The following is a 461,373-nucleotide window of genomic DNA, read 5'->3' on the forward strand; positions in this document are numbered from 1 at the left end:
CTGCGCTAGGACAGGTGCGAACGCAATCCTTCGACAGGACTACGAGCGCTTGCAAAGCTAGTCCGAACCACTTGGGATGGTAGGAACCGACGCACTTCTCCGGATTCATACAATCGCCTCCAATGGCTTGAATTGTACCGGAATGCCGGCCTTGGGGCAAGAGGCAAATTCATGCCCAGCTCCCAAAGCCACATTCGGATCGATCCGCAAGATCGTCGTCTGTTCGCTACTTACTGCTGACGCATCGTTAAGCTGACGCGTCCTTTTTTCAGATCGACGCCGAGCACCCAGACAGTGACCGTATCGCCGACGGCGACCACCTCAGTCGGATGCTTGACGAATTTGTTGCTAATTTGAGAAATGTGAACAAGACCGTCGTTCTTGATGCCAATATCGACAAAAGCGCCAAAATCGACGACATTGCGCACCGTTCCCTGCAGCTCCATGCCCGGCTTCAAATCCTCGATGTCGAGCACGTCGGTGTGGAAAATCGGCGGCGGCAGCTCGTCACGCGGATCGCGTCCCGGACGCTGCAGACTGTCCACGATATCGCGCAGCGTCGGAAGACCGACGCCAAGCCGCTCGGCAACGTCCTCCAGACGTACCTCGCCAAGCTTGGCTTTGAGCGGCTCCGTACCGATGTCCGCCAGCTTCAGCCCCAGCTCCTTGAACAGCTTGCCGACCACGTCGTAAGACTCCGGGTGGATCGGCGTCCGATCAAGCGGGTTCACTCCGTCCGAGATGCGCAGGAAGCCTGCGCATTGCTCGAACGTTTTGGCGCCGAGCCGCGGCACCTTCTGAATTTGCGCACGATTCGTAAACTTGCCCTTCTCCTCGCGCAGCTTAACGATATTGCGAGCCATCGTCGCGTTGATGCCCGACACATAGGACAGCAGCGACGGAGAGGCGGTATTGACGTCCACTCCGACATGGTTAACCGCCGACTCGACAACTCCGGTTAAGCTCTCGTCCAGCCGCTTCTGCGTCACGTCGTGCTGATACTGGCCGACTCCGATGGCCTTCGGCTCGATTTTAACCAACTCGGCAAGCGGGTCCTGGAGACGACGTGCGATGGAGACGGCGCTGCGCTCCGACACGTCCAAATCCGGAAACTCCTCCGCAGCCAGCTTGGACGCCGAATAGACGCTTGCTCCGGCTTCGTTCACGATCAAATACTGTAGGTCCCGTTCGGGCAAAGCCTTGATGATTCCCACCACGAACTGCTCGGTCTCGCGTGAGCCCGTTCCGTTACCGATAACGATCAGCCCTACGCCGTACTGGTCGATCATCCGCCGGAACACAACCTCTGCCTCGGCTTTCTTGTTATGCGGCGGAGTCGGATACGTGACCGCCACTTCCAGCAGCTTGCCCGTATCGTCAACGACCGCCAGCTTGCATCCTGTTCGATATGCCGGATCAACGCCAAGCACAACGCGGCCCTTCACCGGCGGCTGAAGCAGCAGATTGCGCAAATTTTCCGAGAAAATGCCGATGGCATGCTCCTCCGCCTTCTCCGTCAGCTCACCGCGAAGCTCCCGTTCGATCGACGGGGAGATCAACCGTTTATAGGCGTCCTCCGCGGCGGCCACCAGCGTATCGCGAGCCGGGCCGCCCCCCGTGATCGTCCTGCGATTGATTTCGTCCACGATCCGGTCGGTCGGCACGTCGATCGACACCGACAGAAACTCCTCGCGTTCCCCCCGATTGATCGCCAGCACCCGATGCGGAGGCAAGCGCCGCACCCGCTCCGAGTATTGATAGTACATCTCGTAGACGGACTCCGCCTCGGCGTTCTTGGCTTTGCTGATCAGCACGCCCTGATCCCAGGTGAACTTGCGTATCCAGCGGCGAATAGCGGCATCGTCGGCCAATCCTTCCGCTACGATGTCCGAGGCGCCTTGGATCGCATCCTCGGCCGTTTCAACGCCATTCTCCGAGTTGATATATTTCGCCGCCTCCGCACGCAGGTCGCCCTGTCTCGGCTGCGACAGCAGCCATAGCGCAAGCGGCTCCAAGCCCCGCTCCTTGGCGACGCTCGCCCTCGTCTTACGCTTTTGCCGGTACGGCCGGTACAGATCCTCGACCTCTTGCAGCTTGATCGCTTTCTCGATTGCCGCTTGCAGCTCCGGCGTCAGCTTCCCCTGCTCGTCGATCAGACGAATCACTTCGCCTTTGCGATCCTCCAGCCCTTTCAAGTAGGTCCGGCGGTCGTCGATCGCGCGAAGCTGCACCTCATCGAGCTCTCCGGTCATTTCCTTACGATATCGGGCGATAAAAGGAATCGTATTCCCGTCGTCCAGCAGCCCGGCGACCGTCCTGACTTGTCCCAGGCCCAGTCCCAGCTCGCCCGCAATCTGTTTAATCATTCTTTCCTGTGCGTCCATTACCGCACTCTCGTTTCCTACGCTCATCGATTCGCGCCCCCCGCAACCTGTATGTATCCTTTTATTATGTCGTTCTACGCCCGGTTAGGCAAGCTTATCCACGATGCGGATCGCGAAGGATGCGCGCTACCCTAACTTTAGCGGGGGGCTCCGATAAACACCGTCCTATTCACGGCGACTAAGATATTCCCGAGAGCATCTGAAACATTAGTCCGGCATGGTTGCGATCAGTTGCACACGGCCACGGCTACAGCTACAGCTTGAATATTCCTACCGACGTCTGTAATTGTTCCGCCAAGTGGGCCATCGATTGCGCCGTCGCCGCCGTCTCCTGGCTGGCGGCCGCCCCTTCTTCCGTCGCCGCGGAGATATTCTCTACGGAATCCAGAACGGTGGAAGCCTGCGCAGCCTGTTCTTCGCTGGCCGCGGCGATTTCGGTTACCTTCTGGCCCGCTTCGTTGACCATGTTCGCGATTTGTCTGAACGACTCTCCCGTCTTCTTGGAGAGATCGACGCTTTCTTCTACGGCTTTGACGCTTAACCTTGTATTATCCTGCATGCCGCGAATGATTCCGGTAATCTGTTTCGTCGCTTCTCCGCTTCGTTCGGCGAGCTTGCGTACTTCGTCGGCCACAACGGCGAAGCCCCTTCCTTGCTCTCCGGCGCGAGCCGCTTCGATCGCGGCGTTCAAAGCGAGGAGATTTGTCTGGTCGGCGATGTCTTCGATCACCTCGATGATTTCTCCAATTCGCTGCGAATCGTTCTCCAATCGGGACATTTTGCCGCTGACCTCGTTCATGCTTTCCATCGAAGAGCGAATGATGTCATTGCCTTCGCCGGCGATTTTCATCGTCGCCTCCGAGAGAGAGGATGCTTGCTCCGTATTGTGAGCGACGGAATGAATCGCTGCGGACAATTCCTTGAACAGCTCGCTGATCGTCTGCGCCGAGCTGGCCTGAGTCGTATTGCCGCTGGCGATTTCCTCCGTGCTGGACGAAATCTGCTCTGCGGCAGCCGACAGATTATGGGAGTGGCCGATAATCGAGGAGGCCATCTGTCTTAGATTCAATACCATTTGGTCGATCGATTCGCTCAATATGCCGATTTCGTCCTTGGTTCCGTGGTTAACCGTCTGCCGCAGATCTCCTTCTGCTACTTTAGCTACCAATTGAACGACTTTGCGAAGCGGCCTTGCAATCACTTGCGAAATGAAGTAGCCGAACAGAATGCTAAGCAATACCGCAATGATTACAATTACGATTGTAATAGTACTTGCGGAGGAATAAGTCTCTTTCCCTTCACTCTGGGCCTGATTCGCCTCCTCAACGTTTATCGCGATCAACTTGTTGAGAATGCCTTTAAGCTTATCGGTTTCTATCTGGTATTCACCGTCGAGCAGTGTCTCCATGCCACTCAGGTTCCCTCCCTCTCTTAGCGACACCGCCTCATTGAACAATTTGACGTACGAATCGAAAGCTACGTCGATTTGCGCCTGCACTTCTTGCGATTCGGCCGACAAATCGGTTTTCCTGAACGCGGCAATGCTGTCGCTGACCGAAATCATTGCACGGTCTGCAACTTCTTTTGTTTGTTGAATACTATTTTTGTCCTCAACCATGTAGAGCTTTCGCAAGCTGTTTCTCATCTCGTTGAAATTGGTTTGAGCTTCCATCAAATTTTTGACAGCCAACAGTTGATTATTGTACATGTCATTGAGATTTCCGTTCAGTTTGCTCAAATTGCTCAGCCCGTAGAACCCGACGAATGCCATAATCGACGCGATCACCAGAAAAGCGGACACCAGCTTAACGCTTGTTTTCAAGTTATAAAACCATTTCATGACCGTTCACCTCGTAGTTGTAGGTTTCTTGGCAAGACTCTTGAGAAGCCGATAACCGATCGGTCTTAATCGGTCCTCTCGGAATTTGGGATCGAAGCTTGGCGCTTACGGCTTCCATGTCCAGTATAGGCGCCACTTTGCCGCTGCCTAGCGTGGTTGCGCCGGAGACGCCTTCGACTTGACCGAGCAGCGCCCCCAGAGATTTGACGACAACATCCTGAACACCGATCAACTTATCTACCGCAATCGCTACGCGTTCTTCTTGATGACCGACGACCAGCAACGACACAGAACTTCCGAATTCGTTGCCGCGAGGCAAGCGAAAATAATCGCGAAGCCACAAGATCGGAAGAATACGGTTGCGCAACACCATGACCGGACGCCCCTGTACGTTTTTTATCTGATCCGCGGTCGTCCGAACAATCTCGACAACCCCGTTCATCGGAACAATATATGAACGGTCCGCAATAGCGACCTGAAGACCCTGGATGATGGAGAGTGTAAGCGGCAGATGCATTTCGATCCGGGTTCCGTTGCCTTTTCTCGTCTGGATGTGAATACGTCCGCGAATCTTCTCGATCTCGGCTTTTACGGCGCTCAGTTCAAACTCTTTAGCTAATGATGCGGACAATACCGGGTGAAAAATCAGTTCAGCGATTTCCTGATCGTTGAGCGTTGTGACCATTTCTGAACCTGGCTTTCCCTCATGCGCAATACGGCGCTTCAGCATGTCCGTATCTATCCCGGCCCCGTCGTCTTCGATTATGACCAACGCCTGATTGTTCTCGCGTCTGGCGCTAAGTCGAAGTGTACCCTTAACCGGTTTTCCGGCCGCCATCCGTTCTTCCGGCGACTCGATCCCATGGTCGAGAGCATGGCGGACCAATAGAACGAGCGGATCAAGTAGTCCCTCGATGAGAGTGCGATCCAGTTCCGTCTCGCTGCCTTCCATAATCAGTTCGATCTCTTTGCCTCCGCTTTTGGACAAATCGCGAACCATCCGGGGAATGCGATTGAACAATTGGTCGACCGGAAGCATCCGAATCTTCATGACAGACTGCTGAAGATCGCCGATTCCGATCGACAAGCGATCGACAACATGCCGAAGCTCTTCGGCCCCCTGAGTTGTTTCATCCTCCCGGCGAATTTGCTTTTCCAGAAGCCGGAGACGGGTCTGATCAATGATCAGCTCGCCGACCATATTCATCATTTGTTCCAGCTTGCTTACGTCGACTCTGACGCTCTGTCCTTTGGCTTTCGGTTCTAACGAATCCGACATGTAGGATCACCTTTACTCGTATAGGAGCACTTCATCCAGTTTCAGGATACCGACAAGCCCGGAAGAGGTCAGACCGATTCCCGTAAAGTAATTTCCGTTCAACCCTCCGACCCTGTCCGGCGGAACCTGGATGTCGGCAAACGTCGTGACTTTGCTCACCTTGTCGACGATAATGCCAACCGATTCTTCGAGATGCGTCACGACGATGATTCGGGTCGATTTGGTTGCAGTGTCGGGGTTCAGACCGAATAAGCTGCGCAGGCTAAGTACGGGGATAATCCTCCCTCTCAGATTAATGACCCCCTGCACATAGCTTCGGCAATTCGGAATGTCCGTGATCTCCTGCATTTTGATAATTTCGTGGATGTCCGATATTCGGATCGCGTAACTTTCGTCGCCGATTCCAAATTCGATGTGCTGCTCCGTAGAAGCCGAATTCATACCTTCTTTTCCCCCTCCCATGACCTTGTTGCCGGCTTCTTCTTTCTCACCCTCGCCAGAATAGGCATTCCCCTTCATTAATTAAATTCACGAATACGTTCACCAGATTTCCGTCGAATTGGGTGTCTGCATGCCGAAGCAACTCCTCTTTGGCTTCCTGAATTCCTTTACTGCTCTGATAGGGCCTTCCTGCAATCATGCAATCAAACGCGTCGATGATCGAGCAAATGCGCGCTAGAAACGGGATATCATCTTCCGCAAGACCGTAAGGATAACCTTGGCCGTCCCAGCGTTCGTGATGGTATTTTACGATCTCCTGCGTTTTCTCGCAGATGCCATTGTCCGTCTCCAGAATATGAGCCCCTATAACGGGATGCAGCTTCATGATGCGCCATTTCGATTCCGTTAATGGCCCCGAATGATTCAGCACGTTGACTGGGAGAAACAGTTTTCCGATGTCATGGAGGAAACATCCGCGCATCAAATTCATGCTCATTTCGGAGCTCAAGCTCAATCGTACCGCCACCCGTTCGGACAAAAGCGCGACACGAACGCAGTGGTCGTAGGTCTCCGGGCTTTTTGACCGTAAGTCTTTCATCCATTTGGCAGTCGGAATTCCCGGCATGGCCGAATTCCGCACTTGCCAATTGAGGCCCGCGCTTATGTATTCCATGCCCCACCTCTTCCGCGTCGATTCCCGGATAAACACAACAGGGTTAACAGTTTCTCGTACTTTCGGCCTCCTCTCAAACGATAATCTCGATTATCATGAGATACATATCGTACAATAATAGTTATACGACATCAGGCAGGGGGCACAGAGAACATGTCAACGGTTCCATACTTACAAGAAAACAGCCTAGTATATCATCACGAGGCCCAGGACATGAAGGATAACGACAGCCGGATCATTCGCATGTTTCTGTCTTCATGCAATCTATCGACGAATACCGTCCGTAATTACTTGCGGGCGATCGATCGATTTCGTGCCTTCGTGGCCTATAAACCATTGTCTAAAGTATCGTGGAGAGAAGTTGAAGCCTTTAAGGCATGTCTGATTGCCGGGGGCTACAGTTATTCCGAGCTGCCGCTTGCTCCTGCGAGCGTGGCCGCTTATATCGCTCCACTGAAATCGCTTTACAAATGGGGAAGCGACGCCAATATCGCCCTGTTCCCGCACAACCCGACAACCAGCGTTCGCTTGCCTGCCGTACCTGTAACGAGCAAGCGCAGATATTTGACCAAATCGGAGGTCGGCAAGCTGCTGTTATGCCTCAAGAAGCAAGGAATTCGCAACTATTTGATTGGATTATCACTTGTCATGCTAGGTACCCGGGTCTCGGAGCTGGTGTCCATAACGACAGCGGACTTCTACCCGGATCCCGAAGATAGGGGGATATGGCTATCCGTCAAACACAGCAAGGGGGGAAAAGATCGGGAGATCAAAGTGCCTTCGGAGTTATGGGAGCTATTCAAAAGCTACATCGGAAGCTATCTCCAAAATGCCGGAGTTTCTCAAGAGCGCCGATTGTTTCCGTTATCGACCAGACAGGTCGAACGGATCATCAGCGATGCCGGCAAACGCAGCGCAATTCGTAAGAGACCGTCTCCGCACTGGCTAAGACATACTAACGCAACCCTTGCTTTGTTAAACGGCGCCTCGCTGCAGCAAGTCCAGGAAACACTGGGTCATTCCCATATCAACACGACCCAGAGATACATGCATACGGTGGAGCAAATTAAAAAGGCCGCGCCAGACTTCGTCCAGGACTGCCTTCATGAATATATTTGGAAATGAGCGTTTTATAGCCAGCCTTTTCCAAGAAATTAGGGCTTTAGACCTGAAAAAATCCTGTTTTCTAAAAAAGAATGCAGGACTTTGGCGGAAAATGTCGTATAACTATTATTGTACGATATACTGTGCCTGATCAAACGTCATTATACATATACCGTACGAAATAGCGCCTATTTAGGTTTAGTGTATCATAACCAATTCGCGCGTCACGGGACAAATTTATCCATTAAACGGATAACAATGCTGCGATTCTTCGCTAATAGGAATTCACATCCGTTTTTGTTCGACGATACCCTAAACACTATCCGCGAATCGCGCTGCTCCTCCCTTTACTACACCTTTGTCGAAGTCTCGGCAGTCCCCCTATAGACAGCGCTTCCATTGTCACTCCACCTGATCTTACGTAAGTAATGCGACGGACCCTCGATATGTCAAACAGTCCGGACGCGTAGGGCGCCCGGACTGCTTCTCGCCATCCGTTCAAGCCGCCTTCAGGCGCTTACGGATAGGCTTATTCGTATGTCGATTAATCTAAAATCAGTGCTCCTGCGCCGCCACGGATCGATCACGCCCGCGTCTGGCCTAAAACGATCTAATGATCATCTTGGCCAAGCAAGGCCCATCGCCGATAGATTGCCCGCAGCTCTTCCCCCGGCTCCGTTCCCAGCTCTCTGCTCAGCATAGCCGCATAGTCCAGGTAATAGGCCAGCGCCTGCGCCCTGCCTTCGTGCTTTTCCCGCAGTCGAAGCGCGCTGGCCCGAATCGGTTCGACATAGGGCTCATGCCGGAGCAGCATGTCCGCCAGACCTAACATTTTCTGCGGCTCATACTCGCTCTCTTCGCAGAAGCCCAGCAGCTTTCTCCCAACCTCCGTCAAATATCGCCCATACTGCAGTCGATAGCGCTCGCACCATTCTCCGTCAAAATGTTCAAGAAACGGTCGTTCGCACCGCGAAGTCCACGCCGCTACCCGCTCGAAATCATCTGCTCCAATTCGAGAACCGTCCAGCGCACAGCTCTCCATCCGGAACGCGTCAGCCTTGATCTCCACTCCCGACCTATCAAGGCGATAGCCGTTTTTGACGGAGACGAGAGCGATGTCGGAGCCTTCGCCACGCAGCGTTCGATTAATTCTGCTGACGGTGCTGCGCAGATTGACGTCCGCCTTCTCCGCGCTCTTGTCCTTCCATAGCGCTTCAATCAGCACCCACTTCGAAATCTCGCGATTCGCTCCTTGCAAGAGCATAAACGCGAACAGTTCCGAGCATTTGGCCGTCGGCCAGCGCACCGGCGAAGGGTTGTCTCCCAGGTACAGCGAGAACGTTCCGAAAAACGACGCAAAGGCGCGGCTGCCCGAATGAACTGCCGTACTTTGGCTGGAGCGCTTGTCCCTTCTTCTGTCTAGCCGTTCCAGTGCGGCATTCATCTGTTCCTCCAATACCGGCTTGAGCAAATAGTTCTGGGCGTTCACCCGGAAAGCGTCAATCGCGTAATCCGGATAAGCCGTGATAAATACGATTTCTCCCTCATACCCGCCTTCATTCGCCCGTTCCGCCAGCGTCAACCCGCTCATCTCCGGCATTTCAATGTCCAGAAACAACGCATCCGGCCGATGTCTGCCGATCAGCTCCAACGCCGCTTTAGGCTCCGTACAGCACGCGATGACGTCGACGCCAGCTTGTGCCAGCAGCCAACCGATGTATTCGCTCGTTAACGGCTCGTCGTCTACGACAATCGCCTTCATGCCCGTCTCCCCCCGCTTGTCTGCGCAACCTGCGGATGGAGAGGAACGACAATCGTCACCGTCGTTCCTTCGCCTTCCCGGCTCTCCACTTTTAAGCCGCGCCCGTATTCGTTCAACAGCCTTTTATGCACGTTGATCAAGCCGACGCCTTCATCCGAACGCCCCGTCCGAAGCGCCTCCTCCAGCTTGCCGACCGGGAATCCGACGCCATTGTCATGAATCGTCAGGCGCAGTTCGTCCCCGTCCCTCTCCGCTTCAAGACGCACCGTTCCGCCGGCGGATCGTTTCATCAAACCGTGACGAATCGCGTTCTCAACAAGCGGTTGAAGCGTAAGCGGCGGAAGCGTGGCATCCATCAGCCGTTCATCCATGTCCCACTCCACGCGAAGTCGTTCGGCGAATCTCGCCTGCTCCAACGCGATGTACGATTTTACCAACGAAATTTCGCGGCCTAAGCTTACCTTGGCCTGCTTGGGATCGAAATCGAAGCTCAGCCGAAGATAGTTGCTGAATTCCCCCAGCAGCTTGCCGGCTCTCGGTCCGTCTTTATAACAGAGAGACATCATAATACTTAACGCGTTATAAATAAAATGCGGCTTAATTTGCGATTGCAGAAACAGCGCTTCCGCTTGCAGCGCGTTCTGCACCGCCTCCCTCATCTGCAGCAGCGTATTCGCCCTGGCCGCCAGTTCGCGGGAATCGAACGGTTTCACGAGAAAATCGTTGGCTCCCGAATCCAGTCCCGCGGCAATATCGGCGGCGGAATGGCGAACGGTAAGCAGCAGCACCGGGAGTTGGTAGATCGGATATTCCTCGCGAATGCGCCGGCAAGTCTCGTAGCCGGACTCTCCCGGCATCATGACGTCGAGCAGGACGAGCGCCACGTTCCGATGCTCCCGCAGCAGCCTAAGTGCGGATTCGCCGTCGTATGCGATCAAGCAGCGATAGCTGTCCGCTGGAAACAGCTCCTGCAGCACCTTAAGATTGGATGCCTCGTCGTCGACGAGCAGCACGGTCGGCTTGTCCGCCTCGTCTGTTTCTATGCCGCGGGAGCCGCGAGACGGAACGGACCGCTCCCGTGAACGGCTTCCCGCTTCTAGGCTTGCCGCTGCTTGGCGCGCACCCGCAGCGAGCTGCGACAGCGCCTGCTTCCGCTCATCGCCGGCGGCTGGCAGAACCAATTCCATGACCGTGCCTTGACCCGGCTCCGACCATTTTACGTCAAGCCCGCCTGCCATGCGGTCAGCCAGCAGCTTGGAAATTTGCAGCCCCAAACCCGAGGATCGGATATCCGTGAAATTGACGTCCGCGGTTGGCCGATCGTCACGAAACAACCGCTCCTGCAATTCCTTAGACATGCCGGTTCCCGTATCCGACACGCGGATCGAGATGAATTCCCCGCGTTCCTCCGCTGAGATGGTCACATTGCCCCGATCCGTAAATTTGAGCGCGTTGCCGACCAGGTTCAGTAATATTTGCGTCAGACGACCTTCGTCGGCGTACACGTAAAATTTTCCCGGAGGGACGAAATTCAACAGCTTGACTTGGGCGTCTTCCCGGACGTGCTTCAGGACATCAATCGTCGCTTGCGACGTTCCGTTCAGATCGAACACGCCGTTCTGCAATGCAATTTTTCCGGTTCGCAGGCTTTGAAAATCGATAATGTCGTTGACCATCGTCGACAGCCGCGAGGAAAGCGAAACGATATAAGACAGGTTTTCCTCCTGCTGCGCCGTCAGCCCGTTCGCCTTCCGATCGATAACGGCTCTGGCAAGATTCATAATTCCGTGCAAAGGAGTTTTGAACTCGTGAGAGGTGCGGATCAGAAACTCGTCCTTCAGCTTGTCCGATTCGACCAGTTTGCGGCTGAGCACCTCCAGCTCAATGTACGCGCGACTGTACTGCTCCGAGAACATGTGCCCGATGATGCCCAGAAACAGAAGCTGAGTCAGCAGCGGAATCCATTCGGTAAAGATTAAGGACTGCAAATACAGCGTCACGCTCAGCAACTGGGCAAACAGCATCAGCACGCTCGCCAATAACTGCCAAGCCGTACGCGCATTGGAGCGGCCGAACCGTCGAAGCACAAGCGCCCGGAGCAGCAGCAGCTTGATGCCGGCCAGCCCGCACAGCGCCATGACAGTCATAATCTGTTCAAGCAGCGCTGTCGGAAAGAACGGAACGCAAGCCGTATAGACCAGCGAAGCCGCAACGTTTAATCGCAGCGCCCATCGCGGCACAAATAGCGGCTCGGTATTGCGTATAAACAGATACAGGCAGCACACGCACGCCAAGATGACGACAAATTTGATTTTCAGCACAAGCAGATAGGGAACGGACGGAGCCAGTTGCATGAAAATCCGTTCGCTTGTCGTAATTACGACAAAAGCAAACCCCAGGCAGAACAGCGCAAAATATAAAAATCGACGATCTTGAAGGCGCTTTAGATAAATGCCGAGATAGTACATTGCCGAGATGAGCAAAAAGGCGGTATCGGCGACGGACAGAACGATCGACCGCAGCTCCAACAGCCGAATGTCCTCCTGCGCGCCGAAAGAAAGATACTGAATGATGCCCCCGCGGTGATAATCCCAATTCGCGACCTGAATCGTCACATAGAAGGAATCCCCCTCCGGCTGAAAAAAGGCGGTCACCGGAACGCTGCGCCCCTGGTAGCTCGCATCGCCCTGCTCAACGGGATTTCCGCTTCGCGCAACCTCCCGATCGTCGATAAAGATAATGCTGGCATTTCTGATGAAGGTCGTTTTAAGCCCGAGTTGACCGACAATGGGCTTGATCTGAACCTTCAGACGGTATGTCCCCATGCCTTGGTCCCGGATAAAATTGGCGGTATCCGAATTGCTCCATGCCCCCGGAACGCGGATATAATGCTCCGGCCTCATCGAATGAAGCTCGGACGGAGTGAGAAGCACATTCGGGTAAAACTCCCACTCCCCGTCCAGCGTCACATTGCCTTGTTCAGGAAAGCTCCAGTCCCTGAGATCGAGGACCCCGCTTTGCGCCAGCGGCTGCGCGGGCCCCGGCCTCTGCCAGGACCACACGCCCACCGCGGCAACCGCGATCAGGAAGAGCGCAATCCACCCGATCGTCGCCCGCCGCATTCTTAGAACGCCCAGTTGCCCTTACGGAATACCGGAACGACCGTGCCATCGGCGCATATGCCGTCAATGTCCATCTCGGCCGAGCCGATCATGAAGTCGACGTGCACGATGCTCGAATTGACTCCCGCCTCGGCAAGCTGCTCCTGCGTCATTTTCTTGCCGCCTTCCACGTTAAAGGCGTAGCCGCTGCCGATCGCCAAATGATTCGACGCATTCTCGTCGAACAGCGTGTTCAGGAACAGCACGTTCGATTGCGAGATCGGGGATTCGTGCGGCACAAGCGCTACCTCGCCCAGGTAGTGCGCGCCCTCGTCGCTCTCGACCAGTTGACGCAAATTTTCTTCTCCCTGCTCCGCCTCTACTTTTACAATGCGCCCTTGCTCGAACGTCAGCTTAAAGCCGTCGATCAGATTGCCGCCGTGGCTGAGCGGCTTCGTGCTGGACACATAACCGTCCACTGCAGTCTTCATTGGGACGGTGAACACTTCCTCTGTCGGCATGTTCGCCATGAACGGCACGCCGTTCTCGTTCACGCTGCTTGCCGCCACCCACAGATGCTTCTCCGGCAGGCCGATCGTCAGATCCGTGCCCGGAGCGCGATAGTGCAGCTTCGCGAACCGTTTCTCGTTCAGCCAGTCGCTCTTCTTATGTAAATTCGCGTCATGCTCTTTCCATGCTTTCACCGGGTCGGCCGCATCCAGGCGCACCGAACTGAAAATTGCATCCCACAGCTTGTCGACCGCTTCCTGCTCCGATGCGCTGTCAGGGAACACCTTAATCGCCCAATCCTTCGTGGAGGCAGCTACTACCGTCCAACTCACCTTGTCCGACTGAATCGCTCTTCTGAACTCGCTAAGTCCTTGGCCCGCGGCTTTCTGGTAATTGCCAATGCGCGAAGCATCGATGCCCTTGAGCAAGTCCGGATTCGGAGCGGAGAAGGAGATGAAAGCCGCGCCGCGCGCGACAAAATCGTTCCGCTTGGCCGTCTCCCATTCCGGGAACCGGGAGAATACGTCGTCCGACGCTTTCTCGTATTTGAGGCGTGTCAAATATTCGTCCGACCAGTCCACATGCACGTTGCCTGCGCCAGCCTCATAGGCTTGGGCCGCTACCCGGCGTACCAGATCGGCGATCTCGATCGAGCCGATAATGAACACCTCTTGTCCCTGCTGCACGTTAACGCCGAAGCGTACGATCAGTTCCGCATACCTGTCCAATTTTTGCGTCAAATTCGTCATAGGTCACAACACTCCGTTTTCATCTGGAATTGAATTCGCAAAAACGACAAGCAACCGCTCTGACCGAGCGGCACCTGTCCGAATTTCCGTTTTAAAAGTCGATTAGGCCGACGCTGATCTGCAAGGCGTCATCCACCTTGTGCATTGTTTCGTCGTCCAAATGAGTAATTTTATCCGTCAGCCGCTGCTTGTCGATCGTGCGAATCTGTTCAAGCAGAATGACGGAATCCCTCTCCATGCCATGGGTCTTCGCTTCGATTTCAACGTGGGTCGGCAGCTTCGCCTTCTGGATTTGCGCCGTGATAGCCGCGATAATCACCGTCGGGCTGAACCGGTTCCCGATATCGTTCTGAATGATCAAAACCGGACGCACTCCGCCCTGCTCCGAGCCGACGACCGGCGACAAATCCGCATAAAACACATCCCCGCGTTTTACGATCAAAGTTTACACCCCGCTTACGAGGCGACCCAGTATGTTGTCCGCATCTTCTTCCGCGTGGAACGCTTCCGATGCCATGTGCAAATTGATTTTAGCCATTTCCAAATACCCGCGCTGCATCGCATCGCGAATGAGCCGCTTCTTGCGATCGACGAGATAATGCTTCATCGCCTGACGAACGATTTCGCTGCGGTTAGTGTTCTCCTTGGCGACGACAAAATCGACTTCGCGCAGCAAATGATCGGGGAGACTGATCATAATGCGTTTCGTATTGTGTAAATTGGCCACCGAACGGACACCCCCAAAGATTTTCCAACAAGCGCCTTTTTTCCAGTATGGATGAGTCTGGTAACAATTATTCTAGATATTCTAGATTGTAAGGCGACATTCCTGCCAAAGTCGGACAAAATCCACATCCAATATTAACCAAGCGCAATTAACGGATTAACGACCGATACGATCTCTCCGCCGCTGACATACACTCGAGGGACTCTCGCCGCCAGCATGCAGATTAATTCGTAAGGGATCGTTCCCAGCTTCTGCGCCACTTCCTCGGCCGAGATCGCTTCCTCGCCTTGACGGCCGATAAGCACCACTTCTTCTCCCGGTTCGATGTCCGCTTCCCCTTCGACGAAAGCGTCATTCAGACGGATCATGCATTGATCCATGCAGATCGTTCCGAGCACCGGAACTCTGCGTCCCCGCACAAGCGCCTCCGCCTTGCCGCTCAGCATCCGGCTGAAGCCGTCGGCGTAACCGATCGGAAGCGTACCGATCGTCTCGCTGCCTTGAGTAAAATAACGGGTACCGTAGCTGATTCCTTCTCCCGCTTCCAGCTGTTTGACGTGTACAACGGAGGTTTTCAGCGACATTACCGGTTTCAGCGCGACCGAATCGGCATTGACCTCGTCGCTCGGATATAAACCGTACATGCCGATTCCCAGCCGCAGCATGCCGCCCGTTCGTTCCGGCAGATCGACTCCCGCCGCGCTGTTGCCCGTATGGACGATGGAGATCGGCATACCCGCCATGCGCGCATAATCGGACACGGCGGTGAAACGCTCGATCTGCATCTCCGTATACGCTTTGTCCGTCTCGTCGGCACGGGCAAAGTGGGTGTAAAGCCCTTCCACTTCCACCTGAGGCAGAGCGCAAACGCGCTCCAGAAACTGCTCCGCCTGCCGTCCCGGAAGCAGACCAAGACGACCCATGCCCGAGTCGACTTTCACATGGATTTTCAGTTTGCGTCCGGAGACCGGAAGCTCCGCCGCCGCTTCCAGCATCTCGTCCCGATATAACGTTAACGTAATTCCCAATTCTCTCGCGTTCGCGTAACCTGCCGGAGGCGTATAACCCAGCACCAGTATCGGCGCCTCAATCCCTGCGGCTCTAAGCTGCAAAGCTTCGTCCAGAAACGCGACTCCCAAGTAATCGACGCCCGCCGCTACCGCTCTGCTCGCGATTTCCGGCGCTCCATGCCCATATGCGTTCGCTTTGACCGATGCGAGCAGCTTCGTCCCGGGGGACAAGCGTTCGCGGAACGCCCCGATGTTATGGGCGAGAGCGTCAAGGGAAATCTCAGCCACGGTCGGCCGGTAATAACAGTTCACTGACCGTTCACTCCCTGCTCGCGCAAAAACTGCAATAAATCAATGTTACCGGGCGAGCGTAGGACTGTCAACGATATTTGGGCTGGCAACCTTTTACATTAAGCCGCGGAACGGAAGCCGCCTTCCGAAGCAAACCGGGCTGCCCGCCTCCGTCTCTCGACGGCCGGCGGAGCAGCCCCTTCACGCGTTTGTTATTATTTGCCCGACGAATCGACCATCGATTGAGCGATTCGCACCATATCGGGGTTTTCCAGATCCTCGCTGGTCAAGCGGAATTTGATGCCGTCGTATGTCCAGGTCAGCGTCCTCACGGCGCCTTCCGTCATATGGCCGAGCGTAAACCCGAGGTCAAGCATGTCTCCTTCGTTCATCGCCACTTCTTCGACTCTGGCCGGGGTCTCCGTAATCGTGAAGTCGTAGCTTCCCGTATACCGCAGCATATATGCCGGATTGTCGACCAACTGCAGATCGGTCTGATCAAGCAGTTCCACGCCTGCCGGCAGCGCCTCGATGTCCGGTTCGATCAGCGAGAACGAAGTGTTCTGCGCAGGAGTCGGCTCCTCTTCCGCAGGAGGCTGGCCGTCCGGCGATGCCGTCGCGTCAGGAGCTTCTGTGGAATTCGGAGAAGCGGTCGCATCGGGAGCGGCGCTTGCGTCCGGGGAAGCCGAAGCTCCCGGGCTTGGGGCGCCTTCCGACGGTTTGGAGTTCGAGCCTGGGGTCACTCCCATGTTCGAGTCCATATCGAAGGCGGATTTATCGAACTTCTTGCCGAATTCGAATGTGTTGAAAATAACCTCGACCATCTTGTTGCCGTTGGCGTCCGAGACTTCCACATGCTTCGGCGAGTAATCGTCCTGCGCCAGCCAAATTTTCTGCCGGGCGAACGAGCCGTTCTGATAATTGCCCGCCATCACGTCGAATACGTAAGTGTCTTTGTCGGTGGCGAACTGGCGGGAGTTGTCCTTGATGATGCTGTCCGCAAGCGTCTGATACAAGTAAACCTGCCCTTGGTTGTCCGGCCAGTCGCTTTGGAAGCGATAGCTTTTGTTCAACTGCGGAGTAAGCACGAATACTCCATCCTCGTTGCGAAGCACGATCTGCGTAATATCGCGCTTGGCGTTCGTCAAGGCGATCCGGTACATGTCCGGCTTCTGGTACCATACTTCCACTTTGTACTCCAGCGGCTGCTGTCCCGTATGCAAGATCATCGTACCGCTGCCTTCGTAGCTCTCCATTTTGTCCACAACTTTGTCCAAGTCCTTCACGATCGACTCCGCGTTCTTGCTGCCGCAACCGGCCAAAAATACGACCATTGCGACGGCAACGGCTGCGATCCATGAAATCCGACGATGCATGCGATCCACCCCTCAGCACATTAATCAATCCATGCTTCATGTTTATGGGGGGACTTGACCATTTATTCGGACAATCTTGACGAGCCTGGAAAAAAATCATGTGTAAATGGGAATCTCCGCATCGCGAGCGTCAAATAGCCAATCTATTCCAAAAATTCGATCTCCCGCAACAATCTCTCCAGCATAACCGCCGCCTGCGCTCGCGTTGCCGTTGCGGCGGGCGCAAGGCGGTCTCCGTCCACGCCTTGGATGATGCCGGCGGCAACAGCTTCTGCTACCGCATCCCTGGCCCATGACGAGATCTGCGCAGCGTCGTTAAATTTGCTGAGCGCGTTCGTCGGCTGTTTCGTTTTCGCTGCCCCGCCAGTCACGAGCATACGAGCATTCGCCAGCATTACGGCAATCTGCTCCCGCGTAATCCGGTCATCCGGCGCAAAGCGCGTCCCGCTCACCCCGGCTATGAGTTCAGACCTGGCCCCGGCTTCTATTACAGCTGCATACCAGGCGCTTGCCGGAACATCCTCGAACACATTCCCGACAGCCGCCGCTTCCGTGCGAATGCCCAGCGCCCGCACCAGCAACGCCGTGAACTCCGCGCGGGTAATGGGGCGATCCGGAGCGTAGATCGTCTTCGACACACCGCTGACGATCCGCTTGGAGGCCATACGCTCAACCTCTGACTTCGCCCAGTGTGCAGTCATATCGGCAAACTTGACCGGCTCCGTTTCCATGACGGCATATATACTATTGTGCGGCACCCGCATCACCGATTCCGCACGCCCGTCGCGTAGATTAGCGGTGATCGCCGGTACGAATGTAAAGGTTTGGGCAGTCGGATCGTACAGAACCGCCGTATAATTCCGTTTCGTCGCACCTGCGTCCAGCACAATGGATTTCATCATATACGTGCCGCCAAAGTCGCTTACCTCCAATGTCTGTCCGCCTCCCGACACGATCAGTTGGAACTCGATTGCTTCGCTGAGCAGTTTCATTCCCTGCTTATTTGCGGCTTGTACCAGTGCGTTCAGCACAGCCCCCTCCAAGGTTTTGATGTTGATACTCACCAGCAAATCGTTCACAACCACGCCCAATTGTGCGGCCAACTGCTTCAGATCGAGAACGTTCACCTCCAGTTGGAAGCTTGAACCGTTTAAGCGGGCTTCGAACGCGATATCCGGATGTTGGGACATCCAATCTCCCAATGGGCCTGCGGGCAGTTGCAAGCGTACTTCGGGATTTCTGTCATCGATCTCGACGCGCACGAACGGTCGATCCGCTTGATCCAGCAGTTTCGGCAGTTGATCGATGATCTCTTTGGGCAAATCCACCACATCGACGACGCGGCCATCCGGCTGCTTCACTTCTTTGATATCCTTCGGGGTCACCTTAATAACGATGATTCCTTTGTCTATGAGAACAGTAGTTTTGGGTTCAGGGTCTTTCACAGGCTGAGCTTGCCCTGCTGGATTCGACCCCGATGGCGACGGCGTATTTGGAATACCGATGTTCGCGATCGTAATCGTCTTCACCGCTTCATTCCCGGCTTCATCCCGTGCATAGACCGTATACATACCATTTGCGCTCACCATGAAATTACCAGTAAAGTCCGTTCCGCCTGCTGCAAAAAAATCCGCCGTTCTCTCGCCGTACGCCCACTTTTGGCTAGCGATTTCGCTGCCTGTGCTATAGACAACAGCAGTCACCGTTACATTGCTGTTCGTTGGGGCAGTCGGATTCACTATTAAATCAATCACGGGGACCACGCGGTGAATGTTCGCGATCGTAATCGTCTTCACCGCTTCGTTACTGGCTTCGTCCCGTGCGTAAACCGTATAAGCACCGTTTTCGCTCACTGTGAAATCGCCGGTAAAGTCCGTTCCGCCTGCTGCAAAAAAATCCGCCGTTCTCTCGCCGTCCGCCCACTTCTGGCTAGCGATTCCGCTGCCTGTGCTATACACAGCAGCAGTCACCGTTACATTGCTGTTCGTCGGTCCGGTCGGATTGGCTATTAACTGAATCGTGGGGCCGTCGCGGTGAATGTTCCCGATCGTAATCGTCTTCACCGCTTCATTCCCAGCTTCATCCCGTGCATAAACCGTATACGTATCGTTTGCGCTCACTGTGAAATCGTCAGTAAAGTCCGTTCCGCCTGCTGTGAAAAAATTCGCCGTTCTCTCGCCGTCCGCCCACTTTTGGCTAGCGATTCCGCTGCCTGTGCCGTCCACATCTGCGGTCGCCGTTACATCGCCGTTAGTTGCGCTGACCGGGTTCGGCGTCAACTCGATTGCGGGATCGGTGCGATCCACCGTCAGGGCGATTTGATATTGCTCAGCCCATGCTTCCGATGCTATCACATCAACAACAATCGTCTCCAGCCCCTCATCAAGAGGGATCAATGTTGAGCTTGTTCCATAAGGAATGACCGTCTGATTGATCTGAACTTCCGCGAGCGGGACAACCGGGGTTGGCGTCACCACGACAGAGGATGCATTCGTCACCAGGCTGAAGCTTCGCTCGTTCGGGTCGAAGTGCAGTCCCGGTATATCCAATTCCAAATTTTCCAACTCCGCACTAATCTCCTGAAAAGAATGACCGTTATTCAAAGCGTATGTCCTTGCAGTAGAAGGATCTTCGCCGTATATCGTCACTTCGAAGGTATTTTCATAAATAATATTCCCTCCAAAAACGATATCAAAAAGGTTGTCTCCCAATATTGCATTTGGATTAAGAATCATCAGATCACGAATCTCGTTAGCGCCAAAGGCCGAAATTCCCACCGACTTTACGCTGGCAGGGAGCGTCACTTCCGTCAATTGATTGTACACGAACGCATACGGATCGATTGTCTCTACCCCGTCTTCAATCGTCAGCTTGGCCAGTTGGTTCTTATTAAATGCCGATGGACCAATTGATTTTACACTGCCGGGAATCGTCAAATCCGTCAATTGGTTTTCCATGAATGCAGCGGCCCCAATTGTCTCCAGACCTTCCTCAATCGTTAACTCGCTGATTTGATTCTGGCCGAAGGCCATCTGTTCGATCTCTCTTACCGAGCTAGGAATGACCAGTTCCGTGATTTGATTAGCTTCGAATGCACCGTCACCGATTTTCGTTACTGTATTCGAGAGCTCAAGATGTTGTATTTGATTGTTTGCAAATGCCCCGCCATCAATCTCCGTTATCGAGTTCGGGATCGTCACCTCGGCGAGTTGATTGTTTCGGAACATTCCGCCACTGATTGTCGTTAAACCATTAGACAGAGTCACCTCGGTCAGGCTATTGTCGCTGAATGCCCCTGTGCTGATTTCCGTTACATGATCGGGGATGACCAGCGTGGATAGCTGGTTTCCTCGGAAAGCATCTTCCCGGATCGTCGTTATCGAGCTTGGGATATTCACCGTCGTTAGCAGATTGTTGGCAAATGTGTTGGAATTGATCGTTGTCAGACTGTTTGATATCCCCAGAGTCGTCAATTGATTGTCCCTAAAAGCGGCCCAACCGATCTCCGTTAAGGAGTCTGGAAGGATCAACGATGCGAGCCGATTGTCTCTGAACGCCTGCTCGCCGATTGTTGTTAAGCTGCTTGGAAGCTCCACAGCGGTCAGTTGATTTTCCCCGAATGCCATGAGCCCAATCTCCGTTACCGTATCCGGAATTGTCACCGATGTTAGCTGGTTGTTTCTGAATGCTTGTTCGGCAATTGTCGTTATCCCGCTTGGGAGCTCCACATGGGTCAATTGATTTCCCATGAAGGCAAGCCTGCCAATCTCCATTACCGAGCTCGGGATGATGATCTCCGTGAGCTGGTTGCCTGCAAACGCTGCATACCCGATTCTCTCTACCGTATTGGGAATGGTCACTGACTTTAACTGCTTGTCTTGGAATGCACCGGTACTAATTTCAATTACGTCCCACCCGTTCAATTGGGCAGGAATAACCACGTCTTCATCATTTCCGTTGTAGCTTGAGATCCGGACGGTGGTTCCAGCATCAACCGGAAAGTATTCATACTCTCCTTCTATAGCAGCTTGCGCGCTCGGTACAGCATACAACAGATGACTCCCCAGCATTAGCGACACCACCATTACGTATACGACCAACCTATGAATGATTCCTCGCTTCATTGCTCTGATCACCTTTTCTGTGTTTTTATGACGGACAACGTCTACGCCTGTCGTTTAGTGTATCAGGGGCCTGTGAAAGAATTATGAAAGAGTAGTCAATGTCCTCTATCGTCTATCTCGAAAAAGCGGGATTTTGCCGATATAAAAGGTATAACGAGAGGGGAGGGGTTTGCATGCTGGGACCATCCATCTTTGTATTTACGGGAACAAGCGGAGCCGGCCGCAAAACGATAGCTCGCAAAGTGGGAGAGGCGCTCAACTGGACGGCGGTTCGTTCCTGCACGACGCGCGAACCGAGAAATCTTGCCGCCCCGGACAAAGACTATCGTTACATGAGCCGCGAGCAATTCGACGAGTGGGACAGCGAAGGAAAGTTTGCGCAAACCGCAAGCATCAACGGCAATCGCTACGGAGTGCCGAGGCATGAGCTTGAAGCCGCCCTCTCGGCAGGCAATTCCGTATATCTCGTGCTCAATCGGGAAGGGGCGGAAGCGATCCGCAAGCAATATGGGGATTGCACAATTAGAATTTTCATCTATGTGGATAAAATAACGGTGCGAGAGCGGCTGGAGAGCAAGGGAACGCCTTACGAGACGGTACAACGCTACTTGGACAGTTACACCGAAGAAGTGACCTATCGCAGCAAGTGCGAATATACGTTTGAAAATGTGAATGCGGATCGGACGGCGGGGTTAATCCGCGCGGCCGTTGCCCGTTAAAAGGAGCAATCAGGTGACGGTATATATAGCGCTCATTCGAGGCATTAACGTAGGCGGCAAAAATAAAGTCCCGATGGCAGAGCTAAGAGAGGTTTATGAGCAAATCGGGCTTACGCAGGTGAAGACATACATTCAAAGCGGCAACGTTGTGCTTGCATCGGAGTTAAGCGCGGAGGAGCTGCGGCCGCAGCTGGAGAAGGCCATTCTGGATCGCTTCGGCATTGCGGCGGCCGTTGCCGTCCGCACGGCCGCGGAATTGGATAGCCTGATGGCCCGCTGTCCTTATGACGCGCAGGCGCTTCAGGAAAAGCAGACGATCCAGGTCGCCTTCCTGACCGAGCCGCTGTCCGCCAAAGCGCTGAGCGTTCTGGAAGCCAATAAGGTCGATCCCGACGAGTACACCCTTACCGATTCGGAAATTTATTTCCTGTTCCGGCAGAGCATGCTGGATTCCAAGCTGGCGAACAGCCTGCAGAAGATCGGCAAAACGATGACGATGAGAAACTGGAACACGGTCGTCAAGCTGGCCGATCTGGGCCGAACGATAACGGGCTAGAGCGCAATGTTGTCAGGTTAGATGGACTATGCCGCGACGTAGGCGTTGGACATTAATTCATTTTTGTCCTACGCTACCCCGCTTGGCGAGCGGGGAGGCACTTTTTTGGCCTACGCTACTCAACTTGGCGAGCGCCGAGGCACTTTTTTGGCCTACGCTATCCCACTTGGCGAGCGGGGAGGCACTTTTTTGGCCTACGTTATCCCATTAAAGCATAATCTTTTCGCCTAGGGGCCTGGAGCGACAGGTTTTAACCTAGCCTAACAACATTGCGCCCATCCCCCTGTCAAACAAAGGAAGCCTTCCAACGACGACCGGGAAGGCTTCTTTTGTTTATTTTTCCCCAAGTAAAGTGCCCTGCAGCGGATCAAGCTCGTTGTCCCAGCGGATGCGGATCGACTTGCCCTCGAACAGATCCTGCTTGTCGGACACCTGGTAATGCAAATGCGGCTCGCTGGAATTGCCCGAATTGCCGCATAGACCGACCGTGTCGCCCTTGGCGACCCGATCGCCAACCTTTACCTTGACCGAGCCCATCTGAAGATGCGCAAGGAAGCTGAACTCCCCATTGCCATGATCGATGACCACTACATTGCCCGCCGGATGCTCCTCGTTCATTTTTCCTACCGGAACATTGTCGGCAATGTTGTTCACGACATGAACGACTTTTCCTTCCTGAGGGGCCAAAATCGGTTGGCCGAACGCATAGTAGCTCTCGTTCTTCGTAGGATCGCCGCTATAGGAGAAGCCGTCTTGGATGCGAATAAAATCGTACGCGTATCGCTGTCCGGCATACTCGTAGTGGTAATTGACGAGCACGTTCCTGCCTCCCCAGAACACATACCATTCCCCCTCAAACGGCAGACCGTAAGCAAGCTTGGTGAATTGATTGTCCGTATCGGGATAACTGTCCAGCGGCATAATCTGAAGTCCGGTAATGGTGTCGCCAGAATCGAAAGTGGCGATCAGGCCTAAGCTTTCGTCCGGGTTGGTCCAGACGAGGTAGCGGCCCTCGTTAAGCTGCATGTTCGCAGCGGACTTCCACTCAGGCACGCTCCCCTTAATTTCCTCGTATACCGTCTGCAATTGCTGCTCGGTAACGTTGCTTCGGAACTGTTCGCTCATCTGCGCATGAACTCGGCCATACTGCCCTTCTAACAACGCTTGCGCAAGCTGCTCGGGCTTTAGCCTTTCGACGGCGCCCGTTCCGTTCGCTCCCGAAGGCGACGGAACCGCGACGGAAGAAGGTATCGGCGTCTGCGCATTTCCGCTCCCCTTTCCTCCATTTTCCCCATTACCTCCGCAAGCCGTCAACAGCAGGGCGCATCCCGCAATAGTTATCGTCAGCCTTTTCAACATACCGCTCCACTCCTTGTCCTTGTCTCTATTGGCTCTAACTCCATTATGAGTGCCTAACCTTATGTGTCGGAAAACGCCGGCTTACGGCCATCTTAAATTCGCAGGCAAGAATTAAGACAGCGTTAAGATAACGCGGCATCCTCCGTTCTTCGGAGCATGTTAGAATATAAGTTGCGAAAGGAGACAAGCACGATGAACAACGCCTGTATTTTGCTGGTGGACGACGAGCATGCAATTTTGCAGTTGCTGGAAACCGTCCTGCGCAAGGAAGGATTCGCCAATATTGACAAAGCCCATTCGTCCGAAGAAGCGATCGCTCTCTGCGAGAAGCGCAGCTACGATCTTATCGTGCTGGACGTCGCGCTTCCCGGCATGAGCGGAATAGAAGCCTGCCCCTTCATTCGCCGTCTAACCGACGCTCCGATACTATTCCTGAGCGCAAGAACGACCGACTTCGATAAGTTGACCGGCTTCGCCGTTGGAGGAGACGATTACGTCACCAAGCCGTTTAATCCGCTGGAAATCGTCGCGAGAGCCCGGTCGCTGCTGCGCAGATCCGGCAGATCCGCCCTGTCCGCTTCGACCGTTCCGGCTCCTTCGGCAGCGCTGGTATTCGGCCGATTTCGAATCGACGAGGATGCCGCGGAATTGTTCGTCGACGATAAACCCGTCCCCTGTCCGACGCTTGTCTACCAATTGCTGCTGTTTCTGTGCAAAAATCCGAACCGGGTGTTCACGAAAAGCGAGCTCTACGAAAAAGTCTGGGGCGTGGACAACTGGAGCGACGATAATACGGTAATGGTTCATATCCATCGCATTCGGGAGCCGATCGAATCCGATCCGAGCAATCCGCAGTTTTTGGTAAACGTAAGAGGACTGGGATACAAAATGATCAAAAGGGTGGCGGCCGCCGATGACCGTTAAGAGCAGACTCGCTGTCCGGCTCGTCGCTTGGTTGGCCGTCGCCGGCGTGCTGCTGTTCGCGTTGGCCGCCGTCATGCTGAATTGGACGAACAATCAGCTCTCGCGCATAGAGGCGACGAGACAGTTCGAGAGCGCAGGACTCTACGAACTGATTCGTACGCTTCAAAGCGAAGGAGGGCAGTTGAGGTTCGATCCCCAACTGCTGGAGCTCGTCCGCGAGCATGGCGGATGGCTGCAAAGCCTCGACGAGCAAGGTCGCGTGACGGAGTCCTTCTATACGCCGGACGATGTGCCGACCGTGTACGGTCCGGGAGAGCTGACCGCGTACTGGCTCGGCAAGAAGCCGTTCCCCTATACGCTGTATTTGTGGATTCAAGAGAAGGACGGCGTCAATTACACGCTGCTCTACGGCATGCGCAATGAAAGCGGAGATCTGTTCAGGCGGATTGTCGCGGAGTCATCCGTACAGGACCGGCTCCTCGTCGTTCCCGAGCCGCTCTCCAGCACGCTGGTTCGCGACTCCTCCTGGGTTCAACTGTTGAATGCTTCCGGCCGCGAGCTGGCCTCTTTTAACAAACCGGAGGGCGCATTAGACGATTACACACCGCAGGAGCTTGCTTTGCGCTCCATCTATCCCGATCGTTACGGAGCCGCAATCGATTCCCATTACGACTCTGAGTCCGGCCTCACTTGGGTAATCAGTCGACCTCTGGCCGGCGCGACGCCAGGAGAAGAACCGACGCTCACGCCCGAGAACCGAGTGCTCGCCATAGGCATCGGCACGCTCGTGCTAGGCGCGATCGTGCTGTTCGTCCTCGTATCTTACGCGTTCGGCCAAAGGTTCGGCGCTCCGATCGTGCACCTGCTGAAGTGGCTGCGCGGGCTGGGGGCGGGACGATACGAGGAGCCGGCCAATGCGCGTGGAGACGCCCGTAGCCGTGATCGGAGAGGGAGAAGAAGACGCAAATACCGGGTCTACGGAGACGTCCTTGAGTCGATGGAGCAGCTCGCGCGGACGCTGCAAAGCAACGAGAAACTGGCGGCCGACACCGAGCGGCTAAGAAACGAATGGATCGCGGGAGTATCCCACGACCTGAAAACTCCGCTCTCATCGATTAAAGGCTACGCTCATCTGCTGGAAAATGGGGAATACGAATGGACTGCGGAAGAAGCGCGGGAATTTGCCCGGATTATTTCGGAGAAGTCGGCTTATCTGGACGATTTGATCAACGACCTTGCGCTCACCTACCGGCTCAAAAGCGGACTGGGCGCTCCCGAAGCAGAAATTGCGGATTTGAACGAATGCACGGCATCCGCCATTGAGGACGCGGCCAAGGATCCGCGTTATCTGCCCAACAGCTTGCACTTTTCGGCTGCGGCAAACCCGGTGTATATCTCTACGTTCAGACCGTGGTTTCAGCGCATCATCGACAACCTGATCGCCAACGCCCTGCTGCACAACGAGCCGGGCACGACTGTTACGATCTCCGTCCGCCGCATCGGATCTGCATGGGCGAGCTTGACCGTATCCGACAACGGCAAGGGGATGAACGAAGAGACTGCAGCGCGTCTGTTCGAACGCTATTATAGAGGAACGGATACGGACGCCCGCCCGGAAGGAAGCGGACTGGGCATGGCCATTACGAAAGCGCTGGCGGAAGGGCTAGACGGCGTCATTGACGTCGACACCGCCGAGGGGCGAGGCACGACGATCGTCATTCGCTGGCCGATACGGCAAGAGGCTGTCCCCTAAGCCAACCAAGTTGCTCAGGGGACAGCCTCTTAATGCTGCGGAATGACAGGCTATAGATTCTTTAAGCCGCCCAAGCTTGCGCCTTGAACGAACAAGCGATCGACTTGCCGCTCGATCGCCGGATCGGCAACGAGCGGAGGAGCTTGGTGAGGCTTGGCGCGGGCGTCGATAATGACGTTGTCGCAAGCCCAATGCTTAAATTCATAAGCGCTGTTCACGCCGTAAATATCATGGGACGGATTGCTGCGCGTGAACGTAACCCATAAGAAATTGGCCAACGTGGCGCTCAAAAACTCGCTATTGTCGGCGATAACGATCATCGGACAGGAAGATATCGACCCTCTGTCCCGAATTGCGGCGCACAAATCGGCGATCTCCCGCTGCGCTTCGTCGTAACTGGTGAAGGCAGGCCCCTTAAGCGCCACGACTCCCGGCAGAACCAGCTTCGCGCCCTCAAAGCCGCGAAGACCTTGCAGCTCCGCCGGCACTTCCCTGCACAGCTCGCGCAGCTTGTCCCCGTAAGCGGCAAACACGACCTTACTGCCCGAGTTGAGCCCGGTTCCCGAATAATCGAGCGTATCGATAGTCGTATTCGTCTGAAAATGAATGTCCCGCCGCAGATCGATTCGCTCCAGAATATAGCTCAGGAACTCCTCTTCCCGGTGCGTATCCAGCGGTTGCCCATCCTCGGCCGTAATGAACAAATACTTCGCAAGACTGAGCTGCCCCGTTCCGAGAATGCGGTTAGCCAGCGTCAGCAGCTCGGCGGGGCGTTTCTCAGCGCTGTAGGGCGTGTAGCGCTCGCTGCCGACGGCGAACAGCAGCGGATGTACTCCGGCCGCATCTACGGCATGAACCTCCTGTACGCCGGGAATATCCTGGCGAATCGCGTCTCCGGTCAATTCGTGGATCAGTTGACCGAACGAGGTGTCTTCCTGCGGCGGCCGGCCGACGATCGTGAACGGCCAGATTGCGCCCGGCTTGGCATACACCTTGTTCACCCGCATAACCGGGAACGGATGCGTCAAGCTGTAATAGCCAAGATGATCTCCGAATGGGCCCTCGGGCTTCGTCTCCCCCGGATAAATCTCACCCGTAATGACAAAATCGGCATCGTTGCTAATGCAGAAGCCGTCTGAGTAGCTGTAGCGAAACCGGTTGCCCGCCAGCATCCCGGCTACCGTCATCTCGCTCAGCCCCTCCGGCAAAGGCATGACGGCCGCAAGCGAGTGCGCCGGAGGGCCGCCGACGAAGCAGCTCACCTTCAGCGGAACGCCCCGCTTGTTCGCCTTCGTCTGATGAATGCCGATTCCCCGATGAATTTGATAATGGACGCCGATTTCTTTATTCAGCTCGTAATCGTTGCCGCTTAGCTGAACGCGATACATTCCCAGATTCGAACTCATAATCCCCGGCTTGTCGGGGTCTTCCGAATAGACCTGCGGCAACGTAACGAAAGCGCCGCCGTCCATCGGCCAGCTCTGGATGAGCGGAAGGTCGGAGATGCGCACCTCGTTTGCAGGAGTGGCCAGGTTGCTCTGCGTTTGCTGCGGCAGCGCCTTCCAAGCCGTGAGGCCCGCTCCCATGTTCTGGAGCGGGCTCTTCAAAGCTTTCATCGGGTCGTTGCGCACCGTCATGACTTTCTGCACAGCTTCCCATGTACTTCTGAAAATAAACCGGCTGCGATCAATCGTGCCGAATAAGTTCGATGCGGCCCGAAACTTCGAGCCCTTAACGTTCTCGAACAACAATGCGGGACCGCCCGCGTCGTATACCCGTCTATGGATGGCAGCCATCTCCAAATAAGGATCGACCTCTTCGCGAACTCGCACCAGATGACCGTGACGTTCCAAATCCCCCAAGCATTCTTCCAAACTCCGATACATAGGAAACAGTCCACCGCCCTGCTTATATTTTATCGTCTGCTTCCTATTGTATCGGGATGTCCGGCTTGCCACAACTGTTCCGATACGGCGACGGGCCGCCCGGCAAACATCGAAGGCGACTTCGACAGCCGGACGGCCCGTAGGAACTTTAATTAGAGAACTCAATCGAACCCGCGCTTATAAAACAACTTAATCGAGCCGCGTGCGCACACTAGCGAGAAAATCGCGAACAGCAGGCCCCAGAAGAGAGCCGGTATGTAGGTCGCTCTGTCCAGGTTGGTCGCGTCTCCGGCGGCCCCCGGCTCCTGCAGCGACATGGACAGAATAATCAGAGCGCTGATTACGGACTCTACCAAGCAGATGAACGCTACGAGCAAGTAATAGCCTTTAATGAGTCCGGGCCGCGACAGGACGACGATCAGGATCGTTAAGATCGCAAAGCCCGCGCACCATGCCGCGCCAAAGCCGTTGCGGACGAACAGCGCGAGACCGACTACCGCAATTGTCGCTATGATGATAAGTCCCGTCCGTTCGCGGCGACGGGAATGAAGGAAGAAGAGCAGCAGCGCGAACAAGGCGGAGCCGAAGTAGCCGGCAAGCGAAATCGGAATGGACTTCCATTGACCGGCGTAAGCGGAGTAAGTCAATCCGCTTTGGTCCGAGTATAAGTGGATATACCGGACGTCTCCGGACATAAGCAGGGTCGCCAGCGCGTGACACATTTCATGCACCAGCGTGTCCACGTTGCGGAAGAAATCCGAAAACGGAATCAATCGGGTAAGGAATGCCGCTATTCCGAGGAATAGGGCCACGCGGAGCCATGACTTAATTACAATCCCCTCCTTAAGAGGTATATCGAATCTTGAATTCAGCCGGGCCTTCCGGTACTCATGTAGGACCTCCTACACTCCGTTCCTCACTCCCTAGCTTCCTCCAACCTTCTTGGTGCTCGAAACGCTTCAATCACCCGCATTATACCATAGAAGGCGAGGAATAAGACCATGAATCCTGCGGCGTAGCGATACATCCCCCCATACCCGGCCGTGGACGCAATCGCGCCCAGCACGAACGCTCCCGCGGCAACGCCAAGATCGGTCGAGTTATAGAACAGACTATTGGCCGCTCCATACTGCTCGGGAGAGGAAGAGCGCAGCATCCATGCCTGCAGCGTCGGCTGAATTGCCCCGAAGCCGAGTCCGTACAGCAGCGCGGATACGATAAGCATCGGCAGCGACGTCGCATAGGACAGCACCGTTAAGCTGGCGATGACGCAGACGACGGCGGGAATCAACACGGCGGCATGTCCTTTGCGGTCGAACAGCCTTCCGGAGACGGGACGTACGATAATGATCGTCACCGCGTTAAACAGGAAGAAAAGCCCGATCTGGTTCAGGTGGACCGACTCTCCATACAGCGCGATAAAACTCAGCACGCCCCCGTAGGTTACCGCCAGCAGGACGTTCAGGAACGCCGGAAACAGCAAGCGCCGGTCGATCCCCGTCTTTCCCGAAGCGCTCCTCGCAACTACTTGTCTGCCTTTCGCCGGGACCGAACGCGTCAGAAGCAGCAGCGGGAATACGAGCAGCAGCGTAATCGCCGCCGTGAAGGCAAGCGCATTAAACCCTGCCTCGCGGAAAACATTCAGTCCGATCATCGGCCCAATCGACATTGCCAGGCTTGTGGACAAGCCGAAGTAGCCGATTCCTTCACCCATTCGTTCAGACGGAATCATCTGCGACACTAGCGTCGGCAGCACCGTGCTCGCCATTCCGAAGCCGACTCCGTAGCCGACGCGGAGCAGCAGCAGCGATCCGATTGAATCGGCCAGAACGTAGACTACGGTAAAAACGACCGCGATTGCAATTCCCGTATACAGCAGTGCTCCTCTGCCGAATATCCGCATCAATGCCGCCGTCAGAAAACGGGCCGCGATCGCGGACAACGCGAACAAGCTAGTCACGAGACTTACAGTAAGATCACCCGCTCCGTAATCGTTTTTGACGTAAGTCGGGAAAGCGGACAGCATCATTTGCAGGTTCAGAAACAACAAGAGAGAGCTTATCGTCAGAGCGATAAAAGCTCTCGTCCATAATTGCGTTTTCGGTTGCTGACGTTGCATATTTTCCCCTACTCTCTCTCTAAGATGTCTTTCGTATAATGATCGATTCGGATCAGCAGCCGCATCAAGGTTTCGTATTCTTCCTCGCTCATGCAGCTTCGAACGTCTTCGTTCGACTTTATCTCGATCGGCAGCGTCTCCCGGATCAAATTTCGTCCTTTGTCCGTAATGGCTACCTGGAACGAGCGCCGGTCGCGATTGTCGGTACGTCTGGCTACAAGCTCTTTCCGTTCCAAATGATCAAGTATTCTCGTTGTCGTAGGGCGATCCTTGCCCGCTCGCTCGGCGATTTCTTTCTGAATGAGGCCGTCAGCCAGATCGACCTGATACAAAATCGACCATTGCTCCGGCGTAATGTCGAAGCGTTTCAGCCTGCTCTGAAACAGCGACGACGCTTTGCGATACGCCGTTCCAAGCATAAAACCGACCGAACGCTGAAGATCGTAAATAGAGCTGTCTGTCATCTCCTACTCACCCTCTCACAAATAGTTTCTATGACAATTATATTCTTGGCAACTATTTTTGTAAAGAGAACCGAGCCTTCAGGATAGGAAAAAGGGGAAAATATAATAAAAAACCAGCCCTTTCCCAAATGGGCAGGGGCTGGTCAATATAAGCTTACGTGTTCCTTTCGAGACAGCCGGAATCGATGTCCGCGCTCACACCTTAGCTTCCATGGCGTTCAGTAAATCCAATTTGGCCCCTTCGCTGTGAGCGTGGACGATCTGCACCAGTGCATCGGCATCTTGATTTTGTAGGGCGTCGATCATGAGCCAGTGCTGCTTGACCATATCGGCCAAACGTTCGGAACCGTAGCCGTACTTGTTGCGCAACGATCCGATCAAACCGACATACTTCTCGTAAATCAGCATGCCCTCAGGATTGTTGCTATTTTCATAAATCGCAACATGGAATTGCCTATCCAGTTTCACCAGTTCCTCCGCGGCGATTCCCTCTTGGACCATCCCCTCCATCTGCCGGTTCAACTCTTTCAACCGGTTAAGACCGGATAACGTCAGATGAGGCATGCTCCGTTTGGCCAGCAACCCTTCGACGACTCCCCGAATTTCGTAGATATTGGTCAAATACTGCGGAGTCAGGGACAGTACTCTAGCTCCCCGATGGGGAAGCAGCTCGATGAATCCTTCGCCTTGCAGAATTTGAAACGCTTCGCGCACAGGCATCTGGCTGACGCCGTATTTTTCGATGATCTCCGCTACGGTAATGCGCGAACCCGCAGGAATCTCTCCGGAAAGAATGCTTTCTTTAATCCATTCCTTGACCTGGGCATAAGCGGTAACCTTAGCGCTTTTGGTCACATAAATCCCTCTTTTCCGGCGATTAGAACTGACAGTTATACCCCGTCTTCATATAATGCCACAGCAATTTGTTGCGGAGCCAGCGTATGCGGCATCGAAGCGAAGGTTCCCTCGATCGTGGATACCTCGACAAGCCGGCAGCCGGCCGCCTCAATCGCAGGAGCGACGGCTTCGGACGTATCGTTCCACAAGGCAACCGCCAGCAGTCCGTCCTTGCGATAAGCTTTGGCGATCATATCCGGAGCGCGATTCACGATGCCGTCTCCGTCCTGAAATTTGCCGTGACCCAGCACATGCCAATACTTGGCGCGAAGCTCCGTCACTTGCTTCGCATACTCGCGATAATCCGCATAGCGATCCTCCAGAAGATCTTCCCGGTCTTGCGCGTAACGAATCTCCAGTTCGTACCGCAGCCCGAAGGCAAACGCGTAATTCGCCGTGCGCGGTGCGATATACGGGTACGGATTGCGGATTGTCACGACCGTATCCGGGAAGCAATAACGGAACAGCTCCGGATAATTCAAGCGTTCGACGATTTCGTCATTCGCCTCCGTATCCATGCGGCCGGATGCCCGGAAGGGTTCCGCAAACATGCCGTGCAGGCAATCCACATACCCGGAATACAAATCCGTCACATGCTCGGTGAAAAACGCATACTCCCGATCCAATTCCTTGGTGCGGGTCTGTATGCCTTCGAGCAGCTTCATTCGGCCTTGGGACATGGACAGAGAAGGTTTGCCCTTCTCGTGCGGGTGCTCCTCGTTAAAGCATGGATACGCCGGCATGCCGCCGATTTGGTCGAACAGCACTCCGTCCGCGCCAAAGTCGGCAATGAAATCCGTCTTCTCCTTCATCAGCTCTCTCCACTCCGGACAGGACGGACAGGAGATCGAGAAGGATTTGCTCGTATAGCTGTTCTGGAACGAGCTTTCATGCGACTTGTTATAAAATTCATAGTAGGGGGCATCCCATCGGCTTCTGGATTCGAGCCGATTTCCGCCGTTCTTGTAGAAGTCAGATGAAATATCGATCAGGTGCCCCTGTTGATACAGGGTTACCTTGCCGCCCGCAGCTTGTACTTCTTTAATATTCGACTTGAGCGCCTCTACTCCTCCCAGAGATTGACTGGCATTCACATGCGGATACTGGTTGTCATGGCCGCTGTCGTACCAGCCGAACAAGCCGAGCGTGTCGAAGCCATGCGCCTGCGCAAGCTCGTACAGATGCGGCAGCTCGTCGTATTTCCACATTTCCGTGCCGAATTGCTGCTTGTTGATGACAAGAAAGTAGCCTTTCATATCTTTAACCCATTGAGGCGTCTTTGCTTCATAGCGCCAGGATGCCGACCACTCCGCATATTCTTGCGCGCCGCGGTGCCAGCTTCCGGTATACAGCATAAGCAAGGAGGACGGCGACGTCCACGTCTCCCCTTGCTTCACGAACGGCATTTTTTCCAGCGTCAGCACGATGCCGTCGGCATAACGGCTCCCTCCTCTGGCGAGCAGCTCCGAAACGTAGAACTCGGAATCGTGACCGGCCAGATACAGCGTTTGGTCTCCGTCAGCCAGCGCCATCCATTGCATGCTGCCGCCGTACGGATGACCTCCGGGATAATTCAAACGAAGCGTATTGGAATGTCTCTCCCGCGTCTCCGTCATATCCGCCAAATGCTTGGCGACATTCGTAATTTTCTGTCCGCATTGCTGCGGCCAGAACAAGGCGGGCTTGCCGCCGGACAACGAATGAATAATACCGATATTCGGATATTCGAAATCGGTGATCAGCACATCCTCGCGATTGTCGATTTCCGCTCCGAAGATTAGCCGATCCTCCTGCAATTCAACTGTAAGCTTGATAGAGATGTCCGTCAATGAACCGCGAGCGTTCAGGCTGTCAGCCACGAATTCAAGACGGTTCCCCCTTTGGGTAACCCGATAGGACTGCTCGTTGCCCCTAACCGCATTTTCCCAATCATCCCCCCGCTTGAATATGAGCTTGAAGCTTCCCTCAGCGGGCGAAGAGATGACATTCCCGAAAGCATTCTTCCGATTGGAAAGCCCTGTCAACCTTCCCTGTTCGTCGAACCTCGCAGTTAATTGGTCATTCGTCAATTCGTACAACATCAAGTTTCCTCCTAGAAGTAAGGTAACGTCTCTGGTGGACGGATATCGGTCAATGCGCCGGTATAATGCCTCAAATCCTTCGGCACGTATGGATGCTTGAGCGCCTCTTCCGTATTGAGCTCAATGCCCAGTCCGGGGCGATTCGGGATATGCATATAGCCGTCCTCGAACATGAGCTGCTCGTCGGTTATCTCTTGTCGCCATGTCACGTCTGTTTCCATGATCTCCAGGTAGAAAAAGTTCGGCGTGCACGCAGCCAATTGCAGCGTTGTCGCATTCGCGATCGGTCCGCTTGGATTGTGGGGAGCAAACGGAATATAGTAGCTCTCGGCCATGGATGCGATCTTGCGGCATTCCAACAGCCCGCCCGCATGGCTGACGTCCGGCTGAATGAAGTCGAGCGCCCGCTTCTCCAGAGCTTCGCGGAAGGAGTGGCGGGAATAGAGTCTTTCACCTCCGGCAATCGCGACGTTGGATTTCATTTTCACCTGCACCATCGCGTCCAGATTGTCCGGAGGAATCGGCTCTTCGAACCAGACCGGCTTGAACGGTTCGATTTCGCGAGCGATCCGGATCGCCGAAGGCACGTTGAATCTGCCGTGCCCTTCGATAAACAAGTCGACTCCCGGGCCGACGGCGGAGCGAACGGCATCGATGCACACCAACGCTTTCTCCAACTCCTCGTTAGAGATGGTCATATACGCTTTGCCGAATGGGTCCCATTTGAGCCCCTTGAACCCCCGCTTCACCGCTCTTTGCGCAGCGGAGGCGAATTGTTCCGGCGTGGAAGCTCCCGCGAACCAGCCATTGGCGTACACCTTCACCTTGTCGTGGTACTTGCCGCCCAGCAGGCGGTGCACCGGAACGCCGAGCGCTTTGCCGTTAATGTCCCATAATCCGGCTTCGACCGCGCTTAAAGCCGACATTAATACCGGTCCGCCCCTCCAGTAAGCGTCGCGATACATTTGATGGTAATGAAGCTCGATCTGCGTCGGATCTTTCCCGATCAAATACTGCTTCAGATGCTCGATCGCGCCAACCACGGCATGTTCTTTATACTCTAGCGTCGCCTCCCCTACTCCGCTTATGCCTTCATCCGTCAGGATCTTTACGAAAACCCAATTCGTGCGGTAGCAATAAACCGTATAGATCTCCACATCCGTAATTTTCACCTGGTTCCCTCGCCATCTGTAGGTTTCTATCTGTAATAAAGCCCACCGTTGACGTCAATCGTAGTCCCCGTCAAGTAGCGCGCTTCCTCGCTGGCCAGAAAGACGACCGCCGCCGCCACATCGTCCACGGACCCGAGGCCCAATGGGACGGTACGGGACAATTCGTCCAGTCGGGACTGTCCGTGCGTGCTGCGCAGCAGCTCCGTATCGATAATGCCCGGAGCTACGGCGTTTACGGTGATGCCATGCGGCGCGGCGGTGCGCGCAAGCGACTTCGTGAAACCGAGCATGCCGCTCTTGGTTGCCGCGTAATGAACATGCCCGAACACGGCTCCCTGATGAGCCACGACCGAACTGATCTGAATGATCCTCCCGAACGAACGGCGGATCATCCTGTCCATTGCTTGCTTCGAGCATAAAAAACAACTCGTCAGATTCGTATCTATAATATGCCGCCAGCTCTCCAGTTCCGTGTCCGCAATCGACTCCGAACGGGACGTGCCTGCATTATTCACAAGAATATCCAGACGACCGAAATGCCCATCAATTTGCTCGAACAGGCTTGCAACCTCAGACTCCGAAGCGACGTCCGCTCGAATAAACAGCGCCTTCCTTCCCAACGCTTCAATCTGGCGGATCGTCGGTTCCGGATCGTCTTCCAAAGTGTGCGAATTGAGTATGATATCGGCTCCCGCGCCGGCCAATCGTAGGGCGATTCCTTTGCCAATGCCTTTACTTGAGCCCGTTACCAACGCGACTTTTCCGTTAAGTTCGAACACGGTATACCCCTTTCCTTCGAGGCCTTGCCTCATGCACGCTGCGGCTAAACGTGAGCCGTTGAAAGGCGAGAGCCGGCGGTAGGCGCCGACTCCCGCTCTCTCTATCGCCCGTACAAGCCGCTGACATTTAGCGAGCGCTTATTGTCTGGCCGCTTTCTCTTCCTCGTAGATTTTCGTCGCTTGCTCGATCCATTGGCTTCCGCCTTCGGCCAAATATTTCTGCTTGAAGCTCACGTACATCTGGTCGAGATCGCCTTTCGACATCATCGCCTTCGTTCTGAATTCCTTTTCCATATCGTCCAAAATCGTGCCCTTGTCGATCTGAACCTGCGGTAATGTGAACAGCTTGACCTCGTCGATCAAATTCTCCGCCGCCAACTGCCGGCCCTGCTTGGTCGCGTCGTTGAACAGCGATTCCCTCATGCCGTCTTTTTTGTTCAGCAGTACGGAATAGACGTAACCGCCGGAATCGCGCAGCTTTACCGCATCCTCGTAAGGAGAAATCCACTGGAACTTGCCGTCCTTGTATTCGTATTGAATGCCTTCGACGCCCGCCCAGGTCAACGCGTCCCCTTCGTCGCTGACCAAGTAGTTGAGCATCTGCATGGCCGCTTCGGGATTTTTCGACTGGCTGGAAATGACGGTATAGGTCGGGCTGTTGGCCAAATTCGGGTCCAAGTAGCCGCCATGGCTGTCCGGGCCTTTAATGAGCGTGTAGACGAATTCCGGCGCCGGTTGCTCTACGTAACGGCTGAGCCAGTTCTGGGTAATGCCGTCCGCGTTGAAATTGTAAGCGCCGATCTTGCCGTTCCACAGCTTCTGGTAAGATTGCAGAGACGGAATCGTTAAAAATTCCGTATCGACCAGGCCTTCATGATACAGCTTGTTCAAATACTTGACCGCGTCCAAATAGCCGGGCGCCAGCATCCAAGGCGTTACTTGGCCGTCCACCATAACCTGTCTGCCCATCGGAACATTATAAGCTCCGAAAATGTGCACCCAGGACTGCATCACCTGTATGGCCAGCCCCAACCCGATCGTATCCTTCTGCTGGTTGCCGTCCGGATCGTCGTTAACGAATGCCTTCAGTACCTTCTCATACTCTTCGAGCGTAGTCGGAACGGGCAGATTCAGCTTGTCCAGCCAGTCCTTGCGAATCGCCAGGGAGTTGCCGCTTGCAAAGCCTTCCGGAATTCCGTAAATCTGTCCGTCGACATACGCGCTGCCCTTCAGATCGTCCCCTCTATTCGCCGTAATGTTGGAGCCGTGCTTTTCCAGCAGATCGTTCAACGGAAGAATCGCTTTATTGTCGATCAGTTCCTTGATCTTAGCGGCGTTGACGGTAAAAATGTCCGGCGCATCGTTGGAAACGAGCAGAGTGTTCAGCCTCTTCTCGTAATCGTCGTAGGAGACCGTTTGCACCTGAAGATTGATACCCGATTTTTGGCGAATTTCCTGAATGACCGGATTGTCCTCCGGAAAATCCGTCGCTTTTTTCATCAATGCCGTCACGATCGGAGCTTCGTTCGATTCGCCGCCGGAGCCCCCCTTGTTGGAAGCCGACTCATTTTTGCTGCACCCAGCAGCCAGCAATGCGATAATTAACAAGACAACGATACTGCGAGTCGTAAATCCGGATTTCTTTCCCTTGAACATATAAACCCTCCTCCATCGTCCCATACCTATTTGACTTACCGTTTCCAATCGGACTTACCCTTTCACCGAACCGATCAGCACCCCCTTGACGAAGTACTTCTGCAGAAACGGATAAATGATCAGCATCGGGAGCATCGTCGCGATAATCGTGGCCATCTTGACCGATTCCTCCGAGATGTTGGCAATCATCATCGAATCGCTCGTCGAACGAGTCGATTCGGTTGCGCTGAAGTTCATCATCGATCGCAGGAAAAGGGTCAGAATCTGCTTATCCGGAGCATGCAGATAAAGCACCGCGTCGAAGTAAGCGTTCCAGTGCCACACGCCGTAGAAGAGCGAGATCGCTGCGATTACCGGCATGGATACCGGAAGAATGATCGATAACAGGGTGCGAAGCGGCGAGGCGCCGTCTATGTTGGCCGACTCCTCCAGCTCCGGCGGAAGACCCTGGAAGTAATTTTTCATAATAAAGAAGTTCCACGCGCTGATCGCGGACGGTACGATCAACGCCCACAGCGAGTCCACAAGTCCCAGGCCGTTAACCAGCAAATAGCTCGGAATCATGCCGCCGTTGAACAGCATCGTGAAGAAGATGAGCAGCGTAATCGGCGTCCTTCCCATGAATCTTCGGATCGACAGCGGATAAGCCAGCATCGCCGTCAGCGCAACGTTGACGAATGTCCCAACGAATAGCCGGAACAAGGAGTTGGAATAGGCATCGAAGATCAAGGAATTGCGAAACAGCATTTCGTACGAATCGAGCGCGAATCCCCGCGGCAGCAAGAACAGCCCCCCGCCCATTGCCTGCTTAGGATCGCTAACGGAATACATCAGAACATGCCAGAACGGATACAAGGTCGCGACCGTGACCAGGCCCAGGAGAAAATAAAGCAGTCCGAGCCCCCATCTGACGGGTTGTCTTTTCACATCGTTTTCCTCCCTTTAAATAAAGCCGCTGTCTCGATCGATCTTCTTCGCCGTATAGTTGGTGATCAGCACGAGCGTCAATCCCACCAACGATTTGAACAACCCGGAAGCCGTCGCCAGATCGTACTTTGCATTTTCGAACGCGAGCTTAAATAAATACGTATCCAAAATCTCCCCGACCTCGTAGACGGCAGGATTGTAAAGCGCGTAAACCTGCTCCAGTCCGACATTGAGGAAATTGCCGACATGGAAGATGAGCAGAATGACGATCGTCGTCCGCAAACCCGGCAGCGTGATATGCCAGAGCTGGCGCCACTTGTTCGCTCCGTCCACTTTGGCCGCCTCATACAAGGAAGGGTCGATCGTGACGATCGTCGCCAAATACAGAATGGTACCGAAGCCAGCTTCCTTCCAGATGCTCGAAGTGATCAAAATGCTACGGAAATACTCGATGCTGCCCATTAGATTAATCACGGAATCGCCTTGGCCGAACCATTCGGCCACTTCTTTGACAATGCCGGTCGTCGGCGACAAGATCGCGTACAGAATGCCGCCGATGACGATCCAGGACACGAAATGCGGCAAATACACGACGGTTTGCACGAATTTCTTGAATCGCGTATGCATCACTTCATTGATCAGAAGAGCCAAGATGATCGGCGCGGGAAAGACGAAGATCAATTGATAGAAGCCGATGATCACCGTATTGAGCAGAGCCCTCCTGAACCCCGACATCTCGAACAACGCCTGGAAGTTGGCCAATCCGACCCACTCGCTGGAAAAAATACCTTGATAAAGGTTGTAATCCTTAAACGCGACGATCAAGCCGTACATCGGTCCGTAATGGAAGACAAGAAAAAACAGTATTCCGGGCATGGCCATCAAATAGAGCAGCTTATCCTTCCTGATGGCGGTAAGCCTCTGTAGCCAGGCCGATTCCTTGCTTCGCCGCAGCGTTCCGGTCGAATCCTTCAATCCGTTTCCTCCTTTCCACTTCGCGGTTACTGGACTCCGTTGACGCTCAGCCCCAACGAATGAGTGGTCGGGAGCGGTGAAGCGATCTTATAAGGCTCAACCAGCCACAGCGCGAAACCGTAAGGCTCGAGCACTTCGCGGATGTCGATTCCTTGCTCCGTCCCCTTCACCCACTCGTTCCAACGGTTCGTCAACTGCAGTTCAGTGCAAGCCGGTCCCGTAAGCCGATTGTTGTTCAGGGCATCCACCCGATATTGCGTTATCGTCACATGGTCATGGCGGATTTGGTGCAGCATCAGGTCGACGGCCGCCGGCTTGTCGGTCGGATTCGTCGCCAGCAGAGCATAGCCGGTTTCGTCGCCCGTGGCGACGATCTTATGCTGCTGTTCGCCCCGCATCTCCAACTCGTTCTTCTTCAACATGCTAAGCATGCGCATCGCATTTCCGTTAGGCGTGGAAGCGTATTGCCCGTCTTCCAGAAGCAAGTACTGCGTGAACGACATCTGGTAGGACGGATTGTGGAACGTGCACCATGGAAAAATGCGCATGCCGGGCAACTGCGTGGACAAGATCATGGCCGAGAGGACGCCGGAGGCGTTTTTCAAGCTGTCCGTCCATATGCCCGTCGTCTGAGTGAAACCGTATTCATCGACGAAAATCGGCAGATCCGGCAGGCCGAGTTCTTTAATCCACGCCTGATGCATTTCGTAAAATACTTGCAACCGTTTCGGATGACCATTGTAATCGTGCATGGAATAAAAGTTGATTTGGCGGTTCTCTTCTCGATCATTGGCCAACTGCTGCAGGAACTCGCGCCACAGGTGCGGACGATCCATCACGGCGTTGATAGCCGATCCTCCGATTTCCAGCGGAACCGAATAACCGTGACGCTCGTTCAGTCTTCTGACCGCCCGATAGGCGCGCTGGTACAGCTTATAATAGTGCTCCGTATCGATGCCCCCGAAGCAGAGGTAGTCGCTCTCGTTACAAGGCTCGATGTAGCGGATGTTGGGATACAGGTTTTTATAAGACTCGATGACCTTCTCAACGACCTCTTCGTATTTGTCCAGAGAGAGGATTCCCCGCTGCGTTTCCTTCTCGTATCTGCGCAGATTGAGCAAAATTTCGTCGCTGGTCCTGCTGTGCTCGGACAAATAATCCTGAACGTTCACCTCGGACGGTACCGTCGAGCCCCAATCGTATTCGTGATGCTGCGGATCGTCCTCATAGCGGTTAACCCCGATCCGGTAATTCCAGAAGTATTCGTCCGTGCGGTAGTCCCAAACCTCGTCTAGGGTCACCCAGCAACGCATAATGCGGGGACGACCGTGCTTCTCCGCCCAGAATGCCGGAAAGTCGGCCGGCGGCGTGTAGCGCAACGTCGAGTTTTGATACCGCTCCAGGCGCGGCCACTCTCTTACCGTCTTCGAAACGTCGATTTGTACTTTAACCATGATCAGTCTCCTTCTCGAGAAACGGCGGTCCAGAATCGCGCGCTTTCCCCTCTTTTTAATCGAATATAGCCGTCCGGGCTGTTCAGCCCATTGACCGGTCCGCTTTGCGGCTCGACGCACAGATAACCTTTGTTGCCTCCGCCGTTGAACAGTACCCACTGCGTGAAATTGCCGGACATGCAATAGCTGAAATCGCCGATTCGCGCCTGCTGCCCGATCGCCGTATAGAACCCGGAGATCGCCTCGCCGCCGGTTCTGCATCCTAGCCGGTATTCCCGTTCCCTTGCGGTAAGCTCCAGCAAAGCTCCTGTCGGCAAATGTCTGTCGTTCGTCTCCCATCGCCGTCCGATCGGTACCGCGAACGTCGCCGGCTCGACAAAAGCGGTATGAACGCCCAGCATGACTGGCATTGCGGAATCCGCCGTATTCGCGATGACAATTTCCTGCCGGAAGCCACGGTCGTCCAACGAAACGGCCACGGTCATGCGGAAAGCAAACGGGTAGCGTTCCCCTCTGTTTTCATACTGGAGCACCGCTTCCTTCCCGCTTGTGTGCGCAACCGTAAACGGAGCGTCTGCCATAAAACCGTGAATGTGATTGCCGTGCTGGGGCTCGTTTCTTTCCAAGCGATAAGTCCGTCCGTCAAAAGCGAAAGCTCCGTCTTCGACCCTGTTAGGCGGTACGAGCAGGGGCATACCGTAGAGGTGCGGAGCTTCTCTAAGCTCCCTCACATGAGCCGGCCAACGTAAAATATCTAGCTCCTTGTAGCGAAGACGAACGGTATTGGCGCCGAATCCGGGCCAAATCGTCGCGCTCCAGTGCCCAGAAGCCAAATGCAGGCTGTTTTCAGTCATCATCACTCACACCCCGGGGCTAAGCGCACATCTTCCCGGTCAGCCTTTGAACGCATACGTCCTCATCCCCTTGACTTGAGTTCTAACGCGGAACAAACCGCCGGACAGCGGATACTGCTGCAGTGTCCGTTGGTCCATCCGGATTCTGGCGGTCGTGACGTAGAGATCCCGTCTGTCCGGCCCGCCGAATACGCAGGAGGTCACGCGCGGGGCCGGTGCAGGAATCGATTGCAGCATTTCCCCGGTCTGGGGATTCCATCTCGATACTTGCCCCCCGTCCCAATGGGCGATCCACAGCATTCCCTCTTCGTCCGTTGTCATCCCGTCGGGTACGCCCTGCCCTTCGCGGAAACGAACGACCGTACGCGGGCGATCGATGCTCCCCGAAACCGGATCGTAATCGAACTCGGTCACTTCCTTCGTCGGAGAGTCGATCCAGTACATTTTCTTGAGATCCGGACTCCATCCCAGTCCGTTTGATACGCTTACACCGGTCTTCACGGCTTCGAGAGAACGATCCGGATTAAGACGATACAACGCCCCCGCTCCTTTCTCGCCGCCCATGTTCAGCGTCCCCGCCCACAGACGGCCCGCCGGATCGCATTTTCCGTCGTTAAAGCGGTTGTCGGCCCGTTCCTCCAGCTTCGCCCGACGTTGCAGCCGGCAGGTCCGCAGATCCAGTTCATAGATGCCGTCCTGCAACGCTACGATTAGACTTTCGGTAGATCTTGGCGCTACCGCTCCAATCTGCTGCTCCAGTTGAATGGTTCTATTCAATCCCGTGCCGGGATCGAAGAAGTGCAATTTTTTCTCCGGGATGTCCACCCACCACAAGCCGTTCAAAGCTTCATCCCAGCACGGCCCTTCGCCGAGAATCGCCTTTGCGTCCAGTATAAGCTCCAGCTTCATTCGCCCCTTGTAAATAGTATACAATTTGAATTATTGTATCAATTATTTTGGATTATATACAATTTATAATTTGATGTCAACGCTTTCTTTTAAGGAAGCTTCTCGAGGAGCTGCGTAGCGTATGGATGGCTCCCATGCTGGACGAACAAGAAAACGACCCCCGCCGGAAAGGCGGGAGCCGTTTGGATAAAGCCTGCAAATGAGCCGCTTAGTTGCGCGGCAGCTCGATGGAAACTTCGCGTCCGGATTCGGCGGAACGAAGCACGCCGTCGATGATTGCCTGCTGGATCAGAATTTGCTCGCCCGGAATCGGAGCGGGACGGCCGTCGCGTACCGCTTCGGCGAAATCGCGCACCTTCTCGTCGAACAGGTTCAGCTTGTGCTCGATCAACGGAATCGGCGTCTGCGTGTGGCCGCCGTATTCGTCGTGATAGAGCGTAATCGAGCCGACCGAGCCGTCCCATACGCCGGACCAAGGACCGGTGCCTGCCGACGTGATCTTGAGTCCCGCATCGGTGCCGAGGAACATCGTCGCGCCGAGCGAATCCATATGCATGGCCCACGAAATTTTGAACTGCAGCACGAGATCGTTCTCGAAGCGCACCATCGCCACGCCGAAGTCTTCTACCTCGAACTTGGAAGCTTCAGGATGGTAGAGGGGATTACGGCCAAAATGGTTCGATGTGAAAGCCGAAACGGTCAACGGACGAGGGTAGCCCAGCGCATTCAGCGCCATGTCCAGCGAGTAGCAGCCGATGTCGGCCATTGCGCCGGCTCCGGCCAGCTTCTTGCTGATGAACGTTCCGCCCGGCATACCGCGACGACGGCCTCCGCCCGTCTCGGCGTAGTACACGTTGCCGAGCCGTCCGGATTGCACGATATCCTGCAGCAGCTTCATGTTCGGATCATAGCGCGGCTGGAAACCAATTGTCAGCATATTGCCCGTCTCACGAGCGACTTGCGTCATCTCCAGCGCTTCGGCCAGAGTAACCGACATCGGCTTTTCCAGCAATACTTGCTTGCCGGCTTTGAGAGAGTCAACCGTTGTGATGTGATGCGAGACGTTCGGCGTACAGATGCTGACGCCGTCCAGGTCCTGCTCCAGCAGCTTCTGATGACCGTCGTAGGCCGCCGCGCCAACAAGCTGCAGCGACTCCACGAATTCCGCCGCCTTGCCGGGAATGACGTCCGCGACCGCGACGATTTCTACGAACGGCAGCTTCTGATATGCCGCTACGTGGGCTCTGGCAATGCCGCCGCTTCCGATAATGCCTATACGCAGATGTTTGCTCATATGCTCGCTTCCTTTTCTCAATGGGAATGGGACGCCGCACCATGCTCTCCGGCATGTATTTTGCGGTATGCGCTTGGCGTCACTTCGTATTTGCTTTTGAACACCGGGTACAAATAATTCGGATTGGCATAGCCGTGAGCGATCGCGATCTCTTCGATCGCCTTGTCCGTAAGCAGCAGCTCCGAGCAAATCGCCGTCAATCGGGTATGCTCCAAATAATCGCGGAACGTCGTCTGCCCTTCGCTGCGGAAAATGCGCTGCAGCTGTCGCGAGCTGATCCCGATCGCCTCTGCGACCTGTTCCAGGGAAATCGGCATACTCTCGTTGTCTTGAATGTATTGCGTAGCCAACTGGTATCTGTGAAAGCCCATGTCCCGTTCCGGAATTCCGGTTCTGCCGTCCGCTCCGTCCAGCGCGCGAACGGTGCGCAGCAGGATTTGCACGATCGCCTGCTTGAGCAGCGTATAGAAGCCGATCGGCTGTTCCTCCCAGATCCGGTACGCCTCCAGAAACCCGTTCATCGCATGAAACCTGTCGACCACCGGCGCAGCCGGAAGACGGCCCAGCGCAGCGATACAATCTCTCGCCTCCGCCGCCTCCAACTCGTCGCCCCAACCGGTCGGCTGAACATCCGTATCCAGCGTTACAATTTCCAGATGAAGACACAGCTCATGCATGGGTTCGTCCGGGGCGGACTCCTGGTAGTGCAGCATATCCGGTCCGGTCAGATAAAACAGGCCCTCGTGAAGGTCGTAAACCTGGTCGCCGAGGATAACCTTGCCTTTGCCTTTCGGAATAAAATGAAATTCGTACTCCGAGTGCTTATGAAAGGGAATAATATGTCCGGGCGGAAAAGAGGCTAAATGACAGCGCAGCACGCGAATTCCGTAGCCGCCCCAACGAAATTGCAGATCCAGCCGGTCAAGCGCATCCTGTCTCTCCGCCATTCGGGCGTAAGGGAACGGCCCCGCGCTTCCGGAAGCTTTGCGATCCGCCTGTTTTTTGCGATTCAATTCGCGTCCGTCCTGGCGCTGATCCGTATGCATGTCGCTTCCCCCTTTTCTGCCGGTCGTTCGTTATTTCGCCAACTCGTCGATCCGAACCGCGCGTCCTTGTGCCGCCGAAATCGTGGAAGCCTCCATCAGCTTGGTCAGATCGACGGCTGCGGCGATGTTTTCCACGGCGTCCGTACCTTGGTTGACATGTTCCACCCACTGGCTGAATGCGAAAGGCAGTCTGTCGTCCAATTGCAGCTTCTCCCACTGATCGCTTCCGCCATTGTAGCGAACGACCGGAACCTCATCCGGGAAGCCGTACAACAGCGTGCCTTCGGTTCCGTGAAGCTCGATGGAGAACGGAGAATGGCTGTTCACGAAGCCCGCCTCGACGATGCCGACAGCGCCATCCGCATAGCGCAGTACGGATACCGCATTATCTTCGACTTCTTTGCCTGTGACATAGCCGAAGTTTGCGCTAACGCTTTCGGGCATGCCCAGGAAATGACGGACAAGATACATCGGATGACAGCCGAGATCGATCAGAGCGCCTCCGCCGCACTGCTCCTTCGAATAGAAATGCGGAGGCAGCCAATTGGCAGTCGCGCCGTTATGCGATAAACGTACCCGTGCCATCGTCAGCTTGCCGAGCTTGCCGTCCCGCAGTACGCGGTCGATTGTTTGCGTATAGCCGTCGTAGAGGCGCGGCAGGGAAACGGTCAGCTTAACGCCCGCTTCGCGAACCGCCGCCAAAATCTCCGACACTTCCTTCGCCGTAGGAGCGACAACCTTTTCCGTAAAAATATGCTTGCCGGCTTTCGCCGCTTTTACCATCACTTCGCGATGAATATTCGTCGGGGCGTCCACAATAACGGCATCGATCCCGTCCTGAGCCAGCATCTCGTCAAGCGACGCATAGTACGGCACCCCGTACTGCTCCGCCTTGGCTTGTCCGCGTTCCGGCTGCTCGTCCCATATCGCCGCCAGCTCCGTCCCGGGATGCTCCAGCGCCTGTCTTGTGTAATCGTCTGCGTGAACGTGCCAATAACTGATTTTACCTATTCTAATCATCGTAAGCCTCCTTGGCTATTGACTTAAAATATACGACAACACGATCAGATTACACAACTTTTATTGCTATTATAATGAGTTTTCGTGCCATTTAAACTATAAAATAACGACATAAAATCATGAAAAGACCCTCTCTTGATTGTGTTCGCGCGAAGGGATACGATGAAAGGAAGCAACTAATCCGACTCGCCAAAGGAGATTTCCCCCATGAATGAACTGAAAACGAGGATTCACGACCATATACAAGCCTATTCAAGCCGACTCAAAGAGATCGCTTCGTTCGTCGGAGCGAACCCGGAGCTGGGACACGAGGAAAAGCAAGCCTCGGCTCTGCTCGCATCCGAGCTGGAAAAGCTGGGCTTCCGGGTCGAACGGGGCGTGCTCGGGCTGGCAACCGCGTTTATCGCCGAATACGCCTCCGGTGCGCCAGGACCGATCGTCGCCTTGCTTGCCGAGTACGACGCGCTGCCGGAAATCGGCCATGCCTGCGGCCATCACCTGATCTGTACCATGGCGTTGGGAGCTGCGGCCGGACTTCGCGCGGTGGCGGATCAAACGGGAGGCACGATTCGCGTCTACGGCACGCCTGCAGAGGAAACAAAGGGCGCGAAAGTCGACATGGCCGCCGCCGGCCTGTTCGACGATTGCGACATCGCGATTATGGCGCACCCTTATCACAGCTATGAGCGTTCCGGTTCGTCTCTGGCCATCGATGCGCTGCAATTTGAATACCGCGGCAAATCCGCCCACGCGGCCGCAAACCCGGAGCTGGGCATCAACGCGCTGGACGCCGTGATTCAGCTGTTCAACTCGGTGAACGCCCTGCGCCAGCAAACTCGCAGCGACGCCCGCATTCACGGCATTATCTCGCACGGGGGGCAAGCGCCGAACATGATTCCGGACTATGCCGAAGCCCGCTTCTATGTTCGCGGAGCGACGCGAGCCTATGCCGACGAGCTCGCCCGCAAGGTCAAAGCTTGCGCCGAAGCGGCCGCGATCGCAACCGGCTGCTCACTGTCCGTCAGCAACTATGAATATTCCTATGACGAGCTGCGGACGAACGAGGCGCTTTCCGGCGCTTTTACGGCAAATCTGCTCGCAAACGGAATCCCGGAAGCCGACATTCATAGCGCGCATGACAACGGCTCGCTCGATCTCGGCAATGTCAGCCTGCGCTGTCCCGCCGCGCATCCCTACATTAAGGTCGTTGATGCTCCCTATGAGCTGCATACGATCGAGTTCAGGGATGCCGCCCAGACCGATCGCGCTTACGAAGCGATGGTCTTTGGAGCGAAGATGCTCGCTTCCACCGCCTGCGACGTACTGACGGACGCTTCGCTGCTTCGTCGCATCAAGGACGAATTCGCGGCGAGTCAGGCGTAAACTTTGTCGAATTTGCAAGGTTCAATTATCCGTTTGCAGCCCTAGTTTAGCACCGCTTTAGCCGGGTGAAGGATGCAGAGCATCTCTTCTCCCGGCCTTTTTGCGTTCGTTTGCAGCCGTCTGATGACGCATTCCGCTCCTTTTACTCTGAAGTACGTTAAAAAATGTAAAAAATCATTTTTTTGTCCTCTCGTTTTCTGTGCCCATGTCCATTAAAATCTCACATGCTTACGGGAAAACGCATCGCCTCTAGTCCCGAAGCCGATGAAAAGGCTCCAGGCTGCTTAGCAAACAGACCCAGCATTCTATCCGTCGAATTCGGGAGGTGTTTGTCGAATATTCTGCAAGCGTTTACATTGGTTAATCCCATTAATCGTTCATGAAGAGAGGAGTAATGACGCTATGATTAATCGGTTTTCTCGCGTTACATACGCGAAAATAACGGCACTGATATTGAGCTTTGTTTTGATTCTCTCCCCGGGTTTACCGTTCTTGCCGGATTCCATGGCCTCTGCGGAAGCTACCGCACCTCCAAGTAATCTTAAGGTAGATAGCTTCACGCATAATACGGTTACCTTGTCTTGGGATTTGGCAGATGGAAATACTCCCGATGATGGCTATAACGTCTACGGGGCAGACGGCAAGTATTATAAATGGATATCAGGACCTCCGGCAGAAATCGGCGGCTTGAAAGCAGAAACTGAATACTCATTCTACGTTACCGCAGGCTTAACTGGTCTGAAAAGCAACACCGTTACCGTAACGACCGAGGCTGACCCCGGAGGGTACCCCGAGCCTCCCCTGCTCCCGCCTCACAACTTGAGAGTGACAGACATTACCGAGTCCGGCATCACATTCCAATGGGAGGGCAGCCCTGGAGCGAGCGGCTACGATGTGTACTTGAATGGCGGCTGGAAAACCGGTGTATGGGACGGCTCCAATACCTATACTTTTCCTATCGACTCCTCTGTCACCGGGGCGGTCTATTCTTTCGCCATCGCAGCACAGAATCCCCCTTCAGTCTCGGTGAAAAGCAATGCGGTCAACCTGACGTTGGGGCAGCTTGAAGCCCCGCGCGATCTTCAGGTGATTACCGCCACGAAGTCGGTTGCTATGCTCGGTTGGGCGCCAACGCCCGGCGCAACCAGTTATGAGATTTATCGCGACGGAGCGTTGATCGGCACGAGCGATTCGAACCGTTATGTTGCCGCAGGCCTGACGGAGGGGCAGTCCTATTCCTTCAAGGTCGTTGCAAAAAATCGGCTCTGGAGCTCGTCAGACAGTGAGAGCCGCATCGTTAAGCCGGGAAGCCATTACAACATCGTTTCCTACTACACCTCCTGGTCCGTATTCGAGCGCAATTTCATGCCTGAGGACGTCGATGTCACGCAATTAACCCATATCAATTACGCCTTTTCGGATTTATGCTGGAAGGGCTTCTCCTCCAGCGGCCGTCCTTGTCAGAATCCGGACATTCCGCTTCAAGCCGACTACGTCTTCGATGGAGAAATGGTTATCGGTGACGGGGAAGTCGACATCGATAATATGGCCCGGCTGAACGCCCGGAAAGCCGACAACCCGAATTTAAAGCTGATTGTATCGGTTGGCGGCTGGTCGTGGTCGGATCATTTCTCCCGTATCGCCATGGAGGAGAAAACTCGCCGAGCCTTTGCCAATTCCGTAGTTGATTTTCTGCGGGAATACGATCTGGACGGACTTGACGTCGACTGGGAATATCCCGTCGCTGAAGGAGAGCCGGACAACTCCCGAGATCCAAAGGATAAGGAAAACTACCCGCTGATGATGAAGGTTCTCCGCGAGGCGCTTGATGCAGCAGGCTCCGTAGACGGAAAATATTACTTGCTTACGATCGCCTCCGCGCAATCGGACGCTTTCGTCGTAAATGCCGACTTGGCTCAATCTTCGGCCTATCTCGATTTCATTAATATTATGACCTACGATTATGCCGGAGACTGGGAGCAACTCGCGCATCACAACGCTCCCCTCTACTACGACCCGGATCATCCCAAAGCTTCGGGACCTCGGCTTAATGTTTCCGGAGGCGTTGCGGGACATTTGGACGGAGGAGTCGCGCCTTACAAGCTCCTGCTTGGGCTACCGTTCTACGGCCCTGGATGGCTTAACTGCCCGGAGCCAGGTCAATTCCAAGTGTGCGAGGGCGGGGAAGTGCCTGCAGGAGAGAAGTTCGGCACTTATGAAACGTTCACTTTCGACTATACCGACCTGGAAGAACACTATGTAGACAAAAACGGATACGTGCGGTATTGGAACGACATCGCGAAGGTTCCCTATCTGTACAACAGCGAGAAAAAACGCTTTATTTCTTACGACGATGCGGAGTCTTTCTTTCATAAAACCTCGTTCGTCAAATCGCTTGATCTGGCCGGAGTCATGAGCTGGGACATTAGCGGAGATCGCAACCGTACGCTGACGACGGCTATCGCTGACGACCTGTCAATCGGCTTGGCCGCTCCGACAGGTTTGAAAGCAACGACTGTAGGAGCGAACAAGATCGGCCTTTCCTGGAACGCCTCCCAAGACGATGACACGACAGGCTATGAGGTTTATGTCGACCGTACCCGGACTACTTATACAACCGGGACCGACTTCACTATAACAGGCTTGACGCCTAAAACAACCTATGAAATTCGAGTGTTCGCAGTAGCTAAGGACAATGGCCAGACGACGGCAATTTCCCCTGCCGATAAAATCCAGGTCACGACCACCGCGGCGCCTTCCTCTAGCGGCGGCGGCGGGGGAGGCGGCGGAGCTCCATCCGAACCGGATACAAGCGGCATCGGCGACCCTGACGCCAACCGACTGAAGTCGACGACGAAGACGGAAAACGGCAAGACGACGGTAAGCTTAAAAACAGATGAGGCAGTTAAAGCGATCAAGGAAGCTAAATCGGCGAAATCGCAAATTGTTGTTGTATCCGATGCGGCGGCTGTGGAGACTTTGATCTCCAAGGAAGTGATTCAGGCAATCGCCGACAAAGGGTCGTCCGGCCTGCTCTCGCTAATTGTAAACGGAGTCGAATTCAGCATCCCGATTCGGGCGTTAAAGCTCGGCGAAGATGTGATCAGCGTACGAATTACGATTGGCACTCCGGATCAGGCGACAATCGACGGCTTCCGCGAAGCCGCGAAAGCAAGAGGAGCATCCGTGCTTGCCGGACCGCTGGAATTCAAGGTCGAAGCCGTCTCTTCCGGAGATAAGGTTGCCGAAATCAAAGATTTCGGATCGGTCTATGTCAGCCGTATATTCACTTTGGATAGCAAAACGAAAGTGAATCCAAAGCTTGCGTCAGGCGTGCTATATGATCCGCAAGCAAAATCTTATCGTCACGTGCCGACCCTCTTCACCATTCATTCCGATGGAACGGCGACGGCCGAATTGAAACGAACGGGCAACAGCATATACGGGATCGTACAGGCGAAGCAGTCGATGTTCCTCGACGCGAATCTCCCCTGGGCCAAAGACGACATCGAAAAAGCCGTTGCCAGAGACATTGCTACCGCGGACTTCGACCGAGTGTTCGGAGCGAAAAAAGATATTACGCGCGGAGAGTTGGTCTCCTTGATCGTGAACGGATTGGGGATCCTTCCGGGAGAAAAAGGCTCGCCGTTCAAGGACGTCGGTGGTCACACCATGTATGGATGGGAAATCAGTGCCGCTTCGAATCTGGGTATCGTCAACGGCAAAACGGCGAATACCTTCGATCCGATGGGAATGATTACGCGGCAGGAGATGGCAGCCATACTTGAACGAGCAATGAAGTTTGCCGGTTCCCAGACGAACGCTACGCCGGAGGCGCTGTCGCCGTTCGACGATCGTTCCGACGTCGCTCCGTACGCGCGCTCTGCCTTGGCGCTTCTGGTCAAAGAGGACATTATGAATGGCGTATCGCCGACCGCTCTTGCACCCAAAGGAACGCTAACCAAGGCGCAAGCGACCGTTGCCGTTATGAGAATGCTGCGCGCGCTCAAGCTCTCCGACTAAACCGGCATACCGACTCCTCTATTCCGTTACTTTTCGGAGTAGAGGAGTTTTTTTCGAAGCTGTCTCTATGTATTTTGTACATTTTATCCGATATATGTCATAAGACTATCCGACGCCGGTCATAAGGAGACAAAAACATGCTGAACAACATCTCGATCAAGACCAAGCTGCTCGTTTTACTGCTTGTCCCTTTAGTTTTATTTGCAGCTGCAGGAATTTATTTACTCCAACTGAACGCGTCGAATATTAACAAGCTGGATAACGTGCTTTATGCGACGAGCACCCGCTCGCTCACTCTTGTCCTTAACGCAGACAGAGATATGTATCAGGCTTTAACCGCCTACCAGCAGCTAAGCTCCGCTTTTGTATCCCCGGAGGACAAAGAAAAGGCCAAAGCCGATTTCGCCGAAAATGTGCAACAAACGAACGATCGCATCGACCAAGCGCTGAAGATCGTGACGGAGCAAGGTATCGCTCATCTCACCCACGCCAATAGCGGCAAATCGATCAGCGACACTATTACAGAGGTTGACCGCATGTTTAATGAATGGGTCAAGCATGCAGAAGCCCAAATTCAAGCCGGAAACTACTCCATTGCGAAAGAAGCGGAGCTGCAGCGGGAATTTGATGAAGCGCGCGGCAACATTAACGATTTCGGAGAAATCCTCGAAGATTATGCTTTGCAGCAAGTTGAAACGATCAAGGATGATAATGGGCAGACGACTTTGATGACCTATATTATCATGATCACGGAATGGATTTTGCTGCTATCGCTGGGCTTCTATTTGATCCGCAAAATCAGCCGTACGGTTGCTATTGTGCAGGCCAAGACAAAACAAGTAGCGGACGGAAATCTGCGCTACGAGCCTCAGGCCAAATACGACAAAGACGAGCTAGGGCAAATTCTGCTCTCGGTCGATAGCATGATCGGCAAAATGAGAGGGCTTATCGGCGCAATCGCCGGACATGCCGAAGAAGTCGCCAGCGCATCGAATCAGTTGGCCGATAGCGCCAGAGAATCGGCCTCCGCCTCCAGTCACGTAGCGGAGAACATCCAACTCGTTTCTACGCTTGTCGAGACTCAGACAGGCATTGCTCGCGAATCCAACATGGCCATGGAGGAAATGGCCATCGGCGTTCAGAAAATCGCCGACAGCACCAACGTCATCTCCGACCATTCGGCGAAGACGAACGAAATGGCCGACGATGGCAAAACGATGCTTGCCGCTTTGATCCAGCAGATGGAACAGATGGCGGCGACCATCGGCAATCTGAACGACAGCGTCGCCATCCTCAGCAAGAAGTCGGACGAAATCGGCTCGGTCACCGATAAAATTACCGCCATCGCCAACCAGACCGGCATTTTGTCGCTCAATGCTTCGATTGAGGCTGTACGTGCCGGCGAGCACGGCAGAGGCTTTGCCGTCGTCGCCCAGGAAATCCGCAAGCTGTCCGCGACTTCCCTGGAATCCGCGCAGGCCATTCACCAGCTTATCGACGATACGCGCGGCGAAATCGGCCAAGCCTCTGCCCATATGAGAGAAACGGTGGCCCGTAGCGAGCAAGGGGCCGGCGCCTTGTCCGAGGTAGCGCGAGGTTTCGAGTCCATCGTATCGTCGATCAAACAAATTTCCCGGCAGCTCCACGATACTTCGGCCGTAACGGAGCAAATGTCCGCAAGCTCCGAACAAGTATCCGCGAGCCTGGATACGTCCGCTACCTCCGCGATGGACATATCGGCCAAAGCCCAAAATATATCCGCGGCTACGGAGGAACAGCTCGCCCTTTCGGAGAACATCGCCTCCGCTTCGGAGCAGCTGCAGGACATCGTAGGTCAGTTGAACGGCTCTATTCGTTACTTCAAACTGTAGATAGAACCGCTTACTTAGGTTAAGCTGCGAATACGCATAATTGAGACGGAGGGGGAGCTTTGCTCCTTGCTCCGCCTTTTTTTGTTCGCCTGTTCTTCCCTGGCGAATTCTGCTATTGTAATAGGGATAATCTTGGAAGGAGCGACATCCTTGAGCAAACTGCGTTTACTTTTCCTTCTCGTTCTTGCTCTGGCCTTGTCCGGTTGCAGCGATGTACTGTCGCAAAAAACGCTCACAAGCGGTGCGGCACAAACCGAATATGATCACGAACTTATTTTCCCTAGCGACACCTATCCCGAAACGGCACTGCACATTCTTGGAGCAATTGAACAGGGCTATTCCAGCGTCTGTACGATAGACCGGGGCGGCGCGGAGGACAACCGCAAGCAATCGCTGGCCGGCATCGATACACGCAAAGGATACGATCGGGACGAGTGGCCGATGGCTATGTGCCAAGAGGGCGGCAAAGGCGCCAGCGTCGCCTACGTGGAATCTCGCGACAATCGCGGCGCGGGAAGCTGGGTTGGGCATCAACTATCGGGCTATGAGGACGGCACGAAGGTTTTGTTCATCGTCGAAAAGCCGAAAAAGCTGTTCCCGGATCAGCCTAGCCCCGCAACAGCGAACCCTCCCGCCAAATCGTCTCCCGCAAAGGAACCCGTCGTCTACTCAAGCTGTGCCGAAGTACGCAAAGCCGGTAAATCGCCTCTTCGCAAAGGAGATCCCGGCTACTCCCTCAAGCTGGACAGGGACGGCGACGGAGTCGCTTGCGAGTGATAACTGTCAGAAGATAAAAAAAATCCCGAGGTCATCAGAACCGATGGCTTCGGGATTTTTTTGTTTTCCTGGCGATGATGCAGACGCATTTCGTTCATGCAGTTGCGGGGGATACGACTGGGGAGGGCTCTGGTATTCTGACAGGAGCGGCAAATTTCAATCCACGCATCCATGGGGGATGCGACAAGGTGATTGTTTCAGCCGCCACATTGCCGCCAATTTCAATCCACGCATCCGCGAGGGATGCGACCTCAATAGAGGCGGCTGCGGTCGCCCTGGGAGGATTTCAATCCACGCATCCGCGAGGGATGCGACATGGGCTGTATGCGGGAACGATCATGGGGCTGGTATTTCAATCCACGCATCCGCGAGGGATGCGACTTAATTGATCCTAACTCCCAAGTCAGTCACGATATTTCAATCCACGCATCCGCGAGGGATGCGACTTAATTGATCCTAACTCCCAAGTCAGTCACGATATTTCAATCCACGCATCCGCGAGGGATGCGACTTTGCTAGCAGATTAGCTGCCTTATTTTTCGCTATTTCAATCCACGCATCCGCGAGGGATGCGACTATAAAAAATCATGACAGGTGGTCGATTCTAAGTATTTCAATCCACGCATCCGCGAGGGATGCGACCTAATTGAGTCATTTAATTTACCTCCTATAACGTATTTCAATCCACGCATCCGCGAGGGATGCGACTTTTAGACTCATAGATCTCCATGTGCTGTGGATATTTCAATCCACGCATCCGCGAGGGATGCGACAGCGATTTTGAGACTTACAAACGTAGAAACCACCCGTTTTGTACCCAAAATACGCAAAAATACAATCTAATCCAAGCCTAACACACTCAGAATGTAAATTTCCACCAAGGGATTTCGCCTTTTTCTGGTGCGAATCCCCCCGGAAAATCATGTAAGCCTCACATTCGCACCATAATTCGCACTAACAATAATCTAAGGACCGTTTGGATTCATCCCTACCAATTTATTTCTAAAGGTTCACCAGACCCTTACAACTCCAAAAACTACGCCTACTCTACCTCTAACGGTCCGTCAGACCCTTACAACTCCAAAATCTCCACCAACTGCACCTCTAACGGTCCGTCAGACCCTTACAACTCCAAAATCTCCACCAACTGCACCTCTAACGGTCCGTCAGACCCTTACAACTCCAAAATCTCCACCAACTGCACCGACTGCACCTCTAACGGTCCGTCAGACCCTTACAACTCCAAAATCTCCACCAACTGCACCTCTAACGGTCCGTCAGACCCTTACAACTCCAAAATCTCCACCAACTGCACCTCTAACGGTCCGTCAGACCCTTACAACTCCAAAATCTCCACCGACTGCACCTTTAACGGTCTGTCAGACCCTTACAACTCCAAAATCTCCGCCTACTCTACCTTTAACGGTCCCTCAGACCCTTACAACTCCAAAATCTCCACCGAATGCACCTTTAACGGTCCGTCAGACCCTTACACTTTTCCAGTCCTCAATCGACTGCACCTTTAACAGTCCGGCAGACCATATACCAGCCATAAATCAGCCAAAAACTAGCTAGAAACTAGCCACAAACTAGCCAACGACTCCCCCACAACAATTAGCGCACTCCCTTACTCCGAGGAATAATCGTCCCAAGTGCCCTGAAGGTCCTGGAAGAGCTGCTCCCGCCCAATCCGCTTGCCGATGTACGCCTGAACCTGGACGGCCATCTGGTAGGTGTTGGCCTCGTAGCCGGGATAGCGCTGCCACATCCATGGCAGGATTTTGTTCTGCTCGATATAGGTCTCGACGTCTGCCGCCAGCGGTCCGATCTGCTCCTTACTGAAGGGGATACTCTTAAAAGGAGGAATAAATCGGACATCGGCGAAAAACTTCCGCCCCTCAGCGGAAGAGACGAGCCAGTTCAGAAAAGCTTTCGATTCGCGCTTCACCTTGGAGCTGCGGCTAATGACCCAATAGTTCGGCACGCCGACCTGCAGCTTGTCCATCGCTTCGCGCTTGTCGTTGATCGGCATCGGAAGCAAACCGATGTCCATGCCGGGATTGAGCTTGTCCATCATTCCCTGCACCCATACGCCCTGCTGCATCATCGCAGCTTTGCCTTCCGCAAAGTTGGTGACCTGCGACGTATAGTCCGTCTGCAGCGGGTTCGGTTGGCCGAATTCCACAGTCAGGTCGATCAAGTCGGTCCAATTGCGCAGCACCGGATTAGCGGTCAGCTTCTCCCGCCCCATTCTGACATCCTCGACATAGGCAATCGGGTCCGGCTGCAGCGTAAAAGCCACGTTCACCAAATGATTGCCGACGACCCATCGCTCCGCGTAGCCGTTCTCGAACGGCTGTATGCCCGCTGCCTTCAGCCTGATCGCCGTATCCCGCAGCTCTGTCAGCGTCACCGGAAGCTCCGTAATACCGGCCCGCTTAAACAAGTCTTTATTGTAGACGAATCCCCAACCCTCGATGACGAGCGGCATCCCGTAGATCGCGCCGTCCTTCGTAATCGCCGGCTTCGTCAGTTCCAGCATATCGTCTACCCACGGCTGGTCCGTCAGGTCTTCCAAATGCTCTTGAAAGAGATCGAGATCGGAATAGCCCGCCACGAAGAAAATATCCGGCCTGTCGCCGGAGTTGAACTTCGTCTTCAGCCCGGCCCCGTAATCGCAGCCGCCTCCGCACGTCTCGACTTCTATATTTACGCCGGTTTCCACCGCGTACTGCTTAACGAGCGCATCAAGCTGCTCGGACATTTCCACTTTGAAATTGTAGAGCTTGATTACGGTCCCCGTCCGATCTTCCTGGTCGGCTCCGGCGCCGTCTCCGAAATGAGTTTGTCCCTCGCTTCTGCCGAAGCCGCACGCAGACAAAGCGAGCAACAGCAGAACAACCGTCCAAATTCCCAAGCCGCGCATCCGCATCTGTGTCTGCCGCCCCTCTTTCCCGTTTACCGTGCCTTCATTTTTTTCGTACCTACATTATACACGTTGCATCCCGCAAATCATTCTGCCCCGCTCAGCGTCAACTCCCACACAGCGGCAATAGGGAGCAAACCGCTGCAACAGCGGCCTGCCCCTCGCTTCCTATTTATTGCGTTACCGTTTATTGCCCTTCCTTCCAGGCCCTATTATCGCGGCCAACGCTCTTCCTTGCTCATCAAAGGCGCGAACGCTTGATGCGGCTCGCTCTGATACCAGTAAGCGACCGTTGCGACGTCGTCCTGCCTCTCGAACAATCCCTTCTTGTACACGCCAATCTGCTGAACCGTCACCTTGATATCCTCGTAAAAACGGATCGGATCGAGAATATGCCAACGATAAAAGCCGCGCATCGGCGGAACGTCGTCGTTATGATACGGGTTGTGCACAAGATCGTCGTGGTTCGAGTAGTACGGGTAGCCCATGTACGGCGTGCAATAGGTGTTTTCGACCGTTTTGCCGTCCTTCTGCGTGGCAAAGCTCCATGCGCCGCCGAAATAATCCTCGGTGCCGGTGCCGCAAATCGTCGGATACTCGTCGTCGCCGTCGATGAACATTTTGACTTCCCCTTCGCCCCACCAGTGCCGTTCCAGCGTCGTCAGCGCCATGTACGTTCCGACATACTGGCCTCTGCCCTTCACATTGTCGAGAATGACATAGTCCTCCTGCTTGTTGGTGAGTCGTTGCCGCTTCCATTGGGCGTGGAAGTACGCCGTATTTTCCGGGAGCTCGTCGTGCAGGCAGTAATCGACCTGGTAAAAGAACGCCGGAATTGCGGACTCATGCTGATTCTCGATCGTAATTTTCGCTTTTTTGCGGAACGGCATCGGGAAGTAGCAATTAAAGCCGCGCGTCGGATTCACGACGATCGGAATCGAGTTGACCGTACAGCCTCTGGCGAAGCCGTTGCAGAAGAAATCCCCGAGCGGGCTTTCCACGGAAGGCTCCGTCTCGTCGTCCCAATACATCCGCAGCACCAAATCGCGCAAAACGTAAGTGTCCTGCTCCGTCCGATCGGTAACCGTAATCCAGATATGCTCGATGATCCCCGGGCCCTCCATCTCCGCCAAAGTGACGGTTGCGCCCGGCGCTACATCGCGCAGACAAGGCGAGCCTTTGCGGGAAGGACCGAGATGACTGGCGGCCATGCCGCCCTTGCCTTTTCCCCCGTAGGGATTTTCCGCGTTGATGGCCCGGCTTCTTCCGCTTTTCAGCAGCGGCAGCGCAGTCAGGCCGCCCATGAATGGATTGTCGATCATAATGTGCAGTCTCCTTTAGATGAGATATTAAACGGGATTACCCTTTAACGCCGCCCGCCATAATGCCTTCCATGATTTGCTTCTGGAATACGGCGACGAAAATAATAATCGGCAAAATGATAATCCAGCCCATCGCGCTGACGAGATCCCACGGTACGGCGTACATATTGTCTCGCAGCGGCAGTTGCGTAATCGCCGTCGACAGCACCGAGATGCCGTTGGAATAGAAAAGAGGTGTAAAGAAGTTGTTCAGGCACGTTATGAAGTTCACGATACATACGGTCGCCAGCGCCGGACGGAGCAGCGGCAGCGTCACATAATACAGCGACTGGAAAAAGCCGCAGCCGTCGATCGAAGCCGCCTCTTCGATGGAGACCGGAATATCCTTGAGATAGTTTTGCAGGATGAGAATCGTAAATGGCAATATGCCGCTAATGTACAAAACAATCAATCCGGAATACGTGTCGTACAAATTTACATAACGCAGAAAGTCGTACAGCGGACGCGCGGTGACGATATCGGGAATTAGCATGGACGCCAGCAGGAATGCCGCCGCAAGCGTTAACCATCTGCTCTTGAAGCGAGCAAAGCTGAAGGCAGCCATGACGGAGATGATCATCCCGACGAGAATGGAAACGCCGACGATGATCGCCGTGCTGCCGATTTTCTTCATCAGACCGACGTTGTCGATCAAATACTTGTAGCTGTCCAGCGTCGGATGAAGCGGCCAGTACCGGATCGGCTTGGAGAACAGCTCACCCGCCGGCGTAATGGAGGAAATGAAAATCCACCATAACGGAAACAGAATGAGAAACGCCACAACGGCTGCCAGCAACCACTGGAATCCACGGAGAATCAATGGACGTGAAAACTTGGAAACCATATTCGTTCGCTCCTTAATAATCGACGCGTTTGGCGGCCTTCATGCTGAGACCGCTGAGCAGAGCCATCACGATAAAGAGAACGACGGCGATCGAAGCCGCATAGCCCGTATTCAGGTTCGTGAACGCCTCCGTCGTTATCCGATAAGCGATAAGCGCGGTACTCTCGCCCGGCCCTCCGCTCGTCATCGCATAAACGACGTCGAAGGAAGTAATTCTCCACATCGTGAAGAAGATGCTGAGCACCCATATATTTTTCGAAAGCAGCGGTAAAGTGATGCGGAAGAAGGACCGGATCGGCCCTGCGCCGTCGATTTTGGCCGCTTCGTACATGTCCGAAGAGATAAATTGCAAGCCGGCGAGAATGAGAATGGCGAAGAAAGGCAAGTCCTTCCATAGGTCGACGGCAATGACGGCGTAGCGAGCCGTATTCGTATGAATAAGCCAGTCCATGCTGAACGACGGGTTAAACCAGCGTACGAAATCGTTGATCAAGCCGTAATCGTTGTTGAACGCCCATTTCGAAGCCATGGCAATGACGACCATCGGCATCGCCCAAGGCAGCAGCACGATGGTGCGCAGCACCTTCTGGGCTTTGATCTTCATGTTGAGAATCAGTGCTAGAGCAATGCCCAATACAAGATGCCCGATCATCGATCCGACCACGAAAATGACCGTAAACTCAATCGAAGTCAGCATCTTGGAATCGTGAAATATATCGATATAGTTGCGGAAGCCGACGAATTCGTGCAGCCCCCGCAGCAGCTTAATGTCGTAAAAGCTGACCCGGAACGTCTCGAGGATCGGGTAGATCGTGGTAAACAATCGAATCAGCAGCGCCGGGAGGACAAGGACCCAAGCCAGGGTCAAATATTTTCTGCTCAAGTACATGGCAAAGCGCCTTTCCTTTGGAGTATCGATGCGAGCGGCGGCCCGCAGGCAAGCCGAGGATGATCCACCGTTTGGCTGCGATCACCCTTCGGCCGACTTGCTTGCGGAACCGCGCCTGTCGAGCCTGCCTTATTTGTATCTTTCGACGGCTTCCTGAGCCTTCGCGCAGAATTCATCCAGCGTAATTTTGTCCTGAATATAGTTTTGGAACAGCGTGCCCATCTCGGAGATGAACTCCATCGTCTGCGGAAGCATAGGACGGCCGCGAACTTCGCTTGTCTGTTGAATCTGCGTGTACACTTCCTTGATATCGCCGGACACCGCTTCGTTGGCGGCGGCATCGGCTCTTGCCGGATATTTGCCGAAGTATTTCCAGCCGCTCAGTTCGCCGTCTACGCTCGCTGCATATTTCAGGAACTTGGTCGCCGCTTCCTTATTTTTCGAAGACGAGTTCAGCACAAAGCTCCACGAATCGGTGAAAATACTGCGCTTGGCGAATTGCGGCATGTTGATCATATGGATCTGGTCTTTACCGTAGCGGCCAGCTTGTTCATAATCCGTACCGGTGCCCCACATAAATACCATCCCGTATTTGCCGTCGATGAACTTCTGGTTCATCTGCTCGTACTTGTCGGCGATCTGATCGACCGGCGTGACTTTCCACGTATTGGCCATATCGTACATGAACTGAACGGCTTTGCGACTGCCCTCGTTGCTCCAGTCGAAGTAGTCTCCGCCGAACAGGTTCACGAAAGTCGCGATTTCGTTAAACACGTACGTCTTTTCCCAAGAACCGCCGTAGCCGTATTGTCCGTCTTTTGTCGTGGCTTTCAGAAATTTGACGAAGTCCTCTTCGTTCTCGATCGAAGTCATCCCGACTTCATCGAGCTTCTTCTGGTCGACCCATAGGCCCAGGTATCCGGAGTAGCTCGGCACGCCGATCACGTCGCCCTTGGACGAGGTCAGCATATCCTCCATATAGCCTTTGGGAAGCTGACTGTAGACGTCCGCGGTCAGAACGGTATCCTGCAGCGGCTCCAGCCAGTTCGCATTTTTGAAGGACGTCGCCATCTCGTCGTTGACCTCTAAAATATCTACCGAGCTGTCGCCCGACGACAGAATGGTCGAAACCTTCTGCTGACGCGTATCCGAATCGGTCGGGGCGGCTACCCAGTTAATTTTGACGCCGCTTTTCTCCTCCGCTTCCTTCAGCCACTCCTGAAAGCCCGGCTTGGTAGACTGGATGGTGTAGAGAGTAATCTCATCCTTACCCTCCGACTTGCTCTCGGAACTGGAAGCGGGGCTCGACGAAGCGGCTCCGGTGCCGGTCGCAGCCTTGTCGGAGCCGGAACTCGAACAGGCCGATAATAGGACGGCAAATGCCGTGATCGTTGCCAAAACAAAGGATGTTGTCTTTTTCACGTGTATTCTCTCCCTTTTCATTTTGAACTTCGCGGCGAACCCGGAAGGTCCGGAGCGCTTCGTACAACTCAAGTATAGGAGAGCGGCAATTGCGAAAATACAACTGATATTGATCAAAAATGTGTAAGATTGTGAGGTGCCTTGAACTTTAAAAGAGGCGGTGTTAGACTGAAAGCCAACTTCCGCAGACAGGAGAACCGCTATGAAAATCCGCAGCAGCATCCGGTACAAGCTGAGCGTTTTTCTGTTGATATCCATCATCGTTCCGATCGCCGCCTCCATCTTCCTTTCCTTTTTCTACACTAAGCGTTCCCTGAAGGAAGACGCGATCCGCGAAAACTCCAATATCGTACACCAGGGCGCGACCAGTCTGATCAGTCAACTGAATCAGATGAACAATCTGTCCCTGTCCGTCTATACGAATGTCCATGAGTCCAGCAGTCTGTACAACATTCTGAATCGGGGACGCAGCGACTTCATGGTCGAACGGAACCTTTACTCCGGCCTGCACTCCATCGAGCAATCCGCAAAGGAAGTTCAACAAGTGTACTTATATTCCGATCTGGCCGATCAATCGTATTTGCTCATTAACGGTTTTCTGAAGCGCGATGTCGGCCAGGCAGGCCTTGAAGGCCATTATGTTCAGCCCTTGAACAAGGACGATCCTTATTTCGAGCCGCCGCATGTCTCCCATAACTACGGGATGGAGGAGTTTCCCTATAGTCCGGTCAACACAGTGCTGACGATTCATCGTCCGGTGTACCGCGCCCCGCTGAAGGAGCGAATCGGGGTGCTATCGATTGACTTTAAGCTGGATAGGCTGCGCAACCTGAGCGATATGCTGTATGACAAAGGCAACGAGCATCTCTACCTGCTTGACGACACCGGGACGACCGTCTACTCCTCCGAGACGGAGTGGATCGGACAGAAACCGCCTCATAGCTGGCTGCAGCACGCTCGCTACAACTTGTTTCAATCGGGCTATTTTGACTGGAAGGATGACGGTTTTCACGGAATTGTGATTTATGAGAAATTTGAGCTAATTGGCCGGGTGTGGACGATTGCCAAGCAAATTCCGAACGACTACCTTTACTCCAACGCCTCGCGGGTGCTGCGGATCAATATGATTTTGCTGGTGTCGTTTCTGGTCGTGGCCATCGCGGCAACGCTGTTCGTCTCCGTTAAGCTGACCGCTCCGATCAAACGGCTAACCGAATCGATCAAGAAAATCAAGCTGGGCAAGCTGAAGCTCGACATCCATTCGGATCGCAGCGACGAGGTTGGCGTGCTCGGCCATACGATCAAAAATATGGTGGATACCATCGATAATCTGATCATGCGCGAGCTGCGGCTGGAGCTGGCCAACAAAAACAATCAGCTTAAGGCGTTGCAAGCTCAGATCAATCCGCATTTTATTTACAATACGCTGCAATCGATCGGCTCCGTGGCGCTGCACCATCAGGTGCCCAAAATATACGAGCTGACCTCCTCGCTCGGAGCGATGATGCGCTATAACATGAACACGGAAGAGTCGGTTGTCCCGCTGTATAAAGAGATTTCGCACGTCGAAGCCTATTTGGAATTACAAAAACAACGCTTCAAAGAGCGGCTTAGCTTCCGGATCATAACCGAAGGGGCGGATCTTGCACTCAGGATGCCGAAAATGATTTTGCAGCCCCTGGTGGAAAATTGCTTTAAACACGGCTTCGAAAACAACAGCGGGCCGCTGGAAATTACGCTTGTCTGCCGGAGCGACGACGAAGAGCTGCGAATCGTCATCGAAGATAACGGGCTGGGCGTTCCGCCGGAACGCATGCGGCAGCTTGTCGAGACTATTGGACAAGGGGAAACCGATAGCGATTCGGACGGCAGCATCGGCCTGATCAACGTCATCTCCCGGCTGCGGCTGTACAATGGAGAGGAGTCGCAATTGCTCGTCCGCAATTTGGAGCCGGCCGGCTTCTCCGTCACCTTGATTATCCCGGTCAGAAAGGAGGGTGTATCCGCATGAAGGTGCTTATTGTCGACGATGAACAGGATGTAAGAGACTCGATCCGGCTGCTTGTTAATTGGGCTGAATTCGGAATCACGCACATCTTGGAGGCTTCCGACGGCGCTGCGGCGATGGAGCTGATTCGCAGCGAGAAACCGGAAATTATTTTTACCGATATGAAAATGCCCAACGTGGACGGAATCGGGCTGCTGCAGTGGATCGAGACAGAAGCCCCCGAGTCCAAACGCATTGCGGTCAGCGGTTACGACGATTCGATGTTTATTCGCAAGACGATGAAGCATGGCGGGCTCGACTATTTACTGAAGCCGATTCAGCGAGGCGAGCTGCTGGAGGCGCTGCGGAATGCCGTCAGCTCTTGGCGGCAGGCGGAGGAGAACCGTCGCTTAACGATTCAGAAAAACGTGGAGATCAATCAGACCAAACCCGTCTATTGGGACAAGGTGCTGACGAAGGCGGTCTCGCAGGAAGGCTATTATCGAACCGTTGCCGAGGAGCTGCAATCGGCTTTCGGCTGGGCGGACGTGCGCGAGTGCCAGCTCGTTATGCTGCTGACCGATCCGCTGCCGCGCGCCATGATGGAGAAGTTCGGGCATAACCCGGACCTGCTCTATTTTCTGATGACCAACATCTGCAACGAAATTCTCGGCGCGGCCAAGAACGGCTATGCGTTTAAGCATACCGACCCGAACTACGGCATTGTGCTGCTGTGTACGGGCGATCTCGCTTCTCTGCCGGACAAGCTCGCAGCGATGAACGAAGCGCTCTACCGCGTTCTTGACGCGCGGTTCTATTTTGCCTGCGGTGCGGCTCAGCGGTTCCCGGATCGGATCGTCGCAGGCTTCTTGCAAGCGTTGCAGACGGCCCGCTCGGTATCGTTTAGCGGCGACGGTCGCTGGATTCGTCCTTACGTCGAGACGGCTGCTCCCGCCGAGAAGCGTGTCGTGCTGGCCGAGTACAGCGAAAGCATGATTGTCGCCGTCTTCAGCGGAGATCGACAGCGGATCGAAACTGCCGTGACCAACTGGATGCAGGCGATCGGACAGCTTCAGGCCGTCACCTGGGATCACCTCAAATATTGGCGGTACGAATTCGAATTGATGTACAACCGGCTGCTGGAAAAGATCGACTACGCCGGCGACAATCCGCCTCCGCCGCTGCCTCGTCGTCTATTCATGTTGGAGAAGGACGGCAGCATATCCTTGCCGGAATGGAGCCGAGAATGGACGGAAGCTCTGATGCGCATCGCCGAGGCGTTGAAGCTGAATCGGCAGCAGGAGCACAATGCGATCCACGCCGTCAAAGCGTTCGTCGATACGCACTACCGTCAAACGCTGTCCCTGCAGGAGATCGCAAGCCGCTTCTTCCTTAGCCGGGAGTACTTGTCCCGCAGATTCAAGCAGGTGTACAACGAAAATCTATCCGAATACATCGAACGGGTGCGCATCGAGAATGCAAAGGTGCTGCTCCAGAACGATCAGTATTCGATAGCCGCGGTGGCCGAGATGGTCGGCTATCAGGACGGCCGCTATTTCAGCAAAATTTTCGGCAAGCTCACAGGCATGACGCCTCGGGAATATCGGAAGGGGCTTGGGGGCGGGGGATAAGCGTAGTGTTCAAGTTACACAAGGGTTCTGCCTCACAAGTAAAATTTACGCCCTACGGAAAAAATTTCCGCGAGGGAAGCTAGTCGGAAAATCGTACAAAACAACTCCAAATAGCTCAAACGACGGATGTTTATAGGAAAAACCGTACAAAGCAACTCCAATCAGGCTCAAACGACGGACGTTTGTAGGAAAAATCATATAAAGCGACCATAATCAAAGGATGTATGCCACTAAAGCATTTTCGATGCTCGCCTGTTCCATCCTCCAAACCTTGATTATGATATAATTTGGGAAATCGTATGCGCGAAGAAAGGTAGGAAATAGACCATGCGCATGGTTCGAATCCCCCGCTCCCGCTGCCTGCAACTGTTGCAGCGCGAATCGCATCGCTCCTTAACACTTTTTACCGCACCGACAGGTTACGGTAAATCGGCGCTTATGAAAGATTGGTCAAACTCGACGTCTCCCGCAATTTTTACCGGTTGGTTAACGCTGGAGGAATCGGACAACGACCGAGCGCGTTTGCTAGATCGCTTGACTGCGATCCTCCCGGTTGAAAAGGAAGTTGAGGGGCCTCCCTCTCTAGAAGCGGTCGTACGATCGTTCTACGCTCGGGATGAAATCCGTCTATTCCTTGACCGGTTCGAGGCCATTCATGAAGCGGACATTCGCGATATGTTGACGGATCTGATCGTCCAAGCCCCTGGGCACGTTCGCTTCTACATTGCAGGTACGGACGTAACGCCTCTACTCAGCGACGCCCGTATTCCTCATTCAGACTTGCTCGTTGTAACCTCCGATCATTTGAAGCTGGATGCCGCCGAGATGAAGCACTACGTGCAATTAAGCACCGGAATCGAGCTGGAGAATGAAGTCGTTCAATCGCTAGAGTGCCTGATCGAGGGCTGGCTGCCGGCCGTTAACTGCTTTATTTCGTATTTGGACGGCAGCAGGGCTCATAGATGGAAACCGAAAGCGGCCATCGATGCGATTGTGCCCGAGATGCATAGCTATTTTTTGCATCGCGTGTTTTTACGGCAATCCTCCGAAATACAGTCCTTTATGCTGCAAACCGCGCTGCCCGACTTTTTCGATACGGAACTCGCTTTCGCGTTAACGCAACTCTCTCAAACGGTCGACACAATCAAGCACATTGCGGGGAGCGGCCTGTTTCTGTTCCAAGAAACCTCAGATCGTTATCGCTATCATCCCTTATATGCCGATTTCCTGCGTCGCCATTTCAAGCAAACAGAGCGGGAGAAGTATGAACGACTGTACGATTGTTATGGGACTTGGTTGGAAAATAAGGGTTTTCTGCTCGACGCGGTTCAGCATTGGCTGCATATTGCGAACTATGAACGGGCAACGAACGCTTTTCTTGCCGATATCCCGTCTCTTTTCTCCTATCCGACTAAAAAAATTCTTCAAGCGCTGGATACCTTCCCGCTCAAGGAACTGATCAGATCGCCTACAGCCGGGATCTTGTACGCATGGTTCCTGATTACCGATCAGAGGCTTTCAACGGCGGATACGGTTCTCCATCGGACGGAAGCCGGTATGAGCGAGGATGAGGTCTACCTGTTCGCGCTCACCGGAGAGGATTTGCGCGGATATATCGCCTCCTTCCACTCGATCGTTTATTATCTGCGGCACGATCAGGATAAGGGCACCGCATTTATGCAGGAGACGGAATCCCGCCTGAACGGCCGGGGATTGATCTATTGCCATACCAGCTCGCTCGGCAAACCCGTCGGCTCCCTGTTCAAAAGCGCCTTCGGTCACTGGGGTTCATTGGACCAGTCGATTACGATGTGCGAATATGCGGAAAAGAAATGGCGGGGCGACAGCGTAGCATACGGCTATTTTCAGGCACTGCTTGGCGAATGCTATTACGAACGCAATCAGTTGGACGATGCCGAGAGGCGCTTGCTGATCGGGCGCAGAATCGGGCTGGATCGCAGAGATCCCGGTTTGCTGCTTCCGACAACGCTGACGCTCGTTCAGATAAGGTTAAATGAAGGAAATGCGACGAAGGCAGAGAGGCTGCTTGAGGAGACGCAAACCCTGTTGGCCGAACAACCGGAAGCGGCATGGCTGTTAGATGCCTGCAAGGCTCGTATTGGCTTGGAAACCGATGATGCCGAATCCGTAAGTCGCTGGCTTGCTAATCAGGAAGAGAGTACGACGGGAACGCACGATCACAACTATATGTACAAGTATTTGACGCTGCTGCGAGCTTTGCTGTATACGGAAGAAATCGAGAGAGGCAGCGCTTTTGGAGAAAGTCTGCTTCAATACAGCCAGAGCTTGTACCGTCATTACTATAAAGCGGAGCTGCACCTGCTGCTCGCCCTGTTCAGCGATAGAACGAGAAACATCGCCTCCGCCGTTCTGCACCTGGAACAAGCGCTGCAGATTGGTCATGCCGAAGGCTATATCCAATTGTTCTACAAGGACTGGAAGCGAATCGGACCTCTGCTCGCGAAATACGAGAAGCAGCTGCGTTTGGCTCTTAAGGAGGAAGGCGATACGGCCGTGTTCTACGAACAATTGCTGCAGATGCCCCGATCCGCAGCGCCGAATGCGGATGGGTTCGGCAAAGCCGCAAATCTGCTCACCCCCGCCGAATACAAGGTACTCCAATTGCTGCTCGAAGGCCGTTCGAACGCCTTCATCGCCGGCAGCCTGAACAATTCGATCGAAACCGTCAAGAGCCATTGCAAAAATATTTATAAAAAGCTTGAGCTTAAAAATCGCGGTGCGGTCCGGGCTCATTTCGAGCAAGCGTCCCGTATGACGAACTAGCTCTTCCCTCCCGTCCCTATGTGGAAAAACGAGGCTATCCTGTAAGCAATATCGCTTATAGGACAGCCCCGCTTCGCCAGTTGCATATTCGATTCAGTCCATAAATTCGACGTATTGCAGGAAGCGCCTCAGCATGACCGCGGATTGCGCTCTGGTCGCAGCAGCGGACGGCGTGATCGCGTCCTCCGTCATTCCGGTGACGATTCCTGCGGCTAGCGACTGAGCAACCGCCGATCTGGCCCATGCGGAGACCTCAGCGTTATCCTCAAACCTATCTAGAGCTGTCGCCACGCGATCCGCATCCATTGCAGAATGACCCACGAGCGCAAGTGCGTTGCCGAACATAACGGCCATCTGTTCTCGTGTTATGCGGGCGCCGGGAGCGAATTTATCCTTCGATAATCCCTTGATCAATCCCGCTCCTACTCCGGCTTCCACTACAGGCGCGAACCAATCCTCCTTGGCAACATCGACGAAGTGGCCGCTCCCGGAAGTCGGCTCGACTTGCAATCCTAATGCGCGAACTAGCAAGGCCGTGAACTCGGCTCGCGTAATCAAATCGCCCGGCGCGAAGCTCGTATCCGACACTCCGCTTACGATCAGCTTGGCTGCAAGCAACTCTACTGCGCCTTTCGCCCAATGTCCATCAAGATCGGAGAATGATCTGCTGCCTGTCTCCAAGAGGGCATAAATGCTGTTGTGCGAAACCTTGATCGCTATTTCCCGTTTGCCGTCCGCCCTTGTCGCGGTCACGGCCGGAACGAAGGAAAATGTCCGCGTTGCGGGGTCGTACAGAACCGCAGTCATTCGCTTGGCGGGTATCCCCTCGTTCAGCACGATCCCTCGAACCCTATACGTTCCGCCAAACTCCCTGACTTCCGTCTCTTTGCCGTCCACCGATACGGTCACTCTATAGTCCACCGCATCGCCAATCAGCTTATGTCCGGCGCTGCTTGCCGCTTGCTCAAGCCGTTCCTTCTCTTGTCCGACCACCTTGGAAATGAAGACATTCACATGTCTCGCCTGCGCCCCCGGATTCAGCACTTTCACCGGAAGCTCATAGCTGGAAGCGTTAAGCTCGACTTTGAAAACGGCATCCGGGTAGGCGCTCTTCACTTTGGCCAGGGACGACCAGGAAAACTGCGTCTGAACAGCCTGCCCAGAGTCGCCGATCACGACGGTGACGAACGGTTTGCGAACTTTCCCGAGCAGCTCCCGCACTTGATCGATAATTTCATCGGTTAATGAGGCTTGCTCGACGATTGTACCATCCTCAAGCTTTTCCTTAACGATAGATGAAGAGTCCATTCGAAGCGTGATGCCGCCATCGGAATCGATCGTTAATGCCGGACCTGTGGAAGGAGTCGACGGTTCGGGTGCAACTCCCGAGTTCCCCGAGCTTCCCGATCCATTTGATGGCTGGCGAATATTCGAAATCGCAATCTGCGTCACGGCTTCATTGCCCGCTTCGTCTATAGCATACACCGAATACGTTCCGTTAGCGGCAGCCTGGAAGCTCCCTCCGGAAAGCAACTGACCGTCTGTAGCAAAATAATCGGCGGCTCTCGCTCCTTCCGCCCACTTAGTCGCGGCAATATCGCTTCCCGTACCGTCCAGGGTTGCCGTTACCGTCACCGGGCTATTGGTCGTAACCGTGCTCGCCGGCTGTTGAGTCAACATGATTTCCGGTCTTACGGAATCGATCATAATGCCCGTTGTTGCCGCAGCCGGCAAGGCAAGCGGAACTGCAACGGTCGTGGCAGCGGCATTGATTCCGGCGCCACCCGGCAATTGAATGTGCGTCCCAACTGCAATGTCGGTCGAATGGACAAGCCCCTCCTGAACGACATACGTGAAAATCAGCTTATTCCGCTCACCGGCAGGTTGCCCGGCATAGGCTGCATAAACCGTTGTGGTGTCGGCCCCTTCTCCGATCGTCACAGGAAGGGCGGGGACTCCCGCGACATCGATGTCTCCCTCGTAGCTCACCGTAAAAGTCAGCGAGTCGCCGATGCCATAATATTGGGCAGACGGAACATCAAAGCCGGTCATCGCGGGAGCCGGAACCTTGACCGTCAGCCGGTACGCGCCATCCGGCATACCGTTTACGCCCTTCGTTTCGATCGGGACGACATTGTTCCCGGGTTTTACGGCGACTTGCGCCGAGGGTGCCCCCGTTGCGCTGATCGTTACCGACGTATTGGAATCTGCGGGACTGGCTGTAATATTGACAGACTCTATGTACCGATCGGCTAACAGATCGTAGGCGCCTTGAGCAGATGCGAAGACAGCAGGATTCCAGGATAGAACGCCATCCGTCGAGGTTGCCCCCAAAGCTTGAAGCTTCACAGCGTCAAAATGACGGATAAACATCGGATACGTTGTCCCGTTCATCATCGCCCAGGTGCCGGCAAAATCCCAGCCGCTATAGGTAGCTGCGAGCTGCATGTCTGCGGTTGTTTTTCCTTCGCCGCCGCTGGACATCAATAGCGCACTGATTTCATTGTCCCAATACGAAGCGGAAACGACCCCGGCGGCGGTTTCGCCAATCAGCCCGCCAGTGTGATCGGCGCCGCTTACGAGCGCTGCGGCATAGGTGAATGCCGCGTTTGCCGCTCCACTGTTTAACCCGACTAATCCGCCGACATGTTCGTCTCCGGCAACGCTGCCCTTTACATAAGCGTTCGAGATGCTTCCCGAGTTGCTACCGACCAATCCTCCGACCCGATCGCCGCCCGATACGGACGCGTTCTCCAGACCGATATTTTGAATCGTTCCCGAAGACGCTGCGAACAGTCCTGCGTCGTCATCCGCCCCGGCCACATGCAAATTGCGGATGACATGTCTGTTGCCCTCGAAGGTTCCCGCAAACGGCTGAACGCCGTCTCCGATCGGATCCCAGTTCAGGCCCGTCAGATCCAAATCGTTCATTAACTCGTAGCTATCGCTTAATTCGTATGGAGCGGTCCCGATTGCCGCAAGCTGCATAGCGGTCGTGATCCGATGAGGGTAATCTGTTCCGTTTTCGCGAACGATCTGAAGCGTATAGTTCGCCGCAAACGGATTCGTCGCGGCCCCCGGTACGGCAACGTCGGTTGAAACCGCGATGTTGACGCTGTTATTTCCCGGTATCAGCGTAATGACTTTCGAGTCCGTATCCTCGCCGCCAATCGATACGTTCATACGACTGCTGTTTGAATATACGGACACGGTGACACTATTGACTCCGCCCGTTACCCGACTTGCATAGGTCAGAGTATGCGGAGCAAACGCCGGCTCGTACGCAATGTCTCCATCGTCAATGGCAAGCTCGTCCAGCACGATTTGATTTAACGTTGTGCGATGCATCGGAAACGCAATGCCATCCAGAATGCCCCACTGGCTGTGCTCCGAGAAGTCCCAAGAGCTGAAATTGGCTGCATACTTCATTTCATCCGTTGTTATACCTGTTCCAAACGCCGAAGAACCGCCCAACTCGCTATTATAATAGGATACAATTACGTTAAAGTCGTCTCCTTGCGAATAACCTATGAGTGCTCCAACATCGCTGAATGGGGTTCCGGTTACCTTCACCGAAACATACGAAGTGCGAATCCGGCTAGGCTCTGAGGGTACCCCAAGGGCATATCCGACCAGTCCGCCTACATTATCCACACCTTCAACCGTTCCGGTAACATAAACGCTATCAAGTGTCGAGCCATTTAGATTTCCAACCAAGCTCCCCACGTCGCTACTCGCTCCGGTTCCCCCAACAGCGACATTGATTAAGCCTACATTTCGAATATCGGCTTGTAAGGTTGCGCCGAATAAGCCGACTGACCCTGCACTGCTATTGATTTTTAGATTGGAAATCGTATGGCCGTTGCCGTTAAATGTACCTCTGAATGCATTTGTAGGACCGCCTCCGGACCCGACCGGATCCCAGCCGTCCCCGCCATTATATCCAGGGCCTCCCGGACTTAAATAGGCAGACAAATCAATGTCCGCCCCAAGCGCATAATGCCGATCCAAATGATTCCGCATCGCGTCCAACCCGGCGGCGTCAACAATCATAATGGGACAAGCGGAAGTCGTTCCGGGCGTTACGCCGTCGCAAGCGGATGCCAACGCTTTGTTTTCCGTGCCTAGCGGCAGCGCAGTAATCATGAATACGATTATGGCGAGCAGCAGAGCCACCCCTTTGCGGTTAAGCAGCTTCGACATTTCAGTCCCCCCAGGAAAACATACATAAAAGTACTAAACCAATTTAACCATAAAATGGGCTTAAAGCCTATCCCCCCTTTGGAGGGATATTTAGAAGGCTGACATGCAAAGGTTTCATGGAATGTATAAAAAAACCGGGGCCCCTGAAAGGTTTGCCCCGGTTCCTGCAAATGACAACTTACACCTCGCCGGCGATTTCCAGGTAATAATAGAGCGCCCAATCCTGATCGTTGCTGATCGGATCGAACGCATGACCCGATCTTCCGTTTACTTTATGCGGATAGATGAAGACGTAATCGGCCGCTCCGTCCTCCCGAAATAAGCAAAGATTTGCGTTAAGGCTTCGAATCGACTTATGGTAATACGTTTTGTCCGACGTAATCTGGTAATACCGATAATACGCATAAGCGGACAGCGTACTCCATTGATGAGGCAATGTATCTCCCCATAGCTCGTAATGCCCGAACCAAAACCCGTCCCAATGCCGGAGCCCTACTCCGTGCATTCGAAAATCCGGCTGGCAGCCGTCAAAACCTTCCAACAACGCCAAATGCTTATGCGCCCCCTCCAGGATGTGCCGGTCTCCGGTCAACCGATACGTATCGAGCAAAAACATGACTACGCCGGCGACCGTGCTTTGCTCATAGTTAACCTCGCTCGGCGCATACTGCTCCTCCATTCGGACGAAAGCATACGCTTTATCCTTGAAATGGCATGCTAGCCGCTCCGCCTCTTCCGTCATGCCTGCTTCCTTCAGCGCAATATCGACTTCACGCGGATTCAGCCCGAAAGACAGATCGGATAGGGGAAACTTGCCGAAATATTTGCCCAGCACCCCGACCAGGTCGTCCAAGTACATCCGCTGCTTGGTTAGCCGGTACATTTTCAGCAAAAAAACGCCGACAAAAAAATAGTTGAACCCCCTGAACGTCATGTCCTTCGTGCCGGGAACGGTTTCGCCGTAGTACTTGGCTGTCCGTTCCCGGAAACAGCTGTCCCATAGCATGGAACTCGCCGTCCTCCTCCCCCGTCCCTCGGTTTGCCAACCGGTATTGGTATTCGACGGATCGGGAACCGCCGCCGACCCGGTCGCCCTTCTCCCAACGATATTTGCGATCCCGAATCGTAACGAATCCGAGTCCCCACTTTTTCCAGGCGGGGATCCATGGCTCGGCATCTTGATCCGGCAGCCAGTTCATCCCGTACTTGTCGCCCTTTACGATAAGAGCTTGCATGCTTCCGTCCGTTTCGTCGACGATTACGCGCAAATGCTCGTTTTCCATCTGGATCAACGGTATTCCTCCCCTTTAACCCCTCACTCGAATATCGGTCGCTCCCTCATTCACGATCCGGCTATCCTGAGCAGAGTTGACGGGGTTCCCATTGATTGCTACCCGCTCCAGCACAATTCCGGAAACCGCTCCTTGTTCGAACGGACTTAAGAACGCGATCCGCTCATCCTTTGTATGGAGAACCTCGACATTGCGGAACGAGATGTCGCGAATGCTCCCTCTTTGCGAATCGTTCAGCCCGTGAACGTTCGTAATATTGAGTTTGATGACTTGCTTGTCTGCGCATGCGTCTTCGATAACGATATTCTCATAATGAATGCCTTGAACGTCTCCCCCATAATCGTTCCAGACGGCCAGAACGCCGCCGGCATCCGGAATCCAGCATGGAAAGGTGGAATGAACGACCGTGCAATCCCGAAAAAAAACATTTGTCACTTGATGGGCGGTTTCGCAAACGATTCCGAAGCTCGTTGCGACATCGTTCCAGGCGACGCAATTTTCGAACACGACGTCGTCCACCGGAGCGTGATGGGCTTTAATGAGGAAGGAATCATCCGCATTATGGCAGAAGCAGTTCTTGACCCGAACATGGCGCGAGCTGCATATATCGATGCCGTCATTGTTGATGTAGTGCCCTACGATTCGGACGTTGTCGATACTCACCCGCTCAGACTCGAATACGGCGAACGACCAGCCCGATGACTCTCTTAAAATGACTCCATCCACTTCGACGTCTTCGCATTTCGTGAATTCCAGCAGCTTATGCCTGCGCCCTTTTTCAAGAGAGTCTCTGCCGCAGACAATCCCTCTGCCCGTCACTTTAACGCGTTTTTTGCCGGTCGCGCCGAACGTTGCCTTCTGGAACGTCATATCGTCCCATTCCGACAAATCCTCTTCCTGAATGTTGGCGTACACGATGGCGCCGCCTGCGATATATACCGTTTCATTGTCGTTCAGGCTAAGCGGGTCAATGTAATGAATACCCGGCGGAAAATAGCGCACGGACGAATCTGCCGGATCCGGCACGTTCGTTTCGAGAGGATTGGCGAAAATATGAATCGGTCTATCCGGTCCGTACGGTTCTACGATATAGGTCCCCGGCTTATTCAACGTAAACCGGATGACATTCCCGGCCGCTTTCGGCTCGACGCGCAGGGAGAGCGGCCGGATCGCCACTTCGGAGAAGTCCCGCGCCGCCGTAATCGATACGGTGACCTCGCCTTCAAAATCGAAATAAGCGAACGATATCGGCGATACTTCCCGAGCTTTCATCCCTTTGCCGTTAATGATCCACTCGGGTCGATCCTTATTAAATCTATAACTCGTATAGCAAAAAACAGGTTCTCCGTTCACCGTCACGGTATAGTCCGACGATGCCGCCTCCTCCGGCGGTCCTGGATAAGTTACGATCTTGACAGCCATGTTGGATCCTCCACGGTAAAGATAATAATAGATTCGATCAGCTTTTACTCCATACTTTCATTTCATTGATGCCGATATTCCCCCATGACACATTCGCATCGCGAACGACTAATCGAATTTTACTCGTTTCGATAGACGGGTAAACGATGTCGAGCGCTTCGATCGTCCCGTCGTTCGTCGTCCAGGTCAGCGATTGATTTGCGGCCGCCGTGACCCATGCGCCATCCACGTCGTACTCGACGTCCACATTCGTAATTCCCTGGCCCTGACCATACCACGTATAAATCGTCATTTTGTCCGTCTTAATCGCCTGATTTCCCCAGTCCAACGTAATCGTTCCGGGGAAGGTGACGCCGACGCCGGAACTCCATGCGGACTCCATGCTGCCGTTATTGATCAAATCGATGGCATACCCGTCTCTCAGCGGAATCGTTGTACTGACCGTTGCCGTGCCTGCGACGTTCACCGGTTCGGGTTCGACAGACGGAATCTCCGGCTCCGGAAGCGGCGGCATAGGCGGCAGCGGCGGTTCTTGCGGCATCGTACGTTGTGCTTCCCAAACTTTAATCAAACCCCGGTTACGGTTAGAATCGCGCTCATGCAGATCGCCAAGAAGACGGGCTTTATTTTCCAAACGGACATCGAAATCCCTCCCCTTTCGTCATGAATTCGGCTTCCACAGCCGCTGTTATCCCTTCACGCTTCCAATCGTAATCCCCTTCGTAAAATGCTTCTGCAGGAACGGGTACACGAGCATAATCGGCAAAGCGCCCAAGAAAATTTGCGCGGTTCGCAACGTCTTGTCGCTTAAGTTTTGAAGCAGGCTCAAGTCGTCAACGGTAATGCTGATTTTATTCAACGAATTGACCAGCGTCGATAAATAGGTTTGCAGCGGATACTTCTCAGGGGAGTTCATATACAAAATGCCGTCAAACCACGAATTCCAATGCCCGACCACCGTAAACAGGAAAATGGTGGCGATCGCCGGCTTGGAAACCGGCAGGAAAATACTCCACAACAGCTTCCAGTGGCCGGCGCCGTCTATGAAGGCCGCCTCCTCCATCTCCTTCGGAATGTTCCGAAAAAAATTGAGCAGCAGCACCATGTACCATACGCTTAACGCCCCCGGCAAGATGAGCGCCCAGATCGAGTTCATCAATCCCGTTTCCTTGACGACAATGTAGGTCGGAATCAACCCGCCGCCGAAAAACATCGTCACGGCGAAAAACCATACATATAACGTTCTGAACCGAAATTGCTTCGCTTCCTTGGAAAGCGGATAAGCGGACAATACGACCAGCAGCATATTGATTGCCGTTCCCAATACGACTCTCTGCAGCGTGACCCACAGCGACCGGAAAAATTCGACTTTCTGTCCGAGATACGCATAGGCGTCCAGCGTAAATCCGATCGGCCATAGCTTGACCTCGGCGGCCATCGCCGCCGTGTTGGAGCTTAACGAAACGGCCAGCAAATGCACGAAAGGCACGATGCATAGGAACGTAATCGCCCCCAGCAGAAGCGCGTTGCAGACGATAAACAATTTCCTGGAGAACGAATTTTTATACACCATAGAGAACCACCCGAATCTTCTAAAATATTCTATAGTTGCTCAACCGGTAGGCTAACGTATAGGACAGTCCGACCAACACGAGCGAGATCGCGGATTTGAACAATCCGATTGCCGCAGCCGGTCCGTATTGCTGATCGAATAACCCCATCCGGTAGACGAACGTATCGATAATGTCGGCGCTGCCGTATACGGTAGGATTGTACAGGAGCAAAATTTGCTCGAAGCCCGCGTTCAGAACGCCGCCCAAGCTCAACGTCGAGATCAAAATAAGGATTTGGGCCATGCCCGGCAGCGTAATGTGCGCCATCTGCTTCCATCTCCCCGCTCCGTCGACGACGGCGGCTTCATACAGGCTTGGATTGATGCCGGTAATGGCGGCCAGGAAAATGATCATGTTGTAGCCCATTCCCTTCCACACGTCGGAACCGACCAGAATCGCTCGAAACCATCCGTCGCTGCCCATAAACATGATCGGTTCCAGACCGACTGCCGCAAGTATGCCGTTCATGGGACCTTTCAGCGAGAAGATTTCGAAGAGAACGCCGGCCAGAACGGTCCAGGACAAGAAAAAGGGTAAAAACACGCTCGTTTGCACGATTCTTTTGAACGCCATTTTGCGCACCTCGTTAAGAAGCAGCGCCAATACGAGCGGGATCAGCAAACCGAACACGATTTTCAATACGGCGATGATGAGCGTATTCCATAAAACTTGCATGAAATCCGGCAAATGAAACACATATTCGAAGTTGTCGAGGCCTATCCATTTCGACTTCAGAAAGCCCAACGTCGGCCGGAATTTCTGAAACGCCATGACGATACCGGCCATCGGCCCATAGGCATAGATCAATGTGGCGATGACTCCCGGTATAAGCATCAAGTGAAGGGGCGACTCGAGCTTAAAATGTTTGAGTCCGTAGTTCTTTCTGTTCATTGGTCCTCCGCTAAGGCATTTCGCCCATGTTTAAGAACACGGGAGAGAAACCTGACGCTCCTCCCCCGCTTCTTGCTTATTTTTTCGATTGCTCCGCATACCAGTCGTTTACTTCGTTCGTGATGTCGTTGCCCCCAAGCTTGCCCCAGCTCTCCACGTATTTGTCGAACTCGGCAATCGGGGCGGATCCGACGATAATTTTAAGGAACGTTTCGTCCGTCAGCTTCTCGAGCGATGCGCCTTTCTCCACCTGGGTCGGCGTAGGCACGCCGGCAAATTCGTTGTAGACGACAGGCTGGGCCTTCATCTTTTCCGTTAAGCCCCAACCGCCGTTCTCGGCCACGCGGCTCATGTAATGTCCCCATTTACTCGCGTCGCCGGACAAATATTGTACCGCCCCGTCATAGATGGGTTTGTCGCCGGGATCCAGACCGCTTTCATCTTTTGATGTCAGCGCTTCGTTAACTCTCTTATACGTGTCCGCAATCGCCGTCGGATTGTAGAATCGCGGTTCGAACCAATTGTAGACGTAGCCGTTTTCCGGTTTATTCTCGTCCGCATATTTCGGCGAAGAAATTTCCTCGTAGAAATTCGCCATTTTGACTAACGCTTCAGGGTTTTTCATCTCCTTGTTCGCGACTAGAATTTTCGTTACGTTCATTTTGGGAATCAGAGGAATACCCTGTTTTCCTTCGAAGGACGGAAGAGGATAGGCCTGCCATTCGGCCTTCGGATCCCCGTCTTTGTTCAAATTCAGCGGCCATTCCGGGTACCACCATTCGCCGAAGGAAATGCCGACTTTGCCTGCAACCACGTCTTCCACGACTTTGTCGATATCCTTAAACGCGAACTCTTTATCGAGAATTCCTTTCTTGTACCAGGTTTGCAGCTTCTCCAGCGCTTTCCGCGTCTCCGGCTGCGTCTCGCCGGCGACCAGTGTGCCGTCGCTGCCTTTGACCCATGCTTTCGGGTACGCCCCCATGCTATAGAACGGACCTCTGGCATCGAACCCCCAAGTAATCAGAGCCTTATTCATCGTGATGCCGTACGTATCTTTTTTCCCGTTGCGATCCGGGTCGTCGTTCACGAACGCTTCGGCGACTTTCTCCAGCTCCTCGATCGTTTGCGGCACTTCCAGGTTCAGGGCTTCAAGCCAATCGGTACGAATCCATAACAATTGCAAACTCGAGTAAGGATCCAGATAGTTCGGCAGACCGAGGATTTTGCCGTCGGCGTCCGTAAACATTTTGAGCGCGGTTCCGCCGTCTTTCTCCACATAGGCCTTCAAGGCAGGCGACGCATATTGGCGATAGGCGTCCGTTAGATCGGCCAGCAGGCCGTCTTCCCTGAATTTCTCAAATTCGCTTTGGCTCACCGCCATCACATCGGGCAGCTCTCCCGAGGCGACGGAGAGCGAGAACTTTTGCGCGAATTGATCCGTAGGCACCGTCCACAAATATTTTAAGTCGATGTTCAACATTTCCTTCAGCTTCGTCACGTATCCGTTCGTTTCCGGAGTCGTGCTCTTCGGCGTGTTCGCATCCTGCGGCGGAGCGAATCCCAGCACCTGAGTCACCGTAATCGGTTCCTCGTATTTCCCCAGCGGATCTTTAGCTTCCGACGCCTCACCCTTGCTCGCCTCGGAATCGCCTCCATTCGAAGTCGATTCGTTCGGCTCGCCGGTCTGTGTCGTCTCCTGACTGCCGCTTGGTTCCTCTTTCGCGCATGCGGCCAATAATATCGAACTGAGTAACATGCAAACAACTAACGTGATCGTAAGCCGTTTTCTGCTCAATGCTATTCCCCCTGGTTGGATGTCGTACTAATTCTCGAGAATTATAGTTTCATTGTAGGTTCGGCTAATAGCGCTTACAATCTCGTTCTCTTTACGTTCTTTTACTTGTTTTACTTCATTGCCGTTTTCATAACCGTTCCCTGAATTCCTGCGGTGTCAAACCGGTCATTTTCTTGAAAAAGATAGCAAAATAGGAGGGGGACGCGAACCCGAGGCGCTGCGCAATGTCTTGCACTTTCCATCTCGAGTCCGCCAACATCGCTTTAGCTTCCTTCAACCTCGAGGATTGAATATATTCGGAAACGTTGCGCCCGGTCTGCTGCTTGTAATAACGCGAGAAATAGGAAGGGTTCATAAATACAACGTCGGCCATTTTGATAAGAGACAAATCCTCGCCCAAATGCTCGTCGATAAACCGGTGTATTTTCTCTATTAGCGCTTGCTCGCCTTGCACCTGTTCCTTCCTATGCACACTCCCCATATCGACGATCGTCATCGTTGGCGTCAGCCTGTCGTTTTTGCCGATCCAGGATTTCATCTTCTCCAGCTCTTGATGAACTTCGTTCCAAGACAACGCCGTCCCGGAAATCATGAACGATACGTCGACGCCCAACGTGGCCTGGCACGAGTTCTGCACCGATTCGAGCATCCCTTTCAAATACGCCGCCGCGGCCTTCCAATCCGGAGTCCGATCCGGCAACGTCAAACGCTGCGAATCCGGATTCGGCTGTATTAACCAAACGAGCGCGGAGTTGTCGAACAGCAGCTCTTCCGCTGCGAGCAACGAGGTCATCGCCGTTGTAAAGATGCGTTGGATCGAATGGTAAGCGTGCAGCTTATTTCCCTCTCCCCACTTCGTCACGAATCCGGATAGGAGAATAACGGGAAGATCCGTGCGAATCAGAAACGTTAACGAACAAAACGGCTCCCGCGAAAGAAGCTCTTGAAGCGGTTCCGCAAGGAGCAATGCCTCCAAAAACTGCTTCTTGATAAGCGGCTGAACGTACGCCGTCTCCTTTAGCGCTTGCTCGAGCAGCGCCTCGTTCTTCATCTCGGCGTCCAGCTTATCGACTACGGCCTGAACGGCGGCGAGAAGTGTGGCGTCATCCTCATGCTTCAGAATGTAGTTCTCCACGTTTTTCTGAAAAGCCGCATATGCATACTCGAACTCGCTGTAACCTGTCAGAAAGATGACTTTGCAGGACGGCCAATAAAATAAGATTTCGTCGATCAACTGCAAACCGTTGATCTCCGGCATGCGTATATCGCTCAATACGAGATCCACTTTCACTTGCTGAATGATATCCATAACCTCGTAAGCGGAAGTCGCTTCCCACACGTCAAGTTCCATTTCGCTTTCCGAGAACAATTGCACCAAGCCTTTCACGATCGCCGGCTCGTCATCAATAATGAGCATTCTATACATTTTTCCATCCCCCTTGGACGAGTATGATCACATCAACGCGAAGACCGCCGAGCGGGCTTCGCGATACGGCCACGCCGCTCTCTTCGCCGTATTTAAGCCTGATTCTACCGTTGACGTTCAAAATGCCCGTTTTCTCCGCAACGCCGGAATTCATCTTCAATCGTTCCTCCAGCAGCCGGATCTGCTCGTCCGTTAATTGAGCGCCGTCATCCTCGATACGGAAAACGATACGGCTATTCTCTTCGACAATTCGCACATGAAGGATACCGCCTTTCGAGCTATGCTCGAACGCATGCTCGAACGCATTCTCGATGATCGGCTGCAAAATAAGGCGCGGGATTTGAATAGAATGCAGATGAGGCGGCAGCTTGTCGTATTGCAGTTCGATCCGGTTCGAGAAGCGAATCCGTTGAATTTCGCAATAATCGAGAGCATTCTGATACTCCATTCGCAGTGCGACCTCGTCCGAACCGCTTCTCGTGATGAAATGGTAGTAGCTGGCCAGTCTCTGCGCCAACGTCGCGGCGGTCTCCTGATCTCCGGATTTGCAGAAGCGGTAAATGTTATAAAAGCCGTTGTACAAAAAGTGCGGATTGATTTGCGACTGGAGCTGCTTCAGTTCCGACTGCTGGAGCGCCATTTTCTGTTCATAATTTTGCCGGACCGAGACGTTAAGCTTCTTCATCATGTTGTCGAAGCTTCGATAAATGTAATCGAATTCGTTATCCCGTTGAGGCGGGGCGGACATATGCAGATGATCGAGTTCCGTCTTGCGGAACGACTGGATCAATTTATAAAGCGGCTTGTGAATCATCCGATTAACCGAGAAAGAAAACAGGAAGATAACGATAAAGGACACGATGAACAGAACGAAAAACCATGTATTGAATTTTTTCAGCGGACCGGTAATTTGCTCTTCCGTTACATAGGTCAGTAATTTCCACCCATAGGAGTGGAGGGCCGTTACCAATATTAAATAAGTCTCGTCGTTCGCCCGAACCTGCAAATATTCATGCACTTCCCCGATCTTGTTGTCGGGCAATTGCTCGATCATCGTTCCGATAATTCGAGCGTCGGCTTCATCGAAAATCACTGGGGTGCGTAACGGTTCGTCGATAATCGCTACCCCTGCGCCGCTGCCTCCTTGGACGAGCTGCTGAAGCGTTTGTTGAAACCGGCTGACTGACAGTTCCAAGTAGGAAACGAAGTTATCGTTATTCGACGATTTGACGAAAATAATGGTGTCCTTAGAGTAATACACCGCCTTGTTCATGCCGGATTCCATTCTTGACTTCACCGAGTTCCATTCGTCATTCGGTAAATTTTTCACTCCGCCTCGCGTGGAGATCGTCTTGCCGTAGGATTTAATATACACCCCGGAATTGATGATGTAAGGACTCGCGTTCTGTATGGTCGCCAACTTTTCGCCTATGGATTTCACAAGCATGATTTCTTGGAATTTGTCGAGCGAATCGGACATAAATCCAAGCTTCTGCAAGTCGGAATCATTCAGAAACTCCAACTGCCGGCCGCGGATAAAATCGATCGAGCTTTCCAACTGCACGGCGTAAAAATTGGCGTTCGCCAGATGGGAAGACAAAATCTGTTTCTTGACGAACGAAAAGCCCATATAGTTGATTCCGATATGGATAGCGTAAGCCGGAATCATCAATACAAAAAACACGATGATGATTTTCTGGTAGACGAATAATGGGGTGCGCTTCAACGGCATTAACGGCCTCACTCGTGTTCACCTCTGTTTGTAAGCGGATTCAACACAGTTTATATTAACGGATGCTGCAATTCAATAGATGACGATGAATCGAGTTGCCTGCACAAAAAAAGAAACGGCACAGGGCGTTGTTTCCCCATGCCGATTCGGACTCCGTTTTTATTCCCGGTCCAGTCTTTGAGATTAATATAATTTAATTTAATTTAATGACGTTGTTATTTCCAGCAATCTGACGATCATCACCGCCGCTTCGGCCCGGGTGACCAAGCCCTCTGCAACGAACCGGTTGCCTCCGCGGCCTTCGATCAAGCCGCCCTGTGCCGCAGCGGCCGCATAACCTCTAACCCAGACCGGAATGCGCTCGTCGTCCGCGAATCCGGTATTCTCGCCGCTCTTCACCGACAGATTCGCCGCTCGGACAATAACAGCCGTCAGCTCGGCCCGCGTCATATGGGCCTGAGGGCGGAAGCTGCCATCGCTATAGCCCGTAATCCAGCCGGCTTGCACAGCGGACTTCACCGCATCGGCCGCCCATCCGCCGATTTGCGTTTGATCTGCAAAGTCGGGAACGATTGCTTCATTCGACGGCGCTCGAAATCGCTGATGACGTAATTAAAATCCGCTGCCGCACGAGCGGAGTCGGTTTCTTCCGCCGCAAACGCATGGCCCGTATCCCCATTGTCTATAACGTCCCAGACGCCTGACAGACAAATGACCAGAAGGATGACACCCAACTTTTTAAGCATACGCCGTTCATTCCTCCTTAAAGGATTTTCATATCCGATTTCATAGCTTTAAATCGTCTATCCTTTGATTGCGGAGCTTGAGAACCCTTGAATAATATACTTCTGACCGAGGAAGAAGACGACGAGCAGCGGCACGACTCCCGCCGTGGCGGCGGCCATCATCATGTTGTAATCCACCCCGGCTTCCAGCATAAAATTCTGCATGCCAAGCGGTACCGTATACAGCTTTTTGTCGAGCAGGAAAATCAAGGCGTTCTCGTAATCGTTCCATGTCCATGTAAAATCAATAATCGCGAAGGTGGCTAGAACCGGCTTGGAAAGCGGCAGAAACAATTGCCAGAAAATCCTAAAATGACCGGCTCCGTCAATAAAGGCCGCCTCGGATATTTCATGCGGGATACTCATAAAAAATTGCCGAATCATGAACACGCCGAATACCGTAAACAAGCCCGGCAGAATGAGCGCCCAATGGGTATTGTAGATTTTCATCCAATCAAACATAATGAATTTCGGCACAAACAGCACTTGCTGCGGAATCATCATCAGACATAGATACAACAGAAAGATAACGTTCCTTCCCTGGAACGGGATGCGGCTGAAGCCATAGGCGGCAAATGCGGCCAACAAAGGAGCCCCGATCATCAAAATCACGGATATTTTCAGCGAGTTTAAGTAAAACGGCAGAAATCCGTCTCCGGCCGTCCACACCTTAATATGGTTGGTCCACACCGGATCGAGCGGAATCCACTGAATCGGATAGGTGAAGACGTCCTTTGCTTTTTTGAACGAGGTGCTGATCATCCAGATCATGGGCGACAGCAGCAGCAGACTGGCCAGCGCCATGAGGATCGTATTGAGGCCTTTAAGCGCTTGTTCTTTGATGACTCTGGCATTTCTTGTATTCATTGTGCTTCTTCCCCTCCGTTAGTAATGGACCCATTTTTTCTGGCCAGCCCACTGAATAAGCGAGATGACGAGGATGATCAGGAACATGGTCCACGAAACGGCGGAGGCGTAGCCCATTTCATAAAAGTTAAACGCTTTCTTATAAGCGAAAATAGAGAAAACCGTCGTACTGTTGGCAGGGCCTCCTTGTGTAATCGCATAGATCATGCCAAAGCCTTTGACGGAGCCGATGAAGCCGGTAATCATCAGGAAAAAGGTCGTCGGGCTGACCAACGGGAGTATAATCAAACGCAGCAGCTGCCCGAACGTCGCTCCGTCCATCTTGGCGGCTTCCAGCTGCTCCGAGGACATTTCCTGCAGCGCGGCCAAATAGATAATCATGTTGTACCCGACGCCGCCGGCGGTCATCATGATCAGCACCGCATAGATCGCCGTATCCGGCGAAGCGAACCACAGCGGAGGCTCGCTTAAGCCCACGGATCGCAAGAAGGCGTTAATCGGGCCGTTGGTGGGCTGAAACAGTACCATCCAAACGAATGCAATGGCGATGCCGCTGGTGAAATACGGAGCGAAGAAGAAGGCCCGCAGCGTCCTCTGAAAATAAGTCCGGTTATTAAGCATGACCGCAATCAGAAATCCGAGCATAATCGAAATCGGTACGGGGATTAACACCAGCAAGGTGTTTCTGACCGATACAGCAAATAAATCGTCCCTCACCATCATCCTGAAATTATCCAATCCGACAAAATGCGGGCTTTGCCCGCTAGCGAATACCCAATCCGTAAACATTAAATAAAAGGAGAACAGGGCAGGAATGAGCATAAATACCGTCATTCCAATCAGATTGGGGGCAATGAATACATAACCAATCAGCCTCTGCCGCTTCATCCAGCTCACGATCGGTCACCGCCTTTCTCTCTGTATCATGTGTAAGTTTGAATCTTCATGCCGCTGTCACCGAAGAGGGAGGCGGCGCCTACCCCCGTCTCCCTCCGGTTCCGGCGACTTTATTGAGAGGACTCCTGCAAATTTTTGTTATGCACCCGCGCCAGTTCCTTCGCGCCTTCCTCCGGAGTCAGCTTGCGTGAAAAAATGTTGTCATAGACGGCCTGCTGCTCGGTTCCCGTCTTCCGATCCAGACGGCTGAGACCCAGCGGAAGGTCCCCGAATATAACCCGCTTAATCGACTCCAGATCGTACGTGTCCTCCACGCCTTTGAACATAAGGGCAACGGCCTCATCGATCGGAAAGTCCTTGGATGCAGGCACTCGGCCGCCTGCCGCCATTGGGAGCATTCCGCCGTCCGCATACCACTTGATGAATTTCCAGGCCGCTTCCGGATTTTTGGTGCGAGGATTGATGGAAATGACGTCTCCCGTGCCGCCGGCATAAATATAATCGGCTTGATCCTTGTCCACCTTGGGAGCCGGAGCCGCCGCCACCTTGAACGTCCGCGGAAATTCCGTCAGATTGTTCGTCGTACGGAAAATCTGGTTCGTCGAGAACAGCATCGCCGCTTCTCCTTTGACAAACATTTGATCCAGGGCAGGCTTGGAGGTAATCTGCTCTGTGTGAGGCATCAAGCTCTTGTCCGTGAACATCATGTCCAAATACACCTGAAGCGTTTTAACCGTAAACGGATTATCGAATGCCGAGGTCCCGTCCGGGTTCGTCAACTGCAAGCTTTGCTTTCTCATGGAGCCGTTGATCGGCACATTGAAATAATAATCGCTTTGCGCCAGTCCCCAAACGTTGTCATCCTTCAGCTTGGCGGCATAATCTCTAAGCTCGTCCAGTCCCCATTCCGTCGGTACCGGCAGCCCCTTGGCGTCGAGCATATCCTTGTTCAACCAGACTAACGATGGACCTTTCGAAGTAGGAACCCCGTAGTACTTGTCGTCCGCTTTCCAGAAAGAGGCGCCTTCGCCCATCTTCTCATCCACGCTGTAATCGGAGAATGTGTTCAGATCAAGCGCATTCCCCGCTTTAATCCGTTTCTCGTATAAGCTGTAGTCGTAGTTGACGTACATGTCCACGGGCTGGCTGGACATCAATGCCGTATCCAGCTTCAGATTGCCGGCGTCGTCATTGACGAACCGCACGTATTCCAATTGAATATCCGGATTTTCCTTGTTCCAGTTGTCGACGACCTCCTGCGGGCCGTTTTCAGGCGGTACGCCTCCCCATAGGGTCAGCTTGACCGGGTCTGCGCTCCCCGTTGCGCTGGGCTCGACGCTTGAGGATGGCGAGGAGGATGGCGCGGCGGAAGACGCCGTTCCTCCATTGCCGTTATTTCCGTTCCCGCTGCAGCCGGCAAGCATCAGAGATACCGCTACAACCGATGCCAAGCCTGTGACCAACCGCTTTCCTTTTCTCATCTTTCTTGCAACCTCCCTAAGCTGGTGTTTGATTCATCCCAACTATATCAATTCGCTCCTGGGCCTATAAGGGACGAAACTTGCAGGTTGACCGTACAAAACTTAGTCCTTTTTCTCTCGCCTGAAGGAGCTGGGAGTTTGTCCGACGAGTCGCTTAAACGTTTTGATGAAGTACGCGTCGTCGGTAAAGCCGGTCTGACTCGCGATCTCTTCTACGCTGAGCTTGGAATGCAGCAGCAGACGCTTGGCTTGTTCAATCCGAAGATTTCGCAAGTACGCGATGGGCGTCAGGCCGGTCTTTTTGCCGAATACAGTGCTCAAGTAGTCCACGTTAATGGCTACCAGTCTGGCCAGATCCGTAACCTTGATATTTTCCTTGTAATGCTCCGCCATATATTGAATCACCCGGTTCACCTCCGGATGGTCCGTATAGCTAATATCTTCTTCCCGTTTATGCCGAATAAGCTCTCGTATGGCTTGCAGCGCATGCGCAAGCAGCGATTCATGGCTTACGGCCGAATAGACTTCCGTCTCATCCTCCGTCTTCCGTCCGGCCAGCATCGTCAAAATGTGCAGCAGATGGGTCGCGCGTTTTTTTACTTCCACATGGGACAGGGACGAAGCTTTCATGCCCTCCCAGATTTGCGCTGCCGCCTCCGCGCATTTGGCTTCATTCAGTTCTTCAAAACTGCGGATCAGCTCAACCTCCAACTCCTCGATCGGTGTCACGCCTTCTCTCGCAGCCGGATAAGCCTCTTGGCTGTACCAATCGCCATTTAATCGGTTCACCGCCTGAAGCCAGTCATCGGGCAGACGAACCAAACTGTTGCCTTCCGCCGAATCTCCCTTCTTCCGAAACTTCCAGCAAAAGAAAGTCGTCTGACCCGCATCGTGAAAGGATTGGACAAGCAGATAGCCTTCCTGCCATATACCGGCCTGATCGAGACTAGCGGGAACGCCCCCGCTTAGCACAACGACAATATCCAGACTCAGATTGCGAAATTTCTCCATTGATGAGGTTAGTTCGGCCAAATTTGCCTGGACTGCCGCCCCTGTCCCTTGAATTCCCGCCCAGATGCGATGATAGAAAGGGTAGAGCGCCTCTCCCGCTCCTCTCAGTTCGGCTAGCAATTCCTCCTTGATCCTTCCCAGGCTTTCCAGCAGAACGTCATCGTTCAAAGACAGCTTTAGTAAATAGTTGGAGGCCCCATATTGCAAGGCGTCCCGCGCATAGTCGAAATGATTCATGGCCGTCAGCATAATAAAACGGCTGCGTATTCCCGCCTTCCGCGTTTCCTTCAGCAGTTCAATTCCGTCCATGCCCGGCATGACAATATCGGCGATTACGACGTCGGGCTTCAACTCCAGAATCGCTGCCAACGCTTCCTCGCCGTTCCCCGCTTCTCCCGCAACGCAATACCCGTGGCTCTCCCAATCCAGAAGTTCCCGGATAGCTTCACGGACAAATCCTTCATCTTCCACCAATAAAATCGTCCACATGCCGGTCGTCTCCTTCCTGCGAATACGGCGCTGCAATCAGTAAAGGCAAGCGAATCCTTACCAGAGTCCCGCTCCCGTCCGAGATCAGTTCAACAGCTCCCTCCTGTTTAAAAAGCAGTTGCACCCTTTCCCTTAAATTACTCAGCCCGATCCCGTGCCCGCTGCGTCTTCCCGGCTTGCGGGCCGCTTCTTCCATACCGATGCCGTTATCCTCCACTTCCAGAATAAGCTCGTTTCCTTCCGCTCGCGCCCTGACCCATATGGTGCCGTGGCCTTCAACCCGGTTAAAGCCATGGACGATCGCGTTCTCTACCAGCGGCTGCAGGCTGAGCTTGGGAACAAGCGCATAACGTACCGCTTCCTCCGTCTCATAGACGATGGCGAATTGCTCGCGGAATCGAAACGCTTGAATGGATTCATAGGATCGCAGCAATTGAATCTCGTCTTTGAGCGGAATCAGCTCGATATCCGAATTCAGGCTCGCCTCCAGAATTAAGCCCAGCGAAGTGCAGATGCCCGAAATTTCCTCCTGTTTTTCTTTTCTGGCCATCCATTTGACCGTGTTCAAGGTGTTAAGCAGAAAATGCGGATTCATCTGATACAGCAGCATTTGAAAACGAACCAGCTGTTTTTGCCGTTCCTCCTGCTTCAGCTTGGCAATGAGCTCGACAACGTCGTCAATCATCCGATTGAAGCTTGCGCTGAGCGATTGAATCTCATCCGTTGCGCCTTTGTTGATCGATATTTTCACATTCAGCTTCTTGTCCGAGGCTTCCTCCATGCTCCGCTTCAAAACGGACAACGGCTGGGTCATGCGCGACGCCAGAAAGAAAGTCATCAGCATGAAAGCGGTTACTACAAAAATTAGAAACATATAGATCATCAGCCTTAAACGCCGAACCTCCTGCTGCAGCTCGTTTAAGGGCATTTGGCTAACGACGTACCAGTCCAACTCTTCTATATAGCTGTAATTGACGAGAGACAGCGTCCGTTCGTCCTTGTAGTGGCCGTTTTGCGTTTGCGCTGAGATAATTCTCTTCATGCTGTCCAGACTGAAAGCGGCCTCCTTGTTCTGCAGCACCGTCTCTCCCCGTCCGGTGAAAATGGTCAGCCCCTGATTGGCCGGATTATCTTTTAACGTATTGTGAAACCATTCCTGCACATTGATGCTGATTCGCGCCAGCCCGTAATTGCCGCGCAGCTCGTCATTCAGCATCAGATATAAACTCAGCAGCTTGCTGCCCTGGCTGCTTCTGACGTCGTTCGAATCGTCCGCTACCCAGCGGTAAGGGCGACTGCCGGCTTGCAGTTTCGTTTGCCATTCCTGTAATTCTTCCCGTTCGTTCGTTAACTGGCTATTGGGCGCATAGGAAGTGTATACGTTGCCGTTGCGGTCGATAAAACGAAAATACAGCTCCGTCTGGTGGAAAAAGAAGCTGTTATTGATGCCGAACATTTTGCTTTCTACGATTTTCTTTCGTTCAAGAGGATCATACTTGTCGGGATTGTGCATGATCTGAATCAGGCTTTCGTCCTGGCTCAGAATCGTATTCGATTTATAGGCAAAGGCCATCATATCCGTCAAGGAAATATACACCTGCTGCATGCGCTCGGACATGCGGTCGATCATATCGTTCTGCCGAGTCGTTTCGAAGTATTGGAACAGATAATAAATCGCGATGCACAAGGGCAGCATCAGAAGGGTAATATACGCGACAAAAAGTCTATACTTCAACGTGTTCGGGAGCCAGCTTCGCCAGTTCTGCATGTATCGGTCACTCCTCTATGCGATTCAAGTGTCTCAGACATAACCTTCATTTTAGCACACTCCCGAACGACGTCAGCAGGTCAAAAACTTGTAGATTTACATAACAATTCTTAGAAGCCGGAAGTATTCTGATGCGTCCGATCCCTACTGCCGGCTTATCTATCGGAGCGCCTCACGCATATCTTATAGAAGCTTTGTGAAGCGAGGCAAGGCGCATAATTTGATCGAGGTCGCAATATTTTCACGCCTTATAACTAAATAAACTGATACCAGTTGGATACCGGTATCAGTTTATAACAAAGCTTATTTCTTGCCCATACGCTTGGCCGCGCGACGCTTTCTGGCGGCGCGAATCTTTCTGAGAACCTCTGCAAGGTCTGTGCCCGAATCCTGAATGGCTGCGATTTCCGCATCGGACAGGGCAAGCGAGGATACAACGAGCGATGAAGCCTGATTATCGAAATTCAAAGTCGATAGGTCCGGAATGTTCGCAGTGGGATTAAACTTAACGAAGTCACCTGAGTATCCGGTGCCTTCGAATAAAACGACAGTCCCCGTCAAACCTGCACCGGTAGTGAATCTGAGACTCTCAATGGTATTGTTCAGACCGACTGACGACAAATTTCTAATTCCGAGACTTCCCCGAAATCTTCTGACTGTGCCCGTAAAATTAGTGCCCGAAAATAACTGCAAAAAGGGATTTACCGCCTTAGTACCTACTCTCTTCGGAACTGGTTTTTTCCTGTTAATCAATCGAACTCCTCCTCTAATTGAGAGATAGTTCAATCTATGAAAGGAGGATCGATACGGTTTGTCCATTTGACCAAAACTACGTCTATTTTTAAGTCCATGTCCGGGAATCGAATGAACGTCGTTGTTGACGCCGCCGTCCAATACCCACGTCCCGCCATCCGGCAGCTTGGCAGCATGATCGATGCTGAAGTCCGGGGCCGGATTGATAATCGTGCCGTAGCCTCGCCAACGATCGCCCCCAACTTGTTCAGGTGAACTGTCCATGGTCTACGAATCCAATATGGGACTTCTTGCACCGGGCGAACGCTACTCCTATGAACAAATATTGGAAATCCATTATATCACAATATCAGCATAAACCTAATGGATTCGTGCTATACATCTTCTCATTATGGGTACATCGGAAGAATGCGTCTTCTGTGCGCTGCGGCGGCATCCTTATGCAGATTGTAAGCTTTGAAAAACCTTTAGTGCATCTGGATGCGACTGTTAAAATCAGCTATACTTAAACTAAGGACGGTGATTATCATGAACTTCGTCAGAAAAATAACCAACAGTGATGCACTAAAGCATCTCGTCGATCTCCCTGAAGAACTTCGGAATCAGGATGTTGAATTAATCATATTACCTATCGGAGAACCATCTCCATTCAAACAAGCAATCCCCCCTTCGCCTACCGCTAGAGGTGCATTGAAACAATACGCCAACTCGGATTTAATTCAATTCGAACAAGGTGCTTGGGAAAAGGGCGTGCAAGAAAAACATGAACATCGTTGATGCAAATTTAATACTGCGTTATTTGCTTCAAGATGCGGCTCAGTTCATTGAACAAGCCCGAGATAAAATCGAAGACCACAACATTTTTATTCCCAATGAAGTCGTTGCCGAAGTCGTCTATGTATTGGAAAAAGTATATAAAGTGGAGCGGGTTCATATTTTTGATTCGTTACGGAACTTGCTCTCCTACCGCAACATATCCATGCATGACCGAAACATCTTGATCGAAGCATTAAAGGTCTACAGTGAAATTAATATCGATTTTGTCGACTCCCTGCTTTTCTCCTACTCGAAGATCGGTGGACATACCATTTTCACTTTTGATAAGAAGCTTAACCAGTTGCTGGATGAACTAGGAAATGCATAATAAAAATGCTTCTCAACAAGTTCGATTTGAACTCGTGAGAAGCATTTTTTTGTTCCATGTGGTCAAAATGTGGTCAAATGACGCTTTCTAACTTGAGTTTCAGGAGTCACGGGAGGGCTGGGGAAAGTGACCCAAAACCACTCCGGATATTTATTCGATTCGAACATCGTCATCGCCATTCTAGACAACGATCATGCCACCGTTAACTTAGTACGACAAGCCCAAGAAGAAAAACGGCGAATATTCTTTTCGACGATTACGGTATGTGAAGTACTGAGCGGCGTCAAACACAATTCCCCGTTCGACCACACCATTATTCCTTGACAGGCAATGCTCACTTCGCCGCCGCTGGCGAATACTACACGGGGAATGCCGACGATCGCCTCCGTGCCCGGCGGAGAAATCAGCCCTAAATGCAGTTGATCTTCCTCCTTACGCAAATCAAGCTCGATCCTGCCTTTGATCGAAGGGACGACAAGGCTCAAAGAGGTCAACGACGACAACTGCGGCATGACGAAATACGTTTCATACCCCGGAGTTGCCGGATACAAGCCGGCTACATACTTGGCCAGAATCGTCAGCGGTCCTCCCGACCAGGCGTGATTGCGCGTGCCGTGAATCGAGAAATGCTCCCACAACGTGGAGTTTTCGTTGTCCGTCAAAGGCGCGTATCTCGCCTTCATACGCATCAGCGCTTGATCCGGATAGCCTATCCGATACATCGCTTCCAGTACATAGCCTTCCATATAGGGTGTAGCGTTCCACACCTCTCCCAGCAAGGCGGCAATTGCCGGCCACTTGTCCCGACTCGCCAACCCCGCGAGCACAGCGACGGCATTCGCCCTATCGTCTGTGAATTCTCCCGACCGATAGCCGTCACCCTTCCAAAAGGCCAGGTCGAATTGACTCCGGATGCTTGTCGCCCGAGTCTCGATCCAGGCCATATCGTCAGTGCGCTCAATCAGCACGGCCATCGTTTTAGCCGCCTGCAGCGCGGAATAGTACCACGCAGTACGTCACCGTCTATTTTCTCGCCGTGCTCATACCAGTACCAATCGCCCTTACGAGGTTCGATCAGGCTGTCCGCGTTCGTCTCCCAGAGCCGCAAATAGTTGATGACGGCGGGATAGCTTGGGGCGATCACGGATGCATCCCCGCTGTTCATATAATAGGGAAGAATCATGCCGAATTCACCGATCGCGTTCAGCGATTGGGCCGGAAGCTCGCTGCTATGGATGCCCGGAACAGGGCGGGACAGATCGAATGTTTTCCTCAAAATGACCCAGCTATTGGGCGGACCGTTGCCTTGTCCCCATATCCATTCGCCGTCCGGAACTGTCCACCCATTTAATTATCCTCCAATTTCAACCACATCGTCCAGGCTATTGAGAAAGAAAGTCCGAAGTCAGATTATCGTTTTCAGCCCCCCCCTTTATTGCAGGATTTAACAACGGATGAGCTCTATTTGCCCTACTTTTCACTGGAAGTAGGGCAGGGAATTTGCTGTTCAATAACGCGTAACGATGCCTAACTATCCGCCCGCAACTCTGCGATTTGCATATAGTAGTTCGAAAAACTATCCGGGCTCAACTTAGTACCGACAATGCGCACATATTGGGCCATCACAGGATTCGCGAACGCGAACATCTGCTCTTTCGATCCAGGATTGCCATAGCTCGAATAAGTCTGGCCCGGAATCAGGGTCCACGTCGTGCCGTTCGTGCTGTACTCTAGCTTGAAATCGATCGGAAAGCAAACTCCCCCGCTTCGCGGCAATACGCGAACTTGCTTAACCTGCTGGGGGGCGCCCAGATCGATGGACACCCATTCCGTATGATTGCTGTCCGAATAGCCGTTGGACGACCACGAAGTCGCCGCGTTATTGTCCCTTGCGTTCGCGTCCCCCCAGCCTGATAATGCGCTGGAAGAGCCGCCGTTGGTGCGGATTCGCTCGGTCCATGTGTCATAGTAAAGCTTGCGCAAGTATGCCATTTTGCCAATGACGTTCATGTCACCCAACTGGAATACATATGACGCTCCTTCCGCCGACATCTCCGTGGACAACATTCGGATGTACTGGGCACTGACAGCCTCAGTGAAATAAAAAGTGCGCGATGAAGTTCCTGGATTCGGATAATTCGCATATGTTTGTCCCGGCACATCGGTCCAGGCGGAGCCTTCCGCACTGTACTGGAATTTGAACCCTTTCGGAAATCCGGTTCCGCCCGGTCGGGGCTGAACAGTTATCCCGTTAATCGTTTCAGTCCTGCCCAAATTGATGCCGACATATTCTGCCACCGTCGCGGATGAACCAATATTGCTGGACCAAACGGTGTTCAAATTGTTGTCCAAAATCCGGGTCGACTCCCAGCCGGGCAGTTGGCTCGAGTGAACCGTCGTTTTGGCCGGCGGCGCATTCCAGACAAGCGGCGCGAATTCGACGAGATGGAAGGCGTACTGACCGCCTTCGCTGTTCGGCATCACAGTTGCGACGACCCTCACGTACCGAGCGTTCACCCCGGAATCAAAATAGAGCTTTACTTCGCTGCTCGAAGGGTTCGGGTAATTCACATACCGCTGTCCAGGCACATTCGACCAGTTCACGCCGTCCGTAGATGTTTCCAGCCTGAAGTCGATCGGGAAGAAGAGTCCGCCTCCCCTCGGCACTAACTTCACTCCGCGAACCAGCTTGCTTGCGCCAAGATCGGCCTGCAAATATTCGGAACCATCAGCTGTAACGCTCCAATTGCTGGCCCAAGCCGTTCCCCAATTGTTGTCCGCGCCGTTCGACGCTGGCCAACCGGGCAGGTTGCTGGATGCCGTTACCGCCGTTGGCGCTGCTCTTTCAAAGGAGTTGCGGTTCTGCCCGCTCCATATCCATCTCGCGTTCGTGCCGTTCATCTTGCTGATTGTGCCGTATGGCTGAGTCCCATTCGAGCCGTAGTCTACCGCATTGTTCCATTCCGTATCGTCAAATCCGCCCGATCTCCAGTCCGCCAACGGTTTGTCGGTCGTTACTTTCCAAGAACTGTCCGTTGCGATAACTGTACCATCCGGCAACGTATAGTCACCGATAAAACCTGCACTGCCGTCCGCATTCTTTGCCTCGACGGCCAGTACATTCAAGCCTGCGTTTGGCTTGTACATACCAATCGAAGCGATCGTCCAATCGTTGTTGGCTCCCAAGATGCCGTCGTTGAACGTGCCTTGGGACGCTACCCGTGTCTTCACCGTTGGATCGCTTATCGTCGATAAGTCAAAAGACGACCCCGGGCTGCGGGACAAGGTGACGGTCTGGCCAGCCGTAATTGCTGTGGTGATGTCGAAAGCGCCGGAGACGGCTGTTCCGTTTATCGTCCAAGAATAGGGGCTGTTGTTGCTAAGCGCCTGAATCCGGACAGATGTCGGCGTCGTCGTAATTTTCAGATTCATATCCCAGTAGTAGAGGTTTTCCATGCCCAGAGAAGTTAAGGAAGTCGGCAAATTCGGCGTTACTTTCAAACCGTCGACGTCCATCTTGACGCCCATCAAACCGTATAGCGCAAAGTAGGGCACCAAGCCCGACTCCGGAAACTCACCCCAGAAACCGATCGACCCTTCGGAACCGTGCTGGTTCATCTCCCCATCGATCAACGGATTGCCTCCGCTGAGATGGTCGGCTTTGTTGAACCGGGTCAATATCTCCTGAAGCCTTGCATAGGCGTTGTTCGCGCCCTTTCCATTAATACGGGTCATCAATTCATAGAACGCTGTGTAGAAGGAGGTGCCTCCATTCTGAATTTGCGCGTTGTAATCCGCCGGCGGCGTATATCCCATGACCCACCAACCGCCGCTCGGATTGTCCGGATTCGGCTCGAGAAATGTCCGTGGCCCTATGATCCATTTGCTGAAAGCGTCTGTGCTGCCGGAGCCGGTCGTTTTGGAAGCGAACGCGTCGATCATTTGCGCTGATTTGGTCGCATCTGCCAGACCCGCGAACGCCGCTTCGAAATTTAGCCACGTCCCCCAATAATCCCTCGCAGTGCCCGTATCGTCAACGTTCAGTTTATAGTGGTCGACCGACCAGAACGTATTGTTGTATCCGGTGAACAAATCGGCCGCCTTGGCCGTTAAGCTATTGAACTCTGTCGAGTTGCCAACCAGTTTCTCGATTTCCGCCATTGCATTTAAGGCTAAGTAAGCATTAATGTTGCCGTAACCGTCCTTATATCCGAAAGGGAGAATATCCCAATAGCTGCCGCCGGCGTCTCCCGAACGTCCCCGATGGTCGGCGTGCGTATCGATGAAGAGCTTGCTGGTGGTATCGTACTGCGTCAGCATATAGTTCATCGCGTTGCGCAGCCGTGAGATATTCATCTTCAAAAACGTCCGATCTCCGGTGGCCATCACGTATCGGTACGAACCGTTGATGAAATTGGCCGGCGAGCTGATACGATGAAGGTGGTCATGACTTTGATCCGCCGCCGGCCACCCCGGCAGCCCCCACCATGCCCAGGTATAGCCGCTCGCATCCTGCTGCGTATTGGACAGTTCGTAAGCTTCACGATCGCGGAAGCCGCTGTTCAGAAACGAGCGCTGAAGCCCCATCCATTCCTTCCAGGCAGTGCTGGTTCCGCCGGCCGGCCACCCGAAAGCGCGCTCATACACAAGCTCGTTCAATGAATTCGCGAACGAACTGTCAGACGCGCTGAACTTCGGATACCAGCCGATGACGTTGGAGGTCGAATGCGGCAGCACCTCGATCGTCATGCTCCGATCGACAAACTGACCGTTGTTCAACACATACGGCACCGAACTCTCCTCGTTATTCGTAAAACTCAGCGTCATCATGTTGCTGAACCCGCTGCTCGGCCGCATGACGCCGGTGCTTGGCGATATTTTCAAATCGTAATTGTTCGTCCCGTACAAATAGATCCACTCGCCCTCCAGGCTTAGAGAAATATCCTCAACAAGCCGCTTGTAAGAGCGGGTATTGATATATTTTCCTTTGGAATCGACAAAGCGGTCGAACAAAATCTGGGTCCAATCGCTGAAAGAATACCCGTCCCTATCGAACGGCGTATCGATATAGAACCCCACTGAGTGCGCTTTTGTCCCGTTTGCCGTCGCCGTTACGCGGTACTGGTTTTCCATCCGGTTTCCATTCAGCGTAATCGTCCAGTCTCCTTTCATATTGGTACCGGGGAACGGAATGTCGTTAATGGAAAGTGTGCTGCCGCTGATCGACCAAGTGCCGCTCGTTCCGTTGCCGGCCACATTCAGGTTGGCGCCCATATACATGTTGCTTGCAATAATATCGGTCGCTTGGTAATTGCCGCCGCCGGCCGGATCGACTTTCATCACATCGATCATACCGTTGATGCCGGACAAATAAATATAGCCATTGCTTAGCGTGTATCGGGTTGACAAGGATGCCGCGCCAGCCGCGAAGGGCGGAAGAAGCGCGAACAAGATGGCGACGGTCATAAGGACGGACAGCCATTTCATTTTGTACATTTCAAACGATACCTCCTTGTATAATCGAAATTGTAAGGTCATTCCAATCTTTTTCCATTTGATCTGGATGATAATTCGGGTTGGATTGCGTGATCGAAGCACGATGGATATGCTTTTTAAGATTTAATCGCGCCGGAGACCATGCCTTCTATGTAGTATTTCATACCGAAGCTGATGACCAATATCGTCGGAATACTGCCAATAATATAACCCGCGAAGGAAAGCCCGATATCCGACTGCCCCGATCGGTTCAAACTGACCGCAGCCATCGTAAATGTTTGTTTTTCTTGGGCTAGAACGATGAACGGCCATAAGTAATCGCTATATACAGCTAGGAAGGTAACGATTCCGACCGTCGCAAGAATGGGCAGACATAGCGGAAGAGCGATCCGCGAATAGAGATAAAACTCGTTCCCTCCATCGATCCTAGCCGCTTCGAACAATTCCTCCGGAAGCGATTCGAAGAACGTTCGGCATAGCAGAACCCCAAGTAATTGCGTTCCTGCGATATAGGGAAGAATCAATCCGAGATAACTATTCGTTATTCCAAGCTCGGCAATAATCGCGTAAAGCGGCACGATCGTCAACAAAGAAGGAATCATCATGACGCCGATCAGGAGGATGTACAGCAATCCTTTTAGCGGAAACCTATGTCTGGCAAATACGTAACCGGAAAGTGATCCAAGTACGACGGCTCCGATAACGGTAACGATACATACATATAAAGAATTCCCGATACTGAATTTCACGACGTTCCAGGCATCCGAATAATTAGCCCACTTTATAACTTCAGGCATCCCCCAGAAGTCGATCAAGATCTCGATTTGATCTTTAAACGAGAAGAAGAACAAAATTACGAACGGAACAAGTGTGATGATCAAGAGTACGACCAATACGGCAGATCCCGTCCATTTCGACAAGCGCGCGGCCATGGCGATACCCCCTAATAATCTGTTTTCAAAAATTTCATATTAAAAAACGTCAGCACTAAAATGACAAGGAACAGTGACACCCCGATAGCTGATCCGTAACCGTATCGAGAGCTGCCGAATGCCGCATTGTACATAACCATCGCTGGATTCGTCGTCGATACGCCGGGTCCGCCGGCCGTTAAAACCATAATTTTCACGAAATCCTGCAAGCTGGATATAATCGTTAATATCGTAATGACTTTGAACTGTGGGATCAGGAATGGAATATGCATCTTCGTAAACACTTGCCAACCGTTCGCCCCATCGATTCTTGCCGCCTCGATCTGTTCCTGGTTCATCCCGCCAATGGCCGCGTAATAGATAAGAAAAGGCAGTCCGGCGATAAAAGGAAATCCGAAAAATACAATAGACCATATAGCGGTCTTCTCATTGCCTAACCAAGCGTGAGTCCAGCTTTCCAAACCAACGGCGATAAGCAGTTGATTGATCAGTCCATTGTTAGGATCATAGATGTTCTGCCATAACAGAATCGTTACGATCCCCGGCAGAAGCATAGGCAGAATAAACCCCGTCCGAAAAAAATACTTGAATTTAATTCCTCCGATAAGAAAAACGAGTTCCGCTGCGATTAACGGAAATATTAGCGCCTTCAGGATATCGGTGAGCGTATAGATCAGTTGATTGGTTGCACTCGTCAGGAATACAGTATCGCGAAACATCTCCCGAAAATTATCCAAACCGATCCATTCCGAAGTCACTAAATTCCATTTGGTAAAGGAGTGGATAAAAGCCAGAATGACGGGATAATACAGAAACGCGAAAATAAATATAAATGACGGTACTAGAAACAAGTAAGAGACACAGTACTTACGTAATCTAGATGTATGCATCTGCTCCTTCTCCTTCATTAGTAGCTATGAAAGACGGACAAGTAGGAAGGGGACGGCCTCTTCGCCATCCCGCCATACTTCACTTATCACCACGTTACGGATCCGTCTTCGGATTCAAATCCCAATTGTTCTCAGCAATAAATTTCTCGTTCGTCCTCGTCGTAAATTCCGCCTTTTTCTTCAGGAATCTCTCTAGGGTTATCTTGTCGTTATAAAATTGCAATTGCAATGCTTTTAACTCGCTGGTTAGGTTTATTTCCCCTGTTGGATTGCCGTTCGCGATTTGACCGATATTCTGATTCATGTTACCCGCCGTAATGAAACCGGTAAGATAGCTGTTAACTTCATCAGACATCGTAACGCCTTTGACCAAGCTCGGTCCTTGAACGAATTGGCCGGCTTCGATTGTTGTCGTATATATAACTTGGGCTTCTGCGGGCGAGAAGATGAATTTCAGGAAATCTTTGGCACGTGCAACCTTGTCTTCGTCGTTCTTCATCTTGTTCGTGATGGCGATTTGATGACCCGGTACTAGAATCCCGCGCGGATGATCAGGGAAATTGGGATCAGGCGTCTTGAAGTCCGGAAATTTGAATGTTCCCCATGCGAATGCTTTGTCTTTCAGAAGCTTCTGATCTTTCAGTATGGTTCCGACTTGCCAGCTGCCGTTCCAGTATGCTGCTGCTTTCCCGGAGATGAAGAGCTTATAAGCATCCGCATCCGACATCGTTGCGTAACCAGGTTGCAGATAGGTTGAGAGTTGCTTTAAGATCGTCCAGTACTTTTTCTCCGCGGCGCCTTCCATGTCATATTTACCGCTTTTCCATAACGCCATGCGTCTCTCCGGATCTTCGACCACACCGATATCGAAGAAGGGATTGTCTACCGTATATTTGACTTTGGAGTTAATGGCTTCTACTTCCGGGGTACTGCGTGCATCTCCAGGTTGAATGAAAATTTCAGGCAAGAGCGAACGTGCCGCCCAATCGGTGAATGCCCCAATCATCCAGCCGGTCGTATCCTGGCCCGGCACTTGTGTAAGGGCCAGCGGTATGACTCCGGAGTCCTTCAGCTTCTGAAATGAATCGAACATATCTTCCCATGTCGTAGGCGCTTCGGTAATTCCCGCTTTGGCAAATAAATCTTTGTTGTAATAGAAGCCGGTACCCACAAGATCGAACGGTACCATGAAGATGTCTCCGGCATCCGAGTAAGCATAAGGCCAGTAAGCAGCGTCAACACCATCCCACAATGAAATTCCATCATTATAAGGATTTGGTTCCTTAACAAACTCATCTAATGGCAAAATGAAATTTTTCTTGATATTGTTGCTCGGACTATCGCCGAGCAAGTTGGCATGGACAAGATCTGGGGCATCATCGCCGCCGGCAGCCATCTTCGCTTGGAAGGACGCTGTGTAAGTCGGATTATCAACGACGATGTCGATTTTGACCGTCGTTTCCGGATGAAGCTTATTGTAATCTTCGGCCGCTTTCTTCAACCCATCCGTATAGTAATTCTGAATGGTCGAGAAAACGATCGTTTTCTTAACTTTCGGCACTTCGGATGCCGATGGCGATTCTCCTGGCGATACCGAACTAGTCGAGGCGCTTCCGCCGGGAGATGGAGAATTGCTCGAACCCGGATTCGATTTGGAGCAGCCCGCCAGAATAACTAATACCATGGTGACCGCCATTAGTAGTGCTGTAAACCTTTTCACTTCCATTTTCTTTTCCCCCTTATTTTCATTGCTTTACCCAGAATTAAAAATCCACGTATCCTTCAGAACGACACCCCATTCAGGCCACCTGACCTACTTAAAAAAACGTGCAAGATGCCCCAGGGACTTTAAAATGCCCTGCTGTTCGGCTTCGACGGTGCCCCAATAACGGTGGTCCTCGAGTTCGATGCTAACTGGCCCTTCGTATCCGACTCTCTCCAGTTGGATGGCGACCTTGCCCCAATCTATCGCACCTTGGCCCGGTATCGTATACCTCCATGAACCATCCGAGAAACGGTACCTGGAACCGAAAGTAGCCGGAAGGCTTCCAACTTCGTAGCAGTCTTCCTGCATGATCTCTGTGTCTTTGCCGTGGCAGTGCAGCAACTTCTCTCCGAACTCGCGCAGAAACCGGATGTAGTCAATGCCCAGACGAACGAGATGAGACGGATCGTAACACACCCCAAGATGCGCGGAGGGAATCGCCTTGAACATGGCGCGTAGCATTTCGGGCGTACAGCCAAGCGCGTTGTACTGCGGCCCGTTGCCTGGCCAACCCTCGATGGCGAGATATACGTTTTCTTCCTCCGCATGGCTTACAATCTCCGGAAACAACTCGGACCAGATTTCAAAACCTCGCGTACGGGGCATATTCGCATCCTCTGGCACAAGACACATGAACATCGTTTGGCCGCCAAGAGAGGAAACAGTCGTTATCTGACGCTTGAACGAATCCAGCGCTTCCGCGCGCACACTCTCGTCCTCGCTCAGCAGTTGTCCCAGATTTTGCGCATCCACCGTGCCGATCGCCAGATCTGCTTCCTCGCAGCTTTTCTTGACCAGCTCCGTCAGTTTGGGCACGTCCAGCACTTCGATGCCGACTCCCGCCGCCCATTGCGCGACTTGCCGGATGCCCTGCTCATGCAGCTTCGGAGGTATCCGCATTCCAATTCGGTAGTTCATTCTTTACCTCCCGTTACATTCTAGATGTTTCTTGTAAATATCTTCGAGCAGCCGCACATCGTACACGGCATCCTCGGCGGGCGAGCAGAACGGCGTGCCGTCCCGAACCGCGGCGATGAAATGCTTCATTTCCTCTTTGTACGGCCAGGTGCGGCCGTTCTCCGGGAACATTTTGCTGAGCGTCTTGTCCCCCTTGCTGCCTACGAACAGCTCTACGCCCGCAGGCACGTTGCGCAGCAACAAATTCGGGCTGTCGCTGCGGATGTAGCCGCCTTCAAAGAAAATTTGCGTATGCTCGTTCCACTCGTGGCTCTTCATATTGCCGGTTTCTATTATCGTTGTAACTCCTCGGACATCGAGCACTGCGACGCCGGTTACACCGTCTTTCGTGTCAAGCGTCGCCGATTTCACGGTAATGTCCCGTCCGGAAGCATCCATAAACCATCGGATCAGATTAACGTTATGCGTATACTGCTGCACATACGAAATATAGCCCATCTGATGTTCGGGAGGGAGCCACTCCGGCCAATCGATTTGCACGTCCGGAATCGATTCGGTCGAATTTTCGAATGGGGTGTCGAGGCCGCCGATCCATTCCCCAACAATGCCGGAATTCCGGATATACCGGATTTGCCCCATCTCCCCGGAAACGCGGTATTCTTCAAGCAACTTCTTGGTCAGCAAATTTCCGGCGTCGTACCGCTTCATGTAGCCGATCATCAGTCGTTTGCCACTTTGCACTTCGGCCTGGCAGATACGTTCAGCCTGCTCCGAGCTGATGGCCATCGGCTTTTCCATGAAGACGTGTTTCCCGTGCTTAAGCAGGTCGATTGCGATTTCTCCTTGGTTCGCATAGTGGCCGGACAAGCCGACCGCTTCGATCGATTTGTCCGATGCCAGTTGAAGATGGTTCTCGTACAGATTCGGAATGTTCCAACGCTGCTGCACTTTCCGTCCCAATTCTTTGCGGACTTCCGCAATTGCGACCAGCTCGCACTCGTCCTCCAGCGACAAAATATTGGGGATATGTACTTTCTGCGCCATAAATCCGCAGCCGATATACCCCATTCTCAGTTTGCTCATGCCTGATCCCCTTTCTTCATCCCTGCTTGTCGGCTCAACTTGTTGCCGTTCACTTCTTGTTGATATACCATTCTGTCGCTTCGGCTACGACTTCCGTCGCACCGCTATCGTACATCCGCTTCACGTATTCATCCCAGTTCTTGTCAAAGTCGGCTTGCGCTCCGAGGATGATTTTTGCGGAGTACTCGTCCCGAACCGACGCCAGCTTGCCGGCGTATTTCGATCTCGATTCGAGAATGACTGGCACGGCTTCATGCGCCATAACCGTCGTGATCAGCTTGCGTTGCTCGTAATAAGGATTACTTTTCTTGTCTTCCTCGGAGACGAACGTCGTCGTTTCCTGTAATGCTTTCATCAGGTTGCCTGTATTGCCCTGATAGTCGATTGTTCCGTTGATCGTATTGATCATACCCCACCAGAGCGGGTGGCCTGTCGGGCCTTCACCGTTCGCCGGGTCCCAGTCCTTGTTCTGTTCTTCGGCCTTGATGCCGTAGAACACGCCGTCCTTGTAGGATTCGTAATGAATGCCTTCGATGCCGACAGACATCAGCTTTCGGGCTTCGTCGGTCGTCATATATTCCAGGAACTCCAGACTCTTCTCGACGTTTTTACTCGTAGACGGCATTACGTTGACCATCCAGTTCCATTGAGAGTCATTGGCGGTCGCTCCGTTCGTCGAGGCCGCATCGTGAGGGATCGGAAACAGCAGCTCGATCGTTGCCTGCGGAGAGTTCTGTAAGGTGGCCTCCAGCGTTTTCGACCACATCGGAGAATAAGCGATGCCCGTCTTGCCGGCGATAAACTGGTTTATCGAAATATCCTTGTCCTTGATCGTGATAAAATCTTTGTTAATCAAGCCGTCGTCGTACAGCCTCTTAATAAATTGCAGAGCTTTTTTATACTCCGGGCTCGTGGCGGTATAGACGATGGAGCCGTTCTCCTCCTTGAACGCAACGGGCTGCACAAAGGCAGTCATCAGGAATCCCCACGGGTCAAAAGGTGTAACATACATCGCTAACGTGTCGTCTAGTCCGTTCTGATCAGGATCATTCTCTTTGAACGCCTTGAACACGTTGTACAAATCTTCAGGCGTCCTTGGCATCGGCAATCCAACGTTTTTCAACCAGTCGGTGCGGATGCCGGCGATCCAGCCGCCGCTCGGCTGTGTGAGTTGGGGAATGCCATAGATTTTTCCATCGATCAAATATTTCTTGAACAAAGGATCGGTTGCAATGACTTTCAAATTCGGATATTTTCCAGAATTAAGCAAATCGTCCAGCGGCGTCAAAATGCCGCTCCGGGCCAATTTGGGATAATTCAGCTGGGAGTCTTCCAGCGCGATAACGTCGACCTTTTCTTTGGAAGCCAACATCGTGTTGCTCTTGGTTACATATTGATCCCACGGTGTTGTGATGAATTCAAGCTTCGTGTTCGTTCTCTTCTGGAGCTCCAACAGGACTCTGTCCTTGGTTGGATCCTGGGTGACAGCTACCCGGAAGATGCGGAGCTCGACCGGAGCACCGACTCCTTCCGACGAAGTGCCGGGTTCGTTGCTGCCGGTAGTATTCCCCTCGTCGTTCCCGCTGCAAGCGACCACGGTGAACACCATGGCGATCAAGAGACCAAGTTTGAGCCAAACTTTCCGCTTACTTGTTCTCATACAGCTGCACCTGCCTTTTGGGTTTGAAAACTTTCTGTCGTTCGCAGCTATACTTTTACCGCGCCAAGCATCACACCTTTCCAGAGAAAAAAGAGCTTCCGGGCTGATTCTATTTTGCCGAATGCAATGTTTCACTTGGTCTCCATTATAATCGTGAAGTAAACGCTTCACATTCCATGAATTAAGCCGTACTTTTAATTGAATTAGGAAAGGAGCAGTCTGGGAAGACTGCTCCTTGGGCTGGAGAACACTGAACGTGGGGCAATCCAGTCTATTCGTCATTGTCCTTGTCCCTCTCCCTCCGATATTCTCCTGGGCTGACGCCCGTCATTTCTTTAAATATCTTGTAGAAGTGGTGCAAATATTTGTATCCGATCCGGCTTGAAATATCGCCGATCGAAAGCGGGCTGCCTTCCAGCAGTCGCTTGGCGTGCGCGATTCTGATTTCGTTCACCGCTTCATTGAAGCTTACGCCTGTATGTTTCTTGATCATTTTGCCAATGTAATACGGATTCAGATAGAACTGCTCGGAGAGTCGCTTCAGGTTCAATTCCTCGTCATAATGCTTGTAAAGATACGACATTATATCCTCTATATGCGATTCACCGCCGGACCTCAACTGCTGTTTCCCGAGAATGCGGCTGGAATACGAGAAGACGCGCTCCTCCCCGGCGTAAACTTTCATTTCCAATGCTGCCTCCGCGTGCTTGTAAGAAACGGAAATTTCATCGAGAGACCCGACTGCACTTCCGGCTCCAACGTGAACGTCATGCTTCGTATATTTTGGTGTCAACTCGGCGATTTGCCTGGCTATGCCGGCAACCTTCTCTCCTACGAAGACTTGTCGGCTTTGTTCACCCCAGACGAGCACGCCAAGGCGACCCTTGGTCGCTTCGAAGAGAATCGTGTCCTGACTCTGTGCGACAATCTCACCGATTACGTTTTTGATCGTAAACACCTTCAACTGGTAATCGTCAACGCTCCACTCGATCTCCTCGTCAAACTCCGTCGTGTAATCAATTAGCATCACCCCATAGTGCCAGCCATCCGGCTCGATGCCGTAACGTTCCAGCTCCCGCAGATTGAACGGCTTCGGGATATCGTCGCGGACTAGCCGCTGAAGAAAATAATTTTTCAGTTCCTCTTCTTTGTGCTGTTCACTTTGTTTTGCTTGCTCCTGCTCCATGATCTGATAGCGTATCGTGTGTAACTCCTTGCGCAGCTCAACCGTGTCGATCGGCTTCAGCAAGTAGTTCTCAATCCCGAATTTGAGCGCTTTTTTCGCATAGGAAAATTCGTCGTACCCGCTGACGATCAGAATTTTCGTATCGGGATTCCGTTCCTTGACCTGTCGAGCTAGTTCCAGTCCATCCATACGGGTCATGCGAATATCAGTGACGATTAGATGGGGCAACCGACTCTCATACTGCTCCAGCGCATCCACGCCGTCCACCGCCAGGCCCACGACTGAGAAGCCTTCTTCCTCCCATTCGATAATATCGCGCATGCCTTCGCGAATATCTTCTTCATCGTCTACAATAAGGGCTTTGAACATATCTTCCTCCTCATTATGCCTGCGTATTCCCGTCGTTGCCGCTGCAAGGAAGCTCGATGACGATTCTCGTCCACTCTTCCGATCGACTCTGAATGTCCATCCGAGCGGTTTGTCCGTAATGCAGCATGATGCGATCATATACGTTTTTGATGCCGATGCCCTGCTGCGAAACGGTGGATTCAGCTTTCAGCTTGTGGCGAACTTCATCCAGCTTCCCGGCGTTCATGCCCACCCCATTGTCCTCGATCTCAATATGGAGCCGCTCTCCGCTGAATATGACGGTTATCGCGACGGTACCTCCGCCCCATTTTTTTTCGATACCGTGTTTGATAGCGTTTTCAACCAGAGGCTGAATAATCAGCTTCGGGATTGAACAATCAAGCAGCTCTTCCTGAATATCGATGCGGTACTGCAAACGCTCCTTGAACCGGTGCCGCTGAATGGCCAAATAGCTGCGTACCAGGTTAATTTCCTCGGACAACGAGATGATATCCCCTTTCATGTTCAAGTTTGTCCGCAGCAGCTTCGAGAGGTTCAATATCATATTCGCCGCATCTTCATTGTTCCGGTGCAGTTTCATCCGGATGGACTCCAGCGTGTTGAACAGGAAATGAGGTTGAATCTGGCTCTGAAGCGCATACAGTTCCGCTTCGCGTTTCTTGATGGCGACATCCTTCAACTGCAACCGGGTCTCGACATTTTCGTGGAACAGGCTGTTCAGGCTTACGGTCATCCGATCGAAGCTGTTGATGATGACGCCGATTTCATCATTGGAATGCTCGCTTTCCACCATGCGAAAGTTGCCTTCCCCAACATTTTTCATTCTTTTCACGAGACTTCTGATCCGTTTTGTAATGCGATCGAGGATGGAGAAGAATATGGCGCTTGACACCAGCAAGGCGGCGAGACAGATCAGCAGCACCTTCCGTTTCACCTCGCTGCTCTCCTTGAGAATCCGTTCCAGCGGCATCATGGTAATCATATTCCAATCTGGGAAGCTGTCGTTCATTCTTTTGAAGTTGGCAGGCGTATACAGGTATTCTCCGTCGTTGTCGTACAGCACCTCTTGTCCTTCTTGCGCAGTGAAAAAGGCTTCTCCGCTGACATCCGCGCCTTCGAGAGTTTTGTCGTTGGAGGCGAAGACGAAGCCCCCCGCGTCCGTGAACATCAGCTTCATCTCGTCGGGGTTATGCTGATTGATCAGCGAGCGTATTTCAGACAGCGGCAGTTCCAGCTTGATGATGCCGAGCAAGATGCCGTTATAGTCTGTGATCGTCTTGGACAAGGAGAACGTGTCGTTCTCGTACCGCCATACGATTTGACCGTCGGCTTCAACAGTCCGCTTATACATCTGCGATTCCTCGATCGTCCGGTCGATCTGGATAAAATTCAGAAGATCCTGAGTGAAGTTCGGGTTCAAGTAATAGATTTTCATATCGATCTGGAAGTCGATCGTTACGATGTCGTTAACAAAAATATTGCGAATCAGATTATAAGCCTGGAAGCTGGCGTATGGGTCCTCATACCGCTCGTCCAGACTCAGCGTCGTGATCAACCTGTCGTTGAAGCTGTAGCGGTTGCAAATGTTCGTGTAACGCTCCAGCAAGCTTTGCACGTTCATCATGTTCTGATCTGCCGACCCGCGGGCAATCGATACGGCTTGTTCCTGGATTTTGTTCACGGACAGGGTACTTACGATTTGCGTAATGATCGTAAGAGGCAGAAGGATCGTCACGCAGAACAGCAGCAGCAGCTTCATTTTGATATTCAATACGAGCAGACTACGCCAAAAACGTTTCATTTGCTGTTTGAAGCTTCGGTAGAATGATTCACGCCCCTCCACCTTCAGCACCCCGCTGACTCGATAATAGTATAAATATAACCATTATCATACTGGTTCCCGCGCGGAATTGGTAGAGGTACTCGTTTTCGGTCAACTCAAAACCCTTTTAGATTAAGGAACAAACACACTCCACATAGGATGAGTGCTGACGGTAGAATAACCTAAGATGTGGCAGTATTCACCCATGAGACAAGGGCTTTTTCATGTATCTTTTGAGTCTTTATGTGACGATTTTATCTGATATCCTTCAGATATTAGTCCAATAAATACTTGTGAGTATGGTGTGTGGGTAGAGTTCGCGGGCAAGTTGTGGGCACTAACCCTACCTCCTCCATCCTCATATAGCAAAAGACTTAAGGGAGTTTTTATCCGAAAACAATATTTCCACCAAGAAGCTTGAAAGGTATTTAAAAAACAGAAGACACCTTGGAGCGATTTCCATCGCTCTAAGGTGTCTTCATTTTACATGATGTGGGCAAAATGTGGGCAATCAGTGTTGCCCCGAGGGAAAACCCTTGCTGCGCAAGGGTTCAGCCCTCAGTTTACATCATGCCGCCCATACCGCCCATGTCAGGCATGCCGCCGGCAGGAGCTTTGTCTTTCTCTGGCTTGTCGGCGATAACCGCTTCGGTCGTCAGGAAGACGGATGCTACGGATGCCGCATTTTGCAGAGCGGAACGCGTTACTTTCACCGGATCGATGATGCCGGCTTCGAACATGTTCACCCACTCGCCGTTAGCAGCGTTGTAGCCAGTGCCTACAGGCTCTTTTTTCAGACGCTCAACGATAACGGAGCCCTCTTGGCCTGCGTTAGCAGCGATCGTGCGGATTGGCTCTTCCAGAGCGCGCAGGATGATGTTAACGCCCGTTTTCTCGTCGCCGTCCGCTTGAACGGAAGCAACCGCTTCGTAAACGTTAACCAGCGCCGTGCCGCCGCCGGATACGATGCCTTCTTCAACAGCAGCGCGAGTTGCGTTCAGAGCGTCTTCGATGCGCAGCTTGCGCTCTTTCAGCTCAGTCTCGGTAGCTGCGCCTACTTTGATAACCGCAACGCCGCCGGCCAATTTAGCCAGACGCTCTTGCAGCTTCTCGCGGTCGAAGTCGGAAGTCGTGTCTTCGATTTGCGCTTTGATTTGGTTTACGCGAGCCTCGATGTCGGCCTTCTCGCCAGCGCCGTCAACGACGATCGTGTTTTCTTTGTTTACGCGCACTTGACGAGCCGTACCCAACTGTTGCAGGGAAGTGGACTTCAGCTCAAGGCCGAGCTCTTCCGTGATCACTTGGCCGCCCGTAAGAGCCGCGATGTCTTGCAGCATCGCTTTGCGGCGATCGCCGAAGCCTGGAGCTTTAACGCCAACGCAAGTGAACGTGCCGCGCAGACGATTAACAACCAGCGTGGACAACGCTTCGCCTTCGATATCTTCAGCGATGATCAGCAATTGCTTGCCGGATTGAACGACTTTCTCCAGCACAGGCAAGATTTCTTGAATGTTGGAGATTTTCTTGTCCGTGATCAGGATCAGCGGGTTCTCGAGCACAGCTTCCATTTTGTCCGTATCCGTGATCATGTACGGAGTGATGTAGCCGCGGTCGAACTGCATACCTTCAACCACTTCAAGATCGGTGTTGAAGCCTTTGGATTCTTCAACCGTAATAACGCCGTCTTTGCCGACCTTCTCCATTGCGTCTGCGATCAGTTCGCCGACTTCTTCGTCAGCAGCGGAGATCGCTGCGACTTGGGAGATGTTGCTGCGGCCTTCGACCGGCTTGGAGATTTCTTTCAGTCTTTCAACTGCCGCTCTAACCGCTTTGTCGATCCCTTTGCGGATAACCATTGGATTAGCGCCTGCAGTAACGTTTTTCAAGCCTTCGCGAATCATCGCTTGAGCCAGAACGGTAGCCGTTGTCGTACCGTCGCCCGCGATATCGTTCGTTTTCGTTGCAACTTCCTTAACGAGCTGTGCGCCCATGTTTTCGAAGGCGTCTTCCAGCTCGATTTCTTTAGCGATCGTAACGCCGTCGTTCGTGATCAGCGGAGAGCCGAATTTCTTCTCCAGAACGACGTTGCGGCCTTTCGGTCCGAGCGTGACTTTAACTACGTTCGCCAATGTATCCACACCGCGAAGCATAGCGCGACGAGCGTCTTCACTGAAACGAATTTCTTTAGCCATCTTTTAATAACCTCCTTGAGTATTCTAAGTATTAGCCGACGATCGCGTGGATGTCGCTTTCCTTCATAATCAAATACTCTTTGCCTTCGTATTTGATTTCCGTGCCCGCATATTTAGAGAACAATACACGATCGCCCGCCTTCACTTCCAGCGCGACCCGCTCGCCATCTTTGGTCAAAGATCCGATGCCTACCGCAACAATCGTTCCTTCTTGCGGCTTCTCCTTAGCCGTATCCGGCAATACGATGCCGCTAACCGTTTTCTCTTCCTTGGCGTTCGGTTCCACGAGAACGCGGTCCCCTAGAGGTTTAATCATGTAAGTAGCCTCCTTCTAAATTTTGCTTTTTTGGATTTGAAACTATTTTGTTAGCACTCAATTGTCTCAAGTGCTAATAACCATTTTCTATGATACGGAATTTAAAGACGCTTTTCAAGTCCTTTTACGTTAAACCTGCACAAAAAAATGGGGCTGTCCTATAAGCACATCGAGTTGCTGTAAAAGATAATCGATGATAAAGCGGCAAGGGGTATGTACCTCCCTCCGATGCTATACGCTCTTGAAATCTGAATGGGTTAACCCGTTACAATGTGATTTCAAGAGCGTATGAGGCAATCTCCGGGAGGTACATACCCCTTACTTTATTTATCGATTATTTTAAGCAACTCTGCTTATGGGACAGCCCCATCTATTATTGCGACTGACACGGAAACCGGCTAATTACGCCTTGAAATTGCCGACCAAGCCTTTCAGGCGGGATGCCATCGAGCTCAGGTTATCGGCCGTTCGCGCCATCTCGTCGGTCGAAGACAGCTGCTCCTCCGTCATCGCGGATACTTGCTCCGTGAAGGAAGCCGTCTCCTCAGTAATCCGGGAGATATCCTGAATGGAACGAACGACGTTGGAGCCGCCGGCGGACATCTGCTCCACGGAAGCTGCGACCTCCGTAATGTTGGAGCTGAGCTGTCCGACATGGTCTACAATGTCGCGGAACGTCTCTTCCGCGTTCTGCATCCCTTCCACAGCCGCGAACACCTGGCCCGCGCTCTGCTCGAACATCGTAGCGACTTGCACGATGTCGCCCGACATCGTTCCGATTGTATCGCCGATCTGCACGGCAGATTGCTGGGTCTGGTCCGCGAGCTTGCGGATTTCGCTCGCAACGACCGCAAAGCCCCGTCCGTGCTCCCCGGCGCGCGCAGCCTCGATCGCGGCGTTAAGCGCCAGCAGGTTCGTCTGATTGGCGACTTCGGAAATATAGCCGATAACCTCGCGAACTTGCTCCGATTTATGGTTCAGCCCTCTGACGACCTCCTGCAGCGAACGGAACGCCTTGCCCACTTGATCGATCTCCGTAGAGGTCGACTGCAGCAGCTCGGAGCCTGCGGCGGCACGCTTAACGGTCGTCTGCGCGGCATCGGAGACTGTGGTAGTCGTCCCTGCCACCTGGTTCAGACCGTCCAACGTCTCCTGCATCGTTGCGGAAATTTCCTGCGTCTGCGCGACCTGCGTCTCCGATCCGGAAGCTACCCGCTCCACGGCTTTGGACACCTCGCTGCTGACACGCGCGTTCTCTTCCGTGCCTTGCTTGAGCAAAATGGCCGAAGCCGCCAGCTCCGCCGTGCTGTCCTTCAGTTCCTTCATCATCTTCTGAAGGCCGTCCAGCATCTGGTTCGCGGCGTTCGCCAAATCTCCCATCTCATCGGTGGACTGAATATGTATGCGCCTCGTCAAATCCCCGCCCGAAGAAGCAATGTTCCTGAGCGTTGCCGTCACGTTGCCGATTGCGGCCGTAAGGTTGCCGGTCAGCCATTTCAGGCCCCAGCCTCCCGCAACGATGATCAACAAGAAAATGACGATAATCATGATGAACGTGCCCGAATGGCTCGTCAAATCCGTTCCCGCCAGCAGCAGCATGAATCCGGCCGCCAGAAGAACTACCATTGCAGCATAGCCAATCGTTAATTTTCGTCCCAAAGTCATATCCCGCATTCTTGTCCCTCCCGACATTCTACCATGTAAGCACTTACTTGAAACAGTGTATCATAATTACTCCGTTTGGAATATCGAAAAATGACACTTTTTGCTTCTTGTTGGGCAGATTAGTTTAATTCGGGAGTCCTGCAAGGCCCGGGCTGTTTTTCCTATTCGTCCTGCTCCCACTCCGATTCCCGCCGCTGCTGCGCTTTCATTCGTTTTCCATAAGCCATCGAGGACAGGAGAACGCTAAATTCATACAGCAAAATCAGCGGAATGGCGACGAGCAAATCCGACACGACGTCGGGCGGAGTGACCAATACACCGATGAAAATCAGAATAAACCAGGCGAGCTTGCGCATTTTTTTTAGCATCGTCGGATTCAAGATCCCGATTCTCGTCAGGAACAAAATGATCAGCGGCAGCTCAAACAACAAGGAGATCGGCAGCAAAATGTTGAACAGAAACGAAAAATACTGCGTCACGCCATAGGTTTGCTCCAATCCGAGATTGCCCGTCACCTTCTCCGTAAACAGGAAAGCCATCGGAAAAACGACAAAATAAGAGAACGCGAGGCCGATGAGAAACATCACCAGCGCTCCCGGTACGAATTGCAGCGTAGCTCTCTGCTCCTTAGGCCCTAGAGCCGGACGCACGAATGCCCAAAGCTGGTACATCGCAAAAGGGATCGCGATGATGAAGGAAATCAGAATCGCGAATTTCATATAGAGGCCGATCGCATCCCACGGGGAGAAAGCATGAAGATCCAAATTGTCTATGGGCGCAGCCGCGACCAAATAATCGAACAGCGGCTGCGAGCCGAATAGGCCCCCAACCAGCCCGATGACGAATACGATCAGGCAGTAGATTATTCTTTTGCGCAGCTCGCCCAAATGTTCCGTCAGCGGCATCCACTCTGAGTCCCGCTTCTCAGCGGCCTTATCTTTCATTGCTTGTCTTCGCCTCCATACAGCAACGGGGCTGCCCCTTCCGCAAATCTTACATCTGCGCCGAGGGACAGCCCCTATCCATGTTCCAGTCCGTCCCGATTATTCCGGGAGACGACGATCCGCCTTGGGCTTGTCCATCTCTTCGGAGGATACGTCCACCCTCTGAGCTCCCCGGTCCTTCGGATCATCCATCAAATCGTTGGCGCCCTTCTTGAACTCGCGAAGCGTGCGGCCGAAAGCGCGGCCCAGCTCCGGCAGCTTGTTCGGGCCGAACAACAGCAGGGCGATCAGAACGAGCAAAATAATGCCTGATGCTCCAATGCCTGACATGTGCAAAAACCTCCTCTCGGATGTAAGTCGTGCGAATGCTCAGCTGCGATGAAGACCGCCGTATCCCATCCCGACGATATCCTCTCTCGCTATCGTATCTCCAGCCAGTACTCTGGATAATAAAACATCAAACGAAGTGTAAGGATCATGCATGACGCAGCCGGGTAATCCGAAGATCGGCACGCCTTGCAAATAACCGAACAACAGCATCGAACCCGGAAGCATAGGCGTTCCGTAGTTGACAATGTCGGCTCCGGCTTCCGCGATCGCTCCCGGCGTACGGTCGTCAGGATCTACCGACATACCGCCAGTTACAAGTATCATATCATACCCTTGTTTCCTTAAATAGTGAATTTCATTGACAATTGTATGACGGTCGTCCGGCGCGAATCGCTGCTCGACGACCTCCGAGCCGAACTCCGCGAGCTTGGCCGAGACGGCGGGGCCGAACTTGTCCTGGATGCGCCCGGAATATACCTCGCTTCCCGTCGTCAACAGCCCGGCCGTCATCCGGCGAAAAGGTCTTACGCCGATCGGAGCGATTCCGTGCGCGGCGCGATAAGCGCTAACGATGTCCTCAACCGCCTCGATCTTAAGCTTCGGGACGATCAGCGGAATGACCCGCGTCGCCGCCAAAGCCTCCCCCGTACGCACGACGCGCCGGTCGACGACGGTCGCGAGCGCAATATCGCCCAGACGGTTGATCTCGTCCACCATCTCTCGGGCGATGAAAGCGAGCCCGTGCGCGGTCGACTTCAGGCTCGCCTTGCCTTCCGCCGGCTCTCCGTAAGCGACGTGATCTCCGCTGAGCGCCCGCGCCATCCGCACCGCCGCATCGTCCTCATGCAGATCGGCGTCCGCCAGCTCGATCGTATAGAGATGCTCCTTGCCAATATCCTTCAGCCGCGGCAAATCCTCCGAAGTGACGACATGTCCTTTGCGAAAGAGCCGTCCTTTGAACTGTCCGGGAACAATCTGCGTCAGATCGTGAGCCAGCACCATGCCGACGGCGTCCTCGACCTTTACCTCCCTCAGCCTCGACGAGCCGATGAGAGTCGTCCCGTCATTCCGGCTGCGCTCCGGCGACGTCATTCTTCCAATCCTCCCCGCATTCCCTTGACCTGGTCGAGCGCTTCCGGAAGCAAATCCATCACGGCCATCAGATGCTCGTGAACGCCCCGCGGTTCGCCTGGAAGATTCAAGATCAGCGTGCGGCCGCGAATCGCGCACACTCCGCGAAACAGAGCAGCGTACCGCGAACGCTGGGATACGGCCGCGCGCATCGCTTCCGGTATGCCGGGAACGATGCGCTCCGCTACCCGGATCGTCGCCTCCGGCGTAACATCGCGATAGGCGAGACCCGTACCGCCTGTAGTCAGAATCAAATCCGCTTGAAAATAATCGGCCATCTCGATCAGCGCAGCGCGAATTTCATCCTGCTCGTCCGGAACGATCCGATAATCGACGATATCCCCGTGCAGTTCTTCCTCGATCAACTCGCGAATGACCTGCGCGCTCGTGTCCTCGCGTTCCCCTCTAGCGCCTTTATCGCTAGCCGTCAACAAGGCCACCTTCCAACGCATAGCTCCATCCCTCCGTCCCCTAATCGCTAAATCTGTCTTTTTTTATTCCGCCGAACGGACATAGTCGCCGCTCTTGCCGCCCGTCTTGCTGAGCAACGCCACAGACTCGACGACCATATCCTTCTGCAGCGCTTTGCACATATCGTAAACGGTCAGCGCGGCCGCGGAGACGGCGGTTAACGCCTCCATCTCCACTCCCGTCTTCCCGGTCGTCTTTACTTCAGCCGTAATCGTCAGCGTATCCTCGCCGTTGTCTTCGAAACGAACGTCTACACCGGTCAACGGAAGAGGATGGCACATCGGAATCCAGTCTGACGTCCGCTTCGCCGCCTGTATGCCCGCGATCTGCGCTACGGCGAGCACGTCGCCCTTGGCAACCGAACGTTCGCGAATTCTGCGAAGCGTCTCGGGCGCCATCTTGACCCGGCCTTCCGCTATCGCGGTCCTGACCGTATCGGCTTTGTCCGAAACATCTACCATGCGGGCTCTTCCTTGCTCGTTAAAATGAGTCAGCCGCTCATCCGCCTGCGCCATTACGAATCCCTCCTGCCGAACCATACTATGCCTTCATCCGTGGCCAGCCCGTCCAACTCGAGATCGTGGGCTTCCGACGGCAAAGCTTCCTCGATGATTTGCGCGGAATAGGCAAACCCGATCCACAGCGTTCCGGCTTGCGTCTCGCGCCGCCTCTCCGCATACAGACGGTCGTAATAGCCTCCGCCGTATCCGAGTCTTCCGCCGATCGCGTTAAATGCGATTCCGGGAACAAGCACAAGATCAAGGGGAGCGGCAGCCTCCATCAACGGCGCGCACAGAGGATTAGGCTCCGGCACTCCCCATTTCCCCGCAACCCAATCCGACAGACCGCCGAGCTCGCGCAGCTCCAGCCCTTCTCCGTCCGTTCTCATTCGAGTCGCGTATACCCGATCGCCAGCGTTCAGACAGGCCTCTACGAGCGGCAGCGGCGACGCTTCGGATCGAAACGGAGCATAAGCGCATACGCCAAGGGGGCGGCCAAGCTCCCGTCTTAACGGGGATAACGCTCCGCTTTCCAGCAGAGCGCACAGCTTCGCAGACATGCGATCCCGTTCGGCTTGCGACAGCCTGTCCCGTACCTCCGCCATCCGCCGGCGCCATTCGTCTTTAACGGCGCCGGCCGCTCTATTTTCCATGAACGAAACCCTGCTTTCGAAAATCTATGAAAACTCTATTTTCATTCTAACATTGAATGTCTGTTTTCGCCAAAGGATAACGCTTGGACTTTTCCGGCAAGTTTACGGTACACTTGAAGGTGTGTTCAACAAGACTTATCGGAGGGATTCCTCTTGCTTCTTCAAGCATCTGGCATTACCAAACATTACGGCGTGACTCCTGTGCTCGAAGGCATCTCGCTGCAGATCAACGAACGCGACCGCGTTGGGCTCGTCGGGGTCAATGGCGCGGGCAAATCCACCTTCCTGCGAGTGCTCGCGGGAGAGATCGTTCCGGACACCGGTTCGGTATCGAAGCCGCGGGAGCTTAAAATCGGATATTTGGCGCAGAACGGCGGGTTGCAAGGGCACCGCACGATTCAGGAAGAGATGAATTCCGCCTTCGGCCCCTTGCTGGAGCAAGAAAAAGCGCTGCAGCAATTGGAGGCTCGCATCGCCGATCCGAGCGAACTGGACAACTCCGAGCGCTATGAAGCGCTGCTCGCACAGTATGCGGACATCAGCGAGAAATTCCGCGAGAACGGCGGCTACGAGATGAACAACCGCGTGCGGAGCGTTCTGCACGGCATGGGCTTTGGCGATTTTGCCCCGGACACCGAGGTCGCTTCCTTAAGCGGAGGGCAGCGAACCCGTCTGGCGCTGGCGCGGCTGCTGCTCGTCCAGCCCGAGCTGCTGCTGCTCGACGAGCCGACCAACCACCTCGACATTCAGACGCTAACCTGGCTCGAGCAGTATTTGCGATCTTATGCTGGGGCGATGGTCATCGTCTCCCATGACCGCTATTTTCTCGATGCGACGGTAACGTCCATCGTCGAGATCGAGCGCCACCAGGCGACGAGATACACGGGCAATTACAGCCGGTTTATGGATTTGAAAGCCGCAGCGTTCGCTCAGCAGTTGAAGCTGTACGAGCAGCAGCGCAAAGAAATTTCCCGGATGGAGGATTTCATCCAAAAGAACATCGTAAGAGCTTCGACGACAAGGCGCGCCCAGAGCAGGCGCAATGCGCTTGAACGGATCGAACGGCTAGAGAAGCCCAACGCGCTTAAGCAGGCGAGCTTCTCGTTCTCGACCGAGCGCCGCAGCGGCAAGGAAGTGCTGCGGCTCATTCGCTGCTCCGCGGCGCCGAATGCGGAGATGTCGCCGCTGTTCCGCAACGTCTCGTTCGAGGTGAAGCGCGGGGAGCGCGTCGCGCTGCTCGGCCCCAACGGCGTCGGCAAGACGACTCTGCTTCGAGCGCTGACGGACCAGCTGCCGCTGCGAGACGGCGCGATCGAATGGGGCGTCGGCATCTCTCTCGGCTATTACGACCAGGAGCAGCGGGGGCTTAATCCGGCCAATACCGTACTCGAGGAAGTGTGGAGCTCTTATACGCATCTTCCGGAAGCGGAAATCCGCACCGTGCTGGGCAATTTTCTGTTTAGCGGCGAGGACGTGCGCAAGAAGATCAGCTCCTTAAGCGGGGGCGAGCGAGCGCGCGTAGCGCTGTCGAAGCTGATGCTGATGAAGGCGAACGTGATGCTGCTCGACGAGCCGACCAACCATCTCGACTTAATGAGCCGCGAAGTGTTGGAAGCCGCGCTGGAGGAATATGACGGCACGCTTGTCTTCGTCTCCCACGACCGCTATTTTCTGAATCGAATCGCCGATCGGGTCGTAGAAATGTCCGCGAACGGAGCGGAACATTTCCTGGGGAATTATGACGAAATGAACGCCAAAAAACAGCAAATGGCGGAATGGGAAGCGACAAATCGCGACAGCGGCGCCGACGCCTCCCCGTCCGAAACGGCGGCGACCAGCTACGAAACCGAGAAACAGGCCAAGCGAGAGGATCGGGCGAAGGCGCGCAAGCGAGAGCAGGCCGAAGCGGATATTGCCCGGCTGGAAAGCGAAATCGCCAGCCTGGAAGAGCAGATGGCATCTCCCGAAATGGCGACCGACTATATGCTGCTTAGAGAAAAGCAGACGAAAGCGGAGACCAAGCGAGCGGAGTTGGACGAGGTTTATCAGGTTTGGGAAGCTTTAATGGAAGAATAGTAGGGGACGGTTGACGGCAGCTAACGCCCCCAACGGACACCGGCCAGCACCCTTTCGGCGAATCTGTCGCCCATGAGCTTGCAGCCGGCGGCGTCGGGATGAAGACCGTCCGGCAGCATCGATGCATCGGCCTCCCCGAACCAGATCAGACCGTTCCGGTAATGCAGGTTCCTATCGCCGCGGCTTCGCATCGTGTCGACGATCTCTTCGATCTGTTCGCGAATCATGCCCACTGTCAAATCCAACTTATTCGGCGTTGTTTCCCGTTCGGACGAATAGATCGGCGATAGAAGCAGCAGCGGCGCGTCCCGATGCTGCTCTCGGATCGTCGCCACCATGCCGATGACGGCCGGCTTGAATGTTCTGGCGCTCAATGTCGCCGCGCCGTAGACGTTAATCCCAAGGCAAAGCGTAATCAAATCTGCGGGCGTATCCCGAATTAAGCGGGAGACCATCGGTTCCATCTGACAATTCCCCGAATAGCCGAGGCAGGTCAAATGGAACCCCGCCGCAGCGGCGGCGATGGCGGGCCATGTCCGCGACGGGCTTTCGGCGGCGACGCATTGCGTAATCGAGCTGCCGTAAGCGATCCATCTCGGCCGCTCGTCCCGAAGCGGAGAGGCGCTAGCTTCCGTATTGATCAACAGAGCCGTCAGGATCATGCCCGTATTCTGGGGCAGCCACAGCTCCAATTCTTTCTCCCCTGCCGCAAGCTGCCATTGTGCCGTTGTGGAACCTGCCTCGACCTCCGCCGTTCCCGCTTCGGCCAACTCCCCGTTTACCGAACAATCGATGCGGGCAGTCTGCGAGATCGGTTCGAAGCACAGCACGACACAACGCGAGTCCGTGCAAAACCGCAGGCGTACGCCTGCGGTTATTTCCGCTTTACCGCCGATGCCTTCCGGAGGATACAGCTCGTAATCGTCATATGGAATGCGCCATGGCTTTAATCCGTTTTCACGCCGCTCCACCGATACCGCCCCTTGAACCCATTCCTCCGTCAAAGAAATCCGTTTCATGGGAAATCCACCTTTTTCTTTCATCCTTCTTGATAATAACTCCCCGCACCCGCAGCCAAGTTCTCTCCCAGCCAAGCTCCTTGCTGCAGCAGCTTAGCTTGGAGTGCGGATATCGGCACATCCCTCGTACTTCCCTTGATCTTCAGCGCCATCGCCGCCGCAGTCCCCGAAGCCTGGCCCATCGCAAAGCAGTTGGGCATGACCCGCAGCGAGCCTTGCACCGCGCGATCTGAAGAAGCCGCGCGTCCCGGTACCCACATATTGTCTATGCCGACCGGAAGAAGCACCCGATAGGGCACGCCATGGGATTGACCCGGCGGCAGATGCGTAAAATGCATGGCGCCTTGGCTCGTGGCCATATGAATGTCGATATAATAAGCGTTCCTCGCAATATCGTCCGGAAACGCGCGCGCTTGCATGAAATCCTCCGCGGTCAGCACGTAATCCCCCTGAATGCGGCGAGTTTCCCGAATGCCGAGCTGCTCGCCGCTGGCGACCATATGCGCGCGTTCGAAGCCCGGTACGTAGCTGCGGAAAAAGCGCAACTGGCGCTCTGCGAGCCTGCGGCCCTCAATCGCTCCGCGCGTCAAATCCTCGGCCTTCGTTCCGTCCACTCCGAATACGTGACCGAAGTTGACGCCGACCAAATAATCGCTCACCCAGGCCAGTCCGGAGATCGATTTGCGTCCTTCCGGCAACGCCCCTTCCGCGATCGCTCTTTCGACCGTGCGATGAAGCTGCCCGGTATCGCCGCTCTCCTCCACAAACCGGACGAATCGCTTGCGATCGACATTCGCGAGCAGATAACACATGCTTCCGGGCTGCAATTCTCCCTCATCCCCGCCTTTCTGGAACGGCGCGCCCGACATGGCGGCGATGTCGGCGTCTCCCGTCGCGTCGATGACAAAGCGGCTTTTCACGCACGACCGGCCGCTTTTGTTCACGATAATGACGCCGTCTACGTGCCGACCGTCCTCCGACAGAATCGTTTCGCTGACGAACGTATGGTACAGAAGTTCGACCCCGGCCTCCAACGCCGCGTCGTCGTATACCCGCTTGAGCGCTTCCGGGTCGATTGGAACCCAATCCAATTGACATTCATATTCCCGGATATATTCCTCCGTGCACGCCCGCTTCATTCGTTCCATCAGCTCCAGGCCGATACCGCGAATAATCGGCTTTTCCTTATCCGTAAACGGGCAGAACGCCGGAACGAGCGCCACGGTGCCCATGCCTCCGAGAAATCCCCGCTGCTCGATCAACAGCGTTGTTGCCCCGTTCCGCGCAGCGCTTATGGCGGCGGCAATGCCTGAAGCGCCCCCGCCGACTACGAGGACATCGACCTCTCGAGATACGGGAACCGACGCTTGCGGCACAGTGACGAACGACGTCGCAACGCTCATCTCACCGCCCCCCTTCCAGACAAAGCTTCAGCAAGTCGTCGACATGGGCGGTTGCCATGCATTCCACCGTGTCGGCCGAGCCGTAATAGATTTTCACCTCGCCGGATTCCTCCAGAATCATGCCGCCGGGAAATACGACGTCGTTGCGGAAGCCTCCCCGAATCTCGTACGGAGCCTCCGGAGCGATAAGCGGCGTCCTGGACATGCCTAGAATCCTGCTGGGATCCTCTTTGTCTAGGAGCATGATTCCGGCCGTATAGCGCTTCTGCCAGCGGTCCTCCCACCCGTTCTTGCCGCGGCTGCAGTCCAGATCCACCGCATGAAACGTCGTCAGATAGCCCTTGTCCGTTCTGACCGGAGGCGCTCCGGGTCCAACTTTATCGTTGGCGAACGGGACCTGCTCCACGGAGAGCAGCAGCTTGGAGCCGCCCCAATATTTCAAATCGGGCGAATCGCCGATCCACATGTCGAAGCGATCGCCCCCGCCGCGGCTGTATACCGGCATCGGCCGCTCGAGACGAAAATATTGCCCCCCGATCCGGTCCGGGAACAGCACCATATTGCGATTGTCCGGCACGGATAGGCTGAGCACCTCGAATGCCGAGAAATCGTCCGTCACGGCAATGCCGCCGCGAAGACCGTGCTTCGTATCCACGGCAAAACATATATAGCAGCGTCCATCTATCACAGTAAGGCGGGGGTCGTACACGCGGACGACCTCTTCGTCGTTCCACATCCAACAAGGAGCCGCCTGCGGCTCCCAATGAAGGCCGTCATCGCTGTATGCGAGTCCCAGATTGGTCGTGCCGTGAGGCTCGATCGTCCCCTTCTTGGGATCGCCGTAATCGTTGCGGAACACCATCACGTATTTGCCCTGCACCTTGGCGACGCCGGCATTGAACACCATGGCCGGACCGTAAGGCACGTCCTTAGGCGCGAGCACCGGATTATGCGGATGACGGGCGATAACAGGGCTGGACGTCAGCGCTCCTATTGCGAATTTATTCATCGTCTCTTGTCCTCCTGATTGTTGATCTTGTTCCGGTTTCAGATTATCCTTTCAAGGAACCTGCGGTCATCTGCATAAACGATTTGTTAGCGGCGAAATAGACGAGCAGCATCGGCAGCACAGACAGACACGCGCCGGCAAGCATCAGATGCGTCTGCATCGCCGCCGACGATCCGTAGCGAAGATTCGCCAGTCCTACCGTCAGCGTCTGAAGCTCGGGATTGGTCATCGTAAAAACAAGAGGCAGGATGTATTCGTTCCAGCCATGGCGGAAAGCAAACAGACCGGATACGCCAAGCCCCGGCGCGAGCAGAGGCAGAATCAACTTGAAGAACGTCCGGATAAAACCGGAGCCGTCGATCATGGCCGCTTCGTCAAGCTCGCGGGGAATTGCTTTCAAGAAGCCCGCCAAAATAAAATAAGTGCTCGCGTGCGCGCTGATCAGAATCAAAATGACGCCCCACAACGACGTGTTGAGATGCAGCCTGACCATCAGATCGTATTGCGGCCGGAGCACGACCGCCCCTACGGAAATAAACAGCGTAGCCGCCTGAACGGCAATGTACAGACGTTTCCCGGGAAAATCGCGCCGATCGGTCACATAGGCCGCCATGGCAGCAACCAGCAGAGTGCCGATCGTAGACATGACGCTCAGGAAAGTGCTGTTCCAGGTAAAGCGGGCAAAATTCGTCTGCCGCCAAGCTTCCGCATAATTGGAAAATTGCCATTTCTCAGGCAGCAACGACGTACCGCCCATGAGTTCGGCGTTGCTCTTGAGAGATCCGGCAAGCATCATCACCAGCGGAAACAGCGTAAACACTGTGGCGGCAAGCAGAAATGCCCAGACAGAAAGCCGCGCCGCCCAGCGCCAAGGAGGCTTGCCCGTTGTTGCCGATTGTTGGTTCATGTCTCTCCAGCCTCCTAGAATACGCGGTTCATTTTCCTGCTAAGATAGGAATACAAGAGAGTGATCGCCCCTACGATAAGCGCGGTAGCAAAGCCGACGGCGCTTCCGTATCCGATCTGCTGCTCTACCGGGGACCCGGTGGATACAGGGAATAAAAGTTTATATAGGTACAGGTACATGACTTCCGTCTTGCCGATCGGACCGCCTTCCGTCATGACCATGATGCTTTCGTAACCCTTGAGCGACGCGATGATCGCCAGCATAATAATGACCTGCATAACCGGCCCGAGCATAGGCACCGTAATATGCCGAAACCGCTGCACACCGTTCGCCCCGTCCATTGCGGCGCTCTCGTACAAATCGCGCGGGATGTTCTGCAAGCCCGCCAGAAACAATAGCATATAGTTGCCTATCGCCCCCCATACCGCCACTAGAATAACGGTTAGCATCGCGTAATCCGGACCGAACCAATTGATCGGTTCCCCAATCGCCCCGAACTTCAACAGCTGCTGGTTAACCATCCCGTTATAGGCATTAAAAAGAATGTAGAAAACGACCGATATGACCGCGGTACTGACGACCGTCGGCATAAAATAGACGGCCCTCAGCAGGTTGCGACCGCGGAAGCCGGCATTCAAAATAACGGCAAGCAGCAGGGAAAGCGGAATTGTGAGCAGCAGCTTGCCGCCTGCGAATATCATCGTATTGACGACGGAATCCCAGAACAGCTGATCGCGGAAGAGCCTGCGGAAATTGTCCAGTCCGATAAACAGCTCCTGTCCGTAACCCGCATAATCGTAAAACATGTATCTAAGCACCCAAACGAGCGGATAGATGCCCAACGCAAGCGTCAGTATGACGCTAGGAAATAGAAACAGGACGTTCTCCTGCAGCCTTCTCCATTTCGGCATGTCTTTCTCTCCTTCGGCTATCCTGACTGTGTATGCTCTATGAAGACGGGGCTGCTCCGCAAGAAGCCAAGTTGTACGACAGCCGTAGGACCCTGCTTAGAGGACAGCCCCGCTATCTCTTTTATAGCTTGCTCGGGTCGAAATTCGGATCGGGCGCTGCCGTCGCCTCGCCCTTCTCCGCCGCTTTATCCAACGCATCGTTATAGCGGGCGTTCAAGTCCTGCACAATGGCATCCAAATCTCCGCCGGTCATCATGTACTTGAAAAATACGTCGCCATAGTTCGCGCCTTCCGGCGTCACGCTGGGAGATACCGGCCACATCGAATCGTGCTCGCCTACGAGGAAGCCGTCCATTCCTTTGATATCCGGCTGCTTCGCCTTTGCCGTAATGCTCGGAACGACCGAAATGCCGAAGCCTTTCTCATGGTAAGCAATCATGGCTTCGTCTCTGTACAGATACTCAAGGAACTTCCAAGCAGCTTCCTTATGTTTCGAGCTTGCGCTAATGCCGATCCACGTTCCGGCGGATACGATCTCGGAAGTGCCCTTGATCTGGCCGTCCAGAGTCGGAGCCAGCGTTCCCGCCCAGTCGATCTCCGTCGGGAATTGATCCTTGTATACTCCCGGCTCGGTCGAGAAGGACATGTACATCCCGATTTTGCCGGCTGCGAATTGTGCCCGCAGCGGATCGATATCGAGCGATTCCGCTCCGGGGAGAATGCTCCCGTCCTCCCACATCTGCTTGAAGTATTCGATTGCCTGCGCATAAGGCGCGAAGTCAAACCGACCGGTTTGAATATCGTAGCCTAAACCTTGATGGCCGCTGAGCGACAGTATTTCACGGATGGAGCGGTCGAACGCCCCCTTTGGGTTTTTGAAGTTCAGCGCGAAGCCGTAGATGCCCTCCGCTTTTCCGACATCGGTAATTTTTTGGGCGGCGTCCACCATCTCCTGCAGCGAAGCCGGAGGCTGAGCGATGCCGGCCTTCTGGAACAGCTCGCGGTTGTAGACAAGGCGCAGCGTGTTACCTGTGTTCGGCAGGGAGTACAGCTTCCCTCCGAATCGATTCACCTCGTCGATGAACAGGCTGCCAAATTTCGTTTTCAGTTCGTCCGTCAACAGCTCGTCGATCGGCTCAAGATATCCTTTTTTAACGAAAGTGCCTGTATTGGCGCTCTTGATCCGCAGAAGATCCGGCGCCTGATTGCCGGAGAACGCGATATCCACGCTTTGATTGAAGTTTTCGGATAATACGGTCAACTCCACTTCAATATTGTCCGGATTGCCCGCATTGAACTCCGAGATCAGCTCCTTCAAATATTCCTGGTCGTGACGATCGTCGGTCCAATACGTAATGGTCGTTTTTTCGGCCGGTTTTTCATTGGGCTTTTCCTGACTGCCGCTCGGACTGCCGCTTGCGCTTGCCGCGGGAGCTTGCAAGTTAGAGCCCGTATGACCTTCGTTCCCCTTGCCCGAGCACGCCGCTAGCGCCAAAATCAGAAATAACGATAAAAGGAAAACAAACGGTTTTTTCTGCATGTGCAATTCCCCTTCTTTGTTCGGATATAGTGATCACACTGTCATTATAGGGAGGCTTCGACAAAAAAGGAGCGCGGCTCAGCCACTCTCCAGGTGAGGTGAATTTATTCTGTTTCTCCATCGGATTGATAGCCGTCCCTGAACTCTGATGGCGTCATCCCCGTAATTCTTTTGAACATATCGCTGAAGTAGCGCCGTTCTTCGTACCCGACCGCGGACGCAACCTCCAGAACGGTCGCCCCGTCTATTAGCATCGCCTTTGCTTTGCGGATTCGTTCCGCGGTGATGTATTGCGTCAGAGTCATCCCCGTCACCTTCTTGAACAAGCTTGAATAATAGCTCCCGCTAAGATGAACCTGCGCCGCACATTCCGATACGGTCACTTCCCGATTCAGGTGGCTCTTCATGTATTCGATCGATTTATAGATAAGGGCTTGACCCTCGGACAGCGTCTCCCGTCGAACCCACTCGGCTCCCTCCCTACAGAAGGATTCGAGCTGCTGCTGCAGGGCGGCCAGCGTCATTCCGCTGGATCGCTGAACCGCCCTCAGCCGGTTCACAGCCGGTTGCAGCTCGGCATAAATGCCAAGCTCGCAAAAAGTCCGAATCGCGGATGCCGCCAACTCCTCGTACAAGCTGAGCAAGTAACTCGGATTCGGCCTATGATTCTGTCTTTGAAACGATTGCCCCATATCCCGAAGACACAATACCGCTTTATCGGCGTTGCCGGAACGGAGCGCAAGCAGCAGTTCGTCCTTGTAATCCAGCGCCACCGCTTCAGGTCTGTCTCCCTGCACAACATCCTCGTATCGAATGACGCCGTTGCCGTCCGTGTATAGATGGTGGGCCAGCGCCCATTCCGCCTGCCTCCGGGATTCGGGCAAGCTGCTGACGCTCTTCGCCATACCGCCTACTCCCGCCGAAATCGTAAACTTCGTGTATCGATGCACATGCTCGCAGCAGCGTTCTGCCATCGCAGCGGCAGCGTTCGTATTTTCGGCGTTGACGACGGCGACGAGTCCATTGCCCTTGGAACGGAATACAAGACACTTCGCGTGCTGGAGGAGCGTCTCTTCCACGACGTTCTGAATGGCGAATCGCGCCAATTCGATCTGGCGAATAGACTGATGTTCCCAGCTTTCCTGAAAGCCGTCGATCTCAAGCAGAAGCACGACCAGGTCGGAGCCGTTCAAGTCCATTCCGAGGAAAGCCCAACGCCCCTCCGCTTTCTCCCAAGGGGTAGGGTGGTCAAGCAGCGACTCCATATATTCCTGCTTCAGGAGCGGCATGCTTTCTCTCAGCTTTCGTTCCATTTCCTGCTCGTTCAGGAGCCTCACCCGTTCCAACAGAGTCTGCTCCCGAGCTCTAAGCACGGCCGACGCAATATCCTCTTCCGTAAACGGCTTCACGACAAAATCGAAAGCGCCCAGCTTTACGGCCTGCCTGGCATAATCGAAATCCGTATAGCTGCTGATCAGTATTATTTTGCATGCCCGGCTCAAATCCAGAACCGCTCGCAGCATGGACAGGCCGTCCATTCGCGGCATTCGTATGTCCGTAATGATAATATCGGGCTTCTTTTCTTGAATCAGTTCAAGCCCGTCTTCCCCGTTAAACGCAGTGCCTGCCACAAAGACGCCATGAGCCGCCCAATCCAAGGCAGACAAACCTTCCACTACGCTTCTAATGTCATCCACGATGCACAGGCTGACCTGGTCTTGTCTATCCATCGTACATCCCTCCTTCTAGCGGAATCGCGATCGTAACCGTCATGCCGACGTCCGGCGTGCTATCTACGGTCAACAGATCGGCTTCCTCGCCGTAATACAGGCGCAGCCGACTTAACAGATTTCCGATCGCGTACCCTTTTTCCGTCGTTTGTCTTAGCAGAGCCGCCCCCGCCGCCTTGTCCATGCCGTCGCCGTTATCGCTTACCGAGATGACCCCTCTGTCTCTCTTCTTGTCCGCATGAACGGAGACGCGTATATATCCTCCCTGCTCCATGCTGCTGAAGCCATGCAATATGCTGTTTTCAACCAGGGGCTGCAGCATAATCCGGGGAACTTTCAGCTGTTCAAGAGAAGGGGAGTCAACTTCTATCTCATAATCGAACAGGTCCTCGTAGCAATACTTTTGCAGCTCCAAGTATTGGCGAACATGAAGCAGCTCTTTCTCCAACGTCGTATACTCTTGTCCCTTGTTCAAGCCAAGCTGAAATAGCTTCGAGAGAGAGACCACCATACGCTGAGACTCCTCGATCTTCTTCAGGTTCATTTTCCAATAAATCGTGTTCAGCGTATTGTAGAGGAAGTGCGGGTCCATCTGGGCGGACAGCGCCTTGATTTCCGTTGTCCGCTTCGTCGTCTCCGCTTCCTTCACATCGCTGATCAGGCCGACGATTTGCTCCAGCATCCGGTTAAACCGGATGCCGATCTGCGCCAGCTCGTCGTCGCTCTTCACCTCGAAACGGGCTGTCAGATCGTTGCCCTCAACCCGCTTCATCACCGTTTGCAAGCTCTTGAGCGGCTTCAGCAAGAAGCGGATCAGGACGCCCGACGCCATCATCGCTATGACCAGACAGCCTGCTGCAATAATCGCGATCATCCATTTGACGTAATTCAAGTCCTTGAGGACGTTGTTCTTCGATTGAATAGAGACGATTTTCCAATCGTTCAGCCCCAAGGAAGCATAATTGATTAAATAATCTTCGCCATAGATTCGCCCGGTCGTTTGTCCTGCCTCCGTATCTCTGACGGCTTCCCCGATCATGCCGCTATCCGCGGCCTGCCGGATCAACGGATTCGATTCAAACCCGACAAGATCTCCCTCGCCGTTCACGAGAAATCTAGCCGCCCCGCTCCCCGACTCCGGCTCGATCAGCCTCGCCAGACCGCTCTCGCGAATATTCACGACAACGTACACGTCGTTCACCGAAAATAAAGTGGAGTCCGTAATCGGCTCCAGTATTAGCGTCACCACTCTCTGCTTGCCCGTAAACAGCTGATCCTCGTGCCCCTCGACCCATATGTTCCGTTTTTCCTCCAGCACGCGTTCGTACATCGGCGTATCCCGGAAAGTCACGGCATGGTTGCGGTTGACCGACATGGGGTAGAAGTCGCCCATCGGCGTCGAAACATAGATGGAATGGATTAGAGGTTCCGCCACTCTCGCCTGCGAGAAGACGTTGTCCATATTGTTCAGATGTCTGTAGTAATCTCCGTAATCCCCTGAAGACACGCTCTCAAGCAAATCCTTGAACGGCTCGCTAATCATGAAGGTCATCATGACCAGCATGAGCTTGCTCAGCTTTTCGTCGACGATTCGCGCGGACTTGTTGACGGAATCCTGAGTGAGCGTAAGCGACCTCTCCTCCAAAACGCTGGCGGATATCGAATACGACAGCCCCCCGGTTACGAGCACAGCCATCATGGTCACGCCTAGAAAGGCGTATTTCAGCTTGTTGCGAAAGGATAGCGTCCGTTCCCTCGGCATGGCGTTCACATCCTGTATCGTAAATGTTCCGTTCCTTAATTATGTCACGCCATCCCGTGCTTTTCATCCCGAATGCCGAGTGTTCCGTTTACCGTTGTGCGCGACATTGATTATACCGTTCATTCTCCTCTTTGACGGCGAGGTAATTCGATTGACTACGACGGTAAAACGACTGACCTGCACGCTCATGAGACGCCTCGGTGATCTGGCATTCATCCCCTTGAATTTATGCACATAGTTATACACAGGCTGCGGACACCTTTCAGATGGTTATTAATATTCTGATAATTTTCAATCGGTTGGCACGCAAGCATTTTGGTTAAACCCCTGCAATCCGGATCCGTTTTTCACGATTTTATTCACATTGCCCACACTATCCACAGAAAAGCTGTGAAAAACTCATCCCCCGCTCCCCTCATAAGCGACCTCTTGCGCACCAACGCTTTCGCCGATATATCCACATTATGCACATGCGCTGTGGATAACTTTGTCCACATCCCCCCTCCTCCTAACAAAAAAGCCACCGCGCATGGATCTACGCGATGACCTCTATTGCTTAAACAAACAACCAGCTTCGCAGATCGTTCCCGAAAATCAGCGTTCCGCCGCGAACCGGCTTGAACAGCGGGATAAGCTCCGCCGCCGCAACCGGTTCCGGCCGATCTATCCAACCGGACAGGGCCGCAAGTAGTCCCAACAAGCGCTCGGAGGCGATTCCGCTCTCCTTCAAAGATAGCAGCGTTAGCGACTTGTCGCGCTTCGACAGGCGGCTTCCGCGCTCGTCGGCCAGCAGCGGGATATGCGAGAAGGCCGGGGCACGCAGCTGCAGCGCCTCATACAGCGCAAGCTGCCTTGGCGTAGAATCGAGCAGATCCGCCCCGCGCAGCACGTCGGTGATTCCCATCGCCGCATCGTCCACGACAACCGCCAACTGATAGCTGAACATCCCGTCCGCCCGTTTCACGACAAAATCGCCGAGAGCCGAGCCCTCAAACGACTGCGGTCCTCTCCATCCGTCGTCAAACTCCATTTTGCCTTCCGGCATTGTAAAGCGCTGCGAGGGGGTTTTGAACGCGGCTCTAGCTTCCCGCTCTTCGGCGGTCAGAGCGCGGCATACTCCCGGATAAGCGACGCCCTCGCTCGACAAGCCGTGCGGCGCGCTAGCCAGCGAAGCGAGATCGCTTCTGCTGCAATAGCACGGATACAGCCGGCCGGCCAGCCGCAGCTTCTCCAACGCTTCTTCGTACAGCGGCTCGCGAGCGCTTTGCACGTACGGAGCGTATGACCCTCCCTTCCTCGGACCTTCGTCCCAGTCAAGGCCAAGCCAATGCAAGTCGTCCAGCATCTGATCGGCGAAAGCGGGACGCGACCGGGCTTTGTCGATATCTTCGATACGCAGCACGAACTCGCCCCCGGCTTGCCGAATTTGCAGCCAAGCGGCCAAAGCGGCAAACGCGTTGCCGATATGCAGCAGCCCGGAAGGCGTAGGCGCAAATCTTCCGCGACGGATCACCCTCTCCACCTCCTCGCACGATACAAAAAAAGAGCAGAGTTCGCTCTGCTCCTTGCTAGTTAACTATGTAGTCGTAAAATCATGGCGGAGCCGACGGGATTCGAACCCGCGGTCTCCTGCGTGACAGGCAGGCATGTTAGGCCTCTACACCACGGCTCCACACTGTGACAATATGTGTCTTAGACACAAATAGGATCATACCACGAACAATCGCAATCTGGCAAGCTTTTATATTTCTCAGAAGCCATCCCCGAGCAATCGCCCTCCTGCAATGAGGAAGAACGATTGCCGAAGTTGGCGATTTATACCGACCAGTCCTCCAAGGACATGACCGCTTCGGCTTTCAGATCGAGCGACGAGAACTGCCCGTGGCGCCATTTCAGGTCGGCGGCGGCGGCAATCATCGCTGCGTTGTCGGTGCACAGATTATGCGGCGGTATTAACAGCGGAAGGTCCGCCTCCTCGCACAGCGCGGCGAGCCGTTCGCGCAGGCCGCGGTTAGCCGCAACTCCGCCGCATAGCATCATCTGGCGTGCGCCGAACTCCTTCGCCGCGCGAATCGCTTTGCCGGTGACGACATCGATCACCGACTGCTGAAACCCTCTGGCAAGCGCCGAGAAATCCGGCGATTCGCCCTTCATCCGCGAACGGTTGATTTCCGCCAGCACAGCGGACTTCAACCCGCTGAAGCTGAAATCGTACGAGTCCGGCTCCAGCCACGAACGCGGCAGCACGATTTCCTCCGTCGCCTCCTGAGCCAGCTTATCGACATGCGGCCCTCCCGGATAAGGAAACTTCAAAGCTCTGGCGACTTTATCGTAGGCTTCCCCGACCGCGTCGTCGCGCGTTCTGCCGATGATGCGAAACTTCCCTTCCGCTTCGAGCAGCACGATCTCCGTATGGCCCCCGGAGACGACAAGCGCGATGGAGGGATACAAAATCTCTCCAATAAGCCGATTCGCGTAAATGTGCCCAGCGATATGGTGCGTCCCGATCAATGGCACGTCAAGCGCCAGCGCCAAGCTCTTCGCGGCAACAACGCCGACTAGCAGCGCCCCGATCAAGCCGGGGCCTTGCGTAACCGCCACGGCGTCGATATCCTCCAGACGGATGCCCGCTTCGCGCACCGCCTCTTCAATAATGATCGTGATCGACTCGACATGCTTGCGCGAAGCAATCTCCGGCACGACTCCGCCGAACTGCCGGTGCGTGTCGATCTGGCTGGAGACGACGTTAGACAGCACTTCGCGGCCGCCCCGCACGACGGCTACGGACGTCTCGTCGCAGCTTGTCTCGATCGCCAGCAGCAGGCCGCCTTTCGTCGCTTCGTTCGATTGCGCGCTCATGCCTCTCCCCCTTCCAACGTTCCCGCCGTCTCCGACTCTCCTCTATTATCAGGAATCAGATCCGCCCACATAATGAGCGCATCTTCCATATTGTCCGAGTAATAATTTGGGCGCACTCCCGATGGAGCAAAGCCCATTTTCCGATAGAGAGACTGAGCTCTCTCATTGGACACCCTCACCTCCAGCGTCATGCGCCGGGCTCCGAGGTAACTTGCCGTCTTCATTAGCTCGCGCAGCAGCGCTTTGCCGTAGCCTTGCCCTTGATATTGCGACCGAAGAGCAATGTTCGTCACATGGGCCTCGTCAATAATGAGCCACATCCCTCCGTAGCCCGCGACGTCGCCGTCCATCTCCAGCACCATGTACTTGGCGAACATGTTGTTCGTCAGTTCGTTGCGAAACGCTTCGGCCGTCCACGGGGCCGCAAAGACTTCCTGTTCGATCTCCACGATCGCGGCGATATCGTCCAGCTTCATTAAGCGGTATTCCATCCTCGTCACTCTCCCTGCGACGCTGCCAGCAGCTTCGCTTCCGCTTCGGCCAACTGCGTATAATTCGGAGCGAACGAATGGATGTCATCCCGCTCTCCCAGGCGGAACCTCAGTTCCCCGAGCAGCCCAAGCGCCGTCGCGTCCATATCCCAAGCAAGCGTCCGCAGCCTCGTTCCGGATTGCTCCGCAGCCTCGATCGCGGCCTGATGAGGTTCAGTCTCTCCGACGAACCAGATCGCCGCCACCTGAGAATCCTCCGTACCTTCGTCTTCGATCTCTTCCGCCCATTCGACGATGAGACGGATGGCGTCGGCATCGACCGTCCGCCAGCCGCCGGAATGATCGGTCGCGTATCGGGAAGTATAGACTTGGCCTCTCCTTGCGTCCAGAATCGGCACGATCCAGACGTCCAGATCGTCCGCCATGTCCTCGTTCTCCTCCCGCAGCTTGCGCCATGCTCCGAGCGCCAGCGCTTCCAGCGTCGAGACGCCGAGCAGCGGTTTTCTCCACGTCCAGGCGAGCGTTTTGGCAGCTGTGACCGCAATTCGCACGCCCGTATAGGAACCCGGGCCCTGCCCTACGACGATCGCGTCGATGTCAGCGCCCGTCATGCCGTTCCTGCTCAGCAGCTCCTTGATCTCCGACAAAATCCGCACCGAATGATTGCGTTCGGCGAAGGAGGCGACAGAGTCGACTCGCGAACCGTCCCTGACGATTGCGGCGGAGAAAGCGGCGGTCGACGTATCGAAGGCAAGCACCGTGACAGAACCGCTGTCTCCGATCAATTCCTCGTCTATTTTCATGCTGAATGTCCCCCTTCCTCCGTCAGACGGAGCCCAAGTCGAGCGCACCACGCTTCGTACGACCGCCCTACCGGACGGCAGACGATTCGACGCGACTCTGCGCCGGTTGTCTCAAGCCGAAGATGCAGCCGCTCGGGCGGCAATATCGGCTCGATAATCGAAGCCCACTCTACCAACGTTACGCCGTTCCCATGAAAATATTCGTCCAGTCCAAGCTCGTCCGCTTCTTCCAGCGACAGCCTGTAGACGTCCATATGGTAGAAAGGAAGCTTCGTTCCTTCATATTCTTTAATAATTGTAAAGGTCGGGCTGTTCACGATCCCCGCAACGCCGAGCGCTGCCGCATAGGCTTTGGCGAAATGCGTCTTCCCCGCGCCCAGATCCCCGTCCAACGCAAGTACGGCTCCGGGAAACGCCAATTCGGCCAGCGCCTTCGCGAAGGCGGCAGTGGCCAGCTCGCTGGCGATGTCCAGCTCGTATCGGTTCGACGGGTCTCCCGTTCCATTCGAATTCATGTCTGCATAGTCCCTTCGGAAAAATGATTGTAGCCCCGCTTGGCCAAAGGCCTGCGCAGCCCGGTATCTGCCGATTCCAATTCCACGCCCGGCTGACCCGCCTCGACCTCGCCGATGACGAACAGCGGAATGCCTTCCGCCCGCAACCGCTCCCGCATCTCCTGCTCGCAGCTCTTGTCCGCAGTGCCGAGCAGCACGTAATCTTCGCCTCCGAACAGCGCCAGATCGGCTGCTCGAAGCCCGTTGTCCCCCGCATAAGCAGTAAGTTCCCCGGACAAGGGCAGCAGCTTCTCCTTCAACACCAGCTTAACCTGCGACGCCTCGGCAATCTCCCAGGCTTCGCTGGCTACGCCGTCGCTGACATCGTTCAAAGAAGCGCCCCAGCCCATCTGCGCCAAAATCCGCCCCGCCTTCACCGACGGAACGGGACGACGATGGGCCTGCACCAGCCGTTGAGGCAGCAGGTCGGCCAGTCTGGCTCGCTCCGCGCCTTCCGCGGCGCCAATCCGCTGCAGCGCATGTAGCCCAGCAGCGGACAGGCCCGTCGGCCCGGTCAGGAACACGATTTGCCCCGACCTCGCCCCGGAGCGGCGGATCGCCCGCCCGGCTTCAACCGTACCGATGGCCGTGACGGCTACGACAAGATCCCGCGGCGCGGAAGTCGTGTCCCCTCCGATGACGGCCACTCCATAACGCTCGGCGCATTCGTACAATCCGTCGTACAGCCGCCGCATCCGCTCCTCGTTCCAGGCCGGGGGCACGCAGACGGACACGAGGGCGAACTTCGGCTCGCCGCCCATTGCGGCAATATCGCTGACGTTGGCCGCCAGCGCCTTGAAGCCGACATCGGCTTCCCCCATCGTCTCGTCGAGGAAGTGAACCTGCTCGACCATCGCGTCGGCGGCAATGAGCCATTCGCTTCCCGAGCCTTCGCCCGCCACGACCGCCGCATCGTCCCCAATGCCGCACACAACGCCGGCGCGACTCAGAAAATCGGCCTTCTGGCGCCCTTCCGTCCAGAGGCGGATGCGGCCGAATTCGTCCAATGACGACACGGCGCTACCCCATTTCCTCATTATTGCTCTAATTATATCGGGGTGCGCCCGAACATGCAAAAATGTTCGCAATCGGATACCGTAAAAATGACCTCCCACTCAGGAAGACGATAAATCGACTGTTAAGCTACCCGCGCGACTCGCAAACCATGATCAGATTGTCGTCCGGATCCTTCAGCACGAAAAACGCGACGGCGCCGTGGTCCTCAATCCCGCTATGAAATTCAAATCCCTGTTTCTCGGCATAAGCGCAAGCGGCCCGAATATCCTTCGTATCGAACATGCAGCGAATCGAGAAACTCTGCCCCTGCGCATGCCGATTCGAGTCCAGAAGCAGCGCCGCTCCTTTCGCGACTGGCACGGAATAGACCGCCTGCGATGCGCGTTCCTCGTCCAGAGGCAGTCCGAGCAAATCCGTATACCAGCCGGACGCCCGGCGCATATCGGTGACGTCGACGAACGCTCCGGAGATCCGGGCGGCTACGGGGCTGTCTCCGTTCATCCTATCCTCGCGTCCCGCGTCCGCGCTCCAGCAAACCATAATGGCGTTGTTTTCCGAATCCCGTAGATTAAAGTAAGCCATGCTTCCATGTCGTTCGGGTTCGCCGAACACTTGCGTTCTCTCTGACAGGTAGGCATAGGCTTCGTCGATCTCCCGGGCCGCCAGCATGAACAGAGGCTTCATCTCCTCCCGCCAGTCCGGATTCAGCCGATTGTTGGCATTGGAATCGAGCACGATTCCCGTACTGGGCAGATCGAGCCAGTACACGGGACCTCCGTTCAGGCGCTCTTCGATAAGCGGCAGTCCGAGCAACTGCGAATACCATTCGGCCGCTCTCCGCAGATCCGACACATGAACGAACAGGCTCGCCACCCGGTTCTCGATCGGGAGCTCCCGCTTGCTGCGTATCGGAAACCACAGCTCCATGACCGATTCGGGGTTGTCGTTGCCCATATAACGACTGTCGTAAAACTCGACCTCGGCCCCCGCCCTGCAGGTGTAATCCGAGTTCGGCAGCCATTCCCCGTGATAATAATCGAACGTCGCGCCCAACTCGTCGATCGGCCCTTTTCGCGTCACTACCGCGTACAGTCCTCCCTCGAACGTGTCCGCAACCATCCCTTCCGGAATGTCCGCGAATGCGGTAACGCCGACAGCTGCGACATAGTCGAACGCGTCGCCGGGATGCATGTCCGGCTCAATGATACATAACCCGTAACATTCGCCATTCTTGTGTGGAATTTCATGGCAGCGAGGATTAAAGCGCTGCCATAATCGAGATATTTCATTTTCCGAAGGGGCAATATCCCGGCTCGGCTTATAGCGGATCTTCTGTCCCACTGCTTTGAAAGGCTCTTTCCAGACGATGCGGGTTTCCAATATCATTTTCGCATTCTCCTTCCTATATATGCGAATATACATTCGCTTTTTTCGATGAATTCTCCTGCCGAACGGCTTTATGAGAATAATATTATTTTTGGCGTTGACGCCTTGGCGCAGCTTGTTTGGCGATTCTCATAATTTCGAATGGCAGATTTTATAGCATGTTTTCGCCCGATCAGGCTGATAGACTTTGAGATATTCCAAGCCAAAGGGAGGAAACAGATTCATGAAGTTCAACGCAAAAGGTTTGAAGAAATCTCTGATGCTGGGTACGTTGGCGCTCGCGATCTCCGTTCCCGTAGGAGCAGGAGCGGCGTCCGCAGCACCTGTAGGCAACGTCATCACACAAGACCAACTGGCGCAGCTCGCCGGACGGTTCGGCATAGATTTCAATTCTTTGCTGCAGCAAATTATGCAGGGGCAATATCCGGGCAATACGGGCAACGGCCAGGTGACGAATCCTAGCAAGCCGTCCCAACCCTCTAAGCCTTCGACGCCTAACACAGGCAATAACGGCAATGCTGGCTCTGGTAACACAGGAAACACCGGAAATACCGGGAATACGGGAAATACGGGTAGCGGCAATACGGGCTCGGAAGTGTCCAACTCGGCCTTCGCGACGCAGGTTGTCACGCTCGTTAACCAAGAACGGGCGAAAGCAGGCTTGAAGCCACTGGCCGCCACGAACGCCACATTGACGAAGATGGCGCTGGACAAAGCGAAAGACATGTACAACAACGGTTACTTTGACCACAATTCGCCGACTTACGGCTCGCCGTTCGATATGATGAAGAAATACGGTATCAATTATCGTTATGCGGGAGAAAATATCGCTAAAGGCCAGCGCACTCCGCAAGAGGTCATGAATGCCTGGATGAACAGTCCGGGTCACCGCGCTAACATTCTTAGCGCCAACTTTACGACGATCGGGGTCGCTTATTACAACGGCGTATGGGTTCAGGAATTTATTTCGTAACAACTGAATCGTGAACAAAAAGGCGTGCAAATTGACTATCAATTTGACACGCCTTTTTTGAAGCCAAGCCTGCGCTTGAGTTTTTTAAGTAGATGATTATTATTATGCTACTCGCGCAAAACAAATCGGGGCTTAACGTTAATGCGATCTCAAGCCATATCGATCTGTCTCGGCCTGCCGTCTCCCATCATTTGAAGGTGTTGAAGCAATCCGGTTTTATTGCTTCGGAGAAAAAAGGCATAGAAAATTATTATATATTGACTGTACGCAAACCGTTGGAACAACTCAAAGCGTTAATTACCGAAAGGAAAAGTGAAGCTTCTGTTGAGTTATAAGTTCCCTCTTATCCTGGGAAACGATTTCTCAGGAGTTGTCGTCAAGGTTGGCTAACAGGTGAACGCGTTCAAACCCGGGGACGAAGTCTACGGGAGACCTCGCAAAAGCCGAATCGGCACATTAGCCGAATTTATTGCTGTTCACGAGGACGACATTTCGCTGAAGCCTCACAATCTAAGCTTAGAAGAAGCGGCCTCGATCCCATTGGTTGGACTTGCGAATAGGACAGAAGGGAGAAAATCAATTGTTGAAATTATTCGAGTATAACTGGCAAGTCCGGAAAGACTGGTTCGCTTGGTGCCAAGACGTTTCCGAAGATGAACTGCTCAAGAAGCGGGCAGGCGGGGTCGGGGGCATTTTGCACACCTTGTTTCATATTGCGGACGTGGAATTCAGTTGGATATCCGGCCTGCAAGGGAAGCCGGAGTTCACGGAGCCGTTCGAATCCTATGCCAGCCTGCGGAAATTGACGGATTTGTCCGCCAAGTTTCACGAGGAGGTTCGTCCTTTTGTCAGGTTGTGGACCGATGAAATGGAGTTAATGGAGCTATCGGAATTAACGCCAGACGGCGAGCCGGTTATCTTCAAATACGGAGAAATCATGCGGCATGTCATCGCCCATGAAATCCATCATATCGGTCAATTGTCCGTATGGTCGAGGGAAGTGGGCAAAGCACCTGTGACGGCTAATTTTATTCGACGGGGATTATTTTAATAATGAAGGGGCGTATCCCTAAGTCATCTTCCGGGATGACCAGGGTACGCCCCACGCTTTTTCCCTAAACCTCTATGGCATCTTCACTTACTTCACTTCAATCAGCTCCGACTTTTGCAGCAGCCGCTGGACGATCGCCGCAACTTCCGCACGGGTCATGTTCGCCTTCGGCGCCAGCGTATCTGCGCTTCTGCCCGTTACGATGCCGGCTTGCACGCTGCCCGCAGCGCCGCTTTGCGCCCACTTGGCCACTTTAGACGCATCCCCGTAAGGACTCAGCACCGCGTCTGCCGATGGAACGGACAGTGTATCCGCCAGCCCGGTAAGCACCATCGCCTTGGACAAAATCAGCATGGCTTGCTCGCGTGTGATTTTGTCTTTCGGACGGAAGGTGCCGTCCTGGAAGCCATCGATCAGTTGATACGCATAAGCTGTGTTGATTACACCGCTATACCAATCCGATGCTTTCACATCGGAGAAGGCTGTCACGCCGTTTTCCGGCTTAAGTCCCAATCCTCGTACGAGAATCGCTGCGAACTCGGCACGAGTAATGTCCCGATTCGGCGTGAACTTGCCGCCTCCGGTTCCATCGATGACCATCCGCGAGCCCATGTCATTAACTGCGGATTTGGCCCAATGTTTCCCGACGTCGCTGAATTCAATCGGATTCCAGACGATGGCGTACGTGCTATTGGTCAAGCTGTTGATCTTGGCAAAATATCTCGCGCCGTTCTTAGTCACCTGTGTGGGCACATGACGCACCGAACCGTCCGACTCGATCACGACGCCTGTCGTAATCTTGTTCGGATCAATTCCGTCCGGAATAGCGACCGTTCTTTCGACGTAGGCATTAAACTTCGTCACGTTAACCGTTTGGTTGCCGTAAACCGCTGTAATATCGAACTCAAGCGGTGGCATCACAAGCGAGAACGTACCTTTCTCAGCGGCGTTCTCCGCGAGCTTGATCTTCTCTGCCCGAGAGGCGGAGATTTCAATCCGTACTTTGATGTCCGCCAGATTAGCCGGCTTGCCCAGCTGTGCGAAGATCGCGTCAATATTGATCTCATGGGCCGGAATTGTATAGGTCGCATGGCCGGTTTGGAGAACGAGAACCGCTTCCTTGTTCTCCATGTTTTTGACCATTTGGCCGTTCAACTCGCCGATGATCACATCCGACTTCGATTTGACCGGAATCGTCACGACCGCTCCTTGGCCTTCGGCGGCCAGTTTATCGTCCAGCTTCTTCTGGTCTACGGCAATTGTCAGCAGGGTTTGCTCATTGCGCTTGCCGGTTATCGCCGTTCCTGCGTTTTCTTCCTTTCCGTTCACCAATACAATAACGGCTTCTTCATTCGAGTTGCCCTTTCCTCCGTTAGCTCCACTGCTTCCCGTGCCCCCTGAGCCACTACCCGAGCCGCCTCCAGAACCATCTCCGTTGCCGCCGGAAGGCGCGCGCGGAACGACCGCCGAAGATGCATCTGAAGCTGCGCTGCTGCCCGCTGAGTTGATCGCTTTCACCGTAAACGTATAGCTCGTACCGTTCGTCAACCCTGTAATCGTAATCGGGCTGCCCGTTCCTTCAGCCGTAATCCCGTCTGGCTGCGAGGTTACGATGTATTTCGCAATCGGGCTACCGCCATCATTGCTCGAAGGAGTAAAACTGATCGTCGCCCGTCCGTCTCCAGCAACGGCAGTCACATTTGTCGGAGCAGTCGGAACACCGGCTTCTACCACTACTGTCGCTTTCGAGCTTTGTACTTTGGCGATTTTTGTCCCCGTTGCATTGTCGTTCGTATTCGTAACTTCTACAAAGTAGTAGGCCGTCCCAGTCGCACTCGTCGGTACGGGGTAGGTACTGCTTGTTGCTCCGGAGATGGCGAAGCCAAAACCTCCAGTTCCTGCCGTGTCGCTAACGAACCATTGATACGATATCGTTCCGCCGTCGCTCACATTTGCATCTACGCTTAATGTAACCGTATCGCCAACCTTTGCCGTTTTACCGATTGGCTGTGTAGTAATCGTCGGTGTGACCGCTTCGATTGTACCGCCAGAACCTCCTGTCTCAACGAGCTTTTTGAAGAAGAGTTTTCCGCCTTCTGTGTAAGCGATATAGACTGCATTGCCATCGATATGAAGACCGTTTTTCAATCCCATCGGATTGTCCGCAAACTTAGGTACGTTGGTTAGATCGCTCCAATTCCCGCTTAATACGCTCGTTCCGTCGGATTTTTTGATCTTACCGTCATTCAATGGTATGAACAGTTCATTGTTATGCCCTACCACAGATGTAGCATATAGGAATGATCCTCCCATTCCGGTATCCGCTAATGCGGTATTGCTGCCACTAACAAAATGACCAAATGAAACGGGGGTATTTTCGGTAATATAATTGTAGATTTCCTCCCCTTGAGTCGTCCATACGATAGAAGGGAAAAGGGTAGGCTTAGACTCTAAATCTATCCTCGTCCAATTTGCACCGTTCAGTGTAGCTAATTTCAATCCGCCGTTCATTATGGAGTAAATTACCTGCAACTGATTATTGTGAAATGCTAGTGTGGGGGACGATCCGCCGTTTACTTCTAGCGGAGTGTTTCCTACTTCGCTCCACGTTTCATTATCATATTTCTTTACGCGTAGTACGCCGCCACCAAGGTCACTCTCACGGTACGCCACGTAGATCGCCTGGTCTGGACCGACGATCATATTCATGTACGCTCCATTCGTGGGCGTCTCTGTACCGAACGCTGCTTCCACCCATTCGTCCGCTGCTTCATCAAAGTACTTCACAAGCATTTCTCCACCGCCAGGAGCGTATGCTACATACGGCGTGCCGTCCTTCACAACAAGGGACACGTATTCAATCAATTTAATTTGATTGTCATGCCCTTTTTCCCTTAGTACGAGATCTTCTTTATTGCCAATTGCTTCCCACTGATTGTTTACATATTTATAGACAGTTAACTCTCGTTTCCAGGCGCCGTCTACATTAACGCTATCCAAAAGAGCAACATACGGAACACCGTTATCAAAATAGGTGCTCATGCCTTGGTTACCGGCATGTCCGCCTGGTAACTCGCTGCCCAATTGCTCCCACTCATACGTTTTCGATGGGTCTATGAGTCCGGATGGAGTAGACGAACCCGCTTGTACTTCTACTTTAACTACCGCACTTGCTACTGTTGCTGTTTTACTGACCGTAGCATTGTCGTTCGTGTTCGTAATCTCAGCATAGTAATAAACTGATCCAACTACATTCGTCGGTACAGCAAACGTTGCGCTTGTTGCTTCGTTTAACGGAGATCCACCACTATTACTTTCAATCGTATTGACATACCACTGATACGACAATGTTCCGCCGTCATTCACATTCGCATCCACGCTCAGTGTAACCGGAGTTCCTACACTCACTGTATCACCCTGTGGCTGCGTGCTAATCGTTGGCGTCTCCGCATTGGCTGGACCCGGTGGCGTTACAGGTTTAATGTCGCTGCTTATGAGTTCAATTTGTGTAAACCTCTCGATCTCGCCACTACCATTAACTTCATATAAGCCAATATATTTGTTAATTGTATCATCGACACCTGCAATATCGTTGCCGCTCGTATAAGGATCGGTTGCCCCTGTTCCTGTCGGCACGGCATCACCGACTTTCGGAGTCGCAATACTGCTTGGCGATACCTTCACTACGAGACGATTTCCCGCAGCAGGAACCGTACCCGAATTTAAGATAATGCTCGTTGAACCTGCCGCTGTCCCAGGCTGGGCTGTTGGAGCAGGAGAAAACGCAGGTGCAGAAGGCGCTACATAAGTGCCATAATGCGGGTAACCGCCATTCACCTCAAAATTAATCGACCACAACGAGCTGAAATTCCAACCGTTGAAAGTATCCTTGTCTTGCATTGCGACGCTTGATTTCCCAACTCCGCTCCCGTTGTCAGAACCGGGGACGCGTGTATTGTCATAATAAGCATTGGTTGCGTTGACACTGCTCAGTGGTCCAAATCCGTACCATTCGGTTTCCCCTTGCTCTACCTTACCTGCGAAATACGCATAATCGATCGTATTCGTACCCGCCGCTTCGCGCATAAACCCAGCTATTGTATAGCCATCTACATGGGATATGGAAAAATCGTCCGTGTACGTGGAGTCTTCAGATCTGCCTACAAAACCTGCGACAGCTTCATTCCCCTTGACGTACTGAGTTATCATAGTCCCTACCATGCCACCGGCAGATGAAGTTTTGACCGTTGCTCCGACAAATTGTCCGGCAAAACCGCCGACATTCGTCGAGAACTTCAACACTGGATTACTCCCTTGGTTGTACCCGGTTATCTCCAACGCTTGCGCATACGACCTCTCAACATCTACATAGCTTCCGGAACCTATCAATCCACCGATGTACGACCCGCCTTCAATAATCGATTCAATAGAATCGGAGGCGCCGCTGGCACGTCCTTCTTTAATCGACACACGCGATTCGGAAGTGCCATTGACAAGACCAACGAGCCCTCCGCGATAATCATAATCGATTGCAACCCCACCGGATAATAAAATGGGAGGAGGATTAAGAAGATCATAGCGATCAAATTCCCCATTCCGTGGCAGAGGCAGCGCCACATTAGCAGATACTTTGGATACACTGGAGCCTCTGCCCAATACCCCGATGAGCCCGCCGGTTCGATCCTTATTCACTATGTTCCCTTTCGCGCTGACATTCGTGACGACAGAATTATCCACTGCTCCTGCCAACGAACCGACTGTTCCGCCACCCACATCAGTGGGCGTCCCCGGTTGAATATCCACTCCGGTCAGCTTCATATTTTGAATTGCTGCACCACTGACATACCCAAACAATCCCAAATACGCTTCATTAGACTTGATCGTAAGTCCGCTAATTGTTTTCTCATTGCCATCAAACTTTCCAGTAAACGGTTTGCTATTGAGCGGATCGCTATCATAGGCGCCAATCGGCTGCCAACCTGCGCCTGCGTTATAAGGCTCTACATTCAAGTTAATATCGTTCATGACAATAAAGTGCTTGTCCAAATAATCCCTCACAGCATTCAATTGGTCCGGATTCGTGATCTGATACGGACTATTTGCCGTTCCATCCCCAACTGTAAAAACAGGAAGTGGGGGTTCCGCCGTTTTAAAGCTCCACATCGTATTATCCGTAATACCTGCGTATAGGTTTTGGTTAATCGATAGATCCGTGAACGCTCCCTGATCAATTGTCACGTAGTACACCGTATCGTAATCCAACCAATCGGACGCCAGATGGATCGTCACCCTATTGCCTGCCACCATCACAGATGAGTCGGTCACCGGAATCGTTGCTACCACAGCATCGTCCGACTTCCTGATTACAATGCTCTTGCTTCCGTCCCCCCTAGCCACGTTCTCACTGAACGTCAGCGTCAGGTCGGTGTCCACCGCGGCTGTTGCCGAACCGTTAGCCGGAGAATAGGTTTCTGCCGTCGGTGCTGTCGTATCCGGATTCGGGTCCGGCTCAGTCCTGAATTTCCACGTCGTTTTATCCGTAATCGCGATGCCGGCGTAGTCGGCATCGTCTCTGCTCCTAAATGCTCCCTCATCGATCTGTACGAAGTAGTCTGTGCCGTACTCCAAATCTGCTGACAGATCGATTGTCGCTGCCGGACTGGTCTCCGTGCCTGTATGGGTCTCCGGATCGTAATAATAGGAATAGGCGTTCACCGTTACTTGCGTGGTGTCTGTCGCCTCAATCTTGCTCTCCTCGATGTCGCCCGAGGGCAACGATTTCATAATGTGAATGAACTTGCCGCTAACCGCCGTTACGTCCTCGCTAAACGTAAGCTTCAGGTCGGTGCCTACCGCTACATCCGACGCATTAGTTGCAGGAGAATAGGTCGCTTCCGGCGGCACAGGTACAATAGACATGACACGGATACCGTTGGCAGTCAACAGCCCTACGTACGGGGTATAATCATCTGCGTACAGCGCAAAGATGGTTGCGCCTAGCCCCGCCAGAGGTTGATCCCCCATCCTTATCCACATATCCGTATCAGAAACATACTTCATAACTACGGGTTCACTGATGCCCGAGTTCGTTAACATATAGCCCACATATGGAATCCCGGTCTCGTTGTCCACATACAGCACCAAATTGCTTCCCATACGCCAGCTTTCTATAATATCATTGGCTCCCACTGTCTCCCAGGTTGTAGGGGAAACCGTTGTATCATATTTCAGAACCTTCATTGTACCGCTTCCGCTCTGATAGGATACATACAGGCTCCCATTGTACAAACTCATTTGAGTATTACCCGCTGTCGTCTCTGACGAAATCGCGCTCGCGCCGGCTGAACTTTTACCGTCCACTGACACCCAGCTCGTCCCATTAAACTTCTTAACTGTAGGTATGCCCGTAGTAATTCCGGAACCAGAAGCGGAAAAGTCTATATAGGCCAGATACGGGGTGCCGTTGTACACTTTCAGCGATAGGGAATTTGCTTTTGTCTCCAGAAAAGCACCTAACGAATCCCACTGATTCGTTCCAGCATTGTACTTCCTCACCGAGACTCGATATTCGGTTTTATTGCTTACATTCTCGCTCCAGACGTAGGCGACATATGGGATCCCGGTGCTGTTGTCCACGTCCAGAGATGCGTTGTCTGTTGAATTTGGCGAAAAACCGGCTGGACCCACTAAATCCCACAGGTCCGAAACATCATTATACTTCTTGACTGAGAGGCTGAGACCATTGGGCGTCGACTGCCCCGGCAGATAGACTGCCTCTCTATAAGCTATATAAGGGATGTCAGTGCCATTGTTACTGTACACAGACGTTGCGGATACCGTACCATCCGAAATTACGCCGTCGGGTCTGCCGCCATCGGGTTTGCCTACCGTCGTCCAGCCCATCGCGCCATTACTACCACCATTCGGGTTGTAAAAATACTTCTTGACTGTGAGAGGACCGGTGCCGCCCTCTGTACGATCCGAATAGGCGACATGAGGGATGCCACTAACCGCAAACATGGATGCAATTGCATCATGATTCGAAACGAAACTGTCCCCCAGATCCTTCCAGACTCTCCCCGCATAAGCCTTGTTCGCCTCTGATGCGAATAGTCCTGATAGTCCGCTACACCCAACCAGAAACACTAACATCATCATCCTTATTCTTTTACCCATCATACTCAGTACTCCTCCCCTAATCCCTAAATTCCCCACCAATCGAATCGGCGAAATTCTACAAAATATGAGTCAACCATAACAGACCCGAATAAACAGCCAATAAACAAGCTGCCAAGAAGTATAGGCATCCCTTGTCGAATCTTGTTTACAATCTGTTTATTCCAATAAGATAAACTGATAGGATAAAATGACAAGGGAAGGGGGAAGCGACATTGCCCGGAAAAACACCGCTGAGCAGAGCGGCGGCAATCGGCGTAATCAGCCTGGCGCTCGTCTCGCTCCTGTTTCTCTCGCTGATGGGAAACGGGGGCGGCTCGGAAGCTTCCCCGCAAGTGCGCGGCGGAACAATGAGCTTGAAAAATTGGAGTCCCGATCAGGGTTCGGTCAAGCTGGACGGCGAATGGGAATTTTATTGGAATCAGCTTTTATCTCCCGAAGACTTTCGCAAGCAAGGGGAAGCGTTAACCGGCAGCGCCGTTTATATGCCGGTCCCCTCTTCCTGGAACGGACAAGTCGTAAACGGCATAAAGCTGCCCGCATACGGCGAAGCAACCTACCGAATGGTGCTAACCGACCTTCAAACACCCGGAATTTACGCCCTGAAGAAATCGAACATCCGATTCTCGAGCCGGATTTACGTGAACGGCGAGGAGCTTCTGACGGACGGCCTGCCGGACGGAGGAGACAGCGCTTACGAACCCGGCAACCGGCCCAAGCTGAACAACTTCTATAGCGAAGGCGGCGATGTCGAGATTGTGGTGCAAGCCGCCAACTACGATTACATCAATTCCGGCTTTGTCGTTCCCCTTCTGTTCGGGAAGGACGAGATGCTGATCTCGATTCAGCGGAATACGATCGCACGGGAAATCGCCATTATGGCGATTCTTGGAACGTTGGCGCTGATTTACGTGATCTGTTTCATTGCAGCGGCGATGTACAGCAGGAAGGATTATTCCTTGCTGATGCTTGCGCTTCTGTGCGCATCGGCCGGAATCTACCACAGTCTGATGGGAGAACGCTCGCTGCTGCTGTTAATTCCGGATGTCTCATTCGCGATGCTGTACAAAATCAAAGATGTAGCATCGGTTCTCACCTGCATGTCCGTAGCCTTGGCCTTTTACCACCTGCAGAAGAGCATCATTTCATTTAGACTAACGCTGGCAGTTACGCTTGTGCTGGGAACTTTCGCGATTTTAATCGTGTTTCTCCCTATCAGCGCCTACACGCCCATTCAATATTACATCGTCATTATGTACCAGCTGCTGCTAATCTGGCTTTTCATCAGAGCTTCTTATCTTTATATCCGTCAGAAGGAAGGTCAGCGTTGGAAGTATTTTCTGTTGTGCATGGCGATTTTGCCGATGAACCTGTACTCTATCGATACAATTTTGTTTGCACTCAGTGTTAGTTCGTCCCTTCAATTCAGTCAGTTCTGCATTATCGCCTTTAACCTGGCCATGCTGCTTCTCATCGTCCTGAGATTTTTCGAGGCGTACCATACGATTAATGAAATGAAGGATCAATTGCTGCGCTTGGACAAAATCAAAGACGACTTTCTGTCCAACACCTCTCACGAGCTGAGAACGCCGCTGAACGCCATCGTCAACATATCCGAAACTTTGCTTAAAGGAGTAAGCGGCTCTGTCAACGGCGAACAGGCGCAGAACCTGTCGCTTGTCGTTGGCAGCGGTCGACGGTTGACTCATCTCGTCAATGAGCTGCTTGACTACTCTAAGCTGAAGCATGGGGATTTGAAGCTGAACAAAAGCCGTCTGATTCTGAATGCTTACGTCGAATCGGTCATGCGCATCCATCAATTCCTGCTGGAGGGAAGAAGTACGACGCTCGTCAATCGCGTGCCGGACGACCTCCCCCTCGTTCATGCGGACGGCATCCGACTTACGCAAATTTTACATAACCTGATCGGCAATGCCGTCAAGTTTTGCGATCGAGGAACTGTCGAGGTAAACGCGGCGGTTGCCGGAGAATGGGTTGAGATTCGCGTCAGCGATACCGGAATCGGCATCGAACCCCATATGTTGGAACGGATTTTTCTGGATTACGAGCAAGGAGAGCATGCGGGTGCGCCTCAGTACGCTGGAACGGGGCTCGGATTAAGCATTACGAAACGGCTTGTCGAGCTGCACGGAGGCCGCATCGGCGTCCGCTCGACTCCCGGACACGGCGCAACGTTCACCTTCACCTTGCCCGTCGCCCCCGGCAAATCAACCAAATCGGGAGCGGAGCTGCCTGCGGACAAGTCTCCTTTTTCCGGCGGCGATCTGGCTCATCAGGAGTATCCTCTACATATCGAGGGAGAAAGCAAGGAGTCCATTCTGATCGTGGACGACAATGCGCTGAATCTGCAAAGCATGATCAACCTGTTTAAGCTGGAAAATCAAACGGCAGTCGCCGTCAATCGCGGAGAGATGGCGCTGCGGACCGTCTTTTCCCGGCAGGAGTTTTACCTCGTCGTGCTGGATATTGCGATGCCGGACCTGTCGGGCTTCGAGGTGCTGCGGCGCATCCGCGAACGCTTTTCTCCCTTCGAGCTCCCCGTCCTGATGCTGACGGCAAGAAGCCGAAGCGAGGATATCCGTCTGGCCATGGAGCTGGGGGCCAACGATTTTGTCGCCAAGCCGTTCGAGTCCGAAGAGCTGATGGCCCGGGTGAGAAGCCTGTCGAAGCTGAAGTTGTCGGTGAAGCTGGCCAGAGATGCGGAAATCGCCTTTTTGCGTTCCCAGATCAAGCCTCACTTCCTGTACAACGCCCTGACGGCGGTCGCCGAGCTATGCATGACCAATCCCAGGCAGGCGGAGGAAGTTACGTTGCAATTGTCGCGTTACTTGCGCAGCAGCTTTGATTTCAAGCATCTGGACACGATGACGACGCTAAGCGACGAGTTGGCATTGGTCCGAGCTTATGTCGGGATCGAGCAGGCCCGTTTTGGGGCCAGACTGCGTGTAGAATACGAAGTGGATGCCGATCCGAACCTGCTGATTCCTCCTCTTATGATTCAGCCGCTGGTGGAAAATGCAATCCGGCATGGCGTCATGTCCAACTCTAAGGGCGGAATTGTGAGTTTGTTCGTTAAGGGAAGCGTCGGAAACGGGGTCGCTTTGCGGATAGAGGACAACGGCTGCGGAATGAGTCCGCAGAAGCTGCATCACGTGCTGAACCCGAATTCGGCGGCAACGGGCATCGGCCTGTGGAATATCGGCCAGCGCTTGCGGCTTCTATACGGAACGGATATGCGAATTGAAAGCCGGGAAGGCGCCGGTACGCGAATCGAAATTGTACTGCCCGGAGAAAATGCGATTGCGAAAGGAAGCTGACGTATGCTGCGGATCATGGTTGTAGACGATGAGGAGCTCGCGGCGATGCGCTTGATGCGTATCTTGTCCGAGCGCGACGAGCCAAGCGAAGCCATCATGTTTTTGGACTCGTTGGAAGCGTACGACTATGCCAAAACGCATCCCGTCGACGTTGCTTTTCTGGACATTTCCATGCCCGACGTCAACGGTATGCAATTGTCGAAGCTGCTGACTGACGCTTATGAGACGACTAAAATCGTTTTTGTCACCGGATATGACACGTATGCGGTTCGCGCCTTCGAGCTGAACGCCCTGGATTACATCATGAAGCCGATCACCGCGGAGAGGCTCGACGTCACGATGAAGAGGATCGGAACGGAGAATCAGGCGACTGCGGCGGCAAAGCCTTCGCTTGAGGTATTCCTGTTCAACGGAATGAATTTGAATCTTCGGACCGCCGAAGGCGCAAGAGAAGCCGTTAAGTTGCGGAGTCCGAAAACCGAAGAGCTATTCGCTTTTCTGCTCTGCAAGCGCGTCGTGATTAGAGAGGAAATTATCGATACGTTGTGGAACGGACTTGTGCCCGATAAAGCATGGAAAAACCTCAATTCCACTCTCTATTACGTTCGGAAGGCGATCAACACGACCGAACATAAAAGCGAAATCACCGTAACGGGCAACGAAATTCGGATCAATACGGACGAGCTTTACTGCGATCTGTACGAGTTCGAGCATCTGCTGAAGGAGATTAGGCGCGATCCGGAACGGAACACGCCGCTGCTTAAGCGAGCCGAAGCGCTGTACGCCGGACCTCTCCTTAGGGGCAAAGCATACGATTGGGCCAGCGAGTACGCTCTCAGCCTCGAACGGCAATACACCGAGCTCTTGGAGCTGCAGGCTCGCCATTATCGCCAGCGCGGTCAGCTTCTTCAGGCGCTGAACGGCTATGGCGAAATTTTGAAGCTGGACGCCATACGGGAGGATGTCCATGGAGAAATGATCCGCATTTTCCTCGAGCTGGGCCGCAAAAACGACGCTCTCAGGCAATATCGGCAATTGGAAGCCATGCTGCGCACCGATCTGGGGATAGAGCCGGACGCGGAAATCAAGAAGCTGCTGCTGTAAACGCTATAAGGCGGTGCGGGGATACAAATTCCCCGCACCGCCTTATCTATTGCAAGCTCAATACCCCGAAGGCAGCGCGAACAGCCTGCCCTCTCCCGCGGCGAAGGAAGCGGAAAGCGTTCCCGTTGCCGAATTGTAATCGGTGGCGATCTCCAGCCCCGTCGACTTGGACACCTCTGTCACTGCAGACGGCTTACCGGGCAACGAGAAGCTCAACGTTCTTCCGTTCTCGTAATCTCGGTTGACGACCATAACGTATTTGCGCCCGGCATCGTCCTTGAAGTAGCCCACGACCGCCGGCTTCGACGAGTCCGCAAGCTGCCAGAAGAAGCCGGAGGGCAGCGCCTGCGTCGAAGGCGGCAATGTCCCGGTGTGGTAAACCTCCTGGGAAGTAAGCCCGGTAAGCGTTGTCCCGAGCTTCAGCAACTCTGCGTTCAGCCCTTGCGCATAACCGTAGGTGACATTCTTTGTTCCGTCAGGCAAAATCAATCCGCCGAAGAACGGCGCTCCGCTCGCTTCGATGCCCGGAGTAAAGTAGGTAAAGTAAAGAACGCCCTTGGCCCCGTAGGCCAGATTCGTATAGATTTGATAGCTCATCTCCGCCTGCGTCGGCTGTCTTAATTGCCCCGTAATGCCAACCGACTGCATATACGACCAGAAATCGACTCCCGCCTTCAGCCCTTGGCTGCGAATGACCTCCAGATTCGTATAATAATCGTTCCGGAAGCTTCCGTCGTACAGGAAGGGATAGTGGTCGAACGCGAGAACGTCGGGCTTTTTACTCGCCCACCGATAGACATAATCCTCGTAAGAGCCCCCGACGAGCTGCTGATCGACGACAAACCAGTAATCCCCGCCGCTCGGCAGTCCGTTGGCGTAGCCTGTGCCGGACGATGTCCAGTCCTTGTCGGCATGAGCTTGCACCACCCAGCCGACGGAGCCGTCTCCCCCGCCTCCATGCGTCAGCTCCCAGTAATACTCCGTCGACGGCGCGACCGTCGCGTTCATCGTAAAAACCGGGAAGTTGTCGGCGGATGAAGCCAGCGTGCTTGAGCCAAGCAGCGTCTGCTTTGCCGGAGAATTCCACAGCTTCAGCGTCAGCGACTCTCCGGCGCTCCAGGTCAGCCGATCGATCCATAGCTGGATCGTCCCTAGCGAGGTCTGTCCCGGCGAGGTGCGGAACGTCTGCCCGAGACTGCGATTCGTTCTGACGAAATCCCCGGAATAATCGAGCACTCCCCATTGCTCCTGCGTCGCATTGACCGGGAACAGGTTTACGAATGTCATGCTTCCCGGGTCCTGCGCCTTGAACCGGTCCCGTACCGCTTCGATCCGCCCCATCAGCCCCGAGCCCGGCTCGTCGTACAGATGATAGCCCAGCAGCGCAGGATGGCTCTTGTATGCATCCGCAACGGTATCGACAATGGCGTCTGTAGGCCGATTACCGTCATTATAGGCTTCCTGCGCGAAGGAAACGTCGAACCACAAGTCCCTTCCCGTCGCGATTCCTTCCTGATAAGCCGAACCGTCCGCATAGGTGTCGCCCGTGCTCGTCGCCACCCAGCCGATTGCGATCGTGCTGTCGCTGGTCAGTTCCATATAATACGACTGATCGGTCTGAACCGGCCTACTGAACGAAAACGTCGGGAAATACGTATCCGGACGGCCGGTGATCGAAGCGCCTCCGAGCAGCGTGTTTTTGGCGGGACTGTCGTACACGTTTAACGTCAACGTCACCCCTTCTGGCCAATAATCCTTATCGATATTGAGCTTTACGGATGTGATGTACCAGGCCGTGCCCGTCGTCGGCGACTTGAACGTCTGACCGAGCCGATTGCCGCTGCTGACGAAATAACCGCCGCCGTTCACGTTCTGCGCGACATGGCGATCCGTCCAATGGAGCCGGAAGTCGGTCGCCAAAATTTCGAGTCCGTTCTCCTCCGCCAAGTCGAGCGCCGCGGCATTATGCTCCGGCGTAACGATAACCGCTGCGCCGATGACGACATTGGCGTTCATCGCGGCAATATCCGCATAGGCGGCAGAGGTCGTATGTTCCTGGGACGGTGGAAAGAAAATTCCGATCGGGAACGCCGCCGAAGAGGCGGACGCCTGTCCGACGGGCACCAATGCCAGCAAAGCCGCCATCGCCGCGCTCCATAGCTTCATTCGTCCCTTGCTGTTGCTTCGTTTGTTTTCCATTTTGCAGCCTCCTCAATCGAATTAAGGAATTACGCTTTTACGCTTCCAAGCACAATGCCTTTCACGAAAAACCTTTGCAAGAACGGATACACGAGCAGAATCGGCAAAGCCCCGACGAAAATTTGCGCCGCTCGCGTCGTGCGCTGCGAAATCTCCGACAGCTCGGACAAGCTCAGGCCGCTGAGCGCTAGCGGGTTGCTGTTGATGACCATCAGCTGCAGGTAGGTCGACAGCGGGTATTTCTCCGGGAAATTCATCAGGATGAGACCGTCGAACCAAGCGTTCCAATGTCCGACAAGCGTGAACAGCGCCACCGTCGCGATAACCGGCATAGACAGCGGAACGACGATTCTCCACAGGACAGTGAAGTAACCGGCTCCATCCATAAAGGCGGATTCCTCGATCTCCCCGGGCAGCCCGCGGAAGAAATTCAGCATCAATATGACGTTGAACACCGGCACGGCCCCCGGAACGACCAGCCCCCAGACCGTGTCCACAAGTCCTGTGGCGTTGATCGTCAGAAACCAGGGAATCAAACCGCCGCTAAACAAAATCGTCGCCACGAAATACCACGCGTACGCGGTGCGGAGCCGGAAATCTTTCGTCTGCTTCGACAGCGGATAGGCGCACAGCACCGTCAGCGTCATATTCAGGGCGAAGCCGAGCGCCGCCCGCTCCAACGACACGCCGAATGCGCGCAGAAACTCCGGCTTGTGCAAAATATAATCATAGGAAGCCAGAGTCGCCTCGACCGGCCAAATTCCGACCAGACCCGCCGAGGCCGCCGTACTCGAGCTGAGCGACACCGCGAACACATGCACAAGCGGAAGCAGACAGGCGACGGAGACGAGGAGCAGAAAGCCGTAGTTCGCGGCCGTAAAAGCAATGCCGCCAAGCGACTTGTTTGTATGCATGGCTCTCCCCCTCGGATCAGAATATTCGGTAATTGGCCAGCCTGTAGGCCAGGAAGTAAGACAATGAAATCAGAATCAGCGATACGAACGACTTCAGCAGACCAATCGCCGTCGCCACGCCGAATTGGGCGTCCAGAATGCCGATCCGGTAGATGAGCGTATCGAGAATATCGCCGCTCTCGTACACCGACGGGCTGTACAGATTAAACACCTGCTCGAAGCCCGCGTTCAGCACGTTGCCGAGACTCAGCGTCGCCAGCAGAACGATAACCGGCAGCATGCCCGGCAGCGTGACGTGCCGCATCTGCTTCCAGCGGCCGGCCCCGTCCATAACCGCAGCCTCGTACAAAGACGGATTGATGCCGGTAATCGCCGCCAGGTAGACGATCGTGCTGAAGCCGAATTCCTTCCATACGTCCGAGGCAACCAGCGTAAACGGAAACCAGCCGTTGTCGCCGAGGAAGAAGACGGACCGGCCTCCCAGCGCCTGCACGATCCGGTTGACAACCCCCTCCGACGGAGACAAAATATCAATCAAAATGCCGCTGATGATAATCCACGACAGGAAGTGCGGCAGGTAGACGAGGGTCTGGAACGTTTTCTTAAAAAATTGGAGCCGCACCTCGTTCAGCAATATGGCAATGGCGATCGGAACGGTCAAGCCCGCGACGATCTTCATGACCGAGATGAACAGCGTGTTCCAGACGACTCTCCCGATATCGGGCATATTCAGCACGTAGCGAAAGTTGTCCAGACCGATCCACTCCGAGCCGAACAGCCCTTTGACCGGAACGAATTGCTGGAAGGCGATCGTTACGCCGACCATCGGCACGTAGCAATAGACGAAGACGATCAGCGCTCCCGGCAGCAGCATCAGGTGGAGCGGAAGCTCCCGCAGCGCTTTCATAGCTTTCATCGGCTTCACCTGCTAGCCGCCCAGGCCGCCACCTCCTGGGTAATGACGTCTCCTCCGAGCTTCTTCCAGTTCGCGACGAACTCGTCGAAGGAGTCGATCGGCGCCGAGCCCATGATGATCTTCGTGAACGCCTCCAGCTCCAGCTTGTTCAGCGAAGCCAGCTTCTGGGACATCACCTCGGTCGGAGCGGACAGAAACTCGTTCGGCTTAAAGCCGCTGTTCCGGTTGTAATCCGCCAGCAACTCTTGGGAGCCGCCGGGACCGAACACAAGCGAGTATCCCCAGCCGAGATTGTCCCCCGCCTGATAGTCTTTAATTGTCTTGAAAATGAACGGCTGTCCGGTCGTCTTGTCGAGTACGCTCTCGTCATCCTTTTCAAGCGCCTGCTTCAAGATCTCGAAGTTGTCCAAGTTGGCCGTCGGATTCGAGCCGCGCACAAGCGCGTACTGCCACTTCTCGACCGCGCCGTTGACGCCGATCTCCTCCGCCGGATACTGCTCCTTCGGCCAGACGGTATTAAAAGCGTTGAGCAGCTTGACGAGCGCTTCCGGATGCTCGGCGCCCTTGCGCACGACGTAATATTCGGCGACGCTGAAGGCGGTTTGCGGCTTGGCTGCCTCTCCGCTTGCCGATGGAAGCCGATAAGGCCGCAAGTCGAAGTTCGGGTCCTTGTTTTTGCCTTCCTGGAACAGCAGCGGCATATAGTGCGCGCCGTAGAGCATACCCAGCTTGCCCGAGTTGACGTCCTGAATGAGCACGTCCGCATTTTTGACCCCGTATTCCTGGTCGACGCCGCCTGCGGCGTACAGCTTCTGCAGGTTGGCCAGCACCGTCTTCATCTCCGGCTGAATGCTTCCATATCCCAAGGCTCCGGAGGCGTCCTTCACCCAAATGCCCGGATAGGCGCCGTAGCCGTTCGAGAAGCCTTCGAGTCCGGCGAAGAAGCCGTACAATTCCTTGGCGATGCCCAATCCGTAAGTATCGTTCTTGCTGTTGCCGTCCGGGTCCTGTTTGGCGAACGCTTCGGCAATCGCCAGCGCGTCGTCCATCGTCTTCGGCTCCGGCAGGTTCAGCTTCTTCAACCAATCGGCCCTCAGCCACAGAAGGGGAGCCGTATCCGTCGAGCCCGGGTTGAGCGGCAGGCCGACAAGTTGGCCTTTGAACGTCGCCGAATTCAAGCCTTCGCCGCCGTCCTTGCTCAGCAGCTCCTTCGTTCTCTCCGAGCCGTATTTCTCCAGCGCTTCCGCCAGATCTTCAAGCTGCCCGGCATCGTATAGCTGCTTCATCTTGGCGCCGGATACCGGCATAATGTCCGGCAGCTTCCCGGTCGTCATCATTACGTTCAGCTTCTGTTCGTACTGGCTCGGATCGACAGCCCACAAATATTTGAGCTTAATCCCAAGCTCCTTCTCGTACAGCTTTGTCCAGGCGTTGTTGTCGATCGTGTCTCCGTTCTCGAACTTCATCGTCGTCGCAACGGAACGAACGGCGGTCACCTCGATCGGCGGATCGAACCTGCCCATCGGATCGGCTGCCTCCTCCGCCGGCGACGGCTCGACCGAGGCCGACTCCGAGGCGCTTGGAGCGGCGGAGCTTGCCGCCCCTCCGTTTTCCTTCGACGAGCTGCAAGCCGCGAGCGACATTGTCAGCATAGCTGCGATCAGTGTCACGACGATTTTACGATTATACGCTTTCATTGCTCTTCCCCCTGACTGAAAATGTGGTTACGCCCTCATTATATCGGGGCATGGGGAGCTCCCACTACGCGCATCTGTTGCCTTTCTTTGCTTTTCGTTGCCTACTTGTCGCCGCCCCGGTCGCGGTATTCCTGCGGCGTAAGTCCGAATTGCTTCTTAAAGAACCGCGTGAAATGCGGAGCCGATTCATAGCCGACGGCCGCCGCGATTTCGTGGATTTTCAGCTTTCCGTCGGCAAGCAGCCGCTTCGCCTCGTTCATTCTGCGATCCGCGATATATTCGAATAAAGTCGCTCCGCTCAGCCTTCTGTACGTTCTGGACAGATAGGTCGGGCTATGATGGACAAGCTCCGCCAACCGGGTAAGCGACAGCTCCCCGTCCAAATTGGCGGCAACGTATTCGTGCACGACGCGGATCATTCTCGGCATCGAATCGCCGTCCGATTCGGACGGCTCCGCCTCCCCTTGTAGGAACAGCTCGCTCCCGCAGGAAGAGGAACGCTTCAGCCAATCGCACAGCCGGCGCGCCTCTTCGCCGAAGTCGCCCCAATCGCACACTCGGCCGCCCAACGCCAACGAGACCGGCAGCTTCAGCCATTCCCGGCACGCTTCCTGCGCCGCCTCGGCAATGCTTGGCATTCTGGATACCAGGTTGTCCCATGCCTTCTCCGCTTCTTCGGACGATTCGTCCTCCGCCGTATGCGAGCGGGGCTGAACCGCCCATAGGTTATAACCCGGCTCCGGCTGAACGGATACGTACGCGCACGTCGGCTGAAGAAACTCGCCGAATATATTGCTGCATGCATATTCGAGCGGCTCCCTTCCCCGCTCCTCCAGCTCGCTATCGTAACGCAGCGCCATGACCCATACGGAACGGTCGGCCGAAAGAGGGATTTCCGCCTCCGCGAACCTTGTGCGCCGAGTCTCGGCGTCTCTTTCCCCGCCGTCCAGCAGCGCGCTGTGCCTCAGCACCTCCAAGGCGCTTTGATGCTTCGCGTCCGCTCTTCGTACCCGCTCCACCGCTCTCTCCTGCTGCTCGATCTGGCGAAGCGCTTTTTCGACGGCTTGGACGATCAACTCGTCGTCTTCGTTTTTCAGCAGATAGTCCACGATTCCCCCGTTGCGCAGCGCCCTCTGCATATAATCGAATTCGTTGTAGCCGGTTAGAAACACAATTTTGCACCAGGGACATCTCGCCAAAATTTTTTCCTGCAGCTCAATGCCGTCCATTCCGGGCATGCGAATGTCCGACACGACCAGATCGATTCTTGTCCGCTCCAGTCTCTCCAGCGCCTCATAGGCATGATAGGCCCGGTACAGCTCCAGCTCCAAATGCATCGCCTGCTGCAAAATCTGATAGATGCCGTTTACGATAATCGGCTCGTCGTCGACGATAAGTACGCGATACATAGCTTCATTCCCCCTCTATCGGAATAGTCAGCGTAACGAGCAGTCCGGACGGCTCTGCGCTTTGAACGGATACGCCCCCCGAAGGGCCGTATCTAAGGCGAAGACGGCGATGAACGTTAACGATTCCGGTCGTCTCCCCTTCGTCTGCGGTCGCGTCCAGTCTTCGGCGCAGCTCCTCCAGTTCGCCGGGCGGAAGTCCCTTGCCGTTGTCCCGCACCTCTATACGCAGCAGCCCGTCCCTTTCCAGGAAGGAAACGGACAACCGGCCCTCGCCTATGATGTCTCTTAACCCGTGATGGTAGACATTCTCGACAATCGGCTGCAAAATGAGGCGCGGTACGGCAATCGCCCTGAGCTTGTCCGACAGCTCCTCCATCTTCACCTCGATCCGGTTGGAGAAGCGCATGCCCTGAATTTCCATATAAGCCCGGACGTGATCCGCTTCGGAGCCGAGCGGGACCTCCCCTTCTCCGTTGCGCGTGACGTATTGGAAATAGGCGCCGAGGTTTTTCGATACCTGCTCGGCTTTGTCGATGTCGTAGGACTTGATCAGCTGATTCAGCGTAAAAAAGCTGTTATACAGGAAATGCGGCGCGATCTGCGCCTGAAGCTGCTTCAGCTCCGACTGCTGCGAACGAATCTTCTGCACGTACAATTCGTCGATTAGCTGCTTCAGCCGCTGCACCGTTTTGCCGAAGCGCTGGAACAAGTAGCCGAACTCATCCTTCCGATCCCGGTTCAGCTTCAAGGCCGTGTTAAAGTTGCCCTCCTCCACGTTCCTGAATTGCCTGACGAGCAGAGAGAGCGGACGTTGAATCAATTGAAAAATGCCATAGGAAAATACGACGATCATGACGAGTGAGCAGACGACGAGCAGCCAGAACCAGTTGCGATACGATTTCAGCTTGCCGAATACGACATCCTCGGGAATATAGACGGCCAGCACGGACTCCAGCAGCGGGGATTTCTCGTAAAAGGCCAAATATGGCGTTCCGTCCGCATTAACCGACTGGATCGCCTCGTTCTCCGAAGCGCCGGGAAGCCAAGCCGCTCCGATTCCGGCCGCGACCGCCTCCCGCCCGTCGCTGACGATCGTCCAGCCCTCGCCATACAGCGCCGAGCTGCCCTTATCGGCGATTCGGCTCATTCTGGCCTTGAGCGCATCGACCGAGAGCTCGATCTGATGAACGAAAGCGGGAGGTTGATTGTGAAAATCGGCTTTGCCGGGAGACGACAAATGGAGAAACAATCTCCCGTTCCACTCCGTAACCGGATAAGCTCCTGCTTGATACGCTGCGGCGATCGCTTCCACCTGGGCGATCGCCGCGTCGTCGGCCTCCACCCCCCAGGTCGAGATCACCCGGTTCAGCTCGGGCAAATAAACTCCGATTTTGGCGATCAGTCCGCTCGACTCTTTAAGATCGGTAATCTTGATCGATACGCGGTTGATCGTCTCCGTCTTGCGATAATTGGTCATAATATGGAGCTGGCCGGTCAGATCGAGCAGGTCCGCATCGTTAACCGCCTTCTGCTGGGCGCTTAAAATACGCTCCAGCTCCTGCTCCAGGGCAACGACCTCATAATGAAGCCGGGCCCTCATCGCATCCGAAATTTGCGACCGTACCTCCTGCTTGGCCAGCTCGTTCAACACCAGACTGAGCGCGAACAGCGGCAGCGTAACGGCAATAAAGATCAGCACCAGCTTCGGAAAAATCGAACTGCCGGAGATCGCCCTCATCCGTTCTCCCCCCTCTATTAGGAATGCAAAGAAGGAACCCGCCTCGGGTTCCTGATCTCTCTATGCGAATGCAAGTATTCCGGCGCGACGGGATGCTGTTAGCAGACAAAACGGACAAGCTTGCCTTCTCCCGGAGCGAGCGTCAGGCGCAACCGAGAGTCTCCCGTCAGGTCGACGGCGCCTTGGACTTGACTTTGACTTTTGGTTGGCCCGTCAACGATTACAGCCTGACGATAAGTCCGACCGCTTAAAAGCAGCGACGCCTCCGCCGCATCCTCATAGCTTCCGTTCACGACGAACAACGCCGGAAGGCCCTCCTCATCCATGAAGCAGCCGACGACAACGGCATCGCCCTCAATAGACTCAAGCGGCGGGAAACCGGCCGCGGAATTCTCCGCTATCGCCTGATGGTTCCCGCCGAATAGAACCCCTGCGGATTTCAGCGACATTAGCGCCGGCCCGAGCTCGGCCAGTTCCCGATTAACCGCCTGCACCTCCGCGTAATGTTTCGTCCGACTGCCGTCGCGAGCGATAATGGCGTCCCCGAACTTCTCGCGCCCGTCATCCGGCGTCCAGTACGTGAAATATTGAATGCCTTTCGCTCCGAAGGCGAGGCTCGTATTCACCTGCCAGCGAATTTCCGCTTCCGTCGGATCGCGATGCGTCCCGTTAAAAGCCAACGTCTGAACGAACAGCCAGAACGGCGTATCGTAACGAATGGACGCGCTGCGGATCATTTCGAGATTGATATAGTAATCCTCGGTGATTCGATCCCCGGCAAACACGGACGATTCGGTCAGGAAAGGATAATGGTCGTATGACAGCGCCTGAGGCTTGTACACCTGCATGAACTTCTCTATATAATCCGCATAATCCGCCTGCAACAAATCAGGCGCGGCATGGCGCGGAAACAAATTCACGTACGCCAAACCGTCGGGAGCCGCTTGCAAGTAAGCCGCCTTGACGGACGCCAGTTGGTCGATCTCCGGCGCGGAAGGTTCATCCTTCAACAGATGGCCCATATAGGCCGGATGCCCCGCGAACGCCGAGACGCGGCGGCGCAGCTCTTCCTCCGAGGCTGCCGTTCCGATTTGCAGCCGTTTCAAGTCGGGATCGTGAACGACGTATTTTAATCCGTTCGCCGCCGCTGCATCCAAAGCACGCTCGATCGCTTGCTCCCCGCCGTCCTGATATTCCGTTAGGCCGATCACAAATGTGAAGCCGGCCTCCTTAATCTCGGCGTATCTGGCCGACGTCGCCTCGGAAGCTGGCGGACTCACCCACAGCCCGATCTCCAGCCGATTGCGATATGACATTTTTGCGTCCCCCTCTGAGGTGCTCTCCAATCGACTTCTTCAAGCCGACTTATGCTCATTATTATAGAGGGAAGCGATCGCAGCGAATAGACGCATTTGTTGCCTTCTCTTGCTCTCTCTTGCTCTTCGGCTCCTTTCGTCCCTTGCTGACTCGCTGCCATGAATCCCGCCCCCTTTAGAAATATGTCAATATCGATCAAATGAACTGTCCATTTTCTTCGTCATCCCCCTTGAAAATAAATAATATAAACCGTTAATCAAAGACAATGACGTGCAAAGACTGTTCCTTCCGCCTATTGTACACTTAACTGAGAAAGACATAGTGATGAAACCGAAAGGCGGGACAAATCGTTGAAAACACTGCAAATTACCGGCGAAAACGCATTTGAGATTATCGAAATTCCGCAGGAGCAGCCGCAAGAAGATCAGGTGACCGTACGCATCGAGATCGTCTCCACCTGTCCGCGCTGGGACATGAGCATGATGGGCGGCAAGGATATGTTCGACGCGTCCAAGCAGCCGGACTACCCGCTTCCTCCAGGCTTCCCCGGTCACGAGATGGCCGGAACCGTAGTGGCCGTCGGCTCCAAAGTCGCGTCACTTAAAGTCGGAGACCGCGTCGCCGCTCTGGAGCACTTGCTCGGCAACGGAGCCTACGCCGAATATTTGAATTATCGCGAGCACGAGCTGATTAAGCTGCCCGACAACGTGGAATGGAAGCAGGCCGTCTCTTTCGAACTGCTGAAATGCGTATTGATCGGCCTGCTGCAATTCGGCGAGATCAGCGGTAAATCCATGGTCGTGTCGGGACTTGGACCGGCTGGCATTCTCGCGATGCAGGCTGCGCGTCTCATGGGGGCGTCGCGAGTCGTGGCGATCGACATTACGCAGGAACGAATCGACTTCGTGAACGGCCTGGGCATCGGTGTCGCGAAGCATGCCGATGAGCTTGGGGACGAGCGCTTCGACCTCGGCTACGATTGCGTCGGCGCGGCGGCTTCCGTTCAGAACGTGCTGGAGCGCGTCGATTCGCATGTTGTGATTTTCGGGGTACTGAAGGGCGAGGTTCGCTACGGCGGCCATCTGTGGTTCAAGGGAATTAAGCTGGAGTCGTACAACTACCGCAGCTTCGGAGCAAGCGACCAAGCGCTGCTGCTCGATCTTGTCGCGAACAAAGGTTTGAATACGGTATGTCTGCAAACGCACCATGTTCCTTTATATCGCTATCACGAAACGATTGAGCTGCTGAAAAAACAGGAAGCGATTAAGGTATACGCCTATCCTCCGACCGATTTCGCAGCCGCTGCGGAGGGAAGATAATATGAGAGGCGAGGCAGTCGTATTTACGGATGTCAGACAGGTTCAATTTATGGAGGTCGAACTGCCCGAACCGGGGCCCGAGGATGTCGTGATCGATCTGGAGTACTCTTGGATCAGCAACGGCACGGAATCGTCCTTCCTATATGGAGAACGGATATCCGGAGAGCAGGTTACCCGTCCGGGAGACGTTCTGCCTTTCCCTCAGGTGGCCGGCTATCAGAAAGTCGGCATCGTGAGAAGCGTTGGCGAAAAGGTTAAAGGACTGGCGATCGGGGATCGGGTATTCGCCTCCATCAGCAAAATAAACGGCATGAAGTTCGACAGCGGGGGTCATATCAATCCATCCGTCACCGATGCAAGTCAAGTTTGGAAGCTTCCTGACGGCTGCGACCCGCTCGCCTACAGCGGCATGGTGCTGACGCAGGTCGGGTACAACTGCGGCATCCGCCCTGCGGTGGAGCCGGGCGATGTCGCCGTCGTCATCGGCGACGGCATGGTCGGCCAATGGGCGGCCCAGACGCTGGCCCGTCGCGGAGCTGACGTAACCGTTCTCGGCAGGCATGACGATAGATTAGCCTTGCTTCCTTCCCATATTCGCTCTTATAATCTTAAGCGTCATAGCTTGTCCGATTGGATAGGAGACCGCGGGGATATCGCCGTCGTCGTCGATTCCGTCGGCGCAATGGGAACGTTCCGGGAGCTGAAGCCGGCCATGCGCCTGAACAGCCACCTCGTCTCCGCCGGTTTTCTCGGCGCGGAGGGCATGGTGGACATTCAGGAGCTGCGCCCGCAGGAGATTACGCTGCACAGTCCTTCCGGGTGGACAACGGCGCGGATGGACGCCACACTCGTTGGAATTCGCGATGGCTGGCTAAGCACGACTCCGCTAATCTCCCACCGTTTCCCGGCGGAAAGAGCCGCAGAAGCTTGGCAGCTCATTATGGACAAAACGGAGCCGTTCCTGGGAATTGTGCTGGAATGGTCCAAAAGCTGAGGAGTGAAGGAAGCGATGGGACGCAAGCTGGTAGGGGAAGCCTTCGTATTCGCCGGAGAAGAGGAGCTGCCGTTTCGTTACAAGCCGGTAAGCGACTCGGTAACGTCGGTGCGCAGCCGGTGGAGAAGCGATCTTCCCGAAGCGGTTCGCTACGAGGAAGGCAAGGATTATATAGTGGATTACGAAACGGGCACGATCCGGCGAACGCCGGAAAGCCGAATTGCGGACGCGCGGCTTCATCCGATGTATGGGGTACAGGCATTTAACCATAACGAATATTCCGATTTCAGCAACGCCTCCTATACGGTATACGTCGATTACGAGAGCGAAACGGCTCCCTCAGAAACGACCGTTGCGACCTCGGACATCGAGCGCTCCGGCTTTTTGGATCGGCTCGTGCGCAAGCTGCAGGCCGGCGAAGAGGCTGTCTACGTCGTCTATGGCGACAGCATCAGCACGGGCGGAGAAGCGAGCGAAGAGAGCCTGGCTTACTTCGGGCGTTTCGCGGAGGCGCTGCGTAGCCTGTATCCGCAAGGTCGTCTTCGCATCGTCAACAAAGCCATCGGCGGAGAGGACACCGGGGGCGGGATCAGCCGCGTCGATGCCGACGTCGTTGCGCTGCTGCCTGACCTGGTCTCGATCGGCTACGGCATGAACGATCAGAATGTGCACGAGGACGGCAGCCATACAACGTCGTTGGAGCAATTCGATCGCAATCTGCGCGGCATGATCGATGCAATCCGCTCGGCGGGCGACACCGACATCGTGCTGGTCACGCCGTGCGAGCCGAATCCCGATTGGCAGCATACGAGCGGACAAACGCCTCTGTACGCCGACGTCATTCGGCATCTTGGCCGGGAATACGGCATCGGCGTCGCCGACGCGCACGCCGAATGGACCGCCGAGCTGGCGGCCGGCAAAACTCCCGCCAGCTTGCTGCTGAACAACATCAACCACCCGAACGATTACGGACACCTGATTTACAGCGAATCGTTCTTCAAAATGCTCGTAAAATAGACGGGTCCCGATGTTCAGCCGGACCGCTTTCTTTCGGATACGAAGGTATGCTATCCGGTGAGGGATAATAGGCGTTTTTGATTTAAAGCGGGAAACCCGCTTTAAATTCGCTCCAGCGCCCATTTCAGGCAATTTAAAGCGGATGTCCCGCTCTATTTTCGTGATTTTCCTGTTTTGGCGAAAATAGAGCGGGGTTTCCGCTTTAAATATCCACTCTTACCCGATATGTAGAAATTAGAGAGGTTTTTCCGCTTTAAATCGCATTCTGCCTACGACACGTCGCAAACCGATCAGCCCCCCTTGTACCGTGGCACATTTATTTTTTGAATCGTCAAAAAAGGCTTTGCTCCGCCTCAAAGCTGAGGGGATGCAAAGCCTTTTTTCAATCAGACTCTTCTTAAGCTTTCAGAATGTCATGGTCGACATAACGCTCGCCGTTCAGTTCGCTGACAACGTTGATCGCTACTTTAGCGCCATCGCCAGCAGTGATGATCGTATGCATGCTCACTCCGGCAATCGTGCCGGCCGCCCATACGTTGGCCAGATTCGTCTTGCCATCCGGAGCGCAGTCGATAATCGTCTTGATGCGCGGCTCCGTCCCCGGCTTCGTGACAACGCCGCTTGCTTCCGCCACGTCCGCGAACATTCCCGTAGCGATAATGACGTGAGTCGCTTCGTAGGACTGTCCGTCCGCTTCGATCGTAACCGAGCCTTCGCCCGCCGTCAGCTTCGTTGCTTTGCCCGTCACAAACTCCGTTCCGAACTTGGCCGCCTGCTTCTTGCCTACAGCAACGAGATCGGGACCGGTAATCCCATCGACGCCGTAATGATTTTCCACCCATGCGCGTTTCGTTACGCTCTGATCGCTATCGATCACCAGCGTCTTCTTGCCTGCCTTCGCGGTAAAAATCGCAGCGCTGGCTCCCGCCGGTCCTCCGCCGATAATGGCAACATCGTACATCGCACTCACTCCTCGTGTGAAAAATTGGGAAGCTCCACCTATTGTAGCACGGAAATAAAGCACTTTCAAAAAGTAAGCCCCAATTCGCGATGTCACGGGCGAAGCAGATGCCGGTTGCAGCCTCGACTGTAGCCGCATTGAGCTAACAGCTGCCTCATTTCGCTGCAACCTCACGGAGTCAGCTTACAGAGCGACGACACGCTTTTTTCTCGCTGCAACCTCACGGAGTCGGCTTACAGAGCAGCGACACGCTCTTTTTTCGCTGCAACCTCACGGAGTCAGCTTACAGAGCGGCGACATGCCCGTTTCTCGCTGCAACCTCACCGAGTCAGCTTACAGAGCGGCGACATGCCCGTTTCGCGCTGCAACCTCACGGAGTCGGCTTACAGAGCAGCGACACGCTTTTTTCGCGCTGCAACCTCACGGAGTCGGCTTACAGAGCGGCGGCACGCTTTTTTCGCGCTGCAACCTCACGGAGTCAGCTTACAGAGCGACGACACGCTTTTTTCTCGCTGCAACCTCACGGAGTCGGCTTACAGAGCGGCGATATGCCCGTTTCTCGCTGCAACCTCACGGAGTCGGCTTACAGAGCGGCGATATGCCCGTTTCTAGCTGTAACCCGACTGAGTCAGCTTATAGAGCTTGCTGCCCGCCCCCAACTCAAACTAGTGCGACACTTCCTCCAGCTTCTCAACGCCAACTGTTCGAACATCCGTCGGGCTTTGGCCGACCTGCACGGTCGCCACGCCGCCCGCAACGTCCACATCCTCGATCCAGACCGGCTCGCCGCTGTCCAGACGGACCTTGAAATTATCCGCCGATTCGTAAATTTCCTTTGCTCTCTGCGCGTCCATATTCAATCCTCCAACGTTTCTTCGATTTCCGGCACCCATCCGTTATGCAAGGTGACCTGCCCGCCGCCCAACCCTTCGTTGACCATTCGATCGACGTCCATGTCGAACTCGTCCCTTCCTTCGTAGATCGAGTCCTCAAGCCCCTTTTCCTTGTCCTCGGAAGCCACTTGCGGCATCCCCCTTCGCTATTGGATTAAGACTTTTCCAATATTCCCTGTCCGGTTGTTTTCCATGCGAATGGGCAACTTATAGTCGAGTTCCCCAAAGTCAAAATCCGACCTCCGTCCTTCCGAATTCAGCATTAGAAGTCAAACCTCTACACGCAAAGGAGCGTCAGCCATGCATACGGTCTGGAAAGGCGCGATCAGCTTCGGCCTCGTTCATGTTCCCGTGAAAATGTTCACCGCCACCGAGGACAAAGATATCCATCTGCGAATGATTCACAAAGTCTGCGGAACGCCCATCGCCAACGTTCGAACTTGCCCCCACTGCGAGAAGGAGGCTGCCTGGGAAGAAATCGCCCGCGGCTACGAACAGGAGAAGGGCCGGTTCGTACTGTTCGAGCCGGAGGAACTGGAAGCGATCAAACCCGACAATACGAAGACGATTCAAATTCTCGATTTCGTCGATCTGACGGAAATTGATCCGCTGTATTACCAGAAGGCTTACTATCTGTCTCCCGATCAAGCCGGGGCGGGCGCCTACAATCTGCTGCTGGAAGCGATGCGTCAGTCCGGTAAAATCGGCATCGCCAAAATCGCGATCCGCAGCAAAAGCAGCCTGGCCGCCATACGCCCCGTCGACAATTGCATCTGTATGGAAACGATGCACTATCCGGACGAGATTCGCCAGCTGCAGCTTGTGCCGAATTTGCCGGAACAGACGAACGTCAACGATAAGGAATTGACGATGGCCAAAATGCTGATCGAGCAGCTCTCGACGCCGTTCGAGCCGACGAAATACACCGACGATTACCGCATTGCCCTCCAAGAAGCGATTCAGCGCAAAATATCCGGAGAAGGCGCGGACATCGTCACCGCTCCGGACGTGGAAAGAACGAACGTTATCGACCTGATGGCCGCACTGCAAGCGAGCCTTGAAGCAGCCAAGCCGAAAGATGCGTCCGGCTCCGAAGACGCCGGCGGCGACCGCGGCAAAGCGAAAACCCGCAGCACGCGCGGGCGCAAGAAAGAAGGGGCGGTTCCTTAATGCTATGAATCATTCAAACGAGCGCTCAATGGCTTCCCTCGACTGCGAGGCCCGAACATCCGCCGACCACGAGGACCGATTCTGTATCTGTTGACCGGAGCGGAGGAGTAGGAAGGAGCAGGAAGGAGTAGGAAGAGTAGGAAGTAGTAGGGAGGAGTAGGAAGGGTCAGGAAGGAGGAAATGCTGAAATGGTCAATACGAGAACCGTCGTAAAGCTTGGAGAACACGAGCTCGCCATCTCCCATCCGGATAAGATGATTTGGCCCGAAGCCGGTATTACGAAGCTGAAATATGTGCAGCTGTTGGCCGAGCTGGCCCCTTTTCTGCTGCCGTACGCCGCCGGCCGCTATTTGACGACGATCCGCTATCCGGAAGGGATACACGGCGTGTCCTTTTATCAGAAAAATTGCCCGGAGCCGATTCCCGACTATGTACGAACCGCCAAGGACCGCAACATCAACTATGTCGTGCTCGACTCCGTGCGAACGCTGCTGTGGATGGGCAGCTTGTACAGTCTGGAATTCCACGTCTCCTCCGACGAAATCGACAATCCGCTGCCCAATACGTGGATGCTCGATATCGATCCTTCGATGAACGAGGAGCCGCGGCTGATGGAAGCGACGGAGCATGTGCTGCAGACGCTGGGCTCGCTCGGCCTGAGCGCCGTGGCCAAAACGTCGGGGGCGACCGGCGTTCAAATCGTCATGCCGATCGAACGCGGGCCGGACTTCGACGAGCTGCGGCGTTTCGGCAAGTTTCTGTCCGAATACCTCGTCGCCCGTCATCGAGCTCTTTTCACTGTTGAACGTTTGAAAAAAGACCGCGGTCCTTTGATCTATCTCGATTACTTGCAGCACTATGCCGGCAAAACGCTGCCCGCCTCTTACTCCCCCAGGGCGCGTCCGATGGCGACGGTTTCGACGCCGCTCACTCGCGACGAGGTACGAAGAGACGTTAAGCCGACAGACTTTCACCTGCTCAACGTGCCGCAGCGTCTGCGCGAACGCGGAGATCCGCTTGCCGCAGCGCCCCGGCAAGCGCTTGGCCCGGTCATCGCCCATCTGCTGGGCAGAAAATAGCTACAGCAGCGGAGACAAGATCCGCGCCATCGCTTCCTTCACTTTCTGCGTGCGCGTCCGCTTCAGAAACTTCTGCAGATTGATCTCTTCGCTGTCCTGCAAATCCTGCAGGAAATTCCGCTCTATCTCGGCAATGGGGGCCGGATCGAACAGATGGGCATTGATCTCGAAATTGCTGTAGAAGCTGCGCAAATCCATGTTCGCCGAGCCGACGACCGCCGCGAACTGGTCGACGACCAGCGCTTTGGCGTGGACAAATCCTTTTTTGTACTGCCATACGCGCACGCCGGATCTCATCATTTCCTCCGCATAGGAGAGCGTCGCCAAGTGGACGAGCCACGTATCCGGAACGTAAGGAATGATCAGGCGCACGTCCATGCCGCTGACCGCTGCATCGCGGAGCGCCATCGCTACGCTCGAGCTCGGGATAAAATACGGCGTCGTGATCCAGATGCGCTCCTTGGCGGCGTTCACCATCGCGAACACGGAATCGTGGATCGCGTCCCCGCGGCGATCGGGGCCGGCCGGCACGATCTGCACCGCTTCCGTCGCCGCGACGTCGTGCTCCGGGAAATACGAAGGGTCGTCCAGCTTCGTGCGCGTCGCGATCTCCCAGTCCTTCAGAAACACCTCCTGAAGCCAGTAGACGGAATCCCCCTCCAGCTTCAGATGCGTATCCCGCCAATAGCCGAGCCGAGGATGCTTGCCGATATATTCGTCTCCGAAGTTGAGGCCGCCGATAAAGCCGACCTTGCCGTCCACGACCGTTATTTTCCGATGGTTGCGATAATTCATCCTCTTCTTCAGGAAGGAGGGCCGAAGCGGGAAAAAGCAGGCGCATTCCACGCCGCCCTCCCTCAAAATCCGAATATAGGAGTCTTTCAGCTTGATGCTGCCGATGCCGTCGTATAGCAGCTTCACCTGCACGCCTTCGTCGGCTTTGCGCAGCAGCGCCTGCTGCAACTGACTGCCGACGCCGTCGTCCCGTACGATGTAAGACGAAATGTGCACATGAGACTTCGCCGCGTCGATCGCCTGCAGCATCGCCGCATAGGCATCCTTGCCTTTGTTGAATACATGCGTTCGGTTGCGTCCCGTAATGGGCAGCTCCCCGCGTTTAAGCAGCGTACGGTACAGACGGGTCTGCTCGGCAATCCCGGTTGGCGGAAGCTCCGCAGGGTCTGGCAGCGTCGTCGTCATCGCCAGCAGCTTAGCGCGGCGGCGCTGGTCCAATTTACCCCTGCGACGCGCCTTGCGGCTCCTGCGGTACTCCGTCGCCAGAAAATAATACAAAATAAAGCCGACGAACGGGAACAGGAACAGGATGAACAACCATGCCGTCGCATGGGCGGGTCTCCGAAACTCAAGCAGCAAAATCGTGGCCGCTTGGAAGATAAAGATAAGCAGAAGCAAGCAAAGTCCGAACGCAATCATATCCATCGTTCCTCGCGTCTCTTAATGATTTTCAGGAATGAAAGGAAGCTTTCAAGAATAAATAGCAGTAGTACAGGAAAGAGCTCGACAACCCTCGCATCCGAAAGGAGAGCCGATGGCACACAGACGACGGAAAGCGAAATGGTCGTTTATTCTGATCCGGGACGCCGATCGTCGCGTCAAGCAGTTCCGAGTGTCCGGCCGAACGCTTGCAGCGCTTCCCATAGCCGCCGCGCTGACGGTCGTTGGGGCGTTCGCGGCTAGAGAGCTTGAGGCGCTGCAGCGAATTCACGAGCTGGACGCGCTGCTCGACGCCGAATCCGCCCGCAGCGGAGCCGCTCTCGCAGCCAAGAACTCAGAGATTAGTTCGCTTAATCGGGAGCTGCGCGAATTGAACGACAGAAGCGAGTTGCTGCAACAGCGAATGGACGAATTGGCGGTGCTGGAAGCCAGGCTTCGACAGTTCATCGGGCAATATGGCGACGGACAGACGATTCCGCAGGGCGAGCACGTATCCGAAGTGGCCGTTTCCTCTTATGCAGCCGCCGCGTCCGAAGAACTGGCTGCGGCTGCGGCTCAGCTGACGATCGACGACATCGCGGAATTGTCGCAGATGCTCGGCGAGCTGGCCGACTCCATGGAAACCAATCTCCGCAAGGCGGAGCAGCGTCAAGCCGAACTGGACGCGCTGCCGTCGGCGTGGCCGACTGTATCCAGACGGTTGACCTCCGGGTTCGGCTATCGAAGCGATCCGTTCACGCGCAAATCCGCGTTCCACGCCGGAGTCGATATCACGGGCGACGTCGGCGATCCGATCTACGCCGCGGGAGACGGCACGGTCAAGGAAGCCGGGTTCAATCGCACACGTGGTAATTATATCATCATTACCCATCGGACGGGTTTGGAGTCGCATTACTTGCATTTAAGCAAAATCGGAGTAAAAACAGGGCAGCAAATTCGACGCGGGGACCGGATCGGCGAGATGGGCAACAGCGGGCGCAGCACGGGAGCGCACCTGCATTTTCAGGTGGTCGCCAGCGAGAAGCCGGTCAACCCGCTTCCTTATTTGCGCCAAGTAGAGGAGGATTAAGCGCATGTTCGGAAACAGGAGAAAACCCGGCGTCACGGATACGCTGGTCGGCGCCGGCACCGTGTTCAACGGATTAATGAAATCGGAAGCGGACGTCCGAATCGAAGGAGATTATCACGGAGACATCGAGAGCAAGGGAAGCATCGTCATCGGGGAAAGCGGCGTCGCCAAATCGAACATTACAGCCCGCGACGTCACGATCGCGGGCACCGTGTACGGAGACGTACATACTTTCGGCAAGCTGGTCATCACCGCTACGGGGCAGCTTCACGGCAATGCCCAATCGGCAATCCTGTTCGTGCAGGAGGGCGGCGTCCTGAACGGCGGCAGCCGAATGGACGGAGGCGACAAGAAGTCCGCCGGCTCCGAAATTGGGGCTCCAGTCGGTTCAGGAGCTCCCGGCGCACCCGCCGGAGTCGGTCTTACGGAGAAGAAAGCGAAGCAGGCGGGGTAGCTCCCGCCTGCTTCTTCTTTTGGAAGCCTGCGGACAAACATATATTTTGCTCCGGAGCCGTTGCCGAGTGTGGAAGCTTGTTCAATCGCTGAATATACTGCATAGAATTCACCACACTTTAAGAAAGGACTGATTTCTATGGCAACTGCAGCTCCTCTGCCTGTGGACTCGAATATCATTAATGTCAAAAGCCTGGGCGCCCAGGGCAACGGCACCGCGGACGACAGCAAAGCTTTTCTCGATGCAATCGCCGCAGCCGAGAAACAAGCGAGAAGAAACTCCGCGCCAAGCTCGGACAGCAACAGGCTCGGCACGGTCACGATCTATATTCCTGCGGGAACCTATGTCATTCGCAAAGCCGAAGCGCTGATCCGCAGCAGCTACGCGAATCGAACCGTCGGACTTGTCATTCAAGGCGCCGGCGAGGGTCTTACCCAAATTCTGTACCAGCCGTCCGTTCCCGGCGGATATCTGATGGCCAATAACGACGCTTGGTTGATGGTGACCATCTCCGATCTGACCTTCGATTCCAACAACGCCAACAACTCTCTGATGGATTCCAACTCCAACGGCGGCGCGCAAAAATACAATTGGGAGCGCTGCAGCTTCACGGGAACCTGGAAGTATCTCTTGAATTTGCGGGGAACGAACAACAATAGCGAATACTCATTCTATGCCTGCAACTGGTCGGGCTCCTGCAAAAAAATGCTTTACGTGGACGCCAAAGGCTCCGACCAATTCGTCAACTACAATTTCTTCGCGTGCAACTTCGAAATGGCGGAGGGAGATTTTATTCATCTGGAGAAAGGCGGCAACGTCAACATTTGGGGAGGCAGTCTGATCCATTACGGAAACGGGGGCGTGTTCTTCAGGCTTCTGGGGGACAGTCACTTCTACGGCACGGAGCGATTCCTCTGCGTAGGCACGCGAATTGAGCACCGCAACGCCAATAGCCAGTTGATCGAGTGCACTTGGCCGGGCGGCGTCGTAACCTTCCTTAACGTCGATGCGACAAGCTCCATGCATCTGCGGCCGTATACCTTGCAAAGCGCGCTCTTCAAAAGCTCGAATAACGAGATGCCGAGCATCAAATTCGACAACTGTCGGCTGATCGGCTCCCACACTTACAGCTATTTGGTCAACTCCTGGTCCAAGCGGCATAACGTCATCTACGAAAACTGCACCTTCGAGCAGCATGCGGACGTCAAAACGTTCCTTACCGTCGCAAGCGGCGACAAAACGGGCAATATCGGCGGCGCGCCGGTCGTTCATTTCCGCAACTGCCGCGGCTCCGGTGGAACGAACGGATCGTGGAATCTGTGGGATTGCGATTACGGCTTCGCGACGGCCGTACTCGGACCGACCTCGCGGAAAGTTCTGTCGATCAAAAACGCGGACGGCAACCTGCCCTACAACCGGGCGCCCAAAGTCGAATTTACTCTGCCTCCGGGCGTGATCGTTACCGGTATCCGTCTTTTCTGGCCCGCCAAAGCCGTCTCCTCGCAAAACAAGGCATGGTCGTTCTCCGTGCGGACGAGCGACGCCAACCCGACTGTGCTGGCCAAAGCGTCCGGAGACAACAAGACGGCTCTGGCGAACGGCTTTAACGTCGACACGTCCCTTTTCTTCCCGTGCGACACGGACAGCAATCGTCGCTTGGTTCTCGAAAGCAACGATAAAGTCGATACGGTGACTAGCGGCTCGCTATGTTTGATCGAGTATATCGGCTGAAAACGGCGGAATCGGCCCGGTCGGCCGGAAGATTTTGACCCTGGCTCCGACTCCGACTTCCGCTCCAGCGCGTAAACAGATAGGCGAACAGAAGAAAGCTGGACATGTAGGCGAGCGCGTTCATCAGATCGCCTCGCAGCAGGAAAACCTGATAAGCCGATAAGAACGGCACGACGATCCGATAGATCGACATCGCCGACAAGCGTCTGCTTTCCTCGTATTTGCTCTGTAAACGGCGGGACACGAACCCATATAAGCCAAACAGCAGAACGACGCCGACAAACCCGCCGTTAATGTAGCCTTCCGCCCATAGCGGACAGGACAGATTCGTATAGAAATATCCTGAAGATTCGCCCAGCAGCTGCCCCGAGCTAAGAGGCTTCGCCTCCCATAACGAGCGCGGCACCCAGAACAGCAGAGAGCCGAGCATTTGCTTGCCGTGAGTCGTCCCGTTCATCTCGACGTAATCGACGGCGTTCAGCATCATCTGAAAAGCGTCGTAATCCCCCTTCTGCACGAAAATGTCCGAGATTCCGGCGGTCTGAATATCTCCGTCCAAATTGTTGCGGAACATATCCGTATAAGGGAAAATGACGATGAACAGCAGCAGATAACCCGCCGTCCATCCGAAGCGGCCGATCCTTTTCCACGGCACGAATAGCAGACACAGCGTCAACATCACCGATCCGAACCAATAGCGGGCGTTGGAGATCGGATTCGAGACGATTAAGCAGAGAACGAGCAGCAGCAGCGTCGTCAGCTTGGGCAGCACGCTCCGGAACGCGCGGCGCTTCCACATCGTCAAACCGACGATCAGGCACACGAATAGGGGAACTTTCATGAGCTGGTCGGCGATAAGATTTTGCGATTTCGTCTCATAGACGCTTTCCAGCGCATTGCGCGGAAGAAATAAGGAAGAGATGCTGCCGGATTGAACAAGAAGAGCCCCCGAGACCAGAATCGCAATGCCGGAGACGATCAGAAACTGCCGCGCTCCGCCCGGCTTCGCGAAATCGTCGGTCAGGCTTCCGGAAGAAGGCGGCGAAGCTTTGGACGGCTTGCCGAGCAAAGTCCCGGCATGATAGGCGAGCAAGCCGGCCAACGTCATAAGCTGAGCGGTAACGAGCGTCCGATCGCTGTATACGTCGGGCCAAGGAAAACTGCGCTCCGCTAGCTGCACAAGCGGAACAAGGCCAAGAAACACGTAGGCAAACAACCAGAACGTCATGTCCAGGATGCGCTCTTTGTTCGCTGCGACCGGATAGCTTAGCATAGCCGCCGAATAAACCAGCACTGCCAGGCTAATGGCGACCGGGCCGTCAAGCTGTCCCCACCCGTTCCAAGGCAAGAAGAGCAGCGGGAGGAGCCCTCCCGATACGAGAAACAGCAGCGTCGCGTACATAAAGCGGATATTCACTTGATTCCCTGTGCCCATCTGGCTTTCTCCCTCCGCACCCAATCGAGAGCCACGCCCGGAAGCGCCCTCTTCACCGCCTTTTTCGCCATGCCGCTTAAAGTCACGGGAGGGCGGTAGCGCCGCCAGGCCGTCATATTCAAATAACGATAATATTCGCTGCGATAAGGGTGTACATTGTCGTAATGCCACGGCTTCGACGCCCCGGTGTAGTGAACGACGATCGGCCCGGCCGGCCCGACCTTGCGCAGGCTCGCCGTCAGCATGTTGCTCTGCAAATTCCATTCGGGCGACAGCTCCAGCCACTGGCCGTGAAGCACGGCGTTTAATGCGTCCTGATCGTGAAACATTAGCCGTTCTCCATGCTCCGCCGCATAGGCCATCACGCGATCCGTCAAATGCTCCTCGCGCCAGCGCCGCAGATTAAACAGAAGAACCCCCGCATTAAAATACGGGCTGGCGTTCGGAATCGCCAGCGCCTTCTTCCGGCACTTGCCCCCGATATCTTCGATGGCCGCCAGCGCGTAGCCGCGCAAATCCTCCTGCCAGATCGGGGTCAGATCGCCCAGGACGATGACGTCGCAATCCAGATAGAGCACTTTATCGATCGAATATCGGCGAAGCAGCTCCGGCACGAGAATTTTGCAATACGTCGCCGAGCTCAGATGTCCGCCCGCGCTCATTCCGTTAAGAAGCCGAGGAGACATTCCGACCCAGCGAATGCGAACCCGGTGAGAGGATATTGTCGCTTCGAGCAGTTCGCGGCTGGTCTTGGAAAGACCTCCGTCGATAATGTAGAAACACGCTCGCGCGGAAGGAGGAAGATGCACGGCGACGGATACGAGCGCCGCCGCCAAGTGTTGGGCGTAGCCTTCGTCCGCCGCGACGGCGATTGCGATCTCGTTAAGGGATGCTGCCAATGGCTCCTGCTCCTTTCCTATACGTTCTGCGAATCTTCCGAACCAGCTTTACCGACGCTCTCCGCGCGAAAACGCCAAGAGCCAATCTTTCGCGCTTGGCGTCCACCAATGTGACTTCTCCCGCGAACGAGAGCGTATGCAGGCCGTCCGGGTACGGACCGGAACGATCCGGGGACAGGCGGCGGACGGGAGCTTCGCGGAATTCCGTCGTCGTCAGACGCTCGATGCGATTGATCCATACGGCTCCGCCATAGGTGCCCGAGCAATCCTGGGCAGGACGGAACAGCTCCCCGCCGACCGCAAACGGCGTTCCCGCGGGGCGGGAGGAACGGACGTCCATCTTGACCGGATTGGCCGGATGAGGCTTCCACTCGCCGAGCAGCTCGTCGGAATACCAAATATGCAAATGGGAATGCGGTCCTTCCTCCTGATCGGTGCAGAACAGCCACCACAAGCCGTCATGCCGGAACACGGTCGGGTCCACCGCTTGAAAATTCGGAATTAGAACCTTCATCTTCTTCCATTCGCTCGGAAAATTCTCCGAACGATAGATCGCGGCCTCTCCGGCTTGATAACATTCCGGAATGCAGTAGAGCTGTCCTTCGGCGTGCACGATGCAGGGATAGGACAGATGCAGGGGAAGCTCAAGCACGGCTTGCTGCCACCGGACGGCGTCGTCGATCCGCAGGTCATGGTCCAGCTTCAAGAAGGAAATTTTCCCTTTCCGCTCCACATGGTCCCATTCCTCGGCGACGATGCCTATTCCCTCATCCAGCTTGACCGCGAACGGATCGGCCACAAAGCCGCTCCGCTCGGGCAGCCACTCGACGACCGGTTCGTCCCGATCGCGCAGCACGGCGTCGATCGGCCGGCGAATTAGGCCAACGTTCCACTGCTCGACGATAAACCATGCGGACAATTGGCGAGCCACCTTGCGATATCCGAGCAGCGCCGCTAACCGAAGCGCTTGCAGAACGGTCGGAGCGGGACCTCCGCGTCCGTAGCGGGTTTCGGTCAGGCTATCCGCCTCCGCGCCTGGCAGCTTGCCGGTAATGGAAAGCTCCTTGCAGACGGAAGCCGGCCAGGAGCGGCAGAAGCGGTAGAGCTCGGCCAGCTTCTCTCCGAACCCGGATCCATACGAGGAGATATACCCCCGTTTCAAAATGAGATCGCGCTCGGCGGTCCGGCCAATCCGCACAAGCGACACGCAGCCCGCCGGATCGCTCCCGAGCAGAAGACGGAAGACGAATTCCGCCGCACCGCCCGCTGCCTTCCCGTAGCGGAGGCGCCATAAGCCGAACCGGGCAAGCTCGGCCAAGGCTCTGGCCTCATCGGCGCTGCGCAAGTCCAGAAGCGCGTCCGGAGCGAACGGCGATAGGGCCGCCGCAAGCTCCTCTTCGCTGACCAGGCTCGCCGCCGGAAGTCCCTCCATGCCGGACGCCGCCCGGACGGATTTGTCCATTCGCCGCGCTGCGCGCCGGAACCACTGGAGGGATGTCGACACCGCCGCCTCCCGCACCTCGAACACGCACACTACGCATGTATAAGGCGAAGAGACCAACGCTTGAATACAATCGGTTTGCCCTTGATCCCAAGGGGCCGAATCACGCAAAACCGCTATTTTCAGCATGGCTTCCTCTCGATCCCTTTCGGAAATGATTGAGGCCGGATCGCAGCGCGACCGCCTTCCTCTTTAGACCGTTCAGCTTCTTGTTCTGTCTGGCCGCCACCTTCAGCCACGTCCAGAACGCCAGGTAGGCGCTTTTGCCGTTTTTGCCGCATACGTAGAAGTGATAGTTTTTCCTCACCGAATCGGTCCAATAAAACTTGTGCTCCTGGTCGCCTTCCTGAAAATCGTATTCCGCGACGCCGTGAAGCGCGAAGTGCTCAAGCATTCTATGGGTCAGAATCATCCCCGTACCGCTCTTGCCGTCCGGCCTGGAGTTCATCATTTCCCCGTATATTTTATCGCCGAATTTGAAGTCCAAGGAGATGCACTCCGTCTCCCCGTCAATCTCGAGGCAGGAGAAGCTGAGCTGGCCGGTTCGGTTCATGCGGTCCAACAGCTTCTCGAAAAAACGCTCGTATTGCGGATCGTGGAACCTGCTGTCCTGCCATCTCGCTTTATTCCATTCGACCAGTTGTCTCCACAATTCAAGGGTATACGGCACATCGATCCGAATGTCGACCTGATGCTTTTTACGAAGCCCGCGCTCTCTGCGCTCGATGTTGTGCACCGCTTTTTTGCTTCTTTTGAGCATGCCGGGCAGCTTGACGTAGGTCGTCATCGCCGCCTCTGCCGCGAATACGGAATACTTCTCCTCCAACGCTTGCCGCAGCAGAAACGTCAGCGAATTTTTGGAGCTGAAGCTGGTCAGCTCGGCGAAATCCCAGCGGTCGCGGCGTTCGAACAGCGCGTCCCCGACCGGCTGAAGCAGATCGCGAATGTGATACTCCCGATGCAGCAGAAAATGGTTGTAAGGCGTCGTCCCGTGATTAATCGGCCGGAGCGACCGGACTTTAAGCAGCCCGACTCTTCTCCGTTCAATGCACAGAGGAGCGATGCATACGCACCGCTCCCCGTCGTAGACCGCAATAACGAACAGCTCGGGCTCGGGACCTCGCAGCGTTTCCAGGCAGGAAAGCGTCCACTCCCAGCCGTCGTGAAGCTCCGCCCCCTCCGATTGTCCGTATAGCCGCTTCCACTCGTCCTCAAGCAGCAGAAACTCCGTTCGCCGGGCGATAATTTCCGTACGCATCGTTCTTCCCCCCTCAGCCGGTAGCCGAAACCTCTTGCGGCGTCGCCGGCGCCTTCAGCCCGCTCTTGAAACGTTCAACCTCCGACGGGCTGCTCAGCACGCAGATCTCTTTATCCGTCTCGAAAACGCGGATCTGCTTCATGATTTTCGGCATCGTCGCCGTGGGAAACCGAAATACGAATTTCGCTCCCCTGAGCAGATCCTTGTTCAGCCTTTCGGCAATGTAATTGCCCGGCGAGCTTTTGCCGTAATACTTAACCGTCCTTCTGGCGTACCTCCAAAGGCACAAGTATCTGGGCAGATTCAGAAAAACGATCGTGTCCGCCTCCGTCAGGCGCGGATCGTCGTCCTCGTAATGATGGCCTTCGATGACCCAATGTTCCTCCGCCAGGATGGACCGAATTAAAGCTTCGGCCTCTTCCTTGCTGCGCGGCTTGCCGTCGGGCGTATTGGCAACATGGTCCATATGGTAGAAGGGAATGCCGAGCAGGCGGCCCACCTCGCCGGCCAAAGTCGATTTGCCCGATCCCGGTGATCCGACGATCGATATTCGTTTCATAGGATTATCCTCCAACAGCGCGAATTTAGACGGCTTCCAGCGTTTTCTCTTTTTTCAGCAATTGCCGGGAATAGCCGACGATTTGGTTTCTAGGTTTGCTCATGACAAGGAATAGCAGCAGCGGCAAAAGTAGCAGCAGCGCCCACGGAAACGACAGCATGGGAGCGAACATGGCCGGCACGCAAATGAGCGTGTAGAAGAAAGGCTCCCGGTAATCGACGTTCAGGCTCTCGCTGACGTTGCGATGAATCGCGTAGTAGGTCCCAATCGTCGCCACCTCCGCCCAAGCATAGCCGTTCAGACCGAAATACGGCACTAACAGGAAGGTCAGCACCGCCAGCATTCCGACATGCAGCAGGTTGAATTTCGTTACTTCCCAATTTTTCCCATATACGTAGAGCACGTTCATCTGCAGATTGAATATGCCATAGATCATATACTTAAAAGCCAGAAAAGGATAAATGACGAGTATCGCGTCCCAGGCGTCGTCGAACATCAGCGGCACGACCCAATGCGCCAGCGCCGCGAAGCCGATCAGGAAAGGCGCGATCGAGAAAACCTGCATCGTCATCGCTTCGTTCAACGCAAGCTCCATCCGGCGCTTATCCTGCTGAAGCTTCGCAAGAACGGAGAAGCTGACGCGCATAATCGTACCGTTCACGACGCTGAGAGCCTGAATCAGGCGCATCGCGATCGAGACGACCGCGACTCCTCCCGGACCGGCGAAGTGTCCGACAATTAGCGGATTGATCAGCGTCCGCAATCCCCAGATGCGCTTGGAGACCGAGTTGGCGATCCCGTATTGGAGCATCTCCTTCAACGGCTTCCACGACCAGTACAGTTTGGGTAAATATTTAGCGTATTTGCATCCGATCACGACGGCCGCCGCTCCTTGAACGATGTTCCCGATGACCGGCGCCCAGATTCCGAAGCCCGCATAGGCCAGCGCCAATGCGACTCCGTAGTAGACGAATTGCGTGTGCATTTCCAGAAACGCGATTTGCTTATAGTTCAATTCCTTTTCCAGCATCGTCTGGGAAGGCAGCAGCAGCGCGGAGATCGGAAGCGCAACGAGCGTAATCAGGAACGGCAGCCGGATTTCCGGGCTGTGCAGCCATCCGCTGAGAAAGAAGGAGAGACCGACGCCCACTCCGATCGCCGCGATCGAAGCGAGCAAAGAGAACGTAAACGCGAGATCGTACAGGCTGCGGCCTACGACCTCCTCTTTGCGGATAATGTAGTTCGACACGCCCATTAGCGCGATATCCGACATATAGCTGATTACGGTGCTGATCGTCACGTACAAGCCGTAATTTTCCGCGCCGATCAGCCTTGTCAGCAGCAGCATGCCGCCTAGCCCGACGGCGAAACCGATCGCGCTGCGGGCGGCCAGATAGGACGTGCCGCGAATGATACTGCTGCGCAAGCTCGTATCCGACAATCTAGATCACCGCGCTTCCCATAGGATAAGACCGACGCTGCGCGCCTTCTTCTCGCGAAGGGCTGCCCGTCTGGATTTCGATCAGCTCCGAGTCCTCGAAGGCCTCGAAGCTGACTTGCTGCTTGGCCGAAATGCGGAGAACGGAGCCGCGGCCGACGGCCTGCGACACGCCGTCCAGCAGCGCTTCGCCGCGCCCCGATACGATCGTCCATACCGTCTCTCGCTTGGGGGCGCACTCCGCATCCGTCCGCTTGCCCGCGGCGACCGTCAGCCGCTTCGTCACGATCTCGTTATTTTCGTCGATCCGTTCGTAATCCAGCACCCGGCTCGTTCCCCAGTCGTATTCGACGTACATCGGGGATTGAACGCCTTCCAGCAGCTCCTTCAGCCGCGGGCTGGCCTCTTTGTCCGTAACCAGGATGCCGTCCGGACTGACCGCTACGACGATGTTGGACAATCCGAGCACCGTTACCGGAATATGAATTTCGTTAATGAGGTGCGTATTGCGGCTGTCCGGACTCACCGTGCCCTTGCCGATCTGGGCGACGCCCATCTCCTCGGTCAGCGTGTTCCACGTCCCGAGATCCTTCCAATAGCCGTCATAGACCATCATCGCGATATTCCCGCACGTTTCCACCACCTCAAAGTCAAAGCTGGTTTTGGGAAGACGGCGATAGTCCTCGATCAGCTTCTCGTACTGAAACGGCAGCCCCGCTTGGCGGATTCGCTCCGCCATGTAGCCCAGTCTGAAAGCAAAAACGCCGCAATTCCACAGCGCCTTGCGCTCCTCGATCAACCGGCTTGCAACAGCCTCCGCAGGCTTCTCGTGAAAGCTCGCCACGCGGCCGTATGCTCGCGATCCCTCAGCAGCCTCGAAAAACCCGGAAGCTTCAGCCTCCTCGGGAACCTCGGGAACGATATAGCCGTATTTCGTGGAAGGATAGGTCGGCGTAACGCCAACGAGACCGAGATCGGCCGAAGTGCGGCTCAGCATCGTCTCGAGCTCCTTCAGCTTCTCGAAAAACAAGTCGTCCACGTAAGGATCGACGGGCAGAACGATGACGGCTTCGTCGGCGGCAACCCGACAAACGCTATGAAGATACGCGGCGGCAAGCGCAATCGCCGGGTACGTGTCCCGGCTCTCCGGTTCGACCAGCAGCTGCACCTCGTCGCCGAGCTGTCTGCGAATCGTGTCGGCCTGCAGCGTCCCTGTCACGATCGTGCATTGGTCCTTCAAGCCGGCTGCGCCCAGCTGCCTCCAAACCCGTTGAACCATCGATTCCATTTCTCCATGCGGGTTGCGTAAAATTCTTAGAAATTGTTTGGATCGCGCAGCGTTGGACAACGGCCACAGCCGTCTTCCCGATCCGCCCGAGAGCAGCACGATTTTCAAAACGGACTCATCCCCCTTCGTGGAAAATTTCGCGCAGCGCTCTGAGATTGCCCAGACAGCGCTCCCGATACGTTTTCCGGTAAGACCGGGCCAGGTTCTTCAGAAGAATGCTCGCGTAGAACACATACTCTCTTCTGTCGAAGACGCGATGCTTTTTATAGAGATAATTGCGGTTGGCGATCTGCATATAGCCGAACTTTCGGCCGTTCACTCTAGCTTTCGGACTTTGCAAATGATAGAAATACGCTTGATTGCAGCATACGAGCCGCCGGTCGCGAGCCACCCGCTTGGAGAAATCCCAATCCTCCATCCAGCCGTACAGCGCCAGATTTTCGTCGAAGCGCAGATTGCCGATCGCTTCCGCCCGATAGATCATATTGCAGCCGTACAGGTCGGGGACGTCGATCAGCTCGTATACCGGGTTGCGCGAGCTTCTGCGATTCCCGTCGACCAGCGGAAAACCGTTCATGCCTCCGATGCGCTTGTTCTTATCCCGGCCGAAAGCCTCGACGATCATGCGCAGATAACCCGCGTCCAGCACGACGTCATCGTCGAAAAAGCCGACCAGCTCCGCGGAGGAGTGCAGGGCGTTCAGTCCGATATTCCGCTGAACCGTAATGCCTTGGCGTTCGGAACGAACGTAGACGACGCGCCAAGGCAGAGAATCCAGCACAAGCTTCAGACGCGGATCGTCCGGCGCTTCGGAGCCGTCGACGACGATCAGCTCATCCGGGGGGGATGCTTGAATCCGCAGCGATTCCAGGAATCGGATCAATTCCTCCACCCTGTCCTTGGTCGCGACGATGACCGAAATCTTCATCCTGAAAACTCCTTTTTTGATTTAGCATTCCGTCCAGAAGCCGGCCGTAGCTTGCGATGGAATCGCTCTTTCGCAAATGCCTTTCCAAATACAGCCGGCCGTTCCCCCCCATTTCTTCAAGCCGAGCGGCAGGCAGAGCCGTCATGGCTGCCAGCGTCTGCGCGAATTCGGAATAGCCGCCGGGTTCGACGACCATTCCGCAGCGGCTCTCGGAGACGATTCTTTCCGCCTCGCTTCCGCGTTCCAATACGCCCAGCACCGGCTTTCCAGCAGCCAGCACCCCGTAGATTTTGCTCGGTACGGACACGCCCTTGATCCCTTTCTGGCTGACGACCAGATGAACGTCGGCGGCGCCGAGCGTATACTTAAGCGCCTCCTTCGGCTGAAAGGGAAGAAACCGCACGTTGTTAAGCCCGCGTTCCTGCGCGATGCGTTCCAATGCGGGCTTTACCGCCCCGTCTCCGATGAAGACGAACAGCAGCTCCGTTCGCTCGCGGAAGGGCTCCGCCGCTTTAAGCAAATTTTCCAGATCGTAATAGAGTCCGATATTGCCGGAGTACATGACGACGAACTTCCCATTCATGCCATGGCTGTCGCGGAAGCGCTCCACCTCGGGATGGCCGCGATCCAGAGGCACGATGTCCCGCTCGTCGGTCCAATTGGTAATGACCGAATGCTCGGGCACACGGACGCCCTTCAACCGGCGGACCAGCGTATCGCGCATGTCTCTGCCGACCAGCAGGACATGATCCGCATGCCGGCAGGTCATATTGTCGATCCGGCGGGCGATTCCGTACAGCCGCTTGCTGCGGGCGTAGCCGATCGCTTCGGCCTGCTCCGGGTTGAAATCCTGAATGTTGTACAGATGGGCGCAGCCCTTCAGCCGCTTTCCGATCGCGCCGATCAAGCCTCCGAGCACGGGCGGAGTCGAGATCGTAAAGATCAGATCGACGTTCCGCTCTCTCAGCAGCGCTGCAAGAGCAAAGACGAAGTAGCCAGCGATGTAGCGAAGCCTGCTCCACTTGCTCCTCTTGTTCGGCTCCGCAAGCCTGAGCCGCACGATCCGAATCTGCTCCAGCCGTTCCTCCCGGAACCGGGGCGCGCCGGCTCCCAGCTCGCCCCCCGAATCGGCGGCGATTACGGTAATATGGTAGTCGCGCTGCAGCTCCCGGCACAGCTCCGTCATCAGTTGGCCCGTCGAAGCGACATCCGGATAGAAATAATTAATGACGAATACGAGCTTCTTCACGCGCTACCTCCTATCGGACTCGAAATCGACTTCGGACGAAGCAATTCCTCGTATAGCCGCACCGTCTTGTCGACGTAGATTTCCCTGGTGAATTCCGCCCTCAGCGTCTGCTGAGCGACCCGGCCCATCGCCTTGCAGTCGAGTTCCAGCAGTTCATTCAAAGCTTCCTTCAGCTTAAGCGGATTCGCCGGAGGAACGAGAATGCCGTAAGCTTCGCGCACCATCTCCGGAACGCCGCCTACGTCGGTTGCGACGACCGGAAGGCCCGCGTTCATCGCTTCCAGAATGACGGTCGGGAAAATATCGTAGACGGAGGGCAGCGCAAACGCGTCCGCTTCGGCGAGGATACGGTCGACGTCCCTTCTTAGGCCGAGAAAATGAACGGCTCCGGTCAGCCCTTGCGCGGCGGCCCTGTTCAGCAGCCGTTCCTTGTATGGGCGATCCTCCTCGAACGCGACGTCCCCGACGATGGCGAATCTAACGTCCTTGCGCTCGGCGAGCAGCAGCCCTGCGGCATCGATCAAATATTCGATGCCCTTCATCGGCGCCAGCCTGGCGACGGTAACGACCAGCTTCTCCTCGGGAGCGATCCCCAGCGCCTTGCGGATGGGGAGAAGCGCGGGGTCGGCAGCGCCGTCCGCTCCCGCGGGCTCCTTCAGGCGGATTCCGTTATAGATTTTACGGAGCTTGGCGGATTTCCGGCTGCGCCATTCGAACATGGACGCGCTCTGGTCGCACAGCACGATGACCAGATCGTTGCATAGATGGTTCAGCCAGGCTACGAACTTATAGGCCAGCAGCGGTTTTCGCGGCAGCTCGTGAACCGTCTGAACGGTCGGAATGCCCATCCATTTGCCGAGCAGATTGCCGCCCATCGCCTCCATCTTGTGGGAATGAATCAGGGCGATCTTTTCTTTCCGGACGATGGCGCGAAGGGCGCGCATGCTGGCGAACAGTTTGGCCAGGTTGACGAAATAGTACGACCAGCCCCGCGGCTTGCCGAACACCGCGACGGGAGCGAATCTCACCTCCGCTCCAATATCCTTGTATTTCTCCACGTAAGGACTCGGTCCGGGCAGTACGACGAACGGACGAAAGCGGGACTTGTCCAGACCGGCGATCAGCTCCAGCAGCACCGTATCCACTCCGCCGACTTGGCTCGCATAGGGTTGAATATATAGGATCGGAATCATGACATCACCTTAGGCCCGTAGTGTTGGCGTTGCTCCAGCATAGTCTCGAAGATTTCCAGATGCCGTTCGGCCATGCGGGCGACGGTATAATCTTCCGCCTTGCTCAAGGCGGCTGCGGCAAACCGCTCCCGCAGTCTTTCGTCCCGCAGCAGCGATCTGCAGCCGCGCGCGAAGCTGTCGCTATCGCCGACGGCGGTCACGAAGCCGTTGACGTCGTGTTCGACGAGGCTGTAGGCCGCTCCGGCGCCGCGGGTCGTGACGATCGGCAGACCGAAGGCGAGCGCTTCGTTTAATACGAGTCCCCAAACGTCGTATCGGGTGGGCATGACAAAGACGTCCGCGCACCGGTAGAACGCCGTGAGCGAATCGGCTTCCATGAACCCGAGGAGATGAACGTTCCTCAGCCGCTTCTCGCGAATGATGCGCTCGTAGCGCGCCTTCAGCGGTCCTCCTCCGATTAACACGAGCGACGTTTTCCCGTTGTCGAGCGAGCCGTACGCCGTCAATAAATCCTCGAAACCTTTACGTTCAATAAACTGTCCGACGGACAGCAGAACGCGTTCCTTCAGGTCGTGACGACGCTTGAACCGCTCCTTCTCTTCTCGCGAGAACGGACGCAGTTGTTCCTCCGTATACGCGGACGAGGAGAACGGATACTCCCAAATTCGCCCGCTCTTCGCTCCGTAATGAAGCAAATACGCGGTTCCGTTCGTTCCGGAGGACAGCCAGCCGTCGGCCGCCGAGATGAAGGTTTGTTTTAACCAACGCTTGATGCGGTTCTCTTGGCTGGGGAAGCCTCCGTCCGTATTGAGCAGAAACGGCCGCCTTCGGGCTCTCAGCCACCGAATGACGGCCATCTCGGTAGGAGAGCTGTAGCACCCCAGCACGTAGACGTCGAATTGCGACTTGCGAAGCTCCTTCAGCACCGTCCAGTTCACATGCTTATCCAGACCGAACGTCATGCCCGGCAGAAACTTGTAGGAGAATTTCGCCTGATCCAGACGAACCTCCCATTGCCGATTGGCCTCGGTTGAGGCCTGGAACCAGACGGTCAGATTGCAGCTGCGCGCCAGCTCATTAAAGAAATCGACCCGATAAGGGTTCGGAATATTCGTCAGATAGAGCACGTTCATCCCGTCCCGCCTCCCAGTCCCGCTAGCAAGCTTCCGGATTGCCCGTACAGTTTCAGATAGTCCCCCGCCATTCTTTCCAGCGTCCAATACGGATACGACTCCTGACGCCTTCGTTCGGGGCGGTCTTCGAGCAGCAGCTCGATCTGTTCCGCCCACCGCTCGGCGTCCCAGTCGACAACCCGATTGCGGGCGCTCAGCTCCGACAGCTTGCGATTGGACGGAATGTCGGAGCAGACGGCGGGCAGTCCGCAGCACATCGCCTCCAGCAGCGCCAAGCCGAACGCCTCGACCTCCGACGGAAACAGAAAAACGTCCGAAGCTCCCAGCAGGTCTCCGACATTATCCCGCGACCCCAGCAGCCGGACCTGTTCGGTTAAGCCGTGCTTCTCCGTCAACTGCCGGATCTCCTCGACGTATCGGTCATCCTCGAAGTTGCCTACCAGCAGCAGCCTGAATTTCTTGCCTCTGCTTCTCAAGCGCTCCGCCACTTCCACGAGAAAACGCTGGTTTTTGAGCGGCACCATTCTCCCGACATGAATGAGCAGCGCGGCGTCGGCGGGACAGCCCAACATCTCCCGCCCGTTCTCTACCGTCAGATCGACGAAACGCTGGTAACGCTCGCATAACGGTCTGCCAGACCGTTAGAGGCGGTCATCCGATCGATTTCAATTAGCGCTCAACATGAGCTACATTGTTCAGCACGGCATCCGTTTCCTTGCGAGTCGGCAGCCCTTCCCAATCCCCGGCCATCTGAACGACGAGCGAGCCGACCAGGTTGCCCAGCCGCACGGCCTCGACCGGATCGAAGCCGCGCAAAAGCCCGGATAGAAATCCGGCGCAGAAGCCGTCTCCGGCCCCGATCGGATCGACGAAGTGTTCCGCCTTGAAGTACGGTACGGCGACAACCTCGTCCGGGTAAATCACGTATGTCTCCCGATCGCCGCCTTTGACGATCGTTTGGGCTTTCAAGCGTCGCAGCCGATCGACAATTTCCTCGAAATCGTCCGTATCGTACAACAGCTTCAATTCATCCAAGCCCGGTAGAAAATAATCCGCTTCCTCGGCCAACTCCAGCAAAGTCGTCCTGGCCTCGTCCAGTCCCAACAGCTTAAGCCGCAAATTCGGATCGAATACGACCTTCACTCCGGCGGCTTTGGCGACGCGAATCGCTTCGCAGGCCGTATCCCGGCAATTCGGGCTTAGCGCTGGCGTAATACCCGTCAGATGAAGCAGCTTGGCCTGCCCGATGTAATCGGCATCCAGCTCCTCCGGCCGCATGCGGCTCGCCGCAGACAGCTTGCGGTAATAATAAACAGAGCTTTTGCCCGCTAACTGCTCTCGCAGCATTAAGCCGGTCGCCGCTTCATCCGTCAGACTTGCCCGGGATACGTCAACGCCTTCTCCCCGAATCGTCTTTAGAATGTGACGCCCCACCGGATCGTCTCCGAGCAAGCCAAACCAGCCGACTCGATGACCGAGCCGAGCTAGTCCGATCGCCACGTTGCTCTCCGCCCCTCCGAACGACTTGTCCAAGCTTGCGCTATGCTCAATGCCCTTTGCTCCGCCTATCAGCAGCCCCATCGTTTCGCCGAAAGTCACGACTTCGGGACGAAGCGCCGCCTCGTTTGTTGTCGACTGTGTGCTCACTGTTCCTGCCCCCCTGCGCGCTATTCCTTCTGCCGATTTCCGTGCCCCATCCTCCACCAGACTTCCTTCATGTGGAGCACATACAGCCGTTTAATCTCCTCTTCGTCTCCGGTTTTCAGCACCTCAATCAGCGGCGCGTGACCGATGGCGATCGACAGCAAATTCGGAAAATAAAGCTTGTTCGTAACAGCCAAAAACCGCTTCAGCTTAACCGCGCTCTGCCGCCAAATGTGGAGAATCGTCCGGTTGCCCGATTTCTCGAAAAAGTAGTCATGGAACGCCATGTCCAGATCGATAAACCGGAACAAGTCGTCCTCCCTCGCTGCTCGGACCAAGTCCTCGTAGATCGCGTACAGACGCCGAAAATCCTCCTCGTCCAACTGCGGAATCGATCTGCGCACAGCGTCCCATTCGATTAGCTCGCGCAGGGCGTAGATCTCCTCGATCTCCTCCTGCTTAATCTCCGCGACGATAGAGCCTTTGTTCGCCTTACCCACGAGCAGCCCTTCCTGCTTTAGCCGCTCCATTGCTTCCCTGACCGGAGCTTGACTGATGCCAAGCGCGTTCGCAATCTCAAGGACAAGCATCCGGTAGCCCGGATACAGCTCTCCTCTGACGATCGCCTCGAACAAGCCCAAATACACTTGCTCGCTCAGCGAAGTTCCCCGTTCGTCCAATCGAAACGAAATGGCGCATCCCTCATTTTTAGTTATCGATAAGATTATCGATAATTTTATCGATAGAAAAAGTGTAGCATGCGGCCCAATGGCCGTCAATGCTGCACTTTGTTTGCTGCTCCTATCCTAAATACACGAAGAACATCTTCGATCTTGCGATGATGGGACATGACGCCGTAATTCATCCAGGCGAAGAAATCCATTTCGTGCACATGGCCGTTGCGAACTGCGGGCAGGGCTTTCCACTCCGGAGAATCGAGCAGTTCCCGACCTTCGCCCTCCCTCTTATCGAAAGTAATGAACAGATGGTCGGCGTCCAGTCGCGTTAGCGTCTGCGGATCGATCGCCACCCGTCTTTCTTGCGGCATCAGACTGCCGATCAGCTCGGGTTCGCGCAAGCCCAAATCCCCGTAGAGCACCGGTCCCGTATACCCAAGCTGTCTGCCGCCGTACAGGTAGACCGCAAGATCGGAAATACGCAGCATGGCGACGGAGGGCATTGTTCCGCCCAGCGCGTCCAGCAGCGATTGCCTTGCTTCTCCCGCCTTGTTCTCGTACTGCTTGATCGCCTCCGCCGCCCGGTCTTGAATCCCGAATACGGCCGCGATCGCATGCAGCGTCGCCCGCCAGTCCTCGCCGGTTGACGGCAGCCTGAACACGGAAGCGATTTCCCGGCACCTTTCCAAACTCCAGCGGCGATAGCCTGCGTCCAGAATGATCAGCTCCGGTCGGTAATCCGCAAGCTCGTCCCAGTCCCCGGTGGACAATTCGAATTCGGGCACGTCGTGCAGTCCGAGGTACTCCTGCCTGCCCCAGATCCGATCGTAAAATTGCACGATCGGCTTCATCTCCAGCGCCACAAGAAAATCCTCCAAGAACGGCGCGAACGCTCGGTTCGGATCGCGGCGCTGGCGTCTGAACTGTCCCGGAGTGACGCCGACCTCCTGCTTAAAGCGCCGATTGAAATAGTACTCGTCGTTATAACCGACTGTATTCGCAATCTCGACCAGCTTGTCCTGCGATAGCAGCAACAGCTGCTGAGCCTTCTCAATCCGCAGCCCGTTGAGAAATTCCAGCGGAAGCTGGTTTGTCAGCTCCTTGAACAGCTGCGTATATTTTGCGCGCGTCATGCCCGCCGCCGACGCCAATTGATCCACCGTATACGGATGAGCGTAATTGGTCTGCATCTCCTCCGCGGTGTGCAGCACCTCCCGCCTTGCTCTGGCTTCATAAGTAGCGGATCGGTTCTGCTTGCCGAGCAGAACCAGCAATTCCCCGAACCGAACCTGGTTCTCGAACGCTTCCAGCTCGTCTTCGGTCTCCCTTTGCCTGTAGAGAGCGTCAAGCAGCAGCAAAACCTGAGAAAACGGCGTGCAGACCAGCGCTCCCGGCGGAAGCTGGAGTCCGTCGGCGCTCCCCCCTTCATCCTCCCGCTCGAACCTAAGCAAATAAAAGCTCAATCCGCCGTCGGCAGCTTCGAATCGAAGCGCTTTGCCGCGTTCGAGCAGTTGAACGCTACCCTGTCTCAGCTCATAGCCTTCGCCATCAACGATCAGCCGTCCTTTTCCCGCCGTGACTGCAACGAGCGCGAAACGCGCATCCAAATAAGCCGCGCGCTCCGTGAACGCCTCTTCTCTTACAAAAGCGACGGATAGGAGCTCATGCCGCGCCGCGGGTCGAAGTCGTACCGTTTCATCCAGCATAATTCCTTCCCCTTTTTCCCGAACGCCGATAATGAGAATGATTTTCAACCCTGTTGCTATCAGTGTATAAGAAAAAGAAAAGCTCTTCAATGATCGCCATTGAAAAGCTTCTCCCGAATCGCTTCCTTATTTCGCCATCGCCCCGAGCAGATCGTCCAGCTTCATCCCATTGGCCGTAATCGCGCCGCTTTGCCAGTGGCTCCGCTCGAATTTGTAGATGTTGCCCTTCTGGACCGCCGGAACCGTTTGCCACAGCGGGCTGTCCAGCAGCTTAAAATCCTCCTGATATTCCGGAGTATCCCAGCTTCCGTTGGAAGGAATGAAGACGATATGATCCGCGCCCAGCTCCGGAATCACCTCTTCGGAGAGGATGCTCTGATATTCCGTCATATCCTTGGCCATCTGAATCGGCTCAAGCCCGAATTCCGAGTAGATGACGCCGGTGTAGCGATTTTTTACTCCGAACAGGGCAAGCGTCTTTTCCCCTACGTTGACGCGAATGAAGGCGACTTTCTCCTTGCCGACCGACGCCTGCAGCTTAGCCTTCCCGTCCGCAACCTTGCTTTCATAGTCGGCAATGACTTCTTCCGCCTTGTCCGGAAAATTCAGTACGTCCGCCACGGCCCGCAACATCTCGGCTGAACTTTGCAGCACGTCTTCGGTCAACCGATAAGTCGGAGCAACTTTGGAGTATACGTCGTACTTCTCCTTATCCACCCCTCCGTCAACGATAATCAGATCGGGATTGTACGAGACGAGCGCCTCGATGCTTCCCGTCGTATCGAACAGCGGCACGTCCAGGTTCAAATAATCCTGTTTGCCCCACAGCGGATGGTACCACTGCGCGACCGGCGTTACGCCAAGCGCCTTCAAGTAATCTTCGACGTACACTCCGACGACGCGCTGAGGATGAGCCGGAATTTCGACATCGCCGAATTCGTCCTTGACGATTCTCGTTTCTGCGCTCCCTTGCGTTTCCTGCGAAGGCTCGGACGAAGCAGAAGCAGAAGCGGAAGCCGTGGCGGGCGACGCAGTTGCTGATGCAGACGGCGAAGACGAACCCTCCGAGTTCGACTTGCCGCCGCACGCAGCGAGTACTCCAATCATCAGAATAGCGAGGACGAGCGCCGCCGCTTTGTTTGTTTTTGCCAACATGATGAATCCCCTCTCCGTAGCCTCACTGTAATTGATATTCATTCTCAATTACCACAGGGACAATATTACGGAAAGGAAGCCGAACTCTCAATGAACTTTCTCCGCGGAATTTTTGCACAAAACGTCAAAGCCAACTGCATCCCCAATAGCGTTTATTACGCAATGATATGAGTGCCCGCCTCCTCATTAATCGCATCTTTTAGGCTTTCAGGGTTTGTAATAATGACTCTTGAACCATTGTGTTCCAAGAAGCTTAAGCTGGCTTCAATCTTGGGCAGCATACTTCCCGGCGGGAAGTGACCTTCTGCAACATATTGTTTTGTTTCTTCTACTGTTATTTTTTCCAGTGCTTTTTGATTGGGTTTACCATAGTTGATAAAAACTCTTGGAACCCCAGTCGTAATAATTAAGGCATCTGCTTTAATTTGCTCAGCCAAGAGACTGGTGGCGAAGTCTTTGTCAATAACAGCATCAATACCTTTGTAGGTGTTATCCGATTTGATAACCGGGATTCCACCGCCGCCAACCGCAATAACGACAAACCCTGAATCTATTAGTGTTTTAATGGCATCCTTTTCAACAATGTCAATGGGTCTTGGCGATGGCACAACTCTTCTGTACCCACGGCCGGAATCCTCAATGAAAATCCAGTCCGGATGTTCTTTTTTCATTTCTTCCGCTTGCTCCAAAGTAAAAAATGATCCCACCGGTTTGGATGGATTTTTAAAATTAGGATCATCCTTGCTTACTTCAACCTGTGTAATGACAGTCGCCACTTTTTTGTTAATGCCTCTTTTGGCGAACTCATTCGTTAAAGCCTGTTGAATAAGATAACCAATCCCTCCCTGCGTATCCGCACCGCAATTTACGAGAGGAACTTCCGGCATTCCCGCTACTTCATTGGCAATTTCAGCTCTTCTAAGCTCAAAGCCGACTTGCGGTCCGTTACCATGGGTAACGACAACATTATAGCCTTGCTCCACCATGCCTGCGATATTTACAGCTGTTTCGACGACAGCCTCATATTGATCTTGAATCGAGTCGCGTCCATTATCACGAACTAAAGAGTTGCCACCAATGGCAACAATGACCACTTTTTCCATTTTTAAATCCTCCTAGTGGTATGCATCTATTCTTTTGCTAGTAATTCCAACGATTTTTGCTTATGCGTATGATACAAGGGATTGGTTGGATCATTATTAATGGCATTTTCGATGGCTTCAATCGCTTCTTCATGTCTTCCTAGGGATCTTAAGCTATTGGCTTTATGAAAAGAGAAATCATAGCGATTCGGCTGCATGGCTAATAGTTGATCCATCGCCGCAACTGCATCTTCATGTCGGCCAAGCTCTCTTAAATAGTTTGATTTATGGTACAGATAAAACGTTTCATTAGGAGCTAAGGAGACAGCTTTATCGTATTCCGCCAATGCTTCCTCCGGCTTTTTCATTAACCGCAAGCAATTAGCTGTATAGAAATAGAAATCCAAGTCATTTGGATGAATAGCCAATGCCTTTTGATACTGTTCCAGCGCTTCTTCAAATCTCTTTAACTCTTGTAGGAAATAGCCTTTATAGTAGATTAGATCAAGGTTTTCCCCATCGCTTTCCAATGCTATATCGATTAATTTGATAGCTTCTTCATATTGATCCGCGCGAGCTAACGCTTTTGCTTGCCTGATCGTTTCATTGCTTTCAACAAATTCCTTCTTTAAAATTCCCACGACCTTAGCTTGCTTTAGTTCAATTGCATGCTGCAGCGAAGATTTCCCGTCCCGGTCGGGCAAATTTACATCCGCTCCTGCTTCAACAAGTAATTGAATTACGTCGGAATACAAGCGCCCGCCATTTCCTAAAATAACGGACTCTAAGAGTGCAGACCAACCTAAATCATTGGCATGGTTCACTGGAATTCCGGCATCTAAACATCTTTGGACCGTTTTTAAGTAGCCTTTTTCACTGGAAGGTAGTAAAGCCGTTCCGCCGAATCGATTGACACTCTTTAAATCGGCCCCGTAATTCAACATTAAGCTTAATATTTCGTGAAAGCCGTTTGCACCCGAACAAATAAAGGGTGTCAACAAAGTGATATCTCTTGCGTTCACATCGCTTCCGGCCTCTAACAGTACCTGAGTAACCTCGATTTGATTCCTTTGGGTTGCGGCCATGAGTGCCGTGCGACCATTCGCATCCTTATATTCAACATTCGCGCCTTCTACCAATAGTCGACGGACTGCCTCTCTATTCCCTTGTTCACTCGCCTCAATCAGATCTTGATTTAAGTTATTCGTCATCATAATCGTTGACACCTCATTTCCCGTTAAAAAATACGGGTGCTGTCTCATAATGCCATCCAAGTTGCTCTGCAAAATAATCGATGAGAAGAGTACAAGGTGTATGTACCTCCCTCCGATGCTATACGCCCCTGAAATCTGAATAGGCAAACCCGTTACAAGGTCATTTCAGGAGCGTATGAGGCAGTCTCCGGGAGGTACATACACCTTACTTTGTCTATCGATCATCTCAAACAACCGCTTATAAGACAGCCCCGAATGGTAAATCGCTATCTAACGTTATTTATTTAATTTGTGGAAAAACTCAAACAAATGGTCGCAATCTTCTCGCGGTGCTACTTTCACCATGTTAAGAACAGTTGTGTCCTCCCCGGTTAAATACTTACGCAGATGCATGTCGGAGAAGCCATGCTGATGAGCATCCTCTCTCGTATTACAGTAATAGACTTCTTTAATGCCTGACCAAATGATCGCGGACACACACATTGGACAAGGCTCGCAAGTCGCGTAGATGACACAATCGGATAAATCCATCGTTCCAAGCTTTTTACAAGCTTCGCGAATGGCGACCATTTCAGCATGGGCAGACGGATCCGTATCCCTCATCATTGTATTGCTTACGACTGCGATAATTTCATTCCCGCGTACGATTGTTGCACCGAAGGGTCCGCCTACTTTATTGGCCATCCCCACAGTCGTTGCTTCCGCAGCTAATTTCATATAATCCATATCCAAATTCCTCCATTCGTTATTCCGTAACAGGACCAATATTTTCTTTCTTATTGACATAAAGTTTATACACCAAGAACGCGGCCATTAGTAAATAACCAATAACGAAAGGCATAGCGATCTCTTGTGCAATTCCAAGAGTATTTGTATGAATGGCGCCAACAAAAGTTAGTAGAGCTCCCAGCAATGCAGCTATGATGCCTCCAATAGGCGTGTTGCGAATCGTAAATACGGCTATACAGCCCCAAAGTACACTCGTAATAGGAGCCCCATTACCTAAAGCAACCAATCCGTCATAGAACAGTCCGGCATTATGCAGGGCAGCCGAAGAAACTTCGCCGGCAGCCTCCCCTACCGACACACCCGCAGCCGAAAGCGCATTATTCACAGCAACTAGCGCCCAATTCGCAACCCAGGGGAAGAAAGCGACAAAGATGGCCGGAGCTTCAAATTTCGGACTTTCTTTAACGACTTGATGACCTGTTACAACCGCAATAAACACGAGCATCGGAACAATAGCGGCAATAGGAACAACAGCGAGTAACAGACCCATTAGACTGAAAATCGATAAAAAGAATATGGCGGCAGAGCTAGCAATGGAATAGCCTAAGCCAGCGCCTACTTCTTTCCACCCTGCATGTCCTACATATACGGTTACTGGGAACGGATTACCGCAAAGTCCGCCTACTGCCGTAGAGAAACCGTTTGCAAGCATAACGTCTCTCGTATTGTATTCATCCCCAACAACTGCAGCTGCTTCAACGTTTTCGAGATTAAAGATGAAGTTGGATAGCCCTAGAGGAATAGCCGTTAATAAATAAGGCAATGCAGCGTTAATATGGTCGAACAGCCCATTCAAATGCAACATAGGAGGATTAAAGCCAAATGATTTTAGCGCTTCTGTCACATCAGAAGGGTTTTGATATCCAGCGATCCAAGCAATTGCCGTTCCAACTACGATCAATAATAGACCCGTAGGTATTTTCTTCAATATAGGATGTTTACTTAACCAGTTCATGAAAATGATGATTAAGGCAACAAAGGCCACTACAGGCATTTCAAAGGATTGCAGCATGGGGTTCATGCCTAGGAAAACAAATGCCAAGCCTGCCAAGGCTGCTAACAATACCGTTCTTGGAACAATCCGTCTAATCGTTTCGCCGATGAATGCGCCTAAAAATAGAATCGACGCCTCAATAAAGCCCCAAAGCACAGCGACGGAAGTTGTGAAAACAGGATCCTGCGTTTGATGATACAGAGGAAGCATAATCACAAATACGATAAGAAAAATACCAGGCGAACTCGAACCCGAAGGTAATGCGGTAATATCTTTTCGACCTGTTTTCTTAGCTAATTTATAGGCAAAATAGGCAAAAATAATACCGGATATCAATACCGCTAATCCAAAGCCGGGAACGATTCGTTTAAAAACAAACTCTGTCGGCATGCCCACTACGCCAATTAATAAGGAGATCATAACCAAAAAGTCTGTCAGAACGTTAACGAATAAGCCGAAGGAAGCCGCGATGTCTCCCTTTTTCCATAGAGCTACTTTTCCCATATAAAATTCTCCTTAGAATGGATTATTTTTTGCTTAATTTTTTGGGAAATTTAGAGGACACAGACACGCCCTAATTCATGTTTTTGCTTAAAGCAAGTAACGCCTTTTCAAACGCTTCAACCGGCGGATACGTAATACCGGCGCCAATCATTCCGATCCCTGGATCCTTGTGCGCGATGGCCGTGTTAATAATTGGCTTGATGCCTGTTTGCATGACCTTTCGTACATCGATCCCTGTCGGAACGCCCATGAAGTTTAATAACGGAATCGTTACGTTTGGATTTTCAGTTGTCGTAATTTCTTTCATTTGCGTGGAGAAGCCGATCGCTTCATCTACCGTACCCCCCACAAGCGCGACAATCGCAGGGGCGGCAGCCATAGCAAATCCACCTATCCCATAGGTTTCAGTGATGGCGCTATCTCCGATATCTAATCCCGAGTCCTCCGGCTTATAGCCTGCAAACATAGGTCCGACAACCTTCTGCGCCGGGCCGGTAAACCAAGTGTTGCCTGCCATGCCGCTTACGCGAATACCAAATTCCACACCGTTGCGCGCCATTGTTGTTACAACTGTACTATTCTCAATGCCATGAGCAGCATCCATCGCACATTTGGCCAACGCCATCCAAGTAGGACCCGAGAAATAGTCGCTGCTTGCTACGAATTCAAATACTTCGCGCTTTTGTTCTGTCGTATAGTCCGTTTGTAAAATATAAGGAGTTAAAGCTTGGATTAATAATGTTGTGCCTGCAACGTTACGGTTATGACACTCATCTCCCATATGAAGAGCTTGAGCAAGCATCAGCCGTAGATCAATTCCGGTTGGATGGAGTTGCATGGCCTCTCTTAAAATGGGCCCAAGTACATCGCGCATCCAAATCAAACGATTGACGACACTTTCATCATTAGCGCCCATACGCAAAATCTTGGATAACTGCTCACTTAAGTTTGTATAAGCGATATTTCCATAAGTCTTGTTTTCGACGATGTGCATATACATCGAAGCTGAAGTTACACCGGCCATCGAACCGACACAGTTATGCTCGTGACAAGGTGCGAACGTAATTTCTCCCGATGCCGCAACCTTGAACGCGTCCTCGATGTCTTTAGCCAATCCTTCAAAAACGAGCGCCCCTGTAACTGCCCCCTTCATTGGACCGCTCATATTTTCAAATGCGATGGGAGGACCTGCATGAAGAATGGTTGTTTTGGTCATGCCTGGAACACAGTTAATCGCTTTATCAAATCCAATTAACACGGGTTGAGAATTAACAATTCTCTCAACGGCAAGCTTATTCGCTTCTTCAATTTTTTCAGCGAGGGCAGGTTTTTCAAGCTTATCCAAAGCGGCAATGATTTCCGGCTTCCCGCCGCCTGGCGGCTTCCATTCCAGATGGGTTGCATGGGCATTTTGTTTTAGAATATCCTCTTTGAAAAATTCGATTCCGACGTTGATCACATGAATGTTAGATTTAAAGAGTTCGTTAATTTTACTCACAGTCTATTCCCCCTTCACAACGAATTCACGAGCTAACAATCCGGCGTTTTGACTGCTTGAGGCATGCGTGGCCCCCGAAGCGACTAACTTGTCAATTTGCTCTTGGTAGTTTTGCGGGTCCAGCTCCGTTCCAAGAATGTATCCGAGTATTTCCAAATGTCTTCCTTCTTGTTCCGCTTGTTGCTTGGCTTCGATGATATGCGGGAGCATCACGCCAACCGGATCTTCGTGTGAGCCAAAGCCTAAAACGAAATCCATCACGATAACCCCTACAGACGGATCCTTCGCTTCTTGCTTAAATCTTGCTATGCGAGTAGAAGGATCGATCATGGGATGGGGTTTGCCTTGGGTAAATTCATCATCGCCAAAATCAATGAATGTATGCTCCTGGCTGACATTAATATCCTTCAACAGATAATCCGGGTTCTTCTGAATGTTGCTATAGACATTATCGAATTTTTCCATCGCCGTATACATGGCCTCGTCACATAAAGTTCCGCCACAGAATAATCCGCGAATGTATTTTTGATCGGAGGTTAGTTTTGCACGAACTTCATTCACTAACGGAATGTTCAGTGCTTTTTTATTGATCTTGCTTTCATCGGCGCCTGTTAATAGCACAGCCTTAAGCGCAGCCTCTTTGGACATTTTGGCAAAATGTCCGCCCGCTTTCGTGACCTTCTCTTCGTTGCCGCCAATAAACCATACGACAACCGGCTTGGTGCACTGTTTAATTTGTTCGCAAATCTTATCTTCTACACTTGGTGCCGGCGGCTTAGATACCAGAACGATGACATTAGTTGCTTCGTCAGCTTCTAGAGCTCTTATGCCATCAAGCATCATCATTCCGCCAACTTTTTCGCTTAAGTCGCGGCCGCCCGTGCCGATCAGTTGCGAAATTCCGCCGCCAAATTCATGAATCCGGACGCTCATCTCCTGGCTGCCTGTTCCAGATGCACCCACAACCCCAATGCTTCCTTTTCTAACCGCATTGGCAAATGCTAAACCGACATTGTTGATGATCGCGGTTCCGCAGTCTGGCCCCATCATAAGAAGACCTTTTTCATGAGCAAGCTTCTTAAGCTCGATTTCGTCTTCAAGGCTGACATTGTCGCTAAAAAGCATAACGTGAAGGTCGTTTTCAAGCGCCTTTTTTGCTTCCCTTGCCGCATAAGCGCCGTTTACTGAAATCACCGCAAAATTGGCTTCAGGAATAGCGCTTGCAGCGGACGAGATCGTTGAATATTTCACTTCGCCTTTACCAACAGCTGCCGAATTTTTCTTCATTAATAATTCATTAATTCCAACAAAAGCGTTTTCGCATAATTCATCGGATTCAGCCTTTACAACAATCATCAGATCGCTTGTTTTCGCTTCTTCAACCTCTGAGGTCATTAACCCGACGTTACGGATCACCTCTTTGTTCATTTCCGTTCCCATCGCAATGATGGCTTGTTCAACGCCTTCAATTTGGTTGGCCTTGGTGGATAAGGACATTAACGAAACGGAATCAAAAAATGTGTTTGGTTTAATTAATACTTGAATAGTCATACTTGACCTCCTACCTTCCTATTGGCTTCTAATCCGCGGTAAATACCTAATGCGATATCCGTTCCGGAAGTAGAACCGATCGTTAATACTTTATTTAAGGAGAGAGTAAACTCCTCATCGTTACCTGTGAAAATGGATTTGACCAAATGAATAATTGATTCTCTGACCTGGCCTCGCGATGCTTTCTTTAGAGCCATAAAGCTAATCTCATTGGTTAAAGTTTTAGCTTCCTGAACCACTAGATGGGCCAACATTCGATATCTAAATAACTGACTATTGGGAATATTCAGAACAGTAAATAACCCGACTAGAAAATCATCTCCTGAAGGCGTTAGACCAGGGCCAAGACCGATTAATCTGCTCGCGCTCGTCAAAGCCTCGGGCATATCTTTTCTCAAAATGTGAGCCAGAAGGGTTAGCGTTCTTTCTTCTATCATTTTTGACATCTCGGCATCAAAAGGGCTTTGAGGCTCAAGTGCCTTCTTAATCCCCCCGCCCTTCCCATGAAGGTCAATATACCCCTTCATTTTGGACATATTTCTATGCAACGCCTCAAGGCTGGAAGGATATTCAGGTAATTTACTTTCCCACAAGCTTGCCTTGTCAATCGATATGACCAGTTGATTGCCGATATATAGCTTTTGATTTTCAGCATAGATCGGGACATTTACGGCTAATTCGATATCGTCAAGTCTTTCCTTGTCTATCACAAGCGTATTTGGGCCATTGTCTATTTGGTCGCATGCAAGGGTATAAAGCTCATCATCTTCAAGGCAATGAATATTGATCGTTCGAGTAAAGGTGCTGTGTATATATCCCTTAAAGCTTGAAGCTTTAATCCGCTCGATAAATCCAACATCGCCCGAACGTGCATTCCTCACGAGTGTCATTTTCTTAAATGATCGACCTCCAATGTTTAAAGTTTCCCTTGTTAATGTTGTACATTTCGGAATAAATTCTTTAAGTGGATAGTTGACCAATTGCAATTTGCTTTACACTAGTCATTTTAGTCTCGATGCAGGAATAAATCATTGTTTAACAATACCAAAAAGCTTCGCTCTCATTTGTGCAACTTGTACAATGATATGTGATATAATTTTGACAAGGGAGTGAGGACAAATGCTTACCATTAGAGATTTGTTTGAAATCAAAGCTATTGATGGCCTTAAAATCGTCGCGGGCGAGAAGGGGATTAATAACGAGATTTCCATTGTGAACATCATCGAAAACCCTGAAGCATTTGACTGGCTCTCACCGAATGAATTGCTTTTATCGACAGGCTATATATTTAAAGATAACGAACAATTGCAAAATCGCATTATTAAAGAATTATCCGAAATTAATTGTGCTGGGTTAGTCATTAAAATGAAACGCTACTTCGATAAGATTCCGCAAAATATGATTGATGAGGCGAACAGGTTAGGACTCCCTCTCCTTGAGTTGCCCTTTGAATATACGCTTTCTAGAGTGATTTCGATCATTAATGAGAAAGCCTCCGGAAGATACGACTTATTAAATCGAAAAGCGCTGGACATGCACAATCTTTTTTTTAGAATAACCCTTGAAGGCGGAGGAATTGAAAGAATTTCTTCCCTGTTGTCTGCAACCATTGGGAATCCCATTGTTTTGGTCGATCGGGATTGGAAGCTGCTGCACTTCACGGAGCACCAGGATAATAAGGTTCCATTAGCTTATTGCATCGATATCGTGAAAAATCGGTCGGTATTTAATAAGTCATTTCTGAATTCAATTCCGAACGATATTAGCGAGATGAAAAAATCGATAAAACGTATTTATCACATAGAGGGCATGGAAATTAAGTGCCGCATTCTTCCTGTTGCGGTTGCTAACCAGATCTATGGCTATATCGTCGTTTGGCAAACGGTACGGGAGCTCACAGAATTTGATTATATTATTTTAGAAAAGGCGTCTACCATCATGGCGCTGGAAAGAATTAAAGCAAAGGAAATCGAGGAAGTAAAGTTAAAAATCAGGCAGGACTTCTTCGATGATTTATTAACAGGAAAAATCACTTCAAGCGAATCCATTCAGACTCTCAGTGAATTACATGGATTAAATTATCAATACAAGTATCTTTGTATGGTCGTTAATATTGAGTCGCAGGAGCCTAGCGTCAGCCAGGATTTCATTGCCAGAAAAGTGCATTTAGAGAATAAAGCAAGGAAATGTGTGGAGTTAGTCTATGAACATTCCAAATTTATAACGGGAGAGATTACTTGTTTTCACCGAAATAATCGCATCATTATTTTAATCGGTCAAAATGAAAGCAGACCCTCTATTTCCGTTCAGGAAGCGAAAAAATACGGAAATGACATATTCGAAATCCTTAATAAATATGCCCAGCAAACAACGTTCTTAATCGGAATTGGCAGTCAATACGATACCCTTCATTTGCTTCACAAAAGCTTCTCAGAAGCGAATGAATCCATCCGACTTATGCAAAAGTTTGATGAAAAAGGCGGCGTCTCCCATTTTGAAGATCATTCGGTTTATCATCTCTTAGATTCCAATATTAAAGGTATTGAGTTGGAAGCGTTTTTCATTAAAAGCCTTGGCGCAATTTATGAACATGACCGACTACACGAGACAAGCTATATCGTCACTTTAGAGAACTTTTTTCACAATAATCTCAACATAAGCGAAACGGCAAAAGCGATGTTTTTGCATCGAAATACGTTGATCTACCGGATTGAAAAGATTAAAGAGATCCTGAACAGCGATTTGAAAAACTCGGATGAACTTTTGCAAATTCAATTGGCTCTAAAAATCTTTAGACTGTTGAATAAAAATCAGGGTACGCCCCTGACCCAGGAAGGATTTGTATGAAGAAACAAACGATTATATATAAGGATCACCCTCGTTTTAAACTGAAAGCGGACTTTTATGGAGTAAACATAGATCGTGCTCCTTGTGTGGTCTATATTCATGGCGGGGGCTTAATTTGGGGTTCTAGAGAAGATCTAAGCGAGGCATTCATCAAGCTTTTTATGGACAATGGTTTTGCGATTTGGTCTATCGATTACAGGCTAGCCCCTGAATCAAAGCTTAAGGACATACTTGAGGACGTTCAAGATGCTCTTGGCTGGTTAAAGACGGAGGGTGCGCGTCAATTCTCTATTGATCCCAAGCGGATTGCCGTGCTCGGCGGCTCTGCCGGCGGTTTTCTTGCGCTAAATACGGGATTGTTTGCAGAGAAACCCCGTGCCATTGTTTCTTTTTATGGATATGGGGATATTAGTACAAAATGGGCTGCCGAGCCGAGCGCCTTTTACCGTCAAAACGATTTAATACCGCGTGAACTTGCTTTAAAGCTTTTATCGAATGAAATCATTTCAGAAGGTCCGATTGAGACGCGTTATCTTTATTATTTATATGCCAGACAACATGGAGTTTGGGTTCAAGAGATTACCGGTCTTGATCCCGCCTTTAAGCAAGCAGAGCTTTTACAGCTATGCCCTATTCATCAAGTGAATCCGGACTATCCGCCCACTTTATTTTTACACGGTACGATGGATACGGATGTTCCTTATGAACAATCTGTATTTATGAGAGCTGCCCTCCTTAAAAAGGACGTGTCCGCCAGATTGATTACGATACCTGACGGCGAGCATGTCTTTGATAAAAATTTCAATGATCCGATTGTTCAAGAGGCGCTCGGTCAGGTTATTGCATTTCTTGAAAAACACCTATAATTTGAACGAATGAAGGGGAAGCCCATTGCATTTCAAAAGGGATGGTTTTGCCGACTTCAGACAGGTTGTTTTGGGCTGCTAGGATCGATAAGACCTTCAGCGGTAAGCAGCCCAAAGCCATAAGGCGCGGGCAAAACCATTCCCTTTCTCCATTCCATTGGGTTATCTCTTCGACGTATCTTTGGTTCTTGACAGGCCGCCGGTTTAACGCTCCACTGGACGCAGCGGAAGCGTCACAGCCAATTCGCGGCCGCCGCGCCGAACGCGGGCCTCGAGCCGGTCGGCGCTGGCCGCGATCTGCGGCGCCTCGGCACTGTCCTCGCCGTCCACGGAGAGCGCGAACAGAAACGCCGCTCGATCCAACGCGCGCAGATCGATTCGTTTCGGCTGGCCGGCATAGATCGGAAGATCGACGAACAGCCTGCCGTCCTCCTCGTCGGACTCTATGCTCCACTCACGGGGCAGCCCTTCGCCGAAAACCGCGTGCCCGCAAACCAGCCGCAGCGTCAGCCCGCCGATTCGCACCGTCGCCCGATCGCCCTGCACATCGGCTTCAACTCCATCCAGGCAACCGCCTAGCTCCAGCCGCAGTCTGAAGTCGGAAGCTTCGATAACACCTTCCGTCCAATCCAGATTGGGGTGAGTATCGCCGCCGTTCGTAAGGAAGCTTACGCCGAACAGCACTTCGCCGGCCTCCTGGACCGAGTGGATCACGGCGGAGCAGAAATCGTATCCGTCGTGCAGACAGCGAAAATGAGCGTAAGTCGGTTCGCCTCCATTGTCTGCATACAGCAGCAGCGCCCGCCGCTGGTTCCACAGAATTTCCCGACTGAAGCTGCCCAGCGCGTACGTCTCCGTCATGTAGGTGACCGCCCACTTGTCTGGCTCTCCGTCGCTCGCCGGCTCATAGCATTCGCGAATGTTCCGGATCTCCGCCGTCAGAAACTGCTCTCTGAAACGTTCCGGGCAGCTGAAGCCGACTCTATACCATCCTTCGTCGTAAGGCAGCTCCTCCCAAGAGAAAAAGCTCAGGGCGCCTTCCGTTGCAAGCTGCAGGAACGCCTTGTGTTCGTCGCTCAGCATCGTTCGATAGCTGCGGCTATGCGGCCCCGCCCAATTTCTTGTCGATGCATGGAAGTGCTGGGCCACGCTGCCCCACGCCATATCGATCAACTCGTTCGCCAGCCTTTTCGCCTCGGGATTGCGCGTCGACGTAGACAGCTTGCTAAGCTCCAGCAGGGCGACATACGTGTATGTCGGACTATTATACTCCTGGAAGGTTTGCCGATCCCGCGTAAAAGCTACGATCCGCTCCAGCCGCTGCATCCCGTAGCTGCCGTAGTCCTCCCGCTCGTACAGCTCTCCGGCAATCAAAGTGACGAGCGTTCCCATAATGGCGATATTCGTATATTCGGGCCCGACATTGCGCCGGATGATGGCGTCGCAGGCGTTCCCGATCGTCTCTCTTACCTTTTCCCGCAACGACTCCGGGAACCGATGGCCGTGGCGCAGAACGGAGAGCACAAGCACTTTTCCGCAGAAATCGGCCCAGTTCCAGTCCGGCGGAGACATTTGCTCCAGCGACTCCTCGTAAAACCAGGACCAAATGCCGAACGTCGCGCTGGACGGGTCTTTGTCCTGCATCGACGCGAGCTGCCCGATAATATCGAACGCGCGCTGCGCGTAACGCTCCTCCTCCGTATCCAGCAAGCCGAGGGCGTATACGAGCGATTTGTAGGTCGAGTGGATCGAATCGGCTTGCTTGATCGTCGTATGGTAGCCCGGACTGCTAAATGGAGAACGAAGCATTCGGACCTCCGGATTATAGCTCGTTTCCTTCGCCTCAATAGCTCTCAGCAGCATTCCGCGTTGGTCGATTGTCGATGTCATTTTCTAAACTCCCTCCCGGCCGAAGCCGCTTCGGACAGCAGCATCAGCGTCAGTCCTTGTCCGTATAATGTAGGATACCGGGGAATTTCATTGTAGGCCTCGACGGAAGGCATGACCGGCGTTCCCCCGGATACGCCTTTCACTTCGCCCTCCGGCGTAATCAGCGGCAGCAGGCCCGCGATCGCAAGCTCGGCGGATTGCAGATAATCCTCCGGCAGCAGCCCGGTCCGAACCGCCTTGAGGAAGCCGCAAGCAATGCCCGCGCTGCCCGAAGCTTCTTTATAGAAATCCGGCCGGTCCATGACCGTATGCCACAGTCCGTCTGCGGCTTGCAGCTTGCGGAGCCCTTCCGTCATGCGGACGTAGCGCTCGCCAAGCTCGGCCGGCATCGGGACCAGCTTCCTCAATTCTGCAACGATCTCGGGAACGGCGCACGTTATCCAGGCGTTGGCCCGACACCAGCGAGCGGCCGACAGATGTCCCGACGCCTCGCAGTCCCAGCCGTGAAACAGCACGCCCGTCCGCTCGTCCTGCAGCAGCCGCAAATGCAGCACCGTCTGACGCATCGCCTCTTCCGCCGCCGCCTTGTCTCCCGTCAAGGCGGCATAACGGGCCAGGAACAGCACCGCCATGAACACGGTATCCGCCCATACTTGCTCGGGGAAGCTTTCCGGCTCCGTCACCGTATGCTCGAATGCCCCTTCCCTTGTTCGCGGCGCTTCCTCAAGCATCCATGACGCGATCCGTCCGGCTTGCTTCAGCAGCTCTTCCTGTCCCGTCCTGCGGTACAATTCCGGGAACGCGGCGAACGGAGCCATCGCATTCACTGTACCGGCCGCAGCCATCCGCTCGCGATTCCGGTCCACCCATTGCCGCACGTATTCGATGGCGGATTCCTGCTCCAACGCGGCGCCATATTCCGCAATCGCGATAATACCGACGCCGGGCACCCAGTCCCATTGTTCGATATCCATTCCCCAGTCCCGCGACTTACTGTCCGTCATATATCGATAAACCCGCCGCGCCAGCTCCTTCAAGCCGTCTCGATCGGCGAACGTCCCGGACAACGGTTTGTTGGTTATGTCTTCGGCTGCGCTTCCATCATGATTGCTATGCATGAGACCTCAATCCCCTCTCTTGATGACGCCGATCCACAAATTCCGCTCCTCGTCCGCCAACGTAAAGCTGATGCTGCGGCTGTCCGGACTGAACGACGGATGGGGATGGCCCGGGTGCTGCGCCCACATCGGCTGCTCGCACAGCAGACGCGACGAACGGTCCCGCAGATCGATCAGCACGATTTTGCTCGTCTCCCAATCCTCGATCGTATCCGCGACCGCCCAGTTCCCGTCGGGACTTAGCGCCACATGCCAGTAGGCGTAGTCGCCGTTGATGAATTCCGCTTCCCCCGTCCGTTTGTGAACGCGGTAAATGCCGGTCGGCTTCAGCGGGCTTTGCGGATATTTGACAAAATAAAGATGCTCCCCGTCGGGCGCCCACATCTCGTGTCCCACGTATTCCACATGCTCGCCTGTGTCGAGCCGAGCCTGACGGTAGCCGTTGCGCATTTCGCCCGTATCCGCATCCGCCATATAGATACGGTCCGGGATATGCTCGGTTTTGCCTTCATGGGCGAAGAACAGCAGCCGCCCATCCTCCGGATTGACCATCGCATGATTGGCAATCGGATACGGCTCGGCAAACGACGGACGCACCGCTTCGGTCACGCTCCCCGTTGCCGTATCGACCGTCCCGACGATCCACTCGTCGTCCGCGCGCCAATAGATCCCCATCGTCCTTCCGTCGTTCGTAATCGAGAGCGGACCGTAGACGGACGCACCCGACTCCAAGCTGCAGACGGTCCGGCTTGCCCCCGTTCGCAGATCATATTCATAGATTTCCGGTCCGTCGAAATAATAGAAACGATCCTGGGCCGATACGAGCCCCCGTCCCCACTCCATTCGGTCCACGATAATCTCGAAGGTCCCGTCAGTCGCGTTCGCTTTTACGCAAGTGCCTTTTTTCTCCTCGTCGATCCCCGTATACAGCACGAGATGCCGGCTATCGGACAACCAAGTCATCGCCGTAAAATAGTTATGGCCCGTGTTCGTTCCGCCCGCGCCCAAGGCACGAATCACAACGCCCGTGAGCGGGTCCTTGAATTCCCTTATCGTTAGCACCGCAACCCTGTCCCTTCACCCGGAAAATAAAATCGCCTCCTCGCCTCGCGATCATCCGGCATCCGCAGGAGGTAAACCAGCGGACCCGGATGACAGCGCGCGAACGCGGCTTATCTGACTACTCTGAAGCTGCCTTTCAATTCAACGTTCAACTTCTGAAATACGGGAGTCTGAACCGTATCCTTGCCTTTCCAGACAAGCAGCGAGACATAAGCTTTCCCACGGCTGCCCTCCTGGACCGTGATGCGGACTGTGTAGCTCGTTCCACCCGACGTTGTCGTGCCCTGCCAGTAGGCGCTGCCTTGCTTCGTAATCGTCCAATCGGTTTTCTTCAACGTCCAGTCCTTGCCCTTCGGCGTCGCTTGAATCCGCGCACCGTTCGAGCCGACGTTCAGATGAATCTTCTTCGCTTTGTCTCCCCAGAACGAAGAGCTCCCGTTCAGCTCGAAATGTCCGTTCAGTCTAAGCGAGCCCGCTCTGGGATCGTATACGGCAAGATGGGCGGAAGCCGCAGCTTCCTCGTAATATCCGTTGGCCGCAAGTTTCGCCGTCACTTCGTAAAGTCCTGCCGGAAGCTTGACGGTTGCCGACGCCTTCCCGTTCGCGCCCGTCATGACGACGATCGGCCCGTCCTGAGGCCGATACGGCTTCGACGTTCCGTCCGGCTGAATGGCCGACAGCTCGAATGCAATCGGCAAGCCTGCCAACGTGCCTTTTCCGCCGCTCTCCTTCCGCGTCGCCTGTACCGACAGCGAAGCGTTCTTGTTCGCTTGCGCCTTGATCGTTCCCGTATACCGGACGACCGCTTCTGCCTTCGTCACGGTTAATGCGCCGATTCCCTCGCTCCCGCGAAGGAAGCTCGCGCTGCTCCCGGCATAGAGAGCTTTCACCTCCAACGTCCGGCTGTCTTCCCCGGGGTCAACGCCAATCTCGACGGCGTACCGCAGCGATGCTCTGCCCTGCGCATCCGTCTTCGCTTCGCCCGCCTGAACGCCGTTCACAGTAAACCCGACGCTCGCCCCGGCAAGCGGCTGTCCGCCGGAATCCCGCAGCACGGCCTTGAGCAGCGCTACTCCGCCATATCGCGCAGCCGCGCTGACCGTTTCGACGCTAGTGCCGTGCACGAGCGTGAACGACACGCTGCGTTCGATCGGCACACCGTTCGCGCTCTCGGCGCGTACCGCCAGCGTATGCTCTCCCTTCGTTGTCACGGCCGTTCCCTCCGGCCATGTTTCCCCGTCCAACGTCATGCTTGCAATGCGCCAACCGCCCGATTCGTCCTCAAGACGAACGACCGGCGTCACGGAATCCAGATAGCTCTCTCCGTCGGCGACGCCTTCGATATAAAGCTCCGGTTCTCCCGGCGGAACGATCCACTGCATCGACCTGAACAAACTAGGCCGCTTCTCGGAGCCGATGCCGGAAGCCCATTCGATCCATCCCCTTCTTCCGCTGCCGTCGTTGTCGTTCACGAGCAACGAGAAACTCATCGCCTCTCCCCTGCCCGCTTTCACCGGAGCAAGCTCCGTCCACGGAAGCGCAAGCTTATAGACCGTCGTCTTCTCCGCCTCCGCTCTCGACACGACCGCTTGGGCATTGTTTACCGCGCCGACTGCGTTGCCTCCGGCAGCGCTCCAGCGATACACCTGCGCCCCGTCCGGCGTAGCGGAGATGCCGTATTCGTACCAGCTCGGGTTCTCTCCGGGAATGCCGTCTGAGAAAGCGAACTGGATACTGTCGTTGTTCCAGATGTCCGCCCCCTTCGCCGCCGAGGAGTGAACGTCGTCTTTGATTTTAGCCGTTACGTACAGATGATCCCGATCGTAGTGCAGCCAGACCCGGCCGCTCAAATCGTCGGCTCCCCGGTAATTGGTCACCTTGACGGTCCCTTTCGCCAAGTCGATTGTCGGCGACATCGCCTCCAATTCCGGCTCGATCTGTCCGTTCACGGCAACGGAATAAGGAACGATCGGTATAAAGCTCAGCTTGCCCGAGTATTCGAACGTATCCAAGCCGACGAACGGGACGCGCACAGAAGCCGCGTACTCCGTTCCTTCCGTCAACGTTCCGGGCAGCGGAATCTCAATCGTCCTCTCGCCCAGTGGCGGGACGGAGACCGGCTCCGAATACGTTCCGGACTGGCTTCCGATCGCCCATTGAATCGGCCCGGCTTCAAGCGTTCGCGCGGAATTGTAATTTTCGATGCGAATTCCGAGCGACTTGGCGTATGCTGCGCCGTCGGACTCCAGAAGCGGTCGGATCGTAACCGCTTTGGCGGCCGAGGCGACAACATCGAGACGCAGCTTGCCGACTTTCCGGCCGCCTTCCCGCACTTCGATAAGCACCGGTCTCGCGCCCTCCCCGGACGTCTCGGCAAGCAGGATCAGTTCAGACGTCGCTCCCGGACTTGCGGCCAGCGAATGCTGTTGTCCGTCTACCTCCAACGCCAGCGACAGAGCGGCGGACGTATCGTTGCGCAGCTTGACCTTGACGGATGCCGGCTCTCCGGCCACGGCCGATTCCCCTTCCAGTTCGAAGGCGTCGTCTGCGGCGATGCCGACGATCTCGCCCTTCACGTATTGCGGTTCCCCCGTCAAGGAAAGATACACCTTGCCGTTCAACGGTTCGTACGTCTCCGAGCGTCCCGTCAAATCGGTCACCGTAATCGGCGCATCGGTCCGAACCGCAACAATCGTATTCGCCAGCGCCCAGAGCACGCGTGTCGGCTCGCCGTTGTTCCGGAACAGATAGCTGCGGATGTCCGGACCGTAATCCTCCCGCTGCTCGAACTCCGCTCCCGTCAGCTCGCGCGTCATCGCCGCATAAGCCGCGTAGGCCGGTTTGGGCGTGTAAGCGCCGAGGGGGTCGTCCTTGAAGCGGATCAACCCGAAATTATGTTCGTTGTAATCCGTCTGCAGCCCGTCGTTCATCAGGTTGTACCAAACCATTTTCTCCACGCCGTTGGCCAGCGCGACCGTATAGGCGCGCACCAAATAATCGGCCTGCGTTTTCTCGTCCGTGCCTGTCGCGGATTGATGGGTCGGCCACCCGATTTCGGTAATCCAGATCGGTTTGAGCTCGCCGCCGTTGTACGAGCGAATAAGCGTCTTAAGCGCATCCAGCTCCTCTTCCATGCCTTCCGGGGCTCTCGCTTCCACCGGCGTTCGGCCGTAACGGTAAGGATGCACCGAGACGACGTCGAGGTAGTTCAATCCGCCAAGCTGGAATACCGACTCCATCCAGCTCATAGGGATGCCGGCGGTCACCATTCCGCTGACCGTAAACTCGGGATGGTTCGCCTTGACCGTCTCGTACGTCTTTTTCAACAGCTCGTAATAGTAGGAAGGCTGCGAGTTGGCCGGACTGTTGCCGCGTTGACCGAAGCCGCCGTTAAACTCGTTGTACACTTCCACGGCGTTTAACCGATCCTTGTACCGCGTCACATAGTCGTTGACGTAATTGGCGAATCCTTCCCGCCCCTCGTTCGTATAAGGAGTCGCGTTGTTGTCGTACAACGGATTGTTATACCCGGCAACGAACATCCCCTTAAGGCCCTCCGCCTCCAGACGCTGCATGAAGCTTTCCGGTTGAGGCGTATACGTATAGACGCCCTTCGTCTTTTCGATCGTCCATTCCATGCCGCCGCGCGCGGATTGAGCGCCCATAAGGCGAATTAATCGCGGCAGATCCTCGCTCCAGCCGAGCGATGTACGATGAAGATGGGCGGCAATGCTGAAGGGAGAATCGTCGACCTGGCTCCAATCGTAATCCGTCAGCACGGCGAAGGGCGTCCGCAGAGTCGCCGGGTCGCTGCCCGGACGCTGTACGGTCACGTGCAGAACGTAGTAGCCCGGCTCCGCGCCATTCAATTGAACCGTGCCCTCCCCTCCCGGGGACTGCCCGACGCCCTCGTCGACCGCCCGACCATAGAGGTCGTACACGCTCCATTGGAATTGCGGATATTTCGTCGCGATGCGGAACGACGCCGGCTCATTGTCCAGAAATACGTTGCCAAGCGCGTTCTGCCTGATTTTCAGCTCCGGCAGCCAATCCCCAAGCTGCGCTTCGACCTGGTCCACGTCTATGCTCCCTAGCTTCGCGGCGCCGGGAATGCTGGCCCTGTCGAACAAAATCGCGACGCTTCTGGCCGGCTCGTGCCATACCCCGTCGTTGGCGCCGCCCCAATACAGGCTCGCCGTCAGCGCGGGAACGACGACCTCCTGCCAGCCTGCCGTCTCCTGCAGCGTAATGCGCTGCTGGAACGTCTGGCCGGTCGAATCCGTGCTGCGGATGGCCAGCGATCTGACGTCCGACGTTCTGATCCGGAAGGAGAGGGCGCGCACGTCGATTTCGTCCAGATTTTTGCGCATGGCCACGAACGCCGGCTTATCGGCGGTCGTGTTGCGGAAATCTCCGCTTAGTCGGCCGACGAAGCTGCCCTCGTAAGCGTCCCCCGTCTCCTTGAACTCAAGGCTGCCGACAACCGACGGCTGATCGCCGAAAGAGTAATCCCATTTGTCCTCGGGGGTTTCAAAATTGCCCAGCGAGTACCCGTAAACCGCACTAGCGACTGAAGGCTCCGCCGCAAACTCTTCTACGTAATCTTCCGCTCCCTGCTCCTCCGCAGCGATTTTTCCCGGATTGTATAAAATGAATAAATTGGATAATAAAGCGATTACAAGAAACACAGATAACCTCTTCTGAACGGACATGAATATCCCTCCAATTTCATAATTGAAATCGGGGGGCGGCAGACCTACTGCTGCGGTCTGAACCGCTCCCGGTATTCTGTGGGCGTAAAGCCGGTCATCTTCTTGAAAATTCGCACAAAGCTGTTCACGTTGGAGTAGCCGACCTGCTCCGCGATGTCGCGGATTTTGTCCTCCGTGCCGGCAAGCCGCTGCTTCGCGTGGTTCATCCGGATTTCCATCAGGCAGTCGATGAAATTGCATTCCTTCTGTTCCTTGAACAGCTTGCTCAGATGGGAGACGCTAATATGAAATTCGCTGGCTAACAGGTTGAGGGACAGATCGCTGCGCATGTAATTGTCCTGAATGTACAGCATCGCCCTGTCGATGACGTCGTTGCGCTCCCTGCTGCTGCGTTTATCCTTGATTCGCTCGATGAAGCTGTCCAGCGCTCCGACCGTGAATTGCTCCAACTGCTCCAATTGCTCGTACTGGTTCAGCATTTCGACCAAATACTGTTCGGGAAAAACGCCCTCCGCCTCGACCCCGATTTCCGCTGCGGCGGTGGCGGTCTTCATCAGACACTGCACGACAAGCTGCATGATCATCTCCGTCGGAACGCCGTTGTCGGCGATCGAGTCGAACCATCTGCGCACCTGCGTCTGCATTTTATCGGCGTCAGGCAGCTTCACGGAGGCGACGATACCGTCGATCATGGCGAACAGCCTGTAAAATTGCGGAGACGGATCGGTTGAAATATCCTCCCGGGTAATGATAGAGTTGCCGCCCATGACCAGCTTATAGCGCAGCGCCTCCTGCGCCTGCCTGTAGGAGACATGGATGGCGTCCAGGCTTTCCGTCGGGTCTCCGATCCCGATGGTGATCGTGCGGCCCAAATATTCTTGAACAAATTTTTTCAACAAATCCGCCACCGCGACCGCCCTCATGAAATGCCGTTCGCCGTCGTCCCCGTCGGCGAAGATCATCACGACCGCGCACTTGCCGTTATCCAGCTCGGCCGCGATGCCCCGGCTCTCGGCGTTCATCAATTCCTCAGCCACGTTGCATAAGGCGTAGGCGTACAGCTTTAAATCCCGCGGAGAGGCGATCTGGTCCCGATTGTCGAATTCGATGCTCATGGCCACGTAACGGTCGCCGTCCAGCCTGACGTTCAACATGTCCATATAAGGCTGCAGCACCGCAGGGTTGATCCGCCGTTCGGACAGCAACTCGCTCATCAACCGCCACTTGATCAACGGCTTGCTCTCGACGACCTGCTTGTGAAGCAGCTCTCTGTCCTCCAGAATATCCTGTACCGTCGACTCGAAATAATGGAATTCGTCGTTGTATTTGCGAACACCGTGCTTGGGCGACGCGGTCAGATGCTTCCTCATCGAATGCACGAAACGGTTAACCGGCTTAAACGTCCAACGACCGATCACGGCTGCGGCAACGGTCGCCACGACGAACAGCACCGCCGCGAGCACGGCTACCGCATTGCGAAACAGCGTAAGCTGCCGCGTAAACTGCGCTTCGGGCACGACGCGAACGATATGCCAGCCGGTATAATCGTCTCGGACGTGGAAGACGGAGGAGGCTGTCTGCTCCACCTCGGCCACGAAATGGCCGCTTTCCTCCCCGCTTTCCAGAATACGGCCGATATAGGGAAATTCGCTGATGTCCTTCCCCGGCTTGCTCTTATCGGCATGCAGCACGACAATGCCTTCGTCGTCGACGACGAACGTCTGCCCCCCGTCGTTCTCCGCGGTGCTGCGTATGAGAGCGAATAGCGCGTCTTCCTTGATATTGACGGCGATCGCTCCCTTGCGCGCACCAGGCGAATGGATGAGCGGATACGTGCGGACGAGCGTAACGACATTCCGATAGATCGGATACGAGGAACGGTTCAGCATCACCTTGCGAGTCGAGATCCATTCCGCGAATCCTTCGAATTGCTGGAAGCCGGATATCCATTGGAATTCGCCCGACAAGTCCTGCTCGGTCAAAATGTTGCCCGAGACGAGCCGCTGCTTGTCGTAGGAGTAAACATCGATCGAAAATACGTTGTCCATGCTCTGGATCGCGTTCGAGATCTGTTTGGAGATGCGGAACGCGTTGTTACGGGCCTCCTGCTCGGTAAGCTCGTAATCGTAAAAACGCACGATCTCGTCGCCGTTCAGCAGTTGAATGGCCGACTTGTCAATATGCTTCAGTGCGAGCTTCAACTTATGATCCAGTTGCCCCAGCAGCTCCATGTTGGTATTCACCAGTTGACGCTTCAATTGCTTGTTGAAAACCGAATAGGTGAAAAAAAACGAGGAAGAGACGAGAAGGAACAGGACGATCGATAAAATGCCGATCGCTTTCACAAGCCTCCGATTTTTCGCCAGGTTCATGCCTGTTCCCCCTTCGTCCGATTGCGGCTGCTCCCAGTCTTCGATTAGAAGCTGCCTTTGTTCTCCTCGTACCATTGCTGGGCGATTTCTTGCGCTTTCGCGCCGCCGAGGCGATCCCATTCCTTGCGAATCTCGCCGATCGCCCATTCTCCCGTATACTTGGCGCCCTGCGTCACCGCCGTCGCTCTCGTCTCCCGGATAAACTTATCCAGCGTCGCGCGAATCTCGTTGATTTCGTCAAAGCTCGGCTGGTACGGAATGTCCCGGCGGAATTCGTTTTTAAGCGTCAGCTTCAACGATTCCACCTTAAGCGCGGCAATGCGCTGGGACAGCTCGTCATCCGCGGCCATGACCATCAAATCCTCCGCCTTGACGACCTGATCGCGCACGACGGCATACTCGCCTGCGTACAGTACCTCTTTGTTGAATTTATCCTCGTCCAGCCGCTTCGGCACGCCGTCGACCAGCTTGTAGTGCACGCCCTCTTCCCCGTAGGCCAGCGTGTACCAGCCTTTGTCGATGAGCCAATCCAAATATTCGATCGCCGCTTTCGGATTTTTCATCTCTTTGTTAAACGCGACGAGAATGTTCGGAGAAGATTCCTGATAAGCGCCGTATTTACCGTACTTCGATGCCACCATCTCCAGCGGCTCAGGCTTGGCGTTTGGCACGTTGGCCAGCATATCCTGAATCATAATGTCGTTGGCGCCGTTGCCCCATTGGCCCAAATAGATGCCCGCTTTGCCCGTCGTCCACAGCTGGGCCGCCCGTTGATTGTTATTGTCGGTAAAATATTCCCGATCCACGAGCCCCAGATCGTACACCTGCTTCTCCAGTGCGATGACATCTGCAAAACGGTCCAACGTCGCGCCGTACTGCATCTTGCCGTCCTCCAGGTACCAGAGGAAATTCATCGCTCCGAACATCGCCGCATAGATGTCGGCGGTCGTGTGGCCGACGATCGGAGTGCTGTCGGGATAGCGCTGCTTAAACGCCTTGGCGACTTCGACCAGTTCCTCGACCGTCGTCGGACGCTCCAGCTTCAGCTCGTCGAGCCAATCTTGCCGAATCCACATTCCGTGGTTGGCGATGGCGGTAATCGGACGCTTCGCGGTTACGGCGTAGATCTCGCCATTAAAAGTCATGTGAGGCAGTAAGTCGGGATTTTCCTGTAAATATTTTTTGTAGGACGTGCTGTATTTCTCAATGTAATCTCCGATCGGCTGGATGACGCCCTGAGTGACCAACTTTCCGATGTAGGCGCGATCGTACTCCCATACCATATCCGGCGCCTGGCCGGACGCGAACAGAACGTTCAGCGAGTCCTGGGCCTGATTGCGCGGCACAGGAACGATCGTCACGTCGATACCGGATTGTTCGCGAATCCACTTCACCCAGCGATTGTCCTCGTACGTGCCTTCGTCGCTAGATACTTGACCGCGGTCGAACGTCGAGATGCTGATCTTTCTGGGCGCGTTCGCATACGGATCGTCGGATGCCGATTGCGTCGCTGCAGCCGTTGGACTGCCGCTGCTCTGCTCCGGCTTGGCGCTTGCGCCTCCCTCACCGTTATTCCCGCTTGAACAAGCGGATGCCAGCAGCGTCGCCAGCACAACCATAATCAACGCGAAACTCCCCTTGAACTTATTACTGCTTCTGTTCTGTTGCATGTTCGCCCTCCTAGTTTTTTTATTATATCAAAATGCGTTTGATTGACGCATTCGGATATCCATGTTACGTTTTCTCGTCCTACCCCTTGACGGAGCCAAGCAGTACGCCCTTGATGAAATGCTTCTGCAAAAACGGATAGACGCACAGAATGGGCAGGATGGCGAAGACGACGGCCGCGGCACGAATACTTTCCGGCGTGATGACCGCCTGCGTGACCCCTTCGCCGCGCAGCAGCTCCGAGCTAACCAGATCGATCATCTGGTACAGCTTTACCATCAGCGACATTTTGTTCGTGCTGCGAATGTAGATGAGCACGTTCATATAGGAATTCCACCAGCCGACCGCGTAAAACAGCGTTAAGGCGGCGATAACCGGCTTGGATAAAGGCAGGATAATACGCGTCAAAATCGTGAACTCGCCGGCTCCGTCGATGGATGCGGACTCTTCAAGCTCCTCCGGAAGCCCTTCCAGAAACGCCTTCATCACGAACATGTTGTAGGCGCTGATTAGAGCGGGCAGCCAGAGCGCCCAGTACGTATTGACAAGACCGAGGCTGTTCACGAGCAGGAAATTCGGGATGAGCCCGCCGCTGAACAGCATCGTGAACAGAATCGCCATCAGCATGAGGCCCCGGCCCTTGAGCCGAGCTTTGGACAGCGGGTACGCCGCCATAATCGTAAACAGCATGTTGAGCGCCGTTCCGACAACGGTAATCAGCACCGTGTTCTGCATCGCGACGATCAGTTGGCCGTCCCGAATCAGATTGTGGTATGCATCGAAGTTGAGTTCGACCGGCCACATGAACACTTCCCCGGCGTTGATCGCCCGGCTGCTGCTCAGCGACGTGGCAATCACGTTCACGAAAGGAAACAGCGTGGCATAGGCGCACAGCGCGAGAAGCAGGTTATTCAGCCATCTGGCGAGCGAGCCTCGACGGCTTCGCCTTGCGGATGCGGAAGGTCCGCCCTTGTGTTTTGCCATCGTTACCATAGGCCTCGCTCTCCCATCGCTTTAATGATGCGGTTGACCGACACGATCAGAATGAGGGCGATCAGCGACTGGAACAGGCCGAGCGCTGTCGTGTAGCTATATTGCAGATTGACGAGTCCCCTCGTGTAGACGAATGTGCTGATCACTTCCGCCACGCTCGTCACGGCGTCGTTGCGCAGCGTGTACACCTGCTCGAAACCGACGTCCATCATTTTGCCGACCTGAAGAATGAGCAGAATCGCGATCGTACTGCGGATGCCCGGCAGTGTGACGTGCCAGATTTGTCTCCGCTTGCTCGCTCCGTCGATCTTGGCCGCCTCGTACAGCGTCGGGTCGATCGCGGACATCGCCGCCAAGTACAAAATCGTGCCGAAGCCCGCTTCCTTCCAAATGCCCGAGACGATAAAGCTGACCGGCCACCAAAACTTGTCGGCCATAAAGTAGATCGGCTCTAAGCCGAACGCCTTCAGCAGCGAATTCACAAAGCCGGTCGAGGGCGACAACAGCGCGATCACGATGCTGCCCAGTGCGACCCACGAGATGAAGTGAGGAATGTAGAGCAGATTCTGCAGCGTGCGCTTGTACCATTCAGCCCGCACCTCGTTCAGCAGAATGGCCAGGATGATCGGAACGGGAAAAGCAAATACGAGATGGTACAAATTCAGCAGCAGCGTGTTCCTCAGCACGACGTAGAAGTCGCGGCTGGCGAACAGCTTCTCGAACTGCCCGAAGCCAACCCAACTGCTGCCCCATATGCCGTCGGACAGTCGATAGTTTTTGAACGCGATAATTTCCCCCGCCATCGGCGCGTATTTAAATAGAATCAAATAGATCGCGACCGGAACGAGCATCGCATATAGAAAGCGGTTACGGGAAAAATGCTTCCGAAAACCGGGCGCTCGCCCTGCGAGCTTTCCAACGGGCTGCTTCGTCGTCGGCATCGTGTTCGTCGTCATAAGCTTCTCCTTTCTCTCCGGTATGCCGGGAGGGTTTGTCGTTGTCTTGGCCTGAGCCTATCACGGGGCGCTCCCTCGGCGAAACGGACACTTTTTGCGGGGCTACGCCATCCTTCCGAGAAGGACCCTTCTTTTTTTGTGGCAACACTCCTTTTCGCGGATTTGCATACGAAAAAACGCCGTTTCCCTGCGGTTTGCAAGGAAAACGGCGTTTTGCTCCTTATCATATGTTACTGGATATTCCTATTGTCTCGGCACAGCGTCACCAACAGTTAAGCTATGAATCGGCGCAGACTCGCGTCGCTCGGCCCCCTTGCAGGGGAATCATCCAACAGCCGTTCCGAACATAGGCGCCGATTGCGGTCTGGCCGTCGATCGCGATCGATCCCACCCGGTGAGCTTCCATGGGCAACCGAAGCCATCCGGTAATGCCTTCGGGCAGTCGCACCTTTGCTCGGAACGAATGCTCCGAAACTTCTATCCGCACGGCAACGGCGCCTTTGACGGTCATGACTTGGCAATCGGCCCAACGCAAATCTCCCAGCTTCGGAGAAATCTCAAGGCTATGGGAAGACGAATCGAGCTCCCCGATCCCGACGATGCCATGCGGCAGGAAGTAAGCCGGAGCCACGCTCCAGCCGTGGCAATAGCTTCGCGTAGGGTAACCCGGCGCCCATCTGCCGGGGAGATCCTCCCAGCAAGTCGTGCTGCCCGCGTCCGCCATATAGCCCCAAGTTGTACGGACCTCGTTCAGAAGAGGAGCGATGAGACCCGCCTTTTGCAGCGCTTGGAGCTTAAAGAATCGCATGAACGGCGTAGCCGAGCGCACCGTATCGGTCACCTCTCCCCTGAAGTAAGGCAGAAGGGCCGAACGCCGCTGCGGGAGCGCAACGTCGTTCAGATAGCATACGATCTGCGTCTGCTCGCTCGCCGTAGCGCTAAGCACTCCGTTGTCGTGCAGACAATCCGCGAACGCTTGCTTGGATTCGTCCCACAGATGAGCGTTGATTTTTTCACAGATGGCGTCCGCGATGCCCAGGAAAATTTCCGCATCGTTCTCCCTTCCAAGCCGGGCGGCCATCTGTCCGGTTTGGCGGCAGCTCTCGGCATACCAGGCGTTCACATGCGTGACAATCGCAGATGAAGGAGCATCGATAGCCGCCCAATCCAGCAAGTTCCAGTATGGAGAGCGCAGCAGACCCGTCGACTCGTCCGTCAGATGCTCGCGATAATAAAGCGCTTGTTGGCGCAAAGAAGGATATATCCGTTCGGCAAACTCTCCGTATCCGCCTCTTCGCGCATGATTCGCGCAGGCGAGCGCCCATAAGAGACTCCAGGTGGACAACACGTTTTCCCATCCGCTCGGCACTTGCGACTCCACCACGGGGGAGCGGTTCAATGACTCCGCGGCAAGCAACAGGCACCTTTCGATAAGGCGCTCGGCGCCGAACAACGATGATGTCGCCAACGACATGACATAAGCATCCCCGACCCAAAACGCCTGCTCGTACGTCGGACAATCCACGAATACGTCGTCGCTGCACAAACGGGCCGTCCAACGGCTCATCTCGAAAATGCGATTCAATCTTTCGTCGTCGCAGCGGAATCTGCCGATTGCCGGTGCAGGGTATGTTCGGAGGAGACAACGAACGTACTTCAGCTTGATATATTCTTGAAACCCGGATAGCTGAACGACCAAATATCTGAAGCTGCGCTGAGTCAACGACCGATAGGTTTGCCAGCCTTCCCTGCACCGATAACGCATCGTGTTGTGCATCGAATCCATATGAACCGGTTCTTCGCCGCTATAGGCTTCGAAGCCGTAGAAATCGACAATCGCGCCGTGCCGGCCGTAAATTTCGAACTCGATCAAGCCGGACGTCATTTTCTCGAATTCCAGCACCAGTCGAACCGCTTCCCCTGCGGGCGGAGCCGCAATGACGGTACAATCGCCGTTACGGGTGCAGCAGTTATGCCCGGATGAGGCCAATTCGCCATAGTGCCGATCGGACGAGCCGCCAATATCAACAGCAGCGGAATGCCGCAAGCGCAGGAAGACGTTGTCGGCATGCATCGCGGCAGATGAAATATTCAACCATCTGCCATCCGCAGCCTTCTGCCACTGGGTCCAGTCCGCCGCCGCAGTTAAAGCTTCGAAGATCGCCTCGCGCACATCCGCATGCCCCTCGATCCGGTAAAAAGCAAACCCGCTATCGGGGATATCCGGAAGACGAGGGATAAGCTCGCTGCGCGCTGTATTGTCCAACTCTTCAGCTGAATCGAATTGTCCGACAATCTCCGGTGCCGCCTGGAAAGTGAATTCGTGCGCCAAGCCATCGAACCAGAAGAGCAGCAGGTTTTCGCCCGGCTGCAGCCGAACGTCATAGTGAAACAGGCCGCTCCAGTGGCTTCCGGAATCGTCGACCGGCTGTAGAACCTGACCGTTAACAGCCATGCGCGTGTTCAATCCGGACGTTCTATCCTGAAAATGGAAACGGACAGAGACGAAACGAGCGACGTTCAGCGTAGTAGCCAGCAAACCGTGAGCGAAGTGCAGATTGGCGTCCCGCGCCTCCGCGCCCGACAGCAGCAAGCTCCTGAGATCCACGCTCCAAGCGGGAAGCGGAAGCCGTACAATCGACGCTCCCGCGAGGCTTATCGGATACATCTCCTCGCCGGTAAGATGCGGGATATCTCGGGGGCGGACGGCAGGCAGTTCATCCGACTCCACGGCATGTCTCCATAGCGAGCCGGCTTCGCGAATCAGCGTCTCATCGCCGTTCTCATCGCTTGGAAGCTTCCAGCCGACCGGCTCCAGGCAAGCGTCGAAATGCTCCGCGAAGGCTTGCTGGATCGAGATGCGAGGCGTCAGCTCCATCAGCGCAGAGTGAAGCCCGCACACCCACGAGGCATCGCTCGCGACGGACCATTCTCCGTCCGCTTCCCCTCCATGCAGCCTCGCGGCAAAGCCCGGATTGTCCGACGGGACGTACTGAAAGGTTGCCACATCCAGCGTCTGCAGCAATACGGCAATGACGTTGGCGCCTTGGCGAAGATAAGGAGATACATCGTAAGTATCGTAAAAGTAAGCTTGCGGCCAACCTCTAATAGGACCTTGTCCGATCCACTCTCCGTTCACCCATACGGTATACCGGTAGTCTGCAGTAATATGCAGCAGACTGTCGTCGCGTCTTTCCGGACATACGAAAGTTTTGCGAAAACAGAACCAAGCATTGCTGCGGAGACGTTCCGCGCTCTCCCCGCCGTGACTGATCCATCGGGCTCCCGCTAGGTCGCGGACGGCCGATCGGGCATCGAACATCTGGAAACCTCCCGCTATTTGCCGGCCTGCGAAGCGGCCGCCATCTTATTCAACTTGCGAAATTGTCGTTCGTACGGCCTCGCCCCCGTCTTGCCCGAGCAAGGGCTGACAAATTGTTGGTAGCCCCAGCTTACGAGTTGACTGCAGTAGCGGCTGGCGAGCGCCATCTTTGCTTCCAGCTTGGCGATCGGCACCTGAATCCATCGGGCATCTTGGAATCCCGGACCGTTCGCTCCGAGTTCTCCTCGGAATGCCTTTAATTCTTCGTAATTGGCTACGGCGATTTCCGCAAGCTCGACGTTCCCCCACAATTCAACGCCATTAGCAACGCACGCTCGCCTTACGGCGGCGAAATAGGGCTCGCGTTCGTCAAGGTCGAAGAAGGCTCCGTGCTCCGCGCCGGAATCCTGGAGGAGCAGCGAGTCGAGAGTAACTTCCCGGAATATGTCATTCCAGAACGATTCATAGACGGAAGGCTCCGCATAGGGATAGCCGAGCACCTCCCTGCGGTCGGTCACGAAAAACGGAGACAGCACCACTCTGCATCCCGGAGTAAGCTCCCGGCACCACTCCGCGACCTCCTTCCACAGCGCCAGGCAGTATTCCCGTTCCCGACCTTCGACGACATAAATCTCGTTGCCCAAATAGTACCCCGCCATAGAAGCATATCGGTTGTATTTAGCGCTCAAATGCTCCAAGATCGCACGGCTTTCCGGCAAGTCGACCGATAAATCCCAATGCTCATGCCAATCCTCTCTGGCCATCACTTCCAAATAGACGGTCATCTTTCTGTAGGCGGCTTCCCGCATGATGACCTCGATTGGATCGAATGCGGCCGCTTCCCGCGGATAATCCGGATGAAGCAGCGGTCCGTTGATCCAAAGAAGGTCGAATCCAGCAGCCTTTTGCGCATCCAGTTCCTTCTCGATGCGCTTGGCGTCGAACGATTTATCTACGTAATAAAGCGAACCTCTTATCGGAAGCATATTTCCCGGCATCTCCTTAATCTTGGCCGCCCGATACAGGTCGGCTTCTAATCGGCTCGAGAGAAACCGGAATCTCTTGGTAAATCGGCTTCGTTCCCGCCGACGGAGCCGCCCATCTGACCGCATTCGCGATCACCTTCAAAATTTCGGCGTTATGATAGGTCGGGTACGTCTCGTGTCCCGGCCTGAAATAAAAGATTTTACCGAGCCCTCTGCGGTAGGTACAGCCGCTGCGGAACACCTCGCCGCCTTCGAACCAGCTGACGAAGATCAATTCGTCCGGCGCGGGAATATCGAAATGCTCGCCGTACATCTCCTCCCGTTCCAGCTCGATCGAGGCCCCCAGTCCCTCCGCGATCGGGTGCGACGGGTCGATTACCCACAGCCGTTCCTTCTCGTCGGCAATGCGCCATGACAGGGCGCAGCCGGTCCCCATCAGCTTGCGGAATATTTTGGAGAAGTGCCCGGAGTGAAGCACGATCAGCCCCATTCCGTCCAACACCCTTTGATGCACGCGTTCGACGATTGCGTCGTCCACTTGCTCGTGCAGCAGGTGTCCCCACCAGATAAGCACGTCCGTTTCCGCGAGTACGCTTTCGCTTAAACCGTGCTCATCCTGGTCCTGAGTCGCCGTCTCAGCTTGTATCCCATTGCCCGCGATACCGGCGGCGATCGCCTTGTGGATGCCTTCCGGATAGATTTCGCGGACTCGAGAGTTGATTTTCTCATGCGAATATTCATTCCATACCGTTACTTTAATCATCGGTTATACACCTTCCTTGACGGTTTCGGTCAATCGAGCGGATAACGGAATACCGGCGCCGCCAGATCGGCGCTGTCCCGCAAATTGCACACGGGATTCAACCCCAATCCGTAGCCGAGCACGCTCCTCCGGGGCACGGGACGGGCAAAGGTCAATATGACGACGCTTCCGTCTCGCTTATCCCGCCGGCACTCCGCAATCGGTACGTTTTCGTCGCCATTTGCGACCTGAAAGCCTTGAATCTGCTTGCCTGGCATCAGTCTTCCGTTTACCTGCTCGAACGCGACGTAAAGCTTTGTCCTGTCGGCATCGGCGAAGCGGCAGTCGATCGGTCTCGGCCCTCGGGCACAGGTCTCATCCCCGAAGCAAAAGCCTCTCGCCAATACGGCAAAGCGTCTGCCCAGCCGCTTCAGCGACGACGTATCCAGGTGAATCGCGTCGGCCAACGACAGATCGTTCGTCGATACGAGCGCGGAGCCGGCAATTTCGGCTTCTACGAAAGCTTGATCGAGCTGGATGTCGTTCCAATGCGGAAAAGCTGCCGCGTCTCCGAGCCAGGTGTTCAATTGTGCGTACAAGATCGGTAACGAAGGCTGCCCGATATCGGCTCGCAGCGCCGCGACGAAGCGAAGAAAACGCTTCTTGAAAGCCGCTGCTTGAGCTCGGTCGGCGGCGTCGGATTCGCCTTGGTACCACAATACGGCTTTCACCCTGCCTCCGGTCGCCACAAGCCTTCGCATCATCGAGCCATAGAAGGAGTCCGAAATCATGGACGACTCGATCGGCAACTCCCGTTTAGCGCCGGCCGGAGGCTCCCACTGCTTCATGCTCGTGCCGCCGTGCGCACACATGATCAAGCCGACGGGAACGCCGTTGTACTTGTACATTTCCTTGCCGAAGCGAATGCCGAGTCCCGCGCCGAAGCGGCGAAAATACCGTTCCATTTTTGCCTCATCCGCCCGGCGCTCCCTCGGCGCTCGCCAATGGACCGCATCCACCGCTTCGTTAAACCAGCACAGCGGATCCTTGGCCACGCCCCAACGATCGTCCAAATAGAAGCATCTTACCGCCCGAGACGGTCTCTCGGGGTCGAACAGCTTGCCGACGCCTTCCATATTCGACTGTCCGGCCAGCAGGTACAGATCCCCTACGGCAACATGAGGTATTGTCGTACTGAAGCCCGCAGCTCCTTCCGCAATGACAACCAGCTTGTAATTGCCTGCGGGCACCTTCTCGAATGTCCCTTGGTGAATTTCCCCGTCACGGTGCAATTGCATCGTTCGCTCGGCGTCACCGGGCCGCGACGGTTCGGGAAGAAGCGCGCACGTAATCGTCCCGGTCTCGCCGCGGCCGGTCTTCACCTTCAGCTTCAACGCTATATCCGCGCATCCCGTTTCATCCCGTTGATAGACGCGGTAGGCCGTAGGACCGTCAATCCATTCCCAGTCGATCGGCTTCATCCCCCGTCATCTCCTTACGATCGGTTCCCCGCGCCGTCCGACGGCACGGTTCATTCTTTGACGCTGCCCAGCACGATCCCCTTCACGAAATACTTTTGCAGGAACGGATACAACACCAAAATCGGCAAAGCGCCCAGGAAAATTTGCGCGGCCTTCATCGTTCGATCGGATACGTCGCTTAACTCCTTCATCTCCTGCAAAGTCACGTTGCTCAGGTCCCGCTGAATGATGATCGTCTGCAGGTAGCTTGACAGGGGATAATTGTGCCGGCTGTTCATATAGATCAAACCGTCGAACCAGGAATTCCAATGACCGACGATCGTGAGCAGCGCGATAGTCGCAAGGGCCGGCAGCGACAGAGGGGCATAGATGGACCATAGAGCCTTCCAGTGGCCCGCTCCGTCGATAAACGAAGCTTCCTCGAGCTCCTTGGGCAGTCCGCGAAAAAAATTGATGAGCAAAATAACGCTAAACACGGGGACGGCCCCCGGAATGACCAATGCCCAGATGCTATCCAGCAAATGCGTATATTTGATCGTCATGTAAGTCGGAATAAGTCCGCCGTTAAACAGCATCGTGAATACGAAAAGCCACACCATCCAGGTTCGCGCCCGGAAAGATTTCGTCTCCTTGGACAACGGGTAAGCGGTTAGAAGCACAAGCAGCATATTGACCGCTATCCCCAGCCCCACCCGTTGAAGCGTAACGAAGAACGCCTCCAGAAAAGCCGGATTGCTCGCCACGAATCGGTAGGACTTCAAAGTGAAATCGACCGGCCATAAGTTGACCTGCCCGGCCGTCGCGGCGGCGCTCGAGCTTAAGGAAACGGCTAATACATGCACGAGCGGCAAAATGCACAGCAGCGACAACGCCGACAAAAAGAAGTAATTCGAAACGATAAACGTCTGGCGGCTCGGCGTGCGTTGACCTTTCATCCTCTTGCTCTCCTCTCGTTGCGTTAGAAGATCCGGTAATTGGCGAATCGATAAGCGAGCCAATAGGACACCGAGATCAGGACGAAAGAAACGACCGACTTGAACAGGCCTATGGCCGTAGCCAAGCTGTACTGCGCGTCGACAAGACCGATCCGATAGATCATCGTATCCAGAATATCTCCGGTTTCATAGACGATCGGGCTGTACAGATTAAAAATCTGATCGAACCCCGCGTTTAACACGTTGCCCAGACTTAAAGTCGCGAGCAAAATAATGATCGGCACGATGCCCGGAATCGTCACGTTCCACGTCATCTTCCATCTGGACGCTCCGTCGATTGCGGCCGCTTCGTACAAGGTCGGGTTAATGCCCGTCAAGGCGGCGAAAAACACGATCGTTCCGAATCCGAACTCCTTCCAAATATCGGTTACGACAATAATGAACCGGAACCAGGAATTATCGGCGAGGAAAAAAACCGGCTTTCCTCCGAACGCTGTAACGATCCCGTTCACGATACCCTCGGACGGCGACAAAATATCGACGAGAATGCCGCCCAATATGACCCAGGACAAAAAGTGGGGCAAATAGATCATCGTCTGAACGCTTCGCTTGAAGCCGCTTCTGGTCACTTCGTTGAGCAGCAGCGCCACGACTAGCGGAACGATAAGTCCGAGAATCATTTTCATGACCGCGATAATTACCGTATTCCACAGCACACGGAACGTATCCGGCAGCTTCACGATATACTCGAAGTTGTCCATGCCCGCCCACTCGGAGCTAAAGAAGCCTTTAGCCGGAATAAAATGCTGGAAAGCGATGCCGATGCCCGCCATCGGCACGTAGCAGTAAATCAGAATAATCGTCAATCCCGGAACGAGCATGAGATACAGCGGCACTTCCCGTCGCAGCTTTCCCGAGATCATCCTCCAACCTCCTCCCGTGCGTCACTGAGAGGCCGCATACCACTCGTTGACTTCCGCCGTAATTTGATCTCCGCCCAGTTGCTTCCACTGTGCCACGAATTTGTCGAACTCGTCGATCGAGGCGGCGCCCATAATAATCTTGGTGAACGTCTCCAGCTCCAGCTTGTCGAGAATCGCCTGCTTCTGCACCATCGTCTTGGTCGGAGGCCCGCCGTAGAGCGACGATTTATAATGGTTGCCGGCAATATAGCCGTCCACGACTTCCATCGTTTTCATGAAGGAATATTGAACCCAATACTTCGGATCCTTGGTCTCGATATATTTCATGATTTCGTCGTAGGTTGCGGCTTGATCCGGCTTCAGCTTGGAGGAATCCTTCGCCTCAACGGCCGCGCGAATCGTTGCCGCGGAGTTCATGTTAGCCGTAACGAAAGCGGAATTGATCAGCGCCATGTTGATGATTTCAATGCCGTCCTCCGACTTGCCGTACTTCAAGTTGCTCTCGACCGTGACGGTTTGCGGAGCAAGCTTCTCCAGATAGAGATTGGCCATCTTGATAATCGCTTCCGGATTCGCCGAGCCCTTCTTCACAACGTACCACTGGTTCAACGGGAAGTAATAAGACAGCTTCAACGGCTGACCGTCCGCCGTCGGAATCGGATAAGCGACCCAATTCGCCGTCGGATCCTTCTGCACGGCTTCGCCAAGCGGCCAGTTCATCGCCCATCCGTAGCCGAAATACATTCCCGCCTTGCCTCCGGTAATGCCCTCCAACGCTTTGGCGGTATCCTTGACGCCGAATTCCGGATCGACAATGCCCGCTTTGTACAGCTCTTGCAGCTTGGCCAGCGCCGACTTCACTTCCGGCTGAATGCTTCCGTAGGCCAACCCATCCCCGGAAGGGTCCTTGATCCACATGTACTGTTTCCAGGCCACGTTGGACGGATTCCCCTGATAGGCGTTGAAGAAGCCTTGCAGATCGGGATATCCGTTAATGTCCTTGCTGATCGGAATACCGTACGTATCCTTCTTGCTGTTCCCGTCCGGGTCTTGCTCCGTGAACGCTTGGGCGATGTTCAGGACGTCGTCCCACGTCTTCGGCTCTGGAAGGCTGAGCTTATCCAGCCAGTCCTGGCGAACCCAAAGCACTTCGCTTCCGGAATAGTCGCCGCTGCCCGTCACGGGGAGCGCCATTAGCTTGCCGTTAACCGTAGAAGCGCCCAGGCCGACATCGCCGTATTCCGCGATCGCTTCCTTCAACAGCGGCGAGGCGTACTTCTCGTACGCTTCCGTCAAGTCCTCGAGCTGATCCGCCTCAACGAGCTGCTTCAGCGTTTTCGCGTCGACCGCGAACGTATCCGGCAAGTCGCCCGATGCGATCGAGAGGTTAAGCTTCTGATAGTACTGGTCGGAGGTGCCCGTCGTAATCCAGTCGTATTTCAGCTTGATGCCGAGCTCTTCCTCGTAAGCTCTCGTCCACGTGTTGACGTTTTCGTTGTCCCCTTCGATAAATTTCGTCCCCTGGTTATAATTGCGAACGGACGTAATTTCGATCGGCGTATCGTACTTGCCAAGCGGATTCGGCGACTCGCTTGCCTCCGATGTCGCCCCCGGCTCAGCCGCTGTCGAGGAAGCGGAGGGCGAACTCGAGGCCGAGGGCGTCCCTGTCGAAGCCGGGTTGTTCGAGCTGCAGGCCGTCATGACGAGCGATAACGTCATGATTACAGCGCTTGCTGTCAATGCGATTTTGCTTGTCTTCATGTCATGTCCCCCAAAAGATTGATCTGGAAGTTCGCGTTGCTCTTCCTGTATTCAGCATAAAAGAAAAAGAGCCGGCGAAACGACTCTAAAGATTCTACTTCTCACTCACTTTTCTTGTCGGTCGTAACCGAGCCGACGCTCCTGCGACTCTCTGAACTCTTGCGGAGTCAAACCTGTCGCCTTCTTGAAATACCGGTAAAAATAACGATCGTTCTCAAACCCGAGCAGCTTGGCGATCTCCTGGATTTTGAAGCGGGATTGGCCCAGCATTTCCTTCGCCTTGCCAATTCGGATCTCATGGATATAATCCGAAAGGTTCGTCTGAGTGATGTTCTTGTATAAGCGGGAAACATAGGCGGAGCTATGGCCTACGACTTCGCCGATTCTGGTGAGCGACACATCTCCCGCAATATTCATCTGCACGTAATGGTGGATTTGCTGCACTACATCATTTTCCTGCTGCTGCCTTCCGGCGGACTTGTATTGGAAAATCCGTTCCGCGACTTCCGCGTAGTACTCCGCCGTATCCGGCCAAGGTGCGGCGTTTCCAAGCGAGGCCAGTCGTCCGACGTCCACTGTTTTCCCCAGCTCGTCCCACAGGCTCCACTTGTTCAGGAAGCGTACGAACAGCAGGCCGAATGCGTATTTTAATTCCAGCGTCAGCGACTCTGCGGCGGCAGGCAGGGAGGAAACGATTGCGACGATTTGCGGAAACTCTTGAAAAAATTGATACCGCTGTCCATTCTCCAAATATTCCGCAAGCAATTCGATTCGACGGATTTGCAAACGGCTTCTGTATGTCCAGTTGTCTGCATCCCCGCGGTGCGTCTCTTCGCGTTCCGGTTCAATCAGCAGAAGCTCCTGCCCCATGCCGAGACCATGGCTTGACAGCAGCTTAAGCCGGTCGAACTTCTCTCCTGCGCGGCGCCACTCCGCCGCCTTGCCTGCCACCGTAACCGATAGCGGCAATTTCAGCAGGCTTTTGCACGTTCGCTGAACGCTCTCCATCATGCCGTGCACGAACCGAATCGCGCGATTCCACTCCCCTGCCGAGGGTTGGGCTCCGTCGGGCAGCGGCTTGGGCTGCATAAGCCAGATGAGCCGGGTTCTTTCATACGGTACCGTCACCAGATTGACGGACTCGGCGAAGTACTCTTCCACGATATTCTGAATGGCGAATAACAGCGGGGCACGATCGTAGTTGCTCCGGTATCCGTTCCAATCGTCCACTCTCCCGATCGCGATAAGAACGTCCATATTGCAGTCCAGCGGAATTTCCAGTGCTTTAAACTGCTCCAAGTCCTGTGCGGACGAGGCGCTCTCCTGAAGCAGGTCCAGCAGATGCTGTCTTTGCAGCGTCGGCAGAGCCAGCTTCAGACGACGCTTCGCCTGCTCGACCAGGATGTCCTGCCGAAGCTCCGCTTCAATGTCGGCGATGATTCGTTCCACCGCTTCGAGCAGCGCTTCGTCTCCCTCAGTCTTAAGCAAATATTGACATGCGCCGTTTCTCATCGCGTCCTGAATGTAGTCGAATTCGCTGTAGCCCGTCAGAAAAACGACCCTGCACCGCGGCCATCGCTCCGCGATTTCCTTCTGCAGCTCCAAGCCGCTCATCTCCGGCATACGGATATCCGACACGACGATATCGATTTTTGTCCGTTCCAGCCAGTTCAAAGCCTCTTCGCCGTTATACGCTCGGTATGCCTCCAAGTCGAGCTGGCATTCCTGAGTAAAAAGCTCGTACAACCCGTCTACGACATGACGTTCGTTATCTACCAGAAGCAATCGGTACATGTAGATTTATCCTTCTTTCCGGTAAGGAATATGTAGAGTGACCCGCAAGCCGCCGCTGTCTCCCCGAGCCAGGCACAATCCTCCCGATTCTCCGAATCTGAGCCGAAGGCGCTTGTGCACGTTGATGATGCCTGTCGTCTCGGTGAAATCCTCGGTCAGCATCAAGCTTTTCAATTCCGATAGCTTTCGATCGGTCAGATTATTGCCGTTGTCTTCGATGTCGATAATTAAGCAGTCTTTCTCCCGCTCGAAGACGATATGGAGCCGGCCGTTGTCCTTCCGCTCCTCCAAACCGTATTGGAACGCGTTCTCGATAAGGGGCTGCAGAATCATTCGCGGGACGGCAATCGTCTTGCAATCCTCCGGAACAGCTTGCCAGATCACCTCGATCTGGCCCTGGAAGCGGATCATTTGAATTTCAACATAGGATTTGGCGTGGTCGATCTCCTTCTCCAGGGAAACCTCGTCCATTCCCGTTCTCGTCAGAAAATGGTAATACTTGCTGAGATGCTGCGTCATCTTTACGACATTGCCCAGATCCTCCGCTTTGGCCATGCGATACAAGGCGTAAAAGCTATTGTACAGAAAATGAGGATTGATCTGGGATTGCAGCTGTTTTAATTCCGCTCGCTGATTGCGAATTTGCTGCTCGTACACCTCGTGAATCAGCACCCTGAGGCGGTTGACCATTGTATTGAACTGATTATACAAGTAGCGGAATTCGTCGAACTTGCGATAATGCACGTTAACGCCCAGATCGCCGTGCTCGACTCTCCGGAACGCGCGAACCAACTGCCGCAGCGGACGATGGATAATTCGATACAGCCAATAGGAGAAGCCGACAATAACCGCCAATGAAAATGCGGACAGAACCCACATTAGAACTTTATAGACATTTAGCGGATTGAGAATTTGCCGTTCGGGATAATAGAGCAGCAATATAGCTCCGAGCGCCGGAGACCGCTCGTAGGTGATTAAGTAGGAGGTGCCTTCCAGCTTTATTTTCGCTTGTCCGCGTCCTGAGGAATCGTAAGCGAAAGAGGGCAGTTTCGCGGCCAGCGCCTCGTCCAATCCGGATTTTGCCCCGCCATCCACGATCCAAGAGCCGTCATCGGCCAGAAGCGCGGCTCCGCTGCCTTCCATGCCGGCTATCTGGTCTAGCGAATCGTTGATCTGCCGTTCCGAAAGCTCGACGGCAATGAGAAACACCGGCGCAACCTCGTCGTCATCGCTTTCAGGGTATGCGCTGCTTAAGTAGAGACGATCGTCCCAGCGGATAAGCGGGGATCTGGTTTTACGCGACAAAGCGTCCACCTTCTCCCGGGGCATCGGCGTTTCATCATACCGGGTGGAATGAATAATTTTTCCGATCAAGGGAACGTCAACGCTCGCTTCGTTAACGTAAAGATTGGAGTTTTTCAGCAGCTCGAGCTTTTTCTCGATTCGCAGAAAAGCGTTCGTCCGATCGAGCACGGGCATAAAATGGGCCATATTGCTTATCTTCTGGAAATCGTCGTCGAACAAATACTCTCTCTGCAGCGCTTCGATGCGGTTCATTTCGGCTTGAAACGAGCTCAAGTAGAAATGAACGTTCGATTGCATCGCGCCCCGAATTTCCTCGCGCATGTTGCCCGCCGCAGACTGATTGATGATTAGGCTGACCGCGAACACCGGAATGACAACGATCAGAAAGGTAAAGACGATCTTCGGATAGATGGACAGCCGTTGCGGATTCCAGATTGCGTTCATAAGCGAATACCTCCAAGTTAGCCCGGCAATAGAGAAATCAAGGCAGAGATAGTCGACTATCTCTGCCTTGATTATAATGGCGATCAGGATTTGTCAACTAGTCTGATGAACAGATCGTCGAACCAGGCCGTCCCGTTGACCCCCCATAGCTGCGCCTCAAGTTGCAAGGAGCTTGCCATCGGAGGAAGCGTGATCTTACCGCTGACGTACGTCCAGTCGTTCGTTCCGTGCAGCACGTTCGGAGCAATGTTCGCCTGCAGCCACTTTCCGTTCGAATCGAGCGCGATGGCCTGGAGCTGGGCCCCCATGCTGCCCGGACTTACGCCCGACGTCTTCACCCAGCCTCCGAATTCGTATTCCTTGCTCATTTGCAGATTGCTTCTTTTCGTATACCAGGTCGAAGTCTGGTTTGCCGTATTCGTAATCTTAAGCGACTTCTTCCCGCTATAATAAGTTGTACCGTCCCATTCGAAAGGCGTGCCGGAAGACGTCCAGCTCCACCAATCCGCAGGACTTCCCGAACCGACCTCCGTGCCCGGGTTGGCGATGCCGGTATCGGCCGAATTCAGCTCGAAATCATCAAACCAGGCCGTACCCGTCGCGGCGAACAAGTTGCCTTCCACGAACAGATATGCCGTGCCGGCCGGCGGGTTTAAGCTTAATGCATATCTCTTCCAATCGGTCGTTCCCGTCACGAACGGCGTCCGATAGGTAGCGAGCACGTTCATCGCCGCATCTTTGGCTTCCACCGAGATGAAAGCGCCTTGGCTGCCCGAGATCGCCGACGTTTTGATCCATGCCGACAGTTGAATAGACGGCGTCGGGGCAGACACCTCCACTTGTGCGTACCAAGCGGAATTATCGGTTGACGCATGACTGATTTTCAGCGATTTGCCGCCCCAATGGAAGGTACCTGCATCCCATGTCAACGCGCCGTGCCCCGACTGGTTCCACATGGTCCAATCCGCCGGAGCTGCAGAGCCGTTCTCGGCGCCTCCGTTCGGATTGTCTATCTTCTTGGGAAACTTCAATGTAAAAGCTTCGTTGCTGTCGATCTGAAATCTCGGGTAATAGCCTCTGAATCGAGCGCCGTTCTTGACAGTTAACGGCTTGGGCGAGCCAAATTCATAGCGAATCGTCTGAGGCGAAGGCGGCTGATAGAAAGCAAGGCTTATCGTCGTTTTCTCGATTAACGTCCCGGCATAAGTATCGCTCAACGTATTCGCGCTGCCGTCCGACCAGTAAGCGGTCGTAACATTCCTCGGCACGATGCCCCCGTCCTCGACGAAATAACCGCCCGGATTGGGACCTTGGACCTTCATCTCGATCCGATCCGGGTAAAAATCGTAGACCATCGTCTCGTCGCCCGCTACCGTTACGATTTGCTTATGCGTTGCGGATATCGATTGGGCGGTCACCGAATCCGCGGCATAATAACCGCCATGCTGGCCGGCCAGAGCCACCTCCGGCTGTTCCTCGAACCGGATATCGTCAAACCAGACCGTGCCGCTGTTCTCGTACAGGTTCGCCCCGATTTGGATCGTCGCCGTACCGAGCGGCACGGTCACGTCCGAGGTGAAATACGTCCAATCTTGAGTTCCCACGTTGGAATAAGCGTCTGCGCCGCCAGTCGCTCTGATCGTGTTGCCGGAGGAATCCAAAAATTGAATGTTCAGATAGGCGCCTCGTCCGGCGCTGTTGGGTCCGATAAGATTGTCCGTCTTGATCCAATAAGAAGCCTCATAGTGCTTGCCCGGAACGAAATTCGTCGTCTGCTGGTACCAAGTAGAGTTGGCCGTCTGCGCCGAATTGTGAATTTTAAGCGATCGGCTGCCGCTGTGTTTCACGGAGGAGTCCCACGTAAACGTGCCGTTCGCATTGTTCCATGAATGCCAATCGCTTGGAGCTGTCGTGCCGTTCTCCGCACCCCCGTTCACGATTTTATCGGAGTACGCGTTGGCGTCGTATTTGAAAACCATCGGAGCACTGAAAATATCCAGGCCTAGGTTTTGCCTATTGTAGCCGAGCTTGTCTTGTACATAACCGATAACTCCCGCATTCTTGTACACTCTGACTTTGTATCCGTTCTCGTAATCGGAGTCGATCTCGTAATAATCGTAGTCCGTCGAATCGGTCATAGACAAAGTATTAGAGTATGTTTCAGAGCCAATCGTTACGGAAGCTTCCGACGAATAGCCCCCCTCGTTCTCCGAAGTATCCACGGCGGAAACCTTGTAATAATACGTCTGCCCTTGCTCGACGTTACGATCGTTGAAGGCAGGCGCGTCTCCGGCCGGAATCCAGATCTCCCCGACCTTGTTGTCCCTCGACGGGGCGAAGCCGCTCGTATTGCCCCGATAGATTCTGTAGTAGGACAGATCCGCTTCGGTTCCCGCCGTCCACGACAGCGTCGCCTTCTTGAAATCTGCGGAGGCGGCGCTGAGTCCGGTCACTTGTCCGGGAGCCGAATCGTCGGGAATATCCGTATAAAAATAAATCGTATTGGCCGGTACCGTATCGGTGAACGAAACGCCGTTAACGGTCTTCGTCCCGAAGCTGGACGGAATTTCGCCGAATTTGTCCACCAGGTCCAGCGAGGCGGAAGAAAAACGATACTTCTTGAAGGTTGTATTCAATGCGCTGTCCAGCGCGAAGCTGACGTTGGCATCGTTGTCCGACCAGTTCACCGCGATAATCGTATGTTTGCCTTCCGCCGTACGGATCATGGCGGGGATGACTGCTTCGTCGCTCGTGACGGCCTCATACGTCGTCGAACCTCTGGGTACAAATTTGTAGGCGAGCGCCGTCGCCTTGTAATTCGGCCTTGGCGTGAAGTTCTCCTGTTTGCTGCCGATCATGCCGAACCCATAATCGCCGAAGCTGGTCGAGGTTTGGTTGGAGCCGGGTGGCCACGTCCAAATATCGTCCGCGAACGACCATCTGCCGAACTCGCTCACCCCGGTCCTTAAGCCGTTGGCGATTAGCGCCACCGCATTCAGGCCGTCCTCCGGCCTGCGAATCGTGCCGGTAGGCGTATAATCCGTAATCATGATCGGCTTGTCGGCGCCGTCCGGATCGTTGCTCTTGACGATATCGATAAAGCTTTGGAGCAGAGCGACATACGAGCCGTCCGTCGCTTCGGCTTTCGTCTGTCCGGAGTGAATCGTGTAGGCGTCGAGGCTGGAAGGAATATTCAGCGACAAGTCGTCCAGCCAGGCGGCGGTATCGTGATCGCTGTAGCCGATTTCCGGACCGATCAGCTTGACGTAAGCCAACAAGCCTTCAAGCTGCAGCCGGTCATGGACCGCCGTCATGGAAGCCTTGTAATTGTCCAGCTTGCTCACGCCGGGAGGAGCAAGGAAGAAGTTGTTCGGCTCCCCGGAGAATGATACGTATTTTACGTTCGTGAACCCCTTCGTCACGACCAAGTGCTTCACCATGGCCGCAATGTGTTCGGCATATTCGGGAATCTGACCGACGTTAGGGCCGGTATTGACTTTATTTTCGGCGATCAGCCACGGATACATGACTCTCGGGTCGTCCACCATAACATCGACGAATACGTCGACGCCCATAGCCTTGAAGGCCTCCAGATATTTGTACAGGGAACGCATTTCGATGCTGTCCCACGTAAAGCCGGAATCCAGCATCACGTCCGGATCGTTGTTGTCGTTCTCGGGCTCCCACCATGAACCGTCAAGCCATAGGCGAGCGACCGTCGTGCCCGTCTTCTTAAACTGCGTCATGATCGCCGCCAGATCGTCGTCGTTAAAATCCTTCACCTGCCAAGAAGCATGATAGCCGAAAGGCATGATCGTCCCGCCCATTCCGAGCGTCGTACCGCCGTAGGCCGGGCTATTGTTCCTTAGTTCAATGTCGACCGTCGAGCTGGCATAAACTTTGTTTGCGCTTTCATAATAGGGGAGACTCCCCAGCGTTAATGCGACAATAAGTCCGAGCACAAACGACAACTTCAACCTTGTCACGATTACTCCTCCTTGATTGATTTGTTTAAGGCGACTCTATCAGACATTGCGCCTGTCCAAATCGTAAAATGAACGAACCGGAAAATCGACTCTAAAGTTTCTACTTGGCACTCTCTTTTCTTGTTGGCAAATGAAAGAGGCTCACTCGTATGAAAAATGCGGCACCTGCTCCGAATCTCGGATAAGGCGCCGCATCTTGTTCTTAGGGGATGAAGCTTATGATCTCATTCGCTATTCCCTGACAAGCACAATGGCATTGATCTTTTGTTTAAATTCCTTCGGGGTGCATCCGTTAAACCGCTTGAACAGCTTGAAAAAGTGCGCCATGTTCTCGAAGCCGACGCTTCTGGCGATATCGTCGATATTTCGGCCGCTGGTAGCGAGCAAACGCTCCGCTTTGGCGATTTTCTTGCGATTTACGAAGCTGATGAAGGACAATCCCATCGTTTTCTTAAACGCCTTCGAGAAATACGAGTAGCTCATTCCCGCAAGCCTGCTGACTTCCTCCAGCTCGATCCTGTCTGAGAAATTCTGCTCAATGTATTCCAATACCGGCTTCATGGCGTCGGAATTCGCGCCGCCTTGGGCTTGAAGCAGTCCGCGTGAATCCCCTCTCAGCAAGGTGAGCAGCAAATGCTTGATTTGCATACTGGCCACAATCTCGTAACCTACCGGTTTCTCCATGATTTCCGAATGAATGCGTTCGATGATAGATCCTGCCTCGGCGCGCAAGACGGCATTTTCCCGAAAGATGTAGTTCAGTTCTTCCAGCGGGCAGGAAACCTCCGAGAAATGACGGTAGTAGCGCATCATAGAGGGATCGAAATACGTTTCCAAATCGAAGTGAAGCACGATATACACGAGCTCCTTACTTATCGGCCGTCCTCTGTGAAGCTGGGACGAGCCGATGACCACCACGTCCCCTTCATTCAGCGTATAGGAACGGTTTGGCGTAAACATGTTGTGGGCGCCTTGCTTTACCAAGAGGAACTCAACCTCTTTATGATAATGCCAGGTAGCCGGCAGCATCGACTCCTCCTGCCGAGCCGTTCCATCCCTTTCCTCGAATTGCCATACTTTGAGGCACAATACGGGATCCTGGTAGTGAATCGGTTCTTTGAAGATTTCCATCGGCGAAAGCATCCTCCGTTAACCGGCATGGCGAAATTGGATATAAATCGGACAAAACCCGACGTATACCTGCCATCTTAATAATTGTATCGTAACGGTAACACGTTTTCATTATATCTATCTCATAACGATTACGAAAAGAGGGATTGCCATGAAAGTCGCCATTGTAGGCTGCGGAGGACTCGGCAACGTTCATGCAAGCGCCTATGCGAAAATAGCGGGCGTAACTGTTGTCGGCGTCTACGACACCGAGACGGCAAATATGCTGCAGATGGCCGAACGAATCGGTGCGAAGCCGTATTCATCTTATGAAGAGATGTTGGAACAATCCGGCTGCGAGGCGGTTAGCGTGACCGTGCCCAGCTACCTGCACAAAGAGATGACCTGCAAAGCCGCACAGGCGGGCAAGCATGTCATCTGCGAAAAGCCGATGGCCTTAAATCTGGAGGATGCGGCGGAGATGCTGCGAGTATGTGAACAAAATAGCGTACATTTATACATCGGCCATGTCGTTCGCTTTTTCCCGGAGTATGTACAAATGAAGGAGCAGGTGGCGAGTCAGGCTCTAGGCCGAATCGGCGTCGCCCACCTGAAACGGATCGGCGGTCATCCCGGCCACGCCCGCAGCTGGTATACGTACGACAGCTTGAGCGGCGGCGTTGTACTGGATTTAATGGTCCATGACCTTGACTTCCTGCGCTGGTCCTTGGGCGAAGTCCGCTCGGTATATGGCGTACGCAAGCGCAAGGAAGACGTAGATCATGCGCTGGCAACCCTTATTTTTGAAAGCGGTGCGGTTGCCAATGTTGAGGCGTATTGGGGCTACCCCGGCCCGTTCACGACAGCGGCGGATATTGCCGGCAGCGGCGGCGTCATTCGCAGCGACAGCTCCAAATCCGTCTCGCTCCATATTCGTAAAGCCGCTTCCGCCGGTGCCACAGGTCCGTTCGTTGAAGTTCCTAATAGCCCGGTGTTCAACAGCCCGTATGAGCTGGAAATCCGCCATTTCCTCGATTGCATTCAAAATAACAGCAAGCCCGTCGTTACGGCGCACGACGCCTATAAAGCGATGGAAATCGGCCTTGCCGTCATGGAATCCTCGCAAAGCGGGCAAGCCATTTTGTTGAATCACGGTGTTCGGGAGGGTTCGAAATGAATAAACTAAAGGTCGGAATGATCAGCTTCGCCCACGGCCACGCCTTCTCCTATCTAGACGTCCTGCTTAAGCTGCCGCAGGTCGAGGTGGTCGGAATTGCCGATGAAATCAAGAGCCGTGTTGATGAAGTCGCGACAGCAAACGGATTGCGCTATTACGAGGATTACAAAGATTTGCTTGCCGACGGTGAGATGGATGCAGTTATCATCTGCTCGGAAAATATCCATCACGCCCAGCTTACAATCGACGCCGCTCAAGCGGGGAAACATGTGATCTGCGAAAAACCGCTAGGTATCTCCATTGACGAGATGGAGCGGATGATCTCCGTCTGTAACGATAACAATGTGACGTTGTTCACCGCGTTCCCTTGCCGTTATATCGCTCCGGTGATCGATGCAAAGGCGGCCATCGATCGCGGCGATATCGGCGAGATCCTGTCCATCAAAGGAACGAACCGCGGTTCTATGCCGGGAGGTTGGTTCGTTAAGCCGGAGCTGTCCGGCGGCGGAGCGCTGCTCGACCATACGGTCCATGTCATGGATCTTATGAACTGGTTCACGGGAGCACAGGTCAATGAAGTATACGCCTATGCGGCGACGCTTTTCCATGAGGATTTAGAAGTTGACGATACCGGGATGATCCACGTCAAATTCGATAACGGGGTATTTGGAGTCATCGATACGAGCTGGTCGCGGCCGAAAGCATTCCCGGCATGGGGCGATGTGACGCTGGAAATCATAGGCACTAAAGGCTCCATATCCGTCGACAGCTTCAATTCGAAGAACGACCTTTACAGCGAGCAGTCGGGCAAAGGCCTGTATTTGTCTTGGGGAGATTCGATGGATTTCTATATGATACAAGCTTTTGTCGACGCGCTCATCGAAGGCCGTCCCGCTCCGATCTCCGGCGTTGACGGCATGCGGTCCGCTGAAGTGGCGCTTGCGGGATACGAATCCGTCAAGACCGGACAGCCTGTGAAAATTCGCGGCTAATCTTCGGGGGCGCTCAAATGGCCCTCTTCGCCGTTAGGGGGCGGACAGCCGACTTTCGTCCGATGCTCAGTTGAATGATCATCATGACGACGACGAGCGCCGCCAAGCCCGCAATGGCTGGAACGTAGCTGTCCGCGACGTCATGGACAACGCCGACGAACAAAGGTCCCAGCGAGGCGATCGTGTAGCCGCCGGATTGCGTCATGGCAGACAAAGCGCTCGCCTCCTCCGCGCTTCCCGATTCGTCAATGGGCAGCATCAGCGCGATCGGGAACAGACCGCCCGCGCCGATGCCGAGCAGAATCGCGATTAGCCATGGAGAAGCATGGGCCAACAATAGAAGCAAGCCGATCAGCTCCAAGGCGGAGCAAGCGACCAGCCATACCGCCTTCCTCCCGTAACGGCCGATCAGCAACGGAATCAGCAGACTTACCGGAATCTGAATCAGGGTGAACAAGGTCAGCACCGATGCCGCCGTCTGCCTGTCGAAGCCCATCTCCTCTACGATCGGAGCCAGCCAAGCCGTCATCGAATAGAACATGATCGCCATGATGCCGAAGAAGGCGGTCAGGAGCCAAGCCCGTTTGCTGCGGAGCAACGCCCGTCCGTGCGACTTTGCGTCGCTGCCGGCGCCGGCTTTGCTCCGGGTGTTGGCCGCTTCGCCCGCAGGCAGAGCCGACTTTGCCGGCCTCCACCAGAAGAACAGAGCGAGGAATGCCAGTACCGCCCAAGAGGCGGTCGACGCCTGCCAGGAGTCGAATGCCGTCTGCAGCGGAACGGCCAGCCATGCGCCAAGCGCGGCACCGATGACAAGCGACATCGAATATACGCCTACGATCGCCGACGGGTTGGCGAAATGCCGTTTGATGAAGCCGGACAGCAGCGGCCCGGTCACGGCGATGCCGACTCCGGCCAAGAGCGCGGTCGCCAGCAGCAGCCATTCGGTGGAAGCGGCGTATCTCGCCGCCGTCGCCGCGCCGATCAGCAGCAGACTGTAGGCGACCGTTCGTTCGATGCCCCAGCGCGAGCTGAGCTTGACGGCCGCAGGCGCAAATAAACCCATGCAGAGCACGGGAAGGGAAGTAAGCAGACTGGCTGCGGATCCGCTCATGCCGAGCGAATCCCGGATCGTTCCGAGCAGCGGGGATACGGAGGAAATAGCGGGACGCAAATTCAGAGAAGCAAGAAATAGGGCGGCAAGCAAAAAAACGAAACGCATCGTATACTCATCTCCATCCGATCTTGTTGCCAAATGCCTTAAGGTTGGTGTTAACAGTGTATAGCGGAGTATACGATTGATCAATACTATTATTTCTATTATTATCATTGGTAAAACCAATGATAAAGAGGCGATTCCTGTTGGAAATCCGGCAGCTTCAGTATTTTATGGCCGTGTGCGAGGAAATGCACTTTACCAAGGCGGCGGAGAGGATCGGAATATCCCAGCCGACGCTCAGCCAGCAGATTCGCGCGCTGGAGGACGAGCTGAATACGCCTCTGTTCGATCGGCTGGGCAAAAAAATCGCGCTGACCGAGGCGGGTTCGCTGCTGCTTCAGTACAGCTCCCAGATCGCTCGCGATCTGCAGAACGCCAAAGATGCGATTGCCGATCTGCGCAAAGCGCAGCGGGGCGCTCTGCGCATCGGCGTGCTTCCGTCGGATCTCGATTACCGCATTACCGGACTGCTGACGGAATTCCACCGCCAATTTCCGGGAATCAAGCTGCAGGTATTCGCCTCGGTCGACATTTTGCAGCTTGTGCTGGACAACGAGGTCGATATCGGCATCAGTCTCGAAGGGCCGCCGGACGACCGGCTGGTGAGAATTCCGCTATGCCGAGAGGAATATGCGATCGTCGTGTCCGGCGGCCACCCGCTCCAGAGCAGGAAAGAGCCGCTCCGTCTCGACGAGCTGAGGACGATTCCGATGATCATGTACCCGGAAGGCTACATCGGGCGGGACATCGTCGAGAGCTTCACGCGCAAGCGCGGCTTTACGCTGAATACGACGATGGAGACGACGTCGGCCACCTCGGTGCTAAATCTGGTTAAAGCGAATACGGGAGCGACCGTCCAGCCTTACCCGCTCATTCAGCAGATCAACGATCCCGAGCTGATCTGCGTTCCAATTGTGGAGGAGACGCCGTACCGAAGCCTGGAAATTCTCTACCGCTCCGACCGTTATCTCGGCCTGGCGGCCAAAGCGTTCATGGACCGAATCGTCTCCTTCTTTTCCGATTGAGCCAAAATACGGCGGCTTTAACTATACGAGCAAACGTTAGCGCCCGATGCTTTTCGAATCGGCAGGTCACCGCGCGCGAAACTTGTCATGCTCCGTGGACCAGATCGGCAATACTTCTTTCCCCGGCTCGATATACGCTTTGACGCGGTTAATGGCGGCAGGCCCCTCCATGAAGCCTCCCGCGATCAGGCCCGGCAATTTGCCGGGGTAATCCGCGACGTCCCCCGCCGCGAAAATACCCGGGATAGACGTCTGCATCCAGCTATCGACGACGATTCGATCGCGCTGGATTTCGAGCCCCCAGTTTTTAATTCCTCCCAAGTCCGGCCTTACCCCATGGCATACGATAATCTCGTCCGTGCGGAGCAAGACGTTCTCTCCGGTTTCGAGCCGCTCGACCGTAACGCCTTCGACGCGGTCGCCATCCCCTTGAATCTCCTTTATCCGGGATGAAGTCATCACGTAAACGGGAGATTTGCGCATTTGGGCCACACTTCCTTCATGAGCTCGAAACGTCTCCCTCCGATGAACGATGCCGACGAATTCCGCAACGTTAGTCAGCGTAAGGGCCCAGTCCACCGCCAAATCTCCTCCTCCGGAAATAAGCACTCTCCTGCCGCGAAAGCTTGGCGGATTCCGAAGCTTTCGCGGGTTCCGACCGCGGAATATTAAATACCCAAATGCTCCTTCAGCGTCGATCCGGCGTATTCGCTTCTGAACAAGCCTCGCTCCGTCAGCTGCGGCAGCAGCTTCTCGAAAAACAGCTCCATCGACCTTTCCGAGCCGCCCGGCAGAGCGATAAACCCGTCGATAGCGCCGGCTTCGAACCGCTGCAAAATATCGCCTAGAACGTCCTCGACCGTCCCGACCGATACCCAGTGCGCCGAGCCGACAACCTCGGGCCTCGCTAGAACCTCCGCCACCGTCGGCTCGTTATTGGCGATAAATCTGCGCAGCAGCTCGGCATGCGTTCGGCTGCGGACCGGCAGATTCGGGTCGGGAAGCATCTCGGCGGACACGCGATCGTTCAACTCGCAAGCGGTCAAATCGAGACCCAGCACGGATTTAAGCGCTGCATGCCTGCGCTCCGTGCTTAAATGCGCGTTGGCGGTTGCGAACAAGGCTTGCGCTTCCTCGCGGGTATCGGCCAAGAAAAAGTACAGTCCGGGCAAAACCTTGACCGCATCCGGACTGCGTCCGTGCTCCTCCGCTCTTCTTCTCAGATCCCCGCGCAGCTCCACCCCGGACTCCAGATCCGGCATTGCCGCAAAGATGGCATCCGCTATGGAAGAGGCGAAATCGCGGCCGATATCCGAAGCGCCCGCTTGGAACAACGGAATGGCGCCCGCTTGATGGGCAGGCATCGTGAGCGGTCCTTTGACATTGTAATACTCGCCCGAATGATGAATCGCGGATACTTTGTCGGGATCGGTGAATTGGCCCGACTCGCGGTCGACCACGATCGCTTCGCGCGGAAAGCTTGCCCAAAGCCTGCGCACGACATCGGTAAATTCCTTGGCCCGCGCATACCTCGCTTGCGGAGACGGCATGGGCGAATCGCCGAAATTTTCCGCCCCTTCGATCGAAGTGACAATGTTCCAGCCGGCGCGTCCGTTGCTGAGCCAATGCAGGGATTGAAGCTGCCGGGCGACGACATACGGCGGATTAAACGTGGTGGACACCGTCGTTACCAGTCCGATTCGCTTCGTCTCGCGGGCAATCGCCGCAAACATAAGCGTAGGGTCGGGACTGCCGTAGTTGGCGGAATCCCCCAGCATCTGCGGACTGATATAGAGATAATCCGCCCTGAACAAGAAGTCCAGCTTGGCGTTCTCCGCCAGCTTGGCCAGCTCGATATAGTAGTCGATGGAGTCCATTCGCTCCACGCCGCTGTCCGGATGTCTCCAGCCGTGTCCTTTCATCCAGGTTGCCGATAAATGAAATCCGATACATAGTTGCTTATTTGCCATCGCTTGCTGCTACCTTCTTCCTAAACATAGTAATAACGATAATCATTCTCGATTACTAGTTTAACAAGCGGTGCTCTATAAGCAATACACTAATCGTAAATCCGCAATGGACAATTATCGAAATCTTCGGCGACGGCTCGTCCGCGGACAGGCCGTTGCCGCGAAGCTACGCTCAACCGTTACTCCCAAACGGCATTGCGGTCGATCCAGGAGGCGGCTCGTCCGAGGATGCTCGCCTTTAGCAGCACCAGCTCGTCATAATTATAGAAGAAACGAACTTTGCGATCCGCAAGCGAATCCCCTTCCGGGCGCACGGTCATCACGAAGTAGGACCACGACTCGGCAAAATCCTCATATACGCTGGTCATGGCATAACCCGTCACGTAATCTTCCTCTTCCTCGCTGACGGCCTTTTTCCAGAACTGCTTATAAAACTGGTAAATGTACGAGTCTTGATACGGGCAGCCCTCGTCCAGCATGTACGTATCGCATTCGCTTTCGTCCGCGTACGGATCGACCTGCTCCGCGTTCAGCGACAGCAAATGGCCGAATTCGTGAATGTCGGTCATGACGCGTTCCGTCTCGTAGGTCGATTGAATTTGATTGGCGGCATAGGTCCAATTCTCGTAATCCTCGTCGTCTTGAATGACGTAAGCGAGCAGATCGGCATGATCGTACAGCTCGAAGTTCTTCACCATCTGTCTATGATCGGAAGGAATTATCCAGGCGAAGCGATCCCACAGCCAGGCGTAATATTCCTCTTCCTCATCGGACGGCGTCAAATCCAGCTCGTTGCCCTCAACTTCATAGGAAGCCAGCACATCGGCCTCCTTCTGACTATCCAACTCGTCCACGTCCCATTCCTCGGAATACGTCAGATCGCCTAACCACTCCTCCATTTCTCCGATCATACGCTCGGACCAAAGCTCGCACTCGTCGGCATCGCCGCAATCGACGATATAGCTGCAGACGCCGGGCTCCGCTTCCTCTTCGTAAGCCTCGCAGCCTGCCGTTCCTATCGCTTCCGGCTCAACCGCATCCTGTTCCTCTGCTGCCGCCACAGACGTTCCCGCGACAGCGCTCCCCGCTCCGCTCGAAAACGCGGGTTCTGCATCCTCAAGACTGCAGCCCGAGAGCGCTGTCGCAGCTAGCAAAAGCAACAGGCAAGCCCATTTGATCAGTCCGTTTGCTTTTTTCCATTCCCCTGACTTACGCCCCATCCCGTCAACCTCATCCCGTCGTATCATATTCGTACCCTGCCGTCACTCCCGAGAACCCCATGTCTCAGCGGAGAATGCCTATCGCTTTCGCTTCCTTTAGCCACAACGGAAACTCGTTCAATAGCTTGTCGTACAGTTCTTCATCCGTAATCGTAGTAATGTCGGCAATAGGGAAGAAATTCGCGTTATCGACAACCCTTCCCGGCAGCGTATCCAGTTGACTCAACACCTCGAAATCCGAGTCGCCGATGCCGACGAACTGCCAGAAGATCGGATGAACGGCCGCTTCCGTCAGCGTCTTTTTCGTCGGGTTCACCACGCCGCCGTCATTAATGAAAATAATGAAGACAGGCGTGGAATCCGGCTCCTCCTTCGTATACTTGCGAACGATGTCCTCCATCACGAGAGGCTCGTTATTTCTCCCGAACTTGTGAATCGACGGATCGCCAAGTATGCGGGACTGCACGTAACCCGCGAAATCGCGTTCAGTAACGGATGGCAGCCGGCTGAACTCATGGTCGTACACCCAGACGTCCAGCTCGCCATTGTCGTCGAACTTGCAGGCGATCGCCAGTATTCGCTCTACAACCTCTTGCACGGTTCCGTTGTTGTACAATTTTCTCATCGATCCCGTGATATCCAGCACCAGGCCGACTCTGGCGACGATACCCGACAGCTTCTTCTTTTCCAATAGCAGTCCGACCGTTTTTTTGCGGAGATCGATGGTCGACAGCATTAACGGTTCGGCCGCAGCCGCAGCCTCGGAAACTGCGTTCTCCTCCTCGCGCACCTCAAGTCCGAAGCTTTCGCACAGTGCGCGCAGACCGCCGAAGAAGCCGCTCCCGACCGCGCGAAACTTCCACTCTCCCTGATGTCTGTACAGCTCGCCTGCCACGACCGCAGTCTCCTTGTCCAAATCCGCGCCGAAGTCGAAGCGGCAGATTTCCTCTCCGGCGGCCGTATCGACAAGCCGAATATACAAGCCGGATACGCCGCTCATCGTGTGCCCTTGCTGCTCGCCTTCGTAGATCGTGACCGTCATCGCGATTTTATCGGCATCCTCCGGCAGATCGGGAAGCGATACTCGCAGCTTCTCCCGACCTTCTCCGCCCGAGGCGGAATGAGTTACCGCTCCGCCAAGCGCATGCGGATTGCCGTAAAAAACGAAATACTCGTCCCGCTTGCACCGCCCCCGCTCCGACAACACAAATCCGGCGGCATCGATGCCGATTCCGGGATTGTCGCACTGCCAGCCGAAAATAACGTCCAGCTCGCGAACATTCCTCCCCTTCGTCACATCGCTCTTCTGTCCCTTGATCATCGCCTGTTCCGCCTCCCCCTATAAGCTCTTTTCAACATAATTCGACGCGACCCGATGAAAATCCCTTGCAGCCCCTTGGACATTTTGTCGGCATACTAAAAATAAAATAGCCCCGACAATCCCGCGTAGTGCAGGATCATCGGGGCGTGCCGGCTTCGGTTGGCCGCCAAACCATTTTTGTATGATTTTCCGTATAAAAATCCCGTTTCGAGCCGCCGATTACGGCGCTTTGTACGATAAATCGTATAAAATCAACCTCTGATGGTCAACTCCGGCTGATTTGTATGACGTTTAGTACAAAATTCAAATATCCGACCGACTCCGTTCGAACCTGCCTTGATGACATTCTGGTCCGCTTCTGGTTAATTCCCCTGTTTTTTCACCCTGCCCATCAAATCGTGCAGCGTTCGGACAAAATCCATTCCGGACAGGCGTCCCAGACCTCCGGAAACGCCATCGCATTCATTGTAATGAAGAACGCGGTCCTTGCGAATTCCGGGCCCGCAGATCGCAATCGGAACAGGCTCGCCCGAATGCTCTCCGACTTCGCAAGGGGTCGAGTGATCGGCCGCCAACGCCAAGTAAGCGTCCTCGGGCATATCCCGAAGCAGAAGGCCGACCAGCCGGTCGAACAGCTCGACGGCTTTGGCCTTCTCCAGCGGTTCGTTATCGTGACCTTTCAGATCGGGCGCCTTCACATGAACGAGTACCAGATCGCAGTCGGCCAACTCGCGGAGCGCCAGCTCGGCCTTTAATTCGATGTCGGTATCCATGTTGGCGGTCATGCGGGAATCTGTGACGGGCTTAAAGCCGGCCAGCTTAGCGACGCCCAGCACCGTGCTTTCGCCTGCGATACAGCTGCCGCGGATGTTCAGCCGCTCGCTAATCGGCGTCAGCTCCGTCATCCGTCCGACTCCTCTCGTTAGGATGAAATTAGCCGGCTTCTCTCCGCGCTGCACCCGCGCTTCGTTGACCGGGTGGCGGGACAGCAGCCGATGAGCCTCCTGCAAAAAACGATTCAGCACCGCGGCCGTCCGTTTCGCCTCGTCCGAGTCGTCCAGCGGTTTGACCTCATGGTACGGACTCCCGTCATTCGGAGCCTTCGGGTCGGAATCGCCGATCCGATCGCTTAGCCCCGTTCCGCGAAGCACGAGCACCGCCCGGTGTTCTGTAGCCGATTTCAAATAAAAGGTCACGCCGTCGATCTCTATCCCGCTTATGGTCTCGGCGATCCGGTCCGTGCCTTCGCGAATTCTGCCGGCTCTGCGGTCGAGTACGATTCCGCTCGAATCGACGGTGGCGTAATTGCAGCGGAGTACGATATCTCCGGGCTGCACCTCCATCCCGACTCCCAGCGCCTCAATCGGTCCGCGGCCGGGATAATCCTGCGGCTCGTAACCGAATAAAATCAGATGGCCCATATCCGTGCCTACCGGAATGCCGGGAGCGATCGGGTCCATCATGCCGTTAATCCCCGCGGATGCCACTCGGTCCAGGTTGGGCGTATCGGCGTATTCCAGCGGCGTTTTATCGTCCAACTCAGCAATCGGCCTGTCTCCGATTCCGTCGGCAATAGCTATAATGACTTTTCTATGCAGCATGGTTTCCTCCTGAATGCTTCTATATTCCGATCACCTTGAACCAGGTAAACACGGCCAAGCTGATGACGCTGGCGCCGATAAAGCAAGTGACGATGGCATACTTTACCTGATCCCATACGGAGAAATAGCCGGTTCCGAAATAAATCGTGTTCACCTTCGAGTGCGGCGGAAGCGTAATCGTGTAAGTCATCGTCATGGCGGCCGCCAAGGCGAGCGGCACCGGATCGATGCCCAACGTTTTGGCCAGCGCAATAAACGCCGGAATCAGAATCGTTACGCGAACCGTTTTGCTTGTGAAAATAAGATGGCTGTACATACTTAGGAAAATGACGCAAATATAGACGAGCGCATGATTCATATGCTCCAGGCCCAGCGCATCAACCACTTTACCGATGATCCATTCCGCGCCTCCCGATTTGTCCAGCGCGTTCCCGACCGCATACGCGCCTGCGGCAAAAATCATCAGCTCCCACTTGATATTCGCTTCCTTCCAGGTCATCATCCCGACTCTGGGCAGCAAGCACAGGAGCGCTCCAAGCACGGCCGTCTGTTCGGTGCTGATCTCGAATCCGAACCAGCCTTGATGATAATCTCCGGTAGCCCACAGCAGGACGGTAAAGATGAAGATGGCCAGCGCTTTCTTCTCCGCCAGAGAGAAGCGGCCTAATTTGTCCAGCTCCTCCTTCAACGTGTCCCTGACGTTATTAATGCCGGTCTCGCTGTTCACGGAGAACAGCTTTAATCCAATAAAAAACGTAATGGTCATCGTAATGATCGCGGTAGGCATGGAGGCCAGCAGCCAATCCATATATCCGATATGGCCTCCGGCCTGTTCGTTGATGAACCCGACCGCGATAATGTTGCCGGACGTCGCCGTCATAAGCCCGAGGTCGCCAGCGCATCCGCCTGTACGCCTTGAAGCATCATAGTTTTGCCCAAACGGCTTTTGCCCGGAATCGCTTTGTAAACCTCAAGCAGGATCAAGCAGATCGGCACCATTAGCGTTGCTCTTGCCGTCGTGGACGGAACGAAGAAGGCCAAAATAAAGTTAATGACTACAAGCAGGAACAAGGTTCTTTTGGGCGTTTTGCCGAACTTCGTTATCATCCACAGGGACAATCTTCTGCCCATATTGGACTTCACCATCGCCGACGTCAAAATAAATGCGGCTACCATCAGCCAGATCACGTCGAACCCTAAAGTTCCGAATGCAACTCCCTGATCTTTGACCGCCCCAACCAAAGGCAATAGCAAAATCGCAATAATGGACGTCAAATAAATCGGAATGGGCGTCGTAATCCATAGGATCAACGCTCCGGTAAAAATGGCCAGCGCGCGCTGCGCCTCCATGCTAAGTCCGTCGGGTGTCGGCATGAAGAAGAGCAGCAGCGCCACGAGGATCGCGAGCGGAATTCCGATCTTCTTCATCGTCTCCTCTACCTTGCTTTTTTTCTCGGAAGACGGCTCTTTCCCGTTCTTATCCGCAGACGCATGCACTTCCGACATCTAATATCCTCCTCATATCGCTGATGTTATCGCTTTCATCTTAGCCGACAGAGTAGTATAATACAATTTGATTTAATTTGAATAACCATAACAAAACGTTATGGTTAGAAGGGACGAATGGAATGAATATCAACAAGCTGCAAACCTTCATTACGTTGTCCGAGTGCTTAAACTTCACCGAAGCGGCCGAGCTGCTTTACTGCTCCCAGCCGTCCGTCAGCATGCAGATCCAGAGCATCGAGGACGAACTGGGCGTTCCGCTCTTCGACCGAATCGGTAAAAAGCTGTACTTGACCAAGCAGGGCGAGCACTTTAAGACCTATGCGGAGCAAATCGTCAACCTGCTCCATTCGGCGAAGGATCATATCCGGCAATTGGAGGATTTGAGCTACGGAACGTTGTCCTTCGGAGCGAGCAACTTCGTCGGAGTCTATCTGCTCCCGCAAGTTTTGCGAAGCTTCTCCAAAGCCTTCCCGAACATCAACATTAATATGAACATCACTTCTTCCCGTCATCTGATTCGCATGATGGAAACGACCAAAGTGGAGCTGCTCGTCATCTCCGACCGGATCGCCATGGACGAAGCGAGCTTCGAAAAGAAGGTTTTCTATGAGGACGAGCTTGTGCTGATCGTGCCGCCGTCCCACCCGCTAGCCGGGGAACGAAAGTGTACCTTAACGGATTTCGCCAACGACACGTTTATTATGAAACCGGACAAATCCGCCACTCGCACCTATTTGGAGATGAAGTTCCAAGAGTATGGCTTCAACCCGCCGAAATATATGGAAATTAGCAATACGGAGGGCATCAAGCAAGCGGTGATCCACGAGCTTGGCGTATCGCTTGTCTCGAACTTTGCCGTTCAGCAGGAGCTAAAAAGCGGATTATTAGTACAAATTCCGTTGGCGGACATTCGTTTTCATCGCGGAATCAGCTATATTTATCATCGCAGCAAGTACCTTTCCCCCGCTGCCAAACAATTTATTTCGTTGCTGGAACAGCATTTCGGCTGAACCAACAAACAAGGGATGTCCCCAGCCGTCTCACATGACTGTACAGAACATCCCCTGCGTATGCGTTCTTTCGCACTGCTTACTCTATTACCTCGACAACGAAGTCGGCGAACAATCCGTAGTCGATCAGATCAAACTCCTCTGCCGGTGGAGGGCCGAACATCGGCGATTTCTTCCAGTTGCCGGGCCAGGCGGTATTGCGGGGCTTCATCGGATCGAAATGCGGCCCCATCAAGTTTTTGAACGATCCGCAGACGCGGACAGTCACCTCGGCGATTGAACCGGGCTGCGCGTATGGCGTGATGTCCAGGCTGTTCTCGCGGTCAAAACCGATCATTCCGGCATTCTCGCCGTTCACTTGAACGCTGGCAATCGTTCCTCTCCAATCGGGCAACGAGACTTTGATCTCGCGGGCGGCGTCCGGAACGGGTACTTGCTTGGTATAGGTAAACGCCGAACCGTAAAACGGGTATCCCTGCTCCTTCCATGTACCGGCTGCAGGCGCGCGTTCAGGTTTGCCGATGACCCATTCCCCTTCATTCTCCGTTACACCGAAGTCGCCCGTCACATACACGGCCTCGATTTCCATAAAAATCGAGAACGGCTTCGCCTCAAGCCGAATCACATTCTCTCCACCCCGGACGGCTTCGCGAATCGAGGCTTGCCCCATATGGTGGTCCAGCCAGCAGGTGCCCGAGCTCATTTCGATAGCAACATCGTTGACGCGAATGTCGTACAGCTCCGGACGCTCGACCATCAGCTCGATTTTCTCGGGAATTCCTTCCCCCGCTATGCGAAAACGGTACTGTACCGCAAGCCCCGTCCGCTCGTCGAACGACGCTTCCCGGTCGAGCAGCCGGCGCTTGAACTGTACCCCGTTGTCCCAAGGATTCATTGAAAAGCCGTGATACTCAAAGGCGAAGCGGTTCGCTTGCGTCGTGTACAGCCCCGAATAGGTTTTTTCCCCCAAAGTAAGATCGCAGTAGGAGATGGGGAAAATGTTCGGCTGCTCGGGCGTGACGACCGATGGTTCCGCCGAAAGACGGCTTCTCGCCGCTTTTGCGTCTCCCGACGCATGCATGCCGTCAACGTCTGCTGAAGCATTGTTAATTTTCTCAGGATACACGCGGATGAGCAGCGAACCGGAGCCGGCCAGCGAAACCGGGACCGCAAGCTGCCCCTGCTCGGCCCCCGCTAACGAAGCCACCGGGCTGTAATCTGCCTGAGCCGCGAGGATATCGAGCCCCTCCGAAAGCGAAGTCACCGAGCCGGTAAGAGGGTCCCAGATTTCTCCGTAACGTCCCGGAATGACAAAGGTGTCCTCGAACCCTTGCGCAAAGCTGTTAACGATAAAATAAAACGTGCTCCCGTCGTCCATCTCGCGCCGCAGCTGCGTAACCCCGGCTCGCTCCCGGACACCGGACAGCCATACGGACCGTGGACGAAGCGTCTCCCGCAAAGCGGAATCCGTCTGCGCGAAGCCGTCGACGGCGATCCAGCCCTGCATGCCCGTTAGCTCGGATGCCTGCCAGCTTCGTCCTTCCTTCCGGCTCAGCCCGTCGTTCCAGGCGATCACCCTGCCGCCGCCGGCCATAAATCCGCGCAGCAGCTCCACCGTCTCGCCCTTCGCATTCAGCATGCCGGGCGGTACGATCACGACGTCGTATGTCCGGTTCGCGACTTGGATTTTCGCTCCCGAAACCGCGCCATGACGCGCCATTATATACTCGTCGCACCAGTCGTAATCCCAGCCCACGTCGATTAAGCGCTGGGCCAGCTCCCGGGTTTGAACGATGCCGAGCTTATAGCTTTCGTTATTCTCCAGATCGCCCGGAGTGAACAGGAAAGACGACGTCGTCGGGTTAAGCACGAGAATCCGGTTGTATGTCTTGCCTTCCGACAGCGCGAAGGATAGCCGCGAGAAATAATCGTTCAGGCCGCGCAGCTCGTCCCACCAAGGCTGCCGCCAATCGAACGATTGCGGGTGGTCCCGCTTGCGCGCGCCGACAATCGTCGAATACGTCAAATGCGGATTCAGAAAATTGATCCCGTTGGCGTACAGCCAATCTCCGATTCGCTTGAAATCCTCGAACGAAGCGTCCCAGCCTCCCGCGCCGAACGCTTCGCACAGCACGCGAGGACGGTCGAATTGGTTGGCCGCGCTGTGGACCTCCCGGATCCCGATCGCCAGATGGCTCGTCTCGGCCATGAGATCGTTAGCCGGAGCATTATCGCGAAACATATGAGTCAGGAGCATATCGATCGCCGGCCAATGCATGTACTCGTACATGGACATGACGGCCGGAGAACTCCGATGGAACGGATGAGGCCAGTTGTGCTCCAGATAGTGGCCGGTGTAGGCGATCCCGTTCCGCTCGCACCACTCGGAAATCGGACGCACCGAATTGTCCGTCCACAGCTGATGAATCGTGGCGTAGAAATCGTACCGCACCCGGGCCGCGTCCCTCTCCGGGTTCGCGCTTACGGCATCGCGGAACAGGAACGGCAAATAATCAAGCAGATCGTAGCCGTTCCGCTTGGCGAATTCGGAGGCAAACCAGTAGCTGAACGGAAGGAAATCCGCTCCCTCTTGGAACAGGTTGCCCGGCGATATTTCCGGCTCGTCCGTGAACAAAGCGGGAATCGACGTTCCGAACCGGTCGCCGAACCGGCTTCGATACTGTTCGTGCGTCGTCCGCAGGAAATGCTCGGTCACTTCCGGACGCAGCAGGTCTGTATAGGCAAAGCCGCCGAGCCAGTTGTTCGTCTCCGGCGTGCCCAGTTCGAACACCCAGAAGCTTTCCCCGCGGCTCGCCCACTCTGCGGCGGGCAGCAGCGTGACGTCCTCGGCGATTTCCCAGGTCTCCGCATTGCGAAGCATCGCGAAAGCGCGGATCGGCTTGCCGGGCCGGTTCAGCATGGCGGAAGGCACTCGCGTGAGCCGATCCAGCTCTTCGAGCTTGTATTCCTTGAACAAAACGCAATTGGCCAGACAATCCGGAAGCTCCGATGGCACATGTCCGCCGGCAAAGCCGGAAGGATACGAGTTCTCGTCGTAAATGTACAGCTTCAGGCCGAGACGCTCCGCCTCTTCCAAAGCAATCCCCCACAAGGAGAACCACTCCTCGGACAAGTACGGCGTAATCAAGCCCGGCCTCGGGTGCACGAACGCGCCGCCGTAGCCTTTGTCCGCCATTTTCTGCAATTGAAGGCGAATAGACTCGGGCTCCATCTCATCGTTCCATACCCACAAAGGGGCCGGGCGATATTCCGAAGTCGGCTCGACAAACTTGCCGCGCCAATCCATCTCTTTCCGTTCGCTCATCTCCGTCATCCTCCGTCTCGCGTAATCTCTTTTGAATTCCTTTGCACCCATTCGGCGATTGTGAAATAATAGTTTGACAACTCAAGTGTATCCGGTTTAATTCCAAAACGCATCACAGGAAGTTGAGAGAAAATCCTAGTATCTTGACGGAGATGTTATACGATGACCTCATTCAGCGAAAATTTTGCTTCCCTCTGGACGGAATCGTCCGTGCGCCTTATTGCGACGCCAAGCAAAACCGCCAGATCCTCGTTTTTCTACGTGCAGGAGGTCGGCCATTTCCAGACGCTGCCCGGATATTTTACGGAACGGGAGCATTTGAATTCTTATTTAATTGTATATACGGCTGCGGGAACCGGAACCTTGAAATACCGGAATCGTTCCTATACGCTTGGGCCCGGCCAACTGTTTTTCATTGACTGTATGGAGCACCACTACTATACAACGGATCGGCAAAACCTGTGGGAGCTGGTCTGGGTTCATTTCTACGGGGGCACAAGCCGGGGGTATTACGAACAATTCGCCAAAAGCTCGAACCCGATCCTCTCGCTGGACGCGGCGTCGCCGATTCCCGACATGCTGGGGCAACTGATCCGGCTTCATCAGCAGAAAGATTACGGAACCGAGCTGCTTAGTTCGCGACTGCTGGTCTCCCTATTGACGGAATTGCTGTTGTCGGCGAGCCAGCCTCAAGGGGATATGGACATGTTGCCTCATTTTATCGCGCCCATCGTCGACTTTCTGGACAAGCATTACACGGAGAAAATTCGCCTGGAGCAGCTTGCCGAGCAGTTTGCGCTTAACAAATTCCATCTCGCCAAGACGTTTAAGAAATATATGGGGGATACTCCGAACGAATACGTCATCAACCTGCGGATCAACAAAGCGAAAGAATGGCTGAAGTATTCCAACGTTCCGGTGGAAGAAATCGCGGCTAGAATCGGGATTGACAATGTCACGCATTTCATTAATTTATTTAAAAGCAGGGTCGAAACGACGCCATTAGCCTTCCGCAAAAAATGGCATTCTCTGAATTGAGCGCTGTGCCGAATGCAGTTTTGACTAGCGGAACCGCACCTATCGGCAAAAAGGGGCTGTCTCATAGGTAGAACTGCTTAAGATGATCGATATGTAAAGTAAGGTGTATATACCTCCCGTAGACTGCCTCATACGCTCCTGAAATCACATTGTGACGGGTTTACCCATTCAAATTTCAGGAGCGTATAGCATCGGAGGGAGGTATATACACCTTGCACCTTTATTATCGATTATCTTTTAGAGCAACTCGAAGAGCCTATGAGACAGCCCCTTTTTCGTCCTTCTGCTGCGCTGTCTACTTCGATGCGTTCAGCTCTGCTACATACTCGAAGCCCAGCTTCGCCGCGCCGAGCATCCCCGCTTGATTTTTGAAGGCGGCGGGAACGAGCTTCATGCTTGCCACGGCCGGGTTGGCCTGTTCGCGAATGTGCCGCTCTAGTCTCTCCCACCACCATTCTTGGGTGTCGATCAGCCCGCCGCCAACGATGAACAGATCCGGGTCGTACACATTCGCCAAGCTGATAAACGCTACAGCCAAATCGGATATGAAGGCGTCGAGCGTATCGCATGCGGCAATGTCGCCGGCTGCCAGCAATTCGAAGAACTGTCTGCCCGAAGCGATCGCTTCCTCGCCGCGGCGCTCGTTGTAGCTTCTATAGAGAGCGGTGCCCGAGCCGTATTGCTCGAAGCAGCCCCGCTGTCCACAATTGCACGGCCTGCCGCCGGGGTACAGTATCATATGGCCGATCTCTCCTGCGCTCCAGCGGCCGCCCCTGACGATTTTTCCGTCGACGAATACCGCTGCCGCAATTCCGGTGCCCAGCGTCACGCACACCGTCGATTGTTCGTTTTTCCCCGCTCCCAGCCACATCTCTCCGATGCCGGCCGTGTTGACGTCGTTATCGACGATCGTCGGAATGCCGTGCCTGTCTTCGATATGCCGCTTCAGATTCAGCCCGGTCCAATTCGGAAGATTCGATGTGGCGTAATAGACGCTGCCCGAATCCACGTCGATCCGCCCCGCGCTGCCGATACCGATCGCATCCGGCTTGCAACGGCTGCGCAGCTCGGTAATCAGCCCGTCTATTCCTGCCAAAACGTAGTCTTTCCCTTTGGAAGCATCCGTCGCCCGATACTCGACGTCAAGCAGCGACCCGTTATCGTCGACGATTCCGCCGGCGATTTTCGTTCCGCCGATGTCTATGCCAAGCGCGATCATTGTCTTCACCTCGCCTTCAATCGCTTAGACCGTCTGCAAATACGCGTTGATCTGCGTCACGTTTTTCAATGTAATGATCTGCGGTCTCGTGATGCCCGCCCCGATTACTACGGAATGGGCGCCATTCTCAAGCGCTTTAACCGCATTGCGATAATCCCAGAAACGACCTTCCGCGACAATCGGAGCTTCGATCTTATCGGCCAGCGCCGCGATAATTTCCAGATTAGGCTCCTGCAGCTCGATCGGCACGTTCGATTCCTTGCGCGTGTAAGGCGTATATCCGCACAGAGTCGAGGAAATCATATCCGCTCCGGCTTTCCAGGCCGCGATGCCTTCTTCAAGCGTCGACACGTCCGCCATAACCAGAATGTCCAGCTCGCTTTTGATATCGTGAATGAACTGCTCCGTCGTTTTGCCGTCCGGTTTGATCAGCTTGCTCGCGTCGATCGCCACGATCTCGGCTCCCGTTGCGGCCACCTCTCTGACTTCCTTCATTGTCGGCGTAATATAGGGATAACAATCCGGGTATTCCTGCTTGATGATGCCAATGACCGGAATCGCGACCGCTTGCTTGACCGCGACAATGTCCGGAATCGTGTTGACGCGTACGCCTACCGCGCCGCCCATCTCCGCCGCCACCGCCATTCTGGCCATATATTCCGATCCGAACAGCGGCTCGTCCGGCTGTGCCTGACAAGATACGAATAATCCTCGTTTAAGTTCATGTATGCGCAACTTTAACCCTCCGTTTTTTCGATACGTAATCCAGACTTACGGCCAACAGCAGCACGGCTCCTTTGACGACAAGCTGGTAATATTCGCTGATGTTAAGCAGAATCATGCCGTTCGTGAGCACGCCCATAATCAGAATGCCGGTAATGACGCCGCTAATGCGGCCTTCGCCCCCGTTCATGCTGACGCCGCCCAATACGACGCCGATAATCACATCTAGCTCATAACCGGTTCCCGCCGTAGGCTGGCCGCTGTTTACCCTGGAGAGCAGCACCAGTCCGGCGAGCGCGCTTAGGAAGCCGCTCAGACAATAAGCGATATATTTGATTTTGCGAACGTTAACCCCGGACAGGCGGGAAGCCTCCTCATTGCTGCCGACTCCGTAGACGTACCTGCCGAACCGCGTCTTCTCCAGCACGAAGTAACCGACCGCAAAGCAGGCAAGCATCAGGATGACGGGAACGGGAATCCCCATCACGTAACCTTGTCCGATGAAAGAGTAGCCTTCCGGCAAACCGTATACGGGCAACCCTCCGGTAATGATGTAGGCGATCCCTCTTAGCGCCGTTAAAGTCGCCAGCGTCACGATTAGCGCCGGAATTTGAATCTCATGAATAAAATACGTGTTGACGAGACCGATCACGATACCGGCAACGAGGGTCAGCACGAACGCCAGCGCCGGGTGGACGCCGAACAGCATCAGCTTCGCGGCCAATACGGCGGAAACGCCGATGATCGAACCGATGGACAAGTCGATGCCCGCTGTCAAAATCACGAACGTCATGCCTACGGCCACGATTCCAACTATCGATACTTGTCTTAAAATGTTCAGCAGGTTATCTACGGACAAAAAAGCATCCGAGGCGACCGAGAAAAAGAGGACGAGAAGCAGCAGCACAATGTAAATTCCGTATTTTACGAGTATGGCTCTGATCGGCACGGGTTGACCTCCGCTCTATATTTGGGATAAGAACGACGGCCGTTATTCCGTAGCCATCGTCAGAATGCGTTCCTGCGTCATTTCATCGCCTGCAACTTCGCCCGTTAGCGATCCTTCCTTCATGACCAGCACCCGGTCGGACATCCCGATCAGCTCCGGCATTTCGGACGAAATCATAATAATCGACTTATTCTCGCCGACCAGATTTCGCATCAAGGCGTAGATTTCCTGCTTCGCCCCAACGTCAATGCCGCGCGTAGGCTCGTCGAAGATCAGAATATCGCACTGGGTCGCCAGCCATTTGGCCAGAACGACCTTCTGCTGGTTGCCGCCGCTCAAGTTTTTGACCGCCTGCAGCTCCCCGGGCGTCTTGATGGCCAGGGCCGCGATATAATCCGTGGCCAGATTTTTCTCTTTCTTCTTGTGCAGAAAACCGAAGGAAGCGATTTTATCAAGCGAAGCGTACGAGACGTTAAATTTCACGTCCATGTTCAACAGCGCGCCATGCTGCTTTCTGTCCTCCGGAATGAGTCCCATCTTATAGCCGATGGCGTCCATCGGATGACGAATCTTGACGCGTTTCCCCCTGATCAGCAGGTCGCCTGCGGATATCGGATCGACGCCGAATATGGCGCGTACCAGCTCCGTCCTCCCGGCGCCGACCAGGCCGGCGATTCCCAATATCTCTCCTTCCTTCAGGGTGAAAGAGATGTCGTTGACCTGGGGATTGGAGAGACCTTTGACCTCCAGCACCGCAGCTCCCGTCCGGGAAGCTTTGGGCGGATAATGCTGTCCCAACGCCCGTCCGACCATCAGGCTGACCAATTCGGATCTGTTCGTGTCTTCGCGCTGCAGCGTTCGAATATATTTGCCGTCTCTCATGACTGTAATCCGGTCGGAGAGGCGGAAGATTTCCTCGAATTTGTGAGAGATATAAATAATCGTCATCCCCTGCCGCTTCAGCTTGTCGACGATTTCGTACAGCTTCTCGACTTCGCTGCTCGTCAGCGGGGCCGTAGGCTCATCCATAATCAAAACTTTGGCATTGCTGGATATCGCTTTGGCAATTTCTACGATTTGCTGGAAACCGACGCTCAAATCTTTAACCAAGCTCTGGGGCCGCACGTTCACGCCGAGCTGACTTAAAATTTGCGACGACCGGGCATTCATCTCGCGTCTATCGATCATGAATCTGCCGCCAAGCTCCCTGCCGTAAAAAATATTTTCAGCTACCGTCAGACTCGGAATCAGGTTGAACTCCTGATAGATCGCGCTGATCCCTTCCTTTAACGCATAGATCGGGTTCATACCGCTCATCTCAACGCCATTGTACCTAATGCTGCCCGACGTCGGCTCGATGGCGCCGGTGATCGTCTTGATCAGCGTCGATTTGCCCGCGCCGTTCTCGCCTACGATCGAATGCACCTCTCCTGGCCGAAAATCGATTGAAACGCCGTCCAGCGCCTTAACGCCAGGGTAATATTTGCTGATGTCCCGAAGAGCCAATAGCGGTTCGCCCATCGCGGCCGGCCTCCTTTATCTTCCACAGACCCTCTCCCGTAATTGCTGCGGTATACCTATGGAGAAAGGTCTGCGGATGAAATCGCATCTGTTACTGGATAAATTCGTCCACATTGCTAAGCGTTACGGGAATCATATTCACCGCGATCGGTTCGGCAATCGGACCTTCTGCGATGACTTTCACCGCCGTATCTACAATTTGCCGCCCCATTCCGACCGGAGCGATGTCGATTGTCGCGCGGTAAATGCCGTCTTCCTTGATCTTCTTCAGCGCTTCCTGCGTTGCGTCCAATCCGCCGATAAAGAAGTCCGGCGTATCCTTCTTAGCCGCTTTCACGACTTCGTAGACGCCGAGCGCCCCGGCATCGTTAACGGCCGCGACGACTTTGACGTTCGGGTGTGCCTGAAGAATCGTTTCCATCGCCCGCATTCCTTTCTCAACCGTGTTCGCCGACTGATTGGCCACGATTTTGGCATCCGGCGCATGCTTCAGAATGCCGTCCTTGATTCCGTTGGCGCGTTCGATGATGACTTTCAGTTCGGGATAATCGATAATGGCGACTTCCGCCGTACCGCCCAGCTTGTCGGCAATCCATTGTCCCGCCTGTTCGCCGATCGCCATCCCGTATTCGTATTCCGGCACAGTAAGGAAAGCGTCGGAGCCGGCTACGTTCTGGTTGGAGCTGACGACGGTTATTCCGGCTTCTTTGGCTTTCTTGACTACCGGCTCCAAAGCTTTGTCGTCAACCGGGCTGATCACGATGACGTCCAGCTTCTGGGTAATGAAGTTCTCGATCGCGTTGACTTGCTGCACCGCGTCGCCTTTGCCGTCATGAACGGTGACGTCGTAGCCGAGCTCTTGCGCCCTTGCCTTCACGCCTTCCGACAAGTCGACGAAATACGTATTCGCTAGGTTGGCGACCGTAAAACCGATTTTCAGCTTCTTGTTTGCGGCTTCGCCGCCGGTTTCGGCAGACGGACTTCCTTTGGCCCCCGTATTGTTTCCGCTTTCATTTGTGCTTGAACAAGCTGTCAATGCCGTCATTGCCACGATAAGCAGTAAAAAGACCATTTTACGCATACTTTTTGCCTCCAATTTTCATAATATTCTGATTTTTCAAACTTTTAAAATCCTGCTCCGCCCCTTTGAAAACAGAGCTTGTAGAGCGTACATCCCCCCTAGTTCGAATCTACATGCGTTACTTCAACTGGATTTTATATTTATACTTATCTCGGTTGACGATCCGATAGTTGAACTCCACCGGAAGCGTGCCGAAATAAGCAATCCGCTTAATTAACAGACACGGAGAGCTTTTCTTAATATCGAGTAAATCCGCCTCTTCCTTGCTGATCAATACGGCGTCGATCGTCTCTTCGGCCATGTTGGCGGCTACGTTGTAGACTTCGCTCAGCGTCTCGTACAAGGAACGCTGCCCGAAATCGTATTGATCCAATCCGGGAAACAGCCGGCACGGCAAGTAAGAGCGGTCGATGACGATCGCTTCGTTGTCGGCCATCCGAAGCCGCTTGATCAAGTAAACCTGCTCGCCCTCGGGCAAGGTCAAGGCATGCCGAACTTCGTTGTCGGGGAAAACCCTTTCAAGAGATAATTGCTTGGAGGAAGGCGTATACCCCCGCAGCTTAACTTCGTTCGTAAAGCTGTAGAACCGGTTCAGTTCCTGGTTAATGCCGGAAAAGCGGACGAAAGTACCCTTGCCCGTCTTCTTCTCGATCATGCCCTCGTGTTCAAGCTCGGATAACGCACGTCTTGCCGTTATGCGGCTAACCTGATAGAGATCGCATAGCTCGGCTTCGGAAGGCAGCTTGTCCCCAACCTTCCATTCGCCTTCCTGAATTTTGTTGGAGATAATTTGCTTAAGTTGATGGTATAATGACAGCGGATTGCTCTTATCGATCACGATAAGCTCCCCTTTCGCGAAAAGGTCAACCTCTAACCTGTTATAACATTATATTATCATGATACGATCGTTTGTCAATTCATTTGTCGAAAAATGTAGTTGGAATATTATCCGAACGATGTGCCCAATGATCGCAGGACCCGGGCGGAGCAAGCAAAAAGGAGCAACCGTAAACCGGCCGCTCCCTGAAATTACCTCATTATTAGGCTTCATCCTCAATAAGCAAAGCCTTTAATATGCGATAAGCTTGACGATGCTTGACTTCATCATGCTGCAGCAGGAGAAGGACGCTTGCCCATACCCATTTCTTTTCTTGCAAGCTCCCCTCCTTCTCATCAAATAAATCGTAAACAGTCATATGCAAACCGGTGGCCACTTTTTCGATTGTGCTTAACTTGACATTTTTCTCGCCGCGCTCGATTTGAGCGAGGTATGTGCCAGCCATCCCAATGGTTTCCCCAAGCTGATCCAGCGTCATGTTACGTGCCAAACGATGCAAACGTATTTTTGCTCCGATTAACGCCGCTAACGTCCCCATTCTCAAACCTCACAACCTCTCTCCAAATAAAGTGTAGTTTACCCACTTTGAAGGTTGGAGAGTCTTTAAACTACAATCAGTTTATCTAATTGTAGCTTTAAATACTTTGGGGTATAATCTTCCACAAGACTACATATTGTGACAGTCCGACTAAGTCTTTATTCCTATTCGACTGGAATTGAGAAGCTGGAATACGGCTCGAACAGCAGAATAAACCCCAAAAATACAGAACAACCAAGCAATCGAGTAGGCAAATAGAACCATTCACTAGTAATTCCGGAGTATTTTTTTGAGCTATTCAAAAATGAAGAAACGATGTGGTTCACATAATCATGATTGAAGCTTCTAATCCCAAGATTATTTACAAAATGATGCCCCATCTTGTTTCGTATCATTCACCGTATATGATCATCATTTTCTGGCTAGCCGCAAGTTTGCTCGTCTTTGTTTCGTTATTCGCCGTTTTCTTTTACAAATGGAAAGTCTTGACGCAAGTTCTGGTCTTCAAAGCGGCAGTTCATACGAGGCTAGCGACAATTCTGGAAATAACGCCAAAAGAATCGGACAAGAGGCTGCAGCTTTCCGCTAAAATTATTAAGTGCATGAACGAAGGGGTTATTGTAACCGATTTAAACGGCAATATTATGACCACCAATTTGGCATTTACTCGTTTAACCGGATATAGAGAAGAGGAAGCCCAGGGTAGAAATTTGTCGCTGCTCCTGTCGGAACAGTTCAGCCCCGGTTTCCTTAATGAAGTCTGGGAGAAATTAATAGACTGCGGATATTGGCAAGGAGAAATACGGAACAAGCATAGGAGCGGACTCATTCATGTGCTCAATATGCGGGTTTATTCCATTTATAGTGACAACGGACAGTTGGAATGCTATGCCGCAATCATGGAGGATATTACCGAGCGGAAATTAAATGAAGAAAAAATGCGTTATCGCGCTTATTACGATTCGCTTACGGCTTTGCCGAACCGCGATTTCTTTCATAACCGATTGATCCAGACTTTCGAAGAAGCAAAGCAAAACCAGTCCAGAATTGCCGTTATGTTTTTGGATGTGGATGGATTTAAAGGGGTGAACGATTCATACGGGCATCTTGTCGGCGATCAACTGCTGCAGGAGTTTGCCGGAAGAATCAAATTCACGCAAGCCGACAGCAGCGATAACATTGCCCGATTTGGCGGTGACGAATTTATTCTATTTACTGAAATCCATACCGAACGGGAGGCGGCGAGTCTGGCGGAAGCACTCCTTACAACGATATCTAAACCCTACCGAATCAACGATTGCAGCATCGAAATCTCATGCAGCATAGGAATCAGTCTGTATCCCGATCAAGGCCAGGATGTGCAAGATTTGATCAAACTCGCCGATGAAGCGATGTACATGGCCAAAAAACGAGGAAAAAACAACTATCAATTTAGGCATCAGTCGGCTTCCTTGCGGTAGCGGCATGAATTAACGCGGCTTCCGCCCGACGACACGGTTGCCGCCGATTCCGCTATGGGCTAAGGGTTAGCCGCCTGTAGCCCGCCCTTAGCCCGCCAGAGTCGTTTTTCTACTGGTGTCACACCTTAGATGGTTCCTTAATGTGCACCATAATTCTGACCAGATACTCCTCCGGATTTTGTAGCGACACCTCATCCTGCAAGTACTCCTCGTAAGCATCGCCAATGACAACATATTGTTTCTTCTCTATGTAATCAAAAATTTGCGGATAAATTTTATCCGTTTCCCCATAATCCGCCTTGGTGTACGAAACCAGGTAAAACCCCTCCGGCATATATTGTTGCTCTTCAGAATGAGTGGCCATGCGACTGAACATATGGGACATCATATCCCCGTTTCTCTTCAGTAAATCCTCCTTCTTAACAATAACGCCGTTCGGATATCCGATTGGCGCATTCTCTCTCTCCAAACGCATTTGAAAATCGTCCCAGAGAGATTCGGGATTTTGCTCCTTAGATACATGAACGCGGCAACTCAACAGCAAAGGAATCCTGGCTTGCCGGATCACCTTCATACGGCTTGTGTCTACATGAATCGAATGTTCAATCCTCTCTGCTTGCATGCTGATCATTTGCCGGGTCCGTTCAAGCTTCGCCATCTGCAATCGGATAATCTCTTCCTGTTTTCGTAGAAATTCAAGTGTACGGGCAGGGGTTCGACGGCTCTGATGCTCTCGAATTTCCTCAAGAGACATGCCAAACTCCTTGAAGACATGAATCATACCGATGGTATCCAACTGGCTGCGATGGTAATAGCGATACCCGTTGTCGGCAACAAATGCCGGCTTGAACAGTCCGATACGATCATAGTAAATCAGCGTTTTGCGTGGAATATCTGACATTTTGGAAAAATCACTAATCGACATCCTATCTGATTGATGCATGGCTGCCTCCAAAAAAACAATTTGACTGTATAGTTACTATACAGTTTACGATAACATATATCGCTGCACCACATCCACTATGGAAGGTTTGAGGAGATTTTATATGTTGAGAAAATTGCTCCAAAGTGTGAGGGAATTCAAAAAAGATACATGGCTGACTCTCTTATTTTTGCTTGGCGAGGTTGCTATGGAGGTCACGATTCCATGGTTGATGGCGGAATTAATCGATAAGGGAATTAGTGGAGGACATATGAGCCCGATAGCTAAATATGGCTTAATTCTGTTGCTATTTGCGCTGATATCGCTTGTGTTTGGCGCACTCGCCGGCAAACACTCCGCAATCGCCATGGCTGGATTTGGTAAAAATCTGCGTTATGATCTGTTTCGCCATGTCCAGCGGCTATCCTATTCCAATATGGATAAATTTTCATCCTCCGGCATCGTAACAAGGCTGACGACCGACATTACGCATGTGCAAAACGCCTTTTTGATGATCATAAGGATTGCCTTTCGCAGCCCGGTTATGATGATTTTGGCAACCGTAATGACCTTTCAAATCAGCCCAACCATTGCCGTATGGTTTTTAGTCGTCATTCCCGTGCTTGCGGTGGGGGTGTTACTCATTATGAAGTATTCGTTCCCTATCTTCGAACGCGCCTTTGGCAGCTATGATGAATTGAATAAAGTTGTCCAGGAAAATGTCCGGGGGATTCGCGTCGTCAAATCCTATGTTCGGGAAGATCACGAGATTTCAAAGTTTCAGGCCATATCCCAAAAGATATTCAAGCAAATGATCAAAGCGGAACGCATGCTATCTTACGAGCTGCCACTTATGCAAGTCATTCTTTATGCCGTGATGCTGCTCATTTCATGGATCGGAGCCAAGCTGGTTGTCAGCGGCACTATGACGACTGGAGAGCTGACGAGCGTATTTGCTTACTCCATGCAGATTCTCATGAGCTTGATGACCCTCGGTATCGTGGTCATCATGATCGCCATTGCCCGTGCTTCCGCAGGGCGAATCCATGACTTATTAAACGAGCAGCCTGACATTACGAGTCCGAGTTCGCCAGTAACGGAATTGCACACGGGAGATGTGGAGTTTCGCAACGTTTCGTTTCGTTACTCAACCAAAGCGGAGAAATTCGCATTATCCGGCATTAATCTTCGAATCCTGTCGGGACAAACCATCGGTATCCTTGGAGGAGCCGGCAGCGCAAAATCGACGCTTGTTCACTTGATCCCACGCCTCTATGACGCAAGCGATGGCGAGGTGCTCGTGAGCGGAACGAATGTGAAGCAGTACGATCTACACGTGCTCAGAAACCAAGTTGCAATGGTGCTGCAAAAAAATGTTTTATTCGAAGGCTCCATTAAGGAAAACCTTCGTTGGGGCAATGAATCGGCTACTGATGAGGCGCTGATTGAAGCATGCAAAGCAGCCCAGGCCCATGACTTTATCCTAGCCCTTCCTGATGGATATGATACTCGCCTGACTCAAGGAGGAAGCAACGTTTCCGGAGGTCAGAAGCAGCGGCTTTGTATTGCAAGAGCCTTGCTTAAAAATCCGAAAATTCTTATCCTGGATGATTCGACCAGCGCTGTCGATACGCGAACAGATGCAATGATTCGGAAGGTCTTCAAGGAAAACATCCCCGACATAACCAAAATCATCATTGCACAACGCATCGCTTCCGTCGAGGATGCGGATCAGATTATTCTGCTGGACGAAGGCCAAATGGCGGATATGGGCTCTCACCGGGAACTCATGAGTAGAAGTGCGATTTATCAGGAGATTTATGATACGCAAACAAAGGGTGGTGAAGAAGATGTCGGACAGCACGAATTACGGTAAAACCCTTATTCGGCTGCTTGCCTATTTCAGGTATTTTAAGTTCAGATCCTGCCTGGTATTGCTGTTCGTACTGATTAGCGCCGCCGTATCGATCTCTTCTGCCGCATTTTTAAGACTGCTTATTGATGACTTTATTGTGCCTTTGCTGGGCGATCGACATCCGGTGTTTGATGCCTTGCTGCAGGCATTAACGATTCTTGCTGTGATCTATGCAGCCGGGGTCGTCAGCACATTTGTCTCCAAAAGATTGATGATTACGATCTCACAGCAAATCATGAAAAAAATTCGGGACCATTTGTTTAGAAAAATGCAAAATCTCCCCATTAAGTATTTTGACCGAAAAGCACATGGCGATTTGATGAGTTACTATACGAATGATGTAGATACGCTTAACATGATGCTCACTGACGGATTGCCACAATTGCTATCCACCATTGTGACCCTTTTAGTGGCGCTTGGGACGATGCTTTATCTCGATGTACCGTTAACGATTGTAGTGGTAATTGGTTCAGTTGCGATGTTATGGGTGACCAAGATCGTGGCTACAAAAGCAACTCTGCACTTTTTCCGGCAGCAGGAATCGCTTGGCGTTGTAGATGGCTATATGGAGGAAATGATACATGGTCAAAAGGTTGTTCAAGTGTTCAGTCGCGAGGATAAAGCAATGGAACAATTTTCTCGATATAACGAGGAATTGTTTAAGGACTCAACTGCAGCAAACAAATATTCAAACATCCTTATGCCAATTAATGAAAATCTTGCAACTTTCATCTATGTGCTGGTTGCCATTGTGGGCGGAGCTATGGCGATATCCGGCTGGAATACAGGCTTGACACTGGGGAGCATCGCCGCCTTTCTGAGCTTGTCCAGAAATTTCACCATGCCGATCGCCGAAATCTCCTCGCAGATAAATATGTTTGTGGTGGCCATTGCGGGAGCGCAACGGATTTTCAATATGATGGATGAAAGTCCCGAAGAGGATGAAGGGCGCGTAACGCTGGAAAAAAATCAACATCATACCGGATGGTCATGGAAGCTGGAAGACGGCTCCGTTGTCGCTTTGAAGGGAAAAGTGGAGTTCAGGCAAGTCTCCTTTTCTTATGACGGCAAAAAGCAGGTGCTTCAGGATCTGACGCTTGAGGCTAAACCCGGACAAAAACTTGCCTTTGCAGGTGCTACTGGTGCGGGAAAAACCACTGTCGCCAACCTGCTTAACCGCTTCTACGAAATTACAGAGGGTGAAATTCTTTATGATGGCATCCCTATTCAACGCATTCGAAAGGCTGATTTACGCCGCTCGCTAGGAATTGTGTTGCAGGATACTCATCTTTTTTCCGGTAGTGTGGCCGATAACATTCGTTACGGTCGCCTGGAAGCGAGTGATGAGGAGGTTATACAAGCGGCCAAGCTGTCTCATGCGGCCAGCTTCATCGAACGCTTGCCGAAAGGATATCATACCCGGCTGGACGGCAGCGGGAACGAACTTTCCCAGGGTCAGAGCCAATTGCTGGCCATCGCCAGGGCGGCTATTGCTAACCCGCCTGTGATGATTTTAGATGAAGCAACCTCATCTATTGATACACGGACGGAAGCGCTTGTGCAATCCGGAATGGATAACTTGATGGATAGCAGAACGGTATTTGTCATCGCTCATCGTTTGTCCACCGTTCGAAACTCGGATGCTATTCTGGTGATGGAACATGGCCGAATTAAAGAGCGCGGTAACCACGATCAATTGATAGATCAAAGAGGGGCTTATTATCAATTGTACACAGGAGCATTTGAATGGGAGTAACGAACACTTGTTAAATCTCTCGCCTAAGGAGCAGCTACACATGACACAAATAAGAAAAGTCCGCCTGCTAAAAATAATTTTACTCTTATTAGCCATTTTGTCGATTTTTCTATTTATACGGCATGCCCCTGCTATTTTAGAACTATTATCATCCATGGATAAATTCAGAGATTTTATTCTGTCTTCAGGAAACTGGGGACCTGTCATGTTTATTCTTTTCCAAATGCTACAGATAGTGGTCGCTCCTATTCCTGGAGAAGTTGTGCAAATTGCAGGGGGATACATTTATGGTGTAAGTCTTGGAACACTTTATACGACAATTGGCACGTTGTTAGGCGCAGCATTGGCTTTTTTCTTCACTCGTTATATCGGACGTTCCTGGATTGAACGCTTACTGGAAAAAAGGAATTACAAGTGGATATCTGTTATGAAGAATGAAAAAAAGCTGTCTGTATTTTTATTTATCTTTTTCATTATTCCCGGCCTGCCTAAAGATCTAATGGTATATCTTGCAGCCTTAACACCGATCAGCTCTTTACGTTTCTTCACTTTGCTTCTTGTTGGTCGTCTACCATGGTTAATCGCCTCCGTTGTTATTGGAACCACTATTCATCAAGAACAATATGGAGTCGCTATCCTGATAACCATTATCTCTGTTCTTGCTTTCATTATCGGGTACTTTTACAAGAATAAATGGATTGAACTATTCTCAAATTCGGAGAAAAAAGAAGGGAAATTGTAGTGCGCCTTTTAAACTGCTGTCAAATTACTTTGAGTCGAAAGAGAGGAACTACCCATGCAAATTATTGAAACCAATCGATTGAGCTTACGAAATTTTTCCGTGACAGATGCTCAAGGATTTTGGGAGTATACGGCTAATCCCAGAGTCAATTGCTTCCTTAGCGATAAAATTTCGACATTGGAAGAAGCCGTCTTAGAGATTCAGAAAAGAAGCTCTGAAGACTCCTATCTTGCAGTCTGCTTGAAAGAGAGCAATGCGCTGATAGGAGAACTATTTTATCTGAAAGAAGAGCCTGATACGTTTAGCGTTGGATGGAACTTCAATGCCAGATATGAAGGAAAGGGATATGCTCGAGAAAGCGCGGAAGCTTTCTTCCAGTATCTGTTTATGCAAAAAGAAGCCAGAAGGCTGTATGCCTATGTTGAGGATGATAACGTAAGATCACAAAAACTATGTAAAAAATTAGGCATGCGCAAAGAAGGCTGTTTTATAGAATTTATTTCTTTCACCGAATACGAGGATGGTACACCAAAATATGAAAACACCTTCCAATTTGCATTGTTAAAAAAAGAGTGGCTCGGAAATGCTACAAGCTCGAATAGAATTAAATCTGACAGCAAGTTAAAAGATTTGGAGTGAATAGGATGAAGAAATGGATTCCGTCAATATTGACACTGAGTAATTTAACTCTGGGCTTTATGGCAATTTTGTATACCATTAAAGGAGAAATCTTTGTCGGTATATGGCTAGTGATGTTGGGCTTATTGTGCGATTTTTTGGACGGCTACTGTGCAAGAAGGTTGAATTCCGTCTCGCTGCTGGGTAAAGAGCTTGATTCACTGGCAGATCTTGTGACGTTCGTCGTTGCGCCGGCTATCATGGCTTTTGTCGCTTCACTTCATGAAATCCGTTTGTTTGGAACTGCCAGTATACTGGTTTACGTCTGCTGTGGCGCACTGAGGCTGGCGCGTTTCAATGCCGTACAAAGCCATATTTCTGGATTTGTCGGGATGCCGACACCGCTTGCAGCCGTGATTATGATGCTGTTGACTGCGTCATCGTGGCATCCGTCTGTTGTGGAATCAGGCGCTGTTCTGATTGGAGTACTGATGATTAGCAGACTTTCCTTTCCGAGCTTGAAGAAAAGGAACACTGCAGTCGCGGAGGAATGTTGATTACGACAATTATTACGTAAAAAGAGTGGTTTGAAAGCGTGGCGCTTGGCCTGGATGCTTCAGCCCTCACAGTTTGAAGCAAGCGATTTTACGAATAGAAGCGCGAATTCATCCTACCTTTCTTCAATCGACGAACGCTTTTCAGAAGCAAATCGGCATAACACGTACCGCGTCGACAACGATTCTTTCTATGGTGATGATGTTTCTTTTGGGCATTGTATTTTGTCAAGAAAGGCCTGTTCCGTCACATGGAGATAAAAAAGTTAATATGGAAACGGATTTGGGCTATCTCCGCTTGCTGCTTCCTAATCGTTCAAACAAGCCAAATTACAAGTACCATTACGGAGCCCGCCCTTAAATTATGCAAAAAGCTCCTGAACGTCACTTGGACAAGTTCAAGAGCTTGTTAATTTGTTAATATGGTGCGGTCGAGAGGACTCGAACCTCCACGGGGTATTAGCCCACACGGACCTGAACCGTGCGCGTCTGCCAATTCCGCCACGACCGCATGTGTTGATTGTTGTTTGGCGTCAACGTTCAATATCTTACCATGATTCCCTCACTCGGGTCAAGCCTTTATTTGGAAGCAGAGAAAAACCGTCAGGAAATCTTCCCGACGGTCTCTTAATTACACTTCGTACTGGACAACGGCGCCGCCGTCGTCGACGTATTCGATAACCGCCTTGCTCGTTCTCAGATCGATCGCAAGGCTGCAGAAGCTGCTATCCTTGCGCCACGCCAGACGAACCTCGTGTGAAGCGCAATCCGTCGGGAGGACAAACTCGCCGTTAAACGCCTCGTAATCGTTTCTGAACTTGATCAGCTTGATCAAGCGTTGAACGACCGGCTGGAGAACGGCTTCTTCTATCTCCACGGCCGTATAATTGTGCCGGTTGATTTCCCGCCCTTCGCCGGTTTCGGCGACACGCTCCATATCATTCTTGCCGGCAAGCAGTCCGACGTAATACACTTGCGGAATGCCCGGCACGAAAAACTGGATCGCTCTGGCTGCCAGGTATGCGTCGTCGTTGCACTCGAGCACGGAGTAGTAGGAGCAGCGAATCTGATGAACGTCGAATCCATCCGCCGCCTTGTGCTTATCCGAGTAGATCAAACTTAGATTCGAGCCGCGCGCCAGGCACACATCGACCAATTCGCGCGCCCCCTTCGTATCGATCAGATCGTCCAGATCCGGCTTCACCGGCACTCCGTCATGACAATCCAGCATCGTGAACTGCTTCTCCGGGCGATCCTGCAGATAGCTCATCAGCGCTTCGCTCGACCGATTGACGAACGTCTCCAGTACGCGGTAGGGCAAAATAAAGTCGTAAATCCAATAACCTCGCTCCGCCAGCTTGTACTGGATTTCGTAGTGTGCGTGAACCTCAGGCAGCAGCTCGATGTCCATACTGTTCGCCAAAACCGAGATCCATTCGAGAAAGTCCCAGATTTCCGGCTCGACGAAGAAGCTGCTTGTCCCCGGCTTCTTAATGACATAACCAACCGCATCCAGACGGACGATCTTAACGCCGTGCTTTTGAAAGTTGGCGAAATATTGCTCAAACAATTGTCTGACCTTCGGTGAGTAAATATCGAGATCGATCTGCTCGGAGGGATCGGACTTGCCGAACGTCGTCCACACCCGCTCTTCCCGGCCATCCTCCGTCTTGAACGTCGAATACGGCAGCGGCCGCCGCAAAAACATCTGAGCGATATGCTCGTCTACCGGCTGCCCGTCCTCCCAGATTTTGTCGAGGGTCATAAAATAATCCGCGTATTCCGATTCGCGACCACGCTTCAGAAAATCGTGGAAATATGCCGACTGCGCGGAGATGTGGTTGACCATCAAATCGACGAGTATATCGAACGATTTCCCGATTTCATTTACATCGTCCCAATTTCCGAACCGAGGCTCGATTTCCAAATAAGTTAGCGGTGCGAATCCCCTATCGCCCGAGGAAGGATACGGAGGCAGAATATGAATGCCGCCTTTAAACACGTCGAGGAAGTGCCGATGAAGCACCTTCCTTAACTCCTTCAAATCTCCGCCCAGCGAATCCGGATAAGTGATGAGCTGCACCTGATTTTTGATCGTCATTGTTTTCAAGCCTCCTACACCAGTTCGTACATTTCCTTGATCTGTTCAAGCTTGGGCAGATTGGCAACCGCCCCCGTGTATTTCAGCTTATACGCGCTGACCGCAAACCCCGCCTGCAGCGCCTCCCGGATTGTGCTGCCCTTAATGAGCGAGGAATAGAAGCCGGCCCAGAACGCATCCCCCGCTCCGGTCGTATCGATTACCTCGGTCGCCATCGTCTTGAATTTAAGCGTCTCCTTGCCGTTCGATACGAGCGCACCGTCGGCTCCGAGCGTCATTACGACGAGCTTAGCGCCCAGTTTCAGAAATTTTTCAAGCTGATTTTCATAAGAGTCCGCACCAAACAGCCTCTCCGCATCCACTTCGGAAGGTTTAACGATATCCACCTTACTGATGATGGACTTCACATATTCGACGCCATCTTCGTCCTTCGCCCAAATCATCGGATGATAGTTCGGATCGAAGCCGATCAGCGCGCCATGTTTTCTGGCCTTCTCCAGAACTCGCTCAATCGTGCCGCGCGCAGGCTGCATCGAGATCGGCCAGCAGGAGAAATGTACGATTTTAGCCCGGTCCAGCGCCTGATCCAGCTCCGGCGTGTACGCCAGACGGTAATCCGCGTCCCGGTAGAAGATCGGAACAGGCGTCTTCTTGCTCTTGGTTACGACCACCATGCTGGTTGCATGGTTCGCTTGCTGAATGCAGTGCGTATCGATCCCCTGCTCCTGCAGATGCTTGATTAGAAATTTGCCAAAGCCGTCGTCGCCGACCGTTGAAGCGACTAACGTGCGAATACCGAGCTTGCTGACATTCATCGCTATATTGGAAGGCGAGCCGCCGAAATAGCGGTTATACGTATCGCAGTCCACATTTTCATCGTAATCCGCTGAAATCATATCGACCAGCAAATCGCCAATTGTCAATAAATCGATCTCTCTATCTGGAAAAGACAAGCGGTCCTCATAGTTAAACATTTCGTTTCCTCCATCTCCTGGCCATTCCACTTGCTTATCCGAAAAAGACGTACGCCACCTTCATCTCATCTTCCCTCAGCTGTAATTTCCGCGTGGCCTCAAGCAGCGGCGTACGGTCGTAAACAAGGCTCTTCATCGCGATTTGGCCGTCGGTAATCGTGAAGTAATGCGCTTCTTTCGACGGATCGTCCGGTCGACGGTAAGATACGCTTCCCGGATTCAGCCACAGGCTCGTATCGCTTAAATAATGCACGCATCTGCGGTGCGTATGGCCGAAAATAATGCGACGGTCCCCCGCTGCCTCGACCGTTCCCCCGTTGCGTTCCGCCCAGAAGGCGTCGTACTTGGGCAGGCTGTCGATCGTCAGATAGTTTTCGTACAGATGCTGCATCGTATAGCTGTAACCGTCCATCTCGAAGGTGCGGTACTCGGGAATGCTTTCGAGGAAGGAGATTTCCGCCTCGCCCAGCAGACGGGCATTGTGATGCGCCCACTTGATCTGATCCTCCGCAACGTCCAGTCCACGGTTTCCATTACGATATACGTCGATAATAATATCGTCATGATTGCCGCGAACGCAGATCGCTCTATGCTTGTGCACCCATTCGATGACCTCTCCCGGAAACGGTCCGTAGTCGACGAGATCTCCCGCGCAATAAATCACGTCACAGTCGGGCTCCGCCTTGCGGATGGCCTCCAGCGTGTAGACGTTGGCATGAATGTCCGAAATAATTAAAGCTTTCATCGTTTGTTCAGCTCCCGATTAGAGTTCTATGACAAGCCCGTCATAGGCCATCTCAAATCCGTACTTCTTTGCCTCTACAGCCAACTCGTCGTGCGTCATGCCGCACATGTGCGAAATATGCGTGAGCAGATACCGCGTACGATCGTTCACGCAGCCGTATTGTTCAAGCTTCCGGCGCATCTCCCGATTTTCGCCCAGTCCCATATGACCGTCTCCTGGCAATATCCCGCGCGCGCAATCCATGCTGACGAGATCAAAATGCAGGCCGGCAATCCGCTCGTAGTTTTGTTCGCCGATCGCGTCCGTATCATTCGCATACAGAATGCGCTTGCCCTCCCCTTCGATCATATAGATATAGCACATTTCATCTCGTCTATGATTGGCAATCAGAGGAGTGAAGACCAGCCCCGATGTCGCGAACGGCACTAACGGCTCGACATAATGGAATGCCAGCTGTTCCAGATAACCTTTCAGCTTCTTGTTCACGCCTTGATAGAACAGCGTCTCGACCGGTTTGCATCCGTATACCTGTACTTGCTGTACGCCGCCCTGCGCATAATCGATTGTGCAGTAATTGGGCTTGCCGCGAAGCATTAAGGAGAAAATATCGAAGTGATCCTCGTCCGCATGCGTAACGACGATACTCTCTACCTTCGCCAGGTTCAGCCCGTATGCCAGCTTCTGTCCGTACAAATCGGGCGACACGTCGACCAATACCGTATCGTTAATCAGAACGTTGGAGCGACGTTTCAGATTGCGGCCGCCCGCCCGAAGCGCCCGCCTGCATACGTCGCATTCGCAGAACATCGCCGGGAAGCCCTCCGAGGCGCCTGTGCCCAAATATTGAAACCGCATATTTAACCTCCACCCCTCATTAAAGGTCCGTCATAGCTTAGCCCTTCACGCCGGATGAAGCGACAGATTGAATAAATTGCTTCTGAAAGATGAGGAAAATAATCAACGTCGGGATCGTCACCATCGAGCCGAACGCAAAGATCTCTCCCCAATACACATAAGCGTCCGAATAAAGAGACTTCATCGCCTGAGGCAGCGTACGGTAAGTATCGTCCCGAGTAACGAGCGTTGGCCAGATCAGATCGCCCCATCTGCGAATAAATGTCATGATCGCTACCGTCGCCATAACCGGCTTGGACAGCGGCAGCATTATGCTCCAGAAGCTGCGCACATAACCGGATCCGTCGATAATCGCCGCTTGCAGCAATTCCTTCGGCATACCCTTGAAATGGTTATAGAATAGAAAGACGTAAGCCGGATAAGCGAGCGCCGGAATGACGAGCACCGACATCGTATTGAGCATGTGCAGATCGGCGGCAACGAGCATCCGGTTGATGATGACCGCCTCGGACGGAATGATCATAAGCCCGATAATGGCGGCGACGATCAGGTTTTTGCCGCGGAAGTCGAGCAGGCCGAGCGCATATCCGATCATCGCATTGATGATCGTCCCGAACAGCACAACCAGCAATGTCGAAATTGTCGAGTTCATGAAATACTTGAAGAAATCCATTTTGGCGAAAATATTTTTGTAGTTCTGAAAGCTGAGATCGCCGTACGGAATAAAGCCTTTAATCGAGGACATGTCCGCAACGATCTGCAGGTCCGGCTTAAAGGAAGCGACGAACAAATACAGCAGCGGGCCGGCAAACACGACGCCGACTAGCGCGTAGAGAACATACATCAGCGACAAGGAGATGCGCTTGCGCGCGGATAACGGTGAAGAGATCATGCTATTTATCTCCTTTCGTGATGACTTTGTTCTGAATTAAGGAAATAATCAGGACGATGACGAAGAAGACAACCGCCATTGCCGACGAATAACCGATTTGATTTCTTGAGAAGCCGATGTTGTACATAAACAGAACAACCGTATTGGTGCTGTTCTGCGGACCGCCGTCGGTCAGCATGTAGACCTGTGTAAACAGCTTCAGCGCCGCTATCGTATTTGTAATGATGACGAAATTAAGCGTGTTCTTGAGCATTGGAATGGTAATTTTCATGAAAACCTGCCATCTCTTCGCTCCGTCAACCTTGGCCGCCTCGTAAATCTCTTCCGGAATATATTGCAGGCCCCCGAGGATGATGATCATCTGCATGCCGATCGCCTGCCAGATGGACATAATCGCGATACCGTACATCGCCATGTCAGGATCCTTGAGCCACAGCTTCCCTTCAATACCGAAGGACGCGAGGATAGAGTTGAGCAGGCCGTCTTCGCTAGGCGAGAAAATAAACGCCCAAATGACGGCCACAACCGTCATCGATACGACTTGCGGACTGAAGTAGATCAGTCGGATAAACCCGATACCCTTGATGGCTTTGTTGACGAATACGGCCAGCAGCAGCGAAAGCGCAACGGTAAACGGTACGAATAGAAGCGCGAAGTACGCCGTGTTGCCGAATGCCTGCAGCGAGGTATCGTTCGTAAATACTTTCAGATAGTTATTGAATCCGACGAACCGCAACGGATTGTTGGGATTCGCGACCAGCATCTTGTTCGTGAAGGAGTATACAATGGCCATCACGAACGGAATCAGCATAAAGACGATAATGATCAGAAGCGATGGCGCGCTAAGCAGCCATGCCGCGGATGTCTGGCCGTCGGCTATGCGATTGGGATTTTTCTTCATGCAGGAAACTCACCTCGCGTATCATTGAGAAGGGCCGGGCGATCGGCCCGGCCCTAGCGGTTGTTACTTATTCCAGCCGTTCTCGGTAATGACTTCGTCCAGATCCTTGGACGCTTTGGTCAACTCTTCTGCCGCATCGCTGCCGAGAAGCAGGTTAGCGACAACGCCCTTCATCACATTGTAGATCTCGTTGTGCGCCGGCGTTTGCGGACGCAGATAGCCGATGCCAGCTTCCAATTGCTCGCGGTACAGGTACAATCTTCCGCCTTCTTTGTAGTTCTCATTCTCGTTCAGCACGGAAATTCTGGCCGGAATACCGCCGTTTACATCCGTCATCTTGGCGATGTATTCTTTGGAGATCGCTTCGTTCAATACCTTCCAGCTGTCGTCGGATACATTATTTTTTTGCGCTGCTGTCGTAATGCCCCAGATCACCGAGCCGCTTCCCGTGTATACGCCATTGCCGAAGTCGGGAATCGGGATCAGAATCGCGTCGTCGCCTAACGTTTCGAAGTGCTCCTTGGCCTTCCAGTGACCGATCAAGGCCAGCGCGTTTTCCTTGCGGCCGTAGAAGCCGTCTTCGTAGTCCGCAACCGGGTTTAAGTACTCGTTATCGATCATCCAGCTGATGTAATCGAATGCCGCGATCGTTTCCTTGCTGTTCAGCTTGCCGTTCGTCAGTCTAGTCTCGCGGTCCAGCATATCGCCGCCGAAGCTTTTTACGATTGGCGTGTATGTATAGTAGAGCGTTTTAGGAGAATTCTGTCTGATGTAGATCGGATATTTCACGCCGTTTTGCTTCAGCTTGGCCAACGCATCCTCGAATTCCGCACGATCCCATGCATCCTTGTAGCTTGTCGGAATGCGGATGCCCGCGGCTTCAAGCATTGATTTGTTACCCCACAGACTCATGCCGGAATCGAATTGCGCCGTTGCGTACAGCTTGCCTTTGTAAGTACCTTCGTTGATGACCGACGGCAGCATGTCCGACTTGACTTCATCCGTCATGTAATCGTCCAGCGGCGCCATGACGCCGGCTTCGATATAATAAGACAATTCAGTCGCATCCATGATTACGATGTCCGGCGTATCGCCGACGACCGGAGACATTTTCAATTTGTTATAAAACTCTTCGTTCGGGAAAAATGCAAATTCCAGGTTGAATTCGTCGTACTTCGCATCGATTTCAGGAAGAATCTCGTTGTATACTGCCGTTTCCGCGCCGTCGAGACCCCAGATCTTGATCGTGACCGGCTTCTTGCCGTCGCTCGGTTTCTGCGATGCCGAACCGCTTGGCGTTGCGCTGCCGCTCGGCGTTGCGCCTTCCGAATTGGAGGACGATCCGCAACCGGCCGTGAACAACGATAAGCTTAACAAAGTTAGTGCCGTAATTTTAAAGCTGCCCTTCTTCATCTCTTGAATACCCCTCTCTCGACTTCACCATGATGAAATTCAATTCGCTTTAGAGTGCATCCGATCGATATGCAAACCGGTTTGCATATCGGGTATGAGTAAACCGGCTTTACACTCACAAAATAGTTATAATGCAATTATTTCGATATGTCAATCGGTTGACATATTAAAATTAAGCGTTTTCTACGAATCTATTCCGGATGAAATCCAGCTTCTTCTTTTCAATTCCAATAGATTCCAAATATGTCGTCGGAGAACCGTAAGTTTCCCGGATGTACGCGAGGAACTGGTGCATATTGCTATAATGCGATCCGGTCAAATCATCGGAGAATGCGGCAATATAGGTACGGCTCACCTCATAATCGGCGACAATGTCCGCGTCGTCAACACCGGCAAGCGAGAGCAGGAACATAACGGCGATCCCCGTGCGATCTTTGCCGACAGCACAATGGATTAGCCCTGCCCCTTCTTTTACCTCGGCAATTGCCTCGAACAGATCGCGCAGCTTATCCGAGCATTCGCTCAGCACCTGGATGTACATATTGACAAGGGATTGCGTATCCTTCTCCCCGTGATTGACGGCCAGCTGCTCCGGCGCCAGCTTGCTGAAAAGCGATATCGAACGGCTTACGGCGTCGTCGCCGAGATCGGCGTCCGGCATTTGCATGTACTCGTTCTCATATCTTAAATCAATAACCGTGCGAATGCCGAGCGCCTTCAACCGCTCCACTTCTTCCGACGTCGCCCGATGCAAATTGCCCGAGCGATAAAATACGCCGTACCGGGTCATTCCTCCGTCTTCTGTCGGATAGCCGCCCAAATCCCTAAAATTCGCGATATTGTGAAAAGCAATGCGCCTAACAGGTTTGCTATTCAATTGTCATTACCCCATTCTGTATTTTATCTAGGTTGTTTGTCTAACCTTCAGTTCATTCGGCAATATATTGACACAGTCCACCGGTTCATGATTGATCTGCTTCATCAACAGATCAAAGGCCAGCTCGGCGATTTCGCGGATGGGCTGCCGTACCGTCGACAACGGCGGAGCGGTCACTGCCGAAAAAGCAATGCCGTCGTAGCCGACGACTTTGATTTGCGAGGGCACCTTTTTGTCAAGCTGATGACAGATCTTCAGAATATGCGCCGCAATCACGTCGCTGCTGGCAAAGATGCCGTCGATATCCGGATATTTGGAGAACAACTCCATAATAATCCCTTCGTAATTGTCGGGATTAAAGCCGTAATCGTCCGTTTCCAGGACCGTATACCAAACCCCATGCTTCTTCGCCGCGTCCACAAAGGCATCGTGCCGTCTATTGGAGAGCATAGGCAGCTTGAGACTGCCCGTAATCATCGCAATTTTTCGGCAGCCCTTCCCGATAAGCAGCTCGGTAGCTATACGTCCGCCCTCATAGTTGTCCGAGCTGACATAAGGAATTTGGTCGCTGATCGCCCGGTCGAACGTTACGAGCGGCAGCGCGATTTTGGAAAACTCCGCGACATTGATCGTCTGGCTGCCCATCAGTATCCCTTCGACCTGATTTGCCTTCAAATAATTTAAATACATTAATTCCTTATCTCTATTATGCTGGGAATTGCACAGCACGACCTTGTATTGGTGCCGGTAGGCATAATCCTCCAGATGACTGCACAGTTCGGCGAAAAACGGATGAGCAACGGTCGGAATAATGATGCCGATCATGTTGCTTTTTTTGCGAAACAACGTTCTGGCGACTTCATTCGGCTGATAATTCAGCTCAACCATCGCCTGCTCGATCTTCTCGCGCAAGCTATCGCTAATGTATCCTCTATTGTTCAGAACTCTCGATACGGTGGAAACATTGACGCCTACCTTTTTGGCAATATCCTTAATTGTCGCCGGCAATCGCAGGTTCCTCCTTTCTACACAAAATTGCGCAATATAACAGAGCCCATACTACCATAATCGTCAGTGGATGGAAAGGGAGCGATCGGGCGCGGATATGGAATGTACCCGGCAAGAAAGGGGCGCACCGTAAACAGAGTTGCTTGAGAGGATCGATAAACAAATGGGATTTGGAGGAGGTATCCGAATTCGAACCGTTCATTTAGAGGATGGGAAAACATCTTTTTTCTATCCAAAGATGTTTTCCCATCCCTTTATCTACACTCATTCTTTCAAGCTAGTATCGCGCCGTACTGTTTCCATGTACCTGGTGTACCTAATGTCGTACAGATATATCCCGAATAGCCGCCTGCGGTGACGTTTTGGATCGTTATGCGATCGCCGACGGCCCATTTCCCCGCCGTAGGAGGCGAATCGGAGCCTTCGACGACAAGGTTGGCCGGATAATAAGTTCCCTTGATTTGATCCACGTTTACATCGATAAATTTCATACCGACGCCATTCGATGAAGCTACGATGTAAGGATTATTTACCGTTCCGGTAAAGACGTACGATCCTTCCCCCGGATTGCCTATTATCGTATCTTGAACGATGAGTTGGTCGATCTCGTTTAATAGATTTGCAACGTAGAAGAAATAAGCCGTGTTGTAATTACGAATCACGTTGCCGTTAAAGTTCGTAAGGCCCCCCATTCCCGTCTCGATCGCGATGGCGATACCGTTAATTTTGTTTCCTTCGATGTGAAGCTCGTCCAATCTCATAGCCGTGATGGCGGTTCCCGACTTGACGGGAGAATAGATGGTATTGCCGGTAATATACAACTTCCCTGTTCCCCAGTCTTGAGCCAACGATTTGGTATATTGTATGGCGGTAGAAATTTTCTTCGACCGAATTTGATTATTGGTCACATGGATAAATGAAGCGGATGCCTTTTCCTCGCTGTTGGTCGTATCCTTTAAGTAGATCAGTTCAGCGATTGGCTCTACGCCCGTCGGATTTCTGTCATTAACGATCGTATTGCCCTCGATTCGAATCGTATAAGGCGCAATGTACGCATTCGTATCCCATTCCAAGCAAATCATTTGATTATTAGGCTCATTTAAGTCTAGTACCTGGTTATTATTCTGATTCAAATAGTTCACCGCAAAATCAAAGGTGTTGTTCACAATCGATACATTGGATCCGTTTAGAATTTTAACGCCGTTCATAAACATTTCCTTAAATACGTTATCCGCTATATGAATATACTCGCAATCGAAATTCGATAAAAATCCGTAATAGGTTGGCAAAGACTGCTGACCGCCCACGGTAGTGATTCCGCCATCTCGCTTGCCATCGACAATATTGCCTACGACCGAAACGCCCCTGGCATTAACGGCAATTGCCGCATACGCAGCGCCCCGGATCGTATTGCCAACGATCGCGATGTTAGAATTTCTGGCCGGCGCCTCATCCAAATCGCATGCGATAGCTCTGCCGCCCATATCGCTTAATACGTTGTTCGCGACAGTCACATTTTCCACATGCGTTCCGCCTGGCGTATCATCCTCACCGTACCAATTATCGAAACAAATCCCATTCATCGACTTCTCTAAATAGTTATTCGTAACCACGACATCTTTGCATTTGGATACGTAAACATTGCCTGAACCTAATCCGTTATAAGTAAAATAGCAATTGGTTATGACCACGTTCCTGCATCCGTAGACTGCGAGCGTAACGCCCTGACCTTCCATGACCCCGCGAACCGGAAAAGGATTGCCAACGCCGTATACTCCCTCAATCCAGAGGTTATCGATTGTAACATTCACTTTGTCCTTCGCGGATATTAGGTTTACGCCGTCCGGATTCGTCGACATAAATATTTTGGAGGCCCGGGTGCCTTCGATGCGGGAATTATCCTGCAAAAACACATAATCCGTTATTCTGTAGGAGGAAGGGGAGAAATAAAGGTGAGAATACGAATCAATCGCCAATTGAATGGCCGCCGTGTCGTCCGTCGTACCGTCGCCTTTCGCCCCGAACCATTTGACATGGGCAGGTCCGTCAAAAATCCGCCTGAATCTGGCGCCCGAAGTCGATACGAGGATGATCCCTGTATTGTCTGCAGAAGTCGTATCGGTATTATCGTAATAAAAAGGACCTTCCTGTTCGCGATCTTTCACATAATAGACATGATCGATTTCCGGTGATGTTAGCGCTCTCAACTGCGCGATCGTAACCATCTTGCAGCAATCTGCTAATTCCTCGCTGCTCCTGTCCTCCATTGCACGTACGGTCGGCAGATTTCCCCCTAACGATCCCAAGAGCCATGCGCCTGCCGTGACCGCGCCTACCGCTCCAATCCCGCCTAGCAATTTCCTTCTGCTAATTAATTCCCCTCCTGTACCCTGACTCCCCTCTTGTTCGAATAACCGTTGATCCTGATTGTCTTCTCTCATCTAACATCCTCCTTATTGTTCATATTTCAATTTGCATTCATTGGCGCTGCATTAATCTCTCCAATAACCGAGTGCTGCTTACGATGCACCATAATGGAGAGCAGCACGCTGAATTCGAACAAAACGATTAACGGAATAATAACGAGAAAATCCGAAACGATATCCGGAGGCGTAATAATCGTTGCAATCACGACCAAGACCAAATAGGCGATTCGCCTGAATTTCTTTAGCGTCTTGGGGTTCAACAACTTTATTCGCGTCAAGAACATAACCATAATCGGCAATTCAAACAACAGGGAGATAGGCAGCAAAAGATTAAACATGAAGCTCAAATATTGGCCTATCCCGTAGGTTTCTTGCAGCCCCATCTCTTTTGATAAACGGGATGCGAAGTAAAACGCCATCGGAAACACGATATAATAGGCAAAAGCCAATCCCAGCACAAAGAAAATCACTCCGAAGGGAATGTATTTCATGGTTGCTTTCTGCTCCGAACGGTGCAGGCCGGGCTTCACGAATGCCCATACGTGATACATAATGATTGGCAAGGATACGATCAGCCCAATGAGCAGGGCGAATTTCATCCATATCCCGATCGCGTCCCAAGGTGAAAATGCGTTCATCTTCATCCCGTTGGCCGGGGGTTTAGCCAGCAGAAATTGAAGCATAGGTTTGGCTAAAAACATTCCCCCGATCACAGTTAGGGTAAAGCAAGCGCATATCCAGATCAGACGCCTGCGCAATTCATTCATATGCGCCAACAAAGTTAAGGTTTTTTTCTCAATACCCGGCATCTTGATGAACTCGCTCCCCTCTCCATCGTACGAAAAGGAACCCTGCTATTTCTCAATTTGCGGTATTTCTTTGCTCTCAGACTTAAGTTCATTGTCCGATGCAAGATCCTTGGCACCGTTCTTAAACTCCTTCAGCGTTCGGCCGAATGCCTTTCCCAATTCGGGCAATTTACTTGGACCGAACAAAAGCAAGGCCACGAAGATGATGATGATCAAACCTGTCGTCCCAATTCCCGCCATGAAGCTTCCTCCTTTCCCATTGAATATCCGGTTTTCAGCGATCAAACGCGATCATTGGGGCATCACCGCCTTTCCCGACAGCGCCACCTTAAAATTCAGTTCTCGACAGGGAGCGGTCAAACCCAGCGCATTCGCGCTCAGGCTTCCGCTCCACTCCGCTGCCTGACCATCCATGCTTAACGCTTCTACCGCTTGTATGACGTACTCGTCTTTCGTAAATAGATTTATGATCATTTCCTTGATTCCGGCAGGCAGGTGAAGCTCCACGTCAATCGAAAGCTGCGAACTTCTTTCCACGCGAAACGAAAGTTCTCCGTAAAATGTAGCCATTCCTCTGACTTGCACGGCTTTGCCCACATCCAACCAATCCGCAGGAATACAGGGCAGAAGATGAAGCTTGTTCCCCTCCAATACATAGAGGGAGTTCAATATCATCTCCATGATCCGGCCATTCCCGCTGCCGTTCGGCTGCCACGGAGACAGCCATTGTAATTGCGGGCTAAATCGTTCATGCACGTGCATCGTATCCAGCGTCGTGGAAAAAGCCATCGACGCATAGAAATAGCGCAGTGCTTTTTCCCGCTCGCCCCGTAAGCTCCAGACACGGTGCCATATCTTTTCCGTATTGTTCACGTAATACAGATCAATTGGCGCCCCGGCCCAAGCCTGCTGCAGCTCACCCAGCTCCGCATCCTCCATCTCCGGCAGCTTAACGGCAAACAAATCGCTCATGGCATAGCGCTTACGCATCACGTATTCGATCTCCGGGACGATCTCGTCAGAAGCATCGATAAGTCCCGTGTCCATTAAATAAGTCGGGCCGTCAATCGCATATACGGCTGCCCTGACATCGGGTCTCGTGTACGCTTCGTTGGATATCCACCTAACGTGCCCCTCCTCGGGCAATTCGTAGGTCGCTTGCTGCACAGAAGCTAGGATGCATTGCTTGTAATCGTTAGCCTCGGCTATATACTGGGCGGCAGCCGGATGGTCGATGTCGGCCAAAGCCGCAGCCATAAGGTCCAAGCCCTGCCACGTCGCCGCATTTGATAAGAAGAAATAGCCTCTATCCGGCCAATCATGCACGCGACCCTTGGGCAGCAAACCGTAGTGGGCCACTTTCGTGCCGTCTGCTTCGTACGTTTTTGTGGCATTGCGCTCTTTACTGACCCAGTCGCAGGCTTTAAGAATGATGGACAGATTGGCTTCCAACCACTCCCGATCTTTGGTCATCGAATAATAATCCGCCAGCAAGCCTAGCACCGAGCCCGTCTCGCACATCCAGAAAATATGCGCGCGGAACGAACCTTCTGGCGACAGGATTTCCCCCTCCGGGCCGATACTGCCGGCTTGCGTGCTTAAGAAGTATTGCATCGTATTCTTGACGGTATCCGTAGCGCCTAACCGGCTAAGTATCCGTAAATAGTTGGACACTTCCCACGTGTACACGACCGTATAGTCATTAAAGCCCCCTTGCCCCGGAAGAGCCGATCCGTCGTTCTGCTGGGCGATCAGCTGCAGAGTATTCGTCTTGGCCGTATCGAATATCGACTGAATCACCTGTTCAGGAACTTGAATGCCTGCCAATCCCGATAAGGCATTTCTCCAGATTTCCTGGCTTTGCCGAATCGCGGATGGCTCATCGAGGAAGCGGTCATTCCCGCTTGCTTCCGGATTGCCCCTCTTGTGAACAAACGTGTCGAAAATCTCGATCTGGATTTGCTTGGTCTCGCCTGGAGCGAGATGCATTTGGAATTGGAGGACGTTCCGGTAATCGCCGGCTTCCGCTGCATACTCCACGTAGGAGGTCGGATCTGCTTTGTAACGAAGGATCGTTTCACCCTCCCCACCGATCAAGCAACCGGACGTTTCGTTGATCGCACGCTGCGCTAAAGGCATTCCGCTAAACCAAGCCTCAGTCCGACTTTCGTAGGGCACGTAGTCCTCGTTCACATGGCGATAGAAATCGCGATGGCTAGCCTCGACGTTCAGGAAGTACCACTCGCCTGTTCTCGCTTGTGTCGGGTGTAGGTTCGTTACCGTCAAAAATTGATAGATGCGCAGGCCTCCATCCGAAGCTTTTAACGTTAAGCTGGTCAGGTTGTGGTCAAAATCCGCTTGCTTGATCGATGCATGCAGAATTGGCTCCTGGGGCGACAATAGCGCTTGTTCGACGTTCCGATAATCGAAAAACCGCGGCTTTGTTCCCTGCTCCTCGCCGATAAAGAAACCATGCCCTCGTCGTAAATCTCCTCTGCGGCCAAGTGCATCCTTGATCAACAAAGTGAAATCCGGCCGAACTTCAACCAAAGTGTCCGACAGGGGAGGATGAATATAGATGCGTTTGGATCGAGTTCGCGGAAACAAGCCTGAAATGCGGTTCCAATTGGGTTCGGTTTGACGGGATTCTATCATTTCTTTATGCAGCTCCTTCTACGATCTAACCAGCGGCAAGGAAACTTTCCGTCCGCTCGCTAGGGATTCGTCAATGGCGAAACACGCCTCCATCGTTTGCATCGCATCGAAAAAATCGCAGCGCGACCGGGTTTTCCCTCGAAGCGATTGCATGAAATCGTCGATTTCTTCAGCGAAAGGGTGATGCGAAACGTCCCCGCTGTCCGGCAGAATCGTCGGGATTGTCGCGTATTCCGTCTGCCCCGGCAGCTTGTGGCTAAACAGTTGGTTGTTCATAATGGCGCCTTTCTCGCCGAGCAGGTGAATGTTGAACTTGTACGTCGTCTTGCATTCCAGCGATGACGACACTTTGCCGATCCCGCCATTTCGCAGCTTGAATATGGCAATCGCGTTCGAATCGAATTCGTATTCCGAATCCGCCCAGGTCCGGCAGCCGTACGCGGTCACTTCTTCGATTTCTCCTGCGAAGTAGCGGACGGCATCGACCGCATGACAGCCGGCCGACAGCATGCTGCTGCCACCGAGTTCCTTCGTCCTGCTCCATCGATACTGCGGATAATGCGGGCCGATGTTGTGCCAGTAATCGATCTGCGCCATGAATACCCGGCCGATCGCATCGTCTTGGATCAGTGCTTTCGTGTTGTTGAAGGAGGGGTTCCACCTCAAGACAAAGCCGGCGACCGTATGCACCGGATTTGCTTCAAGCGCCTCCGCTATTGCCCATAAGCCTTCCCGATTCATGGCCAGCGGCTTTTCGAAGACGATGTGCTTACCTTGACGCGCGGCCAGCACCGCTTGCTCCGGACGGATGCCGGGCGTAGAACAAAGAACGACGGCATCCACCTGCGGATCCGCTACCGCATCCTCGTAACGTTCGAAGATTCGCGCATTTAGGCCTAGCTCGGCAAGCCGTTGCTGAGCATACGCGTGATGGGCGCTGACGACGGCATAAACCTCCGCATCTTGGCGGGCATGTATCGCTTTCAAATATTCGCCCGCCACCCAACCGGTTCCCACTACCGCAAATCGCAAAATAGACATCGTAACTCCTCCTCGTTAAGGGTTAATCCGATTTTGTTCGGATTTGATTGCGGCCAAGGTAACCTCCAACGTCCGAAGCGCATCGGCATAGTCGCATAAGATCAAGCTCGGATTGCCTGACTTCACGGCGTCGACCAACGTTCTGCACTGCTCATAGCCGGGGTCTCGCGCAGCCGTTACCGTCAAGTTCTGCTCATTGTCGATCAGCGTTAACTGGCTGCCGTTCTGACTCAAATGGACGAAGAAATCGGGTCCGAAAAACTTAATGTCCGACGCGGCATGGAACGGCGACAAACAGGATTCCGTGAGCGAACCTACGGCCCCGCTGTCCATCACGAAGTTCATCGCTCCGGCATCGGGAATCGTACTATCCGGCTCGATCCGATCGAAGGACACGCGACCGAATGACGCTTGCACCTCGCGAATTCCGCCGCCGACATAACGAATCATATCGACCTGATGGGTGGCGGTATCTACCAAATGTCCGCCTGACCTATCGAGCTGCTTCCACCACTTGGCTGGATGTGATCCGCCTATCCGGACGCCTTGAATGAGATGAGGGCGTCTTCCCTGCAAATAGCGCTTCGCTTGCTGAACCGTATCGTAATAGCGCAGCACATAACCAACCGCATGGATAATTCCCGTCTCGCGGATGATCTTCTCTTTCTGCCGAACCACCTCCGCGTCAACTCCAAGCGGCTTCTCGACGAAGAACGGAATTCCCCGGCGGGCCGCAACGATCTCCAAGTCTCCCCTGGCAAACTGCGGCGTACAAATGAAGACAAGATCGATTCGCTGTTTATCCAGCACGTGATCCGCACTGTCCATGATCTGGGCCCCGGTCGCTTCGGCTGCCCGCCTAGCGTTGTCCGCATTCGGATCGAACAGGCTCACAATCTCTGTATCTTCCATTTTCTTAAGCACGCGAATATGGTCTTGGGCAATGCCGCCCACGCCGATAAATCCGATTCTGATCCTCATCTCTAGCTCCATCCCTCTCTTAATCCACTAAGTTTATACTTCCGCCCAAATCCGCTTCAGATTGTCCAGCCCCACTCTAGTGCCAGTCAGGCTATCCTCCATGCCTTCGAATTCCAATGACAAGTAGCCGTCATAACCGGAAGACTTGATTATGCGCAAGATTTCCCTTACGTTGACGTCTCCATTGCCCAAAATAGCGCCCCGAAGAGCGTTGCCTCCCACGGATTGGCCCCACCCTTCTCCATAATCGAAGCCTGACGGACGCACGTAGAAATCTTTGACATGAACCATCGATGCGTACGGCGCGTTTCGCTTGCAAGCTTCGACCGGATCTTCGTCCACGCACATAAAATTGGCGATATCCAACGTCGTTCTGAAATTAGACCGATCGACATGGCGAAGCAGTCGTTCCACCCGTTCGCTTGCCTGAACATAGTGGCCGTGATTTTCTACGCTTGTTGTTATGCCGTATTGCAAGGCATAATCGGCAATCCGGCGACACGCATCCGCCATTCGATCCAGATCGGCAGCGAAATAAGACTCCGTCATTTCCCCAGCAGGGCGGAACGCCACATCGTGACGCATCAGCTTCGCGCCGAGCCGTTCGGCGATATCGACATGCTTCAAGACGCGCGCGATTTCAGTCTCGCAAGCCCGTTCATCCCCCGCGACGAAGTTGGCTGTGATCGCATAGTTGGAGATGTCCAGCATCAATTCCTCCGCCTTGCCGCGAATGGCATCGATAAGCTCTATGTTGTTTTCCAAGTCGTACCCCGCAGGAACAATCTCGACATGCTCGCCGCCTTGATCGGCTATCCATTGGATGACGTCCAGCACGCTCATCTGCCTGGATGCAATTTTATCTACCAAACTATAAGTGCTTACACCCGACTTCATTCCCGCATCTCCTCCTCGTTCTTCCAATCATCCTCTTCCCTCACTCCACAATACCCGTACGTTCAATGCCTTCGACAAAATATCTTTGCGCGAACATATATAGGATTAGAGGCGGAGCAACAATCAAGAAAGCTGCCGCCATCGTAATCGACTCGTTCAAGCTGAAATAACTTCCGCCCATCGAAGAACCCGTAGCGGCAGCCGCATTCAAGTTCCCCTGCAGGAACTGCATGCTTTGGGCCAACAAAGTGAAATCTCCGTTTTTCAAATACAGGGCCGGCTCATAATAATCGTTCCAATGCCAGACGAAGGAAAACAGGAAGACGATCAGCAGAGCGGGTCTGGCCAAAGGCAGCATAATTCGCCAGAACGTCTTTAGCGGACCCGCTCCGTCCATACGGGCGGATTCTTCCAGCTCCTTCGGCAAAGTCGCGAAAAACTGGCGAAAAATCACAATAAATATCGCGCCCTTCAACCCTTGCGCAAACAGACCGGGAATGAGCAGGGGCAGCGGCGTATTCAGCCAACCCAGCTTGGAATAAAGCACATATAGCGGAATCGACAACGTCTGCGGCGGGATCAGAAAGGTCATCAATACGATAAAGAAGAAGATAGACTTTCCCGGAATCTTCATTCTGGCAAAGGCATAACCCGTGATCGCGCACGACCCCATTTGCAAGAGCGAAGCGGCGATCGATATCCATCCCGTCTGCACGATGGACTTCCAATAATGCAAGCCGATGATAGCCGAGGCGTAATTGGACCACTCCAGCTTGCTCGGAATCCACTGAATCATCGGGTTCACGAGATCGGTTCCTTGCTTCAAGGAAGTCGTCAGCATATAGACGACGGGGTTCAGATACAGCAACGCGGCTGCGGATAGGATGATGTAGATCGCCAGTTTGAATAGCCATCCGTCATTAAAATGCCTTCCGAATATCAGCATGCGACCTTTCTGCATGCGCGCGCTTGACCTCAGCCTAATGCGCCAATCCGCCAAACGCTGTATGGTCGAATGTCCCGTTTTTCTTTTCTCGGTAGCCGGCATCTGCCCAGTGTTCATCTCGTCACCTCCGTTCTTTTGCTTTGACGTCTAGCAATAAACACAAGTACTAATATGGGCAACATCATAAACGCAAAGTAAATCCATCCTAGAGCGCTTGCATAACCGTATCCTGTATTAGCATCCGTCGTGTTTTTCAGAATATGACTTAGAATCGGATTAAACGGGTTAGAGGACTGCTCCACCAACGTATAAATGAGATTCAAAATAATAAACGGAGCAATGGCGGGAAACGTAATTTTCCAAAAGGATTCCCAGGGCGTCGCCCCATCGATCTGCGCTGCCTCATAAGTCGTTCTGGGAATGGTCTGGAATGCCGCCAAAAACAAGATGATTTGCACCCCGGAGAACCAGAGAATAATGACGAACTTACTCAATAAGTCCATAACCGTTCCGGCGGCGGTTAACGGCAGCACATCATAAATGATATCCGCCAGATTGTATCTCTCTACTAGAGGCAATGAGCCCTGGCCTTGATTGAACAATTCGAGCAGCACCTGCCCGGAAGCGAAAATAACAGGCAAGAAAAAAACGGCTCGGAACAGCATTCTCCCCTTGAACTTCTGGTTTAGCAGGATGGAGATCAGAAGAGCGAATAGGACGGTAATGGGCACGACCAGCATCACTTCGCGCATAAAGAGAAACATTTCGATCGGAAAGACGTTATCGACGACAAACGCATGTTTATAATTGTCCATCCCTACGAAATCGTATTTCAACCCTGATCCGTCATTTTTGACGCCTACTTTTTGAAAGCTGATAAAGAAGGAGTAAATGAGCGGGTAGGCGACGAACATCACGATCCCCATCATCCAAGGCAGGAGGAATAGATAGCCGCGCAAAGCCTCCTTAAACGACTGCAGTCTTTTTTGTCGCGCGTGTTCTTCTTTGGTCATTACGGAACCCGTATTCATTCGGCTCATTTTCCCCCCTCCTCCGCAACTTGGTAGAACATAGGCTCAATCGTAAAGCCCTCACCCTGATAGGGGAATTCATTGTAGTTCACCCGAACTTTTCGCCCATTCTCGTAGGAGGTCTCAAATACGCCCTCGGCCAGCTTTTGATGTCCGGTAATGAAGCTATCCCTGACTCCCGTCTTCGATAACGCCTCGTATTCGGCCAAAATTTGTTGTTCAAGCACTTCATATTGGGAACTGAACAAATTTTCGTACGATGTCCTCTTGAGCAACCGCGGATCCTCGTAAGTCAGCGTAAACCGTGGAACCGCCCCATATTCGATATCCCGCAAAAATTGTACGGCTTGATCTTCTCTCAGATTAGCCGGGCCTGAAGAATAGGGTACTAGGCCATGTACGGCTATCGGATAAAACGGGACCTGCTCATCCACGATCAGATCGAAATTATATTCAAGGGGAAAGTCGAACATATGATCCACGTGACCCAATAAATAGTCGAACCCTCCCGATACCTTGACATTTCCTAACGCTTGGCGAACGGTATCCGTCATCCGAAGGGAATAAGCGAGGGATTGCTCCCTACTGATCTTACGGTTCGGATGAAAGTCGCTATTCAGATCGGTCCCCATGTTAAGCAGATTGACGCTCTCAACCCCGAGTCCCTTCCAATTCTCGATCAGGTCAGGCAAGTATTTCTGTACATTTCTTACCGGACTGATCTTGTAAATGATTTCGTCTGCGGCGTTCTTATAGATTAGCGGAGTGCCTACAATGGATTGAATCCCATCCGAGTCGGGAGAAAACCCATTATTCCGCGAGCTGGAAGCCGAGTCCAGACGATCGTTAAGATTTACTTGAATGCCTTGCACACGCAAGTCCGCTATTAGATTCCGAAGCCCCTCTTTTCCTCCCGCCTTCCCTTCAATCGGGAATCGCTTCGGCAAGTTTCCCGGATCTCCGCCGCTCTGCCAGCCTGCCAATCCGACTTCGACGTTGGTAACGCCTTGACTAACAAGGCTTTGAACGATTTCCTCCACCTGCTTGAACGTCGTTGCGACCCTCAGCTTCTCGCCCAGTGGATTAGATTCGCCTGCGCCTATGACGAACTGAAGCTGCAATGGCGACTGCTTGACATTCGAATTGAGCCTCTCTATTTTTCGGTGCGACATCAAGTAGTCCCGGTAGGCTTGTGCCATTCCCACATAGTCCGCATCCTTCTGATCGAGGAAAATATAGCGAACCGAAACGGCTTCGTATGGCTTCGTTTTCTCATAAGATAGGATACTCGATGTTAGACCTGTCGGCTGATTGTACATTCGCCGGTACACGAATTTCGCATGCGTTTCGTTGAATTGCGTTGAGATACCGGCCGGCGTTGCTATGATGTTCGCTCTGGCGGCCCCTTCCTCGATAACGGCAACATACCCCCCCTGCCCCGAATTGAGGCCGAATACCGGATAGGAAACGGACGTTCTTCTCGTTGAAGGAGTATTGACGGGAATCGACCAGTCATATCCGTACACCGGGTAATTATAGGCATTCATTAGGTCGAGACCTTCTTTATTAAAGCGGATCAAGCCGCCCGGACCGTCCGGTACCAGCAAATAACCTTCGGTTCCATTCAGGGTTGCCCCCATAAACGGAAGGAGATGAAGCTCCATCAACAAGCTCTCTTTCGTTTCTAATATCCCTAGTTCCGGGATACGGGCAACCAATTGATCGTCTTCCAGACGGTATTCGACGTAAAACTGGAAGCCGAGCTCCTCGACAACGTACATCAAGGCTACACCTTCGTCGATGCTTTGCCATTTTACGGTAGTCGGAAATTCTTTCAGATTGGTATCTTTGATTAATGTCCGCTCGGCGTTGAAGTAACTCAGAACGAGGGGAGACTCCAGATGAGAGCGCCATAGTCCTTTGGTTGTATCCTTCGCCAAAGCTGCCGAATCCGGATTGCTGCGCCACATCTTTCCGTTGCTCTTATCCTCGACGGCTACTTGCCCACTCTTCGGATCGAACCATAGAGCTGTCTTCTTATGCTCATACGCTTTGAACCATGGCACGCCATCGAAGTTACGGGACTCTCCTTTAGGCAAATCCGCTGTCACGTCCAAGCCGGAGAAAAAGGCCGCGGCATCCGCCTCGTCATGAATGTCCGGATTTAAGGCAACCGATGCGGGACGGTTCATCCACCAGACCGTTCCGACGACGATCAGAAGGACGGCCAGCGCCGCAATCCCTTTTTTCCAATATTTCCGATCGAATATCTTCTTCGCTTTATCGAACACGTAACCACACCTCCCGCCCAAAACCAGCTACGAAGTCGGTCGCCTGATAGATCAATCCGATCAGAACGAAACCGAATACCCATAGGCAAAGAAACGTGACAACAGAGACCGACATCATGCCGATTGCTTCTTTCAAATTGTAATTATGCGCATTCTGGGTACCGACAAAGATCAGGATCAACACCCATATTACAATCACATAATTAGCCGCAGTGTAAAAAATGCCCTCTTGCAAAGTCAGCACGTTAGACAACCATTGAATCGGTAAAATAAATAGAATATACGGCGCCAACGCGTAGCTGTTCACGACAAATACTTTGCCGAACGAGCCTTCGCCGCGCATGACCGATCCCGTCAAATAATTGGCGATGATCCAGGACAGCCAGGGCAGGAAGTATTTCATTGCCTCCATAGTCAAATTCAAGGTCTCAAACCGCTGGGCGGCGAACAGCATGCTTACGACCGCTTTGCCGGCAATGAGGAGAATAAACCCGAGTACGACGAAGAACAGTGCGAATCGCCATCTTACCTGCGTCGAAACGGCTATGTCGTACATCCCGTTCATCGGATGCCTCAGCATGCCGAGCATCATCTTCCACGGCTCTGCCAAATTTCGCGCCCGATACGCCCATCGCCTATTTTCCTGCGGAAGGATTTGCGACGAGTCCTCGCTATGATCACGAATAAGCCTACGTTTCTTGCGACTTCGGATGATTCTCCGATAAAGGAAAAAGCCGATAAGAGCACTAGCCAGCACCGTCATTCCTGTACCGAAATACCGCAGCAGGAAATTCATTCGCACCTGCCAGAACGATTCCGAATAGCCTTCCTTATCCTTCGCTTGTTCGAAATACGTCATAGCCTGTTCGTAATCCCCGGTTTTGAACTTAGCTTTGGCTATGCCCAAGTAGGCCCTGTCGTACATCCCGTTCAGGCGATGGATTTCTTCCCACAGTTCCCGGGCCTCTTCGTACTTTCCCTGGTTATCCATATACGAGGCCTGATGGACCAGTTCTCCGAAATGCGTGCGTTTCATGATTTGGATGCGATTCTGTTCCCCGTCGGCGATATATAAGGTGCCTTGTGAGTCCGCAACGATGCTCGTCACCCGTTTGAACATCCCCAGCCGCTGCTCCGAGCCGACGGAAGCCGTTCCGAATACGAACAGTAGCTCGCCGTATTTATCATACTGATATATTTTTCCCTCGGTCGTTTCCGCCGCCGACATAACCCCATGGGAATCCACGTGTACATCTTGAAAAGAAAACTTGTCCAGAGGCTTCACCCAAGGCGCGAAATTACGATTCATCAGAAGATCGACTCCGCCGAAATTAAGGCGCTTCAACTGACCGCTCTTCAAGTCTTTGTTAACCGTGAACATAAAGCCTTGGGCGTCAAGAGTGACATTCGTAACCGCACCCGGCAAGCGCGATAGCTCTTCCTTCAGCTGCTCCTCGGTGAAAAATTTTCTCTTCAAGCTGTCCAACCAACTGGTCGGAACTTTATTAGCCCCGTAGAAACCCGCGAAGGATCCATCGGGAGCCAACTGCAACAGCCCCTGATATCCGCCTTTCGTAACCATGTAAATATAACCGCGCTGATCGACGACCACTTTCAGCGGAGCATACACGAACGTTGCCGGCAGCAGCTCGGAAGACGGGGCAAGCAGCTCTTGCATGTACCTCCCATCGCGGTCGAAGATGGCGATTCTGCGGCTTCCGGTATCCGCCACATAAATGACGCCATCATCCGTTACGAATACGCCCTCCGGCTTCCGCAGCTTTGCTTTGGGATCCTGGTCAGTCGGATCAGGAATTGTTCTAACCTCATGTCCTTCCAGGTCAAGCTGTACGATGCGGTTATTTCCCGTGTCCGCGACATACAATTCGTCCCTCGAAGTCATGAATAAATCCTCCGGATGGTTAAGGCCTCCCCACACTCCTTTCGGAACGAAGGCATTAGGCGTTCTTATCCAGTTGTTCGCATCGCTTGAATAGGTCGTATAGGGCAGCTCGGCATAAACGGGCCGATCCGCTCCCTGGAGAAGAACGACTCCCAAGACTGCCGCTATCCCAATTCTTATCAATTGCCTGAGCGTCTTGCTGCTTATAAGCATCGTTCCACTCCTCTATTTGATGCCCGAATGAGCCATCGTATTCAGCACTCTGCGTTGGAATAGCAGGAAGACGACCAAATTCGGAACGAACATTATCAATCCCGCTGCAGCGGCAACCCCTTGGCCGACCACGTTGTTAGCCAACCCGTTCGTTAACGTCAACGTGTAATAAGGAAGGGTTTTCATGGATTCGGTGAAGGTGAATAGCGCCGACGTTTCCGTCTGCGACCATGACCCTTGGAACGCGAGTATCCCGATGGTAGCAACCGCCGGCATGCAGATCGGCAGCGCAATTCGAAAAAATACGACGAATTCCTTCGCCCCGTCGATTTTCGCGGCTTCGATCAGCTCGTTAGGGATTTGATCCATAAACTGCTTCATCAAGAAAACGCCAACGGGCGCGGCAAGAAGCGGCAGCACATGAACCAAATAGGTATCCATAATCCCCAGATTAGCGATAACCAAATACCGCGGAATAGCTACCGTCTCAGGAGCAAACATAAGGGCAATAATCGTAAAGGAAAAAAAGAGTTCACGGCCTATGAACCGTTGTTTGGCAAACGCGTAAGCCGCCATCGAGCTGACGAAAATCGTTCCCGCTACCGTAAGTACGGTCGTCAGCACGCTGTTGAACAAGTAACGGGAAAACGGGATAACCGTCGTCTGCGATTTCAGGATCAGCTGTTGAAAATTGAACAACGTCGGTTGATTGGACCAAAATCTGGGCGGATACAGAAATAATTCGCTAATCGGTTTAAACGCATGATTGATAATAAACACGATCGGCAGCAGCATGAACAGCGCCAACACAGTGAGCCCCAGCATGGTAAACGCTTGAAACGGATCGAGCTTTCTCAGCACCACCTTATTCATCTCCCTTCGCGGCGAATAACCGGAAAGACAGCCTGGAGGTTCCGTAGACGAGAAGAAGCAGCACGACGGACAACGCAGACGAGTATCCAAGCTCGTATCGGATAAACGCGTAGTCTTCAATATGGTTGGTTATGAGATGACCGGAGTATTGCGGCGTTATCGGCGAACCGGCCAACAAGGCACCGATCGATCCCGCCTTCAGCGTCCCGACAACCGACATGATCGCTCCGAACAACATCTGCGGTTTGATGGACGGAATCGTAATATAATAAATTTCCTGGAGCCTGTTCGAAATTCCGTCGATTGCGCCCGCCTCGTACAATTCGGTATTAACGGTCTGCAGGCCGGCCAGCATAGCCAGGAATCCTACGCCCATGCTTGCCCACAAGGAAACGACGATCATAATGTTCATGAAATATTGCGGATCCTGAAGCCATAATTGCGGCTCCCTCACGATACCGGCCGACAGCAGGAAGTTATTCAAGTAGCCGATTCGGTCGCCATTGAAGATGACCAGCCATACGACCGACATGGCAACGCCTGCGGATAAGGAAGGCGTGTAAATGGCTATGGTGAATAGATCGCGAATCCGCTTGGGAAGCTGATGAATTAACCATGCCAGTAAAAAAGAAAGCGCATACCCTAAAGGACCGACGATAATCGCAAACTTGAACGTGTTCGGAATTGCATTTTGCAGAAAGATGCGGTCCTGCGTCAAAATGGCCAAAAAGTTATCCCATCCAAGGAAGGTCGGCCTAGAAATGGCATCGAACGAGAAGAACGCCAATCCGTTCGCCAATACGATGGGAACAACGATAAAGACCGTGAAACAGACCATAAAAGGAGCGATGAAAAGATAGGAAACCCGCTGCTTCCATAGCGTAGCAAGAATCGCCTGCCGCCCTCGTTTGATTGATAATCCGGAATTCATGGGGTTCCTCCTTTCCACGGTTGAGTAATCTGCGGAATATCAAGCGTACGCAGCACTTCGCCCTCTCTGTTCCTCAGCCCGAACTCGACCTGCTTCCGCATCAATTCCCGATTGATATCGATAACCGCTTGTTCCATGACGACGCGCGGATTTTGCCGTTCCAGCACGACTTTGTTCCAAGCGATTTCCAGATGCCTGCCCGTAAAATACCCGCCTGGAAGCTGAGGAATTTCTTTGTACCACTGGAGCTGCTCGCTTATCGTCTTTAGGTCTTGCTCCGGCCAAGGCAGGAGTTGGAAGGCTTCCCGATTCGCCGTATTCCAACGATACTCCGGTCCGTACAACGCTTCGATGTCATTTCCAAAGCGAAGCTGGGTGTCCGTGGAAGTCCACCATTTCAGAAACTCCCAAGCTTCTTGCTGTTTCTTGGACTTCTGAAAGATAACGCCGGACTGCAGAGCTCCGCCCGACCATCGAACAATCGTCCCGTCTGCCTGTTTAACGCCGGGGATCGGAGCGATCTTCCATCGTCCCGCAAGCTCGGGGGCTGCGAACTGAACTTGCAGATAGGCATTGAAGTCAACGACGCCAATCGGGATATCGCCAATTCGGAAGTGACTATAGAAACTTGGCACCTCCTTCGGCATTTGATACAAATTGAACATATCCGTCCACTGCTCGAAGCCTTCCAGTGCTTCTTCGCTGTCCAGCGCGGAGCTCAATCCGTCAGCCGTGTAGTAGGATGCGCCATGCTGATACAGGAACGGCAATCCGTCTTTAGGCGGAATGTAGAAATCGAATCCGTTCTGCTGGAGCGTCGGCAGCATCCGCAAGACATCTTCCCATGTATCCGGGGGAGTTAAGCCCAATTGATCCATGATATCCGTGCGATAAAGCAGAACATTGAAGCCTTGTATTTCGGGCAATGCATAATCTTTCTTATCGTAATGAAATACCGATAACGCCCCGGGTTGGAAACGCTTGGCGACCTCGTCATAATCGAAAAATTGGGACAAGTCCGTCAATGCTCCGCGCGTGGCAAAGTCGATCGGCATAGCCGCATCGACGCCCAACGCCACATCGGGTTGTTTGCCCGATAGATTGCCCAGAATAAACAGCTGCGGATCAGGCACGATATTGATATTAACCGGGATGCCGGTTTTGGCCGTGAACTCTTCATCCGTCAATTGTTGAATCACGTTAACGTAATCCCGATTTCGATTAACCCAGACGTCAATCGCATCGGGATTGTCGCGTACATTATCGGAATCGTTCGTAAAGGATCGAAAGAATCCTCCCAGCAAATGCCCTACACGTTGCGACCAATTGGATTTGATCTTGGGAAGCTGCGCGCCGGGCTCGGCAATCCAGAGATAATCCAGCAACAGCGGCTGATCGAGCATACGAAACGTCCACGTCCCCAAATTGTTCTGTATCGTCGCGAATAGATTCAAGCGATTCGGAATCGTTCGCGGATGATCCCGCAAATCAGCCAAATCCCTGGCAGCCGCGTTAAACGCATTCTCGATATCCGATCGCCCCACGGTTACATCGGCAAGCATGCCCGACAAATAGGATAAATCCTCAATAATGGCCGTCATTTGCTCGTGGAGACCTGGAATGTATTTCTCCAAATCCCAATCTCGATTAAGGTCCGTATTTCCCCCTGTACGATAAGATTTCTCGAAGTTGCCCGTAATCTTTCGTATCGTCTGTTCCAACTTGCCAATCTTCTGCAAGTTGCGCAGCAGCCCTTCGTAAACCGGCATAACCGGAGAGGAACTAACCGTCATTCTGATCGTATGCTTCCCTTGCGTCAGACGAATCGGCAAGGGCTGATCCTCTTCATCCGACAGCGTCAATCCGTCCCAGCTCCATGATGAATTGTAAGGGAAGCCGACCTGCTGCAGCTCCTTGAACGGGGACTTGCCATCGATCGTAATGTTCCTGTAAGCATAAGCATTATTGGAGTATGCCTGTAAATATTTAAAGCCGATATGGTAAATGCCGTCTTTAGGCACATTGAATTCCCACTCTATCCATTCCCCGCTTCTGCGGAATTGGTCGCCTCCGATCGTGTTGTAACGAATATGGCCATCCGCTGCCGGAGAGATCAGTGAGCTATCCGTCGATTGCAATTGAATCGACGTATTCGATTTCAGCGAAACTTGCTCGGCTTCAATTTTCTGCATCCATTCGCCTGACGCTGGCGTTACTGCTTCGGATTGATCCTTTTCCTGAGTTGGAGAATTTTGAACTTACTGGATCCTGAGGCGATGCGACATAGAGTGCCTGCAGTTTTATGGCATCCCGACCGGATACAACCCGAATCGTGTGCGTTCCCTGAGTGAAATACCATTTCAAGGGTCTCGGGTCAACCGAATAGTCGGTGAGCAAAACGTTTTTCCAGCCTTTCTCCTCAACGGAAGTGGGTCTCCGATCGTTATCGAATTCATCTCTTACCGGTGGATAAACGCTGTCCGAATAATGCCGTTTAAGTACGATACGTTGGGCCTCGACATAAGGAGATACTCCGTCGACCTGAATTCCAAGCCCTAAATCGGTCTTATGATCGTCGGCGCTATCGTAGATCAACCCTATGTTGTAATAGCCATTCTCCGGCAGATCCACCTTCCATTCGATCCAACCTTCTCCTCCCTTTGATAACCAGCCTGCGTCATCCGCCAAAGGTTCGTATTTCTGCGAATCGGACATGGCCGAATTGTCGTCTGCATGCAGAAAGAGAGGCTGATTCAGCAAGCTTGAATTCTTTGCACCCGATGGCGGAAACGCTAGCCATTGCAAATAGGTAGGCATTCCGTCGGCTTGCTCAATCGGCAGCGATTTGGGTTCCTTGTGAGGGTCCCCTCTCACGGTCTGCATAGGTGTTGGACTAGTAAACGAGAATAGGAGAATGACAGACAATAACGCGGCTTTCTGGTATTTCCAACGCTTCAGCATATTAAAGCCTCCGAGTGTTTATCGAAGAAAAGCGCCCGATTCATATCAATGCCAACGTCGATCTTTTCTCCCTCTTCAAATCGGGAATTCGGATCGACGCGCACGACGATTCTCTGCTCTTTGTTGTTTGTATATAGAAAAGTATCCGAGCCTAACAATTCCTTGATTTCAATAACGGCTTCGAATACGTTCAACTGCAGTTCGAGCTTCGCCAAATCTTCATTCCGATAGAGCAGGTTTTCCGCCCGAATGCCAAGAACGATCGGCTTGCCGATAAATCCGTTGTCGCGGAGGAATTCGCTTTTATCCTCCGGTACGCTCAACCTATGTTTGCGAGTTTCAAAGAAACAAAGCCCATCGCGAATCCGAACCGTTCCTTCTATGAAATTCATTTGCGGCGATCCGATAAAGCCGGCCACGAACAGATTCGCAGGCCTTTTGTAAATTTCCTCCGGCTTGGCTACCTGCTGAATAACCCCGTCTTTCATCGCGACGATTCGTGTTCCCATCGTCATCGCCTCTACTTGATCATGCGTAACGTATACCGTCGTCGTACGCAGCCTGCGATATAACTTGCCGATTTCTTCACGCATTTGAATACGAAGCTTCGCATCCAAATTCGACAAGGGTTCGTCCATGAGGAATACTTCAGGTTCGCGGACAATGGCCCGTCCCAAGGCAACGCGTTGTCGTTGTCCGCCCGACATTTGCTTCGGCAGCTTATGCAGCTGCGATTCGATATCCAATACTTTGGCGGCGCGGTTCACGCGCTCGTGAATTTCGGCTTTCGGCAGCTTGCTCAATCTGAGGCTGAAAGCTATGTTCTCGTATACGGTCATATGCGGATAAAGCGCGTAGTTCTGGAAGACCATGGCGATATTGCGATCCTTGGAAGAGATATAATTGACGATCCTGTCGCCGATATAAATATTTCCTTCCGTTATATCCTCCAAGCCGGCCAACATCCGGAGCAAGGTGGACTTGCCGCAGCCCGAAGGACCGACAAGCACCAGAAACTCGCCGTCTTCAATTTCCAGGTGAAAGTCTTTAACAGCTACCCGCTTCTCCCCGGCGTATTGTTTATGAATGTGTTGAAACAATACTCTTGCCACGGTTGCTACCCCCTTATGCTTCGTCAAGCTCCGGATTTACCCGGAGCTTGAACGTTATCTTCGCCGCTGCTAAGCTTTTCTTTATTTGGCCAGCTTTTGCTGCAGGATTTCGTTTACCTTCTGCATTCTGGACGGGAAGAAGTCGTGCGCGCTGATCTCTTCCTCATAGGCTTTTGCTCCGAAATCTGTGAAAGTTTGCGAGAGTTCTTGGCTCGCGGGGATAAACCTTGCCGGATCGAAACGGGTAATTCCCGGCGTATACTTCAATACCTCTTTATCGAAGCCTTCATATACCTTCGCATTCGCGAACGCTTCAACCAATTCCGGGTCATCGGAGTTCGGGAAGGATCCGCCGAATTCAAACAACGTTTTCTGCCCTTCCTTGGTCGCATCCCAGAATTTGATCAATTCCCAAGCCGCTTCTTTATGCTTACTGGCTTTCGATATCGACATCGGGCTCAACCAGCCGAAATTAACTTGCTTGGCTGTCCCTTTAGGCATAGTCGCAATATCCCATTCGAATGGGAATTGTGCTTTGAAGCCTGGGAGAACAGGGCCGATGGCTGTGAAAAATAACGACTGGCCAATATGGAACGAATTCATCTCGATTTTGACTTCGGCTGCGCGTTTCGTATTTAAGAGGGATCCGTCGTTAACCATCAAGTCATGAAAGAAGTTCAAATCATCCAATACTTCCGGTACGGAACCGTCGGCCAGATTTTTCGAGAAATCCTCATTCATCGCCGCCATGTTAGGCGCATGCCCATTTGCCATCGGCATTGCCATCGATACGAAGTTATACCACCATACGCTGTTCGCTACGCCGAAGTGGCCTGCCCCCGGATTGGTAGCGGCTTTAGCCATCGTTCTGAAGTCTTCCCACGTCCAATCCAGCTTCGGCTTCTCCAGGCCGTACTGCTTCAATAAATCTTTGTTGTAAAGGATGAAGAATCCGTCATTGCCGCGGCTCAGCGCGTACAGCTTGCCGTCTCTCTTGAAGTTGTCCAAATACCCTTCGCGATACGGATAGCTTTGGAATTCCGCATCCTTCTCGGCGTAAGGCGTTAAATCTTCGATTAGCTCCTCTTCAATTGCCCGATCCAGTGAAGTATTCCAGATCACATCGAGCGGTTGTCCTGCCGCAATGCTTTTAATAAGCTCGTCTTCGCCATTCTCGGCATACACGCCCTCTACCGTTATCCAAGGAAATTTCTTGGTGAACGCTTCGAACATTTTAGGCCAATCCTGATTTTCCGGCGGAATGACCCAACCCACTCTCAGCGTAATGGGCTCATGTGATTCAGACGTTGCTTGCGAATCTACCGGACTTGGCTCGGATGACTTGGTCGGTTCCGTCGTACCCGTGCTTTGCTGCGGTTCATTGTTGCTGTTGCATGCCACCATGACCACGGTTAGCAAGCAAATTGTAAGCACTTTCAGAACATTGAATAACCCATACTTCTTCATAGTCAACTCTCCCCTTTTCGTTTGAATTGATCTTACCAAATAACCGAGATTCGTCCTATCATTTATTGATATACGTTGGATATATCCCGCTGCTCATCGGCTGATCCAAAGAGGATATCCGTGAAATAATAATTGCCTCCGGGTGTCTTCGTTTTGGTGAAGGCTACTGGGAGCACGAACAGTTCCAAGGGTTCCTCTCCCTTCTGGACTTGAATGTCCAGTACGTGTTCACCCTCGGCAAGCTCAATCTCGAATAATCTGTGCATATAGCTTCGATGATAGCCTGGGACAAAATCTCTCAGCTCATGATCTTCCAGCACGTTGTTACCATTCAAATGCACTTTAACAGGGAACGGGGTACCCACGATTAACCTGACATTGCGCTTGCGCGGATTGATCAACAGAGTCTGCGCCTTATAAATTCCAGGCTCTTCCGTTCCCAGCAGCTTGGAGAAAGAAAGCAGATTTCCGGGCACGACAGCTTCGATAGCTTGCGTGCTGCTTGGTCCCCATAGCTTCCAATAGCCAGCTGATAGTAAGATAAAGCGGACGGTATGACTATTCCATAGAGAATTGTCGTGCCAACGATGAATATGGAACGAAAGTTCGTAGAACGGCTGTCTATCGCTGCCCGTCTCGATGACCGTTTCCCATTCCAGCTTTTCTCCCGGCTGGAGCTGATAATGGGGGGCTTTTTCCGTACTCCATGAGGACGGAGCTTCTAACGCCAGCTTCCCCTCCCACATTTCCTTCGATTGGTTGCTCAATGTGAGGATCAGTTTTTTCCGCTCCGTCATTCCGACGGTTGGCCCGCCGTGCCCATAATCTATCGAAACTTCCAAGCCTTGATTTAACACGGCTCCTTCCGGAAGCAGGTAACGATTAACGCTCACACTCTGCTCCAGAAGTCCGCGCGGATTATAGTCGCCGATCCATTCGCCAGGGATGCGTATGATATCCTCCTCAACATAAGTAGCACTGCGACTTTCAATCGTAACCGGAATATTCCATATGGCAATGACCTCTTTACTGACTTGAAGCGTACGTCTAGTAAGCTCATCGAGATCGGCGGGAACGGCGAACCCTTTAATCTGCGGGCTAACGACAACACTATGCCCGATCGGTTTGACCCATCGTTCCGGTATGCTTTCAGCTCCGCCAATGATTCCTAGAATCGCGCCTAACGTTGCGGCGGTGCAATCCGTATCATAGCCGCAGTTGGCGGCCTTAAGGATACAATCCCCGAAATCCGTGCCGTAGATCCAGCCAAGAATCGTAAAGGCGACATTCTGGGGGGCATCCGTGAAATTGTAATTCCCATATTTGCCCACGATCATTTCCCGTGCTTCGATCCACGATTTTCCCATTTCCTTGCAATGAAGAATATCCTTAACCGCATTCGCGATCCGGCATTGTTCTGGAATAAAAGATAAGCCGATTTGAATCAGTCGGTCTCTGTCGGATTCGAGAAACGCAGCGCTCTCGATTGCCGCAAAGAACATTTCGCCGTATACGCCCTCACCCCCGGCATGATCGACAATCGCGTCCTGATAAGCGTAATACGCCGCCACTCCCGGGGCCCCGGGCGCCACCATTGCCCATATTTCCGAGCGAATGGGCGATCCCATGCAATCGGTAAACGGATTGTTGAACCATCCGCTTACCGGCGCCTGCAAACCATAGCGCAAGTTCGTGAGGCTATAACCGTACTCGTCAAAGGGGAAGAAAACGTGTTCGACCCATTCCTGTCCCAGTTCCTTTGAAGTGATTCTTGCGCCATACTGCTCCAGCGCATGCAGCCAGACGAGTTGCAAATCGAGATCGTCGTTTGCAGTGGGCTTATCCGGGATTTCAGGATAGAAAGTCAAATTCAGCAATTCCGGCTTTCCCTCGTCATAGCCTCCCAAAGTACCGCCGACATTTTTGCCGAGCCATCCCCCGAATACTTTGCGATAATAATCTTGTTCATTTAATACGCTTTTTTTCAATCCGCTCACCTCCCTATATGTTCACTGTTTACAACTCATCATCACCATCTCGTCGAATGGATTGACTCAACAGGCGACTCTTCTGTAGAATTGTAAGTGTTTTCATTATAGGACTTTCAAGTTCAGAACAACATTGTCTGGATTAATGTTTCCTTGGTGAAGAATGTGTAAAGAGGGAGGGGTCGCGAATGGATTACTTTTCCTTAAATGGACTATCCAGACTAGACGTGAAATGGTCGCGAATGTACAACATTGACCCAAACTTCTTGATACCGCGAGCAAATCCGCACTATGAATTGATCATGGTTGCGGATGGTCCTGTATTCATTCAGGTCGGACAAGAGAAATATACTTTGAACGGCGGGGACTGCCTGCTCTTATTGCCTTGGGAGGAGCATTTTGCCTGGAAGCCCGGAGGCGGAAGCTTCTTCTGGGTTCAATTCACGTCCGATCCGCCTCTTGAATTAATAGATGCCGGTGATAATTTAACCTCGCTGCTTAAGATTTGCCATACGAGTTCAAATTTTTTACGCACTTCCACGAACGAACAGGCAGGGAAACTGATCATTCCCCGTTTTTATACGCCGTTTCGTCGGTATGAATGCATGCATACGTTCGAAATCATGACCAACGAATTCACCAAACCGAAAGGATATTACCATTATCGTTTAAATCGCTGCTTGGCTAAATTAATCGAAATATCCGCTGAAGACTTGCTGGAGAAAGTCATGTCCGACATTAACTTGCCCGCATCCATCGTGACTTTCCAACGGCTCGTGGAAATTTTGAACGAAAGCTACATGCTGGAATGCACCGCCGCGTCGATCGAGAGAATGCTCGACCGGAAATACGAGTATCTCTGCAATATCTTCAAGAAATATTCCGGCATCACGATTAACCTGTATCTGCAACAGCTTCGCATACAACGAGCGAAGTATTTGCTTCGGGAAACCGAGAAGTCCGTGCAGGATATCGCCTTTGAATTAAGCTTCGAGAACCCTCTGTACTTCAGCAAAACATTCAAAAAGCTGGAAGGTTTATCGCCATCGCAATATCGCGCAAACTATCAAACCGTCTTATATGCGACTGATCAGTCCTCCACAAAAACAACGGGGCTGTCTCATAATTAACTTATGAGCAGCCTTTGTTTTATCTCGATTAATGTTATTTTGGGGATGTATCTCCTTCCGGTTGCTGTTGGAATCGTGAAATCGGAATGGGTAAACTCGTAACAAGGAGATTTCACGATTCCAAAGGCAAACGCTCCGCTCCTCCATGAGATACATCCCCCCCCTCCTTTCATCGAGATTAATACCATGGACCAACTTTCCCTGCCAATGGACTTGGAGGAAGACATTCCTCAAAATCACCTCGTTCGTGTTGTAAACGCCGCTGTGAACCGACTCAGCGACAGCATCTTCGCTTCCGCTTATCCAGGTGGAGGACAAGACAGTTACCATCCTAAGATGCTCACCAAGATGGCGGGGAAGAGAACTATGCCTACTTGAAAAGCGAAGAGCTTGAGGCTGTGGTAAAGTACAGCACTTATCACAAGGAAAAATCGAAGAAGTGGCAGAAAGACATCAGTAAGCTGGACAACTGCACAAAAGCACAAGGGAATCGGGAAATCAGCGTCTGTCTGAGGTATTTGCGTTCCAAACAACAGGCACGAGAAAGACTCCGTAGTGAGGAAGGTTATGCATTATCGGTTCAGCGGATGATTGAGCCGGAGAGTGTGTTCGGGCAAATGGGGATTCCGGCGATATCTGCTTCACAGCTTGCCGAAAGTAAGCTTAGAGGTCGGATGGCTTTCACTTGCCCATAACTTGCTCTAGAAGGCCGCAGTAGATCTAAAACAAGAAATAACGGCGCAGGGTTAGCACCCTTAACGCCGTCATTTTTCAATTAGGCACCTTTTTTCAAGCGAGCTGTTCTAAAAGTGAGCTAGAACTTACTTTTGGGACAACTCCGTTCGTTTCAGATTTCACTAATCGAGAATAAAGCCTTTAAAGTCCACTTTTGATGACGATCCCGTGAACACTTCCAAATAATATAAGCCTAAATCCAGTTGATCGATGATCGTCTCCTCACCGTCCAAGCTTCGGTTGTTGCCGTTTATTTTGACATAAGTATCCGGCGAACTTCCTTTATAGGCCCTTAACATCAGCTTCCGTCTGGCGTTAACGAAAACCCATGCGGACATGATGATCCTATCGGTTGTGTCCGCCTTCGTATGTTCCACGTAAACTTTGAAGCTATCCGTCTGCGCCTCGGGTATTGTCAACCAGTCGTCGGGTACGCTGTCTTTGATTTTCTGACTGGAATAATCGATTTTGGTGTACCCGTCCGCGATGATCGTACGAGGGGACAGACAGGAGAACAGAACTTCCGCTTCATACCGATGACCCATGTCTCCGAAGTGCAGCCGGTCCGAAATGATCTTCTGCACGCTGATAGAGGAGTACAGTAGGAAGGATTCCGTATATTTGTTCATATCGACGAGTTGGAGTCCGTACTTCTCCGCTAGCTCCCTCTTCACTTCGTTGGCTATGCTCGCGACATGTTCGCTCGTTCTCATCGGATAGTCGTCCGCATATTCCGTTTTCACCCCTGGTTCGAGTATCGCTTGAGTCGTCAGCAGAAACGGTTGGATGTTCTTCGAGTAGCACCAGTTAATGATTTGTTTGATAGATCCTTTGAACCCGTCTCGATAGGCTTTTTCGTTCGGATAGAGAAGCCGGTCGTTGATGCCAAAACCAATTCCGATCATCCGCGTGTCATGATAAGCGGACGTTTCGCCAAACTGTTCCTCCAATATCGTTACTGCCCAGCTAGCATTCGTTCCGGTAAAACCCGAGTTATAGATGCGCAATACCTCGTTGTTCGTAGCTTGACGAAGCAATTCCTCCAGCTTCTTCGAGAAGGCGTTCGGCGAAGCGCCGTCTACTCCAATCGTATTGGCCACCCATCCCGTCGTATTCGCGCCGTCGACCGTACTATCACCGAAAAAAGCAATCGGGAACTTGCTTCCCTGCAACCATTCCGTCCATGCATCGTTAAACGCACATATTTTTTGCGGGATCCGAGTTTCGTTAGATTGCTCTACTGGGTTTGTCTGCAAGGCTGTACCTCCCAAAATTGTTGTTTATAGTTGATCTTGTTTTTATCCTATCAGCTTTTGGAAGGATTAAAAATGAACTGGGTTAAGATTTACGTGCCGGAAAATCATAGAAAGTACGCTACACGAGTAGAGCGACCAACACGGTTTCAGCCGGACATGGTTTCTAATATAGTCTTTTTGTATAACTTTCTTCCAGCGCTTCCGATACTTCTTCTTCTGTTTTTCCTAGCTTACTGGCATGTTTAGAAATAATTAATGCTGGATTCGGAAGTTTCGGCTTTTCTATCCACGAATCATGATCCCATAAACGAGACCTTTTAAATGCTTTGGCACAGTGCATATAGCATTCTTCAACTACAACTCCAATACCAAGTAATGGAGGCTTTTCGTTAACTTTCATCATGTTTAATATATCTTCATTTTTTATTATTCGCGCTTCACCGTTTACTCTCAATGTCTCTTCTAACCCGGGAATAATAAAAATCAGTCCTATCTTTGGATTTTTTAAGATATTTCTCATCGAGTCTATCCTTCGGTTGCCAGGTCTTTCAGGGATAACAAGCCTTTTATCGTCTAATATTTGAACAAATCCCGGAGCATCTCCGCGAGGTGAAACATCACAAAGTCCATTATTATCTGAAGTAGAAATAAATATCATAGGTGAAAGGGATATAAATTCCTTGCAATGTATATCCAGATAATTAATTGACTTATTATTTACCAGCTCACTTGAATATCCAATCATTTTCCTTATTTCTTCTTCTGAAGACACTATATCTAAAAAGTCAGTCATTAATAGCCCTCCTTGAAATGTATATTCATTTGGCAACATCCTTTAGTTTTATTTGCTCTTCGGTAATTCAAATCATACCACCTTGATTCACAATCAAATTTCAGAGTTAGCCAACACAATAATACCCATAGTTATTAATATTGATGCAATTATTCTACTTTGTCCTTGCTTTTCCTTAAGTAAAAATACACCAAATATCGTCCCAAAAACTGTTCCTATTTCCCTCATTGGAGCTAATTGGGATACAGGCATTATATTAAGAGCCATCAGGAATAGGATATATCCACCAGGAGCTAAAATTCCGCCTAGAATAATTGTTCTCGAATTGATCTTCCATTCTGTTTGTAATGCCCCAGATCGAAATGCAATCCATGATAATGCAATCAGATTTCCAATATTCGTTGCTTCATTCAAAGTTATTGGGGGTAAGTATTTCAAAGTTAATTTGTCTATAATTGTATAACTGACGATCATGATCCCGACGGATATAGAGGCTAATGTAGCCTTATTGAGAACTACCAATCTCCCAGTTTGAAATCCATTTACGAGGAATATCCCGATAATGATTAGTGTAATCCCAATCCAACCTATCCATTGTAATTGCTCTTTTAATAGTAATACTCCTATGATAGGAACCAGTAATGGACTTATCCCTCTCATTATCGGATATGCTTGTGATAAATCACTTACAGAATATGTATAAGCGAGCAAAAGAACATACAATCCGTGAAGTGCCATACTTGCTAAAATCAATAACCACCCTGTAAGAGGTATGAAATCAATATTTGAATGGGCAATTTCATATAATGTTAACGGTAGGAATACTAATATTGCCATCCATTGGCAAAACCATAGAAATACTACTTTATTAACACTACGCTTAGTAAATAAATTCCAGATAGAATGGATCAGGCCTGATAAAATGACTAAAGTAATCGCAATGTACAAGTTACTCCTCCGATAAATGTTATGAGATGCTGGCAGCTTTTTCGAAAGACAACAGCCGTTGAACCTATAAGATCAATTCTTTAGATTAATGGCCCTATTTGATTTACGATTCGAAATCGAAGCTCACTATATAATTGGGACCAATTGTCATTGTAAGGCTCAGTAATTACAGTTTCCTTCAACGTTGAAATCACCATCCAATAAAAAGCCGATCTTCGGCGTAAATATTATGTTAGCTGAAGTTAATTCAGCGAGTTAGCTCACTAATCGCACTTTGTCCTTTAGCTCTTCATACGCTTCTTTTAGCCAAGGATGTATTACCTTCAAGGTTTCCTTGCGTTCCCATAAAAAATTGATATATGCAAATGCCCCGTGTGTTATTGATTTCTGTAAATTTCTATTAAGTTCGTTTATGTAAGGTGGCTTCCCTTGCTGGTCCCATGAGATCTTGTCAGCAACAAATAATACTTGATCAAGTAATGTAGAATTAGATCTCAAAGTTGTGTGGCAGCCGACAGCATCTAATATTTCCTGATTGTTGATATTAAATATATCTCTTGCCATTACTCTCGATATTTTCTGATGAATAATCATTGGGAAGACTTCTTCTTCAGGCAATACATCAATCTGTAATTGTCTTGCTACATCTATTCTCTCATTACTTGGAAATACGGCACTGATATCATGTAACCAACCTGCAGTCTCAGCTGCTGTAGGATCGGAATTATACATTAAAGCAATTATTCTTGATTCAGCGCCAACTTCAATGCAATGAATTGCCGTATCTGAGCATTGATTCGCCTCTAAGAACAAACGTATATCTGTCTTCAAATCACCCGTAAAAACAATATGATCCGTCAAGGGTTTAAAAATAGAATGCATTAATGTATCCCTCCCCCAAAATAATGATCACTTTCACTTGTTACTCCATTTCACTTTATTGATCTCTTCTTTTAAGAGGAAGTTTTCTTCTTTACAATTTATCATTCCAATAATTCACATCCCCCGTTTCATACAGCTTTTCTCATCTTTATTAAATGTCTGAATAGTTACTGGTGTGTGAACCGATTCATCCGTTAATATATACCAAAAAGAGAGTGACCCGGCCCTGATAATATTTGCACTTTGGTTCCTTTCACTCACAATTATGATTTGAGTAGTGTCCTGATTATGAACCGTTCCAAATAGCAAATGAATATCTTCATTTGGCTGGCTCACTCCTTGCCAACTTATTTCCTTTTCTGTTATTAGTGGAGTCTTGTTTACATAGCTTTCTAATTTGAATCCTATTAATTTTCTTTCTAATGAGACTACTGCTAGTTCATTATTTAACGTTGTATAAAACGATAAGGTATGCTTTTTGTCTACATGAACATGTAACATCTCACTAAAACTCGAATCAATTTTTCTCATTGAAGATTCTACTTGGTAATAAGTTGATCGAGCATGCTGTATCCATATGTAAGAAAAAAATATTATGGTAATAATTAATAGAAGAAATAATAAGTACTGATACTTAGAACTCTTTATTGTTACCTCACTCCCTTTTTCAAATATCTCTCCTGGCAGATTTTAAATGTATTGCTTTCTCCGAATCCACGCTCGAATTTTAAAAATCACATTCATCAGTAGTATTTGTCAATTCCGACCATCTTGCCGATAACAATTTGGCGTAATCAATGGAAAAAACACCATAATGACCTAATGCATAACCATCATTAACTTCAATTAAAAGAGTTTCACCTTTATCAGTTAATCCGATATCTACTGCATATCCTTTTGGGGCAGTCTTGAATTGATTAACGATATCCTGAACTATTCGAGGATCAAAATGCAATCGCCAATCCCCGCGATACCTACGAACATCCAAAATATTTCCGAATCTTACGAAACATCTCCACTCAGCGATGAATTTTACCACTTCAGAGCAAAAAATTTCAGTGTCTTCATCCTCAGTCCCACCACAGCCCATTAAGTCCTTTGTGTTTGTCACCACAACACCAGTGAACTTCTTGTCCTCAACTGGCTTGATAAATACATTCCAGTTCTCCGGATTATTAGCAACGACACTAAGTCTGGATTTCCAGACTTTCCTCCCCAAATAAGATGTTAGCTCTTCAGGATAGTCAAGTTCGGGTGCGACGATTTCGTATTTGCGAAGCATATCTCTAACATCGTCCACATAACCAACAACGATATCCTCCTTCTGATGATCCGACAACTCATTGATATTTTGAAAGTAGCGAATTTCAAACCCCATCTGCTTGAATCCATCATAAGCAGCATAAAAATTATGATTTGCGATTTGATTGTCTGTTCCCTGTCTCAAATAAATCTTCAAAAAAAGCCCCTCCCTTGGTTGCTAACCTCATCTTCTCTATTTTCAGTTGCTTTTCAAATCATCTGGATATAAATTTTCTAAATAAAATTGCCAATTTGGATCATCCCCAATTGAGATTACACATTTGAGCTTTTTGTATTTCGATAGCACTTTATTGAGCATATTAAAAAGTAAATCTTTTTGTTTTGTATAGTAGTAGAAAGATTTAGAGTCTGCATAAGTTATGGCGCCAACAACAAAATCAAGATCTGTCAAATGACTGTCAATTTCATCTTCAACTTTACCAACAAGTTCATTATCTAATTTCTTTGAAAAAAAACTTCTTGATTTAATATTTACTTCTAATAATGTTACTGCATCATTGATCGGAACATCTTCAATTATTCCTACATCTACTCTTATCAAAGTTTTAGATTTAGATAGATATACTTTCCATTGATCGGACAAATGAATTCTCCTTCCAAATTTCCTGACTCTCTTAATTGAATTGCAACTCCTAGCTCTTCCATGATTATACATCTGACTAACATTGGACGAAAGCCCCGTCGCGTGTATGCAATGTGTTATTAGTAGTCAAAGCTGAGCTGCGATTGAAGAAGGCATATATCGTCTGGCAGAGATACTTTCATTAAGCAATTAGCCCTGCCTATAAATAGGCTTTAATCGGGTCCGGATGTTTCTTTTCATTATTTATTTAACTTTCTGATCGCGCAGGAAACAAAGGCAAACAAACGCAGCCACTGCAAGTACTCCGCATACAGCTAAAGAGACGGCAAACGCTCTTGCATAGTCCGACAAATCAGCACTTCCCAAAGGCTGTCGCAATGAAGCGGAAAACAAAATACCGATCAACGCCACTCCGAGCGAATTGGACAAATACATAAACGTATTAAACAAACCCGAGCCTGTTCCTGCATCCTTGTACGGAACCGTGCCCAGTACGACTCGAGTAAGAGGAGTTGTGACAAGACCAAGCCCCAAGCCGTACACAAGCAGAAGCACAATGTATTGAATACTCAATAGATGTACCGAATCAATATGAAGCAACCAAATAAATAAGAAAAAACATATCCCCGATACCAAAGCCCCTATTTTCAGCACAATCATTCCCCACCTGTTTATCATTCGCGATGACAGTAGGGAAGTCAGGAAAAAGCCGCCGCCCAGAGGCAGAAAAACGAGACTCGTCCCTTGTGCATCAAAGTGCAGGCCGAACTGCAAATAATAGGTTAAGAGAAAAAAGAAGGAGAACATACTGAAATAGGTCAAAACGGCCGAAATCATCCCTATCCCGAATAAACGCCGTTTGAAAATGGTTAAATCAACAAGCGCGGTCCCCTCCCCTTTTTGTTTGCGAATCTCAAATGCGATAAAGGCGGACAACAATAAAAGCGATAGGATCAGACAGCCCCATATCCAAAACGGCCAGCCCTGTTTTTGCCCTTCGGACAATGGATAAACGAGCAGAAATAATCCTCCTATAATTAATAAGGTGCCGATCCAATCGATTTTTTGCGCCCTTCCGCCGCTCGACTCCGACAGAAGCGGCAAACACAGAAGGACAAGGATGCCGAAGGGGACATTGAAGAAAAAAACGGTCCGCCAACCAAGATCGTACACGTTCCAATTGACGAGAATTCCTCCCAGGATGAGACCGAATGCGAACCCGAATCCCATCAAAGCGCCGTAAATACTGAATACAAGCCCCTTTTCCCGCGGCAGAAAATTAACCTGCATCATGGATAACACCTGGGGCTGGATAAGTGCCGCGGCGAGCCCTTGTACAATCCGAAAGACAATCAGCAAAGTTGGGTTCGAGGTCAATCCAGCGAGCATGGCCATAATCGTAAATCCGCTCACACCGATAAGCAGCAGCCGTTTTCTCCCGTAGATGTCGCCAAGTTTCCCGCCGACAATAAGCGCTACAGCCAAACTGAGAGAAAAGCCGGCGACGATTAGCTGTGCATCGGAAAAACTGGCATTCAAGCTATCTTGTATAGACGGGAGTGCGACCTGAATCATATAGGTGTTCAAGGAATTAAGCAGTACGGGCAGAAGAATAACCGCCAGCGCGTACCAACGCCGCGGATCAACCTGCAGCTGAAGTTTATCGTCTGCTTGCAATGTAATTGATGGATGATTTGCCAAATTGTATTCCCTCCTCAAATGCCCACCGTATATTCAATCCGGCAAGTATCATTATCATTCACCTTGATTTTTTTCTCTACCTGCTGAGGGAGACCGATTCCCTGCTAAGGGAGAAAACTTCAAATCCCTATTGATGGAGCTTGCTTGAATGTAAATTGCGGGATACAGTAGAATTCAATTATGTAGTTGCCAAGGAGGTGATTTTGCGATGTTATTAAATATCACTACGATTCATGAATTATTTGATCAATTTACGAGAATGGTCGAGGGACACGTTCAACAAAGCAATCAGGAGCAACGGCTTACCATTCCCGCTCATATAGGCAAAGGATTCATGACCAGGACGCGAATTCGTCCGGGTATGGAAATCATGATTACGGACATTACGTTCGAAGAAGATATGAAGCTTCAGCTTCAGGAATCCTGCCAGCTGTTTGAATTGAGTTATTGCGTAAGCGGGGAAATGAATTACGAATGGAACGGCAAAAGGAGTCTTACAAGTTCAAAAACAGGCAATGTTACTTTTCTGGAAGATGTTCGGGTTTATGAGGAGAAGAAAGCAGGCATCCGGAATCAAATGGTGGAAATCAGGCTGACCCCGGACGAGCTGCTGTATTATGCAGGGGATTTGACGGAGAAACAAAAGATGGAAACCTGGCTTAACCATTATCGCGGAAATATCGATCATTACCCGGACACTCCAGCCATCCAAAAATGCGTTTCGGACATGATGAATTGCACGCATCTGGGAACGATGAAACGGCTATATCTGGAAAGCAAAGCGCTTGAATTTATTGCCTTGTTTGGCGAATCGGACGAATACGGGACTGTTGGCGGAAGCATGACGCTTCGCCATGACGATAGGGCCAAATTGCGGCAAACCCGCGAATTAGTGCAGCATCATTTCGAACAACCGTTATCGATCAGGGAGTTGTCCAGGCGGGTTGGCATGAATGAATTCAAGCTAAAAAAAGGGTTTCGCGAATTGTTTGGGATGACGATCTTCGAGCTTGTACGTCAAAAAAGGATGGAGAAGGCCCTCGCGTATATAGAAGCAGAACGATTGAACATCGGCGAAATCGCAGCTTCGGTCGGTTATAGCAACGCCAGCAATTTCACAACGACCTTTCGCAAGCAATATGGCTGCAATCCAAGCGAATACGTAAAACGAATTAATCGAGCGCAAGCTCCAGCAACACTTTCGTAATCGTCGTCTTCGTGATTCTGCCGATTACTTCCAACTTGTGCGGATCGCCCGGAACGCTTGCCGCGTTCACGACAGGCAAGCTGTCCACCTCGTAGGAAATCATTTTGCTGGCGGCGGCGAGCAGCCGATCGTCGGGCATGATCGTGTGAATATTGGGCTGGCGGGTCATAACAAGGCTGATCGGCATCGAAGCCGCGGCAGCGTTGCCGATCGTGATCCGCAGCAAGTCCTTGCGGGATACGACGCCGGCTAGGCAGCCCGCCGCATCGATCACGAACAGGGTGCCGACATCCTCCAGGAACAGCGAGACGACCGCGTCTCCGACTGTCGCGGTCTCGGGGATAACAACGGGCGCGGACTGATAGTCCCCTACCCGCATCTCAAACAGGCGTTCCAACGACGCCCCTTTCTTATGTACAAAACCGCTGCCCAAGGTGTAACCCACCTTGGGCTTGGCTTCTAAATATTCGAGCATGACCAGCATAGCCAAATCCGAACGGATCATGGGCCTCGTCAAGTTGAGCCGCTCGGCGATCTGCTCGCCGGAAATCGGCTGATCTTCCTCGACGATCTTCAATATTTGCTGTTGGCGGGATGTCAGTTCGATGGCGATTGCCCCCTCGTCTAACCTTCATCCCTATATTCTATCAAACCGCGGGCAACGATGAAACCGAGCTGGATGATTTCACCTCGTCTCCTTGCGGACGGCCATACGCGATCGCCGCCTGAGCCGCCGCAATACGCGCCATCGGCAAGCGGAACGGCGAACAGCTCACGTAGTTCAGTCCGACGCGGTGGCAGAAGAAAATCGATTCCTTGTCTCCGCCGTGCTCTCCGCATATTCCCGTTTTGAGCTCGGGCTTCTCCGCTCTGCCGGAGGAGACGCCCCATTCGATCAGCTTTCCTACGCCGTCGGTATCCAGCGATTGGAACGGATTGACCTGCAGCAGCTTGTGATCCAGATAATGCGTAAGGAACTTCCCTTCCGCATCGTCGCGGCTGTATCCATAAGTCATCTGAGTGAGATCGTTCGTGCCAAAGGAGAAGAAATCCGCATACCGGGCAATTTGACCGGCGGTCAGCGCCGCCCGCGGAACTTCGATCATCGTTCCTACCTTGTACGCGGCTTCTATTCCGCCCTCTTCTTCCTTCACGCGCCTAGCCGCATGATCGATACGATTGCGAAGAGTCTCCAGTTCGTTCACATGGCCGACCAACGGAACCATGATTTCCAATTCGACCGAAATTCCGCGTTCCCTGCAGCGAGAAGCGGCTCTGAAGATCGCCTCCGCCTGCATATCGTATATTTCCGGATGCACGAGACCGAGCCGGCACCCCCGCAAACCGAGCATCGGATTCACTTCGGCCAATGACCTGACTTTACGAAGCGTTGCTTCAATCGCCTTTTTCTCGGCTTTCTCGGCTTCGCCGGGCTCGATCGTATCCGCCAGTTCCTCCAGCCGTTTCAGCAGCTCCTTCTCCTGCGGAAGAAACTCGTGAAGCGGAGGATCAAGCAGCCGAATCGTTACCGGCAGTCCGTTCATCTGCTCGAACATTCCCTCGAAGTCCGATTGCTGCATAGGAAGAAGCTGAGCCAACGCCTTATTGCGCTCCGCGTCGTCGTCCGCCACGATCATCCGCTGCACGACCGGAAGACGGTCCGGCGCAAAAAACATATGCTCCGTCCGGCAGAGGCCGATGCCTTGCGCTCCGAACTGCCTGCCCGTCCGGGCATCGTCGGGGTTGTCGGCATTCGCGCGCACTTCCAACGTGCGTATCGCATCCGCCCAGCCCAACAGCTCCGACAGCTGCTCGGTCATCTTAGGTTCGCGAAGCGGGACCTCTCCGACGATTACGCGGCCGCTGGCGCCGTCGATCGTTAGCAGATCTCCTTCCTTGACCGTTCGAGAGCCTACGATCATCTGCCCGTGCTCCTCGTCGATGTCGAGGCTCTCGCATCCGCATACGCACGGCTTGCCCATGCCTCTGGCGACTACGGCGGCATGGCTGGTCATGCCTCCCCTGCTTGTAACCACACCTTCAGATACCAGTACGCCATGTATGTCTTCCGGCGTCGTTTCGGGACGAACGAGCAGCACCTTGATCCCGTCTCTGCTCCACCGCGCCGCGGTGTCCGCATCGAAAGCCGCCCGCCCCGATGCGGCTCCGGGAGAAGCGGGCAGTCCCGTAGCCAGCACGTCAGCGACCGCGCTCTCGTCGATGCCGCGGTGCAGGAGCTGGTCGAGGTGGGACGCCTCGATTCTTTGGAGAGCCTCTTCCTTTGTTATGACGCCCTCCTTGACCAAATCCACCGCGACTTTGACAGCTGCCTGGGCGTTCCTCTTGCCGTTTCTCGTCTGAAGGATATAGAGCTTGCCTTTCTCGACTGTGAATTCGATATCCTGCATGTCCCTATAGTGCTGCTCCAGCCGCTTCGCCACCCGCAGTAGCTCTTCGTATGTAGCCGGCATGTCGTTGCGCAGCGAAGCGACAGGCTGGGGCGTTCTCGAACCTGCGACCACGTCTTCGCCTTGAGCGTCGATTAAATATTCCCCATACAGTTCCTTCTCTCCGGTGGACGGATTTCTCGTAAACACGACTCCGGTGCCGCAGTCGCTTCCCAGATTGCCGAACACCATGCTCTGAATGTTAACGGCCGTTCCCTGTTCGTCGGGAATTCGGTTTAATTGACGGTAGAACTTCGCCCGAGGATTAAGCCACGAGCTGAAAACCGCCTGGATCGCCAGACGAAGCTGTTCATGAACATCCTCGGGGAACGGCCGACCGGCTCGGGCAACAATGCACCTCTTGTACTCCTCGATTAATTCGCACAGCCCATCCTCCGACAACTGCTGGTCCGTCTCCGCTCCGCGCGCCGACTTAACCCGGCTTAGTATTTTCTCGAAACGGAACCCCTCGATCCCCAGCACAACCTCGCCAAACATCTGCAGCAGCCTGCGGTAGCAATCGTAGGCGAATCTAGCATTGCCGGTCTGCCGAGCCAATCCTTGCACCGTCTCGTCGTTGAGCCCCAAGTTAAGCAGCGTATCCATCATTCCCGGCATCGAGGTGACGGAACCCGAGCGGACAGAGACGAGCAGCGGATTGTCCGCGTTGCCCAGTCTCTGTCCTTTGCGTTCCTCCAGTCTCATCAGTGCGGACTGCGTCTCCTGCCACAGCTCCTCCGACAGTCCTTCGTTCTCTTGAAAATAAGACAGACATGCGGCCGTTGAAATGGTAAAGCCGGGAGGCACCTGAAGCCCCGCGCGCGTCATCTCGGCGAGATGGGCCCCTTTGCCCCCCAGAACGCTTTTCATGCTTGCATTGCCTTCATGAAAATCAAACACTTGCTTAACGCTCATACCCGTTCCCCTTCCGATTCTCGCCTTGACATTCCTCGCTATCGCATACGCCGTAGAGCTTCTTGAATCCGTTCGTCGGCAACGTGCCGATCATCGACGAACAATATTTACACAGTACGATTCCAAGTTCATTAGAAGTTACACTTGAAGATATTGTGTCATCATAATTGACCATTCCCGACATTAATACCACCTCATTGAATGTAATGTATTTTCAATATAAGTCACCAATCGAATTTAATCAATATATAATACTCATATTATTGTTCTAATTTCGTTATTTACGACTCATATTGAATAATCCATCTGATGAGTCAGCAATTGCGCAGAACAAAGTTGAAATCAACTTAGTTATAAGCGCGGTTGGTCGGTCTGAAACGAAATCTAACAGCTGATGAAAATAACAGAAATGGGAAAGCCGAAACATCCCGGCTTTCCCATTCATCGAATCTCTATGGACATGATTACAATCAGGGCCTTGGACAACTAACGCGATCCTTTTAGTTGCTATATTAACTTTTTATTTCATTTTTGCAATTGATTAAAACGAACGCCATGCGTCGAAAACAATGGGTCCATTATAATCCTCATCATACGTCTATTTTACGGCCCTTCCATTTTACAGTACGCAGGATGTACGTTTGGAATAAGGAATAAACGTATACGGCTGCGAAAAATAAAAACAAAATCGGGTGCAGCAAAAATATACCCCAACTGAAATTGCCGCACCTGCGGGCAAATAGCAGAGTTTGCATGGCATATGCCATATACAATATACCGCTAAAGATCATGGCTGCAGGAAGATTTGCCGTCATGGAAGAAAGGAGTGCTCCTGTGCTGATAAAACTTCCGGAAATCCAAATGATGGTCATCAACATCACGAGCGGATGAGTTGATTTTGATCCGACAGCAAAGCTTTTGCACCAACCTTCTACAAGACTTTTAATTCCTTCCGGGTACATGCGAAAAGTGATTACACCTTTCCCCCCCATACAATGAACAGGTAGGCTTTTATCAAGGAAGGCCTGTCCGAGTGCCAGGTCATCCATTACTTCACCTATAATTTTTTGATGCCCGCCTGTCAAAAAATAATCGTCTTTATTGCATAATATGCATGGACCAAAGGAGCCTGCGGTTTTGAACCTGGGCCCCCGGAAAGTAAATAAATTCATTCCAACAATGACAATAATGTTAAAAATCGCCGATAGATTTTCATAAAATCGACGAATAGTATGATAGGGCTGCAGAGATAAAATCCCTTTAGCGCCTTTTTGTTGATAGAAATCGAGTAATTTATATAGACTGTTCGCATTTGTGAAAGATGTATCTGCATCTAAAAACAAGAGCCATTTTCCATTAGCATGCTGCGCTCCGTGCCAACAAGCCATAGATTTCCCCGACCCTGAGTCTACTACTTGGTTCTGTAGAACCTTTGCACCGAAGCTTTGTGCAATAGCTGCAGTATGATCTGTAGAATGATCGTCAACAACCAGAACCTCAAATGACCGAAATGTTTGCTCCTGTAAGGATTGCAGCAGAGGAGAAATCCGACTCGATTCGTTTCTGGCAGGTATTATGATGGATACAAACGGTAAACGATTATGTTTATCCGTAGTTTGAAGAAGCGGCAAAGACCGGAACATCATGAATCCGACCAGAACAGCTAGTAATCCGATAATAAGATTGATTCCTTCTGAGCCTGGCATGTCATTTCCTCCAGTGTTAGGGCAGGATCCCACTCGTCAATTCTTCACTTCCCAGAATAGTCGTATACAATCCCCTGGTCGTCATGCATCAGTTCCTGTGCGGTAATTCTGGCTGATAATAGTACAATCGGAACACCCGCACCCGGATGTGTGCTGCTTCCGGTAAAGTAAAGCTGCTCACAATCCTTTGCCTTGCTTTGCGGGCGCATATGGTTGCTTTGAGATAAGACTGGCATCAGACCGAAGGTGGCGCCATTATAAGCATTAAACTTCGACTCGAAGTCGAGCGGTGTGATGCAAGTTTCCGTTACAATCTCTTGATCGATATTTTCAAACCCGCGTATTTTCTTTAATGTGTTTAAAATATAGGATCGGTAATCACGAATCGTTTCCTCATTCCATGAATAATTAGCCGCGGCTAGATTGGACACCGGCATCAATATGTATAATCCATCTTTTCCATCGGGAGTAAGTGAAGCATCCATCTTCGAAGCGATATAAACATAAAACGAAGCATTGGTCAGTTTATTCCCGGCAAAAATATCATCCAGATTCTTTTTAAGATCTTCATTAAAAATAAAATTATGAACGTGCTCTATTTCCTCATATTTTCTGTTCATGCCCAGATATAAAAGAAAACAAGAGCAGGAGTATTTCATTTTATCGATCTTTTTGTTTGTGTATTTACCTTTAGCTGCCCGATCCTTCACCAAGTTTTTCATGGCGTAGGGAAAGTCTGCATTACATACCACAAAGTCCGCAGAAACGTTCTGACCGTCTACGACAATGCCAGTCGCTTTACGGTTGTGAATGCATATTTCCTGTACATTTTTGTTGAAGAGAATGGTCCCGCCAAGTTCCTTGAAGAGTTTCTCCATAGACTGAGCCATCGTATACATACCGCCTTTAATAAACCATACGCCATATAAAAATTGTAACATCGGAATCATGGTGTAAAACGAAGGACTTTTAAACGGTGAAATGCCAATGTACAAGGTCTGAAAGCTGATCATTTGCTTTAGCCGTTCATTCTTCATATATTTGCTCATAAAATGATCCGCAGTGTCAAACGTCTTCAGCTTTAGAGCTTTCTTCAACATGGCCAGGTTATAGAAATCGCGGGATTTACGAAAGGGTCTTTGAATAATGCTGGTCTTGGCAACCATAAAGCGTTTATAAATTTCGTGCAGATAGAGAAAGAAGCCCTCCATATCTTCTTCGCTGATTTTTTCAATCGTCTTTGCCAATTCCACAAGATCGGAGGAAATATCATAAGGTGCATCGGGAATATCACTATAGTAAACTCGATACATCGGGTCCAATCTTTCCATGGGAATATAATCATCGGGATTGCGGCCGCATAGTTCAAAAATCTCCCTGTACAATTCCGGCATCATTACGATCGTTGGCCCTAAATCAAATTTGTAGCCACCCGTTTCAATTCGATTCATTTTCCCGCCCGGCAAGGATTCTTTCTCATAGATTTCGACCTGATAACCGGCATGCTGCAATCTTATTGCAGTCGCAAGTCCAGCGACACCTGCGCCGATAACAATGACTTTCTTCCCCATCTGAAATATCCCCCTTCCTATTTATTAGTCGATAATGTAATCGCATCAATGCGTCCGCGGTTGTAACGCTGTACAACGATGAATGGCAAGTTGAACATCACTGCGTAGAGAATCATGACCCAACCTGCCCATACAGGGTTCCATATGAAAAATAATGGAGCGGGCACAATAGAAAGCCAATGGGTCAGCTCCGCCCGTTTGGTTTCTGCGGCGAACACTTTCAAGTCACTTATGCCGGTGCCGTGCAATTTCTTTTTACCATATCCTTTTTTCAATATCACGGTCCCGTCGATGAGACGTCCTTTCCATCTCTTAACGTGAAATAACCGTTGCCATAAATTCCCTGATTTTTCCCAGAAGAACAGTCTAAACCAGACACTATCTTTCAAAAAGAACGCCAGAGGCAGCTTCAAGCACAAAACAGCCACGATTACATGAAAAAATGCCCAAGCAAGGATGTCAATCAATACAGTCCATAAGACCGGTAACGATATAAGCTGCACGGCAATCCCCCTGTAATCATTCGATATCCTTTTCTTATAAAAGCCATTTTCTAAACTTCTTCACAATTTGCAGGTTCCGATCGGAGTAAGGCGGAAATTTGCCGGGTATATGCAAGTAGCGATACACATTGTAAGCTGTCTTTTCGTAGGTGAAAGCTTGAAAACCCGCCTTGCCGTGATAACTGCCATGGCCGCTACGCCCAACGCCGCCGAAAGCAACATGTGGATTAGCACCATGTTGGATGACTTGATTGACGCTGAGGGTTGTCGATCGCATATGCTTTTCGACTAGCCGGATGTGTTGCTTGTTCTTGCTAAACAAATACGCAACCAATGCATCACGCTGAATCACCTGTTGATTTAATAAAGAATCCAGGCTGGCATAGGGAATGACAGGGAGTATGGGACCGAAAATTTCATCAAGCAAAATGGAACTCCCGGAAGGTATGTCTGTTAATACTGTAGGGGCAATGAATAAATCTTCCGCATCGCATTCTCCCCCAAACCTGATTTCTCCCTGCGTGATGACATGAAGCAGTTTTTGAAAGTGTCCTGGATTGCAAATCCTGCCGTAGTCTTTACTTTCCTTAGCATGATCCCCGTAAAACGACAAAAGGGCTGCTGAAATTTCCGAAAGTGTTTTTTCGTATATCGATTCGTGTACGAATAGCGTATCGGGTGCAATGCAGGTTTGTCCCGCGTTGAGAAATTTGCCCCAGACGATTTCTCGAATGGCTCCGGGCGAGTACCCTGTTTCATCCAATATACAGGGATTTTTCCCGCCTAGCTCCGCTATTACAGGGGTAAGCTGTTTGGCTGCCTGCTCGGATACTGCCTTTCCTGTCTCTTGACTCCCTGTAAAAAAAATGAGATCGAATGGCAGTGAAGTTAATTGTTTCGCAGTGTCGATATCCCCGGTAACAACGGTGAGCACTTCAGGCGCAAAGGTTTGACTGATCAACTTTTTTAGCAGTTCGCTTGTTGCCGGCGCGTACTCCGACGGTTTAATCACGCAACGGTTTCCGGCTGCGATCGCGCTGATGGCGGGCATTAATGCGAGCTGGAGCGGATAATTCCATGGACTGATGATGAGTACGCTTCCATAAGGGCTCCGCTTTTTGCGAATAGCTTCGATGTATCCGAATTTGATATGGCCGGAACGCTCTGACCGCATCCAACCTTTTAAAGAACGACATACATAATCAATCTCATTCAACAGGAGTGCTATTTCGAATGAAAAGGCTTCAAATGCTGGCCTTCGCCTATCGGAGACTAGCGCTTTGATCCATGCAGCTTCATGGTCTACAAGCATCCGTTTCAACTGCAGAAGCGTTTTCTTTCGCTCTACCACTGTAGGGACAGCGTTTTGGAGAATAGCTTCTTGCTGCTTTTCCAATAATGCCTGCAGCACAGATCTACCTTGTTCAGCCATTGTCCGTATCCCTTCGCACGATGATCTCCCGTACTTGCTGGCCGCTTAATGTAACCATGGGCATTCCGCTTCCCGGGTTTACCGTTCCGCCGACAAAGTAAAGATTGTCATAGCGCGTGCTTTGCTTTGGATGCTTGAAGCCTTTATTTTTTTTACGATCGGATAAAGTGCCGTAAATGGCCCCACGGTCGGAGCCATAGACCCGTTTAATGTCTTCCGGTGTCCATACGTCCTTTGTCACAATGTGATTACGCAAACCGTCAAGTCCCATTTTCTCCAATTTGATCAGCACCCGTTCTGCAAAACGCTCGTAGTCTTGCTGCGTAAACGGTTTATCCTGAATGTATGGAATATGGGGCAATACTTTTAAATTCTCATGCCCTGCAGGGGCTTGCGAAGGGTCCGTTTTATTGACATTCACTAGATAAATGACCGGATCATCCGGTAATTCATGACGGTGAAAAATCTTATCCATTTGCTGTTTCATATTATCTGCAAAGAAAAAATTGTGATGAGCAAGCTGCGGGTACATTTTCTTGACACCCAGGTGTATGACAAGCCCTGAGCTTGCCGGTTCGTACTTTGTTTTCAACTTATGGATAAAACGCTTTTCTTCCTGCAACAGTTTCTCATAGAACGGGATGACTTCCATATTGGAAATGTAGTAATCTGCCGACACTTCCGTCCCGTCTTCCAGCACTGCCCCGGTAATGCTGCCTTCCTTCTTGCGGAGTTGGACAATTCGTTTTCCAGTATGTATCGACACGCCTATTTCCTTTGCCAACTGAACCAAGCCGCGGGCGAGCAGATTCATCCCGCCAGGGACATACCATACGCCTTGATGGTGCTGCATGTAGATCATCATATTCAATACAGCCGGTGCATCATAGGGCGAAGAACCGACGTATTTGGTGAAATAGGAGAGCATAACCCGCAGCTCCCGGTTGCTTATCCGTTTCGCAATAGACTTATGCACGGTAGAAAACAAGTCGAAGTTTTTCAGCGCATTAAGCACTCCATTATATCGTGCGATATCTTTCGTATTGTCGGCGCCATGCTTAAAGTACCCGAGCTCTGTCATATCGTAAAGCTTTTTTGAGTACTCAAGTACATTCTTGTACTCGATAATATCCTGCTCATTCAGTGAGGGATTCTTCGCTTTCATTTCTCCAATATCTTCATGCAGATCGAGGATATTGCCACTTGGAAAAAAAGATCGCCATTGATGATTCAGCTTCACCGTGGGGACGTAATCGTTCATATTTTTACCGCTGCCAGCGAACAGTTTTTGAAAGATTTGCGGCATCGTCAGAATGGAGGGGCCGAGATCAAAGCCGAAGCCATCTTGCTCGAGCCGATTCAATCGACCTCCCATATGCTTGTTCTGTTCGTATAAAGAAACGCTATATCCGCTTTGCCTCAGAGATATGGCAGCAGATAAGCCGCCAAGCCCGCCTCCGATGATCAATACGCTCTTATTTTTCGGCAATTCACACAACCCCTTTCAACAAATTAGGAGCAATTGTAAACAGCGGAGCTGATTTTAATCATGTTTTCCTTGGTTACAAAGTTGCGCTTGGTGAAACAGTCATAATTATTGCTTCTGACTGCGTCCAATATGCCTCTGTACACGCCAATAGACAATAAGAGCGGCATCTTGCTGTCATCGTCATAGAGAACTATGCTACTGTTGAAAAGGTCGTATAAAGATTCTGCGTGTTTAGCGAGTCTCTCCCATAAATGAACAAAATTTTCATTTATGAAACCATGTCGCAAATCCTCTGGAGTATATCGGAATCGCTCCATTTCTTCTTCGGGCAAATAGATCCGTTGCTTGGTATGGAAATCTTCGCCGATGTCGCGCAGTATATTCGTTATTTGCATGGCGGTTCCCAGATGAATCGCTGATGGACGCAAATCAACAGAAGCTTTTGAAGCCAGGACTGGCAGTAGCATCAAGCCTACTGAGCCAGCTACATAATAACTGTAGCTTTCAAGCTCATACAGGGTTTTCGGAATGGCAAAATTCATATCCATCCATTGCCCGGTCAGTTGATCGTAAAAGGGTTGGATGTCCATATCATATTTAGTAAAAACTTGCCTAAGCGCACGCCATAGTGGATGATCCACTTCTGCATGTTCCCTGAATAAATCGAGCTCTTTCTTTAATCGATGCAGAGACGCCAGCTTTTCCAGATGCGGTTGGCTTGAATCTGCACAATCATCTGCAGTTCTGCAAAAAGCGTAAATGGCATAAACAGCATTTGCTTTTTCCACAGGGAGTTGTGAAAAAGCGTAGTAAAAGCTTTTGGAATGTTTCTTAATAATGGCTTCACAATAAGCAAAATCCGCTTGCATACGCTCTGTGTCCATACCGACCACCTCATGCCCCTGTGGGTACTCAATGGAAATCCCATCCAAATCGATCTGAATCCCTTTAGCATGTAGATTGTCCAAACATTCCATCAAATAAGCCCGATTATGTTCAGGATAAATAGGACCGTCCCCTTGCGTGAACTCGTTGAAGTCGTTAGCGGTATAAGGCTCGCATTGCTTGCCGCGATAAAGGGGATTTTCCCACATTTTATCTACGGAAAATCCGCGTCTCTTCATTTCGGCCATCACCACAGCATGGTAAGAAAAAAGACGTTCAGGCGCATACGCAAAAACATAATTCACCGTTGAATGAGACTTTCCCCACCCATTTCCACGTAAAGCGCAGCACTCTCGATGCTGACCCAGCAATTGTTGTCTCGGCAATAGTGGAATCAGAGATTCGTGCCATAATCTCATCGTTAACTCCTAACCGGCAAAAGGCGGTCAGTATCCCTAAGCTCTTGGATATTGGCAGCACCTATACCAAACATAGCGATTCTTAACTCCAATTCAGCTTGTTCGAAAACAAGCCCCAGTTTCTCCTCAGATTCATGAGCCGCCTCAAGTAAGCTGCGCCCGAAGCCAACGAGATTCGCCCCCAGGGCCAACGCCTTGGATGCCTCCAGCCCGTTGGATATGCCTCCGCTGCCAATCATAAAAATATCTGGCAAGGCGGAACGTACCTCCTTAATACTCTCGGCGGTTGGAATCCCCCACTGGGCAAATATTTCAGCCGCCGCTTTTTTCATCGGATCAGCGGAACGCAGCTTTTCAACCTGGCTCCAAGAGGTTCCTCCCGCACCTGCAACGTCAATATATTGCACGCCGGCATCAAAGAGCAATCGGGCTGTCTTTCCGTCTATTCCCCAGCCTACCTCTTTCACTCCGACCGGGACAGTCAACAATCGACACACTCTCTCAATATGTAACAATAGTCCGTTAAAGTTTGTATTACCGCCGGTTTGAATAACCTCCTGAAGTGAATTCAAGTGAAAGACAAGGCCGTCCGCTTCCGCTATATCTATCGCATCTTTGCATGTCTCTGCATTGAAGCCATAGTTAAGCTGCACCGCGCCGATATTGGCAATGATAGGGATATCCGGAGCCAGCTTCCGGACGCGAAAAGTCGTAGCAGCTTCAGCATTTTCTATTGCAGATCTTAGCGATCCAAGCCCCAACGCCCATCCCCTCGCTTGGGCAACAGCAGCCAGCCTACGGTTGATTTCGCCTGCTCTGAGCGTCCCGCCAGTCATGGAACTGACGATAAATGGCACTCTCAATTTCCTTCCCAGAAATTGCGTTGACGTGTCCATTGCGGAAAAGTCCAGTTCAGGAAGGGCATTATGGCGGAATCGGTAACGGTCTAAGCCTGTCCCAGAGCCTAACCCCTGAACATCTTCATGCATGCAAATATTAAGGTGTTCATCTTTGCGTTTGAGCGTATCCGCTTCTCTTTCGTAGGATACAGGATCTGTTCTCAACTTACGCATCCCTCCCGTGACGTCCCAATATCTATACAATAATTATACATAAATTCACTAGGCATGTCTATCTGGCTGTCATTCCTTTCATCTAAACCACGGATCAGAATAAAAAAATGAGTAATATTGTTGAAATAGTTTACAAATCCCGTTTTCATTTGCTATACATAATCTATACAATATCTACACTTAAACTTTCGAACGCACAGAAAGAATCACATAAACGTTCAACCTTAACGATAAGTCTTGCCCCAATTCTCAAACCAAATACCTTCAGTCGGAGCTATTCGATGAGTTTTCGTCCATTATTCGTCACACGGATGCTGCGGTAGAGTCCATTGCCGGGAATGCCACCGAAGTTGAAACACCGAAATCTCATCCAACTTGTAGCAATGATGGAGCTAACATCGTCTTGAGAGATTATCGGCGCGGCGCTGCCAGGGAGCTGCGGTACAGCTTTCGGTCGTAAGCCGTTAAGAACATTGACCTTCATGGAGTTGACCGCCGCCCGATTCGTACTTGCATTTCTGTTCCTTCTAGTGCAATTGTTATATCAAGAGGGGGAATTATTTCGAGTATTTGAGCTATCATGCTCTTCCTGTTAATAATTTGAAGCAGAGAACAATGAGTGGAGGGCAAGAACGAGATGTATAGTATTAAGAAGGTTTCAGAATTATTAAATATTCCTGTGGTTACAATAAGGGCTTGGGAAAACCGGTATAATATTATATCGCCTACTCGAACAGACGGGGGGCATCGTAGTTACAGTGAAGCCGATATCGAGATATTGAAATGGCTCAAAGATGAAATGAACAAAAAGCATATTAAAATAAGCGAAGCTGTTAGTTTATTAAAACAAAGAAAGAACTCAATTACGAAGAGCGGGAAAGATAGCCCGATAAACCAATTCAGTTATCACGATGACCTCATAGATAAACTTTATCAAAATCTAATAGCATTAGATGGAGAAAAGGCGAATGCACTTATTGATCTCGCTTTTTCATTGTTTCCTTTTGAAACCGTGTTTCATAAAATATTAATTCCAGTGCTTTGTCGAATAGGTGAACAATGGGAGTGTGGGGCAGTAAAAGTAGCACAGGAGCATTTCGCGTCAGAACTAGTGCTCACAAGATTTCAACAGTTCTTTAGAATATTGCCTATTCGATTTCATACTCCAAGAGCGATTGCTTTCTGCCCTGAAGGAGAACTACATCATATAGGTCTGATGTTGTTTTGTTTATTTTTGCGCAACAAGGGTCTGGAGGTGATCTATCTAGGTCCCAATACACCTTATTCTGGACTTACGGACATTATTGAAATGAAAAATATATCCATTGTTTCCATCTCATTAACCAACCCCACTCTTACTGCAGAACTGGAGGATTGGATAAAAATCTGCAAGGAACAATTCTCCAATATCAAATTCGTACTTGGTGGAGGCAATTTAGACTTATTTCCTCAATCCTTATCGCCATATGTTATAACTGGAGATTATGACGACTGGGAGAACTGGTTTGCGTCAATAATAAATAATTCTGAATATCTAGCATAACGTCTTAAATGCTCAACCTCAGAATTCGATATCACCGATCTTCGGCATAGCTGCGCCAGCTTCTTGCTGGCAAATGGCGTTAATATGAAGGACATTCAAGAATGGCTTGGGCATAGACATTACTCCACGACGGCTAACTTTTATGCTTAGCTTGACTACAGTTCAAAGATTTCGTCAGTACAGATCATGAGCAATACTCTTCAAATTCCAATCATGCAAAAAGCTCCTGAATCGTCGCAAGGACAAATCCAAGAGCATGTATATTGTTAGATATGGTGCGGTCGAGAGGACTCGAACCTCCACGGGGTATTAGCCCACACGGACCTGAACCGTGCGCGTCTGCCAATTCCGCCACGACCGCATTTGTTGCATGTTGATTGGCGTCAACGTTTAATACAATATCATGAAAAGTCTCCCAGGGTCAAGCGCTTTTTTTATTTTATTATGAAAATCACAAAATACCAGGAAACCTCTGAGGTTGGATCGCAGTGCCATCCAGAAAAAGATCGGGTTCGATACGCAGCATGGCGCTGAGCAGCTCCGTCATCCGCGCCGTATCGCACACGCGCGCATCCGCTTGGCCGAAGCGCCCTTTGCGCATCGCTCCCTTGTTCGTCAAAATATCGTCTACCTTCGAATAGTGATCCCATACCGGCGCCGTATGTGCCCGAACAGGAGCGGAAATCCTCGTTCCATCGGGCTTTATCGCATAGAGCTGCGTCGGCTGTTCGGATAGTCTGCCGGGAATGTTCAGCCACTCCTCAATGCCGTGTATGAATGTGTTTTTAGTCAAATCTACGCCGATCAACAAAATCTCCGCACGGCGATCCAGCAGCTTCCCCCAGGCTGAGCCGCGTGCGCAAGGCGTATCGTACCGTTCGTCGCCGGATATGAATTCAGCCGCATCGCGCCCTAATGCCGCTACGGAATGCGTAGGATGCAAGGATCGCACGACAACCGGCCGCTTACGAAAAAGCTCCGTCAACACACCCACGCAAGACGGTGTCTCCGCTACATGAAAGTCGACGTTTTCCTTCATGTAAGCCCAGGTATGTGTCGGCAGAACGAGCAAGCCGTCACGCATGTATTCGGATATGGCATCCAGCACCGCATCCGCCCCGCCCTCCACTTGACCGATGCTTTTCATGGAGGAATGCACCAGAAGCGTTCCGGACGGATCAATATTCAGATTCTTCAGATCTTGAAGCAGACTCGCTTTCGTGATTGCTTCCGATTGGATACGCTTTTCATCCATAGAAATCCACCTCATTCGCCACGGCTTATTTGTCGATCTATATTAGCACGTCCCGCTAGGCCCAGCAAAGTTCAGCCATGACGGAATGCTTGGGAAGAAACCGGTTTGAAATACTCAGTGCATCACCCAACCGCCGTCGATATTCAGCAACTGGCCGGTAATAAAATCGCTGTCGGGCGAAGCGAGAAATACGAACCCTCCGATCATGTCCGCCGGAAGCTGGCGGCGAGAAAAGCATTGCTCCTTCGCTAAATAATCGGCCGATTCCTTCAGATGCTCCTCGGTGTAGGTGAGCAACTCCTGCTCCGTCATTACCGCACCGGGCGATATAGCGTTAATCGTAATACCGTTTTCGCCGACCTCTCTCGCCATCGCACGCGTAAACCCGACGATACCGCCCTTGGAGGCGACATAGTGGACGAACCCCTTCTGCCCTCTCAAGAAAGTTACTGAACTGACATTGATGATCTTGCCGTACTTCCTCTCCTTCATATGAGGAAAAACCGCCTTCGAAATCAGAAAACAGGATTTCAGGTTCACGTTCATGACCCGATCCCATTCTTCCTCGGTAATTTCGTACCAGGTTTTGTTGGGATAGATGCCGGCATTGTTAACGACAATATCGACGCCGCCCCAGACTTCGCCAATCTCCTGAATCATCCGTTCAACCTCAGCCGCATTAGATACGTCGGCCTGCTGAACGATCGCTTCTCCTCCGGCTGCGACGATGGCTGCCCTGACCTGCTCCGCCTCCTCCGGCGTATTCCAGTAGTTGACGACCACCTTGGCGCCTTCCGCAGCATAGGCCAGACAGACCGCTTTGCCGATACCGGTCGCCCCGCCCGTTACCAAAGCCACTTTGTTCCGCAATTTCATCTCGCTCTCTCCTCCGCTCTGTCCCCTAACACCTTCTGCGCTTGCATTTCTTTCTCCTTTAATGCAACACAATCTCTCCACTTTGTAGAAGACAATTTACAACTTCTCTTGCCTATGATACATTGAATGAAACCATAGTTTCAATAAGTGAAACATAAATATTTTCTACCCGAGAGGCGGCTGTACATGAAACTGTTAACCTTCGAGCAAAACGGCAAATCCAATTTGGGCATAGTGACCCCTCAAGGCGTTCTGCACGTGTCAAAAGCAAACGAAACGGTCTCCGCACAGCTATCCGCCCTTCCAATTACGGTCATGGAGGTGATTGAGGGTGGTGAAAAGGCGGTTGCGCAGTTGAAGGCGCTAGTCGAGCACTCTCTTGCCTACGCGGATCGGGCTGCTTTCCTGCTTCGCGAAGAGGACTTGATTCTCGGACCTTGCGTAACGGCTCCTAATAAAATCATCTGCGTCGGGCTCAATTACAAGCGGCATGCCGAGGAAACGAATATGCCTCTTCCTCAGTACCCCATCCTGTTCAACAAATTCAACAACACGTTGGCCGGCCATCGGGAAGATGTTGCCTTGCCTTCGAAAGTGACCTCTAAAGTCGACTACGAAGCCGAACTCGTCATTGTCGTCGGCAAAGAAGCTAAGTATGTGGACAGAGAGCAGGCTTTGGATTACGTGTTCGGTTATTGCTGCGTCAACGACTTGTCCGCCCGCGATCTGCAAATGCGCACGCAGCAGTGGTTGCTGGGCAAATCATGCGACGGCTTTAGCCCTCTCGGGCCCTATCTGGTTACTGCGGATGAAGTTGGCGATCCCAACGATTTGACTATCCGCTGCTTTGTTAATGGGGAAGTCCGGCAAAATTCCCATACCTCCGATATGATTTTCCGCTGCGACGAGATTGTCAGCTATATTTCCCAGCATATGACCCTTGTTCCCGGCGATATCATCCTTACCGGCACACCGGAAGGCGTCATTCTCGGTTATCCGGAGGACAGACAGGTATGGCTGAAGGAAGGCGATGTCGTCACGATTGAAATCGAAAAATTAGGCGCTTTAACCAATCGGATGGTATCCGAAATCAACTAATCAGGAGGCATTTATCATGACCTTATCCATAGAAAAATCCAAGCAGCTCTTGGCAGATTCCAAACAATATTTAGCGGGTGGAGTGGCCTCATCGCTCCGCGCCGCTATGAAACCGACACCTTTATTCGTAGAGTCGGGCTACGGTCCGCGTATTCGGGATGTTGACGGCAATGAATACATCGATTATTTGCTCGCCTACGGCCCCCTCATCCTCGGTCACGCGCACCCTTCTCTGGCGGAGGGAATGAGCGAAGCGCTGAAGCGCGGCGTTACTTACGGGCTGCAGCATAGCGGAGAGATCGAACTGGCGAAGCTGCTGACCGAAATTCTCCCCTGCGCCGATCGCGTGGCGCTCAGCGGGTCCGGTACGGAAGCGGTCATGCTGGCCCTGCGCTTATCCAGAGCCTATACAGGCAAATCCAAAGTCATCCGCTTCCACGGGCACTTCCATGGCTGGTCCGATGCCATCTTCACGTCGTTCCCAAGCGCGGATATGAAGCAAGCCGCTGTCGGTTCGGCTTCCGACAACATTGCGCCCCCAGGAACGAACGGGCAAAGCGAAAACAGCTTGCAGGATATTATAATGCTCCCTTGGAACGACTTGGAGGCACTGGAAGCGACACTGCTTCGGGAGAAAGAACAGATCGCGGCCGTCATTACCGAGCCGATCATGTGCAATAACGGCTGTATCTCTCCTAAACCCGGATATCTGGAGCGTATGCGAGAGTTGACGGAGCAATATGGCATTGTTATGATCATGGATGAAGTCATCACCGGATTCCGGCTGGGCCTCGGAGGCGCACACGGCAAGATGGGCTTGAAGCCGGATCTTGTCACTGTCGGCAAAGCGATGGGTGGCGGATTTGCGATCAGCGCCGTTGCCGGCAAACGCGAGCTGATGTCTCTCATCGAGAACGGAACCGTCAGCCACCTCGGCACGTTAAACGGCAATTTCGCCGCAACCTCGGCAGCTATGGCTACGCTTCGCGAGCTTGGCAAAGACAACGGCCGTGCCTATATTCAAATGGAGCATACCGCCGACCAGCTTGTACAAGGCATTCGTGCCTTGCTGAAGAAACATCAGATTCCCGGCCTAGTCAATCAAGCAGGACCTGTCTTCCATATGATGTTTACCGCCGAGACGAAGGTGGAAGACTTCGCGACGTTTAACAAGCGTGATGCCGCCAAGTACAGCCGTTTCGCCGAGCTGATGCTGGAAGAAGGCGTTCTCGTCCGCCCGAGCGGTTTATGGTACGTCTCGGCCGTTCACGGAGAAGACGAAGTTACAGCTACTATAGAAGCGATGGATCGGGTTTTGGCAAAATTATAGGATCACCTGTATAGATGGAGGAATCGGTAGTGGGAAATGAACCGGTAGAGAGCAACGCACGATATAAGATCCAATCCATTGACAAGGCGCTTGATTTAATTGAGCTGCTGGCCAAAAACGGATCGCTTAGCTTAATTGAGCTGACCGAGCTGCTCGATCAACCGAAGTCGTCCACCTACCGCATCGTCCTGACATTGGAGAGTCGCGGGTTCATCAGTCGCAGCGACGAGGATGGAAAGTACTGTCTCGGATACAAGCAGTTGATGCTGACTCGCAATTTGCTTGAGCGCAACACGCTGCGGTCGGCAGCATGGCTAGAAATGAAAAAGCTGTCCGAGCGTTACGGCGACACGGTAAATCTAGGAGTTCTGCTCGGAGAAACAGTGCTGTATGTGGAAATTATCGACAGCATACACGCGCTGCGCATGACGGATTCCATCGGTTCCCGCTCCCCCTTTTACGCTACGGCTATGGGCAAAGCCATAACCGCTCATATGCAATGGGAGGAAGTTCGCGGGCTTGCGATGAGCTGCGGCCTCCCCGCTATCACTCCTCGTACGATCAGCACGCCGGAGGCGTTACAGACAGAGCTGGAACGAATACGCGAAAAAGGCTATGCGATTGATGACGAGGAAATCGTAGAAGGCGCTCGCTGCGTAGCTGCGCCGGTCTTTAACCTATATGGCAAACCGGCCGGCGCGATCAGCTTGTCTGGCGCCATGCATCGATTCAAGGAAGACCAGCTTCCCTCCATCATTCAAGATGTTCGCGAAGCTGCGATGGCCGTATCGGTCAAGCTTGGCTATCCGACCGAAGCATAAAATAACGCCCTTGATTGAATGTCGAGATCAAGGGCGTTATCGTTTATTCTGTTTCAACGTTTCCGCGAGCACGCAATTGATCGATTTTATCCAGAGAGAAGCCGGTTACTCGGGAAATCAGATCAGCGTCCAACTGCTCCTCAATCATCCGCATTGCAACTTGTTCTTTGCCCTCAAGCTTTCCCTCAAGCTTTCCCTCAAGCCTCCCCCTCAGCTCACCCTCACGTTCAATATCGTCCAAAACCTTTTCCAGCGCCATGTACGATGCATCTCCTTTCACATTTTGGATAAATTGCTGCAGGTTCGGTTCATTGTCCGGCAGCTTTTGCAAAAAGATATTGGCCATCCACGCCATAAATTTCTGCTGGCTATCCTCCGGCATTCGCTGGATGGTGCCCATCAGCTTGCCAAGACGGCTTAACAACTGCTGTCTGTCTTCCGTCTGATCCAGCAAAAACACAGAGCCGATCGTGTTGGACAACGATAGCAGCTCATCTTCTGTATATCGCGCTACGTCAATAAACAAATATTCAAAATTCAGCAATTCCGAGCCAAACATCTCTTCATTAGCCAACAGGCTGCGAAACTGCCGCTCGGCGCTCCACTTCTTCTTCCCATTATACAATACAATCGGGATAATCGGAGGCAATTGAAAGCTTTTCCGGTTGGCTAGCGAAGCCTCCTCGTTCTGCAGTAGGTAACGCCAAATTTCTACCTGATACAGCAGCAGCCGGTAAGGCATGCGATAATCTACACTCGATTGCATCTCCAACAGCAGGTAAAACACGACGTCTTGTCCGTTCAAGTTAACCCGATACACCAGATCCGCCTCTTGACGCTTGAAATCCTGAAGCACGAAGGAATGCGGAATCTCCTGAACATGCTCCTCGTATACCCCCTGCACCCAGCCTCTGTCTATGAAGGAACGAAGAAGTTCAACAAACAGCTTTTTACTCGATAATAAAAAACGATACGAGGTGTCGTGTCGCTGATGTATATTTTCAGAATTCGAATTTGAGTCCACACTTAGCAACTCCTTCGCTTCTACTTTAGTAAATTATATCCATTTTCAGCTATTGAAACAATGAGAGCAGCAAGAACCAGGCGCTTCAGTAACGTCTATCCATCCGAAACATAATGCCAAAAATCCCCAAACTCCGCTGAAAAACGGAGCTTGAGGCTCTTCAAAACCGTATTCGCTTAAAAACCGTCTTCAAACGGATACAAAGGACGAGGAGCTTTCTTAAACTGCAAGCTTAGCAGATTAGCCGTACTCGCTCCCGGCGTATCCAGAATATAAATGCCGCCATGACGAATCTGCTCGTACTCGGCGCGGAACTGCGCAGCCGATTTGACCAGCACCAGATCCGCATCCAGTGGCTCCAGCCCAACCGATCGATACATCGCAGGATCGCCGGTGAACGTCGGAAGCTCCATTAATAGCAAATGGATACGGCCGATTCGGACAACCGCGCATTGCCCCATGTTCGCCATCATATTGGCTACCGTTCCCCCGCCAAAAGCAAACGTCCCGCTCAATGACGCATATTCGACGACACCTTCGATTTCCAACGGCTCGCCGAATTCCACGCTGACGGAATGCCCGACAGTCAGCTTGACAACACTTCCAACCGCACAAGCCGCCGCTTGCCGCGCCGCCGCAGCATCGACCATCGTCAACAAGCATGTAAATCGCTCGCCTACCCCCATACTCAACAGCTGCTTGAGCACCGCATTGCTGTCCCCCGGCGAGCCCGCTCCGGGACTGTCCGCAGAATCCGAAGCAACGATCGGCCCGTCCCTCCGACCTGCCTCAAGCAGATCGCCAATCTCCTCTACGCTTTTCAGTTCAATATCGAATTGCTTGCGTCTATTCCATAAGAGCTCGGCCAAACGCCGCGCTTCCCGCTCAGCCCGTTCGGCGTCCCTGCCAACAACAACGACGGAGCAGCCCAACTCGGCGACATCCAGCCACGGCTGCACAATGAAAAGCGAGGTCGCTAACGAATCGCCGCCGCTTTCGCCCTTCAACGCCTCCCCCCATAGATCGCTCATCGGATTCTCATAGGTGACATGCGCTTCCGCCGGTACGATCATCGGCAGCTTTACATATTTCATATGCGGCTTCAGCCCGTCACGCAAAATAGAGATAAGCAACTGTGCCGCCCGATAGCCCGTCTCGGCATAATCAATATGCGGGAATGTGCGGTACCCGATGACTGCATCCGCTTGCTCGACGATCGAGCGGGTCACATTGGCATGCGAGTCAAGCGTAACGACAATCGGAATGTCACGCCCCACCTTCTCCCGAACGGCCGACAAAATTTCCCCGTCCGCGTCATCCTGATTTTCAGCGACCCAAGCGCCGTGCATAACAATCAGAACCCCGTCAACTTCCGGATACGCTTCGATGCGCTCCAGCAAGTTCAACTTCAATCGATCCAGAGCCGTCCGTTGAATCGGTCCTGACGAGCACGCCTGGGCGGCCAGAGTTGGCAGTAAGTTCGCGCCTTCCTCGCGAGCTGCGCGGACCATGCCGCTCAACTCGCTGGCTGGAGCGTCGTCGGCAAGCATCTCTTCCCATTCACGATAGAAATAATCATAAAAGCTCGCCAAATCGCTCGAAGCGGAGCTGAATGTATTGCTTTCCTGCAATAACGCTCCGACGATAATGTTCATTCTTTTTTTCACGAGCAGGAGCCTCCTTCAAGAGCGGGCCGCGCCGAGCGGGTGTATTGCCCCAATACGCCTTTATGTCGGATAACAGGCGGAACCCACCTTTCCATTCTTTCTGCGAGGATGGCTTCGATTTCCTGCAAATTACGCAAGACGCCTTCCGTCCCCACAATGTTAATTGTACGATTCGGAATATCGATAAGTACAATGTCATCGTTTTGCGCCACGGCAATCGGCCCGCCGGATATCGCTTCCGGCCCCAAATAGCCTACGCATGGCCCGCGTGTAGCGCCAGAGAAACGGCCATCAGTCACTAGAGAGGTTGTGCTCGACAATACGGGATCCGACGCGATCAGCTCCGACATGAAGAACATTTCCGGCATTCCCGTCGCTCGCGGCCCTTGATAACGGATAATGACGACGTCTCCCGGAACGATATGCTTGCCGACAAGAGCGTCCACGGCGGCGCGTTCCGTATCGAACACCTTCGCAGGACCCTGATGAACCTGCATCTCGGGCGACACGGCTGAAATTTTGATCGTCGCTCCTTGCGGAGCCAGGTTACCGACCAATACGGCAAGCGAACCGTGAGGCTTCAATGGCTTGGCTATCGGATAAATGACGTTGCGGCGATTAAGCTTATAATTGGCCAGAAACATCTCCGCGAAGCGCGGCATTTCATTGGCGCGGTATTCCTGCAAATTCTCTCTCAAAGTTTTGCCTGTAACCGTAAGTACGTCAAGATGCAGCTTGTCCTCAAGCTCCAGCATGACCTGAGGCACGCCGCCGGCATACCAGAACAGCTCGGTCGGATAATGACCCGCCGTCTTCGTATCGACCAGCACCGGAATACCGCGATGAATTTCGTCGATCCTCTGCGCGCTCAGTTCAATGCCGGCTTCTCTCGCGATGGCAATCAAATGCATAACGGCGTTCAGCGAGCCGCCTACAGCCGAGTGTACCATAATCGCATTTTCGAAAGCTTCCATCGTCAAAATATGCGAAGGCCGGATGCCCGCCTGCACGAGCCGCATCACTTGCTGCCCCGCCGCGCGCGCCGCCCGTCCGATCTCCGCGTTGGTCGCCGGGATCAACGCCGACCAAGGCAGCGCCAATCCGAGCGCTTCCGCAACCACCTGCATCGTCGCCGCCGTCCCCATATACTGGCAGGCGCCGCAGGTTGGACAGCAGGCTCGCTGGAAGGCCAGAAATTCCTCCTTCGACATTTTGCCTTGGTCCACTTCCACGCTCATATGCCACAGTTCTTCATTCGATCTCATGCAAGGCCCCGCGCCCATTGCCCCTCCCGGAACATGTATGGCCGGAATATCCAGTCGGGCGATTGCCAACAAATGAGCCGGCACCGCCTTGTCCCCCGCCGACGATAGCACCATCGCGTCGAAAGGCGTTGCCATCGCGTGTATTTCCACCATCGATGCAATCATGTCTCTGGAAGGCAGCGAATAATTCATGCCGTTATGCGCTTGAGCCACCCCGTCGCAAATGTCCGTCGTCGTATAGATCGCGGGCTTCCCCCCGGTCTGGAACACGCCCTTCTCAATCTCGGATACCAACGCGTTCAAATGATAAGAGCTGGGATGGCTTGCGCCATGGGTGCTTTCCACCAACACCTGCACCTTATTCAAGTCCTCGACCGTCCAATCCATCGACATCCGCAGAGCATCGCCTTCGAAGCTGATTTTTCGAACCTTCTGACTCTCCAATTGATCGTTCATTTCCCTTTGCTCCTTTGCTGTATCTCCGATTCAAATCCTATTAGAGCAGTTTCAGTATAAAATATCAATGTAGGATTGTCTACAATCCTACTGTAATATATTTTACAAAGTGTGCGCAATAAGCTATAGTTCGAAGTAACAAGATACCGCGATATGGAAAGAAAGGGAGCTTGCCGCAGCAATGGATAACTTTCGTTTCGAGGAGCAGAAGGTCACTTCGCTCCGCCATAAAATTACCGACGACATTCGCAAAGCGATTTTCAACGGTCAATTAAAGCCCGGAATTCGTCTGCGGGAAATTGAGATGTCCAAGCAGATGGGCGTCAGCAGAGGACCTATTCGCGAGGCGCTAAGAATGCTGGAGCAGGAAGGCTTATTGGTTTCTCAGCCGTACAAGGAAACGATCGTCGCCGAAATTACGCGGGAGGAAGTTGTCGAAGTGCTGCTTCCGATCAGAAATACGTTGGAGCAATTTGCGATTCGCAAAGCTCTGCCGAACATGTCGGGCGCGCACTATGCCAGGCTGGAAGAAATTACGGCCGATATGTACGAAGCGGCGACGAAGCGCGACATCTACAAACTAGCGGATTGCGATTTGGCGTTTCATGAGTACTTGGTTGGCTTATCCGACATGGTGAACATCATCAGCACGTGGAAATCGATTTATAATCGCATCCGGCTCCACTTTCTGACGCAGGCTCTGACCTATGACAATTTGACCGATGTGTGCGACGAGCATGAGGAACTGCTGAGAGTATTAAGGCAAGGCGATATCGGGGAAATCTCCGAAGCTTTGACCGAACACATTCACAGTGTAAAATGGAACGAATAAGGCTGAGCTACAATAGGCCGGCAGCAAGTACGGTTCTCTCATACGAGCCACTATCGGCTAACGACAATCGGCTTTGCGGGCGCATTATGCACCTGCAAAGCCGATTGTTCCTAGCGGGCCTAAAGCTCGCTATTTGGTTACCTTCACAATGATTTTCTCACTCGAAGCTGCGCCTGCGGCATTCCCTAACTCTCCGCGATACTCGTAAGTGCCGACCGCTCTGCCGCTGATCGGTACGACAGCCGACTGCGCCTGCGGCGTTTGTGCCGTCAGCGCCATCTCTGCAATCAACGTTTCATTTTCGTACAACCGATAAGTCGTACCGTTCGTGCCCCACCACATATTCATCTGAATATCGTAGCTGCCATCCCCGTCCCAGTTGTTGTTGGACAACTCCGGCTTGGCTGGAAGGCTATGCGACACGGTCACCGTCCACTCGTCGCTGACTGTCGTGCCGAACTCGTTGATCAGCTCCGCGTAATACACGTAAGTTCCGTTCGCTCTGCCCGCAATCGCAGTCTGCGCAGTTTGGGCTTGCGGAGCCCGGTCCGCCAGCATCTGCGTATCGATCAGCGTACCGTTCTCGTATAGCTTGTAAATCCGCCCGTTGTTGCCCCACCATACATTCATCGCAATATCGTAGTCCCCGTCCATCAGGCCGTTATTTTGCCCATTGTTATCGGACAGCGACGGCTTGCCGGGAACGCCGGTGCTGGCCGATGCAATGTTGCCGACGGTCGCTGTTGCTGTGCCCGTATTCCCCGCCGCATCGACAAATTCGAAGACGAAGCTTCCGTTAAACACAAACTCGTAGCTATCCGCTCCGTTATTGTTCGTAACGGTAACCGCTTCGCTTGGCGTAACCGTCGCCGTTACGACTCCAGCGGTCGGGTCGGTCGTGCTGTAGGCGACCGCAGCCGTCGGCGCAGTACGGTCGACCGACACGGAAGCGGTCTGTATTTCTTCCCTATTACCGGCCCCATCGGCGCTCCGGTATTCCAGCGTATGGACGCCGTCGGACGAAATCGCGAACGGCACGCTGTAAGTCGTCCACTCTCCGCCGTTCAGCCGATACTCCGTGAAGACGCCGCTTCCCCCGGCAGCGCTCAGATTAACCGTCACCTCGGAGACATACCAGCCGTTGACTCCGTCCGGCTGCTCGGGTTGAAGCGCCAGCGCCGTTTCCGGAGGCTGACCGCCGCCCTCATTGAACAGATTGTCCAGAATATAATCGGCTCGCTCATCCTCCGCATCGCGGTTCAGCTCGAACCAGCTGTCGACATAATCGTACAACTCGTCGATTTCGGCTGTGCCTAGGCTGTCCAAATTCGGAATCTCACTGCCGTTAGCCTGCCCTTGCGCGATAAGCGGTTGCAAACGCGTATTATAGAAATTCACGTCGTCGGCGTCTCCGCCCTGCCACTCTGCCTGCAGGTCGGCTACCGTGTCGTTGAATGCCTGCCACGCTTGACGGATTACATTTTTCTGAATCGCTGTACGAACAGCCGGCGTCGGTTCTTCAATATCGAGCGTATTAAACCGGCCGGCCTGATGCACCTTGCCGCCCCAAGTCGGGGAATGCGACGGCGACCAGCGGATCATCGCGAACTCCCAGTCCTCGCCGTTAAGCGGCACGTATTTGTATGCGGCTTTCCAAGGAATGAACAGCACGCTGCCCCATCCCGTAGGAAGCTGCTCGTTGGTCAACACGGCATTGCCCTTCAGAGGCAAATTGTCGCGGTATTCCGTCTGCCATTCGTAATAATTTACGGCGCTGCCGTTCGTCTCGAAAATCATCTGATGATAGGGCAGATCGCCCAACCCGTACTTGATGAACAGCTCGATGGAGCTGTTTTTCAGGATGCCGTTCGTATCCAGCTCCTGCTCGTTCGATTGGAAAAAAATATAGAGGCCGTCTTCCCGATATGCCGCATACAGCCCGGTGTCGCGCGGCCCTCCCGGGGCGATCGGCGTCTCCACCCAGTACTGTACGAAGCGGTTTTCCTTGAAATCCGGATTGTCGAAGAAATCGCTGTTATACCAAGCCGTCGGCGTGGATAAGTCTTCCGTCGTATAGACAACCTCGTAACTGACTTTGCCGGGGCTCGCTTCCGCGTATGCATGCGGGAGAGACGAAGCAGCAAGGAGCATCGCCGCCAGCAGCAGCGCATATCGTTTCGCTTTTCTCAACATGGGCATCTCCTCCTAGTTCCCATTTTCCAGCGCAAGCAGCTTCATGATGCGGTCGATCATGCCGAGACGAAGCAGATCCGAACTCGTTGTCCGCTCATTTGTCGTCTCCAGCCAGCTCAGCGCTTTGTTGGCCGCGTCAATGCGCGTCGAACTGCCCGAGCTGAGCGCATCTTCAGCCAACTGCTTCAGCTTCGTCGCGTAGCGAATATCGTCGATGCCCTCGCGGAAGCCTTCCCATGCCAAAGTATCGATTACGTCCGTCTGCGTCGGATACACGAAACCGAACGAACGATACGTCGCATCCACATAATCCGACCAGGCGCTGACGTATGGGCTTTCGAAATACCAGATGTAGTTGTAGACCGCGTCGTAATTGGCCTTGTACAGCCACATGCCGTGGCGCTGACGCATCAAGTCGGGATTTTCCGGTCCGGAGTGCGGGTGGGCGTAGTTCGTAATGATCTTGTTCTCTCCCATCCCATGCCATCCCGCGGACTTTTCGCGCGTCGGGTCGCCGACCCAGTTCAGGAAATCTTCTTTGATTTCCAGATTGAAATGATCGTCATGTCCGGTGGCGAATATTTTGGCGCCGACATCCTCCTTGACGAATCTCCACATCTCCTGCTGCCAGAGCAGTCGGTCCCAGCCCGCCTCGTCCCATGCGTCGAAATAAACGTTCGTATGCCCAAGCGCCTGAGTAACGATGTCGAAGGCTTGCTGAACGTAGGCTTTAGGCGCGACCAGCGTTTGCTCGTAGGCGGCGTAGCGCTGCTCCATAAGCGCTTGATTTTGCGGCGTCGGATTCGCCTCGTATGCCGCTTTAGCCTGCAAGTACTTCGTCCAGATTGGAAAGTCTTCATTCGACGGGAACAAGGGACCAACGCCGAACAGAGGATTCAGATCCATGCCGGCTTCCTCCATCAGCTCCAGTTGTCGCAAATACGGCTGCGGATTGTTGATGTCGACCGCCGCGTTCGTCGGTAGATTAATCACATTATGCTCGACCAGATTGCGATACTGGTTGCGAAGCTTCGTCTCCGCCATCTGTACGTTTCCGCTGAAGCCCGCCAGCGTATCCTTCATGCGGGCGCTGTGATAGATCATCGTGTAAAAATCTTTGTCGAGGTCGTAATACGTTTTCGGAGACGGCAGTTCGAATGGGAGGACGCGGATTTTCAGCGTGAGCTGTCCCGCGGGAACGCCGTCCGCCACAATGTCGATCGTGCCCGTATAGATGCCTCCAGGCGTTTCCTTCGGCACGTTGGTCGTCAGCCACATTTGCTTCGATTCGCCCTGCTTCAGCTCGATCGGCAGCAGCGTCGGGCTATCTTCGAATGGGGCGGTGAAGGAGGAGAACGCGGCCGGAGGGCTTCCCGACACGTCTACGTATTGCGTTCCCGAAGGATAATCGACGCGCACGGAATTGCGTTTCGTCACGTGGTTGACAGAGACCAGCTTCTCGTCATGCAGCAGCAGCTCTGGGGTTAGCACGTCCTTCGTATCGTCGAAAAAGTAACTTTGCCAAGCCGTCCCGCCTTGATACCACGTCTTCACGACGCGCAAGTCTATCGCGCTAGCCGGAATCGATTCTCCGTCTCCCTGCAAAGCGCTGGCCGTAAAGGTGACCGAAGCAGCGTCGGCAAGCGCAGCGAGGACGAACGAGGAAGCTTCGTAATCCCCCTGCGCCGATACGACCCGGATCTGATCGCTGACCGCACCGTCGGTCGGAATCGTATTCGGCAGCCGCTTCTCGGGACTGAGCGCCGGAACGGTGTACAGAATAAACGGCGTATCCGTCCATAATCCGGCGGCTTGGTTCGCATCTTTAGCCAATTGCAGCGCGTATTCCATAGTTTCTTTGATTGCCAGCCCTGCATCTTGCGACAGCGAAGGGGAAGCGATCGCGGTCTCTGCGTCGCTCTTCACTTGCTGCAGATAAGCAAGCAGCTGAGGGCGGCTCGTGGCGCCGATCGCCGTATCCAGCCTGGCCTTCAGCCCGTTTAATTGCGACAGCGTCCAAGCGCCTGAGGTCGAAGCCCCCGTCCCCGAATTGGCGAACGCGGTCGACGCCATCGCCAGCAACAAGCAAACGGCGAGCATAGCAGACCTATAACGTTTATGCATAATCGTATTCACTCCCGTCAAATTGATGATCTTCCAAGACCCATCCTTCATGCGGGCTGCACCATGATGTAAACGCATACACGATTTAAAATCGTTCGCGAGCTCCCTCCTTCCCGGATGTCGACGCCATGCCTGCTTTTCTAGTAAATTTTGTTTTATTCTTTCACATTATAGCATGTGTTTCATATATATAAAACAATATTTTTCATATTTATGAAATACTTTTTATATAAAAAATTAAATGAGTTAAACAGCACCCTCGGTCATCGCAATCTTAAAAACCAATCGCTCTATCGACAAGTTGCCGGGAGTGCGGTAATATAATCTTATGTTTCATATTGGTGAACCAATTTCAAGAAAGGTGTTATCTGCATGGGACAACAAACGCCAAAAGTCAAATCAGCGGATCGGGTGCTGGATATATTGGAGCTGTTTACCGGGGAGAAGGATTCGTACAATCTGACGGAGATTTCCAAAGGACTGAACATGCCGCCGAGCAGCACCTACTTGATCCTTCAGAACATGCTGCACAGAGGTTACCTGGAGACGGACCGCTCTGGAAAACAGTTCCGCATCGGCTATAAACTGTTTACGATCCGTTCGAGCTATATGCGCAGCTCCAGCTTAACCGGCGAATTTAATTTGATCGCGGAGAAAATTATTGACGACTTGAACGAAACGGTGAGCCTGGCGATTAAAGTGGGACACAACCTGCTCTATATCGGGGAAAAGGTAAGCACGCAGGCGCTCCGATTCAATCCGAACGTCGGAACGACTTTGCCGCTGCATGCCACGGCCTCCGGCAAAATCATGCTGGCCGACCTGTCGATGGACGAGTTGCGCGCCCTCTACCCGCAAGATGAGCTTGAGAAGGTGACCGACAAGACGATCTCCACGTTCCCCGACCTGATCAAGGAATTGGACAAGGTCCGCACCCAAGGCTTCGGCTATAATATGGGCGAGACTGTGGACGGGGTTCACTGCGTGGGCGGGCCGATCTATGACGCCGACGGGCGCACGGTCGCGTCGGTCAGCATTTCGATTCCGGTCGTCCGCATAACCGGCGAAGTATGGGGCAAAGTGCACGACTGGATTAAGCGGTCTTGCGAGGAGCTCAGCGTGAAAGTGTACGGACATCAAAACTGATTTTCGCCAGCAGGCCAACACGGACGCCTTGTTCCGGTTGGCCTGTTTCGTTCTCGGTCGCCTCTTAAGCTTCGCGATACGCCCGCGGCGTCACTCCGATCTCTCGGGTGAACACCCGGCTGAAATACAGCGGATCGTGAAAACCCACCTCCAACGCGACGACCGCTACCGGCTTGTTGCTCCCTCTTAACATCTGCATCGCTTTATCCAATCTGACCTTGGTTATATACTGCACGGGAGAACAGCCGACATACCTTTTGAACAGCACCGAGAAGTAACTGCTGGACAGCGACACCTTGCGAGCCAGCGACCCGCGCTCCAGCGATTCCTGATAGTGGTTATTGATATAGTTCACGCAATCCATAATCGACCGTTCGGCCGAATCGTCCTTCTGTCGTTCATGCAGTTGGTCGCTGATTCGCAGCAGCAGGTTGAAAAAGAGCAATTTGGCCTGTCCGGAGTACCCGTTTTTCTTCTCGGACCATACGCGGTAGAGCAGCAGCATTTCGGAGCGAAGCCCTCGATGATCCGCCAGCGGCTCGACCGGGCCGAACGGCAGCCATTTCTCCGGCGGCTCCTCGCAGCGCGTAAGCTCCCCCTGCCATTTAATCAGTTTGAAGTCGTATTCGATCATAAAGTAGCGAAGCGGGATTTCAGGAGCATTGCGGATGACGAGCCTGCGTCTTGCGGGAATCTGGGCGACGCTGCCCTCCGATAATGGATGTTTCTCCCCATCCAATTCCATGCTGCCCTGACCCTCGTACACGTAAAATAAACTGAGCCTCCCGGTCGACTTTCTATAGAACTGCGTTCCTTGTGTCTCCCAATGCTCCAATTTGCCCTGCACGACGTTCAGAATATGCGGATAAAAACGGTCAAAAAAATCGTACACGGAATCCAACTCCTCCGTTTCACGAATATAAAATATTTTTTTAACTTTTTATCCATTACAATCCACCAATATTCCATATACCCGCCCTGCATTTTTCTGCAAAATTGAGGAGAAAGATCTTTTTTAGACATTCTGATTCAGAAATTTAGGGAGGTTACAGGAATGATTCTCAAGTCGCGATTTTTCTCCGCTTTGCTTGCCAGCATGATGCTTCTGACAGTGGTCCTATCCGCCTGCAGCAAAAATGAGGCGGCCCAGCCTTCAAGTCCGCCGCCGTCTGAAAGCGCTTCTCCTTCGGCTTCGCCGTCGCCCAGCCCGTCGGAATCCCCCTCTCCTTCTCCGGAGCCCGAGCCGGTGGAGCTTAGCGTGTTCGGTTCCATCCCGGAGGATGCTTTTGCGACGCAGATCAATCAGTGGGTAACGGCAAAATATCCGGACTACAAGCTGAACTACCTCTGCTCCTGCATTTTGAACATGCCCGATCTGAAAGCCCAAAAGGATATTACGCCTGACATCCTGTACGGCGCGGCCGAAGGAGATCTGCGCGTGCTGCTCGGCGGCAATCTTCAGACCGATTTGACCGGGCTCGTCGATTCCGGCATCGTCGACCTGAACCGCTTCGATCCGGCCTCGATCGCCACCGCCAAGAACTTCTCCGGAGGCAAGCTGTACGGCCTGCCGGAAAGCTCGAATCCGATCGCGCTGTTCTACAACAAGGATGTATTCGACAAGTTTAACGCTCCGTATCCGACGGATGGCATGACCTGGGATCAGCTCTACGACTTGGCCAAACAGGTGACCGGCAAGAAGGACGGCGTCAACTATCGCGGCATCAGCATGTTCTACCGTTTTGCGCTGCTCGGCAACGAGCTCTCCCTGCCGATCATCGATGCGGAGACCGGCAAAGCGGCCGTGAACAACGACGGCTGGAAGCGTATTTTCGAGAATCTGTCCCGCTTTTACAAAATCCCGGGCAACCTGGAAGGCTATGAGCGCGACTCCGGGCTGGAGCTGAACAAGTTTTACGAGCAAAAAAACATCGCCATGGTGCTGTCCCTCTCATCCAGCTACAAACGGCCTGGCTTCGAGGCGCTTAACTGGGACATGGTCGCCGCTCCGACGTTCGCGGACAACAACGGCGTAGGCTTCCAATCTCTGCCGACCATGATCTACATCACGGATACGGCCGCGAACAAGGAAGCCGCGCTGCAAGCGGTGAACGAGTTGCTCTCCGACGAAGCTCAGCTCGCCGCCGCCAAGGAAGGAAGACCTACTCATCTGCTGAACGAGCAGGTTCGCCAGGCATTCGGCGCCGACGTTCCGCTGCTGCAAGGGAAAAACGCCAAGGCCATCTACTACAACAAATTCGCGCCTTCGCCGGCCGTGCATCCTACGCTGACCTTAAACGCACCGTCGATTCTCGCCTTCGAATTCGAGAAGGTGATCCTCGGGGAACTAAGCGTCGAAGAAGCGCTCGTCTCAGCGGAATCCGAACTGAACAAGGCAGTAGAAATGGAACTGGCTAACAAACAATAACAGTGACTCTGGCTTGAGCGCATTCCGAAATCGTCTTATTACGTTTTCTGCACAATGGAGAAGTCATGTTGTCATTTTGAAACTGACTTCTCCATTGAGTCGGCTCAGGCCGTTCGAATTAGACCGTCTCGCGGACCTATTGGCTTGGCATCGACTCAGTTGGTTCCGTTTCATCAGGCCACTTAGTCCATCAACCGCACATATAAAACAACTTTCGCAGCTGGGACTGTCTCATAAGCGAAATAGGCTGCTGTGAGAGCTAATCGATGATAAAGGTAACAGGTGCAAATACCTCCCTCCGATACGATACGCCCCCAAATTCTGAATTGAAAAAACCGTTATAGGGTAGTTTTAGGAGCGTATGAGGCAGACTCCGGGCTATAATTGGCCCACAACGTTACCAACTGATTGGAGATTGAAATTTTATGGCGGATCTATTTGCACACATGAGTTTACGCAGGAAAGTTAGTTGGAAAATCGTACAACGAAGCTTGAATGAGACTTTAAATACAAACATTTGTTCGAAAAATCGTACAAAGCGGCTCTGCTCAGACTCAAACGGCGAACGTTTGTAGGAAAAATCGTATAAATAGCCAAAATCAAGGATTAAATGTCACTAAAGCATCTTCGACGATTATACGGATAACCTCTGGGAAGACCAAATCTGACACGCCTCATCCCTTCTATTCTCCCAACCTTCACTATCTCCATCACCATTACCATTACCATTACCATTACCATTACCATTACCATTACCATTACCATTACCATTACCATTACCATTATCATTATCATTACCTTACCATCAACTTTACCATCACCTCCTCCATCTTCCCCTTCCTCTCCATCTACATCTACATCTCCACCTCTACCTCCATCTCCACCTCTACCTGCATCCCACGTTCTGCCATCCTTAAACTCCTCAATAGTCCTACCACCTACCAACAACCACCTATCAACTTCCAACTACCTCCCCACTTACCTTCCTACCTACCAATCCACTAACCGCCATCCGCCTACCGCCATTCGCCTACCGCCATTCGCCTACTCCACCAGCCCGGTACGCTCGATCCCCTCGGTGAACCAACGCTGTGCGATTAGATAGACGATAAGCGGTGGGAAGATAATCAGGAATGCGCCCGCCATTCGCGGTCCCTCCGAGATCGGGTCCTGGCCGACGCCGGCGCTGAAGTCGATTGCCCGGTTGCCAATCAGCTCCATCTGCATCGAGCTGAGCCGAAGGGATAGCGGCGTAAAGTCCTTGCTCAGAAACAGCGCCGCCTCGTAGCTCATATTCCAATACCAGACAAACGAGAACAGAAATACGACCAGACAAGCGCCCGCAGCCAGCGGCATCATAATACGGAAGAACAGTCGGAACGCCGAAGCTCCGTCGATTTTGGCCGCCTCCTCCAGCGCCTTCGGCTGCGACAGAAAAAACTGCCGGAAAATAATAATGAACAGCGCCCCTCGCAAACCCTGCCCGAACAGAGCGGGCACGAGAAACACGAACGGAGTGTTGATCCATCCGAGCTCGCTGTAAATCATATAAAGCGGTACGATCGTCAACTGCGGCGGAATGAGAAAGGCAACAAGAATCAGGAAAAACATCAGATTTTTCCCCGGAAACTTCAGCCTCGCCAGCGCATACCCGGTAAGCGCGCACGTGAACACCTGGAATACGGAGCCGAACAACGCAATCGTCATCGTATCGAAGAAGCCTTCCGGATACTTGAGCCCCCGCCACGCCTCCGCGTAATTGTGCCAGTTCAATTCCCGAGGAATCAGCCCGACGACGGGATCGATCATGTCAGCTACCGTCTTAAGGCTGGTCGAGACCATATACAAAATCGGTTTCACATACAGGAAGGCAATCACCGTCAGCAGCGCGAAAATAGCCAGCTTGGCAATCAGCCCATCCTTCACGTTCTGTCCCAGAACAACCGTTTTCAGCTTCTGCGTTTTGCGGTGCGCCAGCGTCTCGGCGATGTCGAGCTTCACTTGCTTGTACGCCTTCTCCAGCTTCATCTGAGCTCTCCCCTTCCCTTGGTCGCGCGATAGGTCAGCCACAGCGTGAGGCCCAGCAGCAGCAAAATGATGGCAAAGTATAGCCAAGCCATCGCGCTGGCGTAGCCATAGCCCGTCGTCGGCGAGAACATATTGCTGCGGACGATTTCCAGCACCGGATTAAACGGGAACGTAAACAAATCCACGATCGTATACACCGCATTTAATCCGATAAAAGGCAGCATGCCGGGAAAAGTAATTTTCCAGAAGCTTTCCCAGGGCGAAGCCCCGTCCACCCTGACGGCCTCGTACACCGTCTTCGGAATCGTCTGGAAGCCGGCAATAAATATTAATATTTGCACGCCGGAATACCAGAGAATGATGACCGCCTTGCCGAGAATGCCGAGCAGCATCGACGCTGTGGTCTCGCTGAAATATTGCCGCAGAATAACGTCCAAATTGTACTGCTCCATGAACGGCAGTTCGCCCGCTCCTTGTACGAACAGCTCCATAATGACCTGGCCCGTGGCGAAAATAACCGGCAGGAAGAAAAGCGCCCGCATCCAACCTCTTCCCGGAAACTTCTCGTTCAGCAGCAGCGACACGACAAACGAGAAGATGAGAATGAGCGGGATAATAAGCAGCACTTCCTGCAAATAGGTCAGCAAAATAATCGGGTAGGCGTTGTTCTCGATCAGCATTCGGCGAAAATTGTCCAGTCCGACCCACGTATATTTGAAGCCTTCGCTTGTGATAAACACCTGATTAAAGCTGTTCCACAGCGACCAGCCGATCGGGAACGCCACGAAGGCGACGAACCCGATCATCCACGGCAGCATGAACAAATAGCCGAGCCCGTACTCCTTCCAGCGAAACTGCAGAAGCTGCCTGCGCCGCGAGGATTTTCCGTTCATTCCCGTCTCCCTCCCTCAACGCTGAATTGCTTCGTGCGATAGTCGACGGTCACTCGTGTGCCGTCCTCATAGACGGTAGCGTAAACGCCGTCCGCAATCTTCTGGTGATCCGCGATTCGCTGGTGGAGCACTCCGGCCAGACGATCGAAGTTTTTGTAATCCTCCGCCACGCGATCCTTCCAAATCTCGTACTGTGTGCTGTATAGATTTTGATAGTCCGTTCCCTTCAGCACCCGGCTTTCCGCATAGGTCAGCGTAAAGGCCGGAACCGCGCCGTATTCGATCGCTTTCAGCATCTCGTCCTCGTAGACGTCGCGCAGATTGCCCGCCGCCGCCGAATATTGGACCGAGCCGTGAACGGCGATCGGATAGACCGGCACCGTCTCGTCGATCAGAAAGTCGCTGCTGGACGAATGCGGCAGCTCCTCGATATAATCGGCGTGCTTCAGCGCGTACTGCTCGCCGCGATTAACTCCCGCCGCCCCCAGCTGTTCGCGAACATAATCCAGCAAAGCCAAGTAGTAGTGAACAGTATCCCCTCGGGTCAAGGGGGCGTTCGCGCGGTAGTCGCTGAACGATAGGCTTCCCGGGCCGTCGACGTAATGAATGCCGTCGACCCCGATCTCCTTCAGCGCATCGACGACCCGCTTCTGCTGACGCACCGCCTTCACCGGGTTTACAATAAATCCGTCTCCCCTGCCCGACAGAACCGTGGAATCGATGCCGCGAATTCCGTCGGTCTTTTTATAGAAGGAACTATAAGCCTCCTCCTTCCATGCCAAGTAATCGTCGAACAGCACCTTAATTCCAAGCTCGTGCATCCGGCTCACGAACCGCTGCGCCCCCTTGTCGCCCCCAAGCGCGGAGACGATCGGGAATCGCTCGTCCGTGTACGTGTGCCCGCTGTTCTGCCAGCCGCGATAAATAACGTTCATGCTCCCGACCCCGGCTTCCCGCAATCCTTCGACGATTTCCTCAGCCTGTTTGAACGTCGTCGCCGTCTCGAAGCCGCTCGTGCCGAATTGCGGCTTATTGCCACCGCCGACAAGCGACAGCATCAGCGGAACGTGCCCGGTCGCCGTCAGACGTTCGCCAAGCTGCCCGCTGCCCTCCAAATAATCGCGGTACGCATGCGCCATTCCGACGTAATCGGCCTCCTCTCCGGACAGCAGCCGATATTCCACCCGCAGATCATCCACCGTGCGCTCCTTGCGGACCGACTTGACCGTTTCCTTCGTAATTCCGCTTACCTTGCGTCCGTACTCCTCGCGATAACTGAAGCTGACGCCAACCGAATGGTACCGCGTGCTGTTGCTCGGCGTCGCTCCTTTGATTTTGGCTGTGTAGGCCCCCTCCTTCACAATCGCGGCGAATGCATGCTCTCCTCGCTTCAAGCCATAGAGCGGGTATGCGATCTGTTCCCTCCGCACCGTTCTGCTCTCGCTGTAGTCCAGATGCGCCGGATCGTCTCCGTAAATCGGAAACTCGTAGCCGCTGGCGACAGACGGCCTTGCCCGATCGTAATAGATCAGTCCGCCGGGGCCGTCCGGCACGAACAGATAGCCTTCTTCCTCTTCTCCTGTCGGAACCGCACCGAAGTAAGGCAGCAGTTGAAGCGAATACAACCCGTAATCGCCCGATTCCTTTATCCCGTCCGACGGAACGGCAGCCTCCAGACCGTGCTCGGTCAACGTGAATTGGACGACAAAACTCATCCGTTCCTTCTCGAACGTATACGTCGCCTGAACGCCTTCGCCGCCGATTGGCGTATAGTCAATCGTCACGCCTTTCGTCAGCGTGCTGAGCATCGTTCTTCTCGTCTGTCCGGCGGCAACGATCTCGGCGACAAACGGCGATTGCAGATTTTCCAGCAGCGCCCCTTTGACCTTCTCCTGTGCAAGCTGCTCCGGCGACGGATTGCTCCGCCACTTGTATCCGCCCGCCTTGTCGACGATAACGAGCTGACTCGTCTTCGGCTCCAGCCGCAACGAGTATCGCGCATTGTCCGCGACAAGAGCAAAACCCTCGTCATCGCGCCGCCCCGCCTGCCATGCCGCCCCTTCTACAACAGACGCAAGCTGCCGAACCGGCTCGCCGATACCCATCGCCCGCAAAGACGGCAGCTTATCGCGCCCGCCGAAGACAATCCCCGCCGCCGTCGCAACAACAAGCACAACCGCGCCGATGAGCAGCAGCCGATACTTGCCGCTGGCCGGCCATAATTTTTTAAGCACGGAAGGTCACCTCCCGATAAATCTGCTCGATAAAATCGTAGAAATTATAAACTAGCCCGGACACAATCATCGCGAACACCCAAATAATCCCGATCGTGAACAGCGTCACGGACGCGTTCTTGAACGCTTCGGTGAAATCGAAGTTATGGATGACCTGCGTCATGACGAAGAACAGCACGATGATCCACACCCACATTGCCTGGCGGATCAAATCGATAACGATCCACTCCTCCAGCACGACGAAGTTGGTCAATATTGTCGTTGGTATCGTAATGACAAGGTACGGAACGATAGCGAAGGCGCTTCCCTGAAGCACCTCCCGGAACCGGCCTTCGCCGCCCTTAACCGTACTGACCAGATAGTTGGCAATCACCCAGGTTATCCATGGCACGATCATAAATGCCAGAGACAGCGGGAGGTTGTATTCGCCCAGGTCGAAGGGATAAGCGATAAAGCCCGAAGCGAACACGGACCAGACATGAACGGCGACCGCCAGCGCAAGCAAAAAAACGATGACCGCGTAAGAAATATGGCGATCCTTCAGCCGGTAAAAGCCGTTGTAGGGATGAATCATCAAATAAAGCGCGTCCCTTAGTTCGCCTGCATACTTTCGCACCAGCGGCGGCCATGTGCGCTTGCGAGCGAACAACGCCAAGCGGCGCGCTACGAACGACAGTCCCCAGCTTCCGGCGATCAGTACGACAACCGCGAGCAGGAAGTTGTCTTTCAGCCACTCGTATCGGATGTACCAGTAAGCATCGGAATAGCCTTTCGGGTCGTTCGACTGCTTGAAGTAATCGAGCGCCGCGGCGTAATCCCCGTCGTGCAGGGCGATTTTGCCCAAGCCGTTGTAAGCGATGTTCAGCATGCCGTTCTGTCGGAGCACTTCCTCCCAATACGAACGACTCTGCTCGTAATCGCCCTCGAAATACAAATGCGATGCCGTCATATACGTATCGCCGAAGCTGGTTCTCTTGAACACCTGAATCAGGTTGGCCGCATTGTCCGCGACCCACAGCTCGTTGTTGCCGTTGATTGCAATGCTGCTGCCGTAATCGGCGATGCCGAGCTGGCGCGCGCTCTTCTGCTTCGAGCCGAAATAGAACACCGCCTCGCCCGTAGGATCGTAGACCGAGACGCTGATATCGCCGCTGCGGCTAAGCCCGTACAGGAAGCCGTTACTGTCGATCGCCGTATCGATCAGATCGGGCTCGTCGAACGGCTTGTTGCGAAACGCGTCGAAGCCCCCGGCGTTCAGCTTCTTGATCTGGCCGTCGCTGGCCGTCCCGGAGCTCGTCGTCACCAGAAATCCGTCGTCCGCCAGCGTCGCATTCAGAATCGGATTCGGCTGCTTTGCGATCTCCTGGGCGAGCTGCTTCTCGTTCAGCAGCGCCCTTTTCACGCGATCCAACCAGCTCAGCTTCGCCTTGTTCGCTCCGAAAAAGCCGGTAAACTCTCCGTCCGGACTCATTCGGAGCAGACCGAGGAACGTGTCCTTAACGACGATATACATGACGCCGCGCCAATCGGCAACGAGCTTGGTCGGATAGAAATGATAATCCGCCGCAAGCGCCGTCGCCTCCGGCTTCTTGAACTCGCGCGCGAAGCTCCCGTCCGGCGCGTAGAGCACGATCGACTGACCGCCCGTATTGGCGGCGTAGATCGTCCCGCCCGGCGCGACGAACACGCCCTCCGGCTGGGTCAGCTTGCCGGGCCCTTCCTCCTGCCCGATACTGCGCATGTATTCGCCCTTCTCGTTCAATTCCACGATGCGGTCGTTGCCCGTATCGGCAATATACACATGATCGTTCTCCGCGATAAAAATATCGCTTGGCGAAGAGAACCCCCTCTCCACACCGTTCCCGTCGACGATCCGATCCGGCACGTAGACCGGCTGCGTTCGAATCATGCCGGCGTTAAGATCGCTGTACCACGTAGAATAAGGAAGCTGAGCCGAGGCCGGCCGGGGAACCGCCGCCCCCGCCAATCCAAGCAGCAACAGCGCTGCCGCAGCCTTAACGCCCCAGATCATCCGCTTGCGTCCGAGCATCCGTGTCCCCCCTCTCTGTCCTCTTGTTCATTTCACGCCCGAATGCAGCATCGTTTGAATCATTTTTCGTTGGAAGAGCAAGAAGATGATCAGGTTCGGCACGAACATGAGCAGCCCGATTGCGGCGGCGACGCTGACCTGCGCCGTTCCGGGAATGTTCTGCGTCATCGCTTCCGCATAATAGGAAAGCGTCTTCATCGTTTCCTTGGTCATATACAAGGAGGAAGCTTCTACATCCATGTACACCAGTTGGAACGTGATAATCCCTGCGGTGGCGACGGCAGGCGACGTCAACGGAATGATAATCTTGATAAAAATGTACATATCCGGCGCGCCGTCCAGCTTGGCCGCTTCGATCAGCGAATTGGGAATTTGGTCGATAAACTGCTTCATCAGAAACACCGCCACCGGCGATGCCAGAAACGGAAGCACATGAGCCAAGTACGTATCCTTGAGCCCGAGTCCGCTGACGATCAAATAGCGCGGAATCGACACCGTCTCCGGGGTAAACATGAGCGCGATCATCACCGCCCCCATAATGAACGCTTTGAAGTGAAATCGATGCTTGGATAACACGTAACCGGCCATCGTGCTGACGACAATGACCGCCAAAGTTGTCGCCGTCGCTATAACGACGCTGTTAAACAAGTAGCGACTGAACGGTACGACGCCTGCGGCGCTGTGCAGAAACAGCTGCTCGAAATTGTACATTGTCGGTTGCTGCACAAAAATTCTCGGCGGAAACACGAACATCTCGTTCAGAGGCTTAAAGGCGTTGTTGACGAGAAAAATGATCGGCAGCAGCATAAAAATTCCGATCGCCGCCAGAAATGCGATCAGCAGCAGACGCGACGGAGAGAACCGTCTGCGGAGGGACAGCAGCATCTATTCATCCTCCTTCGTGCCGAACAGCTTGTAGCTCAGCCTCATAATGCCGTAGCTCATCAGGAGCAGCACGACCGACAGCGCCGAAGCGTAGCCCCACTCGTATCTGAGAAAGGCGTAATCGTAAATATGATTGTTGATCACATGGCCGGCGTATTGCGGCGTAATCGCCATCCCGGAGAGCCCGCTGGAGATGCTTCCCGCCTTGATTGCGCCGACAATCGCCATCACTGCGCTGAACAGCATCTGCGGCTTCATGCTCGGAATCGTAATGTAATACACTTCCTGCAACTTACTTTTAACTCCGTCGATTCGTCCCGCCTCGTACAGCTCGGTATTAACCGTCTGAAGTCCGCCCAGCATGGCCAGGAAGCCGACGCCCATATTCGTCCACAGCGTCACGATGATCATAAAAGTCATCAAATATTTCGGGTCCTGCAGCCAAAGCTGCGGAGATTCGATCAGTCCCAGACTTAGCAAAATGCTATTCAAATAGCCGACGCTGTCCCCGCTGAACGCCGCCGTCCACACCATCGTCAGCGCAACCGACGTCGCCATAATGGACGGCGCGTACACCGCTAGCGAGAAATAGTTGCGGATGCTTTGCGGGAGCTGATGAATGAGCCAGGCGAAGACAAAGGACAGAATGTACCCGCCCGGCCCTACGACGATGGAGAACTTCAGCGTATTGGGAATCGTATACTTCATAAATACGACGTCCTGCGTAAACATATAGATGAAGTTGCTGATCCCGATAAAACGCGGAAATTCAAAGCCGTTAAACGAGGTCAAGCTGAGCAGCATCGCCAACGCCACCGGAACGATGATGAACAGCGTAAAGCTGAGCAGGAACGGCGCCAGAAACAAGTACGACATTCGTTCCGCCCAAATTTCGCGCAGGAAAAGAACGATACGAGCCTTATAGCCGTTAGGCGCGGACGGGCGGCGGACGGCAGCTTCAATTCGGGTCACGGATTTCACGGCGCACTCCTCTCATAGGGTTTGTCATAGGGCGGAACGATTAAGCCGCCTCCGGACGCAATGCCCAGTTCTTCCTGCTTGCGCATCATTTCCCGAGCCAGCGACCTCTCCGACTGTTCAAGCGCCTCCCGCGCCGGCATTTGACCGACGACCGTATTGTTCCAGGCGAACTCGATCTCTCTCGCCAAATAATAGTAGCCCGGCACGTAAGGCATGTTCTTGACCCATCTGTCCTGCTCGTTCAGTGCGGCCAGATCCTCCTCCGGCCACGGAATCGTCTGCATTGCCTCCAGGTTTGCCGTGTTCCAGCGATAGGCTATGCCTGCGAACGATTCGATATCGTTGCTGAATCGGCTCTGCACGTCGGCAGACGTCCACCATTCGATAAATTTCCAGGCCTCTTCCTTCCGCTCGCTCTTCTTCAGCATCATCAGCGACGAAGGCTCCTGTATACGCGCCAGCGATTCGTTATGCGACCATCTGGCTACCGTCCCGTCCGGCTGCTTGATCCCGGGGAGCGGCACCATTTTCCACTTGCCTTCGATTTCGGGCGCTCCGATGACCAGTTGCACATACATATCAAAATCGGCCACGCCGATCGGAATGTCGCCGTTGCGGAAGTGATGAATAAAGACGGGAATATCCTTCGGAAGATTGTATTTGCGATACCAGTCGGTCCAGCGCTTAAAGGCGGCTATTCCTTCCTCGGAGGTCAGAGCGGGCTGCATGCCGTTCGTCTCGTAAAATTCGGCTCCCTGCTGGTAGAACGGGATATGAAAATTCCGCTTCGGCAAATTAAACGTCAGTCCGTTCTCCTGAAGCGTCGGGAGCAGGCGTTCAACTTCGTCCCACGTATCCGGCGGCTGCAAGCCTAAATCCTCAAAAATGTCCGAGCGATAAAACATCATATAGTAGTTTTGCGTTTCGGGCAGACCGTAAATGTTCCCCGTATATTGGTAGGATCGCATCAAGCCAGGATTAAAACGCCCGAACACCTCCTCGAAGCCGGGGTAACCGCTCAAGCTCTCGGCCGCGCCGCGCATCGCGAAGTCGACCGGAGTTTCCAGCGGAACGCCCAACGCCACGTCCGGCTGATCGCCGGCCACGTTGCCGAGCAGCAGCACGTTCGTATTCGGCATCAGGTTGATGTTCACTTGAATGCCGGTTTGCGGCGTGAAATCCTGCTGCACCATCAGCTCCAGCAGATCGACGTAATCCTTGCCCCGCTGTACCCATACGGTCAACGCATCCTCATCGTCCGTATCGTTCGTATCGTATTGTTGGAAAAACGAACGGAAAAAGTCGGTCGCGGCATAGCGCGCCTTGCTCCAAGAGTCGGGAGACTTCAAACCGGGATCGGCGTCGGGCGTGCGGACGACCAGGTAGTCCAGCTCCAGCGCCTGCGATTCAATCGTCTGAATCCACGTATTGAGACTCGTGCGCACCGTTCCGAATTCCGCTACGCGGTTCGGAATATCATTAAAATGATCGAGCAGCCGCTGCAGCCTGTCGGCGTTCACGCGCAGCGCCGTTACCGCGTCGGTATTCGCTTGGTTTAGCCCGTTCAAGTAATCGCAGACGGCCAGCAGCCTTTCGATCAGCTCGCGAAGCTCCGACTCCAGCTGCGGGTCGTACTTGCGCAAATCCCATGTGCGAGCCGTATCCACGTTCTGGTCGCTGCCGTAGCCATAGTTGCCGGTAATCGCGCGAACGCTCCGTTCCATCACCAGCAGCCGATCTCCGATGTCGAGCAGCGATTCGGCGGCCGGACGAACGGCCGAAGCGTCGACCGCCATCTCGATCAGATGCTTGCCCTCGGTCAAATAAAACTGATAAGGTCGCCCCTCTTCGTCCGCGATGGCGACGATTTCGAACCCTTTGTTAGGCACGAACCGATAGCTTTGCATTTCCCTGAACGGAGTCTCGCCGTCGATCAGCACCGTCCGATAGGCGCTCGACTTGCCGTTATAGCCTTGATAATATTTCACATCGATCGCATAGTAGCCTGCTCGAGGCACCGACACCTCCCATCCGATCCGGTCTCCGGGCTTGGTCCAGCTCGTTCCGCCGATGGCGTTGTAGACGATTTTCCCTCGCGGATCGGGAGAGATATAAGGCTCGGACCTGCTCTGCAGTTGAATGGCCACGGAAGATTTGAACGCGTAGCGTTCCGCTTCGACGATGCTGTGCCAAGGCTCTCCGCCGCTCGCAGCGACAGCATGCTCCTGCGCGTATTCCGCATACGACGGCGTCCGGAGCGGCGCGGCGAGCCGAATCGAATGAAGCGACAGCGCTCCTTGCCCCGCATCCAGACGCAGCGTATGCTCTCCGGCAGTCAGCGCCCAGCGGAGCGGTTCGGAGCTGACCGCGTAATTCGTCGCCCGTTCGGTACGCCATTCCGTCAATTCGACCTGTACGGGACGAATCTCGTTGCCGATCGCATTGCGCTCGTATGGATACAAGCTGTCTTTCCATAACCGGTCAAAGCTCACGCGCTCGGCTTCGGCGAACGGATACGTACCGTCGATTCGAATGCCGCGCACCGGAGGCGCGAAGCCCCCTTTCAACGGGGCGTAGACCAGTTCAAGCTCGTAGATTCCGTCGCGAGGCGCTTCGATACGCCATTCGACCCATCCGCGCGAACTGTTCCAATCGAGCACCTCCGCCCCTTGCGCCGGATCGCGGCGGCGTTCGAGCTGCGTCTCCGGGGCCGCCGCCGCATAGTCGACCGCCATGATGGGCGCTTCATCGCCCTCGGCGGTTTTCGACGCCGCATACCGTTCGCTCCGCATCCATTGCGTGTAGGAGAGAGCCGCATCCAATCCGTCTGCGCCATCCGTACCGCCGATGCCGGATAGCACTCGCTCCGCATCAAAGGCGGGATATGCCTGCTGCTCGTCGGAGCCGGATCTCCACAGCAGCGCAATCGCGGCGCCAAGCAGAACAATGCCTCCTGCGAAGGCGAGCGTCCGCATTTTTTTCCCGCTCACGGCCGATCTCCTTCCCGCGAAGCCAGCGACAAACCGCTGTCGCGATCGAAGAAATGGGCCTTATCCATGCGAACGACAAACGTCGCCGAGTCTCCCGGCACGATCGGTGTATGCGCTTCCGCGCGCGCGGTCAAGCTCTCCTCGCCCATGCGCGCATACAGATACGTATTCGAGCCGAGCGGCTCCCTCATATAAACGGAAGCGTTGACGCTCCACTCCGGATAGCGCTCGACGGCCTCCGGTTCACTGAGTACGTACTCCGGACGAATGCCGAGCGCGACCGAACGCAGATTGCCTTCCGCAGAGCGAATACGAGGAAAGTAAAATTCCGGGATGCTCAGCTCCAGACGTTTGCTGCGGAAGTAATAGGCGTCGTCGATTGCTACGATCGATCCGGGGATGAAGTTCATCTGCGGCGTGCCGATAAATCCGGCCACGAACAGATTGCGCGGCTCGTCGTACAATTGCTGCGGCGGGGCGACCTGCTGAATCCGGCCGTCCTTCATGACGACGATCCGCGTACCCATCGTCATCGCTTCCGTCTGATCGTGCGTGACGTATACCATCGTCGTCTGCAGCTCCTTGTGCAGACGGCTGATCTCCATCCGCGTCTGCGTGCGCAGCTTCGCGTCCAGATTGGATAACGGCTCATCCATCAGGAACACCTGAGGCTCGCGGACAAGCGCGCGCCCGAGAGCGACGCGCTGCTTCTGACCGCCGGACAGCTGGCTGGGCTTCTTCGTCAGGAAGTGGGCGATTTCCAGCATCTTCGCCGTCCGGTTCACGCGCAGCTCGATCTCGCTCTTAGCTACCTTATGAAGCTGAAGGCCCAGCGCCATATTTTCGAAGACGGTCAGATTCGGATACAGCGCATAGTTTTGGAACACCATGGCGATGTCGCGATTTTTCGGCGAGACGAAATTCATCAGTCTTCCGTCTATGTAGATATCGCCTTCGGACACCTCCTCCAGACCCGCGAGCATGCGCAAGGTCGTCGATTTGCCGCAGCCGGACGGGCCGACCATGACCAGGAACTCCCCGTCCGCGACGTCCAGATGAAAATCGTTGACCGCCGGATCCGGCTCCCCTTTGTAATATTTGTACACGTGATCGAACGTTACGTTCCCCATTTCATCTTACCCCCGCGAGCAAAATATGTTGAAAACGTTTCAAGTACGTGAAATAATGATAACAAATAAAAATCGGATCGTAAACAGATATGCCCATCATTTTATTTCGTATGTGAATTATATTCCTTGACATGAAAATGTTCCATGTTACAATCTAAGCATGATAACCCTTTCAAGGATCAGGCCGCCGCACGGCTCTGTGCGCAAACAAGAGCTTCATTATTATCCTATTCAGGGAGTGTCCGCCGATGAAATTGAGGAAAAGGTTAGTCCGAAGTTATCGCATGGCCAGCTTGATCGCGGTAATCGCATTGCTGCCGCTGCTTGCCGCATGTTCGGGCGGAGGCTCGGAGGGAACGCCCTCATCGTCCGCCTCCAGTCCGCCGCCAAGCGCGTCGGAGCCGTCAAGCGAGACGCCTGCAGCGGAACGAGACCCCGTTACTTTAACCGTGCTGGCTTGGTTTATCGGACCGAACCAAGCTCTATTCGACAAGTTCCATGAAATGTATCCGTGGATCACGATCGAAGCGAATACGAATATCGATAAAGCGGTCGTCAACAACGTTATCGCCGGAGAGAAGGCGGATCTCGTCTTCCTCGACGCAGGTTTGTCGCAATGGCTGTCGGGCGATCTGCTGGAGGAGCTGTCTCCCTATATCGAGAAGGATCCTCGGATTCAAGGGACCGTTATGCCGAACGGCTTCCTGGAGGCGTTCCGAACCGGCGGCAAGCAATGGGTGCTTCCTTATTCCGACATTCCGATGTGGGTTGTCGTCAACAAGGAGATGCTTCATAAATACGGCTTAGAGATGCCCGGCAACGACTGGACCTACGACGATTTTCTCGAGCTGGCCAAGCAAGCGACGGACTCCGCCGCCAACGATTGGGGCGTTAGCGGAATGGTCGACGAATTTACGAATATGCTGGCCATGGCAAACGGCAGCGCGCCGAACTACCGTTATATGAATGAGGACAGAAGCTTAAGCCTTGCGAATACGCCGGCCGTACTGGAGGACTTGAAGTGGTCCCAGGAGTTAACGACGAAGTGGCACGTGCGACCAAGCGATCTCGAACGAGAAAAGCTCGGCATGCAGGGAGATCCCGTCGAAGTGTTCCTGCAGGGCAACTCGCTGTTTACGCTCGGAGCCGATTGGAACCTGGAGACGCTCAAGAAGGCCGACTTCGAATGGGATGTGCTGCCGATGCCCGTTGGCAAAGCCAAGCAAGCAACCATTCACCAGACCGGGCTGATCGCCATTCCGAAAGCGTCCAAATATAAGGAAGAAGCTTTCCTGTATCTCAGCTTCCTCTTCAGCAAAGAAGCGCAAAAGGTCATGATCGAGAACGGAAGCGGCGCTTGGGTGCAGGATCAGGAGCTCCACGACTACTATGCTCAGGTTCCTGTATGGCAGGGCAAAAATATCGACGCCGTTCGCCGCAGCTCCGAAATTTGCTGTTATTCGCCCGACCCGAGCATCGCGGACCTCGTGACGTTGGTCGACACCGTCAATGGACCGATCGCCGGCATGATTACGAAGGGCGGAGATTTCAGCAGCAGAATTCCCGCCGTGGAAGCCTATAATCTGAAAGCGGCGGAAACCAGAAAAGCGCTTGGCTGGTAAAATATCGGGGGAGGAACGGCTCTGTTGAATATGAATTTGAAGTATGGGATGGACGAAGCTCCCTTCTCTCCCTCTACGCCGACGGATTCGCTTTTGTTCGTGTCCGGGCAGGGAGCGATCGATCCGCTAACCGGGAAAATCGCCGCGGACGGGCTGGAAAGCCAGACGTCGATGACCATTCGGAACATCGAAGACATATTGGCGCAATCCGGACTGACGCTTCACGACGTCGTGAAAGTAAATATTTATTTGAAAAATAGGGCGGACTACGAAACCTTTAATCGCGTATACGCCCGTCTCTTCCCGCAGCCTTATCCGGCGCGCACGCTCGTCTATTGCGATCTCAATTTCGACCTGCTCGTCGAGATTGACGTCGTCGCCAGATTGCGCAGCAGCTCGGAATAACAGCTAAATAGCGGGGCTCTGATCTATAAGCAATTCAAGTAGCTATAAAGGATAATCGAAGTTAATGGTACAAGGGTATGTATCTCCTTCCGATGCTATACACTCCTGAAATTTGAATGAGCTCGTTACATGGTGATTTCAGGAGCGTATGAGGCAGTCTACAGAGTCTACAGAAGATACATACCCTTATTTTACATATCGATCATTTCCAGCCACTCTGCTTATCGGACAGTCCTCTCTTTTTTCCCGCAGGTTGTGCCATCTAGTTCGGAAACATGTGCAACTCTGCAATCTCCCGCTCATTAAGAGCCCGATTAAATACGGCCAAGCCGCCGAGCTGTCCGGCGAAGAAGTTGCCGACCTCGCCCGAACGATCCACGGCGCCCACGGTAAAGTCTGCACCTGCCGGGCCTCCATCGAATAGTCCGCCTTCGTACTTGAAAGGGTTAAACTGTTCTCGCTCGTCCAGTCTTCCGTTCAGATAGGAGCGGGCGTACTGCCCGTCATAGGTGAACGCGACATACTGCCACTGATCGAGCGGCACGGGCGTCCGACCGATGGAGGCGTCCATGCAGTACTGGTAGCCGGGCGTCGGCCCTCCGATCGACGAGACGTGGCCGCACACCTGATCCCCGCTGTTCCAAATCTCGAGGTTCAGGAACAGTCCGTATTGCCGCTTCTCTCTCGTCTCATCCCATATTCCGGCGATAAACTCGCAATGCCTCCGCACCGTTGCCCGGCGTTTCACCCATGCCGCTACCGTGACCTCGGATTGGTCGCCGCCGATATTCAAGCCGCGCACCTCTCGACGGGGAATCTTCAACCAGTCCCCTTCACGCAGGTTAGCGCTATACGGGCCGAATACGCCGTCCTCAGCCCGCTCAATCGGTCCGGCCATCTCTTGCAGCTCGTAGCGTTGCAGTCCCGAGCTTTGAGCCATCCTCTTCTCTCCGGGAGCCTCCTGGAAATCCCAGAAAGCGACGAATGCCGAATGTTTGCGGATTAGGGCTGAAATAGCGTCCGTCATAGCGGATTAAACGCCTCCCTTTCTCCTCTTTCCATAGCTTCATAGACGTTAACTAACCAAGAGGCCGCGCTGCGTACGATCGCCTCTACGTATCGCTCTCCCCGCTCCTTCGACGCCAGGACCGGAGCATCGGTGTAGCCGTCCGCGCCGGTCAACTCTCCATGCCGACCGATAAAAGCGCCCGGAGGGCCGGAATTAATCCAGGCCCGCTGCTCATGCTCTGTCGCCAGCCGACCGGAGTCGACCAGCTCTTCGCGCAGCGCCAGCACCGCCGAAGTCTCAAAGCCGCCCGCATGTCCCGGAACCATGCCGACCTCCTCGGCGTTTTCCTTGCGCAGCTCTTCCCTGGACAAGCTCCAATAGGAAGCGGAAGCCGTCCACACCGGATGCTTCACCGCAAGATCGCTGGCCGTCTGATGCATGATCGGCTCGTTGCCGCCGTGTCCGTTCAGGAACGCGATTTTACGAAACCCGTCCGCCACAAGACTTTCCCCGATATCCCGCAGCATGTGCAAATAGGTAGCGGAGGAGAACGATAGCGTTCCCCCGAACCTTAAATGATGATCCGAACAGCCGATCGTCAACAGCGGACAGAGCAGCACCGGAACCGTCCGCGACGCCCGCTCCGCGGCGCGAACCGCCACCGCTTCCGTAATCAGACTGTCCGTATAAACGGGAAGATGCGGGCCGTGCTGCTCCGTCGCGGCCAGCGCCACGACGACCAGACTGCCCGCTTCGGCTTTTCGTTTAAGCTGCTCGCGCGTATGCTCATGAAATAAATATGAGTTCATTGTTCAGCATCCTCCATTTAATGAAATCCTCCGTCTACCTTGTAACTCGCTCCCGTAACGTAGGAGGATGCGTCAGACAGCAGAAAGGCGGCAACCTCGTTGATTTCGTCCGCGCTTGCGCTGCGTCCCAGCCAGGCACTCTGCTTGATCGCCGCCCGCTGCTGCTCGGATTGCCGCGCTACCGACTCCTTCGTATCGAAATCTCCCGGCACGAGCACGTTGGCCCGAATGCCGTACTCCGCATAATCGGCGGCAATAACGCGAGTCATCTGATCGACGCCCGCCTTCGCCGCCCCATAGGCAAGACAGCCTTTGGAGACAATTTGTCCCAAGATTGACGAGGTGTTAATGATGGAGCCTCCGCCCGAGCGGATCAACAGCGGAATCGCATACTTATTCAATAGGAACGTGCTCGTCAGCGTGCCTCTGATCGCATACTCCCACTCTTCCAGCGACATCTCGGCCGCCGGCTTCCAACCGCTTGTAAATACGTTATGATAAGTTCCGTCCAGGCGGCCGAAGACGCGATCCACATCGGCAATAGCCGCCTTAACCTCTCCCTCGTCGCACATATCCGCCTGCCGGAGCTTCAGCCGGCTCTCTCCGTACCGCTCTTGCAACTTCGCGATTTCGGGATAAAGGTCCGGCGAGGCGAGGTCGCAGCCGTACACCGCCGCGCCGCGCTCAAGGAACATTGCTGCGGCCGAGCGGCCGAGCGTCCCCAGACAGCCCGTAATCAGAATCACCTTATTTTGCAGCATGTTCATTCGGTTCATCTTCCTGCCTCTCGTTCGGATTGTCGGAATCGGGCGGATAACAGCGGACTTCATAGATCGCGGCGGACGGATCGCCATTCGTCGCTAACACGACGACGCGCAGGCGATCGGCCGAGAGTGGCTCGGCGAACGGTACAACGAGCCTGCGCCGGTAGTTATCGTTCACTACCGCAATACGTTCCCAGACGCCGTCGACATAAGCCTCTACGACCAGCTCCTTCGGGCATTGTTGATCCCGATACAGCGCGGGATACTGCATATAACCGCGCAGCAGGTGACCGGGCAAAGTCAGCTCGACCGAACCGATTGCGACCGGCTGCGGCCACCGCAGCTCCAGCCATTGAGGCAGCGACCCGGCCGGATCGGAGCGCCACAGATTCGTATAGCGGTGCGGCCTGGTCACGCCGCTGAGCACGTTGCTCGCTTCATAGCAGCTCTGCGGCGGCTCGACCTTCAGGCTCATCATGACGCCGTTGCCGAGCTTGCGCATCTTGCCTTCGCCGATTTCGTAGGCGCTCACATGTCCCGGCTCAAGCGAAGAAGCCGCATGCCAGGCGACATGCGGATTCGCGAGCAAATCCAGCCTCGCGTAGCGGCCGCGATACTTCCGCACGTCCACTTGCACCGGCCATTCGATCCATCGCTCCGTGCCGGGCGGAACGATCAAGGCGGCCGAAGCGAGAGGCTCGCCCGGAACGGCCCGATAGTCCCACAGATCGTCTACGGCATAAAGCCGGACTTCGACCTGCTGCGGCGCGCCGGAGTCGTTGCTTAGGCTTACGGCCAGCGTATCGAGACGGTCCGCTCCGATCGCGATCCATTGTCCGCGCCTTGCCGTCAGCTTATCCGCCGGACCCGGAGCAGGCTCGACAGGAGCAAGCGCCGCCTCGCTGCTCGCGCTTGCGGTCGCCAACCTGGCCAGATCGCGCGCATCCTCGTTTTTCGCATTTAGGAGAAAGCAGCCGTCGCGAAGCAGCGTCTGCTGCACCTTAACGACGACTTCACTCTCCGGAACTCTTCGGACGCGGATGCCCTCTCGCAGGGCGATCGCCGCGGCCGTACCGGCCGCTTGGCCCATCAGGGCAGTTGTCCCCATTACACGCACTGTGCCCAGCGCGGCATGGGTTACGCTGACGTTGCGTCCGGCCATCATCAGATTGTTCATATCCTTGGCGATCAGAATGCGCAGCGGAATGCCGAAGGGGCCGACATAGCTTTTCGTCATATAAGGCTGACTGCCCGGTGCCTCCACCGCGGACCTCTCGCTTACTTCCGCCAGCAGCCCGCCCGGCTCGTGCAGGTCGATAAACCAGCCGCCGAAAGCCACCTCGTCGGGAAACGCCGTTCGCCGCAACGGGTCGTGCTCGGTCATCCAATATTCGCCGACGATCCGGCGGCTCTCCCGCTTGCCCGGCACCTGGCCGATCCAGTCCAGCGCATAGTTCCGCGCTTCCTCGCGGACGACGGGATCGCGATTTTTAATATAGTCCCAGATGCCGAGCGCATGGCGGGTCAACTCGTGACGCAGCGTTTCATTGTCGTGAATCGTATGCCAAGGCACGGACAGCTCCAGCCACCAGAAGCCGCTGTACGGATTAACGCCGCGGCCCCCTTTCCAGAAGAATTCGGGGTCGTCGTAACGGACGGCCCATTCCGGAGCGACGAACGGCACCGGACGGCCGACGTCCTTCGCCTTAATATGGATCGAGCTGCCCATCACCGCATCGCTCGCTTGCTCGGGGGCGTGCGGCTCGCCGAACTCGTCTCTTCCCTCCGTCCCGTAGCGCCACGTGCAGCCGGCCAGCGCAGCAACGACTCCGTCTCCGGTACAATCAATAAACGTCTCCGCGCTTAGACGAAGCTCGGTTTCGGCATTGGCAACGCGCGCGACGACCGAATCCACCGTCCGCACGTCGCGCATGACGACTTCGGTGACGGAGGAGTTCAATTTGAATGTCAGGCCCGGGGTAGATACGGCCATATTGTACATGACCATATCCCAGACGCTGTTGATATAGCCGTTATCGAACACCGGGCTTTCATGATTCACCGCCCGCTCCTCGATCAGCAGCTCGGAGATGATGCCCGTCTCGCGCGCATAGGCATGAAAGCTTGCCGCACCTTGCGGGGGCACCCGTACCTCCGAAGAACTATTGCCTCCGAACACGGGTCGATCCTGAACGAGACATACTTGCGCTCCATGCCTTGCCGCGGCCACCGCCGCGCAAAAGCCCGCCAGACCGCCTCCGCACACGACGATGTCGTAACGCTCCTCGACGATGCGCGGACCTGCGGCCGGCCTCTGTCCTGCGTTCACCTGCAATACCCCTTTTCTTTAAGGAAATGAGACGCCCCGATATCGAATAACGCAGCCATATAGCTCCGCAGACCCGACGTACAGCGTATCGTCGCTCGGCTCGTGAGCAAGGCGAGAGATATGATGGATGCAACCAAACTCGGATGGAAGACCGCTCAGCTCCCGATTGTCCTTGATCATACGCGGCCTGCCCAGATCGACGAAGCCGCGTTCGCGAGAGTAATGGAACACGTGGCCCGCCTCTTGCTCCCCGCCATAGACCCCAATCGCTTCGTCGTCCCCGATGCGGACGAAGTCGCGAAGCTGGCCGTTGGCGTACAGTCTGCCGTACACGGTACGCTGTCGCAGGTCGGGCGTCAGCGTAAACAGCAGACCGTCCATCGTGCCGGCGACGACGGTTCCGTCGGCCAGCACCGTTCCGCCCGTCAGCAGCGCTTTGAACATCCGTCCGCGAATCGACGCCGCCTTCACGGCCAACGTTTTCGCTCTCTCGGCCGTAAGCGAATAGACGAGCAAATCGTCATTCTCGCCGCTCAGCAGCAGCCGCTCCTCATCCAGCGGGAGAACTATCCCGTCGCATGGTTCGACCCGCAGCCCCTTCAGCCTGCGGAAGCGCCCCTCCCCGGAGCTAACGTAGACAGCCCCCTCCTCATCGCTTCCCAGCAGCCTTCCGTCCGCCGTCGCGGCATGAAGCCGCATAAGCTTAACCTCCGTCGAAGCCGGAGACGCCCATATTTCCGCTTTGCCTTCAATCGGATCGGCCAGCAAAATGCAGCCGTCCGTCGTCAGGATTGCGACTCTGCCGCCTTCTATCGGAATACAGCTCGCCGGACCGCCCTCTTCATAAAGGCTGACGATGCGCGACGGGCGATCTTCGCCAAACTCGGACTCGGTCGCAATGACGCTGCCCCGACCACCTAACGTATACAGCTTGCCGCCGGAGACGCACAAATGCCGGACCGCCGTATCCTTCCAGTCCATCGTCTGATGCAGAGGCAGCGTGCTGGTGTCCCTTGCTTCGATGTGCATGAAGGCGGCACTTCCGACGCCGTTGTAGTCCGGTTCGTAATATGGCCTGAGCACCGCATTCGGAGCATCGTCCCCAGGCGGTTCCAATTTGCCGACGTCGACGGCGAGAATATAGGGAGAAAACTCTCCGCACACGTCGACCATATGCAGCAACCCTTTATCGTCGAAAATCATCTCGCAAACGTACTGCGAATCTTTGCCGCCCCAGGTGATCAGCCCGAGATTTTCCGGTCGCCCGCCTCCGAGCAGATCCCAGCGCACGAGCCGGATCGGGCAATATTCGTCGTGCGTCTTAAGTCCGTAATAGAGCACGAAGCGCTCGTCCGCGGCGAAGCCCCCGATGCCGTAGCCGTTCACGGACGGCACGTCGGAAGGCAGAATCGAGCCGTGGCGGGTCGCCTCCATCGTCTCCGGATCCAGCTCGATGATCTCCCCGTCCATGTTGCCGACGAGCAGCAGCGTATTCCGCGGCGTATGCAGCGCGAAAATAAACTGCCGCCGATGCTTCGTGCCGCTCGGTGGAAGGAAGCGCTGCTTCAAATCCTCAATCTCGTCCTTCTCAGGGTCGTACCTCCAGAAACCGCCTGAATAGGAGCTGCCGTACAGTCGGCCTTTCGCATCCTTCACCAGACGGCAGGAGGAGAACTCCGACACCTTGCCGTAATCCCTGACCTCGTTCGTCTCCAGGTCGATTCGATAGAAATGGCCTCGCATGTAACCGAGAAAATAATAGTATCGCGGATCGCTGCCGAGCATGCCCCCGTAGATACTCTCGCGCGGCACGGGAATGCCCTTGATCTCCACCGCGTTCGTGTCCGGATTGACGAGCATGAGAATCGAGCCGGGATAGCCCTCCCATGGATGCTCATAGTGCTGTTCGAACATCCACTGCCGATGGCCGGGCGCCGGGGCCGTGTTATGCGTTGCCATAATAAGCCGTCCGTCCGGCATAAAATCGATGCTTGTATGTATTTTGCTGGGTGGCATCTGCCGAGCGTCGACGATCCAGATTTTCGCCACATCGAAAATGAGACGAAGCTCGCCCGTAGCCGGGTAATATTCGTATAGCAGAGCAGTCAGCGGCTTCTCGTTCTCCCCGCATACGCTAACATAGAAGCGGCCGTCCGGAGCGCGTACGAAGTCCCAAACCGCGTTATGCCCTCCCTCGTTAGGCAGCTGCGTAAAACGCGCAAACCGCTCCGGTATGCCGGCAAGCAAATTCGTCTTCACCGTCTGTTCCTCCCTTAAGCGCTATTCGTAGACCATATGAAGCCACGGCGTTTCCACCCTCTTCCGGACGAACAAGGAATCCATTGCGGCGCAGATCATCCCGGTCGTCAGCAGCGTCCGTTCGGACGGAAACGGCTCTCTTCCATTAATAATAAACGCCTCGATCATGCGGGTAAGCCGTTCGAAATGGGCGAACGGCCGATCCAGATCGCTGTCGCACAGCGCTGCCGTCACCCGCTCCCCGTCGTGACGGAAGGCGAAGCTCCACTGCTCGACCAGCCGCTGGAACTGCACGATCCAGCCCTTCGTTCCGTCCGCATATTCGATCGCAAACAATGCCGGAGTCGGCTCAAGCTCTCTCGGATGCGCCTCGGGAAGTCCCGGGATCGCGCGCAACGCCTGCAGCATCAAATCCTCCGGCCATTCGCCTCGATCCATCGCCGCCCAAACCTCAGCTTCCGTTCCTCGCAGCAGACGGATCGCGCTGACGCCGGTTTCGCCGCCCTTTCTTCGTTCGGTAAGCGATTGCAAAACCTCCATCGCATGAATGCCGTAGCCTTCCAATCCGCCCGAGCTGATGACAATTGCCTCTCTTAACGAATGCAGCCGCTGCGGCTCAAAATTCGGAACGTAATCGCAATGCGGAATGGACGAGCCTCCCATGAAAGGGATGCCTCTGGCTTTCATCTGTTCATACATCCATACGGCATCGTCATAATCACAGGCCAGATGCTTGTCGGAGAAAATCGGAACGGCCAAATCCAATTCATCCAGAGCTGCCAGCGTCTCCTCCAAAAACCTTCTGCGCGGATACATCATCTGCTCCTTCTCGTTCACCGGATAATCGCCGTGCTCGCCGATGATGACGACTCCGTCAATCGGTTCCGAACAATGGTCGGCCCTAATGGCATCGCGGATCGTCGCGCAGATCGGGATACCCCGACGCGCCGCCTCATCGCGGCTCATGTCGTTGGCCGGAACCTGGTCGGTATAGAGACTGACGACCTCGACGCGCGGCCGATAGCCCAAACCTCCGAGCAATCTGCCGACAATAACCTCCGCATGGGAGTTGTGCCTGTACTCGGTGACGATCGCCGCCACCCGCTTCCTGAAGCTGCCGCTCACCTTCAGCCCTCCTGATCGCCGACACTCGGAAAACCATCGGCTAGCCGTTAAGTGAATTTTATCGTCGATCCACCGTCCAGTCAACGAATTTTTCATATATGTGTAATTGTTTTTATATAACGATTGTTTTCGAGGGGGAAAAGTGCGAGGAATACGCATTTCATTCATATGCATGAAATTAAATATAGAAAACGGGGATCGGACAAGCCGTATCCCCGCCTTCTTATTTCATCCGTTTGATCCCGACGATACCGAGAATGAGGCCGGCGAACCCGGCTACAGACAAGATGATTTTCAGCCACAGCAGCGGAAGTGCGATAGAAAATCCCAGGCATAGCAGCCCGGTAACGAGAAATAGGACGGGGGCGTTGGAACGATTGTTCAATGCGATTGCTCCTTTTCGTGTTGCGCATGTTAGTTTTGAATCCATTATATCATTTCAATCCCGCGGCCCAACAAAAAAAGCCCCGCAATTTTCGGATGAAAATGCGAGACTTCTCTATTCAGATTACGATAACAACGTTGCCTTTCTTGCGCCCGGTATCTACGTAACGATGAGCCTCGGCGGTTTGCTCCAGCGGATAGCGCCGATCAATAACGGGCTTGAGCGTCCCGGCTTCGCACAGCTCGCGCAGGAAAGCGAGATTTTCTTGGTTCTGCATTAAGCCCGCCGTGACGAACATGGCTTTGCGTCCGCCGAATACGGCCGTTCTCAGCATGTTGAACAAGATGGACCCGGACAGTACCGTGGATAGATAGATGCCCTGTGGAGTCAACACGCGCTTGCACTGGCCATAAGTGCGTTTGCCGATCGCATCGAAAATGACGTCGTAGATTCCGGCGTTTACGGTGAAATCTTCCTTGTTGTAGTCGATGACCCGATCGGCTCCCATCGCTCTGACCAGCCCCGCGTTGCCTGCGCTGCATACTCCGGTAACCTCTGCCCCGTAATACTTGGCCAACTGCACCGCATAAATGCCCACCGCCCCGGAAGCCCCGTTGATGAGCACCTTATGTCCGCTTCTTATTTTGGCTTTGTCTCTCAAGAAAATAAGCGCGGTGAGCGCGCCGTCGCATATGGCGACCGCCTCTTCGTACGTCAGACCGGCAGGCTTAATGCTCAGCGGGGCCTTCTCCGGCAAACACGCATACTCCGCGTAGGCGCCAAACGTCTTCGCGCTTAAGCCGAACACCTCATCTCCGATCTTGAACGAAGCGACATCGGCTCCGACCGCTTCCACCTCGCCCGCCAGCTCGGCTCCCAGAATTGAATATTTTGGCTTCCTCAAGCCGTAGATGAAGCGAATCAACAACGGATCGCTTTTGCGAAAGGCGCAATCCGAGGGGCCTACGACGCTCGCGCGTACCCTGATTCTGACTTCGTTGCTTTTGGGAACCGGCTTCTCCACCTCTTGCAGACGAAGCACTTCCGGCGTTCCGTATTTCGTGCACACGATCGCTTTCATCCCAACACCTCCGTATCGACTAACCGCAGTCGACCGTAGTATACCTGTTGGACAAGGGGGCCGTGTAGCTACTTAAGTATCGTTACCGGCTTTTTCTCTATAGCAGCCCCAGCTCGCGCGCGCGGGCAACCGCCTCGGTACGTCTGCTCACCTGCAGCTTGTCGAAAATGTTGCGATTGTGCCCTTTCACACTGCTAAGCGCGAGAAACAGCCGCTCGCCAATCTCCTGGTTCGAGAGCCCCTGCGCCACAAGCCGGAGCACCTCCAGCTCCCGCTCGCTGAGCGGCTCAATCAGCGGCTGAGTATGCGGGATAGCGGGCCCGAACGCCGCCAGCAGCTTAACAACATAAGCTCGTTTGATTCCTCGCTCATGCGCTATGGACAGCAGACGCTTCATCGGTTCGCCCTCGTCGATGAAAATCCGTACGAACCCGCCCGGTTCGGCCATCGCCAATGCGACTCGAAGCAGTTCAGCCGCCTGCTTCTCGTCGCCTGCCGCATGCCGCACGAGCGCCTCGAAGATCAAAGCGCTTAGCCGCTCATCCTCCCAGCCCGCCTCCTCCATTCGCTGTCGCAGCGGCATCAGCACAGCCAATGCGGCGGTCCAATCTTTCCGAGCCCAATAGATGCGCGCTTGGCATAGTGGAAGCTCGTGCGAGCCGATCTGCTCGGCAGCCGCCTCCCAATCGCCTTCGCGCAGCAGCAGTTCCACCCGTGCGGCGGCGATTGCGTGCATCCGGTGCGAGAATCCATGCTGCCTCACGAGCAGCTCCGCTTTTGCCACGGCCGCCGATGCGCCTGCCGAATCTCCTTGCGCCAGCTTCAGGCGGAACAGGAGCAGCTCGCAGGCCAGCGTCCTGTCCGTGCTCTCAAGCAGCGGCGCAAGCCGTGCGCTCGTCTGCCAATGCCGCCAAGCGACGTCAAGCTCGTTGCGCTGGTAGCCGATGCGCGCCAAGCCGAGATGGGCCTCGCAGACTGCGGGCAGCGCCGCATCCCCGACCTTCAGTAGAACGTCGCGATATGTCTTCTCGGCTAGCTCTAGCCGATTGGCTTCTTCCTGCACGCTGCCAAGGCCAAGCGCCGACATAACGCCAATAATGTAATGTCCGATCCTCTCGCTGACCGCGAGCGCCTCGGTATAAGCCCGGCCGGCCGCCGCGCGATCTCCGCGCAATTGATAAGCATAGCCCAGCGACCAGGTCGTTGCGGTGCGGACAGGCAGGTTGTCGGGATGCAGATTCTCCAATGCGAGACGGGATTGCTCCAAAATGGCGTCCGCCTGATGCATCGCGACCGCTATGGTTGCCCGAATGGAAGCGATATGCCCCACCAGGTCGCGGCAGCGATCGTCCGGCTCCATCATCCGCATGACGGCTTCGACGGTTTGCAGCATCGGCTCCACGTCGGCGAGTCGGCCGACAAATAGCAGCGCCGAAGCGTACATGACTCCGAGCGCCGGTCTGGCGCGAAGTTCGGGCTGAGGCAGCGACTGAAGCCAATCCAGCACTTGAGCCGCCGCGCCGCGAAACAGTAAGGGCATGCCCCTACCTTCGATCAGGCGCGCGGCGCGATCGATGTCTCCGGCAGCCGCGGCATGACGGAATGCTTCCAGTTCGGAGCCGTCTTCCTCATGCCAGATGCTGGCGCGAGCATGCAATTCCGCCTCGCCTCCGCTCCGACGAAGCCGCCGTCGCAGCAAATCCGCGAACAAATGATGATAGCGATACCAACGGCGTTCGTCGTCCAGAGGAACGATGAACAGATTGGCCTGCTCCAGCATCCGCAGCATCGTCTGTCCGTCTGGCTCACCCGTACCTGTATCAAGCATCGCGTCGCACAACGATCCGCACATGCGCTCCAATACGGAAGAACGCAACAGAAAATTCTGTACATTTTCCGGCTGCCGCCGCAAAACTTCTTCTATTAAATAGTCGACGATATGCGGAAGGGTCCCGTCTCCGGCAAAATCCCGAACAAAGCTGTCCGCGTCGCGACGGCCTCGCGCAGAAAGCGCGGCCAGCTGCATTCCGGCAATCCAGCCCTCGGTGCGGGCCTCGAGCAGAGCGACGCTGCCGGGAGACAGACCGAGCGCCATCGCCTGATTGAGAAACAGCGAAGCTTCGGCCGGATTAAATCTTAAATCCTGAACCCGCAATTCCGTTGCCTGATCCCGCACGCGCAGCTTGGACACGGAGAAACCCGGGTCTTTGCGAGAGGAAATTACGATATGCATTAGCGGAGGCATACTTTCCAACCAAAATAAAACGGCTCTATCGATCAGTTCGTTCTCAATGACATGATAGTCGTCGAGCATGAGCACCATAGCCGTTTTGCAACCGATCATTTCATTAATCAACGTCGTCATAACCGCTTCCAGCGGGGGCAGCTGGGGAGATCGCAGCGCACCAAGCGCGCTTTCTCCGATATTCGGCGCAACCGTTCTTAAGGCCGCGACGAAATAAGCGAGAAAACGCGCCGGATCGTTGTCCCCCTCGTCCAGCGACAACCAGGCAACCGGCCGTTCGCATGCGGCAAGCCACTGGCCGGCAAGCGTCGTCTTGCCGAAGCCGGCCGAAGCCGAGATCAACGTCAGCTTACGATGCAGCCCTTCATTCAGCCGCTCGGTCAATCGAGGCCTGAGCACCGCCTGCGCTCTCGGCGGGGGCATATATAATTTCGTAGATAGAATGGGTATCGACATGGCTTCATTATAAAATCGGCCGCTTTCCCCGTCAATCAAACAGCACTGTAATGATGACGCCTGTCGGTACGTACGCGCCGAAGCTGACCGTTCTGCCGATCGTATCTGCTAGTAAAATAATAATCGCGCCGATCATGCCGGCGGCGAATACGGGCGCAATGAAGGCAAGCTCGATCCACTTGGCCCCCGCCGTGCCTCCGGCCGTCCAGTACTCGAGAGCTTGACCGATGTTGTATTTGATCGCCAAACAACCCCTGTGAATGCTGCTCACAGGGGTCATGCTTTATGGAAAATGATCGTTCAGTTGGAAGAGAAATCAATCCGGTGTCGTCGCAGATTCGTTGCGCCAAGCTTCCGCATTCAGCTCGTTGTTTACAGCCGCAGCGGTTGTTGCTCCCATGGCGGCTGCGGCCACGGCTTGATGCAGCCTTGAGGCCGCATCCCCGGCGCTGTAGATGCCTGGAACGCTTGTTTTCCCGAGCATATCGACCTCAATCGTTCCCATCTCCATCATCGTGCATCCTAGCGTTCGCGGCAAATCCGATCCCATAACCAGCTCCGGTTTAAAGAAGATGCCTCGGCATGGAACGGTCGTTCCGTCTTCGAGAACAACTTGCCGAACGATCCCTTCTTCGGAGTCAATATGGCGAATCGGCGATTCGAACTTAGGCACTCGATGTCGCCGCAGCTCGTCGCGTTGATCGTCCGTCAGCTCGTCCGGGCCGTTCGTACAGATGACAAATCGATCCGTCCAGCCGGAAATGAGCGGCGCAAAGTGCATAAGCTCGGCTCCCTTGTTAATGATCACAAGCGGCTGATCTCTTAATTCCCAGCCGTCGCAATAGGGGCATACGAAGGCGCTCCGTCCGTAAACCGCCGCCAGACCGGGAATATCGAGCGGTCGATCCTTCATTCCTACTGCGAACAACAGCTTTCTGCTCGTCAGTATGTTTCCTTGCGCAGTTGCTACCTGGAAATGACCGTCCGCGCCCGAGATCGACATAACCGTATCCGCCAAGAAGGAAACCGATGGATAGGCGCCGATCTCCTCCCGCGCAATTCGCCGAAACTCGCTCGGACGGACTCCGTCGCGAGTAAGGAATCCATGAGTCTCCTGCGTCACTGCGTTACGCGGTCGTCCTTCGTCGATAACCGCCACTTTTTTCCGCGCCCTCCCCAGCACAAGCGCCGCATTTAATCCCGCCGGTCCGCCGCCGATAATCGCCACATCGAAAAATTGTTTTTCCACCCTTATTCTCTCCCTTTATGGATCTTCAATATCCACAATTAAAGTACAAGAAGCTCATCACTTCTTGCCTGTCTGCCAAGCTCCGCTCTTGTAAGCCTCATCCAGCACAAATTGGATCGTGTGCTCTCGCAAATATTGATGCATATGCCGTTCCGCGCCGTTCATCACTTTCTCGACCAAGCATCCGCTTGGCCTCGAACGCTCCGAGTCCGCACCGGCTTCTTCCTCTTCTCCTAACAGCTGATGCTGCCGCGAACTCGAATTTGAACATTCGAACATCTGCTGTCTTCCCTCAATGACTTGAATCACGTCAAGGAAGGTGATCTGCTCCGCAGGACGCGCAAGCTCATAACCTCCGTTCACGCCCGGTACCGCCCGCACAAGCCCGTCCTGCCTCAGCTTGGACATAATTTTGGACAAATAGCTTTCCGATACGCCGAGCATCGCGGACAGCTCCTTGATTCCGACGTTGTTCCTCAGCTCCGGACGTCCCAGATGTATCAAAGCATGCAGCGCATAATCCGTGCTTTTGGAAAATTGCATCTCCCCCGTTCTCCTCCCGACCTCCATAATGTAGACCTGTGATATCCATAATAAAGGATTGATGTTTGGCTTGCAAGCTGTTTTCTTCGATAGGATGAAATCCGGCCGCCCGGAGGTACGAGGATTCTACGGAACGTTTGTCGAATTATGACGTATGGACACTCTCATATCTATCTTAAGAAAATATAAAAGCTTATGGTTATGCGTACTGTTGTTTGGGCTACTGTTCGGTTTGCGCTGGCTGTGGTCCGGGTTGCTGTTCCCCATGAACCAAACCGTCCAGGTTGCGGACGGCGTGCTCGATCTGCGGGGACTGGACTGGGACAAAGACGGACCGCTGACGCTAAACGGGGAATGGGATTGGTATCCGGGACGGCTACTGTCTCATGAAGAGCTGAAATCGGAAGTTGTGCCGCGGCAAACGCTGTCCGTTCCAGGAAACTGGGAAACATCGCCCATTCAGGGTGGAAACAACGCCTACGGATACGGCACCTACCGGTTGCGGATTCTTACCGATCCCCTGAAGCGTCCGGTAGCCTTCTCGATCGGCAGCGTCAAGAGCGCCTCCGAAGCTGAAATTAACGGCAAGCTGGCGGGCGGTTCCGGGACAGTTACGGCTGACCCGGAGCGATACGAGCCGCTTAACCAATCCTATACGGCGGACTACTATGAAGCGGACGTCACAGAGATTGAACTGCTGCTGCGCGTGGCCAATTATGATTCGCCGATGTCGGGCGGGATTGCGCGCCCCGTGCTATTCGGGTTTCAGTCCGACATAGCGTCAACCAGAAGCCATTCGATCGACTTCCAACTGATAACGGTGCTGATCATGCTGCTGCATGGCTTGTACGCAGGTATCGTCTATGCACTTAGGCCGCAAAGCCGTCCTCTTCTGATCAGCGGTCTTGTCTATATCGCCGTTGGCCTTGTTGTAGCCAGCGGTCACGACAAGCTGTTGGCGACATGGATGCCGCTCAGTTATACGTGGAGTATTAAAATACGGATACTTGCGGTAATGCTGCAAAATCATTCGGTTCTGCTCATGTATCGACAGTTCGCCGGCATTCGGAGGATCAGCGCCGGATTTAAGACCTATACGTTCATGCTGCTGGGCCTCAGCCTCGGCACACTGTTCCTGCCGATATCGACGGTGAACCGGATGCTGGATTCCGGCGTTTATTTCCTCGCTTTCCTGATCCCGCTTGTTTGGTTCGCAGCGGCTGTGGGGAAACTCGTGTTCGGCAAAACGGAGGATAAGGATATCCATTTTATTCTGATTTCCGCCGTATGCATTATATCCAATTTGATATGGGTTAACGAGATCGGTTTTGTGAAATCGTCGAACGTTTACTATCCGACCGATCTGATTATTGCCGTTACCGCATTCTCCGTGTATTGGTTCAAAAAATATATCCGCAACTCAAATGAAGTGGAGCGGCTATACGAGCAGTTAAAAGTCGCCGACAGAATGAAGGATCAATTCCTGGCGAATACTTCGCATGAACTGAGAACGCCTCTTCATGGCATTATGAATTTGTCGAACAGCGTCTATACGCGGGAATTGGACAAGCTCGAGGAGGACAGCCGGCAAGCTTTGGAACTGGTCGGAACAGTAAGCCGGCGCATGTCCAGGCTCCTCGACGACCTATTGGATCTGGCGCAGCTTCGGGAGCACCGCATTATCCTTCATCCCGAACCGCTTAATCTTCATGCCGTCGTTCCGGGCGTTGCCGGCATGCTCAAATATATGACCGAAAATAAGCCGGTTCGTTTTCGCCTTGCGCTGGATAGCTCCTTGCCCCCCGTGTGGGCGGACGAAAAGCGGTTTGTGCAAATTCTCTATAATCTGCTGCACAATGCGTTCAAATTTACCGAGGAAGGCGAGATCGCGATATCGGCGGAATTGCTGAACGGGCAGGTCGAGATCCGGATAAGCGATACCGGTGTCGGTATGGACGAAGAAACGCTAGCCAGCCTGTTCGTCCCTTATGTGCAAGGGACGAACAGCAGAAGCGACGGCAGGGGCCTCGGCCTTGGCATGACCATTTGCAAGCAGTTCGTAGAGCTGCACGGAAGCGAACTGATCGTACAATCGGAGCCTGGTCGCGGCTCAACGTTCCGCTTCCGCTTGCCTGCCGCGGACGCAGCGGCGGAGATTGCAGCAGATACGGCGGCAAGGCACGAAGCGGTTGCGTCGGAAGCAGCGACTGTGGTCATGCCGATTGTATCGGCCGAATACCGCCTTCAGGACGGTACGGCCGATGAACAGACCGCCCGGGTCGCGTTGCCGGACTGGCTCCAGTCGCCGGAAAGCCCGATTCGCATTCTGATTGTCGACGATGATCCGGTTAATTTGAATGTGCTTGCGGGCATTCTGTCAACAGAGCAGTATAGCGTCACCAAATCTATGTCGGGTCATAAAGCTTTGGAACTGCTGACGGAAGAGGATTGGGACTTGCTGATTGCGGATGTCATGATGCCGGGCATGTCGGGGTACGAGCTCACGGAGAAGATCAGGGAGCGCCGTTCCGCCTCGGAATTGCCGGTGCTGCTGTTGACGGCGCGCAGTCAGCTGGCCGATATGTATACCGGCTTTCTGGTCGGGGCCAACGACTACGTGACCAAGCCTGCGGATGCAACGGAGCTGAAATACCGAATCCGCTCGCTCATTGGGTTGAAACGGTCGCTGTCGGAGCGGCTTCGGATGGAGGCAGCCTATCTGCAGGCGCAGATCAAGCCTCATTTTCTGTATAATACGATCAATTCTCTGATTTCCCTTGGCAATATGGATACGGAGAAAATGCGCGAATTCGGCAATGCCCTCACCTCCTTTTTGCGACTTAGCTACGATTATTCGAATACGAACGCAAAGGTTGCTCTGGAGCATGAGCTGGAGCTCGTGCGAGCTTACTTATATATTGAGCAGGAGCGTTTTGGGGATAGACTGGCGGTCATTCAGGAGATCGAACCTGGCATTCGTCTGTCCCTCCCGCCGCTATTGATTCAGCCGCTGGTGGAGAATGCCGTCCGACACGGAATTTTGAAGCGGACAAGCGGCGGCGTGCTGCGACTGAGGGTGGGGCGCGCCGCTAACGGCGTGTCCGTTGAAGTGCAGGACGACGGGATCGGTATGCCTTCCGAGCTGATCGAACGGCTGCTGAACCGACCCGATCCGTCATTCTCCGGAATCGGCATTGCCAATACGAACCGCCGCCTGATCCAGACTTACGGCAAGGGTCTGTCGATCAGGAGCGTGCCGGGGGAGGGAACCGTCGTTTCCTTTACCATCCCTCAGCAGCCGTGAGCTTTGCAAGCGCGAACAAGCTGAGATCGGTCGCGATTCCGCGTCCTTCGGTCCGCGGAAGCTTTACCGGTATGGACCCGGTGAAGAGATCGCAATCCGGCCGGCATTGCGACAGTCCGTATGTCTGTATCGAAATTAATTTGATATTATCCGATTGCCCATCGACAAGGCGGGAAAAGCCGAAAAAGACGAGCCCCCTGTTCTCGCCTGGGGTAACCGCGAATTGACCATCTCCGATCCCGGCAAATCAATCCGTGTCGCACACGATATGCATAAAATCCTCTGCAAAGAACCTTCAGAGGCAGAGCGAAGTTTTTTCAAGGCGCAGTCCTTGTTTTACGAATTGTTGGACATAATCGCAAGCAGTCGTTCAGACGAAAGCATCTCGGGCGCGCGGATGGAAGACGTTGTTGCCTATGTGCGCACGCATTATGCCGACTTTCATCCGCGGAACAGGCTTGCCTCCACGGCCGGCGTGCATCCCGATCATTTCTTCAGATTGTTCCGGAAAAAAACGGGAAAAGGTTATGTTGACTTTGTCACGGAGTTTCAGCCGCAAATTTAAACAGATCGTCGGAACCGCGCCTACCGTTTATTTGAGGAAACCGATCAAGGGCATGGACTGGCGGGAGCAGTTCATGACGGTGTCCGAGCTGTGTGCGAAGCCGCCAAGGCCCGTCATTGGCTCCAACGCTACGACGCTTGGATCGATGCGACCCAACAGCGCTTGACCCGTCATATTGATCCTCGCGCGACCTCCTCCAAATAAGTTGATCAGAATCGTTCATGTACAGTTCTATAAAAGATTTTATGGGATAGCCTCATTATTCTTTACTCCGACGTACAGATCGATTAGATAGGGTAGCTCTGTTTGGACTCATTGGTCTGTTTGGACTCATTTCCCCTTCATACTTTGCACATTAACCTCATTACCCGCTTCCCGATCTCATATATTGTTTAAAATGCCTCCGGAGGTACTGTGTGGGAATGGGGAATATAATCAGCGAGATAAACGAAGAAATCCAACGACTTGCATCCAATGTCGTTCGTCAGCAGTACCCTGACGGTTCATGGCGTTATTGCTTCGAGAACGGCGTATCAATCGACGCTTATACAATAATCCTTATCCGCGTGCTGGAGATCGAAAACGAAGAAGCTTTGATCCGTCAGTTGCATGATCGAATACTCGGTGCGCAACACCCCGAAGGACACTGGCAATGGTACCGAGATGAGAAGAATGGGAATCTGTCGTTAACGGTTGAAGCCTATTGCGCCCTTCTCTTCTCTCGCTTCAGCCGCACTTCGGATGCTCCGCTGCAGAAAGCCGAACGTTACATCAGATCCCAAGGCGGGCTCGGCAAAACCGCCAACATTCTGACCAGATGCATGCTCGCAGCCACCGGACAAACCAAATGGCCCCTGTCTCTAACTTCAATCCCTCTAGAGATGCTTCTTCTCCCTGACTCTTTTCCGATCAATTTTTTCGAATTTTCGGGGTATTCGAGAGTCCATCTTGCTCCGATACTGATCATGGCGCATCGACATTATTCTGCGCGTACGGGTGACACTCCTGAATTGGACGCGATTCGTACCGAACGATCTCCGTCGGAAGCTCGGCCTTCCAGAGGGGTTCAGGAATGGCTTGACCGGCTGCAGGTCGGCGTGAGCAAGCTGATTGGAGCCCCAAAAGCTCTTCATGAATCCGCACTCGCCAAAGCCGAAAAGTTTATGCGCGATCGGATCGAAGCGGACGGAACTTTATACAGCTATGCCAGCTGCACCTTTCTCATGGTTCTCGCGTTTCTGTCTCTTGGCTATGGCAAGCGCCATCCCCTTATCACTCAAGCCGTGCGCGGACTGATCGGTATGAGCTTCCGGACCGAAGATGGAACGACGATCCAGAACTCCCCGTCGACCGTGTGGGATACCGCTCTGCTGGCATATGCACTACAGGAAGCGGGAGCGACGGAGCAGTATCCGGAGATCCGCAAAGCATCCTCGTACTTGCTAGAGTTGCAGCATCGCAAACCGGGCGACTGGACTTGGCATAATCCCAATCCGGTTCCCGGAGGGTGGGGATTCTCGGAAACCAATACGATCAATCCCGACGTCGACGATACGACCGCAGCCCTGCGAGCGATCCAGAAACTCGCGCGATCCGATTCAACTTATCGAGAATCGTGGAATCGCGGGCTCAACTGGGTTCTGTCCATGCAAAACCGGGACGGAGGCTGGCCCGCATTCGAAAGGAACGTGGATCAGCAGCTGCTCACCTTGGTCGCGATCGAAGGCGCCAAGTCTGCCGCCATCGATCCGTCGGAGGCCGATCTTACGGGACGAACCTTGGAATATCTGGGCAGCTTCGCAGGGCTGAACGAACGACACGGGTTCGTAAAAAAAGCGGTCGACTGGTTAAACGATCATCAGGAGGAAGACGGATCGTGGTACGGGCGATGGGGCATTTGTTATATTTACGGTACGTGGGCCGCGTTGACCGGACTAACGTCGGTCACCGATTCCCCCAAGCGGCACGATTCGATCCGTAAAGGAGCCGACTGGCTGCTGCGAATCCAGAACGACGACGGAGGCTGGGGAGAATCGTGCAGCAGCGACCGACAACGCCGTTACGTCCCGTTGGGGAAGAGCACGCCCTCGCAAACCGCTTGGGCGATCGACGCGCTCGTATCCGTCTATCCGGAGCCAACGCCCGCACTAAACCAAGGAATTCGCAGGCTGATTGCGCTGCTTCACGATAACGATTGGCCGACTTCCTATCCGACAGGCGCCGGCCTCCCGGGACATTTCTATGTCCGCTATCACAGCTATAATTCGATATGGCCTCTCTTGGCGCTAAGCCATTATCGTAATAAATACGGAAAATAAAAAATAGTGCGAGCACGGATTTTTACGACACCTGTTATAGACGCAGACGATGGATTGCCAAGTTCATCCGAGTTCATCTTCCCATCGCTTATCCGTCTCCACTTGCTTGCGATAGATCGTGCCGGACAGCCATACACTTAGCTCATACAAGGCGATGAGCGGGATAGAGACCAATATATCCGAGATAAAATCCGGCGGCGTAATCGTTACCCCCGTTACCACCATTAAAAAGTAGGCGACTCTTCGCATCTTGCGCAGCCTTATCGGATTAACGATACGTATCGCCGTCAAAAACATAATCACAAGCGGCAGCTCAAACAAAAGTGAAATCGGAATCACAATATGGAACAGAAACGCGAAGTATTGGGTTATGCCATAGGTTTCTTGCAGCTCCAGCTGCCCTGCCACCATTCTTGTGAAATCAAATGCTAGCGGAAATACGACAAAATAGGAAAAAGCAAGGCCCAGCAACAACATGATGAGCGCCAAAGGCACATATTTAAGCGAAGAACGCTGTTCGGTCTTGCTCAGCCCCGGTTTCACGAACGCCCATAATTGATAAATCGTGAACGGGAATGTAGCAATCATCGCAATAACGAACGCGAATTTCATGTACATGCCGATGCCGTCCCACAATGAAAACGCATGTAAAGCTATCGCATTGGCAGTATGCCGATCTATCAGAAAGTTGTACGCCGGCTTGGCCAACACCACGCCAATAACAAGGCCGATCGTTAACATAAGGAGTACATAAATCAACCGCCTGCGCAGCTCGTTCAAATGATCAAACAAAGACATCAAACTGCCTTCGGCCTTCCCATTGTCATCGCTGTAGTCTTGTGGTGTTTCTGTTGCAGCTATGGCCAAGCTGTCCACCTCCCGAGTCTGTCTGTTTCACCTAGCCACCGGCAAGGCACTTTTTTGGCCTCCGTTCCTCAGCGCCCCCGGCTGCGGCCGCTAAAACACAACCTATTCGTCTGGTCCCTAGAGCGACAAGTTTATCTGAACCTAACAATACATCGTTGCCATACACGGTCCCGGCAGGTTCCACGTTCAAGAAAAAAGCGGCCCGATCCATCCGGCAACCGCTTTTTTCCTACTCGTTATTCCGCGCCCAGCTCACTATCACTCGCTATACTGCGCCTGACTTACAGCCGTTTCTCGCCATCAATTGCCCGAGGCTCCTGCTTCTCAACCACGTCCAGCTCCTCGATTAATGGCTTCGTTCCCGCTCTAAATTCGTGCAGCGTTCGACCAACTGCCCGCCCCAGCTCCGGCAGCTTCTTGGAACCAAAAAGCAGCAGAGCAATCAGCACGATCATCACGATACCCGTAGGCCCAATTCCCATCATCGCGATTCGCCTCCTCTTAGTTGATGAACCCAGCCGTTTGCAGCACTCGCTTGATCACAACCGCCGCTTGTGCGCGAGTAGCCAAATCATGAGGCGCAAACCGCTTACTGTTTATACCTGTAATGACGCCAGACTTCACCATTTGCGCTACCGCAACCTGCGCCCAAGGGCTGATCGCGGCTTGATCCCGGAAACCAGCCGTGAGAGGCAGCAGTTCTCCTGCTACGGCAATCGGTGTGTCCACAAATGCTAATGCGCGGGAGAGCATCACAGCCATCTGCTCTCTTGTGATCGTATCGTTCGGCCGGAATGTCTCGTCCCCGAAGCCGGTGACGATTTGCGCCTTTACCGCTGTGCGGACGGCGCCCGCAAACCAGTCGGTATCCGCAATATCTGCAAAGGTATGACCGGCAGAAGCCGATTCTACCTCAAGCCCCAGGGCACGAACGATCAGGCTGGCAAACTCCGCACGCGTCACCTTGCCTTCCGGAGCAAAGTCCGTTAGCGTACGTCCGTTAACGATATGTTTGGAAGCAAGCAGCTCCACGTCGGCTTGGGCCCAGTGGCCTTGCAGATCGGCAAAGGACTGCTTCGACTGCACAATCGCGTACAGACCGTTCCCTGGGTGGAAAATATTCATCTCTGCGCCCCCGAGCGTAAAGGTGGAAGGCACAAAGGAGATCGCTCCGGTCTGCGGATTAAACCTGACTGCCGTCGTCTGCGCAGAATGAAGGGCATTGCCCGCCGCAAGGATACTTCTGCTCACATACGTACGTCCGAAGTCGGTGAATACTTGACTGCTGCCGTTCGTCTCGATGCGCAGGGTGAAGTCCATGATGTCTCCGATCAGCGTCATGCCGGCCGCTTCGGCCTGCTTGGCGATCCGGTCTTTGGCTGCGCCTGCGATCGTCTCCATCGTAAGGAAAACAGCGGCGTTGTCCAGCTTCCCGCCGACCTGCTTCAATTGCGCAGTTAACGTCGGGAAGTTGAGCGGCAAGGTGTAGCTGCCGTTCGCCGTCTTGATCTCCATAATGGCGTTCATATTCTCGTCGGCTGCGGCAACAAGCCATGCAGCCGGAATCCCGACCTTGCGAATCGCTTCCGCACCCGACAATTCAAACGTGATCGTTTGTGACCCCGCCGTTTTTCCTTGCAACATACCGAGCGCTTTCGTCAGCGCATCCGTGTGCAGCATGGCGGTCGCTTCCGCTTGGCCTCCCGGCCCTTCAGCCGTCTGCAGCGTTGCGGCCTGATCGGTAAGCGTCGCACCGCTCTCCGTCTCGATCACGTCTTTAAGCTCCGGCTTCACTTCGCCCGTCTGCCCCGGCGTACTTGTACCCGGCGTCGTCGAAGGGTTGTCCGTAATCGGTGCTTGGGCTCGTCTCACATTTACCGTATAGGTCTTGCTCGTCAAACCGTCCTGCGCCGTCGTAACCAGAATCACCGGGTTGACGCCGGTATGCAGACCGATTGAAATCGAAACCCCGCCGCTGTACGGTTGCCCGTTAAGCAGCAACGACGTCGCCGGACCATAAACAGCCGCTGTCACCTGGATGCTGGAAACGGCATGTCCGACTTCAACGAAATAAGTCAGAATGTCCGGATCAAACGAAGGCTGCAGCACGCCTCGACTGACACTCAGCCCGCTCAGGTCGGCATTCGATTCCGCAGCGGCATCGTCGGAACGGTAGATCGTTACCATATAACTCCGGCTGGTCAGCCCGTCCGCCGCATGAACGACAATCGGCAGTACTTTGGCTCCCGGCTGCAGGCTCACCGGAATTTCCGCGTGATTCCCGTACACTTGCGCGTTGACCGACAAGCTCGCAGTTGTATCGTAGGTGTCCGCAGTTACGATGATCTGCTCGACCTCAAGTCCCACATGCACCGTATAGCTATGAACGCCCGGATCAAAGGCGGGACTCAGATTTCCTGCGCTTACGGATAACGCGCCCAATTCCGCGGCCGCGGCTCGCTGCTCCTCCGAAATCACGGTCACTTCATCGCTGTTGAAGTTCGCCACATACACGCTGCTTCGTTCCGCATTCACGGCGGCCGCAATCGGATTCCTTCCCGCCGCGATCGTGGAAGTTGTCAGGCTCGCGCCATCGATCACCGTCACATCGTTGCTGTGATAATTCGCGACATAAATCTGATTCGTCTGCGCGTTGATCGCCAGCGCAGCAGGGCCGGCACCAACCGCTACTGTGGAGAGGCTATGCGTAGCGCCGTCAATCACCGTTACGCTGTTGCTGCTTGTATTGGCCACATAAATGATGCCGGTTGCCGGGTTAACTTCCACCGCCGTCGGCGTAACGCCTACATTCAATGTGGAGCGCGTTGTTCCATCCGTTACCGTGACGGTGTTGCTGTAGAAGTCGGCCACATAGACGCTGCCTGTTAACGGATTGACCGCCAAGGCGTTCGGGCCGGCTCCAGTCGAGATGACGGAGACGCTGTTGGTTGCGCCGTCGATGATTGTCAACGTATCGTCGTCCACATTCGCCACATAAATCTTGTTCGCCGCTTCGTTAATCGCCAGAGCGAACGGACTTTCCCCGACCTGCACCGTTAACGTATTCGTACCGGGAGCGGCCCCGTCAATGACTGTAACGGTATCGCTGCCCAGGTTCGCGACATAAATCTTGTTCGTCGCCGGATTGACCGCTATCGCCATCGGCAGGCTTCCCGTCTCGACCTCTATGGTGCTGTTCGTTGCGCCGTCGATCACGGTTACCGTATCGCTGTCCGCATTCGCCACATAAATTTGATTCGTCAGCGAATTCACGGCCACCGCATAGGGCGTTGTTCCCGTCGCAACATTCGCCACCGCGACAACGCCACCGCCACCTGTATCCTCCAGCACGGTCACGCTGTCGCTGTCGGCATTGGCGATATAGACCCGGTTCGTCGCCGGATTGACGGCAACGGCATGCGGCCCTCTGCCAGCCGCAATGCTGGAGGCAGAAGCTGCGGACGCTTGCGAGGTCGGCCATCCTGCGGCAAGCAGCAGCAAGATGAGCATTCCCGTTAAGCCGCGACGCAGCAGGAGGCTTGCTTGAGCCTTCATGAATCACCAATCCTTTTCACTCGTTTTCTGTGAAGCCGGATTTTAGTATCTCTCAACTTCCGCTGCTACTCTGTCAAATATATTGCTAGAGAACAGCGGAGTATTGACAGTGTCGGGGGACGACCACTTAATGCCGACGGTTGACGCCTTATCGTTCCCTAGCAGCACATTTTGGCAGACTACCGTCATCCTTGCGTCTTCTCCATTCACGTTGTCCAGGTAGATTCCTTTGGCGAACGGCTCCAACAAGTCAATCGTATTGCCAACGATGCGAATCAGATGATTCAAATACGGCCAATTTTGAATGTAAATCCCGTTGCTGGATGTTCGGATAAGATTATTTTGAATGAAAATATCGTCTATTCCATTCACATACATACTTTTGAAATAGTTGTTGGTAATAAAAGCGTTTTTATTCGATCCGGTCAACGGGTTTAACACGATGTCATTCACGTCGTTATCATGAATGATCAGCTTGTTGGCGCCGTCCTGTCCTCGCATCTCAATCAGTTCCATATTCCGATTCGCTTCTATCGATAAGGCTTCTATCGCCGATGCAGCGATATAGAGCTTCCCTCCGTTGAAGTTGTTGCCCGAAACCATCGCGGAAGCGTCCGTCAAATCTATGGGATCGTTATGAGCGAATGCGACGCTATAAAATTTGCCTTGATCCGAATGGCTGGCTTGCTTGAGCGTATTGTCTTTGATGATGAGATTTTTGCAAAACGGGCCAGTGCCCCCTTGCACCAATTTGATGCAGGCCGACGGTTCCGTATTAAAATTGATAATATCGTTATTGCTGATGATCAAATTGTTGGCGTTCGCGTTGCCAATGAGGATGCCCTGATCGGATTTCGAACGAATGATATTGCCGGAAATCGTACAGCTCATCCCCGGAGTCGTCCATACGACATAGGAGCTTGCGTGCGCCCTGCTAAACCCGGAGCTATCGCTTATATTCCCCGTTACCGTATACTCCGACCGCTCGAACGGATTCACCGCAAGCGTAATATCCGATACGATCAATTCGTGCACATCGCGCTGAATAAAACGGGACGTATTCCCGGTTATCGTCGCTTTTTTGACATGCTCCATCCACATGCTCGAAGCCGGATTATTGCATCGCAAGCGGGGATGGTTATGCTCGATCACATTGCCCGACACTGTCATTTCCGGCTCAATCGCCGTAAACCGCTCGCCGACAATCGCAATTCTGTTAATGTTAATGAAGGAATTGTTAGCGACCGTCCCTTTTTCCGCAAAACAATAAACGCCGTCGCCGTACTCGTGATTCCATTTATCCGTACCGGAGAAGCTGGCGGCTGCGCCCTCTACATAGAACTGCTCCGGCAAGATGCCAATATCATGGAAGTGGCAGTCATGCACGTGTACGTTCTTGCAATTCCATGTCCAGACGGCATTCTGGGCAATATTCTCAAACCGGCTCTCTCTGATAAAAACGGTATGATTGCCTTCTCCAAAATAACCGTCTCCATGAATATTGCGGAACAAACAATTGTCGATCAAGGTGTTCCCGGCGTACGACTTGATCGCTGCATAGTTGTTGATGATGTTGACGGTTTTGAAATCGAACTGGTTGCCTTTAAATCTCCAGTGACTCTGCAAGCTGTCCCGGTTGCCGTCGAAGATCACATTCTGAATCGTTACGGATTCTCCGCCGCATAGGAATAAGTGGAAGGCAGCGGTATGATCCCCGCCCTTCTTAATCACCGTTCCGGGCGACCCGACAATGTCAATAGATTCAATCAGCAGGGAGGCCGTAATGAGATAGGTGCCGCTCGCAAAATGCAAAGGGCAACGATTGTCTTCACAATACGCGAGCGCATTCTGGATCGAGGCCGTATCGTCTGTCGCTCCGTCCCCTTTCGTTCCGAACCATTTTACGTGCACAGGTCCGTCAAAAATTCGTTTAAACCTTGCTCCGGAGGTCGAGACCAGCACCGTTCCGGTATTATCCTGGGTACTCGTATCGGCGGCATCGTAGTAGAACATGCCTTCCATGCCCGAGTCTTTCACAAAATAAACGAGCTCGGCGACTGGCTGCGTATTCGCTCTTAATGCGGCTACCGTTGTCGTCACGACCAAATTCTGATTCATCAGGTCTTTTACTTTCGCGCGGTTGTCCGGCGAAGCTGCATAGGCTTTCGTCGGCAACCCGGCGATCAGCCCCGACGAAGCGAGCGCTACGCCCGCCATCCCTAATGAAGCGAGCAGCTTTCGCCTGCTGATCAGCCCTTTTTCCTGCTCCTGATTATGCGACTCGGCCGATGCTACGGTTTGTTTTTCCACCCTTTATTCCCTCCTCATGAACTTTGCTACTCCTTAATCGCACCAATGACGATGCCATTCACAAAATATCTTTGAATAAACGGATACACCGCCACAATCGGAAGCAATGAAATAAAGATTTGAGCGGCTTTGACCGTTCGTTCGGAAATGTTCACCAAATCCGACGGATTCAGCGATATTCGCGTAAAATCGGCGCCCACGATAATCGATTGCAGCAGCGTGGCCAGAGGCCATCTCTCCGATTGCGTCATGTAGATCAACCCGTCGAACCAGGCGTTCCAGTGCCCAACCATCGTAAACAGACTAAGCGTAGCGATGGCAGGCAGCGAAATCGGCAAGTAAACGCTCCACAATACTCTCATATAGCCGGCGCCGTCCATGAATGCCGCTTCCTCAAGCTCTTTGGGCAATGCGCGGTAGAAATTCAACATCAAAATCATATTCCATACATTCACGAACCCAGGGAGCAGCAGCGCCCACAACGTGTTCATCAGGTGCAGCTTCTGGATCAAAATGTATCCCGGAATCAGACCGCCGCTGAACAGCATCGTGAACACGAACAACCATACATACAACGTTCGGCCTTTGAATTCATTCGCCGGTTTCGAGAGCGAATAGGCGCTTGCCACGGTAATCGCCATACCGATCGCCGTACCTAGCAGCGTGCGCTGTACGGTGACGATAATCGATTTGCCGAAGTTCGAATTGGCCAACGTTTTCAGATAAGCGTCCGTTGTGAAGTCGATCGGCCATAAGGTGACGATATTGGCGTTCGCCGCCGCGCTGGAGCTGAACGATACAGCCCAGATGTGAACGAGCGGCAGCACGCACACCAATGCGATCACCGCCAGCAGTACGGCATTAAACCAGTAGAACGTGCGGTAAGATTTATTTTTGTAAAACACCCCAGCGGCCTCCGAATCTAAAAGATGGTGTATCTTGCGAATTTGTAGGCCAAGCGGTAAGAGACGACGATAAGAACAAACCCGATTACCGATTTGAATAAACCGACCGCCGTGGCGAAGCTCATCTGGCCGCTAAGAATTCCCGTACGGTACACGAACGTATCGATAATATCGCCTTTGCCGTATACGAGCGGAGTGATCAGATTATAGATCTGATCGAAGCCTGCGTTCAGCACGTTGCCCAGCGACAAGGTGAACACGACGATGATCATAGGCAGAATCCCCGGCAGCGTAATGTGCAATGTCATCTTCAGCCTGCTCGCCCCGTCCATCTCCGCCGCTTCATAGAGCGACGGGTTAATGCCGGCGAGCGCGGCCAGAAACACGATCGTGCCGAAGCCGAACTCCTTCCAAATATCGGACACGACAACCGTAATTCTGAACCAGTCGCCGTTGGCCAGAAACAGCACAGGCTCGATTCCGAACAGATCCTGGAGCAATCCGTTCACAATGCCTTTGACTGCCAATACGTCGATCAGCACGCCCGACAGGACGACCCATGAAATAAAGTGCGGCAAGTATACGATCGTCTGCACCGCCTTCTTGAAGAGGCGCTGACGAACTTCGTTCAGCAGCAGCGCGAACAGGACGGATGCGACTAAACTGAACAACAATTTGGCAATCGCGATGACAGCCGTATTTCGGATGACCTGTATACTATCGGGCCGGTCGAGCAGCAGGCGGAAGTTGTCCCAGCCGACCCATGGCGAATTGGCGAAGCCTGTCCACGGCTTGTAATCCTGAAAAGCGATGACCAAGCCGCCCATTGGCAAGTAGTTGAACAGGATAACCAGCAGCAAGGCTGGGAGCAACAATAGGTGCAGCGGCCACGTTCTGCTGAAATTCCAGCGGGCGGCTTTCTTTGCTTGTGAATTCATCGTTACCGCCTCACGGATTTACAGACGCATACCAGGCGTTGACTTCCTGGAGAATTTGCTCGCCGCCGCCAGCTTGCCAGTCTTCAACAAACTTGTCGAACGCATCGATCGGCAGTTCGCCAAACACAATTTTACTGAACGTTTCGCTTTCCAGCTTGGACAAGTAGTCGCCTTTGGTCAGCATCGTTGGAGTCGGCACGCCTTTGAACTGGTTATAGATGGCGCGATCCTTCACCTGATCGAGCAGCGCTGCCGCTTCCCACGTTTCCTTCGGATAAGCACCCGACGCATAAATCTCGGCAGGCGTTGTCGGCTCGACGCCCGAGTGAAGCTTGACCATGTTGTTGAACAATGCGTCGGCATTCGCCGGAGGCGGCACGATGAAGTTGCGGCGGATGTCCAGGAGACCGCCTTCCACCTTGGACCCGTCATACACCGGCTTCCCGTCTTGCATCACGTAGTCGTATCCTTCAAAAAATCCGTTCGCGAACTCGCTGCCGGGAATGAAGTTCATGCCTTCGTACAGCTTGTTCAAATAGGCGAATAGCGCGTCAACATGCTTGAAATCCTTGTTTACGACAACAAAGCTGTTGTCGACGCCGATTCCTCTGAATCCGATTGTTCCATCCGCAGCGGATGGAACCGAATGCGCCCTCATCTCCGCTCCCGGATTAGTCTTCGCCACGTCCTGGATCGGCCACACGATTTGCCAATATGGGCCGGGCAGAATGCCGGATTTGCCATTGGTTACGAGCGCCGCCGCCTCGCCTCCGCCTTGCGAGAAAGCGTCCTTGCCGACATAGCCTTTCTGCATCCAATCGCGCAGTTTGGCGAGCGCCTGCTTCGCTCCGGGCTGCGTCGAGCCGTAGACCAGCTTGCCGTCCGCCCCCTTGATATAGAAGCCGGGCATCGCGCCATACGCTCCGAACAGCCAACTCGTATCCGCCATGTTCTGATTAAAGCCATTGGCAAAGCCGAGGGAAATGCCGACCGTATCCTTCTCGTTGTTCCCGTCGGGATCTCGATTGACGAAGGCGTCCATTACCGCCTCCAAATCCTCGATCGTCTTCGGCGCCTGCAACTCAAGCTTCTTCAGCCAATCTTCACGAAACCAGAACAAGGGCTCATTCTGGTGCCTGGACTCAAGAACCGGCAGTGCGTACCGTTTGCCGTCCTTCATCCCTTTGTACCAGAGCGTGGCATCGCTTAGCGACGACTTGAATTCGTCCGAGGCATACTTGTCGAACGCTTCGCCGAGGTCCATCAGCTTTCCGGACTGCGTGAGATCTGCGACCAGTTGCTGATCGTATGTAAACAGCACGTCCGGCAGCGCCTCATTGGATGACAGAGCCAGACGGATTTTTGATGAACACTGATCCTCCTTCGTCATCCACATGTACTTCACGTCGATGCCTAGGCTTTCCTTGGCCCACTTGGTCGCAACGTTGTTTTCCTGCGTTTCGTCCCCCTTGAACAGCTCCGTTCCGACCACACACCCCACGGTATTAATCGTAACCGGCGGATCGAACTTGCCGTTCGTGCCGCTGCCGGTTTCTTCGCTGGCGCTGGCCTGCGCAGTTGCACTCGCCGTCGGTTCGTTCGTCGGCGAGCTTGTCCCGTCGTTGCCGGAGGACGAACATGCCGTTAGCAGCGAGAGCAGCAGGGTCGTCGCGATGGCAATAGAGATCGATTGTTTCTTGAGTTTCATTTTGTTACCCCTTCCGTGTTGTGGTTGGTACTCCCTCATTCTAGCCCCGGAAATCGGCAGCCCGAAATATAAGATCGAGGATAAAAGTATAACTATTCAATCTGATTTGCGGATTTACCGGTACGGATAGAACCATGTGAACTTCAGATGTGCTATTGTTACAACCATAGATTTATTTTGTTCCGACTCTCTTATTCGACAGCAGAGGAGACGCCAACCCGATGATGAAGTTTAACTCGTTCCAGAAGCTTGTCTTCTGGATTGTCGCCATGCTTATCCCGATTCTGATCCTGCACAGCTACTCGAATCGAGTCAGCATTCGGGTCGTAGAGAATGAAATCCGGAGCGCGACGCTAAACCGGCTGAACTTCTTCGCAAACCAGCTCGAAACGACGATCGATCAGTTGGCCTTGAACTCCGTTACGCTTATGTCCGACCCCGATTTTTCCCTGCTGAAAAATCTCGATATGATGAAAGCCTCCGAACGCGCAGCCATGATCAAAAAAACAGATGAAAAGCTGCGGCTGCAAAGCGTCGCAAGCAACTGGGACCCCAAAATCATGCTGGTATTCCCGCAGAACGGACTGTCGATTCCTTATGGCTCCCTCCACGATCCTACGTCCGCTAACGCTGTCGACGCAACCTGGCATTATCGACAGAGCGGCGCGAAAAACCAATATGATTTCTCCATTTCAATCGCCGATCCGCTCAAAAAAATTTACAACTCCGACAAAGGGTTCATCATGACTACGACTTTTTCCAGCACGAATCTGGTCCGAATGCTGGATGAATTCAAGAGCCAAAGTCGGGGAGACCCTTTTCTCTATGCAGCCGACTCCGGCATTATCCCCAACTCCACGTCAGAGGCAGCGCTTGTCGCGGAGCTTGTTGAGCAGTTGCGGGGATAGGAGCTGGGGAGCAGCGGCAATCGGATCGTGTCGCTGAACGGCAAAAGATATTCTTTATTCTACGTCCGCTCCAATAATCTGGGCTGGCAGGCGGTCGACTATATGCCTCTTGAGACGATTATCGCACCGATCCAAGCCAACCAGAAAATCTTCTATTATTCGGTCGCCATACTGCTCATCGGCAACATTATTCTGGTCGCTGCATTGTATCGCAACATTCGCATTCCGCTCAAGCAGCTCCTTCGCAGCTTTCAGAAGATGAAAACAGGAGATTATACGACGCGGATTTCTACGGATCGTCATACCGAATTCGGGATCGTTCACATCCAGTTCAACCAAATGGCCGAGCAGATTCAGGCGCTAATCGAAAATGTATACCAGGAACAGCTGCGCTCGCGCGAATCGCATCTTAAGCAATTGCAAGCGCAGATCAATCCTCATTTTCTTTACAACTGCTTAAATTTCGTGCATGTCATGAACCAACGCGGAGACAAAGAAGCCGTGTCGGCCATGATCTTAAACCTCGGCTCTTATTACCGTTATACGACCCGACTGGAGGAACAGGCGGCGACATTGGAAGAGGAGTTAAGCATGATCGCGAACTACTTGACGATTCTGAGCTTGCGCATGCGGCGCTTGCACTACGAGCTGGACGTTCCCGCATCCATGCAAGCGGCGCGCTTACCCCGACTTACCCTGCAGCCCGTGGTGGAAAATGCCGTCTTTCACGGCGTGGATCATAAACCGGGCCCTTGCGTCATTCGCATTAAAGGTGTGGAAGAGGAGCGACATTACGTCATTATTGTCGAGGACAGCGGTATCGGCATGGACAAGGAAGGGATCTCCGGCATGAACGAGCGTCTGAAACTAAAAAAACCGCATGCGTCCATGGGACTCGGCGTCTGGAATGTTCACCAGAGGTTGTCCCATCAGTTCAAGGGAGACTCGGGATTGACGGTGGAAACCTCGCCTCTTGGCGGGCTGCGTGTCGTGATTCGATGGAACAATGAAATGGAGGGATCTGCACATGCATCAAGTGCTTATCGTGGATGATGAAATGCCGGTTGTCGAAGGGCTCGTTGAAGTTGTCGATTGGGGTGCGTTGGGCATCGACGCCGTCTTCACGGCGGCCGATGGGTATGAGGCGCTCGAACTGCTCGACAAGCATGCCATTGACATCGTCATTACGGATATCCGGATGCCGGGACTTAGCGGCTTGGAGCTCATTCGGCGCATCAAGGCGACCCGCAGCAACACGGCATGCATCGTGCTGTCGGGTTACGCAGAATTCGATTACGCCAAGCAAGCTGTAGTCAGCCAGGCTGTCGACTATATTGTGAAGCCGGTCGATTTCCGGGAGCTGGAGGAAGCCGTTCGCAAGGCGGTGTCCGCCGTGGATTCAAGATGGATGGAGATCAGCTCCTATACGAAGGCTTCCCGGACGTTAAAGGAAAACCTTGTCTTACTGCGGGAAAAGCTGGCGTTCGATCTGATCCGGGGCATCAAATACACAGACGACGAATTGAACAACAAGCTCGAAGAGCTTGAGCTCCCCTATGCCCTTGGCGGCAATTACAGCCTGCTGCTCGTCCGGTTGGAGGAAGAGTTCAGCACGGAAAATATACAGGATCGCTCCTTGTACGAATATTCCGTCATCAACATCGTCAGCGAAATATTGGGGGCTCAGTTCAAGCTGTGGCATTGCAAGGACGAGCACGACTACCTCGTGTTCCTGCTGTGCGCCGACAGCCCCTTGCACCAAACGCAGCTCATCAACCAACTCGGGCCGGAAATTCAGCATTGCGTCCGAACGTATTTAAAGGGCAGAGCGTCCCTTATTCTGAGTGCGGAGGACGCATTCCCGCAGCGCATTTCGGAAACGTATCAATCGCTCGTCTCTACGCTGCTCCAGACGGTCGGCCATGATCGCGATTGCTTTATTCCTCCGGGGCCGATCAAAGCTGCCGATACAGGCGCCCTGCGCAGCTTGTACGAGCCGCCGTCGCTCCTCCATATGCTCGAAGCCGGAAGATGGGATGACGCTAGAGCCAAGCTCACAGGGATCTTCGACGAACTGCAGGCGGATTGGAGCCATTCGCAGGAACACTTGCTTGAGGCGTATTTTATGATCGCGCAATCCTTCCTCCATCTTCTGCACAAAAGCGACAAAACGCTGTCCGACGTCGCTCCCGGCCATAACCTGACCGGCGCGCTCCATCTCAAGCCGTTCGCTTCCGCGCTTGAATTAAATCGCTGGGCGTTCGGCACTTTAGCCCTTATTCAAGAAGACAGCGATCTCAAGCTGCAGAACGGTCGCACCCAACTGGTCAAGAAAATAAGGGAATATATCGACGACCATTTGTCCGAAGGCATTTCCCTGCAAGATTTGGCCGAACACATCTACCTTCATCCTTCCTACGCCGCTAAAATCTATCGCCAGGAAACCGGAGAAAGCATCACAGACTATTTATTTCGAATCCGTATGGAACGAGCCGTGTACCTGTTGAATCATTCAAACGAGAAAGTTCAGGATATCGCAGCCGAACTAGGTTACCAGAACACTGCCTATTTCATCAAGGTGTTCAAAGAGCATTTTCGCTTGACTCCTCATGAGTTTCGGAATAAATAAGACGTGAAAAAGGTGCCACGAGGAGAATTCCTGTGTGGCACCTCCGTTACTAAAAAGACGATGATACGAAGAGCAAACAGAAGAGACTAACACGGCGAGTATAATTAGTACTAAAATCCTCCCCTCTTTCTATAAAAATCCTAAAAGTTTCTACGAATACAGCATCCGCATGATTATGTCTGTATAAGGATAATGTTGCTCATATTCTTCTGGCTTGTCGAGTGCAAGCGTAGTTAAGCCTTGGATAGATTGGAAGATCATCAAGGCCAATTTGGGAGGCGGATCTGAAGCAAACTCTCCGTTTTTTTGGCCCTCAACAATCAATTGCAATACAATCTCATGCACGGTCTGAACTCGTTTCATCATCAGTTCCTGCAAATCCTTGGCTTTTGAATCATTGTTTTTTAGATTTTTGAAAATCCTCCGCATGATTTCAAGTTCGTTGCCGGACGACGAGGTTTCCTTCGCAGCCTGTACAGTAATTCCGAATTGTTTAATTTGATCCTGCCTGAATTTAAGCATGCTGGAGATCAGCATTTCCAGACGCTGCGCAGCCGTATCCCCGGATTGCATGAGCTGCTGGAATATATCCAAATCAGATTGGATAGTTTGACCTAACAGTTCACAAAAAATAGCTTCTTTGTTCACGAAGTAATGATAAATCAAGCCTGGACTTACGCTAGCAGCAGAGGCAATATCTGTGATTGTAGTTGACCAGCCTTTGCGGGCAAAGATGTTTTTCGCCGCTTCCAGGATGCTTATACGCTGTGCCTCTCTTACACGTTTATTTTCTTCTTCCGTTCGTGGAATTGTTATCACTCCATTATTGATTAAATAGTTTATTCAACTATAAAACCATTATTATACCGCCACCTTACTTTGTCAATCTCAAGCAAGATGCGATCAACCGCGATAGTAGTCAGCGAGGGTGGCAAATGCCATCTTGGGTTCCCAAGGCAGATCGGAATACGTATAACCCATACGGTCTTCAAATACCTTCACAATCCCGAAGCTGGCCATATCCAAGTCTTCTTGCGGGTCACTGCGGTGTGGTAGATGATAATAAGCGAAAGAACATACAAACGTATAGTCGACCCCTTCCCTGTTGTAAATGTCCAGCAGTTCATGAATGTATGCGGCTTGTTCAGCCTCGTCACGGATATAGTTGCCGTTGAGTCTGAGCGGTCTGCCTGCATCGTTCCATACAATGATCTTGTCGCCGCGTCCCCCCAGGTCAGCCGCACCGCGATAGGTGGTGCACCCGAATTCAGTTATCGCTACAGGTTTTCCTCCAGCCAGCAAAGCTCGCGTGCCAGCGATAATTTGGTCGGCAACCTCAACCGACCTGTATCCTCCATCGGTCGAGATGATGTCAAAGGGCGACCAATCCACCCCTTCATAAGGAAGCGAGGCATAGCTGAGCTTTCCACCAAATTTTTCCCGGACAAGCGCAACGACTTTGCTTAAAAACTCATTAATCTGCAAGGGTATTGTAGTCAATACCTCGCGAAGCCTCTCTGGAGCTGCAAACAAGGATAGTCTTTCTTGAAGTGTTTCACCGGGCAGAAACCCGACAGTAAAAATGCTAATCTCAGATCCGGTGAGAAATACGACCTCCGCTCCCAGTTGACGTATCCGCTCGGCACGCTCTGCACAATCGACGATAAAATCCAATTGCTCGTCAATGGTCAGACCGCATGTGAAAGGGCAAAACCACACTTCCAATCCGGCAATGGCTGCTAATCTGGCCGCCATCTCCAAACGATCCGCATCGCCGCCAGTGACACGGACCGCATTGCAGTGCAGGTCTTCCCGAATAATGCGCATCTCGCGCTCGACGATTGTGGCATTAAAGCTCTCACGGGTAATGGTGCCCGACTCATTAATAAATCCTGTCTCATACGTAATACCTTTTCCTCGCATTGAAATTTCCTCCTTGGTATGATAACTAGCTTTGTTTTGATGTCGTCTTCGCGCCCTTGCGCTATTTTCTTCAACCATTCAGGGTCCATAATAAGTTCTCTCCCTAGAGCAATCAGAGGGACCCCCGTTTGTAATGCCTGAGCGGCATTTTCAGCTGTACGAATCGACCCGACCCCGATAATAGGAAGATTGCCGGCGGTTTCTTTAATGATTTCAAGGCACGGTCGAGTGTCGCCATTAGCGAACTGAGGACCCGACCAAATGTCATTTTGCGCAACATGGAGGTAATCCATTTTCTTCAACGCAAGAGCTTGGACGAGCGCCAACGTGTCATCCATCGTAATACCCGGCGTCCCGGCTTCTTCAGGTGTTATCCGATAACCAACGATAAATGATTTTTTGACATGCAGTTGGACGACACGTCTAACCTCATCTACCACTGCTAAAGGGAATCTCATTCGTTCGTTCCTTGATCCTCCCCACTCGTCATCACGCCTATTAGCATGGGGCGAATAGAACTGTTCAATGAGAAATCCGTTGGCACCGTGGATTTCCACTCCGTCAAACCCCGCTTCAATCGCTCGTCTTGTCGCCTCGCCGAAAGCACGGATAATGTCAGGGATTTCTTCGGCGGTCAACTCACGAGGGACAATAGCACCTTCTTTAGGTTCTGGGACGGAGCTCGGACCCACAATATCATCTATAAACTGCGGACATTTGCGGCCGCCATGAGCGATTTGCAATACAGCTTTAGTGCCTACGCTCTGAATCGCAGAAGCGAGATTTCGCAAGCCCGGGATCAACTCGTCTCGGTCGGCTGCTGCTGATCCCGGAAAGCCTCCGTTTGCCATAACCGATGCCGAACCCGTTATAAGCATAGCGATCCCTCTTGCACGTCGTACATAATATTTGATTTCGACTTCTGAAACAGAGCCGTCCAAATGGGACGCCGTATGGGTCATTGGCGCCATCACAATTCTGTTTTTTAGCCGAACCCCACTCGGCAGATCAAAAGGTTCGAACAGCGGTAGAAACTCATCCTTCAAATGAATCCCTTCATTTCCATAAAATTTAGGAGCGCTAAATCTTCCTGCAACACCCCCATTTTTTGATTGAATAATTTATTCAATATAAAAATTATGTCACCGCCTCTTCACCTTGTCAAATCCCTCATCCTTTTCTGGATAGTTGCATTGCAACAACGCTTCCGGATCCATGGCATGAATATCCTCCTCTCCAATCATTACCGCTCGATGCTTACGTTTCGCTGAACCAGCTGATCCTATGTGAGTCCGTCCCTTTCCAATTGGCGGACCGTCTGGGTTGGCATTTTTCAGGTGATACCCTCAATATTTTACTTCAAATCAGCATACCGTTTGGGCTCACCCTCCACTTCATAGAAAATGAGTTCCGTCCACCTTATGACATCTTTCAAAAGTTTCATCTGCACAGGTCATGAGCAACCCTTTGCAAAATCCCGAGTATGCAAAAAGCTCTTGAACTGTCCCGAGGACAAATTCAAGAGCTTGTTATAATTAAGGTGGTGCGGTCAAGAGGACTCGAACCTCCACGGTATTGCTACCACTGGCACCTGAAGCCAGCGCGTCTGCCAATTCCGCCATGACCGCATATTGTTGTGAGCTTCGCGCTTGGTCGTCTGCACCGTTAGTGCTGAGGCGGTGGGAGTTCCTTATCGAAATCACGTATATTAAAATAGCACAAATTTCCGAGCGAAGTCAAGCAGACAAGCCAATGTTCTAATTTTCAGTTAATATTGACACCCTCGCTCATTCGAGAGACCAATTGCGTTCTTCGCTGGCCAGTTGGATCGGATATGACCGTTTCACCTTGATGACCCTGCGATTAGGCCGTCGAATCAAAACATATTCATCGTCCCAAGCGACGACGATCCCTCTTATGTCGTTTTCTGCAAGCGCGTCGCGCACGACCCGAATCTTCGTTCCGTCCACCCGCAGCTTGTCCAATTGTTCGTCATTCAGCATAATGCTTCATCCTCCTTTGTCCGCTGACGCAGGAAAACCCGCAAGACAAAAGTCGAGCGGGTTTTCCGGTGTCGTCGCCGGCTCTTGTTACCCGACGTGTTCCTTCGAATCGTTCGTTTCGTACCAGCAGTCGAGCACTTTGCTGGACATAACTCTTCCCTGCACGTATTCTGCCTGGTGGGATGCAAAGTTATCCGTCCATGGAAGCTCCAGTTCCTCGCAAAGCTTCACGATCGTGAGCAACTCCGACCAGGCGACATAGCGTTTGTACCAGAAAAATTGCGGATGTTCAATCATATAAGGATACAGATCGTCAAACTCCGTATGCTTGCAATCGAGCGCGCGCTCGAAATGAATTTTAGCCTCTTCCAGCTTGTTCAGGAAGAAGTCGACCGGCAAATTGACTGGATTCGAGTTTTCCATTGCTGTTCGCCTCCCCATCTGCAGAATAATCCTATTATACGTTATTGCCGCCAAGATCGGAAGGTCGGAAGCCGCCCGATTTGCTAATCTTCGAATGTAATCGTGTTGTTTTCCAGGGATTGGATCTTCACAAGCGTCTCCACGCGGTATCCTAGCTCCCGTAGCGCCTTGCCGCCCGCCTGAAACGATTTCTCGATGACGATGCCGATCCCGTTCAGCTTGGCTCCGGATTGCTCAATGATTTTGATCAATCCGCGCGCCGCATCGCCGTTGGCGATAATGTCGTCGATGAACAGTACGGTGTCGTTCTCGCTCAGCAGGTGACGGGATACGATCAGATCCGTAACGATACCTTTAGTAAAAGAAGGAACTCGCTCGCAATAAGCATCGGATTCGCCGATCAGCGTCTTCTTCCTGCGTGCAAACACTAGCGGAACGCCAAGCTGCAGCGCGGTAGCGAACGCGACGGGAATGCCCGAGGATTCCACCGTAATCACCTTCGTAATCGGCTCCCCGGCGAATCTCGAAGCGAATTCCTTGCCCATCTCCATCGTCAATTGCGGATCGACGCTATGGTTGAGCAGAGAATCCAACTTCAACACCCCTGCATTTATGACGCTAGCCTCTTTCAAAATTCTTTCCTTGAGAATCTCCATCGTCTTCCCCACCACCCGTTGTCGTTTCCGTTTAACGTACCATATCCTTTTGCCCTGTGCAATAACGGATTTCACATTTTTTCTGGAAGATGGACTGACCAAGATGTCATATGAAATGCAATACTAAAGACCTAACAATCTTTGACTTTATGCGACATTAGAATGAATTTATAAAATAATTTCAAACGCTCGAAACTTTTCCAGCTTATGTCATGTCTTATATAGATGTAGGGAACTTCAAGGAGGGATACAACATGACGATCAATCTGCCCGTTTACATGCGACTATGGAGCGCTCTGCTTCTGTCCGCCAGCTTGGTCTCATGCACTTCGTCTCCTTCGAATGATTCCCATTCGCATACAGCTTTGTCTACGGCATCCGCTTCGCCTTCGCCGACGAAGCCTACGGATGTGAAAGCTCCGCCTGCGGCTTCCCATTCTCCCGCTGTCAGCCAAGCGCCAACGGTCGTGGACCAACCAGATCCCGACGTAACGCCGCCTGCGACAGCCCCAAGCCACTCGCCGGAGCAATCGTCGTCAGCCGTCGAAGCCGCAACCGCTCATCCGCCTTCATCGCAGGAGGAACCGGAAGAGGACGTTGTTAAGCCTACTTTTCTGACGAAATCTCCTTCGCTCGCCCATCTCAAGCTTGGCAATACGGACAAAGAGGTCGTCCATCGCTACGGGCTGCCCGTGGAGACCTACCCGCTTCCAGGAGACGACGAGACGATCGAAATATGGGAATACGACGGCATGTCCGTCGGGCTGAACGAACGGGATAAGGTGGTCTATATCGAGATCAACTCCGGAATTGCCGATACGGGAATCGACAGTCTCGATTACGGCATGAAGGGCTCGCAAGCCGCGGAAGCGCTCGGGATCCCCGGAGACGTAAAGACGAACGTTCTGTCTCTGGAAGTTACCGGAGGCTGGCTGAAGCTTGATCTGGACCCCGATACGCAGAAAGTCATTTCGCTTAAGCTGCTTCATCGCTAAAATATAAAACTCTAACCTGGATTGCGGGGTTAGAGTTTTTTTGGCGAACGAATTTGGGACAGCTGCTTTCCGATCAGTTTCTTGTACAGCTTGCTGAAATATTTGGAGCTTGGATAGCCGACTTTCTCGGCGATTTCGTACATTTTCAGATCGGTCGTGCGGGCGAGATGCTCCGCTCTTCGAATGCGCGACTTGGTGACATACTGATGGAATGTCTCGCCGGTATGCTCCTTAAACAGCCTGCTGAAATGAGCGCGGCTCACGTTGACGAACGCGGCCGCCGATTCGAGACCAAGCTTCTGATCGTGCAGGTTACGTTCGACATATTGCAGCGCCTTCTCAATTTCCTGCGGGTGCGAGCCGCGTATGAGCGTTTCCGCCGTCTCCCATAGCCTGATCGCGTACCGTTTCAGCTCCGGCGCCGTGCCCAGCTCTTGCAGCCTGGAGTACATTTCCGGTTCGACGCGGTAAAGCTCGCGCAAAACGCCCGGGTAAGACGCCGCCCGCTGCAGCAGCATACCGAGCAGCATGCCGCTCAGCTCCAGCGTCTGGCGATACGTGGCGTTTTTGCGTTCAAGCTCGCGATAAATTTGTTCTACTTTGGCCACGCCGGGGAACGAATCGCTGAACCAGCCGCTGTCAAGCCATTCCTCTGAACGGTATGTCCAGCGCGGCTCCGCCTCTCCGTCGACAACGATCAGACGATCCGCAGGAACTCGCTGTTCGCGCTCGCCCAGCACCTTGAGCAGCGCGCCGGCAGCGTGCGACAGCCTGCGCAGAGCGATCGGCTCGGTCTGCAGCGCCATCTCGACGTCAAGCTGAAAGTAGGTTCGCAGCACGCGCGACAGCGTCGTGAACCGTTCGTTCCTCTTCTCTTCACCGCCTTCCGAAGGGCCGGATAACAAAACGACGGCAAGGTCCGGCGCTTTGCAGACGGACTCGTACCCGGATCCGGCGCGAAGTACTTCGTCGATCACATTCGTCGCGGCGTACGCGAACAGCGTCGCATCTCCTTTAAAAGCGCTCTGCAGTACTTGATCGCCGTTGCGAAAGCGGACAACCGCAACGATGCTCGCCGCCGGATCGCATTGAAGCTGCACTTCCTTCCATTGCTCGTCTCTGGCTTCGTTGCCGGCAAGCAAATCGAGCAGCATTCGTTCCTTCAGCTTTCTCGCGCTGTTGAGGTACAGCCGTTCGATCCGATGCGCCGTCTGCGCTTGCCGCTTGGACTCCTCCCGCCGAGCCGCCGCTTTCTTGACCGCTTGCACGATGTCGGCCGGCATCATTGCCGGCTTATGCAAATAGCTGCACGTCTGCAGTTCCAGCGCTTCGCTCACGTACTCGAAATCAGTGTAGCTGCTCAGAATGATCACTTCCGCGGAATAGTTATGGTCGCGCATCGTTCTGACAAGATCGAGACCGTCCATCTCCGGCATTTTGATATCGGTCATGATCACGTCGAACTTGATTTTGCCCATCAGCTCCCAGGCCTGCTTGCCATTGGCTGCCGTATGCGGCGCGTTAAACCCGGCTTCCCGCCAATCGATGCTATTGACAATGCCTACGGTGACGAGCATTTCGTCTTCGACAATCAAAATATCGTACATCTAGACCACCTTGCCTTCGGTCAAAATCGGAATCGTAATGACGATACGCGTATGGAGACGCAGCGGTTTCTCCACAGTCAACCCGTACTGTTCGCCGAAATGCATCCGAATCCGGTCATTGACGTTCGACATTCCGACGCCCGACATTTGATCCTTCCGCTTAGGCGCGAAGCCGACGCCGTTGTCTTCGATCTCGAACCGGATTTGTCGGTTCGCTTCGTCCAACACGCCACGCACGATAATGAGGCCATTGTATGATTTGTTCGCCAAACCATGGATCATCGCATTTTCGACGATCGGCTGTATGATGAACTTGAGCGTGTAGTAACGTTCGATCCGTTTATCCCATTCGTATTCCACTTCGATCTTTTCTCCGAACCGCATGCGCTGCACCTTTACATAATCCCGAATAAACTCCAACTCGTCTTTGATCGGAAGAAAAATTTCGTTCGTTCGGTACGTGAAACGAAGCACCTTTACGAGCGCGACGACCGCGTCGGCGATCTTGTCCGCCCCTTCGGATATCGCCATCCACTTGATTGAATTAAGCGTGTTGTAGAGAAAATGAGGCTGGATTTGCGCCTGCAGCGCCTTCAGCTCGGCCGCTGTCTTCTCCTCCTCCTTCTTCACCGAATCTTTGAGCAACTGATCGATTTTTTCGACCATCGTATTAAACGTGACGGCGACCATGCCGATGTCCGGACTGTTCGACACCGGCACCTTGACGTTCAGTTGCCCCTCGCCGGCTTTTCTCATCGAGCGAATGAGCGTGTGGAATTGACGAAGGATGCCGTGGGACAGCAGAATGGCGAACAAAACGGCGACGACGAGGGCAAGAGCGGCGACAATAAGCAGGATATTGCGCAAATGCCGGAAATCCAGGCTGTACCGGGACAACGGGGAAGCAACCGCCATGATCCACTCGCGCCCTTCCAGCGACCTTACACTAAGCATGAGCGTCTGGCCGTCCGACTTTGCCGTCGTCGTGGCGATTCCGGCATTGCCCGCTACTCGTTTGCGGATGTCCGCCGCTGCCGTATTCGACAGCTCTGCCGACGTGCGCTCTTGAATGATGCGGCCTTGTTTGTCCATGAGAAAGACGCTCTCGGTTTGATCCGTAGGCATCAGCTGCAATAGCGAGCCAAACTTTGCCGCATCGACGTCGATCTGGATCAGGGCGAGATCTCTGCGAGTGCCGTAAGCGCCGACCGGACGAACGAACGACAGCACCTCTCGTTCCTGCAGCAGCGTATAACTTGGCGTATGGGAGAGCAGCAGCTCGCCCTCCGCCCTGCCTGTCGGCGTACGGAGCGCTTCCTCGACCCAAGGCATCGCCGTTAGCTTATCCCGATTCAAGTAAGGATCGGTCGAATAGATCGTCCCGTCGGAGCCGACCATGTAAATCTCCGTAATATAGGGATACGATCGTTTGAAGTTGGCGAGCAGCTCTTCCGTCTTCTTGAGCGTGTCGAGCTTTTCCGCGCCCGTCTTTTCCGAGTAGTCCACAAACGCCCGCGAAGTGACGGAATAGGCGATCAGCTGGGTTTCTGTCGTCTTCACCTGCTCGGATACGAAACCGACTTTATCGCTAAGCTGTTTGAGCAGCTCTTCGTTATAGGATCTGATTTTCTGCTCCAGCGATACGTTTGTGCGTTCGTAATAATACCAGTTGATGACGAGGGCGGGCAGCAGCGCAATGACGAACAACGCGCCGAACAGCTTCGTCTGGATGGACGGAGACCGCCATCTCGGTTGTTTGAATTTGCCCATCGCGCTTGCCCTCCCCGAAGTCGAACCGATCAGCCTTTGACCGCGCCCGCCGTCATGCCTTTGACGATCTGTTCTTGAAACAGCATATACACGAGCCAGAGCGGCAGCATCGAAACGACAAGTCCGGCGCATACGAGCGCGTAGTCGGTCGAATACTGCCCGGTTAGCGCCATAACGCCTTGCGTCAGCGTCTTCGAAGGTTCGCTGCCGATCAGCACGTAAGCAAATAAATATTCGTTCCAGCAATTCAAAAAGCCGAGCGTCCCGACCGTCGCCAGCCCCGGCTTCGCGAGCGGAAGCACGATGGAGACGAACGTGCGCACCCGACCGTAGCCGTCGATGGCCGCCGCCTCCTCCAGCTCACGCGGAATGCCCCTCAGAAAGCCGTGCAAAATGAACACGCACAGCGATAGATTGCTTACCACGTAAATCAGAATTAAACCGAAATGCGAATTCAGAAGATGAAGCTGCTTGAGCAGCAGGAAGGACGGAATCAGAATAGCGTGTACCGGAATCATGATTCCGAGCGTGAAGTACGCGTACAGCCAGCCGCTCTTCTCTCTCCGAGCGAGCACGTAAGCGGCCATCGCTCCGATCAGGAGCATGATCGCCACCGCGCAGGCGGAGATGAACAGACTGTTCCAAAAATAACGCGACAAATGCGCCGTTTGCCAAATATCGGCATAGTTGCCCCAATGCCAATTCGCCGGAAGACCGAACGGATTGGCGTAAATTTGATGCTTGTCTTTGAGCGAACTGACGAGCACCCAATAAAACGGGAACAGCGTCGACAAAGCGAAAACCGCGAGCACGAGACCCCGCGACAGCCCGGCGGCCCGCCGCATAGCGTAAGTCATCCTCCATTCCCCTTTCAATTATACAGTCTGGCGCAAATTCTTTTAAACAGCATCGTAAACAGGGCCGCATAGGCCAAAATCGTAATCGTCATCGCGCTGCCGTACCCGATTTGATTGCTGATGAACGCGGTTTTGAACATTTGCAGGGCGATGAACGACGACGCGTTGCCCGGTCCTCCCGACGTAATGACCCAGGCATGGTCAAACGATTTGAGCGAGCCCGTCACCGCCAGGATGACGCACACCTGGAATACGTCCCAGATTTGCGGCATAACGACGTTGAAGAACGTGCGGAACGGGCCCGCTCCGTCCATCCGCGCGCTCTCGACGAGTTCCTCGGGCACTTGCTGGATCGCCGCCAGAAAAATGACGACGTACAGGCCGATATACTGCCAGATTTGCGGAGCCATGACTGCCTTCAGCACCGTATGCGGATCGGACAGCCACTGTCTTTTCCAAGCGGACAAGCTTAGCGAATCGAGCAAATGGTTCAAAGGCCCGGTATCCGAATTGTAAAACAGAGAAAACATCAATCCGATGGCAACCGGCGAAATAATAACCGGAATGAAGATCACCGACCGGAAAAATCGGAACCCGCGCATAACCTTCGCCAGCAAATAGGCGATTGCGAGTCCCGCTCCTACTTGAAAAATGAGAGAATACGCGATTAATTGCCCCGTATTGCGAACGACCTGCCAATAATCGCCGTCCGCGATCAATTCTTGATAGTTGCCCAACCCTACGAACGTCTTGGCGGTTACCCCGTTCCACTCCGTCAAGCTGTACCCCGCCGACATCGCGACAGGATAGATCATGAACAGCGTGTAGACGATCACCGCGGGCAAGACGAATCCGCCGTAAAAAACCGCATCGTGTTTTCGCCGCATAGTCTTCTCTTCCTCCCTTGCACAGCTGCGTAAACAAAAGGAGGGGAACGCGCCCCCTCCTCCTTGTTCCGCGATATCCGTCACTTCGCCTTATCTAGCGCTTTCTGCGTCTTGGACACATAATCTTCAGGCGACACGAAGCCTGCGAACAGTTCGTCCAGAGAGCTCAGGATGACGGAGTAGGCGTTGCTGTCGGGAACGTAGCTCTCGTGATGCGGCCATACGTTTTGGTTTTTCGTGAATTCCATCGCTTTGGCGTATAGAGGAGAAAGCGTAGACGGATCAAGCTCCATCTGCTTCGCCGGGAACAAACCGCCCTTCGCCACTTCTCCCAACACCTCGTCGGAGTTGATGAAGTCGGCGAAATCCACGAGCGCTTGCTGCTTCGCCGGGTCCTCGAACGATTTGCGGTTGATGAGCAGCCCCATCGCAACGGCGCCGATCGTGTAAGACGACGGGTCGACGACGGAACCTTCGAGCGCAGGGAAGTCGATTAGATCGGTCTTATCGACAATCTCTTGCTTCACATTGCCGATCATCCACGGAAATTCATAAACCATCGCCGCTTTTTCCTCGTTATAGAGCGACAATTGCGGCCCCCAATCTCCATTGGCGACCGTATCGCTCGGGAAAATGCCGTCCGCCTTCATCTGCGCGACCGCTTGCGCCGCTTTGCGGACCGCGTCCGTATCGTATTGGTACGTTTGCGGAATTTTCTGCGCGTCGTCGAAGCCGTTTTGGAATTGGTAGGCCAAATAGCTGAAAAACAAGTGCGAAGGCTGGCCGTTTTTGCTGCCCATGCTGAACGGCACGATGCCGTTGTCGTTGAACACCTTGGCAACTCGGGTCAATTCGTCGTACGTTTTCGGATATTCCAGATTGTACTTTTGGAACAGCTCGCGGTTGGCCATGAAGAAGCCTTTGAACGCTTCGAGCGGAAGACCGTACTTCTTGCCGCCAATATCGAAGAACGACCAGGCGATATCGGTGTATTGCTCCTTTTTCACCGTGCCGCTCTTGCTCAAATATTCGTCCATGTCGAGTATTTCGTTTGCGTCGACGAGCGGCTTGAGGTTAACAGGTCCGAGCCAGTAGGTGAAAATATCGGGCAAATTGCCGGCCGTCGTGTCCACTTTGATTTTCGTGCGATGCTCCTCGCCCGGCGTCGCTTCGAATTTGAAGGAGATTTCCGGGTGCTTCGCTTCGTATTCCTTCAGCTTGCCCTCGAAATACGACGCTTTCGGGTCCGCTCCCGTCCAGTTGTAGGCGAAGCGGATCGTGATTTTGTCCCCGCTGCTGCCGGCACTGCTTGGCGAAGGGGAAGCGGATGGAGAAGTCTCGGCCGATGGAGTTGCGCTGCCGCCTTTGCCGTTATCGCTGTTCGAGCATCCTGCGGCCAAACCGGCGATTAGCGTCGTTGCAAGGACGATGGATGCGGACTTTTTCAATTTCGCGTATAACCATGTCATGAGAATCATGCGCTCCTTTAGTATCAAATAACAAGCGTATGGAATGATTTCGCCGTCATCGGCACCTCGTAGATAGCCCCTTCGCATGAGATCGCGATCGTTCTCGGCGCGTCATGAGGGTTATGCACGATAAACGCTTTGCGTCCTTCGGCATTCTCGAAGGCGATGGCGTTGCCGCTCCAGCCTCCCTGGAGGTCGAGTCTGACAGAGCCATTGCCGACGAACCGACACACGTGCTTAAACAAATAAAATTCCGGGTTCCACGTCACTTCGCCGCTATCCGGGTCCACGTTGACAAGGCTGTTCTGATACCCGCCCCACGTGCACTCCCCGCCTTTGGGGAGTACCATATTCCAATACACGTAGCTTTCGACTCCGTTATTTAGATAATGCCACAGCAGGCTGAAAATGTAGTGTGCGTATTCCCACGTGTTTTTGCCGTCTCCGCATTCGTTTTCCGTCTGCATAAGCCGCATTTCCGGGAACGCGACATGCGTTCGCTGAATCGCTTGCTTACCCGCCCATTGATAGCCAACGCCGCTCACGTACGCCTTCGCTTCCGGGTCGTTCAGGACAACGCCAGCGTAGCTGTTGTACGAATCGGTGTTGAGCGTGCCGAGCCACAGCTCGATTTCCGGCCGCTTTTCCTGAAACAACGGGCCTAGATAGCGTTTTAGAAAATCCCGCATTTCTTCTCCGGTCCATACGCACGATGGGAAGCGATGATGCGTGACAGGCTCGTTCTGAAAATGAACCTGGGAGATTCGCACGCCTTCTTGCGCGTAAGCTTCCACAAATTTCAGCAAATAGAGCGCGTAGGCTTGCAAATTCCGTTCCGTCGCGACCAGTTTGCCGTAGTTGTACGTTTGCGGATGCTTCATCCACGTCGGAGGGCTCCATGGCGAGGCGAACCATTTCATGTCCGGCTGAATCGCTTGCGCCGCCTTGACGTAAGGCAGCAGATTGTGCCGATCGCGATCGATTGAAAACCGCTCCATCGCGTAATCGCCCTCGTTGTCGTTGCAGCTGTACCAGTTCACGGAGTAATCGGTCGCTCCGATCGGAATCCGGTTTAGCTCGAAGCGCAGGCCGTCGCCGGTTTTGTCGAACAGCGCCTTCAGCACTTCCTGCCGCGCTTCTTCGCTCGTCGACTTGAGCGCCATCCACCCTAATTCGTTGACGCATCCGCCGAACCCTTCCATTCTTTGATGCCTATCGCCCTTCCATGCCAAGTCGATCGTCGGATGCCCGGCAGCAAGCTGCGGCTCGCTCTCCCGCCATACCGCCCGTTCGTCCGACGACACGAGCAGCGGCTTTCTTGGCGCCCGCTCTGTCATCCTTCGTTGCCCCCTTTATTTTTGACGTTCTAACCATTTCGATTATAGGAAAAGGGAGCCGCCCGCCGTAACGCCACGATATTGCGATTGTATCGCCATTTCGTATCCGATTTCGTATGCCTGAGCTCATTGTGGTCGTTTGAATGGAAATTACGGTTCGTCAGGGGGTCAAATCGTATGGGAAGAGGGTGAAATCGTGCTCGTCGTCGAAGCTCCATAACGAAAAAAAAGTTCGCGAGCCATCGGCGACGGCAAGCGAACGTATTTTTCTGCGGAGTAACAGATGCCCCCTGCTCCGTTTGCCCTCCCGAGTCATGCCCGTCCAATCGGCAACATAGAGTAAAGTAACATGGACGAGTCAGGGTCGGGGGGTTCCGCAAATGAAACATTGGGCCAGAAGCATCCAAGTCGCGCTCGTATTTATCGGAACCGTCGTAGGTGCGGGCTTCGCTTCAGGCAGGGAAGTACTGCAATTTTTCACCCGCTTCGGGTATTGGGGACCGTATCTGATCATCGTCTCCACGATGTTTTTCGTGTGGATTGGCGCCAAGGTGATGCTCCTGTCTGCGAAATTAAACGCCAGATCCTACGAAGACTTGAACAAGCATCTGTTCGGGGACAGCGCTGGACGCTGGGTCAGCCATATGATGCTAATCGTGCTGCTTGGAGTCAACGCGGTCATGTTGGCCGGAGCAGGCTCCGTCTTCGCGGAGCATCTCAATCTGAGCTATCAGACGGGGCTGATCGTGACGATGTTCGCCTGCTTCCTGCTGCTGCGCAAAGGGATGAACGCCATCTTAACGATCAATACGTTCGTCGTTCCCCTCATGATCGGCTTTTCGGCTTTCCTCGTATTCGAGATGCTGCGCCAGCCGCTGCCGGATCAATGGTTCAGAGCGCCGAACGAGCAATCTGCTTGGGCGGCCTGGCTGTCCCCGTTTCTGTACGCCGCCTTTAATCTGTCGATGTCCCAGGCCGTTCTCGTTCCGCTCGGATCGACGATCGGCGACGTTAAAATTTTACGCAAGGGAGCATGGATGGGCGGAATCGGCATCGGCGCGCTGCTGCTCGCCGCTCATTTCGCCTTATCGTCCCGCATGCCGGGCATCGCCGAATTCGATATTCCGATGGGCGGCCTCGCGATGGAGCTCGGAACATGGCTGCATTGGGTGTATGTTTTCCTGATTTTTATGGAAATCTTCACAACGCTTGTCGCCGATATTTACGGGCTTACGCTCCAACTCCACGAACGAACGAAAGCGTCCCCTTGGATGTTGACGGCGATCCTGCTGCTGCTTTGTTTTCTCGCCGGGCAATTCGGCTTCGGCACGCTGCTCTCGACGCTCTACCCGATGTTCGGTCTGCTCAGCCTGGGCTGGCTGTTCCTGATCGGACGGGACAACGCGCTTCCCGCCCGCCCTTCCCAGCCGCCCCCTAAGCTCCCAGCGTAATCAGCCGCGCTCCGGCAATGCCGGAGACTATCGTCTGCGCGACATGACGATGGCAGGTAAAGAGCAGCGCCTGCCTTGTCTCTCCAAGCTCTTCGAGCACCGGTAGCGTGCGCGCCAGCCTCGTCTCGTCGAAGTGGACGAAGAGGTCGTCCAGCAGCAACGGCAGCGGCTGCTCCGGCGACGCCGCGTCGCACAGCGCGAACCTCATCGCCAAGTATAGCTGCTCCTGCGTACCGCGGCTTAAATAAACGCTGTCCAGCAATGAGCGTTCCTTCGTCTCGGCATACAGCGCCTTCGAATCGCCGGGAGCCACAATCCGGATATAAGCTCCGTCGGTCATCCGCTGAAAATAACGAGAAGCCCGCATCAGCACCTCGGGCTGCTTCTCCTCTTCGTAGACCGCTTTCGTGCGAACGATCAGCTTGTCTGCGAGCGCCAGAACCGCATATCGCTCGGCGAGCTCTTCGAGCTGGTCGCCCAGCTCTCTCAGCCGCTGGCTCTTATCCTCCAGCTCGGCGTCCCGTCGAAGCCGCTCAAGCTCCTGCGCCAGCCGGCCGCGCCGGTCCAGCAGCTCCGAACGGCTTGTCTCGGCCTCGGCAAGCCCGATCTGCCGCTCTTGGACAAGAACGGCGAGAGAAGCTTCATCGCGCTTGCCGAGCAGCTCGTACAGCTCTGCCAGCGCAGCCTCGTCCCGGCCCGCTTCCAGTCGCAGCTGCATCTCGCGAGCTTCTCTTCGCAGCGCTCGGCAGCGTTCGTCGATACGTATCCGGCCCTCCAGCTCGTTCTCGGAGGCAACGCCGAACTCGCGCAGCAGCGTACGGACTTGTTCCTCGACGCGCTCCTGCTCGGCTTCGGTTTGTCTAACTTTGTCGGCGGCAGTCTCCATCTGCGCTTCCAGCTGCTGAGCCGCCTCTTGCGCAGCCCTTTCCTCCGCAGCAATGCGATACAGCCATTGCACGGCAAGTTGGGCGTCCGCCACGCCAAGCCCGCCCGGAGGAGGCCATTTCTCGGCGAGACTTCGCGCCGAGCGATCGAATTCGCCGATCGTGCGGTCCAACGCATGAAGGCGCTCCTCAAGCCGCTCCCGCTGTCTAAGCGCCGCTTGCCCTCGCTCGGCCGCGGCGAACAGCTCGGGCGCGCCGCCCGGCGTCAAATGAAGCGGCAGCTTGCGCGCGATCAACCAACGCCGCCAGCGCTCTCCGAGCTCGTCCAGCAGCCGCTGCTGCCGCTCGGCGTCTTCGTCGATGAGCTTCCTCTCCTTGAGCAGCTGTTGCATCCGCCCCTGCAGCTCCTGTCTTCGCGAGCGAATGCGATCGTTTTGTTCCCAAAGGCCGATCTGCTCGTGAACCGCTTCGCGCAGCTTTATCCAGTAGGCATCCGCTTCCTGCGCCGTCGGCGCCTCATCGATCAAGAACGACGATTCGGACAAATGTGCCGCAGCGGCTTCGGCCTGAGCATTTCCCAGCAGCTTTCGAAGCTTTTCATTCATTATGTTTTGGCTTACCCGGTATGCCTCCTCCGACTCCGAGGAAGCTTTCGCATTTTCCCGATAGCGCTGAGCCTCGTTGCCTCGGCGGCTCCAGACGTATACGGCGAGCGCGGCGGACATGGCGAGCAAGCCCGCGGAGAACAGAACGGCTAACGGGGAGAGCCCTTCCCCTCCGAGCGGCAAGAACGGCCACAGGAGCCCTGCGACCGCCATCGCCACCGCAACCCAGACAAGCCATCCGCTTGAGCCTCCGCGTCCTTTGCCCGAACTCGATCGCGACAGGACTACGCTCTCGGGCAATCTCGGCCTTCCGGCAGCCGCAAGGCGCTCATAGTCTCTGCGAGCGTCCTCCGCCTGATGCCAGATCTGCAGCAGCTCGGACTTCGTTGCGGGCGCGAATTCGACGGATAACCCGGTTTCCTCCGCCGCGTATTCCTCCGCAGCTTCACCAGCCCCCAGTTCCGTCTCCTGGTCTAGCAGCACCTCTCGCTGCCTATCCAATCTACGCAGCTCGGCCCGCAGCGTCGTCGCGGCTTTTTCCGCCTCCTCCCACGCTTGCCGCAGCTCGCGCGCCTGCTCGCGATCGGCAGCCATTCCGCCGAACTCGGCCAGCTCCTCCTCGCCCCATTGCGGCGATATCAACGCGAGCGATCCGCGAACTGCATCGTTCAGCGCGACCAGCTCAGTCTCGAGCCCGGTCCGCTCCTCTCGTTTGGCGGCTACGCCTTCGCGAATCGCTTCCAGTCTCGCCAACTCCGGAAAAGCCGCAAGCCGCTCCTCGTCCCAATGCAGACGTGCCCGCCGCCATAGCAGCTCTTCAAGCGCATCCCGCTCCGATGCCACTCTAACCGATACGGCGCTCCGCAAGCTTCTCCGCTCGGCCCATTTTCCAGCGGCGTCTTCGGGCAGCAGCGCCGCGGAAGGATCCGGCAGCGCCGCCCGCAGATCGGCGATTTCCGCGAACAGAGCCTCGCGCTTCAACCACCACTCCCGCGCATCGAGCGCGCCCTGCAGCTTCGCCGCTTCCATTCGAAGCGCGGGCAGATCTTCGCCCGACTGCGCGAGCCGCTGCTCGAGCCGCGCAAGCTCTTCCGTCGCTTCCGCGTACTCGCGAATGCCGTCACGACTTCGGCGAATCTCCGCCTCCAGATCCTTAATGGCTGCAAGCAGGCGGTTCATCTCCTGGGTCGACCCTCTCGGACGATAGAGACGGTCGAGCTCTCCTCCGAGCTTGCGGCGCGCCTCCGTAATCGAGGCGCCTCCTGCTAGACCGGCATGATACAAATAGTTGCCCAGTTCTTCCCCCTGCAGCGTCCTCAGCTCATGCAGCTCGTTAAGAGACACGGCGAACAGCTGCCGAAACAGCCGTTCCGACAAGCCGCCGAGCAGCAGTCTCTCCCATTCAGCTTGCGCGACGACCCTTTCCGTGCCGGACTCGTCTCTCAGCCGAATCTCTCCGCTTCGTTCCGCATGACGCTCGATCCGCCACTGAAGCCCCCCCTTGTCCTCCAAAACAAGCCGTCCCCCGTGACGCCCGCCAAATGCCGGCTCTCCCCGCTCCACCGGCTCCTTGCGCGTCGGGAATCCGTACAGCATGCTTCGTAGGAACCTCAGCAGCGTGCTCTTGCCGGCTTCGTTAGGTCCGTACAGTACCGCGATACGTCCCTCTCCGAACGAAAGCTTCAAATTGTTCAGCGCGCCGTACCCGTCCACTTCGATTTCCCGTATGTACATTTCCGCACCTCCCCGCCCCTAGGGCGTGCCTTCGTCGCGCAGCAGCGACGCGCTCAATTCCATTGCGCGGCGGAGCCATTGCTCTCGTTCTTCGCGCGATCTTCCGTCCAACCATTCCCGCACGCGCGGCAGCTTGCGCAGCGACTCCGTCGCTTCGTCGAGCAGTTCCTTCGCCTTCTCCGGATCGGATGCGGCCAGCATTCCGCGACGAATCAGCTCGCCCAGAAATCCGTCCTCCTCGGCGACGCTTTCCAGGCGCAGTTCCCCCGACGTGCGAATATGCAGCGACTCCGGCCAGACCCAATCGTCCGTCTCCTCCGGGGAGGCGAGACATTCCCGCAGCCCCTCCAGCCACTCTTCCGCCGCACCGGCCCGCAGCAGCAGCTCATGCATCGTTCCGCGGCCTTCGAGCCGCAGCCGCGCGACGGTCGCTCTCCCCGGCGAAGATCGGCGCGCTTCTTCCAGCGCGTCCAGCATCGCCTCTTGAAGCTGCTGCTCCCGATTCAGCCCGTCGATCGGAACGACGATCTCCCGCCAGACCACGTCCGCGAGATCGTGAAAGCGCATGTCCACCGCTCCCGAACCGTTGACGGACACCACATAAGCGCCTTTGTCGCCCGTCTCTCGGACGCTTCTTCCCTGCAAGTTGCCGGGATAGACGACATGCGGATACTCCCGCAGCACGCGCCGCTCGTGCACGTGTCCGAGCGCCCAGTAGTCGAAGCCTGAGGAAGCAAGCTCTTCGAGCCGGCAGGGAGAATAATTGTCGTAATCGGGATCGCCATCCACGTTAGCGTGCAGAACGGCAATATGAAAAGGCGCCCCCTCCCGTCTCTTGAAGCGAAGCGCCAAATTGTCCCCTACCGAACGGGTCGGGTACGATATTCCGTAAATATAAGCCGCAGGTTCGCCCCCTCGGGTATACGCCATGCGGCATTCCACCTCTGAGGAACCGAAGGCGAACACACCGTCCGGCCAATCCAGCTGCGCCATTCGACCGCTCTCATGGTCGTGGTTGCCATGCACGATATACGTTCGGACGCCTTGCCTCGCCATATCGCCGAGCGTCCGCTGAAGCCGCAGCTGGGCTCGCAGCGACCGATCCGCCGCATCGAACAGATCGCCTGCGATGACTACGAAATCCGCGCGTTCCCGCATCGCCAGCTCTCCGAGCCGACGAAGCGCGGCGAACGTCGATTCGCGCAGCCTCTCTCTCACGACGGGCGGAGCCTTCGACAGCCCCTTAAACGGGCTGTCGAGATGGAGGTCGGCGGCATGAATGAAAGTAAAGGGCGCTCCCATCCCGCTTACGGCTCCTCGCGGCCGTCTCCAGCGTCCGCTGCGACCGCGGCCTCGCTGTCCGCATCCGCGCCGTCCGGTCCGAAGGAAGTGTAAATGTGCTTAAGCTCGCTGATGACGCGGTTCAGCGAATAGGCTTCCTTCGCCTTGTTCCAGCCTGCGCGAGCCATCTCGTAGCGGAAATGCGGATCGACGATCACCGTCTCGAGAGCATTGGCCAGCGCGACCGGGTCCTCGGGCGGGACAAGCAGACCGTTCATGCCATCCTCGATCTGCTCCGAGATGCCGCCGACGTTCGTGCCGACAAGCGCCAGCAGGCAGAGCGCCGCTTCGGCGAATACCGAGCCGAACGCCTCCGCGCGCGAAGGCAGCACGAACACGTCGAAGAACGGCATCAGCTCTTCCGGATGAAGCATGTAGCCGTAGAAGATCGTATCGTCGTAGATGCCCAGCTTCTGCGACAGCTCCTCCAACTCTTCGCGAATCGGGCCGTCTCCGATAATGTGAAGCACGAACCGGGAATTGCGCTTGCGCAGCTCGGCGCAAGCCTTGAGCAGAACGTCCAACCCTTTCGCCGGAACGAGCCGGCATACGGTTACGAGCTGCGTAACTTCATTATCGTGAGACACCGGTTTGAATCTTCTCTCGTCATATCCGTTAGGAATAACAATTGTGTTGTCAGGTTCTTGGAGGTAAGTGCCGATATACTGAGCAAAGGACTTGGAAACCGTGAGCAGGTGGTCGGATTGAAGATCCAATTCCCCGTATATTGCAGTCAGAAAGCGGTGCTCCGGCCCCCCCTCGGCGATCCGGCCGTTCAGCACAAGCTCGCGCTCGTAGCTGGAGTGGATCGTCGTCAGCAGCGGCGTATCGGGAAATACCCGTTTCATCGCAAGCGCGGCGATCGGATGATGCGCGTGAATGAGATCGAATTTCTGTCCGGATAGCCGGAGCTTCACCCACCAGAGGTAGTCCTTGTATGTCTGCATGTACTTATCTATAATTACGTTGCCAGCATAAGGACGCCAATCGAACGTCGCAAACTCGATATCTTCCTGACCTTTGTTGCGAATGCGTTTCGGAAGCGAGAACATCTCCATCTTCCAGCCGATTTTGCGAAATCTCTCTCCGATATAGGGAACCATGGACGAGACGCCTCCCGGCTGCTCCGGGGGAAAAAACAGCGCCTGCAAAATATTCAACGGCGTTACCTCCTCATTCCGACGTTCAGGATGCGATACAGGTTGAATCGTAAAGGAAGACCCATTGCATTCCGAAATTCAACCTATATCGTCTCTCTCAAAATATGATATATTAGAAACATATGTTCTGCAAGCTTCCCAGACTGCTTTAGAAGGAGATCCACATGTTCCTGATCACGCTGACTCCCGATAATTTGGCCTTGCTGTTCTCATCGGCAATGGCCGTCGTCATTGTCTCACTGATGCTGTTCATGTCTTACCGACTGTTCGCGAGCAATCGGCGGCAGGCCTACAGGTCGTTGCTGACTTCCCTCGCTTTCATTCTGATCCAACAGCTGCTGCAAATGACCGTCTCGCTCGGAATGACGCCGTCGTCTCCCCTTCTGATTTTCACTGGGAAGCTGCTGCAGGTTTTTGCGTTTATCGTCATCAATTTCGCCATCTTCGAGCTGTATCACCGCAGGCGCCCGAGAACAAAGGTCTGGTTTTACGGACTGCTTGCGACGGGCCTAGTCGTCGCCGCATTAGACATCCTTCCCGAAGCGCTTTCGTCGCATCAGGAATGGGCTGAAGGCATCCGCTCCACGCCTGCGCTCGACGGCTACTTGCTGCTGCTTGCTCCGCTGTTCGTGCTGATGTTCGCTCCGCATATCGGCCAGCCCCGCAAGTATATGACCAACCTATGGATCGCCTTCACCATGCAGCTTTCCAGCATTTCGTCCATTTATTGGGCGCCCGAAGCCGCGATTTTCAAAACGATCGCGGGCTTGCTGCCGGTGTTCTATTATATTCTGCTCTTCGCCATCATTTTCGAACGGGTCGTGGAAATTTTGCAATCCGTCTACCGCTCTTCCATTACGGACGGCTTGACCAACCTGTATAACCGCAGATACTTTATGGGCAGACTCGACCCGATTTTGAAAAGCGGCCGGCCGGTGGGGGCGATTTTCTGCGATATCGACAATTTCAAGAAGTTGAACGATACGCAGGGGCATCATAAGGCCGATGGCGTTCTGAAGCAGGTCGCGGCGCTGTTGATGGAGGAAACGGACGGAATCGGCCTGGCCGGAAGATACGGCGGCGAAGAACTCGTCGCTTTTGTCGTCGGGCCGGTATCCGCCGTGGCGAAAACCGCCGAGAGCATCCGCTCCCGCACCGAGAAGGAGAGCATCGTCACGATCAGCGTCGGCTTCAGCATGGGTGCGAGCGGCGATACGTCGGAATCTCTCATGAAGCAGGCGGACGAAGCGATGTACCACAGCAAGACAAACGGCAAAAACCGGGTTACCGATTTCGCCGCGTTGAAGCGTTCGTCGAGCCCGACGGCCGCTCCGTCGCGTCGCAAAGTCTAATCTCGGCCTCAGCGCCGGTTATTTATTCCACACGAGGAGTGACAAGCGAGTATGCCTACTTTATTGATGCTTTTCCAACTTAAACCCGACCAGCTGGAGCAAGTCCGTCGGAGAATTCCGGAGTGGACCATCGTATCCGCACGCGATTCCGAGATTACGGAGGAGCAATACCGCGATGCCGAAATCGTACTGGGCTGGGACTCCGCGATGACGACCTCTTTCGATTCCGCCGTCAATCTGAAATGGGTGCAGACGACTTCCGCAGGCGTGGATAAGCTGCCTCTGGATCGGCTTCGCGAGAGTGGAGCGGCGCTGACAAGCGCCAGCGGCATTCATCCGATATCGATGACCGAGACGCTGTTCGCGATGCTGCTGGCCTTCAGCCGCAATCTGCATCACGCGATCCGCCGACAGAGCGATAGCGAATGGCGCGCATCGGAGCGCTATTCCCAGCTTGCCGGCAAAACGATCGGCATCGTCGGCGTCGGTGCGATCGGAACGGAAATGGCCCGCTTGGCGAAGGCGTTCGGCATGACGACGCTCGGCGTGCGCAAGAGCGCCCGCCCTGTCGACGTTGTCGACGAAATGTACGGAATGGATCAACTGGGCGATGTTCTGTCTCGCAGCGACATGGTCGTCAACGTGCTCCCCTACACCGAAGAGACCCACCACATTTTCAATGCCGAGAAGTTTGCAGCCATGAAGACCGACGCTCTCTTCTTCAATTTCGGACGCGGTGCGTCCGTGGATACCGCAGCGCTCGTCGCAGCTTTGGAGCAAGGCGAGATCGGGGGAGCAGGCCTTGACGTATTCGAGGAAGAGCCGTTGCCGGCCGACCACCCGCTTTGGCCGATGGACAACGTTATCATTACTCCGCATATCGGAGGTTGGACGGACAACTACAAAGCGCTCGTGACGGACATTTTCCTCGAAAACCTGGACGCTTATCTATCGACGGGTCAACCAACTCGCAATGTAGTCGATTTAGACCGCAATTACTAAAGCAGCTTACGCCGAACGTCCGGCTCCGCATTTGCCCAAAATCGTGCATTCCGGGTAAATGTCCAATCCGCGCTCTTCCTTCTTCATAATATAGGTGTAGGCCGAGGAAAGGGTCAACGCACGAGATACACCCGCTTCGGCTCCCCTAAACAACTTCATGAAGGAGGAGTTTGCATGTCTGGTGTAGTCGGCGGATACTATGCATCGGCAGCCTTCGTGCTGGTCTTGTTTATTCTGCTGGTCATTATTTTGCGCGCCGGTTACTGAGTCGGCCGGAAGCAGCATCGATCCTAATGATAAAAGCGCATGTACCTCCTTCCTCGGGGTACATGCGCTCTTTTATTGTCGCCTAACATTATTGCGCCGATTGGACCAGACGCTCCAGTATAACGGCGACGCCGTCTTCATTGTTGGAGACGGTCACTTCGTCTGCGGCGGCTTTCACTTCGGCGGGGGAGTTGTCCATTGCCACACCCCGTCCGGCATATTCAAGCATTTCCATATCGTTATAATAATTGCCCATCGCCAATATGCTCTCTCTAGCAATCCCTCTCTGTTCGGCCAACCAGCGCAGCGCCTGTCCTTTGCTAGCCTTCGGATGCTGCACGTCGATAAAATAATCCCCGCTCCGGATCGTCTGCAGCTCGTGCGTCCAGCTGTGCCACTCTATTTCCACCGTGTCCAACACGGATTTCGGCGCGTAAATCGACATTTTCACCAGCGGCTCGGGCAGTGCTTCCGCAAAGCTTCTCCGAATCGGTTGGGCAAGCAGATGCTCGTACATCGCCGCCGCTTCCTCGTTCATCTCCTCGACGAACAAGTCAAACGCCGTATTCAGATCGAAATGAATGCCCCGTTCCTGCAAAAAGTTCATGTAGCGGCGAGCAAGCTCATGAGAGATCGCCGTATCATGAATCACTTCCCTCGTCTCGCTGTCGACGATAGAGGCTCCGTTATGAGTAATCATCGTGCCCTGCAGGCCGAGCTCCCTCAGCACTCCCAGCGCGCTCGTAGAGCCGCGGCCTGTGCAGATGACAATCTCCGCCCCTTGCCGCGCAGCCTCCCGGACCGCCGCGGCGACTCTCGGCGTAAGCTCGTGATTGTCGCTAAGGAGCGTGCCGTCTACATCCAAAGCAATTAAACGATAGTTCATTTCTAACCTTCCTTCCGGTAATTTCTCAAGCTGTCGATTTCGTCCTCGGTTAGTTCGCGCCAATCTCCAGGAGCTAGGCCGGGGTCGAGCTTCAGCGGCCCCATCGCCACTCGTCGAAGGTAGAGCACCTTTTTCCCCACCGCTTCGAACATCCGCTTCACTTGGTGGAACTTGCCCTCGTGAATGGTCAGCTCGATCCAGCTTAACGGCGTAGCGTTCGGGCCTGAGGGTGCAAAGTCCAGTACGGCGGACATTTCCGCGGCTGCCTCCGGCTTGTCCGCCTTCATTTGCCCCTCTGAGTCTCCAGCGGCGGCGGACAGAGACGCCAGCACCTCCAACTGCGCCGGCATCGTCACATAGCCGTCGTCCAGCTCAACGCCTCGCTCGAACGCCTCCGCATCCTCCTGACCGACGGCGCCCGCCACTAGGGCGCGATACGTTTTCGGGACGTGTTTTCGCGGGGAGAGAAGCTCATGCGACAGTTTTCCGTCATTCGTAATGAGCAATAGCCCCTCCGTATCTTTGTCCAGCCTTCCGACCGGAAAAGGCGACAGCACCGTAATCTCCTCATCGAGCAGATCGATCACCGTCCGGTCTCTCATGTCCTCTGTCGCCGAGACGACCCCGGCAGGCTTATGCAGCAGCACGTACACCGTGTCGCGGTAACGGATCGTTTCTCCGTTCAGGACGACCGTATCGTCGTTCGGACGAATTTGCCGCCCATGATCCTTGACGACCTCTCCGTTCACCCTAACCGCCCCTTGCTTGACCCATTGCTTAATCGAGCTTCGCGTTCCGTATCCCAAGTTTCCGAGCATTTTATCTAGACGGATTGTCACTTTCATTTTTATACCTGCTTTCTATTTGACAGTTTCATGTCAATGGCGTATTCCCAGTTTTGTTCGGCGATCTTATTAGGTATAATGTAAGAGAGTTCGGGACGCTTGTCCATGACTTCATACATTTTAATTGTTCAAATTGGGGGAATCATTAATGAACGCCAAAAAGCTGTCGATCTTCTTCGGCATTCTCGCCGTGCTGATCATCGCGCTCGTCGTACTAAACAACATGAAGCCGGACACCGTATACGGCAAACCCGAAAACAAGCTCTGGCCCGAGACCCGCGCGCAATTGAACGATCCGAACTACAGCAATCTTATTTTACCGGACGAATTGGACAAAAAGCTGGAGAACAAAGAAAGCTTCTTCGTCTACTTCTACGCATCGAACTGTCCGCATTGCAAAGCCACAACGCCGAAGCTCAAGCCGCTTGCCGACGAACTGGGCATCAACATGCACCAATTCAACTTGCGGGAGTTCGAGAACTATTTCGGTAAAATGAATATCGAGGCAACCCCTACGTTAGTATACTTCAAAGACGGCGTGGAAATCGATCGCATGAAAGGCGGCTTGAAGGAGTCGGACACGACGGCGGGCTATTCATTGGACGATTTCAAGGCCTTCTTCGAGAAACACAAACCGGAAGGTAACGACTGATGAACGGCAAGTGGCTGCTTGCTCTGCCGACCGCGCTGCTCGCCGGAGGAATTCTTCTTGTCGCTTGTGGCGGAGGCGGCAAAGACAGCGAACCCCATCGCCATGGAAACGAAACTTGGGAAGTCAAAGCTTCGCTCACGGAGATGCCGTCCTTCCTCGAAAACTATTCGGGAAGAACAAAGCGTCTCTACACGATCGTCGACAAGTATCAAGACATTATGAAATCGGTCAACTGCTACTGCGGATGCATGGATTACGAGGACGCTCACTCCTCTTTATTCCGATGCTATGTGGCCGATCAGGGCGAAGATGGCGTCACCTGGACCGATCACAGCAGCACTTGCGGCATCTGCACGGAGGAGCTCGCCAAAATCGAAGAATGGAGCAAGGATGGCAAAACGCCGGAGCAGATCCATCAGTTGATCGAAGACAACTTTAATCCGAACGCTTAACCTTCTTACAGCAAGAAGCTGCCTCGTAAGCAAAAAAGAGTCGTACGAAAGAATGATCTTGTACGACCCTGCTTATGAGATAGCTTCTTTTCCATTTCATCGCCGCTTCCGACGCCGGGACATCCTACCTACTGCCCGCCTTTGCGCGCACGCGCAAGCGCCGCCTGCACTTCGCTCAACAGCTCCTTAAGCCCCCATAAATCATCCTGCTCCCACAATTCGTTGAAGCGGCGCTGGAATTGCGCAGCCTCCCTGACTCTGCGGAAGTAGTAAAGCTCCTGAATCTCGTTAAGCACCCGCCGAACGACAAGCGAGCTCTCCTCGAAGTCGCGCTGCGCGTCAACGATCTCTTGCCGAATATTCGACATCTCGTTGTCCAGGGAGAACGCCGCCTCCGCCGCTTTGCGCAGTCTCTCCCGAACGTGCTCGGGCAACTGGTTGCGGTATTTATAATTAAGCGAATGCTCAATCGTCGCCCAGAAGTTCATCGCGAGCGTCCGAACCTGGATTTCCGCCAGAACCGGCTTGGAGCCGAGCGACGTCTGAACCGGATATTCGACGATCAAGTGGTAGCTGCGATAGCCGCTATCCTTGTAATTCGTAATGTAGTCTTTCTCATACACCAGCGTCAAATCTTTGCGCTGACGAATCATATCCGCAACGCGGTAAATATCGTCCACGAATTGGCACATAATACGGATGCCCGCAATATCTTCGATGCCAACTTCGATCCGATCCAAGGGAACGCTCAAACGCCGCGCCTTCTCCAAAATACTCGATACCCGCTTCACCCTGCCGGTAATGAATTCAATCGGAGCGTATTCATCCCTGGCTTTAAGCTCGGAGCGCAGCGACTTCAGCTTGACCTTTAGTTCTTCCACCGCTTGCTCATAGGGAAGCAGGAACTTCCCCCAATCCATTCCGTCCATCGACATTCCTCCTAACGAACGCCCGCACCCACCGCTTGAGTAATCCGATCGAACCCGTCCTGCTTCAGTCTTCTCAGCAAACCGCCGTGAATCTCCTTGAGCAGTCCCGGCCCCTTATAGATCATTGCCGTATAAACCTCGACCAAACTTGCACCCGCAAGAATTTTCTCATAAGCGTCATCCGCCGTAAAAATACCGCCCGAGCCGATAATCGGCAGCTTCCCTTTCGTCAGCTTGTAGATGCTGCGCACGACCTCGGTCGAACGCTGCGTCAACGGGCGCCCGCTGAGCCCGCCGGTTTCCCCGGCGTTCCGATGCGTCAATCCGTCCCGGCCGATCGTCGTATTCGTCGCGATAATGCCCGACATCCCGCTCAACTGAATCGCCTCGGCCATATACTCAAGCTGCTCTTCCGTGTTGTCCGGCGCAATCTTCACGAGAATCGGCTTAGGCAATTGCCCATGTCGCGCCGCTTGCTTGCCCATCTCGTCCTTTACCGCGTCGAGCAAGCTTCTTAGCTCGTCTCCATGCTGCAGGGCGCGCAAATCCGGCGTATTCGGCGAACTGATATTGACGACGAAGAAATCTCCGTACGGAAACAGCTTGCTGACGCATGCTCGATAATCTTCAGCGGCTTTCTCGTTGGGCGTAACCTTGTTTTTGCCGATATTAACCGCAAGCGGAATCGGATGCCGTTTCAGCTTGGCGAGCCGCTGGGCCATCACATCCGCTCCATCGTTGTTGAAGCCCATCCGATTGATCAGCGCTTCGTCCGGCGGAAGACGGAACAGACGCGGCAGTTCGTTGCCGGCCTGGCCTTTCGGCGTTACCGTGCCCACTTCCATGAACGACAGACCGACCCTGGACAGTCCGGCCACCGCTTTCGCGTTTTTGTCCAGTCCGGCGGCCAAGCCTACGGGATGAGAGAAGTGGAGGCCGAACAAATCCACGGCAAGCTCCGGCGACGCTTTAGTTCCCCAGATTGCGGACAACATCCCCGGCATGCCGGGCACCTTTCCCGCGGCTCCCATTCCGTCAATAATCAAGTGGTGAGCGGCTTCCGGATCCATTTTAAACAACAGCGGTTTTGCAATACGATATAACAATTGAGTTCGACATCCTTTCGCTCCAAAGAAAACCTTTCGGGTAACAGTTTAGCCTTTTCGCAAGGAAAAGAAAAGGGCATCGCGCCTTTTTGTTCCAGCGGGGTACACGCATCTCCCAAGAGCGATTGAAGAGCGGACAAATTTACGCCTTAAGAACCGTCTTTGGGCCATTAACGCCATACTCTCTTCCGCCCGGGACATACGTTAAGGCCAGTAAGAGCTTGTCTGGTATTTTCCAGGGAAAACGATTACAATAGAAGGAGTTCGCGAATTATAGGATAGAGAGGTTGATATTCATGAGCACACTGAAAAAGAAACCGCCCGTCACGTCACGTCCAAAGGAAAAGGAGCAAATCAACAAAAAGGCGCTCATTTGGATCGGGGCGGCCGTCGGTGTCGTTATTGTGATTATGGCGGTGCTGCTCTCGTTGGACGTCTAAGCCGCAACCGCCGCATTCATTAACCTAACCAATCATAAACTTTGTGGGGGTTTGTCTCGTTCTGCGTGCTCGGCAGCCGGAATCGTTCCGGAGGCGCTCGCAGCTCGTCGGGCAAGCCCCCTTGTGCGATTGTAACCGGAGTTCCCATCGGAACCAGATCGTACAATTCTTCGATATCCTCTTTCTTCATCCTTACGCAGCCAAGCGATTCGTCCTTGCCCATGCTCTTCGGCTCATCCGTACCGTGGATGCCGTAGCGCGTATCCGACAGCGTCATGCCCCTGCTTCCAAAAGCGCCGGTGCTGCTGCCGTTCGGATCCTTCACCTTCTCCGAGATGACGAACTTGCCTTCAGGCGTTTTGTTGCCTCCCAAGCCAACCTCGTAATTACGCAGAATTACATCGCCGCTAACGACTGCAAGCCGATGATTGCTCTTGTCGACGATAATTTCCATCGGTTGCTCCGCCATTGAGGCCAATGTTCCGGCCGGCGCCCCGTGCCCGGAATCCGGTCCCGTCCGATCCGGCCAACCGGCAGTTTGCGGAATTTTGCCATCCTTCTTATCCGTTAGCAAGGCTTTTAATTCGTCGAACCACGCCGACATGCTCTCCGTCCAGCCGCCCATCGTATTCGCCGGATAATCTCCGGCCATCGCTTCCGGCGAAGCCGGCCATTTGCCTGTTCGCTCTTTATAGCGAATCATCGCGGAGCGCAGAGCCAGTTTCTCTTCCTGCAGCGGTTTCCAGCCGTCGACAAGCTTGGAGGCGGCTTTGCCGTCCTCCGGCTTGCAGTCGCACCACTTCGGATCAAACCACTGGACGCCGGCCAATCCCGATTCGCGGTCGGAAGTCACCGTCGCGATCGGTTTGCCGCCTTTAACCCAATCGTTCCACTTCCCTAATCTAGGGACAGCGACCAGCAAGCGGGGCTGACGCGAGGGCTTGTTCGTCAGCAGCTCGCCTAGCACCCCGCTTCCCTGGTCCTGGGGCCCCGGCGCACCCGCAATCAGATCGGGAGGAATAACGCCTGCAGGCAGCGGTGCGGGCTTGCTGCCGACCGCCGGCTTGGGGGGCGCGCTTGTCTGCGGAGATACGACCGGAGACTCCGGAACGGTCGTCTCGATCGCCGCGGCATCTTCCGAATCCGGCAACAGCCCCCATACGATTGCAGTCGCTCCGCCTATAAGGACAAGCGGAATAAGCAGCGCTGCCGTCCATTTTTTCCATCCGGATTTTTTGCCCGTTTTATGTTCGGGGAGCTGCGGAGCCGGCTTCGATTCGAACGCCTCGTAAATTTCTCCGGCCTGAGCGAAGCAATAAGTTGCTTTCGCCTTGTCCCCCTTGCTTTCATACTCCTTGCCAAGCAAATACCAAGCCATGCGGCTGTCCTCGTGTTTAAGGAGGTATTCCTTGAGCGGCAGATCGTCTCCGACATTGGGAACGTTGTCGTAGAAGTGCTGAATCTGTTCGTCAATGCGAGATTCCTTGCTCATGCCCTCACCACCGTCTGAATCTTTTCATCCCTCCATTATTATCGGTTTTTCCCCTCCGGTTCTAAAGCGCTGACAAAACTCCGTTATCCCGCAGGAAAGACCGCTGAAATCAAAATGCCCTAAATCCGCGGTCCTTGCTGGCATATAAAAAAGGGATGCATCCCCCCGGCACGCAAAGCGCCGCCTCATCGTCAGGGGATACATACCCGTTACAATTAAGAATGAAAGTCTAGCCCGGACAGCACTTCCTTGACGTGCCCGGCCCGGATCACAAAATCTCCGAAATGTTCGCTCTCGCGGCGCTCTTTGGCATATTGCCCTAAAAGCAAGGACAGGGATTCGAGAATATCCTTCTCACCAATATTTTCCTTGTAGAGCTTGTTCAGACGCTGACCGGCAAAGCCTCCGCCCAAGTACATGTTGTACTTTCCGGGAGCCTTCCCGATAAAAGCAATCTCCGCCAACGCAGGACGGGCGCAGCCGTTCGGGCAGCCGGTCATGCGGATGACGATGTCGTCGTCGCGCAATCCGTTCTGCTCCAGCAGCGGCTCGATCTTGTCCAGCAAGTCCGGCAAATACCGCTCGGATTCGGCCATCGCCAGACCGCAAGTCGGCAAGGCGACGCAAGCCATCGAGTTTCTCTGCAACGCGGAATACCGTTTGCCGTCTGTTAGACGATAGGTTTGCAGCAGAGCTTCGATTTTCTTCTTCCGCCGGAAACTGACATTGCCGATAATCAACCCCTGATTCGGCGTAATCCGGAAATCGCCTTCGTGAACCTTAGCGATTTCCCGCAAGCCCGTCATCAGCAGATAGCCTTCTTCATCCTTAATGCGACCGTTTTGGATAAACAGCGTGAAATGCCATTTGCCGTCAAAACCCTTCACCCAACCGTAGCGATCTCCGTTATGGTCGAAATGATATTCGCGCTCCGCCTCCAGCGACCAGCCCAACCGTTTAGTCAGTTCGTCCTTAAACCAGTCGAGGCCGCGATCGTCGATCGTATACTTGAATCTCGCGTGCTTCCGAACCGCGCGATCTCCGTAATCGCGCTGAATGGTCACGGTTTTCTCGGCTACGTCAACGACTTGCTCCGGCTTGCAGAATCCGACGACTCTGGCGATCTGAGGATAAGTTTTCGGATCGCCGTGCGTCATTCCCATGCCGCCTCCGACCGTTACGTTAAAGCCTGACAGCTTGCCGTCCTCAATAATAGCGATGAAACCCAAATCTTGGGAAAATACGTCAACGTCATTCGTCGGCGGCACGGCGAGTCCGATTTTGAACTTCCGAGGCAAGTACACCGGTCCATAGATCGGCTCCTGCTCTGCGTTCGAGTCGATTACCTTTTCCCCATCCAGCCAAATTTCGTGATACGCGTTCGTTTGCGGCTCCAGATGACGGCTGAGCTTCGAGGCCCACTCGTACACTTCGGCATGAACCTCGGATTGATACGGGTTCGGACTCGCCATCACGTTGCGGTTCACGTCGCCGCATGCAGCCAGCGTTGTCAGCAGCGAAGCGTTAATCTCCTGAATCGTCTTCTTCATGTTCCATTTAATAACGCCGTGGAGCTGCACAGACTGACGAGTCGTCAGCCGAATCGATTCGTTCGCGTAGCTCTTCGAGATTCGATCCATCATCAACCATTGCTCCGGCGTGATTACGCCTCCGGGAGCGCGAATGCGCAGCATGAATTGATAGGCCGGCTCCAGCTTTTGCTTCGCTCGTTCATTGCGCAAATCGCGGTCGTCCTGCATGTAGCTGCCATGAAATTTCATCAGCCGGTTCTCATCCTCGGGAATGGAGGCGGTAATCCGGTCCTCCATCGCCTCTACCAGGACGCCGCGCAAGTAGTTGCTGCGAACTTTTATATCCTCGACATCGCTGTGGGGAGCGCTGTTGGGGTTCAACAAGTTATTTTCCGACATTGTGTATTCTCCTCTCACGATCGTCGCGGCCGGATTAGTAGACGTCCCTCTGATAACGTTTTTGCTGCTGAAGCTGAGCCATATACTCGACCGCCGCCTCCGACGTCATGCCGCCTTCTTGCACGAGTATGTTCAACAGCGCCTGATGAACGTCATGCGCCATTTTTTTCTCGTCACCGCACACGTAAACGTATGCGCCATCCTGCAGCCACTGGTACAGCTCTTTGGCGTGTTCCTGCATTCTGTGCTGCACGTACACCTTCTGATCCGTATCGCGGGAAAAAGCAACGTCCATGCGCGTCAGCACGCCATCCTTAAGCCAACGCTGCCATTCGACCTGATACAGGAAATCCGTTGAAAAATGTTGGTCTCCATAGAAAAGCCACGATTTTCCGGAAGCGCCCGCTTCTTCCCGTTCGCCCAGGAACGAACGGAACGGAGCAACTCCAGTGCCCGGTCCGATCATAATAATCGGCGATTCCGAATTCTGAGGAAGCTTGAAATTGTCGTTCTGCTGAATGAACACCGGGAGCGCTTCGCCGGAAGCCACTCTCTCGGCCAGATGAACCGAGCAGACGCCTTTGCGGGCGCGTTCGCGCGCTTCGTAGCGCACCGCGCGCACTGTCACGTGCACTTCGCCCGGATAAGCGCTCGGACTGCTCGCGATCGAATACAGGCGAGCCGGGAGCTTGCGAAGAATCGTCACGAACTCGCTTGCCGGCACGCCTTTCAGCGCATAATCCGTCGCCAGATCGAGCAGATCGCGATCGGAAATATAAGCGCGAAGATCCTGCTCCTTGCCAGCCTCCAGCAGTACGCCCAAGCCGCTATTCGGCGTGAGTTTGACGATCTGCTCCAGCAGCGGCTTCGTCAGCACCGTAATTTCGAAATGCTTGCGCAGCGCTTCGCCAAGCGGGAGCTTGTCTCCGTTTTTGTTGATCGTCACTTGCTCTCCCGCCGACCACCCCATCGCTTCGATCAGTTCAGCGACCAGCTCGGGATCGTTCTGCGGGTAAATGCCCAAGCTATCGCCGGGCTCATACTGAAGACCGGAGCCTTCCAGGGAGATTTCCAGATGTCTTGTTTCCCGGTCGGAGCCTCGTCCGTTCAAATTCAAGTTTTCAAGCACTTCCGCCTGAAAAGGATTCGATCTCGAATATTCGGATTCAACCGCTGCACCCGTTGCAGTCGCCGGGGAAGCCGATACGGCCGCCGCAGCTCCGGCAGCAGGCACGCTAAGCGCCGAGACAACCTGCGACATCCATTGCTCGGCTGCTTCGTCGAAATCCACGTCGCAATCGACGCGGTCCGCAAGCCGTGTGCCGCCCAGCTCTTCCAGCCGTTTGTCGAAGTCTTTGCCCGTCTGGCAGTAAAACTCGTAGGAAGTATCGCCTAACGCCAGAACGGAGAAGCTCAGCGACTCCAGCTTCGGCGCCCGCTTGCTGTGCAGAAACTCGTGGAAAGCAATCGCGCTGTCGGGCGGTTCTCCTTCGCCATGCGTGCTGACTACGATCAACAGGTTGCTGACATTCTTCAGCGTATTCGGTTTAAAATCGTTCATCGAAGCGATCGTGACCTGTAGGCCCTGATCTTCCAGCTTTTTCGTCAGCTTTTTCGCCAGCTTGCTGCTGTTGCCCGTCTGCGATCCGAAGAGCACGGTCGCTTCCTTCGGAGCGACCGGCGCTGCCGAAGCGAATAGAGCCTCTGCTGCCGGCGCTATTGTTGCCGCAACTGCCGGGGCAGCTCCCGAGTATCCCGCTAAGTAGCCGTTCAGCCAAACTCGCTGCAATTCCGTTAATTGGGGCAGCAGTCGATTAAGCAGATCGACTTGTTCCTGATCGAAAGGACTGTTTGTTACTTGTAGAACCAACGTTATCCACCTCGCGCGCGCATATGCTAATCTTTTATTCCTAGTATTCAACTGACCTTAATTTATTTTACTTAATTGAACCTACCACAGCTAGCGAAAAGGGTCAATTAGAATGATCTTATAGCATTAATCAGATAAGCTAATAGGAGCAATCTTCGGCGCCGTCTTGACAAAAACAGGCCAGGCGCTCACCAGAGCTGCCCGGCCTGCTTCGGACTCGCGTTTAGAATTCCTTGTTCCGAATGACGACGATTTTGGCGGCGCCGTCCCACTGAATATCTAGTCCGCTCTCGTCGGCGAAGAAACGAACGGGAATAAACATTCTGCCGTCGATCGACACCGTCTTGGCGTTAAGCTTTACCGTATTGCTAGCGCCCGCAACGGTTTTCTTCACAGCATCCTTGCCTTCCGAGATCGCATAAACCGTTCCGTCCTTGGACAGCAGCGCCTCTCCCGTTTTCTTATCGTATCCGACCTGGTAGCCGAGGGCCTTGCCCACATCGCGAACCGGAAGCAGCACAGCGCCGGCTTTTAATTGCGCGGCCACCTCGGTAGAGACTAGCGTTCCGTTCAGCAGCACCGCTATGTCCCCGCCGACCGGAAGCTTGGCCGGGGCGGCGTACTTCTGAACAATGCGAATCTTGTTGCCGAACTCGTCCACAATCGCCAGACGGCCGTCGGCAAGAGCGACGACGTCAGTCGGATGGTTAAACTGAGAGGAAGCGGTCACGCCGTTGACAGAGCCGGGCTCGGTCGGAACGCCCGCTATCGTAGTGACTTGGCCGTCCTTCAGCATCCGAACGACATGGTTTAAGCTGTCGGCAATAACCAGCGCTCCGTCAGCCGTTACGGCAAGGCCTTCCGGCGCGTTAAAGCGGGACTTGGCCGCCTTGCCGTCGGCGTAATCCCCTTGAACGAAATAAGCGTTCGCGCCGTCGTAGCTTCCTCCCCCGGCAACGGTGGACACCTGACCGGAGGTCAAATCGATATACCGGATTCGCTGATTGCCCCGGTCGCTCACATAAAGATTGTCTTTCGCATCGACCGCAAGTCCGCTCGGCTCGTTGAACTTGGCCGATGCGAGCGGTCCGTCTAGGAAATCTCCCGCATTCTCGACCGCTCCCGGAACGTATTCGATCAAGCGAGCGGAAGCCGCATTCAATGTCGATACGGTTCCATTAGGCGCGATTTTGCGAATCAAGTGGTTCAGCGTGTCCGCCACGTAGACGTTGCCCTTGCTATCGACGGCGACATCGGCAGGCGAGTGGAACTTTGCTTCCGCGCCCTTGCCGTCGGATGAACCGAGCAGACCGTTGCCGGCAAGCGTCGATACCGTGCCGTCAGGCATAATTTTCCGGATCGCATGGTTGCCGCTGTCCGCCACGTAGACGTTGCCCTTCGCGTCAACGGCAAGCCCTGCCGGTGAATGGAATGCCGCCTGCTCAGCCGAATCGTTGTTCAATCCGCTAAGCGGGTTCCCCGCAGCGTCTTCGCCTAGCCAACTCCCTGCATAGAGAGCCGACTTGTCCGCATCCAACGTTCTAAGCCGATGGTTCAAAGAATCGGCAATCAGAAGGCGGCCATTTGCAAGCTCGACCGCCGACTTCGGATGATAAAACGTCGTATCGGACAGCGCCCCGTCGCGATGCCCTACCCCCGCTTGTCCGGCCCATGAGCGCACCTCGTACAGCTTGGTGGATTGGGTCCAGCTTGGAGCCGCTGCGGCGGCCGTTGCGAACGTTCCGCCAAGAATTCCGATTGCCGTCACTACCGCAGCCAGTTTCATTTTATTATTTTTCACGGTAAAGCTCCTTTGCTTAAAAGGATAAGATTAGACTTGGGGATAACCAACAAAAATGTTCAATTTGTATTCCACCGTATTCGGTCCGAATTGACGCAACGGGTCGACGATCAGTGTGTAACTGTTTAAGCCTGGCTGCAGTCCGAACAGGAAATACTCCCAGCCCTCTGAAGTAACCTCTCTTTCATCCCCTAAAATTTGCACATCTTCCGGACTCATGAAATCCGGGACGAAGTTACCTATAAAAATATATGGGTTCAACCTGACAGTAGGTACTACTTCATTGTAGTTGTAGTAAAAACCGCCGTTTAGTTGATCATAAGTCATTTCGTAGCTGTCATCCCCCAAACCGATGCCGCCAGCACCCATTTGCTCGTTGTAGACAGCCGCATTGCCGACTTTAACCGTCAAGACAATACTTCCTTCAAATTCCAGTTCGGAATTAGAGATGTTCAACTCGTATCTGTAATAACCATCCGAAGAAATATCTAATTGAATCGGCCCGCCCAAATCTATCGAATTGTTCGGCAGTACAATCTCTCCACTGTATCCTTCGGCCAATTCCACATTAAGATAGACACCTTGTGACGCTGAAGGCAGTATCGCATACGCGAATTTTTCATCGGAAACGACGATATTGTTCGTCTGCTGGCCAACAGTGATGTTCCAAGAGACTAATCCTTCCGGCAGATTCTCCTCATGCGGAGCGTCGCGGGTCACAATCAACGTGTAGATGTGCTTGTAGTAGTAGGCTTGGTCTGCAAGAGAGATTTCAATCTCGTTCGCACCTGCGTCCAATTCGATATCAAAGAAGGGATAATTGCTCAACAATTCGACCCCGTTGACTTTTACCTTCTCTATTTTGAAGTCGCTTTGATTCGAAAATAGTGTAATATTCGCTGTGGACGACGACACCTCTGCCCGGAACAGGTTTGGATTTTCCAGATCTCTGCTGTACGTCGTACCCTCCATTCCGAAAGGTTGCGGATGGGTCAACCACAGAGGCTCAGTTACTCCATTAAGTACAAACAAATTATTTAGAGGCTCAATAGAGTACGAATCGGATTGCTCCTTTGTCACGTTGATGACAAAATTCTCGTATCCCGTTTCAAGTCCTTCAAGTGTCTTAACTTCGCCGCTTGCGTTCCATTCAATAGTTTGTCCTCCGTTAGAGTTGCCGGATCGCACCAGCGTCACTTTACTAACATCCGAGCCGAATTCGAGCTTCAGCTTTAACGACGTGACCATAGACTCTGTTTTAACCGCGTAGATCGTTTCGTGCTGTTGTTCCTGCTCGAGTTGCTTTGTCCGCTGGATCTGCAAAGGCTGATCGCTAGCTGTCATCAAAGTCCAGCCTGTAATCCCGTTTGGCAACGTTGGATCTGGACTCTCGCTAGGGCTCGGGCTAGGACTTTGGCTTGGACTTGAGCTCGGACTCGAACCTGGATTCGATCCACCGCCCCCGCCGCCAGTGGTTGGTGTCGGAGTAACTCTTGGCGCGGTCTGCTTTTTCAGCTCTTCCTCACGCTTCTTGCTCTCTTCCTCAAAACGTTTCTTTTCCGCCTCGGAAAGCTTCTTCTCGTATTCTTCCTTCGCTTTCTTCTTCGCATCATCCAGAGCTTTTTTGTTGGCCTCCTCTTGCTTGGCCCGCTCCTCTTCAAGCTTTTTAATCAAGCTTTCCCTCTGGCTCTTAAGCTCCTCTTCCTTCTGCTTTTTGGCAGCCTCCTGACGAGCCTCCTGCTGCTTCTTCAACTGTTCCATCTTCAGCTTCTCCGCATCCGATACAACTTGCGGAGGCGTATTGGCAAGATCGATCTTCTTGTTTAGCGTCTGATTTGCTTCATCAACTAACTTTTGCAGCTCGCTCGGAGTGATTTTGTTTCCCTTCAGCGCTTCCTGCAACATATTGGTGATTAGATTGTTCAGGTTTTGGATGATTCTGTCCAAATCTGCGCTTGATCCCGTCGGCGTGCCCGGCTGACCCGCCTCAAGCTCTTGCTTTTTCTTCTCGATAAATTGCTGATTTTCCTGATCGATCGCATTTTTCGCCCCAATAATCGATTCAATGACCTGAGGCGAAACGCCGTTCAAAAATGAAGACAGATCGATCGGAATCACTTCGCCCGGAAATTGAGTCGTTTGATTCCGGTCGTCGATCATTACCTGTTGGTTAGGATACACAAGAACGTCGGGAGGCTGCGATATCGTCCGCGTATTCGTAGGAGCGATCTGACCGACCCCCGAGAAAATGACGAACTTGGAATCTCCCGTCACCGGGTCGACGTATACAAGCAAATTTGTGCCCCGCACGCCCATGATGGCGGTCGGCGTCTCCAGCGTATACTCGTCGCTCGCGCTTTTGATCGATTTTACCGTGGACCAGACCGAGCCGCTCTTTACACTGACCTTCGTTACCGTGTTTTTGCCTTCCTTAAGCTTGGAGAAGGTCAGGGTCGTATTGGCGGACACCGTCATCTGATCGTCCTCCGACGATCCGTTTGCAAATCGGAGCACTGCGGAGCCGTCTGAACCGACCGTCACAATATCCCCTTCGTTCAGGCTCATTTTGGCGAAAGCCGTAAATTCCTTCGAACCCCCGGATTTCTTGACCTTTACCGTGCCTTTAAGTTCCTTGATTACGGCGACGCGGGAAGACGCCGCAGAGGCCTCCTGAGCCAGCGCGCCGAGCAGAGGCGCTGCCAGCAGCAGCAGACCCAGCACATAAGCCACAATCTTCTTCATTAATTACACCTCTCCCGTTTGTTCAGTTTTATTATAGTTGTATCGTTTATAATCAGGTATAAAGTAGTCAGCGTCTCAATTAGAGCGATCCCGAAATAACGTAATGAATTCACCTGGAGCTGTATAAGACAACTGGCCAAGCTTAGAGCGTCCAATCGCGAAGTTGCGCGGCTGCAAGCGTGCTGGCCAAGCTTAGAGCGTCTAATCGCGAAGTTGCGCGGCTGCAAGCGTGCTAGTCAAGCTTAGAGCGTCCAATCGCGAGATTGAACGGCTGCAAGCGTGCTAGTCAAGCTTAGAGCGTCCAAACGCGATATTGAACGGCTGCAAGCGTGCTGGCCAAGCTTAGAGCGTCTAATCGCGAAGTTGCGCGGCTGCAAGCGTGCTAGTCAAGCTTAGAGCGTCCAACGCGATATTGAACGGCTGCAAGCGTGCTGGCCAAGCTTAGAGCGTCTAATCGCGAAGTTGCGCGGCTGCAAGCGTGCTAGTCAAGCTTAGAGCGTCCAACGCGAGATTGAACGGCTGCAAGCATGCTGGCCAAGCTTGCAGGTTTACGATGTCCGGATTACATTACTCTTGAGTCGCTCTCCTTGTGTGCAATCCCCCAACTTGGAGACAGACTTTACATGTGGAGCAGATTTTCCGTGCTATGATTTTTGCACAACGAACTCTACTCGGTAGAAATGGCGGTTCTCAATCGCTTACAAAATCCATGGCAGCTTCGTTACGTTATTTCTGGAGCTCGCTACTAGTCCCCGTCTTTGCGTCCAAGCAGCTCGTAGACGCGAATCGGATGGGACTTGCCCTTGAACATGCGATCTTCGCCTTCATCGTAGCGGAACCAAGGCTTCGTCTGCTCGTAAACCTGCTCTGAGACATGGACTTGTCCCTTCTTGGTTTGAGACTCGATTCTCGCGGCAATGTTGACGTTGTCGCCGATTGCCGTATAATCGACCCGCAAGTAGGAGCCGATGTTGCCGACGACGACGTTCCCGCTGTGAATACCTATGCCTACATTGACCTCGCATTGGTATTTGTCCATAATCTGCTGACGAATTTGCTCCATGCCCTGCTGAATTTCGTATGCCGTCTGTACAGCCATCCGTTCATGCTCGGCCACGTCAAGCGGCGCGTTAAACAGAATCATTGCGGCATCGCCGATAAACTTGTCGATCGTGCCCGAATTGCGAAGCGTCGTCTCCGTAATCATATTAAACATCGTGTTCAGCGTATCGACGAGTTCGGATGGCGACAGCTTCTCGGAAAGAGGCGTAAAGCCGCGAATATCGAGGAACAGCACTGTAATGTGCTTGAGATCCCCTCCCAGCTTAATCTCGATGTCCTGGGCTACGATCTGTTTGACGAGATCCGGAGAAATATAGCGTCCGAACTGCCGCGTAACGAAGCTCTTCTGCGTGCTGTCCATATAGGACTTGAGCGAGACGTTCGTCAAATAGGCAAGCAGCATGGCAAGCAGGCCCAGAACGATGCTCGCGTGCAAAGCGGAGGCCTGGTAGAGCGCATATTGTCCGTACAACGCAGCCGCAAAAACGATCAAAAACAACAAAATGGAGTAAATGTTTTTCAGTCTCCACGGCAGCCATATAAATAGAAGAAATAGAAGCAGCGCAAATGTCAGTTCCGCCCAGCTCGGCGCGTAAGCAATCTCCGAGCCCTTCAACAGCTGATTAACGATATTGCCGTGAGCGTACATCAGCTTAAAATTCTTCTCGATCGGGGAAGCGCCTGTGTCCTGTCCCCCGTCCCCGGTCAAACCAACCGCCGTAAATCCCACAATCACGATCGAATCCTTGAGCAGATCCGGAGGCAGCGCTCCATTTAACACATCCACGAACGACACGGTAAGAAAATCGTCAGTCATTAAATCGTAGTCGATCGTTATCGTATTTTTCGCCACCGGCTCGCCGAATTTCCTCGGATCTGTAAGGTCTTCGTAGCGGCTTAAATCCGCTCCCGCCATCTCTGCGATTTGCCATCCCAAGGAGGGGACGACCTCTCCATCCGGCCCTTGGATCTTGAGCCAGGTTTGACGAATGACGCCGTCGCGGGTTACGACACGATTGATGTGTGCTAGTTGGACAAGCTCGGAAAACAACTCGTAGGGCTTTATGATTCCTTGCGCTTGGATATATTCATCGCGTCTAACCTCGGAAGTACTGAAGTTGTCTCCCATAATTCCCGTTACGGGCAAAATGACGTTCGGATAAGTGGAGAGCGCCTCGGCAAAGGCCATATCGCCGTCCGGATTGTCGCTTTCCTCCCCGAAAATAATATCGAATGCGATCGCCTTAGGCTCGTCCCCTTCCGGGTTTAAGTTCGCCAGAAACGGCGCGTATACCGCACGATCCCAAGGGAATCTTCCCAGCTCTGCAAGCGACGCGTCGTCGATTGCGACCATGATAATGCGCTCGTCCGGCCGATGGTCGGCAGCGGTCTTCATATCGTAATCGAACAGCAATGTATCGAACTTCTGCAACACTCCCGATTGATGAATCAAAAATAAACCGAGCAGAAGAACGGCGTTGAGTGCGATCGCTATTCTTTTGATTTTCCCCTTCAAGCTCCACCCGCCCGCCTTTGTAAAAGATACCAATTTGCATCTATTATACATTAGGTATAAGGCTTTATGTTGGTTTTTGTCTAAAAAATGACTTTTGTGACCAGGGTCATGAAAGGCATTATAAAAAGAGCTCCCCCCTAGGTCTCTAGACCCAAGAAAGAGCTCTTTGCGCATTTTCGTCAATTACATATTAAATGGCGAATCCGCAATTTTGATCGAATCCGTCGGGCAGCCGTCGGATGCATCTTGCAGATCGTCATAAAGATCCTCAGGAATTTCGGTGTTGCCGTGATTGCCATCGTTGGCATAGATCACCTCGGCGAGGCCTTCGTCGTCATAATCGTAAATATCCGGCGCCGTCGCTCCGCATGCGCCGCAAGCGATACATGTGTCTTTGTCTACGTAGGTAAACTTAGCCATGTGATACCCTCCTATTTTAAAATCCGTATCGCGTACGCTAGTAGTCCCGCTACTGTCCAATATAATACAAAACCTAGTTAATATCAAACGAAAATAAGCTGCTTCGCCTGAATTTTCGCGTATTCCGGCCTTTGCTCAATCGTCCGGGCCTTCCCGCAGGAAATCCTTCTGAAGAGATGTCCCTCTAAGCTTCTTATTGCGAATAAGCGTTGACGGATCGTCTCCGAGCATTCCGGCGGTCAACACTGCGCCCTCGCCAAATTTGTCTCTGAGCGCGTCCATGGCGGTCATCAGCCGCTGCTTTTTCGGTTCCTCCTCATAGGTGAACAGATCGAGCTGCAGCGGCGTATCCTGCTTTGGAGACAAGCTTTGCAGCGTAATGCCAAGCAGCCTGACAGGCTTGCCCTCCTTCCAATGCGAATCCATCAGCTTGCAGGCCAGCTCGTAGACGTCATTCGCCGCTTCCGTCGGCACAGGCAGCGTAAACGAGCGTGTGATGGTGCGCATATCCGGATCCCGGATCGTAATCTGCACGGTCTGGCATACCATCCGTTGACGACGAAGCCTCCGGGTCGTCTGATCGGCCAGATTAAGCAGCACGCGGCGATATTGATCTCGTTCGGTCAAATCGGCCGGAAGCGTCGTCGTATGGCCTATCGATTTGGGCGCTTCATGAAGCGGCTCGACCGGCGCGTAGTCAATGCCGTTAGCCGCATTTTTCATCCAGCTGCCGTACACGCCGAATCGATCGATGAGCATCTTCTCGTCGGCCGCGGCCAGCTCTCCGATCGTGCGGATGTTCAGCTTGAGCAGCTTATCCGCCGTTCGAGCCCCTACTCCGTACAACGCCTGACACGGCTTCCCCCACAACAGCGCAGGCATATCCCGTCTCCGCAAAATGGTGATGGCGTTGGGCTTACGCATGTCGGAGGCCATCTTGGCCAGAAGCTTGTTAGGAGCGATTCCTATGGAGCAAGGAAGCGACAGTTCCTCCTTCACTCTCCGGGCAATCGTCTCGGCTATTTCTACCGGAGTACCAAATTGCGAGCTGCCCGTAATGTCCAGAAAACATTCGTCGATCGATACAGCCTCAACCAGCGGTGTGAAGCTGCCTGCGATACGCATGAAGCCGCGGCTGTATTTCCGGTATATATCAAAATCCGGAGAAATGATCAGCAGCTCAGGACAGCAGCTTCGCGCCTGGCGAACGGTCATCCCCGTTCGCACGCCGCGCGCGCGAGCTTCGTAGGAGCTAGTGACGACGATTCCTTTGCGCAGTTCGACGCTCCCGGCGACCGCCGTCGGTTTACCTCTGTATAGGCCCGGTTCCTCAGCGGCGTGAACGGAGCAGTAAAACGCGTTCATATCAATATGCAGAATAATCCGCCGCTTGCCCGCGTCTAAGCTCACATCCATCTCCTCCGATCGTTTCCTAATTATACAGAGAATATGGATGGGCCCGCAATGAACCGCGCTCTCTACATTTAATGCCAATCGTGATATAATAGTTTCACCTGTTTTTATTTTTAAGGAGGCTTTTCGGTAACGCATGTCTACTCCACTTTGTATTTTCGATACGACCTTGCGCGACGGTACGCAAGGCGAAGGAATCAGCCTGACTGCCGAGGACAAAGTTAAAATCGCCCTGAAGCTCGACGCGCTGGGCGTTCATTATATCGAAGGCGGCAACCCGGGCAGCAACAGCAAAGATATCGAGTTTTTCCGCCGGGTCCGCGAAATGAAGCTGCAAGCAAAGTTAACGGCTTTTGGCAGCACCCGCAGGAAGAACAGCGTCTGCGAGCAGGATATTAACCTGAAGCATTTGACGGAATCGGGCGCTCGCGCTGCGACGCTGGTTGGCAAGACATGGGATTTTCACGTTCATACCGCTTTGCAGACAACGCTGGATGAAAATCTGGCGATGATCTACGAATCGCTTGCTTACGTGAAGCACAGCGGAATGGAAGCGCTATTTGACGCCGAGCATTTTTTCGACGGCTACAAGGCTAATCCGGACTATGCTTTGTCGGCGCTGGCCAAAGCCAAAGATGCGGGCGCGGCTTGGATCATCCTGTGCGATACGAACGGCGGTACGCTTCCGAGCGAAATCAGCGAGATCGTCTCTCGCGTCGTATCGGTTATCGACGCTCCGATCGGCATTCATACGCACAATGACTGCGAGCTGGCCGTAGCCAACACGCTAGCAGCGATTTCAGCCGGCGCTCGTCAAGTTCAAGGCACGATCAATGGTTACGGCGAACGTTGCGGCAACGCTAACCTGTGTTCGATCATGCCGACCTTGCAGCTCAAGATGGGATACTCCTGCGTTAGCGACGAGCAGCTCAGATCGCTTACCAGCGTAGCTCGCTACGTTAGCGAAATTGCCAATGTCCACATGCCGGTCAATCAGCCGTACGTTGGCAACGCAGCTTTCGCGCATAAGGGCGGAATCCATGTCTCGGCGATTATGAAGGACTCCAAAACGTACGAGCATATCGAGCCTCTGCTTGTCGGCAACAAGCAACGGGTACTCGTATCCGAGCTCGCGGGACAGAGCAACATTTTGTCCAAGGCTCAAGAAATGGGACTCGACGTCAATCCGGAAAGCATGAAGTCCCGCGAGGTAATCGACCGGATCAAGGAGCTGGAGCATCAGGGGTATCAGTTCGAGGGCGCGGATGCTTCCCTTGAATTGCTGTTGAGAGATGCGTACGGAGACGCCGTGCAGATTTTCACCGTCGATTCGTTCAAGATTACCGTCGAGAAAAGCGCCGGCGGAATGACAAGCGAAGCGATCGTAAAGATTAACGTAGCCGGAGAACAAGTATACACCGTAGCGGAGGGCAACGGGCCGGTCAACGCACTCGACAACGCGCTGCGCAAAGCGCTTGTGCAGTTTTTTCCGGGAATCCGCGATATTCATCTGTCTGACTACAAGGTGCGCGTACTGGACGAAAAGGATGCAACGGCAGCGAAGGTTCGCGTACTGGTCGAATCTACGAATTTCAAGGATACATGGAGCACGGTCGGCGTGTCTTCCAACGTAATCGAGGCAAGCTGGGAAGCGTTGGTCGACAGTATCCGGTATTCGTTGATCGGCATGGACAAAGGAGGCGCCATCGCTCCTGAGCTGGTGCAAACTAACGGCTTGGTTAATCATTAAATTAAAATCGCCAGGGCTGCAGCAGCCTTGGCGATTTTTTTTTAGGATTCAACAAGTTGGAGGGCGAATGCGAAGTCATTTGGACTGAAAATCGCATGGGACGAACTAGTATCGAGAATAACATTCTCTATTTTAAGTTCTTCCTCTTTGGACGTACGATATACAATATTTCCAGGTGCAGCTTTAAAGAATTCTTTGTTTGCTTCCTCATCAGAGCATAGTTTGCTCAGCAGCCCGTCAGTGTCCTTTCTTGCGGATCTGCTTGTGGCGGTTTTCTCCCCATTCTTTGGCCTTGGCGGTGGCGATCGAGATCGCGCGGCTTTCGGAATAGCCTTCCTCCAGCAGTTCGTTAGCAATGTCGATCGCCTTGTTGCGGATCGGGGCCATGAAGTTTTTGAGCGAATCCGGATAGTCGTCTTTGTTCCAGGGCATCATTTATTCCTCCCGCAGCTTTTCTACCTTCTTTTAGACGACTTTAGCGAATTTGAATCACGGCGACACTTGTCAGGTTCTTTTTTTAACGATCAGCCACTCCGTGATCAGGATATTAATGACCAGACCGAGAAAAATGTTCACCTCCATCACATTGGCCAATACAACCTCGACGCCTCCGTCAGGCAAGCCTTTATTCGCTATATAAAACAAGATACAGAGCGGCGTTACGATTCGAGCCGTCGCGGCGACCAACGTTACCGCATAGCTTCGGATCATCCACACGCCGTGTTCCGCGAATTGCCGCCGCCTCGCATACCGGTAGCCCTTCCATCCGGTAACGATCCATAATACGACCAGAATCAGAAACGCAACCTGCCTCGTATAGCTGTCCGTATACATCCCGACGATCAGACCGCTCATGCTTCCAATCGCCACCATGGTCAAATAACCTCTGCCGATCCATCGATGGATATGCGGTTTACGCTCGCGGAGACGGGGAACGAATTGCAGCCAGCCGATCGCAAGTGCGATAAAGGACGAATAAATGTGCACCAGCAACAAAGGATAGTGCAGCTCGAACGAATCGCGGATCGGCACGCGGCTTAACCCGGAATTCATCGTGAGATACGGAGCCACGGCGAAGGCTGCTGCGGCAAAGATGAGTCCCGCAAGCAAGCCCCAGCCTATTTTTCTTCTTCGGACTTTTCTTGGCATTCCCCAGCCTCCCTTGCTTAATCTGCTGTATCGCGCGTTAATCTCTCCCCTACTTTCCTCCCGTCAACTCCTGCACCAGCAAAGCTACGATGACCTGATGTCCGGCAAGCGACGGATGAAGTCCGTCCGCCTCCATCCATACGGCGTTGGCAGGCAGCCCGAAATCGGCTTGCGTATCGACGACGGGATCGGATAGATTCCGCATAACGTCGCCCACAGCGACGATATCCTCATTGCGGCAGCGGATTCCCCCCTGCCGGAAGGGCGGGAAAGCTTCAACCCGCTCGTCGTTGATCGTCGTAGGGGTGATCCATACCCACCGCGGATTCCCTCTTGCCTGCGCCAGTCGGCGAATTTCCGCGAGGTTTCGGGAGGTTTCCCCGATACTGACTTGCGTTGGCGAAGGCTCCGTACCAAAGCTACCGAAGCGCAGAGCATCGTTGCCCCCGATCATGCAGAGCACCCAATCCGGATCATGAGCCATCGTACCGTTGATCCGCCCGAGCAGCTGCGACGAAGTATGGCCGGATAGGCCTTCGTTGACCAATCGGATGCCGTCCCGCGGTCTTCTGAGCTCCAGAAGCTGCCGCAAAATTTCAAACCACGAGAGCAGATCGTCCGTCGTGCTTTCCCCGAGCCCGACGATGGTCTCCCCCTGCCTGAACGGGAGCTGATCGACCCTGTCGGCAAAAGTCGGATCCTCCAGCAGCTGCGCCGCCGCTTCTTTCGTCTGCCGATGCAGCGATTTTTTAAGACGGAGGAACGTCTCCGTATCGGGAATGCCGTACAGAGTCGCTAACGTCTCATCTTGAAAGCCGCGGACGAATTTCAACATTTTCTCCGGGTGCTGCATGCGAATAAGCTTTGTCCACTGTCCAAGCATTTGCCGATTGTTTTCAACCTTTATCTGCGATCATCTCCGATTTCGTTTTGTGGTCCTCGCTCCCCTATCCGATCTCGCCGCGCGTTCCCCTCCAGGTGGTATTCCGGACGACGATGAACGACATGGCGAACAGGATCAAGGCAATGACGGGATGGAGTACGGCTGCGGACGGCAGCGCCTGAATATTAAGAAATTGAAAAATAACCGCTCCGAACATCCCCAAGCTTAACCAACGTTGGACCCCTCCGATTTTGGCGATGAAGGTCAGCAGGAACATCACCAAAGGCATAAAGGCAAAATAACGAACAAATTCGGTATGCGAGCCCCAATAGACCGCGTCCGTGAACACCGCCAGGCCTGCAATAAACGCTTGAACGACAAGGCATAATAGAAATGCGATTGCCAAAATATTGTAGACGTACCGAGCGATTCTCATCTAAACCCTCCCTTCTGTGTTACAAAAATCATAACGAACGCTTCTCACGGAACACGGTGCGAAAATGTCACAAAACAAGCAACAGACAGTTACATTTCAGTACGTCCGCCATTGGACGGAAGCTTAATGTGCTAAAATACAGGCACGAGCGCGGCATTTTCGGGAGGAGAGCCTATGAGCAAGCGAACGGTATTACTTGTCGACGACGATAAAGAAATCGTGGAGCTGATGAGAGAGTTTCTGGAGGATGAGCGGTTTCACGTGATCGAGGCGTATAACGCCGAGGAAGCCGGCAGTGCGCTGGATCGGCATTCGGTCGACTGTATTTTACTGGATGTGATGATGCCGGGACAGAGCGGTCTCGATTTATGCCGACAGGTCCGCAAGACGAGCAACACCCCGATTCTGTTCCTCAGCGCGAGAGGCGAAGCGCTCGACAAGATCCGCGGCTTGAGCCTGGGAGGGGACGATTACATTGTGAAGACCGCAACTCCGGAGGAAGTCGTGGCTCGGGTTAAAGCCGTGCTCCGCCGATACGACAACAGCGAGAAGAAATCCCCCGTCATACTCGATTTCGGCCGCCTCGCGCTTAACGTCAACGCATACGAGGTGACGATCGACGGACAGCCTGTGCCCATGACGCCCAAAGAATTTGAAATTCTATGTCTGTTCGCGGAATACCCGCGGCAGGTTTTCACCTATGAACAATTGCTGCAGCGGTTCTGGGAGGGGATCGGAGATAAGCATTCCGTCACGGTGCACATGGGCAGAATTCGCGAGAAAATCGAGGAAAATCCGCGTAAACCCAAGTATATTACGAACGTTTGGGGCGTCGGCTACCGTTTCGAGGGGGAGCGGGCGGAATGAAGATGAAGCTTCGCTATTGGATGCTCTTCGGCATGCTCATCGTCACCGTTGTTCCCCGGTTGGTCTATGAAGTGCCGGGACTCGTCGACCGTTATCTCCTTCATCCCTCGCAAGCGGAGCAGCGGCAGGCGGGCATGGACGGACTGGCGGAGGAAGCGAGCAAATCCGGAATGGCTCAGTGGGAAAATCCCGAGTGGAGGTCCGCCGTGGAAAAAAAAGCCTCCTCTCTCCATCTTGGTATCATCGTGAACGACGCTTCGGGGCGGGAACGGTTTCGATTTATGCCGGAGGGCTCGAATTACGCGGAGATCAGACAGATTGTTTTTGCGGAAAAAGGCCAGCTGCAGGGCAGTATGTTTCTCTATGGCCCGAAGCCGGGCAATGGATGGGGAGTCGCGTTGTCCATTATCGACGCGGCAGGCGTGATCGTCTTTATCGGCTTAAAGATCGGGCGCGTCGTCGTCAGACCGTTGGAAGCGACCAGCGCAGCCGCCAGACAAATCGCCGCCGGCGATCTGGATTTTGAGCTTCCGACATCGACCGTTGCCGAGGTGATTGACGTTCGCAACGCTTTTCACGCGATGCGCAACGAGCTCCAGGAATCGTTGATCCGGCAGTCCCGTCTGGAGGAAGAACGCCGTTTTTTCATTAGCGCGATTGCTCACGACTTAAGAACGCCGATCTTTACGCTCCGGGGATTTCTACAGCGCATAGAGAAAAGCATGCACGGCAGTCCGCAGAAGCTTCCGCATTACTTGGAGATCTGCAGCCACAAGGCGGAGCAGCTGAATCGCCTTGTATCCGATCTTTCCTCCTATACCGTAATGGATTCGCTCGACCTGTCCATGCGCCGGGAACGCATCGAATTGAATCGGCTGCTTGCAGATCTGGTGGCCGAATACGCTCCAATCGCCAAGGAAAAGAAGATCGATCTGCGGTTCAACGCCTCTCCCGAGGCCATCGCGCTTCATGCTGACCCCCATCTGATCCACCGCGCAATCGGGAACCTGATGGACAACGCGCTCCGGTTTACGCCAGCCAACGGCAATGTTACGATCCACTGCTCGACCCGGGAAAATAGGGCGCTGTTCTCGATCAAAGACACGGGACCGGGGATATCGGCAATAGAGGAGGCACGCATTTTCGAACCGTTCTATCGGAGCGACGAATCCAGAAACCCGGAATACGGAGGCACCGGGCTAGGCCTTACAATTGCGCGGCGAATTATAAGGGCTCACGACGGGGAGCTTGCGGTACATCGGGATAAGTCTGACGAAGGGGCCGTTTTTGCGGGATGGCTTCCTCTTGCTTCCGTCCTTAAGTAGCGGACATGGATCTGGACCGAATTTGTTCCCTGGCTTCGTCATTCATTCGCGCAGGCGTCCATTTCGGCTCGAACACCAGCTTCACTTCGGCCCGCTCTACCCCTTCGACCGCTTCGACGGCCGTTTTGACACTAGCAACGATCTGATCCGCCAAAGGACATTCGGGAATGGTAAGCGTCATTTCGACGATAACTTCCCCATGATCTCTTGCCTCGATGCCGTACACGAGCCCGAGATCCACGATGTTCACACCGATTTCGGGATCGATCACTTCTTCAAGGGCCTCTGTAATCCGGTCTTCATTCATGGCCAGCACATCCTTCGCGGTTGATTTATCCAGCTTTTGCTCGGGCATAGTATGCGTCTAAAAAGACCAAAACAATCGGAATAGAGCTCCGCAGCGGGATTGGAATGAAAAAATGCATGTATCTCCGGCGACCGCCTCATCCGCTCCTGAAATCGCCCCCTTAACGGGTTAGCTCTTCCAATTCAGGATCGAAGCGCAAGGAGATACATGCACAACAACCTCCCTATCGATTATCCTTTTCTATCAAATGAACAGGCGGAATCCGTGCGCGTAAGACGCCGTTCTCCCCTGCTCCGTCTCCGACGGGGGCAGAGCAAGTTGATGTACGTCAATTGATCCGTCGTTGTTTATTGCCGGGACAAGTCGTTTCTTCCCGCAATTTGACTCTTCATGGTTATGGAGACATGCGGGCAATCATAAGTTATACATGAGAGTTTTCGTATGTACCTCCATAGTGAGGTATTTTTTTATGGAGCCGAAAGCAGAATCGGGGTTTGGAGGGAGGGGAGGTTGACGATGAGAAAAAGGAAGCTCCCCAAGCATTGTTACTTCTGCAAGAAGATCCTTCGTTCGTGCTGTTGTCCACACCGCAAAAAACAAAAGAAGCATAGGAGAAAGCATCCCAAGCCTTCTCCTCCCAAACCTATTCCTCGACCGACTGGTATAACCGGTCCGACAGGCCCTACCGGCCATACGGGATCGACGGGTCCAATGGGATCGCCCGGTTCGAGAGGTTTGATGGGCTTCCGAGGCATGAACGGCGATCCCGGTGAAACCGGGGCTACTGGAGCTACGGGGACTACTGGCGTTACTGGGGCGACCGGTGCGACGGGGCCTCCTGGACCCGCCCAGGGAGCCACTGGCGGAACCGGCAATACAGGTGCCACCGGGGTGACCGGAGCGACCGGTGTGACGGGACCACCTGGACCCGGCCAAGGAGCCACTGGCGGAACCGGAAACACAGGTGCCACCGGGGTGACCGGAGCGACTGGCGTCACAGGCCCCCCCGGTACGGCAGTGACAGGGCCGACTGGAGCTACCGGTAGCACGGGAGCTACTGGAGCAACTGGTGGCACCGGTAATACAGGAGCTACAGGTAGCGGAACAACAGGGGCGACCGGTGCTACAGGAGTGACGGGGGCAACCGGTCCGTCCGGAGCCACTGGACAAACAGGGGATACTGGCGTCACAGGTTCCACCGGGGCGACAGGCAGCACTGGCGCGACTGGGGCTACGGGTGATATTGGAGCGATTGGCGCAACCGGAACCACCGGCGCTACTGGTTCTACGGGTTCTACTGGCGCTACTGGGGCAACCGGGGGTATCGGTGCGACTGGAGCTACCGGGACTACCGGAACTACTGGTTTTACTGGAACTACTGGCGGCACCGGAGCGACTGGAACCACTGGCCCCACCGGAGTTACTGGTTTTACAGGTGTCACTGGCGTCACGGGTTTCACTGGTCCTTCAGGCAACACAGGAGTGACCGGGGCGACTGGCGTTACTGGCACGACTGGAGCTACCGGGGCGACTGGCAATACTGGCCCTACTGGAAACACTGGCAACACAGGGCCTACCGGTACTACAGGCAATACAGGTGCGACCGGGGTAACTGGGGCTACTGGAACTACTGGAACTACTGGAGCTACCGGAACTACGGGCTCGACTGGAGCCACTGGTGCGACTGGCAATACCGGCTCTACTGGAAACACCGGCAACACGGGTTCCACCGGTCCTACAGGCAACACAGGTGCAACCGGGGTAACTGGGGCTACCGGAACTTCTGGAGCTACTGGAACTACGGGCTCGACTGGAGCCACTGGTGCGACTGGCATTACCGGCTCTACTGGAAACACCGGCAACACAGGTTCCACCGGTCCTACAGGCAACACAGGTGCAACCGGGGTAACTGGGGCTACCGGAACTTCTGGAGCCACTGGTGCGACGGGCAATACTGGCCCTACTGGAAACACTGGCAACACAGGGCCTACCGGCCCTACAGGCAATACAGGTGCGACCGGGGTAACTGGGGCTACTGGAACTACTGGAGCTACTGGAACTACTGGAGCTACTGGAGCTACCGGAACTACGGGCTCGACTGGAGCTACCGGAACTACGGGAGCTACTGGAACTACGGGCTCGACTGGAGCTACCGGAACTACGGGAGCTACTGGAACTACGGGCTCGACTGGAGCTACCGGAACTACGGGAGCTACTGGAACTACGGGCTCGACTGGAGCTACCGGAACTACGGGAGCTACTGGAACTACGGGCTCGACTGGAGCCACTGGTGCGACTGGCGTTACCGGCCCCACCGGAGTCACCGGACCAACCGGAGCGACCGGTGTCACTGGCGCAACTGGAGCAACCGGGCCAACTGGAGCAACCGGAATCACATCCGCCACTGGAGCTACGGGCTCTACAGGCTCAACCGGAGCTACAGGCGTTACCGGGGCAACCGGCGCTACGGGTACGACGGGCAGTACGGGACCAAGCGTATTGGCGGACGGCTTCTCGGCTTCGCGCGCTCCGAGCACGATTGCTACAGGCACCCAACTTAACAACTGGACGACAACCGCTCCTTATTATCCGGGCGCGGGATTCGACCCGACGACAGGAACCTATACGGTGCCGGTTACAGGCAGATACGCGATTAAAGCAACCGTCAGTTACACCACGGTCGCTGCTATCGGCATTCAGCTAGGATCAACCATCAACCCTTCCTTCGTCGTCAGGCGCACAAGCGATGGAACCGATTTGATTACAGGTTTATTCCCGTTACTGAACACCTCCATTACCCTTCTTACCCTTCGAGTCATTCTAGGCAATGCAACGGTTACAATGGCGGGAGACGTCACGCTGAATGCCGGAGACACCATCGCCATCCTGTACGTCAGCACCGGGCTTACAATCAACTTAAACCTGGGCGGACCCAACGCTTCGGCCACCGTCTGGTCGATGCACAGATTAACTTGACGCGAAGCTCCATCCAATTTATCGCAGGAGCAAACGAACTTCCCTGAACCCATAGGAGGAATCGCATGATTACGATTAGCCTCTGCATGATCGTCAAAAACGAAGAGCAAGTTCTCGAACGCTGCCTGGACTCCGCAGCTCCGCTTGTCGACGAGATAATCATTGTGGATACAGGTTCCACCGACCGCACGAGAGAGATCGCCCTGCGCTTCACGGATCGACTGCTTCATTTCGCCTGGATCGACAACTTTTCCGCAGCCCGCAACTTCTCCTTCGATGCCGCCACACAGGACTACATCCTATGGCTGGATGCCGACGACGTAATTACTCCCGACAACCAGCAGAAGCTGCTAGATCTAAAACGGACGCTCAGCCCCGATACCGATTCCGTCTCGATGATCTATGAGCTGAGTCGAGACGAATACGGCAACGTCGCCCACAGTCTAAGACGCAATCGTTTGGTCAAAAGATCCAATCGTTACAGTTGGCAAGGAGCGGTGCACGAGGTGCTTATTGTAGGCGGGCATATTGTAACAAGCGATATCGCCGTCGCTCATTGTCCATTAACCGATGCGGACCCCGGCAGAAATCTACGCATCTACAGCCAGCGGGAAGCGCAAGGATTGCCGCTGACGCCACGCGACCGACTCTACTACGCCCATGAACTGCTGGAGGCACAGCAATACCGCCAAGCTGCCGCTCATTATGAGCGATTCCTTGACGAGGGGGAAGGCTGGATCGAGGATGAGGTGACCGCGTGCAGCAAGCTTGCGGATTGCTACCACGCGCTTGGAGAGGCGGAGCAAGAGTGGAACGCGATCTGCCGCGCTTTCCGCTACGATACGCCCCGCCCCGAGTTTTGCTGCCGCATCGGCTTCAGCTTGCTGCATCGGGGCAAATACGAAGCCGCCGCCCATTGGTACAGATTGGCGATCGAACTTCCCGCACAGGAAAAGTGGGCGTTGGAAAACCACGCCTGTAGAACATGGCTCCCTCACTTGCAGCTATGCGTCTGCTACGACCGGATGAAGCTGCACGACCTGGCCTACGCCCATAACGAAATCGCCCGAACCTATCGTCCGGACGATGCGGCCATTTTACAAAACAAAGCTTACCTGGAACCGTTGGTTTCCCGACAAGACAGCGCTTCAGATAACCAGGAAGCCGGATAATCGTCAGCCGTTCTCGCTCCATTCGACCAAACGAGGATTCGCATCCATAATCGATTCGTATTGAGCTTTGCTTCCATACGATCCGTCGGGGTCCGACTCGCTATAACGCTCATACTTGCGCCGCCTCTCTGACTCCTTAGCCCACCCCATGTGCTTGAGTCTGAACGGACTGATCGCATTCGGCAAGGAAAAAATGTTCCACGGCATTCTGCCGCAATGCACAGGCGTTTCCGACCACACGGCGGGGAAATGCGGGCGATACCTTACCAGCAGCGGCCTATATAATCCGTGACTGTTCCAATGCTCATCCTCCCGGTATCGGCAATCGTCCCAAAAATCGTAAATGCGGAAGCTGTAAACGTCGATTTCTTCCTGCTCAAGCATGGCGGAAAGCCCATCCTTAAAACGATCCTCAAACCATTCGTCCGCATCGAGCACAAGCACCCATTGCGGGTTTAGCTTCGCCGCTTCCGCCCATTGCTGCTGTCTAAGCTCATACTCGTTGCCAAATTTCGGCTCGTCGTTGCGAACGATCCTCAAGGGAATGCCCGCTAGCGCCTGTCTACAGATGTCCGCCGAGCCGTCCGTGCTCCCATCGTCGATAATAGATGCCGCATCGATATAATCCTTGCAGCGCGCAAGCATCTCTCTCAAATGGCCTTCCGCTTCATTTCGCATCGTCATCGACAGCAGCAGTCTCGGCCTGGAATCGTCTTCGGCAGCCCCGCGCCCCATATTGCGCCAATGAACGCGCTGCGCGGGCAGCTTCCCGATATCCGAGATCCGATATAGATGCAGAGCCGGCAGCGTCGTATCGACAAATAAATCGAAGCCGAGACATTCCGCCCGGATGCAAAAATGGCGATCCTCTCCCCATAGGGATAGATTGCGTATTTTGCGAAAAGACAGATCAAAGCGCAGCGCCTCCGAGCCGATCAGCGTGCAGGCCCCGAGCCCGCCTACTTGGTACAGTCCGGGAGTTCGGAGCATCGCAAGAAATTCATTCGTTCTTCGCTTGATTTCAGCATCCGACAGCAGCGTCCCCGGCTCCCTGGACACCATATCGTATTCGTCGCTTAACCACACCTGAGGCAGCGGAGCGGTTCCCGGCTGCCACTGCGTCCAGAAAATTTCGCTGACGATCGGCTTTCCCGTCTCCAGCAGGCGGAGCAAAGTCCCAGGATGAAGAACGATGTCCGAATCGACCAGCAGCAAGGCATCTACGCGTTCGTCCCTTGCCTGCCGGATAAATCCGTCCTTGGATTTGGCTACTCTCCATACAAGCATTTCGTTCCATATATGCGTATTCTCGTTACATTGAAAAGGGATTTCCGCACTCCGATCGGCTTGTTCGATCTTCGCGGAAATCCCTTTTTGCGCTTGCATAGCTTGAAAGCTCTTCAACAGCTCGGTCGATGCCGGGTCGTCGTTGTCATCGACCAGTCGGAAAATCAGCTCGTGATCTCCGCCGTCGATCGAAGCCAATCCGTGCAGAAATTCGGTCAATATGTCCGGTCTGCGCCGAACCGGGCTTGCGATCATGATTTTGAGCTTTTCCATGAATCTCCCTCCCATGCTCGCCGGCTTCGGAAGAAACTCGTTCTTCCTTAACCTTTATGCATGGAGGAGGCAATCGATTCCTAAGTTGTCGGCGTCGCTACAGCACGTCCTGCAACATCTTCTCCCATTCCTTGCGCTCCACAATGCCCTCGATCCGATGGCGGACAACGCCGTCACGATCGATAATAAAGCTGACCGGATATCCGGTAATTTTGTACAGGTCTCCGGCTACGCCCTCCGCATCGGTCAGAACAGGAAACACGAAGCCCTGCTCCTTCACGAATTCTTTGGCCGATCTCAACCTGTCGTAATTGGTGGCGTTAACGGCATACAGATCGAGCTTATCCTGATGATCTTCATAGATCGCCTTAAGATCCGGCGCCTCCACCTCGCACGGCCCGCACCAGGCCGCCCAGAAATTAACGATCAGAGCTTTGTCCCGCTTCCCCCCGACGCTGAAGGACGTCGTTCCATCCAGCGAATCGAGCGTAAACGCTGGTGCGAAATGATTCGCCTTCGGCGCCGGATCTGCCGGAATTTCGCCGGCCGACTGCCCGTTCGCTCCCGCCGCCTTACCGGAGGAAGCTCCGCGCCCGCTTTCGTCCCATATCCACACTCCAGCAATCGCAATGACCGCTATTGCCAAAATAATCAGGTTTCTTTTCATGGATTCCTCAACTCTCAAGTTCAAGATATTACCCTTATCTTACCCCATTTCCAAGGAACCTTCCATGACTCAGACGTGTCGGAATGATGAACATCTCCTTCCATCCACCCAACGCATATCGCCTCAAATGCAAGGGAACGTTAACTGAACCAGCGACAGCAGGTTGAACGAGTAAAAGCTGCCGTTTAAGGAGGAAACAGGAAGTGTCCGCAACCACGAAATCCAGAAGCAGACTGTCCGTCACCTTCACGAGCGACATCGGCGCAGACGCCGAGAGACCGGAAGCTCAATCTTCCTCCGGCGGACAAGGCAAACCCAAAAGCAAAATACGCCAGTACATCGCTCTCTCTACCGTACCGCTCGTACTCGTGCTCGGCAATTCCATGCTTGTCCCAATCCTCCCGACGCTCAGAAGCGAGCTGGGGATCTCGCAATTTCAAACGAGTCTGGTCATCAGCTTATTTTCCGTATGCGCCGCCCTGATCATTCCGATCGCCGGCTATTTGTCGGATCGCTTCAGCCGCAAAGCTGTGATTATCCCCTCTCTCATCGTGTACGGCAGCGCTGGCGTGCTTGCCGGTTTCGGAGCGATCTGGGATTCGTACTCCGTGCTGATTGCCGCGCGAGCGCTGCAGGGCATCGGAGCGGCCGGAACCGCGCCGATTGCGATGGCGCTCGTCGGAGACTTGTACAAGGACGGCCAAGAGAGCCAGGCGCTCGGCTTGATCGAGGCCTCCAACGGAGCCGGAAAGGTCGTCAGTCCGATTCTGGGCTCGCTGCTTGCGCTGATCGTCTGGTATGCCGCCTTTTTCGCGTTTCCCGTCTTCTGCCTCCTCTCCCTGCTCGGCGTTATTTTTCTCATCAAGGAACCGAAACGTCAGGACGAACCGCAACCGATCTCGCAGTACCTGCGCTCCGTCAAACAAATTTTCGCCGAACGCGGCCGCTGGCTGATCTCCTCGTTCTTCGCGGGATCGCTCGCTCTGTTTATTTTGTTCGGGGTGCTCTTTTTCCTGTCGGACATTTTGGAGAAACCTCCCTATTCCATCGAGGGCGTCCGAAAGGGCTTTGTCCTCGCCATTCCGCTGTTCGGAATGGTCACGACCGCTTACATCACCGGCACGGTCATCCGCAAAAACGGCGTGCTCATTCGCTGGCTCATGAATATCGGACTCGCCCTGATGGTCGTCTCCTTGGCGCTCACGATCTGGTTTAACAGCAATCTCTACGTCTTTATCGGGCTGCTGACGATCAGCAGCATCGGCACCGGTCTGCTCCTGCCCTGCCTGAACACGATGATTACCGGAGCTGTCGAGAAGGCGGAGCGCGGGATGATTACGTCGCTATACAGCAGTCTGCGATTTTTCGGGGTCGCCTTCGGCCCGCCCCTGTTCGGGTGGATGATGGGCAAGTCGCATACGATCGTGTTCGTGACGGTATCCGCGTTGTCGCTGATCGCGCTTGCGCTGGTCTTCTTCCTGGTTAAACCCGGCAAGCAGGTGCAGTAGCAAGTTGCCAGCGCCGCCCCCTTCATTCATACTCAGTGTGATGAGGAGAGGGGAGACGGATGTGGAGGTCAGATTAGACGCCGATTTGGAAAAAGGGCTCGTGCATGCGCTGCGGAACCGCCTGCCCTACGAGGCGTGCGGAGTGATCATGGGGACGGTAACAAGCGGCATTATCGAAGCAAGCGAGTTCCTTCTCATTCGCAATGCTGCCGGTCACCCGGCAGCTCATTTTTCTTTTCACCCCGAGGACTGGATCGCAGCCTTCTTCGAAGCGCAAAAAAACCAACGCGAGATCGTCGGTTTCTTCCACAGTCATCCATCGGGAACGATCGTTCCCAGCGATAGCGATCTTGCAGGTTTCATTCCGTGGAGAACTTATTGGATTATCGGGCTGACCGAAGCCGATCACGAGATCGGCGTCTTCGCGCGCGAATCGGACAATCACTGGACCCCGATTCCCCTGTGGGTCGTTAATGACGGCTTAAATACGCATACAGCTCTCCCAGCGTCGTCACCTGCCGATCCAAAATAGAACGGAGAAATTTGAAATAAAGCTTGGCGGTCATAACCGAATCATGAAGCGCATGATGCCGCTCCGTCACAGGGACGCCGTAACGTTCGAGCACCTCGTCCAAGCCATAATGAATCGCCTTCGGCTCCAGCCACTTGGCGATCATCATCGTATCGATAATCCGATGCGTCAAGTTTACCTTCGAGGTGCGCCACAGCGCGCTGCTCAAAAACTGCTTGTCATGGCCGCTGCCGTGCGCAATCAGCACTTTCCTGCCGATATAACCCATAAAGTCGTGCAGCACCTGCATCAAATCCGGCGCATTTTCGGCCATCTCGTTCGTGATCCCGGTCAGTTCTGTAATATGACGCGGAATTTTGCGCTTCGGATTGACGAGCCGATAGAACGGCTCGACCTCCTCGAACTCTCCCCCGCGGATTAAAACGGCTCCCACCGAAATAATCTCGTCGCCATTGTACGGATAAAACCCCGTCGTCTCCAGATCGAACACGACCGCTTCCATCTCGGCAAGCGGTAGAGCTAGCGCGCTTTCCTTGCGTTGCTCCCTGGACATCGAGCGAATAAAAGCCATTTGCTGGGCGTTGGCCGAGCCGAACATCGACGCAATCGCCGGGGGAAGCCCGCCCATTTTGTACAAGTTCCACATTCGTCCTCGCGCATTCGTATCCTTGGGCTCCTTCACTTCGCTCTCCCCCCGCCAAGCCGGATCGGCAACTCCTTCTGTACTTTACGTTGAATGTTTTTGCCGACCTTCAGCGCCTTCTTCAGAGGAGCGACCATCTCCTTCGTCAGTTTGCTCGCCGGAAGCTTTCCCGTGCCTACGAGCCGCCCGCCTTCCATCGTCGTAGACGTGAAATGCCGCAGTTTAAGAAAGAGTAGGAAAGCTTCCCTTGTCTCCTCTGCCTCGGACGGATTCAGCCATCCTTCTCCAAGCAGAGCGTCAATCCGCCGTAAAGTATTGGTCTCCTGAATGCCGGCGCGCATTGCCAGCAAGCGAAAGGCGTTAACCATCGGAATATAGGCCCCGTACTTGATGTCCAGGCCACCCGCATTCTCCCCGTATCTCTCTGTCAGCAGCTGTCCGAATACGCCGACAAGAACTTTGTGGTGCAGCGTATTGTCCAGCATTCTGCGCTCGATGACCGGGTGGCCGAGCAGGTCGCCGAAATATCGGCTGCGCAGTTGATTCGCCAGACCGGCATCTCCCCATATCGCTCGTCCGTCGGCAGCTATGAGCAGATAACGAACGTTTTCCCAGCTCGGTTCCGCGAACCAGCCTGCAATCCGCTTCGTCCAGCCCGTTAGCGGCAAGCACCATACCGGATTGGATGCGATTACGTTGCCTTCGCATGGCGGATAGCCGATTGCGATCAAATATTCGACCGCCGTTTCGGCCAGCTTCAGAAAGTAACTCCGATTAACCTCCTCCTCCGCTTCATCTCGCGCATCTTCATAGACCAGGCCGCTGTCCTGGTCGCTATGCATGGTCTGTTCCAGCCTACCTCCGCTGCCGTAGAGCATATACGCATAAGGCACGGGAGGGGCTCCAAGCCCCGACCGTGCCAAATCGTTTTCCGCCAGCGCCAGCACCCGGACAATCAACGCATCGTGCAGTTCATTTAGCGCAGCGATCGCCTCTTCGACGGGCAAGGAGAAGAAATCGGCCTCCAATCGCCGCTGCCCCTTCTCCCTTGCCGTCTTCAACTGTTCGAGATTGCCGGCGCAGTCGATGTCCGGCCAGCGCTTTTCCGCTTTGGGACTGTCCATGCGTCTATCTCCTCCTGACTTAAGCAGCGTTTACAGGGACGTGTTCGCTTTTTTTAATTGTTCCGGATAACCGTAGGTACCGTGTTCGCTCAAGTCAAGTCCGATAATCTCTTGCTCCTCCGTCACGCGGAAGCCGATCGCCTTTTTCACGACCCACAGCACGATGAAGCACGCAACGAAAGCGAATCCGCCGGCTACAACGACCGATTCTACTTGAACCCACAGCTGCTTCCAACCTCCGCCCTCGAACAGGCCCGCTTGGCCGACGCCGACTTTAGCCGCCAGCTCTTCCGTAGCAAACAAACCATTCGCCACAGTGCCCCAAATCCCTGCTGCGCCATGTACGGACAACGCATAGATGGGATCGTCGATTTTCATTTTTTCGAAAAACTTGGCACTGAAGAAGACGAGCACTCCGGCAACGAGACCGATAACAACTGCAGCCCACGGATCTACGAAGGCGCAAGAGGCCGTGATCGCCACCAGACCGGCTAGAGCGCCGTTCAGCGTAGCGGTAATGTCTGCCTTACCGTTCACAAGCCAGGAGATCAGCAGCCCCGCCACAGCGCCTGCGGCTGCGCCCAACTGCGTATTAAAAGCCACGAAGCCGAAGAAACCGTCGCCGATCGAAACCGTGCTGCCCGCGTTAAAGCCAAACCAGCCGACCCATAAAATAAGCACGGACAGAGCCGTAAACACTTGATTGTGCCCAAGAATCTCATTCGCCGAGCCGTCCTTGTTGAATCGGCCAATGCGGGGTTTAAGCAGAATCGTAGCCGCCAGCGCTCCTATTGCGCCTGTAAGGTGAACGACGGTGGAGCCGGCGAAATCCTGCGCTCCGTCTTCCGCGAGCCAGCCGCCGCCCCAGATCCAGTGAGCGACAACCGGGTAGATAACCGACACGAAGAACAAGGTGAAGATGAGATAAGAGGACAATTTCGCTCTTTCCGCGAATCCGCCCCAGGCGATCGACAGCGATACGGCTGCGAAAGCGAGCTGGAAAACGAAGAAGATCGAGTCGGGCAGGCTGCCGTCGGTCACCCCGTTAGCCGGACTGAAGAAAAATTGGCCAAATCCGATGAATTTGTTCAACGTCTCCGAAGCTTCCCCGCCGAACGTAATTCCGTAGCCAACTGCCCAGTAGACAATCGAGGCAAGGCCCACCGTAAAGATCGTTTTGCCTGCGACGTGTCCGGCGTTCTTCATCCGAGTCGATCCGGCTTCGAGAAGAATAAATCCGCCTTGCATGAACAGGACCAGAATCGCCCCCAACATAACCCATAGAGCATCGAGCCCCATATTCAGCTGTGTCGGCGACGGGTCCTCCGCAAATGCGACCGTCGGAAATAGTACCAGCAATGCGCCGATCGATAACAAGCTTTTCTTCAACATAACGCCCACTCCTCTTAGTGTTATATAATATGACATAACAAGAAAGTAATAATGTCATTATAGAGGGTGATATCGGGTTTGGATAGATGTAATTTTGTATAAAAGTTTGTGTTTTTACGCATAACCCCCTTTCACCTTGGCCGTTTTCATTCTTTCGTGTAATGTATATGTTATATATTTGCAGCCTGCGTCGTAAGACGGACACCACTTGAAAGCATCACGTTTGACTGTATGGTTGGGGATTCTGTATGATGGGAGTAGACTTCGCGAGCAAAAGGGGGATAACGATGCGTAAAAATCAGCACGCCGCCGAACGGCTATTCCGGATCGGAGAGCTTTCCTCTTTGGCCGGAATCAGCCCGCGGACGATCGATTACTACACCAGTATGGGGTTGCTGCTGCCCGCCAAACGTTCTTCAGGCAACTATCGCTTGTATGACGAAGAAACGTTGACCCGGCTGCGCCAAATCGAACAACTAAAGGCTCAGAAGTTCTCGCTTGAGGAAATTAGAGAGCAGTTTGTCTCGCACAACCGCGTTGCGACAGACGAAGCCGTCAACCGCAAGCTTGCCGACCTCCAGATTCATCTCGCTCAACTGGAGCGGGAGGTTAAAGAGCTTGAGCCGGTAATCGAGCAGTTAAAGCCACGGCAAGCCAAAAAACTGTACCAAGCCATTACACCGCAAACCGCAGCTTGCGTCGAGGCTCTTCTGCTTCTTTTGGGGAAAAGTAACTTCATGTAAACAAGTTACCCTAATGGAGGTTCGAACATCATGTTCTTTCACCCGATGGATTTCGTGATCATCATCGCCTTCCTGTTATCCGTGTGGGCCCAGTTCAGGGTCAAAGGGACTTTTAATCGCTGGTCCCAGGTCCGTGCCGCAAGCGGCCTGACCGGCCGCGAGGCGGCGAGAAGAATGCTGGACCTCAATGGCCTGCACGACGTTCCCGTTGAACCGGTGCGAGGCGCGTTATCCGATCATTACGATCCGATCGCGCGAGTCGTAAGACTATCCGAGCCCGTCTACTCGGAACGTTCGATCGCCGCGATTTCCGTCGCCTGTCACGAAGTCGGACACGCCATTCAGCATCAGCATTCTTATCCGATGCTTGTGCTGCGTCACCGGATGTTCCCGGTCGTTCGCTTCGCATCCGGCATCGCACCTTTCCTGCTGATCGCCGGCTTCCTGTTCCACTCGCTTAACATGATCGGCTTCGGGATCATCTTCTTCTCGGCCGCGGTCGCCTTTCAACTCGTCACCTTGCCCGTGGAGTTCAACGCAAGCTCAAGGGCGCGGGATCTGATGGTCGCGGAAGGTTTTATCCACCGCGACGAAGAACGCGGAGTCGCCAAGGTGCTGAACGCCGCCGCGCTGACCTATGTCGCCGCCGCACTGATTTCTCTGCTTGAGCTCGTCAAATATATTCTGATTTTCACGAGCAGCAATCGGGATTAACCCAAATTCTAAATAAAGGGCAGCCTCGGATCGTTCGCAATCCCGAGGCTGCCCTTTTGATATTATCCAACTATAGCGACTCATAATCGTTCTTAAAAAAATCGATCAGGAACGAATGAAAGATCTGTACGACAAGCGGAAGCTTCTCCGAGGATCTATGAATCAGGCCAACCGTTCGAGTGACTTTCGGCTCGCTGATTTTCACGACGGCCGGCATCATCGAACTCGTCTCGTACATCGCCATCTCCGGCAGCAGACTGACGCCCATGCCGGCCGCGACAAGCCCGCGAATCGTCCCCGACTCCTCGCCTTCGAACCCGATTTTCGGCGTAAACCCCGCCTCCTTGCAGGCATCCCACACGATCGGGCGCAACGAGTAGCCGTTGCCGAACAACACAAACGTTTCATCCTTCAACTCGCTCAGATTAATCGCCGGTTTTTTCGCTAACGGATGGTTGATCGGCAGAATCGCGTACAAGCTTTCCGTCAGCACGACTTCCCCCGTCACCTGTTCGTTGTTTTCCGGATACGGAGAAATAAACGCGATGTCCACTTCGGCGTCAATGACATCCCGGATGAGGGAAGGATACATTCCTTGCCGGAAACGAAATTTAACGTTAGGGTGCAGCTTACGGAAAGCGGCCACAACTTGAGGCACGAGGTGGATACCCAGACTATGAGGAAAACCAAGCCGAATCTCTCCGACCTCAGGGTCGAGAAACTCGTGAATCTCCATAACGGCACGGTCGAGATCCCCCAGCAACGCTTCCGCTCTGCGAAGAAATAGCTGACCGACAGGCGTAAGCTGTACGTTGCGTCCGCGCTGCATGAACAGACGCACGCCCAACTCCTCCTCCAGACGATGAATCTGTCTGCTTACGGCCGACTGCGCCACATGAAGCTCCTCGGCCGCTTTCGTCACATGCTGCAGCCGTGCGACCTGTACGAAATATTCCAATTGTCTCAGTTCCACGCGACCACCCCTTTCCGCAACCGTCAACTCCCAAGGATTGGACAATGACGTTCCATAACGATTATAATAATTACGGCAGACCTTATCAATGAAGGAGGATTTCTTCCCATGTCCCAAGAACGTACCGTTTCTTTCAAGAGCAGCCCGATTACGCTTGTCGGCCCCGAGTTGAAGGTCGGCGATTCCGCGCCAGATTTCACGTTAAACAAAAACCTGCTCGAAACTTCCTCCCTGAAGGATTTTGCAGGCAAGGTTAAGCTCGTCAGCGTAGTTCCTTCGATTGACACAGGCGTATGCGACGCGCAAACTCGTCGTTTTAACGAAGAAGCCTCCAAGCTGGGCGAGAACGTTGCCATTCTGACTGTCAGCGCCGATCTACCGTTCGCGCAAGCTCGCTGGTGCGCTGCAGCCGGCGTAGATCGCGTATTCCTACTGTCCGACTATAAGGAGAACAGCTTCGGTAAAGACTACGGCGTGTTCATCAAAGAATTCCACCTGGACATGAGAGCGATCTTCGTCATCGACACGAACGACCGCATCGCTTATATCGAAGTACTGAATGAAATGACCGAGCACCCGAATTATGAAGCGGCGATCGAAGCTGTCAAGAACCTTCTCTAAATCGCAAACCCGAACATGACAAAAGCGAGGACAGGCCAGACGCCTTTCCTCGCTTTATTAATGTCGTCCGAAACGCGCGCGCCTCTCTAAGCTTTATAGCTCGACAGCTTGCGATCCAGCACGCTGTAAATCTCTTGTATGTTGCGGTAGTTGGATCCAAGATCGCCGAGAGAGCCGCGGGAAGCCGAGTAAATATCGACTGCCGTATTGCCTGGGCTTGTACCAACCAACTGGATCGTAATATCCATTGTCCGCCCGGCCATCGACTTCTTCTCCATCACGATTTCCCCAACCGTCTGAACTTCGTGAAGCACTTTGTAGCCCTTCATTTTCTTCAGAATAGAGCTGATCTCATCCCAAGCGCGATCTTTCGAAAGGCGATAATAATGAGATTTAAGCTTGGGGTCTTTCGCCTTGTCGCTCGTATGTTCATGACTGCGAATCAATCCGATCAGAATCCGCTTCAAACGCTCTCTCTCCCTCCGAGTACCTTTGGCGCTACATTCTATCATATCACGCCTTACCCGGGGATTAAAGACCCATAGACGGAAAAAACCCGCCCTTGCCGTCCGACGTGCATGTTTCTGAACCTGCTTTAGCAGGTGGGTGCCCGCAGCCCGGTTTTTGACTTCCCTTTTCGAGGGCCTGTCAGCCGCCTGGCAATGTAGAGCTCCCTGGAAACAAACATTGGTTCAAAACAATGAAGCGCCGTAACGCACAGGGCAGGAATATCCCCATTATAAGCAGGCAAAGCGCAAAAGTAAAATGTTTAGTCTTGGGATTTCTTCTCTAGGTTTACACTCTTGTCTTCTTCGCTTTCATCATCGGACTCTTCGTCAGATTCGCTCTCGGCTTGTTCCTTCGCCAACATCATCTTCTGAATGACAATGTTGAAGTTGAAGAAGGTGTATACCGCGATGATGCTTCCGAAGAAGAAGGGCAGCAAAAAGGTGAATCTCATGCTGATGGCGATAACGACCACCGCTCCAATCGCCATGGCAAGCGAACGAAACGGGCGTCCGATCGTCAGTATAAGCGCATTCTTGAACAGTTGAATCGTTTTCATATGAAAATGCGACAACAAAGAGAAAAAGTGCAACATAGATATAAGCAACAACAGCATCAAAGCGATAAAGAGGTAGGCCAAAATCTGAAATCCGCTGATCTGTTTCAGATAGACTTGGAAGTCGATGATCAGAATCGCGAACAGCAGAGCATAGACAATACCGCCTATCATCGCCTGAACGTAGTTTTGCTTATAGTTGCGGAAAAAGGTTTTGAACAGCGGTACGTCAACGTCCCCCAGCACCCATTTCCGGGCAACCGAGAACATCGCCGAGGTTGACGGAAACAGGGTGAAAGGAGCCGCGATCGCCATCAAAATAACAGCCGAGATGAGGGAGCCGCTTGCGGCGTCTCCCTCAGCCTGCGTGCTGATGAAAGGCGTAATAAACAGAAACCAAAAAGGAAGAGAAGTGAGAAGCCATAAAACGTTAATAACCGACAGCCTCATAATCCATTCGGATATTTTGTAGAAGCCGCCCATCATGCCCCGCATTTCCATGGGGAATCCTCCCTGATGACTGTTGTTCGCTATGCTGCTGCGATTAGACCTTTACGAAATCTTCGTTCTGCGAGCGATTGCCGCGGTAGTCGTCTTTCCGCTCCGGACGTCCGCCGCGATTGTCGCGATAGCCGCCTTCGTCCCGGTTGCCATTGCCACCGCCACTGCCACCGTAACGATTGCCGCTGCCGTACGGTTTGCGTCCGCCGTTGTAGCCGCCAGGGCCGCGATCTCCGCGTCCTTGACCGCTCTGGCGCCACGAGCCCGAGCCGCCGCCTTGACCGCCGCTGCCGCCGTAGCGACGACCGCTGCCACCGCTGCTGCCGTAGCCGCCGCTGCGTCCGCCCTCGAACTTGCGCTTCTTCGAGCGAACCGGATCTTCGGGGGTCAATTCGATATTAACGTCTTTCTTGTCGCCGTTGAGCAGCTTCATAGCAGCAGCCAGCAATTCGACGGAATCGTATTGCTCCAGCAATTGCATCGCAACCCATTTGTAAGGATTGACTTCCTCATCGGAACGAACGGTTTCCATAATCCGCTCGGCAAGAACTTTCTGTTTGCCTTCCATCGCTTCGGACAGGGTCGGCAACATCTTCTTGGAGATACGGTGACGGGTCACCTTCTCAATGAAGTGAAGATGATCGGTCTCGCGGTGCGTGACGAAGGACCAGGATGTTCCCTCTTTGCCTGCGCGACCCGTACGGCCGATCCGGTGAACGTAGCTCTCAGGATCTTGCGGCAGGTCGAAGTTGATGACGTGGGTAACGCCAGATACGTCCAGTCCGCGCGCAGCTACGTCCGTAGCCACCAGAATATCGATGCTGCCGTCGCGGAACTTGCGCATAACGGCGTCACGCTGATTCTGAGACAAATCTCCGTGCAGGCCGTCGCAAGCGTATCCGCGCTTCATCAGCGCTTCGGACAGCTCGGCTACGCGGCGCTTCGTACGACCGAAGATAATCGCCAGTTCAGGCGGCTCCATGTCGAGCAGGCGGCACAGTCCGTCGAACTTCATGCGCTCCTGGATTTCTACATAAAACTGTTGGATCGAAGGTGCGCTGAGCAGCTTCGATTCGACTTTGACGTGCTCAGGCTCGCGCAGGAATTGCTGAGCCAGCTTCTGGATGTTCGCCGGCATCGTCGCCGAGAACAGCAGCGTCTGACGCGCTTCGGGAACGAGCTTCAGGATCGACTGAATGTCTTCCATAAAGCCCATATCCAGCATTTCGTCCGCTTCGTCCAGAACGACCGTCTGCACGTCGTCGAGCTTGATCGTCTTGCGGTTGATGTGGTCGAGCAAACGACCGGGAGTTCCGATAATAATCTGCGGCTTCCGTCTTAGAGACCGGATCTGACGTGAGATGTCTTGACCGCCATATATAGCCAAGGAACGCAGTCCCTTGAAACGTCCAAGCTTCTCAATTTCTTCCGATACCTGAATCGCGAGTTCGCGAGTCGGCGCCATAATCAAAGCGACAATGCGGTCTTCCGATGCTGCAATCTTGCTGATCATCGGGATCCCGAATGCGGCTGTTTTGCCTGTGCCCGTCTGGGCCTGCCCGATCATGTCTTTGCCTGCGATGGCAACGGGAATAGCTTTCGCTTGGATTGGGGTCGCCTCTTCAAATCCCATCTCCGATATGGCTTGAAGTACATCCGGCTCCAAACCAAACTCTGCAAATGTGC

The 461,373-nt window shown here is 53.5% G+C and carries 359 protein-coding genes, 4 tRNA genes, 1 other RNA gene, 5 pseudogenes and 1 CRISPR repeat array (2 of these 370 cut by a window edge); of the genes and pseudogenes, 80 read left to right on the forward strand and 289 right to left on the reverse strand.

Going from position 1 to position 461,373, the window contains the following annotated elements:
* The 6 genes from J4772_RS04330 to J4772_RS04355 all read right to left on the reverse strand — a co-directional run.
* Positions 1-109, reverse strand: the start of a protein-coding gene (locus J4772_RS04330) for an RrF2 family transcriptional regulator (RefSeq protein WP_116060165.1). It extends 353 nt beyond the left edge of the window; 109 of the gene's 462 nt are visible here — the first part of the coding sequence; it begins with the start codon at positions 107-109; the stop codon falls past the left edge of the window.
* Between the two features lie 121 nt (positions 110-230).
* Positions 231-2,411, reverse strand: a complete 2,181-nt coding sequence (locus J4772_RS04335) for a Tex family protein (RefSeq protein ID WP_247741013.1) — start codon at positions 2,409-2,411, stop codon at positions 231-233.
* Positions 2,412-2,637: 226 nt separating this feature from the next.
* Positions 2,638-4,224: a methyl-accepting chemotaxis protein gene (locus tag J4772_RS04340; RefSeq protein ID WP_209074277.1), complete on the reverse strand. Its 1,587-nt coding sequence runs from the start codon at positions 4,222-4,224 to the stop codon at positions 2,638-2,640.
* The gene (locus J4772_RS04345; protein WP_209074278.1) at positions 4,208-5,503 is read right to left on the reverse strand and encodes a chemotaxis protein CheA; all 1,296 of its coding nucleotides are present in this window, start codon (positions 5,501-5,503) and stop codon (positions 4,208-4,210) included. Before J4772_RS04345 ends, J4772_RS04340 begins: the two co-directional genes overlap by 17 nt.
* 12 nt (positions 5,504-5,515) lie before the next feature.
* The gene (locus J4772_RS04350) at positions 5,516-5,944 is read right to left on the reverse strand and encodes a chemotaxis protein CheW (protein WP_209074279.1); all 429 of its coding nucleotides are present in this window, start codon (positions 5,942-5,944) and stop codon (positions 5,516-5,518) included.
* A gap of 46 nt (positions 5,945-5,990) precedes the next feature.
* Positions 5,991-6,617, reverse strand: a complete 627-nt coding sequence (locus tag J4772_RS04355) for an HD-GYP domain-containing protein (protein WP_209074280.1) — start codon at positions 6,615-6,617, stop codon at positions 5,991-5,993.
* A 213-nt stretch (positions 6,618-6,830) separates the two neighbouring features.
* On the opposite strand from J4772_RS04355, the gene J4772_RS04360 reads away from it, so the two are divergent.
* Positions 6,831-7,742, forward strand: a complete 912-nt coding sequence (locus J4772_RS04360) for a tyrosine-type recombinase/integrase (RefSeq protein WP_247741014.1) — start codon at positions 6,831-6,833, stop codon at positions 7,740-7,742.
* Positions 7,743-8,331: 589 nt separating this feature from the next.
* Here the strand turns inward: J4772_RS04360 and J4772_RS04365 are convergent.
* The 8 genes from J4772_RS04365 to J4772_RS04400 all read right to left on the reverse strand — a co-directional run bounded on the left by J4772_RS04365 (position 8,332) and on the right by J4772_RS04400 (position 21,371).
* A complete protein-coding gene (locus tag J4772_RS04365; protein WP_209074282.1) occupies positions 8,332-9,483 on the reverse strand; it encodes a response regulator in 1,152 nt (383 codons plus the stop codon).
* Positions 9,480-12,605, reverse strand: a complete 3,126-nt coding sequence (locus J4772_RS04370; protein ID WP_209074283.1) for an ATP-binding protein — start codon at positions 12,603-12,605, stop codon at positions 9,480-9,482. The genes J4772_RS04365 and J4772_RS04370 overlap by 4 nt, the downstream gene beginning before the upstream one ends.
* A gap of 2 nt (positions 12,606-12,607) precedes the next feature.
* Entirely contained in the window at positions 12,608-13,843 is a 1,236-nt protein-coding gene (locus tag J4772_RS04375; protein ID WP_209074284.1) for an aminopeptidase, read from the reverse strand.
* 91 nt (positions 13,844-13,934) lie between these two features.
* On the reverse strand, positions 13,935-14,285 hold the full coding sequence (locus J4772_RS04380; protein WP_116060158.1) for a type II toxin-antitoxin system PemK/MazF family toxin: 351 nt from the start codon (positions 14,283-14,285) through the stop codon (positions 13,935-13,937).
* 3 nt (positions 14,286-14,288) lie between these two features.
* The gene (locus J4772_RS04385) at positions 14,289-14,570 is read right to left on the reverse strand and encodes a CopG family ribbon-helix-helix protein (RefSeq protein ID WP_116060157.1); all 282 of its coding nucleotides are present in this window, start codon (positions 14,568-14,570) and stop codon (positions 14,289-14,291) included.
* Between the two features lie 134 nt (positions 14,571-14,704).
* Positions 14,705-15,892: an alanine racemase gene (alr, locus tag J4772_RS04390; RefSeq protein WP_209074285.1), complete on the reverse strand. Its 1,188-nt coding sequence runs from the start codon at positions 15,890-15,892 to the stop codon at positions 14,705-14,707.
* Positions 15,893-16,086: 194 nt separating this feature from the next.
* Positions 16,087-17,247, reverse strand: coding sequence for a LolA family protein (locus J4772_RS04395; protein WP_209074286.1), 1,161 nt, complete (start codon positions 17,245-17,247; stop codon positions 16,087-16,089).
* Positions 17,248-17,390: 143 nt separating this feature from the next.
* Positions 17,391-21,371 (reverse strand): leucine-rich repeat protein, encoded by a 3,981-nt coding sequence (locus tag J4772_RS04400; RefSeq protein WP_209074287.1) that lies wholly within the window; start codon positions 21,369-21,371, stop codon positions 17,391-17,393.
* Between the two features lie 173 nt (positions 21,372-21,544).
* Here J4772_RS04400 and J4772_RS04405 point away from each other — a divergent pair, with 173 nt between their 5' ends.
* Both J4772_RS04405 and J4772_RS04410 read left to right on the forward strand, forming a co-directional pair.
* Complete coding sequence (locus J4772_RS04405; protein ID WP_209074288.1) at positions 21,545-22,090, forward strand: guanylate kinase; 546 nt, start codon at positions 21,545-21,547, stop codon at positions 22,088-22,090.
* A gap of 13 nt (positions 22,091-22,103) precedes the next feature.
* On the forward strand, positions 22,104-22,646 hold the full coding sequence (locus J4772_RS04410; protein WP_209074289.1) for a DUF1697 domain-containing protein: 543 nt from the start codon (positions 22,104-22,106) through the stop codon (positions 22,644-22,646).
* Positions 22,647-22,979: 333 nt separating this feature from the next.
* On the opposite strand, the gene J4772_RS04415 is transcribed toward J4772_RS04410, so the two are convergent.
* Positions 22,980-24,005, reverse strand: a complete 1,026-nt coding sequence (locus J4772_RS04415; RefSeq protein WP_371822821.1) for a M23 family metallopeptidase — start codon at positions 24,003-24,005, stop codon at positions 22,980-22,982.
* Between the two features lie 192 nt (positions 24,006-24,197).
* Here J4772_RS04415 and J4772_RS04420 point away from each other — a divergent pair, with 192 nt between their 5' ends.
* Positions 24,198-24,929, forward strand: coding sequence for a response regulator transcription factor (locus J4772_RS04420; protein WP_209074290.1), 732 nt, complete (start codon positions 24,198-24,200; stop codon positions 24,927-24,929).
* Positions 24,919-26,682, forward strand: coding sequence for a sensor histidine kinase (locus J4772_RS04425; RefSeq protein WP_209074291.1), 1,764 nt, complete (start codon positions 24,919-24,921; stop codon positions 26,680-26,682). Before J4772_RS04420 ends, J4772_RS04425 begins: the two co-directional genes overlap by 11 nt.
* Before the next feature lie 50 nt (positions 26,683-26,732).
* Here the strand turns inward: J4772_RS04425 and J4772_RS04430 are convergent, their stop codons facing one another.
* From J4772_RS04430 to J4772_RS04510, 17 genes are all read right to left on the reverse strand, one after another.
* Positions 26,733-28,568 (reverse strand): UbiD family decarboxylase, encoded by a 1,836-nt coding sequence (locus tag J4772_RS04430; RefSeq protein WP_209074292.1) that lies wholly within the window; start codon positions 28,566-28,568, stop codon positions 26,733-26,735.
* 161 nt (positions 28,569-28,729) lie between these two features.
* On the reverse strand, positions 28,730-29,380 hold the full coding sequence (locus tag J4772_RS04435) for a M50 family metallopeptidase (protein ID WP_256442677.1): 651 nt from the start codon (positions 29,378-29,380) through the stop codon (positions 28,730-28,732).
* 104 nt (positions 29,381-29,484) lie between these two features.
* Positions 29,485-30,687 carry an MFS transporter gene (locus J4772_RS04440; RefSeq protein WP_209074293.1) on the reverse strand — a complete coding sequence of 401 codons (1,203 nt, stop codon included), beginning with the start codon at positions 30,685-30,687 and terminating at the stop codon, positions 29,485-29,487.
* An 8-nt stretch (positions 30,688-30,695) separates the two neighbouring features.
* On the reverse strand, positions 30,696-31,151 hold the full coding sequence (locus J4772_RS04445; RefSeq protein WP_209074294.1) for a MarR family winged helix-turn-helix transcriptional regulator: 456 nt from the start codon (positions 31,149-31,151) through the stop codon (positions 30,696-30,698).
* 195 nt (positions 31,152-31,346) lie between these two features.
* Positions 31,347-32,006, reverse strand: a complete 660-nt coding sequence (locus tag J4772_RS04450) for a GntR family transcriptional regulator (RefSeq protein ID WP_209074295.1) — start codon at positions 32,004-32,006, stop codon at positions 31,347-31,349.
* Positions 32,007-32,041: 35 nt separating this feature from the next.
* Positions 32,042-34,129, reverse strand: coding sequence for a DUF6259 domain-containing protein (locus J4772_RS04455; protein ID WP_209074296.1), 2,088 nt, complete (start codon positions 34,127-34,129; stop codon positions 32,042-32,044).
* A gap of 11 nt (positions 34,130-34,140) precedes the next feature.
* The gene (dgoD, locus tag J4772_RS04460) at positions 34,141-35,301 is read right to left on the reverse strand and encodes a galactonate dehydratase (protein WP_209074297.1); all 1,161 of its coding nucleotides are present in this window, start codon (positions 35,299-35,301) and stop codon (positions 34,141-34,143) included.
* Between the two features lie 26 nt (positions 35,302-35,327).
* Complete coding sequence (locus J4772_RS04465) at positions 35,328-36,080, reverse strand: SDR family NAD(P)-dependent oxidoreductase (RefSeq protein ID WP_209074298.1); 753 nt, start codon at positions 36,078-36,080, stop codon at positions 35,328-35,330.
* A 138-nt stretch (positions 36,081-36,218) separates the two neighbouring features.
* Positions 36,219-37,736, reverse strand: coding sequence for an extracellular solute-binding protein (locus J4772_RS04470; protein WP_209074299.1), 1,518 nt, complete (start codon positions 37,734-37,736; stop codon positions 36,219-36,221).
* Between the two features lie 54 nt (positions 37,737-37,790).
* A complete protein-coding gene (locus tag J4772_RS04475) occupies positions 37,791-38,663 on the reverse strand; it encodes a carbohydrate ABC transporter permease (protein ID WP_247741016.1) in 873 nt (290 codons plus the stop codon).
* A gap of 15 nt (positions 38,664-38,678) precedes the next feature.
* Positions 38,679-39,638 (reverse strand): ABC transporter permease, encoded by a 960-nt coding sequence (locus J4772_RS04480; protein WP_247741017.1) that lies wholly within the window; start codon positions 39,636-39,638, stop codon positions 38,679-38,681.
* A gap of 26 nt (positions 39,639-39,664) precedes the next feature.
* A complete protein-coding gene (locus tag J4772_RS04485) occupies positions 39,665-41,092 on the reverse strand; it encodes a glycoside hydrolase family protein (RefSeq protein WP_209074300.1) in 1,428 nt (475 codons plus the stop codon).
* 2 nt (positions 41,093-41,094) lie between these two features.
* The gene (locus tag J4772_RS04490) at positions 41,095-41,949 is read right to left on the reverse strand and encodes an aldose 1-epimerase (protein ID WP_209074301.1); all 855 of its coding nucleotides are present in this window, start codon (positions 41,947-41,949) and stop codon (positions 41,095-41,097) included.
* 36 nt (positions 41,950-41,985) lie between these two features.
* A complete protein-coding gene (locus tag J4772_RS04495; RefSeq protein ID WP_209074302.1) occupies positions 41,986-42,855 on the reverse strand; it encodes an SMP-30/gluconolactonase/LRE family protein in 870 nt (289 codons plus the stop codon).
* A 208-nt stretch (positions 42,856-43,063) separates the two neighbouring features.
* Positions 43,064-44,149, reverse strand: coding sequence for a Gfo/Idh/MocA family protein (locus tag J4772_RS04500; RefSeq protein ID WP_116060144.1), 1,086 nt, complete (start codon positions 44,147-44,149; stop codon positions 43,064-43,066).
* A gap of 17 nt (positions 44,150-44,166) precedes the next feature.
* Complete coding sequence (locus J4772_RS04505; protein ID WP_209074303.1) at positions 44,167-45,195, reverse strand: AraC family transcriptional regulator; 1,029 nt, start codon at positions 45,193-45,195, stop codon at positions 44,167-44,169.
* A 30-nt stretch (positions 45,196-45,225) separates the two neighbouring features.
* Positions 45,226-46,215: a Gfo/Idh/MocA family protein gene (locus J4772_RS04510; RefSeq protein ID WP_209074304.1), complete on the reverse strand. Its 990-nt coding sequence runs from the start codon at positions 46,213-46,215 to the stop codon at positions 45,226-45,228.
* 207 nt (positions 46,216-46,422) lie between these two features.
* On the opposite strand from J4772_RS04510, the gene J4772_RS04515 reads away from it, so the two are divergent.
* The 4 genes from J4772_RS04515 (at position 46,423) to J4772_RS37380 (ending at position 54,269) form a co-directional block, all read left to right on the forward strand.
* Positions 46,423-47,598: a M20 family metallopeptidase gene (locus J4772_RS04515; RefSeq protein ID WP_209074305.1), complete on the forward strand. Its 1,176-nt coding sequence runs from the start codon at positions 46,423-46,425 to the stop codon at positions 47,596-47,598.
* Between the two features lie 402 nt (positions 47,599-48,000).
* A complete protein-coding gene (locus J4772_RS04520; RefSeq protein WP_209074306.1) occupies positions 48,001-51,621 on the forward strand; it encodes a glycosyl hydrolase family 18 protein in 3,621 nt (1,206 codons plus the stop codon).
* Positions 51,622-51,758: 137 nt separating this feature from the next.
* Entirely contained in the window at positions 51,759-53,492 is a 1,734-nt protein-coding gene (locus J4772_RS04525; RefSeq protein ID WP_209074307.1) for a methyl-accepting chemotaxis protein, read from the forward strand.
* Positions 53,493-53,642: 150 nt separating this feature from the next.
* The gene (locus J4772_RS37380) at positions 53,643-54,269 is read left to right on the forward strand and encodes an excalibur calcium-binding domain-containing protein (protein WP_305827842.1); all 627 of its coding nucleotides are present in this window, start codon (positions 53,643-53,645) and stop codon (positions 54,267-54,269) included.
* A gap of 153 nt (positions 54,270-54,422) precedes the next feature.
* Positions 54,423-55,042: direct repeats of the CRISPR family, unit length 32 nt; unit sequence ATTTCAATCCACGCATCCGCGAGGGATGCGAC.
* A gap of 854 nt (positions 55,043-55,896) precedes the next feature.
* On the opposite strand, the gene J4772_RS04535 is transcribed toward J4772_RS37380, so the two are convergent.
* The 5 genes from J4772_RS04535 to J4772_RS04555 form a co-directional block, all read right to left on the reverse strand.
* Positions 55,897-57,201, reverse strand: coding sequence for an ABC transporter substrate-binding protein (locus J4772_RS04535; RefSeq protein WP_209074308.1), 1,305 nt, complete (start codon positions 57,199-57,201; stop codon positions 55,897-55,899).
* A 206-nt stretch (positions 57,202-57,407) separates the two neighbouring features.
* Positions 57,408-58,517, reverse strand: coding sequence for a glycoside hydrolase family 172 protein (locus J4772_RS04540; RefSeq protein ID WP_247741018.1), 1,110 nt, complete (start codon positions 58,515-58,517; stop codon positions 57,408-57,410).
* A gap of 37 nt (positions 58,518-58,554) precedes the next feature.
* Positions 58,555-59,400, reverse strand: a complete 846-nt coding sequence (locus J4772_RS04545; RefSeq protein ID WP_209074309.1) for a carbohydrate ABC transporter permease — start codon at positions 59,398-59,400, stop codon at positions 58,555-58,557.
* 13 nt (positions 59,401-59,413) lie between these two features.
* Positions 59,414-60,289, reverse strand: a complete 876-nt coding sequence (locus J4772_RS04550) for a carbohydrate ABC transporter permease (protein ID WP_116060135.1) — start codon at positions 60,287-60,289, stop codon at positions 59,414-59,416.
* Between the two features lie 129 nt (positions 60,290-60,418).
* Positions 60,419-61,711, reverse strand: a complete 1,293-nt coding sequence (locus J4772_RS04555) for an ABC transporter substrate-binding protein (protein WP_209074310.1) — start codon at positions 61,709-61,711, stop codon at positions 60,419-60,421.
* 202 nt (positions 61,712-61,913) lie between these two features.
* Here J4772_RS04555 and J4772_RS04560 point away from each other — a divergent pair, with 202 nt between their 5' ends.
* The 3 genes from J4772_RS04560 to J4772_RS04570 all read left to right on the forward strand — a co-directional run bounded on the left by J4772_RS04560 (position 61,914) and on the right by J4772_RS04570 (position 68,134).
* The gene (locus J4772_RS04560; RefSeq protein WP_209074311.1) at positions 61,914-63,722 is read left to right on the forward strand and encodes a cache domain-containing sensor histidine kinase; all 1,809 of its coding nucleotides are present in this window, start codon (positions 61,914-61,916) and stop codon (positions 63,720-63,722) included.
* Positions 63,719-65,329: a response regulator transcription factor gene (locus J4772_RS04565; protein ID WP_209074312.1), complete on the forward strand. Its 1,611-nt coding sequence runs from the start codon at positions 63,719-63,721 to the stop codon at positions 65,327-65,329. Before J4772_RS04560 ends, J4772_RS04565 begins: the two co-directional genes overlap by 4 nt.
* A 327-nt stretch (positions 65,330-65,656) precedes the next feature.
* On the forward strand, positions 65,657-68,134 hold the full coding sequence (locus J4772_RS04570; protein WP_209074313.1) for a winged helix-turn-helix domain-containing protein: 2,478 nt from the start codon (positions 65,657-65,659) through the stop codon (positions 68,132-68,134).
* Positions 68,135-68,227: 93 nt separating this feature from the next.
* On the opposite strand, the gene J4772_RS04575 is transcribed toward J4772_RS04570, so the two are convergent.
* From J4772_RS04575 to J4772_RS04655, 17 genes are all read right to left on the reverse strand, one after another.
* Positions 68,228-72,337, reverse strand: coding sequence for an S-layer homology domain-containing protein (locus tag J4772_RS04575; RefSeq protein ID WP_209074314.1), 4,110 nt, complete (start codon positions 72,335-72,337; stop codon positions 68,228-68,230).
* A 178-nt stretch (positions 72,338-72,515) separates the two neighbouring features.
* Positions 72,516-73,343: a hypothetical protein gene (locus J4772_RS04580; RefSeq protein WP_209074315.1), complete on the reverse strand. Its 828-nt coding sequence runs from the start codon at positions 73,341-73,343 to the stop codon at positions 72,516-72,518.
* Between the two features lie 301 nt (positions 73,344-73,644).
* Entirely contained in the window at positions 73,645-75,051 is a 1,407-nt protein-coding gene (locus J4772_RS04585) for a glycosyl hydrolase family 28 protein (protein WP_209074316.1), read from the reverse strand.
* A gap of 37 nt (positions 75,052-75,088) precedes the next feature.
* Positions 75,089-75,592: a hypothetical protein gene (locus J4772_RS04590; RefSeq protein WP_209074317.1), complete on the reverse strand. Its 504-nt coding sequence runs from the start codon at positions 75,590-75,592 to the stop codon at positions 75,089-75,091.
* A 147-nt stretch (positions 75,593-75,739) separates the two neighbouring features.
* Positions 75,740-76,624, reverse strand: coding sequence for a carbohydrate ABC transporter permease (locus tag J4772_RS04595; RefSeq protein ID WP_181917569.1), 885 nt, complete (start codon positions 76,622-76,624; stop codon positions 75,740-75,742).
* Positions 76,625-76,643: 19 nt separating this feature from the next.
* Positions 76,644-77,555 (reverse strand): ABC transporter permease, encoded by a 912-nt coding sequence (locus tag J4772_RS04600; protein WP_209074318.1) that lies wholly within the window; start codon positions 77,553-77,555, stop codon positions 76,644-76,646.
* 76 nt (positions 77,556-77,631) lie between these two features.
* Positions 77,632-79,350 (reverse strand): extracellular solute-binding protein, encoded by a 1,719-nt coding sequence (locus tag J4772_RS04605; RefSeq protein WP_247741019.1) that lies wholly within the window; start codon positions 79,348-79,350, stop codon positions 77,632-77,634.
* A gap of 127 nt (positions 79,351-79,477) precedes the next feature.
* Complete coding sequence (locus tag J4772_RS04610) at positions 79,478-80,776, reverse strand: response regulator transcription factor (RefSeq protein WP_209074319.1); 1,299 nt, start codon at positions 80,774-80,776, stop codon at positions 79,478-79,480.
* Positions 80,769-82,520, reverse strand: a complete 1,752-nt coding sequence (locus J4772_RS04615) for a sensor histidine kinase (protein WP_209074320.1) — start codon at positions 82,518-82,520, stop codon at positions 80,769-80,771. Before J4772_RS04615 ends, J4772_RS04610 begins: the two co-directional genes overlap by 8 nt.
* A 186-nt stretch (positions 82,521-82,706) precedes the next feature.
* Positions 82,707-83,027: an S-layer homology domain-containing protein gene (locus J4772_RS04620; RefSeq protein WP_209074321.1), complete on the reverse strand. Its 321-nt coding sequence runs from the start codon at positions 83,025-83,027 to the stop codon at positions 82,707-82,709.
* Positions 83,024-83,254, reverse strand: coding sequence for a hypothetical protein (locus J4772_RS04625; protein ID WP_209074322.1), 231 nt, complete (start codon positions 83,252-83,254; stop codon positions 83,024-83,026). The genes J4772_RS04620 and J4772_RS04625 overlap by 4 nt, the downstream gene beginning before the upstream one ends.
* Before the next feature lie 57 nt (positions 83,255-83,311).
* A complete protein-coding gene (locus J4772_RS04630; RefSeq protein WP_209074323.1) occupies positions 83,312-84,160 on the reverse strand; it encodes a carbohydrate ABC transporter permease in 849 nt (282 codons plus the stop codon).
* Positions 84,161-84,178: 18 nt separating this feature from the next.
* Positions 84,179-85,048, reverse strand: a complete 870-nt coding sequence (locus tag J4772_RS04635; protein ID WP_116060284.1) for a carbohydrate ABC transporter permease — start codon at positions 85,046-85,048, stop codon at positions 84,179-84,181.
* A 119-nt stretch (positions 85,049-85,167) separates the two neighbouring features.
* Positions 85,168-86,538 (reverse strand): ABC transporter substrate-binding protein, encoded by a 1,371-nt coding sequence (locus J4772_RS04640; RefSeq protein ID WP_209074324.1) that lies wholly within the window; start codon positions 86,536-86,538, stop codon positions 85,168-85,170.
* Positions 86,539-86,640: 102 nt separating this feature from the next.
* Positions 86,641-88,038, reverse strand: coding sequence for a response regulator (locus tag J4772_RS04645; RefSeq protein ID WP_209074325.1), 1,398 nt, complete (start codon positions 88,036-88,038; stop codon positions 86,641-86,643).
* Positions 88,010-89,806, reverse strand: coding sequence for a cache domain-containing sensor histidine kinase (locus J4772_RS04650; protein WP_209074326.1), 1,797 nt, complete (start codon positions 89,804-89,806; stop codon positions 88,010-88,012). Before J4772_RS04650 ends, J4772_RS04645 begins: the two co-directional genes overlap by 29 nt.
* 303 nt (positions 89,807-90,109) lie before the next feature.
* On the reverse strand, positions 90,110-90,823 hold the full coding sequence (locus J4772_RS04655; protein WP_209074327.1) for a hypothetical protein: 714 nt from the start codon (positions 90,821-90,823) through the stop codon (positions 90,110-90,112).
* 264 nt (positions 90,824-91,087) lie between these two features.
* On the opposite strand from J4772_RS04655, the gene J4772_RS04660 reads away from it, so the two are divergent.
* From J4772_RS04660 to J4772_RS04670, 3 genes are all read left to right on the forward strand, one after another.
* The gene (locus tag J4772_RS04660; RefSeq protein ID WP_209074328.1) at positions 91,088-91,336 is read left to right on the forward strand and encodes a hypothetical protein; all 249 of its coding nucleotides are present in this window, start codon (positions 91,088-91,090) and stop codon (positions 91,334-91,336) included.
* Complete coding sequence (locus J4772_RS04665; protein WP_209074329.1) at positions 91,323-91,703, forward strand: type II toxin-antitoxin system VapC family toxin; 381 nt, start codon at positions 91,323-91,325, stop codon at positions 91,701-91,703. Before J4772_RS04660 ends, J4772_RS04665 begins: the two co-directional genes overlap by 14 nt.
* A 126-nt stretch (positions 91,704-91,829) precedes the next feature.
* The gene (locus tag J4772_RS04670) at positions 91,830-92,027 is read left to right on the forward strand and encodes a PIN domain-containing protein (protein ID WP_247741020.1); all 198 of its coding nucleotides are present in this window, start codon (positions 91,830-91,832) and stop codon (positions 92,025-92,027) included.
* Between the two features lie 50 nt (positions 92,028-92,077).
* On the opposite strand, the pseudogene J4772_RS37485 reads toward J4772_RS04670, so the two are convergent.
* From J4772_RS37485 to J4772_RS04765, 20 genes and pseudogenes are all read right to left on the reverse strand, one after another.
* Positions 92,078-92,677, reverse strand: a pseudogene (locus tag J4772_RS37485) (alpha-L-rhamnosidase C-terminal domain-containing protein); the annotation flags it as partial.
* Entirely contained in the window at positions 92,665-92,979 is a 315-nt protein-coding gene (locus J4772_RS04675) for a hypothetical protein (RefSeq protein ID WP_209074330.1), read from the reverse strand. The pseudogene J4772_RS37485 and the gene J4772_RS04675, both read right to left, overlap by 13 nt.
* A 251-nt stretch (positions 92,980-93,230) precedes the next feature.
* Positions 93,231-97,199, reverse strand: a complete 3,969-nt coding sequence (locus J4772_RS04680; RefSeq protein ID WP_209074331.1) for a discoidin domain-containing protein — start codon at positions 97,197-97,199, stop codon at positions 93,231-93,233.
* A gap of 116 nt (positions 97,200-97,315) precedes the next feature.
* Positions 97,316-98,131, reverse strand: coding sequence for a carbohydrate ABC transporter permease (locus J4772_RS04685; protein ID WP_209074332.1), 816 nt, complete (start codon positions 98,129-98,131; stop codon positions 97,316-97,318).
* Positions 98,132-98,142: 11 nt separating this feature from the next.
* Positions 98,143-99,021, reverse strand: a complete 879-nt coding sequence (locus J4772_RS04690; RefSeq protein WP_209074333.1) for a carbohydrate ABC transporter permease — start codon at positions 99,019-99,021, stop codon at positions 98,143-98,145.
* 94 nt (positions 99,022-99,115) lie between these two features.
* Complete coding sequence (locus J4772_RS04695) at positions 99,116-100,747, reverse strand: ABC transporter substrate-binding protein (protein WP_209074334.1); 1,632 nt, start codon at positions 100,745-100,747, stop codon at positions 99,116-99,118.
* An 87-nt stretch (positions 100,748-100,834) separates the two neighbouring features.
* A complete protein-coding gene (locus J4772_RS04700; RefSeq protein WP_209074335.1) occupies positions 100,835-101,704 on the reverse strand; it encodes a sugar phosphate isomerase/epimerase family protein in 870 nt (289 codons plus the stop codon).
* 3 nt (positions 101,705-101,707) lie between these two features.
* Positions 101,708-102,787, reverse strand: coding sequence for a Gfo/Idh/MocA family protein (locus J4772_RS04705; protein ID WP_209074336.1), 1,080 nt, complete (start codon positions 102,785-102,787; stop codon positions 101,708-101,710).
* A gap of 49 nt (positions 102,788-102,836) precedes the next feature.
* Complete coding sequence (locus J4772_RS04710) at positions 102,837-104,447, reverse strand: extracellular solute-binding protein (RefSeq protein WP_209074337.1); 1,611 nt, start codon at positions 104,445-104,447, stop codon at positions 102,837-102,839.
* 271 nt (positions 104,448-104,718) lie between these two features.
* Positions 104,719-106,002, reverse strand: coding sequence for a response regulator (locus J4772_RS04715; protein WP_209074338.1), 1,284 nt, complete (start codon positions 106,000-106,002; stop codon positions 104,719-104,721).
* A 13-nt stretch (positions 106,003-106,015) separates the two neighbouring features.
* Positions 106,016-107,803, reverse strand: a complete 1,788-nt coding sequence (locus J4772_RS04720) for a sensor histidine kinase (protein WP_209074339.1) — start codon at positions 107,801-107,803, stop codon at positions 106,016-106,018.
* 584 nt (positions 107,804-108,387) lie between these two features.
* The gene (gene groL / locus J4772_RS04725; RefSeq protein WP_209074340.1) at positions 108,388-110,016 is read right to left on the reverse strand and encodes a chaperonin GroEL; all 1,629 of its coding nucleotides are present in this window, start codon (positions 110,014-110,016) and stop codon (positions 108,388-108,390) included.
* Between the two features lie 31 nt (positions 110,017-110,047).
* Positions 110,048-110,332 (reverse strand): co-chaperone GroES, encoded by a 285-nt coding sequence (groES, locus tag J4772_RS04730; protein WP_116060104.1) that lies wholly within the window; start codon positions 110,330-110,332, stop codon positions 110,048-110,050.
* 402 nt (positions 110,333-110,734) lie between these two features.
* Positions 110,735-112,006 carry a methyl-accepting chemotaxis protein gene (locus tag J4772_RS04735; protein WP_181917564.1) on the reverse strand — a complete coding sequence of 424 codons (1,272 nt, stop codon included), beginning with the start codon at positions 112,004-112,006 and terminating at the stop codon, positions 110,735-110,737.
* A 152-nt stretch (positions 112,007-112,158) separates the two neighbouring features.
* The gene (gene tatC, locus J4772_RS04740) at positions 112,159-112,941 is read right to left on the reverse strand and encodes a twin-arginine translocase subunit TatC (RefSeq protein WP_209074341.1); all 783 of its coding nucleotides are present in this window, start codon (positions 112,939-112,941) and stop codon (positions 112,159-112,161) included.
* 99 nt (positions 112,942-113,040) lie between these two features.
* Positions 113,041-113,271, reverse strand: a complete 231-nt coding sequence (gene tatA / locus J4772_RS04745) for a twin-arginine translocase TatA/TatE family subunit (protein WP_209074342.1) — start codon at positions 113,269-113,271, stop codon at positions 113,041-113,043.
* 39 nt (positions 113,272-113,310) lie between these two features.
* The gene (locus tag J4772_RS04750) at positions 113,311-114,363 is read right to left on the reverse strand and encodes a molybdopterin-binding protein (protein WP_209074343.1); all 1,053 of its coding nucleotides are present in this window, start codon (positions 114,361-114,363) and stop codon (positions 113,311-113,313) included.
* Positions 114,360-114,854: a MogA/MoaB family molybdenum cofactor biosynthesis protein gene (locus tag J4772_RS04755; protein ID WP_116060099.1), complete on the reverse strand. Its 495-nt coding sequence runs from the start codon at positions 114,852-114,854 to the stop codon at positions 114,360-114,362. The genes J4772_RS04750 and J4772_RS04755 overlap by 4 nt, the downstream gene beginning before the upstream one ends.
* Before the next feature lie 42 nt (positions 114,855-114,896).
* Positions 114,897-115,388, reverse strand: a complete 492-nt coding sequence (gene moaC / locus J4772_RS04760) for a cyclic pyranopterin monophosphate synthase MoaC (RefSeq protein ID WP_116060098.1) — start codon at positions 115,386-115,388, stop codon at positions 114,897-114,899.
* Positions 115,388-116,026 (reverse strand): 5-formyltetrahydrofolate cyclo-ligase, encoded by a 639-nt coding sequence (locus J4772_RS04765; RefSeq protein WP_209074344.1) that lies wholly within the window; start codon positions 116,024-116,026, stop codon positions 115,388-115,390. Before J4772_RS04765 ends, moaC begins: the two co-directional genes overlap by 1 nt.
* A gap of 153 nt (positions 116,027-116,179) precedes the next feature.
* On the opposite strand from J4772_RS04765, the gene J4772_RS04770 reads away from it, so the two are divergent.
* Positions 116,180-118,102 carry an ABC-F family ATP-binding cassette domain-containing protein gene (locus tag J4772_RS04770; protein WP_209074345.1) on the forward strand — a complete coding sequence of 641 codons (1,923 nt, stop codon included), beginning with the start codon at positions 116,180-116,182 and terminating at the stop codon, positions 118,100-118,102.
* Positions 118,103-118,122: 20 nt separating this feature from the next.
* Here J4772_RS04770 and J4772_RS04775 read toward each other — a convergent pair whose 3' ends face one another.
* From J4772_RS04775 to J4772_RS04855, 17 genes are all read right to left on the reverse strand, one after another.
* Positions 118,123-119,121: an SGNH/GDSL hydrolase family protein gene (locus J4772_RS04775; protein ID WP_209074346.1), complete on the reverse strand. Its 999-nt coding sequence runs from the start codon at positions 119,119-119,121 to the stop codon at positions 118,123-118,125.
* Between the two features lie 20 nt (positions 119,122-119,141).
* The gene (locus J4772_RS04780; RefSeq protein WP_209074347.1) at positions 119,142-120,524 is read right to left on the reverse strand and encodes an FAD-dependent oxidoreductase; all 1,383 of its coding nucleotides are present in this window, start codon (positions 120,522-120,524) and stop codon (positions 119,142-119,144) included.
* 1 nt (position 120,525) lies between these two features.
* Positions 120,526-121,533 carry a glycoside hydrolase family 130 protein gene (locus J4772_RS04785; RefSeq protein WP_209074348.1) on the reverse strand — a complete coding sequence of 336 codons (1,008 nt, stop codon included), beginning with the start codon at positions 121,531-121,533 and terminating at the stop codon, positions 120,526-120,528.
* 43 nt (positions 121,534-121,576) lie between these two features.
* Positions 121,577-122,440 (reverse strand): carbohydrate ABC transporter permease, encoded by an 864-nt coding sequence (locus tag J4772_RS04790; protein ID WP_209074349.1) that lies wholly within the window; start codon positions 122,438-122,440, stop codon positions 121,577-121,579.
* A 14-nt stretch (positions 122,441-122,454) separates the two neighbouring features.
* Positions 122,455-123,351, reverse strand: a complete 897-nt coding sequence (locus J4772_RS04795; protein ID WP_209074350.1) for a carbohydrate ABC transporter permease — start codon at positions 123,349-123,351, stop codon at positions 122,455-122,457.
* Positions 123,352-123,472: 121 nt separating this feature from the next.
* Positions 123,473-124,891: an ABC transporter substrate-binding protein gene (locus J4772_RS04800; protein WP_209074351.1), complete on the reverse strand. Its 1,419-nt coding sequence runs from the start codon at positions 124,889-124,891 to the stop codon at positions 123,473-123,475.
* Between the two features lie 104 nt (positions 124,892-124,995).
* Complete coding sequence (locus tag J4772_RS04805) at positions 124,996-126,621, reverse strand: response regulator (protein ID WP_209074352.1); 1,626 nt, start codon at positions 126,619-126,621, stop codon at positions 124,996-124,998.
* Entirely contained in the window at positions 126,614-128,383 is a 1,770-nt protein-coding gene (locus J4772_RS04810; protein ID WP_209074353.1) for a sensor histidine kinase, read from the reverse strand. The genes J4772_RS04805 and J4772_RS04810 overlap by 8 nt, the downstream gene beginning before the upstream one ends.
* Positions 128,384-128,742: 359 nt before the next feature.
* A complete protein-coding gene (locus J4772_RS04815) occupies positions 128,743-128,880 on the reverse strand; it encodes a hypothetical protein (protein ID WP_209074354.1) in 138 nt (45 codons plus the stop codon).
* A 59-nt stretch (positions 128,881-128,939) separates the two neighbouring features.
* Entirely contained in the window at positions 128,940-129,893 is a 954-nt protein-coding gene (gluQRS, locus tag J4772_RS04820) for a tRNA glutamyl-Q(34) synthetase GluQRS (RefSeq protein WP_209076952.1), read from the reverse strand.
* A gap of 85 nt (positions 129,894-129,978) precedes the next feature.
* Positions 129,979-130,055 (reverse strand) — tRNA-Asp (locus tag J4772_RS04825).
* Positions 130,056-130,198: 143 nt separating this feature from the next.
* Complete coding sequence (gene tsaD / locus J4772_RS04830) at positions 130,199-131,242, reverse strand: tRNA (adenosine(37)-N6)-threonylcarbamoyltransferase complex transferase subunit TsaD (RefSeq protein ID WP_209074355.1); 1,044 nt, start codon at positions 131,240-131,242, stop codon at positions 130,199-130,201.
* Positions 131,239-131,733 (reverse strand): ribosomal protein S18-alanine N-acetyltransferase, encoded by a 495-nt coding sequence (gene rimI / locus J4772_RS04835; RefSeq protein ID WP_209074356.1) that lies wholly within the window; start codon positions 131,731-131,733, stop codon positions 131,239-131,241. The genes tsaD and rimI overlap by 4 nt, the downstream gene beginning before the upstream one ends.
* 5 nt (positions 131,734-131,738) lie before the next feature.
* On the reverse strand, positions 131,739-132,536 hold the full coding sequence (gene tsaB, locus J4772_RS04840) for a tRNA (adenosine(37)-N6)-threonylcarbamoyltransferase complex dimerization subunit type 1 TsaB (protein WP_209074357.1): 798 nt from the start codon (positions 132,534-132,536) through the stop codon (positions 131,739-131,741).
* The gene (gene tsaE / locus J4772_RS04845; RefSeq protein WP_209074358.1) at positions 132,533-133,051 is read right to left on the reverse strand and encodes a tRNA (adenosine(37)-N6)-threonylcarbamoyltransferase complex ATPase subunit type 1 TsaE; all 519 of its coding nucleotides are present in this window, start codon (positions 133,049-133,051) and stop codon (positions 132,533-132,535) included. Before tsaE ends, tsaB begins: the two co-directional genes overlap by 4 nt.
* Positions 133,048-134,106 carry a thiamine-phosphate kinase gene (gene thiL, locus J4772_RS04850; RefSeq protein ID WP_247741021.1) on the reverse strand — a complete coding sequence of 353 codons (1,059 nt, stop codon included), beginning with the start codon at positions 134,104-134,106 and terminating at the stop codon, positions 133,048-133,050. The genes tsaE and thiL overlap by 4 nt, the downstream gene beginning before the upstream one ends.
* A 127-nt stretch (positions 134,107-134,233) precedes the next feature.
* The gene (locus J4772_RS04855) at positions 134,234-135,493 is read right to left on the reverse strand and encodes a GyrI-like domain-containing protein (protein ID WP_209074360.1); all 1,260 of its coding nucleotides are present in this window, start codon (positions 135,491-135,493) and stop codon (positions 134,234-134,236) included.
* 223 nt (positions 135,494-135,716) lie between these two features.
* On the opposite strand from J4772_RS04855, the gene J4772_RS04860 reads away from it, so the two are divergent.
* The 4 genes and pseudogenes from J4772_RS04860 (at position 135,717) to J4772_RS04875 (ending at position 137,517) form a co-directional block, all read left to right on the forward strand.
* The gene (locus J4772_RS04860; RefSeq protein ID WP_116060089.1) at positions 135,717-136,466 is read left to right on the forward strand and encodes a CAP domain-containing protein; all 750 of its coding nucleotides are present in this window, start codon (positions 135,717-135,719) and stop codon (positions 136,464-136,466) included.
* A 104-nt stretch (positions 136,467-136,570) separates the two neighbouring features.
* Complete coding sequence (locus J4772_RS04865) at positions 136,571-136,801, forward strand: ArsR/SmtB family transcription factor (protein WP_247741163.1); 231 nt, start codon at positions 136,571-136,573, stop codon at positions 136,799-136,801.
* Positions 136,773-137,024: pseudogene (locus J4772_RS04870) on the forward strand (alcohol dehydrogenase catalytic domain-containing protein); the annotation flags it as partial. The gene J4772_RS04865 and the pseudogene J4772_RS04870, both read left to right, overlap by 29 nt.
* 22 nt (positions 137,025-137,046) lie before the next feature.
* Complete coding sequence (locus J4772_RS04875; RefSeq protein WP_209074362.1) at positions 137,047-137,517, forward strand: DinB family protein; 471 nt, start codon at positions 137,047-137,049, stop codon at positions 137,515-137,517.
* 87 nt (positions 137,518-137,604) lie between these two features.
* Here the strand turns inward: J4772_RS04875 and J4772_RS04880 are convergent, their stop codons facing one another.
* On the reverse strand, positions 137,605-144,696 hold the full coding sequence (locus tag J4772_RS04880; RefSeq protein ID WP_209074363.1) for an S-layer homology domain-containing protein: 7,092 nt from the start codon (positions 144,694-144,696) through the stop codon (positions 137,605-137,607).
* A gap of 212 nt (positions 144,697-144,908) precedes the next feature.
* Here J4772_RS04880 and J4772_RS04885 point away from each other — a divergent pair, with 212 nt between their 5' ends.
* Together J4772_RS04885 and J4772_RS04890 are read left to right on the forward strand one after the other, a co-directional pair.
* Entirely contained in the window at positions 144,909-148,031 is a 3,123-nt protein-coding gene (locus J4772_RS04885) for an ATP-binding protein (protein WP_209074364.1), read from the forward strand.
* A gap of 3 nt (positions 148,032-148,034) precedes the next feature.
* Positions 148,035-149,135 carry a response regulator gene (locus J4772_RS04890; RefSeq protein ID WP_209074365.1) on the forward strand — a complete coding sequence of 367 codons (1,101 nt, stop codon included), beginning with the start codon at positions 148,035-148,037 and terminating at the stop codon, positions 149,133-149,135.
* Positions 149,136-149,192: 57 nt separating this feature from the next.
* On the opposite strand, the gene J4772_RS04895 is transcribed toward J4772_RS04890, so the two are convergent.
* The 7 genes from J4772_RS04895 to J4772_RS04925 form a co-directional block, all read right to left on the reverse strand.
* Positions 149,193-151,334 carry a hypothetical protein gene (locus tag J4772_RS04895; protein WP_209074366.1) on the reverse strand — a complete coding sequence of 714 codons (2,142 nt, stop codon included), beginning with the start codon at positions 151,332-151,334 and terminating at the stop codon, positions 149,193-149,195.
* Between the two features lie 29 nt (positions 151,335-151,363).
* Complete coding sequence (locus J4772_RS04900; RefSeq protein WP_116060083.1) at positions 151,364-152,248, reverse strand: carbohydrate ABC transporter permease; 885 nt, start codon at positions 152,246-152,248, stop codon at positions 151,364-151,366.
* 16 nt (positions 152,249-152,264) lie between these two features.
* Positions 152,265-153,164, reverse strand: a complete 900-nt coding sequence (locus J4772_RS04905; RefSeq protein ID WP_116060280.1) for an ABC transporter permease — start codon at positions 153,162-153,164, stop codon at positions 152,265-152,267.
* Positions 153,165-153,169: 5 nt separating this feature from the next.
* A complete protein-coding gene (locus tag J4772_RS04910) occupies positions 153,170-154,861 on the reverse strand; it encodes an extracellular solute-binding protein (protein WP_209074367.1) in 1,692 nt (563 codons plus the stop codon).
* A 101-nt stretch (positions 154,862-154,962) separates the two neighbouring features.
* Positions 154,963-156,270: a response regulator transcription factor gene (locus tag J4772_RS04915; protein ID WP_209074368.1), complete on the reverse strand. Its 1,308-nt coding sequence runs from the start codon at positions 156,268-156,270 to the stop codon at positions 154,963-154,965.
* 4 nt (positions 156,271-156,274) lie between these two features.
* Positions 156,275-158,008, reverse strand: coding sequence for a sensor histidine kinase (locus tag J4772_RS04920; RefSeq protein ID WP_209074369.1), 1,734 nt, complete (start codon positions 158,006-158,008; stop codon positions 156,275-156,277).
* A gap of 98 nt (positions 158,009-158,106) precedes the next feature.
* Positions 158,107-159,324 (reverse strand): beta-galactosidase, encoded by a 1,218-nt coding sequence (locus tag J4772_RS04925; protein WP_209074370.1) that lies wholly within the window; start codon positions 159,322-159,324, stop codon positions 158,107-158,109.
* Between the two features lie 351 nt (positions 159,325-159,675).
* Between J4772_RS04925 and J4772_RS04930 the strand changes: the two genes are divergently transcribed.
* Genes J4772_RS04930 through J4772_RS04940 form a run of 3 tightly spaced genes read left to right on the forward strand, consistent with a single transcriptional unit; the run spans position 159,676 to position 162,655 of the window.
* Complete coding sequence (locus J4772_RS04930; RefSeq protein WP_209074371.1) at positions 159,676-160,644, forward strand: zinc-dependent alcohol dehydrogenase; 969 nt, start codon at positions 159,676-159,678, stop codon at positions 160,642-160,644.
* A gap of 1 nt (position 160,645) precedes the next feature.
* Positions 160,646-161,638 (forward strand): alcohol dehydrogenase catalytic domain-containing protein, encoded by a 993-nt coding sequence (locus J4772_RS04935; RefSeq protein ID WP_209074372.1) that lies wholly within the window; start codon positions 160,646-160,648, stop codon positions 161,636-161,638.
* Positions 161,639-161,653: 15 nt separating this feature from the next.
* Entirely contained in the window at positions 161,654-162,655 is a 1,002-nt protein-coding gene (locus J4772_RS04940) for an SGNH/GDSL hydrolase family protein (RefSeq protein ID WP_209074373.1), read from the forward strand.
* Positions 162,656-163,052: 397 nt separating this feature from the next.
* Here J4772_RS04940 and J4772_RS04945 read toward each other — a convergent pair whose 3' ends face one another.
* From J4772_RS04945 to J4772_RS04955, 3 genes are all read right to left on the reverse strand, one after another.
* Positions 163,053-163,616: an FAD-dependent oxidoreductase gene (locus J4772_RS04945; RefSeq protein WP_209074374.1), complete on the reverse strand. Its 564-nt coding sequence runs from the start codon at positions 163,614-163,616 to the stop codon at positions 163,053-163,055.
* A gap of 665 nt (positions 163,617-164,281) precedes the next feature.
* Entirely contained in the window at positions 164,282-164,470 is a 189-nt protein-coding gene (locus tag J4772_RS04950) for an H-type small acid-soluble spore protein (RefSeq protein WP_116060074.1), read from the reverse strand.
* A gap of 2 nt (positions 164,471-164,472) precedes the next feature.
* Positions 164,473-164,637, reverse strand: coding sequence for a hypothetical protein (locus tag J4772_RS04955; protein WP_209077677.1), 165 nt, complete (start codon positions 164,635-164,637; stop codon positions 164,473-164,475).
* A gap of 172 nt (positions 164,638-164,809) precedes the next feature.
* Between J4772_RS04955 and J4772_RS04960 the strand changes: the two genes are divergently transcribed.
* Positions 164,810-165,679 (forward strand): non-homologous end joining protein Ku, encoded by an 870-nt coding sequence (locus J4772_RS04960; RefSeq protein ID WP_209074375.1) that lies wholly within the window; start codon positions 164,810-164,812, stop codon positions 165,677-165,679.
* Between the two features lie 188 nt (positions 165,680-165,867).
* Positions 165,868-166,758 carry a DNA polymerase domain-containing protein gene (locus J4772_RS04965; protein WP_209074376.1) on the forward strand — a complete coding sequence of 297 codons (891 nt, stop codon included), beginning with the start codon at positions 165,868-165,870 and terminating at the stop codon, positions 166,756-166,758.
* Here the strand turns inward: J4772_RS04965 and cls are convergent, their stop codons facing one another.
* Positions 166,759-168,198 carry a cardiolipin synthase gene (gene cls, locus J4772_RS04970; protein ID WP_246016454.1) on the reverse strand — a complete coding sequence of 480 codons (1,440 nt, stop codon included), beginning with the start codon at positions 168,196-168,198 and terminating at the stop codon, positions 166,759-166,761.
* 109 nt (positions 168,199-168,307) lie between these two features.
* Between cls and J4772_RS04975 the strand changes: the two genes are divergently transcribed.
* The 3 genes from J4772_RS04975 (at position 168,308) to J4772_RS04985 (ending at position 171,467) form a co-directional block, all read left to right on the forward strand.
* Positions 168,308-169,282 (forward strand): M23 family metallopeptidase, encoded by a 975-nt coding sequence (locus J4772_RS04975; RefSeq protein WP_209074377.1) that lies wholly within the window; start codon positions 168,308-168,310, stop codon positions 169,280-169,282.
* Between the two features lie 4 nt (positions 169,283-169,286).
* Positions 169,287-169,736, forward strand: a complete 450-nt coding sequence (locus J4772_RS04980; protein ID WP_209074378.1) for a bactofilin family protein — start codon at positions 169,287-169,289, stop codon at positions 169,734-169,736.
* Positions 169,737-169,874: 138 nt separating this feature from the next.
* Positions 169,875-171,467 carry a glycosyl hydrolase family 28-related protein gene (locus J4772_RS04985; protein ID WP_209074379.1) on the forward strand — a complete coding sequence of 531 codons (1,593 nt, stop codon included), beginning with the start codon at positions 169,875-169,877 and terminating at the stop codon, positions 171,465-171,467.
* On the opposite strand, the gene J4772_RS04990 is transcribed toward J4772_RS04985, so the two are convergent.
* The 23 genes from J4772_RS04990 to J4772_RS05100 all read right to left on the reverse strand — a co-directional run bounded on the left by J4772_RS04990 (position 171,430) and on the right by J4772_RS05100 (position 198,148).
* A complete protein-coding gene (locus tag J4772_RS04990) occupies positions 171,430-172,902 on the reverse strand; it encodes an O-antigen polysaccharide polymerase Wzy (RefSeq protein WP_209074380.1) in 1,473 nt (490 codons plus the stop codon). The two genes, J4772_RS04985 and J4772_RS04990, sit on opposite strands and share 38 nt — an antisense overlap.
* Positions 172,881-173,801, reverse strand: a complete 921-nt coding sequence (locus J4772_RS04995; RefSeq protein WP_209074381.1) for a glycosyltransferase family 8 protein — start codon at positions 173,799-173,801, stop codon at positions 172,881-172,883. The genes J4772_RS04990 and J4772_RS04995 overlap by 22 nt, the downstream gene beginning before the upstream one ends.
* Positions 173,785-175,431: a glucosamine inositolphosphorylceramide transferase family protein gene (locus J4772_RS05000; RefSeq protein WP_209074382.1), complete on the reverse strand. Its 1,647-nt coding sequence runs from the start codon at positions 175,429-175,431 to the stop codon at positions 173,785-173,787. The genes J4772_RS04995 and J4772_RS05000 overlap by 17 nt, the downstream gene beginning before the upstream one ends.
* Positions 175,406-176,560, reverse strand: a complete 1,155-nt coding sequence (locus tag J4772_RS05005; RefSeq protein ID WP_209074383.1) for a GNAT family N-acetyltransferase — start codon at positions 176,558-176,560, stop codon at positions 175,406-175,408. Before J4772_RS05005 ends, J4772_RS05000 begins: the two co-directional genes overlap by 26 nt.
* A 13-nt stretch (positions 176,561-176,573) precedes the next feature.
* Positions 176,574-177,119, reverse strand: coding sequence for an AAA family ATPase (locus tag J4772_RS05010; RefSeq protein ID WP_116060064.1), 546 nt, complete (start codon positions 177,117-177,119; stop codon positions 176,574-176,576).
* Between the two features lie 25 nt (positions 177,120-177,144).
* Entirely contained in the window at positions 177,145-178,560 is a 1,416-nt protein-coding gene (locus J4772_RS05015) for an oligosaccharide flippase family protein (protein ID WP_209074384.1), read from the reverse strand.
* Position 178,561: 1 nt separating this feature from the next.
* A complete protein-coding gene (locus J4772_RS05020; protein ID WP_247741164.1) occupies positions 178,562-179,944 on the reverse strand; it encodes a sugar phosphate nucleotidyltransferase in 1,383 nt (460 codons plus the stop codon).
* Between the two features lie 16 nt (positions 179,945-179,960).
* Positions 179,961-180,773, reverse strand: coding sequence for a glycosyltransferase family 2 protein (locus J4772_RS05025; protein WP_116060061.1), 813 nt, complete (start codon positions 180,771-180,773; stop codon positions 179,961-179,963).
* Positions 180,679-182,022 (reverse strand): glycosyltransferase family 4 protein, encoded by a 1,344-nt coding sequence (locus tag J4772_RS05030; protein ID WP_247741022.1) that lies wholly within the window; start codon positions 182,020-182,022, stop codon positions 180,679-180,681. Before J4772_RS05030 ends, J4772_RS05025 begins: the two co-directional genes overlap by 95 nt.
* On the reverse strand, positions 182,019-183,215 hold the full coding sequence (locus J4772_RS05035; RefSeq protein WP_209074386.1) for a glycosyltransferase: 1,197 nt from the start codon (positions 183,213-183,215) through the stop codon (positions 182,019-182,021). The genes J4772_RS05030 and J4772_RS05035 overlap by 4 nt, the downstream gene beginning before the upstream one ends.
* Positions 183,212-184,348, reverse strand: coding sequence for a glycosyltransferase family 4 protein (locus tag J4772_RS05040; protein WP_209074387.1), 1,137 nt, complete (start codon positions 184,346-184,348; stop codon positions 183,212-183,214). Before J4772_RS05040 ends, J4772_RS05035 begins: the two co-directional genes overlap by 4 nt.
* Positions 184,345-184,920, reverse strand: coding sequence for a glycosyltransferase (locus J4772_RS05045; RefSeq protein ID WP_209074388.1), 576 nt, complete (start codon positions 184,918-184,920; stop codon positions 184,345-184,347). Before J4772_RS05045 ends, J4772_RS05040 begins: the two co-directional genes overlap by 4 nt.
* Before the next feature lie 97 nt (positions 184,921-185,017).
* Positions 185,018-185,995 (reverse strand): sugar kinase, encoded by a 978-nt coding sequence (locus J4772_RS05050; protein WP_256442678.1) that lies wholly within the window; start codon positions 185,993-185,995, stop codon positions 185,018-185,020.
* A 20-nt stretch (positions 185,996-186,015) separates the two neighbouring features.
* A complete protein-coding gene (locus J4772_RS05055) occupies positions 186,016-186,672 on the reverse strand; it encodes a GntR family transcriptional regulator (RefSeq protein ID WP_209074389.1) in 657 nt (218 codons plus the stop codon).
* Positions 186,673-186,767: 95 nt separating this feature from the next.
* The gene (locus J4772_RS05060) at positions 186,768-188,375 is read right to left on the reverse strand and encodes a helix-turn-helix domain-containing protein (RefSeq protein ID WP_209074390.1); all 1,608 of its coding nucleotides are present in this window, start codon (positions 188,373-188,375) and stop codon (positions 186,768-186,770) included.
* Between the two features lie 126 nt (positions 188,376-188,501).
* The gene (locus J4772_RS05065) at positions 188,502-189,530 is read right to left on the reverse strand and encodes an ABC transporter substrate-binding protein (protein WP_209074391.1); all 1,029 of its coding nucleotides are present in this window, start codon (positions 189,528-189,530) and stop codon (positions 188,502-188,504) included.
* 155 nt (positions 189,531-189,685) lie between these two features.
* Positions 189,686-190,633 (reverse strand): carbamate kinase, encoded by a 948-nt coding sequence (arcC, locus tag J4772_RS05070; RefSeq protein ID WP_209074392.1) that lies wholly within the window; start codon positions 190,631-190,633, stop codon positions 189,686-189,688.
* A 26-nt stretch (positions 190,634-190,659) separates the two neighbouring features.
* Positions 190,660-191,826, reverse strand: coding sequence for an ankyrin repeat domain-containing protein (locus J4772_RS05075; protein ID WP_247741023.1), 1,167 nt, complete (start codon positions 191,824-191,826; stop codon positions 190,660-190,662).
* 276 nt (positions 191,827-192,102) lie between these two features.
* Entirely contained in the window at positions 192,103-192,552 is a 450-nt protein-coding gene (locus J4772_RS05080; RefSeq protein WP_209074393.1) for a nucleoside deaminase, read from the reverse strand.
* Between the two features lie 19 nt (positions 192,553-192,571).
* Entirely contained in the window at positions 192,572-194,113 is a 1,542-nt protein-coding gene (locus J4772_RS36900) for a xanthine permease (protein ID WP_116058591.1), read from the reverse strand.
* A 70-nt stretch (positions 194,114-194,183) separates the two neighbouring features.
* Positions 194,184-195,611: a YlbE family protein gene (locus J4772_RS05090; protein WP_209074394.1), complete on the reverse strand. Its 1,428-nt coding sequence runs from the start codon at positions 195,609-195,611 to the stop codon at positions 194,184-194,186.
* Between the two features lie 3 nt (positions 195,612-195,614).
* Positions 195,615-197,162 (reverse strand): acyl-CoA synthetase FdrA, encoded by a 1,548-nt coding sequence (gene fdrA / locus J4772_RS05095; RefSeq protein WP_209074395.1) that lies wholly within the window; start codon positions 197,160-197,162, stop codon positions 195,615-195,617.
* On the reverse strand, positions 197,159-198,148 hold the full coding sequence (locus J4772_RS05100) for an oxamate carbamoyltransferase subunit AllH family protein (protein ID WP_247741024.1): 990 nt from the start codon (positions 198,146-198,148) through the stop codon (positions 197,159-197,161). The genes fdrA and J4772_RS05100 overlap by 4 nt, the downstream gene beginning before the upstream one ends.
* 133 nt (positions 198,149-198,281) lie before the next feature.
* Between J4772_RS05100 and J4772_RS05105 the strand changes: the two genes are divergently transcribed.
* Both J4772_RS05105 and J4772_RS05110 read left to right on the forward strand, forming a co-directional pair.
* Positions 198,282-200,009, forward strand: a complete 1,728-nt coding sequence (locus J4772_RS05105; RefSeq protein WP_209074396.1) for a PucR family transcriptional regulator — start codon at positions 198,282-198,284, stop codon at positions 200,007-200,009.
* Positions 200,006-200,875: an alpha/beta hydrolase gene (locus J4772_RS05110; RefSeq protein WP_209074397.1), complete on the forward strand. Its 870-nt coding sequence runs from the start codon at positions 200,006-200,008 to the stop codon at positions 200,873-200,875. Before J4772_RS05105 ends, J4772_RS05110 begins: the two co-directional genes overlap by 4 nt.
* A gap of 204 nt (positions 200,876-201,079) precedes the next feature.
* On the opposite strand, the gene J4772_RS05115 is transcribed toward J4772_RS05110, so the two are convergent.
* The 19 genes from J4772_RS05115 to J4772_RS05205 form a co-directional block, all read right to left on the reverse strand.
* Positions 201,080-202,765 (reverse strand): hypothetical protein, encoded by a 1,686-nt coding sequence (locus J4772_RS05115; RefSeq protein ID WP_209074398.1) that lies wholly within the window; start codon positions 202,763-202,765, stop codon positions 201,080-201,082.
* A complete protein-coding gene (locus tag J4772_RS05120) occupies positions 202,762-203,883 on the reverse strand; it encodes a glycoside hydrolase family 88/105 protein (RefSeq protein ID WP_209074399.1) in 1,122 nt (373 codons plus the stop codon). Before J4772_RS05120 ends, J4772_RS05115 begins: the two co-directional genes overlap by 4 nt.
* Positions 203,884-203,889: 6 nt before the next feature.
* Positions 203,890-204,945: a TolB family protein gene (locus J4772_RS05125; protein WP_209074400.1), complete on the reverse strand. Its 1,056-nt coding sequence runs from the start codon at positions 204,943-204,945 to the stop codon at positions 203,890-203,892.
* Between the two features lie 110 nt (positions 204,946-205,055).
* Positions 205,056-209,657 (reverse strand): sugar-binding protein, encoded by a 4,602-nt coding sequence (locus J4772_RS05130; protein WP_209074401.1) that lies wholly within the window; start codon positions 209,655-209,657, stop codon positions 205,056-205,058.
* A gap of 44 nt (positions 209,658-209,701) precedes the next feature.
* Positions 209,702-212,029 carry a helix-turn-helix domain-containing protein gene (locus J4772_RS05135; RefSeq protein ID WP_181917403.1) on the reverse strand — a complete coding sequence of 776 codons (2,328 nt, stop codon included), beginning with the start codon at positions 212,027-212,029 and terminating at the stop codon, positions 209,702-209,704.
* A 44-nt stretch (positions 212,030-212,073) separates the two neighbouring features.
* Positions 212,074-213,699, reverse strand: coding sequence for an extracellular solute-binding protein (locus J4772_RS05140; protein WP_116058581.1), 1,626 nt, complete (start codon positions 213,697-213,699; stop codon positions 212,074-212,076).
* Between the two features lie 79 nt (positions 213,700-213,778).
* Positions 213,779-214,681 (reverse strand): carbohydrate ABC transporter permease, encoded by a 903-nt coding sequence (locus J4772_RS05145; RefSeq protein WP_116058916.1) that lies wholly within the window; start codon positions 214,679-214,681, stop codon positions 213,779-213,781.
* Positions 214,682-214,683: 2 nt separating this feature from the next.
* A complete protein-coding gene (locus J4772_RS05150) occupies positions 214,684-215,646 on the reverse strand; it encodes an ABC transporter permease (protein ID WP_247741025.1) in 963 nt (320 codons plus the stop codon).
* 277 nt (positions 215,647-215,923) lie between these two features.
* Complete coding sequence (locus J4772_RS05155; RefSeq protein WP_209074402.1) at positions 215,924-218,968, reverse strand: alpha-L-rhamnosidase-related protein; 3,045 nt, start codon at positions 218,966-218,968, stop codon at positions 215,924-215,926.
* A gap of 14 nt (positions 218,969-218,982) precedes the next feature.
* Entirely contained in the window at positions 218,983-219,954 is a 972-nt protein-coding gene (locus J4772_RS05160; protein WP_209074403.1) for a DUF4434 domain-containing protein, read from the reverse strand.
* A 16-nt stretch (positions 219,955-219,970) separates the two neighbouring features.
* On the reverse strand, positions 219,971-220,717 hold the full coding sequence (locus J4772_RS05165) for a ThuA domain-containing protein (RefSeq protein ID WP_209074404.1): 747 nt from the start codon (positions 220,715-220,717) through the stop codon (positions 219,971-219,973).
* A 29-nt stretch (positions 220,718-220,746) separates the two neighbouring features.
* A complete protein-coding gene (locus tag J4772_RS05170; RefSeq protein ID WP_209074405.1) occupies positions 220,747-222,177 on the reverse strand; it encodes a sialate O-acetylesterase in 1,431 nt (476 codons plus the stop codon).
* Positions 222,178-222,227: 50 nt separating this feature from the next.
* Positions 222,228-223,112, reverse strand: coding sequence for a carbohydrate ABC transporter permease (locus tag J4772_RS05175; protein ID WP_209074406.1), 885 nt, complete (start codon positions 223,110-223,112; stop codon positions 222,228-222,230).
* Between the two features lie 23 nt (positions 223,113-223,135).
* Positions 223,136-224,035, reverse strand: coding sequence for an ABC transporter permease (locus tag J4772_RS05180; protein WP_209074407.1), 900 nt, complete (start codon positions 224,033-224,035; stop codon positions 223,136-223,138).
* A 21-nt stretch (positions 224,036-224,056) separates the two neighbouring features.
* Positions 224,057-225,796, reverse strand: coding sequence for an extracellular solute-binding protein (locus J4772_RS05185; RefSeq protein ID WP_209074408.1), 1,740 nt, complete (start codon positions 225,794-225,796; stop codon positions 224,057-224,059).
* Positions 225,797-225,901: 105 nt separating this feature from the next.
* Positions 225,902-227,590: a response regulator transcription factor gene (locus J4772_RS05190; protein ID WP_209074409.1), complete on the reverse strand. Its 1,689-nt coding sequence runs from the start codon at positions 227,588-227,590 to the stop codon at positions 225,902-225,904.
* Positions 227,591-227,596: 6 nt separating this feature from the next.
* Positions 227,597-229,339: a sensor histidine kinase gene (locus J4772_RS05195; RefSeq protein WP_209074410.1), complete on the reverse strand. Its 1,743-nt coding sequence runs from the start codon at positions 229,337-229,339 to the stop codon at positions 227,597-227,599.
* 83 nt (positions 229,340-229,422) lie between these two features.
* Positions 229,423-233,325 (reverse strand): carbohydrate binding domain-containing protein, encoded by a 3,903-nt coding sequence (locus tag J4772_RS05200; RefSeq protein WP_209074411.1) that lies wholly within the window; start codon positions 233,323-233,325, stop codon positions 229,423-229,425.
* Positions 233,326-233,556: 231 nt separating this feature from the next.
* Positions 233,557-234,456, reverse strand: coding sequence for a helix-turn-helix domain-containing protein (locus tag J4772_RS05205; RefSeq protein WP_209074412.1), 900 nt, complete (start codon positions 234,454-234,456; stop codon positions 233,557-233,559).
* 151 nt (positions 234,457-234,607) lie between these two features.
* Between J4772_RS05205 and J4772_RS05210 the strand changes: the two genes are divergently transcribed.
* Positions 234,608-235,612, forward strand: a complete 1,005-nt coding sequence (locus J4772_RS05210) for a Gfo/Idh/MocA family protein (RefSeq protein ID WP_209074413.1) — start codon at positions 234,608-234,610, stop codon at positions 235,610-235,612.
* Positions 235,609-236,604, forward strand: coding sequence for a Gfo/Idh/MocA family protein (locus J4772_RS05215; RefSeq protein ID WP_209074414.1), 996 nt, complete (start codon positions 235,609-235,611; stop codon positions 236,602-236,604). Before J4772_RS05210 ends, J4772_RS05215 begins: the two co-directional genes overlap by 4 nt.
* 13 nt (positions 236,605-236,617) lie before the next feature.
* On the opposite strand, the gene J4772_RS05220 is transcribed toward J4772_RS05215, so the two are convergent.
* Positions 236,618-237,823, reverse strand: a complete 1,206-nt coding sequence (locus J4772_RS05220) for an MFS transporter (RefSeq protein WP_209074415.1) — start codon at positions 237,821-237,823, stop codon at positions 236,618-236,620.
* 140 nt (positions 237,824-237,963) lie between these two features.
* Here J4772_RS05220 and J4772_RS05225 point away from each other — a divergent pair, with 140 nt between their 5' ends.
* Positions 237,964-238,845 carry a LysR family transcriptional regulator gene (locus J4772_RS05225; protein WP_209074416.1) on the forward strand — a complete coding sequence of 294 codons (882 nt, stop codon included), beginning with the start codon at positions 237,964-237,966 and terminating at the stop codon, positions 238,843-238,845.
* A gap of 66 nt (positions 238,846-238,911) precedes the next feature.
* Here J4772_RS05225 and J4772_RS05230 read toward each other — a convergent pair whose 3' ends face one another.
* The 7 genes and pseudogenes from J4772_RS05230 to J4772_RS37490 all read right to left on the reverse strand — a co-directional run bounded on the left by J4772_RS05230 (position 238,912) and on the right by J4772_RS37490 (position 246,463).
* Positions 238,912-239,553: an NAD(P)/FAD-dependent oxidoreductase gene (locus tag J4772_RS05230; protein ID WP_371822885.1), complete on the reverse strand. Its 642-nt coding sequence runs from the start codon at positions 239,551-239,553 to the stop codon at positions 238,912-238,914.
* Positions 239,514-240,815, reverse strand: a complete 1,302-nt coding sequence (locus J4772_RS05235; protein WP_209074418.1) for an NtaA/DmoA family FMN-dependent monooxygenase — start codon at positions 240,813-240,815, stop codon at positions 239,514-239,516. Before J4772_RS05235 ends, J4772_RS05230 begins: the two co-directional genes overlap by 40 nt.
* Before the next feature lie 179 nt (positions 240,816-240,994).
* Positions 240,995-242,062 carry a hypothetical protein gene (locus tag J4772_RS05240; protein WP_209074419.1) on the reverse strand — a complete coding sequence of 356 codons (1,068 nt, stop codon included), beginning with the start codon at positions 242,060-242,062 and terminating at the stop codon, positions 240,995-240,997.
* A 37-nt stretch (positions 242,063-242,099) separates the two neighbouring features.
* Positions 242,100-242,768 carry a vWA domain-containing protein gene (locus J4772_RS36905; RefSeq protein WP_247741166.1) on the reverse strand — a complete coding sequence of 223 codons (669 nt, stop codon included), beginning with the start codon at positions 242,766-242,768 and terminating at the stop codon, positions 242,100-242,102.
* A 78-nt stretch (positions 242,769-242,846) separates the two neighbouring features.
* Positions 242,847-243,356: pseudogene (locus tag J4772_RS36910) on the reverse strand (TerD family protein); the annotation flags it as partial.
* Between the two features lie 362 nt (positions 243,357-243,718).
* Entirely contained in the window at positions 243,719-244,957 is a 1,239-nt protein-coding gene (gene apgM, locus J4772_RS05250) for a 2,3-bisphosphoglycerate-independent phosphoglycerate mutase (protein WP_209074421.1), read from the reverse strand.
* Positions 244,958-244,976: 19 nt separating this feature from the next.
* Positions 244,977-246,463: pseudogene (locus J4772_RS37490) on the reverse strand (DASS family sodium-coupled anion symporter).
* A 122-nt stretch (positions 246,464-246,585) separates the two neighbouring features.
* Here J4772_RS37490 and J4772_RS05260 point away from each other — a divergent pair.
* A complete protein-coding gene (locus tag J4772_RS05260; RefSeq protein ID WP_209074422.1) occupies positions 246,586-247,476 on the forward strand; it encodes a LysR family transcriptional regulator in 891 nt (296 codons plus the stop codon).
* A 79-nt stretch (positions 247,477-247,555) separates the two neighbouring features.
* Here the strand turns inward: J4772_RS05260 and J4772_RS05265 are convergent, their stop codons facing one another.
* Positions 247,556-250,801, reverse strand: a complete 3,246-nt coding sequence (locus J4772_RS05265) for a glycosyl hydrolase (RefSeq protein ID WP_209074423.1) — start codon at positions 250,799-250,801, stop codon at positions 247,556-247,558.
* A 162-nt stretch (positions 250,802-250,963) separates the two neighbouring features.
* On the opposite strand from J4772_RS05265, the gene J4772_RS05270 reads away from it, so the two are divergent.
* Positions 250,964-251,839, forward strand: coding sequence for a helix-turn-helix transcriptional regulator (locus J4772_RS05270; RefSeq protein WP_116058556.1), 876 nt, complete (start codon positions 250,964-250,966; stop codon positions 251,837-251,839).
* Positions 251,840-252,134: 295 nt separating this feature from the next.
* Here the strand turns inward: J4772_RS05270 and J4772_RS05275 are convergent, their stop codons facing one another.
* The 7 genes from J4772_RS05275 to J4772_RS05305 all read right to left on the reverse strand — a co-directional run bounded on the left by J4772_RS05275 (position 252,135) and on the right by J4772_RS05305 (position 258,708).
* Positions 252,135-253,058, reverse strand: a complete 924-nt coding sequence (locus J4772_RS05275) for an ROK family protein (protein ID WP_247741167.1) — start codon at positions 253,056-253,058, stop codon at positions 252,135-252,137.
* A gap of 24 nt (positions 253,059-253,082) precedes the next feature.
* Positions 253,083-253,793 carry an N-acetylmannosamine-6-phosphate 2-epimerase gene (locus J4772_RS05280; RefSeq protein WP_209074425.1) on the reverse strand — a complete coding sequence of 237 codons (711 nt, stop codon included), beginning with the start codon at positions 253,791-253,793 and terminating at the stop codon, positions 253,083-253,085.
* The gene (locus J4772_RS05285; protein ID WP_209074426.1) at positions 253,780-254,730 is read right to left on the reverse strand and encodes an ABC transporter permease; all 951 of its coding nucleotides are present in this window, start codon (positions 254,728-254,730) and stop codon (positions 253,780-253,782) included. Before J4772_RS05285 ends, J4772_RS05280 begins: the two co-directional genes overlap by 14 nt.
* A gap of 42 nt (positions 254,731-254,772) precedes the next feature.
* Complete coding sequence (locus tag J4772_RS05290) at positions 254,773-256,251, reverse strand: sugar ABC transporter ATP-binding protein (RefSeq protein WP_209074427.1); 1,479 nt, start codon at positions 256,249-256,251, stop codon at positions 254,773-254,775.
* Positions 256,252-256,342: 91 nt separating this feature from the next.
* A complete protein-coding gene (locus tag J4772_RS05295) occupies positions 256,343-257,332 on the reverse strand; it encodes a sugar ABC transporter substrate-binding protein (RefSeq protein ID WP_116058551.1) in 990 nt (329 codons plus the stop codon).
* A gap of 118 nt (positions 257,333-257,450) precedes the next feature.
* Complete coding sequence (locus tag J4772_RS05300) at positions 257,451-258,170, reverse strand: GntR family transcriptional regulator (RefSeq protein ID WP_116058550.1); 720 nt, start codon at positions 258,168-258,170, stop codon at positions 257,451-257,453.
* A gap of 202 nt (positions 258,171-258,372) precedes the next feature.
* Complete coding sequence (locus tag J4772_RS05305; protein ID WP_147310106.1) at positions 258,373-258,708, reverse strand: helix-turn-helix domain-containing protein; 336 nt, start codon at positions 258,706-258,708, stop codon at positions 258,373-258,375.
* A gap of 332 nt (positions 258,709-259,040) precedes the next feature.
* On the opposite strand from J4772_RS05305, the gene J4772_RS05310 reads away from it, so the two are divergent.
* A complete protein-coding gene (locus tag J4772_RS05310) occupies positions 259,041-260,168 on the forward strand; it encodes a sensor domain-containing diguanylate cyclase (RefSeq protein WP_209074428.1) in 1,128 nt (375 codons plus the stop codon).
* 118 nt (positions 260,169-260,286) lie between these two features.
* Here J4772_RS05310 and J4772_RS05315 read toward each other — a convergent pair whose 3' ends face one another.
* The gene (locus tag J4772_RS05315) at positions 260,287-261,111 is read right to left on the reverse strand and encodes a MerR family transcriptional regulator (RefSeq protein ID WP_209074429.1); all 825 of its coding nucleotides are present in this window, start codon (positions 261,109-261,111) and stop codon (positions 260,287-260,289) included.
* 103 nt (positions 261,112-261,214) lie between these two features.
* Between J4772_RS05315 and J4772_RS05320 the strand changes: the two genes are divergently transcribed.
* From J4772_RS05320 to pssA, 5 genes are read left to right on the forward strand one after another with little or no spacing between them, the layout of a single operon-like run.
* Positions 261,215-262,966: an ABC transporter ATP-binding protein gene (locus tag J4772_RS05320; RefSeq protein WP_209074430.1), complete on the forward strand. Its 1,752-nt coding sequence runs from the start codon at positions 261,215-261,217 to the stop codon at positions 262,964-262,966.
* Positions 262,941-264,761, forward strand: coding sequence for an ABC transporter ATP-binding protein (locus J4772_RS05325; RefSeq protein WP_209074431.1), 1,821 nt, complete (start codon positions 262,941-262,943; stop codon positions 264,759-264,761). The genes J4772_RS05320 and J4772_RS05325 overlap by 26 nt, the downstream gene beginning before the upstream one ends.
* A gap of 40 nt (positions 264,762-264,801) precedes the next feature.
* Positions 264,802-265,503, forward strand: a complete 702-nt coding sequence (locus J4772_RS05330) for a TVP38/TMEM64 family protein (RefSeq protein WP_209074432.1) — start codon at positions 264,802-264,804, stop codon at positions 265,501-265,503.
* Between the two features lie 54 nt (positions 265,504-265,557).
* Positions 265,558-266,142: a GNAT family N-acetyltransferase gene (locus tag J4772_RS05335; protein WP_209074433.1), complete on the forward strand. Its 585-nt coding sequence runs from the start codon at positions 265,558-265,560 to the stop codon at positions 266,140-266,142.
* Positions 266,143-266,147: 5 nt separating this feature from the next.
* Complete coding sequence (gene pssA, locus J4772_RS05340; RefSeq protein WP_209074434.1) at positions 266,148-266,678, forward strand: CDP-diacylglycerol--serine O-phosphatidyltransferase; 531 nt, start codon at positions 266,148-266,150, stop codon at positions 266,676-266,678.
* A 420-nt stretch (positions 266,679-267,098) separates the two neighbouring features.
* Here the strand turns inward: pssA and J4772_RS05345 are convergent.
* The 28 genes from J4772_RS05345 to J4772_RS05480 all read right to left on the reverse strand — a co-directional run bounded on the left by J4772_RS05345 (position 267,099) and on the right by J4772_RS05480 (position 300,966).
* Positions 267,099-267,186: transfer RNA gene (locus J4772_RS05345), tRNA-Leu, on the reverse strand.
* A gap of 120 nt (positions 267,187-267,306) precedes the next feature.
* Positions 267,307-268,776, reverse strand: a complete 1,470-nt coding sequence (gene gtfA / locus J4772_RS05350; RefSeq protein ID WP_209074435.1) for a sucrose phosphorylase — start codon at positions 268,774-268,776, stop codon at positions 267,307-267,309.
* Between the two features lie 14 nt (positions 268,777-268,790).
* Positions 268,791-269,750: a carbohydrate kinase family protein gene (locus tag J4772_RS05355; RefSeq protein ID WP_209074436.1), complete on the reverse strand. Its 960-nt coding sequence runs from the start codon at positions 269,748-269,750 to the stop codon at positions 268,791-268,793.
* A 34-nt stretch (positions 269,751-269,784) separates the two neighbouring features.
* Positions 269,785-270,495 (reverse strand): metallophosphoesterase family protein, encoded by a 711-nt coding sequence (locus J4772_RS05360; RefSeq protein WP_209074437.1) that lies wholly within the window; start codon positions 270,493-270,495, stop codon positions 269,785-269,787.
* An 18-nt stretch (positions 270,496-270,513) separates the two neighbouring features.
* Complete coding sequence (locus J4772_RS05365; protein ID WP_209074438.1) at positions 270,514-271,350, reverse strand: MBL fold metallo-hydrolase; 837 nt, start codon at positions 271,348-271,350, stop codon at positions 270,514-270,516.
* A 37-nt stretch (positions 271,351-271,387) separates the two neighbouring features.
* On the reverse strand, positions 271,388-272,242 hold the full coding sequence (locus tag J4772_RS05370) for a carbohydrate ABC transporter permease (RefSeq protein WP_209074439.1): 855 nt from the start codon (positions 272,240-272,242) through the stop codon (positions 271,388-271,390).
* A 1-nt stretch (position 272,243) separates the two neighbouring features.
* A complete protein-coding gene (locus J4772_RS05375; protein WP_209074440.1) occupies positions 272,244-273,143 on the reverse strand; it encodes a carbohydrate ABC transporter permease in 900 nt (299 codons plus the stop codon).
* Between the two features lie 63 nt (positions 273,144-273,206).
* Positions 273,207-274,556, reverse strand: a complete 1,350-nt coding sequence (locus J4772_RS05380; protein ID WP_209074441.1) for a sugar ABC transporter substrate-binding protein — start codon at positions 274,554-274,556, stop codon at positions 273,207-273,209.
* Between the two features lie 172 nt (positions 274,557-274,728).
* Positions 274,729-275,433 carry a tyrosine-protein phosphatase gene (locus J4772_RS05385; RefSeq protein WP_209074442.1) on the reverse strand — a complete coding sequence of 235 codons (705 nt, stop codon included), beginning with the start codon at positions 275,431-275,433 and terminating at the stop codon, positions 274,729-274,731.
* Between the two features lie 27 nt (positions 275,434-275,460).
* Positions 275,461-276,441, reverse strand: coding sequence for a LacI family DNA-binding transcriptional regulator (locus J4772_RS05390; protein ID WP_209074443.1), 981 nt, complete (start codon positions 276,439-276,441; stop codon positions 275,461-275,463).
* 272 nt (positions 276,442-276,713) lie between these two features.
* Positions 276,714-278,882 carry a glycosyl hydrolase family 28-related protein gene (locus tag J4772_RS05395; protein ID WP_209074444.1) on the reverse strand — a complete coding sequence of 723 codons (2,169 nt, stop codon included), beginning with the start codon at positions 278,880-278,882 and terminating at the stop codon, positions 276,714-276,716.
* Positions 278,883-278,908: 26 nt separating this feature from the next.
* Positions 278,909-279,676: a twin-arginine translocase subunit TatC gene (gene tatC, locus J4772_RS05400; protein ID WP_209074445.1), complete on the reverse strand. Its 768-nt coding sequence runs from the start codon at positions 279,674-279,676 to the stop codon at positions 278,909-278,911.
* Positions 279,677-279,721: 45 nt separating this feature from the next.
* Positions 279,722-279,916: a twin-arginine translocase TatA/TatE family subunit gene (gene tatA, locus J4772_RS05405; protein ID WP_116058527.1), complete on the reverse strand. Its 195-nt coding sequence runs from the start codon at positions 279,914-279,916 to the stop codon at positions 279,722-279,724.
* A 51-nt stretch (positions 279,917-279,967) separates the two neighbouring features.
* Entirely contained in the window at positions 279,968-282,331 is a 2,364-nt protein-coding gene (locus J4772_RS05410) for a hypothetical protein (protein ID WP_209074446.1), read from the reverse strand.
* Positions 282,332-282,349: 18 nt separating this feature from the next.
* A complete protein-coding gene (locus J4772_RS05415; protein ID WP_209074447.1) occupies positions 282,350-283,372 on the reverse strand; it encodes a Gfo/Idh/MocA family protein in 1,023 nt (340 codons plus the stop codon).
* Positions 283,373-283,387: 15 nt separating this feature from the next.
* Positions 283,388-284,353 carry a Gfo/Idh/MocA family protein gene (locus J4772_RS05420; RefSeq protein ID WP_209074448.1) on the reverse strand — a complete coding sequence of 322 codons (966 nt, stop codon included), beginning with the start codon at positions 284,351-284,353 and terminating at the stop codon, positions 283,388-283,390.
* Positions 284,354-284,386: 33 nt separating this feature from the next.
* A complete protein-coding gene (locus tag J4772_RS05425) occupies positions 284,387-285,250 on the reverse strand; it encodes a sugar phosphate isomerase/epimerase family protein (protein ID WP_209074449.1) in 864 nt (287 codons plus the stop codon).
* 40 nt (positions 285,251-285,290) lie between these two features.
* Complete coding sequence (locus J4772_RS05430; RefSeq protein ID WP_209074450.1) at positions 285,291-286,313, reverse strand: carbohydrate ABC transporter permease; 1,023 nt, start codon at positions 286,311-286,313, stop codon at positions 285,291-285,293.
* On the reverse strand, positions 286,310-287,236 hold the full coding sequence (locus tag J4772_RS05435) for a carbohydrate ABC transporter permease (protein ID WP_247741027.1): 927 nt from the start codon (positions 287,234-287,236) through the stop codon (positions 286,310-286,312). The genes J4772_RS05430 and J4772_RS05435 overlap by 4 nt, the downstream gene beginning before the upstream one ends.
* Positions 287,233-289,518: a DUF5696 domain-containing protein gene (locus J4772_RS05440; protein WP_209074451.1), complete on the reverse strand. Its 2,286-nt coding sequence runs from the start codon at positions 289,516-289,518 to the stop codon at positions 287,233-287,235. The genes J4772_RS05435 and J4772_RS05440 overlap by 4 nt, the downstream gene beginning before the upstream one ends.
* Positions 289,508-291,634 carry a YIP1 family protein gene (locus J4772_RS05445; RefSeq protein WP_209074452.1) on the reverse strand — a complete coding sequence of 709 codons (2,127 nt, stop codon included), beginning with the start codon at positions 291,632-291,634 and terminating at the stop codon, positions 289,508-289,510. Before J4772_RS05445 ends, J4772_RS05440 begins: the two co-directional genes overlap by 11 nt.
* Positions 291,635-291,646: 12 nt before the next feature.
* Entirely contained in the window at positions 291,647-292,507 is an 861-nt protein-coding gene (locus tag J4772_RS05450; protein ID WP_209074453.1) for a carbohydrate ABC transporter permease, read from the reverse strand.
* Positions 292,500-293,438 carry a carbohydrate ABC transporter permease gene (locus J4772_RS05455; protein ID WP_209074454.1) on the reverse strand — a complete coding sequence of 313 codons (939 nt, stop codon included), beginning with the start codon at positions 293,436-293,438 and terminating at the stop codon, positions 292,500-292,502. The genes J4772_RS05450 and J4772_RS05455 overlap by 8 nt, the downstream gene beginning before the upstream one ends.
* Positions 293,435-295,630, reverse strand: coding sequence for an extracellular solute-binding protein (locus tag J4772_RS05460; protein WP_209074455.1), 2,196 nt, complete (start codon positions 295,628-295,630; stop codon positions 293,435-293,437). The genes J4772_RS05455 and J4772_RS05460 overlap by 4 nt, the downstream gene beginning before the upstream one ends.
* A complete protein-coding gene (locus J4772_RS05465; RefSeq protein WP_209074456.1) occupies positions 295,617-296,399 on the reverse strand; it encodes a carbohydrate-binding protein in 783 nt (260 codons plus the stop codon). The genes J4772_RS05460 and J4772_RS05465 overlap by 14 nt, the downstream gene beginning before the upstream one ends.
* A complete protein-coding gene (locus J4772_RS05470) occupies positions 296,393-297,511 on the reverse strand; it encodes an ABC transporter ATP-binding protein (RefSeq protein WP_209074457.1) in 1,119 nt (372 codons plus the stop codon). Before J4772_RS05470 ends, J4772_RS05465 begins: the two co-directional genes overlap by 7 nt.
* Positions 297,512-297,592: 81 nt before the next feature.
* A complete protein-coding gene (locus J4772_RS05475; protein WP_209074458.1) occupies positions 297,593-298,978 on the reverse strand; it encodes an ABC transporter substrate-binding protein in 1,386 nt (461 codons plus the stop codon).
* Positions 298,979-299,040: 62 nt separating this feature from the next.
* On the reverse strand, positions 299,041-300,966 hold the full coding sequence (locus tag J4772_RS05480; protein ID WP_209074459.1) for an ADP-ribosylglycohydrolase family protein: 1,926 nt from the start codon (positions 300,964-300,966) through the stop codon (positions 299,041-299,043).
* A gap of 188 nt (positions 300,967-301,154) precedes the next feature.
* Between J4772_RS05480 and J4772_RS05485 the strand changes: the two genes are divergently transcribed.
* A complete protein-coding gene (locus J4772_RS05485) occupies positions 301,155-302,096 on the forward strand; it encodes an AraC family transcriptional regulator (protein WP_209074460.1) in 942 nt (313 codons plus the stop codon).
* A 374-nt stretch (positions 302,097-302,470) separates the two neighbouring features.
* Positions 302,471-302,791, forward strand: a complete 321-nt coding sequence (locus J4772_RS05490; protein WP_247741028.1) for a transposase — start codon at positions 302,471-302,473, stop codon at positions 302,789-302,791.
* Positions 302,792-302,953: 162 nt separating this feature from the next.
* Here J4772_RS05490 and J4772_RS05495 read toward each other — a convergent pair whose 3' ends face one another.
* From J4772_RS05495 to J4772_RS05530, 8 genes are all read right to left on the reverse strand, one after another.
* Entirely contained in the window at positions 302,954-304,087 is a 1,134-nt protein-coding gene (locus tag J4772_RS05495) for an SGNH/GDSL hydrolase family protein (protein ID WP_209074461.1), read from the reverse strand.
* Positions 304,088-304,250: 163 nt separating this feature from the next.
* Complete coding sequence (locus J4772_RS05500; RefSeq protein ID WP_209074462.1) at positions 304,251-304,880, reverse strand: MSMEG_1061 family FMN-dependent PPOX-type flavoprotein; 630 nt, start codon at positions 304,878-304,880, stop codon at positions 304,251-304,253.
* Between the two features lie 93 nt (positions 304,881-304,973).
* Complete coding sequence (locus J4772_RS05505; protein ID WP_209074463.1) at positions 304,974-305,828, reverse strand: DMT family transporter; 855 nt, start codon at positions 305,826-305,828, stop codon at positions 304,974-304,976.
* Between the two features lie 255 nt (positions 305,829-306,083).
* Positions 306,084-306,710: an HD domain-containing protein gene (locus tag J4772_RS05510; RefSeq protein WP_209074464.1), complete on the reverse strand. Its 627-nt coding sequence runs from the start codon at positions 306,708-306,710 to the stop codon at positions 306,084-306,086.
* A gap of 114 nt (positions 306,711-306,824) precedes the next feature.
* On the reverse strand, positions 306,825-307,241 hold the full coding sequence (locus J4772_RS05515) for a hypothetical protein (RefSeq protein ID WP_209074465.1): 417 nt from the start codon (positions 307,239-307,241) through the stop codon (positions 306,825-306,827).
* A 196-nt stretch (positions 307,242-307,437) separates the two neighbouring features.
* Positions 307,438-308,169 carry an ATP-grasp domain-containing protein gene (locus J4772_RS05520; protein WP_209074466.1) on the reverse strand — a complete coding sequence of 244 codons (732 nt, stop codon included), beginning with the start codon at positions 308,167-308,169 and terminating at the stop codon, positions 307,438-307,440.
* A 42-nt stretch (positions 308,170-308,211) separates the two neighbouring features.
* Positions 308,212-308,616, reverse strand: a complete 405-nt coding sequence (locus tag J4772_RS05525) for a DUF695 domain-containing protein (RefSeq protein WP_209074467.1) — start codon at positions 308,614-308,616, stop codon at positions 308,212-308,214.
* Between the two features lie 243 nt (positions 308,617-308,859).
* On the reverse strand, positions 308,860-310,317 hold the full coding sequence (locus J4772_RS05530) for an MFS transporter (protein WP_209074468.1): 1,458 nt from the start codon (positions 310,315-310,317) through the stop codon (positions 308,860-308,862).
* A 208-nt stretch (positions 310,318-310,525) separates the two neighbouring features.
* On the opposite strand from J4772_RS05530, the gene J4772_RS05535 reads away from it, so the two are divergent.
* On the forward strand, positions 310,526-311,524 hold the full coding sequence (locus tag J4772_RS05535; protein WP_209074469.1) for a helix-turn-helix transcriptional regulator: 999 nt from the start codon (positions 310,526-310,528) through the stop codon (positions 311,522-311,524).
* On the opposite strand, the gene J4772_RS05540 is transcribed toward J4772_RS05535, so the two are convergent.
* The 10 genes and pseudogenes from J4772_RS05540 to fni form a co-directional block, all read right to left on the reverse strand.
* Positions 311,490-312,137, reverse strand: coding sequence for a helix-turn-helix transcriptional regulator (locus J4772_RS05540; RefSeq protein WP_209076972.1), 648 nt, complete (start codon positions 312,135-312,137; stop codon positions 311,490-311,492). The genes J4772_RS05535 and J4772_RS05540 overlap by 35 nt on opposite strands.
* Positions 312,138-312,171: 34 nt before the next feature.
* Complete coding sequence (gene ppdK, locus J4772_RS05545; protein ID WP_209074470.1) at positions 312,172-314,886, reverse strand: pyruvate, phosphate dikinase; 2,715 nt, start codon at positions 314,884-314,886, stop codon at positions 312,172-312,174.
* Between the two features lie 590 nt (positions 314,887-315,476).
* Positions 315,477-316,592: a glycosyltransferase family 2 protein gene (locus tag J4772_RS05555; RefSeq protein WP_209074471.1), complete on the reverse strand. Its 1,116-nt coding sequence runs from the start codon at positions 316,590-316,592 to the stop codon at positions 315,477-315,479.
* Positions 316,593-316,636: 44 nt separating this feature from the next.
* Positions 316,637-318,163 carry a phytoene desaturase family protein gene (locus J4772_RS05560; RefSeq protein ID WP_209074472.1) on the reverse strand — a complete coding sequence of 509 codons (1,527 nt, stop codon included), beginning with the start codon at positions 318,161-318,163 and terminating at the stop codon, positions 316,637-316,639.
* Positions 318,164-318,180: 17 nt separating this feature from the next.
* The gene (locus J4772_RS05565; RefSeq protein WP_247741029.1) at positions 318,181-318,666 is read right to left on the reverse strand and encodes a glycosyl-4,4'-diaponeurosporenoate acyltransferase CrtO family protein; all 486 of its coding nucleotides are present in this window, start codon (positions 318,664-318,666) and stop codon (positions 318,181-318,183) included.
* Between the two features lie 34 nt (positions 318,667-318,700).
* On the reverse strand, positions 318,701-320,098 hold the full coding sequence (locus J4772_RS05570) for an aldehyde dehydrogenase family protein (protein WP_209074473.1): 1,398 nt from the start codon (positions 320,096-320,098) through the stop codon (positions 318,701-318,703).
* Positions 320,091-321,587: a phytoene desaturase family protein gene (locus tag J4772_RS05575; protein ID WP_209074474.1), complete on the reverse strand. Its 1,497-nt coding sequence runs from the start codon at positions 321,585-321,587 to the stop codon at positions 320,091-320,093. The genes J4772_RS05570 and J4772_RS05575 overlap by 8 nt, the downstream gene beginning before the upstream one ends.
* A gap of 23 nt (positions 321,588-321,610) precedes the next feature.
* On the reverse strand, positions 321,611-322,471 hold the full coding sequence (locus tag J4772_RS05580) for a phytoene/squalene synthase family protein (protein ID WP_209076977.1): 861 nt from the start codon (positions 322,469-322,471) through the stop codon (positions 321,611-321,613).
* Between the two features lie 51 nt (positions 322,472-322,522).
* Positions 322,523-322,891: pseudogene (locus J4772_RS05585) on the reverse strand (TIGR02328 family protein); the annotation flags it as partial.
* Between the two features lie 2 nt (positions 322,892-322,893).
* Positions 322,894-323,955: a type 2 isopentenyl-diphosphate Delta-isomerase gene (gene fni / locus J4772_RS05590; protein ID WP_256442679.1), complete on the reverse strand. Its 1,062-nt coding sequence runs from the start codon at positions 323,953-323,955 to the stop codon at positions 322,894-322,896.
* A gap of 646 nt (positions 323,956-324,601) precedes the next feature.
* Between fni and J4772_RS05595 the strand changes: the two genes are divergently transcribed.
* On the forward strand, positions 324,602-325,507 hold the full coding sequence (locus J4772_RS05595) for a MerR family transcriptional regulator (RefSeq protein ID WP_209074476.1): 906 nt from the start codon (positions 324,602-324,604) through the stop codon (positions 325,505-325,507).
* 63 nt (positions 325,508-325,570) lie between these two features.
* Positions 325,571-325,657 (forward strand): hypothetical protein, encoded by an 87-nt coding sequence (locus J4772_RS36915; protein WP_371822886.1) that lies wholly within the window; start codon positions 325,571-325,573, stop codon positions 325,655-325,657.
* A gap of 123 nt (positions 325,658-325,780) precedes the next feature.
* On the opposite strand, the gene J4772_RS05605 is transcribed toward J4772_RS36915, so the two are convergent.
* The 3 genes from J4772_RS05605 to J4772_RS05615 all read right to left on the reverse strand — a co-directional run bounded on the left by J4772_RS05605 (position 325,781) and on the right by J4772_RS05615 (position 327,638).
* A tRNA-Leu gene (locus J4772_RS05605) sits at positions 325,781-325,868 on the reverse strand.
* Between the two features lie 90 nt (positions 325,869-325,958).
* Positions 325,959-326,762 (reverse strand): AAC(3) family N-acetyltransferase, encoded by an 804-nt coding sequence (locus J4772_RS05610; protein ID WP_209074477.1) that lies wholly within the window; start codon positions 326,760-326,762, stop codon positions 325,959-325,961.
* A 114-nt stretch (positions 326,763-326,876) separates the two neighbouring features.
* On the reverse strand, positions 326,877-327,638 hold the full coding sequence (locus J4772_RS05615) for an SDR family NAD(P)-dependent oxidoreductase (RefSeq protein ID WP_209074478.1): 762 nt from the start codon (positions 327,636-327,638) through the stop codon (positions 326,877-326,879).
* 186 nt (positions 327,639-327,824) lie between these two features.
* Between J4772_RS05615 and J4772_RS05620 the strand changes: the two genes are divergently transcribed.
* Genes J4772_RS05620 through J4772_RS05630 form a run of 3 tightly spaced genes read left to right on the forward strand, consistent with a single transcriptional unit; the run spans position 327,825 to position 330,887 of the window.
* Complete coding sequence (locus tag J4772_RS05620; protein WP_209074479.1) at positions 327,825-328,736, forward strand: fumarylacetoacetate hydrolase family protein; 912 nt, start codon at positions 327,825-327,827, stop codon at positions 328,734-328,736.
* 16 nt (positions 328,737-328,752) lie between these two features.
* Positions 328,753-330,066, forward strand: a complete 1,314-nt coding sequence (locus J4772_RS05625) for an aspartate aminotransferase family protein (RefSeq protein ID WP_209074480.1) — start codon at positions 328,753-328,755, stop codon at positions 330,064-330,066.
* Positions 330,067-330,095: 29 nt separating this feature from the next.
* Positions 330,096-330,887, forward strand: a complete 792-nt coding sequence (locus J4772_RS05630; RefSeq protein ID WP_209074481.1) for an IclR family transcriptional regulator — start codon at positions 330,096-330,098, stop codon at positions 330,885-330,887.
* Between the two features lie 43 nt (positions 330,888-330,930).
* On the opposite strand, the gene J4772_RS05635 is transcribed toward J4772_RS05630, so the two are convergent.
* The 3 genes from J4772_RS05635 to ilvD all read right to left on the reverse strand — a co-directional run bounded on the left by J4772_RS05635 (position 330,931) and on the right by ilvD (position 335,299).
* Positions 330,931-331,911: an Rpn family recombination-promoting nuclease/putative transposase gene (locus J4772_RS05635; protein ID WP_209074482.1), complete on the reverse strand. Its 981-nt coding sequence runs from the start codon at positions 331,909-331,911 to the stop codon at positions 330,931-330,933.
* 176 nt (positions 331,912-332,087) lie between these two features.
* On the reverse strand, positions 332,088-333,578 hold the full coding sequence (locus J4772_RS05640; RefSeq protein WP_209074483.1) for a M81 family metallopeptidase: 1,491 nt from the start codon (positions 333,576-333,578) through the stop codon (positions 332,088-332,090).
* Positions 333,575-335,299, reverse strand: a complete 1,725-nt coding sequence (ilvD, locus tag J4772_RS05645; protein ID WP_209074484.1) for a dihydroxy-acid dehydratase — start codon at positions 335,297-335,299, stop codon at positions 333,575-333,577. Before ilvD ends, J4772_RS05640 begins: the two co-directional genes overlap by 4 nt.
* Positions 335,300-335,480: 181 nt before the next feature.
* Between ilvD and J4772_RS05650 the strand changes: the two genes are divergently transcribed.
* Positions 335,481-336,131 (forward strand): GntR family transcriptional regulator, encoded by a 651-nt coding sequence (locus J4772_RS05650; RefSeq protein ID WP_209074485.1) that lies wholly within the window; start codon positions 335,481-335,483, stop codon positions 336,129-336,131.
* Between the two features lie 129 nt (positions 336,132-336,260).
* On the opposite strand, the gene J4772_RS05655 is transcribed toward J4772_RS05650, so the two are convergent.
* Together J4772_RS05655 and J4772_RS05660 are read right to left on the reverse strand one after the other, a co-directional pair.
* On the reverse strand, positions 336,261-338,324 hold the full coding sequence (locus J4772_RS05655; protein ID WP_209074486.1) for an OmpL47-type beta-barrel domain-containing protein: 2,064 nt from the start codon (positions 338,322-338,324) through the stop codon (positions 336,261-336,263).
* Positions 338,325-338,336: 12 nt separating this feature from the next.
* Positions 338,337-340,448 carry a hypothetical protein gene (locus J4772_RS05660; protein WP_209074487.1) on the reverse strand — a complete coding sequence of 704 codons (2,112 nt, stop codon included), beginning with the start codon at positions 340,446-340,448 and terminating at the stop codon, positions 338,337-338,339.
* A 372-nt stretch (positions 340,449-340,820) separates the two neighbouring features.
* On the opposite strand from J4772_RS05660, the gene J4772_RS05665 reads away from it, so the two are divergent.
* A complete protein-coding gene (locus tag J4772_RS05665; RefSeq protein WP_246016383.1) occupies positions 340,821-341,594 on the forward strand; it encodes an IclR family transcriptional regulator in 774 nt (257 codons plus the stop codon).
* Positions 341,595-341,658: 64 nt separating this feature from the next.
* On the opposite strand, the gene J4772_RS05670 is transcribed toward J4772_RS05665, so the two are convergent.
* The gene (locus tag J4772_RS05670) at positions 341,659-342,486 is read right to left on the reverse strand and encodes a helix-turn-helix transcriptional regulator (RefSeq protein ID WP_209074488.1); all 828 of its coding nucleotides are present in this window, start codon (positions 342,484-342,486) and stop codon (positions 341,659-341,661) included.
* A gap of 162 nt (positions 342,487-342,648) precedes the next feature.
* On the opposite strand from J4772_RS05670, the gene J4772_RS05675 reads away from it, so the two are divergent.
* On the forward strand, positions 342,649-344,022 hold the full coding sequence (locus J4772_RS05675) for an ABC transporter substrate-binding protein (RefSeq protein ID WP_209074489.1): 1,374 nt from the start codon (positions 342,649-342,651) through the stop codon (positions 344,020-344,022).
* A gap of 606 nt (positions 344,023-344,628) precedes the next feature.
* On the opposite strand, the gene J4772_RS05680 is transcribed toward J4772_RS05675, so the two are convergent.
* The 9 genes from J4772_RS05680 to J4772_RS05720 form a co-directional block, all read right to left on the reverse strand.
* Entirely contained in the window at positions 344,629-344,988 is a 360-nt protein-coding gene (locus J4772_RS05680; protein WP_209074490.1) for a hypothetical protein, read from the reverse strand.
* Positions 344,989-345,066: 78 nt separating this feature from the next.
* A complete protein-coding gene (locus J4772_RS05685; protein ID WP_209074491.1) occupies positions 345,067-346,050 on the reverse strand; it encodes a carbohydrate ABC transporter permease in 984 nt (327 codons plus the stop codon).
* The gene (locus J4772_RS05690; RefSeq protein ID WP_209074492.1) at positions 346,047-346,943 is read right to left on the reverse strand and encodes a carbohydrate ABC transporter permease; all 897 of its coding nucleotides are present in this window, start codon (positions 346,941-346,943) and stop codon (positions 346,047-346,049) included. Before J4772_RS05690 ends, J4772_RS05685 begins: the two co-directional genes overlap by 4 nt.
* A complete protein-coding gene (locus tag J4772_RS05695) occupies positions 346,940-349,177 on the reverse strand; it encodes a DUF5696 domain-containing protein (protein WP_209074493.1) in 2,238 nt (745 codons plus the stop codon). The genes J4772_RS05690 and J4772_RS05695 overlap by 4 nt, the downstream gene beginning before the upstream one ends.
* A complete protein-coding gene (locus J4772_RS05700) occupies positions 349,170-351,227 on the reverse strand; it encodes a tetratricopeptide repeat protein (RefSeq protein ID WP_209074494.1) in 2,058 nt (685 codons plus the stop codon). The genes J4772_RS05695 and J4772_RS05700 overlap by 8 nt, the downstream gene beginning before the upstream one ends.
* Positions 351,228-351,254: 27 nt before the next feature.
* Positions 351,255-352,112, reverse strand: a complete 858-nt coding sequence (locus tag J4772_RS05705; RefSeq protein ID WP_209074495.1) for a carbohydrate ABC transporter permease — start codon at positions 352,110-352,112, stop codon at positions 351,255-351,257.
* On the reverse strand, positions 352,113-353,084 hold the full coding sequence (locus tag J4772_RS05710) for a carbohydrate ABC transporter permease (protein WP_371822887.1): 972 nt from the start codon (positions 353,082-353,084) through the stop codon (positions 352,113-352,115).
* Between the two features lie 5 nt (positions 353,085-353,089).
* The gene (locus J4772_RS05715; RefSeq protein WP_209074496.1) at positions 353,090-356,083 is read right to left on the reverse strand and encodes an extracellular solute-binding protein; all 2,994 of its coding nucleotides are present in this window, start codon (positions 356,081-356,083) and stop codon (positions 353,090-353,092) included.
* The gene (locus J4772_RS05720) at positions 356,080-357,213 is read right to left on the reverse strand and encodes an ABC transporter ATP-binding protein (RefSeq protein ID WP_209074497.1); all 1,134 of its coding nucleotides are present in this window, start codon (positions 357,211-357,213) and stop codon (positions 356,080-356,082) included. Before J4772_RS05720 ends, J4772_RS05715 begins: the two co-directional genes overlap by 4 nt.
* Before the next feature lie 248 nt (positions 357,214-357,461).
* Between J4772_RS05720 and J4772_RS05725 the strand changes: the two genes are divergently transcribed.
* Positions 357,462-358,835, forward strand: coding sequence for an ABC transporter substrate-binding protein (locus J4772_RS05725; RefSeq protein WP_209074498.1), 1,374 nt, complete (start codon positions 357,462-357,464; stop codon positions 358,833-358,835).
* A 30-nt stretch (positions 358,836-358,865) separates the two neighbouring features.
* Positions 358,866-359,240, forward strand: coding sequence for a RidA family protein (locus J4772_RS05730; RefSeq protein WP_247741171.1), 375 nt, complete (start codon positions 358,866-358,868; stop codon positions 359,238-359,240).
* Between the two features lie 262 nt (positions 359,241-359,502).
* Here the strand turns inward: J4772_RS05730 and J4772_RS05735 are convergent, their stop codons facing one another.
* The 12 genes from J4772_RS05735 to J4772_RS05790 form a co-directional block, all read right to left on the reverse strand.
* A complete protein-coding gene (locus J4772_RS05735) occupies positions 359,503-360,267 on the reverse strand; it encodes a LamG domain-containing protein (RefSeq protein WP_209074500.1) in 765 nt (254 codons plus the stop codon).
* Complete coding sequence (locus J4772_RS05740; protein WP_209074501.1) at positions 360,264-361,058, reverse strand: creatininase family protein; 795 nt, start codon at positions 361,056-361,058, stop codon at positions 360,264-360,266. Before J4772_RS05740 ends, J4772_RS05735 begins: the two co-directional genes overlap by 4 nt.
* Positions 361,059-361,075: 17 nt before the next feature.
* The gene (locus tag J4772_RS05745; RefSeq protein ID WP_209074502.1) at positions 361,076-361,834 is read right to left on the reverse strand and encodes an SDR family NAD(P)-dependent oxidoreductase; all 759 of its coding nucleotides are present in this window, start codon (positions 361,832-361,834) and stop codon (positions 361,076-361,078) included.
* Positions 361,806-364,151 (reverse strand): FAD-dependent oxidoreductase, encoded by a 2,346-nt coding sequence (locus J4772_RS05750; RefSeq protein WP_209074503.1) that lies wholly within the window; start codon positions 364,149-364,151, stop codon positions 361,806-361,808. The genes J4772_RS05745 and J4772_RS05750 overlap by 29 nt, the downstream gene beginning before the upstream one ends.
* 18 nt (positions 364,152-364,169) lie before the next feature.
* Positions 364,170-366,410, reverse strand: coding sequence for a PQQ-binding-like beta-propeller repeat protein (locus J4772_RS05755; protein WP_209074504.1), 2,241 nt, complete (start codon positions 366,408-366,410; stop codon positions 364,170-364,172).
* Between the two features lie 21 nt (positions 366,411-366,431).
* A complete protein-coding gene (locus J4772_RS05760) occupies positions 366,432-367,535 on the reverse strand; it encodes a hypothetical protein (RefSeq protein ID WP_246016385.1) in 1,104 nt (367 codons plus the stop codon).
* Positions 367,536-367,758: 223 nt separating this feature from the next.
* A complete protein-coding gene (locus J4772_RS05765) occupies positions 367,759-367,920 on the reverse strand; it encodes a hypothetical protein (RefSeq protein WP_181917439.1) in 162 nt (53 codons plus the stop codon).
* Positions 367,921-368,038: 118 nt separating this feature from the next.
* Positions 368,039-369,001, reverse strand: a complete 963-nt coding sequence (locus tag J4772_RS05770; RefSeq protein ID WP_209074505.1) for an NAD(P)-dependent alcohol dehydrogenase — start codon at positions 368,999-369,001, stop codon at positions 368,039-368,041.
* Positions 369,002-369,098: 97 nt separating this feature from the next.
* The gene (locus J4772_RS05775) at positions 369,099-371,645 is read right to left on the reverse strand and encodes a winged helix-turn-helix domain-containing protein (RefSeq protein ID WP_371822823.1); all 2,547 of its coding nucleotides are present in this window, start codon (positions 371,643-371,645) and stop codon (positions 369,099-369,101) included.
* Positions 371,646-371,733: 88 nt separating this feature from the next.
* Positions 371,734-371,973, reverse strand: a complete 240-nt coding sequence (locus J4772_RS05780; RefSeq protein WP_209074507.1) for a hypothetical protein — start codon at positions 371,971-371,973, stop codon at positions 371,734-371,736.
* A gap of 45 nt (positions 371,974-372,018) precedes the next feature.
* Positions 372,019-372,951, reverse strand: a complete 933-nt coding sequence (locus J4772_RS05785) for an NAD(P)/FAD-dependent oxidoreductase (protein ID WP_209074508.1) — start codon at positions 372,949-372,951, stop codon at positions 372,019-372,021.
* Positions 372,952-373,008: 57 nt separating this feature from the next.
* Positions 373,009-373,494: an RrF2 family transcriptional regulator gene (locus J4772_RS05790; RefSeq protein ID WP_209074509.1), complete on the reverse strand. Its 486-nt coding sequence runs from the start codon at positions 373,492-373,494 to the stop codon at positions 373,009-373,011.
* 265 nt (positions 373,495-373,759) lie between these two features.
* Between J4772_RS05790 and J4772_RS05795 the strand changes: the two genes are divergently transcribed.
* Positions 373,760-376,798, forward strand: coding sequence for a hybrid sensor histidine kinase/response regulator (locus J4772_RS05795; protein WP_247741031.1), 3,039 nt, complete (start codon positions 373,760-373,762; stop codon positions 376,796-376,798).
* Between the two features lie 154 nt (positions 376,799-376,952).
* Positions 376,953-377,363, forward strand: a complete 411-nt coding sequence (locus J4772_RS05800) for a helix-turn-helix transcriptional regulator (protein ID WP_209074511.1) — start codon at positions 376,953-376,955, stop codon at positions 377,361-377,363.
* Positions 377,364-377,390: 27 nt separating this feature from the next.
* Here the strand turns inward: J4772_RS05800 and J4772_RS05805 are convergent, their stop codons facing one another.
* The gene (locus tag J4772_RS05805; protein ID WP_209074512.1) at positions 377,391-377,537 is read right to left on the reverse strand and encodes a hypothetical protein; all 147 of its coding nucleotides are present in this window, start codon (positions 377,535-377,537) and stop codon (positions 377,391-377,393) included.
* Positions 377,538-377,785: 248 nt separating this feature from the next.
* Between J4772_RS05805 and J4772_RS05810 the strand changes: the two genes are divergently transcribed.
* Positions 377,786-379,681 carry a terpene cyclase/mutase family protein gene (locus J4772_RS05810; protein ID WP_209074513.1) on the forward strand — a complete coding sequence of 632 codons (1,896 nt, stop codon included), beginning with the start codon at positions 377,786-377,788 and terminating at the stop codon, positions 379,679-379,681.
* A 63-nt stretch (positions 379,682-379,744) separates the two neighbouring features.
* On the opposite strand, the gene tatC (J4772_RS05815) is transcribed toward J4772_RS05810, so the two are convergent.
* From tatC (J4772_RS05815) to J4772_RS05845, 7 genes are all read right to left on the reverse strand, one after another.
* The gene (tatC, locus tag J4772_RS05815) at positions 379,745-380,479 is read right to left on the reverse strand and encodes a twin-arginine translocase subunit TatC (protein ID WP_209076984.1); all 735 of its coding nucleotides are present in this window, start codon (positions 380,477-380,479) and stop codon (positions 379,745-379,747) included.
* 350 nt (positions 380,480-380,829) lie between these two features.
* Positions 380,830-381,033, reverse strand: a complete 204-nt coding sequence (locus J4772_RS05820) for a twin-arginine translocase TatA/TatE family subunit (RefSeq protein ID WP_209074514.1) — start codon at positions 381,031-381,033, stop codon at positions 380,830-380,832.
* 16 nt (positions 381,034-381,049) lie between these two features.
* Entirely contained in the window at positions 381,050-384,103 is a 3,054-nt protein-coding gene (locus J4772_RS05825; RefSeq protein ID WP_209074515.1) for an S-layer homology domain-containing protein, read from the reverse strand.
* 42 nt (positions 384,104-384,145) lie between these two features.
* A complete protein-coding gene (locus J4772_RS05830) occupies positions 384,146-386,413 on the reverse strand; it encodes a right-handed parallel beta-helix repeat-containing protein (RefSeq protein WP_209074516.1) in 2,268 nt (755 codons plus the stop codon).
* Positions 386,414-386,439: 26 nt separating this feature from the next.
* Positions 386,440-387,318 carry a carbohydrate ABC transporter permease gene (locus J4772_RS05835; RefSeq protein ID WP_209074517.1) on the reverse strand — a complete coding sequence of 293 codons (879 nt, stop codon included), beginning with the start codon at positions 387,316-387,318 and terminating at the stop codon, positions 386,440-386,442.
* 17 nt (positions 387,319-387,335) lie between these two features.
* Positions 387,336-388,256: an ABC transporter permease gene (locus J4772_RS05840; protein WP_209074518.1), complete on the reverse strand. Its 921-nt coding sequence runs from the start codon at positions 388,254-388,256 to the stop codon at positions 387,336-387,338.
* A gap of 10 nt (positions 388,257-388,266) precedes the next feature.
* Positions 388,267-389,964: an extracellular solute-binding protein gene (locus tag J4772_RS05845; protein WP_209074519.1), complete on the reverse strand. Its 1,698-nt coding sequence runs from the start codon at positions 389,962-389,964 to the stop codon at positions 388,267-388,269.
* A 221-nt stretch (positions 389,965-390,185) separates the two neighbouring features.
* Here J4772_RS05845 and J4772_RS05850 point away from each other — a divergent pair, with 221 nt between their 5' ends.
* The 3 genes from J4772_RS05850 to J4772_RS05860 are packed head-to-tail and all read left to right on the forward strand — an operon-like array spanning position 390,186 to position 393,501.
* Positions 390,186-390,872 (forward strand): hypothetical protein, encoded by a 687-nt coding sequence (locus J4772_RS05850; RefSeq protein WP_209074520.1) that lies wholly within the window; start codon positions 390,186-390,188, stop codon positions 390,870-390,872.
* 27 nt (positions 390,873-390,899) lie between these two features.
* The gene (locus tag J4772_RS05855; protein ID WP_209074521.1) at positions 390,900-391,925 is read left to right on the forward strand and encodes a sensor histidine kinase; all 1,026 of its coding nucleotides are present in this window, start codon (positions 390,900-390,902) and stop codon (positions 391,923-391,925) included.
* Positions 391,900-393,501, forward strand: a complete 1,602-nt coding sequence (locus J4772_RS05860) for a response regulator (protein ID WP_209074522.1) — start codon at positions 391,900-391,902, stop codon at positions 393,499-393,501. The genes J4772_RS05855 and J4772_RS05860 overlap by 26 nt, the downstream gene beginning before the upstream one ends.
* A 150-nt stretch (positions 393,502-393,651) precedes the next feature.
* Here J4772_RS05860 and J4772_RS05865 read toward each other — a convergent pair whose 3' ends face one another.
* The 7 genes from J4772_RS05865 to J4772_RS05895 all read right to left on the reverse strand — a co-directional run bounded on the left by J4772_RS05865 (position 393,652) and on the right by J4772_RS05895 (position 398,506).
* Positions 393,652-394,320: a TetR/AcrR family transcriptional regulator gene (locus J4772_RS05865; RefSeq protein WP_181917445.1), complete on the reverse strand. Its 669-nt coding sequence runs from the start codon at positions 394,318-394,320 to the stop codon at positions 393,652-393,654.
* 84 nt (positions 394,321-394,404) lie between these two features.
* Positions 394,405-395,256 carry a glycoside hydrolase family 113 protein gene (locus J4772_RS05870; RefSeq protein WP_247741032.1) on the reverse strand — a complete coding sequence of 284 codons (852 nt, stop codon included), beginning with the start codon at positions 395,254-395,256 and terminating at the stop codon, positions 394,405-394,407.
* Positions 395,241-396,470, reverse strand: a complete 1,230-nt coding sequence (locus tag J4772_RS05875; protein WP_247741033.1) for an NADH-dependent flavin oxidoreductase — start codon at positions 396,468-396,470, stop codon at positions 395,241-395,243. Before J4772_RS05875 ends, J4772_RS05870 begins: the two co-directional genes overlap by 16 nt.
* A gap of 495 nt (positions 396,471-396,965) precedes the next feature.
* A tRNA-Leu gene (locus tag J4772_RS05880) sits at positions 396,966-397,052 on the reverse strand.
* Positions 397,053-397,211: 159 nt separating this feature from the next.
* Positions 397,212-397,427 carry a hypothetical protein gene (locus tag J4772_RS05885; RefSeq protein ID WP_116059001.1) on the reverse strand — a complete coding sequence of 72 codons (216 nt, stop codon included), beginning with the start codon at positions 397,425-397,427 and terminating at the stop codon, positions 397,212-397,214.
* An 87-nt stretch (positions 397,428-397,514) separates the two neighbouring features.
* Positions 397,515-397,850, reverse strand: coding sequence for a hypothetical protein (locus J4772_RS05890; protein ID WP_116059002.1), 336 nt, complete (start codon positions 397,848-397,850; stop codon positions 397,515-397,517).
* Between the two features lie 83 nt (positions 397,851-397,933).
* On the reverse strand, positions 397,934-398,506 hold the full coding sequence (locus J4772_RS05895) for a xanthine phosphoribosyltransferase (RefSeq protein WP_209074524.1): 573 nt from the start codon (positions 398,504-398,506) through the stop codon (positions 397,934-397,936).
* Between the two features lie 254 nt (positions 398,507-398,760).
* On the opposite strand from J4772_RS05895, the gene J4772_RS05900 reads away from it, so the two are divergent.
* A complete protein-coding gene (locus tag J4772_RS05900; RefSeq protein ID WP_209074525.1) occupies positions 398,761-399,501 on the forward strand; it encodes a hypothetical protein in 741 nt (246 codons plus the stop codon).
* A gap of 29 nt (positions 399,502-399,530) precedes the next feature.
* On the opposite strand, the gene J4772_RS05905 is transcribed toward J4772_RS05900, so the two are convergent.
* From J4772_RS05905 to J4772_RS05930, 6 genes are all read right to left on the reverse strand, one after another.
* Positions 399,531-401,108, reverse strand: coding sequence for a response regulator (locus tag J4772_RS05905; protein ID WP_209074526.1), 1,578 nt, complete (start codon positions 401,106-401,108; stop codon positions 399,531-399,533).
* Positions 401,109-402,878, reverse strand: coding sequence for a cache domain-containing sensor histidine kinase (locus J4772_RS05910; protein WP_209074527.1), 1,770 nt, complete (start codon positions 402,876-402,878; stop codon positions 401,109-401,111). It abuts the gene before it with no gap.
* 29 nt (positions 402,879-402,907) lie between these two features.
* Positions 402,908-403,735: a carbohydrate ABC transporter permease gene (locus J4772_RS05915; RefSeq protein ID WP_209074528.1), complete on the reverse strand. Its 828-nt coding sequence runs from the start codon at positions 403,733-403,735 to the stop codon at positions 402,908-402,910.
* A gap of 14 nt (positions 403,736-403,749) precedes the next feature.
* Positions 403,750-404,622 (reverse strand): carbohydrate ABC transporter permease, encoded by an 873-nt coding sequence (locus J4772_RS05920; RefSeq protein WP_209074529.1) that lies wholly within the window; start codon positions 404,620-404,622, stop codon positions 403,750-403,752.
* 80 nt (positions 404,623-404,702) lie between these two features.
* Positions 404,703-406,091, reverse strand: a complete 1,389-nt coding sequence (locus J4772_RS05925; protein ID WP_209074530.1) for an ABC transporter substrate-binding protein — start codon at positions 406,089-406,091, stop codon at positions 404,703-404,705.
* Between the two features lie 23 nt (positions 406,092-406,114).
* Positions 406,115-407,428, reverse strand: coding sequence for a glycoside hydrolase family 30 protein (locus J4772_RS05930; RefSeq protein ID WP_209074531.1), 1,314 nt, complete (start codon positions 407,426-407,428; stop codon positions 406,115-406,117).
* Between the two features lie 380 nt (positions 407,429-407,808).
* On the opposite strand from J4772_RS05930, the gene J4772_RS05935 reads away from it, so the two are divergent.
* Positions 407,809-408,879 carry a YkvI family membrane protein gene (locus J4772_RS05935; RefSeq protein ID WP_209074532.1) on the forward strand — a complete coding sequence of 357 codons (1,071 nt, stop codon included), beginning with the start codon at positions 407,809-407,811 and terminating at the stop codon, positions 408,877-408,879.
* Here J4772_RS05935 and J4772_RS05940 read toward each other — a convergent pair.
* From J4772_RS05940 to J4772_RS05950, 3 genes are read right to left on the reverse strand one after another with little or no spacing between them, the layout of a single operon-like run.
* Positions 408,863-412,102, reverse strand: coding sequence for an AAA family ATPase (locus J4772_RS05940; RefSeq protein WP_209074533.1), 3,240 nt, complete (start codon positions 412,100-412,102; stop codon positions 408,863-408,865). The two genes, J4772_RS05935 and J4772_RS05940, sit on opposite strands and share 17 nt — an antisense overlap.
* Before the next feature lie 18 nt (positions 412,103-412,120).
* On the reverse strand, positions 412,121-413,404 hold the full coding sequence (locus J4772_RS05945) for a metallophosphoesterase family protein (protein WP_209074534.1): 1,284 nt from the start codon (positions 413,402-413,404) through the stop codon (positions 412,121-412,123).
* 5 nt (positions 413,405-413,409) lie between these two features.
* Positions 413,410-414,603: a glycosyltransferase family 4 protein gene (locus tag J4772_RS05950; RefSeq protein ID WP_209074535.1), complete on the reverse strand. Its 1,194-nt coding sequence runs from the start codon at positions 414,601-414,603 to the stop codon at positions 413,410-413,412.
* 164 nt (positions 414,604-414,767) lie between these two features.
* Between J4772_RS05950 and J4772_RS05955 the strand changes: the two genes are divergently transcribed.
* The 3 genes from J4772_RS05955 (at position 414,768) to J4772_RS05965 (ending at position 417,224) form a co-directional block, all read left to right on the forward strand.
* Complete coding sequence (locus J4772_RS05955; protein WP_246016390.1) at positions 414,768-415,955, forward strand: GGDEF domain-containing protein; 1,188 nt, start codon at positions 414,768-414,770, stop codon at positions 415,953-415,955.
* 51 nt (positions 415,956-416,006) lie between these two features.
* Complete coding sequence (locus J4772_RS05960; RefSeq protein WP_116059014.1) at positions 416,007-416,957, forward strand: D-2-hydroxyacid dehydrogenase; 951 nt, start codon at positions 416,007-416,009, stop codon at positions 416,955-416,957.
* 174 nt (positions 416,958-417,131) lie between these two features.
* Positions 417,132-417,224, forward strand: coding sequence for a sporulation protein YjcZ (locus J4772_RS05965; protein WP_116059015.1), 93 nt, complete (start codon positions 417,132-417,134; stop codon positions 417,222-417,224).
* A gap of 88 nt (positions 417,225-417,312) precedes the next feature.
* Here the strand turns inward: J4772_RS05965 and J4772_RS05970 are convergent, their stop codons facing one another.
* Together J4772_RS05970 and J4772_RS05975 are read right to left on the reverse strand one after the other, a co-directional pair.
* Positions 417,313-418,110 carry a Cof-type HAD-IIB family hydrolase gene (locus J4772_RS05970; RefSeq protein WP_209074536.1) on the reverse strand — a complete coding sequence of 266 codons (798 nt, stop codon included), beginning with the start codon at positions 418,108-418,110 and terminating at the stop codon, positions 417,313-417,315.
* Positions 418,111-418,112: 2 nt separating this feature from the next.
* Positions 418,113-418,955: a pseudouridine synthase gene (locus tag J4772_RS05975; protein WP_209074537.1), complete on the reverse strand. Its 843-nt coding sequence runs from the start codon at positions 418,953-418,955 to the stop codon at positions 418,113-418,115.
* Positions 418,956-419,103: 148 nt separating this feature from the next.
* Between J4772_RS05975 and J4772_RS05980 the strand changes: the two genes are divergently transcribed.
* A complete protein-coding gene (locus J4772_RS05980) occupies positions 419,104-419,607 on the forward strand; it encodes a thioredoxin family protein (protein WP_116059018.1) in 504 nt (167 codons plus the stop codon).
* Positions 419,607-420,059, forward strand: a complete 453-nt coding sequence (locus J4772_RS05985; RefSeq protein WP_209074538.1) for a PCYCGC motif-containing (lipo)protein — start codon at positions 419,607-419,609, stop codon at positions 420,057-420,059. The genes J4772_RS05980 and J4772_RS05985 overlap by 1 nt, the downstream gene beginning before the upstream one ends.
* 128 nt (positions 420,060-420,187) lie before the next feature.
* Here J4772_RS05985 and J4772_RS05990 read toward each other — a convergent pair whose 3' ends face one another.
* Positions 420,188-420,988, reverse strand: a complete 801-nt coding sequence (locus J4772_RS05990) for a GTP diphosphokinase (protein WP_116059020.1) — start codon at positions 420,986-420,988, stop codon at positions 420,188-420,190.
* Between the two features lie 11 nt (positions 420,989-420,999).
* A complete protein-coding gene (locus tag J4772_RS05995; protein WP_209074539.1) occupies positions 421,000-422,094 on the reverse strand; it encodes a quinone-dependent dihydroorotate dehydrogenase in 1,095 nt (364 codons plus the stop codon).
* 296 nt (positions 422,095-422,390) lie between these two features.
* Here J4772_RS05995 and J4772_RS06000 point away from each other — a divergent pair, with 296 nt between their 5' ends.
* Complete coding sequence (locus J4772_RS06000; protein ID WP_181917449.1) at positions 422,391-422,534, forward strand: hypothetical protein; 144 nt, start codon at positions 422,391-422,393, stop codon at positions 422,532-422,534.
* Positions 422,535-422,553: 19 nt separating this feature from the next.
* On the opposite strand, the gene J4772_RS06005 is transcribed toward J4772_RS06000, so the two are convergent.
* The 8 genes from J4772_RS06005 to J4772_RS06040 all read right to left on the reverse strand — a co-directional run bounded on the left by J4772_RS06005 (position 422,554) and on the right by J4772_RS06040 (position 436,784).
* Positions 422,554-424,026, reverse strand: a complete 1,473-nt coding sequence (locus J4772_RS06005; protein ID WP_209074540.1) for a L,D-transpeptidase — start codon at positions 424,024-424,026, stop codon at positions 422,554-422,556.
* Between the two features lie 215 nt (positions 424,027-424,241).
* Positions 424,242-425,957 (reverse strand): assimilatory sulfite reductase (NADPH) hemoprotein subunit, encoded by a 1,716-nt coding sequence (cysI, locus tag J4772_RS06010; protein WP_209074541.1) that lies wholly within the window; start codon positions 425,955-425,957, stop codon positions 424,242-424,244.
* Positions 425,958-425,991: 34 nt separating this feature from the next.
* Positions 425,992-427,827, reverse strand: a complete 1,836-nt coding sequence (locus J4772_RS06015) for an assimilatory sulfite reductase (NADPH) flavoprotein subunit (RefSeq protein ID WP_209074542.1) — start codon at positions 427,825-427,827, stop codon at positions 425,992-425,994.
* 223 nt (positions 427,828-428,050) lie between these two features.
* Positions 428,051-429,628 carry a stalk domain-containing protein gene (locus tag J4772_RS06020; RefSeq protein WP_209074543.1) on the reverse strand — a complete coding sequence of 526 codons (1,578 nt, stop codon included), beginning with the start codon at positions 429,626-429,628 and terminating at the stop codon, positions 428,051-428,053.
* 30 nt (positions 429,629-429,658) lie between these two features.
* Positions 429,659-432,370, reverse strand: coding sequence for a FecR domain-containing protein (locus J4772_RS06025; RefSeq protein ID WP_209074544.1), 2,712 nt, complete (start codon positions 432,368-432,370; stop codon positions 429,659-429,661).
* Between the two features lie 745 nt (positions 432,371-433,115).
* The gene (locus J4772_RS06030) at positions 433,116-434,948 is read right to left on the reverse strand and encodes a CHASE2 domain-containing protein (RefSeq protein ID WP_209074545.1); all 1,833 of its coding nucleotides are present in this window, start codon (positions 434,946-434,948) and stop codon (positions 433,116-433,118) included.
* Between the two features lie 183 nt (positions 434,949-435,131).
* The gene (locus J4772_RS06035; RefSeq protein ID WP_209074546.1) at positions 435,132-435,368 is read right to left on the reverse strand and encodes a ferredoxin; all 237 of its coding nucleotides are present in this window, start codon (positions 435,366-435,368) and stop codon (positions 435,132-435,134) included.
* 135 nt (positions 435,369-435,503) lie between these two features.
* Positions 435,504-436,784 (reverse strand): DNA polymerase IV, encoded by a 1,281-nt coding sequence (locus tag J4772_RS06040; RefSeq protein ID WP_209074547.1) that lies wholly within the window; start codon positions 436,782-436,784, stop codon positions 435,504-435,506.
* A 133-nt stretch (positions 436,785-436,917) separates the two neighbouring features.
* On the opposite strand from J4772_RS06040, the gene cimA reads away from it, so the two are divergent.
* Positions 436,918-438,531 carry a citramalate synthase gene (cimA, locus tag J4772_RS06045; RefSeq protein ID WP_209074548.1) on the forward strand — a complete coding sequence of 538 codons (1,614 nt, stop codon included), beginning with the start codon at positions 436,918-436,920 and terminating at the stop codon, positions 438,529-438,531.
* Between the two features lie 237 nt (positions 438,532-438,768).
* On the opposite strand, the gene J4772_RS06050 is transcribed toward cimA, so the two are convergent.
* From J4772_RS06050 to J4772_RS06065, 4 genes are all read right to left on the reverse strand, one after another.
* Positions 438,769-438,966, reverse strand: coding sequence for a DUF2188 domain-containing protein (locus J4772_RS06050; protein WP_371822824.1), 198 nt, complete (start codon positions 438,964-438,966; stop codon positions 438,769-438,771).
* Positions 438,967-439,035: 69 nt separating this feature from the next.
* Positions 439,036-439,680: a DUF2306 domain-containing protein gene (locus tag J4772_RS06055; RefSeq protein ID WP_209074549.1), complete on the reverse strand. Its 645-nt coding sequence runs from the start codon at positions 439,678-439,680 to the stop codon at positions 439,036-439,038.
* Between the two features lie 49 nt (positions 439,681-439,729).
* Positions 439,730-440,515, reverse strand: a complete 786-nt coding sequence (locus tag J4772_RS06060) for an SGNH/GDSL hydrolase family protein (RefSeq protein ID WP_209074550.1) — start codon at positions 440,513-440,515, stop codon at positions 439,730-439,732.
* A gap of 112 nt (positions 440,516-440,627) precedes the next feature.
* Complete coding sequence (locus tag J4772_RS06065; RefSeq protein WP_209074551.1) at positions 440,628-440,999, reverse strand: DUF6220 domain-containing protein; 372 nt, start codon at positions 440,997-440,999, stop codon at positions 440,628-440,630.
* A 174-nt stretch (positions 441,000-441,173) separates the two neighbouring features.
* Between J4772_RS06065 and J4772_RS06070 the strand changes: the two genes are divergently transcribed.
* Positions 441,174-441,866, forward strand: a complete 693-nt coding sequence (locus J4772_RS06070; RefSeq protein ID WP_209074552.1) for a response regulator transcription factor — start codon at positions 441,174-441,176, stop codon at positions 441,864-441,866.
* Positions 441,863-443,191: a sensor histidine kinase gene (locus tag J4772_RS06075; protein ID WP_209074553.1), complete on the forward strand. Its 1,329-nt coding sequence runs from the start codon at positions 441,863-441,865 to the stop codon at positions 443,189-443,191. The genes J4772_RS06070 and J4772_RS06075 overlap by 4 nt, the downstream gene beginning before the upstream one ends.
* On the opposite strand, the gene J4772_RS06080 is transcribed toward J4772_RS06075, so the two are convergent.
* The gene (locus tag J4772_RS06080; RefSeq protein WP_181917478.1) at positions 443,184-443,498 is read right to left on the reverse strand and encodes a metal-sulfur cluster assembly factor; all 315 of its coding nucleotides are present in this window, start codon (positions 443,496-443,498) and stop codon (positions 443,184-443,186) included. The two genes, J4772_RS06075 and J4772_RS06080, sit on opposite strands and share 8 nt — an antisense overlap.
* A 738-nt stretch (positions 443,499-444,236) precedes the next feature.
* On the opposite strand from J4772_RS06080, the gene J4772_RS06085 reads away from it, so the two are divergent.
* The gene (locus J4772_RS06085; protein WP_247741034.1) at positions 444,237-446,474 is read left to right on the forward strand and encodes a beta strand repeat-containing protein; all 2,238 of its coding nucleotides are present in this window, start codon (positions 444,237-444,239) and stop codon (positions 446,472-446,474) included.
* Between the two features lie 65 nt (positions 446,475-446,539).
* Complete coding sequence (locus J4772_RS06090; RefSeq protein ID WP_209074555.1) at positions 446,540-447,646, forward strand: glycosyltransferase; 1,107 nt, start codon at positions 446,540-446,542, stop codon at positions 447,644-447,646.
* Between the two features lie 3 nt (positions 447,647-447,649).
* On the opposite strand, the gene J4772_RS06095 is transcribed toward J4772_RS06090, so the two are convergent.
* Both J4772_RS06095 and J4772_RS06100 read right to left on the reverse strand, forming a co-directional pair.
* Positions 447,650-449,206 (reverse strand): glycosyltransferase family 2 protein, encoded by a 1,557-nt coding sequence (locus J4772_RS06095; RefSeq protein WP_247741035.1) that lies wholly within the window; start codon positions 449,204-449,206, stop codon positions 447,650-447,652.
* A gap of 97 nt (positions 449,207-449,303) precedes the next feature.
* Entirely contained in the window at positions 449,304-449,873 is a 570-nt protein-coding gene (locus J4772_RS06100; protein WP_116059054.1) for a TlpA family protein disulfide reductase, read from the reverse strand.
* Positions 449,874-450,076: 203 nt separating this feature from the next.
* Between J4772_RS06100 and J4772_RS06105 the strand changes: the two genes are divergently transcribed.
* Together J4772_RS06105 and J4772_RS06110 are read left to right on the forward strand one after the other, a co-directional pair.
* On the forward strand, positions 450,077-451,381 hold the full coding sequence (locus J4772_RS06105; protein WP_209074557.1) for an MFS transporter: 1,305 nt from the start codon (positions 450,077-450,079) through the stop codon (positions 451,379-451,381).
* A gap of 61 nt (positions 451,382-451,442) precedes the next feature.
* Positions 451,443-451,913 carry a M67 family metallopeptidase gene (locus J4772_RS06110; protein ID WP_209074558.1) on the forward strand — a complete coding sequence of 157 codons (471 nt, stop codon included), beginning with the start codon at positions 451,443-451,445 and terminating at the stop codon, positions 451,911-451,913.
* Here the strand turns inward: J4772_RS06110 and J4772_RS06115 are convergent.
* From J4772_RS06115 to J4772_RS06125, 3 genes are read right to left on the reverse strand one after another with little or no spacing between them, the layout of a single operon-like run.
* Positions 451,852-452,595, reverse strand: a complete 744-nt coding sequence (locus J4772_RS06115; protein WP_371822825.1) for an exonuclease domain-containing protein — start codon at positions 452,593-452,595, stop codon at positions 451,852-451,854. The two genes, J4772_RS06110 and J4772_RS06115, sit on opposite strands and share 62 nt — an antisense overlap.
* The gene (locus tag J4772_RS06120) at positions 452,592-453,680 is read right to left on the reverse strand and encodes a DUF294 nucleotidyltransferase-like domain-containing protein (protein ID WP_209074559.1); all 1,089 of its coding nucleotides are present in this window, start codon (positions 453,678-453,680) and stop codon (positions 452,592-452,594) included. The genes J4772_RS06115 and J4772_RS06120 overlap by 4 nt, the downstream gene beginning before the upstream one ends.
* Positions 453,681-453,710: 30 nt before the next feature.
* Complete coding sequence (locus tag J4772_RS06125; RefSeq protein ID WP_209074560.1) at positions 453,711-455,072, reverse strand: ammonium transporter; 1,362 nt, start codon at positions 455,070-455,072, stop codon at positions 453,711-453,713.
* Positions 455,073-455,359: 287 nt separating this feature from the next.
* On the opposite strand from J4772_RS06125, the gene J4772_RS06130 reads away from it, so the two are divergent.
* Positions 455,360-455,815 carry a MerR family transcriptional regulator gene (locus tag J4772_RS06130; protein WP_116059059.1) on the forward strand — a complete coding sequence of 152 codons (456 nt, stop codon included), beginning with the start codon at positions 455,360-455,362 and terminating at the stop codon, positions 455,813-455,815.
* Positions 455,816-455,845: 30 nt separating this feature from the next.
* Positions 455,846-456,529, forward strand: a complete 684-nt coding sequence (locus J4772_RS06135; RefSeq protein ID WP_116059060.1) for a zinc metallopeptidase — start codon at positions 455,846-455,848, stop codon at positions 456,527-456,529.
* A 70-nt stretch (positions 456,530-456,599) separates the two neighbouring features.
* On the opposite strand, the gene J4772_RS06140 is transcribed toward J4772_RS06135, so the two are convergent.
* Complete coding sequence (locus tag J4772_RS06140; protein ID WP_116059061.1) at positions 456,600-457,502, reverse strand: glutamate biosynthesis transcriptional regulator GltC; 903 nt, start codon at positions 457,500-457,502, stop codon at positions 456,600-456,602.
* 108 nt (positions 457,503-457,610) lie between these two features.
* On the opposite strand from J4772_RS06140, the gene tpx reads away from it, so the two are divergent.
* Entirely contained in the window at positions 457,611-458,123 is a 513-nt protein-coding gene (tpx, locus tag J4772_RS06145) for a thiol peroxidase (RefSeq protein WP_116059062.1), read from the forward strand.
* An 86-nt stretch (positions 458,124-458,209) separates the two neighbouring features.
* On the opposite strand, the gene J4772_RS06150 is transcribed toward tpx, so the two are convergent.
* The 4 genes from J4772_RS06150 to J4772_RS06165 all read right to left on the reverse strand — a co-directional run.
* The gene (locus J4772_RS06150; protein WP_116059063.1) at positions 458,210-458,635 is read right to left on the reverse strand and encodes a DUF1499 domain-containing protein; all 426 of its coding nucleotides are present in this window, start codon (positions 458,633-458,635) and stop codon (positions 458,210-458,212) included.
* A 37-nt stretch (positions 458,636-458,672) separates the two neighbouring features.
* Positions 458,673-458,855, reverse strand: a non-coding RNA gene (gene ssrS, locus J4772_RS06155) — 6S RNA.
* Positions 458,856-458,892: 37 nt separating this feature from the next.
* Positions 458,893-459,687 (reverse strand): YesL family protein, encoded by a 795-nt coding sequence (locus tag J4772_RS06160; RefSeq protein WP_116059064.1) that lies wholly within the window; start codon positions 459,685-459,687, stop codon positions 458,893-458,895.
* A 43-nt stretch (positions 459,688-459,730) separates the two neighbouring features.
* Positions 459,731-461,373, reverse strand: the 3' portion of a protein-coding gene (locus J4772_RS06165) for a degradosome RNA helicase CshA (RefSeq protein WP_116059065.1). The gene runs 4 nt beyond the window's last position; the window shows 1,643 of its 1,647 coding nt (coding positions 5-1,647); the start codon falls outside the window, past its right edge; the stop codon is at positions 459,731-459,733.

The organism is Cohnella sp. LGH (assembly GCF_017671885.1).
GTDB lineage: Bacteria > Bacillota > Bacilli > Paenibacillales > Paenibacillaceae > Cohnella > Cohnella phaseoli.

Excerpts from the sequence above, each read along its gene's own strand:
- J4772_RS04665 (WP_209074329.1), top strand. The coding sequence starts at position 91,323 with ATGAACATCGTTGATGCAAATTTAATACTGCGTTATTTGCTTCAAGAT.
- J4772_RS05045 (WP_209074388.1), bottom strand. The coding sequence starts at position 184,920 with ATGTTGGGCTGTCCCGCCGACGCCGCGCTGCTCATTCATGTCGGGAGA.
- J4772_RS05790 (WP_209074509.1), bottom strand. The coding sequence starts at position 373,494 with ATGCAATTTTCCAAAAGCACGGATTATGCGCTGCATGCTTTGATACAT.
- J4772_RS05080 (WP_209074393.1), bottom strand. The coding sequence starts at position 192,552 with ATGGATTATATGAAATTAGCTGCGGAAGCAACGACTGTGGGGATGGCC.
- J4772_RS04680 (WP_209074331.1), bottom strand. The coding sequence starts at position 97,199 with ATGTACAAAATGAAATGGCTGTCCGTCCTTATGACCGTCGCCATCTTG.
- groL (WP_209074340.1), bottom strand. The coding sequence starts at position 110,016 with ATGGCTAAAGAAATTCGTTTCAGTGAAGACGCTCGTCGCGCTATGCTT.
- J4772_RS05075 (WP_247741023.1), bottom strand. The coding sequence starts at position 191,826 with ATGATGACGAATAACTTAAATCAAGATCTGATTGAGGCGAGTGAACAA.
- J4772_RS05025 (WP_116060061.1), bottom strand. The coding sequence starts at position 180,773 with ATGAAGATTTCGGTCATCGTCGCGACCAAGGACAGGGTGGAGGAATTG.
- J4772_RS04470 (WP_209074299.1), bottom strand. The coding sequence starts at position 37,736 with ATGTTCAAGGGAAAGAAATCCGGATTTACGACTCGCAGTATCGTTGTC.
- J4772_RS05805 (WP_209074512.1), bottom strand. The coding sequence starts at position 377,537 with ATGACGGGTCAAGCGCTGTTGGGTCGCATCGATCCAAGCGTCGTAGCG.
- J4772_RS05900 (WP_209074525.1), top strand. The coding sequence starts at position 398,761 with ATGACGATCAATCTGCCCGTTTACATGCGACTATGGAGCGCTCTGCTT.
- rimI (WP_209074356.1), bottom strand. The coding sequence starts at position 131,733 with ATGGAATACCGCTTAATGAAGCTGGACGATATCGCCGCGATCGTGGAG.
- J4772_RS05195 (WP_209074410.1), bottom strand. The coding sequence starts at position 229,339 with ATGAACGCAATCTGGAATCCGCAACGGCTGTCCATCTATCCGAAGATC.
- J4772_RS05420 (WP_209074448.1), bottom strand. The coding sequence starts at position 284,353 with ATGAGGATCAGAATCGGATTTATCGGCGTGGGCGGCATTGCCCAAGAC.
- tpx (WP_116059062.1), top strand. The coding sequence starts at position 457,611 with ATGTCCCAAGAACGTACCGTTTCTTTCAAGAGCAGCCCGATTACGCTT.
- J4772_RS04415 (WP_371822821.1), bottom strand. The coding sequence starts at position 24,005 with ATGTTGAAAAGGCTGACGATAACTATTGCGGGATGCGCCCTGCTGTTG.
- J4772_RS04545 (WP_209074309.1), bottom strand. The coding sequence starts at position 59,400 with ATGGTTTCCAAGTTTTCACGTCCATTGATTCTCCGTGGATTCCAGTGG.
- cls (WP_246016454.1), bottom strand. The coding sequence starts at position 168,198 with ATGGATATGATTGCGTTCGGACTTTGCTTGCTTCTGCTTATCTTTATC.
- J4772_RS04755 (WP_116060099.1), bottom strand. The coding sequence starts at position 114,854 with ATGCGTTGGAAGGTGGCCTTGTTGACGGCTAGCGATAAAGGCGCTAGA.
- J4772_RS05770 (WP_209074505.1), bottom strand. The coding sequence starts at position 369,001 with ATGAAAGCGATCGTGTGCACGAAATACGGAACGCCGGAAGTGCTTCGT.
- J4772_RS05335 (WP_209074433.1), top strand. The coding sequence starts at position 265,558 with ATGCAAATTATTGAAACCAATCGATTGAGCTTACGAAATTTTTCCGTG.
- J4772_RS05920 (WP_209074529.1), bottom strand. The coding sequence starts at position 404,622 with ATGCGGCGAAAACACGATGCGGTTTTTTACGGCGGATTCGTCTTGCCC.
- fdrA (WP_209074395.1), bottom strand. The coding sequence starts at position 197,162 with ATGACTATTCAAGTATTAATTAAACCAAACACATTTTTTGATTCCGTT.
- J4772_RS05980 (WP_116059018.1), top strand. The coding sequence starts at position 419,104 with ATGAACGCCAAAAAGCTGTCGATCTTCTTCGGCATTCTCGCCGTGCTG.
- J4772_RS04580 (WP_209074315.1), bottom strand. The coding sequence starts at position 73,343 with ATGCTATGGGACAGCTGTTTCCGGGAACGGACAGCCAAGTACTACGGC.
- J4772_RS05620 (WP_209074479.1), top strand. The coding sequence starts at position 327,825 with ATGAAACTGTTAACCTTCGAGCAAAACGGCAAATCCAATTTGGGCATA.
- J4772_RS04440 (WP_209074293.1), bottom strand. The coding sequence starts at position 30,687 with ATGCAACGTCAGCAACCGAAAACGCAATTATGGACGAGAGCTTTTATC.
- J4772_RS05160 (WP_209074403.1), bottom strand. The coding sequence starts at position 219,954 with ATGCTTCCGATAAGAGGTTCGCTTTATTACGTAGATAAATCGTTCGAC.
- J4772_RS05735 (WP_209074500.1), bottom strand. The coding sequence starts at position 360,267 with ATGACGGACGCTATTTCAGCCCTAATCCGCAAACATTCGGCATTCGTC.
- J4772_RS04610 (WP_209074319.1), bottom strand. The coding sequence starts at position 80,776 with ATGTATAGAATGCTCATTATTGATGACGAGCCGGCGATCGTGAAAGGC.
- J4772_RS05035 (WP_209074386.1), bottom strand. The coding sequence starts at position 183,215 with ATGATTCCGATCCTATATATTCAACCCTATGCGAGCCAAGTCGGCGGA.
- J4772_RS06100 (WP_116059054.1), bottom strand. The coding sequence starts at position 449,873 with ATGAAAAGAAACCTGATTATTTTGGCAATAGCGGTCATTGCGATTGCT.
- J4772_RS05685 (WP_209074491.1), bottom strand. The coding sequence starts at position 346,050 with ATGAAGCTGGAGAAGGCGTACAAGCAAGTGAAGCTCGACATCGCCGAG.
- J4772_RS04485 (WP_209074300.1), bottom strand. The coding sequence starts at position 41,092 with ATGGTTAAAGTACAAATCGACGTTTCGAAGACGGTAAGAGAGTGGCCG.
- J4772_RS05410 (WP_209074446.1), bottom strand. The coding sequence starts at position 282,331 with ATGATAGAATCCCGTCAAACCGAACCCAATTGGAACCGCATTTCAGGC.
- J4772_RS04660 (WP_209074328.1), top strand. The coding sequence starts at position 91,088 with ATGAACTTCGTCAGAAAAATAACCAACAGTGATGCACTAAAGCATCTC.
- tsaD (WP_209074355.1), bottom strand. The coding sequence starts at position 131,242 with ATGAGCGCGCAATCGAACGAAGCGACGAAAGGCGGCCTGCTGCTGGCG.
- J4772_RS05705 (WP_209074495.1), bottom strand. The coding sequence starts at position 352,112 with ATGCTGCTGTCCCTCCGCAGACGGTTCTCTCCGTCGCGTCTGCTGCTG.
- J4772_RS04720 (WP_209074339.1), bottom strand. The coding sequence starts at position 107,803 with ATGAAACGTTTTTGGCGTAGTCTGCTCGTATTGAATATCAAAATGAAG.
- J4772_RS05870 (WP_247741032.1), bottom strand. The coding sequence starts at position 395,256 with ATGGCGGCCAGATTAGCAGCCATTGCCGGATTGGAAGTGTGGTTTTGC.
- J4772_RS05120 (WP_209074399.1), bottom strand. The coding sequence starts at position 203,883 with ATGCATAGCAATCATGATGGAAGCGCAGCCGAAGACATAACCAACAAA.
- J4772_RS04945 (WP_209074374.1), bottom strand. The coding sequence starts at position 163,616 with ATGTACGATGTTGCCATTATCGGCGGAGGACCGGCGGGAGCCAGCGCT.
- J4772_RS06135 (WP_116059060.1), top strand. The coding sequence starts at position 455,846 with ATGTTCTTTCACCCGATGGATTTCGTGATCATCATCGCCTTCCTGTTA.
- J4772_RS04980 (WP_209074378.1), top strand. The coding sequence starts at position 169,287 with ATGTTCGGAAACAGGAGAAAACCCGGCGTCACGGATACGCTGGTCGGC.
- J4772_RS05000 (WP_209074382.1), bottom strand. The coding sequence starts at position 175,431 with ATGCTGAAAATAGCGGTTTTGCGTGATTCGGCCCCTTGGGATCAAGGG.
- J4772_RS05010 (WP_116060064.1), bottom strand. The coding sequence starts at position 177,119 with ATGAAACGAATATCGATCGTCGGATCACCGGGATCGGGCAAATCGACT.
- J4772_RS04900 (WP_116060083.1), bottom strand. The coding sequence starts at position 152,248 with ATGCATACAAACAAGTCGCTTGGCGGCATTGCTTTTACGGCCGCGAAC.
- J4772_RS06035 (WP_209074546.1), bottom strand. The coding sequence starts at position 435,368 with ATGGCTAAGTTTACCTACGTAGACAAAGACACATGTATCGCTTGCGGC.
- J4772_RS04395 (WP_209074286.1), bottom strand. The coding sequence starts at position 17,247 with ATGCATCGTCGGATTTCATGGATCGCAGCCGTTGCCGTCGCAATGGTC.
- J4772_RS06090 (WP_209074555.1), top strand. The coding sequence starts at position 446,540 with ATGATTACGATTAGCCTCTGCATGATCGTCAAAAACGAAGAGCAAGTT.
- J4772_RS05275 (WP_247741167.1), bottom strand. The coding sequence starts at position 253,058 with ATGATCGCGCTTGGCATAGACATCGGCGGAACGAAAATCGCCGGCGGA.
- J4772_RS06040 (WP_209074547.1), bottom strand. The coding sequence starts at position 436,784 with ATGGATGTGAGCTTAGACGCGGGCAAGCGGCGGATTATTCTGCATATT.
- J4772_RS04355 (WP_209074280.1), bottom strand. The coding sequence starts at position 6,617 with ATGGAATACATAAGCGCGGGCCTCAATTGGCAAGTGCGGAATTCGGCC.
- J4772_RS04540 (WP_247741018.1), bottom strand. The coding sequence starts at position 58,517 with ATGATCGACAATCCATTCATGGGCGGCCTGACTGCGCTGCCGCTGCTG.
- J4772_RS06000 (WP_181917449.1), top strand. The coding sequence starts at position 422,391 with ATGAGCACACTGAAAAAGAAACCGCCCGTCACGTCACGTCCAAAGGAA.
- J4772_RS04425 (WP_209074291.1), top strand. The coding sequence starts at position 24,919 with ATGACCGTTAAGAGCAGACTCGCTGTCCGGCTCGTCGCTTGGTTGGCC.
- J4772_RS04520 (WP_209074306.1), top strand. The coding sequence starts at position 48,001 with ATGATTAATCGGTTTTCTCGCGTTACATACGCGAAAATAACGGCACTG.
- J4772_RS04925 (WP_209074370.1), bottom strand. The coding sequence starts at position 159,324 with ATGTCATATCGCAATCGGCTGGAGATCGGGCTGTGGGTGAGTCCGCCA.
- J4772_RS05955 (WP_246016390.1), top strand. The coding sequence starts at position 414,768 with ATGTTCCTGATCACGCTGACTCCCGATAATTTGGCCTTGCTGTTCTCA.
- J4772_RS04975 (WP_209074377.1), top strand. The coding sequence starts at position 168,308 with ATGGCACACAGACGACGGAAAGCGAAATGGTCGTTTATTCTGATCCGG.
- J4772_RS04365 (WP_209074282.1), bottom strand. The coding sequence starts at position 9,483 with ATGAAGGCGATTGTCGTAGACGACGAGCCGTTAACGAGCGAATACATC.
- J4772_RS04910 (WP_209074367.1), bottom strand. The coding sequence starts at position 154,861 with ATGAAAGCGTATAATCGTAAAATCGTCGTGACACTGATCGCAGCTATG.
- J4772_RS04650 (WP_209074326.1), bottom strand. The coding sequence starts at position 89,806 with ATGCAGAACTGGCGAAGCTGGCTCCCGAACACGTTGAAGTATAGACTT.
- J4772_RS05065 (WP_209074391.1), bottom strand. The coding sequence starts at position 189,530 with ATGTTGGCAAAAACAAACAAAGCGGCGGCGCTCGTCCTCGCTATTCTG.
- J4772_RS04750 (WP_209074343.1), bottom strand. The coding sequence starts at position 114,363 with ATGACGTCGCCGGAGCGCAGCCGGAATGACGGGACGACTCTCATCGGC.
- J4772_RS04920 (WP_209074369.1), bottom strand. The coding sequence starts at position 158,008 with ATGAGGGCGATCTCCGGCAGTTCGATTTTTCCGAAGCTGGTGCTGATC.
- J4772_RS05840 (WP_209074518.1), bottom strand. The coding sequence starts at position 388,256 with ATGAATTCACAAGCAAAGAAAGCCGCCCGCTGGAATTTCAGCAGAACG.
- pssA (WP_209074434.1), top strand. The coding sequence starts at position 266,148 with ATGAAGAAATGGATTCCGTCAATATTGACACTGAGTAATTTAACTCTG.
- J4772_RS04990 (WP_209074380.1), bottom strand. The coding sequence starts at position 172,902 with ATGGGCACAGGGAATCAAGTGAATATCCGCTTTATGTACGCGACGCTG.
- J4772_RS04775 (WP_209074346.1), bottom strand. The coding sequence starts at position 119,121 with ATGAAACGGATTTCTTTGACGGAGGAATGGGTTCAAGGGGCGGTATCG.
- apgM (WP_209074421.1), bottom strand. The coding sequence starts at position 244,957 with ATGCTGCATAGAAAAGTCATTATAGCTATTGCCGACGGAATCGGAGAC.
- J4772_RS05925 (WP_209074530.1), bottom strand. The coding sequence starts at position 406,091 with ATGACATGGTTATACGCGAAATTGAAAAAGTCCGCATCCATCGTCCTT.
- gtfA (WP_209074435.1), bottom strand. The coding sequence starts at position 268,776 with ATGACGATCAAAAATCAGGTGCAGCTCATCACTTATCCGGATTCGCTG.
- J4772_RS04510 (WP_209074304.1), bottom strand. The coding sequence starts at position 46,215 with ATGATTAGAATAGGTAAAATCAGTTATTGGCACGTTCACGCAGACGAT.
- J4772_RS05205 (WP_209074412.1), bottom strand. The coding sequence starts at position 234,456 with ATGGAAATCTTCAAAGAACCGATTCACTACCAGGATCCCGTATTGTGC.
- J4772_RS04360 (WP_247741014.1), top strand. The coding sequence starts at position 6,831 with ATGAAGGATAACGACAGCCGGATCATTCGCATGTTTCTGTCTTCATGC.
- J4772_RS05370 (WP_209074439.1), bottom strand. The coding sequence starts at position 272,242 with ATGATCTCTTCACCGTTATCCGCGCGCAAGCGCATCTCCTTGTCGCTG.
- J4772_RS05975 (WP_209074537.1), bottom strand. The coding sequence starts at position 418,955 with ATGAAAGTGACAATCCGTCTAGATAAAATGCTCGGAAACTTGGGATAC.
- J4772_RS04535 (WP_209074308.1), bottom strand. The coding sequence starts at position 57,201 with ATGCGGATGCGCGGCTTGGGAATTTGGACGGTTGTTCTGCTGTTGCTC.
- J4772_RS05265 (WP_209074423.1), bottom strand. The coding sequence starts at position 250,801 with ATGAGCGAACGGAAAGAGATGGATTGGCGCGGCAAGTTTGTCGAGCCG.
- J4772_RS04370 (WP_209074283.1), bottom strand. The coding sequence starts at position 12,605 with ATGCGGCGGGCGACGATCGGGTGGATTGCGCTCTTCCTGATCGCGGTT.
- J4772_RS05140 (WP_116058581.1), bottom strand. The coding sequence starts at position 213,699 with ATGCAACAGAACAGAAGCAGTAATAAGTTCAAGGGGAGTTTCGCGTTG.
- J4772_RS05465 (WP_209074456.1), bottom strand. The coding sequence starts at position 296,399 with ATGCTGAAGCGTTGGAAATACCAGAAAGCCGCGTTATTGTCTGTCATT.
- J4772_RS04915 (WP_209074368.1), bottom strand. The coding sequence starts at position 156,270 with ATGTATCGCGTACTTATCGTCGACGACGAGCCGATTATCGTAAACGGC.
- J4772_RS04940 (WP_209074373.1), top strand. The coding sequence starts at position 161,654 with ATGGGACGCAAGCTGGTAGGGGAAGCCTTCGTATTCGCCGGAGAAGAG.
- J4772_RS04790 (WP_209074349.1), bottom strand. The coding sequence starts at position 122,440 with ATGAACCAACAATCGGCAACAACGGGCAAGCCTCCTTGGCGCTGGGCG.
- J4772_RS04550 (WP_116060135.1), bottom strand. The coding sequence starts at position 60,289 with ATGTACTTGAGCAGAAAATATTTGACCCTGGCTTGGGTCCTTGTCCTC.
- J4772_RS06095 (WP_247741035.1), bottom strand. The coding sequence starts at position 449,206 with ATGGAAAAGCTCAAAATCATGATCGCAAGCCCGGTTCGGCGCAGACCG.
- J4772_RS04805 (WP_209074352.1), bottom strand. The coding sequence starts at position 126,621 with ATGGATAGACAAGACCAGGTCAGCCTGTGCATCGTGGATGACATTAGA.
- J4772_RS04570 (WP_209074313.1), top strand. The coding sequence starts at position 65,657 with ATGCGCATGGTTCGAATCCCCCGCTCCCGCTGCCTGCAACTGTTGCAG.
- J4772_RS05060 (WP_209074390.1), bottom strand. The coding sequence starts at position 188,375 with ATGCTGGATGAAACGGTACGACTTCGACCCGCGGCGCGGCATGAGCTC.
- tsaB (WP_209074357.1), bottom strand. The coding sequence starts at position 132,536 with ATGAAAATAGACGAGGAATTGATCGGAGACAGCGGTTCTGTCACGGTG.
- J4772_RS05425 (WP_209074449.1), bottom strand. The coding sequence starts at position 285,250 with ATGAAGTCGGGTGTAAGCACTTATAGTTTGGTAGATAAAATTGCATCC.
- J4772_RS04500 (WP_116060144.1), bottom strand. The coding sequence starts at position 44,149 with ATGAGCAAACATCTGCGTATAGGCATTATCGGAAGCGGCGGCATTGCC.
- J4772_RS04785 (WP_209074348.1), bottom strand. The coding sequence starts at position 121,533 with ATGAATAAATTCGCAATAGGAGCGCTGACGTCCAGCCCTGTTATCGCC.
- J4772_RS04950 (WP_116060074.1), bottom strand. The coding sequence starts at position 164,470 with ATGGACGCGCAGAGAGCAAAGGAAATTTACGAATCGGCGGATAATTTC.
- J4772_RS05725 (WP_209074498.1), top strand. The coding sequence starts at position 357,462 with ATGAAATTGAGGAAAAGGTTAGTCCGAAGTTATCGCATGGCCAGCTTG.
- J4772_RS04865 (WP_247741163.1), top strand. The coding sequence starts at position 136,571 with ATGCTACTCGCGCAAAACAAATCGGGGCTTAACGTTAATGCGATCTCA.
- J4772_RS04695 (WP_209074334.1), bottom strand. The coding sequence starts at position 100,747 with ATGGAAGTGAAAAGGTTTACAGCACTACTAATGGCGGTCACCATGGTA.
- J4772_RS05220 (WP_209074415.1), bottom strand. The coding sequence starts at position 237,823 with ATGCGTTTCGTTTTTTTGCTTGCCGCCCTATTTCTTGCTTCTCTGAAT.
- J4772_RS05795 (WP_247741031.1), top strand. The coding sequence starts at position 373,760 with ATGAACCAAACCGTCCAGGTTGCGGACGGCGTGCTCGATCTGCGGGGA.
- J4772_RS05720 (WP_209074497.1), bottom strand. The coding sequence starts at position 357,213 with ATGGGGAACGTAACGTTCGATCACGTGTACAAATATTACAAAGGGGAG.
- J4772_RS05905 (WP_209074526.1), bottom strand. The coding sequence starts at position 401,108 with ATGTACGATATTTTGATTGTCGAAGACGAAATGCTCGTCACCGTAGGC.
- J4772_RS05935 (WP_209074532.1), top strand. The coding sequence starts at position 407,809 with ATGAAACATTGGGCCAGAAGCATCCAAGTCGCGCTCGTATTTATCGGA.
- J4772_RS04690 (WP_209074333.1), bottom strand. The coding sequence starts at position 99,021 with ATGCATACATCTAGATTACGTAAGTACTGTGTCTCTTACTTGTTTCTA.
- J4772_RS05810 (WP_209074513.1), top strand. The coding sequence starts at position 377,786 with ATGGGGAATATAATCAGCGAGATAAACGAAGAAATCCAACGACTTGCA.
- J4772_RS05625 (WP_209074480.1), top strand. The coding sequence starts at position 328,753 with ATGACCTTATCCATAGAAAAATCCAAGCAGCTCTTGGCAGATTCCAAA.
- J4772_RS04515 (WP_209074305.1), top strand. The coding sequence starts at position 46,423 with ATGAATGAACTGAAAACGAGGATTCACGACCATATACAAGCCTATTCA.
- J4772_RS05460 (WP_209074455.1), bottom strand. The coding sequence starts at position 295,630 with ATGCAGAAAATTGAAGCCGAGCAAGTTTCGCTGAAATCGAATACGTCG.
- J4772_RS04780 (WP_209074347.1), bottom strand. The coding sequence starts at position 120,524 with ATGAGCGTTGCGACGTCGTTCGTCACTGTGCCGCAAGCGTCGGTTCCC.
- J4772_RS06050 (WP_371822824.1), bottom strand. The coding sequence starts at position 438,966 with ATGATGCCCTGGAACAAAGACGACTATCCGGATTCGCTCAAAAACTTC.
- J4772_RS05885 (WP_116059001.1), bottom strand. The coding sequence starts at position 397,427 with ATGCTGAATGACGAACAATTGGACAAGCTGCGGGTGGACGGAACGAAG.
- J4772_RS05615 (WP_209074478.1), bottom strand. The coding sequence starts at position 327,638 with ATGAAATTGCGGAACAAAGTGGCTTTGGTAACGGGCGGGGCGACCGGT.
- J4772_RS05180 (WP_209074407.1), bottom strand. The coding sequence starts at position 224,035 with ATGATCTCGGGAAAGCTGCGACGGGAAGTGCCGCTGTATCTCATGCTC.
- tsaE (WP_209074358.1), bottom strand. The coding sequence starts at position 133,051 with ATGAATTCGAATGGAACGGGAGACCCGTCGAACCGATACGAGCTGGAC.
- J4772_RS05475 (WP_209074458.1), bottom strand. The coding sequence starts at position 298,978 with ATGAAGAAGTATGGGTTATTCAATGTTCTGAAAGTGCTTACAATTTGC.
- J4772_RS05745 (WP_209074502.1), bottom strand. The coding sequence starts at position 361,834 with ATGAACCGAATGAACATGCTGCAAAATAAGGTGATTCTGATTACGGGC.
- J4772_RS05355 (WP_209074436.1), bottom strand. The coding sequence starts at position 269,750 with ATGTTTAACTATGAGGACCGCTTGTCTTTTCCAGATAGAGAGATCGAT.
- J4772_RS05730 (WP_247741171.1), top strand. The coding sequence starts at position 358,866 with ATGAATTTGAAGTATGGGATGGACGAAGCTCCCTTCTCTCCCTCTACG.
- J4772_RS05215 (WP_209074414.1), top strand. The coding sequence starts at position 235,609 with ATGAATAAACTAAAGGTCGGAATGATCAGCTTCGCCCACGGCCACGCC.
- J4772_RS04880 (WP_209074363.1), bottom strand. The coding sequence starts at position 144,696 with ATGATGGGTAAAAGAATAAGGATGATGATGTTAGTGTTTCTGGTTGGG.
- J4772_RS05185 (WP_209074408.1), bottom strand. The coding sequence starts at position 225,796 with ATGAAGACAAGCAAAATCGCATTGACAGCAAGCGCTGTAATCATGACG.
- J4772_RS06025 (WP_209074544.1), bottom strand. The coding sequence starts at position 432,370 with ATGAAGAAGATTGTGGCTTATGTGCTGGGTCTGCTGCTGCTGGCAGCG.
- J4772_RS06160 (WP_116059064.1), bottom strand. The coding sequence starts at position 459,687 with ATGGAAATGCGGGGCATGATGGGCGGCTTCTACAAAATATCCGAATGG.
- J4772_RS04965 (WP_209074376.1), top strand. The coding sequence starts at position 165,868 with ATGGTCAATACGAGAACCGTCGTAAAGCTTGGAGAACACGAGCTCGCC.
- J4772_RS04890 (WP_209074365.1), top strand. The coding sequence starts at position 148,035 with ATGCTGCGGATCATGGTTGTAGACGATGAGGAGCTCGCGGCGATGCGC.
- J4772_RS04340 (WP_209074277.1), bottom strand. The coding sequence starts at position 4,224 with ATGAAATGGTTTTATAACTTGAAAACAAGCGTTAAGCTGGTGTCCGCT.
- J4772_RS04345 (WP_209074278.1), bottom strand. The coding sequence starts at position 5,503 with ATGTCGGATTCGTTAGAACCGAAAGCCAAAGGACAGAGCGTCAGAGTC.
- J4772_RS05610 (WP_209074477.1), bottom strand. The coding sequence starts at position 326,762 with ATGGATGAAAAGCGTATCCAATCGGAAGCAATCACGAAAGCGAGTCTG.
- tatC (WP_209076984.1), bottom strand. The coding sequence starts at position 380,479 with ATGTCTTTGTTTGATCATTTGAACGAGCTGCGCAGGCGGTTGATTTAT.
- ppdK (WP_209074470.1), bottom strand. The coding sequence starts at position 314,886 with ATGAGCGTTAAGCAAGTGTTTGATTTTCATGAAGGCAATGCAAGCATG.
- J4772_RS04430 (WP_209074292.1), bottom strand. The coding sequence starts at position 28,568 with ATGTATCGGAGTTTGGAAGAATGCTTGGGGGATTTGGAACGTCACGGT.
- J4772_RS04795 (WP_209074350.1), bottom strand. The coding sequence starts at position 123,351 with ATGCCGAAATGGAGAAGGCTGCAGGAGAACGTCCTGTTTCTATTTCCT.
- J4772_RS04350 (WP_209074279.1), bottom strand. The coding sequence starts at position 5,944 with ATGAATTCGGCTTCTACGGAGCAGCACATCGAATTTGGAATCGGCGAC.
- J4772_RS04645 (WP_209074325.1), bottom strand. The coding sequence starts at position 88,038 with ATGTGGACGATTTTATTGGTGGAAGATGAAGGATTTGTCCGTGAAGCT.
- J4772_RS05305 (WP_147310106.1), bottom strand. The coding sequence starts at position 258,708 with ATGGGGACGTTAGCGGCGTTAATCGGAGCAAAAATACGTTTGCATCGT.
- J4772_RS05365 (WP_209074438.1), bottom strand. The coding sequence starts at position 271,350 with ATGCGGTTTCAATATTTGGGCACAGGCGCCTCGGAGGGCTTCCCGGCG.
- J4772_RS05595 (WP_209074476.1), top strand. The coding sequence starts at position 324,602 with ATGTATAGTATTAAGAAGGTTTCAGAATTATTAAATATTCCTGTGGTT.
- J4772_RS05650 (WP_209074485.1), top strand. The coding sequence starts at position 335,481 with ATGGATAACTTTCGTTTCGAGGAGCAGAAGGTCACTTCGCTCCGCCAT.
- J4772_RS04905 (WP_116060280.1), bottom strand. The coding sequence starts at position 153,164 with ATGAAAGCTATGAAAGCGCTGCGGGAGCTTCCGCTCCACCTGATGCTG.
- J4772_RS04590 (WP_209074317.1), bottom strand. The coding sequence starts at position 75,592 with ATGCCGCAAGAACCGCCGCTGCCGCCTATGCCGCCGCTTCCGGAGCCG.
- J4772_RS05700 (WP_209074494.1), bottom strand. The coding sequence starts at position 351,227 with ATGCTCGGACGCAAGCGGATGATCTGGGGCGTTAAGGCTGCGGCAGCG.
- J4772_RS04625 (WP_209074322.1), bottom strand. The coding sequence starts at position 83,254 with ATGCTTAAAAAGTTGGGTGTCATCCTTCTGGTCATTTGTCTGTCAGGC.
- J4772_RS05360 (WP_209074437.1), bottom strand. The coding sequence starts at position 270,495 with ATGAAAGCTTTAATTATTTCGGACATTCATGCCAACGTCTACACGCTG.
- J4772_RS05270 (WP_116058556.1), top strand. The coding sequence starts at position 250,964 with ATGACCTCATTCAGCGAAAATTTTGCTTCCCTCTGGACGGAATCGTCC.
- J4772_RS05960 (WP_116059014.1), top strand. The coding sequence starts at position 416,007 with ATGCCTACTTTATTGATGCTTTTCCAACTTAAACCCGACCAGCTGGAG.
- J4772_RS04565 (WP_209074312.1), top strand. The coding sequence starts at position 63,719 with ATGAAGGTGCTTATTGTCGACGATGAACAGGATGTAAGAGACTCGATC.
- J4772_RS04640 (WP_209074324.1), bottom strand. The coding sequence starts at position 86,538 with ATGAGAAAAGGAAAGCGGTTGGTCACAGGCTTGGCATCGGTTGTAGCG.
- J4772_RS05910 (WP_209074527.1), bottom strand. The coding sequence starts at position 402,878 with ATGGGCAAATTCAAACAACCGAGATGGCGGTCTCCGTCCATCCAGACG.
- J4772_RS04895 (WP_209074366.1), bottom strand. The coding sequence starts at position 151,334 with ATGGAAAACAAACGAAGCAACAGCAAGGGACGAATGAAGCTATGGAGC.
- groES (WP_116060104.1), bottom strand. The coding sequence starts at position 110,332 with ATGATTAAACCTCTAGGGGACCGCGTTCTCGTGGAACCGAACGCCAAG.
- J4772_RS04455 (WP_209074296.1), bottom strand. The coding sequence starts at position 34,129 with ATGTTGTACGAATTGACGAATGACCAATTAACTGCGAGGTTCGACGAA.
- J4772_RS04600 (WP_209074318.1), bottom strand. The coding sequence starts at position 77,555 with ATGAACAGAAAGAACTACGGACTCAAACATTTTAAGCTCGAGTCGCCC.
- J4772_RS05665 (WP_246016383.1), top strand. The coding sequence starts at position 340,821 with ATGGGACAACAAACGCCAAAAGTCAAATCAGCGGATCGGGTGCTGGAT.
- J4772_RS04630 (WP_209074323.1), bottom strand. The coding sequence starts at position 84,160 with ATGAATACAAGAAATGCCAGAGTCATCAAAGAACAAGCGCTTAAAGGC.
- J4772_RS04800 (WP_209074351.1), bottom strand. The coding sequence starts at position 124,891 with ATGCAGAAAAAACCGTTTGTTTTCCTTTTATCGTTATTTCTGATTTTG.
- J4772_RS05040 (WP_209074387.1), bottom strand. The coding sequence starts at position 184,348 with ATGAACGTGCTCTATCTGACGAATATTCCGAACCCTTATCGGGTCGAT.
- J4772_RS05435 (WP_247741027.1), bottom strand. The coding sequence starts at position 287,236 with ATGAGCCGAATGAATACGGGTTCCGTAATGACCAAAGAAGAACACGCG.
- J4772_RS04960 (WP_209074375.1), top strand. The coding sequence starts at position 164,810 with ATGCATACGGTCTGGAAAGGCGCGATCAGCTTCGGCCTCGTTCATGTT.
- J4772_RS05655 (WP_209074486.1), bottom strand. The coding sequence starts at position 338,324 with ATGTTGAGAAAAGCGAAACGATATGCGCTGCTGCTGGCGGCGATGCTC.
- moaC (WP_116060098.1), bottom strand. The coding sequence starts at position 115,388 with ATGGCGCAGGCGGATGAGCGGCTGACTCATTTTAACGAGCAAGGAAGA.
- J4772_RS04705 (WP_209074336.1), bottom strand. The coding sequence starts at position 102,787 with ATGAGCAAACTGAGAATGGGGTATATCGGCTGCGGATTTATGGCGCAG.
- arcC (WP_209074392.1), bottom strand. The coding sequence starts at position 190,633 with ATGGAAAAAGTGGTCATTGTTGCCATTGGTGGCAACTCTTTAGTTCGT.
- J4772_RS06005 (WP_209074540.1), bottom strand. The coding sequence starts at position 424,026 with ATGAGCAAGGAATCTCGCATTGACGAACAGATTCAGCACTTCTACGAC.
- J4772_RS04505 (WP_209074303.1), bottom strand. The coding sequence starts at position 45,195 with ATGCATACGGATCAGCGCCAGGACGGACGCGAATTGAATCGCAAAAAA.
- J4772_RS05375 (WP_209074440.1), bottom strand. The coding sequence starts at position 273,143 with ATGAAGAAAAATCCCAATCGCATAGCCGACGGCCAGACATCCGCGGCA.
- J4772_RS05930 (WP_209074531.1), bottom strand. The coding sequence starts at position 407,428 with ATGACAGAGCGGGCGCCAAGAAAGCCGCTGCTCGTGTCGTCGGACGAA.
- tatC (WP_209074341.1), bottom strand. The coding sequence starts at position 112,941 with ATGAAAGATAAGGCCGCTGAGAAGCGGGACTCAGAGTGGATGCCGCTG.
- J4772_RS05820 (WP_209074514.1), bottom strand. The coding sequence starts at position 381,033 with ATGATGGGAATTGGGCCTACGGGTATCGTGATGATCGTGCTGATTGCT.
- J4772_RS04700 (WP_209074335.1), bottom strand. The coding sequence starts at position 101,704 with ATGAACTACCGAATTGGAATGCGGATACCTCCGAAGCTGCATGAGCAG.
- J4772_RS05175 (WP_209074406.1), bottom strand. The coding sequence starts at position 223,112 with ATGAAAGGTCAACGCACGCCGAGCCGCCAGACGTTTATCGTTTCGAAT.
- J4772_RS05845 (WP_209074519.1), bottom strand. The coding sequence starts at position 389,964 with ATGAAACTCAAGAAACAATCGATCTCTATTGCCATCGCGACGACCCTG.
- J4772_RS05690 (WP_209074492.1), bottom strand. The coding sequence starts at position 346,943 with ATGAACGGAAAATCCTCGCGGCGCAGGCAGCTTCTGCAGTTTCGCTGG.
- J4772_RS04935 (WP_209074372.1), top strand. The coding sequence starts at position 160,646 with ATGAGAGGCGAGGCAGTCGTATTTACGGATGTCAGACAGGTTCAATTT.
- J4772_RS06055 (WP_209074549.1), bottom strand. The coding sequence starts at position 439,680 with ATGCCAAGAAAAGTCCGAAGAAGAAAAATAGGCTGGGGCTTGCTTGCG.
- J4772_RS05310 (WP_209074428.1), top strand. The coding sequence starts at position 259,041 with ATGATTGAAGCTTCTAATCCCAAGATTATTTACAAAATGATGCCCCAT.
- J4772_RS05430 (WP_209074450.1), bottom strand. The coding sequence starts at position 286,313 with ATGAACACTGGGCAGATGCCGGCTACCGAGAAAAGAAAAACGGGACAT.
- J4772_RS04585 (WP_209074316.1), bottom strand. The coding sequence starts at position 75,051 with ATGGCTGTCAAGATCGTAACTTATCCAGGACCGCCGGAGGAGGCGGCA.
- J4772_RS06125 (WP_209074560.1), bottom strand. The coding sequence starts at position 455,072 with ATGTTGAAGAAAAGCTTGTTATCGATCGGCGCATTGCTGGTACTATTT.
- J4772_RS05965 (WP_116059015.1), top strand. The coding sequence starts at position 417,132 with ATGTCTGGTGTAGTCGGCGGATACTATGCATCGGCAGCCTTCGTGCTG.
- J4772_RS05985 (WP_209074538.1), top strand. The coding sequence starts at position 419,607 with ATGAACGGCAAGTGGCTGCTTGCTCTGCCGACCGCGCTGCTCGCCGGA.
- J4772_RS04855 (WP_209074360.1), bottom strand. The coding sequence starts at position 135,493 with ATGATATTGGAAACCCGCATCGTCTGGAAAGAGCCTTTCAAAGCAGTG.
- J4772_RS04490 (WP_209074301.1), bottom strand. The coding sequence starts at position 41,949 with ATGATGACTGAAAACAGCCTGCATTTGGCTTCTGGGCACTGGAGCGCG.
- J4772_RS05155 (WP_209074402.1), bottom strand. The coding sequence starts at position 218,968 with ATGTTCGATGCCCGATCGGCCGTCCGCGACCTAGCGGGAGCCCGATGG.
- cysI (WP_209074541.1), bottom strand. The coding sequence starts at position 425,957 with ATGTCGGAAAATAACTTGTTGAACCCCAACAGCGCTCCCCACAGCGAT.
- J4772_RS06065 (WP_209074551.1), bottom strand. The coding sequence starts at position 440,999 with ATGAGAATCGCTCGGTACGTCTACAATATTTTGGCAATCGCATTTCTA.
- J4772_RS04765 (WP_209074344.1), bottom strand. The coding sequence starts at position 116,026 with ATGGAAAATAGAGCGGCCGGCGCCGTTAAAGACGAATGGCGCCGGCGG.
- J4772_RS04595 (WP_181917569.1), bottom strand. The coding sequence starts at position 76,624 with ATGGTGTATAAAAATTCGTTCTCCAGGAAATTGTTTATCGTCTGCAAC.
- J4772_RS05860 (WP_209074522.1), top strand. The coding sequence starts at position 391,900 with ATGCATCAAGTGCTTATCGTGGATGATGAAATGCCGGTTGTCGAAGGG.
- J4772_RS05170 (WP_209074405.1), bottom strand. The coding sequence starts at position 222,177 with ATGAAGCCGATCGACTGGGAATGGATTGACGGTCCTACGGCCTACCGC.
- J4772_RS05560 (WP_209074472.1), bottom strand. The coding sequence starts at position 318,163 with ATGGGGAAGAAAGTCATTGTTATCGGCGCAGGTGTCGCTGGACTTGCG.
- J4772_RS05515 (WP_209074465.1), bottom strand. The coding sequence starts at position 307,241 with ATGAGAAAAATTGATTCGAGTTTTAGTGAGATGTTACATGTTCATGTA.
- J4772_RS05320 (WP_209074430.1), top strand. The coding sequence starts at position 261,215 with ATGTTGAGAAAATTGCTCCAAAGTGTGAGGGAATTCAAAAAAGATACA.
- J4772_RS05145 (WP_116058916.1), bottom strand. The coding sequence starts at position 214,681 with ATGGCAAAACACAAGGGCGGACCTTCCGCATCCGCAAGGCGAAGCCGT.
- J4772_RS05445 (WP_209074452.1), bottom strand. The coding sequence starts at position 291,634 with ATGCTTATAAGCAGCAAGACGCTCAGGCAATTGATAAGAATTGGGATA.
- J4772_RS04635 (WP_116060284.1), bottom strand. The coding sequence starts at position 85,048 with ATGAAGCGGCAGAGGCTGATTGGTTATGTATTCATTGCCCCCAATCTG.
- tatA (WP_116058527.1), bottom strand. The coding sequence starts at position 279,916 with ATGGCGGGAATTGGGACGACAGGTTTGATCATCATCATCTTCGTGGCC.
- J4772_RS05970 (WP_209074536.1), bottom strand. The coding sequence starts at position 418,110 with ATGAACTATCGTTTAATTGCTTTGGATGTAGACGGCACGCTCCTTAGC.
- J4772_RS05580 (WP_209076977.1), bottom strand. The coding sequence starts at position 322,471 with ATGGACACAGAGCGTATGCAAGCGGATTTTGCTTATTGTGAAGCCATT.
- J4772_RS04655 (WP_209074327.1), bottom strand. The coding sequence starts at position 90,823 with ATGGACAGTTCACCTGAACAAGTTGGGGGCGATCGTTGGCGAGGCTAC.
- J4772_RS05485 (WP_209074460.1), top strand. The coding sequence starts at position 301,155 with ATGGATTACTTTTCCTTAAATGGACTATCCAGACTAGACGTGAAATGG.
- cimA (WP_209074548.1), top strand. The coding sequence starts at position 436,918 with ATGTCTACTCCACTTTGTATTTTCGATACGACCTTGCGCGACGGTACG.
- J4772_RS06060 (WP_209074550.1), bottom strand. The coding sequence starts at position 440,515 with ATGTTGAAATTCGTCCGCGGCTTTCAAGATGAGACGTTAGCGACTCTG.
- J4772_RS05555 (WP_209074471.1), bottom strand. The coding sequence starts at position 316,592 with ATGCCAGGCTCAGAAGGAATCAATCTTATTATCGGATTACTAGCTGTT.
- J4772_RS05190 (WP_209074409.1), bottom strand. The coding sequence starts at position 227,590 with ATGTACCGATTGCTTCTGGTAGATAACGAACGTCATGTCGTAGACGGG.
- J4772_RS05005 (WP_209074383.1), bottom strand. The coding sequence starts at position 176,560 with ATGCGTACGGAAATTATCGCCCGGCGAACGGAGTTTCTGCTGCTTGAG.
- J4772_RS04420 (WP_209074290.1), top strand. The coding sequence starts at position 24,198 with ATGAACAACGCCTGTATTTTGCTGGTGGACGACGAGCATGCAATTTTG.
- J4772_RS04715 (WP_209074338.1), bottom strand. The coding sequence starts at position 106,002 with ATGTTCAAAGCCCTTATTGTAGACGATGAAGAAGATATTCGCGAAGGC.
- J4772_RS04575 (WP_209074314.1), bottom strand. The coding sequence starts at position 72,337 with ATGTCGAAGCTGCTTAACCGCAAAGGGGTGGCTCTGCTGCTCGCCATA.
- J4772_RS05500 (WP_209074462.1), bottom strand. The coding sequence starts at position 304,880 with ATGACTGACTTTTTAGATATAGTGTCTTCAGAAGAAGAAATAAGGAAA.
- J4772_RS06130 (WP_116059059.1), top strand. The coding sequence starts at position 455,360 with ATGCGTAAAAATCAGCACGCCGCCGAACGGCTATTCCGGATCGGAGAG.
- J4772_RS05945 (WP_209074534.1), bottom strand. The coding sequence starts at position 413,404 with ATGGGAGCGCCCTTTACTTTCATTCATGCCGCCGACCTCCATCTCGAC.
- J4772_RS05890 (WP_116059002.1), bottom strand. The coding sequence starts at position 397,850 with ATGGAAAACTCGAATCCAGTCAATTTGCCGGTCGACTTCTTCCTGAAC.
- J4772_RS04815 (WP_209074354.1), bottom strand. The coding sequence starts at position 128,880 with ATGTGGACAAAGTTATCCACAGCGCATGTGCATAATGTGGATATATCG.
- J4772_RS04400 (WP_209074287.1), bottom strand. The coding sequence starts at position 21,371 with ATGAAGCGAGGAATCATTCATAGGTTGGTCGTATACGTAATGGTGGTG.
- J4772_RS05675 (WP_209074489.1), top strand. The coding sequence starts at position 342,649 with ATGATTCTCAAGTCGCGATTTTTCTCCGCTTTGCTTGCCAGCATGATG.
- J4772_RS05940 (WP_209074533.1), bottom strand. The coding sequence starts at position 412,102 with ATGTACATACGGGAAATCGAAGTGGACGGGTACGGCGCGCTGAACAAT.
- J4772_RS05210 (WP_209074413.1), top strand. The coding sequence starts at position 234,608 with ATGAAAGTCGCCATTGTAGGCTGCGGAGGACTCGGCAACGTTCATGCA.
- J4772_RS06085 (WP_247741034.1), top strand. The coding sequence starts at position 444,237 with ATGGGCTTCCGAGGCATGAACGGCGATCCCGGTGAAACCGGGGCTACT.
- J4772_RS05415 (WP_209074447.1), bottom strand. The coding sequence starts at position 283,372 with ATGTCTATTTTGCGATTTGCGGTAGTGGGAACCGGTTGGGTGGCGGGC.
- J4772_RS05295 (WP_116058551.1), bottom strand. The coding sequence starts at position 257,332 with ATGCGTAAAATGGTCTTTTTACTGCTTATCGTGGCAATGACGGCATTG.
- J4772_RS04445 (WP_209074294.1), bottom strand. The coding sequence starts at position 31,151 with ATGACAGACAGCTCTATTTACGATCTTCAGCGTTCGGTCGGTTTTATG.
- J4772_RS05740 (WP_209074501.1), bottom strand. The coding sequence starts at position 361,058 with ATGAACTCATATTTATTTCATGAGCATACGCGCGAGCAGCTTAAACGA.
- J4772_RS36900 (WP_116058591.1), bottom strand. The coding sequence starts at position 194,113 with ATGGGAAAAGTAGCTCTATGGAAAAAGGGAGACATCGCGGCTTCCTTC.
- J4772_RS05380 (WP_209074441.1), bottom strand. The coding sequence starts at position 274,556 with ATGAAGAAGGGCAGCTTTAAAATTACGGCACTAACTTTGTTAAGCTTA.
- J4772_RS05535 (WP_209074469.1), top strand. The coding sequence starts at position 310,526 with ATGTTATTAAATATCACTACGATTCATGAATTATTTGATCAATTTACG.
- J4772_RS05330 (WP_209074432.1), top strand. The coding sequence starts at position 264,802 with ATGACACAAATAAGAAAAGTCCGCCTGCTAAAAATAATTTTACTCTTA.
- J4772_RS05895 (WP_209074524.1), bottom strand. The coding sequence starts at position 398,506 with ATGGAGATTCTCAAGGAAAGAATTTTGAAAGAGGCTAGCGTCATAAAT.
- J4772_RS05825 (WP_209074515.1), bottom strand. The coding sequence starts at position 384,103 with ATGAAGGCTCAAGCAAGCCTCCTGCTGCGTCGCGGCTTAACGGGAATG.
- J4772_RS04375 (WP_209074284.1), bottom strand. The coding sequence starts at position 13,843 with ATGACGAATTTGACGCAAAAATTGGACAGGTATGCGGAACTGATCGTA.
- J4772_RS05130 (WP_209074401.1), bottom strand. The coding sequence starts at position 209,657 with ATGTCCGTTCAGAAGAGGTTATCTGTGTTTCTTGTAATCGCTTTATTA.
- J4772_RS05260 (WP_209074422.1), top strand. The coding sequence starts at position 246,586 with ATGAATATCAACAAGCTGCAAACCTTCATTACGTTGTCCGAGTGCTTA.
- J4772_RS04710 (WP_209074337.1), bottom strand. The coding sequence starts at position 104,447 with ATGAGAACAAGTAAGCGGAAAGTTTGGCTCAAACTTGGTCTCTTGATC.
- J4772_RS06075 (WP_209074553.1), top strand. The coding sequence starts at position 441,863 with ATGAAGATGAAGCTTCGCTATTGGATGCTCTTCGGCATGCTCATCGTC.
- tatC (WP_209074445.1), bottom strand. The coding sequence starts at position 279,676 with ATGCCGGGTATTGAGAAAAAAACCTTAACTTTGTTGGCGCATATGAAT.
- tatA (WP_209074342.1), bottom strand. The coding sequence starts at position 113,271 with ATGTCAGGCATTGGAGCATCAGGCATTATTTTGCTCGTTCTGATCGCC.
- J4772_RS05240 (WP_209074419.1), bottom strand. The coding sequence starts at position 242,062 with ATGATACGACGGGATGAGGTTGACGGGATGGGGCGTAAGTCAGGGGAA.
- J4772_RS05135 (WP_181917403.1), bottom strand. The coding sequence starts at position 212,029 with ATGAACCTGGCGAAAAATCGGAGGCTTGTGAAAGCGATCGGCATTTTA.
- J4772_RS05570 (WP_209074473.1), bottom strand. The coding sequence starts at position 320,098 with ATGGCTGAACAAGGTAGATCTGTGCTGCAGGCATTATTGGAAAAGCAG.
- J4772_RS04405 (WP_209074288.1), top strand. The coding sequence starts at position 21,545 with ATGCTGGGACCATCCATCTTTGTATTTACGGGAACAAGCGGAGCCGGC.
- J4772_RS06070 (WP_209074552.1), top strand. The coding sequence starts at position 441,174 with ATGAGCAAGCGAACGGTATTACTTGTCGACGACGATAAAGAAATCGTG.
- J4772_RS05290 (WP_209074427.1), bottom strand. The coding sequence starts at position 256,251 with ATGGGCGAACCGCTATTGGCTCTTCGGGACATCAGCAAATATTACCCT.
- J4772_RS04860 (WP_116060089.1), top strand. The coding sequence starts at position 135,717 with ATGAAGTTCAACGCAAAAGGTTTGAAGAAATCTCTGATGCTGGGTACG.
- J4772_RS05395 (WP_209074444.1), bottom strand. The coding sequence starts at position 278,882 with ATGAGAGAAGACAATCAGGATCAACGGTTATTCGAACAAGAGGGGAGT.
- J4772_RS04810 (WP_209074353.1), bottom strand. The coding sequence starts at position 128,383 with ATGCCGAGGGAACGGACGCTATCCTTTCGCAACAAGCTGAAATACGCC.
- J4772_RS05660 (WP_209074487.1), bottom strand. The coding sequence starts at position 340,448 with ATGCATAAACGTTATAGGTCTGCTATGCTCGCCGTTTGCTTGTTGCTG.
- J4772_RS05150 (WP_247741025.1), bottom strand. The coding sequence starts at position 215,646 with ATGACGACGAACACGATGCCGACGACGAAGCAGCCCGTTGGAAAGCTC.
- J4772_RS06150 (WP_116059063.1), bottom strand. The coding sequence starts at position 458,635 with ATGATAGAATGTAGCGCCAAAGGTACTCGGAGGGAGAGAGAGCGTTTG.
- J4772_RS05450 (WP_209074453.1), bottom strand. The coding sequence starts at position 292,507 with ATGAATAAGGTGGTGCTGAGAAAGCTCGATCCGTTTCAAGCGTTTACC.
- J4772_RS04525 (WP_209074307.1), top strand. The coding sequence starts at position 51,759 with ATGCTGAACAACATCTCGATCAAGACCAAGCTGCTCGTTTTACTGCTT.
- J4772_RS05990 (WP_116059020.1), bottom strand. The coding sequence starts at position 420,988 with ATGGACGGAATGGATTGGGGGAAGTTCCTGCTTCCCTATGAGCAAGCG.
- J4772_RS05915 (WP_209074528.1), bottom strand. The coding sequence starts at position 403,735 with ATGACTTACGCTATGCGGCGGGCCGCCGGGCTGTCGCGGGGTCTCGTG.
- J4772_RS04335 (WP_247741013.1), bottom strand. The coding sequence starts at position 2,411 with ATGAGCGTAGGAAACGAGAGTGCGGTAATGGACGCACAGGAAAGAATG.
- J4772_RS05165 (WP_209074404.1), bottom strand. The coding sequence starts at position 220,717 with ATGATTAAAGTAACGGTATGGAATGAATATTCGCATGAGAAAATCAAC.
- J4772_RS06120 (WP_209074559.1), bottom strand. The coding sequence starts at position 453,680 with ATGGACAGTCCCAAAGCGGAAAAGCGCTGGCCGGACATCGACTGCGCC.
- J4772_RS04735 (WP_181917564.1), bottom strand. The coding sequence starts at position 112,006 with ATGCGGGATATGACTTTGGGACGAAAATTAACGATTGGCTATGCTGCA.
- J4772_RS05105 (WP_209074396.1), top strand. The coding sequence starts at position 198,282 with ATGCTTACCATTAGAGATTTGTTTGAAATCAAAGCTATTGATGGCCTT.
- J4772_RS04985 (WP_209074379.1), top strand. The coding sequence starts at position 169,875 with ATGGCAACTGCAGCTCCTCTGCCTGTGGACTCGAATATCATTAATGTC.
- J4772_RS05110 (WP_209074397.1), top strand. The coding sequence starts at position 200,006 with ATGAAGAAACAAACGATTATATATAAGGATCACCCTCGTTTTAAACTG.
- J4772_RS05235 (WP_209074418.1), bottom strand. The coding sequence starts at position 240,815 with ATGGCAAATAAGCAACTATGTATCGGATTTCATTTATCGGCAACCTGG.
- J4772_RS04560 (WP_209074311.1), top strand. The coding sequence starts at position 61,914 with ATGAAAATCCGCAGCAGCATCCGGTACAAGCTGAGCGTTTTTCTGTTG.
- J4772_RS05850 (WP_209074520.1), top strand. The coding sequence starts at position 390,186 with ATGATGAAGTTTAACTCGTTCCAGAAGCTTGTCTTCTGGATTGTCGCC.
- J4772_RS04495 (WP_209074302.1), bottom strand. The coding sequence starts at position 42,855 with ATGAAGCTGGAGCTTATACTGGACGCAAAGGCGATTCTCGGCGAAGGG.
- J4772_RS04685 (WP_209074332.1), bottom strand. The coding sequence starts at position 98,131 with ATGGCCGCGCGCTTGTCGAAATGGACGGGATCTGCCGTATTGGTCGTA.
- J4772_RS05510 (WP_209074464.1), bottom strand. The coding sequence starts at position 306,710 with ATGCATTCTATTTTTAAACCCTTGACGGATCATATTGTTTTTACGGGT.
- J4772_RS05315 (WP_209074429.1), bottom strand. The coding sequence starts at position 261,111 with ATGCATCAATCAGATAGGATGTCGATTAGTGATTTTTCCAAAATGTCA.
- J4772_RS05115 (WP_209074398.1), bottom strand. The coding sequence starts at position 202,765 with ATGACATCGACAATCGACCAACGCGGAATGCTGCTGAGAGCTATTGAG.
- J4772_RS06080 (WP_181917478.1), bottom strand. The coding sequence starts at position 443,498 with ATGAATGAAGACCGGATTACAGAGGCCCTTGAAGAAGTGATCGATCCC.
- ilvD (WP_209074484.1), bottom strand. The coding sequence starts at position 335,299 with ATGAACGATCAATTGGAGAGTCAGAAGGTTCGAAAAATCAGCTTCGAA.
- J4772_RS05455 (WP_209074454.1), bottom strand. The coding sequence starts at position 293,438 with ATGAATTCCGGATTATCAATCAAACGAGGGCGGCAGGCGATTCTTGCT.
- J4772_RS05325 (WP_209074431.1), top strand. The coding sequence starts at position 262,941 with ATGTCGGACAGCACGAATTACGGTAAAACCCTTATTCGGCTGCTTGCC.